The following is a 455,967-nucleotide window of genomic DNA, read 5'->3' on the forward strand; positions in this document are numbered from 1 at the left end:
GCGGGCACCGTGCAACGCCAGGGCCGCGGCGAGGTTCACCGTGCTCGTCGTCTTGCCGACGCCGCCCTTCTGGTTGGCGACCGTGATCACGCGCCGGCGACTCGGCCGCGGCATGCGGTGGTCCTCGGGGTGCAGGACCCGCGCGGCCCGGGCGGCCTCCTCGGCGATCGGGGTCATGCCCCCGCCGTCGCCGTAGATGACCTCGCCGGCCCCGAGCACGCCGGCCCCCACCGTGGAGACCGCCTCGCTCACGGCCTCCCGGACCTTCTCGGCGCTGCCACGGTCGGGCCGGGAGCGCGTTTCACGTGGAACGCCCTGTCCTTCGGTCACGAGGATCGATCCTTCCTGCCCCGACCGCGGCGCCCGCCACCGGGACCCGAACCGGCCGCCGTACGCCGCTCCGTCCGATGTACCACCACGATGTGCGTCAGTGCGTCTCCCGCGCCGGTGGTGACGACCTCGACGTCACCACCACCCGCCGCGCGGAGCTCGACCGCGTCCCGGCGCACCTCGTCCGGGGCGCTGGCTCCCTTGAGCGCGGCCAGTGTCCCACCCGGCCGGACGAGGGGGAGCGACCACGCCGCCAGTCGACCGAGCGGCGCCACCGCGCGGGCCGTGGCCACGTCCGACTCCCCGACGGCCCGTCGGGTCTCCCGTTCCTCCGCGCGACCCCGGACGACCGTGACGTCGAGGCCGAGCGTCGCGACGACCTCCTCCAGCCACGCCACCCGGCGCGCCATCGGCTCGAGCAGCGTGATGCGGAGGTCCGGACGGGCGAGCGCCAACGGGATTCCTGGCAGGCCGGCACCGGAGCCCACGTCGACCACCGACGCGTCCTGAGGGATCACCGTGCCGACCCAGGCGGAGTTCACCAGGTGCCGGTTCCACAGGCGCGGGAGCTCCCGCGGCCCGATCACGCCCTGCTCGGTCCCCGGCCCCGCCAGCAGTTCGGCGAACCGTTGCGCGCGGGGGAGGGCGTCACCGAAGAGCTCGACCGCCTCCGGCGTCGGCGAGGACGGGCCCTCGAGCCGGTCCTGCTCGCCGACGGTCACGACCGCGTCCCCGTTCCACGTGAAACGGCACCGGGTCCGGGGATCACGACCGGCCGGGCAGGACGACCACGCGACGGCGCGGCTCCTCGCCCTCGCTCTCGCTGTGGACGCCCTCGACGCCCGCCACCGCGTCGTGGACGATCTTGCGCTCGAACGGCGTCATCGGCCGCATCTTCTGGCTCTCGCCCGAGTCGCGCACCTCCTCCGCCGCCCGACGTCCGAGGTCGGTGAGCTCGGAGCGCCGGTGCGACCGCCAGCCGGCGATGTCGAGCATCAGCCGGTTCCGCGTCCCGGTGGACTGCTGGACCGCCAGCCGGGTCAGCTCCTGCAACGCCTCGAGCACGTCGCCCCGCTGGCCGACGAGCTTCTCGAGGTCCTTGCCCCCGTCGATGCTCACGATCGCCCGCCCGGCCTCGACGTCGAGGTCGATGTCCCCGTCGAAGTCGAGGATGTCGAGCAGGCGCTCGAGGTAGTCGCCCGCGATGTCGCCCTCGCGCACCAGGACGTCCTGCGCGGACGCGCCGCCCTCCGCCGCGGCCGGCGCCTCGTTCTCGTCGGCCCGGCCGTCCGACTCCAGGGTCTCGGACACGATGTGTCTCCTCTCGCCGGGGCCGCGCGGTGCGGCCCCCTCCGGTCCCGGGGTGCCGATCCTCTTGGGGCGAGGGACGGCCGCCGGGTGGTGGTCGATGGACGCGTCGGGCGCGTCCGGCCTCAGCGGCGCTTCTTGGACTTCTTACCCGGCCGCGACGACGCGACCTGGGCGGACCCGCGGTTCTTGGGGGCCCCACCGTTCTTGCCGGCGGGGGAGTTCACCTTGCCCGGCGCGGCGCGGCCACTGCTCTTGCCGGTGACCGGCCGGGCACCGGGTCGCGGCTTCGCGGGCAGGCTCTCCTCGAGGGCCTCGGCCGGGGCGTCGGCCGGCTCCTCGTCCACCGGCGCGGTGTGGCCGTTGGCGGCCACGCGGGTCGGCTTCTGACCCGGCTTGGGCGCCAGGAGGTCGCGCTGGGCCGCGGCCTGCTCGCGCTGCTCCTGCTCCTCCTTGGCGATCCGGCTGTAAACGAAGTACTGCTGCGCCAGCGTCCACGAGTTGTTGGAGAGCCAGTACAGGAGGATCGCGATCGGGAAGAAGACACCGAACACGAGCACGCCGAGCGGGAACAGCCACATCGTCAGCTTCTGCATGATCGCGGCCTGCGGATTCGCGGCGGCGGCCGGCGACTGGTGGGCCGCGGAGACCCGCGCGGTGAAGTGGGTCGCGACGCTGGCGACGATCATCAGCGGCAGGGCGACCGGGATGACGTGCGGGTTGAAGTTCGAGAAGTTCAGCGAGAAGGAGCCGACGGCCTGCAGGTTGCCGCTGATCGCGTCGGACAGCTTCGCCCCGAAGATCGTCGCGTTGTCGAACGAGACGATGTCGGCGTAGCTGAAGACGTAGTTGTAGGCGTAGTCCAGCCGGAAGCCGCGCAGCACGTGGAAGAGACCGATGAAGACCGGCACCTGCACCAGGACCGGGAGACAGCCGCCCAGCGGGTTGACGCCGTGCTCCTTCTGGAGCTTCTGCATCTCCTCCGCGAGCTTCTGGCGGTCGTTCTTGTACTTCTCCTGCAGCTTCTTGATCTGCGGCTGGAACTCCTGCATCTTCCGCATCGAGCGGACCTGGCTGACGAACGGCTTGAACAGCAGCGCGCGCAGCGTGAAGACCAGGAAGATGACCGAGAGCGCCCAGGCGAACCCGTTGTCGGCGCCGAACAGGAAGCCGAACACCTTGTGCCAGAACCACAGGATGGCCGACACCGGGTAGTAGATGACATTCAGCACGACGCTTGCTCCTCGCTGAGGGGGGCTCCGGCTCCCCGGGGGGCGGTGCGTCCGGAGTCGGTGGACCCCGGACGACGACGGGGCGGGGGCACGGGGTCCAGGCCACCAGGGTGCCAGGGTGCGCACTTGAGCAGGCGCCAGACGGTGAGTCCGGTCCCGCGCACCACACCGTGCACGCGCAGGGCCTCGACGCCGTAGGCGCTGCAGGTCGGGTGGAAACGACAGTGCGGCAGGAACAGGGGGGAGATCCACCGCTGGTAGAAGCGGAGCACGGCGATGAGCACCCGCGCCGCCGGACCGGGGCGCGACGGTTCTGCGGCCTCCGGTCGGGTCCCGGGCTCGGTCACGTCGCGTTCTCCCCTCGGCCTCCACGGCGCGGTCGCGCTCCATGGTGCCCGCGGCGACGGCCGGGGGCGACCATCCGGGACGGATCGCCCCGCAGCACCACCCGTCGTCGGGACGCGGGAGGCCGGAGGGGCTAGGACGGGGCGACCACGACGAGGCGTGGTCGCAGGTCCAGGCGACGGAGCGCCGCGTCGAGGTCGTCGGCGAGCTCCGCCGACGACGAGCCCGCCGCCGGCGGGTGCGCCCGGACCACCAGGGCGGTCCCCGCAGGCAGGTCCCCGAGGCGGTCCGCCACGAGGTGGCGCAGACGCCGCGAGATGCGATGCCGCTCGACGGAGTTCCCCACGGCCCGACCCACGACGAAGCCTGCCCGCGAGGGGCCGGCCGGACCGTCGGGGGTCAGCGCATGGACCGAGAGCCGACGACGGCCCGCCTTGCGTCCGCGACGCAGGACGAGCCGGAAGTCGTCGGGCCGGCGGACGCGGTGAGCCGGGGGCAGCACGCACGGACCTCGACCGGCTCGGAGAGGATCAGGCGGAGAGCTCGGCGCGGCCCTTGCGGCGGCGGTTCGCCAGCACCGCACGGCCGGCGCGCGTCGACATGCGCAGCCGGAAGCCGTGGGTCTTCGACCGACGACGGTTGTTCGGCTGGAACGTGCGCTTGCCCTTGGCCACGACTGAGAACTCCTGCGTCGGCTCACCCCGGTCGTGGGGGAGCGCGGGTGCTCCGCGGCACGTCGAGCGGCCAGGGTTTCGTCCCTGGGCACGACGGACCCGGATCCGGTCCCGCACAGAGTAGCCCAGCACCCGGCCGCCCCTCGGACCCGCCCCGGCCGGAGGGCGCGTGGGCGGGATGGGCCACAGTGGTCCCGGAAGCGGGCCGCAGGTGTCCGCGGTCGACGTCGGTGCCACCCGGAGGTTGTGGCTCGGCACGGCCCCTTGTTAGCGTCCGGCACCCCGAGCGGCACCGGGCACCGCCGAGCGATCGGCCCTGGGGCCCGAGCCGGTGGGCGCAGCGGACGGGACCGGACGCAGGAACGGACCGCAGCGAGCGATGTGATTCGGTGCGGACCCCGACACTGGGGGTCCGCGCGGCCGACGGCGCCTCGTCGTGCACAGTTGTGGACAAGCCTGTGGACGCGCGCGCCCGGGACCGGATCAGGGGGAGGGCAGCGATGACGGACCAGCTCTCCGATCTGGACGAGACCTGGGCCCGCGTCGTCGCCGAGCTCACCGCGCCGACCGCCGACCCGGCCGACCGGCCGACGCTCTCCGCGCAGCAGCGGGCCTGGATCCGTGTGACGCGACCGCTCGGGCTGCTCGACGACACCGCGCTGCTCGCCGCGCCGAGCGAGTTCGCGAAGGAGGCGATCGAACGCGTCCTGCGCGACCCGATCGTCGACGCCCTGTCCCGGCGCATCGGCCGGCCGGTCCAGCTCGCCGTCCGGGTCGACCACAGCTCCCGCGGCGGCGACGACCACGGGTCCGGTCCGGAGACCTCGCCGCTGCCGCGCCTCTCCGCGTCGGCCGGGACCTACTCCGGCGACGGCTACTCCCGCCCCGCCTACGACGACGGCGGTCCCGACACCGGGTACCTCACCGGGGACCGCTCCCACCGCGCGGACGCGATCAGCGCCGCGGCCGGGGTCGGCCGCCTGACCAACAACCCCGACCGCTCCCACCCCGAGGAGGAGGTCGACGAGGTCCGCGACGGCCTCGCCGCCGTCCACGAGATCTGGAGCCCGCCCGGCCGCACCGACGCCCCGAGCCGGCCGGCCCCCGAGGTGCCCGCCGACGGAGCGCGGGGTGCCCCCCGGTCGCAGACCCGGCTGAACGAGAAGTACCTCTTCGACACCTTCGTCATCGGCGCCTCGAACCGCTTCGCGCACGCCGCGGCGGTCGCGGTCGCCGAGGCGCCCGCGCGGGCCTACAACCCGCTGTTCGTGTGGGGCGACTCCGGCCTCGGCAAGACCCACCTGCTGCACGCCGTCGGGCACTACGCCCAGCGCCTCTTCTCCGGCATGCGGGTGCGGTACGTGTCGACCGAGGAGTTCACGAACGACTTCATCAACTCGCTGCGCGACGACCGCAAGGTCGCCTTCCAGCGGCGCTACCGCGACGTCGACGTGCTGCTCGTGGACGACATCCAGTTCCTCGAGGGCAAGGAGGGGACGCAGGAGGAGTTCTTCCACACCTTCAACACCCTCCACAACGCCAACAAGCAGATCGTCGTCTCCTCCGACCGCCCGCCCAAGCGCCTGGAGACCCTCGAGGACCGGCTCCGCACGCGGTTCGAGTGGGGCCTGATCACCGACATCCAGCCGCCCGAGCTCGAGACCCGCATCGCGATCCTGCGCAAGAAGGCGGCCGGTGAGCGGATGGCCGCCCCGCCGGAGGTCCTCGAGTTCATCGCCGACCGCATCGAGCGCAACATCCGCGAGCTCGAGGGCGCGCTGATCCGCGTCACCGCGTTCGCCTCGCTCAACCGGCAGCCGATCGACCTGCAGCTCGCCGAGATCGTGCTGCGCGACCTCATCCCGGACTCCCGCCAGTCCGAGATCACGGCGCCCACGATCATGGCGGTGACGGCCGAGTTCTACGCCGTCTCCATCGACGACCTCACCGGCCCGGGCAAGACCAAGGCCCTCGCCCTGTCCCGCCAGATCGCGATGTACCTCTGCCGCGAGTTGACCGACCTCTCGCTGCCCCGGATCGGGCAGATGTTCGGCAACCGGGACCACACGACGGTCATGCACGCGGACAAGAAGATCCGCAAGGAGATGGCGGAGCGCCGCCGGACCTACGAGCAGGTCCAGGAGCTCACCGCGCGCATCAAGCAGCGCGCCCGCAGCTGAGCCTTCGCCCCTTCCCGACGGCGGGTCGCGCCGGTCCGGGCGCTCGCGCCCGGCGAGGTTCACATCAGGCATCCCGCCCGCCCCGCAGACCTGCCTCATGTGCACCTCGCGCCGGCGCTGCCCACCCGCGCCTCGGCGAGGTTCACGTCAGGCATCCCGTTGGCCCCGTGGACCTGCCCCCTGTGCACCTCGCGCCGGCAGCTGACCCTCCGCACCTTTCCGACGGCGGGTCGCGCCGGTCCGGGCGCGCGCGCCCACCCGCGCCTGGGCGAGGTTCACGCCAGGCATCCCGTCGGCGCCGTGAACCTGCCTTGTGTGCACCTCGCACCACGGCCCACGCCAGCCCGTCCCGTAGCCCGTTCCGGTGGTCCTCGACGGCCCGACGGCGTGTCCTCCCCGGTGCCGAGGACGGCCGCGACCACCGTCGACGCCTGCGGTCGCGCCACGTGGTCGTCCGGCACCGACGACCGGCCGCCACCACCGTCCCCGCCCGCGCGACCACGCTGCGCGCCCGACCAGGCCCCGGATCCGACGCTGCGTGAGCACGAATGGGACAGACGTGCGGTGCGCGGGCGACACGCGCACCCGATCGGGCCGACCGCTCGTCCGGCGCCCGCCGCGGGAGAGCCGCTCGGCGCGTCGCCGTGGCGGTGCGCGATCGTTCGACCCCCGATCGACCCACAGCTGGGGACAAGTCTGTGGACAGCCGCCCACGACGGGTGGATGGAGGGTGGTGCGGGCCGGGGTGCCCGACGTCCGTCCACCGGACACGCCGATCCGTCCCCGGATCCGGGGACGGGCGACCGCGTCCACCCACATCCGGTGGGGCCGCCCGACCTGCATCGACGGCGGTGCTCCACAGCGTGCACAGGACCTACTGTCATTCCTGTTCTCTCTCTTCTAGAGAACTCCTGAAGAACAGGGGTTGGGGAGCGATCGCCCCGCCGGTCCTGCACAGGGCCGGAGTGTCGGACCCCCCTGGCAAGCTCTACCGTGACGACCTGCCCGGATCCGGGGCCGACGAGTCCCGGGACCCGAGGCAGGCACGCCCGTCCGACACGTCAGGAGAGCCCGATGAAGTTCCGCGTGGAGCGCGACGCCTTCGCCGACGCGGTGGCCTTCGTCGCGCGCAGCCTGCCCAGCCGGGCGCCCGTGCCGGTCCTCGGCGGGGTCCTGCTCGACGCGTCCGACGAGGGCACGCTGACCGTGTCCGGCTTCGACTACGAGGTCTCGGCCCGGGTCGAGGTGCCGGCGATGATCGGCGACGGCGGCCGCGCGCTGGTGTCCGGGCGGCTGCTCGCCGACATCACGCGCTCGCTGCCGCCGCACCCGGTGGACCTCACGGTCGACGGCCCCCGGGCCTCGCTGACCTGTGGCAACGCGCGGTTCAGCCTGCCCACGATGTCGGCCGAGGACTACCCGCAGCTCCCCGAGATGCCCCCGGTGGTCGGCGAGCTCGCGCCCGACGTGTTCGCCCGCGCCGTGTCGCAGGTCGCCGTCGCCGCCGGCCGCGACGACACGCTGCCGATGCTGACCGGCATCCGGGTCGAGATCGACGGGTCCGCGCTCACCATGGCGGCGACGGACCGGTTCCGGCTGGCCGTCCGCGAGTTCACCTGGGAGCCCGGCGAGAACCCCGCCTCGCCCGACGGCGAGCCCACCGCGATCCTCGCCCCGGCCCGCACGCTCTCCGAGGCGGCCAAGACGCTGACGTCGGCCGGCGGCACCATCGAGCTCGCCCTCGGCCGCGGCGACGGTCTGCTCGGCCTCTCCGGCGGCGGGCGCCGGTCCACCACGCGGCTGCTCGACGCGGAGTTCCCCCGCTACCGCCAGCTGCTGCCCAAGGAGCACACCTCCGCGGCGGTCATCGAGATCGGCCCGCTGGTCGACGCGATCAAGCGCGTCTCGCTGGTGGCCGAGCGCGGCACGCAGGTGCGCCTGGAGTTCGACGAGGGCTCGCTGCGGCTCACCGCCGGCGGTGACGACGAGGGCAGCGCGGAGGAGCAGCTCCCCTGCTCGTTCGCGGGCGAGCCGCTGACGATCGCTTTCAACCCCGGCTACCTGCTCGACGGGCTCGGGGCGCTGGGCGCCGACCACGCCCACCTGTCCTTCACCACGCCGAGCCGCCCGGCGCTGCTGCGTCCGGCGTCGGCTCCCGGCGAGGGGTCGACCGACGACGAGGCCGCCGCCCAGGGCGCCACCGCCGTCGAGCCCGGGCCGGAGACGGACACCTCCCTGCCCGAGCCGCGGCCGGGATACCTGTACCTGCTCATGCCGGTGCGTCTGCCCGGCTGATCGCCCGATCGGCGGCCCACGATCCGCGGACGACGATCCGGGGTAGGTCAGCCGGGACGGTCGCCAGCGGGGTGGACGCAGCGGAGCTCGACCCCACGTCGGAAGAGGAGCGGATCGCGGTGCAGCTGGGAATGGTCGGGCTCGGTCGGATGGGCGGCAACATGGCCGAGCGGCTCCGCGCCGCCGGGCACGAGGTCGTCGGCTACGCGAACGACGGCACCGGGGACGTGCAGTCCCTCGAGGAGCTGGTGGGGGCCCTGGCGGCGCCGCGGACGGTGTGGCTGATGGTCCCCTCCGGCGACCCGACGCACTCGACGGTGGAGAGCCTCGCGGGCCTGCTGGAGTCGGGCGACCTCGTCGTCGACGGCGGGAACAGCCGGTTCACCGACGACACGGTGCACGCCGAGCGGCTGGGCGCCGGCGGGGTCCACTACGCCGACTGCGGCGTCTCCGGCGGCGTCTGGGGCCGCACCGAGGGCTACGGCCTGATGGCGGGCGGCTCCGACGAGGACATCGAGCGGCTCATGCCGGTCTTCGACGCGCTGCGGCCCGAGGGTCCGCGCGAGGAGGGCTTCGCCCACGCCGGACCGGTCGGTGCCGGCCACTACGCGAAGATGGTGCACAACGGCGTGGAGTACGGCCTCATGCAGGCCTACGCCGAGGGCTACGAGCTGCTGAGCGCGGGCGGCCCGGTCACCGACGTCGGTGCCGTGATGAAGGCCTGGAGCCGCGGCACCGTCGTGCGCAGCTGGCTGCTCGACCTCATGGTCCTCGCCCTCGAGGCCGACCCGCACCTCGACCAGATCACCGGCTACGCCGAGGACTCCGGCGAGGGCCGGTGGACCGTCGACGAGGCGATCGTGCACGCGGTGCCGCTGCCGGTGATCTCGGCGGCGCTGTTCGCCCGGTTCGCCTCCCGGCAGACCGACTCGCCCGCGATGAAGGCGGTCGCGGCGCTGCGGGCCCAGTTCGGCGGCCACGCCGTGCACAAGGCGGGCGAGGCCGCGAACGAGCCGCCGACGGGCGGCTAGTTCCCCCGGTCGAAGCGGCGCGACGGGAGGGCCGATGTACGTGCGGGAGCTGTCGGTCACCGACTTCCGGTCGTGGGCGCAGGCCGACCTGACCTTCGAGCCCGGGGTGTCCGTGCTGGTCGGGGCCAACGGTCAGGGCAAGACGAACCTGGTGGAGGCCGTCGGTTACCTGGCCACGCTGGGCTCGCACCGGGTGTCGTCCGACGCCCCGCTCGTCCGGCGGGGCGCGGCGGCCGCCCAGGTCCGGGCCACCGTGGTCAACGGCGGCCGGGAGCTGACCGTCCAGGTCGAGATCCAGCTCGGCAAGGCCAACCGGGCCCGCGTGAACCGGTCGCCGGTGCCCCGGGCGCGGGAAATCCTGGGGATCGTCCGCACCGTGGTCTTCGCGCCCGAGGACCTCGCGCTCGTCCGGGGCGACCCCGGCGAGCGCCGGGGGTTCCTCGACGAGCTCCTGGTCGCCCGGGCGCCGCGCTGGGCCGGCGTGCGGGCCGAGTACGACAAGGTCCTCCGCCAGCGCTCCGCGCTGCTCAAGTCCGCCCGGTCGGCCCGGGGGGCGCGGGAGGCGGGCACGTTGGAGGTCTGGGACGCCCACCTCGCCCGGGCGGGGGCGGCCCTCACCGCCGGCCGCATGCAGTTGACCGCGGCGCTGGCCCCGCACGTCACGGCCGCGTACGCGGGGGTCGCGCCCGAGTCGGTGCCGGTCGGCGCGCGCTACCGCTCGCGGGTGGCCGCGGTCGACGAGCTCGCCGCCGCGGTGGAGGGCCAGGACGACGTCACGGGCGGCGCCGCCCACGCGGAGCTGACCGCCGCGGTGGAGGGCGCGCTGCTCGAGGAGATCGGTCGGCGGCGGGACCAGGAGATCGAGCGCGGCGTCTGCCTGGTCGGGCCGCACCGCGACGAGCTCGACCTCACCCTCGGCGAGGGACCCGCCAAGGGCTACGCCAGCCACGGCGAGTCCTGGGCCCTCGCCCTGTCCCTGCGCCTGGGCGGCTTCGAGCTGCTGCGTGAGGAGGGCTCGGAGCCGATCCTGGTGCTCGACGACGTCTTCGCGGAGCTCGACGCCCGACGTCGGGACGCCCTCGCCCGGACGGCCGCGCGGGCCGAACAGGTCCTCGTGACGGCGGCCGTGGACGACGACGTCCCCACCGTTCTGAGTGGCACACGCTATGTGATCGAGGCAGGCACCGTGCGTGACGGGTTGGCGTCATGACGGTCGACGGGAGTGGTTCCTGGTGAGCCGAATCGGTGACGGCGACGGAAAACCTGTGGACAGACCTGTGGACGCTGTGGACAACTCGGGGTCGAAGCGTCGTCCGAGCCGTCGCCGGCGCCCGGATCCGGCGGATGACCTGCAGGGTCTGCTCGACGTGACCGGCCCGGCCGTCCACACCCCGACCACGGAGACGGACCCGGTCGTCCTGCCGCCCGCCCGTCTCGGCCCGCGGGGCGCCACGGTCGGCGCAACGGGCACCACGGAGCGTGCTCGCGGGACGGAGCCCATCGAGTCCGGTGAGACCGACCCACACGGGGGAGACCCGGACCGGCCCCGCGGCTCCGACATCGCGCGGGCCGCGCTGGAGGCCGCGCGGGCCCAGCAGGCCGAGCGCGGTCTCACGCCGGGCCGCGCGCGGCGCACCGTGCGGCGGGACGCGGGGGAGTCGACGCGGCGCCGCCGACGCCGGTGGTCCGGCCCGGGCTCGGACGACCGCGACCCGCAGACCCTCGGCCGCCTCGCGTCCCGGCTCTCCACCCAGCGCGGGTGGGCCCCACGGCTCGCGAACGGGTCCGTGTTCGGGCGCTGGGCGGAGCTGGTCGGCCAGGAGGTGGCCGAGCACGCCACCCCCACCGCGCTGCGCGACGGCGAGCTCACCGTGCAGGCCGACTCCACGGCCTGGGCGACCCAGCTCCGCCTGCTGCAGCGCCAGCTGCTCGGTCGGATCGCCGCCGGCCTCGGTCCCGACGTCGTGACGGGCATGCGCATCCACGGTCCCACCGCGCCGAGCTGGCGGCGCGGCCCGCGGCACGTGTCGGGTCGAGGGCCCCGCGACACGTACGGGTGAGTCCGGACCTCGCCGGACCCGTTGCGGGCGTCTCAGCGCCCGTTGACCGCGCCCAGACGCCCGGAGACCGCCGGACCCGCCGTCGGAACCCTCCCCGGAGACTCCGGGGCGCTCTGCGACGCGCTGAACATGCCATCCGGCCCCTTCCCGTCGGGGCGGGCCAGTAGACTGGAGGAGACGTCCGGGCGATCTCTCGCCCGCGCTCGACGTAGGGAGACACCGAGGCCCGTGGCTGCGGCGAAGAAGAACAACGAGTACAGCGCGTCCTCCATCACCGTCCTCGAGGGTCTCGAGGCGGTCCGCAAGCGCCCCGGGATGTACATCGGGTCCACGGGCGAGCGCGGTCTGCACCACCTGATCTGGGAGGTGGTGGACAACGCGGTCGACGAGGCGATGGCGGGCTACGCCTCGGCGGTGACGGTGTCGATGCTGGCCGACGGCGGGATCTCGGTGACCGACGACGGTCGCGGCATCCCGGTCGACGAGCACCCCGTGGAGAAGAAGCCGGCCGTCGAGGTCGTGCTCACCGTGCTGCACGCGGGCGGGAAGTTCGACGACAAGTCGTACGCGGTCTCGGGTGGTCTGCACGGCGTCGGCGTCTCCGTCGTGAACGCGCTGTCCACCGCGCTCGACGTCGAGATCCACCGCGACGGCCAGATCTGGACGCAGCACTACGACCACTCGATCCCCGGGAAGCTCACCGAGGCCGGGAAGACGAAGAAGACCGGCACCACGATCACGTTCTGGGCCGACCCGAACATCTTCGAGACCACGACGTACAACCTCGAGACGATCTCGCGGCGCCTGCAGGAGATGGCCTTCCTCAACAAGGGGCTGACCATCAACCTGCGCGACGAGCGCAAGCCCGAGACGGACGCCGACGGCGAGTCGATCGACGACGCCCCGGACGCCGAGGGCTACGTCGCGAAGGTCAAGGAGCGGACCTTCCACTACCCGGGCGGTCTCGAGGACTTCGTCGCCTTCATCAACAACTCGAAGGACCCGATCCACAAGAAGCCGGTCGGCTTCACCGCGGAGGGCACCGGCCACCAGGTCGAGGTCGCGATGCAGTGGAACTCCGGCTACTCGGAGTCGGTCTACACCTTCTGCAACACGATCAACACCACCGAGGGCGGCACCCACGAGGAGGGCTTCCGCTCCGCGCTCACCACGACGGTGAACCGCTACGCCCGCGACAAAAAGCTCATCAAGGAGAAGGACCCGGCGCTGACCGGGGACGACATCCGTGAGGGTCTCGCCGCGATCGTGTCCGTCAAGGTGGCCGAGCCGCAGTTCGAGGGTCAGACGAAGACGAAGCTCGGCAACACCGAGGTGAAATCCTTCGTCCAGCGGGTGTGCAACGAGCACCTCGCCGACTGGTTCGAGCGCAACCCGGCCGACGCCAAGACCATCATCAACAAGGCGGTGGGTTCGGCGCAGGCGCGCATGGCGGCCCGCAAGGCCCGGGAGCTCGTGCGGCGCAAGACCGCCGGCGACCTCGGCGGGCTGCCGGGCAAGCTCGCGGACTGCCGGTCGAACGACCCGTCGCGCAGCGAGGTCTACATCGTCGAGGGCGACTCGGCGGGCGGCTCCGCGAAGTCCGGCCGCGACTCGATGTTCCAGGCGATCCTGCCGATCCGCGGCAAGATCATCAACGTCGAGAAGGCCCGGATCGACCGCGTCCTCAAGAACAACGAGGTCCAGTCGATCATCACGGCGCTGGGCACGAACATCCACGACGAGTTCGACCTGGCGAAGCTGCGCTACCACAAGATCGTGCTGATGGCCGACGCCGACGTCGACGGCCAGCACATCCGGACGCTGCTGCTCACGCTGCTGTTCCGCTTCATGCGCCCGCTCATCGAGAACGGGCACGTGTTCCTCGCGATGCCGCCGCTGTACAAGATCAAGTGGGGCGGTCGGAACGCGGAGCCGGAGTTCGCGTACTCCGACCGCGAGCGGGACGCCCTGCTCGAGGCGGGCCGCGCGGCCGGCAAGAAGATCAACAAGGACGAGGGCATCCAGCGGTACAAGGGCCTCGGCGAGATGAACGCCAAGGAGCTCTGGGAGACCACGATGGACCCGGAGACCCGCCTGATGATGCAGGTGACACTGGACGACGCGGCCACCGCCGACGAGCTCTTCAGCGTGCTCATGGGCGAGGACGTCGAGTCCCGGCGGTCGTTCATCACCCGGAACGCCAAGGACGTCCGTTTCCTCGACGTCTGAGCGCGCGCTGATCGACCGGCGCGCGGTTCCACGGGAAACGTCGATCGCTACCCTCCCCCCGGTGCGTCCGTCCGGACGCGTCGGAGGGGAGGGCGCGGCGCAGTGGACACCACCGCTGGGTTGAGCCGGTTGCTGCGGACGGTCGCTCCGCACGCCTGGTTCCTGGAGGACGAGGTCGCGGGTCTCGCGGAGTTCGTCGGTCCCGGGGCCGTGTGCGTCGACGTCGGGGCGGAGTTCGGCCTCTACACCTGGACCCTCGCCGGCCTCGTCGGCCCGCGCGGCCACGTCCACGCCGTCGAACCGCAGCCCGGGCCGGCGACGTTCGTCGACACCACCCGCCGGCTCATCGCCGCCGGGCACGTGACCGTGCACCGCACCGCCCTGGGGGCCGCCGCCGGCTCCGGGGCACTGTCCCTCCCGCGACGCGGCCTCCTCCCGGTCCACGGCCGCGCCTTCCTGACGACGGGTGCGGACGGCCTCGGCTCGAACGCCGAGTTCGCCCACCACGACGAGGTGCCCGTCGCGGTCGCCACCCTCGACGAGCTGGTCGCCGACCTGGCCCTCGAACGCCTCGACCTGGTCAAGGTCGACATCGAGGGGGCCGAGGTGAGCCTGTTGGCCGGAGCGGCGAAGACCCTCGAGAGCTTCCGGCCGGTGCTGATGCTCGAGCTCGAGGACCGCCACCTGGCCCGCTTCGGCGCCCGGGTGGCCGACGTCGTCGACGACCTCGCCGGGCTCGACTACCTCCCGCGGACGTGGCACGGCCGGTGGCTGCCCCGCCGCGCGGACGACGGGCGCCGCAACGTGCTCTTCCTCCCGGCGGAACAGGTCTTGACCGTCCCTTGACCGACCCTTCACCGTGGGCCGACCCAGCAGCCACGGGGAGGCAGCCATGGTCGGTCCGACCCTCCGGGTCCCGCGCAGGGTGGCCGCGGCCAGCCTCGTCGGGACGACCATCGAGTGGTTCGACTTCTTCATCTACGGGACCGCGGCGGCCCTGGTCTTCAACAAGGTCTTCTTCCCGTCGATCGACCCGGCCCTCGGCACGATCGCGGCCCTGGGCACGTTCGCCTCCGGCTTCGTCGCCCGCCCCATCGGCGGCGCACTGTTCGCGCACTTCGGCGACCGGGTCGGGCGCAAGCCGATGCTCGTCTACTCGCTGCTGCTCATGGGCGCCGCGACCGTGTGCATCGGCCTGCTGCCCGGCTACGCGACGATCGGCGTCGCGGCGCCCGTGCTCCTGGTCCTGCTGCGGTTCTGCCAGGGCCTCGGGGTCGGCGGCGAGTGGGGCGGCGCCGCGCTCATGGCGGTGGAGAACGCCCCCGACCACCGGCGCGGCTTCTACGGCAGCTGGCCGCAGGTCGGCGTCCCGCTCGGCCTGGTCCTCGGGACCGGCTCGTTCCTGGTCCTCGACCTCACGGTCAGCGAGTCCGCGTTCCAGGCGTGGGGCTGGCGGATCCCGTTCCTCGCGAGCGCCCTGCTGATCCTGGTCGGGATGTGGATCCGCCTGACCGTCGCGGAGAGCCCCGTGTTCCGGGCCGACGCCGAACGCCGGGAGGCGAGCCGGCTGCCGGTGCTCGACGTGCTCCGGGAACACCCGAGGATCATCTTCCTGGCGGCCGGGTCGTTCCTGGCCACCAACGCGACGTTCTACGTGAGCTCGGTCTGGCTGGTCTCCTACGCGACCACCGAGCTCGGCTACGAACGGTCGACGATCCTCGGCGCGAACACGCTGCTCTCCGCCTCGGACATCCCGATGATCCTGCTGCTCGGGCTGCTCTCCGACCGGGTCGGGCGGCGGCCGCTCTTCCTCGTGGGGATGGGCGTCCTCGTCGTCGCCGCGGTGCCGTACTTCCTGCTCGTGGGCAGCGGGAACATCGTGCTGTTCGTCCTCGGCGGGCTGATCGTGCAGGCCTGCCGCAGCGCCGTGTACGGCCCGCAGTCGGCGTACTTCGCCGAGCAGTTCCCGACGCACCTGCGCTACAGCGGCGCGTCGCTCGCCTACCAGTTCGCCTCGATCCTGGGCGGGATCGCGCCCGCGGTCTGCGGGCTGCTGGTGCTCTGGACGGGCAGCCTGATGTCCGTGGCGGCCTACGTCGCCGCGATGGCGCTGGTGTCGCTCGCCTGTTCGTGGGCGATGTCGGAGACGCTGCGCCGCGACCTCGTCACCGTTCCGGACGACGGGGCGGGGGCTGCGGTCCGGTCCTGACGCCGGGTCGTCCCCGGACGGGTCCTGACCGGCCCGGACCTGCGCGGGGCGGCCACGGACGCCCCGGTGGACTCGGTAGAATCGCCGGTGTCGGGACCGGCGTGTCGCCAACCCGGCGGGACGGGCACGCCCCTGACGAGTTCGACGCGGTGACCAGCCGTGCTCCGGGGGCGCCCAGAGTGGAGTGGACACCGCGTGACCGAGACGACGCTGCCTCCGGGTTCCGGCGACCGGATCGAACCGGTCGACATCCAGCAGGAGATGCAGCGCTCCTACATCGACTACGCGATGAGCGTGATCGTGGGGCGCGCCCTGCCGCTGGTGGAGGACGGCCTCAAGCCGGTGCACCGCCGTGTCCTCTACTCGATGTACGACTCGGGCTTCCGGCCCGACCGCAGCTACGTCAAGTGCGCCCGCGTCGTCGGCGACGTCATGGGCAACTACCACCCGCACGGCGACTCGGCGATCTACGACGCCCTCGTGCGCCTGGCCCAGCCCTGGTCGATGCGTTACCCGCTGATCGACGGCCAGGGCAACTTCGGCTCGCCGGGCAACGACCCGGCGGCCGCCATGCGCTACACGGAGTGCCGGCTCACGCCGCTCGCCATGTCGATGCTGCAGGACATCGACGAGGAGACCGTCGACTTCGTCGACAACTACGACGGCCGCACCCAGGAGCCCTCGGTCCTGCCCGGCCGGGTGCCGAACCTGCTGATCAACGGCTCCGCCGGCATCGCGGTCGGCATGGCGACGAACATGCCGCCGCACAACCTGCGCGAGGTCGCCGACGGCGCCACGTGGGCGCTCGACCACCCGGAGGCCTCCGAGGAGGAGACCCTCGAGGCGCTCATGGAGCGCATCAAGGGCCCGGACTTCCCGACCCACGGCCTGGTCGTCGGCCGCGACGGGATCGAGTCCGCCTACCGCACCGGCCGCGGCTCGATCCGCATGCGGGCCGTGGTGGAGGTCGAGGAGGACACCAAGGGCCGCACGACGCTCGTCGTCACGGAGCTGCCCTACCAGGTCAACCCGGACAACCTCATCGAGTCGATCGCGACGATGGTCCGTGAGGGCCGGGTCAGCGGGATCGCCGAGATCAACGACGAGTCCTCGGACCGCGTGGGCCGGCGCATCGTCATCACCTTGCGCCGCGACGCCGTGGCCAAGGTCGTGCTGAACAACCTCTACAAGCACTCGCAGCTGCAGTTCAGCTTCGGCGTGAACATGCTGACGATCGTCGACGGCGTGCCCCGCACGCTGCGTCTCGACCAGCTGATCCGCCACTGGATCCGCCACCAGATCGAGGTCATCGTCCGGCGGACGCGCTACCGTCTGCGCAAGGCCGAGGAGCGGGCCCACATCCTGCGCGGCCTCGTGAAGGCCCTCGACGCGCTGGACGAGGTCATCGCCCTGATCCGCGCCTCGGAGACCGTCGACCTCGCGCGCACCGGCCTCATGGAGCTCCTCGAGGTCGACGAGATCCAGGCCCAGGCCATCCTGGACATGCAGCTGCGGCGCCTGGCGGCCCTCGAGCGCCAGAAGATCATCGACGAGCTGGCCGAGATCGAGGCCACGATCCGCGACCTGCAGGACATCCTCGACCGGCCCGAGCGGCAGCGGCAGATCGTCCGCGACGAGCTCGCCGAGATCGTGGAGAAGTACGGCGACGACCGCCGCACCCGGCTCCTGGGCTACGACGGCGAGGTCGCCGACGAGGACCTCATCGCCGTCGAGGACGTCGTCGTCACGATCACGCGGACCGGCTACGCGAAGCGCACCAAGACCGACCTCTACCGCGCCCAGAAGCGCGGCGGCCGGGGCGTGCAGGGCGCGACGCTCAAGCAGGACGACATCGTCGCCCACTTCTTCGTCTGCTCCACGCACGACTGGCTGCTGTTCTTCACCAACAAGGGCCGGGTGTACCGGGCCAAGGCCTACGAGCTCCCCGAGGCGACCCGCAACGCCCGCGGCCAGCACGTGGCGAACCTCCTCGCGTTCCAGCCCGAGGAGCAGATCGCCCAGGTCATGCAGATCACGGACTACGAGGCGGCGCCCTACCTCGTGCTCGCGACGAAGAGCGGCCTGGTGAAGAAGTCGAAGCTCACCGACTTCGACTCCAACCGCTCCGGCGGCCTCATCGGCATCAACCTGCGCGACGGCGACGAGCTCGTCGGTGCCGTGCTCTGCTCCGGCGACGACGACCTCCTGCTCGTCTCGGCCGAGGGGCAGTCGATCCGCTTCTCGGCCACCGACGAGGTGCTGCGCCCCATGGGCCGGGCCACCTCGGGGGTCATGGGGATGCGGTTCAACTCGGGCGACGAGCTGCTCTCGCTCGGCGTCGTGCGCGACGGGACGTTCCTGTTGGTCGCGACGGGCGGCGGGTACGCCAAGCGGACGCCGATCGAGGACTACCCGGTGCAGGGCCGCGGCGGGAAGGGCGTGCTGACGCTGCAGTACGACCGTCGGCGCGGCACCCTGGTCGGTGCCCTGATCGTGGAGCTGGAGGACGAGCTGTACGCCATCACCTCGAGCGGCGGCGTCATCCGCACCACGGCCAAGGAGGTCCGGAAGGCCGGACGCCAGACCAAGGGCGTGCGCCTGATGAACCTCGGCGAGACCGCGACGCTGCTGGCCGTGGCCCGCAACGCCGAGAACGCCACCGACCCGGACGCCGGCGGCCCGGACCAGGCGCCCGACACCCTGCTGTGACGCGCGGGGCCGGACCCGGACCCGACCCGATCTCCCTGACGACGGAACGAGCCACGTGAGCACACCGGACGAGAGCAAGGGCGGGGGCTCCGCCGAGGACACGGTCGTCACGAGCGCGGCCGGCGACGAGCCGGCCGCCAAGGGCGGCTCCGCGGCGGGCGACCGGCCCGCCGGCGGACCGCCCCCGCCCTGGCAGCGTGCCGGGGCCCGCGGCTCCGCCGACCCGGCGCCGTCGGGTCGCGACGGCGAGCCCCGGGGCGAGTCCCCGACGTCGGGTCCGTCGGGCACCTCCGCGGGTCCCACGTCACGGCCGCCCACGGGGCCGCTCCCCGCCGGGGGACCGGGCACGCCCGCCGCGGGGACCCCCCGCCCGGGCGGGACGGGCCAGGTCGCGCCGGGAGCGGGCGGCCAGGGACCAGCGGGCCAGGGTCAGCGGTCGACCACCGCGCTGATCGACGCGCCGACCAACCAGCTGTCCCCGGAGCAGCTCGGCATGCGGACCGGGGGGCGCGCGGAGCCGGAGCCGGACTTCGACGCCCTCGACGACGACGAGCCGCGCAGCGCGCGGCCGGCCCGGGGCAAGGTGCCGCGGCGGGCGAGCCTGCAGGTCAAGCGGTTCGACCCGTGGTCGGTGCTCAAGCTGGCCCTGGTGCTGGGCGTGGCGCTGTTCTTCGTGTGGATGTTCGCGGTGGGCGTGCTCTACGCGGTCCTCGACGGCATGGGCGTCTGGGCGCAGCTCAACGGCACCTACCAGGACCTCACCTCGGACGCCGGGGGCGGCGGTGGCCAGCTCATCACCGCGGGCGGGGTGTTCGGGGTGGCGGCCATCATCGGCGTTGTCAACACGATCCTGTTCACCGCGCTCGCGAGCGTCTCGGCGTTCATCTACAACATCTCGGCCGACGTCGCGGGCGGCATCGAGGTCACCCTCTCCGAGCGCGACTGAGCCACCCCGGTGGCGGGGGACCCGGACACCCTCCGGTAACCTCGTCACCGTTCGGGCCCATAGCTCAGTTGGTTAGAGCGCGTCGCTGATAACGACGAGGTCGATGGTTCAAATCCATCTGGGCCCACTCTCCCGGACACACACGAAGGGCCCCGAAGCTCGCGCTCCGGGGCCCTTCGTCGTCGGTGCGGTGTGACCGCGGTGCGTCAGCCGGAGAAGGCGGCCGCGGTGCTGCCGTTCTTGCCGCGGGACTCCCAGGCCTCCACGACGTTGTTCGGCACGCGCCCGCGATCGGACACCTCGAAGCCCTCGGCCCGGGCCCAGTCACGGATCTGCTTCGAGGTCTCGCGGTCGTACCCGCCGGGGGAGGTGGCGCGCGGCGTCCCCGTGCCGGCTCCTCCGGTGCGCTTCCGGGCGCCGGAGGCCGCGGCGCGGCGTCCCCCGGTGCGCCGGGCCGCCGCGACGTACTGCGCGAGGGTGTCCCGCAGTTCGGCACTGTTCTTGTCGTCGAGGTCGATCTCGTAGGTCACGCCGTCGAGTGCGAACTCGACGGTGGTGATGTCCTCGGACTCCTCGCCGGTCAGGTCGTCCACCAACGTGACGACGGTCTTCTGCGCCATCTGACGGTACTCCTTGAATCTCATGGTCGTGCTCGCGGGGGAATGCGGCCGAAATCAGTTCCGGCGCATTCACATTAGCAAGAATTCCGCGATGCGCGAGCGACCGGGGCCCTGTCACCCGACAGTGGTGCGAATTGCGTTCAGACCGCCCGGTACGGTCGGGCGAACAGACCCCGGTCGAACAACTCGTCGAGACGAGTCGGAGTAGGCGACGTCACAGGGAGAACGACCCAGGGCGCGATCGCCGTCTCCCGTCAGTTCCGTGTCAGTTCCCCGGGAGGCGTAGTGCGGTGAATTCGCGGGTACGGGCGGTCAGCGCTTCCTCGGTGGGCAGTCGCTCCATGCTGCTGGCCCCGTAGAAACCGTGACAGGTCCGCGCCCGCTCCAGCACGTAGGCGGCGTCCTCGGGCGCGGACACCGGACCGCCGTGGACGAGGACGAGCACGTCGTCGCGGACCTCCCGGGCGGCGGCCGCCCACTCGTCGGTCAGCGCCACGCAGTCGTCCAGCGACTTCGCCGTGTCGGCCCCGATCGCCCCGCCCGTCGTCAGGCCCATGTGGCACACCACGACGTCGGCGCCCGCCCGGGCCATCGCGCGGGCGTCCTCGGCGGAGAAGACGTACGGCGTGGTCAGCAGGTCGTGGCGGTGCGCCGCTGCGACGAGGTCCACCTCGTGGGCGAAGCCCATCCCGGTCTCCTCGAGATTCGCGCGGAAGGTGCCGTCGATGAGGCCGACGGTCGGGAAGTTCTGGATTCCGGCGAACCCGAGGTCGGCGAGTTCACGGAGGAATCGTTCGCGCAGCATGAAGGGATCGGTCCCGTTCACCCCCGCGAGCACCGGGGTGTGCCGGACGACCGGCAGCACCTCGGCCGCCATCTCGACGACGATCTCGTTGGCGTTGCCGTACGCGAGCAGACCCGCGAGCGATCCACGTCCGGCCATCCGATAGCGGCCCGAGTTGTAGATGACGATGAGGTCGATGCCGCCCTCCTCCTCACAGCGGGCCGACAATCCGGTGCCGGCGCCGCCGCCGACGATCGGTTCACCCCGACCGACCTTCTCGCGCAACCGCTCCACGATCTCCTGCCGACTCATGCGTCTCCTCGCATCACCTCGTGGAGGTTCGCGACCAGCATCGCCGCGAACTCCGGGTCGTTGACGTGCAGATCGGTCTCGACCAGCCGCCGGTCGTCGGTCTGCTGCAGTTCCGCGCGCAGGGTGTCCAGCAACGCCGCGGTCGCCTCCGGGTCGGCGAAGGGACCGCCGGCGACGTCGAGGGCCGAGACACCCGCCGTCGGGAAGACCAGGCGCACCGGGCCCTCGCAGGCGTTGAGACCCGCCGCGAGGAACCGCGCGGCGGCGCGGCACTCGTCGGGGGTGGTGCGCATGAGGGTCACCTGCGCGTTGTGCTCGTAGAGGGTCCGGCCCCGGTACCGCTCGGGCACGGTGTCGGGTGCCCCGAAGTTGACCATGTCGAGCGCGCCGACGCTGCCCACCCACGGGACCCGGCGTCGGGCGATCGCGCCGAGCCGGTCGTCGGTGGCGGCCATGATCCCGCCGGCCACGAGGTCGGCGATCTCGGTGGTGGAGACGTCGACGACCCCGGAGATCAGTCCGTCGTCGACGAGCTTCTCCATGGCGCGCCCACCCGTGCCGGTGGCGTGGAAGACCAGGCAGTCGTAGGCGTCGGCGAGCTGCTCGGTGACGGCTGTGACGCACGGCGTGGTCACCCCGAACATCGTGAGGCCCAGCGCCGGCTTGTCGACCGCCTCGACCGGCGGTGCGGACAGGGCCCCGGCGAGGGCGTGCGCCGCGTTGGAGAGCACCACGCGGCTGATGCGGTTGAGCCCGGCGACGTCGGTGACGGAGTACATCAGCGTGATGTCCGAGGACCCGACGTACGGCGCGGTGTTCCCCGACGCGACCGTCGAGACGACGATCTTCGGCACGCCCACCGGCAGCCGCTGCAGCGCCGGGGTGACCAGCGCGGTCCCGCCCGAGCCGCCGAGCCCGATCACCCCGTCCGGGTCCTGCTCCGGCAACCAGCGCTCCAGGGCGTCGGCCATCGCGGCCACCGAGGTGCCGCGGTCGCCGGTGAACGCGGCCCGGTCGGCGACGTCGGCCGGCGTGACGTCGGCCCGTCGTGCGTCGGGATCCGAGGTCCCGACGTCGACCGTCGTCACCTCGTGTCCCGCGCCCCGGATCGCGTCGGCGACGTAATGCAGCTCGTCGCCCTTCGTGTCGAACGTGCCCACCACGTAGGCGTGCGCCATGAGGCCTCCCGAGTCATCCGACGTCGTCGTCCCCCGAGTCCTATCGCAGAACCGTGGTCGGCGGGGGCTGCTAGCGTGGTGGCGTGAAGAAGCTGGTCGTGCTCGTTGCGGCGACGTTCGGGGTGGCCCACCTCGTGCGGCGCAAGCAGCAGGAGCGGCCGGCGGCGGAGGTCTGGCGCGAGGCGACCCGCGCCTCCTGATCTCTCCTCACGGGGACATAGCTCAATTGGCAGAGCACCGCCTTTGCAAGGCGGGGGTTAGGGGTTCGATTCCCCTTGTCTCCACCCCGCGGCGTCGCGCAGGACGCCGAGCACCGTCGCCTCGTCGAGCTCGGCGAGCGCGGCCTGCAGCCACAGGCCGTCGACGGCCGCCGCGAGGAGCGCGGGCCGCGGTGCCCCCAGTCGCGCGGCGAGCCCGGCGAGCGTGGTGCGCCAGCGATCGACCTCGCCCCGCAGGTCGGCGCGGCGGGCGGCGAGCAGGAACAGGTCGTACTCGGCGATGAGCGTCGACCGGTCCGACGCCGCGATCACGGCGGCGAGCCCCGTCAGCGTCGTGACGGCCTCGAGCTCGGCGACGTAGCGGTCGTTGACCTCGACCAGCGTGCTCACGAGCAGGTCGTCCACCGACGCGAAGTGGTAGAGCACCGCGCTCGGCGGCACGCCCGCCTCGTCGGCGACCCGGCGCTGGCTCACGCCCGCCGGTCCGTCCCGCGCGATCACCCGCAGGGTGGCGTCGAGGAGTTCCCGACGCCGGGTCGCGCCACGGCGCCGTCGCCCGTCGGCGATCGGCTCAGCCACCGTGCGGCCCGGGGTGCGCGCCGCCGAGCTCCAGCGCCAGCACGCCCGCGATCACGAGCCCGATCCCGCCGACCTGCACCCACGTCAGCGACTCCCGGAGGAACAGGGCCCCGATGATCGCGATCGCGGCGACGCCGGTGGCGGCCCAGATGCCGTAGGCGACCCCGACGGGCAGCCCGCCCGTCAGGGCCTGCGAGAGCGAGAAGAAGGCCACCAGGTACCCGACGACAGTCACGAGCGACGGCACGAGCCGGCTGAACCCCTCCGACAGCTTGAGGGAGATCGTCCCCGCCACCTCCGCGGCGATCGCGACGGCGAGCCAGAGCCAGAGCCACATGACGACCAGACTACTGGAGCGATCGCTCAGGAATCTCCTCCACGACGGTGTGGCGTTCCTGCCACTGGACGACAGCAACGACGCTTCGTTGCCACGAGGGGATGGTCAGCGCGGGTGGAGTCGCAACGGCAGGGAGGCCCACTCGCGCATCGTGTTGTTCGCCCGGCGCACCGGCTCGCCTGCGGGTTCGATCCGCTCCACCCGGTCGGCGAGGGCCGCGAGCAGGGCGTCGGCCTCGAGCCGGGCGACGTGCTGGCCCACGCACTGGTGCAGGCCGAACCCGAAGCCCACGTGGCCCGACGGGTCGCGGCGCAGGTCGAAGCGTTCGGGGGCGTCCCAGTGGCGCGGGTCGTGGTTCGCCGAGCCGAGGTACAGGAGGATCTTCGAGCCCTCCGGCACGACGGTGTCCCCGACCGGCACGTCGACCTCGGCGGTGCGGAAGAACGTCTGCACCGGGGAGCCCCAGCGGACCGCCTCGTCGAAGCAGACCCGTCGTCGGGAATCGTCGGAGCGGTAGAGCGCCCACTGGTCGGGGTGCGTGGCCATCCCGTGCAGCACCCAGCCGAGCCCGTGCACCGTGGTGTCGACCCCGGCCGAGAGCAGCGACCGCACCACCAGCGGGGCCTGCTCGGCCGTGAGGTCACCGCGGTCGGCGGCGGCCCAGATGTCGGCGCCGAAGCCCTCCGCGGCGAGCGTCGCCCGGGTGCACTGGCCGTTCACCCACGCCGCGTGCTCCCCGGCCTCGACGGCACCGGCCGCGACCAGCTCGTTGTGCGGCCCGAAGGCGTTGAAGAGGTACTCGCCGTAGGGCAGCAGGTGCTCCCGGCCCTCGCGGGCGATGCCCACGGCGTCGGGGAACACCCGCAGCGGGAAGGCCTCGGCGAGCGCGGTCATCCCGTCCACCTCGACGGGCCCGCCCCCGGTCCCGAGCAGGGCGTCGACGTGCTCGACGGCCGCGGCGAACCACCGGTCCCGCCAGCGCCGCAACGCGCGCGGGCCGAGGATCGCGGAGAGCACGCGACGGGGGGCGTCGTGGTGCGGCGGATCGGCCTCGAGCAGCAACGACGGCGGGCGCCACGGCTCCTCGCGGCGGAAGTTCGACAGGCCCACCCCGGCCGACGAGCAGAACCGCTGCCAGTCGGTCAGCGCGGCCCGGACCTCGGCGTAGCGGCCCATCGCGTAGAGGTCGTGGGCCGCCAGGTACTGCACCGGGCCGGCGTCCCGCAGGGCGGCCTGGAACGGCAGCGGATCGGTGAGGACGTCGACGGAGAAGGGGTCGACGTGGGAGACGGGGACGTCGGGGGCGGGCGCAGCGACGGGAAGGGGCTCGGCAGCAGTCATCACAGGTCCAGGACGAGGTGGTCGGTGGCGGCGCGCGAGACGCACGGCAGCATGCAGTCGCCGGCGGCCCGTTCGTGGTCGGCGAGGACCTGGTCACGGTGGTCGGGGACCCCGGCCAGCACGGTCGTCTCGCACGTCCCGCAGGTGCCGCGCTCGCACGAGGACAGCGTCGTGGCCCCCTCGCGGCGCATCGCCTCCAGCACCGAGACCGACGCGTCCACCGTCACCGTGGTCCCGCTGCGCGCGAGCTCGACGGTGAAGGGCGTGTCGCGGACCGGCGCGGCGATCTCGGTGGTGGTGAACCGTTCGGTGCGCAGCCGGGCGGCGGGGACGAGGGCCTCGACGGCGGCCAGTAGTGGTGCAGGGCCGCAGGCGTAGACGACGGTGTCGTCGTCCACGGTCCCGAGCCACGACGCGAGGGGCAGCAGGCCCGCCTCGTCCTGCGGCACGACCGTGGCGTGCCCGGCCGGGAGCTCGTCGAGGAACGCCATGGACGCCCGCCGTCGTCCGCCGTAGAGCAGGGACCAGTCCGCGCCGAGCACCTCGGCCGCGGCGATCATCGGGAGCAGCGGCGTGACGCCGATGCCGCCGGCCACGAAGCGGTACCTCGGCGCGGGGACCAGCGGGAAGTGGTTGCGGGGGCCGCCGAGCTCGACCGGGTCGCCGACCGCGAGCACATCGTGCACGTAGCGGGAGCCGCCCCGCCCGTCCGGCTCGCGCAGCACTGCCACCCGGTACGACGACGGGTCCCACCGGTCGCCGCACAACGAGTACTGCCGGGTCTCCCCGGAGCCGAGCGTCAGGTCGACGTGCGCGCCGGGGGTCCAGTCCGGCAGCCGCCCACCGTCGGGCCGTGCCAGGGTCAGGGCGACGACGCCGTCGGCGACGACGTCCTTGGCGGTCACCACCAACGAGGTCATGGCGGCAGCGTGCGTGGCGACCCGGCGGTGCCGGTAGCCCCCGACCGTTGAATGGGCGGACCCGGCGTCAGGAAGTCCCCAGCCGGGCGCGGATGCGCCGGGCCGCCTCGGTCAGCGCGGGCACGGTGCGCGCGGCCTCGCCGTCGTTCGGCACCACGACCGACACCGCGGCGACCACGTGCCCCCCGGGGTCGCGGACGGGCACGGCGACGCCGGTGGCGTCGAGGTGGATGTAGCCGGGGCAGAGGGCCACGCCGCGATCGCGGACCTCGGCGAGCCGGGCCCGCAGCACGCCGGCGTCGGTGATCGTGTTCCGCGTGAAACCGGCCAACGGGCGCGCGAGGACGCGCTCCTGCAGCGTGGTCGAGGCGAAGGCGAGCAGCACCAGTCCCGACGACGAGGCGTGCAGCGGGAGCCGGGCGGCGATCCGGGTCAGGTTGATCACCGCGTGGTCGGCGGAGAGCCGTTCGACGAAGAGCACCTCGTCGCCGTCGAGCACCCCGAGCTGGGCGTGCTGGGCGATCGTGCGGTGCAGGTCCTCCAGCACCGGCATCGCGGTCTCGCGCAGCGAGAGAAAGGACGACGCCCGGGCCGCGAGCTCCCACAGGCGGGTGCCCACCCGCAGCCGCCGGTCGTCCCGCACGAGCAGCCCGTGCCCGACCAGCTCCGCGACCAGCCGGGACGCCGTCGCGGGCGGGAGGTCGGCCCGCCGGGCGATCTCGGTGACGGCGAGCGCCGGCGCCTCGGGCGTGAAGCACTCCAGGATGCGGACGATCCGCTCGAGCACCGACTCGCCGGAGTCGGACCGCGCCATCAGACGGTGCGGCGGCGGACCCGGAGCCCGCCGAACGCGGTGAGCGCGACCAGCACCGCGATCCCGAGGAACCCGCCGCCCAGCCCGAACGCGGCGGCGAGCACGCCGGTGAGGAACGGCCCGCCCGCCTCGCCGATCTCGCGGCCGATCTCCGCCGATCCCATCGTCTGCCCGATGCGCTCGGGCGGGCTCCACGCGGCCAGCACGGCGAACGCGACCGGGGTGATCACGGCGGTCCCCAGCCCGATGACCGCCGCCGCGACGAGCAGACCGACGAGGTGTCCGACCACGGCGGGGACGGCCAGCCCGACGGCGGTGAGGAGGGTCCCGACGACGAGGGCGGTGCGGTCGGGCAGCCGGCCCGCGTCGCGAATCCGGCCGACGATCGGCTGGCTCACGGCGGCGACGACGGCGAGCACGGAGACCGCGGCGCCGGTCGCGACCGGGGAGAGTCCGTCGGAGGCCCCGACCAGCGGCAGGAAGCCCACCCCGCAGGAGAGCGCGGCGGCGCTGGAGGCCAACGCGAGGGTGGGCGGGAGGAAGCCGGGGTCGGCGAGTCCCCGCAGGGCCTGCCCGAGACCCTGACGGCGACGGGGGAGCGGCGGCGGGTCGGGCACCAGGATCACGGCCCAGACGAACACCGCGATCGCGAGAACGGTCAGCACCGTGAACAGCAGCGGGTAGCCGCCGGCGGCGACGAGGACGCCCCCGAGCAGCGGACCCGCCGTGTACCCGAGGCCCTTCCAGGCGCCGTACCCGCCGAAGGCGCGGCCCTGCCCCGTCGACGGGGCGATCCGGCCGATGAGCGCCCCGGCGGACGGGGAGAACGCGGCGGCGGCCGCACCCTGCGCGAAGCGGGCCAGTCCGAGCAGCGCGGGGTTGCCCACGAGCACGAACGCCGCGGAGGCGAGGGCGAAGCCGAACAGCCCGCCGAGCAGCACCGGCCGCAGGCCCACGCGGTCGGCGAGGGCGCCGAAGACCGGCTTGAGCACGATCTCGGCGCCGTCGTAGAGCGCGAGCAGGATGCCGAGGGTGACGAGCTGTTCGCCGAGGTCGCCGGTGAACCCGAGATTGGCCGCGATGCCGTGCGACCCGAAGGCGGTGACGAACCCGGCCGCGTAGAGGGGCAGGATCGCCCCGCGCGACGCGGTGCCGGCTGCTTCGCTCACACCCCCATCACACCAGGAACCCGGACCGTCAGTCCCGCGGCTGCGCGATGTTGACCAGCCAGGTCACCCCGAACCGGTCGGTGCACTGCCCGAACTCGTCGCCCCACATCTGCTTCTCCAGCGGTACCGACACGGTGCCGCCGTCGGACAGTCGGGCGAACCAGTCGCGCAGTCGGTCGCCGTCGTCGCCGGAGAGGCTCACCGAGACCGAGGAGCCGGAGGGCCGGTCCATGCCGGGCGGGGTGTCGGAGGCCATCAGCACGAGGCCCTGCTCGGTCTCCAGTTGCGCGTGCATGACGCCGGTGGCCTCGGGTCCCTCGGCGCCCATGTCACCGAAGGTCATCACGTTCAGCGTGCCGCCGAGGACGTCCCGGTAGTGCTCCATGGCGTCGCGGGCGGAGTCGGCGAAGTGCAGGTAGGGGTTGAGGTGGATGCCCATGGAGGGATGTTAGCCAGATCACAGCGGGTGGTGGACGCCCGACGCGGCGTGGTCGCCCGGTCCGCCTCCACCGGCACGACGAGCGTCGCCGAGGCGGGGGCGGGGCCGGACGAGGCCTGGCGCAGCAGGGCGAACTCCACCGCGGCGGCCGCCAGGACGAGGACGACCGCCATCGCCACCAGGACGGGCGTGCTCCGGCGCCTCACATGGTCAGTATGCCCGGTTCGTCCCATCGGAGACCCGGCGCGGTCGGGCGATACGTACCGAACGACCAGCGGTTCCCCTCGGCGTCCCGCACGGCGAACTCCCGCGAGCCGTAGTCCTGGTCGGTGAGCTCCTGCACGACGTCGCCACCGGCCGCCACGACGCGGGCGTGGTGGGAATCCGGGTCGTCGAGCACGAGGTAGGTGACGGCGCGCCCGGTGTCCCAGGGGTCGTCGGCCGTGCGGGGGCCGAGCAGCACGGCGCCGTCGCCCCAGAACAGCTCGGCGTGTCCGGGGGAGACGTGGCCGGCGGTCAGACCCAGGACCTCGGTGAGCCACCGGGCCAGGGCGAGGACGTCGTCGGAGCGGAGCGTCACGCAGATCATGCGCACGATGGTCGGGCGCACGACCCGACGGTGTCTTGGACGTCGGGGACCTCGATCGTCCTGGGCTCAGCCGTGCTCGACCTCGGCGGGGTCCACCGCGACCGTGCTCCACCCGAGCCGGTACGCCGTCGGGGAGCAGCCGGCGAGAGCCGCGAACTCCCGGTCGAGGTGCGCGTGGTCGGCGAACCCGCAGGCGGCCGCGACGTCCGCGACGGAGGACGGGACCGCGGGCGTCCCCGGCGGGGGGACGAGCAGGTCCGCGGCCCGACGGAACCGCAGCACGCGGCCCGCCGTCGTGGGGGACAGCCCGACCTGCGCGGAGAACCGGCGGGACAGGTGGCGTCGGCTCCACCCGACCTCGTCGGCCAGCGCCGCGACCGGGGTGCGGCCCGACGACCGCTCCAGGCGCCACCACGCCCGGGCGACCTCGGCGTCGGCGCCGCGGCCCGACGTCGCGAGCCGACCCTCGAGGACGGCGACCACCGCGGCCAGCCGGGCCGACCACGACGGCAGGTCGGCCAGCCGCCCGGGCAGTCGGGCGAGCTCCGGGTCGAGTTCGTCGAGGGCGACGAGGCCCGGGAGGGCGACCCCGAACAGCCGGAACGCGCCCAGCGGCGTCAGGTCGGCCTGCACGCCGGCCTGGTGTCCGGCGAACTCGGTGAGCGCGGCGGCGTCGGTGAGGCCGCCGACGAACGCCGCGCGTCCGGTGCCGTCCACGCGCAGCGGATCGGCGAGCCCGACGACCAGCGTGCAGGTCGACGTCGGGGCCTGCCGCCGCCGGACCACCGTCGCCGAGACCTCGTCGTAGGCCACCAACCGCCGCACCACCCCGCGCAACGACGGCGGGACGACGGCGAGGCGGAACATCCGGTGATGATGCCGCTAGCGTGCCGCCCGTGTCCGCCCCCGATGAGGTTCGCACCGCCGTCCGCAGCGCGATCCGTCGTGCGCACGAGACGCAACCGACGCTCAACGCCTTCGTCTCGATCGTCGAGGACCCGCCCTCGCCCGGGCCGGGAGCGTCGCCGCTGCAGGGGCTGCCGATCGCGATCAAGGACGACGTCGGCGTGGCCGGGGAGGTGACCGGCCGGGGCAGCCGGGCCTTCACGACGCCGGAGGCGGCCGACGACTCCTTCCTGGCCGCGATCCGCCGGGCCGGGATGGTGCCGATCGGACGCACCACGCTCCCCGAACTGGCGGCCTTCGGCGTCACCGACTCCGCCGCGCGGGGCGTCACCCGCAACCCGCTCGCCCTCGGGCACACCCCGGGCGGGTCATCGGGCGGGTCGGCGGCGGCCGTCGCGGCCGGGGTCGTGGACCTCGCGACGGCGAGCGACGGGGCCGGGTCGATCCGCATCCCGGCGGCCTGCTGCGGGCTGCCGGGCTTCAAGCCGACGACGGGGACGATGCCGGGGCCCGGGGGCTGGCGCGGCCTCGCGACGGTCGGGTGCCTCACCCGGGAGCTGGCGCTCGCGGCGTCGTTCTACGACGCCGTCGGGTCCTTCGGCACCTCGCTGCGGGACGCGCTCGACGTCGAGCCGGGCCGGCTGCGCGTCGGCGTGGCCGTCGACCCGCTCCCCGTGGCGCCGCCGCTGCCGCTCGACCCGTACGTCGGTGGCGCGGTCCGGCTCGTCGCCGACCGGCTCGCCGCGGCCGGACACCGCGTCGTCCCCGTGCGGATGCGGCCCGACCGCGCCCGGGCGGCCGCGCTCGCCGTCGTGACGCGGATGCTGCGGGGGCTCGCGGACGCGGCGGCCGGGGCCGACCACCCGGAGCGCCTCGAGCCGCGGATCGCCGACCTCGTCCGGGCCGGTTCGCTGATCCCCGAGTCGGTGGCGGCGGCCGCGCAGGCCCACGGGCAGCGGCTCGGCGACCGGCTGCTCGACCAGCTCGGGGACGTCGACGTGCTGCTCACCCCGACGATGCGGGGGACCGCGCCGCTGGTCGACCGGTGGGGCGGCCCGGACCGCAACGGCCTGCTGACCCTCACCGCGATGGGCCGCTTCTACGGGCACACCCCCCTCTACAACCACACCGGGCAGCCCGCGGTCACCCTCCCCGTGGACACCGGAGCGCCCCTTCCCGCCGCGGTGCAGCTGGCGGCGGCCCCGAGGCGCGACGCCCTGCTGATGGCCGTGGCGGGGCAGGTGCAGCGGGCCCTGCGCTGACCTCGGTGCCTACCGGCCGGCGCACTCCGTCGGGTGGGACTCGCAGTAGGGCGTCATCCCCGGGAAGCGGCCGCGGTGGTCGGCGACCCACTGGTAGACGCGCTCCTGGAGCCCCGCCGTCGCGCGGTAGACCGTCGACGGCAGCCGCGTCCCGGTCACGGTGTCGAGCACCGCGTTGACCGCCGCGGCGCCCTCGAGGCGCACGCCGTCGGGCCCCCGCCACTGCACGGCCTCCGCGCAGGTCGCGGCGTCGGTGCCGATCGACTCGGGCACGCCCGGCTCCTGGTAGGGCCGCTGCTCGATGCGGCCACGGCGGTCCAGCGCGCGGACCCAGCCGACGCTGCGGGTGCAGAAGCCGCACCGGCCGTCGAAAACGAGCAAACCAGCGCGGCAGGGATCCGGCGGAGTCATGACTCCCAGGTTAGGTTCCCCGGCATGACCAGGCGCGTGGTGATCATCGGAGCGGGGTTCGGTGGGATCGGGGCAGCCATCGAGCTGCGGGCCCACGGCTACACGGACGTGACGATCCTCGACGCCGCGCCCGGCATCGGCGGAACGTGGCTCGCGAACACCTATCCCGGCGCGGCCTGCGACGTGCCGAGCCACCTGTACTCGTACTCGTTCGCGCAGAAGCGCTCCTGGTCGCGGCTCTGCTCCCCGCAGGAGGAGATCCTCGAGTACCTGCGCAACGTGGCCCGCGAGCACTCGGTGGACCAGCTCGTCCGGCCGAACACCAAGGTCACGGCCTGCCGCTGGGACGACGACGCCCGGCTGTGGCGCGTCGCGACCGAGCAGGGCGACGAGTACACCGCCGACGCCGTGGTGATCGCGACCGGCCAGCTCGCGCAGCCCTCGATCCCGAACATCCCGGGGCGCGAGGACTTCGCCGGGAAGGAGTTCCACTCGGCGGAGTGGGACCACGAGCACGACCTGACGGGCCGGAAGGTCGCCGTGATCGGCACGGGGGCGAGTGCCGTGCAGTTCGTGCCGGCGATCGCGCCCGTCGTCGGGAGGATGTCGGTGTTCCAGCGCACCGGGAACTGGTTCCTGCCGCGCAAGAACCTGCCCTACCCGCGGTCGGTCCAGCGGCTGATCAAGGCGCCCGGCGTGCAGAAGCTGCGGCGGTGGGGCCTCAAGCGGCTCTACCTCGAGTCGTTGACGCTCTCGATCCGCCACCCGCGGACCGTCGGGCCGGTGCTGAAGCTCAAGTCGCAGATCTTCATGCGGCACCAGCTGCGCGACCCCGAGGTGCGTCGCAAGGTCTGGCCCGACTACACCTTCGGGTGCAAGCGGGTGCTGTTCAGCTCCTACTGGCTGCCCGCGCTGCAGCGCGACAACGTCGAGGTCGTCACCGACTCGGTGGAGCGCATCGAGGCCGACGGCGTCCGGACGGCCGACGGCCGGCTGCACGAGGTCGACACCATCATCTGGGGCACGGGCTTCCGGACGACGAGCTTCATGTTCCCCATGGAGGTCGTCGGGCGGGAGGAGCGGTCGCTGCGCGAGGAGTGGGCGGACGGCCCGCACGCGCACCTGGGGATGACGGTGCCGGGCTTCCCGAACCTGTTCGTCATGTACGGCCCGAACACGAACACCTCGGGCGGGTCGATCATCGTCTACCTGGAGTCGCAGGCGCGGTACGTGCGCACGGCGTTGCAGGAGGCCGACCGTCGCGGGGCCGCGGCGGCGGATGTCCGCCCCGAGGTGGAGGCGGCGTCCGACGCCGAGGTCCAGGCACGGTTCGAGGGCACGGCCTGGCAGGCGTGCGACTCCTGGTACCGCGACGAGACCGGCCGGATCATCACCAACTGGCCCGGCTACATGCACGAGTACGAGAAGGCGACCGAGGCGATCGACCCGTCCGAGTACCTGTGGCTGGAGCCAGGTGAGCAGAAAGTGGGGTCATAGGCCCACTTTCTGCTCACGTGAGCTTCGCTCACATGCGTGGCTGGCCGTTCGAGGCGCCCAGCCCGCCGTCGACCGGGACGTGCGCCCCGGAGACGAAGCGGGCGTCGTCGCTGGCGAGGAAGGCGATGACATCGCCGACCTCGGCCGGCTCGGCGGGGCGCCCGAACGGGATCCGGTCGCGGAACTTGTCCATGACCTCGTCGTCGGACCGGATCCCCTCGCTCATGTCCGTCGCGGTGAGCGAGGGGTGGACGGCGTTGACCCGCACGCCGTCGGGGCCGTGGTCGAGGGCCATGGCGTTGGTCAGGTTGACCACCGCGCCCTTGGCCGCGTTGTAGGCGGCCATGCCCCAGTCGCCGCCGAGGCCCGACACGGACCCGACGTTGACGATGCTGCCGCGGGTCGCCCTGAGGTGGTCGATCGCGGCCTTCGACGCGTAGAACACGCCGTCGACGTCGGTGGCCATCACCTCGCGCCAGGTCGCGGCGTCCAGGTCGGCGACGGTGCCGGGCCGGGCGATCGCCGCGTTGTTCACGAGCGTGTCGAGCCGGCCGTGCTCGCGGGCGACCTCGTCGACCAGGCGCGTGACCGCCTCCTGGTCGGAGGTGTCGCACGCCTTCGCGACGACCGTCGACCCGGCGGGCGCGTCGGCGACCGTCTTGTCGAGCTTGTCCTGCGACCGACCCGCGATGACGACGGTGGCGCCGTCGGCGGCGAACCGGTGCGCAGCGGCGGCGCCGATGCCGGAGCCCCCTCCGGTGATGATGACGACCTTGCCGGTGAAGCGACCCATGCGGGCCGGGTCCCCGGGGGCGCGCGGTGTCGAACGCGGTCACCCGTCACACCGCGGTTGTCCCCAGGGGTTGTCCACAGTGGGGACGAAATGACATCGGTGTGATTCATCCACAGGGTCCGTCCACAGTGTGGATGAACGACAGCGGTGTGATTCGCGCCGGGTCCCGGGACGCGGGCTACTGTCGCGTCGGTGAGACGACGCGAGACGATCGGGCTGAAGTCGCCCGCCGAGATCGAGCTGATGCGCGAGGCCGGCCGGGTCGTCGCGCGCTGCCTGGACGCGGTGCGGACCGCCAGCGCCCCCGGGGTCACGCTCAAGGAGCTCGACACCGTCGCGCACGACGTGATGAACGACCACGGCGCGAAGCCCGCGTTCCTCGACTACCACCCGCGCTTCGCACCGTCGCCCTACCCGGGCGTGATCTGCGCGAGCGTGAACGACGCGGTCGTCCACGCCATCCCCGGCTCCTACCGTCTGGTCGACGGCGATCTGGTCAGCATCGACATCGGCGCCTTCGTCGAGGGCTGGTGCGGCGACGCCGCCGTCAGCTACGTCGTGGGGGACGCCGACCCGGGCGACCTCGCGCTCATCGACGCCACCGAGCGGGCGCTGTACGCCGGCATCGCGGCGGCGCGGAAGGGCAACACGCTCGGCGACGTCGGGGCCGCCATCGCCGGGGTCGCGCGGCCGGAGGGCTACGGGATGCTCGCCGACCACGGCGGCCACGGCATCGGGCGCGCCATGCACGAGCAGCCGCACGTCCCCAACGAGGGGAAGCGCGGCAAGGGCATGAAGCTCGTGCCCGGCCTCGTCATCGCCATCGAGCCGATGTTGCACCGCGGCGGCGAGGACGACTACCGCCACGACCCCGACGGCTGGACGCTGCGCACCGCCGACGGCAGCCGTGCCGCGCACGTCGAGCACACGGTGGCGATCACCCCGGACGGGCCGCGGATCCTCACCGAGCTGTGACCCCGCCCTGGTTCCACGTCCGCCCGGTCGCCCGGGACGTGTGGCTGGTGGCGGAGCCCTCGCACGTCAACTCGTGGCTGGTCGCGGGCCGCGACCGGGCCCTGCTCGTGGACACCGGGCTCGGGATCGTGCCGATCCGCCCGGTGATCGAGACGCTGTGCCCGCTTCCGGTCGACGTCGTGAACACGCATGCGCACGTCGATCACGTCGGCGGCAACGCCGAGTTCGACCGGGTCTCGGGTTCTCCCGTCCCGACGGCGGGGGTGGATCCGGCCGAGCGCGCGTCCTACCTCGGCTGGATGCGGGAGGTCCTCTCGGCGGCGCAGGCGTACCGGGAGCTCGACCACCGGTACTTCCACCTGCTCTCCGCCGACTCCGACCCGCGGCCGCTGCCCGAGGGCGTCGAGCGCTGGGTCGAACCCGGCCCGGCGTCGGGACCGGAGCCCGAGCCCCTGGCCGACGGCGACGCGATCGACCTCGGCGGCCGCACGCTGACCGTGCTCCACACCCCGGGCCACAGTCCCGACTCGCTCTGTCTGCTCGACGACCGCGACGGGGTGCTGTTCGCGGGCGACACCGTGAACACGGGACCGATCTACGCCCAGGCGCCGGAGTGCGACCTGTCGGCCTTCGCCCGCTCGACCGCACGACTGGCGGCGCTGGCGGACGACGTCTCGCTGGTCGCGATGTCGCACTTCGGCCGCGGGGTGGCGGAGCCGCGGTACCTGCACGAGGTCGCGGTGGCCTTCGAGCGGATCGTCGGGGACGACCCGGACGTGGTGTCCCGCCCGGCGCGGGACTGCACGGGTGACGTCGTGCGCGAGGCCGTCTTCGACGCGTGCTCGGTGTACCTGCCCGCCGGGTAGGGACGGGTCAGGACTGCGTCGCCCCCGCGCGCTCCCGGTGGGCGGTCTCCCAGTCGGAGTCGTCGCGTCCGGTGTCCTCGCCCGACCGGTGGTCGGGCCGGCGCCGCACGCCGCGGTTCTCCACCCGGTGCAGCTGCCCGTGGCCGTCGCGGCCCCAGTGCGTGCCGTGCGAGTCGGTGAACCGCATCTCGGGCACCGCCGGCGCCGAGTACAGCTCCTCGCGCGACACCTCGTCGGACCCGAAGGGCAGCGACCGCACCGCGTCGTGCGCCGGCGGCAGCAGGGCGAGCTCGACCGCGTGCTGGTCGTCGCTCGAGGGCAGCGAGAACAGGCACCGCACGTTGAAGACCGGCGAGTCCCCGCCGTTGTGCACGCAGAGGACGTAGTCCTCGTCGCGCTCGTGCCGCTCCCCGTCGTCGAGCCAGGCGGTGACGCCCTGCGCCTGCTGCTCCTGCCGGACCTCCACCGAGTCCTTCCGGTTCAGCAACATGATCCAGACGTAGGCGGCGAACCCGAGGAGGGAGCCGGCGCTGCCGATCGCGGACACCCACTGGGCCAGGGTCTGGGAGCTCATGGGCGCGCAGGTGCCCACTCGGGGGTCGGTCCATCCCTCACCGGTGGGCGGCCGTCGCGCGCCGCTCCGCGCAGGGTCCTAGGTTCCCTCCCATGTCGCCCAGCGCCGGTCCGCCCGCCCCCACCCCGCCCGGCCCCGACGCCACCCCCGGCGAGGTCGTGCGCTGGACCTTCGACGTGCTCAACACCCACACCGCGGCTCCCCTGCGGGCGGTGTGGACCAACGAGACGCGTGAGCGGATGCCGAGCGCCACCTACCGCGGTGCGGCCGAGATCGAGGGCTACTTCGAGGCCCTGTTCGCCGCCGTCCCCGACGTCACGCTCACGATGCAGGCCATGGCCGAGCAGGGTGAGGACGTGTTCGTGCGCTGGACGCTCACGGGGACGCACACCGGCGCCGCCCTCGAGGGTGTGGAGCCGACCGGCGCCCGCATCGACCTCGACGGCGTCGACCACTTCACGGTGCGCGCGGGGAAGGTCGTGTCGAACTTCGTCATCTTCGACCAGATGCAGTTCGCGCGTCAGCTCGGCCTGCTGCCCGCGGACGGCTCCCGGCTCGACGCGGGGCTCAAGTACGGCTTCAACCTGCTGACCCGGTTCCGCCGCTAGGACAGGTCACGCCGAGGCCCGTCTGGTCGTCCGGAGGGCGGGCCGGAGGGACGCGCGGCTACTCGGCCTTCTTGCGCGCGCGCCCGTGGGTCCCGCCGCGGCCGCGGAACTCGACGCCCGCATCCACCAGCAGTCGGCGGACCCGGCCGATGCTGTAGCCGGTGTCGGCGCAGATCTCGCGGATGCTGGCGCCCTTCTGGTAGCGCTTCAGCAGCTCGCCGGACAACTTCTCGCGCTCGGCGCCGGTCACCCGCTGGTTGCGCGCCAGGTCGGGGGTCTTCGTCATGCGCGCATTATCACCGTGAGTGGCCGCTGACCGCCAGAACTTGCTCGTACAGACCGGACAAGCGGTCGCTGCTGACGTCCGAACGACGGAACGTGCTCACCCTTGGTGCGTTGGAGTGACGCTTTGTGTCAAATCCGCGTCAGCTCGGCTCCGGCGGCGCCGAGCGGTAGGCCGGGTACTGCCGCCCGCGGGGCGTCACGTCCTCGGCCGCCTCCGCGCCCCAGACCGTCCAGCCCGGCCGCGGGTAGCGCGCGAACATCTCGAGGTACGGGCCCGGCGAGCACTCCTCGATGAGGTCGTAGGCCTCGTCGGGCTTGCGGGAGTGCTCGCGCTTCATCGTCTCGATCATGTTCACCTGCCGGCGCGCCGGCGGGAGCGTGCGCATCGACCCCCGCACACCGAACAGGATCAGCTCGGTGACGTTGCGGAAGTAGAAGCCGACCCCGCGCCCGTCGGGCCCGCCGTCCTTGCGGCGCTTGGCCCAGACGAGGTTCGAGACGTACCGGAAGCCCCACCCCTGCATCACCGCGAGGCCCTCGGGCAGCAGGGCGTTCGGCACCCACAGGTAGAGGTGCGCGTTGGCGGCGACCACGTCGGCCACCGGGAGGGCCGCGATCTCGGGCGCCGTCATCGTGTCGTACCGGTCGAGCCGGCGGTGCTCGGGCGCGACCTTCCCCGTGCGGTTGGTGAACCGCCACGGCGGGTCGGCGTACACGCACGGCCAGCCACCCTCGACCGTCGGCAGCGGCACGGCCTCGACCGGCGTGACGTCGGCCCGCAGCGGCTCGGCCCGGCGGGCGCGGCGCTCGACCGCGTCGGGCGAGGTCGCGGGCGGGGCGTCGAGGGTGTCGAGCGGTGGTGCGGTCACGGGCGGCACGGTAGCGAGGGGGTCCGACAGCCTCGGCCCGTCGTCGTGCGGGCTCACCCGGACCACCCCTCGAGCACCGGCTGATCCTCCCGGCGACCCGACCACCCGACCGGCACCGACCCGTCGTCGGGAACGAAGCACCGCGCACTGATCGCGACCGCCAGGAGCGGGCAGCCGCCCGCGTCCCCGCGCGTCATGCGCGACTCGAGCTTGCCGAGGTGCGTCGTCGTGGAGGTGGAGAACCGGCTGCGCACCTGCTCGTCGGACTGTCCCGCGGCGCGGGAGAGCCGCCGGGCGAGGTCGCGCAGGTCGTCGTGGGTGCGGGTGAGGAGCACCGCCCCGTCGATGAGGCCCGCGTCATAGAGGCTGCGGTAGGCGCCGATGTCGCGGTCGAGGTTGCCGTCCTTGGCGTTCCACTCGACGTCCAGCGCGACCCGCCCCTTGACGTTGTCGACCTTGTACCCCTCGTTGCGGACCTCGTCGGTCCGTTCGACGACCTCGTGCTCCCCGGCCGGGGCCCACGGCTGCACCTGCAGCACGGAGCGCACCACGGTGTCGACCCGGCCCTCGCGCCAGCCCCGGGAGCGGAAGTCGGTGTTGAGCCGCGCGGCCAGCTTCGACTCGTTCCCGCCGGCCTCGGTGAGGTCGACGGTGGTCAGGACGAAGGCGGCGAGCACGGCACAGAGCTCACCGAATTCCTCCGGTCCCGTGGCGGCCAGGATCGCCGCCGCGTTGCGGGTCTCGCGCAGCTCGTAGCGCTCCGCGAGGTCGGCCAGCACACCCAGTGAGCCACCCGGCACCGCCTGCGACCAGCTGTGCGTGAGCTCCACGGTCGGTCAGTCTCCCAGGTGGGCCACCCGCTACCGTCCCCGGACGGGGGCCGGACGGAGGGGTGGGCATGACGACGACACCCGCCCGCGGGACCGCGCTCCCGCCACTCACCGTCCGTCCTGCGGTGGCACCGTTCGCCCGACGTCCGGTGCTGCTGATCGCGGCGGCGGTCGCGCTCCTGCTCGGAGCCGTCTCGTCGCGCTACGGCTGGTTCGGCGACGAGTACTACTTCGTCTCGGCCGGCGCCCGCCCGAGCCTCGGGTACGCCGACCAGCCGCCGCTGCTCCCGCTGCTCGCGGCCCTCCTCGACCGCCTCGCGCCGGGGAACCTGGTCGTCCTGCGGCTCCCCGCGACCCTCCTGACCGCCGCCGGCACCGTCGTCGCGGCCCTCATCGCGCGGGAGTTCGGCGGTGGTCGTCGCGCCCAGGTGCTCGCGGCCGCCGTCACCGCGATCAGCCCGTACCTGCTCGCCACCGGCCACCTGCTCGCCACCTCGACCCTCGACCCGGTCTGCTGGGCCGTGGTGCTCTGGCTGCTCGCCCGGTGGATGCGTCAGCAGCGCGACGGTGCCGCGGACGACCGGCTGCTGGCCTGGCTCGGGCTGGCCGTCGCGGTGGCGCTGTTCGGCAAGGTGCTGATCGTCGTGCTGCTGGGCGCGGTACTGGTCGGGGTGGTCGTGTCCGGCCCGCGGCGGCTGCTCGGCCGACCGTGGTCGTGGGTCGGTCTCGGCCTCGCCGCCCTCACCACGATCCCGACCCTCGTCTGGCAGGCCACCCACGGCTGGCCCCAGCTGCGGATGGGCTCGGTCGTCGCGGGCGAGTCCGACCTCTTCGGCGACCGCTGGCAGTTCCTGCCGCGCGCGTTGTACTACGCCGGCGTGCTGCCGGGCGCGGTGCTCGTCGTGGTCGGGGTGTGGGCGCTGCTGCGGTACCCCCCGCTGCGGGCATGGCGCGCGCTCGGGTGGGCGTCGGTACTGGTCACCGCCGTCCTGCTCGCGGCGGGTGGGCGGCCCTACTACCTCTCCGGCCTCTACGCGCTGCTCATCGCGGCGGGGTCGGTGGCGGCCTGCTCGCTGCCTGCTTCCCGACGTCGGGCGTGGTGGCGGTGGGTGGTCCACCCGGCGGTGGTCGTCGTCGCGGCGGTGGTGACGGTGCTGTGGGTGCTGCCCTTCGGGCCGGCGTCGTGGCGGGCCACGTCCGAGTTCGAGACGATGGGCCAGGTCGGCTGGTCGGACTTCGCGGCCGGCGTCGCGCGGCAGTGGCGGGCGCTGCCGCCCGGGACGGTCGTCGTGGCCTACTCGTACTGGTACGCGAGCGCGCTGGAGCACGAGGGCCCGAGGTATGGGCTGCCGACGCCCGTGTACTCGACGCACCGCGGGTTCGGGTACTTCGACGTCCCGCCGGGCTCGGCCGACGCGCTGCTCGTGGGCGACGTGAAGTGGGCGCCGCGGTTCTGCTCCCGGTTGGTGCCGCTCCCCACCTACGTGGGGCCGCAGGTCACGCCGGTGAACGACCGGGTGCTGCTCGCCGTCTGCACGCCCTCGCGGCCCTGGTCGGAGGCGTGGCCATCGTTGCGGAACCTGGCCTGAGACGATCGTGACCCATTCGTGATGCTGTCGCCGGAGCCGGTCTGCGCTGCGCGAGTGGTACGTGAGACAGGTTCGCCGGGTTCGATGGCTGCCTGATGTCACCCTCGCGTCGCAGCCCTCTCGCGAGACCCCTTCTCGGGCCGGCCATGACTGTCGGGGGTTCGTACTAGTGTTCGAATCGTGGCGGTGGAAGCGGGATTCGCGGTCGGCGACGGGGTGTTCGACACCCCGTTGCCCGCCGTCCCGCTGAGCGACCCGCGCGAGTCGGTCGGGCAGGAGTGCGAGGCCGGGCTGGTGGCCTGGCAGGCGCGGTTGGTGCACGCGGAGTGGCGCAGGGCGTGCTGGATGCTCGAGACCGCCCGATCCCGGGCCGACACGCTGGAGCGCTGGCCGGAGCCGGATCCGCGGATCATCGCCGCGCGGTTGGGGTGGTCGGTGACGATGGCCGCCGCCCGGTTGGAGACCGCTCAGGGGGCTCTGGAACGCCTGCCCCGGCTCCGGGGTGGCGATGTGTGAGGGCTGGTTGGAGCACGCCAAGGCCGCGGTGTTCGTCTCCGGGCTGCGGGATGTCACCGACGAGCAGGCCGCGGTGGTGGTGGACCGGTTGATCGAGCAGGCCCCTCGTCTGGGGATGTTCGAGCTTCAGCAGCGGGTCGCCGCCGCGGTCAATGACGTCGACCCGCTCGGGGCGGAGAACCGACGCAATGCTGCGGTCGCCCGCAGCCGGGTCTCGACGCGGATCGCGCCGTCGGGCGCGGCGGAGATCCACGGCCTGGACTTGGACCCGTTGATGGCGGAGCCGGCGTTCGAGCGGATCGTCGCGGTCGCCGAGGAGGCGTTGGAGCGGTTGAAGGCCGCGGGTTCGTCGGTCGGGGCGGCGAAGGTGCAGGCCCAGGTGTACCTGCGGTTGCTGCACGGCTGCCCCGCCGGCTCCGACGACCTTGCGGTCGCCGCGCAGGTCGTTCTGGACCTCACTCCGACCCCGCCTGAGCAGGAGCCGATCGACCTCGACGACCTCCCCGACGACAGCCCTGACGACCCGGACGACGACGGCCCGGACGACGACGGCCCGGACGACGACGGCCCGGACGACGGCGGCCCGAACGACGGCCCGAACGACGGCGGCCCCGACGACAACTCGGCTGGCGCCAGCGAGGGCGGGTCGGACGACGGCCCGGACGACCGCGGACCTGGCGACGAGCCGGGTGGCCTGGACGACGCACCTCACGCCGGTCCTGTGGACGGCGGCCCGGGCGGCGCTGACGTTCGTGGCGGTGACGGCCCCGACGACGGTGCCTCCCGCCCTCACAGCTCCGGCCCTCACAGCTCCGGCCACGGCCGCTCGAGCAACGACGCCGGTGGGCCGGTTGTCGGCCCGAACGACAGCCGTCGCAAGGGCCCCACCGATCCTGGTCTTGGGCCGGAAGGTAACGCTGACGACCCTCGCGACTTCGGTGACGGGCATCCGGCGGACCGGGTGAACCCCCACGAAGCTGCGCCCGAGTGGTCCGGGCACCTGGGCACTCCCCCGGCGTCGGGTTCGGCTCGCGGGTGGCAACCCGGGGACCCCGAACCCGACCCACCGCCACCGGACACCCCCGATCCGCGGATCCCGACCACCGACCCGCCGCCGCCCCTGGCCGCGCGGCTGACCGAACGCGGCCTGGTGTTCTTCCCGGCGACGTTGCGCACCACGTGGGCGACCGTGCTCGGGCTCGAACGCGCCCACGGCCGCCTCCGCGCCGGCACGTTGACCGGGTGGGACGCCTACCGCGCCGCCTGGACCCGGACCTGTGCCCAGTGGCGGGTCCTGCTCTACAACGACATCGGTGCACTGCAATGGGTGCTGCTCGTGCGGCCGCCGCTTCAACCCGACGCCGACCCGCGATATCGCCGACAGGTCGTCGAACTCACCGCCCACACGCGCGAGGTCGACGCCCTCGACCTCGACGCTCCTGACGACGATGGATCACTGGTGGGGATCTGGGCCGAGCTGGCCCGCCGCACGAAGCGTGCCCTGGCCGCGGCCCGGGCCCGGCCACCCGAGGAACACCCGGCCGTCACCACCCGGGAAGCCGGGAACCGGTTCCCCGGAGCCGAGCTGACCCGCTGGATCCACGCCCGCGACCAGACCAGCCGCTTCCCCATGTCCACCGTGCCCGCCGTGGCCTGCCCCATCGACCACACCCACGACCACACCCTCGGCGGCCCCACCCAGGCCGACAACCTCGGCCCCCTCTCCGTCGGGGACCACCTCCGCAAACACGACCCGCTCTCCGGGTGGACCGTCCGCCAGACCCGCCCCGGCCGCTTCGTCTGGACCGCGCCGACCGGCACCCACCACGTCGTCGAACCCGACTCCTACCGGCCCCTCCGGCCCGTGGCCCGCGCCCTGTTCGACCACGGCATCACCGACATCCGCGCCGAACCCCGACCCCAGACACCGTGGCGGCCCCGCACCGACAAGCACGGCCACCTCACCGACGCCCAACAGGCCACCCTGCGCGACCTCGACCGCCGACAACGGCAGAAAGAACGACGACCCCCGAACCCCCTCGACGACGACCCACCCTTCTGACACGCCGATCCGTGCTAACACTCCCCCCGATGCGCAGCGCCCTCTGGTTCGTCCTCGTCCTCGTCCTGCTGGTCGCGGCGTGCTCCGGGCCGACGCCGGCACCGGCCCCGGCCGCGGAGGGGCCCGCTCTGGTGACAGGGGCGCTGGTCGGGACGGGCAGGGCCACCGTGCCGCGCCTCGACTGGCGGCCCTGCGGGACGTTCCAATGCGCCACGCTCACCGCGCCGATGGACTACCGGAACCCCACGGGCCCGACGATCGCGCTCGACGTCACCCGCCTGCCCGCGCTCGACCCGACGTCGCGGATCGGGACGGTCGCGGTCAACTACGGCGGGCCCGGGACGCCGGGCACGACCAGCCTGCGTCGACTCGCCGGGCGCTTCGACGGGGTCCGCGCCCGGCTCGACGTCCTCGCCCTCCAGCCACGCGGCGTCGACCAGGTGCGGTGCGGTCCGTACGACGGCGAGCCGGCGCAGCCGGTCGGGTCGCCCCTGTCGGACCCGGCGGGCTTCTGGACCTCCGCCCGGGCGATCGGGCAGGCGTGCCGAGCCGGCACCGGTGAGCTCCTCGGTCACCTCTCCACGGCGAACGCGGCCCGTGACCTCGACCTGCTCCGCCAGGCCCTCGGCGAGGCCACGATCAGCGTGTACGGCTACTCCTACGGGACCTACCTCGGCGCCACCTACGCCAACCTGTTCCCCGGTCAGCTGCGCGCGCTGGTCGTCGACGGTGCGCTCGACCTCGTCGCCAACGCCGGCACCGACGACCCGACGCGGCCGGTCGACGTCCGCGCCCACGTCGCCGCCGCGCGCGAGGAGGCCCTCGACGCCTTCGTCGCCGCGTGCGCCGCCGCCGGCCCCCGCTGCGCCGCCAACCCCGATCCCGGTGCTCGCGTCGCCGCCGCGGTCGGTGCAGCCACGCGGGCCGGGACGTCCGCGCAGCTCGCGGCGCGCGTCGGCACCGCGCTGGAGTCGGGCGGGCGCCTCACCGGGCTCGCCCGCGCCTTCCCGACGTCAGGTCCGGTCCCGCCGGTCCCCGACCTCGCGGCCGGGGCGCCACCGCACTCGACCGACTTCCTCGCCGTGCAGTGCACCGACGTCGTCACCCCGAGCGCCGAGCAGACGACCGCGCTCCTGCCGGCCGAGCAGGCCGCGCACCCGCTGTTCGGGGTGCCGGTCGCCCTCAACACCGCGGCGTGCGTCGACTGGCCCGCGATCGACCCCGACCGCTACCTCGGGCCCTGGAACGCTCCGCTCCCCGCGCCCGCGCTGGTCGTGAACTCCCGCTACGACCCGGAGACCCCGCTCGCGAACGCCCGCGCGACGGCGGCCCAGCTCTCCGCGGCCCGGCTCCTGGTCGTCGACGGCTTCGGCCACACCACGCTCGACCTGCCGAGCCGGTGCGCCACCGACGCGGCGGCCGCATACCTCCTCGACCCCACGCGTCTCCCCGCCGAGTGGACGGTGTGCCCGCCCGACCCCGGCGGCGTGCCGTTCGCGTGATGGGGTGAGCGGGTGCTCGTCACGACGACCTACCTGGAGCAGACCTCCCCCGACCAGCTCCGACCGGCCGCGACACCGGCCGAACCCCTCGAGATCGTGCGCGCCGAGGACCCGTCACCCGAGTTCAGCCGGTTCCTGTACACCGCGGTCGGCGGCCCCTGGACGTGGACCGACAAGCTCGGCTTCACGTGGAACGACTGGTACCTCCACATCACCCAGGAGGGCCGCGAGACCTGGGTCGCGCACCACCGGGGCACCCCGGCCGGCTTCGCCGAGCTGCAGGCCGTGCCGACGGACGGGGGGACGGAGGTCGAGATCGAGTCGTTCGGTCTCCTCCCGCACGCGATCGGCCGCGGGTTCGGCGGGCACCTGCTCACGCGGGCGCTGACCGAGGCGTGGCGGCTCGACGGCCGGTGGGACGACCTCGCGCCGGTCACCCGCGTCTGGCTGCACACCTGCACCCTCGACTCGCCGCACGCCCGCCGGAACTACGAACGCCGCGGGCTGGTGGCGTACGACGCGCGGACCGAGGAGCAGCCGGACCTCGACCCGCCCGGTCCGTGGCCGCACGCCTACGCCGACACGTCGGCCCCGATCCGCGACGTCCGCGACCACAGGTAGCCGTCGGGCCGGATGACGACGACCGTCCCGTCCGTCGCCCCGTAGGCCTCCCGCAGCGTCCCGGCGGCGGCGAGGGCGTCCGCGTCGAGCACCTGCACGGTGCCGCCGGGGAGGTCGCGCGGTGCATCGACCGCTCCTCCGAACGCGAGCACCGTCCAGTCCGTGGCCCGGCGACGGAGGAACAGCGTCGAGCCGTCCACGAGCGGCGCGTCCGGAGCACGGTCCCCGGCCTCCGGTCCCGGCCCGACGGCAGGGGTGGTCCGGTAGGTGATGCCGAACCCGCGGGTGTCGCGCAGCTGCTCGGCGGTCCGGGCGAACACCTGCCGTCCGGTCAGCTCGCCGGAGAGCCCGAGGACGTGGGCCGCGACGGGCAGCCGTTCCGCGGTGTAGGTGTCCAGCAGGGACCGGTCGGCCCCGTGCACCACGGCGGCCAGCTTCCAGCCGAGGTTCACGGCGTCCCCGATGCCGGTGTTCATCCCCATGCCGCCCGCGGGGGAGTGGACGTGGGCGGCGTCGCCGGCGAGGAACACCCGTCCGACCCGGTACTCGTCGACCATGCGCACGTTGAGCCGCCAGTCCGAGGCGGTCTCCACCCGCCGCACGCGGACCCGCGGACCGAGAGCCCCGACCAGCTCGGTGAGGAGCTCCGGAGTGGCGTGCCGCTCCGGGTCGGTGTGGGCGATCTGGATCTGCCAGGTCGGGGTCGCCGGGAGCGGGCAGAGCGCGAAGAAGACCGCGCCGGTGCCGACCAGCGGTCCCGCGGCGGACCACTGATGCCAGTGGTCGCGGTCGAGCCCGTCGATCTCGGCGTCCCCCAGGAGCAGTCGGACCTCCTCGTGGGTCTCGCCGAGGAAGCCGACGCCCAGCTCGCGGCGCACCGTGCTCGACCCGCCATCGGCTCCGACCACCCACGCGGACCGCAGGCGGGACCCGTCGTCGAGCACGAGCTCCACCCCGGCGTCGTCCTGGTGCAGCGAGGCGATCCGCGTGCCGTAGGAGACCTCGACGCCCTCCTCGGCCAGCCGCTCGCGCAGCACCTGCTCGGTGCGCCACTGCGGGATGATCATCGAGGTGCGCCACGGGGTCGTCGGGTCGGGCGCCGCGTCGAGGTCGGTGGCGCGCTCCTGGTCGCGGACCACGCCGCCGGCCTCGTGGTGCCGGAAGGGCAGGTCGAAGGAGCCGAGCGACACCAGGCGGTCGGTGACGCCGAGTGGGTCGAGCAGTTCCAGCGTGCGCGGCTGCATGCCCTTGCCCCGCGACCCGCGGTGCGGTCCGTCGAGGCCCTCCAGCACCCGGACCGGCACCCCCCGCCGCGCCAGCTCGATCGCCGCCGTCAGCCCGGTCGGCCCCGCTCCCACCACGATCACGTCGTCCACGGGTCGTGACCCTACGCTTCAAGTGAGACTGAGTGTCAAATAATCTGGCGTGTCAGAATCAGGACATGGGCCTGCGGGAACGGAAGAAGCAGCGCACGCGCGCGGAGCTGCAGCGCCACGCGCTGCGTCTGTTCCGCGACCACGGGTACGCCGCGACCACGGTCGACGACATCGCGGCGGCGGCGGAGGTCAGCCGCAGCACGTTCTTCCGCTACTTCCCGACGAAGGAGGACGTCGTCCTGTTCGACGACGTCGACCCCGCGATGGAGCGCGTCGCGGCGGGACTGGTGCCGGGGACGCCTCTGCTCGAGGCCGTCCGCACCATCGTGCGCGAGGGGTTCGGCTCGCTCGACGACGAGGCCCGCGCCCTCGAGGAGGTGCGGATGGAGCTCGCGCGCTCGGTGCCCGAGATCGCCGCGATCCTCCGCGAGCGCAACTCCTTCGGGGTCGAGCAGATCGCCGGCATGGTGTCGCGGGCCGTGGGGCGCCCGGCTGACGATCCCGACGTCGTGCTCTTCGCGGGCGTGATCTGCGGGACCCGCCTCGCCGCCGTCGCCCGGGTGCACGCCGACGGCACCCGGTCCTACGTCGACGAGCTCGACCGGATGCTGGCCCACCTCGCCGCCGGCATCCCGCTGGCGGACGCGCCGATCACTCGTCCCGGCGACCCAGCACGATCTCCGGCATGAAGCCGTGCTGGTAGAGCCGCTTCTCCCGGATCAGCGGCGAGAAGATCGCGGCCATGAACATCGCGGAGAACCACACGAAGCAGGGCAGGGCCACCCGTAGCCAGCCCGGTCCCGGCAGCAGGGCGAGCAGGGCCACGGGCAGGCACTGCACGGTGGTCCGCGCGAGCTGACGCAGGAACCAGGTGCGCACGGTGAGGTCGTGCAGCACCCAGCTCCCGTACGTCACCGGCAGCCGGGCCCCGAACGCATAGCCCAGCCACCGCAGGACCCCGGGTCTACGCACGCAGCCCCAGTGCCTGCGCCGTGAGCCGCGCGAGGTGGGTCGGCTCGTGCCCGGCGCTGTCCAGCTGGCGGATCTGGGTCCGGCAGGAGTAGCCGTCGGCGAGCACGGTGGTGTCCGCCGCCGCCTCCCGGACCTTCGGCATCAGGCCGCGCTCCGCGCACGCCGTCGAGACCTCGTAGTGCCCGTCCTCGAACCCGAAGTTCCCGGCCAGGCCGCAGCAGCCCTCGTCGAGCACGTCGGCCTGCACCCCGAGCGCCGCCATCACCGCGCGGTCGGCGTCGGTGCCCAGCTCGGCGTACTGGTGGCAGTGGATCTGGACGAGGGCCTTCCGCTCGGCCCCGTCGGTCAGCTCCGCGAGCTGGTCGGTGTGGTCCGCGAGCACCTCGGCGAACGTCCGGATGGACTTCGACGCCACCTGCGCGAGGTCGTGGTCGCGCCCCAGCACCTTGAGCGAGTCACCGCGTAGCGCGGCGGTGCACGAGGGCTCCAGGCCCACGATCGGCACCCCGTCCTCCAGCCACGGCCGGATGCGCTCCAGCGACCGCTCGATCACCTTCCGCGCGACCGACACCTGTCCCGTGGTCACCCACGTCAGTCCGCAGCACACCGTCTTCTGCGGCAGCTCCACGCGGTACCCGAGCGCCTCGAGCACCGCGATCGCGTCGAGCGCGAGCTCCGGGTCGAAGGCCGGGGTGAAGGAGTCGGTCCACAGCAGGATGCGCTTCCCGACGTCGGGTCGCGCCTGGTGCTTCTTCACGTCCATCAGCCGCCGCAGCGGCTTGGGCGCGAACGGCGGGATCGAGCGCTGCGGGGCGATGCCGCCGGCCTTCTTCGCGATCGACGCCAGGGCGGGGCGCTTCGCCAGCGCGTTGGCCATCCGCGGGGCGCCCGGGATCTTCGAGGTGATCGCGAGCCACGCCGGCAGCCAGCCCATCGACCAGTGCGAGCGCGGCCGGTCCTTCGCGCGCCCGGCGTAGTGCTGGGCGAGGAACTCGGTCTTGTAGGTCGCCATGTCGACGCCGACCGGGCAGTCCCGCGAGCAGCCCTTGCAGCTCAGGCACAGGTCGAGGGCGTCCTCGACCTCCTGGGACTGCCACCCGTCGGGCACGGTCTGCCCGGACGCCATCTCGAACAGCAGGCGGGCGCGACCCCGGGTGGAGTGCTTCTCCTCGCCGGTGACGCGGTAGCTCGGGCACATCACGCCGCCGCTCGCGGTGATGCACTTCGCGACGCCGATGCAGCGCCGGGTCGCCGACGCGAAACCGGTCTCCGGGTCGCCGTCGTGGATGAAGTCGAGCTGCGTGCGGGTCGGGATCGTCGGCTGCCCGATGAAGACCCGGATGTCGGAGTCGATCTTCGGCGGGTCGACCACGCGGTGCGGGTTCATCCGCCCGTCCGGGTCCCACGCCGCCTTGAAGTCGGAGAACGCCTCCATCATCTTCGGCGAGTACATCCGCGAGAGGAGCTCGGCGCGGGCCTGCCCGTCGCCGTGCTCGCCGGAGAGCGACCCGCCGTGCGCGACGGCGAGGTCGGCGGCGTCCTCGAGGAACGCCCGGAAGTTCTTCAGACCCGCCGTCGTGAGCAGCTGGAAGTCGATCCGGACGTGCACGCAGCCGTCGCCGAAGTGCCCGTAGTAGGCGCCGGTCCGGCCGTGCTTGCTCAGCAGGTCGTCGAACTCGCGCAGGTAGGAGCCGAACTTCGCGGGCTGGACGGCGGCGTCCTCCCAGCCCGGCCAGGCCTCGACGCCGCCGGGACCGCGCGTGACGATGCCCGACCCGTCCTCGCGGATCTTCCACAGCGCCCGCATGGCCTTCGGCTCGCTGACGACCTTGGAGTCGACCGTCGCCCAGGCCATCTCCTTCGCGATGGCCTCGGCCTTCTCGTGCGCCTCGCCGCGGGTCTCGCCGCCGGTCTCGACGTAGAGCCAGCCCTTGCCCCGGGGGAGCGCCTCGTGGGTGCGGTCGTCGGGCCGGGCGGAGCGCAGGGCGCCGATCACGCCGACGTCCATGCCCTCGATCGTCAGCGGCGCGTGGTCGCGGATCGGGACGACGTGGTCGGCGGCGGCGTAGGCGTCGGAGAACCCGAGGACGGCGAGCGCGCGGACCGGCGGGCTCGCGACCATGTCGACGGTGGCCTCGAGGATCGTCACGCAGGTGCCCTCGGTCCCGACCAGCGCCTTCGCGAGGTCGAAGCCGTGCTCGGGCAGCAGCTGGTCGACGTTGTAGCCGCTCACGCGACGGGTCAGGTCGGGGGTGTCGGTGCGCACGAGGTCGGCCGTCCGGTCCCGGAGCGCCTTGAGGTCGCGGTAGACCCGGCCCTCGCTGCCGGCCCGGCGGGCGGCGGCGTCGATCGCGGCGTCGTCCATCGGGCCGCCGACGTGCATCCGCGTGCCGTCGGCGAGCAGGACGTCCAGCTCGCGGACGTTGTCGACGGTCTTGCCCCACGCCACCGAGTGCGACCCGCAGGCGTTGTTGCCGATCATCCCGCCGAGCGTGCAGCGGTTGTGGGTCGACGGGTCCGGGCCGAAGGTCAGCCCGTGCGGCTTCCCGGCGTCGCGCAGGTCGTCCAGCACGGTGCCGGGCTGCACCCGTGCCGTTCCCGACGACGGGTCGATCTCCAGCACCCGGCGCATGTGCCGGGAGAAGTCCACGACGACGGCCTCGTTCACCGACTGGCCGCAGATGCTCGTCCGGGCCCCGAGGGGGAGCAGCGGCACCCCGTGGCGCCGGGTGACCTCGACGGCCCGCTCGACGTCGTCGCCGTCGACGGGCTGGACGACTCCGAGCGGCACGTGCCGGTAGTTCGACGAGTCCGCGGACCACATCGCCCGCGTCGCGGTGTCGAAGCGGACCGATCCGCGGACGGCTCCGGCGAGCTCCTGGGCGAGCAGGGAGTGCTCCGCGTCTGCGCCGGGGCGGATCGGTGCGGTGGTCATACCCCCATCATCGCGGGCGCTCAGGGCGCCTGCAGGGTCGCCGTCGTCACGGTCTCCGCCACGAGGCGTCCGCCGCTGACCACGAGGCGTCGCGACACGCGGTCGAGCAGGGCGGTGTGGTGGTCCGCGCCCGGGGCGTCGAGGACGACGAGGTCGGCGCGGGAGCCGGGCGCGAGGTCGTGGCCCCCGGTCCCGAGCATGGCCGCCGCCCCGGCGGTGACGCGGTCGAGCAGGCGGTCGAGGCCCGCGGTGGTGCCGAACGGCTGGGTGTGGGCGGCCAGCAGGGTCACGTCGAGCATGTCGACGGTGCCGAACGGGGTGAAGGCGTTGCGGACGTTGTTGCTGGAGAGCGCCGTGGCCACCCCGGCGTCGAGCAGCTCGGCCACCGGTGCGGCCCGTCCCTGCAGGTAGAGGTCGGTCGGCGGGAGCACCACCACACCGACCCCGGCCCCCGCCAGCCGCTCCGTGATCCCCCGCCGGGTGTCGGTGGTGAGACCGGCCATCGTCGTGACGTGCCCGAGCGTCGTCCGGCCGCCCCAGCCGCGCTCCGCGGTGACGTCGGCGACGAAGGTCGCGAGGGTGTGCCGCGGGTCGTCCGGTCCGGCCGCGAAGTCGGCGTGGATGTCGACGTCGACGTCGAAGCGCGCCGCGAGATCGAACACCCGCCGCACGTGCTCGCGGCAGCCCTCGACGTCGTCCTCGGCGTAGCTGCACCCGCCGATCACGTCGGCGCCGCGCCGCAGGGCCTCGACGAGCAGGTCGTCGGTGCCGGGGCGGGCGGCGATCCCCTCCTGCGGGAAGGCGACGACCTGCAGCTCGACGACCCCGGCCCACCGCTCCTTCAGCTCGAGCAGGGCGTCGAGGCTCGTGAGGCCGACGGTGGGGTCGACGTCGACGGGCGTGCGGACGAGCGTCGTGCCGTGGCGCAGCGCCCGCCGCAGGACGTCCTCGGCGCGGGCGAGCACGTCGTCGTGGGTGAAGTGCTCCTTGGCCTCCGCCGTCGCGCTCACCGCGCCCTGCAGCGTGCCGTCCCCGCCGCCGAGCAGTGCCTTGTCGAGGTGCAGGTGCGGTTCGACCAACCCGGGCAGGACGGGGCGGCCGCCGCCGTCGAGGGTCTCGACGGCGGGTGCGGTCAGGTCCGGCCCGACCTCCGCGATCTTCCCGTCCTCGACGCGGACGTCGACGGGGGTGTCGTGTCCGCGCGGGAGGACGTTCGTCAGGAGGAGGTCGTGGGGGCCAGGAGCCATGAGACGTCGGTACCCGGTGCGAGCTCGATCGGCTCCTCGTCGCGACGGAAGAGACGAGCGGTGTTCCCGCCGAGGGTCACCGTGTCGCCGGTGCGGTGCAGCCAGGCACCTTCGCGCAGCCCGACGACGGGGACGGTGTTCAGCTCGTGGAACTCCCGGATCCGTTCCTCGCGGGTCTCGCCCTGGTGGGTGCTCGTGGGGTCGAGGTCGAGGTAGTGCGGGTTCACCTGGAACGGCACGCGGTGCAGGGCGTCGAGGCCACCGGGGTCGACGATCGGCATGTCGTTCGTCGTCCTGATCGTCGGCTGGGCGAGGTTGGTGCCGGCCGAGCTGCCGGTGTAGCGGCAGGCGTCGTTCCCGCGCAGGGCGTCGAGGACGCCGAGCCGGCGCACGTCGTGGAGCAGGCGGAACGTGTTGCCGCCCCCGACGAACACGGCGTCCGCGGTCGCGGCCGTGGCGGCCGGGTCGGGCTCGCGGTGCAGGGGGCGGACGTCCAGCGGCGCGAGGGCCCGGGCCACCCAGGCGTGGTAGGCGTCGTGGTCGGCCTGCGCGTAGGGCAGGAACCAGACCGTCCGCCCGCCGAGGTGCTCGTCCAGCACCTCGCGGGCGTGCGTGAACGGCTCCGCACCGCCCGGCGGGCGGGAGTTGGACAGCAGCAGGACGTCGCCGGACACGCCGGTCAGTCTCCCGAGGGTCACGTGGGGCAGGTCCCGGGGCCCCGGAACCTGCGTGGTGTGACCCTCGTCGGGCCGGGAGCTGAGCGACCCGTCGTCAGGAACCCGCGACCGGGACGCGCGGCGGCACAGTCGGGACGGGCAGCGTGACGGTGCGCAGGGCACCCGGGGCGTCGGCCGGCACGACCGGGTGCACCGGGGCGACCGGCTCCAGCCGCTCGTACCCCGCACCGAGCGGCGGGCGCGGGTCGGTCTCGCCCTTGTTCGGCCAGAACGACATGGCGCGCTCGGCCTGCGCGGTGATCGTGAGCGACGGGTTGACGCCGAGGTTGGCCGAGAGCGCCGAGCCGTCCACGACGTGCAGGCCCTCGTACCCGTACAGCCGCTGGTAGGCGTCGATGACGCCGTCCGCGGGCGAGCTGCCGATCGCGCAGCCGCCGATGAAGTGGGCGGTCATCGGCATGTTCACGGCCTCGCCCCAGGTGCCGCCCGGGTCGCCGTCGATGATCTCGGCCATCCGCCGGGTGGTGGCGTTCGCCGCGGGGATCCACGTCGGGTTCGGGGTGCCGTGGCCCTGACGGGAGACCAGGCGGCCGAAGCGGCGGCGGACGGTGATCGAGTTGTCGAGCGACTGCATCACGAGCGCGATGACGGTGCGCTCCGACCAGCGGCGCTTGTCGAAGGACCGCGCGAACCGTCCGGGGTGGCGCACGGCCTGACCGAGGATCTTCAGCCCGCGCGGGACGCGGCCGCCGCCGTCGGTCATGAGCGTGGTGAGCAGGCCCATCGCGTTCGAGCCGTAGCCGTAGCGGCAGGGCTCGATGTGGGTGTCGGGGTCCGGGTGCCACGACGAGGTGATCGCGACGCCCTGGGTGAAGTCGCGGGGGCCGCCCCGCTCGGAGGCGCGGCGGGACATCGCGCCGACGAGGGCCTCGGAGTTCGTGCGGGTCAGGTGTCCGAGCCGCGCGGAGATGCTCGGCAGCACGCCCGTGTCGCGCAGGCGGTGCAGCAGCGACTGCGTGCCCCAGGTCCCGGCCGAGAAGATCACCTGGTCGGCCGTGTAGACCGTCCGGCGCCGCCGGCCCTTCCGCGTCGGCCGCGTGACCACCTCCCACCCCCCGTCAGGACGCGGACGCACCGAGAGCACCGTCGTCTCCGGGTACACGAGCGCCCCGGCCCGCTCGGCGAGACCGAGGTAGTTCCGGTCGAGGGTGTTCTTCGCGCCGTGGCGGCAGCCGGTCATGCACTCGCCGCACTCGATGCAGCCGGTGCGGTCGGGTCCCGCGCCGCCGAAGAACGGGTCGGGCACCGTGACGCCCGGGCCCTCGCCGAAGTACACGCCCACCTGCGTCGGGGTGACGGTGTCCTCGCGGCCCCACTCGCGTGCGACCTGGCGCATGACCTCGTCCGACGGGGTCACGGTCGGCTGCGTGACGACGCCGAGCATGCGCTGGGCCTGCTCGTAGAACGGGTCGAGCTCGGCGCGCCAGTCGGTGATCGAGGCCCACTGCGGGTCGCGGTAGAACGCCTCGGACGACGGCTGGTAGAGCGTGTTCGCGTAGTTCAGCGAGCCGCCGCCGACACCGGCCCCCGCGAGCACGACGACGTCGCGCAGCACGTGGATCCGCTGGATGCCGTAGCAGCCGAGCGCCGGGGCCCAGAGGAAGTTGCGGACGTCCCAGGACGTGGAGGGCAGCGTCTCCGGGCTGAACCGCCGCCCCGCCTCGAGCACCCCGACCCGGTACCCCTTCTCGGTCAGACGCAGCGCGGAGACGCTGCCGCCGAAGCCGGAGCCGATGACCAGGACGTCGTGGTGGTGGTCGCGCACCGACGCACGTTAACCCGCCGGTAGATGTGACGGAAGGTCACAGGTACGGACTGTCCGGTCTAGTGCGCCATGCTCCGGTCGAGCCCGAGCCACCGCGCGGTCTCGTCGTCGACGAGCCGGCGCAGGATCACGGCGTTGGCCGGGACGACGGGCGCGCCGTCCTTGAACTGCCGGCCCTTGGCGCCCATGTACGGGGCGCTGGGCTTCCAGTCGGGGTGCGCCATGATCGTCTCGGCCGTCACCCGGTCCTCCTCGGGGATGACCCCGAGGATGCCGTCGGCGTACCACTCGGCCTCGTTGTCGGCGCCGGTGCGCGAGTACGGGTTCGAGTCGAAGACGACCACGGCGGCGATGCGGCCGCGGCCGTTCCACTCGTGCACCCACCCGACGGTGCCCGGCCCGACGCGCTTCTCGCGCGAGTGCGAGACGGCGAGCTTCCAGGAGGTGCGGGTCCCCGTGCGGTCCCCGTCGGAGTCGAAACGGGCGGCGGGCGAACGCATCCACGCGGCCTCGTCCTCGGCGTTCTCCGCCGGATTCCACGCGAGCATCACGTCTCCGATCACCTCGAAACGTGCGGAACGGCTGACCACGGACGGCCTCCCCGGGGGTCGATTCCCGGGAGGCGTCCGCCTCCCGGCTCAGGGGACAAGCATGACCTTCCCGACCGCGCCGTTCTCCACCGCCTCCTGAGCTGCGACGACGTCGTCGAGCGGAAAGGTCGTCACCTCGAGCGGAATGAGGGCCCCGGAGGCCACCGCACCCCGTACCCAGGCGACGTCGGCGGCCAGATCCGCGGCGGTGATGTTGTAGAGCAGCACGAAGTGGATCGCGGTGTTGGTGACCATCAGCCGGCGCACCGGGACGGTCGGGTCGTTCGGCTCGTTGGCGTAGACCGCGATCGTCGTGTTGTCGCTGACGGCGAGGTCCAGGTCGAGGTTCGCGCCCAGGGCGACCTCGACGATGCGGTCGACGCGCTCGGCGAAGGCGCGGATCTTCTCGGCCGCCCCGTCCTCCCGGTAGTTCACGACGAGGTCCGCCCCGGCCGCGCGGGCCCGCTCGCCCTTGGCCTCGGAACTGACGGTGGAGACCACCCGCGCGCCGGCGTACTTGGCCAGCCCGATCGCGAAGTGCCCGACGGCACCGGCACCGCCCGCGACCAGGACCGTCTTCCCCGCCAGCGCCGACGGGTCGCCGCCGAGGCAGTGCGCCGCGGTGACCGCTGGGACCCCGAGACAGGCCCCGAGCTCGTCCGAGGCGTCGTCGGGCAGCGGCACCGCGCGCTCGGCCGGGAGCAGGCTGAACTCCGCGGCGGTCCCGTAGCGGTTGCCGAACGCCCCGAGGTGGATCCACACCCGCTGGCCGACCTCGCGGCCCTCCACACCCTCGCCGACGGCGTCGATCACGCCGGCCCCGTCCTGGTGCGGGATCTGGAAGTCCTGCGGCTCGCCGCCGGTCAGTCCCGCACGGGTCTTCCAGTCGGTGGGGTTGATCGCGGAGCGGGTGATCCGGACGCGGACCTGGCCGGCCCCCGGGTCGGGGACGTCGACGTCCTCGACGTGCAGGACGTCCGCGGCGGACCCGGTCTTGCGGTACACGGCTGCCTTCATGACGGCGGGGTTTCCCCGTGCGGGGGTGCGTCAGACGCCGTGCGCCGGTGCAGGAGGGCCTGGTCGAGCACCACCGTGGCGCGGAAACCGCACAGCACGAGGATGTGCAGCAGGAACAGCCACAGCGCCAGCGCGGACACCGCACCCACGATCGGCAGGCCGCCGAAGGGCGCCGACCACTCGATCGGGATCGCCAGGAAGACCACGAAACCCTGCAGGAACCCGGCGAGTACCGAGCCGGTGGCGAACGCCCCGATCAGGAGCGCCTTCCAGCCGAGCCGGCCCGGCGCGACGAACCGGAACAGCGCGACGAGGGCGAGCGAGACGGTCAGGAACACCACGTGGAAGGCGATGACCACGCCGAGGACGAGCGACCAGCCGCCCTCGGCGTAGAGCGGCCCGACGACGGGTGCCGCGGCCAGCACCACGACGACGAGGAACGGGGCGACCGCCGCGACGCCCAGCAGTCCGGCGCGGCCCCGCCAGCCGGTGAGCCGGTCGGGGACGTCGGAGAACTGCCGGAAGGCCCGCCGCAGGCCCTCGCCGTAGAGGCTGGCCGGGAACAGCACGACGAGCGTCTTCCACCACGGCATCCCGAGCGCGACGGCGGTGAGCGTGCGCAGGGCGTCCGGCGTCCCGTGGCCCTGCGGCAGGCCGCCGATCGCGGCCTCCATCGCCTCCGTCAGCACGTCGCCGCCGACCAGGCGGCCGACCGCCCAGAGCGAGGCCAGCGCGAGCGGCACCAGCCCGATCACGCCGAAGTAGGTGGCGCCCGCCGCCCACAGGGCGACGTCGCTGACCGGGAAGGTCCGCCCGACCTCCCGCGCGAGTCCCGTCGCCCGCTCCCGTCGGGTGGTCATCGCGGCCTCCGGTGGCACCCTGGCGGGATGGCAACGGACCCGGACGCCGGCTGGTCGGCGCGCCACGGCGGTCTGGAGCCGTCCGTGGTGGTGCGCGGCTGGCTGCGGCTGGTCCGGGCGTGCGTCCGCCCCGTCCGGCGGGTCCCGCCGGACGTGCTCTCGGTCGCGGGGGTGCTGGTCCTCGCGGCCGCGGTCCCGGTCGCGACGACGGGTGCGCCGTGGGTCGCGCTCGCCGGGGTGCTGGTGGTGCTCGGCGGGGTGCTCGACGGGCTCGACGGCGCGGTCGCGCTGGCCACCGAACGGGCCCGCCCGCTCGGGGCCGTCGTCGACGCGGTGTGCGACCGGCTGGGCGACCTGGCGCTGCTCGCGGTGCTCGTCGTGCTCGGCGCCCCGGTCGCCGGGGCCGTCGCGGTGGCGGCGGTGACCCTGCTGCACGAGTACGCCCGGGCGCGGGCCCAGTCGGTGGGCATGCCCGGCGCCGGTGCGGTGACGGTGGCCGAGCGGCCGACGCGGATCATCGTCGTCGCCCTCCCGGCGCTGGGGGCCGCGGTCCTGCCGGCGGTGCCGGGACCGGGGTGGAGCTGGGGGACGACGTTCCTGACGACGTGGGCGGTGCTGGCGCTGGTGGGGCTGGTGCAGCTCGGCGTGGGGATCCGTCGGACGATCCCTGCGGCGTTCCCACCGGAGCCGCCGTTGCCGCCGGACCTGCCGGACCTGCCGTCGCCGGGCCGATGAGCCCCGCGACGATCTCGGCCGACATCAGCACGAGCGGGATGCCGCCACCGGGATGGGCCGACCCACCGACGAGGTGGAGACCCGGTAGCGGCCCGGCGTTCGACGGGCGCTTCAGCGCGGCGCGCGGGCCGTGCGAGGCGGTGCCGTAGATGGCCCCGCCGGGCGAGCCGGTCCGGCGTTCGAGGTCCGCGGGCGTGAGCACCTCCACGAACCGCAGGCGCGGCCGGACGTCGACGCCGCGGGCGGCGAGCACGTCGAGGATCCGGTCCGCGTACGCCTCGCGCAGCCCCGGGGCGTCCCAGTCGACCCCGCGGGCCGGGTCGTGCACCGGGGCGTTGACCAGCACGAACCAGCCCTCGGAGTCGTCGTCGGGGCGCAGTGCCGGGTCGTCGGGGGCGTGCACGTAGACGGTCGGGTCCTCGACCGGACGGGGTCGCCGACCGAACACGGCGTCGAACTCGGCGGCGTAGTCGGCGGGGAAGAACACCCGGTGCGCGGCGGGCGCCTCCCGGCCCGACAGCCCGAGGAGCAGCACGAACCCGGCGCTGGACGGCGGGATGCGGCGCAGCCGGCGGCGGGCCCGGGAGGCCGTCCCGCGGGCCAGCAGCTGCTCGTGGAGCACCGCGGCGTCCGCGTTGCAGACCACCGCGTCCGCCCGCCGCTCCTGTCCGGCCACCCGCACCCCGACGACGCGGCCGGACTCGACGAGCACCTCCTGCACCGGCGACGACAGGTGCACCGCCACACCGAGGGTGCGGCAACGCTCCGCCAGCGTGTCGACGATCCGCCGCAGGCCGCCCGGCACGTACCAGGCCCCGAACTCCTGCTCGACGAACGACGTCACCGACAGGACGGCCGGGGTGCGGCGCGGGTCGGAGCCGGAGTAGGTGGCGTACCGCTCCAGCCACGTGCGCATCCGCGGGTCGGCGAACGCCCGGCGGGCGAGCCCGCGGATCGTGCGCCACGGCGCGACGGCCCGCAGGCCGCTCGGGCTGGCGCTCATCCGCAGCAGCGCGGGCAGCGTGAGCGGGCGGCGCAGGACCTGCTCGCCGACGAGCTCCCACAGGTGCCGCGAGCGCGCGTGCAGCCGTGACCACGCCGCACCCGCACCCGCGCCGAACGCGGCGTCGAACGCGGCCGGGACCGCCGCCGGGTCGTGCGGCAGGGTCAGGCGGGTGCCGTCGGCGAAGGTGTAGTCGCAGGCCGGGTCGACCGGCTCGACCGCGAGACCGGCAGGACCGGCGGGGCCGCCCGTCGTCGTGAACAGGTCCTCGAGCAGCCCCGGCAGGGTCAGCAGGGACGGCCCGGTGTCGAAGGTGAAGCCGTCCCGCTCGACGAGCCCGAGCTTGCCGCCGACGACGTCGGCCCGCTCGTACACCTCGACGTCGTGCCCGGCGGCGGCGAGCCGGGCCGCCGTCGCGAGCCCGCCCAGTCCGGCCCCGACGACCACCACGGAACTCACAGCGAGCGTCCCTTCCACGTCAACGTGCCGCGCACCCGACCGATCCAGGACGACACCAGCAGCCCCAGTGTGGTCACCACCGAGGCCGGGTGTCCGACCGCGTCCCACGGCGGCGTGGCGGTGAACCGGGCGGCGAGCACCCGCCCCGCGACGCCCGCGACGTACCCGAGGGCCCCGACCCGGGAACCGGCGAGTGCGGCCACCGGCGGGACCACGTAGACGACGAGCAGCGCGGCGCCGACCGCCACCGCCCCGACCGGGGAGCCGAAGGCCGCCCACAGCGACTTGCGGTAGCCGGCGTGCAGGTCGCGGCCGGTGTCGTACATCCGGCAGGTCGCGAGCGTCGACCCGTCCCCGACGCCCGTCCGTCCGCCGCTGCGGCGGACCGCGCGGGCGAGCGCGATGTCGTCGAGCACCTCGCCGTCCACGGCCCGCCACCCGCCGGCGCGGGCCAGCGCGTCCGCCTCGACGACGAGGAACTGCCCGTTGGCCACCGCCATCGACGGCCGGTGGCTGCGTTCGGCGGCGCGCAGCGGGAGCGTCGTCAGCCACGACCAGGCGAGCAGCGGCTGCACCAGGCGCGCGAGCGGGCCGGACACCGCCTGCCGCGGCCAGGGCGAGAGCAGGGCGAGCGGTTCGGGGGCGCGCAGCATCGCGATCGCGGCGGCGACCGCGTGCGGTGCCAGCACGACGTCGGCGTCGACGAACACGAGGACCTCGCCCCGCGCCGCCGCCGCGAGCTGCGCGCAGGCGTGCGGTTTGCCGAGCGTGCCCGCGGGTGGCGGCATGCCGGGCAGGACGCGCAGGCGGGGGTCACCGCCCGCCGTCGTGCGCACGACGTCCGCGGTGCCGTCGGTGGACCCGTCGTCGAGGACGAGGACCTCGAGGTCCCCGACGCCGCGCTGGGCGAGCAGCGACGTGATCGTCGGGGCGATCCGCGGTGCCTCGTCGCGGGCGGGCACGAGCACCGAGACCGGACCCCCGACGGCGGGTGGCGTCGTTGGCGGGCGGCGGAGCCGACGCCGGTTGACCAGCTGGTGGAGGGTGCCGGCGACGGCGAGGACGGACCCGGAGGTCACGAGCAGGTGGAGGGGTGAGAACGGACCTGCGGCGGGCACCCCGGCACCGTAGGCACGCCCGATCGACACCGCTGAGCGGTCCACGGTCCGACGTGGATCGCGATCGGGGAGGTTCGGGAACGTGGTGACGAGGGCATGGTGACGACCGTCCGCCCGGCGGTGGCGACGACCTCCCTGCCGGCCTGGGTGCTCGTCGGGGCGGCGGTGCTGGTCCAGATCGTCTACCCGCTGGTGCCCGCCTCGTGGCTCACGGGCGTGACGGTCACGAGCGTCGTGGTGTTCTTCCTGGCGTCGCTGGCGGACGTGGTGCGGGTGCACGGGGCGCGCGGGGGTCTGCTCCTCGTCGGGATCGCCGGCGGCGGCGGGCTGGTGGCCGAGGCCGTCGGGCTCGCCACCGGCTTCCCGTTCGGGTCCTACGCCTACACCGGCACGCTCGGCCCGGAGCTGCTCGGCGTCCCGGTCGTCGTCCCGCTGGCCTGGGCGATGATGGCCTGGCCCGCGCTCGTCGTCGGGCGGACGCTGGCCGGGCGCGGTCCCGGCGTCGTCGTGCTCGGCGGGCTGGCGCTGGCCGCCTGGGACCTGTTCCTCGACCCGCAGATGGTGGGGGCCGGGCACTGGACGTGGTTCGCGCCCGACCCCGCGCTGCCGTTCGTGCCCGGCATCCCGCTGACCAACTACGCGGGCTGGGTGCTCGTCTCGCTGCTGGTGGTCGGGGCGCTGCACCGGACGCTGGGTCCGCGCTCGGCCCGGGTGTCCGGGCCGGCGACCGCGCTCTACCTCTGGGTGTACGCGTCCTCGGTGCTCGCCCACCTGGCGTTCTTCGGGCTGCCGGGGTCCGCCCTGGTCGGGGGCATCGGGATGGGCGCGATCGCGGTGCCGTTCGCGGTCACCACCTGGCGCCGCGAACGGGCCGCGTGGCGCGGCCGGGCGGGTTAGCCGGCCTGCAGCTTCTCGTCGTCGTCGGGGAACGCCCCGGCGTCACGGAGCTCCCGCGACCAGCGGGTGCAGCGCTCCACGACGCGCTCGAGCCCGTGCTCCATGCCCTCGACGACGGGGTCGAGCGCGGCCTCGGTGGCCTCCTCGACGTCGTCGCGCAGGGCCGCCCCGCGCTCGGTGAGCCGGATGCGGTCGCCGTCGCGGGTGATCAGCATGCGGTCGAGCAGGTCGGCGGTCGCCGCCTCGATGGCCTCCTCGGACCACGAGCGCGTCCGCGTGTAGTCCCGCCCCGCCATCCCGATGCGCGCCTCGGTGAGCAGGTTCGACTCGAGCATCCCGACGCCGTGCGACACGAGCGCCGCGATGTGGGCGTCGCCGCGGAACTCGCGCAGCAGGTTCGTGGCGTGCCAGAGCCGGGCCCAGGCGTCGCCGGGCCACTCCAGCGCCGCGTGGCCCGCGAACAGCGGCTTCCCCAGCACGGGCGCCCGGTCGAGGCCGCCCCGGAGCACGGTGACGACCTCCTCGACGTCGCGCGCGGGCTCGCCGAACACCCGGTGCAGGCACCGGGTGGCGCCGGCCAGCTTCGCGGCGAGGACGTCGGGCACGCTCGCGGTCGCGAGCGCCGCCTCGTAGGTGCCGGTGAGCATGTCCGGCTCGAACGCCCCGAAGCTCGCGACGACGAGGCTCGCCGGCGGCAGACCGAGCGCACCGGCCCGGCCCAGGACGTAGCCCTCGAACCGGCGCAGGCCCAACGCCTCGTACTGCTCGCGGGCCTCCTGGCTGTGGACGTACACCATGGCGATCGGCTCGATCGCGTCCCGGAGGCGGCGGGCGGGGGAGGTCGCAGGAGGCACGCGCTCCACCTACCCGGACCGCCCCGGTCTCATCCCGCCGTGCGCTTGAGGGGGTCGGGCGGGAACCAGCCGGCCGCGACGACCCGGTCGGCCCAGGAGCCGAGGGTGGCCACCAGCTCGTCGAACCCGTCCGATCCCCCGTCGCTCCGCTCGCGCGAGCCCGTCAGGGCTTCCACCACCCGGTGCTGCCCCAGGTCGGTGGCGGCCTCGATCGCCTGGCGGGCGTCGCGGCCCGCCGCGGTGAGCCCGCCGTCCGCGACGAGGCCGCGCGCCTCCAGACGCGCGGACGCCGCGCTCATCGACTCCGGCGACCAGCCCCGCGTGCCGGTGTACTCGTAGAGGTCGAACCCGGCCCGCAGCTCGGTGAGGATGTTCGCCTCCAGGCCGTCGACCCCGGCCGCCACGCAGGCGGCGAGGTGGGTGTCGCCGCGGTGCTCGCGGTAGAGCGAGGCGACGTGCCACAGGCCGGTGTGCGCGTCGGTCGGCCAGGGCCGGTCGCGCAGGCTCGCGTAGAGCGGACGGCCGGCGAGCTCGCCGGGGCCGCCCGCGTCGAGCGCCTCGCGCAGCCGACGGGTGACCCGCCCGATCTCGGCCTCGTCGACGCCCTCGAGCGCGGCCCGCATCCCCTCGCCACCGCTCGCGGCGCGCACCGCCAGCAGCTCCTCGATCGAGCAGGTGGCCCGCGCCTGGCGCCACAGGTCGGCCGCGAGCCCCGGCTCGAACACCGCGAAGGTGGAGGCCACCACGCCGGGCGTGACGTCGCCCAGCGTGCAGCCCCGGCCCCCGACGTAGCCGGTGAGGAAGTTCAGCCCCGCCGTACGCAGCTGCTCGTGGGCGGGCGCGCTCCAGAGGTGGACCATCGCGAGCGGCTCGAGCACGTGCCGCAGCGCCAGGGCGGGGGTGTCGGGGGTGGGGGCGGTCGCACCCTCCCGCGGCTGGAGGAAGACCTCGCGGGCCTCGTCGAAATCCACGTGGGCGAGTGTGGCCCACGCCACGACGCCCCCGCGAGAGCGACCTATCCGGACGGCGGGGTCGGCGCGGGCTTCGGGGGCGTGGGCTTCGGGGGCGTGGCCGGGGTGGGGGCGTGCGAGTGCCCGTGTCCGTGGCCATGGCCGTGTCCGTGGCCGCTCGAGGAGGAGTCGCCCGCCGGTCGCAGGATCGGCTCGCCGGCCCGCAGCGGGACCTGCTCGTACCGGCCCTCGTGGGCGATGACCGGACGGGTGTCCCCGGCGAGCTCCGGGTGCTTCTCCTCGAGGCGCTGACGCTGTTCCCACTGCTTGCGCATCGAGGCGATGTACTCGCGGTTGCCGTTGTAGACCCCGCGCCAGGTCTGGGGCATCTGCTCGCGGGACAGCCCGGGGTCGGCGCGGCCGTGCAGCGCCGGCCGCGACGGCACCTTGCGGGACTCGCCCCCGCACTCCGGGCACGCCGGGGCCGCCGCGTCGCGGCCCATCAGCCGCTCGAAGCGCAGCCCGCAGTCACAGCGGTAGTCGTAGATCGGCACTCCGGTGCCCCTCCTTCGTCGGGGCCTGTGAGCACTGATCCGTGTCCAGACACGGATGAGTGCTCACAGGCGCGCAGCGCACCTCTACCAGTTCGAGATGGACTTCGCGAAGATGTCCGCGATGTCGTCCTCGGTCGGCGTCCGGGGGCACGTGGCGAGCAGCCGCTGCTGCTTCATCGTGCCCTCGACCAGGTCCGGGATGTCCGACTCGGAGAACCCGACCTCGCCGATGCCGTTCGGGATCCCGATGTCGCGCATCAGCTCGGTGACCACGTGCGGCAGCTGCTCCGACGCCTTGTTCTGCGTCTCGGCGTTCGGTCCGAGCATCCGCGCGGCCGCCATGTGCCGGTCGGGGGCGGAGTCGAACGAGAACCGGAACGCCTCGGGCGCCGTGAGCGACACCGACATGCCGTGCGGCACCATCGCCTCGTCCGACGGGTAGCCGGCCGGGTGGAAGTCCCGGACCTGCCCGGCGATCGGGTAGGCGTTCGCGTGCGGGATGTGCACCCCGGAGTTGCCGAAGCCCATCCCCGCGAACGTCGCGGCCATCATCATGTCCATGCGGGCGTCGACGTCGTCGGCCCCGCGGTGCACCGCAGTGCGGAACGACTTCGCCAGCAGCGACATCGACTTCTCGCACCACAGGTCCGAGACCGGGTTCGACCCGCAGTAGGTGACCCGCTGCTCGGGCTGCTTGCGGTCGAACGTCGTGTACCAGCGCGCGGTGTAGCTCTCCAGCGCGTGGCAGACGATGTCCATGCCCGACGCGGCGGTGACCTCCGGCGGGAGGGTCATCGTCAGCAGCGGGTCGACGACGGCGAGGGTCGGGCGCAGCCGCCAGTGGCTGATCCCGGTCTTCACCCGCAGCGACAGGACGTCGAGGACGCACATGGCGGTCGACTCGGAGCCGGTGCCCGCCGTCGTCGGGACGGCGATGAGGGGCTTGAGGGCCCCCGGCGGCACCTGGGCGTTGCCGACCGGCTTGTTGATGTAGTCCATCAGCTCACCGGGGAAGGTGGTGAGCAGGTTGACCGCCTTCGCGGTGTCGATCGCCGACCCGCCGCCGACCGCGACGAACCCGTCCCACGGGCCCTGCGTGGTGGCGTAGCCGATCGCCTTGTTCATCGAGTCGTCGGTCGGCTCGACGTGCACGCCGTCGAAGATCTCGACGGTCATGTCGTAGCGGCGGATCTGGTCGGCGATCCGGTCGGGCAGCCCGGTCTGCTGCATGCCCGGGTCGGTGATCAGGAGGATCCGCTTCGCGCCGTACTGCGAGAGGTCGAACCCGATCTCGTCGCAGGCGCCGGCGCCGAACTTCAGCGGCGGTGCACCCCACGTGAAGATCGACTCCTCGGTGGGGACGGGAGGGACGGTCACGTGTAGTGGCCTCCGTTCGAGACGGTCTTGAGCTCGTGGATCTGGTCGGCGTCGTGGCCGAAGACGACGGTGGCGTTCGTCTTCTCGGCGACGTCGCGGATCTTCTCGACCGACGAGAACCAGGACTCGAGGTTGTTCACGATCGCGGCGGGGACCGGCGGCGGCCCGTAGCTCGCACCCATGTACACCGCGTCCGAGGTGAAGATCATCGTCCCGGTGTCGGGGAGGTCGACCTGCATCGACATGGTGCCCGGCGTGTGGCCCGGGGTCTGGAGGAGCGTCACGCCGGGGAGGAACTCGGTGTCGCCCGAGACCGTCTCCCAGTTCAGGTTCTCGTAGTCGCTCTTGAGGTGCGCGCCCGTGAACGGCCCGTCGAAGCCGAACGCGAACTCCTTCTCCTTGTCCGAGCACACGAGCTTCGCAGGCGAGTCCTTGAACAGGTTCGCGTTGCCGCAGTGGTCGAAGTGCAGGTGCGAGAGCACCACGTAGTCGATCTGGTCGGTGCCGATGCCGAGCTGCTCGAGCCGCTTGTCGAGGTACTCGTCGTCGGAGACCTTGTCGTAGGGGAAGAAGTCGTTGAGGCCGGTGGGACCCCAGCGCTCCTCCCAGTCCGCGGGGCAGCTGGTGTCCCACAGCAGGGTCCCGTCGGGGGTCTCGACGAGGACGCAGTGCGTCGGCACGTCGACCCACTCGGCGGGGGACTCCTTCTGCTGGCGGGGCTTGATCGACCGCCCCGGCTGCAGGAGCAGCCACGTCAGATCGGCGGTCATCGCGCCGCAATCGAGAACGCTGACCTTGATGTCACCACTGGCCACTGCAGACCTCCGCGTCTACGCACTACGGGACCGACCCCCCGTGGGTGATCACACTGCCTGTGACCGGTGCCACCGTCAATCGCAGGGATGGCCCGATGCGCATGCGTGCAGCGCGGCGAATTCGGCGGCCAGGGAGACCGGCGTGTAGTGGGCGTTCAGGCCACTCGGGTTGGGCAGCACCCACAGCCGCGTGGGGCCGAGCGTCCGGTCCTGCTTCCCGACGACGGCCTTCGGCTCCCCGAAGGCGGTGCGGTACGCGACCACCCCCACGACGGCGAGCCACGCCGGCGCGAGGTCGGTGGTCAGCGCCCGCAACCGCTCCCCGCCGGCCCGCAGCTCGTCGTCGGTGAGCTCGTCGGCGCGGGCGGTGGCCCGGGGCGCCACGTTGGTGATCCCGAGCCCCAGCGCGGGCAGCAGACCCTGCTCGGCCGGGGCGAGGAGCCGGGGCGTGAAGCCCGAGGCGTGCAGGGCCGGCCAGAACCGGTTCCCGGGACGCGCGAAGTGGTGCCCGGTGTACGCCGAGACCAGGCCGGGGTTGATCCCGGAGAACAGCACGCGCAGCGGCGGGTCGTCCGGACCGGGCAGCACGTCGGGGAGCAGCCGGTCCCGCGCCGCCTCCAGGTCGGCCCGGGTCGGTCCCCGGCGTCGCGCGGTCGCCACGTGCGGCCACCCCTCCTCCGATGAACGAACGGCACTCTCGCGCACATAGAAGCTGCGAACGTGCCGCTCGTGCACGGCGGGGTGCGGCCGGACGGCCCAGCCGGTCGTCCCCAGCGGCATCCGGACCCCCGGTCGTCCCCAGCCTCGCGCGTGGCCGGGAGCGGACCCGACGTCGGGAGCGTCTGCAGGGATATGAGCGATGGATACACCGTGTCCCCGGACGCCCTGCGCCGCACCGTCGAGGACATCGAGTACGCCGTGGACGACGCGGCGAGGGCGGCCGCGTCGATGAGTGCTGCGGTCCGAGACCTGGCCCGGCTCGTCCCGGGGACCCGGACGGCGGAGCAGGCGCTGGTCCTGGCCCGGGAGTGGGAGGCCGACGCCGCGACCTGGCGGGCCGCGGCCGAGGCGTTGGAGGACCTGCTGGAGGACACCGCGACGGACGTCGGACTGGCCGACGGCGAGCTCGCGCGCCTGTTCGACGGCACGCGGTGACCGCGCTCGCCCCGGTGGCCGTCGCCCTCGCCGCGGCCGTGGACGGGTGGGAGCACGCCGTGTTCGCCCCGCAACTGCCGGACGCGTGGCGGGGCGCGGCGGCCGACGCGGCGCGGGGCGAGCTCGTCCGGCTGCTCGACCGCGGGGGCGGGCTGCTCGACCGGGCCCGGCGGCTGTCCGCCGTGCTCGCCGACGTGGCCGCCCGGGAGCCGTTCGACGACGCCCGGCTGGCCGACGCCCTCGCCCGGGCGGCCCGGAGCGGGCCGACGGCCGTCGGGCCGTCCGCCGACGGCCCGGCAGCGGCTGCCGTCGCGCACTGGTGGGCGGGCCTGTCGCCGGCGGAGCAGGAACAGCTGGTCGTCGGGCGCCCGGAGCTGGTCGGGGCCCTCGACGGCGTGCCGGCCGCCGTGCGCGACCGGGCGAACCGCGCCCGTCTCGCCGTGGCGCGGGCGGCCACCGAGGCGGAACTGGCGGGCCTGGCGCACGCCCGGGACGAGGCGACCGGGCTGGGGGAGCTGCAGGACGTCGAGGCGCGGCTGGCCGAGGTGCGCGGCCGCCTGGGACGGATCCTCGCGGTGGACGTGGCCGCCACCGACCACGCACTGCTGGCGCTCGACCCGGCGTCGGGACGGGCGGCCATCGGGATCGGGGACGTCGACGCCGCGCGGCACGTGGGCGTGTTCGTGCCCGGGTTCACGGCGCGGGCGGAGGACCTGCCCGCGCGCACGGCCGAGCTGGCGGCGATGACGCGGCCCGGCGTCGCCACCGTGGCCTGGTACGACTACGCGGCGCCCCAGTGGCCGGAGGTGCTCGACCCGGCCCGGTCCGTGCTGGGCACCCGGGCGGCGACCGCGGCGTCCGGTCGGCTGGCGTCGTTCCTCGACGGGGTGGGCGTCGGGGGCGCGCACGTCACGGCGGTCGGCCACTCGTACGGGTCGCTCGTCGTGGCGCAGGCCGCGGCGACCTCACGGGCGGTCGACGACGTGGTGCTGCTCGGCTCGCCCGGGGTGACACCCGTGCCCCGGCAGCCGACGTGGGTGGCGGAGGCCCGGTTCGACCCGGTGGCCGACGCGGGCTGGTTCGGCGCCGACCCCACCGTGCTGCCGGGCATCCACCCGCTCGCGACGACGGGCGCCGTGGGACACGGGGAGTACCTACGGCCCGGCGGGACGAGCGCCCGGAACGTCGCGGCCGTCATCGGCGGCCGCGTCGACGACGTCTCGGCCGATCGCACGATCGGCGTGGGCGACCGTCTGCGGGACCTGCTGCCCCGGTGAGCACGGCCGGCGGACCGGCCGTGCCCACCCGGGGTGCGGGACTAGCTGCCGGCCGGCTTGGTGCTGCCGGCCGAACCGTTCGAGCTCGGCGAGATGGCGTCCGTCGGGCCCTTCGGGGGGACGATGCCACCCGGCTGGTCGGGGTCGGGCACGGCACCGGCGGCCGCGGCCGGGGTGTTCGTGGACCCTGCGGCCGGGCTCGGGGCCGGCTTCGGGCGCGGGGCGGGCGGCGGCGGGGGCGGGAGCTCCGGCGCACGGCGGGTGGCGACGATCGCGATGCCGGCACCGAGCACGCCGAGGACGATCCAGAGGCCCCAGCGGCGACGCTTCTTGTCCTGCTCCGGCTCGATCCGCTGCGACACCTCGCGGCGGGCCGTCGTCAGCCCGTCCTCGAGCTGGCCGCGGACCGTGTCGCCGAGGTCGCGCAGCTCGCCGACCGAGGTCGGCACCGGGGACGACTCGAGCGCCTTGCGGGCCTCCTTGAGCGAGGTGGGCACCGGCGAGGCGTCGAGGGCCTTCTTCGCGTCGTTCGCGTAGGACTTCGCCTGCTTGCGGGCGTCCTTGGCGTAGGAGCGGGCCTGCTTGCGGGCGTCCTTCGCGGCCTTGTTGGCGCGCTTGCGCGTCTCCGCCCTGGCCTCCTGCGCGCGCTTGCGGGCCTCGGCCTGCGCGTCCTCGGCGCGGGAACGGGCCTCGGCGCGGGCGTCGAGCACCCGCTGACGGGCCTGGTCGGCGGCGGCGCGGACGTCCCGACGGACCTCGGCGCGCTTCTTCGCCCCCTGCTTGCGGGCCTTCTCGCGCTCCTTACGAGCCTGCGCGGCGGCCTTCTCGGCGTGCTTGGCCGCCTTCTTGCGGGCGCGGCGTCCTTCCTTGCGCAGATCGTCCAGGTCCTCCCTGGCACCGATCACGGTCTTGCTGCTCAACGGCGACACCTCACTCCTCGGTGGCGGCCGATTCTGCCGCCATTCCCCTGACTGCAAGTGCCCGACCCGCCGGTGCGTCACACCCGCTACGCCGTCGGTGGCACCATGACGTCCGTGACGAATGCCGAGAACGGCCCGACCGCGACGCTGCACACCTCGAACGGCGACATCACCGTCAACCTCTTCCCCGATCAGGCACCCAAGACGGTGTCCAACTTCGTGGGTCTCGCGACCGGAGAGGGCCAGTACAGCGAGCCGAACGCGAAGGGCTCGTCCAGCGGGCCGTTCTACGACGGAACGATCTTCCACCGGGTCATCGCCGGATTCATGCTGCAGACCGGGGATCCCACCGGAACGGGTCGCGGTGGGCCCGGCTACAAGTTCGGTGACGAGTTCCACCCCGACCTCCGCTTCGACCGCCCCTACCTGCTCGCGATGGCCAACGCCGGGCCCGGCACCAACGGCTCGCAGTTCTTCATCACCGTGGCGCCCACCACCTGGCTGAACCGCAAGCACACCATCTTCGGCGAGGTGGCCGACCAGGCGAGCCGCGACGTCGTCGACTCGATCGCCGCCACGCCCACCGGCCCCGGCGACCGCCCGACCTCCGACATCGTGATCGAGAGCGTCGAGATCTCGAAGTAACCGGACACCCACGGGCGGACGGGGACACTGGGGACATGAGTAGTAGTCCGCCGGGCGCGGACACCCAGGTCTGCGTCCGCCACCCCGACCGTCCGACCGGACTGCGGTGCACGCGCTGCGACCGGCCGGCGTGCCCGCAGTGCCTGCGAGACGCCTCGGTCGGGATGCAGTGCGTGGACTGCGTGACCGAGGGCGCCCGCACGCAGCGACGGGGCCGGGACCTGCGGCAGCCGACCGCCGTCGTCGTCCCGACCCTCATCGCGCTCAACGTCACCGTCTTCGCCTGGACCGTCGCCGACGCCGGCAGCGTGCAGGGCAACACCGGCGGCGCCGTCTTCGCGGGCGGCGCCCTCGTCCCGCTGCAGGTGGCGGGCGGCGACTGGTGGCGGCTGCTGACGTCGGGCTTCCTGCACATCGGCCCGATCCACCTGCTGTTCAACATGGTCGCGCTGTGGTTCATCGGGCGGGACATCGAGCTGGCGCTCGGGCGGGTGCGCTTCTCCGTGCTCTACGGGGCGTCGCTGCTCGGTGGCTCGGCGGCCGTGATGCTGTTCGGGTCGCCGGTCGGGGCGACGGCCGGCGCGTCCGGGGCCATCTTCGGCCTGATGGGTGCCCTCGTGGTGCTGCTGCGCCGGATGCGGCTGCCGGCGACGTCGGCGATGGTGATCATCGGGTTGAACGTCGTGTTCTCGCTGACGTTCCCCGGCATCTCGCTGCTCGGTCACCTGGGCGGACTGCTGGTCGGGACCGGGGTGGCCGTGGGCATGGCCTACGGGCCGGCGCGCTCACGCCCGGTCGTCGGCCTGTGGATCGCCGCGGCGGTCGTCGTCGCCCTCGTCGCCGCGATCGCGCTGCGCGACCTCTCCTTCGGCAGCGTCGTCTGCGGCGCCACCACCTGCCGCGTCGGCGGCTGAGGGGGCCCCGCCGCGCCCCGCCCGGGCGCGGTGGGCCTGGAGGGCGTCCGCGACGTCCACCGGGTCCGTCCCGAGTTCGAGTCGGCCGAGCACGAGCAGCCGCTCGGTCCCGTCGTCGTCGCGGGCGTCGATCTCCAGGTAGGCGGCCGGGAGCCCGAGCCGCCGCATGCGCACCACCCGGACGGCGTCCACGCGTGTCCAGGGCCAGACCCGGGCGCCGAGCAGGCCCCGCAGGGTGAGGCTGTCGTCGGTGGCCGCGAGCCGGGGGCGGGCGCGGAGCCCGAACACCGCGGCGGCGCCGACCGCGACCCCCGCGACGCCGAGCAGGAGACGTCCCGGCCCGTCGAGGCCGGAGAGGAACACCGCGGCCAGGAGACCGACGGCGCCGATCAGCCCGAGGACCACCGCGCCCCGGGGCGCCGACCACGCGATCTCAGGGTTGTCCACAGGCTCCGTCCACACTGGGGACGAATGACATCGGTGTGATTCAGCGCCACTTCATCGTCATGAGCAGGGAGATCACGACGAGCCCGAAGCCGATGAGGAAGTTGTAACCGCCGAGCTCGGCCATGAAGCGGATGTCCTCGCCGGCGAGGTAGTTGACCACCAGCCAGGCCAGCCCGACGATGCCGATCGCGAGCATGATCACGACGTACGCGGGGTGCGACGGCCCGGCGGTCTTCGCGGCGGCGGCCTGCGGGGGCGGGGTGTAGGTCGGCTTCTTGCGGACCTTCGACTTGGGCACGGGGATGCTCCTGGGGACGAGTGTGGAGTCCACGGTAGCGGAGCACGGACGGCCTCCGGCCGGATCCGTAGGGTGAGAGGCGTGCGGATCCTCGTCGTCGACAACTACGACAGCTTCGTCTACAACCTGGTGCAGTACCTCGCCCAGCTCGGCGCGGAGCCGGTGGTGCGCCGCAACGACGAGCCGGACGTCCTCGACCTCGCGGCCGACGTCGACGGTGTGCTGGTGAGCCCCGGTCCGGGCACGCCCGACGACGCCGGGCAGAGCCTCGAGGTGATCGGTCGCTGCGCGGCCGACCGCACGCCGCTGCTCGGCGTCTGTCTCGGGCACCAGGCCCTCGGGCAGGCCTTCGGCGGCGTCGTCGAGCGCGCCCCGGAACTGCGCCACGGGAAGACCTCGGCGGTCCACCACGCCGGCGCCGGGGTCCTGGCGGGCCTGCCCGACCCCTTCACCGCCACGCGCTACCACTCGCTCACGGTGCGGCCCGACTCGCTGCCCGACGAGCTCGAGGCCACCGGCTGGACCGCCGACGGCGTGCTGATGGCGATGCGCCACCGCGAGCTCCCGCTGCAGGGCGTGCAGTTCCACCCGGAGTCGGTGCTCACCGAGGACGGGCACCGGATGCTCGCGACGTGGATGGGCCAGTGCGGCCACCCGGTGGCCGAGGGCCTGGTCGACGAGCTCGTGCGTGACGTCCGCGCGCTCGCCCTCGCGGCCGCACCCCCCGTGCGGGGCTGACGCCGCGCGCCGGGCCTACGCTCCGGCGAGCCGACGCCCTCGGCGCCGGCCCGCCCGGCTCAGTTCCCGCTGGGGAAGAGCCCGTTGCCGCCGAAGACGCCGCCCCCGCCGCCGCCCCCGCCGCCCCCGGAGTAGCGGCCGACGGTGACCTGGATGGTGTCGGCCTTGCCGGCCTGGCTGCCCGAGGACGGGGTCTGGCTGAGCACCTTGCCGTCCTCGCCCGGGTCGTCGACGTTCTGCGAGGTGATCTGCAGGTTGCCGGTGAACCCCGCGTTGGCGAGGGTCTGCTTGGCCTCGTCCACGGACTTCCCGGTGACGTCGGGGACGGAGACCCGGTCGCCGCCGGTGACGGTCAGCGTCACCGTCGAGCCGACGGCCACCGTGCTGCCCGCCGCGGGGCTGGTCGAGGCGACCGTCGCGGCGCCCGAGGCGTCGCCGGAGACGGTGACCTCGAGGCCGACGCCCTCGAGCGTGGAGCGGGCGGTGGAGACGGGCTGGCCCGTGACGTCCGGGACCTTGATCGTCTGCCGCTGCTGGCCCACGGTCAGCTGGATGGCGGTGCCGGGGGAGAGCAGGGTGCCCGCGGTCGGGGTCTGCGAGAGCACCTTGCCGACCTGCGAGGAGTCGTCCACCGGCTGCTGCTGCGGCACCGGCGTCAGGGTGAGGCCGGCGGCCTGCACGATCTGCTGCGCCTGGTCGGCGGTCTTGCCGGTCAGATCCGGCGCCTGCACCCGGTCCGGGCCGCGACCGACCCGCATGGCGATGACGGTCTGCGGCTCGACCTCCGTGCCCGCCGCGGGGTCGGTGCCGAGCACCTTGCCCACCTGCGACGGGTCGGAGGCCACCGGGACGAGGTTGGGCTTGAGCCCGGCGCCGGTCAGGGTGCGGAGGGCGACGTCCTGCGGCTGGTTGCTGACGTCGGGGACGGCCAGCTGGTTGTTGCCCGGGGAGAACAGGAAGAACAGGCCGGCGAGCACCGCGGCGACCGCCACGATCCCGCCGATGATCCCCAGCCGCCGCCGGCCGCGGCGTCGCCGTTCCTCCTCCTGCTCGGCCTGCCAGGCGGCGAAGTCGCCGGCCTCGGTGGCCGGACCCGTCGCGTAGGCCGCGGGGCCGACGGCGCGGGTGGGGCCGGTCATCAGCGTGTTGCGCTCGTCCGCGGTCATCACCAGCGGGGCCTCGACCTGCTCGCCCTGGAGCACCCGCACCAGGTCGTCGCGCATCTCGCCCGCGGTCTGGTACCGGTTGAACGGGTTCTTGGCCAGGGCCTTGAGCGTGATCGCGTCGAGCGCGGCCGGGACCGCCGGGTTGAGCTCGGACGGGGCCTTCGGGTCCTCCCGCACGTGCTGGTAGGCCACCGCGACGGGGGAGTCGCCGGTGAACGGCGGCTGTCCCGTGAGGAGTTCGAAGAGCACGCAGCCGGTGGAGTAGACGTCCGAGCGGGCGTCGACCGCCTCGCCGCGGGCCTGCTCGGGGGAGAGGTACTGCGCGGTCCCGATGACCGCCGCGGTCTGCGTCAGCCCCTGCTGGGCGTCCGACAGCGCCCGCGCGATGCCGAAGTCCATCACCTTGACCGCCCCGGACGGGGTGATCATGACGTTGGCCGGCTTCACGTCGCGGTGGATGATGCCGTGCCGGTGGGAGAAGTCGAGGGCGGAGCAGACGTCGGCGGTGACCTCGCAGACCCGGAAGGGGTCCATCGGTCCGCCGGACTTGACGATGTCGCGCAGCGTCCGCCCCGGCACGTACTCCATGACGATGTAGGGCAGCGGGATGTCGTCCGCCCACGTCTCGCCGGTGTCGTAGACCGCGACGATCGCCGGGTGGTTCAGCGAGGCGGCGTTCTGGCCCTCGCGCTGGAAGCGGATCAGGAACTGCGGGTCGCGGGCGAGGTCCGCGCGCAGCACCTTGATGGCGACGTCCCGGCCGAGGCGGACGTCCCGGCCGCCGTGGACCTCGGACATGCCGCCGTAGCCGAGGGCGGGCCCCAGCTCGTAGCGGTCGGACAGGAGGCGGGGAGTGGTCATCCGAACTCCTGACAGGTCACGGTGACGGTGTCACCGCGCTGGACCTCACCGGTGGGGGAGACGTAGAGCACCCGGCAGGCCGACGGGTCGGTCGGTTGCCCGCCGAGGACCGTGCGGACCGTCGGGGAGAGGCCGTCCTCGCGCAGCGCGGCGGTGGCCACGGAGGCGGAGCGGCCGACGTAGTCGATGTTGCTCACGGACACCGTGTTGCCCGACGCGGACGTGGTCGTCGTGGCCCGGCTGCGCGTGGTCGTGGTGGTCGTCGGCGGGGCCGTCGTCGTGGTCGTCGTGGTGGGAGCGGCCACCGGGGGCGGGGCGCTCGTCTCGGTGTTCGACACGAGCACGTAGGCGAGGATGCCGAGGACGACGAGCACCCCGACGACGGCGGCGATCGTGCCCCACGGCCCGCGGCGGGCGGGCTCGGGGCGGTGCCCGTCGTCCCAGCGGTCGCGGCGCGGCGGGGGCGGGGCGGAGGGACCGTCGTAGGTCGAGGCGGGCGCGACCCGGGTGGCGGGGTTGACCGCCTCGGTGGCGGCGGTGGCCGCACCGGGGCGGGGCACCGGCTCGCCCCGGCGGACCGCGGCGACGGCGCGGGCGAACTCCCCGCCGTTGGCGTAGCGCCCGCGCGGATCCTTCGTGAGCGTGAGCTCGATGAGCTGGCGCACCACCGGCGGGACGTCCGGCGGCAGCGGCGGCAGCGGGTCGCGGATGTGCATCATCGCGACCGTCACGGCGTTCTCGGAGAGGTACGGCCGGCGCCCCGCGAGGCACTCGTAGCCCACGACGCCGAGCGAGTAGACGTCCGACGCGGGACCGGCGTCGCCGCCGCCCGCCTGCTCCGGCGCGATGTAGTGCGCGGTGCCCATGACCATGCCCGACCGGGTGACCGGCGCCGCGTCGATCGCCTTCGCGATGCCGAAGTCGGTGATCTTCACCTGGTTCGACGGCGTCACCAGGATGTTGCCGGGCTTGACGTCCCGGTGGACGAGGCCGCGCTCGTGCGCGGCGTCGAGCGCGTAGCCGGACTGCTCGAGGATGTCGAGCGTGTAGTCCACGCCGAGTCGGCCGTGCACCGAGAGGATCTGGGCGAGCGGCTCGCCGCGGACCAGCTCCATGACGAGGTAGGCCACCGGCACCTGGATGGTGCCGTTCGCCGTCGTCCAGTCCGTGGTCGTCTCGCCGTAGTCGTGGACCGCGGTGACACCCGGGTTGTTCAGCGAGGCGGCGGTGCGGGCCTCGGTGCGGAACCGGTGCAGGAACTCGGGGTCCCCGGAGAGCTCGGCCTTGAGGATCTTGACGGCGACGGTGCGGTCGAGGCGGGTGTCCTGGGCCTCCCAGACCTCGCCCATCCCGCCGATCGCGATGCGTCGGCCGATCCGGTAGCGGTCGGCGAGCAGGGTTCCCGTGGTCGGAGCCATGGTGCTACCTCCCTCCCTGCAGGGCCGCGGCGACGACCGCGCGGCCGACCGGTCCGGCCACCGAGGAGCCGGTGGCGTCGTCCCCCCGGTTGCCGCCCTTCTCCACGATCACCGAGACGGCGACCTGCGGGTCGGGCACCGGTCCGAACACGTCGTACCAGGTGTGCGGCGGGTTGGTCTTCGGGGACGCGCCCCACTCCGCCGTCCCGGTCTTGGAGGCCAGCTGGATGCCGGGGATCTTGCCGCCGGACGTCCCGCCGTTCTCCGAACCGATCATCAACTGGGTGAGCGTGGAGGCGGTGCTGCCGGAGATCGCGCGGGAGAGGCGGTCCGGCTCGGTGGTGTCCACCACGGAGAGGTCCTGCCCCTGGATCTGGCTCACCACGTGCGGCTGCATCGGGATGCCGCCGTTGGCGATGGTCGCGGTGATCATGGCGTTCTGCAGCGGGGTGAGCCGCACGTCGCGCTGGCCGATCCCGGACTGGGCCAGCGAGGCGCCGTCGGCGAGGTCGCCCACGTCGGACTCGGCGACCGGCATCGGGATCGTGAGGTTCGGGTTCTCCATGCCGTACGCGGTGGCCTGGGCCCGCAGCCGGTCGGCGCCCACCTGGTCGGCGAGCTGGGCGAACGGGCCGTTGCAGGACTTCGCGAAGGCGACGGAGAAGGGCACCGTCGGCCCGGGCCCGCACCGCTCGCCGTCGTAGTTCTCCAGCGTGGTGGTGCTGTCGGGGAGCGTGATCCGCGGCTCGGCCGTCACCGGCGACTGCGGAGTGATCATGTTCGCCTCGAGCGCGGTCGACGTGGTGACCAGCTTGAACGTCGACCCGGGCGGATAGGTCTCCGAGATCGCCCGGTTGACCAGCGGCGAGTCGTTGCTGCTCGGGTTCAGCGACTGCCAGGCGTCGCGCTGGGTCTGGCCGTCGTGGCTGGCCAGCGGGTTCGGGTCGTAGGAGGGCGTGGAGACCAGGGCGAGGATCTCGCCGGTCTGCGGGCGGATCGCCACCACCGAGCCCTGGTAGCCGCGCGACGCCATCGCCTGGTACGCGGCCTGCTGGACCTTCGGGTCGATCGTGAGCGCCACGTTGCCGCCGGCCGGCGAGCGGCCCGTGATGACGTCGGAGATGCGGCGCACGAACAGCCGGTCGTCGGAGCCGTTGAGCACCGAGTCCATCGACCGCTCGATGCCCGAGGTGCCGTAGATCTGCGAGTAGTAGCCGGTGACGGGCGAGTACATCGGCCCGTTCGAGTACTGCCGCAGGTACTTGAAGCGGTCGTCGGTGGGGACGCTCGAGGCGAGCACCTCACCGCCGGCCGAGATCTGCCCGCGCTGCCGGTTGTACTCGTCGAGCAGCACGCGCTGGTTGTACGGGTTGGCCTTGTACTCGTCGGCCTTGACCACCTGCACCCACGTGGCCTGGCCCAGGAGCAGCACGATCAGGCCCATGACCACGAGGGAGACCCGACGCAGCGGGGTGTTCACTCGCGGGCCCTCCCTCGGGGTGGCGTCGCCGGGGCGACGGGGTTGCCGTGCGGCGGGGTCGCCGCCTCGCTGCGGGACACCATCTCGGTGTGGGCCTCCGCGAGCGGGGTGCGGGGCGGAGTCGCGACCGCACCCGGCTCCGCGCGACCCTTCTCGGCCGCGGGCCGGCGGGCGGCGTCGGAGACGCGCAGCACGAGGGCGACGAGCACGTAGTTCGCCACCAGCGAGGACCCGCCGTAGGACATGAACGGGGCGGCCTGACCGGTGTTGGGGATCAGCCCGATCACCCCGCCGGCGACGACGAACACCTGGATCGCCACGGTGAAGCCGAGGCCGGCCGCGAGCAGCTTGCCGAAGGTGTCCCGGACGGCGAGCGCGGTGCGCAGGGCGCGCGTGGCGATGAGGCAGTACAGCATCAGCAGCCCCATCAGCCCGATGAGGCCGAGCTCCTCGCCCATCGAGGTGAAGATGAAGTCGGTGCTCGAGAGCGGCACCAGTTCCGGGCGACCCGCGCCGAGCCCCGTCCCGAGCATGCCGCCGGTCGCCATGCCGAACAGGCCCTGGCTGACCTGGTAGGTGGCGCCCGTGGGGTCGGAGAGCGGGTCGAGCCAGGCCGCGACGCGGGTCTGCACGCGGTCGACGAACGTCCACGCCGCGAACGCGCCGGCCCCGAAGATGACCAGGCCGATCACGACCCACGACGACCGCTCGGTGGCCACGTAGATCATCGCGAGGACGATCCCGAAGAACATCAGCGACGTGCCGAGGTCGGACTCGAAGACCAGCACGCCCATGGCGACGACCCAGGCGATGAGCAGCGGGGCGAGGTCCCGCGGTCGCGGGAACGTCATGCCCAGGACGTGCTTGCCCGCCGTCGTGAAGAGGTCGCGCTTGGAGACGAGGAAGGACGCGAAGAAGACCGTGAGCAGGATCTTCGCGAACTCACCGGGCTGGATGCCCACGCCGCCGATGCGGATCCAGATCTTCGCGCCGTTGACCTCGGAGAGCGCGGACGGCAGCACCGCGGGCAGGGCGAGGAGCACCAGGCCGATGAAGCCCGCCGTGTAGCCGTAGCGGGCGAGGGTGCGGTGGTCGCGGACCCGCCAGAGCACGATCACGAACAGCGTCAGGCCGAGCGCCACCCAGGCGATCTGCCGGAGGGCGTTCGCGTCCGGGGCCGGGTTGCCCTGCAGCGACGCCCGGAGCGCCAGCGCCAGGTCGATCCGGTGGATCATCACCAGGCCGAGCCCGTTGAGCAGGGCCGCGCACGGCAGGATCACCGGGTCCGCGTACGGCGCGAAGCGGCGCACGGCCACGTGGGCGGCCGAGAACAGCGCCAGGTAGGCGAGCCCGAGGTAGAGCAGCTGCAGCGTGAGCTGCTGGTTCTGGTTGGCCTCGACGAGCACGAGCGCGCCGGTGGTGATGACGGCGGCGAACGCGAGCAGCAGCAGCTCGATGCCACGGCGGGTGGAGACGGCGGCGGCGACGGCCGGACGCAGCGCGGTCCGGTCGGCGGGCATCTCGGCGGGTGCGACGCCGGGCCCCCCGGTCCGACCGGCGCGGGACGCGGCCTGGGCGGGGCGCGCCATTACTGGACCGCGCGGCAGTCGCGTCCCGGGACCTGCGGGGACTGGGACGGGGCGGCCGCGGTGACCGGCGCCCCGGGGGCCGCGGTCTGACCGGGCTGGTTCGGGGCGGCCGTCTGGCCGGGCTGCGCCGGCTGGTTCGGCACGATCGGGGTCGGCGGCTGGCACTCCGGCAGCAGCTCGTCGGTGCGCAGCCGGTCGACCGTGCGGTGTGCAGCGTCGAGGTCCGAGGTGGGCAGGGAGTCACTCTGCACGGAGGTGCGGCCCACCTGGGTGAGGTCGGAGACCTTGAGCCCGGTCTGTTCCGCGACGTCCTGCAGCCGCACGCCGAGCACATCGCCCCGGACGCCCTGGTAGATCACGACCTGGTCGCCGGACACGCCGACGTAGTACTGCTGGGCGATCCACAGCCGGGTCACGAGCAGGCCGAGGCCGGCCAGCACGAGCACGCCGACCACGGCGAGCACGACCGCGAGGCGGCCGCGGCGCGGCTTGGCGTGGGCCCGCGCGGCCTCGTTCCGGGACGCGAGCGGGTCGGGGCGCGAGGAGGGCTCGGCCCGGGTGAGCGTGGCGGCCGAGGCGCGCGCGGCGGCCGAGTCGGCCGGCGGCGGGTCGGCGCGACCGTCGCCCGCGGCGCCGCCGTAGATCGGCTCGTGCTCGCCGTAGTCCACGTCGACGACGTCCGCGACGATGCACGTGACGTTGTCCGGGCCGCCGCCCTTGAGCGCGAGCTCGATCAGGCGGTCGGCGCAGCTCTGCGGGTCGGAGATGGTGAGGGCCTCGGCGATGGTCTCGGCGCTGACCACGCCGGACAGGCCGTCGGAGCAGAGCAGGTACCGGTCGCCCGAGCGCGCCTCGCGCACCGTCAGCGAGGGCTCGACGTCGTGCCCGGTGAGCGCGCGGAGCAGCAGCGAGCGCTGGGGGTGGCTCGCGGCCTCGTCCTCGGTGATCCGGCCCTCGTCGATGAGGGACTGCACGAAGGTGTCGTCCCGCGTGATCTGCGTGAGGACGCCCTCGCGGAAGAGGTAGGCCCGGGAGTCGCCGACGTGGACCATCCCGAGACGGCTGCCGGCGAACAGGACGGCGGTGAGGGTGGTCCCCATGCCGTCGAGGTCGGGCTCCTCGCTGACGAGCTCGGTGATGGCGTCGTTGCCCTGGGCGGTCGCCTCGGCGAGCTCCCCGAGCAGGTCGTCGCCCGGCTCGTCGTCGTCGAGGGGGACCAGCGCGGCGATGACCAGCTTCGAGGCCACCTCGCCCGCGGCGTGGCCGCCCATGCCGTCCGCGAGGGCCAGCAGGCGTGGGCCCGCGTAGACCGAGTCCTGGTTGTTCTGACGGACCAGGCCCCGGTCGCTGCGGGCGGAGTAGCGCAGCACCAGGGTCACGGGACGATCCTGCACTCAGGGGCACGGAGCGCCCGCACCCGGGTGGGCGGCGGCGGGGTGACCAGCGGTGTGGTCAGCGGTGTGGTCACGGAGGCGTCGCTGGTCATGTGCGGAGCTCGATCACGGTCTTGCCGATGCGGATCGGCGTGCCCGGGGGCACCTTGGTCGGTCCGGCGACCTTGTTCCGGTCGAGGTAGGTCCCGTTGGTGGAACCGAGGTCCTCGACGTACCAGTCGTCGCCGGACTGGGAGATGCGGGCGTGTCGTGTCGACGCGTAGTCGTCGTCGAGCACCAGCGTCGAGTCGTCGGCGCGACCGAGCATGATCGGACGCCCGTCGAGGGCGATCCGGGTGCCGGCGAGCGCGCCCGCCGTCACGATGAGGGCCTTCGGACCCGACGAGCGGCCTCCACCACGGCCCGGTTTCGCCGCCCCTCCCTTGGAGGGGCGCCGACCTGGCACCGCGGCCCGTAGTCCCGACGCGGCGTACAGGTCGGAACGGACGACCCGGAGCGCGGCGAAGACGAACAGCCAGAGCAGCGCGAGGAACGCCGCCCGGGTGAGCTGGAGGACGAGTTCGGGCACGAGGCGCGCGTCAGCCCTGGGCGCGGAACAGCAGCGCCGAGTGTCCGACCCGGATGGTGTCGCCGTCGGCGAGCTGCCAGGTCTGCACCGGGGTGCCGTTGACCGTGGTCCCGTTGGTGGACCCGAGGTCGGACAGGGTGGCCTGCTGGCCGTCCCAGCTGATCTCGAGGTGCCGGCGGGAGACGCCGGTGTCGGCGAGCCGGAACTGCGCGTCCTGGCCGCGGCCGATCACGTTCGCACCCTGCACGAGCTGGTAGCTGCGGTTCGAGCCGTCGTCCAGCGTCAGCGTCGCGGTCATCTGGCGGGTCTGGACGCCGCCGTAGCCCTGCTGGCCGTACTGGTCGTACCCGCCCTGCTGCTGGCCGTAGGGGTCGTACCCCTGCTGGCCGTAGCCCTGCTGCTGGCCGTACGGGTCCTGGGCGTAGCCCTGGGGCTGGCCGTAGCCCTGCTGCTGGCCGTAGGGGTCGTAGCCCTGGGGCTGGCCGTAGCCCTGCTGCTGGCCGTAGGGGTCGTAGCCCTGGGGCTGGCCGTAGCCCTGCTGCTGGCCGTAGGGGTCGTACCCCTGCTGCTGCCCGTACTGGTCGTAGCCCGGCTGCTGGCCGTAGCCCTGCTGCTGGCCGTAGGGGTCGTGGCCCTGCTGGGGGTAGCCCTGCTGCTGGCCGTACGGGTCCTGCCCGTAGCCCTGCTGGGGGTAGCCCTGCTGGGGGTAGCCCTGCTGCTGCTGGCCGTACGGGTCCTGCCCGTAGCCCTGCTGCTGCTGCTGCGGGTGACCCTGCTGGCCGTAGCCGCGCTGGTCCTGCTCCTCCGGGTACCGACCGGGTGCCTGGCTCATGGGGTGCTCTCCTGCGGATCGGGGGCTCGCGGTCCGCTGCCGCGACGCGTCGGGGTCAACGGACGACTTGGTGCGGAACTGTCCCGTGTGCAGCGCGTCGGAACGCTCCAGAGAGACTACGACCTCACCGTATGTCTCCCACCCGCCCTCTGTGAGGTGCTCCTCGACGCAGTCGATCAGCGAGTGGGTGATGGTCTCTTCGTCCCCGGCCAACCGATCGTGATCGGCAGGGCTGAGCGCCACCGTGTAGTGATTGGGCGCCAGTTGACGCCCACCGGCCAAGACTCGCACGTTGTCCTCCGCCTCCCGGCGGAGGGCCTGTGCGATCTCCTGGGGAACGACCTTGCCGCCGAAGACCCGCGCGAAGGTGTCACCCACCAGACCCTCGAGCTTGCGCTCGAAGCGCTGTGCGCGACCCACCCGCGATCCCTCCTCCGGCTCGCTCGTCCGACCTTCCGTCCCGGCCGGAGTGTCGCCACACCGCACGGGACACCTCGATGGTATCGGTCGGGCAACGGCCGGCGTTGACCTCCTTCGGGGTGGGGTTCGGCGGGGGTGCTACGGTTCTCCCGTCGATCACCGGTCGGCACCACTCCGGGCGAGTGGCGGAATGGCAGACGCGCACGGTTCAGGTCCGTGTATCCGAAAGGATGTGGGGGTTCAACTCCCCCCTCGCCCACACTGAGTCTTTCCTCTTGACCGCACCGCGGTCGCGATGCGCGTGCCGCCTGACCCTGACCGTCCTCCGGGAGCTCTTCCCGACGTCAGGTGCTTCCCGGACCGCTGGCAGGCTGCGGTCATGCCGCTCGCGCACAAGATCTGCGATCTGACCGGTCCCGGCATCACCGACCGCTTCGGCGTCGGCGGGACCGACCTCGGCGCCACCGTCCGCGCGCCGGACGGTCGCCTGGTCTCGGTGTTCGGTGACACGTTCGAGATCGCAGGGGTCGGCGGGCCCGGCTGGCGCTCCCCGGTGGTGCTCTTCGCCGACCCCTCCTCGGTGGCGACCGGCCTGCGCTGGACCGGGTGCGCCGGCGAGGACGGCTACGCCCAGCAGGTCGTCGGCTACCGCCACAAGGGCCTGCGGCGGATGGGCACCTCGATGCTGTCGCTGCGCCGGATCTCGACGGTCCTGCCGACGGACATGATCACGCTCGGGGACGACGTGTGGCTGCACGTCATGGCCTGCCGCGAACTCGGGCACCCGCGCGCGACCGAGCTGCACCGCTCCCGCGACTCCGGGGCGACCTGGGAGCCCGCCGACGTCCGCTGGCCGGGGGACCACCACGGCGGGCTGTTCCAGATGCTCACCTGGGAGACCGACGGCACCTGGGTCTACGTCCTGACGACGAGCTTCCAGCGCGCCCACGGCCTGCTGCTGCACCGCGTCCCCGTCGACCGGCTCGACGACGCGAGCGCCTGGGAGGGCTGGGGCTTCGACGGCGCGACGTGGGACTGGGGGCGCTCGCCGACCGAGGTGCTCCCCGGGGCCTTCGGGGAGATGTCGCTGCGGCGGGTGCCGGACGCGAGCGGCCGCGAGTGGTGGCTGCTCGTCGTCTTCGACGCCGGGAACTACCGGATCGACGCGCTGCTGCTCGACCACCCGACCGCGAACCTGCACACCGCCCCGCGCACGACCGTGGTCGCCGGTGCCGGGTGGGGCGACGAGGACCACGCCGGTGGTCGGGTCGCCCAGCTCTACGGCGGCTACACGGTGCCGGGCTCGACGGTGGAGGACCTGCACCTGGTGGTCAGCCAGTGGAAGACCGACACCAACTGGCCGTACAAGGCCATGCAGTTCCGGGTCGACCTGTCGGAGCTGCTCCCCACCCGGTGAGCGAACGGCACTCTCGCGCACAGAGATGCTGCGGAGGTGCCGCTCGTTCGGGCCGGGGGTGCGGCCGACCGGTCTAGACCCATTAGCGGCCGGTGCCGCTCCAGTCGGCGCCGGCTCCTTCGATGACGGGGGAGCGGCCGAGCAGGGGGCGCCACCAGGCCTCGTTGGCGCGGTACCAGGCGACGGTGTCGGCGATCCCGTCGGTCCACTCCACGGCGGGGGCCCAGCCGAGCTCGGTGCGCAGCTTGGTGGAGTCGAGCAGGTAGCGCCGGTCGTGCGAGGGCCGGTCGGGGACGATCGTCTTGAGCTCCGGGCCCAGTCCGAGTGCGCCGAGGACGGTGTCGGCGATGCCCTCGATGTCGACCTCGGTGCCCGACCCGACGTTGTAGGTCTCCCCGACCCGGCCGTGGTGGATGACCCGGTCGATCGCGGAGGCGTGGTCGGAGACGTGCAGCCACTCGCGGCGGTTCTTGGTCGAGGCGTAGAGCGGCAGCGCCTCCCCGGCCAGGGCCCTCGTCGTGAACAGCGGGATGACCTTCTCGGGGAACTGGAAGGGCCCGTAGTTGTTCGAGCAGTTGGTGATGGTGACCGGGACGTCGTAGGTGAACCCGTAGGAGCGCACGACGTGGTCGCCGCCGGCCTTGGCGGCGTTGTAGGGGGTCCGCGGGAGGTAGGGGGAGTCCTCGGTGAACGCCTCGTCGGCGTCCAGCGAGAGGTCGCCGTAGACCTCGCAGGTGGAGATGTGGTGGAACCGCGAGACCCCGACGCGGCGGACGGCCTCGAGCAGGCCCTGGGTGCCGGTGACGTTGGTGGCGAAGAAGTCGCCGGGGCGCAGGATCGCCAGCGAGTTGTGCGACTCGGCGGCGAAGTTGACCACCACGTCCACCGAATGGGCGCGCAGCAGGTGCGCGACGAGGTCGGTGTTGCCGATCGAGCCGTGGACGAACTCGACACCGTCGAGGAGCTCGCCGTCGGGACCGTTGAGCGACTCCCGCACGCCGGCGTAGGTCAGCGCGTCCAGGGCGACGATCCGGTCACCGGGGTGCACGGCGCGCCAGTAGCGGACGAAGTTGGACCCGATGAAACCGGCTGCACCGGTGACGAGGACGGTGGACACTCGGATTCTCCTGGTGCATTCGGGGCCTTGACGAGCGCTCCCGAACCTAACGGACCGCGCCCGACGGCCGGTCGAGCCGGTGCGGCACCCTGGACACCGGCTTCCCCGACGACCCCGACGACCTCCCGAGGACGGCATGCACGACGCACGGACGTTGATCGAGCTCGGTGACGAGGCGGTCCGCCGCCTCGCGCGACGCGGGTACACGCTGGACCTCGCGGGCCTCGAGGCGATGTCCGCGCGGCGCAACTCCTCGATCGCCCGCGCCGACGACCTGCGCGCCGAGTCGAAGCGCGTCGCCGCCGAGGTCGGCCGGGTCGCGCGGGAGAACCAGGGGCAGGGCGAGGAGGTCGAGAAGCTCAAGACCCGCGCCCGGGAGATCAAGGACGAGATCCGGACCGCGGAGGCCGAGACCGAGGCGGCCGAGGAGGCGCTGCGCGAGGTCCTGCTCGCGATCCCCAACCTCCCCGACGACGAGACCCCCGACGGCGACTCCGACGCGGACGCCGTCGAGGTCCGCCGCTGGGGCACGCCGCCCGAGTTCGGGTTCGGGGCCAAGGACCACGTCGACCTCGGCGAGGCGATGGGCATCCTCGACTTCGGGCGGGCCGCGAAGCTCTCCGGCGCGCGGTTCAGCGTCGCGAAGGGGCCCGGCGCCGTCCTCGAGCGCGCCCTCGCCACCTTCTTCCTGACGATGCACACCGCGCGCCACGGCTACACCGAGTTCTCGGTGCCCTACCTCGTCACCCGCGAGACGATGACCGGGACGGGACAGCTGCCCAAGTTCGAGGAGGACCTGTTCCGGACGGGCACCACCGACCGGAGCCTCTACCTCATCCCGACGGCGGAGGTGTCCCTCACCAACCTGCACGCCGACGAGATGCTCGACGCCGACGCCCTGCCGCTGGCCTACACCGCGTACACGCCGTGCTTCCGGTCCGAGGCCGGCAGCTACGGGCGGGACACCCGGGGGCTGCTGCGGCTGCACCAGTTCTCGAAGGTCGAGATGGTGCGGTTCTGCCGCGCGGAGGAGTCGGGCACCGAGCTCGAGCTCATGGTGTCGCACGCGGAGAACTGCCTGCAGGCGCTCGGGCTCGCCTACCGGGTGGTGCGCCTCGCCGCGGGCGACATGGGCTTCGCGGCCCGCACGACCTACGACCTCGAGGTGTGGCTGCCCAGCCAGGGCACGTTCCGCGAGATCTCGTCCTGCTCGGACTGCGGCACGTTCCAGTCGCGGCGCGCCGCGATCCGGGCGAAGGACGCCCAGGGCGGGCGGGCGCAGGTCGCGACGCTGAACGGCTCGGGGCTGCCCATCGGCCGGGCGATGGCGGCGCTGCTCGAGCAGTACCAGGCCGAGGACGGGTCGGTGAGCATCCCGGAGGTCCTCCACCCCTTCACGGGGTTCCGCCGGATCCTCGCCGACGGAACCACCGAGTAGGGCGTCAGCGGCGGACCGCGGCGAGCTGGGACGCCTGGCCGACCAGGCGGCCGGTGGTGTCCCAGACCTCGCAGCGCTCGTGCATGCGGTCGCCGACCAGGTGGTCGAGCCACTGGGTGACGCGCAGCGGGCCGGGCGCCGGCACGGCGTGCACGTGCGCGGTCAGCGACATCGTCGGCGACCAGCCGAAGAGGCCGAGGTCGAAACAGGCCGGCGGCAGGATGTCGAGGGCGACCAGCAGGCCGACCGGGGTCCACGGCTCGCGGGTGTCGAGCTCGGCCCAGCCGGTGAGGCGGCCCTCGCCGGTCGGGCGGCCGACCAGGAACCCGGTGCACGCCGGGTCCAGGCGGGTGTCGACCACCCGCATGATCGGGAGCCCGCCGCGGCCGTCCTCGGTGGTCTCGGGGCGTCGCTCGCAGGCCTCGAACGGCGTCACCGGGATCGGCCCGGGCGACACGTCGCCCTCGTGCGGGGCCGGGTCCGGGGCGTCGCCGAGCACCATGGCCGCCTCGACGCAGGGCCGGCCGTCCTGGCTCAGCAGGACCCGGACCTGGCTCGCGCCGCGGCCCCGACGCAGGACGGTGACCTCCACGTCGGCCGGACCGGGGTCGGGGGCGCGCAGGAAGGTCCCGGTGACCGCCTGCGGGAACGCGTGTCCGGCGTCCCCGGCCTCGGGGGACAGCTCGTCGACGGCGGCCTGCGCGAGCACCGCGAGCAGGTAGCCGCCGTGGAGCTTGGGGCCGATGCCCCACTGCTCGTCGAGGACGAGCGCGCGGCGGCCCTCCCCGGTGGACGAGGAGGCGACCGCCTTGGCGAGGTCCAGCATCAGACCTGCGGGGGACGCGGCGCGTCCGGGTCCGGGGCCGTGAAGTCCGGCCGGGGCATGCTCGGCCGGGTCGGCGCGTCCGACGGCGGCGGCGAGGCGGGCCGGGTCGTCGGCGCCGGGTCACCGGCGGAGGCGCCGGGGCCGGCGGGGGCCGTGAAGCCGTCCGGGCCCGCGGGCGGTGCGGTCGCCGGGGGCGGCGGGGTGGCCGCCCCGCCGGGTGCGGGGTCGCCGGCGGTGGCGCCCGGCGCGTGCGGCTCCCCGGAGGTGGCCGCGCCCTGGCTCGCGACCCAGCCCACGCCCTCGTCGACCTTGGCCTGCGCCCGGCCGATCTGGTCGGAGTACTTGCCGCCGGTCTTCTCGTCGACCCAGCGGGCGGCCTTGCCGAGCACCGCGCTGATGGTGTCCTGGTTCTCGGACACCTTCTGACCGACCGTGTCACGCAGGTCGGACGCCATCTGCTTGCCCTGACGGGCGAGCTCGTCGCGGTCCATGGTCTTCCCCATCCGTCGAACGGCCGCCGTCCCTGCCGACCTCCCGGCGACCCGGGCGTGGAGTCTAGCGAGGTCGACCGTTCGGAACGGGGTGTCACGAGACGGTCACGCGGAGGTCATCACCGGGTCGCGAGGGGCCCGAGTGACGGGGTGCCGACACCGCGCGGGAAGCGACACGGCACGATGGGGCCCGGGGCGTCCGGCACAGCCACGCGCCCGGACGCAATGCGGCCCGGTGCTCCCGGGGCCGGTGAGCGGTGACGACGAGGAGGCACGCGGGCGGTGAGTTCGACGGAGGCGGGACCCCCGTCCACCGTGGGTGCGGGCCGGTACACCCTCGGCGACCTCATCGGTCGCGGCGGCGCGGCGGAGGTCTACCGCGCGCGTGACGAGCTGCTCGGCCGCGACGTCGCGGTGAAGCTGTTCCCGGCCGGCGTCGGGGAGGCCGACGAGTCCCGGCGTCAGCGCGAGGTCCAGACGCTCGCGGGCATGAACCACCCCGGTCTCGTGACGATCTACGACGTCGGCGCCGAGGGCAGCCGCGCGTACTTCGTCATGCAGCTCATCGAGGGCGAGTCGCTCGCCGACCGGATTCGCTCCGGCCCGCTGCGGCCCGGCGACGTCGTCGCCCTGGGCGCGGCGCTGGGCGACGCGCTGACCTACGTGCACCGCCACGGCGTCGTGCACCGCGACATCAAGCCCGGCAACGTCCTGCTCGACACCGAGGGCCGGCCCCACCTGTCGGACTTCGGGATCGCGGTCCTCGCCGACGCCACGAACATCACCGCCACCGGCATGGTGATCGGCACCGCGTCGTACCTCTCCCCGGAGCAGGTCCGCGGCCAGCCGGTCGGCCCCGCCTCGGACGTCTACGCGCTGGGTCTGGTACTCCTCGAGTGCATCACGGCCCGCCGCGAGTACCCCGGGAACGCCCTCGAGGCGGCGGTGGCGCGCCTGCACCGCCCGCCGGACGTGCCGACCGACCTCCCGCCGGCCCTCTACGGCCTGCTGGTCGCGATGACCCGGGACGAGCCCGCGGAGCGGCCGACGACCGAGCAGGTCGTGGGCGAACTGCGGACCATCTCCCGCGAGGCCGGGATGGACGCCGAGACCGTGCTCGCACCCGCCCCGACGACGGGTACGGGCGCCACCTACGCGATGGGCCCGCCGATGGCGCCGCCCGGGACCGGCGCCACGTACGCCATGAACCAGGGCGCCCCGCCCGGGTACGACCCCTACGGCGCCACGCAGCGCGTCGGCACCCCGCCCGGCGGCTACCCGCCGTACGGCTACCCGGCGGACGGACGCACCGCGGTCGTCGGCCCGGGGACCATGACGGGCGGGCCGTACGCGCCGCCGGAGCAGCGGCGCTCGAGCCGGGGCCCGATCATCGCGGCGATCGTCGCCGTCCTGCTGGTCGCGGGCGGTGTCGGCGCCTACGCGCTGTTCGGCAACAGCTCGACCGAGACGCCGGCCCCGGCGCCCACGTCGATCCCCGCTCCGGTCGAGACGACCACGACGACGACCCAGCAGGAGGAGACGACCACCCGTCGCCGCACCACCACGACGGTGCCGCCGACGACGGTCGCTCCCCCGCCGGTCACGACGACGGTCGCCCCGCCGCCCCCGGTGACCACCACCGACGCGCCGACCACGACGACGACCACACCGGCGAACGGTGGCGGCGGTGGCGGGCTCTTCCCGGGTGGCGGCAACGGCGGCTTCACCCGCGGCGGCGGTCAGGGCGAGGGCACCGGGAACTGACCGACCCGCTCACCCGCGAGGGTGACGTGGGGCAGGTTCCGGGCGCGGCCGAGCTGCCTGACGTGCACCTCGCGGTGCGCTTCCCGACGACGGGTCCGGCGCCCGCACCCGTCGTCGGGAAGAGAGCTACTGGTGCAGCCGCCGGAAGAGCGGCGCGCGGCCGGCCGGCTGCTCGACGACGCCCGTCTGCGGGGCGGCCGGGATGTCGAGGGTGACCGGCTCGTCGACGGTGAGGGTGAGGTCCTCGTCGTGGTGGCGCAGGTCGAGGGGCTCCGAGGAGGTGGCCGACATACCGCTCGGGCCGCCCTGGCCCGTCGTCGGCTCCTCGAGGGTGTAGGTCGCCTGCCCGTGGCCGATCTCGACGTGCACCGACCGGCCGCGCCAGAGCACCCGGAAGCGCAGCCCGGACACCGCCGAGGGCAGGCGCGGGGCGAAGCTCAGCGTCCCGTCGTGCGGACGCATGCCGCCGAGGCCCTGGATGATCGCGGTCCAGCTGCTGGCCGTCGCGGCGAGGTGGATGCCGTCGCGGACGTTGTTCTCGAGGTCGGCGAGGTCCATCTGGACGGATTCGCAGAGGTAGTCGTAGGCCAGGTCGAGGTGTCCGGTCTCGGCCGCCATGACGGCGAGGGTGCCGGGGGAGAGCGACGAGTCGCGCACGGTGATGCGCTCGTAGTAGGCGAAGTTCGCGGCCTTCTGCTCCGGGGTGAACGCGTCCGGGCACTGGACCATCGCGAGGACGAGGTCGGGCTGCTTGACGACCTGCTTGCGGTACAGGTCGAAGTACGGGTAGTTCAGCAGGAGCGGGTAGGCGTCCTCGGGGGTGTTGTCGAAGTCCCAGAACGCGTGCGAGGTGAAGCCCTCGGCCTGCTGGTGCACCCCGAGCTTCTCGTCGAACGGGATCACCATCGCGGACGCGGCGGCCCGCCAGCTCGCGATCTCCTCGCTGTGCACGCCGAGCCGCTCGGCCTCGCGGGGGTGCCGGACGCACGCGTCGGCCGCGCCGCGCAGGTTCCGCTGCGCCATGAGGTTCGTGTACACGTTGTTGTCCGCGATCGCGGAGTACTCGTCGGGGCCGGTGACGCCGTCGATGCGGAAGTTCGACGCGGAGTCGTGGTGGCCGAGCGAGCGCCACAGGCGGGCGGTGGCCACGAGCAGGTCGACGCCGACCTCGCGCTCGAACTCGTCGTCCGCGGTCGCCGAGACGTAGCGCAGCACGGCGTCGGCGATGTCCGCGTTGACGTGGAAGGCCGCGGTCCCGGCGGGCCAGTAGCCGGAGCACTCCTCGCCCCGGATCGTCCGCCAGGCGAACGCGGCCCCCTTCAGACCGAGGGTGGCGGCGTGCGCGGTCGCGATGTCGAGGGTCGAGTGGCGCCAGCGCAGCGCGTCCGCCGCGACCCGCGGGTTGGTGTGCATGAAGACCGGGAGCACGAACGTCTCGCAGTCCCAGAAGCTGTGGCCGTCGTAGCCCTGGCCGGTCAGGCCCTTGGCGCCGATCGCCCGCTTCTCCGCCCGTGAGCCGGCCTGCAGGACGTGGAACAGCGAGAAGCGGATGGCCTGCTGCAGGCGCGGGTCGCCGTCGATCTCGATGTCGGCGCGCGCCCAGAACGCGTCGAGGTACTCGCGCTGGGCGGTCACGAGGCCGTCCCAGCCGGTGTAGAGCGAGGCGTCCAGCGCCGCCTCGACCTGGTCGACGATCGCGGGCTGGGAGCGGGTGCTCGACCAGCCGTAGGCGAGGTACTTGACGATCCGGAGCGTCTGGCCGGGCTTGAGCCGGCAGATCACCGTGGTCCGACCGACGTTCTTCGAGCAGGAGCTCTCGACCTTCGCGTCGTCCGGACCGAAGACCTGGTGCTCCATCGCCGCCCCGACCCGCAGCTCGGAGCGCTTGGTCTGGTGGGTCATCCGCGCGCCGTAGGTGGAGTGCGAGTTGTGCTCCGGCGCGAGCGGCTTGGTCAGCGCGGCGGCGACGCGGGGGTCGCCGGTGATCTCGGGCATCTGCTCGTTGGCGAACAGCTCGGACTGGATGACCAGCAGCGCGTCGCTCTCGGAGTCCTCGGGGATCGTCACCGCGTAGGAGATGGCCGCGACCGCCCGCTGGGAGAAGCTGACCAGGCGCTGCGAGGTGACGTCGACGCGCTGCCCGTTCGGCGAGGTCCACTCGACGTGGCGGGTGAGGATCCCGCTGCGCATGTCGAGGGTGCGCTGGTGGTCGTGCACCTGGCCGTACCGGACGTCGAGCGGCTCGTCGTCGACCAGCAGCCGGATCAGCTTGCCGTTCGGCACGTTGACCAGCGTCTGGTTCTCCTCCGGGAACCCGAAGCCGCCCTCGGCGTGCGGCATCGGCCGGGACTCGAAGAACGAGTTGAGGTAGGTCCCCGGCATCCGGTGCGGTTCGCCCTCGTCGAGGTTGCCGCGCATCCCGACGTGACCGTTGGCCAGCGCGAAGAGCGACTCCGTCTGGCCGAGGAGGTCGACGTCGAGCTCGGGCTCGTGCACGCACCAGGGGTCGACCGTGAACACGTTCGAGATCACCCGGGGACTGTAACCATTCCGAAGAGGTCACGGAGCACGGCCTTTCCGAGAGGATGAGGCCCATGGCGACGCTCAACTCGGTGCACCGCGCCCTGCGCGTGCTCGAGGTCGTCGCCGAGGCGGGTGACGGGATCACCGCGAAGGCCGTCGCCCGGCGGCTCGAGTACAACCTCTCGACCACCTACCACCTGCTGACGAGCCTGGTGGAGGACGGCTACCTGGTGCGCCTGGAGCCCGCCCGCGGGTTCGGGCTGGGTCCCAAGCTGCCCGCCCTGCACGACCGGCTCCGCTCCCAGCTGCCCATCCCGCCCGGTCTCGGCGCGACGTTGCGCGAGGCCCACGCGGCGGCCGGGGCCGCGGTGCTCTACGTCGCCTTCCGGGACGCGGACGTCGTCGTCGTCGACGTCGACGAGTGCCCGGCGCACCCGGTCCCCACGATCTCGACGTGGCGGGGGGCGCTGCACGCGACGGCGGTCGGGAAGCTCCTGCTCGCGGACCTGTCGCCCGCCCGCCTCATCGAGGTCCTCGCCCGCGACGGGCAGCGCCGGCTCGCCCACCGCACGATCCTCGACCCGGACGAGCTGGACTACGAGCTCGACCAGGTCCGTCGTCGGGACCTCGCACTGGACCGCAGCGAGTTCCACGAGCGGCTGGCCTGCATGGCGGCGCCGGTCCGTCGACCCCTTCCCGACGGTGGGCGGGGCGAGTTGGTCGGGGCGGTGTCGGTCGCGGTGCCGGTCGTGCCCGCCGGCGGCCCGGGCAGCCTCTTCGACCGCCGCGTGCGGATGGAGCGGGCGGTGCGGGGCGCGGCCGCCCGAGCGGCGTCGGCGTTCGAGGACGAGGTTTCCGTCAGGTGGGACCGGGGCTGATCACACCCGCCGGCATGCGGTGAGGTGTGCGCATGCCCGCACGTGAGACCGCTCCGTTCCGCGCCGACCACGTCGGCAGCCTCCTGCGACCGCCCGCACTGCTCGAGGCCCGGGGCGCCCACGCCGAGGGCCGCCTCGACGACGCCGGGCTGCGCGCCGCCGAGGACGAGGCGATCCGCGACGTCGTCGCGATGCAGGAGTCGGTCGGCCTCCAGGCGGCGACCGACGGCGAGTTCCGGCGCACCTCCTGGCACATGGACTTCCTCTACCAGCTCGACGGCGTGTCCTCCTCGAAGGACTCGTCGGTCGAGGTGGCCTTCCGCAACGCCTCCGGCGACCTGACCTTCGCGGCGATGTCGCTCGTGATCGACCAGCGGATCGGGCTCTCGACGACGATCTTCGGCGACGCGTTCTCGATGCTGGCCTCCACGGTGACCAGCGCGGTGCCGAAGCTGACCATCCCCTCGCCGTCGATGCTGCACTACCGCCTCGGCGGTGCACCGGTGCACGAGGGCTCGCCCTACTCCGACCCGGACGAGTTCTGGGCCGACCTCGCGTCGGCCTACGCGTCCGAGGTCTCGCGGCTCTACGAGGCGGGCGTCCGGTACCTGCAGCTCGACGACACCTCGCTGGCCTACCTGAACGACCCGGCGCAGCGCGAGTCGATGGCCGCCCGCGGCGAGGACGCCGACCACATGCACGAGCGGTACGTCGACACCATCAACCTGGCGCTGCGCGACCGGCCGTCGGACCTCCGGGTCACCACGCACATGTGCCGCGGCAACTACCGCTCGTCCTGGGCCGCCGAGGGCGGTTACGACCACGTCGCCGAGAAGGTGTTCGGCGGCCTCGAGATCGACGGGTTCTTCTGCGAGTACGACGACGCCCGCTCCGGTGACTTCTCCCCGCTGCGCTACCTCCCGCAGGGTGACCAGCAGATCGTGCTGGGCCTCGTGACCACGAAGTCGGGCGAGCTGGAGTCGGCCGACACCCTCAAGCGCCGTATCGAGGAGGCCACGAAGTACGTGCCGCTCGAGCAGCTCTGCCTGTCCCCGCAGTGCGGCTTCTCCTCGACCGTGGAGGGCAACGCGCTGTCCTACGACCAGGAGGTGGCCAAGCTCGAGCTGGTCGTCTCGGTGGCGCAGGACGTCTGGGGCTGATCCCCGCCCTCCCTGAGGGAGCGGCACTTTCGCAGCTTCTATGTGCGCGAGGGTGCCGCTCGTTCATGACGACGGGTGCGCACCCGGCCGAGCGGGCTGCCCCCCGTCGGTCCACAGCCGGCCGTCCGTCCCCAGAGCACCGTTCGCGGTTACCGCTGTGAGCGGGTCCGGCCGGACCGTGACCCCATGCCACGCCGCAGCCGGGTCGACCCGTCCGACCTCTCCGCCCTCGCCCCGCTCGCCGTCGCCCGCGTCGCCGACCTGGTGGCCCTCGGCCTGCCGTCCGCCACGATCTCCCAACGGGTCCGGTCGGGGCGTTGGCGGCGTCTGTTCCCCGGGGTCGTCCTGATGCAGAGCGGTGCGCCGACCCGGGAACAGCTGGTCGTGGCGGCGATGCTCTACGCCGGGACGGACAGCATCCTGTCCGGCGTCGAGGCCGCCCGCCGGCACGATCTCAACCGTCTTCCCGACGACCGGTCGATCCACCTGCTGATCGCCGAGGACCGCCGACGTCGCTCGGTCACGGACCTCATCGTGGAGCGCACCCACCGTCTCCCGCCGCCCGTCGTGCGTGGCGGTGTCCGGATCGCGCCGGTGGAGCGGGCCGTGCTGGACGCCGCACGCCACTGCTCGGATCGCGACCGGGTGCGCGCGATGCTCGCCGAGGCCGTCCAACGTGGCCGGACCACGGTCGAGCGGCTGCAGGCGGAGCTGCGGGTGGGCAATCAGCGGGGGTCGGGGCTCGTGCGCGAGGTGCTCGAGGAGATCGCCGACGGCATCCGGTCGGCCGCCGAGGGCTGGGGACGGGATCTCCACGCGCGGAGCGGGCTGCCGCCGATGCTGTGGAACCCGACACTGCGATGGCCGGACGGGCGGTTCCTCGCGCGGCCCGACGGCTACCTCGCCGAGGTCGGGATGGCGTGGGAGCAGGACTCCCTGGAGTTCCACCCCGTCGAGGAGGACGACACCGCACGGCGGCGGGCGCGGATGGTCAGCGCCGGCGTGGTGGTGGTGCACCATCGTCCGCGCCGACTCCGGATCGAGCCGGCCCTCGTGATCGACGAGCTGTGGGCCCACTTCCGGCTCGCGGCCTCCCGTCCCGCGCCGGACCTGATCGTGATCCCTTCGGACCAGCGCAATCGGCCAGTCGCCACCCCCCTGTGACGCACGAACGGCACCTTCGCAGCATCTATGTGCGCGAAAGTGCCGCTCGTTCGGAGAGGGTCGGTTCAGACCCCGTAGCGCGCCGCGAGCTGGCCGCGGCAGATGCTGGTGTTCGCGTCGACGCCGACCTGGTAGCTGCGGGCCTTGCGCAGGTGCAGCGGCAGGGCGTCCACCCCGACGGTGCGCCCGGTCGGGTCCACCACCAGCGGGTCGGAGTCCTCGGAGGGGATCCCCAGTTCCCGACGACGGGCGCGGAGACGACGCAGGTCGTCCGAGGCCCCGCTCGACTCCACGGCCTCGCCCAGCGTCATCGTGGCGACCTGCTCCGGGGTCGCGCCGGCCCGCATCAGCGGGCGGACGACGAGGTCGGTGCCGGCCATCAGCGCCCGCTCGGTGAACGTGCGCCGCAGCTCGTCGAGCTCGGCGACGGCCTCGCCGACCTCGGTGCCGGCCATGGAGGTCACGAACCCGGCCCGGGCGGCCACCCCCGCGTTGATGGCGTCGGAGGCGAAGTGGTCGATGAGGACCACGTCGGCCCGCACGACCCCTGCGGCGGCCGAGACCACGTCGTGGGCGTCCGCCACCATGAGGAACGCGAAGTTCGGGGCACAGAAGTAGGTGGGCAGGCGCAGTTCCACGTGCGCGACGCGAGAGTCCGAGACGTCGACGGCGGCGACGAAGTCCAGCGAGACCACGTCGGTGTCGAGCTCGGGGTCGCGCACGGAGCGCAGCGCCTCCCACACCCGGGCCGTCGTCCCCGTGGCGGCCGCCGCGGCGTCCGCGTTGGAGCCGAGGGCCCGGGTGTCGGAGAGGACCGTCATGCCTGGGCCACCTCCCGGTTGACCAGCTCCGCGTCGTCCTGCGCGGCCGGCGAGTCAGCCTTCAGCTGCAGCTCCTCGGGGACCGGGATGTCGTAGAGCTTGGCGGCGTTGAGGCCGAGGATCTTCTTCTTGCCGTCGACGCCCAGGCGCGGGTAGTCGTCGTAGTCGTGGCCCTCGGGGTAGTCCCAGTCCACGAGGCCCTCGACCTGCCACTTGGGCTCCCAGATGGCGTAGTCGGAGCCGAAGGTCATCTTGTCCTCGCCGACCCAGAACAGCAGCTCGCCCATGACCTTGGCGAAGAAGCGCGGGCGGGCGTGCATGAGGCCGCCGAGCACGACCGAGAGGCCGGCGTAGACGTTGGGCTCCTGCGTCGCCATGAAGCAGAAGTCCTCGATCCGCGGCAGGCCCACGTGCTCGACGATGAAGTTCAGGCCCTGGAAGTCGGTCGCGGCCTTGTCGACGTCGGAGACGTCGAAGCCGTCCTTGTCCAGCGGCCAGATCGTCGGGCCCTTGTGGATGTGGATGTTCCGGATGCCGAGCTCCTGCGCACGCTCCAGGAACTTGTAGCACTCGGGGTCGGACAGCTTGAAGCCGCGGGAGTCGCCGTTCCACTCCGCGGTGTAGAGCTTCGCGCCGAGGGGCTTCCACTCCTCGACGTTCGCCTCGAACTCGCGCATCCCGGCGTCGCCGTCACGCGGGTCGAAGCGGGTGTTCAGGCGGAACCTGTCCGGGTGGTTGCGCAGCAGCTGCCCGTTGCGCTCGGTGGTGTTGAAGCCCTCCGAGTACCACTCCTTGAGGTACGTCGGCTGCGCGATGGCGATGTCGACGTGGCCGTCCTCGAAGAGGTCCTTCATGAGGTCGGCCTCGGAGTACTTCTGGAAGTGCTCGATCGACCAGTGGGTCTCGGCCGGGCCGAGCGACTGGTAGGCGTGGAAGCACTCGATCCAGCCCTTGGCGTACTGCTCGGCGCCCTGCACCCAGTTCTCGGGCGACGCGTCCCAGTAGTGCATGTGGGAGTCGACGACGAAGTACTTCTCGCCATTCTTCTCGTACACGGACTTCCTCCTTCGGGCATGGCGGTGCCACGCCCTGTGTGGTGGTGGTGAGCCGAAGAACTAGGGGACGAGGATCGCCCGGCCGCGGACCTTGCCCGCGTCGAGGTCGTGCAGGGCGTCCAGCGCCTGGTCGAGGCGGTACTGGACGGTGTGGAGGGTGACCTTCCCGGCCTGCGCGAGGACCATCAGTTCCGCGAGGTCGTTGTAGGTCCCGACGATGTTGCCGATGACGTTCTTCTCGCCGGCGACGAAATCGAGGGTCGGGGCGGAGAACTGTCCGCCGTAGCCGAGCACGAAGCAGTAACCGGCCGGCCCGGTCATCGCCCAGGCGTCCATCTCCGCGCCCTGCTCGGCGACGAAGTCGAAGACGACCGTGGCGCCGCCACCGGTCAGGTCCTGGACGGCCTGCACGTGGTCGCCGTCCGCCCGGACCGTCTCGTCCGCGCCGATGGACTTCGCGAGCTCGAGGGCGGCCGGGTTCTTGTCGACGACGATGATCTTCGTGGCGGTGAGGGCGGCGAGGGACTGGATCCCGATGTGGCCGAGCCCGCCCGCGCCCTGCACGACGGCGGTGGTGCCCGGGTAGAGGTACGGGACGGCCTTGCGCACGGCGTGGTAGGCGGTGATGCCGGCGTCGGCGAGCGCGGCGACGTCCGCGGGGTTCGTCGACGGGTCGAGCTTCACGCAGGCCCGCGCGGTGGTGCGCAGGTACTCGGCCATCCCGCCGTCGTTGTTCGACAACCCCGGGAAGAAGGCGTCGCCGGTGCACTGCATGTCGCGGCCCGCGCGGCAGGCCAGACACAGTCCGCAGGAGGGCTGCGGGTGCAGGATCACCGTGTCGCCCACGGCCACGTTGGTGACGGCGTCGCCCACCTCGGCGACCCACCCCGCGTTCTCGTGGCCGATGACGTAGGGCAGCGTCGGGTCCTGGATCTGCTCCCAGTCGCCGTTGATGATGTGGAGGTCGGTGCGGCAGACGCCGGCCCCGCCGATCTTGACGATGACGTCGAGCGGGCCCTGGAGCTTGGGCTCGGCGATGTCGTCGAGGGACGGGTCCTGCTGGTACTGGTGCACCCGCACGGCCTTCACGGAAACGGTCCTCCAAGCAACGGTGGTGGGGACGGACGCCGGCGAAACCCGGACGTGGTGTGGGCCTCGTCGCTCCGCTCGCAGCGGTGTCCATCACACGACGGGCTTCGGTTGTGTGCAAGACCCGGGATTCCACCCTGCGCCGAAACGGACAAAACCGGCGCAGTGCGTGCGTCGGTCGTGTCCCGGGTAGGCCGACGCCATGCGCGTCGTGATCGCCGGAGGCCACGGGAAGATCGCCCTGCTGCTCGCGGAGCAGCTCACCGAGCGGGGTGACACGCCGGTCGCCCTCATCCGCAACCCGGACCACGCCGACGACGTCCGGGCCGTTGGCGCCGAGCCGGTGCAGGTCGACCTCGAGGCCACCACGCCGGACGACCTCGCGACGCACCTCGCCGGAGCCGACGCGGTCGTCTTCGCGGCGGGCGCGGGGCCGAACAGCGGGGCCGAGCGCAAACGCTCCGTCGACCGGGACGCCGCCCTCCTGCTCGCGGACGCGGCCGCCGTCGCGGGGGTCCGGCGCTACCTGCTCGTGTCCTCGATGGGCGCGGAGAACCCGCCGTCGGAGGCCGACGACGACTCGGTCTGGGGCTCCTACCTCCGGGCGAAGGCCGAGGCCGAGCAGGGCGTGCGCGGGCGGGACCTCGACGCGACCATCCTGCGCCCCGGCGTCCTCACCGACGAGCCCGCCACCGGGCGGGTGCGCCTCGCCGAGCAGCCGGTGGGCCACGAGGAGGTCACCCGCGCCGACGTCGCCACGACGCTGATCGCGCTGCTCGACGCCCCGGCGACGATCGGGCGGACGCTCGAGCTCATCAACGGCACCGAACCGCTCGGGACCGCGATCGACGACCTGGGCGGACGCACCGGCCCCTCGGTCCACGGCGGCTGATCAGCCCGTCGCGATCAGCCCCTGCGCCACCAGCCAGCGGCGCGCGACGTCGCGGGGGTCGCGTCCGTCCACCTCGACCTCCCGGACCATCCCGCGGACGGCGGGCCCGTCCAGCCGGGTCGTGACGTCGGAGAGGGCGGCGGCCACGGCGGGACGACCGTCGAGGACGCCGGTCCGCAGCATCGGCGCGTATCCCCGCGACCCGGGGGGACCGTCGTCGAGCACCCGCCGGTCGTCGTCGCGTACGGCCAGCCCGAGCGCCGGGACCCGACCGGACGAGCCCGGCACGAGGCCGGCGGTGCACCGGCCGGTGGCCACCCCGGCGAGCACGGCGTTCACGTCCGGCACGACGACGGGTGCGGGGAGTCCGTACGCGGCGGCGAGTGCCGCCGTGCCGGGTGCGACGGCGGAGCCGGGGACCGAGCCGGGGGCCGCGCAGAACACGGTGCCGGGGACGGCGAGCGCGCCCACCGGGCCGGGGGCGCGGGCGACGACCACGTCCGTGTCGGGGAACGGCGTCGGCGGCAGCCAGGTGACGCCGCGGGCGGCGTCGGCGGCCCGCAACGCCGGGAGGTCGGGGGCGGGGTCGGCCGGCGCGCCGGTCGGATCCGGGACGCCGTCGGGGCCGAGGGTGCGCAACGACGCCCACCCGGTGTCGACGTCGGTGAGGTCGGGCGCGGTGTGCACGTCGACCCCGCCGTCCTTGCCGCACTCGTCGGTGGCCTCCCCGGACGCGGCCTGCACGGCGGCGATCGTGAGCTGGCACAGCAGCCGGAGCTCGGTGGTGGGCCCGCCGCCGACGACGTAACCGGTCCCCCGCAGGTCGTGGCGCGCGAGCAGTCCGCCGTCCGCCTCGGCCGACCGCGGCGCGGCGTTGCCGCAGCCCGCCGTCAGGATCGCGGCGAGGAGGACGACGAGCGCGGCGACCGTGCGCCTCCCGCCGCTCCGTTCACCCAGGACCCGCACCCGGGCATCATCGCAACCGTGATCGGCTCAGCCGATCAGGCCCTGCTCGCGCAGGAAGGTCCGCGCCACGTCGTCGGGGGAGCGGCGTCCGACGGAGACGCGGGCGTTGAGCTCGCGCATCACCTGGTCGGTGAGCATCGGCGAGAGCCGCTCGCCGAGCAGGGCGAGGCGTGGGGCGCGGGTGAGGACGTCGGTGCGCACCGTCAGGGCGGCCTGGTAGGGCAGGAAGTAGTCGCGGTCGTCGGCCAGCGTGTTGATGCGCAGCGCGTTGAGCCGACCGTCGGTGGCGAACACCTCGCCGAACACGCACGGGCGGCCCGCGGCGACGGCGGCGTAGATGCCGTTGATCTCGAGGGTGTCGAGCGCGCCGTCGGGGAACTGGAAGTCGTAGGTGCGCAGCAGCCCGACCAGCCCGTCCTCGCGGCCGGTGAACTCCTGGTCGATGCACAGCGTCGCGTCCGGCGAGCCGGAACGGGCGAGGCGCGCCAGGTCGGAGATCGACCGCACCCCGAGGCGCTGGGCGGCCGCCGCGGACACGCCGACCGCGTAGGTGTTGTCGAACGGGGCCTGGCGCAACCAGCTGACACCGTTGGCGGCGTCGGCGACCTGCACGGCCTCGAAGAGGTCCCGCGGGTCGGTGAGCTGGGCCTCCTGGCGCAGGTAGGTCCGCCAGGCGGTCCCGGTGTACTCCCAGTACATGTCGATCGCGCCGGTGGTCAGCGCGGAGCGGACGTTCTCGGAGCCCTTGGTGTCGCACCGCTCGACGACCGTCGCGCCCGCCGACTGCAGCAGGGCGATCGTCATGCGGCAGAGCAGGAGCTGCTCGTCGAACTCCTTGGAGCCGACGGTGAACGTCTGGCCGGTGAGGTCGACGTCGCGGGCGAAGCTGCCGGGCGGGGTGGCCCGCGGCGCGTCGCCGCCGCAACCCGCGAGGAGGGTCGCGGTGAGCAGGGCGACCGCGGCGGTCAGCAGGCGTCGACGCATCGGCTCGCTCCCCCAGGTCACGACGGCAGGCTCACGACGGCAGGTTCCCGACGACGGGTCCGGACGGTGGTCCGGCCGAGGCGGGTCCTGTGACGGCGGGTGGGACACGACGGCGGGGAGGCCCGGCGAACCGGACCTCCCCGCCGTCGTGGCGTACAGCGGCCGGGATCAGCCCTGGCCGATCAGGCCCTGCTGCTGGAGCCACTGGCGGGCCACCTGCGCGGGGTCCTGACCCTGCGAGGAGATCTGGCCGTTCAGGGCGAGCATCGTGTTGTAGTCGAGGCGCTTGGCGATCTCGTTGGAGACCGTCACCACCTGCGGCGCCCGGGCCACCACGTCACCGCGGATGGTGTTGGACGCGTTGTAGATCGGGAAGAAGTTCTTGTCGTCGGGCAGCGCGACCAGGTTCAGACCCGGGATGCGGCCGTCGGTGGTGAACACCTCGCCGAACTTGCAGGGGTTGCCGTTGGCGGTCGCCTGGTAGACGACGCCGGTGTCGAGCGTGGTGACGGCCGGCGGCGAGTTGTACGGCTTGGTGACGCCGTAGGTACGCAGCAGGTTCGGAAGGCCGTCGTCACGACCGGCGAACTCGGGCTCCACGCAGAGCGTGGCGTTCGGGTTGCCGGAGTTGATGAAGTTGGCCCAGTCCGTCGTCGTGCGGATGTTGTTCTGGTCCGCGAACGCCTTCGTCGTGGCGATGGCGTAGGTGTTGTTGAACGGCGTCGGCTCCGTCCAGATGATGTTGTTCTGCTGCTTGTCGAGGTTGGCCGTCGCCTCGTACTGCTGCCGCGAGTCCTTGATGACCTGCGACTGCTTGAGGTCGGTGATCCAGCCGGTACCGGTGTAGGACCAGTACATGTCGACCTGGCCGCTCGTCAGGGCGGCGCGGGCGGCCGCGGAGCCCTGGATGCCGCAGCGGTCGTTGACCGTCGCGCCGACCGACTGCAGCGCCTGGACCTGCGCCTTGCACAGGAAGAGCTGCTCGTCGAAGTCCTTGCCGCCGACCGTGAAGGTCTGGCCCTGCAGGTTGATGCCGCTGGCGGCGAGGCTGCCGCCCGAGGCCGCCGGCTGTCCGCTGCCGGACAGGCCGCCGCAACCCGCGGCGAGGAGGGCGGTGGCGGCGAGCGTCACCGCGCCGGCCCTCCACCCGCGGAGGCGGCCCGTGCCGCCCGTGAGCTTCCACTGCACTGGACGTGTCTCCTTCACTCGATGATCGATTTCCTGAGGTGGTGCCCCGGGCGGCTCCCACGATGTCGCCCGGGACGGCAGACCGGCCGTTATCCGGACCGGGCGACGATGGCTCGCTCGGCGACCCCGGCCAGCCAGTCGATGAGGAGGGCGACGGCGGCGATGATCGCGCCGCTGACGAACAGCAGGTTGATGCGGTTGAGCCGCAGGGCCTGCTGCACGAGCTCGCCCAGACCGCCGGCCCCGATGTAGGTGGCCAGGGTGGCCGTACCGACGTTGAGGACCAGCGCCACGCGCAGACCGGCCACGATGACCGGCACGGCGAGGGGGATCTCGACGCTGAAGAGGGTCTGGCGCGCGGACATGCCCATGCCGCGGGCCGCCTCGATCAGCGACTGGTCGACCTGCTGGAGCCCGACCACGGTGTTGCGCAGCACCGGCAGGAGCGCCGCGAGCGTGAGGCCGATGACCGCACTGCGGACGCCGAACTCCCAGAAGCCGAGCAGGAGCAGCACGCCGAAGGGCGGGAGGGCCTGGGCGAAGCCGCCCAGGGCGAGCACCGCCCCCTGGATGCGACGCGCGCCCGGGCGGCTCAGCACGATGCCGAGCGGCACCGCGATGATCAGCACGAGCACCGTCGAGTAGAGCGTCAGCAGCAGGTGCTGGCCGAGCTGACCGAAGACGTTCGCCGGCTCCAGGGCCCGCTCCTCGATCGTGTCGAGGGTCTGGTTGCCGACGTAGAGCAGCATGACGACGAGGCCGACGACCACGATGATCGGCGCGACCAGCAGGTCGTAGTTCGCCTTGATCATGCCGAGGAAGCCGCGCGAGCCGCTGCCCTCGGTGCGCTGCTGGGCCGGGGTGGGGACGCCCGGCTGCAGGTCGACGGCCGTCACGCGCCACGCTCCCGCGTCTTGAGGCCCGCCACCAGGTCGTTCCAGTGCAGGACGCCCTGGGGCAGGCCCTCCTCGTCGACGACCGCGACCAACGAGGCCGAGCCGTCGAGCATGACGTCGACCGCGTCGTAGACCGTGCCCGAGAGCGGGACCGTCACGAGCGTCGTGCCCGCGGCGTCCCGGTCGGGCAGGTGGCGCCAGGCCACCGGCCGGCCGGAGCCGTCGACCTCGGCGACCGGGGTGCCGTTGCGGTTGCCGACGGCCTTCTCCTCGGTCTCGATCGGGTGCAGCTCGAGGCGCGAGAGCTCGAGCAGCGAGAGGCGCCGGACGGCCGCGCCCCCACCGACGAAGTCGGACACGAAGTCGTCCGCGGGCGCGGTCAGCACGGTGTCGGGAGCGTCGTACTGCGCGAGCCGGCCGCCGGTGCCGAACACGGCGATGCGGTCGCCGAGCTTGACCGCCTCCTGCAGGTCGTGGGTGACGAAGCAGATCGTCTTGCCGACCGTCCGCTGGATCTCGAGGAACTCGTCCTGGAGGCGGTCACGGGTGATCGGGTCGATGGCGCCGAAGGGCTCGTCCATGAGCATGACGGGCGGGTCGGCGGCGAGGGCGCGGGCGACGCCGACACGCTGCTGCTGACCACCGGAGAGCTGGCGCGGGTAGCGGTCGCGGTAGGTCGACGGCTCGAGGCCCACCAGGTGGAGGAGCTCGTCGGCCCGCTCCTTGATGCGGTTCTTGTCCCAGCCGAGCATCTTCGGGACGACGCCGATGTTGTCGGCGATCGAGTAGTGCGGGAAGAGCCCGCCCTGCTGGATGACGTAGCCGATCTTGCGGCGCAGCTGGTCGCCGTTGACGTCGGTGACGTCGTCGCCGTCGAGGATGATGCGCCCGCCGGTCGGCTCGATCAGCCGGTTCATCATCTTCAAGGTGGTCGTCTTCCCACAGCCCGAGGGGCCGATGAGCATGACGATCTCACCCCGCGGGATGGACATGTCGAGCCGTTCGACGGCCGGGGACGTCGACCCCGGATAGACCTTCTCGACGGCTTCCAGGACGATCATGTTCTCGGTCTCAGACACGGATCCCCCTCGGGATGGTCAGGCGCTGCACGATGGCGAAGACGATTTCGAAGACGGCGGCCACCACGAGGCACATGAACGTGCCGATGAGGACCTGGGGGAAGGCGTTGGCCGCGCCGATGCGGGTGATGCCGGTGAGCAGGAGCTTGCCGAGGCCCGGCCCCTGCACGATCGAGGCGACGACCGCGATCGAGATCGAGATCAGCGTGGTGACCCGGATGCCGTTGAGGATGACCGGCCAGGCCAGCGGCAGCTGCACCGTCAGGAGGCGGCGGATGCGGCCGTACCCGAGGCCGCGGGCCGACTCGAGGATCGACCGGTCGACGGCGGTGAGGCCGGCGACGGTGTTCCGGAGCACCGTGTAGAGCGTGTACACCGTGAGCACGATGATCGCGGTCGTCACGCCGAGCCCGGTGATGGGCAGGAAGAGCACGAACAGGGCGAGCGACGGGATCGTGAGGACGGCCGCGGTGATGAGCAGCGACCCCTCCCGGATGCCGGTGGCCCACCAGTCGAAGCTGAACCGGTTCGGGTTCGGCTCGCCGGTGGACACGATCAGCCCGATCGCGACGCTGATGATCGAGCCGATGGCGACGCAGTAGAAGACGAACTGGGCGTGTTGGATCGTGAGGTTCAGGATCTGGGCACTGTTCTCGCCGAAGTACTGGAAGACGTTCACGACACTCCTTCCTTTCTGGTCGGAGGAACGGGACTGGGGGTCGGGGGGCGGCGTTGCCGTGGTGGTCGGGGCGGTCCGGTGGACGGGGGCGGCAGGGTGGCGCCGAGGGCCCGGGAGAGGTCGGCGGCCGCGCGGAGTACACCCGCGCTGACCTCCGGGAGCACCGGGTCGATCCGGGAGTCGGGGCCGGCGACGCCGACGGCGGCGACCACCCCGCCCGTGGCGTCGCGCACCGGGGCGCCGACGGCGAGCAGTCCGCGGTCCATCTCGTGCCGCGCGAGCGAGAGGCCCCGCCCGCGGTCCTCGCCGATGCGGGCGACGAGCTCGTCGAGCGAGCGCGGCGCGCCCGGGCCGGCCTGCGCGAGGCCCTCCGGGACGATCAGCCGGGCGACGGCGGGGGTGTCGAGGTCGATCAGCAGGGCGCGGCCGGTGGCGGTGCAGGACAGCGGCACGATGCGGCCGACCCAGCCGATGGCGCGCAGCTCGCTGTCCGGGGCGGCGGTGGCCACCGTCATGGCGGAGCCGCCGCTGCGCACACAGACCTCGACCCGCTCGCCGAGGAGCGCGGCCTCGCGCTCGACGAGGGCGTCGGCCTCGTCGCGCAGCCGCCGGCTCACGGCCCGGACGCCGAGCGAGAACAGCCGGGTGCCGATGCGGTAGCGCAGCGTGCCCGCCTCGCGCTCGACGAACCCGGCGTCGGCGAGCAGGCGCAGGAGGCGCGAGATCTGCGACTTGTCCCGGCCCAGGGTGCGGGCGATCTCCACGACGCCGAACGACGTCGGGACGTCCGCGCTGCCGACCGGACCGCCGAGCCCGCGGGACTCCGGGTCGCCGAGCAGTTCGAGGATCGCGAGGGCGCGGTGGACCTGGCCGCCCTCCAGCGAGCCCCGCGCGCGGCGCTCGTCGTCGCCGGGGTCGACGCCGTCGCCGGTGTCCGGCTCGTGGTCCGAGGAGGAGACCGAGGCGGTCGGGGCGGCGGAGGCGGACGGTCGACGCGGCGCTCGCGGACTCACCTGGCCCCCCTCTCGGCTCCCCTGACGCGGGGAGCGTGAGGGACAACGGTCGTTGTTTCTGTGGCAACGGCCGCGCAGAGATTAAGGGGATGGCCACCAGGTTGTCACCCGTAAGTTGGGTCTTTCTGGTGGACACGTCACGGCAACGACGGAGCAACCTCGTGACGCACGGTGGGAATCGTGGGCAGCCGAGGGTGAACGCCGCTGGTCAGGGCGACGTGGTCTCGGGCGGGTGAAGCCGTCGAGGCCGAATCGTGACCCGGCGTGATCCGTCGAGATCCACCCGGCCGGGCGGTCCCGGGGATCGGCGTGTTGCAGATTCCGCCGACCGGTCGGGGTGGAATCAGCTCCCGCCGGCGGGCAGGCCGGGGGTCCCGTCGAGGCCCCACAGCTCGAGGAGACGGGCCTCCAGGCGGTCGAGCTCCTCGGCGACGGCGACGTGGGCGCGGCGCCGCCGGGCGGTCGGCATCTGCTCCGCGGACCGGACGGCGGCCTCGAGGTCGGAGAGCCGGTCCCGGGCGTCGCGCGCGAAGGCGCGGACGTCGGCGTCGCCCTCACGGCGGCGCTCGATCTCGCGGATCGAGGTGGCGATGCTGTGGGCCCGCGCGTACAGCCCGGTGCCGCGCCCGGAGAAGGAGGAGAGCTCGTCGGGCGCGACACCGAAGCGTCGGGCGCGCTGCTCGTCGAGGGCGGAGCGGGCGGCGCCCACGGCCTGGTAGATCAACGGCGCGGCGATCGGCACGACGATGCGCGCGATCCCGATCCACCGCTTCACGGTGGCGCCGGTGAGGTGGGTGTCCTCCGCGGCCCGGGCCTTCTCGGCCTCGGCCGCCTCCGCCCGCCGCTCGGCGGCCAGGCGGTCGGCCTTCGCGGCGCGGCCGGCGTGCTTCTCGGCCTTCGCCGCGTGCTTGGCCGCCTTGCGGGACCAGATGACGACGCCGTCGCCGCCCTCGAGCTCGACCGTGTGACTGGTGCGCCGTGCCATTGGGGTCCTCCCCGCTCGTCCCCGGGAGGACCCGGGATGATCGCCTCGCGGGGATGTTCCCCACCCGGGGCCGGACCCTAACGGTGGTGCCCCCTCCGTGGGCGGTGACACGGAGACCGTCGGGGGTCCGTGGCACCCTGACGACCATGAGCAGCTCTCCCGACGACCGGAGACGCAGCGGAGCGGAGCTCGACCTCGAGCACCGGTCGGTGCCGGCTCCGGGCGCGGTGCTGCTCGACGCCGCCGTCACGACGCGGTGCCGCCGCCGGGTCCACCTGGAACACGACCCGGCCGCCGGTCGGGCGGACGGCGCCACGGGGGTCGAGGGGGCCGGTCAGATCGTGCTCCCGGAACCCGATCCCGGCGTGGAGATGCGGGTGGCCGACGCCGCGGAACACCGCGCTCAGCTCGCCGCGCGGTTCGCGGCGGAGCTCGGCGCGGCGTTCCGTCGGGTGCCCGACGGGCGGCGGGCCGAGCGGGTGGAGGCGACGCTCGCGCTGGCGGCCGATCCGACGGTGCGCGCCATCGGGGCCGCGGAGCTGCCGCCGGGCGCCGGCCGGCGGGGGCACGCCGAGCTGCTCGTGCGGGCGGACGGCGACGACGGCGGCTGGTACCCGGTCATCGTGGTGCGGCACCGGGTCAGCGACCCGGGCGCCGGAGCGCTGACCTCCCCGCTGGACCGTCCGCACCCGTCGTCGGCGACCGTCGACCCGCACCGGCGGGTCCGGGCCGTCTCCCGGGACGTCCTGCGCCTGGCCCACCTGCACCGGATGCTCGCGGCCGCCGGCCTGGGTGCCCTGCGTGCCTGGGGCGGCGTGGTGGGGCTCGACGCCGACTGCGTGGTGTGGACCGACCTCGCCGCCGGGCCGGGGCAGGAGGCGGGTCGCAGCCCGCTCGACACGTACGACCGGCGGTTCACCGACCGGCTGGCCGTCGCCACGGCCGCCCGCACCAGCGGGCCGGCGCTGGCGGAGCCGTCCCGCATCACCGAGTGCCGCCGCTGCCCCTGGTGGCCGGTGTGCGAGGCCGAGCTGCGCCGGGCCGACGACGTGAGCCTCGTGGTGCGCGGGGAGGACGCGCTGCGGCTGCGGGGCCGCGGCATCACCACGGTGCGCATGCTCGCCGCCCTCGATCCCCGGCAGGGCCTGCCCGAGCCCGGGGACGCGACCGACGAGCACGCGGGGGGCGAGCTCTCCACTGACCTGCGCGAGGCCGTGGCGCTGGCGCGTGCCTGGCGGGCGGACGTGCCGCTGGTACGGCGGGTGGCCCGGCCGGACGTGCCGCGGGGCGCGGTCGAGGTCGACGTGGACATGGAGAGCCTGGGGGAGGACGGCGCCTACCTGTGGGGCGTGCTGCTCTCCGGGGCCGACATCGGCCTCGAGCACGGCTACCGCGGCTTCGCGACGTGGGACCCGGTGCCGACGCGCGACGAGGCGCGGTCGTTCGCGGCGTTCTGGTCCTGGCTCTCCGACGTGCGTCGACGCGCCGCGGAGCGGGGTCTGACGTTCCGTTCCTACTGCTACAACGAGCAGGCCGAGAACCGGTGGCTGCGGGGCTCGGTGGAACGCTTCGCCGGGGAGCCGGGCATCCCGCCCGCGGCGGAGGTGGAGGCGTTCATCGCCTCCGACGAGTGGATCGACCTGTTCCCGGCCGTCAGTACGTCGTTCCTGTGTCCGCACGGCAAGGGGCTGAAGCGGGTCGCACCCTCGGCCGGGTTCGCGTGGCGCGACCCGGAGGCCGGCGGGGAGAACTCGATGCGCTGGTACCGGCGCGCGGTCGCCCTGGACGGCGGGGAGCCCGAGCCCGCGATGCGCGACCGGCTGCTGGTCTACAACGAGGACGACGTCCGGGCCACCCACGCCCTGCGGACGTGGATGACCTCGGACGCGGTGCTGGCCGTACCGCACCTCGACGACCTCCGGTCCGGGGAGCCCGGACCGGAGCCGGACCGGCCGGAGCCGGTCGAGCGGGTCAGCGAGGCGACATGCGCAGGGCCCCGTCCATCCGGATGACCTCGCCGTTGAGGTAGTCGTGGTCGACGATCATCGCGACGAGCTTGGCGTACTCGGTGGGGTCGCCGAGGCGCTGCGGGAACGGCACGCCCTTCGCGAGGTCGGCCCGGAAGGACTCCTCGACGCCCGCGAGCATCGGGGTGTCGATGACCCCGGGGGCGATCGTCAGCACGCGGACGCCGTACTGCGCGAGGTCGCGGGCCGCCGGCACGGTCATGCCGACCACGCCGCCCTTCGACGCGGCGTAGGCGATCTGACCGATCTGGCCCTCGAACGCGGCGATCGACGCCGTGTTGACGATGACGCCGCGCGCGTTGTGGTCGAGCGGCTCGGTCTGCGCGATCGCCGCGGCGGCCAGCCGCATGACGTTGAAGGACCCGATCAGGTTCACCCCGACGACCTGCGAGAACACCCCGAGGTCGTGCGGGCCCTTCTTCGACAGCACGCGGCCCGCCGTGCCGACGCCGGCGCAGTTCACCACCACGCGCAGGGGCAGGCCGGTGCCGACGGCGGCGTCGACCGCCGCCTGCACCTGGTCGCCGTCGGTGACGTCGGCCGGGACGTAGTCGACGCGCTCGAGCTTCTCGGCGTGGTCGATCGCCTTCGGCAGGTCGATGGCGATGACGTGGGCGCCGTCGGCGGCGAGCCGCCGGACGGTCGCCCCGCCCAGCCCGGACGCCCCTCCGGTGACGATGGCGGCGACGTCGGTTGCGTCCATGACTGGTGCACTCCTCGGGAGGCTCGGGTCGGGTGGTCCCGCTTCGCGCGGAGGCTATCCCCTCGACGGTCAGGCCTGACCGTTACGGGTGGGGGTTCACACCGACCGAGCCCACGCCGGTCGTCAGGACCGCGCGATCCCGAACTGCCAGTCGTCGAGGTAGCGGGAGGCGAACCCGGCCTCGCAGTAGGCGAGGTAGAAGTCCCACATCCGGACGAAGGTCTCGTCGAACCCGAGGTCCCGGACCTGCGCCTCGCGGGCGAGGAAGGTGTCCCGCCAGCGGTGGAGGGTCTCGGCGTAGTCGAGGCCGATCGTGCGTCGGCCGTCGATGCGCAGCGAGGTGTGGCGCGCGAGCGTCTGCTCGATCGCCTCGACGCTCGGGACGATGCCGCCGGGGAAGATGTACTTGTGGATCCAGGTGTACGACGACTTCGTCGCCTGGAGCCGGTGGTGGGGCATCGTGATCGCCTGCAGCCCGAAGCGGCCGCCGGGGGCGAGGAGTCGGTCGACGGTGCGGAAGTACTCCGGCCAGTAGCGCTCGCCGACCGCCTCGATCATCTCGATGGAGATCGCGGCGTCGTACTCGCCCTGCGCGTCCCGGTAGTCGCGGATGTCGATCGTGATGCGGTCGGACACCCCGGCCTTCTCGGCCCGCGTGCGCGCCAGCTCCGCCTGCTCGACCGACAGGGTGAGGGTGGTGACGTGGGCGCCGCGCTGCGCGGCCCGGATGGCGGCCTCGCCCCACCCGGTCCCGATCTCGATGACGCGTGAACCGTCGCGGACCCCGGCGAGGTCGAGGATGCCGTCGACCTTGCGGTGCTGGGCGGCGGTGAGCGACTCCAGCGGGCGGCCGTCGGGGCCGACCGGGCCGTCGAACCAGGCCGCGGAGTACATCATCGACTCGTCGAGGAAGAGCTCGAAGAGGTCGTTCGACAGGTCGTAGTGCCGGTGCACGTTCTCCTGCGAGACGGCGGCGTCGGCGGCGCGCTCCTCCCGCGGCTGACCCCGGTCGTAGAGCCGGCGCAGGTTCCGCACCGGGCGCGGCACGAGCGACTCGATGTGCTCGACGAAGCAGCACATGACGCCTACCAGGTCGTCGGAATCCCAGTCCCCGACCATCCAGCCCTCGCCGAGGCCGATCAGGCCCTCGGTGCCGAGCCGCGTGAAGAACGCCTCCGGGCGGATGATCCGCATGGCCGGGCTGGTCGCGTCGCCCGCGCCCTCGCTCGAGCCGTCCGGCCACACCAGACGCATCGGCATCCGCCGCACGGCCGCGCGCAGCAGCGACCGGGCGATCACCATCCGCACCCGGTTCTCGCCGGGATCCTGCAGACCCGGCCACACCCCCTCCGCGGGACGCGGGACGATGCGCTCGCCGCGCACCGGGGTGGGATCGGGGACGGGCATGGTCGACGACACGGCGGGGGTCCCTCTCGACGCTGGGGTGTCAACGGGCGACGGAGTTCCGTCGGCATCGTCTTCGTCGCCGACGGCTCGATCGTTCGGGCGGGTGGTGGCGATCTCGCGCGGTTCGGTCGGGGGCTGCAGGATCGTGCCCGCCTCGTCCGGCGACCCTCCCGTCGGGGTTTTCGTCGGTTACCGTGCTGCCGTCGGCGGATCGTGGAGAGGGTGGCCGGGCAGTGGACGCCAGCGAGGAGCTGCAGCGGCTCGACGGCGATCTCGCCGCCGGACGCATCGACGCGACCTCCTACCGCCGCCGTCGCGACGCCCTCGTCGCGCGCCGTCGCGAGGAGGAGGCGCCCGCCTGGGCCGCGGCAAGTGCGACGAAGACCACACCCGATCGGACGGTTGAGGCGCCGCCACCGGCCGCCGGCGAGCCCGCCGTCGCCCGACCCGCTGCCGCCGAGGCCGCCGTCGCCGAGTCCGCTGCCGAACCTGCCGCGGCAACGCCGGCTCCCGTCGAGACCGCTCCCGTCGAGACCGCTCCCGCCGTGGCCGCTCCCGCTGTGGCCGCTCCCGCCGAGTCGGCTCGCACCGAGACCGCTCCCCCCGAGCCGGTTGCCGCGTCGGACCCGCTCCCGGTCGCCCCGCCCGCGGCGGACCCGCTCCCACCCGTCGTCGGTCCGACCCCCGTCGGGCCCACGGCTCCCGTGCCAACCGCGGCGGACCCCCTGCCGACGGCACCGGGCGGAACACGCTCCCGGCCCGCCCGTCCGAGCGACGTGGTGGCCGCACCGGGCACCGACGCGTTCCCCGTGCAGCATCCGGTCCCGCCCCCGCGACCGGTCGCTCCCCCGGACCCCTTCCCGCCGCCGTTCCGGTGGAGCCCGACCCCCGCCGTCCCCGACGCCGACGTCACGCAGGTGGTGCCGGACGCCGCCGACGCCACGCAGGTCGTGCCGCCGTCGGCGTTCCGGCCGCCGTCGTTCGGGCCGCCGACCTCCTGGCCGGCGACGTCCGACGTCCCGGAACGGACCCAGGTGGTCCCCGGGATCGAGGCGGGTCGGCGGCCGTCGGCGCCGGTCCCGGCGTCGCGGACCACCCCGCCGTGGGCGGACCGCGCGCCGGAGCGGCGCGACCCGTCGTCGGGCATGGCGGGGTCGCACGTGTTCTACGGCGGGCGGCGCGACCTGGCGTCGACGCTCGGCACGGCGGCCGTGGTCGTCGTCGTGATCCTGATCCTCGTGCTGTCCTTCACGCTGGGCTGACCTACGCTGCGCGGTCGTGGCGACGCTGGTGACCTTCCACGCCCATCCCGACGACGAGTGCATCACCTGCGGCGGGGTGATGCGGGCGGCGGCGGACGCCGGCCACCGGGTGGTGCTCGTCATCGCCACCGGCGGTGAGCACGGCGAGATCGTCCCGAACGTGCTCGACGAGGGGGAGACCCTCGCCCACCGCCGGCACGCCGAGACCCTGGAGTCGGCGCGCATCCTCGGGGCCGCCCGCACCGAGTTCCTCGGCTACGTCGACTCCGGGATGGTCGGCACCGCGACCAACACCGCCGAGGGGGCCTTCGCCGCGGCGGACGTCGAGGAGGCGGCCGAGCGGCTGGCGACGATCCTGCGCGAGGAGGACGCGGACGTCCTCACCCACTACGACGACCACGGCGGCTACGGCCACCCCGACCACGTGCAGGTCCACCACGTCGGGCAGCGCGCCGCCGAGCTCGCCGGCACGCCGCGGGTCTACCAGGCCACCACCAACCGCGACGAGATGCGCCGCCTGATGGCGATGGCGCGGGAGATGGGCCTCGGGCTCGGCGACGGCGAGGGGCCCGACGAGCGCGAGCTGGCGGCGATGGGCACGCCCGAGGCGGAGCTCACCACCCGCGTCGACGTCACCCCGTGGCTCGGGGCCAAGCGCGACGCCATGCGCGCCCACGCCAGCCAGATCGCGCCCGACTCGTTCTTCCTCGCCCTGCCCGACGAGGCCTTCGCGGCCGCCTTCGGCACGGAGTGGTTCCTGCGGGTCGGGGAGCCGACGGGCGGACCGTTCGAGACGGACCTGTTCGGCCCCGGCGCGGCGTAGCGTCGCCCGCATGAGCTGGTTCGGTCGCGACAAGCGGCAGATGGTCGACCCCGCGGACGCGCTGCCCGGACGTCGGTCGCCGCTGCCCACCCTCGAGCGCAGCCTGGTCTCCGGGCGCCCGCTGAAGCCGCCCTTCCCCGAGGGTCTGCAGACCGCGGTGTTCGGCATGGGCTGCTTCTGGGGCGCCGAGCGGCTGTTCTGGAACACGCCCGGGGTCTGGGTGACCGCCGTGGGCTACTCCGGCGGCTACACGCCGAACCCGACCTACGAGGAGACCTGCACCAACCTCACCGGCCACGCCGAGGTGGTGCTCGTCGTCTTCGATCCGGCGGTGGTCACCTACGAGCAGCTGGTGCGGCTGTTCTGGGAGTCCCACGACCCGACGCAGCGCATGCGCCAGGGCAACGACGTCGGCACGACCTACCGGTCGGCGATCTACTACGCCGACGAGGCGCAGCGGGCGGTCGCCGAGTCCACCCGCGACGCGTTCCAGCAGGCGCTGACCTCCGCCCGGAAGGGCGAGATCACCACGGAGATCGCCCCGCTCGGCGCGTTCTACTACGCCGAGGACTACCACCAGCAGTACCTGCACCGGATCCCGAACGGCTACTGCTCGATGGCCGGCACCGGGGTCTCGTGCCCGACCGGGTTGGGCGTCACGGCCGAGCAGCCCTAGTCTCCCCGGCCGTGGAGACTGAGATCACGGTCGAGTCCGACGGAGCCCGCCTGGGGACGACGTACCTGCGGGCCGCCGACGAGTCGCTGGCCGGTCCGGGCGGCCGCCCCTGCGTGGTGATGGCCCACGGCTTCGGTGCCACGCGCGACTCCGGGCTGCGCCCGTTCGCCGAGGCCTTCACGACGGCGGGTGCGGACGTCCTGCTCGTCGACTACCGCGGCTTCGCCGACTCCGAGGGCGCCCCCCGGCAGCACGTCGACCACCGGGCACACCGCCGCGACTACCACGCGGCGGTCGCCCGGGCCCGGCTGATCGACGGGGTGGACCCGGAGCGGATCGTGCTGTGGGGCTCGTCGTACTCGGGCGGGCACGTGGTCGCGGTGGCCGCGGCGGACCCCCGGATCGCCGGGGTCATCTCGCAGGGCGCCGCGATGGACGGGCTCGGTGCGCTGGTGGAGATCCTGCGCTACGGCGGGCCGTGGCAGCTGCTCAAGGTCTCGGCGCACGCGATCGCCGACGCGGTCGGTCACGCCCTCGGCCGGCCGGACCACCGGGTGGCGGTCTTCGGTCCGCCCGGGGCGGTCGCGGCGATCACCTCGCCCGACGCCCAGAGCGGGTACGGCGCCATCATCGGCCCGTCGTTCGTCAACGACATGCCCGCGCGGGACATCCTGACGATCCCGTTCAACCGGCCGGTCACGGCGGCACCGCGCGTCCGGTGCCCGATGCTGCTCGTGGTCGCGGCGTCGGACTCGATCGCCCCGCCGGCCGCGGTGCGCAAGGTCGCGGCGACGGCGGGCGGGCCGGTCGAGACCGTGGAGATCGACTGCGGGCACTTCGACATCTACCTCGGAGAACCGTTCGCGACCTCGGTCGAGCGGCAGATCGCGTTCGTCCGGTCGATGTAGCGACACCCGTCCGGGTGGTGGTGTGTCGGCGGTGAAACAGTTCCGTGGCCGCAGCGATATCCCCGGTGTCAGCGGGCTGAGGGGCCCGCACTTCTCGGGGGAGAACACCATGGGCCGTCACCACACCGCCACCGCGCTCGTCGAGCTCGCCGTCCCCGCCCCGCGGGTGTCGCCGGAGTCGTCCGCGGCCCTGCGGTCGGCGCCGTTCCCGGTGATCCCCGCCCCGCGGCAGGCCCCCGAGGCCGCTCCGGCCCCCGTCGTCGTGCCGGAGCCGCGCGGCTGGCGCGCCCGTCGCGCCGCGAAGGCCGACGCCGCAGCCCGGCGCGCCCAGGCCGTCGCCGTCGCGCACGCCCAGCGCCGCGCTCGCCAGGTCGCCCTCGCGTCGCTCACCGACTGACTCGGCCGGCCGCACCGGGTGGCCCGTCCGCGAACGACCCTCCACGAACGAACGGCACTCTCGCGCACATCGATGCTGCGAGGGTGCCGTTCGTGCGTTCCGGGGGCGGTCAGCCCTCGAGGACGTACCCGCGACCGCGGATGGTGCGGATGCGCTCCGCGCCGAGCTTGCGGCGCAGGTAGCCGATGTAGACCTCGACGATGTTGGAGGTCGGGGGGCCGCCCCACACGCGGGTGACAAGCTCGTCCTGCGACATCGCCTGCCCGCGCGGGTGGCGGATGAGCGCGTCGACCACCGCGTACTCGGTGCGCGAGAGGCTCACCGGCTTGTTCTCGACGAACACCTGCTCGAGAGCGGTGTCGACCATGACCTCGCCGCGCCGCAGGTAGAGCTGCGCCGTCGGGCGGTCGTCGCCGAGGCGCAGCCGCAGCCGGGCCAGGAGCTCCTCCATGGGGAAGGGCGTGACCAGGTAGTCGTCGTGGCTCGCGCGGAGCGTGGACACCGTGCGGTCGCGCGCCTCGGGCGAGGTCAGCGCGATCACCGGCGTCCGGGGGCTCTCGCGGTGCAGGTCGGCGAGGACCTCCACCGGCCGGAGCCCGCTCATCTCGACGTCCAGGACGACCGCGCGGGCGCCGCCGGCCCGGGCCGCGGCCCCGACGCTCCAGCTCTCCCGGAGGAGTTGAGGTTCGAAGCCGTTGGACCGCAACGCACCGACGAGCACGCTCGTTGTGCGGTGCGGAGGAGCCACACACAGCACGCGGCCCCGCTCCGCGTCCGCATAACGATTGGGTTGCATCGCCGACCAGGCTGCCGTGTGCGCGGCGCAGGGGCAACGAGTGCGCGCCGAACGGCGGTGTGTCGTGTGCGACGGGCGGTTCCCTGAGAGCGAGAACCGGCGTCAGGAGCAGCGGCTCCGCCGAGCGGAGTAGTGGATCTGCCCGTCGTCGCGCCCCGGCGTGCGGTCAACGGCATTGCCGGGCCTTCACTCTCAGATCACGGTCCGGTGACGGCCGGCGCTCCTAGCGTTCGTCCCGCTCCCCCCGCCAGCGGCGACGTCCGGGCTCCCCCGGTCGACACCCGAGCTCCGATCGACCGGACGCCGCCGCTCGCGACCCGGACCGCTCTCCCCGGCGGACCGGGACCGAAGAACGTCTGGAGGTCGTTCGCCCATGCCCCGACGTGGACGACATCGCACCCGGCTCCCGCTCCGGCTCCTCGCCGCCATCGCCGCTCTCCTCGTGGGCGGCACCGCCGTCGTCCTCGGCGGCAACGCGCTCGCGAAGGACAACGGCGGGGACTCCGGGGGCGGCAGCAGCATCCTCTCCGCCCTGACCGGCGGGAAGTCCGAGAAGTCGGACTCCGACTCCGGCGACTCGTCCGACGACTCCTCCGGTGACGGCAAGGACGGCGACGGCGGGTCCGACGACAAGGACGGCTCCGACTCGAAGGACGACTCGAAGGACGGGTCGGAGGACGGGTCGAAGAAGGTCAAGGCCGGCGGCACCGGCCACGACGGCAGTGGCAAGGACGACGGCGGGAAGGACCAGTCCCCCGACGAGGCCAAGAAGTCCGACGACCAGAAGAAGGACGACCAGGACAAGCAGGCCAAGGGCGAGAAGAAGGTCGAGTTCCCCGGTCGCGAGAAGGCCCGCCCCGCCGGCGCCGACGACTACGTCGACATCGACGACGTGGAGGTCAACCAGAACATCGGTGAGGGTGGCGTCTTCTCCAAGGGCAGCTACGAGGTCGAGTGCGGCGCGAGCGACCACAACAACTCCGACAACTACATGGCGGCGCCGGGCAAGCGGAACGGCGCCCAGCACACGCACGACTACGTCGGCAACACCTCGACCAACGGCAACTCGACCGACGAGTCGCTCGAGGCCGCCGGCACGACGTGCGCGAACGGCGACAAGAGCACCTTCTTCTGGCCGGTCCTGCGTGACCTGAACGGCGTGGGTGACGACGTCGGGAAGGACGGCGGCAGCCTCGACGGCAACGTCGGCCGGATCCTGACGCCGACGTCGGCGCGCCTGGTCTTCCGCGGCCACGGCGACTCCGACGTCCAGCCGCTGCCGCAGCACCTCATGAACATCATGGGCAACGCGAAGGCCAAGGTGCAGGACGGCAAGAACGCCAACGCCAAGTACACCTGCAGCGGGCACACGGACCGGATCACCGCGAAGTACCCGATCTGCGGGAGCGGGGAGAAGCTCATGCGCATCCTCGACTACCCGAGCTGCTGGGACGGCCAGAACCTCGAGTCGAAGGACCTGCGCTCGCACATGGCGTTCCCGGACTCGAACGGCAACTGCGGCGACGGCTTCACGCCGGTGCCCGCCCTGCGGATCGTGCTGACCTACGACCAGCCGGCGGGTCGGGCGTTCTCCATCGACTCGTTCCCGGACAACCAGCACGACCCGGCCACCGACCACTCCGACTTCGAGAACCTCGCCTCGAAGGCGCAGAACGAGGCCGGTGCGGAGTGCATCAACTCCGGGCGGAACTGCAGCAACGTGTAGCTGCGTCCGCGCACCCCTCGCGCCCCGTCGCCCGACGATCTACCGTCGGCGGCGGGGCGCGCGTGCGTCCTACGGGAGTCCGGGCGACGGGCTGAGAGGGGACCTGGCGGTCCCGACCGTTCGAACCTGATCCGGATCATGCCGGCGCAGGGAACCGCGGAGGACGCGTATGGCTTCATCGTCCCTGTCCACGTCCGCTCCCGACGAGGTCGCCCCGACCCTGGACGGCCCGGTGCCGCGGTCGCTGGGGTTCCTCGACCAGGGCGCCTTCTGGGCCAACCTCGGGGTGAGCCTGCTCGGCTTCGCCGGGGTCCTCGCGGTGCTCCAGCCCGCCGGGGCACCGCCGCTGACCGTCGCGGCCGCGGTCGTCGCGACGGTGGTGGGCACCGTGATCGGCAGCGCCATGGTCGGGCTCTCGGCGATCCCGGGCGCGCGGACCGGTGCGCCGGCGATGGTGGTCCTGCGGGGCCTGTTCGGCGGGGTCCTCTCGTGGATCCCGTCGGTGCTCAACGTCGTCCAGCTCATCGGGTGGGGCACCTTCGAGCTCGTCGTCATCGCCCAGGCGGGCACGCTCGCGATCGGCGGCCCCACGTGGGCGTGGATCGTCGGGGCCGGGGTGGTGACGACGCTGCTGACGCTCCGCCCGCTGGGCATGCTGCGGCTGCTGCGCCGGGTGGTGACGATCCTGGTCGCGATCTCGGTGGCCTACCTGGCCTGGTGGCTCTTCACGCGGCCGGCCGCCGCCGATCTCGGTGGGGCGGGCTCGTGGTCGGGGTTCTGGGCGGGCACGGACGCGGCCATCGCGGTCGCCGTCTCCTGGATCCCGGTCGCCTCCGACTACTCCCGCCACTCGAAGCGGGTCTCGACGGCGTTCACCGCGGCCACCGTCGGCTACGGCATCACCCAGATCCTCTGCTTCGTCGTCGGGCTCGCCGCCCTGTCCCTCGTCGCCGGGGACGGGGACGCGGTCTTCGCGCCGATGCTCGTCGCACCGCTCGGCGTCGTCGCCCTGCTGATCCTCACCCTGCGCGAGACCGACCAGTCCTTCGCCAACGTCTACTCGACCGCGGTGTCGGCGCAGAACCTCGTGCCGCGTGCCGACCGGCGGCTGCTCTGCCTGGCCATCGGCGTGATCATCACCGTGCTCGGGCTCGTCGTCACGATCGACGACTACGCGGTGTTCCTCGCGGTCATCGGGTCGATCTTCGTCCCGCTGCTCGGGGTCGGCGTGGGCGAGGCCCTGGTGAACAAGGGGCGCCTGGACCTGTCGCGGTGGGCGCCGTCGCGGCCCCTCATGGTCGTCGCCTGGGTGATCGGACTCGCCGTCTACCAGCTGATCAACCCCGGTGGGGCGCCCGTCTGGTCGGACGCCTGGACCGCCGCCCGCGAGGCGCTCGGGTTCACGCCGCCGTCCTGGCTCTCCGCCTCGCTGACCTCCTTCCTGACGGCGGGTCTCGTCGCCGCCGCGTTCGCCGGCCTGGCCGAGCGCACCCGGCGTCGGGAAAAGATCGCCACGGTGGGTTGAGAGCGCCGCGCTCCGGGGGAGCCCCGCGGGGCCGGGGAGATGCGCATCCGTGCATCCCGGCCCTGCGGGAGGAGCGCCATGCGAGCCGTGGTCTACAAGGGGACGAACGAGGTGGCCGTCGAGCAGGTCGACGACCCCCGTCTGGAGGCCCCCACCGACGTCCTGGTCCGGATCACGACCACCGCGATCTGCGGGTCCGACCTGCACATGTACGAGGGTCGGACGGTCGCCGAGACGGGCATCGTGTTCGGGCACGAGAACATGGGGATCGTCGAGGAGGTCGGATCCGGGGTCACCCGCATCCGGAAGGGCGACCGGATCTCGCTGCCGTTCAACGTCGCGTGCGGGTTCTGCAAGAACTGCCTGGCCGGCAAGTCGGCGTTCTGCCTGACGGTCAACCCGCCCTACGCGGGCGGGGCCTACGGCTACGTGGGCATGGGCCCCTACACCGGCGGCCAGGCCGAGTACCTGCGCGTGCCGTTCGCCGACTACAACGCGCTCGTGCTCCCGCCCGGCGACGAGCACGAGAACGACTACGCGATGCTCGCGGACATCTTCCCCACCGGCTACCACGCCACCGTGCTCGCCGACCTGAACCCGGGCGAGTCGATCGTCGTGTTCGGTGCCGGGCCGGTCGGCCTGATGGCGGCGTACTCGGCGGTGCTCAAGGGCGCCTCGAAGGTGTTCGTCGTGGACAAGGTGGCGTCGCGCCTGAAGCTCGCGGAGGACATCGGGGCGATCCCGATCGACTTCTCCGCGGGTGACCCGGTCGAGCAGGTCGTCGATCAGACCGACGGGCTCGGGGCCGACAAGGGCGTCGACGCGGTCGGCTACCAGGCCACCGCGGACAGCGGGGAGGAGCAGCCCGCCGTCGTGCTGAACCAGCTGGTCGACGCGGTGCGGCACACCGGGCGGCTCGGCATCGTCGGGCTCTACCTGCCGCAGGACCCGGGCGCGCCGGACGAGAACGCCGCCAACGGGCGCCTGCTGTTCAACGTCGGCCGCTTCTTCGAGAAGGGCCAGAAGATGGGCACCGGCCAGGCCGACGCCAAGGCCTACAACGCCCAGCTGCGCGACCTCATCGTGGCCGGCCGCGCCACCCCGTCCTTCGTGGTGTCCAAGGAGGTCCCGCTCGACGAGGCGCCGGACGCCTACGCCCGCTTCGACGCCCGTGAGGACGGTTACTCGAAGGTCGTCCTCAAGCCCTAGGAGTGATCATGGAGTACCGCACGCTGGGCCGGACCGGCATCAAGGTCAGCCCCTACTGCCTCGGCGCGATGATGTTCGGCGCCATGGGCAACCCCGACCACGACGACTCGATCCGGATCATCCACCGCGCGCTGGACGCGGGGGTGAACTTCGTCGACACCGCCGACGTCTACTCGCAGGGCGAGTCGGAGGAGATCGTCGGGAAGGCCCTGAAGGGCCGCCGCGACGACGTCGTGCTCGCGACCAAGGTCCACGGCGGGATGGGCGAGGACCCGAACCGCGCCGGGAACTCGCGGCGCTGGATCGTCGCGGAGGTCGAGAACTCGCTGCGCCGGTTGCAGACCGACCACATCGACCTCTACCAGGTCCACCGGCCGTCGCCGGACACCGACGTCGAGGAGACGCTCTCCGCGCTCACCGACCTCGTGCGCAGCGGCAAGGTCCGGGCCGTCGGGAGCTCCACCTTCCCGGCCTCGGAGATCGTCGAGGCGCAATGGATCGCGGAACGCCGCGGGTACGAGCGGTTCCGCACCGAGCAGCCGCCGTACTCGATCGTCAACCGCGGCATCGAGCGCGAGGTGCTCCCGGCCTGCGAGCGCTACGGGATGGGCACGCTCGTGTGGAGCCCGCTCGCGATGGGGCTGCTGACCGGCCGCTACCGCAAGGGGCAGGAGACCGACTCGCCGCGCATGTCCTTCGCGCCGGGCCGCCTGACCCACGAGCGCAAGCTCGACGTCGTGGAGCAGCTGATCCCGCTCGCGGAGAAGGCCGGCCTGTCGATGGTCCACCTGGCGATGGCCTTCGCGGTCGCGCACCCGGGCGTGACCAGCGCGATCATCGGTCCGCGGACCATGGAGCACCTCGACGACCTGCTCGCGGGCGCCGAGGTCACCCTCGACGACGAGGTGCTCGACCGGATCGACGAGATCGTGCCGCCGGGTACCGACGTCGACCCGGGCGACGTGTCCTACGCGCCGCCGGCGATCGAGCACGCCCGGTTGCGGCGGCGGCCTGCGGAGGAGCGCGCCGCGGCGTAGGAAGAAGTCAGCCGTCCTCCGATCGTGAACCACCGGCGGTGCGGTACAACCATCTCGGTATCCGCCAGGGGAGGATCGGCCCGTGAGCTACCCGCAGCGTTCCTGGAACGACGGCGACGTCGAGGTCGTGCCCGGACGCCTCTGGGCGGGCGGGGTGGCCACGGCGCTCGTCGCCGCCGGCATCGCCTTCGTCGGCGTGCTGATCATCAACAGCATCTTCGAGGTCGGGATCCAGACGGCGGGGCGGTCGGGGGCGTTGGTCGACAACGCCTCCACCGTCATCCCCGTCGCGGCCGCCATCGCCGCGCTCGCGGGGACGGCGCTGCTGCACCTGCTGCTCATGACGACGCCCCGCCCGGCGTCGTTCTTCTCGGCGATCGCGGTGCTCGTGATCGTCGTGCTGATCCTGCAGGTCTTCCTCGCCGAGGGGTCGATCTCGGCCCACATCGCCACCGGCGTCCTCTACGCGGCGATCGGCATCGGGATCGTGTCGATGCTGTCGGGCGTGTCGGCGACGTCGGTGCGCCCGGCCCAGCGGGGCGGGTGGGGTGGCCGCGCCCCCGAGCCGCCCGCCTACGACGGCCGGTACGACGCCAACTACGGCACCTACGACCCCCAGCCGCCGTACCCGCCGCAGGGCGGGTACGGCCACCCGAACGACCGCACCCAGCGTTACGACCCGCGCGATCAGCGCGGCCAGTGGCGGTGACCGCGATCCTGTCGTGATCACCAGCAGTGATCGCGTCCGGACCGAGCGGCGCCGTTTCAAGCGATCGTGAGGCTCATCGCCTTCACACGGGATCGGCTTGACCGGTCCGGACGGGCCTGACGACGATCGACCGTCCTGATCCTGCGGACGGGCGTTCCCGCTCGTCCGCGTGCTGGTCACGCCCACGGGCGGGGCCGAAGGGGTGGTCGCATGACGTCGACGGTCAACGGGCTCGGAGCCGCAGCCGCCGCAGCAGGACACGCGGGTCACCTCGGCACGGAGTCGGCCCGCCGGGAGCACGGACGGCTCGGCGAGGGCGCCTACCGCGGGCCCGAGACGCTCGCGGCGGCCCGGAAGGGCCTCCGCGTCGCCCTGCCGGAGCCGAGCAGTCGCTACGACCAGAACGACGAGTGGTGCGTGGTCCAGCAACCCGACGGGTCCTGGTCGGAGTTCCGCTTCCACGACTACCACCGGATCTTCGACGTCCCGGGGCTCTACGAGAAGATCTTCTACGACGTCCTCGGCTGCGACACGCCGCGCTTCATGGCCGACCTGTTCGCCGACGCCCTCGCCGGCAGCCGCGAGGCGGCCGACGACGTCCGGGTCCTCGACCTCGGCGCGGGCAACGGGATCATGGCCGAGGAGCTCGCCACCATCGGTGTCCGGCACGCGGTCGGGGTCGACATCCTGACCGAGGCCCGCGACGCGGCCGAGCGGGACCGTCCCGGCCTCTACGCCGACTACCTCGTCGCCGACCTGACGGCCCTCGGGTCCGACGCGGCCCGGACGCTCGCCGACCACCGGCTCACCGCGCTCACCGTCGTCGCCGCGCTCGGGTTCGGGGACATCCCGCCCGCCGCGTTCCGCACCGCCTACGACCAGATCGCCGACGGCGGGTGGGTCGTGCTCACGCTGAAGGACGCGTTCCTGGCCGAGGACGACACCTCGGGCTTCGCCCGCATGATCGCCGACGGCCTCGCCTCGGGGGCGCTGGAGGTGGTGCGCCGCGAGCGCTTCCGCCACCGGCTCGCCACCGACGCCAGCCCGCTCGTCTACGAGGGGATCGTGGCGCGCAAGCGCGGTCCGCTGGGCTGAGCCCCTCCCCGCCGGACGCCCGGTGGGACGTGCATCTCTTACCGACCGGTCGGGCCTGGAGGCCCGGCCGGTCGTCCTGTTTTCCTGGCACTGTGAAGGGGCACACATTCATGCGGACGGTGGTCCCGAGAGGCACGCCCGGCGCGAGGGGGTGCGGGACCGCCCGGCAAGGAGAGAAGGCATGGCCGCCACCAGCGACCCCGGACGCAGCGGGCCCCCCGCACTGCGAGCACCCGACATCGCGACCGCGATGGAACGGGTGGTCCCCGACGCAGTCCTCGCCCGGACCGACCCGGCCCTCTTCGGCCGCACGGTCCTCCAACTCGCCCAGGGGTGGGTGAGCCATCCCGGTGAGGTCGGCCGCGCGGCGTCGTCGTTCGCCGCGCTCTCGGCCCGGATCGGCGCCGCGGCGACCGGCCGCGCGCTGCGTGGGCTGGCCGGCGGGACCGTCGAGAACGACCCGTCGACCGAGCCGGTGCCGACCAGCAAGGACGGCCGGTTCAAGGACACGACCTGGGTCGAGAACCCCGGGTACTGGGCGCTGCGGCAGGAGTACCTGGCCCTCCTCGCGCTCCTCGAGGACCTGGTCGGCGCGGCCGCGCTGAACGAGGACTCGGACGACCGGGCGCGGATGCTCATGGGCCTCATCGGGAGCGTCGTCTCCCCGACGAACGTGCTGCCGGGCAACCCCGCCGCGCTCAAGCGGGCCTTCGAGACCGGGGGGTCGAGCGTCGTCGCCGGCCTGCGCAACCTGCTCGACGACCTCGCGACGAACGGCGGCAAGCCGCGTCAGGTCGACAAGAGCGGGCTGCGCGTCGGCAAGGAGCTCGCGGCGACCCCCGGCAAGGTGGTCTACCGCAACCGGCTCATGGAGCTGGTGCAGTTCGAGGCGCAGACCGACGAGGTCCACGCGGTCCCGCTGCTGTGCAGCCCGCCGTGGATCAACAAGTACTACGTCATGGACCTCGCGCCGGAGCGCAGCCTCGTCGAGTGGGCCGTGCAGCACGGCCACACCGTGTTCATGATCAGCTACCGCGACCCGGACAGCTCGATGGCGTCCACGACGTTCGCCGACTACCTCGAGCTCGGCCCGGCCACGGCGCTCGACGTCGTGCAGGAGATCACCGGGGCCGACAAGGTCAACGTGATGGGCCTCTGCCTCGGCGGGCTGATGGCCGCCCTGCTGACCGCGCGGTGCGCGGAGCGCGGGGACGACCGCATCAACTCCCTGACGATGCTCAACACGATGCTCGACTACTCGAGTGTCGGTCCGATCTCCTCGTTCGTCAGCCCGGAGATCACCGAACGGCTCGAGAAGTCGATGGAGCAGCAGGGCTACCTGCCGGCCGAGTCGATGGCCACGACCTTCGACCTGCTGCGCGCGAACGACCTGATCTTCAACTACATCGGGCCGAACTGGCTCGAGGGCAAGGCGCCGCCCGCCTTCGACATCCTGGCGTGGAACACCGACTCCACCCGCATGCCGGCCGCGATGCACTCCTTCTACCTGCGGCACTTCTACCTCGACAACGAGCTGTCGAAGGGCGAGCTCGAGATCGACGGGGAGCCGCTCTCGCTGAAGGCGGTGCAGGCGGACACGTTCATCGTGGCCGCGGAGAACGACCACATCGCGCCGTGGAAGACGTCGTTCACGTCCACCGAGCTCCTCGGCGGCGACGTGACCTTCGTGCTCTCGACGGCGGGTCACATCGCCGGCGTGGTGAACCCGCCCAGCCCGAAGGCCAAGCACTGGGTCGGCACCGTGGGGGCCACGGGCTCCGACGCGCCCGGCCCCGACGCCTGGCGGCAGCGCTCCACCGAGATCCAGGGCTCCTGGTGGGAGACCTGGAGCGAGTGGATCGGCGAGCACGGCGGGCCGAAGCAGGAGCCGCCGACGGTCGGCAGCGAGGCGCACCCGGTGCTGGGTGACGCGCCCGGGCAGTACGTGCTCGGTACGAACTGATCGTCGATCCGGGCGGGCGCCATGTCGGCGCCCGCCCGGGTCCGTCGGGTCCGCCCGGCCGCGAGGGTGACGTGGGGCAGGTTCCGGCGGCCCCGGGCATGCCTGGTGTGCGTCTCGGGGTGGAGCCGTATCGAGACCACCCCGTGGGCGCGCCGTGACCCGCCTTGACGCCGACCGATGTCGCGGGCACGGTGTTGCGTAGAGCGCGACAGCGACGCGGGGAACGCAACGCGCTCCCGCCACGATCGCCTGCGAACGGTTGCCTCCATGGACCACCCCACCGGCCCCCTCGTCCGCTCGGCCTCGGTCGAGCTCCGGCGGACCGTCGACGCGGCCGTCGGCCCGCGGTACGACACCGCGTTCCTGCGGCTGGACCTCCTGCTGACCACGCCCGAGGCCCGCTGCGACTGCCCGGACTGCCTGATCGAGACCGACCGGCGTCGGATCGCGATCCTCGCCTCACTGCCGCGGCCCTGACATCGGGCGCCGTGCTCGGTATCCTGAGCGGTTGATCGGCCGGTCGAGCACGTCCGGTCGCCGTCGCAGGAGAGGAGCCGAGGATGTCGACCTCGAACGGCAGCGCACCCACGGGGAACGTCACCGACCAGGTGGCGGACGCCGTCGCCCGCGGCCAGCAGCTCATGACCGAGCTGGCCGGTGGCGTCACCGAGCTGTTCAGCGCGGCGCTCTCCGGCGCCGACGACGCCACGCGCCGCGCGGGCACCGGGACGCTCCCGGTCGGTCTGTCGTCGGCCGGCGAGTTCGTCGACCGTGCCTACGACACGGGGATCGCCGTGCTCGAGATGCAGCGCTCGATGGCCCACCAGATGCTCGGCGCCGTGTCGTCGATGCGGCTGCGCTGACCGACCGCGATGACCTCGCCGAACGGCGCGTCGGATCGGGCGCGTCCCGCCGCTGCGGGCTCGATGTGGGACGCCCAGCGCCAGGCGCTGGGCGCCTTCATCCGTGACCAGCGGCGTCTCGCCCGGCTCTCGCTGCGCCAGCTCTCGGCGCTCTCGCACATCTCGAACCCGTACCTGAGCCAGGTCGAGCGGGGACTGCACGTGCCGTCCGTGCGCGTGCTGCAGGCGATCGCCGACGCCCTCGACCTGTCCGCGGAGACCCTGCTCGAACACGCGGGTCTCGTCCGGGAGCAGGCCGGCCCCACCTCGGGAGCCGGCCCGGCCGCCGATCCCGCCGTCGAGCGGGCGGTGCGCGCCGACGCCCGGCTCAGCCAGGCGCAGAAGGAGGCGCTGATCGCGGTGTACCGCAGCTACACCGACGGCGTCGCCGCCGACGGCCCCGATGCGCACGACACCGCCGACGGGGTTCCGCCCCGGACGCCGGAGGGAGTCCACCGATGACCGCCATGAGAACGCGCCCCACGCCCGACCCCGCCCCGCCCGACCCCTTCGAGCGGACGCTGTCCGTGGCCGGACGTCGGCTCCGCGTCGCGGTCCGACCGGCGGCCCCCGGTCCGTCCGGAACCCCCGCGCCCCGTCCGCTCGTGCTGGTCAACGGGATCGGCGCCAGCCTCGAACTGCTGGCACCCCTCGTCGACGCCCTCGACCCGCGCCGCGAGGTCATCCGGTTCGACGTGCCCGGCATCGGGGGCTCCCAGCTCTCGACCGTGCCGATGCCGATGGCGGCGCTGACCACGCTGCTGGCCGACGTCCTCGACCAGCTCGACGGGCTGACCGGCACCTCGCACCGCGTGGTCGACCTGCTGGGCCTGTCCTGGGGCGGCGGCATCGTGCAGCAGTTCGCGCTGCAGTACCCGCGGCGCACCGGCAGCCTCGCGCTCGTCTCGACCGGCACCGGCGTGATGATGGTGCCCGCGCGCATCAGCGTGCTGGCCCGGATGCTGACCCCCCGCCGCTACAACGATCCCTCGTACCGCCGGGACGCAGGCCGCGAGATCTACGTGGGCGAGGACCCGGACGCGGTCGACGCCCTCTTCGCGCGGGTCAAGCCGGTCCGGGCCCGGGCCTACCTGCACCAGCTGTTCGCCCTGACGACGTGGACGAGCCTGCCGGTGCTGCCCTTCATCACGGCGCCGACGCTCGTCCTGGCCGGGCGCAAGGATCCGGTCATCCCGATCGTGAACGCGCACATCATGGGTTCGCTGCTGCCCCGCTCCGAGGTGCACCTGCACCGCGGCGGTCACCTCGGGCTGCTCACGCGTCCCGGGGAACTCGGACCCGTCGTGGAGTCGTTCCTCGACCGGCACTGATCGGTACCGGCCGACACCGACCACGGGGCACCGCGCGGCCGTAAGCTGGCCGCGTGAGTGCGAGACCGGTCACCGGCGTCGACGGACGTGAGTGGCTCGTGAGCATGAAGATCATGTGGAGCGACCGCTCGGAGCACTTCGAGCACGAGAAGGAGGGCGGCCGGCGGGCCGTCATCGGCATCATCGTCGTGCTCGGACTGCTCTGGTTCGCGCTCATCGCGTGGAAGTTCCAGGTCGACGCCGTCAGCGTGCCGTGGTGGATCGTGGTGATCCTGCTGGGCGTCGCGGGCTTCTTCCCGGCGCGGTGGGCGCTGCGCCGGCCGCGGCGGCTCATGGTCGAGGGCGGACGCTGGCCGGAGGACGACTCCGCCGTCGGCGAGGCCTGGAGCGGGTACGTGCGCGGGCGGACCGAGGCGCGCGCCGAGTACAAGCAGGCCATCCGGACGCTGCAGAAGCGCGGTACCCCGGCCCGGGCCAACAGCCCGCTGCAACCCCAGTAGAGAAGAGGGGGCCGTCGTGCCCGAGCTCCCCGAGGTGGAGGCGCTCGCCGAGCACCTGCGCACGCACGCGATCGCCCGGCCCGTGGCGCGGGTCGACCTCGCGAGCATGACGGCGCTGAAGACGTTCGACCCGCCGCTGTCCGCGCTCACCGGGCGCCTGGTCACCGGGGCGGGCCGGATCGGCAAGTTCCTCGACGTGCAGCTCGACGGGCTCCACCTCGTCGTGCACCTCTCCCGCGCCGGATGGATGCGCTGGCACGAGCAGGCCTCGGTCACGCCGCCGAAGCCGGGCAAGGGCCCGCTGGAGCTGCGGGTGCACCTCGAGACGGTGGGCGGTCCCGGCTTCGACCTCACCGAGGCGGGTACGCAGAAGCGGCTCGCGGCCTACGTCGTCACCGACCCCGCCACGATCCCGCAGATCGCGACGCTGGGGCCCGACGCTCTCACGCTCTCCCGCGCGCAGTTCGGCGAGATCCTCGCCGCGACCTCGACGCGGCTCAAGACGCTGCTCGCCGACCAGCGGACGATCGCCGGCATCGGCAACGCCTACTCCGACGAGATCCTGCACGTCGCGAAGCTGTCGCCGTTCGCCATCGCGGCCCGGCTCGACGAGGAGGCGGCCGACCGCCTGCACGCCGCGATGATCGCGGTGCTCACCGAGGCGGTGGACCGGGCCGTCGGCCAGGACGCGGCGCTGCTCAAGGGCGAGAAGCGCTCGGGGATGCGGGTGCACGCCCGGACCGGGCTCCCGTGCCCGGTGTGCGGCGACACGGTCCGCGAGGTGTCCTACGCCGAACGCTCCTTCCAGTACTGCGCCACCTGCCAGACCGGCGGCAAGCCGTTGGCGGACCGCCGTCTCTCCCGCCTGGTCAAGTGAGGGACGGAGGAGACGCGGCGGCGCGGAGCTCGACCATTGATACCGCCGAACGGATGATCACCCGTCGTCGGGAACGTGTGGCTCGTTGCTCTGACGGGGTGGCTGGCGGACGATGAGCCCGTGCCCGGCTGGTTGACCTCCCCGACCGTCCTCGTCGTCCTCGGCGTGGTCGTGGTCCTGGTGATCGTCGGGGTCGTGGTCTACCAGCGCTTCCGTCGCCGCCACGCGTTCGCGTCGCCGCTCGAGCGGGCGACGTTCTCCACCCTGCACACGGTGTCGCTGGCCGCCCCGGCGCTGCGCGAGGGACTGTCCGAGTCCTCCGCCCAGTTCGCCGTGCCGTACCTGCGGACCCTGCTCGACACCGAGGCGCTGTCGATGACGGCGGCGGACTGCGTCCCGCTCGCGTGGGACGGCGAGGCCGAGCACCACAACCTCGACGTGCGGTTCTACGCCGAGAAGGTGATGAAGACCGGTCGGCAGCAGATGGCGAGCCGGCGCGACATCGAGTGCGGCGACGACCGGTGCCCGGTCCGGGGCATCGTCGTCGTCCCGCTCGAGGTGGACGGCAACGTCGTCGGGACCCTCGCCGCGGTGAGCGGGGAGACGCCCGGCCCGGTGCTGCTGCGGGCCACCGCCGAGGTCGCCCGGTACGTGTCGAGCCAGCTCGAGCTCGCCGACCTCGACGACTCCCGCGACCGGCTCAACCGGGCCGAGGTCCGCGCGCTGCGGGCCCAGATCTCGCCGCACTTCATCTACAACGCGCTGAACACGGTCGCCTCGTTCATCCGCACCGACCCGGAGCGGGCCCGCGAGCTGCTCATGGAGTTCGCCGACTTCACCCGGTACTCGTTCCGGCAGGCCGGCGAGTACACGACGCTCGCCGAGGAGCTCAAGAACATCGACCGCTACCTCATGCTCGAGCGGGCGCGCTTCGGCAACCGGCTCGCGGTGAAGGTGCAGGTCGCCCCCGAGGTGCTCTCGGTGGTGCTGCCGTTCCTCGCCCTGCAGCCGCTGGTGGAGAACGCCGTGCGGCACGGGCTGGCGGGCAAGGTCGAGGGCGGGACCGTCACGTTGACCGCCGAGGACTCGGCGAGCGAATGCCTCATCACGGTCGAGGACAACGGCGTGGGCATGGACCCGCAGGCGCTGCGGGAGGACAACCGGGACGCGCACCTCTCGGGGGCGCACGTGGGCCTCGGCAACGTCGACGACCGCATGCGCTCGGCCTTCGGACCGGACTACGGCCTGGTGGTGGAGACCGAGCGCGGCGCGGGGACCAAGATCAGCCTGCGGGTGCCGAAGTTCCGGGCGGGCGTCCGGGTCTGACGGGGACCCCGCACGGAGCCGATAACCTGGGCGTATGGACCTCCGCCTGACCCAGGCCCTGCGACTCGGGGCCCTCAAGCTCCCGCCTGCGGTGTCGTCGGTCCTGCCCGGCGCCCTCGCCTCCCGTGTCTCCGGCGGCACCGTCTCGGTGGTGCGGCTGAACGGCGTCATCGCCTCGGCCTCCGGCCCGGTGCCCCGCTCGGTGATCAACCTGCAGGCCGTCGAGTCCGCCCTCACCCGCGCGTTCGAGGCCGAGAACGCGGTGGCGGTGGCGCTCGTCGTCAACTCGCCCGGCGGGTCCCCCACCCAGTCCCAGCTCGTCGCCGACCGCATCCGCGGGCTGGCCGCCGAGCACGAGCTGCCCGTGCTCGCCTTCTGCGAGGACGTCGCGGCCTCCGGCGGCTACTGGCTCGCGTGCGCGGCCGACGAGATCTTCGCCTGCCCGACGTCGCTGGTCGGCTCGATCGGCGTGGTCAGCGGTGGCTTCGGCCTGACGGGGCTGATCGAGCGCTTCGGCATCGAGCGCCGGCTGCACACCTCCGGTGAGAACAAGGCCCGGCTCGACCCGTTCCAGCCGGAGAAGCCCGAGGACGTCGAGTGGCTGCTCGGCATGCAGGCCGAGCTGCACGAGCTGTTCATCGAGTGGGTGCGCAGTCGGCGCGGCGACACGCTCGACGCGGGTGCCGACCTGTTCACCGGCGAGGTGTGGACCGGTCGGAAGGCCCTCGAGCTCGGCCTGATCGACGGCCTCGGCACGGTACGGGAGGTGCTCGAGGAGCGTTATCCCGACGCCGAGGCGGTGACGGTCGAGCCGCGCAGGCCCCTGCTCGCGCGGCTGGGCGTCGGCGTCCTCTCCGGCGTCCCCGGCTTCGGCGCGATCGACCCGACGGCCGCCGTCGCCGGCGCGCTCGAGTACCTGGAGCACCGCGCCGCGTGGAGCCGGTTCGGGTTGTAGGTGGCTTCGCCTTGTGAGTACTAATCCGTGCTGGAGGACGGATTACTACTCACAGGACGGAGTCACATGCCGTCGGTCGGCTGGGACGGACGCGACGTGTCCGGGCTCAGCCATGAGCAGATCCACCGGTGGACCCGCGACGGCGCCAGCCCTGAGGCGCTCGCCGCCGCCCGCGACCGGCACCTCGCCCGGGCGGACGAGCTGCGCGGGGCGGCCGACCGGCTGCAGGCCGCGCAGCGCGGGGTCGGGGAGACCTGGGCGGGCCGTGACGCCGACGCCGCGGGGAACCGCACGCGGATCCTCGCCCAGCGGATGGAGCAGCTCGCGGAGACGGTCGGCGGGCAGGCCCGCGGCCTCGACGGGATGCGGACCGCGCTCGTCCGGGTGCAGGCCGCGGTCGGACCGCCCCGGCCGTCCGCCCTGCCCGCGCTGGGCGTGACTCCCGTGCTCGACGAGCTCCGCGCGCTCGTGACCGGTCGGCCCGCCGACAGCTACGGCGCGTTCCGGACGGCCGCCGCCGACCAGGCCGCGGCCCGCGAGGCCTACCGCGCCTACCTCGGCGAGACCGCCTCGGCCGCCCGCGCGGTCGGTCCCGCCGGAGCGGGCCCGACGCCCGCCGCGGGGGACGCGTCGGTCGCGCCCGGCCGGGCTCCCCTCCCCGTCGGTGCCCGCGGGGCCGCGAGCGGGGTGCTGCAACGCGCCGCCGGCCCCGTCCCGACGGCGGGTGCGGGCGCTCCTGCGCCGCCGGCCGCCGGCCTGCGCCCGCCGGTCCCGGCCACCGGGGCGCCGGTCCCCGTACGCGCGTCAGGTCCGGTGTCGGCCACTACGCCGGTCGGCGGTCCGGGGACCGGCGGTGCCCGGGCGATCGGGGGCGGCCCGGGAGCCGGTGGTGGCCCGGGGGTCGGGAGTGTCGGCGGTGCCCCTGGCTCGGGTGCTCCTGGCTCCGGTGGCGGCGAGGCCGGCGGGACCGGTGCGCGCCCGGCGGGGGCAGGCCCCGGAGGCGCCGTCGCGGGGAGCCCGACCGCCCCGGGCGGCGGAGCCGGCGGCCCGGTCGGGGCCGGGAACGGTGCGGGCACCGCGATCGTCGGTCCCTCCCGGGGCGTCGTGGGACCTCGTGGAGCCGCCGCGGGTCTTCCCCCGGGCCGGACGGGCGCGGCGCCGCCCCGCGGGCCGGACGGGCGCGAGCGAGCACCCTCGGCGGTCGGTGGGCCCTCCGGACCACCGGGGATGCTCGACGATCAGCGGCCGGGCGACTTCGGGCCGGACGCGACGTCCCCGGGGGCCGACGAGCCCGCAGCGGCCGACCCCGAGCAGCCCGTGGTCCCGGTCCGGCACGTGACGTGGCTGGTGGACCCGGATCCGGCCGGATGGGGTGCGCCGGGCCGTCGGGTGGCGCCGCCGGTGCTGGGGGAGGGGCCGTGATCGTGCTGCGGCGCCACGAGCTGCTCTGGGTGCTCGAGCAGTGCGGGGCCGGCGACTGGCCCTACCCGCTCACCCCGGTGGCGTGGCCCGCCGACACCGAGGACGAGACCGTCCTGGCCCGCGCGCGTACCGAGGACGCGCTGGCCGGGCGGGGCCTGCTCCGGTCGGACCCGGCGGCGGCCCTGCTCGCGGTCGGGACGGCGGTGCGCGACGCGCGGTGGCAGGTCGACCTGGTGCGTCGGGGGAGCGGGTCGGCCGCGGCCGTCGGGCTCGCCGGACCCGGCGGGGGCGCGCTGCTCTCCTCGACCGACCACGCGGGTGCCGACGTGGTCGTCCGCCCGGTCGCCCCCGCAGGGATCGCGGCCGCGGTGCTGGCCCTGGTGCCCCGCCTGCCACCGGCTCCCGGACCGCCGCTGGAGGTGCCGCCGGCCGCGGCAGCCGTGGAGACCCGTCGTCGGGAACGGCAGCGGACGGACGTCGACGCGGTCCTCGAGCACGCGGTGGCGTGGACACAGCTCGGAGTAGCGGTTACTCCGAACGGGGTCAATTGGGCGGACGACCGTGCAGATGCACGGATCAAATGGCTCGACTCGCCCCGCGGTCGCTACCGGCTGCGGCACGATCGGGGTCGCAGCGGGCCGCCGGGGTCCCGGCTGGTCCCGGACGACGCCGCGTCCCCGGGAACCCTGGCCGAGGTCGAGGCGCTGCTGGTGGAGCCGGGGAGGAGCACGACATGAGCGGACCGGGCCCGGCGTCCGAGCGCGGGTTCGCGGCGCTCGACCCGGCCGACGCCGAACGGTTCGCCGGCCGGGTGGACGACCTGGAGCGCACGGTCGCGGAGGCCCGCGAGGCCCTGCGGCGGCTGGCGGAGGACCCGCTGGCCACCGGCACCGGCCAGGAGAACACCGAGATGGCCGCCTGGTACCGCGAGCTGCTCGTCACCGACACCGTGCCCGCCGCCGACGACCTGGCCCGCCAGCTCGACGCCGTGCGCCGCGCGGTGGTGGAGGGCACGGCGGCCTGGCGGGAGTCGGAGCGCTCGATCCGCGACTCCCTCGATCCCGGCCCCGGTCCCGACGACGGGTGATCCGATCGGGTGACGCGATACGTCAGTCCCGGTAGCGCCGCGCGTCGGAGCGCCGACCCGGGCACGGTGACACCGGCAGGGTCCCTATCGTGGACGTGGGACCGACCCTTGGGCAGGATGGCGCGACAGTGACTACCAACGACAACGACGGCCTCGTCGTCCTCGCGGTCGACGACGAGGAACCGGCTCTCATGGAGCTCGCCTACCTGCTCGAGCAGGATCAACGCGTCACGACGGTGTTGAAGGCGAACGACTCCATCTCGGCGCTGCGCATCCTCACCGGGGGCGACCAGGTCAACCTCGGTGGCTTCGGCACCCCGCCGTCGGGCATGGCCGCGCCCGCGAAGCAGTCCGACGTCGACGTCCTCTTCCTCGACATCCGGATGCCGGGCCTCGACGGCCTGGAGCTGGCCCAGGTCCTCTCGCGCTACGTCATCCCGCCGTCGGTGGTGTTCGTGACCGCGCACGACGACCGGGCCGTCGAGGCCTTCGACGTGGGCGCCGTGGACTACCTGCTCAAGCCGCTGCGCCCGGAGCGGCTCTACGCCTCGCTCACCCGCATCCTCGCCTCGCGCGGCACGACGGTCCCCGTCGAGCCCGCCGTCGAGGAGGAGGGTGACGACGAGGTGATCCCGGTCGAGCTCGCCGGCACCACGAAGCTGGTGCAGCGCTCCACCGTGCGCTGGGTGGAGGCCCAGGGCGACTACGCCCGCCTGCACACCACCGAGGGCAGCCACCTCGTCCGGATCCCGCTCTCGGTGCTCGAGGAGCGCTGGTCCGACGCCGGGTTCGTGCGCATCCACCGCTCGTACCTGGTCGCGCTGCCGCTGATCACCGAACTGCGCCTCGCCGGCTCCGGCTACGTGGTGCGGCTGGGCAACGGCAACCAGCCCGGCGAGGTGGCGGAGCTGCCGGTGAGCCGCCGCCACACCCGTGAGCTCAAGGACCGTCTCGTCCGCTCGACGAAACAGGCCTGGGGCCGGCGGTGACCGCGACCGACGGGCGGACCCGGACCGGGGGCGACGACCCCGGCCCGGCCGACCCGCCGGACCCGGATCGGCACCCCGATCCCGCGGCCGCCGGTCCCGCCTCCGCCGACGCCGGGGGTCCTGCGCACGCGTCCGACGGGGCCGCCGACGGCGGGCCGGCGATCGCCCGGGTCCGCTCCCGCGCGGCCGGGGCACCGCCGCGTCCCTCGCCCGGCCCGGTGCCGCCCGGCGTCGCGCGCCGGGTCGGCCGTCACGCGCGCCCGGACGGCGCGGCGACGGGCCACACCCCGCCGCCGGACTACCGGCCCCGGCACGCCGCCCCCGGCGAGGAGGGACCCCTCCCGGCGCCCGTCCCGCTGCGGCCGCCGGCCGGCCCGCCGACCCCGGCCGCGCCCCCGCACACCGAGATCGACCCGACCCCGGTGCGCGGTCTCCCGCTGGCCTCGACCTTCCCCGCCTCCGGGGTCACCGCCTCCGAGTCGGTGCGCTTCGACGACAAGAAATCGCTCTACGGCTCGACGCCGGGAGCGGACGTGGCGCACGACGCGCCGGTGCCCGCGCGGCAGCGCATCGTCCTCGCGGAGCGACGCTCGCCCACGCGCGCCGTCGGCACGGTCGCGGAGATCGAGCAGCAGACCGCGACCGGTGAACTGCTCCTGTCCAACCTCATGCGTTCGCAGCTCATGCTCGCGGTGCGGCTGGCGGTCGTCGCGGTGATCGTGCTCGGCGTCCTGCCCCTCGTCTTCGTGACGATGCCGCGGGTCGGCGCGACGGTGGTCTTCGGCGTCTCGCTGCCCTGGGTGCTGCTGGGCGTGCTCGCCTTCCCCTTCCTCCTGCTGCTCGGATGGCTCTACACCCGCACCGCCGAGCGCAACGAGCTCGACTTCGCCGACGACGTCGAGGACTGAGCGGCCGTGACCGGGTCGGACTCGATCGTCGCCCTCGTGCTGTTCGGGCTCGCCGCCGTCGCCGTCATCGCGATCGGCTCGCTCGGGGTCCGGGTCACCCGCTCCACCGACGACTTCCTCGCGGCCTCCCGCACGGTGCGCAGCCGCTCGAACGCGGCCGCGATCTCGGGTCAGTCGCTGTCGGTGGCGTCCTACCTCGGCATCGCGGGGATCGTGCTCTCCCACGGCGTCGACGGCCTCTGGTACCCGGTGGGCTTCGTCGCGGGCTTCGGGGTGCTGCTGCTGTTCGTCGCCGCCCCGCTGCGCCGGTCCGGCGCGTACACGGTGCCCGACTTCGCCGAGACCCGGCTCGACTCGACCGCCCTGCGCACCCTGACCACCGTCGTCGTCGTGGTGATCGGGTGGCTCTACCTCATCCCGCAGCTGCAGGCCTCCGGGCTGGTGCTCATGGTCGTCACGGGCGCGCCCGGCTGGGTCGGCGTGCTCGTCGTCGGCCTGGCGGTGACCGCCGCGGTCACCTTCGGCGGCATGCGGTCGATGACGCTCGTGCAGGCGTTCGGGTTCTGGCTCAAGGGCGTGGCCCTGGTGGTGCCCGCCGCCGTGCTGGTGGCCTGGTTCCTCGGGGCCGGGCTCACCGCGGCCCCCGACCGGGGCGGTGACCTGGTGTTCGACCGGCCGACCACCGTCGCGATCCACGACCCCGTCGAGCTCACCGTCGTCGCCCCCGTCACCGTCGAGATCCGCGCGGCCGACGGGCAGCGGAGCACGGCCTCGTGGGGCCCGGGGCAGCAGGAGATCCCCCGCGACACCACGCTGGTGTTCCCGCCCGGGTCGCGGATGCCGGTGGTCGGGGAGGCGGTGGCCGGCAACCGGGCCTGGGACACCCCCTTCGGCGACGGGCAGCGGGGCCCGCTCTGGGTGTACTCGCTGCTGCTCGCGGCCTGCCTGGGTACGGCGGGGCTGCCGCACGTGCTGGTGCGCTACTACACCAACCCGGACGGCCGGGCCGCGCGCCGCACGACGGTGCTGGTCATCGGCCTGCTCGGGTTCTTCAGCATCGTGCCGATCGTGCTCGGCGCGCTCTCCCGCTCGGTCGCGCCCCAACTGCTCACCGCCGGCGAGGGCGACGCCGTCGTGCTCCTGCTGCCCTCGTTGACGATCGGCGGCCCGGTGGGGGCGGCGCTCGGCGGACTCGTCGCCGCGGGCATCGCCGCGACCCTCCTCTCGGTCTCCGCCGGGTTGCTCCTCTCCGTGGCCGGGGTGCTCTCCAGCGACGTGCTGCCCGGGCGGCTCGGCGACTTCCGGATCGCCGCGCACGTGGCCGGGGTGGTGCCGATCGTCGGCGCTCTGGTGTTCGCCCGGCTCGAGTTCGCCCACGCGGTGTCGCTCGCGCTCGCGGTGGCGGCCTCGACGTTCGCCCCGCTGCTGCTGCTCGGCATCTGGTGGCGGGGCCTGACCGACCGCGGTGCCATCGCCGGCATCGCCGTGGGTGGCGTGCTGTCGCTCTCGGCGTCGATCACCACCCTGGCCGGGGTCCGCCTCGAGGGCGTGGTGGGCACGCTGCTCGCCCAACCGGCAGCCGTGTCCGTGCCCGCCGCGGTGATCACGATGGTGGCGGTCAGCCGGGCGACGGCCTCGCGCATCCCCGCGCAGGTGGGGCGCACGCTGTTGCGGTTGCACGCTCCCGAGCGCCTCGGGCTCGGCGAGATGCGTGTGGGTCGCTGAAGTCACCCTTTCGCCTCACACGGCACATACGGCACGTGAGGTCGTTCGCCACTCGAAAGGACCATCTCCGACGGAGTGACGCCCACTAGGGTTCGGCCGTTGGAGTTCCGGCACAGCGCGGACCGACTCCCCGGAGGGTGAGAACGCATGAGTGCGACCGAGGAGAGCTCGAGAGGATCCGACCCGCTCGGAGCTCCGACCCCCTACGAAGAGATGCAGCGCAGCCCGGAGTTCAAGGCGCTCCGTGACCGGTGGCGGCGCTACATCTTCCTGATGAGCGGCCTGTTCCTGGCCTGGTTCCTGGTCTACGTGCTGCTGGCCGACTTCGCGCCCGGCCTCGTGAACACCCGCCTCGGCGGGACCAACTTCACCGTCGGCCTGCTGCTCGGGCTCCTGCAGTTCGTGTCCACCTTCGTGATCGCCGTGGCGTACGCGAAGTTCGCCGAGAAGAACATCGACCCGCAGGCCGAGGCGCTGCGGGAGACGGTGGAGGGGAAGCTGTGACGACCGGAGTGCTCGCCCAGGGCGGGGCCGCCCGGCTCGGCAACCCCTACCTCAACATCGGCATCTTCCTGGCGTTCGTGGTCATCACGCTGTTCATCGTCTACCGGGTGAGCCGGTCGGCGACGACGGCGTCGGACTACTACGCCGCCGGCAGCTCGTTCACCGGCCCGCAGAACGGCGTCGCGATCTCCGGCGACTACCTCTCCGCCGCGTCCTTCCTCGGGATCGCGGGCGCGATCGCGGTGAACGGCTACGACGGCTTCCTCTACTCGATCGGCTTCCTCGTCGCCTGGCTGACGGCGCTGCTGCTGGTGGCCGAGCTGCTGCGCAACGTCGGCCGGTTCACCCTCGGCGACGTCCTCGCGTTCCGGATGAAGCAGCGTCCGGTGCGGGCGGCCGCCGCGGTCTCCACGCTCGTGGTGTCGTTCTTCTACCTGCTCGCGCAGATGGCGGGCGCGGGCGGCCTGATCTCGCTGCTGCTCGGCATCCCCAACACGCCGGGCACGATCTTCGACGGCCAGTCGATCGTCATCGCGCTCGTCGGCCTCGTGATGATCGTCTACGTGCTGTACGGCGGCATGCGCGGCACGACGTGGGTGCAGATCATCAAGGCGACCCTGCTGGTCATCGGCGCCGCCGTGATGACGGTGTGGGTGCTGGGCCTCTACGGCTTCAACCTCTCCGCGCTGCTCGGGGCCGCGAACGACGGGTCCGCGACCAACCTGCTCAACGCCGGCAACCAGTACGGCAAGACGATCACCAGCCGGATCGACTTCCTGTCGCTGGCCGTCGCGCTCGTGCTCGGCACCGCGGGTCTGCCGCACGTGCTGATGCGCTTCTACACGGTGCCCACGGCGAAGGAGGCCCGCCGGTCGGTGAACTGGGCCATCTGGATCATCGGCATCTTCTACCTGTTCACCCTGGTGATCGGGTACGGCGCGGCGGCGATCGTCCCGGCGAACCTGCTGTCGTCGAAGAACGTCAACGACGCCGCCCCGCTGCTCGCCTTCGAGCTCGGTGGCACGGTCCTGCTCGGGGTGGTCTCGGCGATCGCCTTCGCGACGATCCTCGCCGTGGTCGCCGGCCTGACGATCACCTCGGCGGCCTCGTTCGCGCACGACGTCTACGCGTCGGTGCTCAAGGAGGGCAAGCCGGAGCCGGGATCGGAGGTCCGGGTGGCCCGGCGGACCGCCCTCGTCGTCGGCTTCGTCGCGGTGATCGGCGGCATCCTCGCCAACGGCCAGAACGTCGCGTTCCTCGTCGCCCTGGCGTTCGCGGTGGCGGCCTCGGCCAACCTCCCGACGCTGCTCTACTCGCTGTTCTGGAAGAAGTTCAACACCACCGGCGCGCTGTTCTCGATCTACGGCGGCCTGGCGATCTGCATCGTGCTCATCGTCTTCAGCCCGGTGGTCTCCGGGTCGGCGACGGCGATCTTCGGGGAGGGCGTGAACTTCAAGCTGTTCCCGCTCTCGAACCCGGGCATCGTCTCGATCCCGCTGTCCTTCCTGCTCGGTGTCATCGGCACCTACGTCGGGGCGAACAAGGGCACCGCGGCCGACCAGGAGGAGCACGAGCGCAAGGCCGCCGAGATGGAGGTCCGCTCCATGACGGGGGCGGGGTCGTCGAACACGGCCGTGTCGCACTAGGTGCTTCGCAGGTGAGCACTAAGTGGGGCTATGACCCCACTTAGTGCTCACATGCGCGGAGCGCACAATGAGGACCATGAACGTCCCGGCCGTGACGGTGTCCGAGGTGCCCGCCGGCGCCACGCTGCTCGACGTCCGGGAGGACGACGAGTGGGTCGCCGGCCACGCCCCGGAGGCGGTGCACGTCCCGATGTCGGCCTTCCTCGAACGGATCGACCAGGTGCCCGACGGCCCGCTCGCAGTGGTGTGCCGGGTCGGCGGGCGCTCCGCCCAGGTGACCGCCTACCTGCGCAACCAGGGGCGGGACGCCGTGAACGTGACCGGCGGGATGCTCGCGTGGGAGGCCGCCGGGCGTCCGGTGGTCTCCGACGGGCCCGGTCCCGCGCAGGTGGTCTGAGCCCGTGACCTGCCCGCGGTGCGGCCGGGAGCAGCCGCCCGGTGGGTCCGGCCGGTTCTGCGTACACTGCGGCCGGGTCCTGGGCGGCGTGCGCTGGGTGGCCACCACCCCCGACGCGGCCCGGCCGAGCACGCCCGCACCGCGCCGTGCGCCCTACGCCGGTCCGCCCCGCTACCGGTCGATCCCGCGCTGGAGTCTCTGGCCGTGGGCCGCCCGGCCCGAGCCCGGTGCGCCCGACGGCCCGCTCGCGGCGCGGACCCCGGCGGAACCGGCCGAGACGCTCCGGGCCACGGCGGGACTGCTGCGTCGGCTCGCCGTCACCACCGCCCTGCTGTGCGGCGTCGCGGCGGCCGGCGAGGCCCTCCGCTACGTCCTGCTGCTCCTCAGCCGCGACCGTGCCCTCTCCGGGACGCTGCTCGGCTGGTCCGACGCGATCGTCGCCCTCTTCGGCCTGCTCGCCCCGATGGCGGCGCTGGCGACAGGCGTGGTGTTCCTGCGCTGGCTGCTGGTGGCCCGGGGGATCGCGGCGGACGCCTCGGACACCCGGCCCTGGCGGTCCACCCGGATGCTGCTCCTCGGCTGCGTGCTGCCGCCGCTGACGCTGACCGTGCCCGGCGCGACGCTCGCCGAGATCGAGCACGCCGGGTCCGGCGCCGACCCGACCGTGCGTCCGCGACCCTCCCGGCCGGTGCTCGCGTGGTGGGCGGCGTGGGTGGTGGGGGTCGTCCTCGGCGTCGTCACCCTGCTGCAGGGACTCGCCGACAGCACGCAGGCGCTCGCCGACGGGGTGGTCCTGCACTTCTGGTCCGACGTCGTCGCGGTGGTGGTCGCCCTGCTGACCGTCCGCGTCACGGCGCACCTCACCGAGCTCCTCGCCCCGGTGCTGCGGGAGCGGGGGCGGAGCTACGTGGTGGTCGGGGGAGACGCGGCGACGCGGAGCTCGACCGTGGTGGGGACCGCCTAGGCTCCGCCGCCGAGGCTGGCGACGCCCCCGGCGGACGGCGGGGCGGTGGGGTCGTTCCCCGCGTCCGCCGGCATCTCGCGGGCGACGAAGTCCTCGACGTGGAAGAGGTTGTCGCCCGCGCGGCGCACGATGCGCAGCAGCGTCGTCATGGAGGCGACCTCCTCGACCTGCTCCTTGAGGTACCACTGCATGAACTGCTCGCCGAGGTAGTCGCCCTGGTCGCGCGCGGTGCGGGCGAGCAGCGTGATCTGGTCGGTGACCCGGCGTTCCTGGTCGAGTACCAGCTCGACGACGTCCTCGACCGACTTGAAGTCGTTGCGGACCTCGTCGATGCCGGGGATGCGGACGACCACGTCGTTGTCGAGGAGGTACTGCACCATGCCCATGGCGTGGTTGCGCTCCTCGAGCGCCTGCGCGTAGAAGTGCGCCGCCAGCTGCGGGAGGTCCTCGTCGTCGCAGTAGACCGCGACCGCGGTGTACTGCTGCGACGCGGTGAACTCGTGGCGGATCTGGTCGCGCAGGAGATCGTGGAACCTCGACGCGGACGGCTCTTCCATCCGGTGAGTGTAGGGCGCCCTTACCTCGCGGGGGTATGGCGTCCGCCTCGTGACACCCCCGCGACCCGGATCAGCCGATGGTCGCGGCCACGGCCTTGTCACCGTCCTGCTGCACCGTCACCGGGGGCTTCCCGACGCCGAGGTCGCCGCACTTCAGGTTCTGGAACGAGGTCTGCAGCCGCTGCGCGAGGAAGGTGAACAGCGAGTTCGCCGCCGCCGGGTCGGGCGACGGTGCCGCCGCGAACCGGGCCTTGTCCGCCTGCAGCCGGGCGGGCGCGACGGCGACCAGCGAGCGGCAGTAGGCCGCACCGTCGGACGACGCGGCGGGCGACTGGTCGACCCCGAGCCGGTAGAGCGTCAACTTCGCGCGGGACGGGGCGTCGCCGGCGAGCACCATCGGGTCGTTCGCCGGGACGAGTGCGACGGGGTCACCCTGGTGGGCCGCCGCCTGCAGCTCGTTCAGCGCCAGGGAGGGCACCGCGCGCCCGCCGTCCCCGAGGTCCGGCGCGGTCATCGGGTGACAGCCCAGGGCCGGGTCGACGAAGGCGTCGAGCAACCCGTTGTCGCTGGCGTTGGTCAGCACGGTGCCGCCGAGACCGCGGTTCGCGACCGCGTCCTGGGCGACCCGGCCGTCGTCGAGCACGCGGTAGGAGGTGGCGAGGTTGTCGCTCTGGTCCTGGTCGACCACGGCGAAGTCACGGGTGGTCGGGCACGGCTTCCCGTCGGCGGCGGTGCCGAGGGCGGGCACGGCCGTGCGGCCGGCGGCGACCGAGGCGTTCGCGGCGGCGAAGAACGGTGCCGCGCCACAGTCGGCGAACTGTCCGAACGGCGAGCCGGGGGTGCCGTTGACACAGCCGGCCCGGTCGCCGTCGAGGGTCAGGGTGGTGCCGTTGAAGCCGAACCAGACGCCGACGACCGCGCCCGCGGGCAGTTGCGGCGTGACCGGCGCGGCGGCGGGCCGGGACCCGTCGTCGACCACCAGCGGGTGGTAGACCGACAGCGCGCCCGTCGCGGGGTCGAGCACCGTCGCCTCGACGAACGCGGCCTGCGCCGTGTCCGCCTCGTGGCACGCGCCCTGCCCGCCGGAGCCCTTCAGTCGGTAGGGGGTGGCGAGCCCGGCGGCCGTCAGCGGTGCGGGCGGCACGACGAGCGTGCAGTTCGGGTTCGGCTGCGCCTGCTGCGCCTGCTGCGCCTGCTGCTGCTGGTGCTGCTGCTGCCGGTGCTGCTGCGCGTCAGACCGATGCGTGCCGGCCGCCGCGGCGGCGTCGTGGGCGCCCGTCGTCGCGGACGTGCCGGTCGTGCTGTCCGACCCGCCGTCGCCGGTCGTCCCGTCCTCCCGACGCGACCGGCCGGTGATCGCCGAGGTCAGGCGCGAGAGCAGGGAGGGGGCCCGTCCGTGCTGCGAGCTCGTCGATCCCGACGTCGGGCCGTCGCTCGTCCGCGAGGACGCCCACGCCTGTGCCGCCCCGAGGACGAGCAGGATCGAGAGCGGGACGGCGACCGCCCACCGCGGGATGCGCGGCCGGGCCGTGTGACGTGACATGAGGATCCTTCGGGGGAGCGGGATCGACCGGGACGGACGTCCCGGGGGTCGTGGTGGTGGGCAGCGGCCCGGACCAGCCGAACTGCTCGCAGTGCACCCGGGCGGGCGGTACGTCGAGCTGCTCGAGCGCGGCGAGCGTGCCGGTGGCGAGCGAGGCGGGGCCGCAGACGAAGTAGTCGAGGTGCTCCCGCTCCGGGGACGGGGGCAGGACCTCGGCGAGCAGCGCGACGTCGATCCGGCGCCCGGCCAGCCGGGTCACCTCGAGGTCGAGGCGGCGCCGCAGCACCTCCAGCTCGGGGGCGAACAGCGGCTCGGAACCGCGCTCGGCGAGCACGAGGCGGTGCCGCCGCACGTCCCCGCGCTCGGCCAGGGTCCGCAGCATGCTCATCATTGGGGTGATCCCGACCCCGCCGGCCACGAGCACGAGCCCGGCCCGCCCGCCGTGGTCCTCCGCGGTGAACGAGCCGTGCGGGCCGTCCAGCCACACCTGCTGCCCCTGCGTCAGCGCGGCGACGCGGTGCGAGAAGTCCCCCTGGTCGCGCACCGTGAGCTCGAGCCGCCCGGTGACGTTGGCGCTCGACGCGATCGTGAACGGGTGCTCCTCGGTGCCCACCACGGCGCGGCGCAGGCGCAGCCACACGAACTGCCCGGGCTCGAAGTGCAGCCCGCCGCGGCGCAGGTGCACGGGGGCGAGCACGAGGGTGACCACGCTCGGGCCCTCCCGCCGTACGCCGTAGACCACGTAGGCGCCCTGGCGGGAGAACAGCGGACGCCAGACCCAGCGGTGGGAGAGCACCAGCAGCAGCGCCGCGGCCAGCACCACGAGGCAGACGCGCATCACGGGGTCGGCGACGAGGTGGTTCAGCCAGAGGACGTGCAGCCCGGCGAGCACGAGGCCGGCGGCCGCCAGCGCCACGTGCAGGCGGGCCCACACCTCGTACCGCGCCCCCGGACGCCGGCCGCCGGCGGCGACCCCGCCGACTGCGAGCAGCGCCACGAGCGAGCCCCAGCCGACCTTCGCCGTGGCCCGCGCCGTGACCGGGTTGATCAGCGCCGGGTGGTTCCACAGCGCGACGGCGGCGTGCGCGACCACCGCGGCGAGGGCCAGCATCCCGAGCCAGCGGTGCAGCCCCATGATCCGGTCGACCCCGAAGGCCCGGGTCAGCGTGCGGATGCGGCTGGGCACGAGGACGACCACCACGAGGGCGCCGAGCCCGAGCACCCCGAGCCCGACCGAGAGCATCGTCGCGGGCTCCGTCGAGTGCCCACGCCAGGCCGAGAGCACGAACGGCACCACGGTCATCGTCGCGAGCGCCCCGGTCCAGGCGATCGTCGTCATCCGTCTGCGCACGGCCGCAGAAGCTAGGTCCGTGACCTGAGCGTGACCCGCGATTCTGAGAGCGGAGGGCCTCCGGTCGCGCTGATCGACCGGGATCCGGCGACGACGGGCGGGATCGCTGCGCCGTTCGTCGGTACCCCTCTCAGCTTCGCCGGCGAGGGGCTCCGGGGCACTTCGTCACCGGTGCCGGAAGTGCCCCGACGCCGACGGCACGGCAGGATGGCCGCTCGTGACCTTCGACCGTGCCCGCGAGGCCGCCGTGGTGCCGGCGGCGTTCGACCAGGACGCCACCTCCTACGACCGTCTGGTCGGCGCCAACCCCGGCTACCTCGACCACCTGCGGCTCTCCGCGCGGCGGCTGGCCCTTCCCGACGACGGGCGCGGGCTGCGGCTCCTCGACGTCGGGTGCGGCACCGGGCTGTCCACGCAGGCGCTGGTGGAGACCTACCCGGCCGCCGAGATCGTGGCGGCCGACGCGTCGGCGGAGATGCTCGCGCAGGCGCAGGCCAAGACGTGGCCCGACACGGTGCGGTTCGTGCACTCCCGCGCCGAGGAGTTGGCCGCGCACGGCGTCGAGGGCCCCTTCGACGGCATCCTCGCGGCGTACCTGCTGCGCAACCTCCCCGACGTGACGGCCGGGGTGAAGGACCTGCACGGCCTGCTCGCGCCGGGCGCCCCGCTGGCGGTGCACGAGTACTCGGTGGCCGACTCGGCGCGCGCCCGCGCGACGTGGACCGCCGTGTGCTGGGCGATCATCATCCCGCTGGGGTGGCGGGTGACCGGCGACGCGTCGCTGTACCGCTACCTGTGGAGGTCGGTCCTGCACTTCGACGGGATCTCGCGGCTGACGGGCCGACTGCGCGACGCCGGGCTCGACGACGTCCGGGTCGAGCCGGTGGACGGCTGGCAGAAGGGGATCGTCCACACGATCCTCGGCCGCCGCCCTGCCTGAGCGTGGCGCCCGGCTGACGTCCGACGTCAGTCGTGGGCCACGGCTGACGTCCCGGTGACCCCGGATCCGGCCCCGGCCCGACGACGCCGGCGCACCTCGTAGGTGCGCTCGGCGTACTCGATGTCGTCGACCCAGAGCCGCTTCGCCGCGAACTCCATGAGCGGGCGGACGAGCCGCTGCGCCTTCGTGGCGTGCACGAACCCCGCACGCGTGGAGTGGGCCAGCACGGCCTCGGTGACGAGCGTGCGGGCCCGGCCGTCGGGGTGCGGGGCCAGCGGCGTCGCGTGGGTCTCGACGACGCTGCCCGCCCCCTCGCCGCGGGTGATGTGCATGACGATCGTCCGCGGGTCGGGGCAGGTGAACCGCGCCTCGACCGGGATGCCCCACTGCCGGGTGAGCCGGAAGGCCACGTGCAGGTCGAAGTGGTCCTCGGCGTCGCTCGCGGTGCGGCCGGGCGCCGAGTCGACGCGCAGGTCGGCGAACGAGTGCGGGTGGAACCAGGCGCCGTGCCACGGGTCGAGGCGGTTGGCGATCACGTCCTCGGGCTCGCAGGTGCCCTCCATCGAGGCCACCGCGACGAGGCTCTCGGTGTGCGGCGGGCGCACCGGGAGGACCGGCGCGTCGGTGGGCTCCTCGCCGCCGACCGCGTCGAGCCGGACCCAGACGAGCACCCCGTCGTCGTGCGCGGGCAGCGTGCGCCAGCCGGCGCGGCCGGACGGGCCGAGCGCGAGGCCGTGCCAGCGGCAGATCAGCTCGCAGCCCGACTGCTGCGCGGTCGACATGTCCGCCCCGAGGTGCGGGCAGGCACCGGGGCCGGCGTGCAACCCGCCGTCGGGGGCCCGCCAGACGACCAGCTCGACGCCCGCCACCGTGGTGCCGGTCGGGGACCCGACCCGGATGTCGTCGGAGGCGCCGACGACGTACCAGTTGCCCGACGGCCGGGCCTGGGCCCGTTCGAGCGCGGCGTGGATGATGCCCGGCTTCGCGTCCCGCCAGGTCGGCGCCATGGCCTCCCAGCGTTCGCCGGACAGTCGTCGCAGAGGGTTCGCCGAGGTTCGGCCGACCGGGCGCTTCTTCAGCACGCAACGGACGCTAGGGGCGCGTCCCTACCGGTGCAGTGGGGCGTGGTCGTCTGTGGCCGGACGCACGCCTGGCTGCGCCGAACGAGGACGGCGCCACCCGATCAGGGGGTGTCGCGCGCCCAGGGGCACGACAGGCACCGCGGACCGCCTCGGCCGGACCCGAGCTCGAAGCCCTCGATGGTGACGACCTCGATGCCGGCGTCGCGCAGCCGACCGTTCGTCGTGGTGTTCCGCTCGTAGGCGACGACGAGGCCGGGGGCCAGGGCGAGGGTGTTGTTGCCGTCGTCCCACTGCTCGCGCTCGGCGGCGACCCCGGCCGGTCCGGTGTCCACCGCCCGGAGCTCCTCGATGCCCATGGCCCGGGCGGCGGCCGGCCGGAACGGCTCGGGGCCGGTGATCTGCAGACCCGGGGTGATCGTCCACGCCTCGAGCGCGTCCAGGACCTCGGGGAACACCACCATGGCGTCGACGTCGACCATCGTCGCCACCGTGTCGAGGTGCATCGTCGCCCGGCGCTGGGTGATGGGGACGGCGAGCACGGTGTGGGCGAGACCGTCGGCGAACATGGCGCGGGCGAAGGACTCGGCGCCGGCCGGGCTCGTCCGCTCCCCGACGCCGATCGCGAGCACCCCCGGCGCGAGCAGCAGCACGTCGCCGCCCTCGACGGCGGAGGTGTCACGGGCCTCGGTGTGCGTCACCCCGCCCAGCGCCGCTCGCCCGCCGTGCGCCAGCGCGACCAGCGAGGCCTCCCGACGTCGGGCCGGCATCCCCATCGCCGCGGCGACCACGCGGTCGCCGACCCGCATCGAGGAGTCGCGGGTGAACATGAGGTTGGGCAGGGGGTCGACGGCGAACTCGTCCGGGCCGTGCATCCGGCGGACCAGCGAGTTCTCGCCGTCACCGAGCTCGCGGAAGGTGAGCCCGCCGATGAGCGCGGTCGCCAGGTCGGGCGCGGACATCGTCGTCATCTGCTCCCGCACGGCCGCCCCGAGCTCCCGGCCGAGGACCCGCTCGTCGACCGCCGCCGCGATGCCGGAGTCGCGCGACCCGGCGTCGTGGAGGGCCTCGGTGAGCAGGTCCGCGAGCAGCAGCACCTCGACGCCGTGGGCGCGCAGCGTGTCGGCGAAGCGGTCGTGCTCGAGCTGGGCGCGCTCGACCCAGGGGATGCCGTCGAAGAGCAGCCGGTCGGCGTTGCGCGGGGTGAGCCGCTGGAGCTCCGGGCCCGGTCGGTGCAGCACGACCGTCCGGAGCGGTCCGACCTCGGTGTCCACGCGCGGGGTCATCGCGCGACCCTAGTTCCCGGGCAGGAAGGACACCTTCCCGGCGAGCAGCGCCGAGCCCACGAACGCCACGACGTCGATGAGCGTGTGCGCCACGACCAGCGGCCAGAGCCGGCCCGTGCGCTGCCAGTACCGCCCGAACACCAGGCCCATGACGAGGTTGCCGATGCCGCCGCCGAAGCCCTGGTAGAGGTGGTAGGAGCCACGGAGCACGGCTGCGACCAGCAATGACCGGTTCTCGGTGAGCCCGAGCCGGCGCAGCGCCGAGAGCAGCCAGCCGACGACGAGCACCTCCTCGGCCCACGAGTTGGCGAACGCCGAGACGAGCAGGACCGGCACCCGCCACCAGTGGTCGTCGAGCACCGACGGGACCACGGTGAGGTTGATCCCGATCGCGCGGGTCAGCAGGTAGAACCCCAGCCCGGGGATGCCGATGAGCGCGGCGAGCCCGCAGGCGGCGCGCAGGTCGCGCCACGGGCGGCGCCCGTCGAGCCCCACGCCGCGCGGGCCGGACCCGGCGCGCACCAGGAGGTAGAGCCCGAGCCCGCCCCAGGCCACGAGCTGCAACGAGGAGGCGAGCTGGGCGGCGAGGTCCACCCAGGCGTCGGTCGCGAGGGGCTGGTCGATCGTCACCTTCCGCTGCGCGAGCGGGGCCGGCGCGGCGAGCGAGTCGAGCAAAGAGATCAGCGACCGGAGGCCGGAGAGCCCGAGGGTCACCGTGGCCACCACGAGGATCTCGGTGACGACGAGCCGGCGCTCGCGGCCGGTCACGACCTCGACCTCGGGCCGCGCCGGGGACAACCAGCTGTTCATCGGTGATCAGCCTAGGACGCACGCCACGGGGGTCACACCGCGTGCGTCGGTAACCTCGGAGGGGTGCAGGTCCTGCGTGTGCTCGCGACCCCCCGGTGGGTGGGGTGGACCGTGCTCGCGCTCTGCGCCGTCGTGGTGTGCATGGGCATGGCCTACTGGCAGCTGATCCGGGCGGAATCGGCCACGGGATCGCTGCTGAACGCCGGGTACGCGCTGCAGTGGCCGTTGTTCGGCGTCTTCTTCGCACTGCTCTGGTGGCGCATGCTGCGCTCCGAGGCGCGGATCCTCGCCGAGATCCAGGAAGGTCCTCCCGACGCCGGGTCGTCCCCGGCGGCGGCGCCCGGGTCGATCCCCGAGGCGGACAGCCCGTTCACCCCGCGACCGACCGGCGTCGAGCCGGGCGCGGGAGCGGGTCGGCCCACGCAGGTCCGGGCCACCGACGAGTACAACGCGATGCTGGCCGAGCTGGGACGCCGCGACACCGACACCATCAGGAACGAGGAGTCGACCCCGTGACCGCTCCGACCGACGCCCTCACCGACAAGGTCGTCGCCGCCATGCGCCGCTACCGGGTGGGGGCCTACGTCGTCGGCGTCGGCCTCCTGGTCCTGGTGCTCGTGGCGATGCCGCTGAAGTACTTCGCCGACCAGCCGCTGCTCGTCGCGATCGTCGGCCCGATCCACGGCTTCCTCTACATGGGCTACCTGGCCCTGACCGCCGACCTCGGCGTGAAGGCGCGTTGGCCGGTGGGGAAGCTCCTGCTGGTGGCGCTGGCCGGGACGATCCCGTTCGTGTCGTTCGTGGCCGAGCGGAAGGTCACCGCTCCGCTGCGCGCCGCGGGCTGATCTCCGGGTCGGTCAGGCCCGCGAGCCGGCGCACCTCCGCGCCCAGCATCCGCGGGCAGGCGACCGGGCCGGAGAAGCCGAGCCGGACGTCGTGGTCGCCGTGGGCCGTCTCCACCCGCAGGCGCAGCCCGAGGCGGTCGACGGCGAGCGGGACGAGGGTGTGCCCGGGGCGGCGCAGCGCGACCGGCAGGTGCCGGGCCAGGCCCGCCACCAGCGAGGAGTGCGCGCCCGCGAGGTGGGCGAGCCAGGCGTCGCCGCACTCGGTGAAGGGGTCGGTCGGGGCGGCCGCCACCTCGGCGGGGGTGAACGTCCCGGTGCCCTCGGCGTCGCTCAGCACCACGGAAGCAGGGTCGAGCCGGAGCAGGACGTCGGCGTGCCCGACGTCGAGCAGGCGCTCGTCGGGCCGGTCGGCCGCGATCCGCAGTGCGGCGCGGCGGGCGACGCGGGCGGGGAGCACGCGGACCCGGCCGCATACCCAGACCAGGCCGCGGACGGGCTGGCGCACCGCGACCGGGGCGGTGTCGGAGAGCTCCATCATCACCGGCAGGTGCTCCGCTGCGCGGGTGGCGGCGACCAACGGGTGGTCGGCCGGGACCTGGAGGGTCGCCGCACCGGACGCGGGCACGTGGTGCAGCGTCGGCACGATCCGCTCGACGTCCTCGCCCGTCGGCGACCCGGTGATCAGGGCCGCGGACGACGCCCGGGTGGCCGTGGCCCGGGCGCGCTCCGCCGGACTCGGGACGGCGGGCTGAGGCGGGCAGCTCCTGGCCACGGCGGGCTCCTCACGGTCGGCGAACTTAGGTGAGCCTAACCGAACCGAGCGGGAAAAAGGCAAGGGTCGCCCGGTGGACGGCCCCGCGGACGTCGCCCGCTACCGTGCCCTCGTGTCCACCGTCCCCCAGGCCGGTGGGGCACCGGTCGACGGTGTGCCCACGCTCCTCGCCGGCATCCTCGACGACGCGGCACTGGTCTCGCCGGGCCCGCGCCGGGAGATGGCCGACGTCGTCGCCGCCCACCTCGACGCCCGCGTCGGCGAGCACGGCGACCTGCTCGGGGCGCTCGTGGTCCCGGTCTCACGGCTGCAGGAGTTCGTCGCCGAGCTCGTCAAGCGGCGTCCGTCCGCCCCGCTCCCGGTGGCGCTGTCGGTCGACACCGGCCTCGGCGGTGTGCCGAAGGCGCTGTCGCTGACGTCCTCGCGCGCCGCGCTGCTGACCACCGGCACCGTCGAGATGCCCGCCCCGCACGACGTCGACTCGGTCTGGCTCGAGCGGGTCACCGAGTTCGTGCCCGACGAGGTCGTCGCCGTCGTCGAGCCCCGCCGTCCGGACGTCGACGGCTCGCAGGACTGGATCGACGGCGTGCAGCGCGTGGTCGGGCACGGGTGCCGGCCGAAGCTGCGCTGCGGCGGCGACCGGGCGGGGGCGTTCCCGGGGGTCACCGACGTGTCGCGCTTCCTCGCCGTCGTCGCGGCCTCCGGACGCTCGTTCACCGCGAGCATCGGGCTGCAGTCCGCGGCCCGGCACGTCGACCCGGAGACCGGCTTCGACCACCACGGCTGGCTGAACCTGATGGTCGCGGTGACCCGGGCGCTGCGGGCCGCGCCGTCCGACGGCGACGTCTCCGACGAGCTCGTCGAGGAGGTCCGGCACGCCCTCGAGGCCACCGACGCGGACGCCCTCGCCCGCGAGATGGGCGCCGTCGACGAGGCGACCGCGACCCGGGTCCGCGCGCACCTGTCGTCGTTCGGGTCGACCGCCCCGGCCGACCAGGGCGCCGAGATGGCGCGCCTGGGGCTGGTCTGATGCGCATCGCGTTCCTCGGCCCGCACGGCACGTTCTGCGAGCAGGCGCTCGGGTCGGTGCTCGACGACTTCCCGGGCGCGCGGACCGAGCCCGCCGCGAGCACCACCGCCGCCCTGGACGCCCTGCGCGCCGGCGACGCGGAGCTCGCGTGCGTGCCGATCGAGAGCTCGGTGGAGGGAGCGGTCCCCGCGACCATGGACGGCCTGGTGGAGACCCCGCCCGTCGTCGTGATCCGGGAGATCCTGCTGCCGGTGCGCTTCGGGGTGCTGGTGCGCCCCGGGACGACCGCCGCCGACGTCGCCACCGTGGCCTCCCACCCGCACGGGGAGGCACAGACCCGTCGCTGGCTCGCCGCCCACCTCCCGCACGCCGAGGTGCGGATGACGCCGTCGACGGCGGCGGCCGCCGCGGCCGTGGCCGACGGACAGGTCGACGCCGCGGTGTGCGCGCCGGTCGCGGCCCGCCACTACGGGCTCGAGATGCTCGCCGACGGGGTGCACGACACCGGCGACGCGGTGACCCGCTTCGTCGTCGTGGCCCGCGCGGACTCCACGCTGCCCGCCCCGACCGGCACGGACCGCACCTCCATCGCCGCGACGACGGTCAACGAGCCGGGCGCCCTGCTCGCGATCCTCACCGAGTTCGCGATCCGCGGCGTCGACCTCACCCGCATCGAGTCGCGCCCCTCGAAGGCGCGTCTCGGCACCTACTGGTTCTTCCTCGACGGCGCGGGCCACGTCGCCGAGGCCGCGATGGGCGAGGCGCTGGCGGCGCTCCACCGGCGGTGCACCGACCTGCGGTTCCTCGGCTCCTACCCGCGGGCGACGGTCCCGCCCGGCTCCACCGCACCGTCCCCGCCGGTCGCACCGCCGGTGCCGGGGCAGACCCCGGCCGACCACGCGGCCGCCGCGGAGTGGCTGCACGCACTGCGATCCCTGCCATCCCGTGCGGCCGCGGGGCCCGTCGTCGGGTAGAGGTGGAGACCGTGACCACCCTGGTGCTCTGCCGGCACGGCCAGACGCCGGCGAACGTCGCGAAGATCCTCGACACCCTGCTGCCCGGGCCCGGGCTCACCGACCTCGGCCGGCTCCAGGCCGAGGCGCTCGGCAAGGAGCTGTCCGCGCTCGCCGTCACGGCGCTGTACGGCTCGCGGGCGCGCCGGGCTCAGGAGACGGCCGGGGTCGTCGGAACGGTGCTCGGGATGACGCCGGGCGTGGTCGACGGCGTGCACGAGGTGCAGGTGGGCGACCTGGAGGGCCGCTCCGACGACGCGTCGGTCGACGTGTTCCGCGGGGTCTACGACGCCTGGCGCGACGGCGACCTCTCCGCGCGCATGCCCGGCGGCGAGTCGGGACAGGACGTCCTCGACCGCTACCTGCCCGCCGTCGAGGACCTGCGCCGCCGCCACCCGGATGGCACGACGGTGCTGGTCAGCCACGGTGCGGTGCTGCGCCTGGTCGGGCACGCCCTCGCCGGCGCGAGCGACCTGCGCCCGGACGGGGACGACCACCTCGACAACTGCGGCCGCCTGGAGTTCGAGGCCCTTCCCGACGGCGGGTGGCGCCTGGTGGCGTGGCGCCGCGAGGCTCCCGGGGGCCTCGCCTCGACCCGCGACGCGACGGGCGGCTGAGCGGCCGCTCCGCGAGCTGCTCCTATGTCAAGCGGCGGCGGGGGTTGGGGTGGGTTCGGTCTGTCGGAGCAGGTTGAACACGACGCGGGCGAGGCGTCGTTTGAGGGCGCGGAGGGCGTCGTTGTGTCGGTCGCCGCGGGCTCGACGCTTGTCGTAGTAGGCCCGTCCGAGGCTCTCGGGTAGCCGGGTCTGGGTCAGCGCGATGCGGTGCAGGGCGGCGTTGAGTTGCCGGTTGCCGCCGCGGGCCAGCCGGTGGCGGTCGGTGCGCCCCGAGGAGGCCGGGATCGGTGCGACCCCGGCGTGCATCGCGAAGCAGGCCTCGGAGCGGAACCGGCCCGGGCGGGCGGTCTCGGCGAGCAGCTTCGCCGCCGAGAGCGGCCCGCAGCCGGGCAACTCGAGCAGCTGCGGGGCCAACACGGCGACCCGCCGGGCGATCTCGCGCTCGAGGGCGCGGATGCGGGTGGTGCGTGCGGCGATGTCGCCGACCAGCTCGGCGGCCAGTTCGCCGACCAGCCCGGGGTGCGCGGCGGGCAGGTGCTCAGCGAGCCAGGCCAGCCGGGTGGGCTTGTCCAGCCCGCGGGCCGGGATGCTGCGCTCGAGTTCGGGATCGAGCTCGTGCAGGTGCCAACGCAGCCGGCAGATCATCGCGGTCCGCTCCGCCACCAGGTGCTCACGGTGATCGACCAGCAGCTTCAGCTCCCGGCTGGCCGGGGTGTGCTCGGCCAGGGGCAGGTCCGGCTCCCGCAACGCGGCCCGGGCGATCGCGGTCGCATCGATCGGGTCGGACTTCCCGAACTCCCGCGCCGAGCTCCGGGCACCGGCCATCAGCTTCGGCGGCACCCGCCGCACTCGCTGCCCCGCGGCGAGCAACGCCCGCTCCAGGCGCAGCGACACATGCCGGCAGTCCTCCACCGCCCACTCGATCTCGGGCCCAGCCGCGACCGCGAACTCCTCACCCACACCCTGGACCCACGCCAACAACTCCAGGTGTCCGGCGTCGGTGGCCTGCACCCGACGCTGCGCGCGGCGCACCCCGAGTTGATCGACCACCACCGCGGTGTGGGTGTCTTTGTGGACATCGACTCCGACCATCAGGACCATCGAAGGGTCTCCTGCTCCTAGCCTGCGGGGGACAACAGGCCGGGCCGGTCGGCGGACACACCTCAGTGGGGGCGCTGCCACGCTCCTATCAAGTCACGCCGGCCGGCCTGGCCGCCGGTGCCCGGCACAGCTCGCGCTGGCCCATCAGGGGCAGTCACATGGAGAGCCAGAGCACCGACGACCAGGATCCCGACCACCGCAACAGCGGCACCACCGACCCTGACACTGAGGTTCACGTGGGGCAGGTCCCGGTGGCCGTGGACCTGCCTGGTGTGCACCTCGACGTCCCTACGCCCCCTGGTCGGCGACGTACCTGCGCCCGGCGTCGGTGACCGCGACGTGGACGAAGCGGCGCCCGACGTCGGCCGGGCTCACGTCCGCGATGAGACCGGCCGCCTCGAGCTGGGCCAGGAACGCGTCGAACTGGGCCTGCTGGTCCTCGGCGACACCGCCCGCCAGCGCCGACTCCGGGATCACCCGCTCACCGGCGCCGTCCACGGCCTGCAGGAACTCCGCGATCAGGTCGGCCATGGGCGGCCACGGTGCCCGCTCGACGGCGACCCGTCCACCCCGCGCGCCGCGAGGTGCACGTGAGGCAGCCCGTGGGGCCGCGGCGCCTGCCTGACGTGACCCTCGCCGGTCAGCCCCAGCCGTACCGGTGCAGGGTCTCCTCGTCGATCCCGAAGTGGTGCGCGATCTCGTGCACGACCGTGATCGCCACCTCGTCGCGCAGCTCGTCCTCGTCGGCGCACATGTCCACCAGGGCGTCCCGGTAGAGGGTGATCCGGTCGGGGAGGACGCCGCCGTAGTCGGACGTCCGCTCGGTCAGTGCGACGCCCTCGTAGAGCCCGAGCAGCTCCGGGTCCTCGACGTTCCGCGCCTCGACGAGCACGACCACGTTGTCCATGGCGCGGAGCAGCTCGGGCGGGAGCTCGTCGAGCGCCTCGCCGACCAGCTCCTCGAACCGCTCGGGTCCGACCCCGTCCACCGGAGGGATCAGTTGGCCGGAGCGGGGGCCGACGTCTGCGCCGGCTGCCCCAGCCCGGGCAGCGGGACCGGCAGTTGCAGGCCGGGCTGCGGGGCGACGGGCTGTGCGGGGACGTCCGGATCGGCGCTCGGGGCGGTCGACGCGGAGGTGGTGGGCGCCTCGGCCGGGGCACCGGCGGGCGGCAGCGGGTCGGCCGACGCCGGGGCCGCGCCGCCGATGGTGACGCCGTCCTTCACCGCTCCGGTCAGCGGGGCGAAGCCGGAGTTGTCGGCCAGCAGCGAACCCATGTTGCAGCTCACCCGCCGCGTGCCCGCGTCCCACGAGGCCTGGTTGACGTTCGTCCAGTACACGGTGAGCTTCGAGTCGGTCAGCTTCTGCGCGCCGACGGCATCCTGGGCGACGCGGGTGCACTCCGGCTGGAGGAAGTTGTCCTGGTCGTCGACCGAGGGCAGGCCGTTCGGGAACTTGCTGCCGAGGTCCACGGTGCCGGCGACCTCGGCGGCGTGCGTCTTCGTGCACGACGACACCGGGTCCGACACCTCCTTGCCCGCGAGGCCGAGGCAGGTCCCGGGCGCGAAGACGACGGCCTGGTCGGTGTCGGCGACCTTCCCGGTGGAGGAGAACAGCGCGCCGGAGCGGCCGGGGGCCTGCAGGCCGCAGCGGACCGTGCGGTCGCCGTCCTCCCACGCCGACTGCGTGGGCTTGAGCGCGCCGACCTTGTAGCGGCCGGTGGGGTCGAGCGGCTTCGCCAGGTAGCCCTGCACCACGGGCCCGCACTGCGAGGCGACCAGCTGCTGCCACGCGGCGTCGGCCGGGAACGGCGCGCCGTCGGGCAGCGGGGCCTGGACCGCACCCGCCGTCTCGAACAGGTGGGACTGCGCGCACGGCACCTGGGAGACGTCCGACCCGTCCGCGGTGGTCCAGGTCAGGCACGTCCCGGGCGTCGAGGGGAGCTCCGTGCGGTCGGTCGAGGGACCGGTGCTGGAACCGCCGAGGATGCCGGGGGACCCGCCCTCGTTCGAGGCCAGCCCCAGGAATCCGAGGCTGGATCCGGTGGCCGCGAGGGCGGAGGCGGCGAGGAGCATGACGAGGGCGCCGACCAGGATCCCCACGACGCCGCGGCGCGCGATGAGTCGCCGCCCGGCGTGGTCGTCCCGGTCGGTGTCTGGTTCGTCCCCTCCGCCGGAGGACGGGCGTTCCCGTACGAGCATGGTCCTGCCATCATGCCGCGTGCCCGGTTCGTCGCCTTGACGGGGGGACGACGGGCCCGGTGATGTGATGGAGTGGAGCGATGAACGGGGGCGACGGGCGATGACGGACCAGCCGGGCGGCACTCATCGGGCGGACGACGCCCCGACGCCGCCGCAGGGCACCCCCGCTGCGCCCGACACCGAGCAGCGCACCGCCGAGGAGTGGCAGGCCGTGCAGCGCGGCGAGGCGGCCGAACCGGACGCCGGCACGAGCACGAGCACCGGCCCGGACGGCACCCTCGTGGCGCCGACGCCGGAGCCGGAGAAGCGCAAGGGCGGGATCCGCTACCAGGACCCGGAGACGACCACGCCGCGCGAGCCCACGGTCGCCGAGCAGCGCGCCCGGCGGGAGGCCGAGCGCCGTCGTCGCGCCCAGGAGGAGGCGGCGGCCGCCGCGGAGCAGCGGAAGTCGAAGACGCGCAAGCGCATCCTCATCGGCGGTGGGGTCGCGGTGGGCATCGTCGCGATCGTCGCGATCGCCTACGCCGCCTCGGGCAGCGACGACGAGACCACCGCGCAGTGCGTCGACCAGAACGGCGTGGTCGTCGACGACAACCAGTGCGCCACCGGCGCCCAGCAGGGCGGCTACTACAACTCCAGTGGCGCCTTCGTGCCGATCTTCCTCGGCGGGTTCGGCAACCAGTACCACTACAACTACGGGTCGAACGCGCCCGTCGGCACGGTCGCGCGCGGCGGCAGCACCAATCCGCCGGCCAGCGGCACCTCGCTGCGCGGCACGTCCGGCTCGAGCGTCGGCACCTCGAACGGCAGCAGCGGCACGGTGAGCCGTGGCGGCCTCGGCGTCGGCAGCTCGTCGTCGGGAACCGGCGGCTCGGGCAGCCGCGGGTCCTCGGGCTCGTCCGGCGGCGGCTCCAGCTCCGGCAGCTGACAGGCTCACCGGCGTGCGACGCGAACGATCGACCCCCCGCCCCGACTGGCGTCAGAAGATCGAGGAGCAGGGGCTGGTCTTCGGCACGCCCGCCACGAGCGCCGGCAACGGCACGCGCCCGTACTGGGACGAGTCGGTGCACTACGTGTTCGACATGGCCGAGATCCTCTCGCTCGAGGCGGACGTCGAGCTGCTGCACTCGATGTGCCTCGAGGCGGTCGACCACGTCGTGACCACGGAGCGGTTCCGCGACTTCGCGCTGCCCGAGTGGTGCTGGGAGCAGGTGGCCGCGTCGTGGAAGCGGCACGACCCGCACCTCTACGGCCGCTTCGACCTGCGCTACGACGGGTCGGGGCCCGCGAAGCTGCTCGAGTACAACGCCGACACCCCGACGTCGCTGCTCGAGGCCTCGATCTGCCAGTGGTACTGGCTCAAGGACGTCTTCGGCGACCAGGACCAGTGGAACTCGCTGCACGAGAAGCTGGTGGCGCAGTGGGGGACGATCGCGGCGAACCTGCCGCGCGGCGACGTGCACTTCTGCTGGTCGCAGGCCGACGCGACCGGTGAGGACCACGTCACCACGGCCTACCTGCAGGAGACCGCCGCCGAGGCCGGGCTGGACACCGTGGGACTCGCGATCGAGCAGATCGGCTGGGACTCCGCGCTCGACCGGTTCGTCGACCTCGAGGAGGCCCCGATGAGCTGTGTCTGCAAGCTCTACCCCTGGGAGTGGATCCTCGGCGACGACTTCGGCAAGCACGTCACGCGGAGCCTGCCGGAGACGCAGTGGGTCGAGCCGCTGTGGAAGACGCTGCTGTCGAACAAGGCGCTGCTCGCCGTGCTGTGGGAGATGTACCCCGGGCACCCGAACCTGCTGCCCGCGAGCCTGAACGACCCCGGGTTCCTCACCGAGTACGTCCGCAAGCCGCTGCTGGGCCGCGAGGGCGCGAACGTGCAGATCGTCGCCGGGGCCGGGGAGCCCGTCGTCGAGACCGGCGGGGTCTACGGCGAGGAGGGCTACGTCTACCAGCTCTTCGACCCGCTGCCCGAGTTCGACGGCTACCGCCCGGTGCTCGGCGCCTGGATCGTCGGCGACGAGGCGGCCGGCATGGGGATCCGCGAGTCCGCGGGGCTGGTCACCGACAACGGCGCGGCGTTCGTGCCGCACCGGATCCCGGACTAGATGCACGTCGCCCGGCGGATGTGGCGGCTCGTCGAGCCGGTCCACGCGCTGATCTACTTCGCGCCCGCGTCGCTGCGGGCCACCGAGGACCTCGGGCCGTCGTTCTGGTCGCGCTACGTCGCGCAGCGCGCGGCGCCGCTCGGCGCGGTGCCGTCGGCGGTGATCACGGCGGCCTTCGGCGGCTTCGCGCCCGACCGGATCGCCGACGCGCTCGAGGGCGTCACCGTCACCCCCGGCGTCGCGCTCGAACGGCGGCTGCGCGGCATCGACGCCGCCGTCCGCGAGCTCGAGGGCCTTCCCGACGCCGGGTGGGCGCAGGAGGCCGCCGACCTCGCCTGGGAGGCGTCGCGGGCCTGCGAGGACGCAGGCCGCGTCCTCGGCGCCGCGAACCGTGCCCTGCCACGTCCCGCCGACCCGCACCTCGCCCTGTGGCAGGCGACGACGACGTTGCGCGAGCACCGCGGCGACGGGCACCTCGCCGCGCTGACCGTGCACGGCGTGTCGGCCGTGGAGTCGCACGTGCTCAAGGTGCTCGCGGGGGAGTCCCCGGAACGCGACCTGCGGCTCGGCCGGCGCCTTCCCGACGACGGGTGGGAGGCGGCGGTCGCGCGGTGGACCCCGGCGGAGGCGGCGGACCTGCACGCTGCGGTGGAGGACGCGACCGACCGGGCGGCCGCCACGCCGTGGGCGGCTCTGGGGCCGGAGCGGACGGACCGGCTCGCCGAGCTGCTCGCGCCGATCGCCGACGCGTGCTGGAACGTCGTGCCGTCGCCCAACCCCGTCGGGTTGACCCGCTAGTCTGGCGCCCCTTTCGTCCGGTTGGACCACCCGCCTTGGGGGCCGCGTGCTCACGCCCGACTTCTTCCCGACCCTGTTCTCCGGCATCGGCCTGATCGCGGTCTACGCGGTCATCGGCGCGGTGCTGATGTACGTCGGCTACTTCGCCATCGACCTGACCACGCCCGGTGACCTGCGCGGGCTGGTCCGCGAGGGGCGTCCAAACGCCGTGGTGGTGGCCGCGTCCGGCCTGGTGTCCATGGCGCTGATCGTCGTCACCGCCATCTACGTCTCCGGCGGCGGCTTCCTCACCGGCATCGTCAACACGCTGGTGTTCGGCCTCGTCGGCATCATCGCCCAGGTGATCGCCGTGCGCGGGCTCGAGGCGGTCTCCCGGCTCGACGTCGGGGCCTGCCTGCACGACGAGGGCTACACCCCGGTCTCCGCGATGATCGCCGGGATGCACGTCGCGTTGGGGCTCGTCGTGGCCGTCGCCATCATCTGACCCGGACGGCCGCACGGCGCGTCGGAGGACCCGTCGCGCTCCGCAGCACCCCTACTCTGCTCGGGACACCGTGTCGGGGAGAGGCACCGGAGTGGGCGGATGACGGCAGTGCTGAGGTCGGCGGATCCGGTGGAGGAGCCGGTACCGCCCCGGTCCCGGCCGAGCGGCGTCCTCGTCTGGGCCCTGGTCGCGGTGCTGCTCGGGCTGGCGGTGCCGCTCGCCCCCGTCACCAGCGACGTGACCACCGTGTCGTGGCCCGCGGGGACCGGGCCGGTGCGTTCGACGGTCCTCTCGCTCAGCCCGCCGCGCCCGGCCTCGTTCGACGCCACGGTCCCGTGCGCCGCGCTCCGGGCCGGCGGCGACGTCCTGCGCACCATGCCCGCGGGCGCCGTGCCGAAGGCGCTGACCGAGGACGTCGCGCCGGAGGACCGCCGGCCCACCGCCCACCCCGACCGCGTCGCCGCGGGCGGGCTCGTCGTCTCCTCCGTCGCGGGCCGGGTCGACGTGGTCGTCTCCGGCGAGCGGATGCTCTCCACCGCCCTGCCGCCGGGCAACTGCGCCCTCGCCCTCCACCTCGGGGCGGACGGCCTGCGGGCCACCCTCGACGGTGCCGCGGTCCCGCTGGCCTGCGGGTCCTGCGCCGACATCGCGCCCCCGCAGGTCTCCGAGCTCAGCACGAGCGCGGAGGGGCCGGGGGCGGTCGCCCCGCAGGTCACGCTGCAGACCGACGACCGGTACGCCTCGACGCCCGGCCCGCTGAAGACCGTGCTGCTCGGCGCCCACCTGCTCGCGCTCGTGGTGCTGTTCGTCCTGCTCGCGCGCGATCACGGCCCGGCGGTCCGCCGCTGGTGGCAGGGCCGGCGGCACGCGTGGCGGGTGCTGCGCCGCCACCTGTCGTGGGCCGACGCCGTCGTCCTCGTGGTCTCCGGGGCGTGGGTGGTCCTCGCGCCGATGAACTTCGACGACAGCTGGTACCCGCTGATGGCCCGCGACGCCGGGGCGTCGGGCTACCTCGGCAACGCCGTCTACATGTTCAACGTGACGGAGAACCCCTTCGTCGCCTCGCAGTACCTGATGCAGGTGTGGGGTGCCCTCGGCGGCTGGTCGCTCGTGTGGCTGCGCCTGCTCCCACTCGCGTTCGGGCTCCTGGCGTACGCCCTGCTGCGGGTGTACCTGGCCATCGCGCTGCGGCGGGCCGAGGTCCGCCGCAGCTACGTGCCGTGGGCGCTGCTCGTCGGCCACCTGGTGTGGTGGCTGCCCTTCGGACTGACCCTCCGGCCCGAGCCGCTGATCGTGCTGCTGTCGGTGGTGGTGCTCCTGCTGGTGGAGCTCGCCCGGCTGCGTACCGCCCCCGTGCTCTACGCGGTGGCCGTCGCGGCCGCGGCGCTGGCCCTGACCTGCTCACCGACCGGGCTGGTCGCCTGGGCGCCGCTGCTCGTCGAGCTGCCGCGCTGGTGGCCGCGCATCCGGGCCTCCACCACGGCGGAGCGGCTCGTGGCGCTCGCGGTCCTCGCCGCGGCGGCGTCCGTGGCGGTCCCCGTCGCCTTCGCGGACACGTCGCTGGGCGACTTCCTCGAGGCCTCGGCCGTCCACTCGTACTACTACAACACCGTCCCCTGGTACGACGAGCTCACGCACTACCAGACGCTCCTGTCCCCGGGCCGGACCTCGTGGGGCGGGCGCGGCCCGATCCTGCTGACGCTCGGCGTGACGGTGCTGGTCGCGGCGGGCAGCGCGCGGCGGGGTCCCGACGACGACGACCTGCGGCGGCTCCTGCTGCACTCCGCCGCGACGAGCGCGGTGGCGTTCGCCCTGGTGGCGGCCAGCCCGACGAAGTGGGTGCTGCACTTCCCCGCGGTCGGTGCGGCCGGCACGGTCCTCCTCGCGGTCGCCCTGTTGCGGGCGCCGCTGCCCGGGACGGAGCGGGCGCTCGCGACCGCGGTCGGGCTCGCGGTCCTGGTCGTCGTGACCTCGGTGACCTTCGCGGGCTGGAACGTGTGGACGCCCTACTCGGACCGGGGCCAGCCGTTCGGCGCGCACGCCGACCCCGCGCCCACCCCGCTCAGCCAGAACCTGCTCGCCCCGCACCTCGGCCCCGTGTTCCTGCGCAACCCGCTGGTGTGGGTCGCGGTCGCGGTCCTCGCCGCCGCCTGGGTCGCCTGGTCCGTCCGGCACTGGCCCGACCGACGCCTGCCCCGCCCCGGGCCGGACCGCGCGGTGCTCGCCGTGGCGTGCGGGACGCTCGTCGTCGGGATGCTCGGGGTGTTCGTGCTGGCCCCCGCCACCCAGTACCCGGGCTGGACCGTCGCGCTGGGGAACACCAAGGACGTGCTGCGCGGGAACCTGTGCGGCCTGCAGGACGAGGTGACCGCGCTCGGTCCGGCGTCGGTCCCGCTCGGGCGCCCCACCGGCCCCGCCGTCCTCGACGGCGACATGGTCGACTCGACGCGGTTCCCGTCCCCGCACCCGGTGCCGGACCTGGGGCCGGTGTGGCACGACGCGACCCCGACCTCGAACGGCCGGGCCGGTCTGACCACCGGCTGGTACCCGGTGCCGGCCGGCGGCGACGCGACCGACGTCGTGGTGCCGGTGCTGCTCGCCGACTCGCCCGACGAGCGCGTGGTCGTCGAGTTCGGGCGCGGACCCGCCGGTGCCGTCGCGGTGACGGGCGGCCGGGAGATCGTGCCGCTCCCCAACGCCGACGGCCGCACCTGGCAGGAGCGCCCGGTGTCGCTGGTCGACCAGCCGGTCCGCCCCGAGTTCGTCCGCGTGCGCGTGGTCCCCGGACCGGCGGTCGGCGAGGACCGCATCGCGGTCGCGGCACCCCGGCTGGCCGTCCCGCGCCCGATCACCGAGGTGCTGGCGGGCCGGTCGGTGCTCGTCGACCAGATGTCGACCGTGCTCTGGCCGTGCGTGGACCAGGCCGCCGTCGCCCACGGGATCGCACCGCCGCCCGACGTCCGCATCCACGCCGACGAGGACCTGGGGCAGAGCTACTGGGGGTTGCAGGACAAGCTCGAGCGCGGCGGGGCGTGGCGCTTCGACGACGCGAACTCCACGTACGTGCGCCTGGCGACCGCGGTGCAGCCCGGCGGTCCGCGCACGAAGCCCTGGGGACGGGTCGACCTCGTCGTCCGGGACCGCCCGGTCGGGCTCGTGGACGTCGCCACCACCACGCGGTCGACACCCGGCTGGGAACGCGGCCCGACGATCGCGACCGAGGACTACGCCGACGTCGACTACCAGGGGGCGGTGGGCTGAGGTCCCTGCCCTACGGGCCGAGGACCAGGCGCCCGGGGCCGCGGCCGGGTACGTCGGTGGGCCAGCCCGGCCCGGTCCCGGCCTCCCAGCGCAGGACCTGATCGGTCGGCCGGGGCGCGTCGGTGTCCGAGAACAGGTAGTTGACCCCCAGGAACGCACGGGTCAGCGGGCCGCCCGCCCGCTCGCGCTCCTCCGCCAGGGCCCGGACGCGGTCGTGGTCGGAGAAGACGTCGACGATGTCGCACCGGCAGCCGTACGCGAGGGCTCCGATCTCCCCGGGCGCCGCGACGCTGCGCCCCGGCGGGAGCGCCGCCCCCAGCGCGCGCCCGGCGTCGATGTACTGGGCGGAGGTGGCCCAGTTGCCGAAGATCACCGGCTGCGTCCACGGCAGCGGGCCCACCACCTGGATGCCGACCGCCATCCCCGCCACCACGGCGAGCGCGGTCGCGACCCCGGCGCCCGCCCGGCGTCCCGCGAGGTCGGCGGCGAGGAGCGCCGCGCACACCGTGAGCAGGAACGACGACGGGCAGTAGTACCAGATGTACGACGAGACCCCCATCGCCGCGTACACGCCGTAGTGCAGCAACCCGGCGGCGCCGCACGCGACGACCACCCGGTCGACCGGGGTGTGGCGGCCCCGGAGCACGGCGACCAGCGACCGTGCGGTCGCGGCCAGGCCGGTGAGGGCCACCGCGCCGATCAGGACCATCGGCACCGGCCACCGCTCGGCCCAGAACAGCGGCCCGTTGCCGAAGACCTCGCCGTTCGGGAACGCCCCGCCCGTCTTGATCACCAGGGTGTCCGGCACGAAGCCGCCGAGCGCGAACCAGGAGAAGAGGTGCCAGGGGAGCGCCACCACGACCGTCGCCGCGAGCGCCGGCAGCAGGGGGCGGACGGCCGACGGCGTCCGGCCGGCGAGCAGGGCGCCGAGGAGGACCAGGCCGGGGACCGCGAGGTCCGGGCGGCACAGCACGGCGAACCCGAGCACCACGCCGGCCGCCACGGGGCGGCGGTCCGCCGCGTACCGGGCGACGCCGAGCAGCAGTGCGGCGCCGAGGAAGGACTCCATCCCGACGACGCTCGCGAAGACCGGCGAGGACACGGTGAGGCCGACGACGAGGGCGGCGAGCACCGGGCGGCGGAGCCCGAGGCGGCCGGCGAGGCCGGCGGCCCAGAGCCCGAGGAGCGTGGTCGCCAGGACGAGCACGAGCCCGACGGCGACCGCCGGGCGCCCGGTCACGAGGATGCCCGCCGCGAGCAGCCAGACGTTCAGCGGCGAGGTCGCCGAGTTGGAGTCGCGGAACGGGGTGAGACCCCAGTGCGCGTGCTCGGCGAGGTTCCGGGCGTAGTCGAGCGTGATGTAGGTGTCGTCCGGCATCCCGCGGTGTGCGAGGAGGAAGAGCACGACCCCGGCCAGGGCGCCGCCCAGCGCGGCGGGCAGGTCCGGCGACACGCGCCACGCCCGTGCCGCCGCGGACGGTGCGGCCCCGTCGTCGGCCCGCGTCGGCGACTCGTCGGGCAGGGTCTCGGTCGACATGGGCTCCCCCACAGGTGCGGTGCGCTCGCACCGTAGCCGGTGGTCCCACTGGGCCGTCCGCGCACTCGCGGTCGGGTCCGGAGCGAGTTGATCACCGAAGGTGATCACGGCCGTCACTCGTCCGTGCCCACCCGGTTCGTGCCCGATCCGTCCCCGATGTCCCGTAGTCCCAGGTCAGAGCACTGGCACTGCCGACCCGCCGTCGGGACCGACCACCCCGTCTGGTCAGATGCCCCTCACGCGCTGTCACGGCGCGGGAACGAAAAGGGGGACCATGGCCGACACCACGGAGGTCGCAGTCGTCGGTGCGGGGCCGTACGGGCTCGCCGCCACCGCCTTCCTGCGGCATCAGGGCACCGAGACGCACACCTTCGGCGAGGTGATGGGCTCCTGGCGCCACCAGATGCCGCGCGGGATGATCCTGCGCTCGAAGGAGCGGGCCTCGTCGATCGGACACCCGGTCCCGGGGCACACCATCACCGCCTGGGCGCGGGCCACGGGCGTCACGCTGGACAACCCGGCGTCGCTGGAGCACTTCCTGGCCTACGGCGACTGGTTCGCCGCGCGCGTGGTCCCGGACCTGGACACCCGGCGCGTGACCCGGGTCGCCCGCGAGGGGTCGGGCTTCACCGTCGCCCTGGCCGACGGCGACCGGGTGCACGCCGAGCGCGTCGTGCTGGCCGTCGGGCTGCACAACATGGAGCGCGGCGTGCCCGAGCTCGCCGACCTGCCCAAGGGCACCGTCTCGCACGTCGCCGAGCACGAGGACCTGTCGGTGTTCGCGGGCCGGCGGGTGCTCGTCGTCGGGCTCGGGCAGAGCGCCCTGGAGAACGCGGCGATCCTCGCGGACCTCGGCGTCGACGTGACGGTCACGGCCCGCGCCACGGCCGTCCACTGGCTGGGCCCGCACCGGCCCGCGGACGCCCCGCCGCCCACCTTCCGCCAGCGCTGGCGGGTCCCGCCGACCGACGTCGGCGGCCGCGCCACCGGCTGGCTCGCCGCCGCGCCCGAGACCTACCGGCGCCTCCCCGAGCGGCTGCAGGCCGAGGTCCGCCGCCGCTGCCTGTTCCCGGCGGGGTCGCACAACCTGCGGGCCCGCCTCGAGCACGTGCCCTTCGAGCTCGGCCGCCGGATCACGTCGGCCACCGCCGGCGACACGGGCGTCACCGTGACGCTCGCCGACGGCACGGTCCTCACCGCCGACCACGTGATGATCGGCAGCGGCTACGACATCGACGTCGCCCGCTACGGCCTGCTCGACGACGGCCTGCTCGACGGGCTCGCGCTCGCCGACGGGTCCCCGGTGCTCGGCCCGGGCTTCGAGACCTCGGTCCGGGGCCTGCACGTCCTGGGCGCCCCGGCCGTCCGCTCCTTCGGTCCGGTCAACCGCTTCGTCACCGGCACCTGGTACGCCGGGCCGGAGCTCGCCCGCCGGGTGGCGGGCCGACGGGGCCCGACGCTGCGGGTCGCCTACCCCGTGGGTGCCTTCGGCAGGTGAGCAGAAAGTGGGCCTATAGCCCCACTTTCTGCTCACCTGCGGCGCAGCCGCACCTTCCGGCGCGCCCGGGACAGCACCGGGCGGGCGCGTCCGAGCACCATCGGCAGCACCGGCAGCGGGTCGTCGAGGGCGAACCAGGCCCGCTCGGTGGACGGCGCCCGGCCGACGGGGGCGGGCGCGTCGGTCGGCTCGCCCCGGTAGGCCAGGCGCGCCACGTAGTCGAAGTCCTCCGCCACGAACGCCCGGCCCTCGGGGAACGCCGCGTGCGGCACGGCCCGCCCGGTCAGCGCCAGGTGCTGGGCGCGGACCACGTCCAGCCCGCCGGCGTCCTCGAAGAGCCGGAACTGGGCGCCGACCCGCGGGTTGAAGTCGACCAGCTTGTACCGGTCGTCGCGCCGGTCGCGGCGGAAGTCCAGGTCGGCGATCCCGGAGAACCCGGTGGCGGTGAACAGCCGGGTGGCGAGCTCGGCGAGCTCGGGGTTCCAGCAGGCCCGACCCGCCGTCGTGACCCCCGCGCGCGGCGGCCAGGAACGGAGCTTGACGCCGGTGAACACGCTCGTCGCCCCCGCGCCGGTCCAGGCGTGCACCACCCAGTCCTCGGAGTCCTCGCGCGGCAGGTACTCCTGCAGGATCACCCCGGGGTCGTCGCGCCAGTCCAGGGCGAGCGCCCGGAGCTCGTCGGGGGTCGTCACCACGGTCGAGGAGCGCACCGTCGGGTTCGAGTGCCGCTCGAACGGCGCCCGGCTCTTCACGACGACGGGGAAGGAGCCGTGGGCCGCGTACTCCTCGACGTCGTCGAGGGCGGCGGGCACGACGGTGTGCGGGGTGGGGATGCCGTGCCGGGCGCAGAGCGCTGCCAGTCCCTCCTTGCTCGCCAGCCGCCGGGGCAGGCCGGGATCGACGCAGCGGGGGAAGAGGAAGTCGTCGGCGAGGTCGTCGCCGAGCTCGCTGATCGCGATCGCGCTCTCGTCGTCGGTCGGCACCAGCACCGCGCGGCGACCCAGGCTCCGGGCGATGCCGTGCAGCCCCTCGGCGAGCTCGGCGGGGTCCTCCCCGCCGCTGGTGGGCCAGGAGAGGCGCCCGCGCAGGTGGCGCGAGACCGCGGCCGGGGTGAACCGCCCCTCGGTCACCGCGTAGACGTCCACCCCGCAGCGGCCGAGGCTGCGGACCACGCCGAGTCCGCCGTGGTGCAGGGGGTAGGACCCGAGCTTCAGCAGCAGCGCCGGGACCGACCGGTCGAGCTCCACGCGCCCGCCCGCGGACGGTGGATCGGGGAGCGCGGCATCCTCGAGGAGCACCGGGGGTCCCCCTCGGGTCGACGGCTCGTCCGGTCGGGTGACGGCGAGTCCGGCGGCAGACTAGACCGTCGTCAACCCCCGACCCGGCCCGCCACGTCGTCGTCCAGACCGGCCCGGACCAGCGCCGCGGCGAATCGTGCCAGCTCGTCCCCGGTGACCAGATCGGCCAGTGCGGCCGGGTCCTGCGGCAGCCCCAGCGCCTGCGCTCCCGCGGTCGCCTTGCCGTCGAGGTGCGGACGGAACTCCGGCCACACCGCCTGGACCTCGCGGGTGAAGATGTCGGCGCCGACCGGGCCGAGCCGCGGGACCTCCGTGAGCAGTTCGGCGAGCCGGGCCGCGTCCCCGTCGGCCTCGGTGCGCATGCCGCGCAGGTCCCCGGACCAGCGGTCGGCGACGAGCTGCGCCCCCTCGATCAGGGCGTCGGCGGTCTGGTCCTTGCTGAGGAACTTCGCGCGGTCGAGCGCGTCGTGTACCTGCTCGTGGGTCGCGGCACCCATCTTCGCGGGCGTGCCCAGGTCGGAGTCGACGAGTTCCCGGCACGCACGGGTACCGAGCTTCGCCTGCACGCGGCTGGAGAGCAGCACGGCGAGCACGAGCAACCGGTAGAGCGGGGCGGGCTTGTCGTCGAGGGAGATGCCGGCCTCGGCGGCGAACGTCTCGCCCGCGTCGTCCAGCAGCCGGGCGGCCGTCTGCTTCTGGCTCATACGGTCCGCATACCCGGGCTCCGGCGCGCGATGCGCGGGCGGGGTGACAATCGATCCCATGAGAGCTCCCCGCCTGGTCGCCAGCGACGTCGACGGCACGCTGCTCGGCGCCGACGACCGGCCGGGCCCGCGGCTGGTGCGGGTGCTCGAGCGGATGACGGAGGCGGGCGTCCCGCTGGTCATCGCGACCGGCCGGCCGCCGCGGTGGATCGACCCGGTCTGTGACGCCATCGGCCTGCGGGGGCTGTGCGTGGCCGCCAACGGCGCGGTCCTCTGGGACGCCGGGAGCCGCCGCGTCGTCGAGGCCGCGGAGCTCGACACCGACGCGCTCGCCGAGGTGATCGACCGGCTCCGCGTCGCCCTGCCCGGCGCCGGACTCGCCGTCGAACGCGTGGACGCCCCGGAGTTCTGCTGCGAGCCCGCCTACGAGCCCGCGTGGCCGGGGTCGGACCACGTCGAGATCGCGACCGGCGACCTCGCCGCCCGCCCCGCGGTCAAGGTGCTCGCGCGGCACCGGGGGCTCGCCAGCGACGCGATGGCGGCCGCGGTGCGCGCCGGGCTCGGGGACCTGGTCGACGTCACCTTCTCGACCGGCCAGGGTCTCGTCGAGTGCTCGGTGCCGGGCGTGACGAAGGCGCACGGCCTCGCCCTGGCGGCCGCGCACCACGGCGTGCCCGCCGAGGAGGTGGTGGCCTTCGGCGACATGCCGAACGACCTCGAGATGCTGCGCTGGGCCGGCCACGGGGTGGCGATGGGCAACGCGCACCCCGAGCTCGCGGAGCTCGCGGACGAGGTCACCGGCCACCACGACGACGACGGAGTCGCCATGGTCCTCGAGCGCTGGTTCTGACGCTGCTCGCGGGCGCGGCGGCCCGACACGCGCACCGGCTCCCCTGCCTCGGTGGGGGGCCGGTGTCAACCCCCGCGTAGCATCGGATCGCCAGTGACCTGCCGCCGCGCGAGGAGGACGTGTGCTCGACCGGGCACCCGGAGGAGTCGACGAGGCCTCCCTGCTGGTCGCCGTCCAGCGCCGCATCGACCACCCCACCGTGGTCCGGGCCGCGCGGGCGATGTCCCTGTTCGGTGAGCACGCCGCGGGCTGGCTCGCCCTCGGTGCCGCGGGCGCGGCGCTCGACCCGACCCGTCGTCGGGAATGGACCACCGCCGCCGTGGGCGTGGCCGGGGCGCACGGCGCCTCGATCGCCCTGAAGCAGGTGGTGCGTCGCCGCCGCCCGCACGACCCGCGGATCGCGGTCCACGTCGGCACCCCGAGCCGACTGTCGTTCCCCTCCTCGCACGCCACGTCCACCACCGCGGCGGTCGTGCTCTACGCGGGCCTGCTGCGCCGGTCCGAGGCCACCGTCCCCCTCACCTCCCTGATCCCGGCGATGGCGCTCTCCCGCCTCGTGCTGGGTGTCCACTACCCGACCGACGTCCTGGCCGGAACCGCCCTCGGAGCCGCGTGCGCCCTCGTCACGCGCCGTGTGACCGAGCGGGGCCGACTGGGCCGCTGGAGGACCCGATGACCACGTCGCAGGAGAAGGCCGCCGCTCTTCCCGAGGAGCCCGCCGACGAGGCCGCCCTCGAGGAGAACCGCGAGCCCGAGGACGCCCCGGAGGACGACGTCGTCCCGGTGCGCCGCACCGGGCCGCTCGCGGTCCCGCTGGGGCTGCTCAAAACCATGCGGCCCAAGCAGTGGGTCAAGAACGTCCTGGTGTTCGCGGCGCCCTTCGCGGCGGGCCGGCTCGGCGAGGCGTCGGTCTGGATCCAGGTGCTCGTGGCCTTCGCGGCGTTCTCGCTGGCGGCGTCCGGGGTGTACCTGGTCAACGACGCTCGCGACGTCGAGGCCGACCGCGCCCACCCGAAGAAGCGCTTCCGCCCGATCGCGGCCGGCATCGTGCCGCCCGGGGTCGCCTACGGGACCGCGGTGGTGCTCTTCGCCGGCGCGATCGCATTGGGCTTCGTGGCCACGCTGAACCTCGCGATCGTCGTGATCGTCTACGTGGTGGTCCAGCTCGCGTACTGCCTCTGGCTCAAGCACGAGCCGGTCATCGACGTGTGCATCGTCAGCTCCGGCTTCCTCATGCGCGCGATCGCCGGCGGCGCCGCGGCCTCGCTGTACCTCTCGCCGTGGTTCCTGCTCACGATGGCCTTCGGCTCGCTGTTCATGGCCTCGGGCAAGCGCTACGCCGAGATGCGGCTCGCCGAACAGACCGGGGCGAAAATCCGCAAGTCGCTGGAGCGCTACTCCGCGTCCTACCTGCGGTTCGTGTGGTCGCTGTCGGCGACGATCGTGATCCTGGCCTACTCGCTGTGGGCCTTCCAGATCGGCGTCCAGCCGGTCCGCAACGCCCTGCCGACGCCGCCGAGCATGTGGGCGATCATCTCGGTGGTGCCGTTCGTGGTGGCCATCCTGCGCTACGCCGTCGACGTCGACGGCGGCAACGGCGGGGAGCCCGAGGAGATCGTCATCAACGACCGGGTGCTGCAGGTGCTCGGCCTGGCGTGGGCGGTGCTGCTGTTCCTCGCGGTGTCCACCTCGGCCGTGCACTGAACCGTGGGCGCCGCGGGGACGGACACGGGGTCATGACCTCGACGATCGCCGCCCTGGTGCGCTACGCGCTCGTCGGCGTGGTCAACGCCGCGACCTACTACGCCGTCTACCTGCTCGTGCTCGCCGAGGTCGGCTACCTGACGGCGCACGTGATCGGCCTGGGCGTCGCGATGGTCGCCTCGTTCTTCCTCAACTGCCGCTTCACCTTCCGGCTCCGCCCCACCTGGCGGCGCTTCGTGCTCTACCCGGCGTCCCAGGCGGTCAACATCGCCGCCACCACGATCGGCGTGGTCGCCCTGGTGGGCCTCGGGGTGGACGAGCGGATCGCGCCGCTCGCCGCGGCGGTGCTCGCCGTCCCGGCGAGCTTCCTCGCGGCCCGGTTCGTGCTCGCCCGGGGCCGGCGACCCCAGGTGGCGGAGGTGGCCGTCGATCTCGACCCGGCCACCCTGCGCCTCACCGTGCCGCGTCGTCCCGTCGCCGGATCGTGATCGTGGTCCACGCCCCGACGTGGATCGTGTCCCCCGGGCTCAGCGGCACCGGGGTGTCCGGCGCGAGCGGCTCGGCGCCGTAGTTCACCGTGGTCCCGTTGGTGGACCCGGTGTCGAGCACCACCCAGCGGTCGTCGCCCACGGCCAGCAGCACCGCGTGCCGGTGGGACACGCCGGGATCGCGCGGCGGGCCCGTCAGGTCGATCCCGGGCGCGCCCGACGCCGGGTCGGTGCCGGTCCGTGCGGGCGCGGTCGCCTCGTCGGCGACCGGCCGCCGCCCGATCGCGACCTGCTCGCCGGTGAGCTCGACGGTGAACTCGCGGGGGTCGCGCGGGAAGTCGGGCACCGGCGCCGACCCGTCGTCCCGCGCGCACACCAGCTCGTAGTGGTCCCGGTCCGCCCGGACGTGCGCGGTCCAGCCCGTCACGCGGACCCGTCGTCGGGCGGGTCCACCGTGGACTCCGCCGAGGTGTCGCGCCGCGGGGTGTCCTCGACGTCGAGCGGGATGAGGATCGGGCCGGTGTCCTCGCTGCCGTCGGCCCGCGGGTCCCACTCGCCGCCCGCGCCGTCGGCCGGGTCGAGCGGCACCAGCGCCACGGTCGCGTTGTCGTACCCGCCGTCGGCGAGCGCGGCGTCGACGAGGGCCCGGGCGTCGCCGAGCACGTCGGCCTCGCCCCGCCCGGACGCGAGGACGGCGGCGAGCCGGTCGGCGTCGGGGACGTGGTTCCAGATCCCGTCGCTGCAGAGCATCAGGAAGCCCGGACCGGCCGGCCGGAAGCGGCGGGCGCGCGCGGGACCGTCGGGCGAGTCGTATCCGAGCCAGCGGGTCAGCACGTGCGCGCGGCGGTCGGCGTGGGCCTGCTCGCGGCTCATCACGCCCGCGGCCGCGATCTCCTCGGCCCACGAGTCGTCGGTGGAGAGCAGCTGCGAGGTGCCGTCCCCGGCGAGCCAGTAGATCCGGCTGTCGCCCACCCAGGACACGACCGCCGACCCGCCGCGAGTGACCGCCCCGGTGTAGGTCGTCGCCGGCGGGTCGGCCGGGTCGCCGTGCCGGACGAGGTCGGCCGCCGCCTCCGCGGCCGCCCCCGCCCCGGTCGCGGCGAGGTCGTCGAGACCGAGCGGACCCCGCCCGTCGGGTCGAGCTCCGCTGCGCTGCATCTCCCACGTGGTGATCCGGGTCAGCACCGCCGCCACGCACGCCTCCGCGGCCGCCAGCGAGGCCTCGTCCCCGCGCCGCGCCGAGGCGACGCCGTCGCACACCGACGCGACCAGCACCTCGCCCTCGGCGGTCGCGATGCGGCCCAGCGCGCACGCGTCCTCGTTGCGTCGGCGGCGCAGCCCCCGGTCGGTGACCGCCGCGGCCGGGCCGAGGCGGAACTCCACGTGGTCGCGCACGGCGGGTCGGCGCGTCCCGCAGCGCCCGCACACCACGTCCTGCGCCTCGTCGACGCTCGCGCCGCACTCCGGGCAGTCGGCCGTCTCGATCTGGGTGCGCGTCGCCTCCAGCACCGCCCGCAGATCGGTGTGCTCGCCGGCGCTGCCCGCTGGCCCCACGGACTGCACCGGGACGCCGCCGGTGGGGTCGGGGTCGTCGACGGCCGGGTCCTGCGTGACGGCGGCCGGGTCCTGGTCCGGGCCGTCCGGATCCGGGTCGCCGGGGCCGTTCGTCGGGGACGGCGGCGCGGTGGACTCGGTCACGGCGGGCGGACTCCTGTCTCGAACTGGGACGAGCGTGCGGGGGACGGCAGGGAGTCATCTTGGTGTACGCGGCCCCCGAGGTCCGGCAGACCCACGCCGTGATCGCCGGGTTGCCCCGGGAGGGTGGTCCACGGCCCCGTCCGGCGCAGCGCGAGGGCCAGGTCGTCGGCGAGGGCCGCGACGTCGGGGTGGCGCGCCGCCGGGTCGGGGGACGTCGCCCGCCGGATCACGTCGTCGAGGGCCGACGGCGCCCGCGGCGGCCCGAGGTGGGGCAGCTCCGGGGCGCCGAGCAGCACGTCCAGGGACCGCCCGAGGGCGAACACCTCCGACGCCACGGACGGCCCGGCGCCCCCCGGCACGATCTCGGGGGCGAGGAAGCCGTCGGTGCCCCACACGGGGCTCGTGCGGTCGTCCGCCCGTCGCAGCGACCCGAGGTCGACGAGCACCGGGCCGCCCGGGGTGCGGAGCACGTTGGACGGCTTGAGGTCGGCGTGCAGCAGCCCGAGGGCGTGCAGGTGCCCGACGGCGGGGGCGATCGCGACCACGACCCGCGCCGCCTCCCCGGCGGTCAGCGGGCCGCGGACGGGGGTGCCGTCCAGCCGGTCGAGGACGAGCCGGGGACCGGCGTGCTCGACCACGTCGCGCAGCGGCACGAGGGCGGGGTGGGGCCGGCCGAGCAGGCGGGTCGCGGCGGTCGCGTCGCCGCGCCCCCGCGCCACGACCACCTCGTCGCCGGTCCACGGGTCGTGGGCGAGGTAGAGCCAGTCACCGCCGCGGGCGAGGACGTCGACGACCCGGTACCGGTCCGCCAGGACCGTGCCCGGCACGAGGTCGGGGCGCAGGTCCACCGACCGGCGGCACGCCGGGCACGTCCCGGTCAGCCGACCCGGCCGGCCGTCGCGCCCGCGCCCGACCGGGGCGTCGCAGTGCGGGCAGGTGCGCCGCGCCTCGGGCAGGAGGCCGGCCGGATCGGTGGGGAACGACCCGGCGTCGGGAAGGGGCGTCCGCAGACGGGTCGACCGCACTCGTCCGTCCACCACGTACCTCGCTCACCCGACGCCACCCGGAAGTGGTCCCGGAGACGATACCCCGTGGGGGAGGGGGGTCAGTCGAGGCAGAACTCGTTGCCCTCCGGGTCGGCCATGACGATGTTGCCGCCGATCAGCGGGGGCTCCGGGTCGACGCGCAGCAGCCGGGTCGCGCCGTGCCCGACGAGGCGGGCCGCCTCGGTCTCCAGCGCCGCCATCCGCTCCTCGCCGGTCAGTCCGGGCGCGGCGCGGAGGTCGAGGTGCACGCGGTTCTTCGCGGTCTTGCCCTCCGGCACGCGCTGGAAGAACAGGCGCGGCCCGCGGTCGTCCGGGTCGACGGCGGCGGACGCGTCGTTGCGGCGCCCGGCCGGGACGCCCCAGGCCTCGAGGGCCTCGTCCCAACTCGAGAACGGCGGCGGGGGAGCCTGCACCACGTAGCCGAGCGCCGTCGCCCAGAACGCCGCCAGCGCGCCGGGGTCCTCCGCGTCCACCGTGACCTGTACCTCGAGGCTCATGGCGGCCATCGTGGCGCCACCGGGGGACGGCAGGAAAGCGTCGTCGCCGTCATCCGGCGACAGCAACGACGCGTTCCTGCCACTCAGGGGCACGGCGGACACGGCCCACCTGGCGGACCGGTGCCGGGGACCGTGTGGCATCTTCGTCCGGCACCGCCCGATCGGGGGAACGGCGGTTCCACCGCCGGCCGTCGCCCCGAGGAGCCCATGAGACCGCGGAGCCCCTGGGTGCTCGGACTGCTGCTCGTCGCGGCGCTGCTCGGGACGGCGCCACCGGCGCTCGCGCAGACCGCCCCGGCCGCGCCGGCCGCTCCTCCGGCCGCCGGTGCCGGCGCGTTCGTCCCGCTGCAGGCCGCGCGGCTCTTCGACTCCCGCGTGCCCACGAAGGTCGTCGACCAGGGCTTCACGACGGCCGGTCCCCTCGGCCCGGGTCAGACGGTCTCGATCCCGGTCGCCGGTCGCGGCGGGGTGCCGGACACCGGCGCGGGCACGGTGGTCCTCAACGTCACCGGCACCACGTTGTTCGGCTCGACCTACATGACGCTGTGGCCGCAGGACGCGCCCCGTCCGCCCACCTCGTCGCTCTCCCTCACCCCCGGGGTCCCGGTCACGAAGACGATCGTCACCAAGCTCGGCGGCGGTGGCGCGGTCAGCCTGTTCAACGTCACGGGGCTCACCGACGCGACCGTCGACGTCGTCGGCTGGTTCCCGGAGAACTCCCCGCTCGCCTCCGGGGTGCCGCAGCGGGTGCTCGACACGCGGGCCGAGGGCGCCCTCCGGCCGGGCGAGCAGCGTCGCGTGCAGGTCGACGGCCGCGGGTTCGCCCCCGCGCCGCCCGGCTCGTCGGTGCTGCTCTCGCTCACCGGGACGGACGCCTCGCAGCCCACCACCGTCACTGCCTGGGGCACCGGCGGGGTGAAGCCGTTCGCCCCGCAGCTCACGCTCGTGCCGGGCGACACGCTGCCGAACATGACGATCGTGCCGGTCGGCGACGACGGGTCCATCACGGTCGCGAACCAGGCCGGCACCGTCGACGTGCTGGCGGACCTGGTGGCCGTGGTGCCCGTCGCGGTGGGCCGGGCGGTCACGCCCGCGCGCCTCTACGACAGCCGGACGCCCGATCCGGCCACCGCCGCCGTCGGGACCGGGCCGCTGACACCGGGCCAGATCCGCACGGTCCCCGTCCTCGGCCGCGCGGGGCTCCCGACGACGGGGGTCTCGTCGGTCCTGCTGAACGTCACCGGCCTCTCGCCGGCCGCGAACGGCGCGATCGGCGTCTGGGGTGCCGGACCGCCGCCGACGACGTCGGCCGTGGTCGTCCCCGCGGGCGCCGTGCGGCCGGGCTTCGCCGTGGTGCCGGTCAGCCCGCAGGGCACGGTCCAGGTCGCCGACGCCGGGTCGGCCATGCACGTCGTGCTCGATGTCGTCGGCTTCCTCGCCGGCACCCCCGGAGCGGCGCCGACCGGCCCCGCCGCGGTGCCCGGTGGTCCCGCGCCCGACGGCGGGAAGCTGCTGTGGCAGGCGGACTACGCCGACGGGCTCGCCAACTACCGCTCGACGCCGTGGAACCTGGTGGGCGCGGCGATGCCCGCCGTCGTGGGCTCGCCCGCCGGCCCCGCCCTGCAGGTGACGATGCCCGGCGGCGGGCAACGTGCCGAGCTCGAGCCGAACTTCCGGTCGCTGCGCGAGGGCGACGACCTGTTCTTCGGGTTCTCGGTGACCCTCGCGCCGGGCTTCCCGGCGGGCACCGACGACTGGCAGGTGATCACCCAGTGGAAGAACGACGGCACCGGGTCGCCGCCGATCTCGGTCAAGGTCGGGGGCGGTCAGTTCCAGCTCGACGGCGGGTTCGACCGCGGCGCCCCGTTCGAGATCCCCATGGGGGCCGCCACGCCGGGCCGGGCGCAGACGGTCGTGGTGCACGTGCGCTTCGCCGAGGGCGGCGGGTCGGTGGACACCTGGGTCGACGGGAAGCAGACGATTCGTGGCTTCCGTCCCCCGGCGGGCACGCTCTACCCGGGGACGACGAGCTACCTGAAGACCGGCATCTACCGGAGCACGGCGATCGGCCAGCCGGGCACGCTGTTCTTCGACGACTGGCGGATCGGCACCAGCTACGCGGCGGCGTACCCCCGATGAGCGGGGGGTGGCTGCCCTCCGGCACGACCCGGGTGCGATGCTGGCCGGACGCAGGCCCGGGCCGGTCACACGCCACGTAATCGGTTGCGTGTCGTCCTCCCGGGTGGCCCGATCAGTCGGCAGCACGGAGACGCAGTGACTTCATCGACCCCAGCGCCGGGGAGCCCGTCGGCCGACGGCGCCCACGAGGAGCCCACGCACGGCCGCCACGGCGCGGACCGGTCCCGCCACGGCTCGGCCGTCCCGACCCCCGCGCCGGCCTCCGACGCGGCGTCGGGCGGGGCGAGCTCGGATTTGGCGGCCGCGGCCGACGAGGCCGACCGCGCCCTCGCGGAGATGGCGAAGGCGGCCCAGCGGGCGGTCGCCGAGGCGCACGACGACGGGCACTCGGCCGTCGCCCAGGGCTACGAGGAGGCCCGGCGGGCCGCCGAGCAGGCCTACGAGCAGTCGTCGGTCCGGGCGGGCCGTCCGTAGAACGACACGCGCGGGAGGGGGCCGCGGGGTGGGCGTCCACACCAGGGTGACCGAGCAGGGGGTCCTGCTCCGCTTCAGCGGGCGGGACCGCGTCTACGCGTTCCGGGCCGGGCTCTTCCTGCCGATCGACCGGGTCCTCGGCGCCCGCACGCTCGGCCGCCGGGACGCGGTGGTGGCCAGCCCGCGCGTCCACCTGCCCGGCATCAGCGTGCCCGGGCTGCTGCGCGCCGGCACCTACGGCGTCGGCGAGCGCCGGCAGCTCTGGATGGTGCACGCCGCGACCACGCTGCTGGCGATCTACCTGCGCGGGGAGCCCTACCACCGGGTGGTGGTGGAGGTGGACGACCCCGAGACGCTGTCGCGCGTCATCAACGACGCGATCCCGCCCCGCGGCCTGCCCGCCGGGCGGCGCCCGACCGCCTGACCGGCACCGACCCGGGGTCGGGACTGGTCAGCTCTTGGGCCCGACCAGCGCCGACGCGGACTCGTAGCTGCGGGCCACGCGGGCGTCGACGAGGAACAGGTTCGCGGTCTGGGAGATCGCGGAGTCCCGGTAGATGCCGGTCTTGAGGTACGAGTCGTCGCCCTGGTAGCGCGTCCCGCCCGGCGGCTTGTAGCCGGTGATCCGCTGCTGGCCGTTCTGCCACACGTCGACCGACGCCTTCGAGGGGTCGGTGGAGAAGACGATGTGCACCACGATGTCGGTCTGCCGTCCGGTGAGGGCCGGGCCGATCGGCACCGAGAAGTAGTTGCCGCCCGGGTCGTCCCCGCCGGCACCGCCGTCGAGCTTGAACTGGCCGCCCTCGACCTTGACCTCGATCGGCGGGCTGCCGTCGCCGGAGTTCTTCCACTGCGCGAGGACCTGCCAGCCCTCGGCGTTCACGGGGAAGTCGTCGGGGAGGTTCCACGCGAAACCGAACCAGGCCTCGTCGCCCTCCCGGTAGAACTGGATGTTGGGCTCGAGCTCGCTGCGCCGCCCGCCCCCGGGGACGGTGAACTCCAGCGCCTTGGCCCCGGAGACGCCGGGGGCGTCGACGAGCTCGGGCGCCGGGGCCCCGTCGTTGTTGTAGGGCGTGTCGCGGAAGTTGCGCAGCGGGTCGGGGCCGGAGAGCGAGGCCTGCCAGATCGGCGGCGGCACGGTCGCCGGGTCGGGCGCTCCGGTCAGCGGGGGCGGGGTGTCGGTGGCGGTCACGCCGGAGCCGCCGCCGCTGCCGGTCGACCGGCTCGGCTCGTCGGTCGAGCAGCCGACCACCACGCCTGCGACGAGCAGCAGCGCGACCGCCGCCCCGAGTACGCCGTGCGTCCTCACTGGCCCGTCCCCTCGGCGATCAGCGGCTCGAGCGTGAGCGACGGCTGGTTCTGCATGACCGCCTGGAGCCGCCACTTGTGCGGGAACAGGGCCAGCAGCTCGCCGTCCGAGCGGCGGGTCAGCACCTCGATGCCGACCGCCCCCTTCAGCGCCTCGACGCCGGCCGCGTCCGTGCGGCGGGCGATCGTGTAGTCGAGCCGTTCGAGCTTGATCGGCGCCGAGAACTCGTCGCCCAGCCGGGCGGAGACCACCTCGAACTGCAGCGGGCCGACGGCGGCCAGCACGGGGGCCTGGTCACCGCGCAGGTCCGAGGAGAGCACCTGGATGACGCCCTCGGAGTCGAGCTGCTCGATGCCCTTCCGGAACTGCTTGGTCTTCGACGCGTCCGCCACTCTCGCCACGGAGAAGTGTTCGGGGGCGAAGCTCGGGATGGTCGGGAACGTGACCGGCTTCTCCGCCCAGAGCGTGTCGCCCGGACGCAGCGCGTTCGCGTTGACCAGCCCGACGATGTCGCCGGGGAAGGCCTCGTCGATCGTCGAGCGGTCGCGGCCGAACATCGCCTGCGCGTACTTCGTGGCGAAGGGGCGCCCGGTGGCGTCGTGGGTGAGCACCATGCCGCGCTCGAAGCGCCCCGAGCAGACCCGCACGAAGGCGACCCGGTCGCGGTGCGACTTGTCCATCGAGGCCTGCACCTTGAACACCAGGCCCGAGAACGGCGACTCGATCGGGCGCTCCGGCCCGCTCGCCGAGGGCCGGGGCGCGGGCGGCGGGGCGAGCTCGACCAGCGCGTCGAGCAGGCGCGCGACGCCGATGTTCGACAGCGCGGCCCCGAACATGACGGGGGTGGCGGTGCCCGCGTGGAAGTCGACGGGGTCGAAGTCGGCGCCGATCTCGCCGAGCAGCTCGAGCTCCTCGGTGGCCCGCTCCCAGTCGACGCCCTCCTCGGCGGCGGCCCGCTCGGCGTCGAGGATCTCCTCGGCGGCCTTCGAGGCGCCGTGGGCGGCGCGGGTGAAGCGGCGCATCGTCCCGTCGGCGCGCTCGACGAGCCCGTGGAAGTCGCCCGCGATCCCCACCGGCCAGGTGATCGGCATGGGCCGCAGCCCGATCCGCTGCTCGACCTCGTCGACCAGCTCCAGGGGCTCGCGCCCGGGGCGGTCCCACTTGTTGACGAAGGTCAGCACCGGCACGCCGCGGGCGCGGCAGACGTCGAAGAGCTTGAGGGTCTGCGGCTCGAGACCGCGGGCGGCGTCGAGGAGCATCACGGCGGCGTCGACGGCGGCGAGGACCCGGTAGGTGTCCTCGGAGAAGTCGCCGTGCCCCGGGGTGTCGAGCAGGTTGATCACGTGGTCGCGGTAGGCGAACTGGAGGACGGCGCTGGTCACGGAGATCCCGCGCTCGCGCTCCATGTCCATCCAGTCGGACGTCACGCCCTTGCGCCCGCCCTTGCCGTGCACGGCGCCCGCGGCCGAGATGACCTCGGCGTGCAGCGCCAGCGCCTCGGTGAGCGTGGACTTGCCCGCGTCGGGGTGGGAGATCACGGCGAACGTCCGCCGTCGACGTGCCTCGGCCGTCGGCGTGCCGCCCGGCCCCGCGTGCGGGGACGTCACGGTCATCGCCCGTCCCCTGGTCCTCGTCCCCCGACGCCAGTACCCATCGTCGATCAGGTTACGGGGAGCAGCCGTGTGGCCGACGTTCGGGGGACGGCGGACCCCCGGGGGTCGCTCGGCGCCTCCGGGGAACCGTCGACCGGATCACACGCGCGCCCGCTGGGACCGGGCGCGATCCCTTGGCACACTGCTCACGGACGGACCGCCCGGTTTGGTGTGGCCGTCTAGGCGGCGGCCGGCCCTCCCGGGGGGAGAGGGCCGGTCGTCGTCGTCATCACGAGCCGCCCAGGCCCCGCACCTGCTCGATCAGCCCGTTCGCGGCGTGCTCGAAGAAGCCGTCGACGTCGGGCCCCGCGTTGATCAGCGCGAGGTGGTCGTAGCCCGCGTCGACGAACGGCTTCGTCACCGCGAGGTGGCGTTCGAGGTCGGGCCCGCAGCCGAAGTTCTCCGCCATGACGTCCGCGGTGACGAGGGCGGTGGCCGCGTCGAAGTTCACCGGGTTCGGCAGTTCGGCCTGCACCTTCCAGCCCGGAATCCCGAACCGGAAGAGCGCGCGGGCCGACTCGGCGGCCTCCTCGACGGTGCTCGCGTAGGCCAGCGGCACCTCCGCGTAGGTCGGGCCGGCGCCGCCCGCCGCCCGGTAGCTCTCGACGAGGTCGCCCCGCGGCTCGGTGACGAACAGGCCGTCGCCCAGTTCCCCGGCGAGCGCCGCCGCGCGCCGGCCCCCGGCCGCCACCACGATCTTCGGCAGCTCCTCGGGCAGGTCGAACACCCGGGCGTCCTCGAGCGTGAGGTGCTGTCCTTCGTAGCTCTGGTAACCGCCCTGCCAGAGCAGTTTGATGATCTCCAGCGACTCGCGGAACATCCGGTGCCGCACGTGGACCGGCGGCCAGCCCTGCCCGACGACGTGCTCGTTCAGCCGCTCCCCGCTGCCGACCCCGAGGGTGAAGCGTCCCTCGGCGAGGATCTGCGTGGTCGCGGCGGCCTGCGCGATGACCGCGGGGTGGTAGCGGATCATCGGGCACGTCACCCCGGTCGCGAGCTCGATGCGCTCCGTCTTCGCCGCCATCGCCGCGAGCATCGACCACGCGAACCCCGAGTGCTGCTGCTCGGACACCCAGGGGTGGAAGTGGTCGGAGATCTCGACGAAGTCGAATCCCGCCTGTTCGGCCAGCACGCACTGGCGCACCATCTCGACGGGCCCGTAGGCCTCGGCGATGAGCTTGTATCCGATCTTCACGCCACGGGGGTGCCCGATCCTCAGGCGTTCGCCCCGGCTCCGTCGAGCGGCTTGTCGGGCTCGATCCGCGGCATGTTCCCGCCCCCGCCGTCGTCGTCTGGCTCGACCCAGATCGTCACCGGCGCACCCGCCGGCACCTGGAAGCCCGCCTTCGGCTCCTGGTCGGTGACCGTGCCGCTCACCGTGGGCGGCGTGTCGGGGTCGGGGTCGACCGCGACCACCCGCGAGGAGATCGCGAGCTCGTGCGCGTCGGCGGCGGGCAGCCCGACCAGCGCCGGCACCAGCACGAGATCGGGTTCGACCATGCGGTGACCGTAGCGCTGCGCGCAAGCAATGCGTCACTGCTCGCACCTGACGCCAGGAAATCCACACGGTCCCGACGACGGGGCGCGCGGCCCGGGATCCGCCGGTGCGGTTGGATGCCCTCCAGCGCCGACCCTGGCGGGGGTCGGCTGGTCGGGGGACGAGGAGCGACGCGATGAGCCCACGAGGGACGTCCGCACGGGTGAAGATAGCCGGTGCTCTGCTCGCCGCGGGCCTCGCCGTCGCCGGCTGCACGGGCGGGAGTCAGAGCGCGCCGCCGCTCGCGTCGTCCACGCCGTCCGGTGCCGCGCCGACCTCCTCGAGCGCCCCGGCGGCGCCGGCGACCCCGCTCGGCGCGCCCGCGCAGTTCGTCCCGTGCGACGGCAGCTTCGAGTGCGCCCAGATCACCGTGCCGGTCGACTACTCCGTGCCCACCGGCCCCACCATCACGATCGGCATCGTCCGGCAGCCCGCGAGCGACCAGGCGAACAAGCTGGGCGTGCTGCTGGTCAACCCCGGTGGCCCCGGCGGCTCGGGGATCGAGACGGTGGAGAGCGGGCAGGTCCCGGCCGCGGTCGCCGCCCGCTTCGACGTCATCGGCTTCGACCCGCGCGGCGTCGGCCGCAGCGCGAACCTGGCCTGCCCGATCGGTCCGGACACCCCGTACTACGGCGACCCCGACCCGGGCGACCCGGCGGGCGAGGCGTCCACGGCGCAGGCCGTCGACCGCTACGACCAGGCGTGCGGTGACGCCAACCGGCAGCTGCTGCCCCACCTCGGGACGCGGGACGTCGCGCGGGACATGGACGCGATCCGCGCGTCGCTCGGCCAGCAGCAGATCTCCTACCTGGGCTACTCCTACGGCACGTCGATCGGGCAGGTCTACGGCGAGCAGTTCCCGCAGCGCGTCCGTGCGATGGTGCTCGACGGCGTCGTCGACGTGACGCTGCCGGGCCTCGACCCCAGCCAGGCCGAGAGCTTCGAGAACTCGCTGCGCCAGTTCGCCGCCGACTGCGCCACGCGCCCGGACTGCGAGGCGGGCCCGGACGCGATCGCGATGCTCGACCGGGTGCGCGCCCGCGTGGAGGCCGCCCCGCTCCCGGTGCCGGGGATGTCGCCCCTGTCGCCGGGGCTGCTCGAGCTCGGCGTCGTGCTGCCGCTGTACTCCAAGGGCAACTGGCCGACCCTGGCCAAGGCGCTCAAGGCCGCCGACGGCGGCGACGGCGGGCCCTTCCGGCGGCTGGCCGCCACGTACTTCGAAGGCTCGAACTCCGACACCTACAACGCGGTGACCTGCCTGGACAACTCCTGGCCCCGCAACCCCGACGACGTGTTCGCGCAGGCGCGCGCGGCCGAGCTCCGGGCGCCGCACTTCAGCGGCAACGTGCTCGTGTCCGGGCTGACGTGCGCGAAGTGGCCGGTCCCGCAGGACCCGCTGACCCCGCCGACCGGGGCCGGCCTGCCGCCGACGCTGATCATCGGCACCACGAACGACCCGGCCACGCCGTACGCCAACAGCCAGAACCTGGCCCGCCGGCTCCCCGGCTCGGCGCTGCTCACCTACCGCGGGGACGGGCACACGATCTACGGGCAGGGCCAGACCTGCGTCGACGACCAGGTCAACCGCTACCTCATCTCGCTCACGCTGCCGTCGGCGATCGCGGTCTGCTGAGCTCCCGGGGAGGCGAAGCCGACGTCCCCGGCGCATCCGGGTCACGGTGACTCGGATGGTCGGGGGCACTCGCGAGCGCAGGCGTCCGGCTAGCGCGAGGGTCACGTGAGGCACGCCGACGCGGGGCAGACGCTGCGTGGCGTGTGCCTCGCCGGCGGGAACGGCGCCCTGATCGCCGGTAGGGTCGGACACGGTGTGCCGGGAAGTCTGGTCGGCGGTCGTGCCCGCCTGCCCGGAGGTAATCCCGTGACCGAGCCCGCCACCGGCACTCCCCGCCGTGACCGCCTGCGCCGCAGCCGTGCCGGGCGGCTGTTCGTCCCGCCGTCGCCCGGGGAGTCCACCCGGATCGGCGAGATCCTCCGCAAGGAGACCGTCGGGGGCGCGCTGCTGATCGGTGCCGCGGCGCTGGCGCTGATCTGGGCGAACACGCCGTGGCGGGACGCCTACACCGGTCTCGCGAACCTGACGGTGGGGCCGGCCGCGCTGCACCTCGACCTCAGCCTCTCGACCTGGGCGGCCGACGGTCTGCTCGCGATCTTCTTCTTCGTCGCCGGCCTGGAACTCAAGCGCGAGTTCGTCGCGGGCGACCTCCGGGAGCCGGCCCGCGCGGTGCTGCCCGTGGCGGCGGCGGTCGGGGGCATGGCGGTACCGGCCGTCATCTACACGGTGATCAACCTGAGCAACCCGGACGGTCTCGTCGGGTGGGCCGTCCCCACCGCCACCGACATCGCCTTCGCGCTCGCGATCCTCGCCGTCATCGGCCGCGGCCTCCCCACGGCGTTGCGCACGTTCCTGCTGACGCTGGCGGTCGTCGACGACCTGCTGGCGATCACGATCATCGCGATCTTCTACACCGCCGACCTCGCGGTCGGCCCCCTGCTGCTTGCCCTGATCCCGCTCGTGCTGTTCACGGTCCTGGTGCAACGGCGGGTGCGCTCCTGGTGGCTGCTGCTGCCGCTCGCGGCGATCACGTGGGTCCTCGTCCACGAGTCGGGCGTGCACGCCACCGTGGCCGGTGTGCTGCTCGGGTTCGCCGTCCCGGTGGTGCGGCGGAGCCCGGGTGACGGGCCGGGCCTGTCCGAGTGGTTCGAGCACCGCTGGCGCCCCATCTCCTCCGGCGTCGCCGTGCCGGTCTTCGCCTTCTTCGCCGCCGGGGTCACCGTGGTCGGGCAGTCGGACCTGGCGGCGACGTTCGTCAACCCGATCACGATCGGGGTGGTCGCGGGGCTCGTCGCCGGGAAGGCGATCGGAGTAACCGGGGCGACGTGGCTCGTCCAGCGGTTCACCCGCGCGCAGCTCGACGAGTCCCTGCGCTGGGTCGACGTGTTCGGCCTGGCGCTGCTCGCCGGCATCGGGTTCACGGTGTCGCTGCTCATCGGCGAGCTCGCGTTCGGGGGCGGAACCGAGGCCGACGACCACGTCAAGGTCGGCATCGTGGTCGCCTCGCTGCTCGCGGCACTGCTGGCCGCGGCGGTGCTGCGACTCAGTGCCCGCTCCCGCGCCGTCGCGTCGGACTGAGACCGCAGCGTCCACATCAGGCCCGGAGGCGTCAAGGAGCCGTCAAGGTCGTCGCCGGACGGCGACCGCGCGCGGCACCGTCGAGGACGTGACCGACCTCCCGGGACTCCTGCTCGTGCTGTCCTACGTCCTCCTCGCCGTGCTCGCGGCGCGGGCCGTGCTGCGCCGCCGATCCTGACGGCCGCACCAGCAATCCCCGGGCAGCAGCCCGGCCACGATCGTGCTGCGTGGCTCCGCACGAGGGCGGGCACGAGCGGGTACACCGGGGGCATGACCGCACCGACGCCGCCCCTGCCCCCCACCGACCCCATCGCCGTCACCGGCACCACCGAGGTCCTCCCCGCCGTCGTGCAGAAGGTCGTCGCCTTCGCCACCCGCGAGATCCCCGGGATCGCGGGCCTGGGCGGCAGCGCCGCGCGTGCGGTCGGCGCCGTGCGGCAGAGCCTGACCGGCTCGACGGAGAACGTCGCCGGCGTGCGCGTGACGATGGAGGGCGACACCGCCACGGTCGGGCTCGACGTCGCGATCGAGTACGGCGCCGGGGCGCGGGAGCTGACCCGCGCGCTGCGCCGGCACGTGCCCGAGGCGGTCGACCAGATCGCGGGCGTGCGCGTGACCGAGCTGAACATCGTCGTCACCGACGTCGTCCTGCCCGGGGCGGAGCCGGAGGACCCCGCCGCCCCGCCGGTCGCCGCGGTCTGAGGCGCTAGCCCGGCGCGATACCGCGGAGGAACGTGATCAGCGACGAGCCGGCGGAGGCCAGGCTGTCGAGAATCCCGTTCACCGTCCCCGCGGCCGTGCCGGGGGAGCTGATGATCCAGAAGACGACGAGGATCGCGACGAGCACGCCGACGGCCTTCTGCACGTTCACAGCGTCACCGTACCCATACACACGGTGGACCACACAGGGGTCCGACCCCACCATCACGCGGATGGTCGAGAACGCGCGGAAGGTCGGGCGAGGGGCGGGGGGCACGTGGAGCACCGCTATCGTCCTCCCATCAGCACCACGACCGATCCGCCCCGCTCGCAGTCCCGCGAGGGGCCCGGCGCGCGGCGGCTCGTGGGCTCGGCGGGGCTCGGCGTGGTCATCTCCGGCCTCCTCGTCAACGTCTACCTCGCGGTCGTCGCCCGCGGGCTGACCCCCTCGGAGTACGCGACGTTCGGCGCCTTCTGGGCGCTGGCGCTCGTGCTCGGGTTCGGCCCGTTCCTCCCGCTGGAGCAGGAGCTCGCGCGCCGGCTCGCCATGCGGGAGTCCCGACGCCGGGTCCTGGTCGCGGGGGCGGGCACGGCCGCCATCCTCGGCGGGCTCGCGCTCGCGGTACTCGGCGCGGCGTCGCCGCTCGTGTGGAGTTCGCTCGACGCCCACGCGAACGCCTTCGCGGCGCTCGTCGCGCTCTGCGTCGTCTCGGCCGGCCAGTTCCTGCTGCGCGGCATCCTCATCGGCACCGACCGCCTGGTGCGCCACGGCGCGGTGATGGTCCTCGACGCGCTGCTGCGTCTGACCTTCGCCGTGGTGCTGGTGGTCCTCGGGACCGACCGGGCCGCGCTCTACTGCTGGGCCCTCGTGGCCGCGATCGCCCTGGCGCACCTGCCGCTGATCCCGGCGGTCTGGCGACGGGCCGAGCGGGAGTACCCCGAGCACGGTGCCACCGACCACCGCACCCGGGCGCTGACCACCTCGGCCCTGCCCCTGCTGGTGGGGTCGGTCTGCGCGCAGCTGCTGCTCAACGGTCTCCCGGTCGTCGTCGTCGCGCTCGCCCAGGGGCCGGCGCAGGCGGCGGCAGGGGTCTTCGTCGCCGCATTCACCATCGCGAAGGCGCCCCTGTCGATGGTGGTGCCGCTGCAGTCCGCGGTGGTGCCGACGCTGACCCGGCTGCTCGCCGCGGGCCGCCGTCGGGAGGTGGTCCGGCTCCTCAGTCGGGGGGCCGCCGGGCTGCTCGCGCTCGTCGTCGTGGGCGTCCCGCTGGCCTGGTGGATCGGGCCGCTCCTGGTGCGCCTGATCTTCGGGTCCGCCTACCGCATCGACGGCGTGGAGCTCGCGATCATCGTGGCGGGCGTCCTCGCGCACGTGGGCCTGGTGGTGGTCACCCAGGTGCACGTCGCCCGGGACCGCCACACCGACGTCGCCCTGAGCTGGCTCGCCGGGCTCGCCGTGGCGGGGCTGACGTTCTGGTTGGCCCCGGGGGTCGTGGTCGCGGGCGAGGTGGCGTTCGGGGTGGGGTCCCTGGTGGGAGCGGTGGTGAGCACGCTGTTGTTGGCACGTGGAACCGGGAGACGTTGATGACGTTCGAGCCCCACCAGGGCGAGGCCGAGCACTACGACGCGGCCTACTACGACGCCAACGGACAGGCCGGCGACCGGCCCGCGCTCGGGTACTACACCCGCCTCGTCGGTCGCTACTGCGACGGCGGGCCGTACCTCGACTTCGGCTGCGGCACCGGGCACCTGGTGCGCCGCCTCTCCGCGCTCGGCCCGGCCGCGGGCTTCGAGCTCTCGGAGTGGTCGGCCGCCGCGGCCCGGCGCAACGCGCCCGGCGCCACGATCTCCACGGCGGTCGAGGACCTTCCCGACGACGGGTTCGGCGCGCTGACCGCGATCCACGTCCTCGAGCACCTGGCCGACGACGTCGTCGAGGAGGTGCTCGGCACCTGGCGGCGCATCCTGCGCCCCGGTGGGTACGCGTTCGTCGTCATGCCGGACCCCTCCGGCCGGGGCCGCGCCCTGGCCGGCGCGGACTGGATGGGCTTCGCGGACCCCACGCACATCAACCTGAAGACGCACGCCGAGTGGCGCGGGGTCCTCGTCGACCACGGCTTCACCGTCGAGCGCGAGGGCACCGACGGCCTGTGGAACGTGCCCTACTCGCGGCTGCCGAAGCTCCTCGACGCCGCGCGCTACGCGGTGCCGGCCTTCGCGCAGTTCCTCTCGGGCCGCATGATGCTGCGCCCGGGCGCGGGCGAGTCGTCGATGTTCGTGCTCCACGCCACCTGACGGACTACTGCGACAGGCCGGACACCACCCGGGAGCCCGGCTCCAGGGTGTAGCGCCCGGTCGGGTACGGCTGCTCGAAGAGCATGAGCAGCACGTCGTCGTCGACGTCCGGGAAGTCGCGGAACCGGGTGCGCAGCTCGGTGACGTCGGCCTCGCGGTAGGCGTTGCCGACGATGCCGCCGCTGTCGGTCTTCGCGACGAAGTCGGCGAGGGCGGATCCCCGCGTCTCGCCGTAGCCCAGGAAGCCGTCCATCGGCTGGGTGACGCCGTCCTGCTGGATCGGCTGGGTGATGCACGGGAAGAGGAACGCGTTCTCCCACGCGACGGTGTACACCCCGGCGCGCGGTAGCGCGCTGGTCATCGGGGCCCAGCGCTGGAACAGGGGCGCCGAGAAGGCCAGCCATCCGCCCACGTCGGTGGCCCCGTCGGTGGCGGCGAGGCGGACGAGCGTGGCGTCGGCGGGTGCGCTCTGCGACTTCGTGATGTCGACGGGACGCCACGCCGTGTCGTCACTGGTCTCCTGGACGGTCCGCACCCCGAGGGACGCCACCCCGCCCGGACCGGGTCGACCGAACTCGACCGCGAGCGTGTTGCCCTCGCCGATGCGGCCGGAGACCTCGGAGGTGATCGCCACGGCGTTGGGGGGCCCGGGCGGGAGCCGGTACCAGCCGGTGGTGAACGACCCGGTCCGCGCGTCGGGCGACCGGCCCGGGGACGGGGCCTCGAAGCTGCCCCACACCGGCAGGTCCCGGCCGAGGTCGGCGGGCGGCGGGCTGGTGGGCAGGTAGGCGTCGCGCGGGAAGGCCTGCCCCCCGAGCTCCCCGTCGGACCCGCCGTCGGGACCCACACCGAACGCCCCGGGCGGGGGGACCGGCACGAGCGGTGCGAGCGGGTAGCGCTGCGGGGTGAGCACGTCGATCGCCTGCTCCGCGCCGCACCGGGTGGCCGACGGGTCCCGCCACGCGTCACCGGCCGGGGAGTAGGTCGTGGCGGTCCGGTCGGCGGCGAGCGCGAAGTCGGCGATCGTGCGGGTCGTGCTGGCGGCCATGGCCAGGACGCAGAGCATCGGGATGGCGACGAGCACGGACCACGGCCGCCAGCCCTTTCCCCGGAACGACGTCACGAGGGCGACGAGCAGGGTCAGGACGACGAGCAGCACCGCCCAGTACTGCGGCTGGTCGAAGTAGAAGCCCTTGACCGAGGGGTAGTCGAGCCAGGACGGCTGGCCGAGCCCCCACATGAAGCCCCACCGGTTGCGACCGTGCCCGGACAGCGCGATCACCGCGATCGCCGCGGCGGCGGCGGACAGGATCGCGGCGACGGGCACCCGCCCCTTCCCGGCGCGCACGGAGTCGCGCACCAGCCCGGGTGCGGCGACCAGCAGCAGGGCGAGGAAGGGGGCGCCGACCCCGACGATCGCGCCGAAGTGGTGCGAGGGCTTCGACGGGGTGGGCAGCAGGAGGACGAACGCGAGGATCGTCGACCAGCCCGCGAGCATGAGCCGGCCGGGGACCGGGAGCTCCCGCACCCGCGCCACGACCGCCGTCATGAGGAACCAGACCAGGGCGAGCAGGCACAGCAGCACCGTGATGCGCTTGGTGTAGGTGCCGAAGCGGGACGTCTCGTCCAGCAGCGAGGCGTAACGCTGGAACTCGAGGTACCAGGTCTGGGCGCGCTGGATCGGCGCGAAGATCGCCTGGGAGCGCGCGAAGTCGCCGAAGGTGCCGTCGGCGAAGCCGAACACGGCCCCGAGCGCCCCGGGCGCGATGACGACCAGGAACCGCGGCGGGATCTCCCACCAGTGCGCCGAACGCTCCCGGATCAGCCGCCAGACCGTCGGGGTCGCCGCGAGCAGCGGGGCGAGGCAGATGAAGCCGGTCGGCGCGGTCATCAGGCCGATCGAGCCCACTCCCACCGCGATCCCGAGCAGGTCGAGCCGCCGTCGCTCGACGCCCTCGGCGACGAGCGCGAGCGCACCGGCCGCGAACACGGCGGTGTAGGGCTCCGGCCGGGTGCCGACGTCATAGGCGAGCCACCAGGTCAGGAAGGCGACGCAGAGCGTCACGCGGGAGGCGGTGGCGAGCCACCGGTGCTCCTTCCAGGGGTGGGTGAGCCCGGGGCAGCGGGCGACGAACACCCGGATCGCGATCCAGGTGAGCAGGCCCAGGACCACCGACGGCACCCGGAGCGCCACCGGCGAGAAGCCGGCCTGCTGCTGCCACCACGAGAGCAGGTAGTACGGCCAGGAGAACGGCGTGAAGCCCTGGTTGTAGAGCTGGTAGTAGTTCGCGACGTAGCCGTTGTGCGGCACGTTGGCCGCCATCGCCGAGTAGTACCCGTCGTCGTCGGTCAGCGGCGCGAGGTAGAGCCACGACCAGAGCGCGACCACGACGACGGCGTCCACCAGCCGCGGCCGCCAGGTGGACAGGCGGGCGAGCAGGATCCGGTCGACCCGGGCCCACCACGGCGTCGGTCGCAGCGCCTCGGGGCCGCTCCTGCGCCGCTTACGGCGGGCCAGCAGGATCGACGCCGTGGAGGCGAGCCCGCCGAGCACGACGGCCACGATCGCGGCCGTGATGAGGCCGTGCTTGAACGGCGTCGGGGTGCTCGCGTAGCGGTCGTCGGCGGTGATGCTGACCGACAGGTCCTGCGGACCGGCGCCCGGCAGCGTGGTGAGCGAGGTCGACAGCACGTCGACGTCGGGCAGCGCGCTGATCGGCTTCGGATCGGGCAGGGAGTTCGGCGGGGTGTTCTTGACCTCGTCCGGGTCGGCCTCCCCGAAGCGCGGCACGAGCCGGCCGAGGTCGCGGCCGTCGCGGTCGACCTGCACGGCCGCCGCGTCGCCCCGCACCTGGTAGGAGCAGTCGCCCGGGGGCAACGGCTCCGCCACGATGTCCTGCCCGCCGCTGCGCACCGTGAGCGTGTCCGACCGCACCCGGACGGCGAGGGCCTTGTCGTCGAACCCGCCGGCGCGGGGGTCCATCGTCGTGAGGACGTAGCCGTCGGCCGTGGCACCCGCCTCGCGTGCCGTCCGGCAGCTGAAGCGCACCGAGAACGACTCGGGCTGGTAGGCCGTGAGCATCAGCATCGTCGACTCGGGCCGGTTCACGTCCAGCGGCCACCGGATCTCCGGCGAGTTCTGGACGACGGGCGCGAACGGCAACAGCAGCCCGCACACCACGGCCACGACGGCCGACGCGACCGCGATCACCCGGGCGACGAGCAGCCCGTCGAGTCCCCAGTCCTCGGGCCCCCAGCGGTCGGGGCGCTCGTCGTCGGGGGTGAAGGCGTCCCGCGCGTCGACGTCCGGCGCGTCGGACTCCGGGGGCAGGCGCTCGGTCCCCGCGTCGAGCGCACCGCGGTCGGCGCGGGGGACGAGCCGCACCGTCGAGAGCTTGCGGCGCAGCAGGCGCAGCGGGGTGGTCGTCGTGCTCCCCGACCCCGACGGCTGCGGCGAGTCCTCGACACCCCGATCGGTGTCCTCTGCCACTGCACGTGCTCCGTCCGCCGCCGCCCGGTCGCGGAAACGCTAACAACCGGTGCTGCGGGCCCGTCGTGAAGCCACGCCCGCGCCGGGTCCGACTACGCTCGGGATCACCCGTGTCACCCAGGAGGAGGGTCGCTGACCACCACCAGGACCCCCTCCGCGCCCCCCGTCGTCACCGGCCCGCCGTCGGGGAGGCGCCCCTCCTGGCAGCCGCTCGTGGCGGAGGCCGGGATCCTCCTGACCTATCTCGCGGCCTCGGTCTGGCTGTTCCACCGCGCCCTGGGGGCGCTCGGGGGTCGCGCCACCGGGGTGGTCGCCTCCGACTCCTCGCTGTTCACCTGGTGGCTGGGCTGGACCTGGTACGCGATCTCGCACGGCCTCGACCCGTTCGTCTCCACCTGGCAGAACGCGCCCGCGGGCGTCAACGGCATGTGGAACACGGGCGTGCCGGTGCTCGGCGTGCTCCTGGCGCCGGTGACGGCGACGGTCGGGCCGGTCGTGGCGGACAACGTCGCGATGATCCTCGGGCCGGTGGCGTCCGCGTACCTCGCGCACCGCTGCCTCGCGGTGCTCGTGCGGCCGCGGTGGATCCGGGCGCTGGCCGGGCTGGTCTACGGGTTCTCGCCGTTCCTCATCGCCCACGCCTGGGTCGGGCACGTGAACCTGGTGTGGTCGGTCTTCCCGCCGATCGTGCTCTGGGCGTCCGTGCGCGTCCTGGCCGCGCCGCGCCGGCCCTGGCTCGCCGGTGCCCTGCTCGGTGTCGCGTTCTCCCTGCAGATGGGGCTCTACACGCAGACCGTCGCGCTGGGTGCCCTCGCGCTCGTGGTGGTCGCGCTCGTCCTCGCCCTGTCCGCCCCGCGCGCCGCGCTGCGCCGGGTGCCCGCGCTGCTGCGGTCGCTCACGGCGACGGCCGGGGTGATCGCCGTGCTGTGCGCCTATCCGGTGTGGGTGCTCCTCGCGGGGCCGTCCCGTCCCCGGACGTCGATCCGGGAGGCGACCGAAACCGGTGCGGACGCCGCCAACCTGCTGATCCCCTCGCCGCTGACCGCGATCCGCCCGGGCACCGACGCCCTCGCCGCCCAGCTCCGCGTCTACCCCGGGGAGCAGGGCTCGTACCTCGGCGTGGCGATGCTGCTGGTCGTCCTCGCGGCCGTCGTCGTGGTGGCGTCCCGCACCGTCCTGGTGACGTTCGTGGTGACGATCGTGCTCGGCGTGCTCTCCCTGGGCACCTCGCTCGCGGTGCTCGACCGCGACACCGGGGTGTGGCTGCCGTGGCGGCTGCTGGTGGATCTGCCGCTCCTCGGGCAGGCGGAGCCAGGCCGGCTCGCGCCGTTCGTGGCCCTCGGCGTCGTCACGATCTGGGCCCTGGCCCTGGCGCACCTCACTCGGCCCCGTCCCGACGGCCGGTGGGTGCGGGCCGGGCGGTTCGTCGCAGCAGGGCTGGTGCTCGCCGCCGCCGTCACCTGGGTCCCCGGCGGTGACCACCAGGGGACGACCGACGCCTCGGCGCCGGCCTTCTTCCGCGCGGGCACTCCGGGGATCCCGCCCGGCGCGATCGTCGAACTGGTCCCGCGACCATCCCAGGACTGGGTGCGCGACGGCGGCGTGCCGGTGCGCTGGCAGGCCGTCGCCGGCTTCTCCTACCGCCAGACCGGCGGCTACTTCATCGGGGGGAGCGACCGGTTCCCCGTGCTGCACGACGGCGAGATCGGGGCCTTCCAGCAGGGCGTCCTCGACGGCGGGCGAGGGGATGTCGCGGCGGCCCGCGCCGACCTGGCGGCGAAGCAGGTCGACGTCATCGTGATCGTCCCCGACCAGGTGCCCGACCCCGACGGCGCACTGGCCTGGTCCCGCGCGGTCGCCGGCAGTCCCGGGCGGCTGGTGGAGGGCAGCTGGGTGATCCCGCTGCGCTGACCGCACGTCCGCCCGGTGGCGACACGCCGCCCACGGTCACCCTGGGCGTGGAGGCCGACCGGCTTCCGGCAGGCTGTCGCGCATGACGATGACCGGGGGGACGGTCCTCGTGGGCGGAGTCCTGCGACGGTCCGTGGACGCGGGGACGTCGGGACGTCGAGCCCACCTGGTCGGCGCTGCCCTCGGGGGTGCCCTCGGCGCCGTCGTCTGGTGGATCATGCACGACGCGCTGGGAGACGACGCGTTGATCTCGGTCGCGTACGCCCGGACGCTGGCCGAGTCCGGGACCTGGGGCGTGTTCCCGGGGATCACCGCCAACACCCAGACCAGCCCGCTGAACGTGTGGTTGCTCGCCGGAGGCATGTGGCTCCTGCCCCGCCCGATCGTGGTCGTCGGCCTCCTGCTCGTGGTCTGCCTCGCGGTCCTGGGATGGCTCCTGGTCGACCTCGTCCGCCGGGCGGGAGCCCGGGACGGTGCGGGATGGCTCGCGGTCGCCGTCGTCGGTACGTCGCCCGTCCTGGCCTCGACCGTCGGACTCGAGGCGTATCTGGGAGCGACCGTCCTCGTCGCGGTCTGCCTTGCAGCTTCGGGCGGGAGGGTCGTGCTCACCGGACTCGGCGTCGGCCTCGCCGTCCTCACCCGCCCCGACCTCGCGGTGCCGGCCGGGGTCCTGGCCCTCGCCCTGGTCCTGGTCGCCCGTCGTCGAGTCGTCACGCTGGCCGCCGCGGCCCTGGTGGCGGCCGCCGTGGCGCTCCCGTGGCACGTCTGGTCCTGGTTCGCGCTCGGCGACGCGGTCCCGGACACGACGTGGGTGCGCACCGGGGACAGGTCGGGCTCGACCATCCTCGGCTCGGTCCCGGGATGGATCGAGGCGTTCCCGGCAGCCGGGATCGGGAGCGTCCTCCCGGTCGCGGTGGCGCTGGGCGCGGCCGTCCTCGCCGTCATCCACCGTGCGCGGGCCTGGGCGCGCACGGCGCTCCTGCTGGTCGCGGCCGGCTGGGCGCACCTCGGAGCCATGGAGACGATCCACGCCCAGGGCGCGGGGTGGTACTACGCGCCGGTCGTCGCGTGTTCCGCGGCCGCGGCCGCTCTGGCGATCGGTGCGCTGGCGCCACGACGGACCCCGGAACTGCTGACGGGCGCGGTCGTCGTGGCCGCCCTCGGCGCGACGCTCGTCGCCGGTCCGGTGCCGTGGCGATCGGCACCCCTCGTCGCGAACATGGCGCTCACCTCGGAGTACGCGCAGATCGGGCAGGAGTTGTCGGGCCTGACCGGGGGCCGCCCCGTGCAGGGTCCCGGCGAGCTGGGTGCCCTCGCGTTCCACTCGACGGTGCCGGTCCTCGACTTCCTGTCCGAGCCGGCGCGCACCGACGCCGTCATGGCCCGTCGGGCGGCCGAGGGCGGCCTCCGGACCACCCTCATGCGGTGGAGCACCGAGCACCGCCGGCCGTCGACGCCGATCGAGACGCGCTGGCGGTTGCGCTTCATCGACCCGCGCACATCGTCCGACCGCGTGGTGAAGGTGTGGCCGGTCGTGAGCCCCCGGGGGCACACCGGGCAGGTCGTCCTCGTCGAATCCGGTCCCTGAGCCGCCTCGGCGAGTTCTCACGGCCCGTGACGGGAACCGCAACCCGCGACCGCTACCGTGGGTGGTGCATCGAGAAATCGACCGAAACCGGACGGGTCGTCGCCGACGCCGTCCGGAGGGTCGATCGTCGCCGAGCAGGGAGGGCACGGCCATCGCTCGCACCGAGGAGCCTGCCGAGAACGACCTGGTCATCGTCCTGACCTACTACTCCCCGTACGTGTCGGGCCTGACCAACGTGGCCCGGGACGTGGCCGAGGGGTTGGCGGCACGCGGGTGGCGGGTGTGCGTCATGGCGAGCAAGCACGACCCGTCGCTGCCCAACACCGAGATCCTCAACGGGGTCCGGGTGGTGCGTGCCCCGGTGCTCGCCAAGGTCGGCAAGGGCACCCTCGGCATCAATCTCACCCGCCTCGCGCTGCGGGAGATGCGGCGCTCGCGCGTGGCGAACCTGCACCTGCCCCTCATCGAGGCCGGGCTGCTCACCCGCTTCGCGCCGATCCCGGTCGTCTCCACCTACCACTGCGACGTCAGCCTGCCGCCCGGCATGGTCAACGTCGCCCAGCGCGAGGCGGTCGACCGCTCGAACCGCTCCGGGCTCCGACGATCGGTCGCCACCGTCGTGACGAGCGAGGACTACGCGCGCCAGAGTCGGCTGTGGCCGGAGATCGCGCCGCACATGGTCGCGATCCCGCCGCCCTGCCTGCCCGTGGCCGAGGCCGAACCGACCTATCGCCGTGGCGACGGCTTCCACGTCGGCTTCCTGGGCCGGATCGTCGAGGAGAAGGGCGTCGAGCACCTCGTCGACGCGTTCCTGGCCCTCGACGACCCCGACGCCCGCCTTCTGATCGGCGGCGACCACAGTCGGATCGCGGGCGGTAGCGTCGTCGACCGCGTCCGCGCCCACATCGGTGACGACCCCCGGGTCGAGCTCCTCGGCTTCGTGCCCGACGAGCGGCTCGGCGAGTTCTACGCGTCGATCGACGTCTTCGCGCTGCCCTCGGTCAACGCCTTCGAGGCGTTCGGGATCGTCCAGGTCGTCGGCATGCTCGCCGGCGTCCCCGCGCTGGTGAGCGACCTCCCCGGGGTGCGGCTGCCCGTCGAGCGGACCGGGTTCGGCCGGATCGCGGCGCCCGCGGACGTCCCCGCCCTCCGCGACGGGCTCGAGGCCCTGCGCGACACCCCGCCGGACCCCGCGGCCGGTCGAGCCGCCGCGGCCACGAACTTCAGCGTCGACGCCGTGCTCGACGCCTACGAGGCGGTCTTCACCAAGGCCGCCGGCTGACCATCCCCGACCCTCTGGAGCCACCCCCCGTGACCACCGACCGCGACATCGACGACGTCTCCCGTACCTGGACGAAGCTGGGCGACGAGGACCCGATGTGGGCGGTGCTCACGGACAAGGGCAAGGACAAGAACCGCTGGGAGCCGGCGGACTTCCTGGCCACCGGTGTCGAGGAGATCGCCGCCCTGGTCGAGCGTCTCGACGCGCTGGGGCTCCGGCCGGGACGGGGGCGCGCCGTCGACTTCGGCTGCGGCGCCGGGCGGCTCAGCCACGGCCTCGCGCAGGCCGGCTTCGAGGAGGTCCTCGGCTGCGACATCTCGCCGACGATGCTTGCCAAGGCCCGCGAACTCGTGACCGATGACGCCTGTCGGTTCGTGCAGGTGATGGGCACCGACCTCGCCGCGGTCGAGACCGACTCGGTCGACCTCGTCTACTCCTGCCGCGTCCTGCAGCACATGCCGCCGGCGCTGGCGCACGGCTACATCCGCGAGTTCTGGCGGGTGGCCAGGCCGGGCGCCGTGGTGGTCTTCCAGATGCCCACCCAGCCGTCGTCGTCCCTCGCCGGCCGCGTTCTCTCGGCCCTCCCGGTGTCGGTGGCCCGTCTGCTGCGCCGGGGGATGGAGATGCACGGGACCCCGGAGCCCCAGGTGCACCGCCTGGTCGAGTCGCTGGGCGCGCGCGTCGTCGCGGCCGACCCCGACACGAGCGCGGGCCCGCGCTGGGACAGCCGGCTCTACATCACGACGACGGCCTGACCCACCTGGCGTCGTCCGGCCCGACGGGGGACTCCGACACGCCGCTGAGGAAGTAGCCTTCGCGCCCCCGTCCGGATGCGTGGGCACCCTCCTGGTCCATGACGCTGCTCGGGGGGGCTGCGCCACCGATCACGGTGCGCAGTGGACGAACGTTGGTCATCGAACGACCTCGATCGGGCACAGGTCGGTCCTCGACGTCGAGCTCCTGGTGGTGCGCCGCAGGCGGGGCCGCCGCGGGGCTCGTGTTGTTCGCGGCGGCGCACCAGGCGATGCCGGACGACGCGCTCATCCACGCGAGCTACGCGCGCAACCTGATCGAACGCGGCGAGTGGGGGCTCGTCCCGGGCATCCCGGCCAACACCGCGACCTCTCCGTTGTGGGTCTGGCTGCTCGCCGGCGGGGCGCTGGTGACGGGATCGGTCATCACAGCCGTCGCGCTCCTCCTCGCCGGCTGCCTGGCCGCGCTGGCGGTGTGCCTCTGTCGACTCGGCGGGCCGGTGGCCGCCGTACTCGGGACGCTGCTGGTGGCGTCGGCGCCGGTCATGTCCTCGGCGGTGGGCATGGAGAGCTTCCTCGCCGTGTCGCTGCTCGCCTGGCTGGTGGAACGGACGCTCGTCGTGCACGTCGTCGACACGGCGGTCCCGGCCCTGCTCATCGGCGGGATGGTCCTCACCCGCCCGGACCTGGCGGCCGCAGCGCTCGTCGTCGTGGGGACAGCTGCGGCGACCGCCAGGTCGACGGCCGACCGTCGCCGGCTGCTGGTGGTCCCGGTCCTCGGTGGTGCGGCGACCGTGCCGTGGTTCGCGTACTCATGGTTGCGGCTCGGGTCGGCCTGGCCTGACACCGTGCCCCTGAAGGGCACCATGCCCGGATGGGGGGACGGCACGGTCCACCTGCTCGGGTCGGTCCCGCTCTACGCAGCGTCGTGGCCGGCTGCCACCTGGCTCTCGGTCGGCCTCCTGATCCTCGGTGCGCTCGCCCTCCCGGTGGCCGTCGAGCGCAAGGCCTGGCCCGCGGTTGCCCTGGCGGCGGGGGGTATCGCCGATCTCGCCTTCGTCGCAGCTGCCGCCGGGCCCCCGGCGTCCTACTACGCAGCGCCCGCCGTGGCGGCGCTCGGACTCGCCGCGGTCCTCGTCGGGGTGCAGGGCCGCTGCGGTTGGGTGCCCGTGTCGGGCGTGGTTCTCGTGGCCGTCCTGTTCTCGGGTCAGTTCGGCGGATGGTCGGCGGGCTTCGCACCGCTGCGGACGAACTGGGCGTCGAACGCGCAGTACGCGGCGATCGCCGACGCGCTGCCCGACGACGGGCTCGTGCTGAATCGGGGCGAGATCGGTGCCCTGGCCTTCTTCTGCCTGGACCGCGGCTGCCGGGTGGTCGACGACCTCCTCGCCGATCCGCACGCCACCGATCGGTTCGTGACGACCTGGCGGACCGAGCACCCCTGGACCGCCACCAACTACCGGTTCCGCGAGCCACATCCCGCTCTGCCGTACCGCTACGTCATCACCTACGGGGACAGGCCGCGTCCTGGAACGAGCCCCCTCGGGACCTGGCCGGTCACCGGGGCCGACGGTCGGACCCGTCTGGCGGTGCTCACCCGGGCGCCGGAGGGCCTGCCGAGCGCCGGGTGAGGCGCGCCTCGTCCGGCCCTCAGGGCCGGACGACGGCGTCCGGGCCGACGGGCACGGAGAACGACGTGTTCGGCGGCGCCTGCCAGCCCGGCACCACCTCGGAGCGTCGGTCGAGGTCGTAGCGGCCGGACGGCAGCGGGTTCCGCAGGGTGTAGACCTCGATACCGACGGTGGCGGGCGCGTCGCGGAACCGGGCCGAGAGCTGGGTGACCGCGGAGTTGCGGTAGCTCGGCACGAACAGTCCGCCCCGCTGGGGGAGGAACGCGCTGTCGGCGACCCCGGACAGCGGGTCCCCGCCCCAGGTGACCACCGTGGACACCGGCTCGTTGACACCGTCCGCCTGGACCGGGGCGCGGAGACACGGGAACAGGAATGCGGTCGGCCAGCCGACCGCCGTCGCCGACCCGGGTGGGATCAGGTCGAGCAGTGGGATCCAGCGCTGGACGACCGGGGCGGTGGCCGCGATCCACCCGCCCACGTCGTCCGACTCGTCGGCGACGACCAGCCGGACCGCCGTCGCACCGGCCGGGGGCGCGAGCGTCACCGACCGCCACTCGCGGGCGTCGACGGCGTCGCCATCGCGCTTCTGACCCAGGTCGTCGACCCGGTCGACGGCGCCGCCGACCTGGTACTCGGCCGTCAACTCGTTGCCGTTCCCGGTGCGGCCGGCGACGTAGACGGACGTCGCGTCGGCCGGGGTGGACGGCGGCAACGCGAACCACGGGGTCGTGACGCTTCCGGAACCCGCACCGTCGGGCGGGGTCGCCCCGTCCGGCCCGGGGCGGTGGCTCCCCCAGACCGGGACGCCGGCCACCGGCGGTGGGCTGGACGGCGACCAGTTGCCGCCGGTGAACGCGTCGCCGGTCGTCACCACGGCCCCCGAGAGCGCGGGCAGGGCGCGCGCGGTCCGCGGATCGAGGGCCTCGACGGCCTGCGCCGCGCCGCAGTTGCTCGCGAGGGGATCGCGGAGAGCATCGGCGCCGGGCGAGTACGTGCCGGCCGTCCGCACGGCCGCCAACCCGAAGCTGCCGAGCAGGTAGGTCAGCGAGACCAGCAGCGCGACCGTCGCGACCACGGGCACGGCGACGAGGGCCGAGCTGCTCCCCAGTCCCGTCCCGCGCCGCCGGGAGACGACGGCGAGGCCCGTCGTCACGATCGCCGCACCGAGCAGCCACCACACCGGCGACCCGAACCGGACGACGGACACCTGGGGCGGCTCGGTGGGGTGGGGCATCCCGAGCATCCACGAGTAGGCCCAGGAGTTGGCCCCGTTCATCGCGAGGGCGACGACGAACGCCAGCCCGACCAGCGCCCCGACCCCGACCGGCCACCGGACGGGTCGGTCGGCGAGGCCCCGGGCCAACCCGGGCCCGAGGACGAGGACGCCCGCCAGGACCACGGTGCCGATCCCGGCCAGCGAGCCGAAGTGGTGGGTCCACTTGCTCGGGGTCATCCACAGCAGCAGGAACCCCAGCAGGGTGTTGAGCCCGGCGAACCGCAGCCGGGCCGGCCAGCCGCGCCGCCCCGCCGTCAGGAAGAGCAGGAACCCGACGAGCGCGAGGAGCGTGAGCAGGACCGGGAGCCGCTTGGCGTAGTTGCCCATCGGGGCGGTGTCGCTGAAGAGGTAGTTCCAGCGGACGATCTCGGTGGACCAGCTCTCCGGGTACTGCAGGCCACGGAAGATCTGCTGGGCGCGGACGAAGTCGCGCAGCGAGCCGTCCGCGAAGGCCAGGACGGCCACCACGCCACCGGCCGCCAGCAGCCCGAGCGCGGCGGGCAGGGCGACCCGCCACCCGCGCGAGCGCAGCACCCGCCAGCAGCCCGGGGCAGCCGCGAGGAGCGGCGCGAGCGCGACGAAGCCGGTGGTCCCGGCGGTGAACCCGATGCCGGCCGCGACGACGGCGAGACCCATGGGGAGGAGCCGCTCGCGTTCCACCGCGATCATCAGCGCGACCGCGCTCGCCATGACACTCGCGGCGACGACGGCCTCGGGTCGCACCCCCATGTCGTAGGGGAGCCACCAGCCCAGGAAGGCGACGCCGAGGACGACGGGGAGGACGCGCGACACGACCGGTCCGTCGAGGAGCGGTCGGGTGAAGGCGCGGACGAGGAACCAGGTCAGCAGGCCGAACGCCAGCGCGGGCAGGCGGAGGACGACGGGGCTCGTGCCGGCGAGGTCCTGCCACCAGGAGAGCGCGTAGTAGATCCACGTGTACGGCGTGAACGCCTGGTCGTAGAGCTGGTAGAAGTTCCCGACGAAGCCCGAGAACGGCACGTTGGCCGCCATGGCGGAGTAGTAGCCGTCGTCGTCGGTGGTCGGCGCGATGAACGTCCACACCACCATGACGACGGGGACGGCGAGGTCCACCACCGCGGGCCGGCGCAGCCGTGGTCCCCGGCGCCGTCCGTCGGTGCCGCTCGACGCGCCCTCGCGGTCGAGCAGCGCCAGTCCGGCGAGCGCCGCGAGGACGGCGAGGCCCAGCACCACGGTGACGACGAGCTTGAGGACGGTCGGCGAGGTCGCGAACTCGTCGTCCGGGGACAGGCGCACCTGGAGTCCCGGGGCCGTGGTCGCCGAGCTGACCAGGGCGTCGACGTCGGGCTGCGAGGTGCCGGGCAGCCGGCTGACGACCGCTCCGTCCACCCGGGCCTCGACCCCGCCGAGGTCGCCGTGGATCGCGACGTCGCACGCCGCCGCCGGCCCGTCGACGAGCGTCTCCCCGCGCGTCGTCACCAGGAGCCGGTCGCCCCGGACCGAGGCGATCAGGCCGGCGCTCTCGGCGGCGGGGAAGCCGGGCCGGAAGGTCGCGACGACCACGCCGTCGGGTGTGGCGGCCGCGGCCGCGACGTCCGCGCACCCGAAGCGGACGTCGAGCTCGAGCGGACGCTGAGCGGTGAGCCCGAGGTTCGTCGACTGGGGCACGCCGGGCTGCTGCGGCCAGGAGATCACGGGTCGCTCGACCGAGACCGGGAGCAGCGGCATCAGGACCGCACAGACGACCGCGACCACCCCGCCGATCGCGGCGAGCAGGGCGCCCGCCGACCGGGCCGCAGGTCCACCGGGACGGGCCGGCGGGTCGTCGACGACGGACGAACCGGCGGCCGGGGTGTCCTGCGAGGTGGAGGTCAAGCGACGTGCTCCAGGTCACCGTGACGATCGTGGGTCGATCGAACGTAGCAATGTGCCGCGGGACCACCGGGGGCAGGTCGGCGCTGCAGCCCACGGCCCCGGTCGTGCGGGTTCCGACGGTCGACCGGCCCCGCCCCGGGCGCCCGACACCACCTTCGTAGGGTCACCGTGACCGGCAGGAGGGGTGATCCCGATCGACGTCGCAGAGCCCGCTCCGCGGACCGCGGTACGCAGCGTGATCCTGCACGCGGGTGGCCTGGTCGCCGCGGGCGCGACGTGCGTCGTCCTCCTCGCTCTGCTCGGCCGGCTGCGGCTGCCCTTCCCCACCTACGCCGGGGTCGCCGTCGCCGCGACGGCGAGCGCGGTGCTCGTGGCCGTGCTCGTGTGGCTCGGATCCGCCGAGCGGCGGGCGCGCTCCGCCGTCGCGACCGTCGGGGTCCCGGCCCTGCTCGCCGCCCTGGTGACCCTCTGGCTCGGGCTGCTGCTGCAGGGGACCCGCTGGTACCTCGGCGGGATCTCGATCGACCAGAGCTTCCGGACGCAGATCCTCACGCGCTTCGCCTCGACGCCCGCCCTGGTCGACATGAACTACGTCGACCTCCCGTCGTACTACCCGGCGGCCTGGTTCTGGCTGGGCGGACGTCTCGCGGACCTCGGCGGCATCCCGGGCTGGGCCTTCTACAAGCCCTGGTCGATCCTCACGCTCTGCGTGGCCGCGTGGGCCGCGTCCGTGGCGTGGCGGCTCGTGGTGTCGCCGGCCCGCGCGGTGCTCGTCGCCCTGGCCACGGCCGTCGTCGGGCTCGGGGTGTCCGCTGCCGAGCCCTACGCGTGGCTGCTCGTCGCCCCGATGCCCGCCGTCGCGATCCTCGTGTGGCGGGCGGTCCGCGCCGACGACGCCGGTCACCGGCCCGCGGCGCTCGCGGGCGGTGGCGTGTTCCTCGGGGTCGCCGCGATGACGTACTCGCTGCACGCGGGCTTCTTCGGGGTCTTCGTGGTGCTCGCGGCCGTCGTCCCGACCCGCGGTCGACGGATCGCCACGATGGTGCCGCGGCTCGCGCGGGCCGGGCTCGTCGTCCTGATCGGACTGGCGCTCGCCCTGGTCGTCTGGGCGCCCTACGTCCTGGCGGTCCTGTCCGGCGACCCGACCCGCAGCTACGCCCAGCGCTACCTGCCCTCGGACGGGGCCTTCTGGTCCCTGCCGATGCTGCAGCCGACCCCGCTCGGGGCGCTCTGCCTCGTCGGGCTGATCGGGATCGTGCTCGGGTGGACGACCCGGGCACGGCTCGCGCGCCCGCTCGGCGTGCTGGCGCTGCTCGTCCTCGCCTGGTTCGCCCTCACGGTCCCGCTCCTGCTGGTGGGACAGACGAGTCTCGCCTTCCGGCTCGCCCCGGTCATCGAGCTCGTCCTGGTCTGCGCCGGGGTGCTGACGGCGATCGACCTCGCCCTGCGTGTGCGGGACCACCGACCCGAGGTGCGGGCCGCCGGAGGGGTCCTCGCCGCCCTGGTGCTGTTCGCCGCGGCCCAGGGGGCGATCTCGCCGGACAGCGGCCCGGTCGCCGAGGCCTACGTCGACCCCTACCCGACCGGGGCGACCCCGACCGGCGGCGTCGACCGCTCGCGCATCGACGCCTGGACCCCGGAGCTCCTGGCCGCGGTGCACGCGGCGACCGCCACTCCGGCGACGGACCTGGTGACGCTCGGCGGACCGACCCAGTTCTACGTCGCGGAGCCCTTCCACGGCTTCCAGCAGTCCACCCCGCACTACGCGAACCCGCTCGCGCAGTACGAGGACCGCAACGAGGAGATCCGCTCCTGGGCGGGCGCCGCCGACGCGGCGGAGCTCGTGCGTCGGCTCGACGCGTCGCCCTGGCCCGCGCCGCGCGTGTTCGTGCTGCTCCGTCAACCCGACGGGTCGGGGACCACCCGGCTGGTCGAGGACGTGTTCCCCGCGACGCCCAATGTCGCGTTCACGACGGCGAGCTTCCCGGCGCGGCTCTTCGCGTCCCCGGCGTTCACGGTCCGCGACGTCGGGCCCTACCTCGTGGCCGTCCGCCGCTGACCGCGTCCGCCCTCGGTCAGCCGATGCCGAACAGCCGGCGCCAGTTGCCGGCACCGGTCAGCTCCGGCGTCGCGGCCCGCCAGCGGGCGGCGACCCCGTCGCCCTCGCGCACGAGGCGCCACAGCACCTTCGCGCCGTCGCGGCCGAGCCGCTTCAGACGCTCGGGGTCGCGTTGCCGCACGCGGACGCCTGCCTGCCCGGCGTCGGTGACCGCGACCCGGTCGAAGAGGGCCACGTGCCACCAGTGCGCCTCGCCGGAGCCGACGAGTCCCTCGTGGAACGGCACCCGACCGGTCACCTGCTGGACGATGCGCTTGGCCCACACGGCCTTCATCCGGGTCGGCTTGCCGCCGGCGCGGACGACGGGCATCTGGGCGGTCCCGAGCGCCGGCGCCTCGGAGATCGGGTGCATGACCGTCTCCCCGTACGCCGACCGCTCCGCCCGGATCCGCGCGGTCGCGTCGACCCCGCCGTCGTGCAGCACCTCCGGGCCGGCGAGGAAGTCCTCGACCGCGCGGATCAGGGTCGCGGCGAGCCCGTAGTTCATCGAGAGCAGGTAGCGCCCCAGCAGTTCACCGAGGGTCGCCGCGACGTGCCGCACCGGGAACCCGCTGTGCAGCGCCGAGGTGATCATGGCGTTACGCAGGTTGAAGTAGCGGTGCCAGTCGTCCCAGTCCTTCCACGGGAAGTCGGCGTGCCACAGGCCGGCGCCGGGCAGCGTCACCGTCGGGAAGCCGTAGGCGCGGCCGCGGTAGCTGTACTCGACGTCGTCCCACTGGAAGAACAGCGGCAGCGGATAGCCCATGGTCCGCGTGACCTCGACCGGGATGAGGCACGACCACCAGCCGGTGTAGCCCGCGTCGACCCGGCGGTCCTGGACGTTCTTCGTGCCGTCCGGCAGGTACGCGGTCACGTCGGACTCCCCGACCGCGCCCGGGGACACGTGGCCGTTGGTCAGGTCCTCGAGCACGGCGTACTCGGCGCCGGCCAGCACCTGGGTGGGATGCAGCAGGTTGAGCATCTGCGCGCCGACGATCGTCGGGTGCGCCGTGTACTGCGCGAAGGTCGAGAGGCGGACGACGACCTCGGGCTCGCACCGCACGTCGTCGTCCATGAAGAGGGCGTCGGTCGGGAGGTTCCCGGCCCGGGTCACGACCTCGTGCAGGCCGCGCGTGAAGCCGCCGGAGCCACCGAGGTTGGGCTGCCGGATGTACCGGAGCTGGGCCCCCAGGGTCTCGCTCACCGCAGCGAAGGCGGGACGGCTCTCCACGGGATCGGTGCCCTGGTCGACGACGATGATCTCGTCGACCAGCGCGGTGGCCGCGGGGTCCCCGGCGAGCGCGGTGAGGGTCGCGGCGCAGTCGTCCGCACGGTTGTGGGTGCAGATGACGATGCTGGTGTGCCGCCGGGTCGGCGGGGCGTCGACGGTCCAGCGGGCGTCGCGCAGCAGGAGCTCGGTGTCGTCGGTGACGACCTCGACCCAGAGGCCGCCGCCGTCGAGGAAGCGGTCGAGCCGGGCCTCGAGGCGGATCTCCTCGGCCTCGGCGTCGTGCACCGCGATCGTGCGCGGGACGCCGTTGGTGTCCGAGGCCCGCAGCAGCACTCGCCCGGCGCCGCTGACCCGGCCCTCGAAGCGCACGGTGCGCGCGGTGGTCCACCGCTGCCAGTAGGCGGCGGGGAAGCGGCCGAAGTAGGTGTTGGTGGAGACGCGGGCGAAGGCCCCCACCCGGACGTGCCCGCGGCGGCGCTCGGCGTGGCCGGCGGCGACCTCGACGTACATCTCGTCGGGGATGTCGGCGGTCGGCCCGCTGAACAGACCCCGTTGCACGACGAGCCGCCCGGCCGGAGCGGACGCATGCCCGGGCGTCCTCGTTGCGGTCTGCAGGTCCGTCACAAGCCCAACCCTCTCGCCGACAGTGCTCCTCGCAGGGTAGGAGACGTGACGGTCAGGCCTGGCCGCCGGTGCCGGAGGTCCGTCGCGCGGTCGGCGCCTCGACCTGCCGGATCCCGGTGATCACCACGACGACCTGCTCGCTGTCGTGGGTGAACGCCTCGTAGACGAACTCCACGTCGTGCGCGGCGACGAACTCGCGCCAGGCCCGGTGCTCGCCGTCCTGCCAGCCCGGGTGGTTGAGGTACTCGTCGAAGACGACGACCGAGCCCGGCCGCAGACGCGGCCCGACCAGCTCGAGCGCGGTCGTCGTGGAGGAGTAGAGATCGGCGTCGAGGTGGAGCAGGTCCACCGGGCCCGGGTGGGTGGCGAGGAAGTCGGGGAGGGTCTCGGAGAACCACCCGACGACGAGTTCGGCGCCCTCGACCTCCGGCAGCGCGTCGACGGCGAAGGTCCCCGCGCGGAAGCCGGCCCGCCAGTCCTCCGGCAGGCCCTCGAAGGAGTCGAACCCGTAGACCTCGGTCCCCGGGCGGGCCGCGGCGATCTGGCTCAGGGTCCGCCCGCTGTAGACGCCGAACTCCAGGGCCATCCCGCCGCTCGGCGCGAGCGACAGCGCGTGCGCGAGCGTCTGACGGGGCTCCGGGAACGTCCGCGCGCCCGTCATGGCCTCCCGGACGAACGCGGCGCTCGACTCCACCGCCTCCCGCTCGCCCGCCGCGAGCATGTCGCGCCGGTCCCGGACCTCCCTGTCGTGCAGCGCGTCGCGGAGGTCCTGCACCTGCGCGGAGAGCTCCTCGAAGCGCCGGTTCTGGTCGCGCCGCAGGTCCGCGACCAGGGGGGTCACGGCGTCCTGGATCGCCTCGATCAGGCGGACGCGGAGGGCGTGCCGGGCGCGTCGGTGCAGGGGCTCCACGCGGTCATGGAAGCGCGTGCCGGCAGGTGCGTCGAGGTTCGGGGCGACCTCCGGCGCGCGAGAGGCGGCGGAGCGTCGCTCAGCGGTCGACGAGCGCTGCCAGTCGGGGACCGACGACGGGGGCGAGCGAGGCGGTGAAGGTCGCCGTCAGGTGGTTGTCGTCGAGGTACACCGTCACGTTGCCGACCTCCGGGTCGCAGGTGCGCGGCCCGCAGATCCAGTCCGCGAGGTCCAGGTAGGAGACCGTCGGCGGCAGTTCCATCGAGCGGATCGGCGGCGTCGCGGGGTAGAGGTCGGTGCGGGGGACGTTGCACTCCGGGGCGCCGCGCCGGTAGTTGTCCACGCAGCTCGACGGCGGGTAGCCGTAGCGCGGGTTGTCCCGCACGGCCAGGACCGGGATGTCGGCGCCGGCCAGGATCCGCCAGGCGTCGAGCATGCCCGGCCCGGTCGTCTCGGTATCGCCGGTCCGCACGTCGTGGCTGGCCGCCGCGACCACGGCGTCCGGGCGCGTCCGCAGGATGTCGTCGATCGCCGCGCGGTTGTGGTCGATGCACGCCACCTCGCCGACGTTCGACTCCGAGGTCGTCGAGAAGGGGCACCCCGGCCGGATCAGGGTGTCGATCCGCCACCCCCGTTCCCGCGCGACCGGGGCGAGGGCGGGCAGGAACTGCTGCATGTGGGAGTCGCCGACCACGACGACCGTCGGTGCGTCCGGGCGCGGCGCGGCGACGTAGGTGCAGCGCTCGAGACCCGGCTCGGCGGCGGCGGAGGTGCAGTCGCCCTGGTACTGCACCCAGTCCTCGTAGGCCGACACGGCCGGGGGGATCGGCTTCGGGTCCGGCTCGCCGCGGTAGACGAAACCCGGTGCGAGCGCGGCCGCGCCCGGGTGGTTCGCGTCGCCGGGGACGCCCGAGGGCGTCGCGCGGGCGAGGGCGACCGCGTGCCAGCCCGCCGTCAGGAGCAGGACGGCGCAGATCGCGATCGCGCCCGAGCGGTAGCCGGCCCCGCGCCAGCGGCGTGCGCGGGCCATCGGCTGGTCGACGAACCGGTCGGTGAGGGCGGCCAGGGCGAGCGACACGGCGACCACCAGCACGCCGCCGACGAGGCCGGCCTGCTCGCGGTGCGTCGCCAGCAGCGCCAGCAGGAGCACCGGCCAGTGCCACAGGTAGAGCGGGAAGCTGATGCGTCCGAGGTACTGCATCGGCGCCGAGGACAACCAGCGGTCGGCGCCGATCGCCGAGCCGGTCCGCTCCGCCGCCAGCACCAGGCAGGCCGCGAGCACCGGCCAGAGCGCCAGGTAGCCGGGGAACCCGCCCTCCACGTCGAGCACGAGACCGCAGACGGACAGGGCCACGACGCCGATCCAGCCGGCGGCGACCCGGACGCCCGCCGGGAGCGCGACCCCGGCGATCAGCAGGCCGAGCAGCCCCCCGAGCGTGAACTCCCAGAGCCGGGTCAGGGAGTGGAAGTAGGCGAGCTTCTGGTCGGTGCCGGTCAGGTACACCGAGTACGCGAGCGAGACGACGGTGAGCCCGGCGAGCGCGCCGACGACGACATGGCGCACCGGCGTCCGCGACGACCGGGCGAGCAGGGCCAGCAGGCCGACGACCAGGGGGAACAGCAGGTAGAACTGTCCCTGGATCGACAGCGACCAGAGGTGCTGGACGATGCTCGCGGTGTTGTGCGCCGCGTAGTAGTCGACGGAGTCCGCCGCCAGCCGCCAGTTCTCCAGGAACAGCGCCGACGCACCGACCTCGCGGATCGTCTGCGGCCAGCGGCTCTCGGGGACGACGAACCAGCCCGCGACGACGCAGCCCGCCAGCACCACGGCCGTCGTCGGGACGAGGCGCCGCAGCATGCGGCCCCAGGTGGTGACGAGGTCGAGCGTGCCGCGTTCGGCGGCCCGGACCAGCTGCCCGGCGAAGAGGAACCCGGTGATGACGAAGAAGACGTCCACGCCGCCGGACACCCGGTCCGACCAGACGTGGTAGATCACGACGAGGGCGCAGGCCAGGGCCCGCAGGCCCTGCAGCTCGGGCCGCCAGCGGGACGGATCCTCGCGGGTGGTGGCACCCGGCGTCGGGACGACCCGGGCGATGCGGGCGGTCCGTGCCTCCGGAGCGAGCACACCCACCGCCTCTCGGGAGTCCGACGCGCCGTCCGCGACGACCCCTGTCCAGGTGAACGAGCGAACGGCCCTCCGGTCGCTCCCTTCCCGTCGAGCATGACCTCCACGCCTCGCCGACCCGACGGCCACCCCGACGGAGGAGGGGACGAGTCGGGCGTCCGGCTTGAAGCGGACCTGTCCGACTGATCTCATTCCTCCGTGCTGGAGGCCCACCGGGTGTCGTCGCTGCGTTCTCGCTGGGAGGTCCGCGAGGACGACGAGCCCCTGCTCGTCCTCGAGGCGAAGGGCTGGCGCTCGGCGGTCCGCTACACGCTCGACGGCCTGGACTACGAGGTGCAGTCGACCTGGACCGGCACCCAGTACACGCTCACCCGCGCGGGCAGCGAGCTCGCCCGGGCCGAACGGGTCGGGCGCAAGCGCTGGTCGATCGTGACGCCGGAGGGCACGTTCCACTTCCGGCGTCGGTCCATCTGGAAGGCCGACCAGGAGTGGGTGGCCGACCTGGAGACCGAGGAGCCGGTGGGCGCCATCCGCCGCACCGGCACGTGGCGGGGCGACGCCGAGGCGGAGCTCCCCGGCATGCCGACCCCGCTCGCCGTCTTCACCCTCGCCGTCGTGCTGCTCATGTGGGAACAGGCTGCCGCCGCCGCGGCGACGACCTGACCGGCGAGGGCACCACGACCGCCAGGGCGGTCCAGCCCACCGCGAGCACCACCATCGTCAGGACCCCCACGGGGTAGTAGATGTGGCTGGTCAGGAACGAGTAGGCCCCGCCGACGACGAGGACGGTCCCGACGACGGCCACGGCTCGCCCGGCGCCGGGCGCCACGAGGATCGCGGTGACGCCGCCGATGACCGCGGTCGCCAGGTAGGCGTAGACCCCCGGGACGACGAGCTGGTCGGCGATCGAGAAGAGCGTCGAGACCCACGGTCCCGGGCCGAGCGTCATCGTCTCGTGGCCGCCGCCGATCCCGGCCAGCACGTCGAGCGCGGTGTAGAAGCAGGCGTAGACCAGGCCGAGCACGATCACGACCCCCTCGAGCACCCGGCCGCGGCCCCGCACCACCACCCAGGGCCCGAGCGCCAGCAGCGGGAACGCCACCAGCCCGATCACGTGCAGGTCACGCCACCAGGGCGCGGTCTCCGGCGTGAGCACCGTCGGATGGGTCAGTCCGACCCCCGCGAGCAGCAGCGGAGGCAGTGCGGCGGCGGCGAGAGCGGCCGGGCGAGGCATCGTCAGGGACCTTCCCCTGCCGTGATCATCCCGTGATCACCTGATCGTGTACGGCCATTCGGGCTAATGCCGGGGCGGTGCGGAGCGAACCCCGGAGCGAACGGTCACGCAACGGAGGTACGGGATGACGGACAGTGAGAGCGAGCGGGCGCGGGCGCCACACCGTCGCACATGGGCCCTCGTGTCCGTGTTGGGTGCTCTGGCACTCCTCGCGGGCGTGCTCGCCTCGGGCCTGACGGCGGGTCGGGCCGAGGCCGCCGTCGTCACCGGCCGGGTCGCGAACACCGCGGGCGGCTGCCTCGAGAACGCGAACAACGTCGCGGCGGTGAACAACCCGCTGTGGCTCAACAACTGCGGCACGAACGCCGGGCAGCAGTGGTCGCGCTGGGCGGACGGCACGCTGCGCGTGCAGAACCTCTGTGCCGACACCGCCGGCGGCGCGACCGCGTCCGGCACCCGCGTCGTGCTCGCCGCGTGCTCCACCGCGACCTCGCAGCGCTGGAACTTCTACGTCGCGGGCTACGTGCAGAACCAGAAGTCGGGTCTCTGCCTGGCGCCGCTGGCCAACCGCATCGCCGCCAAGGTCGTCATGACGATCGTGGCCTGCGCGAACGTCGCGGCCCACAAGTGGACGGTGCCGGGGCTCTCGTCCACGCCGACCACCACCACTCCGCCCCCGACGACCACGACGCCGCCGCGCACCACCACGACGGCCCCGCCCCCGACGACCACGACGCCGCCGCGCACCACCACGACGGTGCCGCCGCCCACGACCACCACCACGACCACGTCGCTGCCGGGTCAGACTCGCCAGGTGTGGGACGCGAACTTCACCGGCGCGGGCTTCGGCAACTTCGACGACACCCCGTGGAACAACGTCGGGGCGAGCGCGCCGGTGATCGTGTCCTCGCCGGTCACCTCCGGCGCGAAGGCCGCGCGCTTCACGATGCCCGGGGGCGGCACGCGCACCGAGATCGTCCCGACGACGGCGTCGTTCACCGAGGGGCAGGACCGCTACTTCCGGTTCTCCTTCTACCTGCCGGCGGGCTTCCCGACCCAGGTCACCTCGTGGCAGCTGCTCACGCAGTGGAAGAACGACGGGACGGGCTCGCCGCCGCTGGAGTTGACGGTCGGCAACGGCAACCTGAACCTCTCCGGGGGCTACGGCCACCCGGCCGGCCCGCGGACCTTCTCGAAGGTCCTCGCGCCGGCGACGACGGGGCAGCGGATCGACCTGGTCGTCCACGTGTTCTTCTCGCGGGACGCGAGCAAGGGCGTCGTCGACGTCTGGCGCAACGGCACCCAGGTGCTCGCCGGCTTCAAGCCCCCGGGCGGGACGCTCTACCCGACGAACACCGCATCCACGGCGAGCCTCAGCTCCTACTGGAAGATGGGGCTCTACCGGGACTCGGCGATCACGCAGACCGCCCAGTACACGATCGAGAGCGCGAAGATCGGCAACACCTACGCGCAGGTCGCGAGCTAGGGCTCGGGAGTCAGGACCGACGCGGGTCCCGGCCGATGAACGCCATCAGCCGGGACACCGCGTCGGCGTCCGGGTCGATCTCGACCTTGGGGCCGAACTGACCCGACGCCCGCAGCATCTCGTCCATCGGGGTCATGCCCTCGAGGATCGCGGCGCAGCGGTCGGGATCGAGCCCGGCGTCCTGACCCGTCGCCCGCGCGAGGTCCCACGAGTGCATGAAGACGTCGGTGGTGAAGAAGCGCGACACCGCCTCGGGTAGCGGGACCGTGCCGATGTAGGGGTTGACGAGCTCCTTGTCCGCCGACGCCGGATCGTCGAGGAGGGCCTGGACGCCGTCGCTCATCGCCCGCCACGCCCCCTCGGGGTCCTCGTCCACGGGAGGTCCCGACGGCAGGTCGATGCCGGTCCCGCCCGCGAGGAACGGGGGGAACCACTCCACGAGGTGGCGGACGACGTCCCGGGCGGTCCACTCCGGCACGGGTGACCGCCGTTCCCAGGTGGCAGCGTCGGGCACGCCGGCCACGAGTTCCCCGAACCGGCCCGCGGTCTCCCGGTACTGCTGTGCTGCGTCGCTCATGTCGTCGCTCCTCTGCAGTGGTCGTCGTCGGTCGTCGATCCTGGACGCGGATTTTCGACACCCCGTCACGAAGTAGGGCCGTCCGGGTGAGTGTCGGCCGTAATGTTCCGCGAGACCCAGGCGACATGACCACCGGACGTGAGATTCCGGGGGGCGATGTGGTGCGGTCAGGACGACGGGTGTTCGCAGGGATCGGGGCGGTGGCGCTCCTGGTCGGCCTGCTGGTGGGGCTCGGTGGCCAGGCGTCGGCCGCCACCGTGACGGGGCAGATCGGCAACGTCGGCGGCGGGTGTCTGGAGAACTCCAACAACTCGACCGCGACGAACAACGCCCAGTGGCTGAACACGTGCGGCACCAACCTCGGGCAGCAGTGGTCCCGGTGGTCCGACGGCACGATCCGCGTGCAGGGCCGGTGCATCGACACGCTGAACGGCGGGACCGCCAACGGCACCCGCGTCGTGCTCGTCGTCTGCTCGACCACGTCGACCTCGCAGAAGTGGACGCCGTACGCGGCGGGCTACGTGCAGAACCAGAAGTCGAAGCTGTGCCTGGCGCCGCAGAACAACAAGATCGCCGCCAAGGTCGTCATCACCATCGCCACGTGCGCGAACGTCAACCCGCAGAAATGGACGCTGCCCGCGCTCTCGACGCCGGACACCACGACGACCCCGCCGCCGACCACGACCACCGCGCCGCCGGTCACCACCACGACGAGCGCCCCGCCGGTGACCACCACGACCGCCCCGCCGGTCACGACGACCACCGCGCCGCCCGTGACCACGACGACCACCGCGCCGCCGGTCACCACCACGACCACGGCCCCACCGACGACGACCACCACGACGTCGACCAGCCTGCCGACGCAGACCACCCAGTCCTGGGACGCGAGCTTCACCTCGTCGGGCTTCGGCACGTTCGACGACACCCCGTGGAACAACGTGGGCGCGAGCGCGCCGGTCATCGTCGACTCGCCGGTGACCTCCGGTGCGAAGGCCGCGCAGTTCACGATGCCGGGCGGCGGCACGCGCTCGGAGATCGTCCCGACGACGGCGGAGTTCACCGAGGGCCAGGACCGCTGGTTCCGGTTCTCCTTCTACCTGCCCGCGGGCTTCCCGACGCAGGTGACCACCTGGCAGGTGATCACCCAGTGGAAGAACGACGGGACGGGGTCGCCGCCCCTGGAGATCACCGTCGGCGGGGGCAACCTCAACCTCGAGGGCGGCTACGGCTACCCGGCCGGGCCCCGGACCTTCGCCCAGCCCCTGGCCCCGGCGGTGACCGGGCAGCGGACCGACCTCGTACTGCACGTGTTCTTCTCCCGCGACCCGAGCAAGGGCACGGTCGACGTCTGGAACAACGGGACCCAGGTGCTCGCGGGCTACAAGCCGGCCGGCGGGACGCTGTACCCCACCGACAAGAAGAACACCGCCACGAGCAGCTCGTACTGGAAGATGGGCATCTACCGCGACTCGGCGATCACCCAGCAGGCCCAGTACACGATCGAGGGCGCGAAGGTCGGGAACACCCGGGACCAGGTCAACTGAGCCCGGGGACGACCAGGCGTCAGGAAGTGGGCAGCTTCTGCAGCGCGTCGCCCAGCGACCGCTCGGCGTCGTCGGCGAGGCCCTTCAGCGCCGGCACCATGAACGGCGTCGCCGCCTTGGCGAGGCCGTGGAAGGTGAACGTCGCGGTGTAGCTCACCGTGGTGCCGCCGCCGTCGGCGCCGGTGAACGTCATCTCGTCCTCGCTGGTCACGGTCTTGTTCCGCCCGACGATGCGGAGGCGGGTGGGCTCGTCGGCCTCGAGCGTGTAGGTCAGCGTCGTCCGCTTCCCGCGGAACTCCGAGACGTTGGTCCACTGCTTGCCGACGGCGACCGGCGTCGTCGGGTCGACGGGCTCGCAGGTCACGGTGCCGGCGTCCCACTCCGGGGCGTTGCCGAAGTCGCGCAGGTAGGACCGTACGACGTCGAGCGGGGCGGGGGTGGAGACGGTCCGGGTCACGGTCGGCATGCCGGACGGTTACCCGCAGGCCCGCCCGGCTACCGTGGGTGGCATGGCCCAGCCTGATCTCGTCGTGGTGGGTTCCGGCTTCTTCGGCCTCACCGTCGCCGAGCGTGCCGCCACCGAACTCGACAAGCGGGTGCTCGTCGTCGAGCGCCGCTCGCACCTCGGCGGGAACGCGTACTCCGAACCCGACCCGGAGACCGGGATCGAGGTGCACCGCTACGGCGCGCACCTCTTCCACACCTCCAACGAGCGGGTCTGGGAGTACGTCAACCGCTTCACCGACTTCACCGGCTACCAGCACCGCGTGTTCACGATCTTCCGCGACCGGGTCTACCCGATGCCGGTCAACCTCGCGACGATCTGCGAGTTCGCGGGCAAGGCGATGACGCCCGACGAGGCGCGCGCCTGGGTCGCCGAGCACGCCGCGGAGATCGACGTGGACGACGCGCAGAACTTCGAGGAGAAGGGCGTCGCCCTCGTCGGCCGCCCCCTCTACGAGGCGTTCTTCGAGGGCTACACGGCCAAGCAGTGGCAGACCGATCCGAAGAACCTGCCCGCCTCGATCGTCAGCCGCCTGCCGGTGCGCTACACGTTCGACAACCGCTACTTCAACGACACCCACGAGGGTCTGCCGGTCGACGGCTACACCGCGTGGCTCGAGCGGATGGCCGACCACCCGAACATCGAGGTCCGCCTCGACACCGACTGGTTCGACCTGCGCGACGCGCTGCCCGAGGACGTGCCCACCGTCTACACCGGCCCGCTCGACCGCTACTTCGACTTCAGCGAGGGCGAGCTCGGCTGGCGCACGCTGGACTTCACCTCCGAGGTCGTCACGACGACGGGCGACTTCCAGGGCACGCCGGTGATGAACTACGCCGACCGCGACGTCCCGTTCACGCGCATCCACGAGTTCCGGCACTTCCACCCGGAGCGGAAGAACTACCCCACCGACAAGACCGTGATCGTGCGGGAGTACTCGCGCTTCGCCGAGTCCGGCGACGAGCCGTACTACCCGATCAACACGCCCGAGGACCGCGCCAAGCTCGAGCGCTACCGCGAGCTCGCCCGCAAGGAGGCGACCAACCGCAAGGTCCTCTTCGGCGGTCGGCTCGGCACCTACAAGTACCTCGACATGCACATGGCCATCGGGTCGGCGCTGACGATGTTCGACAACAGGATCGCCCCGTGGTTCACCGAGGGGACCGACTTCGACGGCGCGGACCCGCTCGAGGGCTGACTCATGACCGGTCTCGCGGTCGCCCTCGCCCTGGTCGCGGCGTTGCTGCTGGCGGTCGGCTCGGTGGCCCAACGCCGCGCGGCGGGGCAGGTTCCCGACGACGAGGCGGGTGGGCTCGGGCTGCTGCGTCGCCTCGTCCGGTCGCCGGTGTGGTGGGCGGGCTCCGTCGGCGACGCCGGCGGGTTCGTGGTGCAGGCGGCCGCGCTCGGGGTCGGCTCGCTGCTGCTGGTGCAGCCGCTGCTCGTCACCACGCTGCTGTTCGCCCTACCGCTCGAGGCGTGGACGGGCGGCCGCCGGATCGCCGTCCGCGACGGGGTGTGGGCGCTCGTCCTCGCCGCCGCCCTGGCCCTCTTCCTCGTGATCGGCGAGCCGACCCAGGGGCTGGACCGCGCGCCCGTCGCCACGTGGGTGCCCACCGGGTCGGTGCTGGTCGTCGTCCTGCTCGGCTGCCTGCTCCTCGCCGCGCGCCGGCACGGCCGGGTCCGGGCGGCCGCGCTCGCCGTCGCGACCGGCATCGCCTACGGGGTGCTCGCCGCCCTGACGAAGTCGGTCGTCGACCTGCTCACCGACGGCATCGTGCCGCTGCTGCTCGGCTGGGAGACCTGGGTGCTCGTGGTGGCCGCCGTCGGTGGGACCTACCTGCAGCAGGCCGCGTTCCAGGCCGGCGACCTCGCGACCACGCTCCCCGCCATCACCGTGGCCGAGCCCCTCGTCGCGGCGCTGCTGGGCCTCACGGTGCTCGGGGAGCAGGTCCGCGCCGACGGTGCCGAGTGGGTGCTGATCGGGCTGCTGGTGGTGGTGACCGTCGTGGCGACCACGGTGCTCGCGCGGTCGAGCGCGGCGGGCGCACCCGCGCCGGCCGCGGCGTGACCGACCGGACCACTCCTGCCGTCGGGACGCTGCGGCGGGTGCTCGCGGTGCTCGTCGGCGCGGTCGTGGTGCTGGTGGCGGTGCTGCTCGTGGCCGCGGGCGGGGACCCCCGCGACGTCCCGGTGACCGCGTGGCCGTTCCACGCGCTGCTGGCCGCGCTGCTGGTCCTCGCCGTGGTCGCGGCGGCCGCCGCCCGTCGTCGCAGCATCCGGGTACCGGCCGTGCTGGCCGCGGTGGTCGTTCTCCTGCTCAACCTCGCCGCGGCGGTCAACACCTACGTCGACTACGACCGCACCCTCGGCGCCGTCCTCGGCGTCGAGCCGGCCGACGAGGAGCCGCTGGCCCGGCTCCTGCGCCAGACCACCGTGCCCGCGAACGGCGAGATCGCCGCCGTCACGATCCCGACGCGGCGGTCCGGCTTCACGGCCCGGCAGGCGCTCGTCTACGTCCCGCCCGCCTGGTTCCACCGGCCCCGCCCGAAGCTGCCGGTGATCGTCCTGCTGCACGGCACGCCCGGGACCCCGTCGGACTGGTTCGGCCCGGGCCTCGCGGCCGCCACGGCCGACGCCTTCGCGGCGGCCCACGGCGGGACGGCTCCGATCCTCGTGGCGCCCGACATCAACGGCACCGAGGACGCCGACACCGAGTGCGTGGACTCCCCGCTCGGCCGGGTGGAGACCGCGCTGACCGAGGACCTGCCCGCGTTCGTCACGTCCACCTTCCGCACGCAGCCCACCGGGCGGGCGTGGGCCGTGGCCGGCCTGTCGGAGGGCGGCGCGTGCGCGACGATGCTGGCCCTGCGCCACCCGACGACGTTCGAGACCTTCGGCGACTACGCGGGCCTCGCCGGCCCCCGCGTCGGCGACACCAACGCGGACACCGCGTCGACCGTGAGCGGGTTGTTCGGCGGATCGGAGCAGGCCTTCCGCGCGCACGAACCGTCGTCCCTGCTGCAGTCCCGCCGCTTCCCGCGGCTCGGCGGCTGGTTCGAGGTGGGCGACGCGGACGCCGAGCCCCTCGCGGCGCAGCAGGCGCTGGTGCCGCTCGCGCGCCGGTCGGGGGTCGCCGTGTGCGCGGTGATCGTCCCCGGCGGCGGCCACACCTTCGACGTCTTCTCGGCGGGGTTCGCCGACTCGCTGCCCTGGATGGCGGCCCGGCTCGGACTCCCCTCGCGCGCGGTCGGCTGTTCCTCGACGTGATCGGGTACCAGCCCGCGTGATCACCATGACCGTCTCCGGGGACCGCCCCGGCTACCTCGCCGAGACCCTCGACTCCTGGTCCGCGGTGCGCGGCCTGTCGAGCCGGCCGTTCCACTTCGTCGTCGAGCCGGGCGACGGGCTCGCGCGGTGCCGGGCGGTCATCGAGGATTTCTCCCGACGGCAGGTCGCCCGGGCCGTCGAGGTCGAGGTCAACGCCGAGCGCCGCGGCGTGCGGGCCAACCCGCACCACGCCCTCGCGACGGCGTTCGCCACCGGTGCGGCGTCGGTGGTGCTGTGCGAGGAGGACATCGTGGTGGGCGACGACGTCCTGGAGTGCCTCGAGGCCGTCCCCGACGACCCGGACGTGCTCGCCGCCTGCGCCTTCTCGACGCGGCCGGACCCGCAGCCCGAGGACGTCCTCGACGACACCGGGTTCTCCGCCTGGGTGTGGAGCACCTGGGCGGACCGGTGGTCCCGGTTCCTGTGCGACGACTGGTTCGAGGCCGCCCGGGCGCCGTGGGACGGGGCGGGCGCCGGGTGGGACTTCGGGGTCGAGCGGATCGCGGCACGGGCCGGGTTGCGATTCGTCGGGCCTCTCGCGAGCCGTAGCGACAACATCGGGCGCGACGGCGGTGTGCACGCGCTGCCGGAGGAGTTCGAGGCCAGCCGGGCGCCCACCTTCCGGTCCCACCGCGACCCGGTGGCCTGGCGGACCCCCCTCCCCGCGCGAGGGGAACCCTCAGCCCACTAGAGCGGCCGAATTCTCCCCTCACCGACGGACCGGCGGCCCGCCCACGTGTTCACCCCGAGGGCCGCCAGCGCCGCGAGCGTCACCGGGGCGTTGGTCCGCCCGGTGAGGCCCACGAGCGAGGACGTGACGGCGATCGGCGCACCGATCGCCGAGCCGGTCAGGGCGAGGACCGCCGCCCGCCAGGAGGCGGCCCGCGCCCCGGCGACGGCGAGCAGCACCGCCCGCGCCTGGTCGGCGTCGGCGCACCGCAGGTCCGCACTCCAGGGGAGCTCCGCGCCGAGCCCGATCCCGACGTCGGCGACCGCGAGGCCCTCGTCGTCGTCGGCGGAGACCAGCGCGACCCCGTGCCCGGCGGCCTGCAGCCGGACCACCGCGGCGGCCGTCGCGTCGTCGTCGACCACCACCACGCGCCCGACGGTCGCGGCCGCGTCCGCCAGCCGGTCGGCGAGCCCCTCGCCGAGGACGACCATGTCGACGCGGTCGGCCGTCCGCAGCGCCGCCGGGTCCATGCTGACCACCCCGAGGTCCGCGACGGCCCGGTGGGCGGCCGCGGCGTAGGCCTCGCGGCCCCAGCGGGCGGCCTTCGGCACGCCGGCCAGCAGCACGGCCGCGGCGCGCTCCGGCACCAGCGCCGCGACCGTGCCGAACGCGGCGAGGGCGGTGGCGCCGGAGGCGTCGCCGACGACGTCGACCGGGCCGCGGGGCAGCGACCCGGGCCGCTGCGTCGGGCCGAGGGGTTCCGCGGCGTGCGTGGCCAGCGGGGCGCGCGCGTCCCAGGCCGTCCACGCCGCGGTGCGCGCGGCGGCCTCGTCGGCGCGGACCACCCGGTAGCAGGCGTCCACGACGAGCCCGACCGGTCCGCGCCCGAGGGCCTGCAGGGTGGCGCTGCCGAGGGAGAACCAGGACTCGGTGGTCGCCCCGCCCGCGGTCCGCTCCGCCGCGGAGCGCGAGGAGGGTACGGCGTCGAGCAGGGAGAGCGTGCCGGTGAGCAGCGGCGGGATCGAGCGGGTCAGCGGCACCAGGCCGAGCCACCGTTCCACCCCGACGAGCCCGAGTCCCGCGAGGTCGACCCCGAGCGCGAGGACCTGCCGCGACCACGGCGTGACGTCGGCGGGGTGCTTGCCCGAGGTGTCGGCGGGGGCGCGGTCGAGCCCGTGGCGGCGTTCGACGTCCTCGACGACCCCGACGAGCCGCGCGAGCTCGACGTCGGGGGAGTGGTCGACGACCACCCGGCCGACCACAGCGTTCACCACCGCGCCCTGCACGCCCGGCACGGCGAGCAGCTCCTCGACGAGGTCCTCGCGGGTCGACCGCTCGCCCGGGGTGGCGACCCCGCGGACCTCGATGTGGGTGCGTCCCGGCCGGCCGCTGTGCCGCCGGGCGGGGGCGAGGCCCAGGGCCCGGACGACGGGCCCGACCAGATCGCCGAGCACCCCCGTCGTCGGGCCGGGGGGACGGGACGACGTGGTGGCCACGGAGGCGGTCGAGGGCATGGCGCGTACTTCCCGTCGTCCGGACGGGAGGAAACGGACATTTGCCAGCAGAACGACAGGTTGGGCCGACCGGCCGTGCCGTGTGGGGGCGGACGGGTGCTGTCGGGGGTGGGCGCTACCGTCGGGTGCATGACGAGCACGCAGGAGGCTCCCGTGGAGCTCAGCGCCCGCGAGCTGGAGTCCGCCCTGCTCCAGCGGATCATCCTGCCGCGCCCGGCCGACCCCACCACCGTGCGGTCGCTCTACCTCGACGAGGGCACGGCGACGTCGCTGCGCTCGGCGGCGCCCACCGCGGAGCGTCCCGGCACGGTGAACGAGGAGCAGGACGAGTTCGTCCTGCACCTCACCACCGCCGGCGGGCGCCGGGCCGAGGTGCTCTCGCGGACGTCGGTCCGGGTGCCCGAGCACACCGAGACCTCGTTCGCGGCGTACTTCAACGCCTTCCCGGCGTCGTACTGGCGGCGCTGGTCGGTGCTCGACGCCGTGCACCTGCGGCTGCGGCTGCGGGGCGCCGGGCGGGTCGACGTCTACCGGTCCACCGCCCGCGGCGTGCCGGTCCACGTGCACGGCGAGGCCGTCACCGGTGAGGGTGCGATCGACGTGCCGGTCGCGCTGCGCCCGTTCGAGGACGGCGGGTGGATCTGGTTCGACCTGTCGAGCGGGGCGGAGCCGCTCGAGCTGCTCGACGGCGGGTGGTACGCCGACCGGCCCGCGCCGGGGCGGGCGGCGGTGACGGTCGGGATGCCGACGTTCAACCGGCCGTCGGACTGCGTGAACACGCTGCGCGCGCTCGGCGAGGACCCGCTGGTGCGCGACGTGCTCACCGCCGTCGTGATCCCCGACCAGGGCACCTCGAAGGTCCGCGAGCAGGACGGCTTCTCCGACGCGGCGGCGCTGCTCGGCGACCGGCTGCGGATCATCGACCAGCCGAACCTCGGCGGGTCGGGCGGCTACAGCCGGATCATGTACGAGGCCCTCGAGCACACCGATGCCGAGTACATCCTCTTCATGGACGACGACGTCGTCCTCGAGCCCGACTCGGTGCTGCGCGCCCTCGCCTTCGCCCGGTTCGCCCGCGCGCCGATGCTCGTGGGCGGGCAGATGCTCTCCCTGCAGGCGCGCTCGCACCTGCACGCCATGGGCGAGGTGGTCGACCGGCACACCTTCTTCTGGCAGCTCGCGCCGAACACCGAGGACGACCACGACTTCGCGGTCGACTCGCTGCGCGAGACGCTGTGGATGCACCGGCGCACCGACGTCGACTACAACGCCTGGTGGATGTGCCTGATCCCCCGGGTCGTGGCCGAGCGGATCGGCCAGCCGCTACCGCTGTTCATCAAGTGGGACGACTGCGAGTACGGCCTGCGTGCGGGCTCGCACGGCTTCCCGACGGCGACCGTGCCCGGCGTCGCGATCTGGCACATGAGCTTCGTCGAGAAGGACGACAGCTCCGACTGGCAGGCGTACTTCCACGCCCGCAACCGGCTGGTCGTCGCCGCGCTGCACGGGCCGGACGACCCGAAGGCGATGCTGGTCGACTCGCTCAAGCGCACCCTGCGCCACCTGTTCCTGCTCGAGTACTCGGCGATCGCGCTGCACCAGATGGCGATGCGCGACTTCCTGTCCGGGCCGAAGGCGCTGTTCGGCTCGCTGCCCACCGCGCTCGGTGAGGTCCGGGCGCTGCGGGCGCGCTACCCCGACGGGAAGGTCGTCGCGAGCGCCCGCGACCTGCCCGAGCCCGCGATCGGGGCGCTGGCGGCGCAGCTGTGGCCGGAGCCGCCGCAGGGCAGGGTCGCCCAGGTGAAGGCGCTCGCCGGCGCCCTGCGCCACCAGCTGCGGCCCACCGACCCGGGCGCCGCCGAGCGCCCGCAGCGCAACGTCCCCGCCGAGCACGGCACGTGGTTCCTGCTGTCCCGGCTCGACGGGGTCACCGTCTCCACCTCCGACGGCACCGGCGTCACCTTCCGGCACCGTGACCGCGCGGAGTTCTGGCGGCTGCTGCGGACCTCGCTCGCGATGCACCGCGAGGTCCAGCGGTCGTGGCCGTCGCTGCGCCGGCGCTACCGGGAGAACATGGGCGAGCTCGTCAGCCGGGAGGCGTGGGAGGCCCAGGTCTTCTCGCGGTTCCGCTAACCCGCCGCGAGCTCGTCGAGGACGAGGTCGCGCAGGACCACGTCCGCGACGTCGAACCCGGACGCCCGCACCCGCGCGACGTCGAGCCCCAGCGACGGGCCGACCAGCCGGGCGCCGGCCTCCCGGAGGGCGTCGCGGGCGTCCTCCAGCGCGTACCGCGCGCGGGTCCGCCCGCCGTAGCCGACCAGGCCGACCGTGCGGCCCGACCACCGGGCGGTCGCGAGGTCGGCCAGGAGTGTCCGCGGCGCGCCGTGCAGGTACTCCGGGACGATCACGACGGCGGGTCGGATGTGCTCGTCGCGAGCGTCCGCGTGGTGGGTCGCGATGCCCTCCCCGAGCCAGAGGGCGAGCTCCGCGGCGAACGGGGCGTCGCGCAGGGCGGGGCGGATGACGCTCACGGGCGGGGTCGTCGCGGTGCCGGTCACGGTGCGGCCCTCCTGCGCCTCGGTGCGGTTCACGGTCGTCACACCGTCGCCGAGGACACCGGCCCGTCTCAACCGATTTCGCTCGGAGCGTCGTCCCCCCGGTCGTGGGGATTCGGATGGCAGGCGGTGCCAGAATCGGCGGATGGCGCAGCAGGGGACCGACGAGCAGACGTCCGACCAACAGTCCTCTGACGAGGCGGCCGGGAAACACCGGGCGAGCGACGAGGGGGCCGACCAGACGTCGGGGTCGTCGGAGTCCGACGGTTCGTCGAAGGAGGCGGAGTCGTCGGGGGAGCAGTCCACCGAGTCGTCGGAGCAGCAGTCAGCCTCGTCGGAGCAGCAGTCAGCCCCGTCGGAGGCGAAGACGGAGAAGCAGGCGGCCTCGTCGGAGTCGAAGACGGAGAAGCAGGCGGCTCCGTCGGAGTCGAAGACGGAGAAGCAGTCGTCCCCGTCGGAGGCGAAGACGGAGAAGCAGTCGGCCCCGGACGACGCGCCGACCGAGCAGCACCGGCGCGGCTCCGCCGACACCTCGTGGGCCGAGCCCGAGACCCAGCGTCGCCACGTGGACGTCGGGGAGATCGTCTGGCGCGCCGGCAACGTCATCGCGACCGTCGTGCGCACACTCGCGTTCCTGTTCGCCCTGGTGCTGATCGTCAACGTGGTGCTCGTGCTCGTCGGGGTGAACCCGGCGAACGGGGTGGCCCAGTTCATCGGCGGCGTCGCGGACACCGTGATCCTGGGCTTCCGGGACCTCTTCGTACCGAGCGACCCGAAGATCGCGCTGATCGTGAACTCCCTGGTCGCCGCCGTGTTCTGGGTGTTCGTCGGCGAACTGTTCTCCCGTCTGATCCGCTTCATCGCCGCCCGCGTCAAGTAGGCCGACCACCCTGCCCCACGAGATGTACGTGGGGCAGGTTCTTGGCCCGCCCGGGATGCCTGGTGTGCACCTCGCCCAGGAGGGTCCGCGCAGGGCGGTCCGGACCCGCCGTCAAGAAGGGACAGCCGAGTCCCGCCGCCGCGAGACTCACGTGGGGCAGGTTCCGGGCGCGCCAGCCCTGCCTGGTGTGCACCTCGAGTGGGCCGGGCCGCGGCGCGGCTCCGAGAGTGACGTGGGGCAGGTTCTTGGCCCGCCCGGGATGCCTGGTGTGCACCTCGGCGGTGGGCCGGGCTGCGGCGCGGCCGCGAGATGTACGTGGGACAGGTTCTTGGCCCGCCCGGGATGCCTGGTGTGCACCTCGCCCAGGAGGGTCCGCGCAGGGCGGTCCCGATCCGCCGTCAAGAAGGGACAGCCGAGTCCCGCCGCCGCGAGACTCACGTGGGGCAGGTTCCGGGCGTGCCAGCCCTGCCTGGTGTGCACCTCGGCGGTGGGCCGGGCTGCGGCGCGGCTCCGAGAGTGACGTGGGGCAGGTTCTTGGTCCGCCCGGGATGCCTGGTGTGCACCTCGTCCGGAAGGGTCCGCACGTGGCCGACCCCGACCCGTCGTCGGGAAGGGGTAGCCGAGTCCCGCCGCCGCGAGACTCACGTGGGGCAGGTTCCGCGCCCGCGAGCCATGCCTGGTGTGCACCTCGCCGGGCGGGCCGGGCCGCAGCGCGGCTCCGAGAGTGACGTGGAGCAGGTTCCGGGCGCGGCGATCAGCTCTCCGCGGCGGCGCTCCCGGCGCCGGCCGCCCCCGGCACCCCGCGCACGGGGATGAGGGCGAGCAGGCCGACGAGCAGCACGATCCCGATGCCGAGGATGCCCCACCGCTGCTCGCCGAACAGGGTGATGAAGAGCCCGAAGAGGGCGGGGGCGAGGAAGCTGACGGCGCGGCCGGTCGTGGCGTACAGGCCGAAGATCTCGCCCTCGCGTCCGGGCGGGACGAGGCGGGCGAGGTAGCTGCGCGAGCACGCCTGGGCGGGTCCGACGAACAGGCAGAGGACGAGCCCACCGATCCAGAACGCGGTCTTCCCCGACGCCGGCAGCAGCGCCGCGGCGACCACGACGAGCGCCGCGAGGGACACGAGGATCACCGGCTTGGGGCCGATCCGGTCGTCCAGGCGGCCGCCGACGACCGCGCCGATCGCGGAAACGACGTTGGCGACGATCGCGAAGATGATGACCTCGGACGCGTCGAGCCCGAACGTGCCGGCCGCAAGGACGCCGCCGAACGTGAAGACGGCGGTCAGGCCGTCGCGGTAGACGGCGCTCGCGACGAGGAACCCGAGCAGGTGCGGGTCGGAGTGGTAGAGCCGGATCAGGCGCCGGACCAGCAGCTTGTACGAGCCGACCCAGCTCACCGACGCGGCCTCGGCGTCCCCGGGCGGGGCGGGGAAGGGGAAGCGCATGAAGAGCACGGGGATCGCGAAGAGCCCGAACCACACCGCGGCCAGCAGGGCGACGACCCGCGGCGCGAGGTCCTCCGACCCGAACGTGATCACCCCGATCGGCGGGATGAACAGGAAGAGGCAGGCGGCGAGCAGCACGATGCCGCCGAGGTAGCCCGCCGACCAGCCGACCCCCGAGACCCAGCCGGTCCGCCCGGGCGGGGCGAGCCGGTAGATCATCGCGTTGTACTCGACCTGCGCGAGCTCGTAGGCGAAGGTCCCGACGCCGAGCAGGATCAGTCCGAGCAGCAGATAGTCCGGTGCGCCCTGCACCAGGAACATCAGGGCGCTCGCCACGACGATGACCGCGGTCAGCACCCCGAGCCGACGCTGCCGCCCCTGCTCCGCCCCGGTCGCGTCGCTGCGCTGGCCGTAGACGGGCGCCGTCAGGGCGACGAGCACCCCGGCGATCGCGATCGTGGTGGCGAGCGCGGCGGACCCGCTGGCCTCGTCGGCCGCCACCCCGTTGGTGAGGTAGACGGTGAAGACGAACGTCGTGATGACGGCGTTGAACGCGGCCGATCCCCAGTCCCACGCCGCCCAGCGGACGAGTGCCCCGGTGGTGCGCGGCGTGGGAGCGGGAGTGAGCGGCACGGCCGACCCGGTGGACACGCCCCGGACGCTAGCCCACCCGGGCCTCGAACCGCCCTTTCCCGACGACGGGCGACACGCACTGCCCCGCCCGGCGCGCGTCTTCCTCCGTTCGGCGCAGTCGTCATGCTGCGGCGAAGCGGTGGTGGGTGCGGGCCGTGACGAGGATGCGTCGCACGGGCGTGGTGGGCGTCGAGAAGGGTGTCGCGGTTCTTCACGGTGCGGCGCCGACGTCACGGGGACGGGGCACGGAGGGCGTGCGCGGACGGGTGACCGCTCCGCCTCACCTGCTTCCGACACGTTTCGCGCACGCCTGATTACGTTCCGGTCACGCGATCGATCCCGATCGCGGACTCGATCGGAAGGACATGATGGTGGGAGTCATCCGCAAGGCCCTGCTGGCGACGTCGCTCATCGGCGCGGGCCTCGCGAGCACGACGGGCGCCGCGTTCGCACACGAGGGTGGGGACGACGTGACGGTGCAGAAGGGGCTGATCAACTCCAGCGACTTCGCGCCCAACACCCCGATCAACGTCTGCAACAACGACGTGCCGGTCAACGTCCTGGGCGTCCAGGTCCCGGTGCAGGACAACGCCGGGTCGATCCCGCTGCTGTCGAAGGCCGGCAAGGGCAACTCGGCGGGCATCGCGAAGTCCTGCGCGAACCCGATCCACGCCGACAACTGAGCTCGGCCGCGCCGCTGACGGCGCCCTGAACCACCACGACGCGCCCGTCCCGCCGGCCCCACCGGCGTGGCGGGCGCGTCCGTGCGTGGAAATTCGGTTACGCTCGGTGTGCGTTTGTGGCATTCCAGCGAGACGGAGGACCCGGTGCTGAAGGGGTTCAAGGACTTCCTGCTCCGCGGCAACGTGGTCGACCTCGCGGTGGCGGTGGTGATCGGAGCCGCGTTCACCGCGGTCGTCACCGCGTTCACCAGCGCGTTCCTCAAGCCGCTCATCCAGCTCGCCACGGGCGGCGGCGGGCAGCTCGCGGGGACGTTCACGGTCAACGGCGTCGTGTTCGACTACGCGTCGTTCATCAACGCCCTCATCACGTTCGTCATCACCGCGGCCGTCATCTACTTCCTCGTGGTCCTGCCGCTCAAGATCGTCGCGGAGCGCCGCAAGCGGGGCGAGGAGGCCGGGCCGGCCGAGCCCACCGACGTGGAGCTGCTCACCGAGATCCGCGACCTGCTCCGCGAGCAGTCCCGGGGCCCCCGGCGCGACGACGGCGGCACCGCCGGGCGGATCCCGCACCAGGACAGGTAGGTGCTCCGCGTGTGAGCACTAACGGTCGTGATAGCGACCTTTTCTGCTCACGTGCGCGCAGCGCACCTACTGCGCCACCCAGTACGAGAAGGACCGGTAGTCGGGGTACGGCGCGAGGAACGGCTGGCGCGGCCCCAACGACACGGTGATCTCCGGCGCGGTCACCGCCGACGCCGGGATCGTGAACGACGACTGCGCCCAGGAGTGTTCGGCCCCCGCCGGGAGCCCCGGCACCTCGGTGGCGAACGCCCAGTCGCCCACGCCACGCCCGTCGACCCCCACCGCCACGACGCCCGCCCCGGTGTTCCGGTCCTCGACCGGCTCCCGGGCGTCGACCCGCGCGGTCAGCGTCACGGGGCGCCCCGGCGTGAGGCCGCGCAGCGTGAAGTGCTCGCCGCCCACCACGTGGCGTCCGCTGTCGACGACCACGCGGCCGGCCACGTCCTGGTTGCGGATCTCGCTCTTCGGGACGATCCCGACGAGGGCCCGGTCCACGCCGTAGCCGTGTGCGGCCTCGTCGGACGGGTCGCCGACGTTGACCCGGTCCACGATCCGCCCGGGCACCGGGTCATCGGGCAGGTCGCCGCTGCCGACGTGTGACCAGTCGGCGCGCCACACGCTGATCAGGGGGCACCCGCCGGCGGTCTGGCAGATGCCGCCGAACGGCGCGTCGTCCCGGACGGGGCTCTTGAGCTGGAACGAGGTCAGCGGCTCGTCGCCGAGGATGCGGGCCTTCGGGAGTTCACCGACCGACACCAGCCCGTTGTCCTCGAAGATCGAGAAGTAGGTGGGGCGCTGCGCCGGGGGCAGGTGGGCCAGCTGCTCGTACATCGCGCCCGGGCCGTCGAGCGCGGCGCGCGCGAAGCCGGGCGTGACCAGGCCGACGAGGTCGACGATCCGTCGGTCGGAGAAGTAGGCGGTGGCTCCCACGTCGTTCACCGCGACGATGGCGTCCGGCGGCGTGTTGCCCTTGAGCCACTGCGCCACCGACACCGCCGACTCACGGATGCCCGCGGCCTGCTCGCCCTGGCGCAGCGCCCACGTCGGTGTCGAGACCACGGCGAACGCGGCGAGCACCGCGACCAGACCCGTCGTCAGGACCCGGCCGGTGCGGCGGTCGGCGGCCGCACGGCCGATCGCCCGGACGCCGAGCACGGAGAGCAGGACGACGACGGGCAGGAACGGCTGGAGGTAGCGGCCGTCGTGCCAGAGGGCGGTCTGCAACGTCGACACGGCGAACAGCACCCCGGCGAGCCCGAGCACCAGGACGCCGGCGACGGCCGGTCGTCGGGACGCGACCGCCGCGAGCCCGATCGCGGCCAGGACGACGACGCCGGGCCCGACCACCAGGGTCGTCGTGACCCCACCGACGAGCTCGAGCGCCGTCCGCGCGGTGGTCGTCACGCGGTCGACGACCTCCAGCGGCGACCCCAGCGGCAGGCTCAGGATCGACTTGGCCTCGACGCCGGTGTTCTCCGCCGAACCGGTCAGCAGCCGGTACAGCCCGAACTGCGCGAGCGCGACCAGCAGGGGCAGCACCAGCAGGAGGGCGTTCTTCCCGACAGAGCAGTTGAGCACGCCGATAGGAGGTCGGCGCCGGCGGCGCACGAGCGTCACCACGGCGCCGGCGAGCACGGCGACGACGAGGACGAGGCCCTCGGGCCGGGTGATCACGAGCGGGACCGCGACCACCGGGGTGACGACGAAGTGCCCGACCGGCTGCTCCCGCACGAACGCGAGCAGCAGCGCGGCGACGAGCAGCGCGACGAGCGCGACCTCCATCCCGCTCGTGGCGCCCCACAGCAGGGGGCCGCACAGGGCGGTGAGCACCCCCGCGACGGTGCCCACGTTCCTCGAGCCGAGCTCCCGGCCGAGCAGGGCGACGAGGACGACGGTCACGACGAAGCAGACGACGCCGAACGCGACCGCCGCGTAGAGCAGCAGCCCCGCCGGCAGCACCACCGAGGCCGCGCCCAGGAGCAGGACGTAGAGCAGGCTGCTCGCGCCCGTCGTCCGCGGGGCGCCCGCCTGGTAGCGCAGGAACTCGCCGAGGCCGATCTGGCGGGCGTACTGCAGGTGGATGTAGACGTCGTCGAGCGGGGGCACGAAGCGGCCCTGGTTGTGCGCCGCGTCCACCGCGAGGAACGCGAGCGCCGCCAGCAGGGCGAGCGCGCCGACCCCCACGAGCGCGCGGTCACCGACCAGGCGCCTCCAGTGGGGCTGCACCCGTTCCCCGTGTGGGTGATCCGCACGGGCGGCCGGGCGCGTCGGGTCCGGCTCGAGGTCGGGATCGGAGATCGTCGGGCCCCTGGTCACGACAGCTGTTCCTCCTCGTCACACGCCTCCTGCGCGGCGACCCCGCCACGGTAGGCGGCCCGCCGACACCGCCGGCGGTCGGGGGCGGGGGACACACGGTGCGTGACCAGGAGCGATGGCTCACGACGCCGGGCTCGACCCCTCCACCGGGGAGGGGCCGTCCACCGCTCGGTCGGGTCGGTTCCCGGGGTTCCGGGCGCCGTTCCCGTCACCGTGCGTGCCGACGTCACCCGGGTCGCTGACCGCGACCGGACGGCCGTCGCTCGATCCACTGAATGGCCTATCAGGATTCGGACGAGCCGTGCCGTTCCTCAGGTCGAGCACCGCGGTCGACCTGATCGGGGAGCTCGTCGGGGAAGTACGGGGTCGGGGAGGCAGCACGATGGGAACGCTGACGTCGCTCACGTCGCGGACGCGTGCGGACGGGTCGGTGGCGGAGCCGGCCCGGGTCTCCACGTTGCGCACGACGCCGCTCGTCGCCGTGCCCCTCTCGTCCGCGGAGGCCCTCGCGCCCTCCCCAGTCGGCTTCCGGACGCCGGGTGCGGGGAGCGGGACCGTCCTCCCGCTCCCCCGGACCCGGGGGACCTCGCCGACCCCCGCCGTCGTCCCGCCGGCGGCCGGGCGCCCGACCGGCACCGACCCGGCGTCGGGAACCAAGCCGCAGGACATCGCCCAGTTGACCGGGCTGCGCTTCGTCGCCGCGGTGTGGGTGCTGCTGCTGCACGCTTCCTACATCCCGGGTGACGTGTTCAGCCGGTGGACCGCCCCGATCGCGCCGCTGGTGGCGGCGGGACCGCTCGGGGTGGACCTGTTCTTCGTGCTCTCCGGGCTGGTGCTGACCCGCTCGTACCTCGCGCGGATGGGGACCCGGCCGTCGGTCGGTGGGACGGCCCGGTTCCTGCGCGCACGGATCGCCCGGGTGTGGCCGCTGTACGCGGCGGTGACGGTCGCGTTCGGCTGCTGGTGCGCGGCGCGGCTGGTGTTCGGGCGCGACGGGATCGTCGCGTGGCAGACCCCGCAGCCCTCGCTCGGCCCGCTCGGCTGGATCCGGCAGCTGACGATGACCCAGATGTGGACCTCGTCCGGCATCGAGGGCGTCTCGTTCGTGCTGCCGGCCTGGTCGGTGAGCGCGGAGTGGCTCGCCTACCTGTGCTTCCCGCTGCTGGTGCTGGGCGCGTGGCGCATCCGGTCGTGGCCCCTGCCGGTGCTGTCGGTCCTCGCGGTGCTGGCCGCGTCCCCGGTCGCGGTGGTCCCGTTCCTGACGGCGGGCTCCGGCGAGTCGGGCGCGTGGGTGTGGCTGCTGCGCATCGCCGGCGGGTTCACCGCCGGGATGCTCACGTGGCTGGTGGTCGACCGGCTGCCGCGCACGCCCGTCGTCGAGCTGTGGGCGGGCCGGCTGGTGCTCGCCGTCCTCGCCGAGACCGTGCTCGTGGCCTACTGGGCGGCGTCCGCCCCGGCGACGGCGTCGGTGCCCGCCGCCGACCGGCTCTGGCTCGCCGTCCCGATGTTCCCGGTGCTGCTCGGCGCCCTGTGCGTGGCCCGGGGTCGGCTCGTGGACTGGCTGTCCTCGCCGCGCCTGCAGCACGGTGGCCGCATCTCCTACGCGATCTACCTGGTGCACTTCCCGCTGATCGAGATCACGGTCGTGGCCATGACCCGGTTCCCGGCGCTGGCCCCGAACTCCTCGCTCGCGGCTCTCGCGATCCCGCACGTGCTCGTCGCGTCGGTGCTCCTGGCCCACCTGGCGTACCGGTGGATCGAGGAGCCGGCCCGGGGTGCGCTGACGCGCAGGTGAGCACTAACGGCCGCTATAGCGACCGTTAGTGCTCACATGAGCGGAGCTCACACGGGCAGGCGCCGGAAGATCGGCCGCGGGATGTGGCGGAGCACGCTCATCACGTAGCGGAACTGCGCGGGGGCCCAGACCAGCTCGCGGCGCTTCGTCACCGCGTCGACCGTGATCCGGGCGACCTCCTCCGGCGTTGTCGCGAGGGGCGCGGAGTCCATGCCGGCGGTCATCTTCGTCTTCACGAAGCCGGGGCGGACGATCGTCACGCCGATCCCCTCGCCGCGCAGCGCCTCGGTGAGCCCGGTGTAGAAGGCGTCCATCCCGGCCTTGGTGGAGCCGTAGACGAAGTTCGAGCGGCGGGCGCGCTCCCCGGCGACGGAGGACAACGCGACGACGTGACCGTGGCCCTGGCGGCGGAACTCGGCGGCGAGCGCCACCCCGACCGACACCGTCGCGACGTAGTTGACCTCGGCCAGCTCGACGGCGACGTCGATGTCCTGCCAGGCCTTCTCCTGGTCGCCCAGCAGCCCGAACGCGACCACTGCGACGTCGATGTCCCCGCCTGCGAACGCCTTGCGGACGGCCTCGGTGTGGACGGCGGCGTCCTTGGCGTCGAACTCGACGGTCTCGACGTGCCCGCCGGCGCGCTGGAGGCGGGCGGCGGCGTCGGCGAGGCGCGGCGACTGGCGCCCGGCCAGCACGACCCGCACCGGCCCGTCGGCGAGGTAGCGCTCGGCGATCGCCAGCCCGATCTCGGAGGTGCCCCCGAGCAGGAGGAGGGAGGACGGGTGCCCGACGGCGTCGATCATGGGTCTCCAGTCGAGAGGATCAGCTGGTCAGCGCGAGCCGACGCGACATGTCCGAGGCGAACACGCCGTCCGGGTCGGCCGCGTCGCGCACCTTGCGCCACTCGTCGAGCCGCGGGTACATCGCGGCGAACGTCGCGGCGTCGGTGCGGGAGTCCTTGGCGGTGTAGAGGCGGCCACCCATCGCGAGCACCCGGCGGTCGAGGTCGCGGCAGAAACGGCCGAGCCCGTCGACGATCGGGAAGTCCACGCAGATGTTCCAGCCCGGCATGGGGAACGAGAGCGGCGCCCGGTTCCCCTCCCCGAACTTCTTGAACACGTTGAGGAAGGAGACGTGCCCGGACGCCGCGATGTCGGCGATGATCGAGCGGAACTCCGCCTCGGCGGCCAGCGGAACGATGAACTGGTACTGCAGGAAGCCCTTCGAGCCGTAGGCCCGGTTCCAGTCCCCGAACAGGTCCAGCGGGTGGTAGAAGGCCGTGAGGTTCTGGATCTGGCCGCGCTTGTTCTTCGTCTTCCGGTAGTACAGCTCGCCGATCGCGGAGAACGAGAGCTTGTTCGCGAGGCCGTTCGGGAAGACGTCCGGCAGGTCGAGCAGCGTGGGCGCGTCGAACTTCAGCGGGTCCCGGCGCAGCTTCTCCGGCAGCTCGTCGAGCCGCGCCAGCGAGCCGCGGCCCAGGGCGGCGCGACCCAGCTTCGGCCCGGTGGAGATGGAGTCGAACCAGGCCGAGGAGTAGTCGTAGGCCTCGTCGGAGCCGTCGGAGAACCGCTCGATCGTCTCGTCGAGGTTCGCGGTGCGCTCGGTGTCGGCGACGAAGTAGGCGGTCTCGGTCTTCGTCATCCGGACCGTCGCGCGCAGGATGATCCCGGTCAGCCCGATCCCACCGACGGTCGCCCAGAACAGCTCCGACTCGGGGCCGTCGGGCTCGAGATGGCGGACGTCACCGGTGCCGGTCAGCAGGTCCATCGACACGACGTGGTTGCCGAAGCTGCCGTTCGTGTGGTGGTTCTTGCCGTGGATGTCGCTCGCGATCGCGCCGCCGATCGTCACCTGGCGGGTGCCGGGCAGCACCGGGACCCACAGGCCGAAGGGCAGCGCGACCTTCATCAGCGTGTCCAGCGAGACGCCGGCGTCGACGTCGACGAGCCCGCTCTCCGCGTCGATCGCGTGCACGCGGTGGCGGGAGGTCATGTCGACCACGAGCCCGCCCGCGTTGACCGCCGGGTCGCCGTAGGAGCGGCCGAGGCCGCGCGCGATGACGCCGCGCGGACCCGCCGTCGTGACGGCCTCGGCGAGCTGGGTGTCGGAGGCGACCTCGTCGCCGGAGAGCACGGTTGCCCGGCTCGGGGCGGTGCGGGCCCATCCGACCAGGGTCTTCACGGTGCGAGCCATCGGTATCGAGGCTAGCGCGCGACTGTCCGGGCCGGCTGCCAGGGCTAGCTCTCCCCGATCGAGAGCGGACCCGGGGTCGAGAACCCGCTGAGGGAGACCTCGCGGGAGGTGACCGCGGGCGGGACCAGCGGCGTCGTCGGGACCCAGCGCTCGAGGCTCGCGATGTCGGTCAGGGGCAGTCCCGGCAGGTAGACCGCGTAGCGCACCTGCCGGACCAGTGCCCGGGCGGTAAGCCACGGCCCGCCCTGCGAGGCGGTGTAGCTGATGTAGCCGGACTGCGCCTCGCTGCGGGCGTCGGTGGACACCCGCCAGCCGGGGAGCTCGGCGACACCGTCGCGCAGGGTCGGGAACGGGGTGCACGGGAAGAGGAACGCGCCCGGCCAGTCGACGGCGGCGGGGGTGCCGGGGGTGAGGACGTCGTTCCACGGCACGAGGCGGGCGATCCGTGGGACGGAGAAGCCCTGCGACTCCGGGGTGTCGCGGCTGCTGACCAGGCGGACCGCGACCTGGTCGACGGAGAGCGCGGGGTCGAGGCGCAGGTCGCGCGAGCGCGGGGCGTCGACGCTCGCCGACTCCGCGTACTGGGTCGCGCCCTCGTCGAGCGGCACGCGCGTGACCTGCCCGTCCGCGGCGCGGAACTCGGCCACGACGTCGCCCGTCAGGACGGGACCGGTCAGGGTCACGACGACGGGTCCGGGCGCCGCGGGCTCCTCACCCGGCGGGTAGGTCGCGGAGTCCCGGCCGGGGAGGCGGTACCAGCCGGTCGTGACGGCGGGTCCGCGCCAGGCGGGGAGGTCGGCGCCGGCCATGCTCGGGCCGTCGGGTCCGGTCGTCGGGAGGGCGCCCGGTTGCTCGGCGGGCAGCAGGCCCGCGAGCGGGTCGCGCTCGACGCGCAGCCGGTCGGCGATGCCGCACGAGTGGCCCGTCAACGACGCGACCGAGTCCGACGCCAACGTGTACGAGTCCCGCCGCTGGTAGGCGGTGCGGGCGAACGAGAGCACCTCGATGGCGACGACCAGCACGACGACGCCGATCGCGAGGGCGGGCCCCCACTCGGTGGCAGCTCCTCCTCTCATGACAGGAAAGCGTCGTTGCTGCCGTCCAGTGGCAGGTTCGCCGCTTCGTCGCAGCGCCAGGACCGCCAGGACGACCGCCACGACCGCGCCGAGCACCAGCACGGCATCGGCGAACCGGACCCCACCGAGCTGCGGCGACAGCGTCGACCACGTGATCGCGTAGCTCGAGATCCAGTGCCACTGGTTGTAGCCCGCGAGCGTCAGCCCCGACACGCCCGCGGCCACCGCGACCCCGACCGACGCGCGGCGCAGCCGCCGCGACCCGTCGTCGGGAACAGAGCGCCGCCAGGCCTCGAGGGCGAGCAGCGTGGTGGCCGTGCCGAGGACGGCGAAGGCGCCGAAGTGGTGCGTCCACTTCGTCGGGGTGAAGGCGAGCGAGACGAGGGAGAGCAGGGTGACCACGACGACGCGGCGGCTCGTCCCGGTCAGCCGGTCGCGGGCGCCGAAGGCGAGGGCGGCGAACGCGAGGACGAGCAGGAGCACGGGCGCGCGGCGGCCGAGGTTGCCCTCCGCGTCGCCGACGGTGAGCAGCGAGGCGTAGCGGACGTACTCGTCGGTCCAGGGCCGGTCGCCGCCGATGAGGGTGCGGATGCCGACGGAGTCGAGCACGGAGGCCCATGTCTGCCCCGCGTAGACCAGCACGAGGGTGAGGCCGAGGGCCGCGATCCCGACGACGAGCGTGGTCGGCTTCAGCAGCCGCAGGAGCGCGGCCGCGCCGACGAGGAGGGGGACGAAGGCCATCAGTCCGGTCGGGGTGACGGCGAGCGTGAACCCGGCGATCGCGAGCGCCCCGACGAGGGCGACCGGGCTCGACCGCTCGATCGCCCGCTCCACCAGCACGAACACCAGCGCCGACCCGACGAGCACCCACGGTTCGGGGCGGACGCCGAGGTCGTACGGCAGCCACCAGGCCAGGTAGACGACGCCGGCGAGCAGGGGCATCGACGGGGCGGTCAGGCGGGGCAGCACGCAACGGGAGAGCAGGAACCAGCCGACGATGCCCAACGCCGTGGCGGGCAGGCGCAGCCAGAACGGGGCCGGGTCGACGCCGGCGATCAGCGCCAGCACCTCGTAGAACCAGCCGAACGGCGTCTCCGGGGAGTTCAGCCAGCGGAAGACCGTGCCGACCTGCCCGTTCTGGCCGAGCGACCGGACGATCCCGGCGATGTACCCGTCGTCGACCGTCAGCGGCCCGATCACCTGCCACAGCAGCAGGCCGCCGACAACGCCGAGGTCGGCCAGGCGGGCGCGCGGACCCCTCGACGATGTGGCGTTCCTGCCACTGGACGACAGCAACGACGCTTTCCTGCCACGGAGCAGGAGCAGCGCCCCGAGGGCCACGAGGAACGCCAGGACCGCGACGACCCCGAGCGCGACCTTCCACCCGCCCGCCGTCGTCTGGAACCGGGTGTCGCCGACCGCCGAGAAGCTCAGGCCGGCCGAGGTCGCCGCGCCGGTGAACGCCCCCGCCACGGCCGGGCGGACGTCCCCGTCGGCCCGGGCGACCTCGCGACCGTCCACGGACAGGGTGGTCGCGGCGATCGTGGACTCCACGCGCAGGGAGCCGGGCGGCACCGGGTCGAACGTCCGCCCGCCGGAGGTGACGTCGAGCGTCCGGTCCGCGTCCACCCGCACCGTGAGGCCCTGGAGCGGCTCGGCGAGCGGGTCGGCCACGAGCGGCGCGGTGGAGAACAGGACGGTGCCGGGACCCGTCGCCCGCGCCGCGTCGGCGGACACCGTCACGGTCAGCGACTGCGGCTGGTAGGGCAGCATCGGGATCGCCGCGCCGGTCGGCGCCGCGGAGGTCGGCCACGCGTACGTGACGACCGGCTGGCTCACCGGCGCGAACGGGAACGCCAGGGCTGCGAGCACCGACACCAGACCGGCGACGAGGGCGACGAGCCCGAGCCGCCCCGACCTGTCGTCGGGAACAGGATCAGCCGAGGTACTCACGGCCCGAGTAGGCCTCCGTCGCGAGGGTGGGGAACCGGGTCAGGCCGCTGCGGATGACCGAGCCGACGGTGAGGTCGTAGTTGTCGGTCGGGTGGTCGTAGACGATCCGGTCGACGTTGCCCCACTGCAGCGTGGGCGGGCCGCCCGCGGTCACGGTCGAGTAGATGCGCACCGTCGCCCAGGTCCGCTCGGACTGCACCATCGTCCCGCCCCACGACTCGTAGGTCGGGTTGGTGAGGATGAATTCGGGCGTGTTCTCGGCGGCCTGCAGCCGGACGACGGGGGTCGGGGCGATCCCGTGGGCCACGGCCACCTGGTTCACGCACGGCCAGAGGACGGCGGAGAGCTGGTCGGCGAAGACCGGCGGGCCGGTCTCCGGGTCGTGGCCGTAGGAGTCGGGCCCGACCAGCGACTGCACCGGCTGCATCGCCGCGAGGTGCGGCGGGGCGACGGCGAGGGCGGTGTCCGGGCCGGCGACGCGGTCCTCGGCGACCAGACGCACCGCGGTGGGCCGCTCGCCGGGCAGCAGGACCGGGACCTCCTGCCACTGGCGGGCGGTCAGCCCGGGCGCGGGGTTGACGGTGACGGCTGTGGTGCGTGTGGGCGCCGCGGCGGGCCCGTAGCCGAACTCGAGGACGATGCGCTGGGAGTTCGGGTCGTTGCCCGCGACCGGCACCACCACGTGCGTCGCGGTCGACTGCGCGGGCACCGGGTACCAGCCCGTCGTCAGGGTCCCGAGGCCCGTGCCCTGCTGCGGGAGGTTCGGGTCGCTGGTCACGGCGTCGTGCCACAGCTCCGGGCCGCTGCCGCCGGGCGCGGGCCCGGGCGGGGGCACCGGGGCCTCGTCGGGGCCGCCGTTGCCCGGCTGCGTCAGCGCGAAGTCCCCGGTCGCGACGGCGGGGGTGACCGGCCCGCCGAGGTCGGCGGGGGTCCGCTCCATCACCTCGACGGAGTTCGACAGCTGGCACGGACGCCCGACGAGTGCCTGCAGCTGCGCGCCCGCGACCGACCAGCCCGGCGCCTGGATCACCGGCGCGTAGACCATCACGGCCACCATGAGCAGGGCGGTCATGACGACGGAGGGGACCAGCACGGCCCGGTCGGGGGTGATGCCGAAGGTCGGCCTCCGGTTCCGGCGCCGCCACGCCACGAACAGCGCGGCCAGGAGCGCGAGGCCGATCCACCAGAAGAACTGCCGCAGGAAGAACGGGCCGATGTGCGGGGCGAGGCCCTCCATGTCGAGCATCGACATGTCGGGGTCGAGGTGCTTGCCGAACGGCTGGCCGCGGTCGGAGTAGGGCTTCCAGACGTTCGGGCCCGCGAACCCGAGCACGGTCGCCCCGGTGAGCAGGGCGACGCCCGCGCCGGTCACGAGCGCGCCCGGTCGGCGCGGCAGCGGGGTCTGCAGCATCGCCAGCGTCAGCAGCAGCGTGCCCGGCGCGGCGATCGCGCCGAAGTGGTTCACCCACTTCGTCGGGCCGAGGGCCAGCAGGAACAGCGCCACCGCCGTCGTCACCGCGGTGGAGAGCGTGTAGGCGTGGATCGGGCCGTCGCTGCGGCCCCGTCGTCCGGAGCCGATGGAGACGATCACGAGCAGGACCAGGGTGAGCAGCACCGGCAGCCGGCGTCCCCACGTCCCGGTCTCGATCAGCGTCCGGTAGTGCGCCCACTCCTCGTACCAGGGGAAGGTCACGTAGTACCAGGAGTGCACGCCGGTGGCCTCGACGACGTCGCCGAAGGTCGCGTCCCCGAACCCGACCGGGATCGCGATCGTCCCTGCCGCGATCACCGCGCCGACGACCCCGAGCCGCGTCCGCCAGCTCGTCGTCTTCAGCCACCGGAAGAGCCAGGGCAGGGTCACGACGACGGGTGCGGCCGAGACCAGGCCCGACGGCGAGATCGTCACCGACAGCGCCGCGAGGGCGGTGGCCAGGATCAGCGGGCCGACGGCCTCCCGGCGCCGCGCGATCTCCGCGAGCAGGAGCACCGCGGCGAACACGGGGACGATGAACACCTCGGGCCGCAGCGCCATGCCGTAGGGCAGGAACCAGGCCAGGTGCGCGCCGAGCAGGGTCCACGGCACCCAACGGCGGCGTTCGATACGCCCCAGCGCCGTCGAGAGCACCCCGCGCAGCAGGAACCACGTGAGCAGGCCCAGGAGCAGCGGCAGGCACCGCATCCAGAGCAGGCCCCAGCCGGGCATGCCGAGCCAGTTCCCGACCGACCCCCACATCGACATCAGGTACTGGCTGCCGACGAACGGGTTCTCCGTCGTGTCGAACATGTAGATCTGGTTGCCGACGTATCCCGTGGCCCCGGCGTTGCGGGCCATGAGCAGGTACCAGGAGTCGTCGTTCTGCAGCGGGCTGAGGATCACCCACGCCGCGCTGACGACCCCGACCGCCACGTCCGCGCCGTGGAACCGCGGCCGGACGAAGCCGTGCCCGCCCCGGCCCCACCAGCGGCGTCCGGCGAGCACGAGGGTCGCGGCGAGCGCGAGGACGTGCAGGATCAGCAGCGTCAGCTTCAGGCCCGACGGGACGCTCGAGTACCGGTCGTCGGGATGGATCGTGGCAGCGAGGCCGGGCGTCCCGGGGGCGTCGGTGGCGAGTTCGGCGACCTGCGGGGCCTGGCCCGGCGCGGCGTAGAGCTGCTGTCCGTCGCGGCTCAGCGTGGTGGTGGTGCCGTCGTTGGCGAAGCGGTACACGCAGGGCGTGAGGGGGAGGACCTCGTCGACGAGGGTGGCGCCGTCGCTGGTGACCGTGACGCGGCCGCCCGAGTTCGACACGGTGAGCCCGCGCCCCGGGGTGCCGGCGCTCGTCGGCTGGGTGCGCAGGGCGTCCCCGCCGCCGCGGAGGGCCTGGCACGGCACCTCGGCGGTCATCGCCAGCGGGCGGTACGGCACGAGCGGGACGCTCGTCGAGGCCGCGGGCTGCCCCGCCTTCGGCCACGTGACGACCGGGTCGTCCGCCGTGACCGGCGCGAACGGGATCGCCACGCCCAGCAGCACGGTCACCGCCGCGAGCGCCGCGAGGAACCACCCGGACCGCACCGTCGTGCCGGGGGTGGATCGCGGCGGACCCTCCGTGGCGCGCACAGGGGTGTCCTCGACGACGGCCATGGGTGGCAACGGTATCGACGGTGCGGTGACGCACCGGTGGGGGGCGGCTCCTACCATCGGCAGGCGTGAGTGTCGAGGAGAACGCCGTGGGCCCCGCGGAAGCGGCGGTCGCCCCGGTCGCGCTGGGCCTGAGGGCGCAGCTGGTGCGCTTCGTGCTGATCGGCGGCGTCGCGGCCTGCGTCGACCTGGGCATCTACCAGCTGCTCCTGGCCCTCGGGGTGTGGGCGCCCCTGGCCAAGGGGGTGTCGTTCATCCTCGGAACGACCACGGCCTACCTGCTCAACCGGCGCTTCACGTTCGCCTCGTCCTCCGGCGGCGGCGCGAAGTTCCTGGGCTTCGTGGTGCTCTACGGCTCGACCTTCGCCGTGAACGTCGGCGTCGCGTCGCTGGTGCTGCACCTCATGGACGCCCCGTCGGTGAACCCGCCCCTCATCGCGTCCCTGCTGTCCTGGTTCGTCGCCCAGGCGTGCGCGACCACGATCAACTTCGTGGTGATGAAGTGGGTCCTCTTCAGGAGCTAGGTGCGCTTCGCGCCTGTGAGTAGTAATCCGTGCTGGGGCACGGATTACTACTCACAGGCAGCGCACCTCGTGAGCTCTCCCTCCCAGCCCAGCTGCACCATGCGGCGAGCGAGGAGCGCCGCGGTACGACAGGCGTCGCCGACCTCCTCGGTGCCGAACGTGAGCCGGGCCCGGCCCTCCAGCTCGGCAGCGTTGTCCCGCTGGCGGTCGGCGTGGGCGGTCCGCCGGTTGGCGTGGAACCGCCACCCGTCGAGGCGCGCGGTCAGCGTGCCCCGCGGCAGCTCCCACTCGTGGTCCTCGATGCGACGCCGGCCCTCGACGATCCGCGGGACCTGGCGGACTCCGGTCGGGAGCCCGTGGGCGGCGAGGACGTCGGTCGAGAAGTCCGCCTCGAGCGTGGACTCGACCCCGTCCACCAGGAGGTTCGCCGCTGCCAGCAGGACCTTCCCGTAGCGCCGTGGTGGCCGGTCCGTGAGCTCCCGGAGGAGCTCCGCCGCGTCCACCCGACGCGCGGCGGCACCTGCCGTCAGGATGCGCATCGCCTCGCGCGGGCTGCAGGCCTCGGCGGCGAGGTCGACGAGGGTCCGGACCTTCGTCGTCACCGGTGGATCGGCGTCCGCGACGATGTACCGGTAGGCACGGCTGCGGTGGACGACGACGCCCTCGCAGCCGCGCGCCGAGGACGTGTAGGGGACGGTCACGTGTACGGGCCCCTCGTCGGTGCAGCCGGGGAAGTTCCAGAGGGCGCCGGCCGAGGAGTGGCTCAACGTCGCCGCCCCGCGCACGAAGAGCAGCGCGGCCCGGCGACGCGCGTGCGGGGTCAGCTCTCCGGTGGTCAGGGCGTACACCCCGTGGAACACCGGCACCCAGCGGCGGGCGGCGACGTTCGCCTCGATCATCTCGTCGGTCATGCCGTGGCGGAGCATCTGCTCACGCGTCAGCAGCTGGTCCTGCTCGGCGGCCAGTTCCAGGAGTTCAACCCTCACAGGGGCTTGGAGTGCCGGACCGGCGATTCGGTTCCAGGTGCCTGCGGCCTGTGAGTACTAATCCGTGTTCTGACACGGATTAGTACTCACAGGACGAAGTCACCTCTCCGGCGACGGAATCCCGGGCGGCGGGTCGCCGATCTCGCCCTCGCTGTGGTTGCCCCACACGGTCTTCTCGCCGCGCACGACGTCCGGGGCCACCGTCCCGGGCGCGTAGGGCTCGAGCCGCTCGATGCGGCCCCAGTCGAGCGAGGCCTCGCCCTCCAGGTAGGACGGCACGTCCTGCTGGCGCTCGAGGACCTCGATCCACCCCATCGGCCCGCCGGCCGAGGGCTGGGACCAGGTCTCGCCACCGATCCGGAACTGCGAGGCGTCGGCGATGAGTCGGTAGGTCGGCACCTCGGCGATGCCGTCGGAGACGTCGAACGGCCGCAGGCACGGCGAGGCGAACTGCACCGGCCACTCCAGGTAGCCCGGTTGGGTGCCGACCGCCTGCGTGAACGGCACCAGCTTCGGCCCGCGCATCGGGGCCACCGCGATCCACCCGTCCGGGCCCAGCGAGCGGTCCTGGGCGACGAGGCGGACCTCGTCGGCCGTGGCGCCCTTGGTGGTGTTCAGGTTGACCTTGATCTCGCGCCACGGCGGCTCGTTGCCGCCCCCGCCGCCGAGCTGGTCGGAGCCGAGGATCTGGATCCGGCCGTCGGGGAAGCGCTTGGCGTACTGCAGGAACAGGCTGTTCCCGCCGTCGAGCCGGCCCGCCACCGAGATCACCAGCGGCGTGTTCCCGGAGCGCAGCGAGTCGTCCACCGACTGCCACGGCGTCCGCAGCACGCCGGTGGCCCGCCCGGTGGGGTCGTACGTGCCGAGGATCTGCGACGACAGGTCGTTGCGCAGCGTGTACTCGTAGCCCGACACCCCCGTGCCGCCACCGGTCGGCGGCACGGCGTCCTCGGCGTGGAAGCCGTCGTTCACCGGCGTCGGGTCGACGAGCTGCGCGAGCGGGCTGGACGCGGGGACGGTGTCCGGCGGCAGCGGCGCGGGCTGCTGCCCGGGGGCGAGCGGCACCTGCGGCGCCACGATCGGCAGCACGCCGCGGGCCGAGGGCACGAGGCCGGTGGGCGCCGGCGCGTCCGGCAGGATCCCGGCGGCCGGGCTGCCCTCCACCTTGACGTCGTCGGCGAGCCCGCACGACGTGGAGAACCCGGTGCGCAGCACGTCGCCGCCCAGGGAGAAGCTGTCCCACTGCTTGTCGATCGCCTTGCCCATCGACGCCATCTGGAACAGCACGAGCGCCCCGCAGATCACCGCGATCGGCGCCGACCCGATCCGCAGCGCCCGCGCCCGTCGCTCCACGGCGCTCCCGGAGCGGGAGCCGCGGAGCTTCTTCAACGGTCCGCCGGCCGACGCGAGGAGCTTCGTCCACCGTCCCGACGACGGGTCGCGCGGCTCCTGCGGCACACCCCGCAGGTGCTCGATGGCGGCCACGACGAGGAAGACGAACGCGACCCCGAGGAGCAGCGTGGAGGCCTGGTAGCCGTGGTAGGAGGGCGGCTTGTCGTTCCAGGGCACGCCCCAGTTGTTCGTGTACCACCAGGTGTTCGGGCCGGTGAACGCGAGCGCGAGGGTCGCGAACACGGCGGCGAGGAACAGCGAGCGGTTGCGCCGCGAGCGCAGCACGTCCGACGACGTGGCGAGTGCGGTCAGTGCCGCCATGCCGGAGCCGAGCGCGGCGAACGCCCCGAAGTGGTGGGTCCACTTCGTCGGGGTCAGCGCGAGCACGAGGAAGCCCAGCAGCGTCGTGCCGATGAGCCGCTGCGACGGGCCGAGGGCGGCGCCCTTGATGCGGTTGCGGCGCAGCAGCACCACCAGGCACACCACGAGCCCGAGGATCAGCAGCAGGACCGGCGCCCGGCGCTCCAGCGAGCCGTCCGCGGAGACCGAGAAGAGCGACTCGTAGCGGACCACCTCCTGGTACCAGGTGTAGTTCGGGCCCAGGAGGAAGCGGACCCGGTTCGCCTCCATCACCGCCGCGTAGGTCTGGTCGGCGAACACGGCGACGAGCACGATCAGGCCCGCCGAGAGGATCGGCAGCAGCACCGGCAGCCAGCCCAGGCGGCGGACCCGCTCCTGGACGAGGCGGAACAGGGGGCGGGCCGCGGCGAGGAACGGGGCGACCGCCATGAGGCCGGTCGGCGTGGCGGCGAGGGCGAACGCGGCGGCGACCAGGCCGAGCGCCACCGGCGCGAGCCGGCGGGTGGCCACGGCCCGCTCCACCGAGCAGAACGCGAGCAGCGCGGAGATGACGGCCACCGGCTCGGGGCGCAGCCCGTTGTTGAACGGCAGCCAGAACATCAGGAAGACCATCGCGGCGGCCCAGCCCGCGGCCTTGGAGCGCCGGACCTGCTGGCCGAGCCGGGGGAGCATCTCCCGGCTGATCAGCATCCAGGACACGATGCCCATGAACACCGACGGCAGGCGCATCCAGAGGACGTTGTCGCTGACCTGCACCCACACCGCGTACAGCTCGTAGAACCAGCCGAACGGCGCCTCGGGGACGTTGAACCAGCGGTAGTAGTTGCCGATGTAGCCGGCGCTCTCCCGGGCGCGGGCGATGCCGAGGATGTAGCCGTCGTCGGAGGTCTGGGACCCGATCACCGCCCAGACGGCGAGCCCGGCGACGACCACGCCGTCCCGCCAGGTCGGGAGCCACCAGCGGCGCGGTGCGAGCCGCGGGGCCCGGCGGCCGGCGCGGGTGTCGAGCACGTGCAGCGCCCACACCGCGCCGAGGAAGCACAGGATCGCGAGGATGCCGGCCAGGGTCTTGAACTCGGTCGCCGTCGTCTGGAAGCGCGTGTCCGGCGTGATCGAGACGCTGGTGCCGGAGACCGGGTCGCGGTTCTGGTCGAGGTCGGAGTAGATCCCGACGACCTGCGGGCGGAAGTCCCCGCCCAGCACCGTGTCGGCGCCGGCGCCGAGGTTGATGACGGTCTCGGAGAAGTCCGAGGTGATCGTGACGTTGCAGGGACCGGTCGGGATCGGCTCCTGGGCGGCCTGCTGCCCGCGGTCCGCGACCGTGAGCTGACCGTCGTCGACGAAGAGCTGCATGCCGACCTGGGCGCCCTGCGGCGAGAGCGGCGGGGTCGTGGAGAGCACGGTCGCGCGCTGGGTGGCGCGGGCGTCGAGGCTGCGGATGGCCGCGCAGGGGATCGTCGCCGTCATCGACTCCGGCCGGAACGCGACCAGGGGCGCGTCGACCGAGCGGGTCCCGTTCGCGGCGCTGGGCCACTGGATCGTCGCGGTGTCCTGCACGACCGGCAGGAACGGGTAGAGCACCGCGAGCACCGAGCCGAGCCCGCCGAGCACGATCGCGATCCAGCGCCAGCGGCGCAGCACGCGCTCGTCCCCGCCCGACGCCGGGGCGGGGCGGGTGCCGTTGCTCGTGGAGTGCGTGGTCGGCGGGACGGAGTCCGAGGTCAGCACGTGGTGCGTCCTGACATGGGGCGAACCTCCGGGGGGAGACGGCGCGGCGCGGTGCGCGACCGTGTGGCGGGGAGGGGAGCGGGGCTCATGCCCGGCGGAACCTCTCGCGGCGACCGAGCCGGACGAGGCGCAGCCAGTCGCGCAGTGCCCGCGGGTCGCGTCGTTCCACGAGGAAGTACCAGCCGAAGCGCAGGTGCTCGATGGCGCCCAGCTTGCGCAGACCCGGCTGCGCGAGCAGGTAGCCGCGGTTGCGGTAGGTGTAGTAGCGCTTGGTCGCGTCGCCCGGATCCTGGGCGTGCAGCCGACCGCCGAGCATCGGTTTGAACTCGTCGGACCCGTCGGGGTGGACGTAGGCCGTCGTCAGGCACGTCCCGTAGGGAAGACCCGAGCGCATGAGGCGGCGGTGCAGTTCGACCTCGTCACCGCGCACGAACAGGCGGAGATCGGGGACGCCCACCACATCGAGTGTCCCGGCGCGGAAGAGCGCGCCGTTGAACAGGTGCGCGATGCCGGGCATCAGCTCGCCGTCGCCGAACCCGTCGAGGTCGCTGCGGCGCCGCACCCAGGTCAGGCCGCGGCGCAGCGGGAACGCGAGCCGCTCCGGGTCGGCGGCGTCCGCGATCACCGGCGAGACCTCCGCGAGGCCCCGGCGCTCGGCGACCTCGAGCAGCGTCGCGAGCACGTGCTCGTCGGCGGGGCGCCCGTCGTCGTCGGCCATCCAGAGCCAGTCCGCGCCCGCGGCGAGCGCGGTGAGCAGGCCGAGGGCGTAGCCGCCGGCGCCGCCGAGGTTGTGCTGCGAGGGCAGGTAGGTGACCGGCAGCCCGCAGGACTCGACCACCTCGCGGGTCTTCTCGTCCGGCCCGTTGTCCACCACCACGAGATGGTCCGGACGGCGGGTCTGGCCCGCGATGACCGCGAGGCCGTCGGCCAGCAGCTCGGGGCGGTGCCGGGTGACGACGACCGCGTGGACGGTGCCGCCCGTCACGGGTGCACCCGTCCGCCGTCCGGGGCCCGTCCCGCTCCGATCCGCTCGAGCGTCTCGGGGCTCAGGGTCTCGAAGAGATCCCGGCCCTTGTAGTGGCTGACCACCTCGCGCAGGGTGCCCTGCTCCTTGATCTCGCCCGTGTCCATCCAGATCGCGGTGTCGCACAGCTCGACGAGGAACTCGTCGGAGTGCGAGGCGAACACGAGCATGCCGGAGCGGGCGACGAGGTCGCGGAGCCGGTCGCGCGCCTTCTCGAGGAAGGCCGCGTCGACCGCGCCGATGCCCTCGTCGAGGATGAGGATCTCGGGGTCGATCGAGGTGACGACGCCGAGCGCGAGCCGCACCCGCATGCCCGTCGAGTAGGTGCGCAGCGGCATCCGCAGGTAGTCGCCGAGCTCGGTGAACTCCGCGATCTCGTCGACCCGGCGTTCCATCTCGCGGCGGGTCATGCCGAGGAAGAGCCCGCGGATGAGGATGTTCTCCAACCCGGAGATCTCGGGATCCATCCCGACGGCGAGGTCGAAGACCGGGGCGACACGCCCCCGGATACGTGCGCGGCCGCGCGTCGGTTCGTAGATGCCGGCGAGCAGACGCAGCAGCGTGGACTTGCCCGCGCCGTTGTGCCCCACGAGCCCGACGCGGTCGCCGGCCTGCAGCGACAGGTCGATGTCGCGCAGGGCCTCCACCACCGGGACCTTCGCATCGGTGATGCGCCCGCCCGCCCGGCCGAGCACCGACTTCTTGAGGCTGCGGTTCTTCGCGTCGAAGATCGGGAAGTCGACGCTCGCGCCCTGGACCTCGATCGAGACCATGTCAGCTCACACCCAGTACGCGACGCGCGAGCGGTAGTTGCGCAGCGCGATCAGGGCCAGCGTCCAGCCGACCACGGTGATCACGCCGACGACCGCCCAGTGCGTCCAGCTCTGCACCTGCCCCACGAGCGGGGCCCGGAAGATCTCGATGAAGTGGTAGAAGGGGTTCAGCTTCGCGAGCTGCTCGACGATCGCCCGCGCGCTGCCGGGTTCGCCGCCGCGCAGCAGATCGGGGGTCCAGATGATCGGCGTCATCGTGAAGAACAGCTGCATGAAGCTGGAGACCACCGGCGGGATGTCCCGGAACCGGGTGGCGATGATGCCGAACAGCAGCGTCACCCAGAGGCCGTTCGCCACGATGAGGACGAAGGCGGGGATCGCGAGCAGCGCCGCCCAGGAGAGCCCGGGGTGCAGGGTGCCCGGCAGGTCCAGCGTCCCGGGCACCTTCGCGATCATCCGGTAGGGCTCGTCGAGCTGGTTGAAGAAGATCACCAGCACGATGACGTAGACGACCACGTTGTGGGCGAAGAAGAGGACCTGGCGCCACACCGTGCGGAACACGTAGATCATCAGCGGGGCCGGCAGGAAGCGGATGAGGCCCTCGTTGGCGATGAAGGTCTCGGTCCCCTCCAGCACGCAGGCGCTGATGAAGTACCAGATCATGAAGCCGACGGTCACGTACGGCATGAAGGTGCCGATCGGCTGGCCGAACAGCTGGGAGTAGAGCCCGCCGAGCGCCGCCGCCGTCACGGCCATGCTGATCGTGATCCACAGCGGGCCGATCGTGGAGCGGCGGTAGCGCTGCTTGATGTCCTGCCACCCGAGGTGACCCCACAGCTCGCGCTGGGCGACCGCCTGGCGGATGTCGGCGAAGGCGCGCGACCAGGAGCGCGGGGACGCCCCGTGCAGACGCGACTCCGCGGCGTCGTCACCCGACGGATCGTCGGCGCCGGGACGCGCGAGTGCAGGGACGGCCACGGTCAGTGAGCGTACCCAGCGGGGTGTGTGGTCCCCGGGGGCAGGGCGGTCGGAGCCTCAGAGGTACTGGCCGGTCGCCCCCTGCGACCCGGTGCTGCCGCCCGACCCCGCGGGGAGGCCGCGACGCATCTGCTCGAGCTGCATGCGGGCGGCCATCTGCTGGGCGACGAGCGCCGTCTGGATGCCGTGGAAGAGGCCCTCGAGCCACCCGACGAGCTGGGCCTGGGCGATCCGGAGCTCGCCGTCGGAGGGGGCGTCGTCGCCCTCGAACGGGGCGATGATGCGGGCCAGCTCCTCGCGGAGCTCGGGGGACAGCGCCGACTCGAGCTCGGCGAGGCTCGACGCGTGGATCTCCTTGAGCCGACGACGGCTGGCGTCGTCCAGCTCGGTGGCCCGCACCTCCTCGAGGAGCTGCTTGATCATCGTGCCGATCCGCATGACCTTCGCCGGCTCCTCGACGGCGGACGAGAGGTCCTCGCGCCCGCCCTCGGGCTCCTCTCCCGCCTCGCCGTTCTCGCCGGACGGCATCCGCACGGTCCCCACGGGCCGGCCGTCGGCGCCGACGATCATCACCTGGTCGCCCGCGGAGACCCCGGGACCGTCGCCTGACTGCTCGCTCATGTCCGTCATCCTGACGGATACCCGGTGCGACCCGTGCGCGGAAGGTGTGTCGGGTGGCGTGACGCCGCACCGTCAGCCGGCCCACCGTTGACTGCGCCGGTCGAGCCCTCTGCCGACCGGTACCCTCCGCCGGTCGAGCGGTCGACCGACCGGGCTCGGTCACGGCGGGCAGCCGACGTAGCGTTCCCGAGCATGACGGTGGACGTCGCTCGGGTCCGGGGGCAGGTCCCCGCGCTCGGTGACGGCTGGGTCCACCTCGACGCGCCGGCTGGGATGCAGGTGCCCGAGCAGGTCGCCACGGCGGTGTCCGCCGCCCTGCGCGCGCCGGTGTCGCCGCCGGGCTCGGTGTTCCCCGCCTCGCAGCGCGGGGGCGCGATCATCGACGCCGCCCGTCGAGCGGTGGCCGACCTCGTCGGCGCGGATCCCAAGGGCGTGGTCCTCGGGGCGTCGGTGGGCTCGCTGCTGGAACGGCTGGCCGACGCGCTGTCCGCGACGTGGTCCCTGGGCGACGAGGTCGTCGTCTCCCGGCTGGACGACCGGGCGAACGTACTGCCCTGGACCCGCGCCTGCTCGCGGACGGGCGCGGCCGTGCGGTGGGCCGAGGTCGACATCGAGTCGTGCGAGCTGCCCAGCTGGCAGTACGACGACCTGCTCGGGCCGCGCACCCGTGTCGTCACCGTCACCGCGGCGTGCAGTCACCTCGGTACCCGCACGGAGATCGCGGCCATCGCCCGCAAGGTGCACGCCCTGCCGACGCCGTCCTCCGGGGTGGAGCCGCTGATGGTCGTGGACGCCTCGGCGGCCGCGCCCTACCTCCCGCTGGACCTCGACACCATGGGCGCCGACGTCATGGTGCTCTCCGCCGCGGCCTGGGGCGGCCCGTCGGTGGGCGCGCTGGTCTTCCGCCAGCCCGAGATTCTCGACCGGTTGCCCGCCGTGTCCTACGACGCCGCCGCCCGCGGGCCGGAGCGGCTCGAGCTCGGCGACGCCCCCGTGGCGCTGCTCGCGGGCCTGGCCGCCTCGGTCGACCACCTCGCCGAGCTGGACGACCGCGCCCGGGGTTCGCGCCGCGACCGCGTGCTGACCTCGATGTCCTCGCTGCGGGCCCACCACGACGAGCTGACCGCCCACCTCGTCCAGGAACTCCGCTACCTGCCCGGCGTCACCGTCATCGGCGACCCGGCCCGCCGGATCCCGACGGTCGCGTTCGTGGTCGCGGGCCGCACCGCCCAGGAGGTCGCCGAACGCGTGGCCGACCGGGGGGTCTGCGTGCTGATCGACCCCGGGGACCAGGGGGCCCTCGAGGTGATCGGCGGGGCCGAGATCGGCGGCGTCGTCAAGGTCGGCCTCGCGCACTACACCTCGCGCGCCGACGTGGACGCGCTGCTGGGGGCCCTGTCGCGCATGTGAGCTGCGCTCACGTGAGCATTAACGGTCGCGATAGAGCCTGTCGAACTTTGTAGTTCGATGACTGCCCCGCGGTAGGTGATTCCTGACGGCGGGTTGCTGATGGCGGGGTGGCGGCGCCCGGAGGGCGCCGCCACCCAGCGGTTCAGGGGCTGGCGACGTGGAGTTTGAGCAGGTTGTGGGTCATCGCGATCAGCTTGAACTCGGCGTTGACCGCGGCCAGTCCGCGGAGCCGGAACCGGTCGCCGGTGCGTTGCTTGATCTGCCCGAAGACGGGTTCGATGATCCCGGAGCGGCGCTGGTAGTGGGCGCGTCGGTCGGGTTCGCGGAGCCGTTCACGCATGCGCCGGGCGCGGGTGGACTGGCGTTGCGGGTCGTGCCCGCCGGGCTCGGGTCGCAGCGCCGCCCGGTCGGGCGGCACCACCGGCTCCGGGCCGAGACCTCGGTCGTGGGCGGTGTCCATCTCGGTGATGGCGGTGGTGTTCCAGTAGCCGGCGTCGGCGAGCACGGTGTGCGGGACCTCGAGCCCGAGCAGCCGCAGCATGATCAGCGCGGCGCGGGTCATCGGCGCGAGCTGCTGGGTGTCGTTGGTGTCGGTGACGACCTCGGCGTCCAGGATGACCTGGTCCTCGCTGGCCACGACCTGGGTGTTGTAGCCCTGCACGAAGCCCTGGCGGGTCGCCATCACCACCGAGTCCGGGTCGGTGGTGTTCGCCCGGCCCGGCTTGCGGTCGGGATCGGGAGCGGCCGGTGGCTTCGGGGGCCGCCCGCGCGGGTTGCGGCCGTGTTCGGCCCGGTAGGCCTCCCGCGCCGCGACCTTCTGCTCGTAGCGGGCCTGCGCCCCCTGCTGCTGGGCGGCTTCGGCCGCCTCGCGGGCCGCGATCCGCGCCGCGGCCGCCGCGAACCGGGACCGCTGCCCCGACCGGTCCCGCATCCCCGGCGGCGGTTCGTCGCCGCGATCGGAGCCGAACTCGGCATCCTCGGCCGCGTCGGTCGCCTCCGCGCGCCGCAGCTGCTCGGCGACCACCGCCGCGTCACCCCCAGCCCCAGGGGCGGTCTCGGCGTCAGGGGCGGTCTCGGCGTCGAGCGCGGCCTTGATGCCGGCGGCGGTGCGGTTGGCCCCGGAGGAGGCGTTGGCGCGCATCTTGGTGCCGTCGAGGGCGATGGTGCCGACCTTGACCAGCCCCGCTTCCCGACACAGCCGCAGGACCTGGACGAACAGGTCCGCGAAGGTGTCCCGGTGCCGGACCCGGAACCCGGCGATGCTGCTGTGATCCGGTGCGTCCCCGGCGGCGATCACCCGGAACGCCACGTCGTGCTCGCAGCGGGCCTCGATGCGGCGCGACGAGGACTCCCCGACCGCATAGGCGTAGATCAACAGCGCCAGCATCATCGCCGGGTCGTAGGCCCGCCGGCCCCGCCCACCGAGCCGGTAGGACCCGGTCAACGCGCTGAGGTCCAGCGCGTCGACCGCGTCGAGCACCGTCCATGCCAGATGGCCTTCCGGAAGCCAGTCCCGCATGTCCGGGGGCAGCAAGAACCCGGTGTCACGATCGACCGGACGGAACCCACGAGCCACCACAAGATCCAATCAGGACCGGTGGCAGCCGTCTACAAAATCCGACAGCCTCTATAGCCCCACTTAGTGCTCACCTGCCTCCGGCACCTCGAGGATGATCTTCCCGACGACCCCGCCGTCGTCCATCAGCTGATGGGCCCGCGCGGCCTCGGGCATCGGGATGCGCTCGTGGACGACCGGCTTGACCCGGCCCGACTCCACCAGCGGCCACAGGTCGCTGCGCACGGCGGCGACGATGGTGCCCTTGCCGTCGGGCCCGTCGGTCGGGCGTCCGCGCAGGGACGTGGCGGCCACGGAGAGTCGGCGGGTGAGCATCTTCGCCAGGTTGATCTCGCCCTTGGCGCCGCCCATCAGCCCGATGATCACCATCCGGCCGCCGTTGGCCATCGAGTCGAGGTTGGCGTCGAGGTTGCGGGCGCCGATGTGGTCGAGGACGACGTCGGCGCCCCGACCGTCGGTGGCCTCCTTGACCAGCTCGACGAGGTCGCCGTGGTAGTCCAGCGCGGCGTCCGCCCCGAGGTCGCGGCAGAGCTGGAGCCGGTCGTCGTGGCCCGCCGTCGCGAGCACCGACACGCCGAGGGCCTTCCCGACCTGGATGGCGTGCGTCCCGATCCCACCGCTCCCGCCGTGGACGAGCAGCGTCTGGCCGGAGCGCAGACCCGCCGTCAGGACGAGGTTCGACCAGACCGTGCAGGCCACCTCGGGCAGGCCGCCCGCGTCGACCAGCGAGACGCCCGCCGGGACCGGGAGCAGCTGCGCCGTGGGGACCACGACCTTCTCCGCGTAGCCGCCGCCGGCGAGCAGCGCGCAGGCCTCGTCACCGACGTTCCAGCCGCTCACACCGGAGCCCACGGCGCTGACGCGGCCCGAGCACTCGAGGCCGGGCAGCTCCGAGGCGCCGGGCGGCGGCGGGTAGTTGCCCTGCCGCTGCATGACGTCGGCGCGGTTCACCCCCGCCGCGACGACGTCGAGGACCACCTCGCCGGTCCCCGGCTCGGGGTCGGGCTGTTCGGTCCACTCGAGGACCTCGGGTCCGCCGGGCTCACGGATGGCGATGCCGTACACGACGGCGGACGCTAGTGGGCCGGACGCGGCGTCGCAGAAGCGCGACCCGGAAGCGGTTGCCTACGGCTAGGATGCGAGACATGTCCACCTCGGAGGAGCCGCGCTGGCTCGACGCCGAGGAGTGGCGTGCCTGGCGGAACTTCATCGCCGGGCAGGCGCTCCTGCTCGGCCGCCTGGGTCGGGAGCTGTCCGACACCCACGATCTCGCGTTCGCCGACTACGAGATCCTGGTCCGGCTCTCCGAGAAGCCCGACCACCGCCAGCGGATGACGTCGCTGGCCGAGGAGGTCGTGGCCTCGAAGTCCCGCCTCTCGCACCAGGTCGCCCGCCTCGAGGGGCAGGGCCTGGTCCGCCGCGAGGTGTGCGACTCCGACGGGCGCGGCGTCTTCGCCGTCCTCACCCCCGAGGGCTTCTCCCGCCTCGAGAAGGCGGCGCCGGACCACCTCCGCGGCGTCCGGGAGCACTTCGTCGACCTCCTCGACGAGGACGAGCGCCGGGTGATGGGCGACGTCATGGAGCGCATCGTCGCCAAGCTCCGTCCCTAGGAGCCCCTACGACGGGTCGGGTCGCCCTGCGGTCGAGACGTCGCTCATGAGTCCCGCGGGTGGTCCGGCGGACCGATGGGCGCCATCTCGTCGTGCGCCCTGCCGCGACGATCGGCCCCCGATTGCTTACCCTGGCCCGCGGAAGCGTGGCAGAGCGGCCGATTGCACCCGCCTTGAAAGCGGACGTCCAGAAATGGACCGGGGGTTCGAATCCCCCCGCTTCCGCCAGGCGCGGCCCCTCCTGGATCCAGGTCAAAGAGCGTCCTACGCTGCGGTGCCGTGACGATCGAGAACACCGGCGTCGCCCTGGCCCGGCAGGCCGCGCAGGCGCTCGCAGCGCTCGAGGCGCACGGCCCGGACCTGCGTCCGCCGGGCAGTGACCGCTTCGCGTGGACCGTGGACGTGCTCGACGAACTGGCCCGCGTGGCCGAGCTGCTCGGCCGGGCGGTGGACCACACCTCGGGCGACGAGAGCCCGACCGTGCGCCGCGAGGCCCAGAAGCTGGTCGACGCGATCGTGGCGCACCGGAACACGATGCTGCAGCCCGCCGCGGCCGGGTCCGCCTACGTCCGGGCTGCGCAGGAGGACCGCCTCCGACACCACCGCCCGCCTGGCAGTCAGTGACTCACGACGCCGGGTAGAGCGCCGCGATCCCGGCCACGGCGATGTCGATTCCGGCGACGAACTGGTCCCGGTCGTCGTGGTGGCGCATCTGGTCGCCGACGGTGCGGGTGAACGACCACTCCTGCGGGTCGAGCGCCTCCCACCGCGTCGCCATCGCGTCGAGCATCTCCTCGCGGCTCGTGTCCGGCCCGGCCGACCGCGCGTTCGCGGCGTTCTGGGCCGCCGCGCCGAGGATGTACTGGACCAGCACCGTCGCGGTGACGAACCAGTCCCGCGGCGGCACCCCGAGCGCCCGGACCTGACGGCCGACCGCCTCCACGATGCGCGGTCCGCCCGCCTGCCACGCGCCGGCCGAGAGCTGGGCCGCCATCCACGGGTGCTCGTCCACCGCGTCGAACAGGCCGAGGGCGACCGCCCGCAGCCGGTCCTGCGGCGACCCGGACGCGGGCTCCTCCGTCAGGGCCGCGACCACGACGGCGTCGGTCGCGGCCGCGAGCAGCTCGCCCTTGTTCGCCACGTGCCAGTAGATCGCACCGGGCCCCGTCGCGAGGCGTTCGGAGAGCACCCGGAAGGTCAGCCCGCTCTCGCCGGCGGCGTCGAGCACCTCGATCGCCGCCGCCACGATGCGGTCCCGGGAGAGCGAGTCGGAGCGTCGGGCCACGGCACCATCTTGACACGTCTGGAACGTCGTTCCAAGCTGTGCTGGAACAACGTTCCAGAGGAGCTCACATGGTCACGATCATCGGCGCCGGCCTCGGTGGCCTGGTGCTCGCCCGCGTCCTGCACGTGCACGGCATCCCGGCCGTCGTGTTCGAGGGGGAGGCCTCGGCGGAGGCCCGCGCCCAGGGCGGGATGCTCGACATCCACGCCGAGGACGGGCAGCCCGCGCTCGAGGCGGCCGGTCTCACGGAGGGGTTCCGGGCCCTCGTCCTGGAGGGTCGCGAGGCGATGCGGATCGTCGACGCCCACGGCACCGTGCTCCTCGAGCACTCCGACGACGGGACCGGCGGCCGTCCGGAGGTCCAGCGCGCCGAGCTCCGCCGCCTGCTGCTCGACTCGCTGCCCGAGGGCACGGTGCGGTGGGGGCACAAGGTCACCGCGGTGCGGCCGCTCGGCGACGGCCGCCACGAGGTGTCCTTCGCCGACGGCACGACCGTCACCACCGACGTCCTCGTCGGCGCGGACGGCGCCTGGTCGAAGGTCCGGCCGCTGGTCTCGGACGCCAGCCCGACCTACAGCGGGCGCTGCTACGTCGAGACCTGGCTGTACGACGGCGACGTCCGCCACCCTGAGGCCGCCGCGGCGGTGGGCGACGGGGCGCTCATGGCGCTGGCCCCCGGACAGGGCATCTCCGCCCACCGCGAGAGCGGCGGCACGCTGCACGGCTACGTCGCGCTGACCCGTCCGCTCGCGTGGTTCGACGCCCTGGAGCCCGCCACCGTCACCGAGCGGGTCGCCGCGCACTTCGCGGGCTGGGCCCCCGAGCTCACGGCCCTGCTCATCGAGAGCGACACCGAGCCCGTGATCCGGCGCCTCCACACCCTGCCCGCCGGCCACCGCTGGGACCGGGTCCCCGGCGTGACCCTCGTCGGCGACGCCGCGCACCTCGCCCCGCCCAACGGCGACGGCGCCAACCTCGCGATGCGGGACGGCGCCGAGCTCGCCCTGGCCCTCGCCGCCCACCCCGACGACGTCGAGGCCGCCCTGGCCGCGTTCGAGGCGGGCATGTTCGCGCGCGGCGAGGCGGCCGCCGCGGAGGGCGACCTCGCCGAGATCCTGTACGGCCCGGACTCTCCGCACTCGCTGGTGCGGATGTTCGAGGAGATGGCTTCCTGACGACAGGTCCGGGCCGGGTGCGGGTCGGGCGCGGCCGCATCCTGCCCGCCGTCGTGGCGACCTGCTGACGTCGGACGTCAGCCGTGTGCCACCGCTGACGTTCCGGAGCTCCCCGCCCGCCGCCGCGCCGTGAGCAGGAACGCCACGAGCACGGCCAGCAGCACGAGGCCCATGAGCAGGATCGACACCCCGTCGCCGACCAGTCCCGCGAGACCCGCGCACACCAGGACCCCGACCGCCCCGCCGACGGCGAGCCCCGGCACCAACGAGCCGGACGCCCACGTGAGGCGCCGCAGCAGGGTGAGGGTCACCAGCACCACGGCGATCGGTACCGCCACCGCGAACGCGGCCGTCACCGGCGACACGTGCGCGATGTGCTCCTCGACGTCGACCGCCGCCTCGATCCCGCCGCCGACCGCCGCCACGGCGCCGAACACCAGGTAGTGCCCGTAGCCCCACGTCAGGGCGACCCGGAGCGAGGTGAGCCCCTCGTCGTCCCCGGCCAGGAAGTAGATCCACCAGAGCCCGACCACCACGAACAGCCCGCCCAGCCCGAGCACCAGCAGGCCGATCGAGAAGCCCGCCTCGTTCAGCGCGCCCGCGAAGGCGTTCGTGATCCCGAGGATCACCTCGCCCAGCACGATCAGCGTCAGCAGGCCGTAGCGCTCGGCGATGTGCTCCGGGTGCCACGGGGTCGCGGGCCCGCGGGACTCGGCGAGCGGGGGCAGCGACACCTCCGCGACGATCAGCACGACCGCGCCGACGTAGATCCACGGCGACGGGACCAGCACCAGGAGCACCCAGAGCACCTGCAGGACGACGAGCCCGGCGGCGTAGGTGCGGCAGACCCGTCGTCGGGAAGGATCGCCGGCGGCGGCCCGCAGCCAGAGCGCGACCATCGCGACGCGCATGATCGTGTAGCCGAGGATCACGGTGCCGAGCTCGCCGCGGAACACGTCGGGGACGCCCACCGCCAGCACCAGGACGCCCGCCATCTTGAGCAGGGCGAGGGCGCGGTAGGGCGCGTCGTCGCAGTCGTAGGCCGAGGCGAACCAGGTGAAGTTGATCCACGACCACCAGATCGCGAAGAACACGAGCAGGTAGCTCGCGAGGCCGGCGCCGACGTGGTCCTCGGCGATCGCGTGGTGCAGCTCGGCGGCCGCCCGGGCGATCGCGACCACGAACGCCAGGTCGAACAGCAGCTCCAGCGGCGACGCCGCGCGGTGCGACTCCTGCGGATCCCGGGCGACCATCGGCCGCCGCCACTCGGTGCGTGGGCTCGTCACGCCCGGCAGCTTGTCAGATCCGTGTCAGGCGGAGGGGGCCCGCACGATGTCGCCCGGCCCGACGTGCGCCGGGGTGGGCCGAGGCTGCCCGGCCAGGACGTCCCGGACCCGCTCCTCCAGCTTCGCCGCGACCGCCCGGTAGAAGCGCCGCTGGGTGTACCGGCCGAAGACGAGGAAGCCGAGCGCGATCACCGGGTTCGGGATCGACGCGCGGGACGAGACGCCGGTGATGACGAACTCGACCCGCCCCGTCGTCGTGTTCTTGACGACCTCGTAGACCAGGCGACCGCGCTCCAGGTGCCGGCCGAGGGTCTGGTAGCTCCAGCCCCACACCCGTTCCTCGGTGCCGTCGGCGCGGGCCCGGGTCTCGTCGACCACGGTGTCCACCCGCACGCCCATGGGGAAGCGCAGCACCACGAAGCGCCCCTCGAGCAGCATGTCGCGGCCCTTCAGCGGCGCGTCGCCGTGGAACAGCGCAGACATGATCCAGCGGTCGGCGAACTCGTAGTCGTGCACCAGCGCGCACGCGATCTCCCACGCCCCGCCGGGCGTGGGCGGGCCGGGTGCCTCCGTCGCGAGCGTGTGCCGGAGCCGGTCGTGGTGCCACCCCGTGCCGCTCGTCGTCGACGGGTCGTAGTTCAGCTCGAGGCGCGCGATCTCGGCGAGGTCGGTCGCCGGATCGGACACCGGGCTCAGCCGCATGGTCCGCATCGCGCTCCTCATACCCGTTTTCCTCTGCGACCGGTCGGTCCGACCCGGTTGCCGAGCGTCACAGCCCGCTCGGCGGCCCGACGGCGGGCACACACGCGCCTCTCAGCGACCACTCAGGAGCCGTCCGTAATTTCCGGCCCCGATGACGCTCCTCGACGAACGCCCCACCACGGTCCGCAGCGCCGAGCCCACGGGTCGGCTGCTGCGTCCCGCCGCGTCGGGTGAGCGGCGACTGTCGTGGGACGTGATCCGGGTCCTCGCGGTGCTCTCGGTCGTGGTGCAGCACGCCACCTACACCGCCCAGGGCGTGATGCCGTGGCTCGCGGCCCCGCCGTTCATCTGGAGCGTCGAGGCCGGCGCGAACACCCTCATGGTGGTCTCGGCCTTCTTCATCTGCGTCACCGTCGCGAAGCGCCGGCCCGGCCGCTGGTGGTACCAGCGCATCGCCCGCCTGCTGCCCGCCTACCTCGTCGCCGTGCTCGTCACCTACGGCGCGACCCTGGTCGCCGCCGACTACGGCTACTGGCGGCCCGGGGTGCGGGACCTGGTCGGCAACCTCCTGCTCGTGCAGGGATTCGACCCGGCCGTGACGTACATGGACCACTCCTACTGGACGCTGCCGCTGCAGCTCGGGGTGTTCAGCCTGGTGGCGCTCACGGTCGGCCTGCTCGGCCGCGACCTCTGGCGCCGCCCGGGCGTGCTGCCCGCGCTCGCGTGGTTCGGCGTCATCACGCCCGTCCTGCTCGCCACCTACGCGACCGGCTGGCTGAAGTTCCTCTCCGACGGCTTCGTCATGTGGCGCTGGCAGCTCTTCGCCATCGGGCTCGCGATGTGGCTGGCGAGCACGCGGCGCATCTCGCTGACCCACCTGGCCGCGCTCACCGCCGCCGGGGTCCTCGCCGAGGCCGTCATCACCCCGGACACCGACTCCACGATCGTGCTCGCGGCGGCCTGCCTGCTGGTCGCCGCCGCGACGCTGGGCCCGGACTGGGACTTCCTGCGCATCGGCCCGCTCCCGCGGATCATCGGCTGGGCCGCGGGCGTCTCCTACGGCGTCTACCTGATGAACCAGCAGATCGGCTACTTCTTCGCCTGGCTCGCGCAGGACTACGCGGGCGTCACGGGGTGGGGCCGGCTGCTCGGGGTGCTCGTGCTGGCCTTCGTGCTCGGGTGGCTCCTCACCCGGTGCGTCGAGCGACCCGCGTTCCGGGCCCTGACCCGTCGTCGGGAAGGGGCTCAGGCGCGCGGGAAGGACCGCGCGGCCTCGAGCAGCATCTCGTTCTCGTCAGGCGCGCCCGCGGACACGCGCACCCCCGTGGGGTGAAAGGCCCGGACGACCACCTTGTGGTCGAGCGCGTGCTCGGCGAAGGCCTGCGTGCGCTCCCCCAGCGGCAGCCAGCAGAAGTTCGCCTGCGTCTCCGGGACCTCGAAGCCCGCCGCGCGCAGCTCCGCGGCCATCCGCCGGGCCTCCGCAGCCGCGGCCCGGGCGTCGGCGAGCAGGTCGTCGAGGACGTCGAGCGCCGCGAGCGCGGCCGCCTGCGCCGGGGCCGAGACGGAGAAGGGCACCGACACGCTGCGCAGCGCGGAGGCGAGGTCGGGCGCCGTGACCGCGTAGCCGACCCGCAGGCCCGCGAGCCGGTGCGCCTTGGAGAACGTGCGGAGCACCGCGACGTGGGGGTGCGCGTCGAGCAGCGTGAGGCCGTCCGGAATCTCCTCGTCGGACACGAACTCGGCGTAGGCCTCGTCGAGCACGACGAGCACGTGCTCCGGCACCCGCGCCATGAAGTCGACCAGTTCCCGACGACGGATCGCGGTGCCCGTCGGGTTGTTCGGGTTGCAGACGAAGACGATCCGCGTGCGGTCGGTGATCGCCGCGAGCATGGCCTCGAGGTCGTGCTCGTGCCCCGCGGTGTTCGGCACCGGCACGGGCGTCGCGTGCCCGATCACGGAGACGATCGGGTAGGCCTCGAACGAGCGCCAGGCGAACACCACCTCGTCGCCCGGCGAGCAGACGGCCGCGACCAGTTGCCCGCACAGCGCCACCGAGCCGCACCCGGTCGCGATCCGTTCCGGGGCGACCCCGAGGTGGTCGGCGAGGCGCTGCGTCAGCGTGGTGACCGTGATGTCCGGGTACCGGTTCGCCACGGCGACGGCCTCGGCCACCGCCTGCTGCACGTGGGGGTGCGGCGGCAGCGCGACCTCGTTGCTCGCCAGCTTGACCGCACCCGGGACGGTGCGACCGGCGACGTAGGCGGGCAGCGACGAGAGGTCCGGACGCAGCGGTGTCACCCCGCCACCGTAGTGCGGCGTCGACGCGGGGGAACCGGTTGCGCCCATCGGGTCAGGTCCGGGGGCACCCGGGCGCCGGGACATGGAAGGCTGCTCCCATGACGACCCGCACGGAGACGATCCCGCTCGTCGACGGCTCCGAACTCACGATGACGGTCGGGGAGTCGGACGGCACCCCGGTCCGCGGCGGGATCGTGGTCCTGCACTCCTCGCAGGGCGTCACCGAACGCACCGAGGCCATCGTGGACGGCCTCGCCGACGAGGGCTGGCTCGCGGTGGCCCCGCACCTGTTCCACGGCTCCGGCTCGGCCGGGGAGGTCTCCGGGGTGTCGGTCCTGGCGGATTCCGACGCCTCGTTCGGGTGGTTGGCCGACCGCGGCGTCGCGGCCGACCTGATGGGCGTCCTCGGCTTCGACCTCGGCGCCACCGCGGCCCTCGTCGTGGCCTCCAAGCGCTCGCTCGGCGCCGTCGTCACGGTCGCCGCCGCCGGCGTGGCCCAGCCCCTGGCCGACGGGCTGCCGCCGCTGCTCGACGTGGTCGGGGAGCTGACCTGCCCCTGGCTGGGGCTCTACGGCGAGTCCGGGGACCCGGTCGACCCCGAGGACGTGGACCGGCTGCGCGAGGCGGCGCACGCCTCGGGGGCCGTCGTCGACGTGATCGTCTACCCGGCCGCCGAGCACCGGTTCGACGACCCGTCCGACGCCTCCACCGTCGTCCCCGACGACGACGAGGCCGAGGGCGGGGAGGGGACCAGGAGCGAGGCCCGGCACCGCGTGCTGAACTGGTTCGACGCGCACCTGAGGTAGGCATGTGCGCTGCGCGCAGGTGAGCAGTAAAGGTCGCTATGACGACCCTTGGTGCTCACGAGACCGGAGGTCACAAGTGACGAGCACTCGGGTCGTGGACCCCGAGGAGGGGGCCGACGACGAGCTCCGCCGCGAACGGCGGCGTCGGGCCCGGATCGCCCGGATCGTGGTGTGGTCCGCCCGGATCGTCGGCCTGCTGTCCATCGTCTCGATCTTCGCCCCGGCCGCCCGGCGCCGCCTGGAGCCCGCCGCGTGGTTCGGGCTCCCGGTCGAGGCGTCGCTGGTGGGCACCGTCGTCCTCGCGACGGCGGGGGTGGGCCTCATGCTGCTGGCCACGGGGCTGCGGCGGCGGAAACGGCGGGCCTGGCAGCTCGCCGTCGTGCTGTGCGTGGTGATCGTCGCGTCGCACGCGCTCGGACGGCACCCGATCCCGCCGCTGGTCGTCGCCGTGATCCTGCTGCTCGGGCTGCTGTGGGCCCGCCGCGAGTTCGACGCGGCGCCCGACCCGGTGGGCCGGCTGGTCGCCCTGCGCGTCGTCCTGCAGCTGGTGCTCGCCGGGTTCGTGATCGTCAGCGCGATGCTGCTGTTCGTCCGTTCCAGCTTCCTCGTGGGCCGACCGTCGGTGGGGGAGAAGCTGCTGCACGCGCTGCTCTCGCTGATCGGGGTCGAGGGTCCGGTCGAGTTCCGGTTCGAGTGGTACGACGACCTGACCTCCGCCGTCGGCCTGACCTTCGGCATCGGCGCGCTGGTCCTCGGCGGCTACTTCCTGCTGCGCTCGTCCGAGCCGCGCCCCGAACTCACCCCCGACGAGGTCGACGGCATCCGCGGGCTGCTCGAGAAGCACGGCAAGGCCGACTCGCTGGGCTACTTCGCGCTGCGGCGGGACAAGTCGGTGGTGTTCTCCGAGTCCGGGAAGGCCGCCGTGGCCTACCGCGTGGTCGCCGGGGTGGCGCTCGCCTCGGGGGACCCCTTGGGCGACGTCGAGGCGTGGCCGGGCGCCATCGAGGCGTTCGTCGCGGTGTGCCGGGGGCACGGCTGGGTCCCCGCCGTGCTCGGGTGCTCGGAGACCGGCGCGCGGGTCTGGTCGCGCGAGGCCGGACTGGACGCGCTGGAACTCGGGGACGAGGCCGTCGTCGACGTCGCGACCTTCTCGCTGCAGGGCCGCTCGATGCGGACCGTGCGGCAGGCCGTCTCGCGGATCAAGCGGGCCGGCTACGAGACGACGGTGCGGCGGCTGCGGGACGTGCCGCCCGAGGAGCTCGGTCAGCTCGCGGCCTGTGTGGAGCGGTGGCGTGGCGGCCCCGACGAGCGCGGCTTCTCCATGGCGCTCTCCCGCGTGGCCGACGCCGCTGCCGACCCGGAGGCCGTCGTCGTCGTGGCGGTGCACGAGGGTGCGCCACGCGGGCTGCTGCAGTTCGTCCCGTGGGGCACGGAGGGGCTGTCGCTGGACCTGATGATCCGCGACCCCGCCGTCACCGAGAACGGCCTCAACGAGCTGCTCATCACCGACCTGCTGGCCGCCTGCCGGGGGCTCGGGGTCGACCGGGTGTCGCTGAACTTCGCGGTCTTCCGCTCGGCCCTGGAGCGGGGGGAGCGGATCGGCGCCGGCCCCGTCGCACGGCTCTGGGCCCGGCTCCTGCGGATCGCCTCGCGGTGGTGGCAGATCGAGACGCTCTACCGCTTCAACGCCCGCTTCGGCCCGACCTGGGTGCCGCGGTTCCTGGTATTCGACGCGGTGCGCGACCTGCCGCGGATCGCCGTGGCCGCCTTCGAGGCGGAGGGCTACGGCGGCAGGCCGCCCGCGATGTTGCGCATTCTGCGCAGGTGAGCAGAAAGTGGGCTACAGGCCCACCTTCTGCTCACAGGCGTCAGGGACGCACCAACACCTTGAGCGCCTCGCGGTCGTTCATCGCCTGGTAGCCCTCGGGGGTCTCGTCGAGCCCGATGGTCCGGTCGAAGACCCTGCCCGGCTCGATCTTCCCGTCCATGACGTCGGGCAGGAGCTCGTGCATGTTCGCCTGGGTCGGCGCGATGCCGCCGGCGATCGTGATGTTCGCGCCGAACTTCCGCCCGGCGTTCGGGATGGTGCCGCTCTGCGGCACGCCGACGATCCCGACGAACCCGCCCGGCTTCGTCACGTTCAACGCCGTCGAGAGCGACTGGTCGTAGCCCACGGCCTCGATCGTCGAGTGCGCGCCGTCGGTGCCGAGGACGTCACGGACCTTCTGCTCGCCCTCCTCGCCGCGCTCCTCGACGACGTCGGTGGCGCCGAACTCGCGCCCGAGGTCGGTACGGGCCTTGTGGTGGCCCATGAGGACGATCCGCTCGGCGCCGAGGCGCTTCGCCGCGAGGACGGCGAGCAGGCCGACCGCCCCGTCACCCACGACGACGACGTCCTTGCCCGGCTCCACCCGCGCCGACACCGCGGCGTGGTGGCCGGTGCCGAAGACGTCGGAGAGCGTCAGCAGGCTCGGCATGAGCTCCGACTCGACCGGCACGTCGAGCTTCATCAGAGAGTGGTCGGCGAACGGCACCCGGGCCGCCTCGCCCTGGCCGCCGTCGGTCTCCGCGCCCCACGCGCTGCCGTTCGGGCACGCCGTGGTCAGACCGGCCTGGCAGTACTCACAGGTGCCGTCGGCGTAGAAGAACGGCGCCACGACGACGTCGCCCTGCTTCACCCGGCTGATGTCCGACCCGGTCTCCTCGACGACCCCGATGAACTCGTGGCCGATGCGGCCACCCTGCTCGGTCGCCTCGCGGTTCTTGTACGGCCACAGGTCGGAGCCGCAGATGCAGGAGTGCGTGATCCGGACGATGGCGTCGGTCGGGTTCTCCAGCTTCGGGTCGGGGACCTCCTCGACCCGGATGTCGCCTGCTCCGTAGATCAGTGTCGCCTTCATGCCCGAGGGCTACCCGTGGGCCCTGCATGCATGCGGAGATGCTGATGGCTCACACCGCCCACCAGCGAAGTTCATCTTCCCGACGGCGGGTGTGGCTCCGCTCGGGTGCCGACGGCGGCCGCCGCACGACGGGTGGGCCGCCGAAGGACCTCGGTCGCCCTGCCGGGGGTCGGCCGGTGGGGGTGGGGTGTCAAGGGCCGGGCGGGCGGCGTGTAATGTCTTCTCCCGGTGGGCCCCAGGGCTCCGGGAGGCTTCGCCTAGTCTGGTCTATGGCGCCGCACTGCTAATGCGGTTTGGGGTAACCCCCCATCCCGGGTTCAAATCCCGGAGCCTCCGCAGCGGCAGGGCACCAGTCTGTCGTGGAACAACTCAAGATCATGCGCCCGTAGCTCAACGGATAGAGCATCTGACTACGGATCAGAAGGTTAGGGGTTCGAATCCCTTCGGGCGCGCACACGAAGATGCAGGTCAAGGGCTCGTCACCACGGTGGCGGGCCCTTCTTGCGTCTCGGTGACCGCGACGGCTGACCGCAACGCGGGTCATCAGGCCTCCATCTCGTCGTCGAGGGCGTCCAGGGCAGCGCGCTGGGTGTCGAGGTTGACGTGGCCGTAGACGTTCATGGTCATCTCGATCGCGGAGTGGCCGACGATCTCCATGACGACCCGCGGGTGGATGCCGAGCGCGAGCAGCAGGCTCACGCAGGTGTGTCGGAGGTCGTGCAGCCGCACCCGGCGGAGGCCGTGCTCGGCACAGAGGTCGCCGAACATGTGCGTGATGTTGGCCGGGTCGAACGGAGTGCCGTTGCGGGTGACGAACACATAGCCCTTCGGCCGGGTCGGGCGTCCGGGCTCGGCGCCCACCAGCTGGGCAGTCACGTGGTGGGCGGCCAGGGCGTAGAGGACCCGACCTGGCAGGGGCACGGTCCGCGTCGAGCGTCGGGTCTTGGTGGGTAGCTCCTGGAGCCGGCCACCGGTCCGGTGGAGGCTCTTCGCGATCCGGAGCGACCGGGCGCCGAAGTCGACGTCCTCCCACTCCAGCGCGCAGACCTCGGAGCGGCGCAGGCCGAGCATGACGAGCACGGTCCACATCGCCGCGAGCCGGTCCGGTGCGACCGCGCGGAGGAAGGCCTTGGCCTCGTCGACCGTCATCGGTTCCGTGGTCGACTGCTTGGCCGGGCGAGCGACGCGCACCATCTTCGCAACGTTCCTGGGCACCAGCTCCTCCCGAAAGGCGTGCTCCAGGGCAGCCCGCACCGTGGCGTGGGCGTACTGGATCACCCGAGCGCCGTGCCCGTCGGAGCGCATCCCGTCGACGAGCACTTCCCGGACGTCCCGCACCGACAGCGCCGTGAGCTTCTTCTTCCCGATCCTCGGCACGACGTGGAGCCGGACGTTGGTCTCGTACCCCACCCAGGTCGACGGCCGCACGTGCGGCTTGAGGTAGATCAGCCACTCGTCGAGGAAGGTGGCGACGGTCAGGCTCGCCGGAGCTACGGGGACGTTCTTCTCGGCCTTGTCGAGCAGCTCGCGGAGCTTGCGGCGCGCCTCCTGACGGGTCTTCCCGTAGCCGTACACGCGACGACGACCGCCGCCGACGACCGGGACGTAGGCCGCCGCGCACCATCGACCGTCGGTCCGCAGCCACACGCTGCCCTCGCCGTTGGCGTTCTGGCCGCTCACGCGCTCTGCTCCTGCGCCATCCGCTCGGTGAACGCGGCGAGTGCTTCCGGGCGGACCCGGCGGAGTCGGCCGATCTTGATCGACTCCAGTTGGCCGCTGCGGAGGAGGTCGTACACCGTGCAGCGGCCAACCTGGAGCGCCTCGGCGACCTCCTCGACCGTCAGCAGTACTCGTTGCATAGGTCAGTCCTCCGCGGTTACGAGGCCGATGTGGCCCAGGTGGACCTGGGTCGTGGCGAGCTGGACGGCGACGAGGTCGACGTAGCCGGTGGCCCCGGCGAGGGCGTGGGCGGCGGCCTGGAGGGTCGTCGCGGGGTGGTGGCCGCGGTCGTCGAAGTGGCGGCCGGGCGCGCGCTCGACGGAGCGGCCGAGGAACCCGAACAGCTGCGGGAGGCGGCGGACGAGGTCGTCGAGGTCGCCGACGATGTCGTAGACGTCGGGGACGGTGACGGTCTCGCGGAAGGTGGCGTGGTTGGCGGCCCGGAGTGCGGCGGAGGCTTCCTCGGCGCGCAGGCGCAGGAGCCGTGCGTTGTCGGTCATCGTCGGACCTCCTGCGGGACGGTGGCGGCGCGCTCGGAGGCGTCGCCGAGTTGGCGGGCGAACTCGGCGGTGCTGTTGGCGACGGCGGGGCCGAGGGCGGGGATGGCGGCGAAGAGCAGGCAGACGGTGACGACGCCGGCGAGGACGGCGGGGCCGGCCTTGTGGCTCTTGGCCAGTAGGGCGGTGACGAGGGCGGCGATGAGGACCAGGGCGAGTGGGCTCATGCCGCTCTCCGGCCGTCGCGGGCGATGCGGTCGCAGTAGGCGCCGTAGCCGCCGAGGTAGGGCGCGCGGAGCCGGACGCAGTCCTGGCCCGGGGCCGACAGGTACGCGATCCCGGGCTCGGTGTTGGCGTGCTCAGCTCCGAGGCGGCGGGCGTCGTCGCCGTGAAGCATCGCCAGCGACTCGGCGGGGACGCGGAAGGAGAGGCGGACGGCGAACTGGTCGCGGGCGTACCCGCCGCCGACGGCGTTGGCCTCGAACCGCTGGGCGAGCATCAGCATCCGGAACGCTGCCTTGCGGCCCTCGGACAGCAGGCGGAGGACGGCGGAGGTGATGCGCTCGGCGAGCTTGCGGTCCTTGGCCTGCGCGGCGCGGAGCAGGCCGGGGAACTCCTCCAGGACCACGAGCACCAGCGGCGTCTGCGCGGTTGGGGCGATGTTGTCGGCTCGGGGCGGCATGGTGTCGAGGCGGTCGTCCATCCAGGCCACGAGTCGGTCGAGGTGCGCGGCGTGCGCGGTTAGGTCCTTCGAGCCGGTTACCTGGTGGGCTCGGTGGACGGTGCCGTCCCAGGCTCGGCCGAGCAGCAGGCCGGTGATGTCCGAGCCCGCGATGACGACGTCACCGGCGGCCGCGAGCTGGGCGAGGAGGCCGTAGGAGAGCTGGGACTTGCCGGACCCGTTCTGGCCCTGGACGGCGATGTGCCCGGGCAGCGCGAGGGCGTGGTCGACGAGGGTGCCGTCTTCGCGGCGGCCGAGCAGGATCGGGTCGTCGGCCCGACCGGTGACGGCGTGGGGGAGGGCGAAGGTCGACGCGAGGGGGTCGACGTCGAAGAGGACGACGCGGACCCAGCGGCCGGCCATCGGTTGGACGCGGAGCCCGGCGAAGCCGAGGGAGTGCGCCAGGCGCAGCGCGTGGGTCTCGATTTCGGTGGGTTCGCCGCCGGGCAGCAGCTCGACGGTGAACGAGGTCCCGGTCGGTGCGAGCCGCAGGCCGCCGAAGCGGGGGGTGCGGACGGTGAGCCCGGCGGCCGCCGAGATGTACTGGCAGAGCCCGACCCCGGTGCAGGCTTCGCGCCACAGGCCGCGCATGTCGGCCTCGAGGAGGCGGTGGGCCTCGAGGCGCTGCTGCTCGACCACGCGGGCCCGGAGGCGGTTGATGAGGCGGCGGGCGCCGCCGGGGCCGCCGGTGTGCCAGCGGACCGGCTGGCGGGCCACGAGGGGCCGGGTGCGGTCGGTGGTCATGCCGCGTTCCTCTCGGTGCAGCGCGAGCACAGGTCGCCGTCGACCGCGGGCATCGGGAAGAGCAGCGCGCAGGCCGGGCACATCGGATCGGTGTCGGCGACCGGGTCGGGGGTGCCAGCGAGGCGGGCGCGGCGGATCGCGCGCCGGTCAGTGGGGGTGGTGGCGGCCCACAGGCCGTGGTCCTGGCCGGTGTCGAGCGCCCAGCGCAGGCAGCCGGTCGCCACGGGGCAGGCCGAGCAGATCGGGGCCACGGCGATGCGGTGGCGGGCCACGAGCACGCTCGTGTCGTCGTCGGAGGCGGGGAAGAACAGCTCCGGGTCGGTGTCGCGGCACGCCGCGTTCTTCTGCCAGCCCATGACTCACGCCGCCTCGGTCTGCTCGGCGGAGCGGCGGCCGGTGCGCTGTGGCCCGGCCGGGCGTACGGCGTTGGCGGTGAAGGAGACGTCGACGCCCTTGCCGGTGCGCGAGGCCCGGACCTTGACCCGCAGCCCGACCAGCTCGACCGGCGCGTACGGGGCGAACTCCGGCTCGTCGGCGGCGGCGAAGCGGACCCCGAACAGCTCCGGGCGCCCGTCGCGACCTAGCGGGAGCATCACGTCGGCGACGTAGACCCGGGCGCCGGTGACCTCGTCGACCTCCGGCGTCGAGCCCGGGCGGCGGCCGTTGGCGGTGTCCTCCCACTGCATCACCGCCGCGACGTGGCCGGTGGCGACCGGCGTGTAGTCGGACCCGTCGAGGGTCCCGGTGAACTCGAAGAGCGCCATCTCGTCTGTCTCCTTCTGCTCCAGTCTGGTGTAGCTCTCTGGCTCAGACGCTAACAAACAGGAGCAGGCTGAAGCAACTGTTACACATGGTGCCGCCCATCTCTGCTGGTGGTGGCCGTCAGGACTGACGCGATACGGTTCAGCTGTTACTAACTGCGTCGAGCAGTACGGATCAGAGGAGATGCGGCAGTGATGTCCCAGGCCCCGGAGCGGTTGACCCGCGGCACGAGCGCGGAGTCCATCGCGCGGCATCTGCGGACCGAGATCGAGTCCGGCACCTACCGCCACGAGCAGCAGCTCCCCAGCACCCGCGCTCTCGCCGCGGAGTGGGAGACCAGCGTGGCCACGGTGACCCGGGCGATGCAGATGCTTACCGCCGAGGGTCTGGTCATCTCCCGCGACCGCTCCAGCCGGGTGGTGAACTACCCGGGGGAGGAGCGCCGAGCTCGCCAGGAGACCGAGGCCCCGACGATCCTCGTGATCGGCGGCTACGCCGGATCCGGCAAGAGCGAACTCGGGCGGATCATCGCTCGCCTCACCGGCTGGCCCCTGTTCGACAAGGACAGCGCCACCCGACCGGTCGTCGAGATGGCGCTGGTGGAACTCGGCAGCGCCCCCAGTGACCGCGAGTCCGACCTCTATCTGTCCAAGGTCCGCCCCGCCGAGTACGAGGCCCTACGGACCCTGACCGCCGAGAACGTCGCCTGCGGCAACTCCGCGATCATGACCGCGCCGTTCATCCGCGAGCTGCGCGACGAAGCCTGGACTCGGCACATGGCTGCCGACGCCGAAGCTCTCGGCGCGACCCTGCGCGTCATCTGGATCAGAGCCGACGCCGACACCATGCAGACCTACATCCGCCGCCGGGGCGCTGCGCGGGACACCCACAAGCTCGCGCACTGGGACGACTACCTCCAGGGCGTCGACCAGGACTTCACGCCGACCCTGCCCTACGCGGTCATCGACAATTCGCTGTCGTCCCCGCCGCTGCAGGAGCAGGCACGAGAGTTGCTGACGGCGTGGGGAGTCCTGTGACCGACGAGGGAACGGCAGCCGACGAGGAGGCGGCGGCGATGGTCGACCAGATCAGGCGTCGCTACGAGCAGGACGGCCTCATGCTCGCGGGCACCGTCCGCAAGCGCCGGCCCGAGGTGCTACATCGTGCGGCGACCCTCGCCCTGGAGGAGATGCAGGCGGGCCCGACGCCGGCCACGTGGGAGACCGCTCGCACCCGACCGTACGCCTCTGAGGAGCTGGACGACCCCCGCGACGTCCTCATCGGCAGACTCGCCGCCATCCTCGGCGTCGTCGACGGCGGATACCACCCTGCCTCCTACCCCGCCATGCTCGCGGCAGCCCGCGAGCTGCAATCGAAGTTGTCATCCTTCGAAACGTCTGACCGAAGGCGGAGGCAGCCTGATCGACGCTGCTAGAAGCCTTGACCCCATCTGCCTTGTGAGTTTGGGTCGAGCAAGCGGACGGTTCGCCGAGCTTCCTCGCTGCCGTCAAGCTCGGCGATGACCTGGTAACTGCCGGGATGTGGAAGTGGAAGACCCAAGAGTGGGATTGCAACGGGCAGGACGGATTCCTCGCCGGGAACCATGATTGGCGAGCGACCCATGTTGAACTCTGCCAGGAACTTCCCACGATCTTCCGCGGCAGCTCCTGGAGGCAGTTCGTCCCCCATAGGCACGAGCTCTCCGTCGGTGTCGGAGATCGACACTGCGAGACGGTGCATCTGGTTTGTGGCCTGCCACGGAATCGTGATCGACAGTGCGACGGCGAAGTTCACCGCGAAGGGTGCCTCGGGGCGGAGCGGCGCAAGGAGGTTGATCGCTCCGCCGGAGACGAACAGCTTCCCTCCGTGCACCTGAGCGAAGTCGGCGATCATCATGTCAACGTGCAACGCGGGCCTCCTTGGGGGTGTCGTATGACAACGGTAGGGTAACGTGTCATACACAAGACCGTACCAGGATGGTCGTGTCATACACGAGCGGAGCATGATGGAGCCTCACCCGAGCACGGCCGAGGGGATCAAGTTCCTGCCTCCGGACGAGGCGGCCGGGTTCGAGGGCACCATCGAGCACCTGGCGCGCAAGAACATCCAGCCGAGCGAGGTCGACGAGGTGTTCTGGGAGCCGCCGGTGTGGTTGCGTAACAAGAAGAACCGTCGAGCGAGCTGGAGGATGTTGGGGCGGACTGTGGCTGGACGTGCGCTCGACATCAAGATCATGTGGGATCCCGAAGGAGAGCCGCTCCTGGTCCCGGTGACGGGGTGGAGAGCGGCAGATGCCGACGTCAACAAGTACCTCTAGGGAGGAGTCGAACGTGTCTGATGAGTCGATCTATCGCGCCGTTGAAGCTGAGGCCAAGCACTACGACGACAACCCAGATGGCGACGAGTGGGAGCCGGTGCCCGCTCCCGTGCCTGCCTCAGCTGCCTCCCGGCGCCAGCTTCGGTCGGTCCTGTCCGTGCGCTTTGCGCCGGAGGAACTCGATCGCATCAAGGCGGAGGCAGATCGAGAGGGCGTCACCGTCTCTTCTTATGTTCGCGCGGTCACTCTAGGTTCCGTGTCTGGAGTATCGAAGCAGCAGGGTGATTGGATGTCCACGAGTAATGGTTCGCACCAGGTGATCTTCCGCGCTAACCACCATGTCGGGGAGACGTTCTCCGAAGTTTTCCTCCGGCACGGGAATGACGGTGTAATTCCGACTTCTTCATTGTCGACCACGACCTAGCTCGACGCATCGTTCCTATTCTTCCCGATGCTTGTTGAGTGGGCCGCGACCCGCGGTACGTTCGAGTATCCAATTTCGGATGCTATGGAAAGGCGCATTCTCCGCCTTGCTAAGCAGCTCCGCTTCCCAGCGACCTGCCACGATTGACCGCCAATTATCAGCCGGCAGTGCCAAGTGCTCATCCGCTGGCAGGTCCTCACTGGCGATCTCCTCGTCGGTCATGTCCTTGACGAGCCCGGCGAGCTTGCGCAGGTCGCGGGCGCCGGTGGACCACGTCAGCTGACGCCGGTTCTCCGACGCGGTCTCCCACTCCCACCAACGCGCCAGCGTCGACTCCTCGTAGGTCTCGATTGCGTCGACAAGGAGCTGCATCGGGGTCCGGCCGCCCTTGCGTCGGCCCTCCTTTCGGTGCGAGCCGGTGACCTCGTGGGCGATCTTGGTGAAATAGTCGGCCAGGTCCCCGTCGCCGAGCTGGACCTTGCGCAGGTCCCACCCATGCTCCTCGGACGCGTCGAACCCGGCGCGGGCGAGGGCATTGCTCCAGCGGGCGAACACCCGGGCGCCGACGGAGGCGGAGACGACGTCGGCGGAGACGTTGTCGGAGAAGCACAGCAGGGCGTGGATGTGAACGTGCCAGCCGTTGCCTCCGTCGGTGACCTCGACGACGCGCGCCCACCCGAGGAGCCCTCCGAACAGCTCCTGGTCGGCCTTCCAGGCTGCCCCCGAGGTGACTCGTGCCCAGGCGTCGGAGAGCACGTCCCAACACCCACGTCGCTCCCGCAGCGTCTGCTCCTCGATGGCGTCGGCCTCGGCCTGGCGCTCGTCGAAGTCCCAGCCCAACTCGTTCGCCGTCGCGTACTCGGCTGCCTTCTCGCGGAGCCGGGACAGGCGGCGGCGCTCGTCGCCGGTCAGCCCGAGCCGATCGCCGCGGGCGTGGCGCATCGTCAAGGTCAGCAGGAACGCCGACCCGCCCCGTTCCTCGACCGCACGCATGACCCGGGCCAGCTCATCGGCTCGGCGGGTGGCGATCTTCGCGGCGCACTGCGGGCAGCACCACACCGACCCACACGTCGCCAGCCCGGAGAACCCCGCCGTCCGGGTTCCGTCCGCGTTGTTGGTGACCGCGAGCGTGACCCCGGCGTCCTGATCGAGCACCGTCCCGCAGTTCCGGACCCGGCGGAGTCCGGTGATCTTTTGGAGCTGGCGACGGCGAGCCCACCGACCAGCCCGCCGCGCCTGCGCCTTCGCCTGCCGCTCACCAGGCGTCAGACGCTCGTTCGCTCCCCGGCGGGTCCGGGCCGGGTGAAGAGTTGTTCGCCCATTACCGAGAGACCCCGCCATCACCGACCACCCCCGCAGGTCAGCGCCAGCGCCGGAGCACTGGCGCGGCCCGGCCCCTTCGGGCCGGGCACGCCACCCCTCCTGTCTTCGACCCGGGGCGCGCGCCCACCCCGGGGGCCGGGCCCACCCAGCAGCACGACACCGACAACCGACCCGAGGCAAGCGGCGGTGACGACGTAAGGCCTCCGGCGGCCAGGGCGCTCCGCCCCTGAACCCAGGACACCGGCCTCAGGAGAGACGGGGACGAGCTCGAGCACGGCCAGGAGGCGGAGGTGGTGGTCGGGACGGGGCCTCACCCACGACGGCGCGTCCGAGGACTGCCAGACCGCCCGCACGGCCGCAAGCGCCCACCACCCAGCGAGCAGCCGGCCACGAGGAGAAGGGGCGCTTGCACCCGCACGACCGGCCCCGCAGGGCAGAGCCCGCGCCGCCGAGGGAGAGACCCCGAAGACGAACCCTGCGGCAGAAAGCCGCGAACACGACGACGCCGAGCGTCCCGGTTCAGCAGCGCAGCCGGGTCGCTCGGCGAGATCGATGGGGGCGGTCAGGTCGGTCCGCTTGACCGCGGATTCTGACCGCAACGACAGCAGACGTCGGCAGCGCGGGGTAGCGGCGGGCAGTGGCTGGACCACGGGCCCGGACCGGCGCGGACTTTCCCGGACGGGGTCTCGGCGCCTACGGATCAGAAGGTTAGGGGTTCGAATCCCTTCGGGCGCGCATCACGAGGGCCCGTCACCACCGGTGGCGGGCCCTTCGTCGTGTCAAGCGGCCAGGGTTGCCTCGATCTCCTCGCGGTGGAAGTCGGCCGGCTGGACGAGGCTGCCCGTGTAGTCGTCCCGGTGCGCGATCCGGGAGCCGCACCAGCCGCAGCCGCCGGCCGCGTCGACGACCGCGCGGCCCTCGACCTCGGCGCGCCGGTCGACGACCTTCCGCTGCTGGACCTGGTCGTAGACCCACCAGATCCCGAACGGCACGGCGAGGATCGCTGCGGTGATCAGGGCCCACTTGATGATGAGGATCGCCAGGCCGATCAGGAGGACGATCCCGATCACGGCGCCGAGGCCGGACGGGTTCGAGCGTCGCGAGGCCATCGTCAGCACCACCACTTCTTCGCGCAGTACCCGCCGGTGAGGGCGCCGTCGGGAAGGCCGTTGTCGCCCCGGCGGGGCAGGGGGACGTAGACGTGGTCGTCGTCATCGGACGAGGACGACGGGCTCGACGTCTCCGGTGCGGAGCAGGTCCGGCCGTTCGGGTCGGCGGAGCGCAGTTCGTCCAGGTAGGTCGGGTCGGCCTTGCTGGCGCCGTCGGCCTGCGTGTGGTCGTAGGTGACGGCGAGGGTGCCGTAGTCGCCGGCGCTCGTGTCGACGTAGCGCAGCAGCCGGCCGTTGCGGTCCTTCTCGACGCCGGGCTCGGTGCGGAGGGTGACCTGCTGCCCCTCGAGGTAGGTCTCGGCGGTGGACGTGGCCTGCCGGCCGCCGTAGGTGGAGGCGTCGCAGGCGTCGATGCCGAGGATCCGGATGCGCTGCCCGCCCGCGACGAAGGTCTCGCCGTCGACGACGTCGGTGACCGTCACGGTGTCCCCGGTCGGCTCGGGCGCCGCAACCGGTGCCGCCGCGGCGGGGGCCACGTACCTGGGAGCCGCGGGGGCGCTGACCGCGGCCGGGGCCGCCGTCGTGCTCGTCCCGCCGTCCGACAGGTCACTGATCGCGACGAGGCAGAACACCCCTGCCGCGATCCCGGACCAGACCTTGTATGCCGTGCGCACCCTCGTCGTCCCCCCGACCGTCCTCGTGTGTCGTGGCTGTTGTCGGACGAGCTGACCAGCGTGTTACCCGCCCATGACCTCCGCGTCGAACTCCGCGCGCGCCCGCTCGATCGCGGGGGGCCGACGCGCTCAGAGCAGCGCCTTCGAGCTGCGTCGGAAGGCCCACACGACGACGAGGGCGGCGAGCACCGTCAGCGGGGTCCCCATGGCGACGCGGGCGATGCCGAGACCGCCGGTCGCGTCGGCGAGGTAGAGCCACTGCTGGACGACGAAGCGGGCGCCGAAGACGACGGCGGCGGCGAGGGTGGCCAGGTCGTGGGCGCGCAGCACCCGGCGGTGGGCCCGCCACGGGTGCTTCCCGCCGTGGACCAGGTTCCACACGATGCCGGTGATCGGCCGGCGCGCCAGCAGGGACGCCGCGGTGACCACGAACCCGGCGAGGGCGGCCCAGATGCCGATGACGAAGAAGTCCTTGGCCGACCCGGTGAACGCCACGAGGGCGGCGGCGACCCCGACGCCGAGCAGGCTCCCGACCGCCGACGCGACCTTCTCGCCGCGCACGAGCCGGAAGATCGTCAGACCCAGGCCGGCGGCGAGGGAGACGGCCAGTGTGATCGGCAGGGAGAGGAAGGCGTTGGCCGTCACGAACACGACCACCGGGATCGTGGAGTAGACGAACCCCAGGGGGCCGCCCATCTGGTCGAGGACGGTCGGGGTCGCGGTGGGCGTGGGCCGCGTCGGGGCGTCGGTGTGCTGTTCGTTCATGCCCTCGAGGGAAGTCCGTGCCGCTGCGGCACACTCAAGGCCCGCGTGACCCGGCCCACAGCCCCAAGCGGATCGGACTACCTCGACCGGCTGGCGGTGCACGGCGTCGAGGAGGCGGCCGCCGTCCCGATCACGGCGTGAGCGACCGGCCTCCCAGGTGCTCGGCGAGGAACCGCTCGGTCGCCCGGAACATGTCGATCAGGTTCTCGGTCTGCGCGAACATGTGGCCCTCGTCGGCGTAGACGCGGTAGTCGACCTCCACCCCGCGTGAGCGCAACGAGGCGACGATCGTGTCCGACTCCGCCTGCGGCACCCGCACGTCGTTGGCGCCCTGGAAGACCATCAGCGGCGTGACGATGCGGTCCGCGTGCGTGATGGGCGAGCGCTCGATCATGTCCGCGTACGCCACCGGGTCCTCCGGGTCGCCGACGTAGGCGTACCAGTTGTTCACCAGACCCGGCCGGATCGCCGCCGGGAGCGCCAGCATGAACGTGGCGAGGTTCGAGATGCCGACGTAGTCGACGGCCGCCGCGAACACCGACGGGTCCCGCGTCACCGCCGTCAGCGTCGCGTAGCCCCCGTAGGACCCGCCGAAGATCCCCACCCGCTCCGGGTCCGCGTGCCCCTGCGCGACCGCCCACTCCACGGCGTCGAGCAGGTCGTCCTGCATCGCCCCCGCGAACTCCCCGATCCCGGCCTGCATGTGGTCACGGCCGAAGCCGGTCGAGCCGCGGAAGTTCACCTGCAGCACGGCGTAGCCGCGGTTGGCGAACAGCTGGGCGACCGGGTCGTTCCCCCACGCGTCGCGGGTCCACGGGCCGCCGTGCGGCACGAGCACCAGCGGTCCGGGACCGTCGGCACCCGGCGGACGGGTCAGGTACGACGGCAGGTCGCGTCCGTCGCGGGCGCGGACGGTCACCGGCACGGTCGGGGCCAAGGTCGTCGGGTCCAGGTGCGGGTGGCTGCCGAAGAGCCTGCGCGCCTCGCCCGTGGCGTGGTCGTAGAGCCACGTCGCGCCCCAGTCCCGGTCGTGCCCGAACGTCACCAGCCAGCGCCGTCCCGCCGCGTCCGTCGACACCGCGCCCAGGTCACCGTCCGACAACGCCTCGAGCCGCTCGAGGACGGGTGCGAACCACGCCGCGACCGGGACCACGACCTGCCGTGCGTGGGAGTACCGCACCGCCACGAGCTCGCCGTGCCGGTCGAGGACCAGCGGCGAGGGGATCGTCGGGAAGACCTGGCCTCGGCTGTCGAGGTCGAACTCCGGGTGGCCCGCGACCTCCGTCTCCACCCCCGTGGTCAGGTCGAGGTGCACCAGGCGCAGCCGGTCGGTGTGGCCGTGCCGGCCGATCCACAGCCCCGTGCCGTCCGGGGTGAGCTGCGTCGGGAAGGGGCCGGTGGGGTGGTCGGCGCCATCGAATGCGGCCACGACGCGGACGGTCCCGTCGGGCCGGCGGTGGTTGACCGTCCAGTGCCCCTCGTCGTCCTGCCCGATCCCGTAGAGGTCGCCGCCGGGCGCGACCATCGTGCCCCCGACCTCGCCGTCGCCCGTGGCGATCACCGTCAGCGCGCCGGTCGCGACGTCGATCTCGCTGGTGTCGACGCGCTCCGGGCGCTCGTGGTTCATCGCGACCACGAGCCGGCCGGGTCGACCGACGGGCACGGCGTGGCCGAAGACGCGGGCGCCGGGGAACGGGGTGAGGTCGACGGCGGGCGCGGCGGTGTCGGAGAGGTCGTCGAGGTCGACGCGGTACACGTGGAAGTGCTCGTCGCCGCCGGAGTCCTGCGCGTAGACCAGCCACCGGTCGTCGACCCAGGTGTACTGGTGGATGCTCCGCGTCTCGTCCGCGGTGACGCACCGGGCCGCGTCGAGGTCGTCGACCGGGGCGACCCAGACGTTCAGGCGGTCCTTCCACGGCGCGAGGAAGGCGATCCGCCCGCCGTCGGGTGAGAGCGTGGCGCCGGCCCGCTCGGGTGGGGAGACGAGGTCCTCGACGGGGATCAGCGGTGTCATGGACCCAGCGGACACCGTGCCGTCGCGGCACGGTCAAGGGCAGACTCCCCGGCGTGGGGTGGAGCACGCGGGAACTCGCCGAACTCGCCGGGACCAGCCTGCGCTCGGTCCGGCACTACCACGACGTCGGGCTGCTGCCCGAGCCCGAGCGGCGCAGCAACGGCTACAAGCAGTACGGCGTCGCCCACCTCGTGCGGCTCCTGCGCATCAAGCGGCTGGCCGACCTCGGCTTCTCCCTGCCGCAGATCGCCGAGCTCGGCGCGGGCGACGAGCACCCGGCGGAGGCCCTGCGCGCGCTCGACGAGGACCTCGCCGCGCAGGTCGACCGGCTCCAGCACCTCCGGGCGGAGCTAGCAGAGATCCTCGAGCACGAGGTGCCGACCGACCTGCCGAACGACCTCGCCGCCGTGTCCACCGCGACGCTGTCGGACACCGACCGGAACCTCGTGACCGTCATGGGCCGGACCCTCGGCGCGGAGGGCCGCCAGGTCTACGCCGACCTGGTGCGGGCCGAGGACACCGACCCGCAGCTGACCGAGGAGTTCGAGGCGCTCGACACGGACGCCGACGAGGCGACCCGGGACCGGCTCGCGGAGCGCTTCGCCGACGAGGTCCTGGCCCGCGCCGCCGCCGAGCCCCGGATCACGACGTTCGGTCTCGACGCCCCCGGCGGGATCCCGCAGTACCTGCGCACGGTCCGGCGGGCGATGGAGGACCTCTACAACCCGGCCCAGCTCGACGTCTTGAACCGGATGGTGCACCGGTTCCGGGCGCGCTGGGACCCCGAGGCCCTGGCCGAGCGACCCGACGTCGGGAAGCATCCGGAGACGTGAGCGACGAGAAGCACCTCATCCGCTACTCGGGTCGCGGGGCGTTCGCTCGCGACCTCATCGCCCGGGCGGCGGGCAGCTCGGTGTTCACCGAGGACGGCCGGGAACTGCTCGACTTCACCTCCGGGCAGATGAGCGCGATCCTCGGCCACTCGCACCCGGAGATCGTCGCGACGGTGCAGGAGCAGGTCGCGAGCCTCGACCACCTGCACTCGGGCATGCTCAGCCGCCCGGTCCTCGACCTCGCCGAGCGGCTCGTCGCCACCCTGCCCGCCCCGCTCGAGAAGGCCGTCTTCCTGACGACGGGTGCGGAGGCCAACGAGGCCGCGCTGCGGATGGCGAAGCTGGTCACCGGGGGCCACGAGGTCGTGTCCTTCGCCCGGTCGTGGCACGGGATGACGCAGGGCGCCGCGAACGCGACCTACAGCGCGGGCCGGGTGGGCTACGGGCCGGCGGCGCCGGGCAACTTCGCGCTGCCGGTGCCCGACCGCTTCCGACCCTCGATCGTCGGTCCCGACGGCGAGCTGGACTGGCGCCGGCAGCTCGACCTCGGCTTCGACCTGGTGGACGCCCAGTCGGTCGGCGCGCTCGCCGCGTGCCTGGTGGAGCCGGTCCTGAGCTCCGGCGGGGTCGTCGACCTCCCGCCGGGCTACCTCGCCGCGCTGGCGGAGAAATGCCGCGAGCGGGGGATGCTGCTGATCGTCGACGAGGCGCAGACCGGGCTCTGCCGCACCGGCGACTGGTACGCGTTCGAGCGCGACGGCGTGGTGCCGGACATCCTCACGCTCTCCAAGACCCTCGGTGCCGGGCTACCGCTCGCGGCCGTCGTCACGAGCGCGGAGATCGAGGAGCGGGCGCACGAGCGCGGGTTCCTGTTCTTCACCACCCATGTGAACGACCCGTTGCCCGCGGCCGTGGGCCTGACCGTGCTCGACGTCCTGCAGCGCGACGGTCTCGACCGGCGCGCGGCCGAGCTCGGGGAGCGGTTGCAGGCCGGCCTGCGGTCGTTGCCGCACGACGTGGTCGCCGACGTGCGGGGCCGCGGCCTGCTGGTGGGACTGGAACTCGGCGGCGCGGACGCCGATCAGCGGGGCGCGCGGGTGACCGCGCGATGCGCCGAACTCGGGCTGCACGTGAACATCGTCCAGCTCCCCGGCATGGGAGGGACGTTCCGCATCGCGCCGCCGCTGACGGCGTCCGGGGAGGAGATCGACCGGGGCGTGACGATCATCGGCGAGGCGCTCAGCTCGGTGCGCTGACCTTCTCGACGGCGGGGCCGCCCGGCGGGGCGAACACGTGCGCGAGCCGCGCACGCCACGTCGTCGCCGCCCGCACGTCGCGCCAGATCGCGGCGAACTCGTGGTACTGCAGGCCGGCCACGTTCTGGGTGGGCGGCGGCGTGGTCAGGCCGTAGCGGGGACGGTGGGTCTCCTCGGCGTATGTGCCGAACAGGCGGTCCCAGACGATGAGGACCCCGCCGTAGTTGCGGTCGAGGTACTCCGGGTCGCTCGCGTGGTGGACGCGGTGGTGCGACGGCGTGTTGAACACGAACTCGATCGGTGCCGGGAGCCGCCCGATCCGCTCGGTGTGCACGAAGAACTGGAAGACGAGGTTGAACGAGAACGCCGTGAAGATCATCCACGGCGGGACGCCGAGCAGGGGCAGCGGCACCCAGAACAGCATCTCGAACCACGGGTTCCACTTCTGGCGGGCCGCGGTGGACAAGTTGAAGTACTCGCTGTTGTGGTGGGCCTGGTGGGCGGCCCACACGAGGCGCACCCGGTGCGCCGTGCGGTGGTAGCCGTACCAGAGCAGGTCGACCGCGAGCAGCACGCCGACCCACGTCCACGGGCTCGAGGGGTCCAGGCGCAGCGGTGTGAGCTCGTAGAGCACGGCGTAGCCGAGCAGCGCCACGAACCGGGCGACCGTGTTGAACAGCAGCGCCACCATCCCGCTGATCACGCTCGTGACGGTGTCGCGACCGTCGTACCCGCGCAGGTCGTCGTCGGCGAACACGGCGAACGAGACCGCCTCGAGCACGACGAATCCGATGAAGAACGGCACCGCGAGGGTGAGGGGATCCCGGAGGACCGACATGCGCCCATTCTGCCGAACCGGGTAGTTCCCCCCACCCGCACCCGGATCGGGTGCCGACAGGATGCCGCGTATGGCTCTCGTCCCGGTCGACCTGCCCACCCCGACGACGATGCGCGGCCGCTGGGCCGCGTTCGCCGCGATCCTCGGCGCCCGCGGCTGGGGGAGCGGCGCCTTCGCCGAACCCGCCCGCTGGCACTACGACGACGGCGGGGGCAACTGGGCCGACCTGCACCTCGTCGGCGACGGCCGCGCCGTGCTCGTCGGGAACGACCACGAGTACTCCGACACCTACTTCCGCGAGGCCGCGACGTACTTCCAGGAGGAGGAGACCGACCTCCTCGCGGGCGCGCCGGACTGGTGGGAGGCGCCGGCGATCGACGGGATGGCGCGCCAGATGTGGGTCGGCTTCGTCTACGGCTGGGACGGCGAGGGCTGGTGGCGGGCGCCCTACGACCTGTCCGACGGGTTCGCCTCGCTGCACCCGGTCTTCGTCGACGACGAGCGGTGCCGGGACCTGATCGTCGAGTTCGTCGAGAACGAGGCCCCGCACCCGGTCCGTCCCGAGGCGGTCGACGCGCTGATCGCGGCCGGCGCCGACCTGGACCGCGAGACGCTGCGTGCCGTCGCCGACGTGCCGGAGTGGGACCTCGACGCCGGGGTCGCGGCGGCACGGGCCTTCCGTGGCTGACGGGCCGGCCGTCCGGCGGGCCTCGGGCGGGTCGGCCCGGGTCGGATCAGTCCGGGCCCGATGAGCTCGGGACGGTCAGCCCGTCCAGGACGAAGCCGGCGAGGCGGTCGGCCCGCTCGGACCAGGTGTCGTCGTCCGGGAGCGTCCACAGGCCGGCGAGCAGGGCGAGGACGTCCGCGGAGTCCCGGTCCTCGCGCAGCGTCCCGTCGGCGACGCCCCGCGCGAGGATGCGGTCGAGGGCGTCGAGGATGACGCCCCGCGCCGGCGGATGGTCGGCGCCCGGGGCGTGCAGCAGGTCGCCGAGCGCGCGCTTCGTGCGGGCGAACTCGACGAAGCGCAGGAGCCAGCGCGCCAGCGCGACCGACCCCGACCTGTCGTCGGGAACGGAGCCGAGCGCCTCGATCTCCTGCGCGTAGGCCGCGGCGACCAGGGCCTCGCGGTGCGGGAAGTGCCGGTAGAGCGTCGCGATGCTGACCCCGGCGTCGCGGGCGACCACGTCGAGGGCGACGTCGGGGCCGTCGGAGGCGAACCGGCGGGCCGCGCTCTCGAGGAGGGCGGCGCGGTTCGCGCGGGCGTCGGCACGGGGGGACACACGACAAGCGTAGGCGGCCTACGTTTCGGTGGTACGGTTGAGTCGCAACCGTAGGAACCCTACGTTTCTGAGGAGCACGACCATGACCATCCAGACCCCCTTCGGCGAGTTCTCGACTGCGGACGAGGTCGCCGAGGGGATCGACCTCACCGGTCGGCGAGCCGTCGTCACCGGGGCGTCCTCCGGCATCGGCGTGGAGACGGCGCGGACCCTCGCGACCCACGGGGCCGAGGTGACGCTCGCCGTCCGGAACCTCGAGGCGGGCGAACGGGTGGCGACGGAGATCCGCGGCCAGGGCGGGAAGGTCGACGTCCGACCGCTGGAGCTCGGTGACCGCGCCTCGATCGCCGCGTTCGTCGACGCGTGGGAGGGCCCGCTGCACCTGCTGGTGAACAACGCCGGCGTGATGGCGCTGCCGGAGCGCACGCTGATCGACGGACAGGAGGCCCAGTTCGCGACGAACCACCTCGGGCACTTCGCCCTGGCCACGGGCCTGCACCGGGCGCTCGCGGCGGCCGACGGGGCGCGCGTCGTCTCGGTGTCGTCCTCGGCGCACCTGCGGCTTCCGGTGCTGTTCGACGACCTCAACTTCTCGTTCGTCGCCTACGACCCCTGGATCGGCTACGCCCAGTCCAAGACCGCGAACGTGCTCTTCGCCGTCGAGGCGACGCGGCGCTGGGCGGACGACGGGATCACGGTCAACGCCCTCATGCCGGGTGGGATCGCGACGGGGCTGCAGCGCCATGTGGACATGGAGGCGCTGATGGCCGTCCGTCGCGCGGCGGGGGCGTCGCCCGAGATGAAGACCGTCGAGCAGGGCGCGTCGACCTCGGTGCTGTGCGCGGTGTCCCCGCTGCTCGACGGCGTGGGCGGTCGGTACTTCGAGGACTGCCACGAGGCGACCGTGCTGACCGACCGCACGCAGGCCGACGGCCGGCACGGGGTCGCGCCCTTCGCGCTGGACCCGGCGAACGCGGAGCGGCTGTGGGAGGTCTCGGAGCGCCTCGTCGCCTAGCGCCAGGCCTGCTTCTCGGTGACCACGGCCGTGATCAGGTCGAACGGGGTGACGTCGAAGGCGGGGTTGTAGACGGGGGTGTCCGCGAGGGTCGTGGTCCCGCGGACCTCGTCGGCACCGCGCTCCTCGACGACGATGTCCGCGCCCGTCGGCGTGTGCGGGTCGATCGTCTCCTCGGGGGCCACCACGAGGAACGGCACGCCGGACCGGGCGGCGGCGCACGCGAGCGAGTAGGTGCCGATCTTGTTCGCGGTGTCGCCGTTCGCGGCGATCCGGTCGGCGCCGACCAGTACCGCGTCGACCAGACCGGACGCGATCGCCGCGGGCCCGGCCGAGTCCACGCAGAGCCGGTGCGGGGCGCCGGCCCGGGCGAGCTCCCAGACGGTGAGTCGGGCGCCCTGGAGCAGGGGTCGGGTCTCGCACGCGAGCACCTCGGTGAGCGCCCCGCGGTCGTGCAGCCGCAGGATCGCGCCGAGGGCGGAGCCGCCCGGTCCGCACGCGAGATCGCCCGTGTTGCACACCGTCAGGGTCCGCACGGGTCCGGGGCGCAGCTCCTGCACGAGGTCGGCGGCGCGTTCGGTGGACCGGGCGTTGACCACGGCCGCCTCTGCCGCGACGAACCGGGCCTCGGTCAGGGCCGCGGCGGGCCCGTCGTCGGCGCGGGCGAGCACCCGGCGCACGCCGAGGCTCAGCGGGACCGCCGTCGGGCGGGCGGTCGCGACCCGCTCCGCGGCCTCCGGGGTCCCGAGCGCACAGGCGAGGGCGGCGCCGTACGCGCCGGCGATCCCGAGGCTCGGTGCGCCGCGGACCGCGAGGCTCCGGATCGCGTCGACCACCTCGTCGACGGTGCGCAGGGTCAGCCACGAGGTCGTGTGCGGGAGGGCGCGCTGGTCCAGCAGCACCACGGCAGGGCCCTCGTCCGACCAGTCCACGAACTCCACACCACCGATGGTGACACCCGCGGTCCGTCCGGTGGATCTGCGCGGCACGATCAGGAGAAATCGGGCAGGGGCGAGCCGTTAGCCCGTGTGGGTGTCTAGAGTCCGCCGGAGTCGTGGGATCCACGTGAGGAGAATCCGCTGCGCACTCGGGTCGTCAGTCTCGCCGCCGTCCTGCTCCTCGCCGTGCTGGGAGCGCTCACCGCCGTTCCCGCCCAGGCGGCCCCGGCCGCCTACCAGCCGCCGCCCGTGACGTTCGGCCCGTGCACCAGCGCGTCGCTGGTCCAGGCGGGGGCGCAGTGCGGGTTCGTCACCGTGCCGCTGGACTACGCGAACCCGGCCGGGCAGAAGATCCGGATCGCGATCTCCCGGGTCGCGCACAAGACCCCGGACGCGCAGTACCAGGGGATCATGCTGACCAACCCGGGCGGCCCCGGCGGGAGCGGGCTCGGGCTGTCCCGGCTGCAGTCCCGGGTGCCGAACGGCGCGGGGAACGCCTACGACTGGATCGGGTTCGACCCGCGCGGCGTGGGCGCGAGCACGCCGTCGCTGTCGTGCGACAAGACCTACGCCGGGTACAACCGCCCGTACTACGTGGCGACGCAGGACCCGCGGGCCGAGAGCGCGTGGCTGACCAAGTCCGCGCGGTACGCCGCGGCCTGCGCGGTGGCGAACCGGCCACTCCTGGCGCACCTGCGGACGACCGACACGATCGCGGACATGGAGTCGATCCGCCTCGCGCTGGGCGCGCAGCAGATCAACTTCTACGGCTTCTCGTACGGCACCTACCTCGGCACCGTGTACGCCACCCTCCACCCGCAGCAGACCCGGCGGATGGTGCTCGATGGTGTCGTCGACCCGTCGAAGGTGTGGGAGCAGGCGAACGACGACCAGGACGTCGCGTTCGAGAAGAGCATCGGCGTCTTCTTCGCCTGGGTGGCGAAGTACGACTCCGTCTACCACCTCGGGACCACCGAGCAGGCCGTCCGCGCGACCTACGACGGGCAGTACCAGAAGCTGCGCACCCAGCCCGCCGGCGGCCTGATCGGCTCCTCGGAGTGGAACGACATCTTCCTGCAGGCCGGCTACTACGTGTACGGCTGGGAGGACATCGCCTCGGCGTTCTCTGCCTGGGTGAACCAGAACGACCCGGCCGGTCTGCTGGCGCTGTACCCGCCGCCGACCGACGACAACGGCTACGCGGTCTACCTCGGCGTGCAGTGCACCGACGCCCCCTGGTCGCGCTACCCGCAGTTCCGGGCGAAGAACACGGCCCTCTTCCCGCAGGCACCGTTCGAGACCTGGGCCAACGCGTGGTTCAACGCGCCCTGCACCTTCTGGCCGGCCCCGGCGGGTCGGCCGACGGCCGTCAACGGGGCCGCCGCGCCGCCGATCCTGCTGGTCTCCGAGACCCTCGACGCGGCGACGCCCTTCACCGGTGCGCTGGCCGTGCGGCAGTCGTTCCCGAGGTCCGCGCTCGTCGAGGGCACGGGCGGCACGACCCACGCGGGGACGTTGCAGGGGCAGGCGCCGTGCGAGGACCGGATCGTGGCGCGCTACCTGAGCGACGGGACCCTGCCGGCCCGCTCGGGCGGTGGGGGTGCCGACGCGCAGTGCGCCCCGACCCCGCAGCCCACGCCGACGGCGGTGAACGTGCCCGCGCCCACGGCGGCGACGGCCAAGGCCGCCGCCAGCGCGGTCACCGCGGTGGCGCCGCAGCGCTGGTTGGGGAACTGACGCGGGCCCGGGAGGCGAGGTTCACGCTGGGCGGGTTCCGGAGGTCCCGGGGCTGCCTGGTGTGGCCCTCGCGCCGGGGTGCTCAGTGGAAGCGCACGGCGAAGCCGACCGGGTGCAGGTCGGCCGAGAAGAACACGTCGAACCGGGTGTACGCCTCGGCCTCCGGTTCCTCGGCGGACGACCAGGAGAAGCTGAGCTCGGCCTCGCCGGCGGTGGGCACGGTGATGGTGTCGAGCCAGAACCCGCGTCGGTCGTGGTGCAGGTAGAGCGACAGCAGGTGCAGGGCCTTCCCGACGAGGGCCTCGCGCTCGGCCACCACGCGCGCGGCGAACTCCTCGCAGCCGGGATGGACCTCGACCTCGAGCCCGTCGTCGTGACGCTGGATGCGGCTCACCCGGCGAGGATGCCAGCCGTTCCCCCGAGGTGGAGGAAGGAGCGGTAGGAAGGCGGTAGTATCGAGGTGTGAAGCTCAGTGTGAGTCTCCCGGACGAGGACGTGGCGATCCTCGACGAGTTCGCGCGCACGCGAGGGCTGCCGTCCCGGTCGGCGGCGGTCCACCACGCCGTCGGCATGCTCCGGCTGCCGCACCTCGAGCAGGACTACGAGGCGGCGTGGGACGAGTGGGCCGGCTCGGGTGATCCCGAGGCGTGGGAGGCCGCGGCCGGCGACGGCGTCGCCGATGCTGCGCGGTGAGATCCGGGTCGCCGACCTGAACCCCGTGCGCGGCGCCGAGGCCGACAAGCGTCGACCGGTGGTGGTCGTCAGCAACGACCGGGCCAACTCCGCGGCGGTTCGGCTGGGTCGCGGGGTCGTCACGGTCGTGCCCGTGACCGGCAACGTCGACCGGGTCTACCCGTTCCAGACGCTCCTCCCCGCCGCGGCGACCGGCCTCCGACGTGACTCGAAGGCGCAGGCCGAGCAGGTGCGCTCCGTCGCCGTGGAGCGCCTGGGCGGGGTGATCGGTCGGCTCCCTCCCGAGACGCTGGCCGAGCTCGACGACGCCCTCCGGCTCCACCTCCAGCTCTGAGCGGGTCAGCTGTCCGGCCCGGACGCATCGATGGCGCCGCTCGCGCGTCCGGTGCGAGCGATGGGCCATTCCTGTCACGGGGCACGGGCGGCTGCATCACGATCGGGTGATACCGGCTCACACGCGGCGTACCGGCGGCGATGAGGGGGCACACACCCCGCCCGGTTGGAGGAGAACGTCATGGCCGTGCCCACCCCGAGGACGCCGACCGGCATCCCCGCGCTCGCCCTGCTGCTCGTGCTCCTCGTGATCGTGCTCGCGATGTGGGTCGCCTGGACGGCCTGACCGACCGCTAGAACACGACCGTGGTCGTCCCGTCGCGCATCACGCGGTCCTCGCAGTGCCAGCGCACCGCGCGGGAGAGCACCGAGCGCTCGACGTCCGCGCCGAGACGGGTGAGGTCGGCCGCGGTGTGGCGGTGGTTCACCCGCACCACGTCCTGCTCGATGATCGGGCCCTGGTCGAGCTCCTCGGTGACGTAGTGCGCCGTCGCGCCGACGAGCTTGACCCCGCGCTCCTTGGCCTGCCGGTAGGGCACGGCGCCCACGAAGGCGGGTAGGAACGAGTGGTGGATGTTGATCATCGGTGCGCCGACGGCCTCCAGCAGCGAGCCCGACACGATCTGCATGTAGCGGGCCAGCACCACGAGGTCGAGGCCGGCGAGCAGCTCGGCCTGGCGGGCCTCCGCCTCCGGCTTGCTCTCGGGCGTGACGGGCACGTGCACGAACGGGACGCCGAACGACTCGACGGCGGCGGCCAGGTCGGGGTGGTTCGAGACGACCACCTCGACGGTCGCGTCGAGGTCGCCGCGCTGCGTCCGCCAGAGCAGGTCGAGCAGGCAGTGGTCGATCCGCGAGACGAGGATGCCGACGCGCTTGGGCACCGCGGTGTCGGTGACCGAGAACTCCATCGCGAAGTGCCGGGCCACGTCGGAGTCGAAGGCGGCGCGGAGCCGGTCGAGGTCCCGCGAGGGCAGGGCGAACTCGGTGCGCTGGAAGTACGTGCCGTCGTAGGTCGCGGTGGTGTGCTGGTCCAGCGACAGGATGTTCGCGCCCGAGGCGGACAGGAACGACGAGACGGCGGCGACGATCCCGAACCGGTCGGGGCAGCGCACGAGGAGGCGGCCGACGGTGTCGGCGGGGCGTGACACGCGGACAGGCTAGTCAGGCGTACCGCGACACCGCGCGGGCGTCGAGCTGGGTGGGCACCGTCGCGCGGGGCATGCGGCGACGGGGGGAGCGCAGCGGCGTGAGGGCGTCGTTGCGCCGGCGGACGATGGTGGTGGCGAGGTCGCGGGAGCGGGCCTCGAGCTCGTCGTCCTCGCCGCCGGTGAGCGCGGCGGCGGCGTCGCCGACCTGCAGCGCGATCCGGGCCAGGTCGTCGAGGAGGTCCGCGGACCAGTCGAAGCGGTCCACCCCGTCGGGGCAGCGTGCCTGCATCTCGGTGACCTCGCCCAGCGTCTCGTGCGCCCGCCGCACCGCCTCGGTCAACCGGCGGCGTCCCTCGTCGTCCACGAGACCTGCCTCCTCCGCCGCGCCGTGACCCGTCCCGGCCCACGCAGAGTGCCCGACCCCACGCGATTCACACGTGCGTCGGTGGCCCGGAGGTCACGGATCGGTGAACGCGGGACGACGGAGGCCGCGATGGGCCGATCGGGACGGGGCTGACGCGATCGGGTGACCGGCGCCGACACGTCCTGTCCCGGACATGGGGAAGCCCGGTCGGCGGGGGGACACCGACCGGGCTCGTGTCGATCACGGGGGGCATGATCGACCCTCTTAACGTTCCTCTCCGTGGTCGGCGGCGTCAAGGAACAGTCGGACGTCCGAGCTGTGCCGTGTCACTCAATCCGTCCGGGTCCGTGCGACCATGTGCGCCGGCGGAGGGGAGAGCGTGATGCGCATCCGACTGCAGGACGGTCCCTGCGCGGGCGAGCACGACGTGCGGGTCATCGATTCCGCACCGCCGCCCGAGGAGTACCTGGTGCTGGTGGAGAAGGGCCCGCGCACGCCGACCGACGGCGTGAACGGCGGGACGATCCCGGGCGTCAACGTCTTCGCGGTGCACCGCCTCGCCCGACGCGACCCGGACGGCACCCCCGTCTACGGCTTCGCGGGGCAGCGCCACACCCGCGGCTACTGAGCCCTCGTCGGAGACGACGGGTCCGCGCGGCGGACCCGTCGTCGGGACGCGGATCAGGACTTGAAGGCGTCCTTGATCTTCTCGCCGGCCTGCTTGATGCTGCCCTTGGTCTGGTCGGTCTTGCCCTCGGCCTGCAGCTCCTTGTCGTCCTGCACCTTGCCGACGGTCTCCTTCGCCTTGCCCTTGAGCTCGTCAGCCTTGTTGTCGATCTTGTCACCGGTAGCCATGAGCAGGGGATACCCGAACTCAGGCCGCCACCAACAGCACCCAGACCGGTCCGGGCGCGAACGTCAGCGGGGTGCCGTCCGCGGCGGTGAACGCCGTCGGGTCGGCGGGCGCGGCCCGGGACCAGGTGCCGGTGGAGCGGCGGCCGTCGCGGAGCACGTCGACCGGCCCGGAGCCCACCGTCACGGCCGTGGGGGAGGGCGCGCCGGCGACGTCGCGGATCGCCGAGGTCCGCACCGGCACGCGCTGCACCACGATCGTCGCGGGGCGGACGTCGGTGGGCGCGCCCCCGACGGTGAGGTCCCACCGGTCGCCGTCGGCGCGGGCGAGCACCTCGGTCCGTCCGACCCGCTCCACGACCTCCGCGGCCGGGGTCGCGCCGGCGTCCACGGGACCGAAGCGGAAGCCGACGTCGCGCGGTGCGGCGGCGTCGGGGGCCGCGGCGAGCAGCGCGGCCGGGTCCGCCACCAGGTCGTGGGGCGCCGGCCGGTCCGGCGCCCGGCGGTAGGCCGCCGGCACCCGCTCCGCCGACACGCCGTCGATCGCCGCGGCCGCGACGTCCCGGTCGAGCTCCGGGGCGTTGCCGGAGTAGGCCAGCGCCGGGCGCCCGTAGGCAGCGAGCACGTCGAGGTCGGACTCCCGCAGGCTGCGGACCGCGCCGACGGTGGGCGGCAGCCGCGAGGCGAAGACCGCGAGCAGCCGGGTCAGCCCGGCCTCGACCGGCTCGACGTAGACGACGTCCGCGTCGCCGACCCCGATCCACGGCCGTGCTTCCGGGGCGTTGTCGACCTTCACCGCGAGCACGGCCCGGCCGGGGTCGCCCGGCTCTCCGGTCAGCGGGGACATCCCGGCGGTCGCGGTGCGCGTGGCCGCGGCGGGACCGGTGGGCGCGTCGCGCCCGCCCAGCACCACGAACCCCAGGACCGCGGCCAGCGCCAGCGCCAGGAGCACCCCCAGCGCCTGCGTGCGCCCGTCGCCCCGCCCGTCCGCCACGGTGAGCATCATCGTCCGGGCCCGCCGCGACCTATGATCAGGGCATGGCGCGCCGCGCAGCGCAGGATCCCGAACCGGTCGACCCGCCGCGGGAGCGTGCCTCCGACGCCGAGCGCGAGGACGTCGCCGCGATGCTCGCGCGGGCGATGGTGGCGGGCCGGCTGACGCCGGTCGAGTACTCGGACCGGGCGGCGATCGCCCAGGCCGCGCGGTACCGCGATCAGCTCGACGGGCTGCTCTCCGACCTGCCCGGGTTCGTGCTGCACTCCTCGCACGGCAGCGACGTGCTCGACCTCGAGGCCGGGCTGGGCGGCTCGATCACCCGCCGCGGGTACTGGAAGGTCCCGCCGACGGTGCGGGTGCGCAGCTGGGTGGGGCGGGTGCTGCTCGACTTCTCGGAGGCCGAGGCCACCACCGCGGTCACGGCCGTGGAGCTCGTCACCGGGATGTGCACCCCGACGATCGTCCTGCCGGAGGGCGCGACCGCCGACGTGGACGACCTGCGCATCTCCGCGGGCGCCGTGCGGGACGAGACGGTGCACCGCCGCGAGCGCGGGGATCTGCACGTCAGCGTGCGTGGACGGCACTCCTTCGGCGACGTCGTCCTGCGCCACCCGGTCCGCGGACGCTGGGAGCGGCTGCGGGCCCTGCCGGCCGAGGCGCCCCGCTCGGTCGCCCGGAGGGTGACCCGGGTCCACCGACCCGCCCGGCCCGACGCACGCCGATCCGACGGCCCGGGGCGGTAACGTCGAGCACCCGCGACGCCAGCCCGTGAGACACCGAGGAGGGACCCCGTGACGCTCGACCCCGGCGCCGGGCTCCGGCTCCTCGCCCCCCTGGCGGTCGGCGTCCTCGTCGCCCTGCTCGCCTCCCCGCTGTACCGGGCCCTCGTCGCGCGCCGCCGCCAGGCGCTCCTGGTCGACCGGGTGGTCACCGGCCGGGTGGCCCGGCTGACCGGTCCGGAACGCCGTCGCGCCGTCCGCCACCTGCACCGTCAGGCGGGCGACCCGGTGCCGATGGTGCTCGGTCTCGCCGCCCTGGCCGGCACGATCTCCGTGGTCGGCGCCCTGTTCACCGCCCGCGCCACGACCGGCGGCAACGCCGACCGCCGGGCGGTCATCGACGGTCTGCTCGGGGCCCTCGACGACGCCGGGCTCCCGACGCCGGGTGCGGGCTCGGCCGTGCTCGTGGTCGCGTCGGTGGTCTCGGTGCTGCTCGCGCTCGCCGTCGCCACCCTCCACGTGGCCGCCCTCGACGTCGAGCGCCGCCGGGCGATGCCCGTGACGCGACCGTGGCCGCTGTCCCGGCGCCGCACGACCTGGCTGCTCGCCGTCCTGGTGTTCGCCCTGCTGCTCCTGATCGGGCTGGAGAACGGCGCACTCGCCGCCGGCCTGTACCTCCTCGGCCACCAGATGACGCTGCGCGCGCTGCGACCGAAGCTCTGCACGATGGCGCCCGCCCTGCCGGAGGCCCTGCGCGCCGCCCGGCTGCCCGACCCGAAGGAGCGCCGCCTCATCCGGTCGCGGCGCGGCCCGGCGCCGGCCGTCGGTGCCGCCGGCGCCACCGGGGCGCGGCCGCCCACGGCGGCCCGCCCGATCCCCCCGGCCGGACCCCGCTCGGGCCCGGGCCGCACACCGCCCCCGGTCGCGCCGCCGCGCTCCACCGCCGCTCCCCGCCCGCCGACGACGGCGACGCGCCTGATCGACATGGCGCCGCCGGAGCAGCCGCTGAACCCGCACGACCCGCGGACGGTCGGCGAGTACCAGCTCACCGGGCGGCTCGGCTCCGGCGGCATGGGCACCGTCTACCTCGGCCACCGGGCGGGCACCGCGGGTCAGGTGGCGATCAAGGTGCTCGCCCCGCACCTGCTCGACGACGTCGATGCCCGCACCCGGTTCCTGCGCGAGGGCCAGACCCTGCAGAAGGTCACCGGCGACTACACCGCGCGCGTCCTCGGGGTCGGGTTCGACGGCTCGATGCCCTACATCGTCATGGAGCGGCTCGACGGCCCGTCGCTGCACGCCTACGTGTGCGAGAGCGGCGCGGTGCGCGACGCCGAGACCCTGACGCGGATGGCCATCGCGCTCGCCCGCGCCCTCGCCGCCCTGCACAACGACGGGATCACCCACCGCGACCTCAAGCCCGGCAACATCCTGCTGACCTCCGCCGGCCCCAAGGTCGTCGACTTCGGGATCGCCCGGGTCGTCGGGCAGACCCACCACACCCCGGCGGGCAACATGGTCGGCACGCCCGGGTACATGGCGCCCGAGCAGGTCACCGGCAACGGCGCGGGCCCGGCGACCGACGTGTGGGCGTGGGCGTGCTGCGTGGTCTTCGCCGCCCGTGGCGACCACCTCTTCGACGGCGAGAACATCGTCGACATCGCGCGGCGCATCCTCGACGGGCCGCCCGCCGACGCCTTCACCGGCGTCGGGCGACTCTCCCCGCGCCTGGTCCCGGTCCTGCGGCGCGCCACCGCGCAGGACGCCGCCGACCGACCCCGCGACGGTGCGGCGCTGCTGCGGCTGCTGGACCGTTCGGGCGCCACCGCGACCGTCGGCAGCTTCGCCTGGGACAAGCTCGTCGGCGCCCGCTGAGGCACCCCCGTCGTCGGGACGTCCGCTGCTACGGTTCGGCTCGCATCGACCGAACCGAGGAGGGGCGGGCACGTGGCCAGCTGGGACGACCTGGTGCTGTGGGTGCGGGTCCGCTACGAGGTGATGGCGCAGAGCGCGGACAGCCTCACCTTCCGCCTCCCGACGGGCGAGGACCGTGACCAGCTCGTCTACGTCCGGCACCGCGGCGCGGTCGACGGGCACGACTGGATGCAGATCGAGTCGCCGATCGCGAAGCTCGACCAGATCGACGCCCGGCGCCTGCTCGAGCTCGCCGAGGACGCCGTGGTCGGGGGCGCAGCCGCCGTCGACGGGGTCGCCGTGTTCCGGCACGCCGCGCCGCTGGAGGACATGAGCTTCGCCGAGTTCGAGGGGCCGTTCCGCCTGGTCACCGAGACCGCGGACCGCCTCGAGCAGCAGCTGACGGGCGCCGACCACTTCTGACTGGACCTCGGCGCGCGGACCCAGCAGGATCACCGCGTGGCCGAGCTCGAGTTCACCCCGACGCCCGAGCAGTACGCCTGGACCTTCGGCGGGGTCGCCCCGGTCCGCGAGGTCGAGCCGGGCACCGTCATGCGCCTGTGGTGCGACGACGCCTTCGGCGGGCGCATCCGCGCGGTCACCGACCTGCCGAGCGCGGTGCTCGACGCGCGCTTCCTCAACCCGCAGACCGGGCCGTTCGCGGTCCGCGGCGCGGAGCCCGGCGACACCCTGGTGCTGCACCTGGTCGACCTCACCCCGGCCCGCGAGTGGGGCGCCTCCACGCTCGTGCCGTTCTTCGGCGGCCTGACCGGTACCGATCGCACGGCCCTGCTCGACGACCCGCTGCCCGAGCTCACCTGGATCTACGAGCTGGACCGGGCGCGGAACACCGTCACGTTCGTGGCGCGGCGCAGCGACTTCAGCGTCGACCTGCCCGTGGCGCCGATGCTCGGGACCGTCGGGGTGGCGCCCGCGGCCCGCGAGGTCCGCTCCTCGCTCACCCCGGACGCCTTCGGGGGGAACATGGACACGCCCGAGATGCGGGCCGGCGTCACCTGCTACCTGCCGGTCAACGAGCCCGGCGCGCTGTTCTCGGTGGGTGACGGGCACTACCGGCAGGGCGAGGGCGAGTCCTGCGGCACCGCCGTCGAGGGTGCGATGGACGTGACCCTGATCGTGGAGCTGGTGAAGGCCGACGTCGCGCCCGCGCCCCTGTGGCCGCGCATCGAGAGCGACGAGGAGCTCATCACCGTCGGGTCCTCCCGCCCGCTCGAGGACGCGTGGCGCATCGGGCAGAAGGAGATGATCTCCTGGCTCGGCACGCTGCACGGGCTGGACCGCCTCGACGCGTACGAACTGCTCACCCAGATCTCGCTGGCCCCGCTGGCCAACGTGGTCGACACCAACTACAGCGCCGTGACGAAGGTGTCCAAGGCGTTCCTGCCCCGCGTGGACCCGTACGGCGGCCTGCACGCCGACCTGCGGGCCCGCGCCGCGTCGCTCTAGGAGACCCCGTGGATCTGCAGCTCGCCGGACGCAAGGCCCTGGTCACCGGGGGCAGCAAGGGCATCGGCCGGGCGGTCGTGGAGAGCCTGGCCGGGGAGGGCGCGACGGTCGCCTTCTGCGCGCGGGGTGCCGAGGGCGTCGAGGCCTGCGTCGCCGACCTCACCGCGGCGGGGCACGACGTGCGCGGGGCCGCGGTCGACGTCGCCGACGGGGACGCGCTGCGGGCCTGGGTGACCGGGTGCGCCGAGGACCTCGGCGGCATCGACGTCGTCGTGGCCAACGTGTCGGCGCTCGCCATCCCGCCGACCGAGGAGAACTGGGAGGCGTCCTTCCGCACCGACATGCTCGGTACCGTGCGCCTCGTGGAGGCGGCGCTGCCGGCCCTGGAGGCCTCCGGCGCCGGGTCGATCGTCACGATCTCGAGCGTCTCCGGCCGCGAGATCGACTTCGCGGCGGGTCCGTACGGCACCTTCAAGGGCGCGATCGTGCACTACACGCAGGGGCTGGCCCATCAGCTCGCCGGCCGCGTCCGCGCGAACTCGGTGTCGCCCGGCAACACCTACTTCGAGGGTGGGGTCTGGGAGTCGATCGAGTCCGGCGACCGCGAGCTCTACGACCGCGCGCTCGCGCTCAACCCGACCGGCCGCATGGCGCGCCCGGAGGAGATCGCCGTGGCGGTCACGTTCCTCGCGAGCCCCGTCGCGTCGTTCGTGACCGGCACCAACCTCGTGGTCGACGGCGCGCTGACCCGCGGCGTGCAGCTCTAGCGCTGCCGGCCCTCGGGCAGAGCGGGGCGCTCCGGGCCGAAGATCAGCGAGACCAGGGCCTGCGCCGCCGCCCCGACCGCTCCCACCGCGGCCACGACGGTGCGGGCGGTCCAGTCGACGGCCACCTCCACCCCGTACCGGGTGGCGGCACCGGCGCGCCGCCACCGGCTCGCGAGGTCCTCGGTCGGCCGCGCGGGCAGGTGCCGCGGTGCGAGCACGAGCTCCGTTCCCGACGACGGGTCGGGGCGCTCGGCCGGCCCGGAGGGCGCCCGGACGGCGCCGGGCCGGGCGGTGCGCCGGTGCGGAAGCAGCGGTCCGACGTGGGGGTGCCGGGGTGCGGGGACGTCGGCCGAGAACAGGGCCGGACCGTCACCGAACCGGGCGATGGCGGCCGCCTCGCCCGCGACCAGCCCCGGGCGGTCGCCGCCCGCGGCGTCCGACCCGTCCGGAGCCTCCCCGCGGGGATCGGCCGGGTCGTCGGTCATGGTCACCTCTCGGTGTCGCTGGGTCGTGCGGACCTGATGGGACGGGCGGGTCCGATCGGTGACCGGTGGCCCGTCGTCGAGCGAAGGACAGTGTCACCCATGTGCGGGGACACCGAACACCGCTCGCCGCATGTTTCCATCCGGTCACGGAGCGCGCCAGATTCCCCCTGTATCCGGGCCTCGCCGCAGCCGTTGACCTCGACGGGATCGCCTACGCGGCGGACTCTCCGATCGGCGGTTCCACGCGGGGGACGGTCGCCGGACGGAGACCGGGCCGTGATCCCATCGAGACCGGTGGGGCCGGCCCACCGCACGGACGCGGGAGGTGGAGCGGTGGCGGGAGCGCATTCCCGGTCCTCTCGACACGAGCGTCCGGACCCCCTCGAGGTGCCTCCGCCCCCGGGCCCCGACCTCGACGCCGAGGACCGTGACCGGGACTACGGCGAGATCTTCCGCCCCCGCCCGGCCGACGACCCGGCCCCGCCCTCCCCGCCGATCGGGTTCCCGAACGCGCTCTCCTCGTCGTCCTTCCGGACGCCCGGCGGGAGCGCCCCCGCGGGCCGGCCCATGGCCGAGCGTCGCTCCGGCGCGGCGCTGCTGACGGGATCGCGTCCCGCCGGTGGCGGTGCCCCCGCCACGACCTCCCGCACCGCCCTGCAGCAGCCGCTGTCGGTGCCGCCCCCGCCGGCTGCGCCACCGCCTCCGGCGAACCCGCCCGCGCAGGGCCCGACCGGTCGCGGTCCGGGCGCCCCGACCCGCCGTCCGGTGGGGCACCCGTCGTTCCCCGGCTCCGAGCCCGCCCCCTCGCTGACCGGGACGCGCGCCGTGCCCGGCGCGCGCACCGACTCCGGCCCCCAGCCCCGGCCCGGCACGCCGCCCCCCGCGCGGCCCGGTGGTCCGGCCCGCCCGTCGGCGGCCCCCGGTCGTCCCGGTGCGCCGGTCGCGCCCGCGACCGGATCGGCACCCGTCCGACCCGGGCCCTCCGCCCCGGGCGCGGCGCCTGCGCCCGGGCGGCCGTCCGGGCCGGCCCGTCCTGCCGGCCCGCAGCCGAACGCCGGTCCCGGTGCGTCCCGGACCGTCGCCGGCCCGCCCCAGGCTCTCGCCGGTGCCGTCGCCCCGGTCCGCCCCGGGTCGCCCGCCGCCCCGCAGAACCCGGTCACCCCGCAGCGGCCCGCCGGCCCGCAGGGCCCAGCCGCTCCGCAGGGCCCGGCCGCTCCGCAGGGCCCGGCCGCTCCGCAGGGTCCGGCCGCTCCGCAGGGCCCGGCCGCCGGGTCGCGGCCGGTCGCACCCGCCCGCCCTGCACCGTCCGGCGAGCGGGCACCCTCGGCGGCGCCCGCACCGACGGTGCTCGATGGACACGACGCTGCCCCGCGCCGCACCCCCGACGGCACCGCCATCGCACCCGCCGTCGGGAAGGACGGGCGCGAGAAGGGCCCCGAGGTCGACGGGGAGGACTCCGGCGCCTCCGCCGCACCGACCCGGGCCTCGTCGCCGACGACCACGGCCGGCTCGACGGGCACCGCCGCCACCACGACGACGCGGCGCGGCGCCTCGACCCCCCAGTCGATGCAGACCCGCGCCGAGCGTCGCGCGGCCGGCAAGGACGGGCTCGCACGCGCAGCCGGACGCCGGGCGACCGGGACGCGGACCACCACGACGGCGACCACCGGGCGCTCCCGCACCGCGCGGTCGGCGGCGCCGCTCCGGGACGACCGTTCCGCCCCGCCCCGCGGGCGGATCGCCGCGGCGGTGGCCGCGCTCGTCGCGGCCGTGGCGGCCAAGGTCGTGCACTGGCCGGGCGGCGAGCGCCTGGTCCGGGTGGGCCACCTGGTCGACGACCGCGTCCAGCGCTACCTCGACGGCAAGGACGGCGAGTCGCTGCCGGTCGCGGCCCGGCTGTGGCGCCGTCGCCGCCGGATGGGCTACGCGACGCTGGCGACCGCGGTCGGGGTCCCGGTCCTGGCGCTGACGCTGGGGTGGCTGCTCGTCCCGGTGCCGAACGCGGATTCGGCGGTCGAGAGCCAGCTCAACACGGTGTCCTTCTCCGACGGCACGGTGCTCGCCCGCGTGGCGCCTGGCGAGCAGGGCAACCGGCAGAAGGTGTCGATCGCCCAGGTGCCGCTGCCGGTGCAGCACGCCGTGCTCTCGGCCGAGGACCGGACGTTCTACACGAACTCCGGCTTCGACGTCTCCGGGATCGCGAAGGCGGCCTGGAAGCAGGTCACCGGCGGGCAGGGCGGCGGGTCGACGATCACCCAGCAGTACGTCAAGAACGCGATGGTCGGCTCCGAGCACTCGTACTTCCGCAAGTTCAAGGAACTGATCATCTCGGCCAAGATCACGCAGGAGTACTCGAAGGACCAGGTGCTCGAGGACTACCTCAACAGCATCTACTTCGGGCGCGGCGCGTACGGCATCCAGGCCGCCTCGCAGGCGTACTTCGCGAAGTCGGTCGACCAGCTGACCCCGGCCGAGGGCGCGATGATCGCGGGCCTCATCCAGGCGCCGTCGCAGTGGGACCCGGCGGTCAACCTGCAGGGCTCCCAGCGCCGCTGGACCTACGTGCTCGACGGCATGGTCTCGCAGGGCTGGCTCTCCGCCGGCGACCGCGCGAACGCGACGTTCCCGATGACGATCCCGCCCCGCAAGGTCGGCAACGGCGTGCCGGACGACGACCGCGGCCACATCTACAACGCGGTCAAGGACGAGCTGAAGAGCCTCGGGATCGACGAGGACGCGCTGGTCACCGAAGGCCTGCAGATCCAGACGACGATCGACCCGGAGAAGCAGGCCGAGGCGGCCGAGTCGGTCCGCGACGAGATGCAGGGCAAGCCCGCGAACCTGCGCAGCGCCGCCGTCTCGATCGACCCGCGGACCGGCGCGATCCTCTCGTACTACGGCGGCGACAACGGATCGGGCCTCGACTACGCGCAGGTGGAGAAGCAGGCGGGCTCGACGTTCAAGCCGTTCGTGCTGCTGGCCGCGCTGCAGCAGCACCCGCCGATCGGCATCAGCACCCAGTTCGACGGGCAGTCGGTCCCCGGGAAGACGGTCCGCAACGTCGAGGGCGCGGACTGCGCCAACTGCTCCCTGAAGAAGGCCATGACGTTGTCGAACAACGTCGTGTTCACCGCGCTCGGCAACGAGGTCGGCCCGCAGGCGGTGGCGGACGCCGCCCACCAGGCCGGGATCACCGCCAAGCTGGAGAACCCGAACTCGGGCCTCGCCCTGGGCAACGCCGAGGTCACCCCGGTCGAGATGGCCGCCGCCTACGCCACGTTCGCGAACGACGGCGTCTACCACAAGCCGCACCTGGTGCAGAAGGTCACGACGGCCAGCGGCGAGGTGCTCTACGACGGCGCGGCCGACCAGGGCGAGCAGCGCATCGACCCGAAGGTGGCGCGCAACGTCACCGAGGCCATGCGCGACGTCCCGACCTACGACGGCGCGCAGCTCGCCGGCGGGCGCATCGCCGCGGGCAAGACCGGGACCGTCCAGTCGCACCTGGACAACCAGAACAACGACGCGTGGATGGTCGGGTACACCCCGTCGGTCGTGGCGTCGGTGTGGGTCGGCACCGACGACAACACGCCGATCCAGTACCCCGACGGCCGCCCGATCTACGGCCACGGCATCCCGAGCGACATCTGGCAGAAGTTCATGAACGGCGCCGTGCAGGGCACGCCGAAGCAGACCTTCGGGGAGTTCGTGCCGGTCGCCGGCGACGACCCGGGGACGACGGCCACCGGCGAGGGCCAGCAGGCCAGCAGCACCACGGCGGCCGCGCCCACCACCGAGAGCAAGGCGCCCGGCACGACCACGACCGCGCCGCCGACGCCGAGCGCGGGCCCGGCCCCGGCACCGGAGCCCGCCCCGGTGGAGCCCGGCGCCCCGGCCGAGGGGGCCGCCCCGGAGGCCCCCGCCGCTCAGCAGCCCGAGGAGCCTGCGCAGCAGCCCGCCGCGGACGGCTGATCACTCCGGCGTGAGCTCCCAGTCGGCGTAGTCGAAGCCGGGGGACACCACGCACGTGACGAGCACCTCGGCGTCCGCCGGTTCGGCCCGTTGCCACGTCCCGCCCGGCACGAGGACGGAGAGCCCGTCGTCGGGACCGAGCCGGTGCTCCACCCCGCCGTCGGGACCCTCGGACACCCACACCGAGACCGGCCCGCCGCGCTGCCACAGCCACAGCTCGTCCGAGCGCACCCGGTGCCACCCCGAGCGCTCGCCGGGCGCGAGGGCGTAGTGGATCGCCGTCGCGGTGGGGCGCGGGCCGGCGTAGCCGGCGGGGGTCACGACGACGGGGGCGGCCCAGAGCCGGCGGAACCAGCCGCCCTCGGGGTGGGGTTCGAGGTCGAACTCCTCCGCGAGGGCCGGCCGGGTGCTCACGCCGTCATGTCCAGCGAGGCGAGGACCTTCGTCGGGGTGATCCGGACGACGAGCTCCCCGGGCACCGCGTTCCGCTTCCCGAACTCCTCGGCGCGGTCGGCCCCCATGTAGCGCCCGCCGAGCGCGGTGGCGGTGCGCAGCAGCTCGTCGGGGTCCTCGGAGAGCGTGACCGTGCCCTGGACCTGCACGAACGCGAACGGCGGCTCCTCGAGGTCGACGCACAGCACCACGCGCGGGTCGCGGGTGAGCGCCTTGCCCTTCGCGGTGTCGCGCCCGGTGTTGAACACCAGCGTGTCGTCCTCGAGCAGGTACCAGATCGGGGCGACGAGGGGGCGGCCGTCGCTCGCGGTCCAGCCGAGCTTGCCGGTGCGGGTGCCGTGGGAGAGGAAGTCCCGGACGGCGGGATCGGTCAGGCTGCTCATGGGGCCGACCCTAGGGCCCGGGAGAGGGCGTCCACGGCCGTGCGGGCGGTGACGAGGCCGCCGACGCACGCGCCCACGTCCACCGTGCCGCCCGGGGCGGTGGCCGGGCAGCCGCGCGCGACGTAGGAGTCCCGGGCCGCCCCGACCTGGGCGGCCGCGGCGGTGACCGCCGGGTCGTCGGGCAGCGCGTTCGCCGCGGTGCGCGCCGTGGAGGCGGTCTCCTCCACCCAGCGCCCGCAGCGCGGCCACACCGCGCGGGGGTCGGAGCTCGTGTAGCAGGGGTCGGCCAGGGCGAGGCGCAGCTTGTTGCGGGCAGCGTCGGGCGACCGGTTCTCCACGCCCGGGGCCGCCGCCTCCGAGGACTGCCCGGACGGGATGCTCGCGGGGTTGTCCGTGCCGCCGCACCCGGCCAGCACGCCGAGCAGCACCGCGGCGAGGACGACGAGGCGCCTCATCGTGCGTCGTCCCGGTCCAGCGAGGCGGCGAGGGCGTCGAGGGCGTCGGCCGGACCGGTGAGGAGCACCCGCGCATCGTCCGCTCCGCCGTCCAGCCGCGCGAACGCTGGGGGCGGGCTCCACCGGTCGTCCGGAACGGGGAGGCGGACGAGGCAGCGCCCCTCGGGCAGCTCGAGCACCTCGCCGGGGCCGAACGGGCGCCACTCGCGGGCGCCCGGCGGGATGAGCCGGATCCCGCGCCGCGAGAGCTTCATCGTGTAGATCGTCTCGCGGGAGACGAGCCGGGAGAGCGCGGTCGCGAGGGCCACGGCGATCATCAGCGGGACGATGAGCGACCACTCGCCGGTGATCTCGGCGACGATGACGACGGCGGTGATCGGCGCCCGGGTCGCGCCGGCGAGCACGGCCGCCATCCCGACGAGGCCGTAGGCGCCCGCGGGCCCGGCGACCCCCGGGGCGACCGCGGCGAACCCGAGGCCGAGCGCGGTGCCGGTCATGGCGCCGAGGAACAGCGACGGCGCGAAGATGCCGCCCGAGCCGCCGATCGCGAGGGTCAGGCTGGTGGCGATCAGCTTGCCGACGAGCAGGAGCAGCAGGAAGCCCAGCGCGTACTGCCCGGCCACCCCGGCCTGCAGCACGGGGTAGCCGACGCCGTACATCTCGGGCAGCGCGACCAGCACGAGTCCGACGAGCACGCCGCCGACCGCCGGTCGCAGCCACTCCGGTCCCTTCCACACCGCGTCGGCGAGGTCCTCCAGGCCGTAGAGGGTGCGGGTGAACAGGACCCCGACCAGCGCGCCGACGAGACCCACGAGCGCGAACAGGCCGAACTGCGCGAAGGAGTCGACCGAGAACGGCGGCAGCTTCAGGAAGGTCGACGAGCCCTCGAACCCCCGGGCGACGAGGTTCGCCACCGCGGAGGCGGTCACCACCACGACGAACGAGAGCATCGTGAAGTCGAGCAGGATGATCTCGAGGGCGAAGAACACCCCGGAGATCGGGGCGTTGAAGGTCGCCGAGATGCCGCCACCCGCGCCGCAGGCGACGAGCAGCCGCAGCCGGGAGGTCGGCATCCGCATCCACTGCCCGAGGCTGGACCCGATCGCCGAGCCGATCTGCACGATCGGTCCCTCGCGGCCCACGGACCCGCCGGTGCCGATCGTCAACGCGGAGGCGAGGGACTTCACGACGGCGACACGGGGCCGGATGCGTCCGTCGTTCTCGGCCACCGCGAGCATCACCTCGGGCACGCCGTGCCCGCGCGCCTCGCGGGCGTAGCGGTAGACGAGCGGGCCGTAGATCAGGCCGCCGACCACCGGCGCGGCCACGAGGAACCAGCGACCGATCTCCGGCCACCAGGGCAGCGGCGCGCCCGGGGTCGCGGCGTAGTCCGTCGTGCCCGTGACGAGCCGGGTCACCAGGAAGATCAGCTCCCGGAACACCACGGCGCCCAGGCCGGCACCCAGCCCCACCACGACGGCGGCCACGGCCATCCCGGCGACCGACGTGCCCAGGAACCGCTGCCACCGGGGGGACGTCATGACGATCAACCTCTCACGTCCGCGGTCCCGACGGCGGGTCGTCGTCCGGTTCGTCCGGTGGCGTCACCGCTGCTCACGGGCTCGGGCGGCGGCGTACTCGTCCGGGGTGTCCACGTCCGCCACCGCCTCGAGCCCGGGGTCGACGGCGGCGAGCGCGGGGTCGGCGAGCAGGTCGGCGGCGGTGAGCTCGCGCACCGCGCTCGCCGCGAACAGCTCCGCCGGGCGGCGGGCGCCCGCGTCGAGCAGGCGCGTCGCGCGCGGACCGAGCGCGGTCCGGTAGGCGGCGGCCAGCGGCTGGCGGTGCCCGTGCAGCACCGGGAGGGCGACCTCCACGTCCCCGGCGTCCCCGAGCGCGGCGAGCACGGCGGTGACGTAGGCCGGGTGCAGGCGCGGCAGGTCGACCGAGCAGAGGAAGGCGCGGTCCCGCCCCGCGGCACCCGCCGTCGTGAGCCCGGTGGCGATGCCCTGCAGCGGGCCGCGGTCGGGGGCGTCGTCGGTGACCGAGAGGACGTCCGCGGCGTCCACCGGACGGGGGAACCCGGCGGCGCCGACCACGACGACCGGGCCGCTCACCGCCAGTCGCAGCACGCCGATCACGTGGTCGAGCAACGTGCCGTCGCCCCAGCTCAGCCCGGCCTTGTCCCGGCCCATGCGGCGGGAGCGGCCGCCGGCGAGGACCACGGCGGCGGCAGTCGTCTGGGACACAGCGTCGATTGTTGCGCGCACATTGCGTCTACCCCGGACGAGGCGGGGCTTGAGCAGCAGGCCCACCGTGCAACGAAGGAGTGACCAGTCATGGCCGGCAGGTATGCAGGCGAGCCCGAGGACGCCCGACGGGGACAGGTCGTGGCGCTGCCCACCGACGTCGACGAGGCGAAGGCCGACCGCGAGATGGCCGACGCGGAGCGCGCGGTCGCCCTCGGCACCGCGAGCGAGGAGCAGCGCGCGGCCGTCGACCGCATCGCCCACGCCCGCACCCACGAGGAGCGCCGCAGCCTCTGGATGTCGAACTAGAGCGCGAGCGTCAGCACCAGCGGCAGGGTCACGACCGACCCCACCGTGGTGAGGACGACGGCGGCGGTGCTCTCGCGGTACCAGGTGCGGTACTGGGCCATGAGGACGAACACCGTCGCCGCGTCCGGGAGAGCGCACATCAGCACCAGCACCGCCGCCCACGGGGCGGGGACGGCGAACAGGTGCACCGCCGCCACCGCGAGGGCGGGCAGGACCACGAGCTTGACCACGACGGCGACGGCGATCCCGCCGACCCGCCCGCCGCGCAGGGCGGGCACCGCCCCGCGCAGCAGGATGCCGAGCGCGAACAGCCCGCCCGGGGCGGCCATGTCGCCGATCAGCTCGACGGTCGTCGCGGCCGGACGCGGCAGCTGCCACCCGCTCGCGGCCACCAGCAGCCCGAGCACGATCGCGATGACGATCGGGTTGCCGAGCACGCGGCGCGCGACGGTGCGGACCAGCAGGCCGCGGGAGGACCGGTCGCGGTCGATCAACGTGGCCGCGACGACGAACAGCGAGATCGCCACCGCGGTGTGGATGGTGGACACCAGCGACGCGGCGAGGCCGGCCCCCGGCCCGAGCACCGCGACCGACAGCGGGATGCCGAGGTACCCGACGTTCCCCCAGGAACCGACCGTGCCGACCGCGTTGGCCTCGCGCAGCGGCATCCGGATCAGCCGGGCCGCGAGGAGCGCGAGCCCGTAACCCGCCAGCAGCAGGCCGAACGTCACCGCGACGCCGACCCCCGATACCCCGGTGGCGAGGTCGGCCTCCGCGACGCTGTCGAAGATCAGAGCGGGCAGCGCGAGGTAGTAGACGAGGTCGTTGAGGGTCGCGGCGGCGGACTCGGAGAACCGCTCCCACCGGGCGGCGACCGCGCCGACGGCGATCACGGCGAAGATCGGCGCGATCTGGGTCAGGAGGGTCGCAGGGTCCACGGGACACCACTCTCTCCGACGATTCAGTGCGCATGCGCGCAGTAGGCGCGAGGTCACTTCACGTCGACGGCCGGGACGGTCTCTGCTTGTGTGATCCGTCATGAGCATCCCGTCGGACCTCGAGATCGCCCAGAAGGCGACGCTGAAGCCGCTGGACGACGTCGCCGCGGCCATGGACCTGCCCTCCCACCTGCTGGAGATGCACGGCCGCGACGTCGCGAAGATCGAGCTCGACGCGATCGACGTGATGAGCGACCGGCCGACGGCCAAGTACGTCGTGGTGACGGCGATCACGCCGACGCCGCTCGGCGAGGGCAAGACGACGACCACGGTCGGTCTCGGGCAGGCGTTCTCGCACATCGGGAAGCGCGGGGTCATCGCGATCCGCCAGCCCTCGATGGGGCCGACGTTCGGCATCAAGGGCGGCGCCGCGGGCGGCGGCTACTCGCAGGTCGTGCCGATGGAGAAGTTCAACCTCCACCTCACCGGCGACTTCCACGCCGTGACCAGCGCCCACAACATGCTCTCCGCGGTGCTGGACAACCACCTCTTCCAGGGCAACGCGGCCGGGCTGGACCCCTACCGCGTGACCTGGCGCCGCGTGCTCGACGTGAACGACCGCGCGCTGCGCAACGTCGTCACCGGGCTCGGCGGGCGCCTTGACGGCGTCCCGCGCGAGTCGGGCTTCGACATCACGTCGGCCTCCGAGGTGATGGCGATCCTCGCGCTGTCGAACTCCCTCGAGGAGATGCGCGACCGCCTCGGCCGGATCGTCGTGGGCTACACCCCCGACGGCGACGCCGTGACCGCCGAGGACATCCACGGCGCCGGGGCCATGGCGGCGCTGATGCGGGACGCGCTCAAGCCGAACCTGATGCAGACCCTGGAGAACACGCCGGTCCTGGTGCACGCCGGGCCGTTCGGCAACATCGCGCACGGCAACTCCTCGATCGTCGCCGACCGCATCGGCATCCACGCCGGGGACTTCCTCGTCACCGAGGCCGGGTTCGGCGCCGACATGGGCGCCGAGCGCTTCTTCAACATCAAGTGTCGCGCGTCGGGGATGACCCCGGACGCGGCCGTCGTCGTCGCCACCGTGCGGGCGCTCAAGGCGCACAGCGGCAACCACCGGATCGTCGCGGGCAAGGAGCTGCCGGAGGCGCTGCTCGCGGAGAACCCCGACGAGGTGCACGCCGGCGGGGCGAACCTGCGCAAGCAGATCGAGAACATGCGCCTGCACGGCGTCTCCCCGGTGGTCTGCATCAACGCCTTCCCCACCGACCATCCGAGCGAGCACGCCGCGATCCGTGAGATCGCCGAGTCGCTCGGGGCCCGGGTCGCGGTGTCGACGCACTTCGCGGACGGTGGCCGGGGCGCGGCCGAGCTCGCCGAGGCGGTCGCGGAGGCGGCGGACGAGCCGTCGGACTTCCAGCTGCTCTATCCCGACGACGCGTCGCTGCGCGAGAAGATCGAGACGGTGGCGACGAAGGTCTACGGCGCCGACGGCGTCGACTACGCCCCGGCCGCGAACACCTCGATCGACCTCTACGAGCGCAACGGGTTCGGCGGCCTGCCGGTCTGCATCGCGAAGACGCACCTGTCGATCTCGTCGGACCCGAAGCTGCTCGGCGCCCCGACCGGTTGGCGGATGCCGGTGCGCGAGGTCCGCGCGTCGGTCGGGGCCGGGTTCGTCTATCCGATCTGCGGGGACATGCGGACGATGCCGGGCCTGGGCAAGGCGCCCGCGGCCCACTCGATCGACGTCAAGCCCGACGGGACGATCGTGGGGCTGTTCTAGGTGACCGGCGGGAGTCCCCGCCCGCTCGGCGAGGTCCCGGTCGCGAAGCTCGGCGAGGCGCTCGCGGCGAAGGGACCCGGCCCCGCGGCCGGGTCGACCGCCGCGATCACCGCGGCGCTGGCGGCCGGGCTGGCGGGGAAGGTGGCGAAGGCCGCGGCGCGCACCGACCCGTCGGCCGTGGACCTGTCCCACGAGCTCGACGGCCTGCGCGCCCGCGCGCTCGGGCTGGCCGACGACGACGTGGCCGCGTTCGCAGGCTTCCTCGCCGCCCGGAAGGCCCCCGGCGGTGACGCGGGCGCCACCGAGGCGATCGTCCAGGTGCCCCTCGACGTGCTGGGGCTCGCGGTGCGGGTCACCGAGATCGCGGCGGCCCTGGCCGAGCACGGCCCCGACGCGCTCTCCGGGGACGCCGTCACGGCCGCGCTGCTCGCGGCGGGCGCCGCCGAGGCGGCGTCGGCGCTGGTCGGGATCAACATCGCCGACGGTCCCGAGGCGTGGGCCGACCCGCGTGTCGAGGACGCGGAGGAGCGCGCGGGCGAGGCCCGGCGGCTGGCGGAGCGGGCGGCGTTCTAGGTGCGCTGCGCGCAAGTGAGCACTTCGAGGGCCTATGACACCCCTTAGTGCTCACCTGCGCGTAGCGCACACGCGTGGCGAGGTCGTCGAGTCGGTCCACGCGGTCTCGGTCGTCGTCCTCCGCCCGGACGGCACGGTCCTCCGGACGGCGGGTGACCCGGCCGCCCCGGTCTACGGCCGGTCCGCGCTCAAGCCGGCCCAGGCGGTCGCGGTGCTCCGCGCCGGCGCCGACCTCACCGACGACGAGGTCGCGCTGGCGGCCGCCTCGCACAGCGGGGAGCCGGTCCACCTGGCCGCAGTGACGGCGCTGCTCGGACGCCACGGCCTGACCCCGGACGACCTGCGCTGCGTCGAGGACCTGCCGCTGGGCGCCGCGGCGATGCGGGCGTACCTGACGGCCGGTCACGGCCCGACCCGGCTCGCGATGAACTGCTCGGGCAAGCACGCCGCGATGCTCGTGGCGGCCGGCGGCGACCCGGACTACCTCGAGCCGACCCACCCGCTGCAGCAGGCGTGCCGGGCGGCGGTCGACGAGCTGGCCGGGCCCGTGCTCGGCGCGAGCGTCGACGGGTGCGGCGCCCCGGCCTTCGTCACCCCGCTCGAGGGCCTCGCCCGACTCGCGCACGCCCTGGCGCGCCCCGCCGACCCGGCCGTCGCGCGGGTCGCCGCGGCGATGCGGGGCCGCCCCGACCTCGTGGCCGGCACCGACCGGCTCGACACCGTGCTCATGACCGAGCTCCCCGGCTGCGTCGCCAAGTCCGGCGCCGAGGGGGTGCTCGTGGCGGCGCTGCCGGACGGCACCGCGGTCGCGGCCAAGGTCGCCGACGGCGCCGGCCGCGCGCTCGGACCGACCCTGCTCGCGGTCCTCGACACGGTGGGGGTCGCCGTGCCCGCCGCGCTGCGGGCGGTGGCCGCGCCACCGGTCGTCGGGAAGGGGCGTCCGGTGGGGGAGATGCAGGTGAGGTGGCCCGACGACCCGGACGGGTGATGTCCTCAAACGTGTCGGGAGGCCGAGGGTCTGGATGTCGGTTCCGTGTGGGAGTCTGACGCCACTCACCCCAACCGAGGAGCCGCCGTGCCCGTCTGCCTGATCGTGGCGCCGGACGCCGCCGCCCGGGAGCGGGTCGCCCGCGGGGTGGACGCCGGGTTCGACACGGTGCACGGGGTCGGGCCGGGAGCCGAGCTGGCGGCCGCGATCGAGCGGGAGCGCCCGGACCTGGTGCTGGTCGCCGCGGACGCGCACGGCACGGTTCCCGGCGGGGCGTACTGGATCGCGGTGCTCGACACCGTCCGCACCGCGGCGCCCGACGTCGCCGTCCTCGTCGTCGGGGGCCCCGCCGACGAGCACCAGATGGCGGGTCTGGCCCTCGAGCGCGGGGCGAAGGGGTTCCTGCGCGGCGGGGAGGAGACCGGGCCGCGCCCGTTCGGCGCCCCCGGCCGCCGTCCCGCGACCACCGAGCTCTCCCGGCGCGAGCTGGACGTGCTGCTGGGGATGTGCGAGGGGCTGTCGAACTCCGAGATCGCGGCCTCGCTGACGTTGGCCGAGGACACGGTGAAGACCCACGCGCGGCGGCTCTTCCGCAAGCTGGGCGCCGGCGACCGCGCCGACGCGGTCGCGCGCGGCTTCCGCCAGGGCATCCTGCACTGAGGTCCGCGGGGCGCACGTGACGCCCACGTCGTTGACCCCCGGCCCGTGGTGTGGTCGGCTCATCGCTCGACGGACGCGGAGGAAGCCGGTGTGAATCCGGCGCGGTCCCGCCACTGTCACCGGGGAGCGGACCCCATGCATGGCCACGGCCGGGAGACCGGCGGGAAGGCCGGGGCGAGTGTCGATCCGGGAGCCAGGAGACTCCGGCCGTCGTGAGGTGCCACCAGCACGCCGACGGCTCCACCCACGGGTCGCCGGCCGATCGGGCGAGGAACCCGAGGAAGGCCTGCCTGCGATGACGCACGCCCCCCAGACCGGACGACCCTTCGGACCCCGACGCTTCCTGCGCCGCCACACCGCCTGCCCCCGCCCGACCACCTGGCGGACCCGTGCCGCCGACGACGTCCGGGCCGCCCTCGCGCTCGCCTGTCTCGGCGACGACGCGACCGTGCCGTTCGACCTCCTGGGCGCGGGACCGGTGCGCTCCCGCGCCGACCTCGCGGCCCGCATCGACACGCTGACCGGAGCCCTGCTGGAGCGGATGGACGCCGAGGACTGGGACCCGGGTGCGGCACCGCGCGCGGTCACCTCCGTGCTCGCCGCGTCGGTGCCCGCGGCGGAGGCGGCGCTGCTGCGGGCCGCCGCCGGCGCGCGCCAGGGCGAGATGCGGTGACGGCGCTCCTCCCCAGCGAGCCACCCGTTCCCGCCACCGACGACCCGCACGACCTCGCCCACCACGGCGACGCCGAGGTCGGTCCCGGTCTGGTGGACCTCGCGGTCAACGTCCGGGCCGACACCCCGCCGGCCTGGCTGACCGAGCGGCTCGCCGCCTCCCTCGCCGATCTCGCCGCCTATCCCGACGCCGGGTCGGCGCGGAGGGCGGTGGCGGCCGCGCACGGCCGCGACGCGGCGCAGGTGTGGCCGGTGGCGGGGGTCGCGGAGGCGTTCGTGCTGCTCGCCCGGGCCCTGCGGCCCGCGCGGCCCGTCGTCGTGCACCCGCAGTTCACCGAGCCGGAGGCCGCGCTGCGGGCGGCCGGGCACGCGGTGGAGCGGGTGGTGCTCGGTGGCGACCTGACGCTGCACCCGGGCGACGTGCCCGAGGAGGCCGATCTCGTCGTCGTCGGGAACCCGACCAACCCCACCTCCGTGCTGCACCCCGCCGCCACCATCGCCGCGCTGGCCCGGCCGGGGCGGGTGCTCGTCGTCGACGAGGCCTTCGCCGACACGGTGCCGGGCGAGCCGGAGTCGCTGGCCGGGCGCACGGACCTGCCCGGGCTCGTCGTCCTGCGGAGCCTCACGAAGACCTGGGGGCTCGCGGGGCTGCGCGTGGGGTACGTGCTGGCTCCTGCGGACCTGGTCGCGCAGCTGGCCGCGGCCGCGCCGCCGTGGTCGGTCTCGACACCCGCGTTGGTCGCGATGCAGGCCTGCACGACGACGGGGGCACGGGCGGAGGCCGACCGCGCGGCGGTCGCGCTGGCGGCCGACCGGGAGCACCTGTTGGCGGCGCTCCGCGACCTCGACGGCGTGGAGGTGCGGGGCTCCGATCCCGCGTCGAGCTTCCTGCTGCTGCGCTTCCCCGGGCGGACCGACGTGCGGGCCCGGCTGCGCGACCGTGGCTGGGCCGTGCGCCGGGGGGACACGTTCCCGGGGCTCGACGCGGAGCACGTGCGCGTGGCCGTCCGGGACCGGACGACGATGGACGCCTTCGTCGACGTGCTGCGGGAGGTGCTGTGAGCGCTCTGGGACCGGACGACCGGGAGGCGTTGTACCGGGTGCTGGCGGCCCGGCGGGACGTGCGCACCGGCTTCACCGACGAGCCCGTGGACGACGCGGCGCTGCGCCGGGTCCTCGCCGCCGCGCACACCGCGCCGAGCGTCGGGTTCTCCCAGCCCTGGGACTTCCTCGTGCTCCGCGACGCGGGCCTGCGCGCCGAGCTGGCGGACCTCGCCGCGGCGCAGCGGACGGCCTTCGCGGCGTCCCTGCCGGCCGCCAGGGCCCGGGCGTTCGCGGGGCTGAAGGTGGAGGCGATCCGGGAGGCGCCGCTCGGCGTCGTCGTGACCTGCGACCCCACCCGGGGCGGTCGGCACGTCCTGGGGCGCGCGACCCAGCCGCGGATGGCCGCGCACTCGGTGGCCGGCGCGGTGCAGAACCTGTGGCTCGCGGCGCGGGCCGAGGGGCTCGGCGTGGGGTGGGTGTCGTTCTTCCGCGAGCGGGAGATGGCCGCGCTGCTCGGCGAGCGGGTGGGGCTGCCGCAGCACCTCGAGATCGTGGCCTACCTGTGCGTGGGGCACGTGACCGCGTTCGCAGACGCGCCGGAGCTGGAGAGCGCCGGCTGGGCCCGGCGCCGACCCTTGGAGTGGGCCGTGCACGAGGGCACCTGGGGCACGCACGTCGGCGGGGACGCGCTGGACGACGCGCTGGCGGCGTGCGCCTCCCTCGACGTGGCCGCGGGGGAGGCCGCCGCCCGTGAGCGGCTGACCCGCATGACGGTGCCGCCGGGCGCGCTCGGGCAGGTCGCCGAGGTCGGGGTGCAGCTGTCCGGGCTGGCGGGCGACTGTCCGCCGCCGGTGCCCGAGCCCGCCGTCGTCGCGGTGTTCGCCGGCGACCACGGGGTGCACGCGCAGGGCGTGACGCCGTGGCCCCAGGAGGTGACCCACCAGATGGTGGCGAACTTCCTCGCGGGCGGTGCGGCGGTGAACGCGTTCGCGACGCAGGTGGGCGCGGAGGTGGTGGTCGTCGACGTCGGGGTGGCGGCGTCGCTCGACCCGGCGCCCGGGCTGTTGCCCCGCAAGATCCGCCCCGGGACCGCGGACATGACCATGGGGCCCGCCATGACCCTCGCCGAGGCCCGCGCCGCCGTGGTCGCCGGCGTCGAGGTGGCGCGTGACCTCGTGGCCGCGGGGAACCGGCTGCTCGTCACCGGCGACATGGGGATCGCGAACACGACCGCGTCGGCCGCGCTCGTGTCGGCGTTCACCGGCACCTCGCCGGAGGTGGTCACCGGGCGTGGCACCGGGATCGACGACGCGACGCTGGCCCGCAAGGCGGCCGTGATCCGGACGGCGTTGTCCCGGCACGGCCTGCTCCCCTCCCCTCCGCGTGAGGGGAATCCTGATGCCACAAGAGCGCTCGAATCCTCCCCTCACGCGGCGGCGGACGACCCGCTCGGCGCGCTCGCGGCCGTCGGCGGGCTGGAGATCGCCGGGATCGCCGGGCTGCTGCTGGGCGGGGCGGCCCTGCGCACCCCCGTCGTCGTGGACGGTGTCGTGGCGGGGGCGGCGGCCCTGGTCGCGGCCGCCCTGGCCCCGAATGCGTCACAGGCGTGGATCGCGGGGCACCGCTCCGTGGAGCCTGCCCATACCCTGGCGCTGGCCCACCTGGGACTCGAGCCGCTGCTCGACCTCGGGATGCGGGTCGGCGAAGGGACCGGAGCCCTCCTGGCGGCTCCGTTGGTCGCCGCCGCGGCGCGGGCGCTGGCCGAGGTCGCCACCTTCGACAGCGCGGGGGTCGCGGACAAGAACACCACCCCGGAGGCAGGATCGTGAGCGCCGTTCTCTACCCGGTCGGTCTCGACCTCACCGGCCGCCGCGTCGTCGTCGTCGGCGGCGGGTCGGTCGCCCAGCGCCGCGTCGCGGGCCTGCTCGAGGTGGGGGCCGAGGTGCACGTCGTGAGCCCCGCCATCACCACGGCGCTAGAGGCCCTCGCGGCGTCCTCCGAGGTCGTCTGGGAGCAGCGCGGGTACGCCGCGGGCGACCTCGACGCCGCCTGGTACTGCGTCGCCGCCACCGATTCCGCCGAGGTCAACGCGGCCGTGGCCGCCGAGGCGGAGGCCTCGCGGGTGTTCTGCGTGCGCGCCGACAGCGCGGAGGACGGGACGGCCGTGACCCCGGCCGTCGGGCGCTACGACGACGTCACCGTCGGCGTGATCGGCGGCGGCGACCCCCGTCGGGCGGCCGGCGTGCGCGACGGCGTCGTCGAGGCCCTGCGCAGCGGCACGCTGGCCGACCGGCGCCACCGCGGCGACCGGAACCCGGGTGTCACCCTCGTCGGGGGCGGACCGGGCGACCCCGGCCTGATCACGGTGCGGGGCCGCCAGGCGCTCGCCCAGGCCGACGTGGTCGTCACCGACCGGCTCGCCCCGCAGGCGCTGCTCGACGAGCTCCCGCCCGACGTCACCGTCATCGACGCGTCCAAGCTCCCGCGCGGGCGGTACATGAGCCAGGACACGATCAACGCGGTGCTGGTGGACGAGGCGCTCGCCGGGAACCGGGTGGTCCGGCTCAAGGGCGGCGACCCGTTCGTGTTCGGCCGCGGCTACGAGGAGATCCAGGCCTGCGCGGCGGCGGGCGTCACCGTCGACGTGGTCCCGGGCGTGACCAGCGCGATCTCCGTGCCCGCCTTCGCCGGCATCCCGGTGACGCACCGCGGGATCACCCACGAGTTCGTCGTCGTCTCCGGGCACCTGCCGCCCGGCCACGCGCAGTCCCTCGTCGACTGGGCCGCGCTCGGGCGCCTCACCGGCACCGTCGTGCTGCTCATGGCGGTGGAGAACCTGCCGCACATCGCGGAGGCGCTCGTCGACGGCGGGCGCGACCCGGAGACCCCGGCGATCGCGATCCAGGAGGGCGGGCTGCCCGGCGAGGCCACGGTGCGCGCCCCGCTGGCGAAGCTGCCGTCGGCCATCGTCGACGCCGGGCTGCGGCCACCCGCCGTCGTGGTGATCGGGCCCGTCGCCGACCCCTCGGCGTTCCCGGCGCCCTAGTCGTCGCGGTTCTTGCGGTCCTGGTCCTGCGCGTACTCGGTGGCCGTGAGGACCTGGACGCTGCCGAACGCCCCGCGCCCGCTGACCTGCACCTGCGGGGCACCGGGCGGTTCGGGGGCGCAGGCGGTCTCGCAGTTCGTGGACCCGAAGATCGTGGTGCCCGAGGTGGTGGCCTGCGTCCCGTCGGGCACCACGACCTTGGTCGAGCCGAACAGCACCCCGACCTTCACGTCGTTCTGCCCGGGCACCACCTGGACCACCTTGCTGCCGAACACCGCCGCGCCCTGGTTCGCCGACAGCACGCCCGGCGCGACGATCGCCGCGACGCCGATGACCGCCGCGATGACGAGCCCGCGGAACCCGTGGCGGGGCCCGGAGCGCGCCGGGGTGCGGGTGTCGTCCTGCCAGGCCGGTTCGGCGACGACGGTCGCCGGCTCGGGCGCGGCCCAGGTCGGGGTCGAGGCCGGGGACGCCCCGTCGTCGGGAAGATCCGCGGTGAGGGGCGCGAGCTCGCTGCGGTAGCGGGCGGCGTAGCAGGCCTGGGCGCGCTCGTCGTACTCGGCGAGCGTGATCATGCCGTCGTCCTGGGCCCGTCGGAGCCGTTCGTCGACCTCGCGACGTTCACGGTCCCCGATCCGCGGTTCCGGCGCGTTCTCCACGACGCACATCCTGGACCGGTTGGCACGACGGGCACCACCACACCTCACGCGCGTAGGGCGCGCCGGTGGCCGGGCGGAACCGGACGAGGGTGCCGCAGCGGTAGCAGGGACGGTTTGACCGCCCGGTGACCCAGTGGTTCTGCCCCTTGCGCTTCACGCCGGTGGTCGTCATGCCCGTGTTGTGCTCGAGGGAGTGCCGGATCATCTTCCGGCCGAGCGCGAGGAGCGGTTCGAGCTCGACGTCGCCGACGGGCCGCCAGGGGTGCAGGCCGCGCAGGAAGCAGAGTTCGACGGCCCAGAGGTTGCCGAAGCCCGCAACGGTGCGCTGGTCGAGGAGGGTCTCGACGACGGGTCGGTCCGGGACCTTCCCGAGCCGCGCGAGGGCCTCGTCGAGGTCGAAGTGGTCCTGGGTGGCGGTCGGCTGCCCGGCGAGGACGTCGGGGCCGAGGTGGCCGACGACGCGGTGCTCGTCGCGGGTGGCGAGCAGATCGGTGATCGGGACGCCGAGCCCGACGAGACTGCGGCCGTCGTCGAGGGTGATCGTCACCCGGAGGTTCGGCAGGAGGTGGCGGGGCAGGGCGGGGCGGCCGTCGGGGCGGTGCTTGCGGACGATCGTCCACGAGCCGTCCATGCGCAGGTGCGAGTGCAGCGTCCGCCCGTCGGCGAAGCGGGTGAGCAGGTGCTTGCCGTGGGCCCTCGTGGCGTCGAGGGTCGCGCCGCGGAGGTCGGCGCCCGCGAGATGGTTGCGGAACTCGGCGCGGGTCACCGTGGCGCCGGCGAGCGTGCTCAGCCGTGCGGCCGCCCGGTGCACGGCGTCGCCCTCCATGGGCTCCGGTGTACCCGCACCGGAGGTGCGTCAGCGGCCCAGCGAGGCCCGGTCGGCCGCCCAGGCGGCCGCCCCGCACACGAGGCCGGTCGACGACCCGGCGCCCGGGTCCTCCACGCCCGCGAGCCCGCACCCGGTGCGGGCGGCGAGCCAGTCCCGGACGCCGGGCAGCGCCGCGATCCCGCCGCGCACGAGCAGCGGCGGGCGCTCGCCGCCGGAGGCGTCGAGCAGGTCCACGGTCGCCGCGCCGACCTGCTCGAGGGCGGGCGCGAACAGCGGGCCGAGGTCGGCGTGGGTGATCCGGACGGTGCCGGGACCCGGGTTCTCCGGCGGCAGCACGGGCACGGCGATGTCGACGAAGCCGTCGGTCCCCAGGCGCGCCTTCGCGTCGTGCACGCCGCGACGGAGCCAGAACCAGGCGCGGTGGGCCTCGGGGTCGGCCGAGAACCGGATGCGGTCGGCGAGGGCGGGGCGGGCCCGGTCGAGCACCATCTGGGTCAGGGCGTCGTCGAGCGACTCCGCGCCGACCTCGACGGTGCGGGTGCCCGGCCGCAGGCGGGCCGCGGTGGTGCCGTGCGCGCCCTCGCTGCGGTCGACCACCGCGATCTCGGTGCCGCCCCCGCCCAGGTCCACCACGACGACGGGTCCGCTCCCGCCGAGCCGGACGGCGGCGGCGACCGGCGCGGGGACGAGTGCGACCTCGGTGTCGCCCGCGCCCTCGACCGCCCGCAGCGCGGAGCGCCCGGCCGCGGTCAGCGCGGCCCGGCCGGTCGTCGGGTCGGTCCACGACGGCGGGTGGACGAGCGCGAGCACCGTCGGCGCGCTGCCGCGGCGGCCGGCCTCGGCCTGCAGCACGCGGGCGACGAGGGCGGTCGCCACGTTCACCGCGGTGGTCGGGCGTGGCCACGTGGCGAGCAGGGCGTCGTCGCGGCCGCCGGTCGCCGCGCCGAGGTAGTCCCGGGCGCGGAGCACGGCGGCCTGCGGCTCGGCGTGCGCGGCCTCCAGGGCCGGGCGACCGGCGAGGACGGCGCCGTCGGTGCGGGAGAGGACCACCGAGGGGAGCTCCGTCGCGCCGTCCACGGAGACGGTCGAGACCCGCGTCCACCCGTCGTCGGGATCGACGTCGGCGACCGCCCCCGTCGTCGTGGAGGTGCCGTGGTCCACCGCCAGCACCCAGCGCACGTCGCCCATGGGCGCAGTGTGTCAGGACCTAGGGCGACAGCCGCACCGGCAGCGCGGCCAGGGCGTGGATCAGCATGCTGTGCCGGTAGACGATCTCGTCGAGCGGCACGGCGGGCGCGAGGTGCGGGAACCGCCCGAACAGCGCGGTCAGCGCGACCTCGCCCTCGAGGCGCGCGAGCGAGGCGCCCAGGCAGAAGTGGATGCCGTGGCCGAAGGCGACGTGGCCGGTGAGGTCCCGGTCGGCGTCGTGCAGCTCGGGGGCGTCGAAGCGCTCGGGGTCCCGGTTGGCGGCGGCCACCGACAGCGTGACGACGGCGCCGCGCGGGATGGTGACGCCGTCCATGTCGATGTCCTCGGTGGCGAACCGCAGCGGCGCGTTCGCCACCGGCGAGGTCCAGCGCAGGAACTCCTCGACGACCGGCGTCAGCGACTCCGCACCGACCACCCGCGCGCGCAGGGCGTCGTCGCGCAGGATCGCGTGGACGCTGTTGGTGACGAGGTTCGACGTCGTCTCGTGGCCGGCGATCAGCAGGATCATGCCCATGGCGACGATCTCGTCGTGGGACAGCGCGTCGCCGTCCTCGGAGGCCCGGATCAGCGCCGAGATCAGCGCCTCGTCGGGGGCGTCCCGCTTCGCCGCGACCAGTTCGGAGAGGTAGCCGGTGAGGCTCGCCTGCGCCTGGTGCTTCTCCTCCTGCGACGAGGTGTCGTCGATCATCGTGCGCGACCACAGCGCGAACGCGTCGCGGTCGTCGAGCGGCACCCCGAGGAGCTCGCAGATCACCTGCATGGGCAGCGGCACGGCGTAGTCGTTCACCAGGTCGATCTCGCCGGCCTGCTCCGCGCGGTCGAGCAGCGTGGTGGCGATCTGCTCGATGGCGGGCCGCAGCGCGGCGATCCGGCGCACGGTGAAGGTCGAGACGACGAGCTTGCGCAGCCGGGTGTGCACCGGCGGGTCGTTCAGCAGCAGCATGTGCCCCGCCGGGCCCGGGATCAGCGGCTCCGCCGGCCGCTGCTCGGGCGGCATCGTGGAGCGGAAGTCCTTGGCCAGGCGGGGGTCGACGAACGCCGCCCGGACGTCGGCGTAGCGCGTCACGAGCCACGTGGACCCGCCGTCGGGAAGGTCGACCTCCCGCACCGGCGCGATCTCGCGCAGGCGCGAGAGCGTGCCGTACGGGTCGGCCCAGTAGTCGTCGGTGAACACGGGGCCGGTCGCGAGGTCGGTCACGGCCCCATCAGACCATTCCCGACGTCGGGTCGAGGTGATTTCGCTGAGGGTTCCCTCAACGAACGCAGGGTCTTCAGCCCTTCGGCTCACCCATCCCGACCGACGTACGCCCGAACGCGCGCCCGGTCTTCCGGAACTGCGCCTCGAGCTGCGGCACCATCTTCTTCGCCTGCGCCATGATCGGCAGGTCGCCCAGCCAGGAGAAGGTGATCGGGCGCAGGCCGGCGAGCAGGCCGACCGACTTCGGGACGAACACCCGCCGCTTGCGCTTCGCGATGCCCTCGAGGAAGCCCGCGACGCACTCGTCGACCGAGGCGATGCTGCCCAGGGGCGGCGGCAGCTTGCGCAGCGTGTCCTCGAAGGTCGAGGAGTCGGCCTTCACGTCGCGCACCAGGTCGGTGTCGATCCACCCCATGTGGGCGGTGCCCACGCCGATGCCGCGGTGGGCGAGCTCGAAGCGCAGCGCGTTGCCGTAGTTCTCCACGCCGGCCTTCGACCCGCAGTACGCGGCCATGCCGGGCAGGGCGGTGAAGGCGGCCAGCGAGGACACGAGCAGGTAGTAGCCGCGACGCTTCTCCACCTCGGCGATCGTCGCGGACACGGTCCGCGACACGCCGATGAGGTTGACCTCCATGACGCGGGCGACCACGTCGGCGGGCGACTCCGCGACGGTGCCGTGGTTGGCGATGCCCGCGTTGGCGATGACGACGTCGATCCCGCCGAGCTCGGCGACGGTGTGCTTCACCGCGGCGTCGAGCGAGGCCTGGTCGGTGACGTCGCAGGGCGCCCAGGTGTGCTGCGGGCCGAGCTCGCCGGCGATGCGCTCGAGGCGGTCGGACTCCAGCCCGACGAGGGCCACGCGGGCCCCCTGCGCGGCGGCGGCCCGGGCCACGGCCTCGCCGATGCCGCGCGCGGCACCGGTGATGAAGAGGACTCGGCCGGTGATGTCGTAGGTCACGAACGCTCCAGGATCCGTCGGGGGTGCAGGACGTACTCGTCGGTCTTCATGTGCTTCAGACGCCGGTGGAAGGGCATCGTGAACGTCGGCCACAGGGCCGAGTTGTTGCCGTGTCCGTCCAGGTACCACGACCGGCAGCCGCCGTCGGTCCACACCGTGCCCGCGGTGAGCCGCTGCATCTCGGCGACGAAGCGGTCCTGGACGTCCTGCCGCGGCTCGACGGCCCCGACCGACCGGGTCCGCAGACGCCGCAGCACGTCCATGACGAGGTTGATCTGCGACTCGATCATGAACACGACCGAGTTGTGGCCCAGGCCCGTGTTGGGTCCGAGCAGCGTGAACAGGTTCGGGAACCCGTTGATCATGGTGCCGTTGTGGGCGAACATCGTGTCGCCCCAGTGCTCGGAGAGGCTGCGCCCGTCGCGGCCGAACACCCGGTGGCTGATCGGCAGGTCGCTGATCGCGAAGCCGGTGCCGGCGATGATCGTGTCGACCTCGTGCTCGACGCCGTCCGCCGTGACGACGGCGTTCTCCGTGACGCGGGTGATCTTCTCGGTGACCACCTCGACGTTCGGGCGGTCCAGCGCCGGCAGGTAGGTGTTCGACAGCAGGATGCGCTTGCAGCCCATCGAGTAGCTCGGCGTGATCTTCTCGCGGAGCGCGGGGTCGGTCACCTGGGTCCGCATGTGCCGCTCGGCGAGTTTCGCGGCCTTCGCCATCCGCTGCGGGTCCTTGAACCCGAGCACGAACGTCTCGCGCGCCCAGTAGATGGCCTCGCGGTTGAGCTTCTGCAGCGCGGGGAAGCGGCGGAACGCCCACTTCTCGAGCCGCGTGATCCGGCGGTCGCGCCGCGGCATGATCCACGGGGGCGTGCGCTGGAAGACGGTCATCTTCCCGACGACGGGCGCGATCTCCGGCACGAACTGGATGGCCGACGCGCCGGTGCCGATCACCGCGACGCGGCGGCCGCGCAGGTCGAGGTCGTGGCGCCAGGTGGCCGAGTGGAAGACCTCGCCCGCGAAGTCGTCCAGCCCGGGCACGTCGGGGAACGACGGGTCGGACAGCGCCCCGCTGCCCAGGACGAGCGCGTCGGCGGTCCAGGTGCCACCGGTCGTCGTGACGGTCCAGCGCTGCGTCCCGTCGTCCCAGCGCGCCTCGGTCACCTCGTGGTGGTTCCGGGTGAACCGGTCGATCCCGTACTCGCGGTGGATCGTCTGGAGGTAGCGGTGGATCTCCGGCTGCGGGGAGAACGCGTGGCTCCATTCCGGGTTCGGCGCGAACGAGAACGAGTACAGGTGGCTCGGCACGTCGCACGCGCAGCCCGGGTAGGAGTTGTCCCGCCAGGTCCCGCCGACGTCGCCGTGGCGCTCGAAGACGAGGAAGTCCTCGACGCCGGCCTGGCGCAGTCGGATCGCGGTGCCCAGCCCGGAGAAGCCGTTGCCGACGATCGCCACGGACAGGTGTGGGACGTCGGTCTTCCCGACGACGGGTGCTGCGGCTTCGGTGGTCACGATCCCCTCCCGGCGGTACATCTGCGTACCGTTCCTCCGGGAAGGATGGTACGAGCTGGTACCATAGGCCAGTGACTGTGAGCGCGCACACGACGGAGTCCGGCGAACACCCGGTCGTGGTCGCGATCCGCACCGGCACCGCCCCGGGCTCGGACCACCGCGACCGGTTGATCGCCGCGATGGGGGAGCTCCTCGCCGAGCAGGGCTACGCGAGCGTGACGGTCACCGACGTCGTCGCCCGGGCCCGCGTGTCGAAGCGGACCTTCTACCAGCACTTCGCCGATCGCGAGGAGTGCCTGCTCGCCACGTACCGGGTGGTCGCCGAGGCCCCGTTGCACCGGATCGCCGAGGCGGCGGCGTCCACGGTCGGCACCGGGCGGCCGGTGCGCGAGGAGATCGCCGGCGTCACCGGTGCCTACCTCGCCGCGATGGCCGAGCACCCGCTGCTCACCCGCGCGATGCTCACCGAGGTCGGCTCGGCCGGCCCCGCAGGGCTCGCCGTGCGCCGCGAGGTGATGCGCCGCTTCGCCGACGGTCTCGTGGCGTTGGCTTCGGCGGGCGGGCGGGAGCTCTCCGGCGGGGTGGCGCAGGCCCTGGTCGGCGGGATCAACGAGCTCGTCCTGGAGGCCGTGGAGTCGGCCGACGTCGCGGCGCCGCAGATGGCCGAGGCGATCCTGGCGCTCGGGGACACCGTGACCGAGCTGGGCGTGGCGGTCCTCGACCGGTAGTCCCCGCCGCGAGGGTCACGTGGGGCATGTCCCGCGGCCCGTGCGGATGCCTGGTGTGCATCTCGCGCCGTAGTTGGGGCGGGCCTCGGCGGCGAGGGTCACGTGGCGCAGGTCCCGGGGCCCACAGCCATGCCTGGTGTGCGTCTCGCCGCGGGCTCAGGAGGCGTCGAGGACGCAGAACTCGTTGCCCGACGGGTCGGCCCACACCGTCCAGGGCAGCGCCGGGTCCTCGAGGAGCCGGGCGCCGAGGGCGCGCACCGTCGGCACGGGGTCGCCGTCGGAGCGCTCAGCTCGGACGTCGAGGTGCAGCCGGTTCTTCCCCTGCTTCGCCGCCGGTTCCGGGCAGAGCTCGAGCAGCGGTCCGACACCGGAGGGGTGTCGCAGGCTCACGATGCCGGGCGTGCCGGTGGTCGGTACCCAGCCCGTGAGGGCCGACCAGAACGCGGCGTCCCGCTCGGGGGCGGCACTGTCGAGCGGCAGGGCCGCGATCGGACCGGTGTCCCGGTAGGCCTCGCGGGTCTCCATCACGCAGAACGGCTCGCCCGCCGGGTCGGCGAGCACCGTCCACGGCACCTCGCCCTGCCCGATGTCGACGTGCCGCGCGCCCAGGCCGAGCAGACGATCGGTGATCTCCTGGCGGCGGTCGCCACCGAGCAGGTCCAGGTGCAGCCGCGCGGGCGACCCCGAGGGCTCGGCGACCCGCGGGAAGCACAGGTCGAGGTAGCCGGCCGGCCCGAGCTCCAGGCGCGCCTCGACGGCGTCCGGCTCGTCGGTGAGCACCCTCGCCCCGAGCGCGGCGGCCCAGAAGTGGCCGACCGTGTGCGGGTCCCGGGCGTCCTGGACGACGTTCTCGAGGTACACGCTCGGCATCATCGACGAGAGGACCCGATCCGTCGTCGGGGATTCGCCCGCGAGGCGAGGGCTACATCAGGCATGTCCTGCGTCCCGTGAGCGTGCCTGGCGTGAGGCTCGCGGCGAGCCGGGGAGCGGGCGGGTCGGGCTGCGGCGAGGTACACGTGGGGCAGGTCCGAGGGCCTGTGGGGATGCCTGATGCAGACCTCGGCGCTGTCCCAGCCGGGCGACCCGGGGCAACCTCACGGCGGCCCGGACGTCCCGGGCGCGCCGATCACCCTGATGGTCGTTATCGTCGCCGGAACCAACGCGGCGTCCGGTCTCGTCCCCGGCGTCCCTCCCGCGCCGGGGTCCGGAGGTGGGGGAGCCGAGCAGCGAGGGAGACGGCCGATGGCTCCAGCCCCGGGTCCGCCCGGCCCCCGACCCCCACGGCCCGGCGGGTTCGCCCTGCCGCCGCAGGGCCCGCCGCCGGGACCCCCGCTGCGCGGTCCCCAGGGCCCGCCGCCGGGAGCCCGCCCGCCCCAGGGCCCGCCGCCGCGCCGGCTGCCGCCGCAGCCGATGCCGCAGCCGATGCCGCCGCAGGGCCGGCCCCAGCCGCAGCCGACCCGCGTCGGGCCCCCACCTGCCGTCGGGACGGCGCAGCGACCGCCGCGGCCCCCGCGACACCGGGCGCACTGGGGACGCCGGATCGGGGCGTTGCTCGGGGTGCTCCTGCTGCTCGTCGTCGGGTTCGGGGTCTACCTCGACACGCAGATGACGCGGACGGAGGCGCTGTCGTCGTATGCGGGTCGGCCGTCGTCGGGGTCGGGGACCAACTGGCTGCTCGTCGGCTCCGACAGTCGCGCCGGGCTCTCGTCCGCGCAGGAGCGGCAGCTCTCGACCGGCGAGGCGGACGGCAACCGGACCGACACGATGATGATCGTGCACGTCGGCTCGTTCGGCGGCCAGACCTCGATCGTCAGCCTGCCGCGTGACTCGCTGGTGGACGTCGACGGGACCACGGCACGGCTCAACTCGGCGTACTCCTCCGGCGGCCCGCAGCTGCTGGCGCGGACCGTCGAGCAGTCGACGGGCCTGCGCATCGACCACTACGCGGAGATCGGGTTCGAGGGGTTCGCGTCGATGGTGGACGCGGTCGGGGGCGTCGAGATGTGCCTCGACGAGGCGATCGACGACCCGAAGGCCGGCATCGACCTGCCGTCGGGATGCCAGGAGCTGAACGGCCCGAACGCGCTCGGCTTCGTGCGGACGCGCGCTTTCCCGAACGCCGACCTCCAGCGCGTGCAGAACCAGCGGAAGTTCCTGTCCGCCCTGATGGCGAAGGCCGCGAGCCCGCTGACGCTCGTCAACCCGTTCGCCACGGTCCCGTTCGCGACGTCGGCGGTGCGCACCCTCACCGTCGACGAGTCCACCCACGTCTGGCACCTCGCGAGCCTCGGCTGGGGGATGCACTCCGTCGGCTCGGGCGGGGTCACGACGACGGTGCCGGTGCGGCCCTCGAGGTCGGTCTCGGGGGCCGTGGAGTGGCGCGACGACGACGCGGAGCGGTTGTGGACCGCCCTGCGCACCGGCGACGACATCCCGGCGGATCTGGTCACCCCGGGGCCCTGACGACGGGGAGATCCTGCCACTGGATCTGACAGCAGTCCCATGCAGCACGCCGATAGGGCTTTCCTGCCACGGGGAAGGGTGCTCAGCGGTCCCGCGCGAAGAGGACCGCGAGGACCGTGCAGCCCAGCACGATGAGGGCGATCGGCAGGACGGCGTTGATCGTGTCCCAGGACATGTCAGCCCCAGGCCGGTGCGCGGTCGCCGGAGGCCGAGCCGCTGCCGGCGCGGGCGGTGTCGAGCAGGGCCGCGCTCTGCCGGGTGATCGCCACGGTGCCCGCGACCACCACCGCCGCGGCCACCACCTGGCCGACGAGGGCGAGCGGGCTCGTCCGCACCCACTCCCCGAGGACCAGGACGCCGAGGGTGACCGCCACGGCGGGGTCGGTGGTGCCGATGACGGCGTTGACCGGCGCGTTCAGTCGGCCGAGGTGCAGGGCGCGCTGCGAGAAGACCCAGCCGCACAGCGAGGTGACCAGCGCGGCGGCGAAGGGCCAGGAGATCACCGCGGCGACGAGGTTCGAGGCGGCCAGTGCCGTGGCGAACAGCGTGGCGGTCAACCCGTAGAACCCGCCCGTGGCGAGGGCCAGCAACGCCGCCCGCAGCGGCTCCGACCAGCCGTCACCGCGCAGCCCGAGCAGGCCGACGCCGCCGGCCAGCAGCCCCACCACCACGAGCGGCGTGACGGCGGGGATCGGCATGACGGCGGGCGCCTGGGGGTGGGCGATCGCGAGGAACGCCGCGAGCCCGACGACGCAGACGACCGAGGTGCCGAGCAGCCGCCGGTCGAGGCGCCGGCCGGCGAGGGCGGCGGAGGCGATCGTGCCGAACACGAGGCCGGTCACGAGGACGGGCTGCACCAGGGCGATCGGACCGATGTGCAGGGCGTACGCGTAGGAGCCGAATCCGGTCGCGATGACCGCCTGCCCGAGCCACCACCGGCGCCGGCGCAGCACGCGGGCGAGCAGCTCCCGGGTCGAGCCGGGTTCGTCGATCTCCTGCCCGGCGCGCTGCTGCAGCACCGTCCCGGTGGAGATGCCCGCGGCCCCGACCAGCGCGGCGAGCAGGGCGATCGCGGGGCTCACGTCATCTTCTCCGTGGTCGGCAGCTTGAGCACGGCCGCGAGGTCGACCCCGGCCTGGCGTCGGGACCACGCCGCGGCGCGGGCGTGCGCGGCGCGCAGGGCGGCAGGGTCGTCGAGCCAGCCGCGCAGCAGCCGGGTCAGCTCCCGCGGACGACGGCAGGTGCGGGCCAGCCCGGCGCGCACGAGCAGCCGGGCCGAGTCGCGGCCGTGGCCGGGCAGCGGCCGGTAGAGCACGAGGGTGCGGCCGCAGGCGAGCGCCTCCTGGGCGGTCGCGCCCCCGGAGTTGTTGACGACGACGTCGGCGGCGGCGAGCAGGGTCGGCACGTCGTCCACCCAGCCGGGTACCCGCAGGCGCTCGGAACCCACGCGGTCCGCGAGCGCGCGGAGCCGGTGCCGGGCCCGCTCGTCCCGCCCGCACAGCGCCACGACGTGGCAGCGCGGGTCGGCCGCGAGGGCCGCCCGCACCGCGGCGGCGATCCCGCCGAGCCCGAGGGACCCCGCCGTCACCACGACGACGAGGGCATCGGCCGGGAGCCCGAGGCGGTCGCGGGCCGCGGCGGCCTCGTCGTCGGGAACGGGGGTGAAGGGCGCCCCCACGAGGGCGGAGCGGACGGTGACCCCGGCTCCGGGGTCCATGACACGCGTCGGTGCCGCCGCGAGGTCGTCGAGCACGAGGTACTCGTCGACGCCGGGATAGGTCCAGTAGGCGTGCGGCGCGAAGTCGCAGATCGCGGCGACGACGCGGGCGTCGAGCCGGCCGCGCCGGCGCAGCCAGGCCAGACCCGCCGTCGCGAGCTGGTGGGTGGAGACGACGACGTCGGGTGCCCCGCCGGCGGCGAGGCGGGCGTGCGGGCCCTCGAGGTCGGCGGCGAGCGCGCGGGCGACCCAGGCGCCCATCACCTCGCGGTAGAACCACCGCACGAGCCGGGAGTGCGTGACGGCGGAGTACCAGGCCTCCTGCAGGACCGGGGTCCACTGCACCGCGAACTCGAACAGCCAGCGGAACACCGGCCCGGAGCCGTGGCCCATGCGGGCGAAGGCCTCCGCGAGCCGGATGTCGCAGTCCGGCCGGTCGCGCGCGACGATCGAGGCCACCGCACGGGCCACCGCCGCGTGCCCCTCGCCGATCTCGCCGGAGACGATCAGCAGCCGCGTCGCGCGGTCGGTCGGCGGACTCGTCACGGCGTCCAGTCTCCCGATCGCCCGGGTGGCGCACCCGTCCGGGTGTGCCGTTCACACGGGAGGCGGTTCCCGTTCACCCCGGACCGCGACCTTCCGCGACGCTTCACCGGCCCCTCATCGGCCGTCCTCCGGACGCGCCGATCATGAGTCCCGCGTCGAGGTCCACCGTGGGTCACAGTAGGTTCACGGCAGGGTCACGGCACCCGGACGATCGTCGGCGGGCTGGAACGACCCGACCCTTCGGCCGTCGTCACGCCCGAGAGGAGCCCTCCGACCGATGACCGCACTCGGTGTCCCGAGGTCGACGCGTACCCGGCGTCGTCCTCCGCGTGCCCGGCACCTGCGGGTCCTCCGACGCGGCCCCCGCCCGCCCGAGGACTTCCGCCGGGACCGGCCCGACCGGTCTCCCCGCGTCGTCGTCCTCACGGCCCGCGTGGGCGCGGGCCACGACCGGGCGGCCTACGAGCTGGCCGCGCGGCTCCGGGCGCGGGGCGCCGTGGTGGACGTGCACGACTACCTCGACGCCCTGCCGCGCTACGGCCAGGTGATCATCGGCGACGGGTACGGCTTCACCGTCAACCGGATGCCGCGGTTCTTCGACTGGCTCTTCTACGCCCTCGAGCACCGGTGGGACGTCCGCGGCATCATCCTGACGTTCCTCACCTTCTCCGAGCGCACCGTGCGCCGGTGGACCCGGGACGCGGACGTCGTGGTCTCCACGTTCCCGCTGTCCTGCCAGACGCTCGGTCGCATGCGCGCCGCCGGCCGCATCACCGTCCCGGTGATCAGCTATCTCACCGACCCCGCGCCGCACCGCATGTGGCTGCACCCCGGCGTCGACACGCACCTGTCGGTCACCAGTGCGTGCGCGGCCGCCGCCGACGCGATGTACGGGGTGGTCGTCCGGCCCGCCGGCCCCCTGGTCGGCCCGGCGTTCTCCCGCGCCCACACCGACGCCGACCGCACCGAGACCCGGCACGCGCTCGGCCTCGGGGACGACGAGACCGCCGTGCTGATCAGCGCCGGCTCGCTGGGCCTCGGCGACGTGCCGTCGCTGGTGTCGGCGGCGCTGACCAACCCGGCCGCGCACGTCGTCGTGCTGTGCGGGCGGAACACGACGTTGCGCACCGAGCTCGACGCGATGGCCCGCGTCACCGCACTCGGCTGGCGTGACGACGTCCCCGCGCTCATGGGCGCCTGCGACGTGCTGCTGCACAACGCGGGCGGGCTCTCGGTGACCGAGGCGCTCGTCGCGAACCTGCCCGCCGTGACCTACTGCCCGATCCCGGGCCACGGCCGGGCCAACGCGACGGTCCTGGCCGACGCCGGTCTCGCCCCGTGGCCCACCACGCCCGAGGCCCTCGCCGAGGTGCTCGACGGCGTGTCCCGCACCTCCCCGCTCTCCCCGTGGCCGACCGACCCCGACGGCGACGTCGCGGAGATCGTCCTCGAGGCGGCGGGGGAGCGGTCGGCGGTGGCTGCGGCCTCCTGACGACGGGACCCAGGTCCCGTCCCGTCCGGGGACCCAGCTCCATTCCCCCTCGTCCGTCCGGTTCGTACGTTCCATCGTGTGAGAGCACAGGGTGTGACGAGGCTTGCGGTCCTGGCCGTCGCGGTGGGGGTCGTCGTGGCCGGGTGCTCGTCGCCCTCGGCGCCGGCACCAGCTCCGGCGGCATCGGGGTCGGCATCGGGGTCGATCACCCCTGAGGCGGTGGACGCGGCGGTCGGCGCCCTGGACGGCATCGTCACGACCGACCTGCAGGCGACCGGGATCCCCGGCGCAGCGGTCGCGGTGGTGTACCGCGGCCGGGTCGTCTACGCCAAGGGCTTCGGGGTGCGCCAGGTCGGGCGGCCGGAGGCGGTGGACGCGGACACCGTGTTCCAGGTCGCCTCCGTGTCGAAGGCGATCGCCGGCACGGTGATCGGGTCGGCCGTGACGCAGAAGCGGGCGGCGTGGACCGACACGATCGCGTCGCGCCTGCCCGGCTGGACGCTCTCCGACCCGTCGGTCGGGGCGACCGCCACCGTCGCCGACATGCTCGCCCACCGCAGCGGGCTGCCCGAGAGCCAGTACTCGACCGACATCCTCGAGGACCTCGGGTACTCCCAGCAGGACATCCTCGCCCGGCAGCGGCTGCTGCCGCTCGACCCGTTCCGCGTCTCCTACGGCTACACCAACTACGGCCTGACGTCGGGCGCGGAGGCCGCCGCCGCGGCCGCCGGGGTCGGGTGGGCCGACCTCGCGCAGCAGCAGATCTTCGGCCCGCTCGGGATGACCTCGTCGAGCTACCGGTACGCCGACCTCGCCACCCGGCCCGACCGCGCGGCGCTGCACAAGCGCGAGGCCAACGGGTCCTGGACCCCGTCGCTCACCTTCGACGTCGACTCCCAGGCGCCGGCGGGCGGAGCGAGCACCAGCGTCAACGACCTGGCCAAGTGGATGACGATGCTGCTGGCCGACGGGAAGAACGGAGCGGCCATCGTCATCGACGACGCGAATCTCAACCAGATCTGGGGCCCGCAGGTGGTGCGGGAGCCCAACGAGAAGGTCGGCGGGTCGTTCGCCTTCTACGGCGAGGGCTGGAACGTCGACCGCGACTCCTCCGACCGGCTGGTCGTCAACCACTCCGGCGCCTTCCAGACCGGCTCGGGCACGAACGTCCAGCTCATCCCGTCCGAGCAGCTCGGCATCGTCACGCTGACCAACGGCACCCCGGTCGGTCTGCCCGAGGCGATCAACAAGCGATTCGTCGACCAGGTGGAGAACGGCCGGCAGAGCCTCGATTGGCTCGCCGAGTACCGGAAGGCCTTCGCCACGCTCTCCGCGCCGGTCGACCCGACCGACTACACGGTGCCCGCCCCGCAGGTGACGCCGCCGCAGGCCCCGACGGCCTACGTCGGGACCTGGCGCAGCGACTTCTGGGGCGACCTCGTGGTGACGGCCGCGCCCGACGGCACGCTCTCCTTCGTGGTCGGCCCGGAACGCCAGCAGTACGCGCTCGCGCACTACACCGGCGACACCTTCTGGTTCACCCCGCGCGGGGAGAGCGCGTTCGGCAACTCCGGGGTGGTCTTCGCCGGCCCGCAGCTGACGGTGAACGCCTGGAACGAGATCCCGGGGCTCGGGGTGTTCCGGAAGGTCGGCTGACCTACGGCGCGTCGACGATCTGGATGACGCCCGTGTTCACGCCGGCGATGTAGAGCCGCCCCGAGGTGGGGTCGACGCCGAGCGTGTACGGGCCCTGCACGGTCGCGATGCGGCCGACCTCACGGGGCTGCGGGTCGGTCATGTCGTAGGCGATCACCTCGTTGGTGCCCGAGGAGGCCACGTAGACCCGGTCGCGCACCGGGTCGTAGGTGATCCCGTAGGGACCGCCCGGCTGCGGCACCGCGCCGACCTGCGTGGGCGGGCCGGAAGGGTTCGGCTGGAACACGATGACCTGGTTGCCGCGGGTGTCCGTGGCGATCATCCGGCCGTGCCGGTCGGCGACGAGGTGCGTCGGCCCCTGGCCGGACGGGGCGCTGCCGACGATGCTCAGCGTGTTCACGTTGTAGATCGTCAGGTCGTCCTTGCGGACGTCGATCAGCCCGACGAGGTCGCCGACCGGCGCGAGCCCGGCCGGCTGCACGGCGTCGGTGAACATCTTCACGACGCGGTCACCGCGGACGGCGGACACGGTCCCGCCGAGCTCGTCCGCGGTCAGCACCGTGCCGTTGGGGGCCTCGGTGGCGTCGTGGGGCACCGTGCCGACGAACAGCGGAGCGGCGGCCTGCCCGCCGGGCAGGCTCACCCGGACCAGCGCGTTGGCGCTCTCCACGGGCACCAGCACCGGTCCGCCGGGCGCGGCGAGCTGCAGGTGTCGCACGAAGCCGGGCAGGGGCGTCCGTGCACGGATCGCGCCGGTGTCGGCGTCGAGGAGCACCAGGGTGTTCGGATTCCGGACGGCGACGGCGACCGTGCGGGTCACCGGGTCGACGACCACGCCCTCGGCGGCGTCCCCGACCCGCACCTGCCGACCGGGCGGCGTCTGCGTGGGGACCGGGGCGGACTGCGGCTCGGCGGCCAGCGAGAGGTTCGTCGTGTCGGGGCGGGTGCCCTCGGTGGGAACACCCGGCACGAGGAGCCCGGTCGTCGGGGCGACGCTCGGGGAGGAGGTGGGCGCGGGGGCCGGTGGGGCCTGCCCGCCGCAGGCGGTGAGCGTGAGGCTCACGGCGAGGGCGGAGAGGATCAGGACGCGTGCTCGGCGTCGAGGCATGGGTGGAGTATCCCGTTCGTCACGTGTGGTCGGGGCGATGGCGGGCCCAGGGTCGGCCCCGGAGACCTCCGTCGCCCCGACCGACGTGGTTCAGCGAACCTCGGCGGCGTGGATCTCGGCCTGCTTCTCGGCCTTGGCGAACTCCTCGACCAGGGTGGAGCAGAAGGCGGGGAGGTCGTCGGGGTTGCGGCTGGTGATGAGCCCGTTGTCGACCACGACCTCCTCGTCGACCCACTCCGCGCCGGCGTTGCGCAGGTCGGTGGCGAGGCTGGGGAACGAGGTCATGCGGCGGCCGCGCACGACGTCGGCCTCGATGAGCAGCCAGGGCGCGTGGCAGATCGCGGCGACCGGGAGACCGACGGCGAACGCCTCGCCGACGAGCCGGACGAAGTTCGGGATCGTGCGCAGCAGGTCGGGGTTCGCGACCCCGCCGGGCAGCACGAACCCGTCGTAGTTGTCGGTCTTGACCTGGCTGACCACGGCGTCGACGTCGAAGCGGTCGCCCTTGTCGAGGTGGTTGAACGCCTGGATGGACCCGGGCGTCTCGGAGATCAGCATCGGCGTGCCGCCGGCCTCCTGCACGGCCTTCCAGGGCTCGGTGAGCTCGACCTGCTCCGTGCCCTCCTTGGCGGCGAGGAACCCGATGGTGCGGCCTTCGAGCGGGCGGTCCGATGTGGCCATGGGGATACGACACTCCTTGGAAACAGCAGGTGGGGATACCCTCGGGGGTAACGTCGGCGCGACGGCCGACGGACAGGCCGGGGATCCCCGACGGACGCCCGGCGAAACGCCCACGGGGTGGGCGCCACGCCGCAGTGGCGGGCGTGGCACCGTCGCGGGCGAGAACACCAGCTTTCGGAAGGACTCCCCATGGCCACGACGACGCTCTCGGTCCCCGAGATCCACTGCGACCACTGCCGCGCCGCGATCGAGGGTGCGCTCTCGCCGATCGACGGGGTGGAGGGCATCGACGTCGACCTCGAGAACCGCGTGGTCCACGTCGAGCACGACGACGAGCTGCAGCTGGGCTCCGTCGTCGAGGCGATCGAGGACCAGGGCTACGACGTCCCGAACCGGGACGCCTACGTGCGGGCCTCCTGAGCCCGGCGGGGTGCAAGCAAAGCGTCGCTGCGTGCACCCAGTGCCAGGAACGCCACTCCGTCGGGTCGGACCGGGCGTCACCGGACCCCGCGCCGCGAGGGTGACGTGGGGCAGGTCCCGGCGCTTGGATTCCTCCAAGGTGTGACTCTCGCGGTCGGCCGCACGGCGAACCGGCCCGCGAGAGTCACGGGGGGCAGGGTCCGGGGCCCGGATCCCTGCGTGGTGTGACCCTCGGCGACTAGCTCGCCTTCTCCTCCGCGTCGTCGGCCTTCTTGCGCCGCGTGCGGGTGGTCGTGGCCTTCTTCGTGCCCGTCGCCGGTTCGTCCTCGGCCTTGTCGCCGGCCTCGTCGGCGCTCTTCGCGGACGACCGCTTCCGGGTCGACTTCTTCGGGGCCGGCTCCTCGTCCTTCTCCTCGGCGGCCTTCTCCGACTTCTCCGGCTTCTCCGGCTTCGCCTCCGCCTTTCCGCCCGCGGCCTCCACGGAGCGGCGCAGGGCGGTGAGCAGGTCGGTCATGTCGTCGGTGTCCTCGGCCGGGGCCTCCTGCGGGGCCGGGCGCCCACCGCCGTGCTCGCGCTTGTACTCGATGAGCTCGCCGACGGCCTTGCGGTACTCGTCCTCGAACTGGTCCACCTCGAACTCGCCGGACAACGAGTCGATCAGCGACGACGCCATCGCCATCTCCTGCGGGCGGACCTCGACGTCGTTGTCGAGCACCGGGAACTCGGCCTCGCGCACCTCGTCGGGCCAGAGCATCGTCTGGAGCACGATCGCGTTCTCGCGCACGCGGAGCAGGGCGAGCGTCTCCCGCTGGCGCAGCGCGACCTTGACCACCGCCATCCGGTCGGTCTCGCGCAGGGCCTCGCGCAGCAACGAGTACGGCTTGAGCGCCTTGTTCTCGGGCTCGAGGTAGTAGCTCTTGTCGAGCAGGAGCGGGTCGACCTGGTCGGCCGGGACGAACTGCACGACGTCGATCTCGTGGCCGGTCGCGGTGGGCAGGGTGGCGAGGTCGTCGTCGTCGAGCATGATCAGCTGGCCGTCGTCGGTCTCGTAACCCTTCGCGATCTCCGAGTAGGCCACCTCCTCCCCGCAGACCGAGCAGGTGCGCTTCTGCCGGATGCGCCCGCCGTCGACCTCGTGCACCTGGTGGAACCGGATGTCGTGGTTCGAGGTCGCGGCGTAGAGCCGGACCGGGACGTTGACCAGCCCGAACGACACCGCGCCGCTCCAGATCGCGCGCATCGCGCGGCTCCCCTCCTCGGTCACCGGGCGTCACCGGTGCTCGTCACCAGGATGCCCCACAGGCGTCCCGCCTCACAGGATTTCCGCGGGCGGGTACCGCGCGGCGTACGCGGTCGGGGTCTCCCCGAGCAGCGCGGTGACGTCGCGGATCAGGTGCGCCTGGTCGGCGTACCCGAGGTCGTGGGCGAGCGGGGCCCACGCGATGCGACGGCCGGCCGCCATGCGGTCGGTCACCTCGCGCAGGCGGTACCACCGGATGACCCACTTCGGTCCGGCGCCGACGTGCTCGGCGAAGAGCCGCTGTAGTCGGCGCGGATGGCTCCCGCAGCGGCGCGCGAGGTCCTCGACGCGGAGCAGCGCGGGGTCGTCCCGCACGAGGTCGACGGCGGCGGCCGCCTCGAGCGCCGCCGCGTCGGGCGCGTCGGGGAGCCGGGCGGCGAGCCAGTCGCCCAGCGCCGCCACCCCGACGAGACCGGGCGGACCCCCGGCCGCCCGGCCGGTGTCGGTCAGCTCGCTCACGGCGCCGGCCACGAGGTCGCGGGCCAGGCCGGGGCGCACCGCGATCCCGACGACCCGGCCCCGCCCCCGCAGCTCCCGCACGACGTGCCGGGTCGTGACGCCGTGCCAGTGCGGCGGGGCACCGTCCCGGGCGGTGAGGTGCACCGAGGCCGACGGGGGCACCTTCTGGGCGTACGGCTCGGGGTAGTCCCAGTCGACGGCCCAGAGATGGTCGACCCAGGGGGCGAGGGCGGGACCGGGTGCGAGGTGCTCGTGGCGCTGGTGGTGGCGCCACCTCCCGCCGGTCTCCCGTTCGTCCCGCACGGGCGCAGTCTCGTCGCGCACGGGCGCAGTCTCGTCGCCACGGGGTGTCGGCGGCGAGGCTGTCGGACCCTCGGGGCACGATGTGGGGCATGCAGGACGTCGGCGTGCTCGGTGCCGGGATCCGGCCCATGCAGCCGGTGCCGGGTCGCTTGCCCGTGGGCGCCGAGTGGTCCTACGAGGTGGACTGGAGCGGCATCCGGCTGCTGGCCGACGTCGAGGACGGCACGCTGTGCCTGCGCACCCTCGAGGGCGACGACGTCACGGCGCGCTTCCCCGAGTTCGCCCCCCTGGCCGACGTGGTGCCCGACGGGCTGTTCGACGGCGAGGCGGTGCTGCTCGACGCGGGCCAGCCGTCGTCGCTCGCCCTGTTCGACCGGCTGCGCCGCGCCGACCCGCGCAAGGCCCGGACGCTCGCGCGCGCCCGGCCCGCGATCCTCATGGTGTACGACGTGCTGCGCCTCTACGGCGTCCCGCTCACCGCGCGCCCGCTCGACGAGCGCCGTGCCACGTTGGGGCGGCTGAACCTCGACGAGGTCGGTCGCATCCAGGTCTCCCCGGTCTACGACGACGGGCCCGCGCTGCTCGCGGGGGTCCGGGAGCAGGGGCTCCCGGGGGTCATGGCGCGCCGCCGCGACACGCCGCACGATCCCGACGCCGAGGGCGACTGGCTGCGGGTCGTCGCGCCGGCCGAGGCCCCGACGGCCCCCACCGCGGCCACCGCCGTCGACCTGCCCACCGCCGAGCAGCCCCCGGCCGGCCCGGCGCTCTCGGCGCTGCCGCCGAAGCCGCCGCACCCCCTATCGGCGTCCTCGGTTGCTCCGTCGGGAAAGGTCCCGCGGGGCCGGCACAGCCGTGGTGGGGAGGAGCCCCCCGGCCTCTGGTGAGCCTCAGGCGCGGGCGACGAGCCCGCTGGCGAACACGGCGACCAGGTGGCGCGACGTGTCCGGCAGCTGCACGCGCATCGCGGCCGACGACGGGTCGAGGTCGTAGGCGGCGGCCATCGCCGGGGTCGGGCGGCAGGCGGTGAACACCGTGCCGGCGCAGAGCAGGGTGCCGGCGCAGAGCAGGGTGCCGGCGCCGAGCTGGAACGCGTCGGAGTCGTCGAGCTCGGCGAGGAACGCCCGGACGACCGCCGCGAGCCGGAGGCCGTGCTCACGCAGCCCCTGCTCGTAGCGCAGCGCGACGTCGGTCGAGATGTTCCGCTCCAGCACGGCGGACTGGGCGGCGAGCAGGTCGCAGAGCACGGGGCGGTCGGTCAGGGTGGTCGCGAGCAGGTCGGCCAGCGCGTCCACGCGCTCCCGGGGCGTCCCGACGGCGGGTGGGGCGGCCTCGCGCCCGCGCTCGGGACGTGCGCAGCGCTGCTGCAGATGCGCGGCCGGACCGCGGAGGTCCGGGCGCCGCGCGCGGCGGCCGACGCCGACCTCGCCGCCCGCTACTGGTCGGCGGTCGAGGAGCTGACCGGGCTCTCCCTGGAGGAGACCGTCCGCGCCTGACCGAGCCCCGCCCGGCGTCGGGACGGAGCTTCAGTCCTCCTCGGGGGCCGCCGCCTCGAGCGCCTCGGCGGTCCAGCCGATGATCCGGCCGCCGGTGCGGCCGAGCTCCCGCATGGCCTCGAGGTGCTCGACCGGGGAGTCGACGAGGTCGATGCGGACCTCCCGGCGGTCGAGGCGGGCGTCGTCGAGGGCGCGGCGGCCGTCGTGACCCGCGGTGAGGGTCGCGAGCAGGCCGCCGGTCGAGGCGAGGGAGCCGCGGGTCGCGCCGAGCCGGCCGAGGGCGTCGTCCAGCGCGGCGAGCAGCGCGGCGCGGTTGCCCTCGCACATCGCGGCGGTCAGCTCGGGGCGCGTCGCGGCGACCCGGGTGCCGTCGGCGAACGACCCGGCGGCGAGCGCCAGCGCGAGCTCGCCCCCGTCGGCGCCGACGGCGGCGAGGACCGCGGCCAGCAGGTGCGGCAGGTGGGAGATGCGGGCCACCGCGACGTCGTGCTCGTCGGAGGCGGCGGGGACGACGGTCGCGCCGCAGGCGAGGGCCAGGGCGACGACGTCGGTCCAGACGGCGAGGTCGGTGTCGTCGTCGGTGGCGACGACCCACACCTTGTCGTGGAACAGCTGCAGGGAGCCCGCGTCCCAGCCGGAGAACTCGGTGCCGGTCATCGGGTGGCCCCCGACGAACCGGGTCGCCGGCGCCCAGCGCTCGACGGCGTCGCGCACCGGCTCCTTGACGCTCGTGACGTCGGTGAGGCGGCAGTCCGGCGCCTCCTTGCCGACGAGCGCCAGCACGTCGTCCATCGACGTGAGCGGCACGGCGACGACCACGAGGGCGTCGGCGTCGCGGGCCCGGCGCAGCGCGTCCGCGACGGTGTCGCTGACGTCGTAGCCGTCCGCGCGGGCCTTCCCGATCGTCGTCTCCGAGGCCGACGCCCCCCAGGCCTCGCGGCCCGCGTCGGTGGCGGCGCGCAGCAGCGACCCGCCGATGAGCCCGAGCCCGAGCACGCACACGGGACGGGTCAGCGCGGCGGCGAGCACGGCTGACGTGTCCGGTTCCACTGTCCCCACGCCCCGGAGCGTAGGACGGACCGTGGCGGTGACCGCCGTTCACCCACGTGAGCGACGGGTCAGGGGCGCAGGACCTCGAGGGCGTACCCCGCGTAGAGGGCCACGCCCGCGATCATCGCCTCCTCGTCGAACACGACGCGGTTCGAGTGGTTGGGGGGCGCCTCCGCCGGATCGACCCCGGGCGGGCAGGCGCCGAGGAAGGCGAGCGCCCCGGGCACGCGGCCGAGCACGTAGGAGAAGTCCTCCGAACCCATGATCGGGTCGGGCATCGGCTCGACGAAGCGCGACCCCAGGACCGAGCGCCCGACGTCCGCGACGCGTTCCGCCACCTCGCCGTCGTTCACGGTCACCGGGTAGCCCCGGTCGATCTCGACCTCGACGGTGCAGCCGTAGGCCTCGGCGGTCCCCGTGACCACCCGGCGCAGCTCGGTCAGCAACTGCTCGCGGGTGTCCTCGGACAGCGTGCGCACGGTGCCCTCGAGCGTCGCCGTCTCCGGGATGACGTTGGTGGTGGTGCCCGCGGTGAGGTGGGCGACGGTGAGGACGGCCGGGTCGAAGGCGCTGACCCGGCGTCCCACCATGGTGTGCAGCGCGCCGACCATCGCCGCGGCGGCGGGGACCGGGTCGAGTGCGTCGTGCGGCGCGGACGCGTGGCCGCCCGCGCCGTGCACGGTGACCGTGAAGTCGTCCGACGACGCCATGATCGAATCGGCGCGCGTCTGCAGGCTCCCGGAGCTCAGCCGTGAGGTCACGTGCAGGGCCATCGCCGACGACGGGGTCGCGCCGCCGGCATCGAGCACGCCCTCGGCGAGCATGGCGAGCGCGCCGTGCCGGGCCTCCTCGCCCGGCTGGAACATGAACACGACCGTCCCGGCCAGCCGGTCCCGTCGTCCGGAGAGCAGGCGGGCCGCGGAGGCGAGCATCGCGGTGTGCAGATCGTGCCCGCAGGCGTGCATCGCGCCCTCGACCTGCGAGGCGTGGGCGAGCCCGGTGTCCTCGTCCAGGGGCAGCGCGTCCATGTCGGCCCGCAGCAGGACGACGGGCCCGGGTCGGCTGCCGGTGAGCGTGGCGACCACCGAGGTCGACGACCGGCCGCAGGTGATGGTCACCGGGAGGTCGCGCAGGACGGCGAGCACCGCGGCCTGGGTCTGCGGCAGGTCGAGGCCGAGCTCGGGCCGGCGGTGCAGGGTGCGGCGCAGGGCGACCGTGTCCGGCTGCAGGGAGCGGGCCTCGGCGAGCAGCGCCCGTTCCGGTGCGCGGTGGGCGGCGCGCCGCCGGACCTCCTGCCGGGCCTCGCGAGACGTCGCCACACCCTTGATCCTGCACCCCCGGCCTCCGGCGGGCGACCGTCCGGCGCGCGGAAGGTGTCGATTCGGTGCGCTCGGCGTCCACGCCCTTCACGGTGCGGACCCGCGGTCCTACCGTGGTGACCATGGCAGGACAGGGCGCACAGACCGCCCCCCGAGGCGGTGGACAGGGCACCGTCGTGCCCCTGGACGGCTGGGCCGTCGCGGTCACCCGGGAGGAGGGTCGGTGGCGTGCGGTCTCGATGGACCGTACCGCGCTGGCCGACCTCAGTTCCGCCATCACCGCACTCCGGGCGTTGCGTTCGACCGGAGCGGTCATCGGACTGCTCGACGTGGACGACGAGTTCTTCGTCCTCGTGCGCCCGGTGCCCGGCGGTGTCTCGCTCCTGCTCTCCGACGCGGTCGCGGCGCTGGACTACGACGTCGCCGCCGACGTGCTCGACCTGCTGCGCCTCGACGTGCCCGAGGAGGACGAGGTCGACGACGACCCGTGGCCCGAGGGCGACCTCGGGATGCTGGCCGACCTCGGGGTCCCCGCCGACGAGCTCGCCGTCCTCGTCGACGAGATCGACCTGTACCCGGACGAGCAGCTGACCGCGATCGCGCGCCGCTGCGGGTTCGCCGAGGAGCTGGCCCGGATCGTGGAGACCGCGCCTGCGTCCTGAGCCGCTGATCGACCGCGCCCTCGAGGTCGCGCGGACGGCGCACCCCGCCGACGTGCCGGTGGGGGCCGTCGTCGTCGACGCCTCGGGGCGCGAACTCGCGTGCGCCACGAACGCGCGCGAGGCGCTCGGCGACCCCACGGCGCACGCGGAGGTCCTCGCGCTACGCGCCGCGGCCATCGTTCACGACGACGGGTGGCGGCTGTCGGGCTGCACCCTCGCGGTCACCCTCGAGCCCTGCACGATGTGCGCCGGTGCCGCCGTGCTGGCCCGGGTGGACCGCGTGGTGTTCGGGGCCTGGGAGCCGAAGACCGGGGCGGCGGGCTCGTTGTGGGACGTCCTGCGCGACCGACGCCTCACGCACCGCCCCGAGGTGGTCGGCGGTGTCCGCGAGCAGGCCTGCTCCGACCTGCTGCGGGAGTGGTTCCGGGGTGCTGCCGGACCGGGCGGGCCGGACCGGTAGAGTTCTCGCCGGTAGCGTGTCCGAGCGGCCAAAGGAGCACGCCTCGAAAGCGTGTGTGGGTTCTGCCCACCGTGGGTTCGAATCCCACCGCTACCGCCAGCAGCGCCGGGTCTCCCGTCAGGGAGAGCCCGGCGTTCGTGTGTCCGGGCCCGGAACGTACGAACGGCACTCCCGCAGCATCGAGGTGCGCGAGAGTGCCGTTCATTCACTCCAGGGGGGCTACGCGACCCCGGCCTGCCGGGTGAAGTTCGCCGGGATGATCAGGTCCTCGGGCGCCAGCTCCTGCACCGAGGACTTGCCCAGACCCATGAGGCCGGACCCGATGCCCTGCTGCAGGATGTCGAGGACGTTGCCGACACCGGTCTCCCCGGCGGCGGCGAGGCCCCAGAGGTAGGCGCGGCCGATCGCGACGGCCTTCGCGCCGAGGCAGAGGGCCTTGACCACGTCGGAGCCGCGGCGCACGCCGCCGTCCATGATCACCTCGACGTCGCGGCCGACCGCCTCGACGATCCCGGGCAGCACCCGGATCGGCGCCGGGGTGGAGTCGAGGTTGTTCCCGCCGTGGTTGGACACCTGGATGGCCGTGGCGCCGGCGTCGACCGCGCGCTTGGCGTCGTCGACGCGGGTGATGCCCTTGACGCAGAACGGCAGGTCGGTGCCCCACTGCTCCCGCAGCCAGGCGACGTCGGCCCAGGTGGGCGGCGGGGTGAACATCCACTGCCCGTACGCGCCGAAGAACGTGGGCGGCTCGGAGCCGTCGACCGGGATGTTCGGCACGGTGAGGTCGGGGATGAACCGGGCCTTGAGGAAGTCCAGCCCCCAGCGCGGGCGGGTGATGCCCTCGGGGATGTACTTGATCATCGTCTTGAGGTCCATCTTCTCCGGGATGGACGGGCTGCCCCAGTCGCGGCCGTGGGAGAACGACCAGTCCAGGGTGACGATGAGGCCCTTGGCCCCGGCGCGCTTGGCGCGCTCGGCGCGGGCGGCGAGGGTGTCGCGGTCGCCGACCCAGTACATCTGGAAGAACGTCTTGTCGTTCACGGCCATAACGTCCTCGATGGACCGGCTCGCGAACGACGAGAGCCCCATCGCGGTGCCGCGCGATGCCGCGGCCCGCGCCACGGCGACCTCGCCCTCGGGGTTCACCGCCTGGACGCCGGTCGGCGAGATCATGACGGGCATGGAGATCTCCTGCCCCATGATCGTCGTCGCGAGCGACTTCTCGTAGGGCAGGTCCGCCACGTGCGGGGCGAACTGCAGCTCCCGGAAGGCGCCCGTGTTGTCGTCGAGCGTGTAGCCCGCCTCGCTGCCCGCCACGAGCGCGCCGTACACCGACTTCGGCAGCCGCTTCTTCGCGCGCCGCTGGGCCTCCGCCACCGACTCGAACCACTGACCAGCCATGAGCACCTTCCGCAGTCGCTTGTCCCCCGAGGGTAAGTGGGACGGCTCACCCTCGCGCCGCTCGCGAGGACGGCATCGATCCCGTCCGTCAGGGCAGGGTCCGTCACCGGCCTTCATGACGACGGGTCGCGCGGCCGCGAACTCGCGGCCGTCCGGGCGAACCGACCCCCGCCGTCGGGACGAAAGCTCGGACGTTCCCGCTCCACGAGCGGGAACGTGGTCCCCACCGAAGGAGCCCCACCCGCCATGACACCGTCCCGCGCGGCCGGTCCCGGCGTGACTGCACCCCCGCGGTCCCGCCCGGACGCCGACGCCCCCGGTCCCGCGCGGGTCGACGCGGACGTCACCGACGCCGACCTGGTCGCCCGCCTCGCGGCCCGCGACACCGGCGCCCTCGACCTCCTCTACGCCCGCCACGGGCGCGCGGCCTTCTCCCTGGCCCGCCGGATCTGCGTGGACGAGGGGCTCGCCGAGGACGTCGTGCAGGAGGTGTTCCTCGTGCTGTGGCGCGACCCGGAGCGCTTCGACCGCACGCGCGGTTCGGTGATCAGCTGGTTGCTGACGCTGGTGCACCACAAGGCGGTCGACGCGGTGCGCCGGGAGGCGACCCGTCGTCGGCACCACGTGCCCACCGACGAGCCCGAGGCCGACCTCGGCTCCTCCGCCGTCCCGTCGGCCGACCGCGCCGCCCTCGGTTCGGTGATCGCGGAGCACGTCCGGGCCGCCCTGCGCCACCTGCCGTCCGAGCAGCGGCAGGCGCTCGGCCTCGCCTACTACGGCGGCTACACCCAGCGGGAGGTCGCCTCGATCACCGGGGTCCCGATCGGCACCGTCAAGTCCCGCATGTTCACCGGCGTGGCCAAGCTGCGTGTGCTGCTCGCCCCGGTCCTCGGCACGTCGGGGCTCGAGCTGCTCGGGGACACCTGGTGAGCGCCCCCGGGATGCCGCACGACGGCGAGCTCGCGGGCGCCGTGGTCGGGCGCGCGCTGCACGCCCTCGAGCCCGAGGAGGAGGACCGCGTCACCGAGCACCTCCGCACCTGCGGGCCGTGCCGGTCGCTGCTCGCCGAGACCCACGCCACCATGGCGGCCCTGGCCCACGCGGTCGCCGACGCCGAGCCGCCCGCCGGTCTGCGCTCGCGCATCCTCGCGGCGGCGGCCGCCGAGCCCCTGCCGCCGGTCCCGCCGGCCGCACCGGCCACGTCGACCCGGACCCCGGTCGCGTCGGTCCCGGCGCCGCCGGCGACCCCCGCACCGCGGGCCGCGGCCGGACCGGCGCCCCGTCGTCGGGGGGCCGCCGTGCTCGCCCTGGTCGCGGTGGTGGCCGCCGTGGTGGTGTTCTCGGTCCGTGGCATCGCCACCGGTCCGGACACCGACGCGCGCGCCGCCTCGGCCGCCCGGGCCGACCAGGTGATCACGTCGGCGGAGGCCCGGGACCCGGACGTGCGCCACGCGGCGCTGGTTCAGCCGGGCGGGTCCGTCCTCGCCGTGGTGCTCGACGACCGGAACGGACCCCGCGTGGTGCCCGTCGACGCGCCCGCGATCGGGTCGGACCACACCTTCGTGCTCTGGCGCGTCGCGGGCGGGACCGCCACCGCGGTCGGGTCCTTCGACGCCTCGGGCACGTTCACCTCGACCGGGGTGCGCCCGAGCGCCGGGCTCGCGCAGGGCGCCTACGCCGTGTCGACCGAGCTCGCGGGCCCGGTGCCGGCCCGCCCGTCGTCGGTGGTGGCGAGCGGCCCGCTGATCTGAGCCGCCCACGCGGGTGGCGCTCCGGCCGGGGCGCCGCCCGCGCGTACCGGGCCGACCGGACGAGCCCCGTCGTCCGGCGGCCGGACTCCGCCGTGCACCACCCGCCGGCGCGGGCGATGATGACCGGTCCGCCGTTCGTCGCGTCGTGCCGCTGTCCGGCCGCAGCACGCCGTGGCGCGCCGCGTCGTCCGGCGTCACTGTCGGGGGGTCTGGCTACCGTGGTGGGCGTCGGGAACACGCGACGTCAGCGTGTCCCGACGGGCTGCACCGGAGCGGGCCGGCGCGGCACGAGGACGGGGAGGCGTGCGCATGGCGTCTGGTGCGGCTGCCCCGGCCGACGTGTTGCCCCGGGTGCCCGGTCCCCGCGGCGCGGCCCGTCCGATGCTGGCCTCGGCGGGCGAGCTGCCCAGGGGCGCGGGCTGGGCGTTCGAGTTCGTGTGGTCGGGCCTGCGCTGCTTCGCGTGTGCCCGGGACGGCCGGCTGCGGCTCGTCGACGCCGACGGGCACGACGTCACGGCCGGGTTCCCGGAGCTCGCCCTCCCGGCCGCGCACGGGCTGGTGCTCGACGGGGTCGTCGTGGCCGAGGATCCGGTGGGACGCCCGAGCATGGCGCGGCTGCGCCGTCGGCGGCGGGTCGCCCGGCCCTCGCAGGCGCTGGTGAGCGGCACGCCCGTCTCCTACTACGTGTTCGACGTGCTCGAGGTCGACGGCCGCTCCACCGCCCGGATGCCGTACCGGCAGCGGCGCGAGCTGCTCACCGAGGTCGACCTGGCGGGCGGGAACCTCGTCGTGCCGCCCTCGTTCACCGGCGTCGCGGCCGAGGAGATCGTGTCGGCGGCCCGGCAGTACGGGCTCGAGGGCGTCGTCGCCAAGCGGCTCGAGTCGACCTACCAGAGCGGCCGACGGTCCCGGAGCTGGATCACCGCGGAGATCACGCAGTCGCAGGACGTCGTGGTCGGGGGCTGGCTGCCGCCGCGCGGACGGACCGACGGGGTGGGGTCGCTCCTGCTGGGCGTGCCGAGCGACGGGGTGCTGCGCTACGTCGGCCGGGTGTCCACGGGCGTCACCGCGGCGGCCCGCCGCGAGATCCTCGACGCGTCGGTCGGCCTGGACCGCCTGGTCAGCCCCTTCGACGGCGAGCTGCCGGACGACGTGGAGAGCGCCGCCCGGTGGGTGGCGCCCCGCCTGGTCGGCCGGGTGGAGCACCGCCGCTGGACCGCGACCGGTCTGCTCGGTCGACCGGTGTGGCAGGGGCTGCGGGCGGGCACCCACCCTGCGACGGTGCACGCCCCGGTGCTGGCGGCGCCGGTCGTCGCGACGGATCTCGCGCTCGACGATCTCGAGACGGTGGAACGCCCGGCCGCCTTCGCCACGGGGCACTCCCCCGGCGTGGACGCCGTCGTGTCGCGGGAGAGCGCCGGACCGGCCGTGCTCGTGCCCGCCGGCGCCGACGTGCTGCTGCCCGACGCCGAGATCGAGGCGGCCCTGCGCTCCCGGTTCTCCGCCCACTTCGTGCACAACGCGCTCACCGCGATCGCGAGCTACGTGCGGGTCGACCCGTCGCGGGCCCGCGACCTGCTCAACGAGTTCGCCGACTTCACCCGCTACTCGTTCCGCTCGTCCGACACCTCCACGACCGTGGACGAGGAGCTGCGCAACGCCCGGCGCTACCTGACCCTCGAGCAGGCCCGGTTCGGGGAGCGGCTCGGCGTCGAGATCACCATGGCGCCCGAGGTCCGCGGCGTGGTGCTCCCGCCGTTCGTGGTGGCGCCGTTGGTGGAGAACGCCGTGCGGCACGGGGTCGAACCGGTGCTGGGCGGCGGCACCGTGCGGATCACGGCCGCCGGCGCGGGCGCGGACTGCGTGCTGACGATCAGCGACGACGGCGCGGGAATGGGGCCGGAGGCCTCCCGCGCCGCCTCGCTCGTCGACGCCCGGCACGGCGGGATCGCGGAGGTCACCCGCCGGCTGCGCGCGGCCTACGGCGGGCGGTGCGACCTGCACGTCGACAGCCGCGCCGGACGTGGGACGACGGTCCGGGTCCGGGTCCCCGCGGAGCACGTCGAGGAGCCGCCGGCCGGCCGGCTCCTCGTGGGCTGAGAGCGTCCCCCGACCCCCGACCACATTCCGGGGGACGTCTCGCCGTCGGTCGTGCTCGTCGATCGACCCGGTCGATCGGACCCGGTCGGTCAGTCGTCGGTCTGCGAGCAGCTCCCCGAGGGGCCGGACAGGATGCTGCCGAGGATCGGCAGCTGGAGGCCGCAGGCGTTGACGGGGAGCAGCGAGAGGTCGTTGAGCACCCCGACGTTGCCGTCGCCCGAGGGGCCGTCCCGCCCGTCACGGGGGGCGGCCGACGCCATGGGGGCGACGGCCGTGAGGGCCGCCGCGGAGAGGGCGAGGGCGGCGATGGGGGTAGCGGCACGCCGGGTGGCGGTACGCGGGGCGCGGTGCTTGGCCACGGGGTCCTCCTCGAATCTGTGGAGTAGTGCGGTCGACCGTTCGGCGCAGCTGCCCCGCGACGAGCGGTCGACGCGGACTCTCCGCCCTTGGGGCGGGTGGGGCCATTGGTGCGAGGAGTTCCGCCCGGATGGTGTGGCCGGCCGTGCGCGAGGACGAGCGGTCCGGTAGAAGGGTCCAGTGGCCGTTCTGCTGCGACGAACGGGTGATCGACCCGTCCGGCTCGGAACCGGCCGATCTCGCTCCGGCGCGGGAGGATGCCGCCCGTGCGCATCCTCGCCGTCGACTGGTCCGGGGACCTGCGAGCGGCGGCGAGGCGCATCCGGGTCGCGGAGGCGGTGCCCGGCCGGCTGCTCGGGGTGCGGGGCGGGCTCGACCGTGAGGCGGTCGGCGACCTGCTCCTGGACCTCCGCGACGCGGGCGAGCCCGCCGTCGTCGGGATGGACTTCTCGTTCGGCCTGCCCGCCTGGTTCCCCGCGCGGTCCGGGGCGACGACGCTCCCGCAGGTGTGGGACCTCGCCCGCGACGAGGGGGAGGCCTGGCTACGGGCGTGCGACCCGCCGTTCTGGGGTCGGGCGGGGACGCGGAAGCCGGTCGACGTCGAGCTCTACCGCGACACCGAGCAGGAGGCGCGGGAGCGGGGACTGAACCCGCTCTCGACCTTCCAGGTCGGCGGCGCCGGGGCGGTCGGTACCGGGTCGGTGCGTGGCATGGCGCTGCTGGGCCGGTGGCGACGGGCGGGGATCGGGGTGTGGCCGCTGGACCCGGCCCCCGGGCCGCGGGGCGTGCTCGTCGTCGAGGTCTACCCGCGGGCGATGACCGGCCCGGTGGTGAAGTCCTCGGCGGTGGCACGCCGGGCGCTCGTCGACGGGGACGACCGGATCCCCGCGGACCTGCGGGCCGCCGCAGCCGACACGGAGGACGCGATGGACGCCGCCCTCGCGGCCCTCGGCATGGCCGAGCACGCCGACGAGCTCGCGGCCCTGCCCGCCCGCACCGACCCGGCGTCGGGAAGCGAGGGACGGCTGTGGTTGCCGCCTACAGCGCCAGGGCCGCCTCGCTGAACGACAGGCCCAGCTGGTCCGCCGCCTCGGCGAGCACGCCCTGCACGGCGAGGGTGTCGTCGAGCGGCATCACGGTCGACTCGGTGCGCCCGGCGCGCAGGCAGGAGTTCACCTCGACGATCTCGTGCGAGTACCCCGCGCCCGTGGCGGGCAGCTCGAGGCGCTCGCCGGGGTCGTCGGGGGAGCGGTGCACCACGATCGCGGCCGGGTGGTGGAAGCGGGGGAGCACGTCGATCCAGCCGGTGGAGCCGAAGATGCGGGCCTGACCGGGGGAGGGGCTGTGGAAGGACGTCTGCGCGGTGGCGAACCGGCCGTCCTCCCAGGCGAGCAGCAGGGCGTTCTCGGCGTCCACGCCCGTCATCTCCATCCGCCCGACCGCGTGAACCCGCGTGGGGCTCCCGCCGAGCACCATCTGGGCGAACGAGACGGGGTAGACGGCGAGGTCGAGCAGCGCGCCGCCGCCGAGCTCGGCGTCGAACAGCCGGTCGGAGGGGTCGACGTCCCGGACGGTGCCGAGGTCGGCCTGCACCGAGCGGACCTCCCCGATCTCACCGGCCTCGTAGATCTCGCGGGCCCGGACGACGGCGGGCTGGAAGCGCGTCCACATCGCCTCCATCGCGAACACCCCGTGCCGACGCGCGGTGTCGACCACGCGCCAGGCCCCCGCGAGGGTCGCGGTGAAGGTCTTCTCCACCAGTACGGCCTTGCCCGCCTCGAGCGCGGCGACCGCGAGGTCCGCGTGCTGCGGGTGCGGCGTGGCGATGTAGATGGCGTCGACCTCGGGATCGTCGACGAGCGCGCGGTACGAGCCGTGCGCCCGCGACGCGCCGTGCTCCGCGGCGAACGCCTCGGCCCGCTCGGCCGACCGGGACCCGACTGCGGCCAGCTCGGTGCCCTCCACCGCCACGAGGTCCCGGGCGACTCCTGCCGCGATCCGACCCGGTCCGGCGATGCCCCAGCGGATGGTCTGCACGGCGCCAGCCTGTCACGCGGGTCGCTACAGCGAGCTACAGGGAGCCGCCGAGGAGGTCGACGTCCTCGGCGGTGCCGGAGACGACGAGCTTGCCGTTCTCCGCGCGCAGGTCGGTCGCCGTGATCGAGAACGGCAGCTGGCCGGGGTCGAGGCGGGCCGAGTAGTTCCCGAGCCGGGAGCGCAGGGCGCTCGTCACCGGGCCGGAGACCGACGACGGGGCGTCACCGGCGTCCACCGCGATGTCCCGCGCGGAGAGCACGATCTGGCCGCCGGAGAGTCGGAAGGTGGCGATGACGGAGGCCCGCACCTGCTGCCCGAGCACCGTCGTCGTCGACGTGAGCTCCACCGCCTGGGACGGGTCGATCCCCGAGACCTTCGAGCCGCGGGCCGCCAGGGTCTGCTCGGTGACCGGCTCGACGGTGACGTCGGAGACCTTGAGGATGCGGGCGAGGTCCGCCGGGTCCACCTCGGCCCGCGCGGTCACCGTCCGCGCCGGGATGGAGCGGACGGTGCCGTCGATCAGCGACTGCGGCGGCAGCGTCACGTCGCCGAGGTCGGCCACGAGCGTGATGTCGCGCAGCTGCCGGTACGGGATGTGCTCCGCGGTGAGGGTGACCGACGGGTACTCGCCGGCCGCGGCCTGCGTCAGGAACGGGAAGCCGTGGATGTCGACGCTCGGCTCGCTGTCGAGCTTCAACTGCGTCTGCAGCTGGGAGGCCACCCGGTCCTGGGCCACGAAGCGGGCGCCGAGGTCGACGCCGACGAGGAGGGCGACGAGCACCGCCAGGAAGATGAGGAATCCACGCATCACCCGTCAGTGTCCGCCACGGCCGGATCAGCGGGCGAAGTGCCTCGAGATCACCAGGCGCTGGATCTGGTTGGTGCCCTCGAAGATCTGCATGATCTTGGCCTCGCGCATGTACCGCTCGACCGGGAAGTCGCGGGTGTAGCCGGCCCCGCCGAACACCTGCACGGCGTCGGTGGTCACCTTCATCGCCGCGTCGGTGGCGACGAGCTTCGCGACGGAGGCCTGGCGCGAGTACGGCACGCCGGCGTCCTTGCGGCGGGCGGCGTCGAGGTAGGTGGCGCGGGCCGAGTCGACGGCGGCGGCCATGTCGGCCAGCACGAAGCCGAGCCCCTGGTGGTCGACGATCCGCTTGCCGAACGTCTGCCGCTCGTTCGCGTACTCGACGGCCGCGTCGAGGGCGGCCTGGGCGAGCCCGACGGCGCAGGCGGCGATGCCCAGCCGTCCGGAGTCCAGCGCGGCGAACGCGATCTGCAGGCCCTGGCCCTCGTCGCCGATCCGGCGGTCGGCCTCGACGACCCCGCCGTCCCAGGTGGCGCTCGTCGTCGGTACGGCGTGCAGGCCCATCTTCTCCTCGGGTCGCCCGAAGGTGAGGCCCTCGGTCTGCCCGGGCGCGAGGAAGCAGGTGACGCCACGGCTGCCCTCGCCGGTCCGGGCGAACAGCGCGTAGAAGTCGGCCCTGCCGCCGTGCGTGATCCAGGCCTTCTCCCCGGTGATCCGGTAGTCGCCGTCCTCGCCCTGCTCCGCGCGGCAACGCAGGGCGGCCGCGTCGGAGCCCGCCTGGGGCTCGGAGAGGCTGTAGCCGCCGACCAGCTCGCCGGCGAGCATCCTCGGGAGCCACTCCTGCTTCTGGGTCTCGGTGCCGAAGGTGGCGACCGGGAAGCACGCCAGGCCGTGCACGCTCGTCGTCACCGCGACCGTCGCCCAGCGTGCCGCGAGCTCCTCGAGGACCTGGAGGTAGACCTCGTAGGGCTGGGCGCCGCCGCCGTACTCCTCGGGGTAGGGCAGGCCGAGCAGGCCGGTCTCGCCGAGGGTGCGGAACAGACCCTCGGGATACATCCCGTCGCCCCGCTCGTGGTCGTCGACGCGGGTCGCCAGCTCCTTGTCGGCGACCTCGCGCGTGAGCTCGATCAGCGCGCGGGCCTCATCGGTGGGCAGGAGACGGTCGACGGCCATGTCACGTCCTAACGGTACTGAGATCGGAACGCCAGTACCGTTGACAGTAGCGGTGAGCGGCTAGGATTTCCAGATGGCCTCCCCGGTGCGTCGTGGCGCGGCCCGACGCGACGAGCTCGCCGACGCCCTGATCGAGCTGTTCCTCGCGGAGGGGTTCGCCCGCTTCACCCTCGACGACGTGGCCGCCCGGCTGCATTGCTCGAAGCGCACGCTCTACGGGCTCGCCGGGTCGAAGGAGCAGCTGGTGACGGCGGCCGTGGTCCGGTTCTTCCGGGCGGCGACGGTGCACGTGGAGGCGGCGGTCGCGACGCGGTCCGAGCCCGCCGACCGGCTCGCGGCCTACCTGCGCGCGGTGTCCGCCGAGCTGGCCCCGGCGTCGGCGACGTTCTTCGAGGACGTCGCCTCGTTCGCGCCGGCCGCCGCGATCTACCAGCGGAACACCCGGGCCGCGGCGCGCCGGGTCCGCGAGATCATCACCGAGGGCGTCGAGTCCGGGGCCTTCCGGGACGTGCACGTGGCGTTCGCGGCCGAGGTCGTCGCCTCGACGATGGAGGCGATCCAGGGGCGGCGGGTCGCCGCGACCACGGGGCTGGACGACGCCGAGGCCTACGAGCAGCTCGCCGGTCTGCTCGTGCAGGGGCTGCGTTCCTGACGGCGGGTCCTCCGGTCGCCCGCGTCAGCGGTGGCACACGGCGCGCACCCGGCGGCAGGATCGGGACACGGTCGTTCCGGGGGGCCGTGGCCCGGGACGACGAACGCCGGGCCCTTGTGCAGGTGCCCGGCGTCCGGTGGAGCTGGCGGAGGATACGGGATTCGAACCCGTGAGGGGGTTAGCCCAACACGATTTCCAATCGTGCGCCTTAGGCCACTCGGCCAATCCTCCGTCGACGAGGGTACAGGGGCTCCTCGCGACGTCGGCCGCCCGACCCCCACCCCGTCGGCAGCCCGTCCGCGGACCGGTACAGTCGTCCCCGGACCCCGCGCGGCGTCCATCCTGTGAACTCCCCCAGGGCCGGAAGGCAGCAAGGGTAAGCGGGCTCTGGCGGGTGCGCGGGGTCCCCTTCTTCCCCGGGCCGGGACTGTCGGACCCCCCGCGTAATCTCGCGATCGTGGCACTCGCGCTCTACCGCAGATACCGACCCGGCACCTTCGCCGAGGTCGTCGGGCAGGAGCACGTCACCGATCCGCTGCGCACGGCGCTGACCGCCGGACGGATCAACCACGCCTACCTGTTCTCCGGTCCGCGCGGCTGCGGGAAGACCTCGTCGGCGCGGATCATGGCGCGCTCGCTCAACTGCGAGCGGGGGCCGACGCCCGATCCGTGCGGGGTGTGCGAGTCCTGCGTCGCCCTCGCGCCGAACGGACCCGGGTCGCTCGACGTCACGGAGATGGACGCGGCCAGCCACGGCACCGTCGACGAGGCGCGCGACCTGCGGGACAAGGCGGCCTACGCGCCGGTCAGCTCCCGCTACCGCGTCTTCATCATCGACGAGGCGCACATGGTCACCACGGCGGCGTTCAACGCGCTGCTCAAGGTGGTCGAGGAGCCGCCGGAGCACCTGATCTTCGTGTTCGCGACGACGGAGCCGGAGAAGGTCCTGCCGACCATCCGGTCGCGCACGCACCACTACCCGTTCCGCCTGCTGCCGCCGAGCACGCTGCGGGCGCTCCTCGAGCGCATCTGCGACGAGGAGGGCGTGCGGGTCGAGCCGGCGGTCTACCCGCTGGTGATCCGGGCCGGCGGCGGGTCGGCCCGTGACTCGCTCTCGGTGCTCGACCAGCTGCTGGCGGGCGCGGACGACCAGGGCGTCACCTACGCCCGCGCGGTCGGCCTGCTCGGGGTCACCGACGTGGCGATCCTCGACGACGTCGTCGACGCCCTCGGTGCGCAGGACGGCGCGGCGGTCTTCGGCGCGGTCGACCGGCTGGTCGAGGCCGGGCACGATCCGCGGCGCTTCGCGGCCGACCTCCTGCAGCGCCTGCGGGACCTCATCCTCGTGCACGCGGTGCCGGACGCCGCCGAGAAGGGTCTGGTCGACGTCCCCGCCGACGAGATGGCGCGCATGGTCGACCAGGCGCAACGGCTCGGCCCGGCGGCGCTCGCCCGGCACGCCGAACTCGTGCACACCGCGCTCACCGAGATGCGCGGGGCCACGGCGCCCCGGCTGCTCCTCGAGCTGGTCTGCGCGCGGATGCTGCTGCCCGCGGCCTCGGCGTCCGACGGTGCACTCGTGCAGCGGCTCGAGGGTGTCGAGCGTCGGCTGCAGGCGGGGGCGACGGCGAGCGCCGGCGGTCCGCTGGTCGTTCCCGACGCCGGGCCGGAGCCGGCGGGCGAGCCCCGGTTCCAGCGGGCGTCGCAGCGGCCGTCGGAGCCCGAGCCGCGTGAGCCCCGGCCGGCGGCCACGCCGCCGCGCGCCGACGAGCGGGACGCCACGGTCGCGCCCGCCACCGGCCGGCCCACGGCCACGGTCGAGGCCCCGCGCCAGGACGCCGACGTGGCGCGCCCGCAGGAGTCGGCCGCCCGGCAGCAGCCGCCTGCTGGTCGGCCCCAGGAGCCCGCCGCCCGGCAGCAGTCGGACCGTGCGCCGGCCGAGCGTCCGCAGCCCGAGCGCTCGCAGCCCGAGCGTCCGCAGCCGGAGCGTCCGCAGCCTGATCGCCAGGAGGCGCCGCGCCGGGAGGCGCCGGCGCCGGCGGAGGCCCCGGCCGCCGGGACCGCGCCCGGAGCGATGGACGCGTCCGACCTGCGTCGGGTGTGGCCGGAGGTCATGGCGGCGGTGCGCGAGGGCAACAAGCCGACCCACGCGCTGCTGCAGAACGCCACGGTGGCGGCGGTCGAGGGCACCACGGTCGTGCTCGCCATGCCCACGGCGCCCCTGGCCCGCCAGCTCTCCCAGCCCAACCGCGCCGGGCACGTCACGGCCGCCCTCTCCCGGGTGCTCTCCGGCGAGTGGTCGCTGCGCGCGACCGACGCGGCGGGCCAGCAGGCGGCGCCGCCCGCGTCGGACGGCGGTCGCGGTGGCCAGGCCCCTGCGGCTCGGGGAGCGGCACCGGCCCCGCAGCGCCCGCAGCGGCCCGAGCCCGCACCCGAGCAGAGCCGTCCTGAACCGCAGCGCCAGGGGAACGGTGCCGGTGCCGGCGCGGCCGGTGGTCGCCCGCAGTTCCAGCGGCCGAGTGCCGCCCGCGCTGCTGCGGCCGCCCAGGACGGAGGGGGCGCCCAGGCACCCGAGCGTCCCCGCCCGACGAGCGCCCCGGCTGACATCCCGCCGCCGCCCGAGCCCCCGGAGGACGACGACGTCACCGAGGAGGACATGTACGCCGAGGCGCACGCGGACCCCGGCGGTGGCGAGCGGGTCGCGGCCCGCAATCCCGACGACGCCGCCATGGAGCTGCTCACCCAGCACCTCGGTGCCCGCCGGGTCGACGGCCGTTGAGGGCCGGACCCGTCGCGAGGTTCACGTGGAGCAGGTTCCAGGGCCCGGATCCCTGCCTGATGTGAAACTCGGCGACGCCGAGTCGACGCGCCGCGGCGCGAGATTCACGTGGGGCAGGTTCCGAGGCTCCGGCTCCTGCCTGATGTGAACCTCGGCGGGCCGGGGGCGCCGAGCCCCGGGCCGAGGTGCACACAGGGCAGGTTGCGGGGGCAATTTTCCTGCGTGGTGTGACCCTCGGCGGGCGCGGATCAGCCCAGGACGCGGCCGAGGAAGTCGATCGCCCGCGGGTAGGCGTCCAACCGGTTGGCACGCTTCGCCAGCCCGTGGCCCTCGTCGTCGTAGACCACGAGCTCGACCTCGACGCCGTTCCCCCGCACGGCCGCCGCGACCTGCTCGGCCTCGGACAGCGGCACCCGCGGGTCGTTGGCGCCGTGGATGACGAACAGCGGGGCGCGGACATCGGTGATCCGGTTGAGCGGGGAGGCCGACTCCAGGAACTCGCGGTCGCGCTCGAGCGAGCCGTACTCCCGCTCCCGGTGGGCGCGACGGTAGGGCGAGGTGTTCTCCAGGAACGTCACCAGTGACGAGATGCCGACGATGTCGACGCCCGCCGCCCAGCGCTCCGGCTGGAACGCGACGCCCGCGAGCACCATGTAGCCGCCGTACGAGCCGCCCCACAGCGCGGAGCGCGCGGGGTCGAGGGCGAGGTTCGGCAGGAAGTCGTGGATCGCGGCGAGGTCGGCGACCGAGTCGAGGCGCTTCTCGACGTCGTCGAGGGAGTACCAGCGCTTGCCGTAGCCCACCGAACCGCGGACGTTCGGCACCAGCACCGTGTGCCCCTGTGCGACGAGGGCCTGCGTGATCGGCGAGAACGAGCGCACCGACTGGCCCTCCGGGCCGCCGTGCACGATCAGCACGCTCGACCCGGTGGGCGCCGCGGGCGAGTAGACGAAGCAGGGGACGGTCTCGCCGTCGGGGGTCGGGATGCCGACGCTGGTCGGGGCCACCAGGTCGAGCCCGTCGAGGTCCTCGGCCCACGACGCGACCGTGCCGGTCCGTCCGGTCGCGGCGTCCACCAGCACCACGTCGGCCGCGACCGTCGGCGAGGTCCAGGTCAGCGCGAGACCCTGCGAGTCGGCCGACCAGCGCGGCAGGGTCAGGAAGTCGCCCACCCCGACGCCGGGGGTGACCACGTCACGCAGGTGGGCCCCGCTCTCGGCGTCGTGGATCGCGAACCGTGAGGACCCGTCGTCGTCGGTGACCACGAGCAGCAGGCGGCCGTCGGGGGAGAGGCGCCCGGAGACGTCGTGGGCGTCGTCGGTGACGAGGTAGGAGACGTTGTCCGGGAACGACGCCGACGGGTCCAGGCGGGCGATGCCGGTCCGGTCGCGGCCGGTGTTCGTGGTGACCAGTGCGGCCGAGGAGTCGGGCAGCCACTGCAGTCCGCCGAAGATCGCGGGTTCGTCCGCGGGCGTGATCTCGGAGGTGCCGCTGCCGGAGAGCCGCAGGACCTGGGAGCTCAGGGCGGGGGTGCCGGGGCGCGTCATGAGGGCGGCCGACCCGTCGGGGGCGACGGCCGCGCCACCGACCATGCCCCCGCCGTCGTAGAGCACCGTCTCCTCGCCGGAGGCGACCTGGCGCAGCACGAGGTCGAAGTCGACGCCGTTGCGACGGTTCGTCGCGTAGACGACCCGACCGTCGTCGAGGACCTCGGCGAGGGAGTGGATGAACTGCGGGTCGCGGACCAGCGGCTCGAGGTCGGCCGTCCCCAGCGGGGCGTCGACCTCCTCGGGGCGCAGCAGGGAGAGCTGGGCGCGCTCGTCGCCGTCGGTGTCGTGCGAGACGACGATCGTCCGCGGCTCGATCCCCTTGAGGTAGCGCCCGGAGCACGCCCCGGGCAGCGCGGTCAGGGGACGGCGGGTGCCGTCGGGGGCGAGCTCGACGAGCTGCACCGTCCCCGAGGTGTCGTCCCCGGCGAGGACCCGGCCGTCGGCCGCCACGTCGAAGGCCCGCCACGTGCGGGCGGAGAGCAGGCGGGTCACGAGTTCGGCGGTGTCGCTCACGGCCCCACCCTGCCAGCAGGCCGCGACACCCGTCGTCGGGAAGACCCCTACCCTGGGGAACGTGCAGCCAGGACAGCCGGACATGCCCGACATGGGTGCCCTCCTCCAGCAGGCCCAGGCCATGCAGGAGCAGCTCATGAACGCCCAGGCCGAACTGGCGGAGACCGAGGTGACCGGCCAGGCCGGCAACGGTCTCGTCACGGTCACCCAGACCGCCGCGGGTGAGATCCGCGGGATCACGATCGATCCGAAGGTCGTCGACCCGACCGACGTCGACACGTTGCAGGACCTCGTGCTCGGGGCGCTCGCCGACGCCGCCGACGCCGCGCAGCAGCTCCAGGCCGAGAAGATGGGTCCGCTCGCGGGCGGGCTCGACATGGGCGGCGGCCCGCAGTTGGGGATGTAGCGGAGTGTTCGAAGGCCCGGTCCAGGACCTGATCGACGAGCTCGGCCGGCTCCCCGGGATCGGGCCGAAGAGCGCCCAGCGCCTGGCGTTCCACCTCCTCGGGACCGAGGAGGCCGACATCACGCGCCTGCAGGACGCGCTCGGCCGCGTCAAGGCGGGCGTCGTGTTCTGCGAGGTCTGCGGCAACGTCAGCGAGAAGCAGCGCTGCCGCATCTGTGCCGACGCCCGGCGTGACGCGACGCTCGTGTGCGTCGTCGAGGAGCCGAAGGACGTCATGGCCGTGGAACGCACCCGCGAGTTCCGCGGGCGCTACCACGTGCTGGGTGGCGCGCTCGACCCGATGGGCGGCATCGGACCGGACCAGCTCCGCGTCCGTGAGCTGCTGCGTCGCATCGGCGGTCAGCCGACCGAGGGCGGGGAGCAGGAGCCGGAGATCGCCGAGGTCATCCTCGCGATGGACCCCAACACCGAGGGCGAGGCCACCGCGACCTACCTCGTCCGGCTCCTGCGCGACTTCCCGGGCCTCACCGTGACGAAGCTGGCCAGCGGCCTGCCCATGGGCGGGGATCTCGAGTTCGCCGACGAGCTGACGCTCGGCCGGGCGCTGGCCGGGAGGCGGCCTACGGCCCTGTGAGCACTAAGTGGGGCGATAGCCCCCCTTAGTGCTCACGGGCGCGAAGCGCACCTACCGCAGTGCCCGGTTCACCGCCGACACCACGGCCTTGAGCGATGCGGTGAGGATCGAGCCGTCGATGCCGATGCCCCACACCTCGACGTCGGCGCCCGCCCCGTCGCCGACCGCGGCCTCGACGTAGGCCGCGGCCCGCGCGTCGTCACCGGCCGCCATGGCGTGCTCGGCGTAGTCGAGGACCCGCACGTCGTAGCCGACGGAGGCGAGCGCGTCGACGAAGGCCGCGATCGGCCCGTTGCCGACGCCGGTCACCTCGTGGACCTCGCCCTCGACCTTGAGCGTCGCGGTCAGCTCGGCCTTGCCGTCGTCGTGCGTCGCGACCCGGGAGCTGACGAGCTCCAGCGGGCTGCGGCGCATCAGGTACTCCTCGGCGAAGATGTCGTACATCTCCTTGGCCGAGACCTCGCCGCCCTCGGTGTCGGTGACCTCCTGGACGCGGCGCGAGAACTCGATCTGCAGCCGCCGCGGCAGCTCCATCTGGTGCTCGGTCTTCATCAGGTAGGCGACGCCGCCCTTGCCCGACTGCGAGTTGACCCGGATGACGGCCTCGTAGGTGCGGCCGACGTCCTTCGGGTCGATGGGCAGGTACGGGACCTCCCACGGGTGCTCGTCGATCGAGTGCCCGGCCGCGTCGGCCTGGACCTTCATCGCCTCGAGGCCCTTGTTGATCGCGTCCTGGTGGGAGCCGGAGAACGCGGTGAACACGAGGTCGCCGCCCCAGGGGTGGCGCTCCCCGACGGGCAGCTGGTTGCAGAACTCGACGGTGCGGCGGACCTCGTCGATGTCGGAGAAGTCGATCTGCGGGTCGACGCCCTGGCTGAACAGGTTCATGCCCAGGGTGACCAGGCAGACGTTGCCGGTGCGCTCGCCGTTGCCGAACAGGCAGCCCTCGACGCGGTCGGCCCCGGCCTGCACGCCCAGCTCCGCGGCGGCCACGCCGGTGCCGCGGTCGTTGTGCGGGTGCAGCGACAGGATGATCGAGTCGCGGCGCGCCAGGTTGCGGTGCATCCACTCGATCGAGTCGGCGTAGACGTTCGGCGTCGCCATCTCCACCGTCGCCGGCAGGTTGACGATCATCGGCCGCTCGGGCGTGGGCTCCCAGACGTCGCCGACGGCGTCGACGATCTCCTTGGCGTAGGAGAGCTCGGTGCCGGTGTAGGACTCCGGCGAGTACTGGAAGCGCCAGTCGGTGTCCGGACGCTTCTCGGCCTCGGCGCGGACGAGCTTCGCCCCGTCGGTGGCGATCTTCGTGATGCCGTCCCGGTCGGAGCGGAACACCACGCGGCGCTGCAGGATCGACGTCGAGTTGTAGAGGTGCACGACGGCGGAGTGGGCGCCCTCGAGGGACTCGAAGGTCCGCGAGATCAGCTCGGGCCGCGCCTGGGTCAGCACCTGGATCCGGACGTCGGTCGGGACCGCGTCCTGGGTGATGATCTCGCGGACGAAGTCGAAGTCGGTCTGCGACGCGGCCGGGAAGCCGACCTCGATCTCCTTGTAGCCCATGCGGACGAGCAGGTCGAACATGCGGCGCTTGCGCGCGGGCGACATCGGGTCGATCAGGGCCTGGTTGCCGTCGCGCAGGTCCACCGCGCCCCAGAGCGGGGCCTTCGTGATCACACGGTCGGGCCACGTGCGGTCCGGCAGCGAGACGCGTTCGACCACCTCGGCGAACGGCTGGTACCGGTGTACCGGCATGTGACTCGGCCGCTGGGTGTTCCAGAACGGCTGGTCGGCCGGGATCTCGCCGTCGGGGTGGACGACGGTCTCGCGGATGCCGGCGGCCGGCATGTCAGGGGTGATGCTCATCAGGGTCTCCGTGCGGCGGTGCAGGAATCCCGGAGGTGTGGGTCCGGGCCGACCGGCGAGCGCGCATCACCCGCGGCAGGGGGCCGGTCTCGGTCAGACCCCGCCGCGGCTGGGAAGGAGCAGCACGCTGAACATCGCCCGTCACGGTAGACCCAACCACCCCGGGGCGGGCAAGCGGGCGCGTGTCGTGACGGGGGCCACCGCTCGGCGAACACCCGGATGCGCCATACCGGTTCGGCTTACCAGTCGGTAGTGATGCGTGCCATCATCTCCGCCATGACCCAGGACGCCGACACCGGCTCTCAGCGCAAGGCGAACACGTCGGCCGATCTGCGTGCGCTCGCGAGCAAGTCCATGTCGCTCGCCGCCTCGGTCATCAAGATCCTGTGCACGATCTTCGCCGCCATCCTCGTCATCCACATCGTGCTGACCGTGGCCTCGGCGAACCCGCAGAACGGGATCACCACGTTCTTCGCGGACGCCGCGAACAGCCTCACCCTCGGCATCGGGGACCTGTTCCTGCCGGCCAGCGAGTCGCTCAAGGTGATCCTCAACTACGGCCTCGCCGCCGTCGTCTGGCTGGTCATCGGCGCGGTCGTGGCGCGCATCCTCAACGCCCTGGCGCCCTGATCACAGGCCCGGTCCGGGCGATCTGACCTCGGCTAGGGTGGTCGGGCAAACGTCCACCCGAGGAGCCGGAGGTCGGTCGCCGTGGCGCTCGTCGTCCAGAAGTACGGCGGGTCGTCCGTCCAGTCCGCGGAGCGCATCAAGCGCGTCGCGGAACGGATCATGCGGACCCGCAAGGACGGCAACGACGTCGTGGTGGTGGCGTCCGCGATGGGCGACACCACCGACGAGCTGACCGACCTCGCGCTGGCCGTGCACCCGAGCCCGCCGCCGCGCGAGCTGGACATGCTCCTGACGTCGGGTGAGCGCATCTCCAACGCGCTGCTCGCCATGGCGATCACCGCGCTGGGCGGGCGCGCGCGGAGCTTCACCGGCTCGCAGGCCGGCATGATCACCACGGGCAAGCACGGTGACGCCCGCATCATCGAGGTGACGCCGGGCCGCATCTTCTCCGCGCTCGCGGAGGACGGCGTCGCGCTGGTGGCGGGCTTCCAGGGCGTGAGCGCGGACTCCAAGGAGATCACCACGCTCGGCCGGGGCGGCTCGGACACCACCGCCGTCGCGATGGCGGCGGCGATGAAGGCCGACGTCTGCGAGATCTACACCGACGTGGACGGCGTCTACTCCGCCGACCCGCGCATCGTCCCGAACGCGAAGCTGCTCGAGACCATCACCTACGAGGAGATGCTCGAGATGGCCGCGTGCGGGGCGAAGGTGCTGCACCTGCGCGCGGTGGAGTACGCGCGCCGCGAGGGCGTGCCGCTGCGGGTGCGGTCCTCGTACACCGACCAGCCCGGCACGACGATCGTCGGGTCCATCGAGGAGCTCAGCGTGGAACAGGCCGTCCTCACCGGGGTCGCGCACGACCGGTCCGAGGCCAAGGTGACCGTCGTCGGCGTGCCCGACCAGCCCGGCTTCGCCGCCCGCATCTTCCGGGCCGTCGCCGACGTCGACATCAACATCGACATGGTGCTGCAGAACATCTCGCACCTGAAGACGGGCAAGACCGACGTGACGTTCACGCTGCCGGTCAAGGACGGTCCCCGCGCGGTCGAGGCCCTCTCCGCGGTGCAGCCCGAGGTCGGCCACGAGGAGGTCATCTACGACGAGCACGTCGGCAAGGTGACCCTCGTCGGTGCGGGCATGCGCAGCCACCCCGGCGTCACCGCGACGTTCTGCGAGTCGCTCGCCGAGGCCGGCGTGAACATCGAGATGATGAACACCTCGGAGATCCGCATCTCCGCCCTGATCCGCGACACCCAGCTCGACGACGCCGTCCGTGCCCTGCACGAGGCCTTCGACCTCGGTGGCGAGACCGAGGCCGTCGTCCACGCCGGCACCGGGCGCTAAGGAGTACCTGCAGTGACCACCCTCGCCATCGTCGGCGCCACCGGCGCGGTCGGCAGCGTCATGATCGACATCATCGACGCGCGGGAGACCGTGCCGTGGTCGGAGATCCGGCTCATCGCCTCGCCGCGCTCCGCGGGCAAGCGGCTCACCGTCCGTGGGCAGGAGATCGAGGTGATCGCGCTGTCGGAGGAGGCCTTCGACGGCGTCGACATCGCGATGTTCGACGTGCCCGACGAGGTCAGCGCCACGTGGGCGCCCGTCGCCGCCGCCCGCGGCGCCATCGCGGTCGACAACTCCGGCGCGTTCCGGATGGACCCGGACGTCCCGCTCGTGGTGCCCGAGGTCAACGCGCAGGCCGCGCACACCCGGCCCAAGGGCATCGTCTCGAACCCGAACTGCACGACGCTGTCGATGATGGCGGCGATCGGGGCCCTGCACCGCGCCTTCGGTCTCACCGAGCTCGTCGTCGCGAGCTACCAGGCGGCCTCCGGCGCGGGCCAGGAGGGCATCGACCGGCTGCAGGCCGAGGTGTCCGCCGTGGCCGGCAAGGACGTCGGCCACCGCGCCGGCGACGTGCGCGAGGCGCTCTCGGCCGCCGGGCTACCGGCGGAGTCGCCGTTCCCGGCGCCGCTCGCGCTCAACGTCGTCCCGTGGGCGGGGTCCTGGCGCGACGGCGGGTGGAGCTCCGAGGAGCTCAAGGTCCGCAACGAGTCGCGCAAGATCCTCGGGATCGACGACCTCAAGGTGTCGGCGACCTGCGTGCGCGTCCCCGTCGTCACCACCCACGCGCTGGCCGTGCACGCGACCTTCGCCTCGCCGGTCGAGGTCGAGACCGCCCGCCAGGTGTTCGCGTCGCAGCCGTCGATCGTCGTGCTCGACGAGCCGCGCGAGGGGCGCTTCCCGACGCCGGCCGACGTCGTCGGGGAGGACCCCACCTACGTGGGCCGCATCCGTCAGGCGCTGGACTTCCCCAACACGCTGGACTTCTTCGTGTGCGGTGACAACCTGCGCAAGGGTGCGGCGCTCAACACCTACGAGATCGCCGAGGAGCTCGTGCGTCCCTGACGACGGGGGTGTCGCCCGACGGGGGCAGTGGGTAGCCGAGGAGCTTGCCACCACTGCCAACGACACGAGGTGACCGTGACACGTCCCGGTAACAGCAACGACCTGACGACCGGCGTCGCCACCGACGACGCCGGGATCCCGGTGCAGAGCCAGGAGTTCTCGATGACGGTCGGGCCCGGTGGCCCGATCCTGCTCCAGGACCACTACCTGATCGAGCAGATGGCGAACTTCAACCGGGAGCGCATCCCGGAGCGCCAGCCGCACGCCAAGGGCTCCGGCGCGTTCGGCACGTTCGAGGTGACGCAGGACGTCTCCGCCTTCACGAAGGCGGTGGTGTTCCAGCCCGGTGAGGTGACCGAGGGCGTCATCCGCTTCTCCACCGTCGCCGGTGAGCGCGGCAGCCCCGACACCTGGCGCGACCCGCGCGGCTGGTCCCTGAAGCTGTACACCCGCGAGGGCAACTGGGACATGGTCGGCAACAACACGCCGGTCTTCTTCATCCGCGACCCCATGAAGTTCCAGAACTTCATCCGGTCGCAGAAGCGCCGTGCGGACAACGGGCTGCGCGACCACGACATGCAGTGGGACTTCTGGACGCTCTCGCCGGAGTCGAAGCACCAGGTCACCTGGCTCATGGGCGACCGGGGCGTCCCGGAGACCTGGCGCCACATGAACGGCTACTCCAGCCACACCTACATGTGGATCAACGCCGCCGGCGAGGAGTTCTGGGTCAAGTACCACTTCATCTCGGACCAGGGCGTCCAGACGATGACGCAGGACCGCGCCGACGAGATGTGCGGGATCGACAACGACTACCACCGCCGCGACCTGTTCGACTCGATCGCGGGCGGGGACTTCCCGTCCTGGACGCTGAAGGTGCAGATCATGCCCTTCGAGGACGCGAAGACCTACCGGTTCAACCCCTTCGACCTCACCAAGGTGTGGCCGCACTCGGACTACCCGCTGCAGGAGGTCGGGCGGCTCACGCTGAACCGCAACCCGGTCGACTTCCACACCGAGATCGAGCAGGTGGCGTTCGAGCCGAACAACCAGCCGCCCGGGCTCGGCCTCTCGCCCGACCGGATGCTGCTGGCCCGCGGGTTCTCCTACGCCGACGCGCACCGCGCCCGGCTCGGGGTCAACTACAAGCAGATCCCGGTCAATGCGCCGAAGAACCCGGTCAACAGCCAGACCCACGCCGGGGCGATGCGCGTCGTCAACGCGGTCGACCCGGTCTACGTGCCGAACTCGAAGGGCGGCGCGCAGGTCCCGCAGGGGCACGTGAACCAGCCGCCCACCTGGTACGCCGACGGTGACATCCAGCGGGCCGCGTACGTGCAGCACCCGGAGGACTCCGACGAGGGTCAGGCCCGGACGCTGATGATGGAGGTCTGGGACGACGACGCCCGGGACCGGTTCGTCACCAACGTCTCCGGTCACCTCGCCGGCGGCGTGGGCGAGGACGTCCTCGTGCGGGCGTTCGACTACTGGCGCTCGATCGACCAGGGCATGGGCGACCGCGTGGAGCAGGCCACGCGGGAGCTGCTCGGGCAGGAGACACGGCAGCTCGCGCAGAGCTGACGGTCGTTCGCTGATCAGCCTCCGCTGAGGCCCGCCTCACCTATCGTGGGGCGGGTCTCGGCATATCCGGGCACGAACCGGGTGAACCCGGTGTTGAACCCACCGTGTGCGGCCGGGACGACCGGCCGCGGGAGGAGAGACACCATGACCACCGCGCCCATCACGAGCCCGCTGCCCGCCGAGGCGCAGGACGTCGTCGGCCGGGTGCTGCAGCAGGCCGTCGCCGACCTCACCGACCTGTCGCTGATCGGCAAGCAGGCGCACTGGAACGTCCTCGGCCGCACCTTCCGGGACGCGCACCTGCACCTCGACGAGTTGGTCGACCTCGCCCGCACGCAGACCGACGAGGTCGCGGAGCGCGCCGCGGCGCTGGGAGTCTCGCCCGACGGGCGCGCCGAGACCGTGGGCAAGGAGAGCGGCCTGCCGACCTTCGACGAGGGCTGGCACTCCGTCGAGGACGTGACCGCGAAGATCGTCGAGATCCTCGCCGTCGTCATCGAGCGCCACCGCGCCCGCATCGCCGAGACCTCGGAGCCCGACCCGGTGACCGAGGACCTGCTCATCGGGCAGACGGCGAAGCTCGAGGAGGCCCACTGGATGTGGCAGGCCAAGCAGGCCGCCTGATCTCGGTGCACGACCTGGAGTGACCGAAGGGCCCCTTCCGTCGGGTGGACCGACCGGAGGGGCCCTTCGCTCGTTCCGGATCAGTACTTCGAGCCCTTCGAGGGGTCGAAGTAGTGCCCCTTCTCCAGGTCCTCGAGCAGACCCGGGCCGGTCGGCACCCAGCCGGTCACCGCACGGGTGATCGCGTTCGTGGCCGGGCTGTCGAGGCCGAGGAAGCCGCCGAGGAACCCGAAGTGCTCGTCGACCCGCTCGGCGGGGACCGACTCGACCGGCACGTCCAGGTGCCGGCCGATGACCTCGGCGATCTCGCGGAGCGGGATCCCCTCGTCGGCGACCCCGTGCAGAACCGAGCCCGCCGGAGCGACCTCGATCGCGAGGCGGAACAGACGCGCCGCGTCCTCCCGGGCGACCGCCGTCCACCGGGCCGACCCGTCGCCCGGATAGCCGGAGACCTCCCGACGGCGGGCGATGTCGATCAGGGTCGGGACGAAGCCGGCGTCCCCGTCGCCGTGGACGGTCGGGGAGAGCCGCACGACCGACGTGCGCAGGCGCGGGGCGAGCCCGAGGACGGCGGTCGCGGAGGCCTGCCGGCCCGCGGCCATCGAGGTCGCGGCCGGCACGTCGCGTTCGGTCGCGGGCTCGCCCGAGGCCAGGCCGAGAATGCCGCCCGCGATGGTCAGCGCCCTGCCGTCGGGAAGACCGTCACCCAGGGCGGTGATCGCGGCGAGGTCCGACCCGACGGCGTCGGCGAAGCCGCCCGAGAAGGCGATGTCGTGGCGGAAGGCGAGGTGGACGACGGCGTCGGACGCGGCCGCGGCCGAGCGCAGGACGTCGAGGTCGGTGACGTCGCCGCGCACGGCGGTGGCGCCGGCGGCCTCGACGGCGGCCGCGGAGCCGTCGGAGCGGGCGAGCCCGGAGACGGTGTGACCGGCCGCGAGCAGCTCCGGGACGACGGCCCGGCCGACCCAGCCGGACGCTCCGGTGACGAACACGTGCATGACGAGGACCTCCGAGAGGAACGATGCCGCTGATGTCAGCGACTGACATGCACGCTACACCTCGATGTCAGAGTCTGACATCCCTAGGATGGTCCGCATGGGTCGATGGCAGCCGGGCGCGCAGGGACGCCTGCAGCAGGCGGCGATGGCGCTCATCGTCGAGCGCGGCTACGACCGGGTGACCGTCGCGGAGATCGCCGAGCGCGCGGGGCTCACCGAGCGCACGTTCTTCCGGTACTTCGCCGACAAGCGCGAAATCCTCTTCGCCGGGCAGGAGCAGTTCAACGACGTCGTCGTCGGGGCGCTCGCCGGCGCGCCGGCGGAGCTCGGTCCGCTGGAGGCCGTCCTCCGGGGCCTCGCGGCCTCGGGCAGCTGGCTCGACGACGAGCGCCGTCCCGGCTCCCGCGCGCGGCAGGAGATCATCGACGCCCATCCCGAGCTGCAGGAACGGGAGCTGATCAAACTCGCCCGGGCGAGCGCCGCGATGGCCACGACGCTGCAGGAGCGCGGTGTGGCCCGCGACGAGGCCGTCCTCGCCGCCGAGGCCGGGATGGCGGCCTTCCGGCTCGCGTTCACGGCCTGGGTCGCCGACCCCGGCGAGCACGACCTGGCGTGGCACCTCGACGCCGCCGTCGAGGCCCTCCGCGCCGTCGTGGCCTGACTACCCCCGCGCGTCGCCCAGGTGGCTGCGCGCCGCCTCCTCCAGGTGCGTCAGGTCGCTCGCGACGCTGCACCAGGTGAAGCCCTCGGCGAAGCGTCGGGAGGCGACGGCGCCGCTGGGGGTGTGGATGCCGGCGATGATGCCCGCGGACGCGCACGCCGCCCGGACCCGCTCGAGGGCCCGGTCGAAGACGTCGTCGTAGGCCGGGTCGTCCGGTGCGGCCCCGCCGAGGCCGAGGCGCAGGTCGGAGGGACCGATGTAGAGCCCGTCGACGCCCGGCACCGCGGCGATCTCCTCGACCGCCTCGAGGCCCTCCGCCGTCTCGATCATCGGCAGGCACAGGACGGCGGCGTCGGCCTCCGCGGGCCGGGCCGGGAAGCGCAGCTCGGCCCGCACCGGCCCCATGGACCGGCGGCCCGTCGGGGGGGTAGCGGCACGCGGCGACCGCGGCGCGGGCGTCGTCGGCCGAGTTCACCATCGGGATGATCACGCCCGCCGCACCCGCGTCGAGCGCCTGCCCGATCCAGAACTGCTGGTTGTCCTGCACCCGCACGAGCCCGGCGGTCCCGCGGGCGTCGAGCGCGGTCAGGCCGTTCAGCAGGGCGCGGTAGTCGAGCAGCCCGTGCTGGGCGTCGAAGCAGACGTAGTCGTACCCGACGCCCGCGACCCGTTCCACCGCCTGCGGGTTGTCCGACAGCACCCAGTAGCCGATCGTCCGCGCGCCGCTGCGCAGCTGGTCCGCAAGCACGGAGGTCCTCCTACCCCGCGACCGGGACCGACATGCCGAGCGCCCGGCGGACGAACGCGATCTCGGCCGCCGTGTGGTTCAGCGTCTCGGACACCACGAGCGACCCGTGCCCGGCGTCGTAGCGGACCATCGCGTACGGCGTGCCGCGCGCCGCGAGCGCGTCCAGGTAGTTGTCGATCTGGCGGATCGGGCAGCGCGGGTCGTTCTCGCCGGCCAGCACCAGCACCGGCGCGGTGACCGCGTCCACGTAGGTGAGCGGCGAGGCGGTGCGGTAGCGCTCCGGGACCTCGGTCGGCGAGCCTCCGAACAGGGACCGGTCGAACGCCCGCAGCGGCTCCATCTCGTCCTCGTAGGCAGCGACGTAGTCCGCCACCGGCACACCGGCTGCGCCCACGGCCCACCGCTCGGGCTGGACGCCGAGTCCGAGCAGCGTCAGGTAGCCGCCCCAGGACCAGCCCTCGAGCACGCACGCGGCGGGGTCGGCGAGCCCGGACTCCACGGCCCACGACTGCACGGCCGCGACGTCCTCGAGCTCGGTCGTCCCCGGGTGGCCCTCGATCGCGTCGCGCCACGAGGAGCCGTAGCCGGAGGAGCCGCGGTAGTTGACGTGCACGACGGCGAAGCCCGCGTCGAGCCACACCGCGCGCACCGCGGAGTAGCGGTCCTCGTCGGCCGCCTGCGGCCCGCCGTGGATCATGAACAGCGTCGGCACGGGGCCGGTGCTGCCGGCCGGGCGCGAGTACAGCGCGTGCACGTCGCCGCCCGGTCCCGGCACCCAGGCGTCCTCCAGCACCACCGACGGGGCGGGCCGGTCCCCGGGCGGGGTCAGCAGCACCTCGTCCGTGCCGTCCGGGCGCAGCACCCGCACGCTCGACGGCTGCTCGGCCGAGGACCAGCCGTACTCCACCGACCCGTCCGGGCGCACGTCCGCGCCCCCGACCGACCCGCGGGCGGTGGGGAGGTCGGTGAGCTCCCCGCTCTCCAGGTCGTAGCGGTGCAGCGTGGTCCGTCCGGCCCGGGTGTGGGCGACGATCAGCGCCGAGGCGTCGGGGTAGAAGCCGGCCGAGAGGTCCCCGGGCAGGTCGATGTCGAGCTCGGTCTCGGTCCCGGTCAGCGGGTTCCAGACGAGCAGCTCGTCCCGGCCGCGCCGTTCGTGCTGGACGAGCAGCCGCGGGTCCCCGGCGACGGGGGCGAACTCGACCGGCTCGAGGCCCTTCCCCTCGCCGTCGTACAGGTCGGCCACCGCCTCGGCGCCGGGCAGGCGGAGCACCCGGATCGCCGGGTGGCGGGAGTCGCCGTGCTCGGAGTGCGAGATCGCGAGCAGGGTCTCGTCCCGCGACAGCGCGCCGATCCCGGCGTCCTCGGTGTGGGTGTAGACGGTGCGCAGGTCGGCGTCGCCGACCTGCACCGCCAGCGTCGAGCCGTCGTCGGTCGACCAGCCGATCGCCGTCGTCGTGGTCCCGAGGTCGAGGCCCGCGGGGTAGCCGCGCTGCGCGCCCTCCACGGCGGGGACGGCCTTCGCGACGTCGGGGGCGAACGGCTCCCGCACCCAGGTGCCGAACTCGTCGCCGTCGGTGTCGTCGAACCACCAGATCCAGGCGCCGTCGGTGGACACGGTGGCGCCGCGGGTGCCGTTCGGACGGTCGGTGACCCGCCGGTGGGTGTCGGAGGCCCGGTCCCAGGCGTAGACCTCCCAGGTGCCGCTGGCGTTCGAGGAGTAGACGCTGCGCTCCGGGGCGTCGCGGGCCCAGTCCGGCACCGAGATGCGGGCGGCGGTGAACCGCCCGCGCCAGCGCGCCTCGGCCTCCGGGTCGGCGAACAGGGCCTCGGGGACGTCCACGGCGGGATCGCGTCGGGTCTCCACACCGGAGATCATGCCCCTCCGGCCCGACCGCGAGGGCGGGACGGACCCGGGGTAGCGCGTACCCGGGGGTCCGTGTGCGCAGTGCCGCAGCACACGGACTGGCGAGTACGCGCCGGAAACGGCAAGTTTCACGCCATGGCGTCCGACGAAGGCACCACGCTCCGAGCCGTGCGACGGATCGCGATCGTCAACCGGGGTGAGGCGGCGGTCCGGCTCATCCACGCGGTCCGCGACATCAACGCCGAGCGCCGCGGCACGGACGCCGAGCCGATCCGCACGATCGCCCTCGCGACCGACGCGGAGCCGGCCGCGATGTTCGTCCGGGAGGCCGACGAGGTGTACGCGCTCGGCGCGGCCGCCGACCGCCCGTACCTGGACCACGACCGGCTCGTCGACGCGCTGCGCGCCACCGACGCCGATGCGGTGTGGGTGGGCTGGGGCTTCGTCGCGGAGGACTCGGGCTTCGCCCAGCGGTGCGCCGATCTCGGCATCACCTTCATCGGTCCGAGCGCCGAGGCGATGCGCCGGCTCGGCGACAAGATCGGCGCGAAGCTGCTGGCCGAGGAGTCCGGGGTCCCGGTCGCCCCGTGGAGCGGCGGCGCGGTGGAGTCGCTGGACGCGGCGCTCGAGGCGGCGGACGCCATCGGCTACCCGCTCATGCTCAAGGCGGCGGCGGGCGGCGGCGGTCGTGGCATCCGGACGATCCGGGGCGCGGACGAGCTGCGGTCGGCGTTCCAGAACACCCGCGACGAGGCCCGCCGGGCCTTCGGCAGCGACGTGGTGTTCCTCGAGCGGCTGGTCACCGGGGCGCGGCACGTCGAGGTGCAGGTCATCGCCGACCCGCACGGCACGGCGTGGGCGCTCGGGGTCCGCGACTGCTCGATCCAGCGCCGCAACCAGAAGATCATCGAGGAGTCGGCCTCCCCGCTGCTCACCGTCGAGCAGACCGACGAGCTCAAGGCGTCCGCGGAGCGGCTCGCGCTGCGGGTCGGCTACTGCGGCGCCGGGACCGTCGAGTTCCTCTACCACCCCGGGGACAAGGCGTTCTCGTTCCTCGAGGTCAACACCCGCCTCCAGGTCGAGCACCCGATCACCGAGGTCACCACCGGCACCGACCTGGTGCGCCTGCAGATCCACGTGGCGAGCGGCGGCCGGCTCACCGGCACGCGGCCCCCGGAGGTCGGGCACGCGGTCGAGGCCCGCCTGAACGCCGAGGACCCGGACCGGGACTTCACCCCCTCCCCGGGGCGCATCGAGCTGCTGGAGCTGCCGAGCGGGCCGGGCATCCGGGTCGACACCGGCGTCAGTCGCGGCGACGTCATCCCGCCGGACTTCGACTCGATGATCGCGAAGATCATCGCCTCCGGGCGGACCCGCAACGAGGCGCTCGCGCGGCTGCGGCGGGCGGTGTCGGAGACCGCGGTGGTGGTCGAGGGCGGCGTCACCAACAAGAGCTTCGTGCTCGACCTGCTCGACCGCCCCGAGGTGATCGACGGGTCGGCCGACACCGGCTGGATCGACCGGGTCCGCGCGGAGGGCGGTCTCCTCGAGGAGCGGCACTCCGGGATCGCCCTGGTCAGTGCCGCCATCGAGGCGTACGAGAGCGAGGAGCTGGTCGACGTCGCCCGGCTGCTCGAGACCGCGCGCGGCGGGCGACCGCAGGTGGGGCACCGCTCCGCGCGGCCGTTCGACCTGAGCCTGCGCGGCCGCAGCCACCGCCTCGAGGTCTCCCGCATCGGCGCGCAGCGCTTCCGCGTCACGGTGGTCGGCGGGGACGGGGCGGACGACCGCGTCGTGCACGTGACCGTCCACCTGCTCGACGACCACCACCGCCGCGTGGTGGTCGGCGGGCAGGGCCACCGGGTGCTCTCGGCGACCCACGGCCCGGTGCACTTCGTCGAGGTCGACGGGATCGCCCACCGGGTCAGCCGGGACGAGGGCGGCGTGGTGCGGGCCCCCGCCCCGGCGCTCGTGGTGGCGGTCCCGGTGGCCGTCGGCGACGAGGTCGCGGCCGGGGCGCCGGTCCTCGTGCTCGAGTCGATGAAGATGGAGACCCAGCTCCACGCGCCGTTCGCGGGCGTCCTGCGCGAGCTGCACGTGTCGACCGGCAGCCAGGTGGAGACCGGGACGCCGCTGGCCCGGCTCGAACCGCTCGAGGACCCGGACGCGGTCGTCGAGGAGGCCGACCCGGCCGCGGCCGAGCTGGACCTGCCCGCCGCGGACGCCGATGCGGGCAGCGCCCTCGACGACCTGGTCGCGGTGCTCCTCGGCTACGACGTCGGGCCGGGCGAGGAGGGCGGCTGGGGCACCGAGGCGGCGCTCGCCCGCTACCTGGCCGACCGCGACGCCCGCGCGGCGGCGGGGGAGGACGTCCACGACGCCGAGATCGGCCTGCTCGCGGTGTTCGCCGACTTCGCCGAGCTCTCGCGCAACCGGCCGGCCGACGAGGAGGCGCGGGCCGAGCTGCGGGTGCACAGCCCCCGCGAGTACTTCCACACCTACCTGCAGAGCCTCGACGCCGAGCGCGGGGCGCTGCCGGAGATGTTCACGGCGAAGCTGCGCAGCGTGCTCGCGCACTACGGCGTCGACGACCTCACCCGCACGCCGCAGCTCGAGCGCGTCGTGTTCCGGGTCTTCCTCGCCCAGGGCCGCTCCGCCCCCGACCTCGTGATCGTCACCGCGATCCTGCAGCGCTGGCTGGTGGAGCCCGCGATCGACGACGACCGGGCCGTCGGGGTGCGCGAGCTGCTCGACCGGCTGGTCCGCGCCATGCAGCGTCGCTTCCCCGCGGTCGGTGACCTGGCCCGCAGCGTCCGCTACCGCTGGTTCGACGAGCCCGTGGTCGCCCGGGAGCGGGCCGCGGCGCTCGAGGGGGTCGCCGCCGAGCTGGCCTCCCTCGACGAGCACCCCGAGGCCCCGGACCGCGAGGAGCGCATCGAGGCGCTCGCCGCGACCCCGGAGCGGGTCGTCGGGCTGCTCGCCGACCGGCTGCTCGCGGGCGTCCCGGTGCGTGAGCCGCTGCTCGACGTGCTCACGCGACGGCACTACCGCGGCTACGACCTGGACGACCTGCGCACGCCCACGGTCGCCGACCGCCCGTCGGTCGAGGCGGACTACGTCCTCGACGGCCGGCCGACGCGGCTCGTGTCGACGGTCGGCACCGTGGCCGAGCTGACGCCCGACGGGCCCCTGGCGACCGGGCTCGCCGAGCGCGTGGCGGCCCACGCCCCGGGCCAGGCGACGGTGGTCGACCTCTACCTCGCCTGGCCGGACGCGCCGGAGGACGCCGAGGCCTGCTGCGCCGCCCTGCGGGAGCGGCTCGGGGCGACCGCGTTCGCCCACGACGTGCGGCGGGTGGCCGTCGCCGTCTGCGCCCCCGGACGCCCGGTCGGCTACTTCACGATGCGGCCCACCGACGACGGCGGGCTCGTCGAGGACGACCTCGTGCGCGGGGTGCACCCCATGGTCGGGCGCCGGCTCGACCTGTGGCGGCTGCGCGACTTCGACATCGTCCGCGTCGACGCGCCGGACGACGTGCTGCTCTACCACGCGACGGCCAAGGACAACCCGTCCGACCAGCGGCTCGTGGCGCTCGCCCAGGTCCGGGAGCTCGCCGTCGTGCGGGACGCCGACGGCCGGGTGTCGTCGCTGCCCCAGGTCGAGCGGGCCATCGCGGACTGCGTCGAGGGCATCCGGCGGGTCCGCGCGGTCCGGTCCTCGCGGGCCGTCCCGCTGGACATGAACCACGTGTGGCTGCACATCTGGCCGGCGATCGAGGCCGAGCTGGAGCAGGTCACGGCGGTCCGGGCGAGCATCGCCCCGATCACCTCGGGCGCCGGGATCGACGAGGTCCTGGTGTCCGGGCGGATCACGACGCCCGAGGGCACCTATCCGATCGCCGGGCGCTTCTACTCCCAGCCGGGTGCGGGCGTGCAGTACTCGGTGGGCCCGCCGCCCACCGAGCGGCTCGCCCCGATGGACGACTACGGCCAGAAGGTGATGCGCGCCCGCCGTCGGAACACGGTGCACCCCTACGAGGTGCTGAACGTGGTCGCCGGCGACACCGGGACCATCGTCGAGCACGACCTCGACGACGGCCGCCTCGTCCCCGTGTACCGGGCGCCCGGCGGGAACGTCGCGGGCATCGTCGTCGCCGTCGTCACCACCCCCACCGACGGCTACCCCGAGGGCGTCACCCGCGTGGTCCTCGCGGGCGACCCGACGAAGGCGCTCGGTGCGGTCTCGGAGCCGGAGTGCTCGCGGATCATCGCGGCGCTCGATCTCGCGGAGACCATGCGCGTGCCGGTGGAGTGGTACGCGCTCTCGGCCGGCGCGCGGATCGCGATGCAGTCCGGCACCGAGAACATGGACTGGGTGGCGCGCGGCCTCAAGCGCATCATCGAGTTCACCCAGGCCGGCGGCGAGATCGACATCGTGGTCGCGGGCATCAACGTCGGCGCCCAGCCGTACTGGAACGCCGAGGCCACGATGCTCATGCACACCAAGGGCATCCTCGTGATGACGCCGGAGTCGGCGATGGTGCTGACCGGCAAGCAGTCCCTGGACTTCTCCGGCGGGGTCTCGGCCGAGGACAACTTCGGCATCGGCGGCTACGACCGCGTCATGGGGCCGAACGGCCAGGCGCAGTACTGGGCGCCGGACCTCGGCAGCGCCCGCGACATCGTGCTCGCCCACCACGAGCACACCTACGTCGTCCCCGGCGAGCCCGGACCGCGGCGCCTGCCGACCACCGACCCGGTCGACCGGGACATCACCACGGCCCCGCACGACTCGCCGGACTCGACGTTCACCACCATCGGCGAGATCTTCTCGCCCGCCACGAACCCGGACCGCAAGAAGGCCTTCGATATCCGCACCGTGATGCGGGCCCTCGCGGACGCCGACCACCCGACGCTCGAGCGGTGGGCGGGCATGGCCGACGCGGACACGGCGGTGGTGTTCGACGCCCACCTCGGCGGCCACCCGGTCTGCCTGCTCGGCATCGAGTCGCGGTCGGTGCCGCGGCGCGGCTTCCCGCCGACCGACGGCCCGGACACCTACACGGCGGGGACGCTGTTCCCGAAGTCGTCGAAGAAGGCCGCGCGGGCCATCAACGCGGCCAGCGGGAACCGGCCCGTCGTCGTGCTGGCGAACCTCTCGGGCTTCGACGGCTCCCCGGACTCGATGCGCAACATCCAGCTCGAGTACGGCGCCGAGATCGGCCGGGCGGTGGTCAACTTCGACGGCCCGATCGTGTTCTGCGTGATCTCGCGGTACCACGGCGGGGCGTTCGTGGTGTTCTCGAAGGCGCTGAACCCGCGGATGACGGTGCTGGCCGTGGAGGGCTCGTTCGCCTCGGTGATCGGCGGGGCGCCGGCCGCGGCCGTCGTGTTCGCCGCCGAGGTCGACAAGCGCACCGAGGCCGACCCGCGGGTCACCGAGCTGACCGAGGCGGTCCGGGCGGCCGACGAGGTCGACCGGGCGCCGATCGCGGCCCGGCTGCGCGAGGTCCGCACGGCGGTCCGGGCCGAGCAGCTGGGCGCGGTCGCCGCGGAGTTCGACCGGGTGCACAGCATCCACCGGGCGGTGGAGGTCGGATCGGTGGACGCCGTCATCTCGGCGAGCGAGATGCGTCCGCGCATCATCGCCTCGCTCGGCTGAGGACCTTCCCGACGACGGGCTCCCACTCCCGCTCCGGCGGGAGCTGGTGGCCCATGCCCTCGACGACGACGAGCTCCGCACCGGGGACCGCGTCGGCGAGGGCCCGCCCGTGCGCGAGGGGGAAGACCGGGTCGGCGCTGCCGTGCACGACGGTGACCGGGAGGCCGCCGAGCGCCGACAGGTCGTCGGGCCCGCCCGTCGCGTCCCCGATCACCAGGAAGTGGTTGGCCGCGGACGCCAGGTCGCGGGTCCGGGCGACGACCCGACGGGCGATGGCCCGGACGCGGGCCTCCTCGAACATCCCGGGGCCGGCGCACGGCCGTTCGCCCTCGACGATCGCCTCCACCGGGTCGTCGAGCTCCGGCCCGGGGGCGAGCGACGGGTCGGGGCCCGGGAGCCCGGTGACGCGCGGGTCCACGGGGGTCGTGGCGATCAGGGTGAGCCCGGTGACGCGGTCGGGGTGCGCCAGGGCCAGTTCCTGCGCGATCCCGCCACCCATCGACAGCCCGACCAGGTGCGCGGACGCGATGCCGAGGTCGTCGAGCACGCCGAGCGCGTCGGCCGTCAGGTCCGCCCCGGTGTAGCCCGGCGCGCCGGGCGGCCAGTGCTCCGCCTCGCCGGTGTCGCGGTGGTCGTAGCGCACCACACGGGCGCGGGCGCGGACGAGCGGTGCCGTGGCGATCTCGTCCCACCAGTCCCGTGACCAGGTCGCGCCCCCGATGAGCAGCACGGGCCACCCGTCGTCGGGACCGAGGGACTCAACCGCTGGCAACATGCAACCAGTTGTAGCGGCAAGTAGTGGTAAAGTGCAAGCACCATGGAGACGCGGTCCGGCTGTCCGATCAACCAGGCGGTGGAGGCGTTCGGCGACCGCTGGAGCCTGCTCGTGCTCCGCGACATCACCTTCGGCGGCCGCCGGCACTTCCGGGAGCTGCTCGCCGGGTCGCAGGAGGGGATCGCCTCGAACATCCTCGCGGACCGCCTGAAGCGGCTGGTCGAGAGCGGGCTGCTCACCCGGGACGACGCCGGGCGGGGTCGCCGCGCCACCTACAGCCTGACCGAGGCGGCGATCCAGCTCGTACCGGTCTACGCGGTTCTCGGCTCGTGGGGGCTGCGGCACCGCGAGACGTCGACGCCGCTGCGGGTGCGCGCCGAGCTGCTCGAGGCGGGTGGCCCCGAGCTGTGGGCGGAGTTCATGGCGGAGCTGCGCGCGGTCCACCTGGGCGCGCCGGCGCCCGAGGGCCCGTCCGCGACGGAGAAGCTGGCGGCCGCCTACGCCGCCGCGACGGATTCCGGACGACGGGTGTCAGCCCCCGGGGTGGCAGGAAAGCGTCGTTGCTGTCATCAGGTGACAGCATCGACGCTTTCCTCCCACGGATCAGGAGCTGACACGATGACCCCGTGATCGAGACGCAGGCCCACGACGCGGTGACCGAGCTGCGGATCGCCCGCCCGGAGCGGCGCAACGCCCTGGACACCGCCCACTGCCGGGACCTGCACGCGGCGCTGGACGAGGCCGTGGCGGGCGGGACCCGGGCGGTGGTGCTGACCGGGGAGGGCACGGCGTTCTGCGCGGGCGCCGACCTGCACACCGTCGGCGACGCCGGGTTCCTCGACGCGCTCTACGCGATGCTGCAGCGGATCGTCGCGGTCGAGGTGCCGGTGATCGCCGCCGTGCAGGGGCCGGCGATCGGGGCGGGCACGCAGCTCGCCGTCGCCGCCGACCTGCGGGTCTGCTCGCCGCAGGCCGTCTTCGGGCTCCCGACCGCCGCGCTCGGGCTCGCCGTCGACCCGTGGACCGTCCGGCGGCTGGCCCTGCTCGCCGGAGGTGGCCCGGCCCGACGGATGCTGCTGACCTGCGAGCGGCTCGACGTCGCCGCGGCCGCGGGGCTCGTGGACCGCACCGCCGACGACCCCCGGGCGGCCGCCCTCGCGTGGGCGGCCGAGGTGGCGGCGCTCGCCCCGCTCACGCTCGCCTACAACAAGCTCGCGGTGAACCGGCTGCTCGAGGACCCGACCGACGCGGAGACCCTCGACGCCGTCGCCGCCGGGTTCAGCGCCTGCTGGGCCAGCGAGGACCTCGCCGAGGGACGCCGGGCCCGCGAGGAGAAGCGGGCCCCGCGGTTCGTCGGCCGGTGAGCGTGGCGACCTGCTGCCACCGGACGTCAGCCGTGTGCCACCGCTGACACCCGCGGGCCGCTCAGTCCTCGCCCGGCCAGTTCGCGAGCGTGTCGAGGTACTGCTGACGCACGCCCTCGACGTGCTCGTCGAGGTCCGCCGGGTCCCACGACGACACGTCGATGGGCGGCAGCACGGCCACCTGCACGGTCCCGGGGTGGATCACCATCGCGTTGCGGCTCATGAGCTCGCCGGTGTTGCGGAACACCAGCGGGATCACGGGCACGCCCGCCTGCATCGCGAGGTGGAAGGCGCCCTTCTTGAACCGGCCCGGGCTCGGCGTCGCCGACCGCGTGCCCTCGGGCGCGATGACCACCGACACCCCGGAGCGCAGGCGCTCGACGGCGGGCTCGAGGGCCTTGCGGGCCTGCGTGGAGTCGGCGCGGTCGATGAAGGCCGTCTCCAGCAGCCGCATGAGCGGGCCGAACAGCGGGTTGTTGGCCAGCTCCACCTTCGCCACCGGTGCGAAGTTGCCGCGCAGCAGACCGCCGAGCACGAGCACGTCGAGCTGGCTCTGGTGGTTGAACAGGAAGACCGCGGGCTGGTTCTCCCAGATGTGGTGCCCGCCGACGACGTCGAGGGTGACCCCGGAGGCGAGCAGCGACAGGTCGCCGCCGAGCCCGATCCCCAGGTTGAGTCCCGCCCGACGCGACCCGCCGAGCAGGCCCAGCCCGAGCCCCGTCACGAAGCCGCCCATCATTCCGGCGTAGGTGCCGACGGTGCGGGCGACCTCCAGCGGGCCGGTCCAGGGGCGCCCGGGGAAGTCGATCGTCGGCCAGCCGCGCTCGGCGGCGGCCCGGCGCAGCCCGGACGACGGGTTCACCGCGGTCGGGCGGCCCACGGTCGCGAGGAAGGGCACGTCCTCGTTGCCGTTGGAGTAGGCGAAGCTCGCCTCGAGGTCGATCTGGTGGGCGGCCGCGAAGTCCTTCACCGCCGCGGCCTTGCCCTCGCCGTAGGGGCTGCGGCCGTCGGGCCGACCGGTGAGGCGGCCGTCCTCGCCGACCTCGAGCGACGTGTAGATGGTGTGGTCGACGCCGAGGGCGTCCGCGGCGGGGCCGACCTGGAAGCGGGTGGCCGACGACGCCAGCACCACGGTGTGCCCCGCCTCGAGGTGGGCGCGCACCAGGCGCCAGGCCTCCGGGTACACCGACGGGCCGATCTCGTCGCGGAACAGCTGCCGCCCGAGCTTCTCGAGCTCCTCCGGCGTCCGGCCGGCCCAGCTGCGCAGCGTGATCCCGAGGAACTTGGTGAAGTCCTCCTCGGTCTCCAGCGACTGGCTCCCGGCGGCCGCGAGGGTGCGCACCGTCGTCGGGACGTCGATGTCGAGGTGGGTGATGTGGTGGCGCATGAACGACACGACGGAGTAGCCCGCGATGACGGTCCCGTCGAAGTCGAAGAACGCACCGACGGACGGGCCCTCGGGCGCGTTCCGGACGTCGTCGAGCAGTGACTCGGGGCTGGGTCTCGACACGCTAGGGCCTGACACCGGTGCTCTCCTGTCGGTTGCGGGCATCGGTCTCGTCGATGCGGACGACCCGGCCGACCACGGCGCGGATCTCGTCGGCGAACTCCTGACGACGGGTCGCGAGGCCGGTGAGGACCTCGGGCGTCGGGTCGTCGGGAAGGGTCACCAGTCCCCTGTTGCCCGCCAGGCGCAGCGCTGATGCGAACAGCTCCCGGGACAACGCCTCCGGACCGTGCAGCCGGCCCTGCAGGAGCAGCTGGCGGCCGACCGCGAGGCAGTCGTCGAAGAGCTCGTCGTCGACGACGGCGGTGCCCACGTCCCACGCCGCGAGGCGCTGGGCGAGGAGCCACTGGGCGTCGACGAAGGACCGCAGCACCCGGTGCGCGCAGAGGAACTTGCTCGCGAGCAGGACCTCCTTCGTCCGGGCGACGGGGCGCCCGACCTCGGTCCAGTCCGGGTCGATCAGCGTCAGCTCGTCGGCCAGCTCGGCGCGGAAGGTCTCCTTGTCGGGGAAGAAGAACTCGTACTTCAGCAGGTCGCGCAGGGCGAGCGCGTGCGTGAACCCCGCGGCGAGCGCCTCGCGGCCGTCGTCCGCGTCGTCGACCTCGAGCACGGAGAGCTCGACGATCGCGCGGTTGACGAAGTGGTGGATCGCGGAGTTGCGGTAGAACGCGGCCACGATGTGGTGGCCGGGCTCGATCGAGAACACCGGCTCGGTGCCCTCGGTGTAGGCCGTGACCACCTTCTCCTGGCGCAGCGCGAGCAGGGCCTCGGCGACGCCGCCGTTGGTGCGCAGCGACCCGATCCCGGTGTGCGGCAGCTTGCGGGCCTCGACGTAGTCGAGCACCGGCTCCACCACGCGGCGGACCTGGGACAGGGTCAGGGCCCGGTCGCGGACACCGAGCAGCGCCAGGGCGGCCATCGCGATCGGGGTCACCGGCGTGACCCGGTTGATCCGCACGAAGACCTCGAACGCGGTCTTCTGCAGGGCCAGGCGCCGCGCCGGGGAGTCCCCGATCTCGGGGTCGAGCTCGTCGGGGTGCCGCTCGAGCGCGGGGTCGCCCGCGGCGGAGAGGGCCTGGCGCAGCGAGAGCGGCTCGCCGAACGCCACGTGCAGCGAGCCGACCCGGCGGCGCTGGGCGCGGGCGTAGCCGGCCAGCCAGCGCACCCCCTCCGGCGTCTTCGCCCCGCCCATCTGCTCGGCGGCCATCTGGTGCACTTCCTGGAGCTGGTCGTGCGTGATGGAGACCGGGACGAGGAACACGTCGGAGGTCCGGCGGGTCTCGACGGCGTGCGCCACGTCGGAGAGCAGGCCGTACTTCGGCGGGCGCAGCTTGCCCGTGCGGGTCCGGCCGCCCTCCATGTACCACTCGAGGTTGAACCGCTTCGCCGCGAGCCACGAGAAGTACTCGCGGACCATCGCCTTGTAGACCGAGTCCTTGCCGAAGCTGCGGCGGATGAAGATGATGCCGCTGCGCCGGGCCAGCGACTCCAGGCCCCAGATCCGCAGGTTGTTGCCACCGAGCACGTGGTTGCGCGGGAAGTCGTTCGCGCGGAGCACCTCGGCCAGGACGAACGGGTCGGTGTAGGAGCGGTGCGAGGGCAGGAAGACCAGCGCGTGCTCGGCGTTCAGCGCGCGCAGCGGCTCGAGGCCGCTCGTGTCGGCGTGGACCTCCCAGGCCCGCTCGTGCATCGGGCGCAGCACGCCGGAGAACATGTCGACCGCGGTGGGGTCCATCGCGGCGACGAGGCCCTGGAGCGCCTTCTCCGCCTCCGCGGCGACCTGCTCCTCGGGCTCGCCGGTCTCCTGGGCCAGCCGGCGGACCTCGCGGGCGAAGGCGGCGCCACCGACGATCTGGTCGGCGACCTCGCGGGGCACCTTCGAGCGGTTGCCGAGCACGCTGCGCTCGGCGCGGTCGAGCGCGAGGTTGGCCTGCTGGGTGACGAAGCGGACGAAGTCGGCGGTCTCGGTGGACATCCGCTCGCGACGGTGCCGCACCAGCAGCTCCCGCACGGTCGCGGGACGCCCGACCACCACCCGGTGGCGCTGCCGGTCGGTGCGCTCCTGCTGGGCGCGGGCGGCCCGGGCGCGGTCGCGCAGCCAGGAGCGGCGCGTGACGGCGTCGAGGACGCGCAGCAGCGGCTTCGTCGGTTCGGTCTCGCTGCTCGGCTCCCACACGAGGCGGACCGGCACGAGCAGCGGGTTGTCCCCCCGCGTCAGGCGGGCCGCGAGCTCTCCGCCCTCGGCCGGCACGGTCTCCACCGTGCGGCCGTTGAGGGGACGGTTCGCCGTCAGCCACCGGTCGATCAGCCGACGCTCGAGCACGCTCGGCGCGTCGACGAGGACGACGAGGTGACGGTCACCGGAGTCGGGCAGGCCGCCCGGCCCGGGCCGGGACACGACGCTCCCCGGCGGACCCGACCTGTCGTCGGGAAGGGGAAACGCGGCGGAGACCGGCTCAGCTCCCACGGTGTGCACCTCCCGCGCCGAAGCCCGCGCCCGCCGGGACGGGGCCGGCGCAGGTGGAACCACCCTACCCGGCCGACCGGCACCGGTGATCGTCACGCGTCGCGGTTCCGATGCAGGGGTACGCATGTCACGACCGAGGTTCCATCGCGAGGAGACGTGACGTGCGCGCAGTACAGGTGCCCCAGGCCGGCGGCGAGTTCGAGCTGGTGGAGCGCGACCTGCCCCAGCCCGGGGAGGGCGAGGTCCGGGTGACGGTGCAGGCCTGCGGGGTCTGCCACTCGGACATGTTCGCCAAGGAGGGCGTGATGGGGGACGCGACGCCGTTCCCGATCGTCCCCGGGCACGAGATCGTCGGCCTCGTCGACGCCCTCGGCGAGAACGTGCGCGGCGACTGGAAGCCGGGCGACCGCGTGGGCGTCGGCTGGTTCGGCGGCGCCTGCTACCACTGCGAGTCCTGCCGTCGCGGGGACTTCATCACCTGCGCGAACGGCCGCATCCCCGGCGTGACCTTCGACGGCGGGTACGCCGACGCCGTCGTCGTGCCGGCCGACGCGCTCGCACGCGTGCCCGAGGAGCTCTCGGCGGAGGAGGCCGCGCCGCTGCTCTGCGCGGGCGTGACGACCTACCACGCGCTGCGCTCCAGCGTCGTCCGTCCCGGCGACCGCGTCGCCGTGCTGGGCATCGGCGGCCTCGGGCACCTCGCGATCCAGTTCGCCGCCCGCATGGGCTGCGAGGTCGTGGCGATCTCGCGGGGGACCGCCAAGGCCGACCTCGCGAAGCAGCTCGGGGCGCACGAGCACATCGACTCCGAGGCGGGGGACCCGGGCGAGGCCCTCGCCGCGATGGGCGGCGCGACCGTCATCGTCGCGACCGCCACCGACGGCGGCGCCGTCTCCCGCCTCGTGCCCGGCCTCGCGCCCCGCGGCCAGCTGATCGTCGTCGGCGCCGCCGAGACCCCGCTGACCATCGAGGCCATGTCGCTGATCGGACCCGCGACCCAGGTCGCCGGCCACCCGTCGGGCACCTCGAAGGACTCCGAGGACACCCTGAACTTCTCCCGCATCACCGGCGTCCGCCCGATGATCGAGACGATGCCGTTGGAGCAGGCCGCCGAGGCCTACGAGAAGATGATGGCGAACGACGCACGCTTCCGGATGGTCCTGACGACGGGCAACTAGCCGAAGCCCCGCAGGGTGCGGGTGAACGCCCAGGGCTCCTGGGCGATCCCGCTGCAGTCGTCGGCCTCGGTCGCCGTGCCGGGACAACCCCCGTTGTCCCGCAGCAGTGACCAGGCGCCGACGTAGCCGTACCCGCGGGCGCGGGCGCCGTCGACCACGGCGCCCGCGTCCGCGAGCGAGGTCGTCGCGTCGGTGTCGTTGCGCCCGATCATGAGCGTCACGCCGATCCGGCGGGCCACGTCGGCCGGGTCGCTGCCCGGCCACAGCCGTTGCAGCGCGGCGAGCGACAGGTCGGCGGCGTCGAGCATCGACTCCGACCACGTCCCCCGCTGCTCGAAGTTCATGACCATGAGGTTGACCCGGGCGGCGACGCCGCGCCCCGAGACGGTCTCGACGAGTTCCCGGGCGTCGTCGGTCATGCCGGCGTCGGCACTCTCGACCTGGACCGTCAGCGTGATCCGGGCCCCCCGCTCGTCCTGCAGGAGCTTCAGCGCGTCCGCCACGCGCGTCATCGACACCGCGCGGCCCTTGTCGGTCTCGATGTCGACGTCGAGGTGGTCGGTCCCGACGACGTCGAGCGCCTGCCCGTAGGCCCGCGCGAGCGACGCCGCGTCCGGGCACCGGGTCTCGAGGTAGTCCCCGATCGCGCCGCCCGACGACACCGTCACCGTCCCGCCGCGGCTCTTCAGCCCGGCGATCGAGCCCTGGACCGCGGGATCGGTCAGCGGGGTCGTGCCGCCCCAGGTCGGGTCGCAGCCCGACCCGGCGAGCACGAAGCCGAGCACGACGTCGCGCTGCCCGGAGACCGCCGCCACCGCGCCGAGGTCGGGCAGGGGCGGCGTGGTCAGGTCCACGTACGGCGCGACCCGCACCGTCGGCAACGGTCCGTCGGGGGCCCGCGGTCCGGGGCGCGTCGAAGCCGTGGTGGTCGGTCCCGCGGCGGCGGGCGCGCTCTGCGCGGTGCGGACCGGGGAGGGCAGCACCGCGAGGACGACGAGCAGCACCGTCAGCAACGCGCCCGCGAGGGCCGCGCGCAGGGCGACGATCACGCGTCGCGCAGCGTCGTGGGGTTCTCGACGGCGGGCTTCTCGTCGGCCTTCGGCTGCTCGGGCGCCGCCGGGGTCTGCACCTGCGGCTCCGGGGCGACCGGTGCGGGGGCCACGGGCGCGGGGACGACCGGGGCCGGCACGACCTTCCGCGGCGTGGTGGTGCGCGGTGCGACCTTCTTCGCGGTGCTCCGCTTCGTCGCCGGGGCCTTCTTCGTGGTGGTGGTGACGTCGTCGGCCGGGGTCGCCACGATCGGGCTCGGGACGACGGGCGCGGGGACGGCCGGAGCCGGCGCGAGGGAGGCGCCGCTCGCCACGGGGGCGGGGCCGACCCCGACCGGGCCGGTGGCGCCGGCGAGCGCCCCGGTCACGACGACGCCGACGTACCCCGCGGCGAGCGTGGCGGCGGCGGCCGCGAGGCCCTTGAAGCGCCGGGCACGGCGTCCGCTGCCGTCCACGAAGATCGGCCCGGACTTCGCCCGGTCGCCGGGCGAGTTCGGGATCAGCGTGGTGGTGGCCCGGGCGGCGATGTCGTCCGCGGAGCTGCGCCGGGCGGACGCGGCCCGGAGCTCCTCGGGGCTGCTGCGCCGGGCGGGAGCGACCTGCAGGGGCGTCACGACCGTGCGGGGAGCGGGCACGGCGACCGTCCGTGCGGTGATCGCCCGCTGTGACGGGAGGGGGCCGACCGGCCTCCGATCGGAGGAGTCGAGCACCGTATAGCGGCGTGCGGTGTCGTCCGTCGCGCGGTGATTCGCCATGGTTCGTTCCCTGCCGTCCCCGATCGGTGTCGGACACCCTTCCGGGTATCACCCGTCCGAGGTATCGGGACGGAGCATGGCACCGTTACCTGCCGGTGACCAATTGATGGTCGCGACCTTGTGACCGAGGCGATAGGGCCCGGGAACGAGAACGGCCCCGGCTCTCCTGGGAGAACCGGGGCCGAACCGTGTGTGTCGGGGTGGCGGGATTCGAACCCACGACCTCCTCGTCCCGAACGAGGCGCGCTACCAAGCTGCGCCACACCCCGAGCTTGTCGCTCTGTGGACGAGCCTACCTGGTGGGTCCGGCGGTGTCGGACAGGGGCCGGGTGTCCGCTCCGACGGGCACGAGGTCGAGGAGGGTGGCCTCCGGTCGGCACCAGAACCGGGCGGGGGCCCACGGGGAGGTGCCGAGACCCGCGGAGACGTGCAGCCGCGTGTGGGACCCCCAGCGCGACGGTCCCGTGACCCGGCTCCGGTCGATCCCGCAGTTGGTGACCAGGGCGCCGTAGCCCGGCAGGCAGAGCTGGCCGCCGTGGGTGTGGCCGGCCAGCACGAGGTCGTAGCCGTCGGCGGCGAACCCGTCGAGCACCCGCGGCTCGGGCGCGTGGGTCAGCCCGAGGCGCAGCACCGGCGGGTCGGCGGTGCCGTCGGCGTCGTCGGCGCCGGGGTCGGCGGGTCCCGCGATCCGGTCGTAGTCGTCGCGCCCCACGTGCGGGTCGTCCACCCCGGCCACGGCGATCCGCTGTCCGCCCACCGTCACCTCGAACCGGGCGTGGGTGGCGTCCTGCCAGCCCCGCTCGACGAACGCGGCCCGCAGGTCGCGCCAGGGGAGCTCGGGGCCCAGGACGCGGTGCTCCGGGCGGAACAGGTAGTCCAGGGGATTCTTGGGTCGCGGCCCGTGGTGGTCGTTGCTGCCGAACACGAAGACGCCCGGGACGTCGAGCAGGCCCCCGAGCGCCCGGAGCACGACCGGCACGCCCCGCGGGTGGGACAGGTTGTCCCCGGTGTTCACGACGAGGTCGGGCGCCAGGTCGGCGAGCCCCGCCACGAAGCGCTCCTCGCGGTCCTGGCCGGGCCGCAGGTGCAGGTCGGACACGTGCAGCACCCGGATCGGCCGGGCCCCGCGCGCGAGCACCGGCAGGGTGACCCGGCGCAGGGCGAACCACTGCCGTTCGACGACCGTGGCCCAGCCCAACCCGAGCGCCCCGGTGGCCACGGCCCCCAGGGCGACCCGACCCGCCGTCCGGAAGCCGTGCTGCGCCACCCGATCCTCCGTGTCAGCCGCCCGGTGCCGGGCCGATCGCCGGGGCCGCCACGGCACCGGGTGGCGGGGGCGGCGCGGACACGGTGCCGCTGGCGACCTGCAGCGTGATGGCCTGGTCGGGCAGCGCGGACCCGCGCGGGGACTGCCCGACCACGGTACCGGCGGGCGCCCGGTTCCCGACCGTGCTGCGCACGACGGTGAACCCGGCCTCGCGCAGCGTCTGCTCGGCCGCGTCCACCTGCTGGCCCGTGACCTCGGGGATCTGCTCGTTGGTGCCGCCCTGCACGTACCGCGGGTCGGTGGCGGGCAGCGGCTGCACCGGGGTGGCCGCGACGACGGGGTTCATCGCCTTGTACCAGGTCCGGGCCGGCGTCTTGCCGCCGAAGATGTTGCCGTCGGAGCAGGCGTAGGGCGGGGAGTCGCCGCCGCCGTCGCACAGCGGGCGCGGGGACGACGAGTCGTCGAACGTGATCACCGCGCCGGCGATGCCGGGGGTGAACCCGAGGAACGCGGCCGACTTGTTCTGCTGGGTGGTGCCGGTCTTGCCGGACATGGGCCGGGTCCAGCCGTTCTCCCCCGCGGCCGCGGCCGAGGTGCCGCCGGGCTGGTCGTCCTTGCTCATCCCGGTCATCAGGGTGTCGGCCAGCGTCGGCGGCACGACCTGCTCGCAGGGCTGCTCGGAGACCGGCACGGGCGCACCGGCGGGGTCGGTGATGCCGACGATCGGGGTCGGCGGGCACCACTTCCCGCGCGAGGCGAGGGTGGCGCCGACGTTGGAGAGCTCCAGCACGCTGGTCGGCGTGACGCCGAGGGTGAAGGACCCCTGGTTCTGCTCCTTGGCGATCTCGGCGATCGACTTGCCGCCGTTGCCCTGGGGCTCCGCGAGCGAGCGCATGCCGAGCTTGACCGCCATGTCCACCACCGGGGCCACCCCGGTGTACTCCATGAGCTTGACGAAGCCGGTGTTCGGCGACTGCGCGAGCGCGTCGGTCATCGACAGCACGGGGGCGTAGTTGCCCGCGTTCCGCACCGGGAACGGGTTGCCCTGGCCGTCGCGGTAGATCGGCGACGCGTACCCGTCCGGCGGGATCTGCATCTGGTAGTCGATGCCCAGACCCTTGTCGAGGGCGGTGGCGGCGGTGAAGACCTTGTACACCGACCCGGCGCCGAGGTTCACCGGTTCCCAGGGGAGCCCGTAGCTCGTCTCGAGCGCGGCGCCGTCGACGCCGAACACGCGGTTCGAGCCCATCGCGACGACCTCGTGGCGGTCCTGCCCCGGGGCGACGGACGCCATGACGTCGGCGACGTTGCGCTGCTGCGCCGGCACCTCGTTGCGCAGCGCCGCGGTCATGGCGGTGAGCGCGGGCCGGTCGAGGGTGGTGCGGATGGTGTAGCCGCCGCGGTTGAGCTGCTCGGCGGACAGGCCGGCCTGGTCGAGGTAGTCCACGACGTACTTGCAGAAGAACGCGGCGTCGCCGGCGCCGATGCAGCCGTTGGCGGGCGGGGCGGCGCTGCTGACGCCGAGCGGGCTCGCCGTGGCCTCCTGGGCCTGCTGCGGGGTGATCATCCCCTGCAGCCGCATCTGGTTGATGACCTCGTTGCGGCGGCCGGTGGCGGCCTGCGGGTGCGCGACCGGGTCGAACTGTGCGGTCGACTGCACCATGCCGGCGAGCATCGCGGCCTGGGCGATCGTCAGCCGGTCCGGCGTGGTGTTGAAGTAGGTGCGCGCCGCGGCGCCCACGCCGTAGGAGTTGTTCCCGAGGAACACGATGTTGAGGTAGCGCTGGAGGATCTCGTCCTTGGCCTGGCGCTTCGAGGTGCCCTCGGCGAGCTGGCGCTCGAGCTGCAGGGCGACCCGGACCTCGCGCAGCTTGCGGGCGTAGGTGGCCTCGGTGGCCTTCAGCCGCTCCGAGGCGCTCCGCGCGGTGACGTAGAGCTGGTAGTTCTTGATGTACTGCTGGGTCAGCGTCGAGGCGCCCTGCTGGGTGGAGCCGGCGGACTGGTTGGTCACCAGGGCCCGCAGCGTGCCGGTCCAGTCCACGCCGTCGTGCTCGTAGAACCGGCGGTCCTCGATCGCGACGATCGCGGCCCGCATCGTCGGGGAGATCTGCTCCAGCGGCGTGTTCTGCCGGTTCTGGTCGTACAGGTAGGCGATCGGGGCGCCCTGCCGGTCGGTGACCGTGGTGACGAGCGGGAGCTGACCCGCCGCGAGGTCCGACGAGGTGGCGCTGACGGTGTCGCTCGCGTCGTTCGAGATCAGCCCCAGGCCGCCCACCAGCGGGAACGTGACCCCGGCCAGGATCAGCCCCGCGACGAGACACAGTCCGAGCAGCCGTGCGACCGGGCGCGCCGCGAGCCCGCGACGACCGCCGCCCCGCTCGCCGTCACCCGTGTCGGTTTCCGTTCCCCCAGTCATCGTCGTCCAGGTTACTGGCCGACCGGTGTGGTTCGCGCTCGCCGCGTGCGATGGGCGCGGGGACGGTGTTCACACCGGAGATCCGGATTCGGCCTTTCTCGGGGGAACCGATCGCTCCTAGAGTGCGTCGGAGCCCATGAAGGGGCGGGCGCACGGCCGGCGGGGCCGCGCGCACCGGCGGTCGGGGGCCGCCGGGAGCCGTGGGCCGTACGAGGGCGGGATGACGTGGACGACGAGGCGGGCACGAGGAACTGGCGGCGCGACGCACGCTGCCGCCACGAGGACCCGGACACCCTGTTCGTGCAGGGCGCCCAGCAGCGCGACGTGCGGGAGGTGTGCCGGGCCTGCCCGGTCCGCACCGAGTGCCTCGCGCACGCCCTGGACAACCGGATCAAGTTCGGGGTCTGGGGCGGGATGACCGAGCGGGAGCGCCGCGCGCTGCTCAAGCGCCGCCCCGACGTCGTCTCCTGGTCGGCGCTGCTCGAGGCCGCCCGCCGGGCGGCCCTGCGGCCGGCGGAGCCGGAGCCCCGTCCGGCCGAGGGGCCCACGCGCCGGGTGGGCTGACGCGGGACCCGACGTCAGGAGCCGAGCAGCTCCCCGATGGCGCGCAGCCCGTCGAGGTCGTGGACGTCGGTCGCCATGGCGGGCACGTCCACGATCGGCACCGTCGGGTGCGCGCGGGTGAAGCGGGCGAGCACGCGGCGCTCGCGCTCCGCGGTCTCCACCCGGTCGGCGTGCAGGCGCAGCACCGCGGCGGTCGTCGCGTCGCCGCGGGCGGCCTCGAGGGCCTCGGCGCCCTCCCGGGCGAGCGCGCCGGACAGCGTGGCGCGCACCGGGTGGGTCCGGTTCAGCACCATCCCGGCCAGCGGCATGCGCTCGGTGCCGAGCCGCTCGACGAAGTACGAGGCCTCGCGCAGCGCGTCCGGCTCGGGTGCCGCGACCACGACGAACGCGGTCCCCGGGGCGCGCAGCAGCTGGTAGGTGGCGTTGGCCCGCTCCTGGAACCCGCCGAAGAGCGTGTCGAAGGCCTGCACGAAGGCGGAGGCGTCGGCGAGCATCTGCCCGCCGAGGATCGTCGAGACGGCCTTGGCGAACAGGTTGAAGGTGGAGCCCACGATCTTGCGCAGCGCGCTGCCGCCGGCCCGGGCGGGCGCCGAGAGCAGGCGGATCATCCGGCCGTCGAGGAACGACGACAGGCGCTGCGGAGCGTCGAGGAAGTCCAGCGCGGACCGCGACGGCGGGGTGTCGACGATGATGAGATCCCAGCGTCCGGTCGCCGCGAGCTGCCCCAGCTTCTCCATCGCCATGTACTCCTGCGTCCCGGAGAACGACGAGGAGATGGTCTGGTAGAAGGGGTTGTCGAAGATCGCCTGCGCGCGGTCCGGCGTGGTGTGCCCGGAGACCATCTCGTCGAAGGTCCGGCGCATGTCGAGCATCATCGCCTGCAGCTCGCCGCCCCCGGCGGGGTCGGCACCGGGCACCACGCGGGGCTCGTTGTCGAGCTCCTCGAGGCCCATCGACTGGGCCAGCCGCTTCGCGGGGTCGATGGTGAGCACCACGACGCGCCGGCCCCGTCCGGCCGCGCGCAGGGCGAGGGCGGCGGCCGTCGTCGTCTTGCCCACGCCGCCCGAGCCGCAGCAGACGAGCACGCGGGTCGCGCGGTCGTCGACGAGCGCGTCGAGGTCGAGGTGCTGCGGTCGGCGACCACGGCCGGCGTCCGGGACGGTCTCAGCGGTCATGGCGCACCCCCTGCTCACGCAGCAGTTCCGCGAGCTCGTAGAGCCCGCCCAGGTCGACGCCGTCGGCGAGCTCGGGGAGCTCGATCTGCGGCATGCCCGCGGCGTCGAGCCGCGACCGGACCCCGGCCTCGACGGCGAGCCGCTCGGTGTGCTCGTCGACCTCGGTGAGCAGCCCGCCCACCTCGTCGTCCTTGAGGAACAGGCCCGCGGCCTCGAGGCCGGCCCGCAGCCCGCCCTCGTCGACCCGGCCGGACACCGGCAGCCGCGCCGGGCGCACCCGGTTCACCATGATCGCGCCCGGGGGGAGAGTGGCCTCGGCGAGCTCGTCGACGGTGTCCAGCGTCTCCTGGACCGGCAGGTCCTCGAGCTGGGAGACCACGTGCACGACGGTCTGCGGGGAGTGCAGGAGCTCGACCACGCCCTCGCTCTGGGTGCGGATCGGCCCGGTGCGGGCGAGCGTCCCCATCGCCTTCGTGACGTCGAGGAACTTCACCACCCGGCCGGTGGGCGGCGCGTCGAGGATGACGGCGTCGTAGAGCGGGCGGCGCGGCCCGCGGGAGCGCCGGTCGTCGCCGACCGTGCGCCCGACGCACTCCTTGACCTTCCCGGTGAGCAGTACGTCGCGCAGACCGGGCGCGAGCGTCGTCGCGAACTCGACCGCGCCCATGCGGCGCAGGGTCCGGCCGGCGAGCCCGAGGTTGTAGAACATCTCGAGGTACTCGAGCAGGGCCTCCTCGGCGTCGACCGCGAGCCCGCGGACCTCGCCGCCGTCCGGGGCCACCGCGATCCGCTGCTCGGCGTAGGGCAGGGGCGGGGTGTCGAAGAGCTGGGCGATCCCCTGCCGGCCCTCGACCTCCACGAGCAACGTCCGGCCACCGCCGGCGGCGAGGGCGAGGGCGAGGGCGGCCGCGAGGGTCGACTTGCCCGTGCCGCCCTTCCCGGTCACCACGTGCAGGCGCGCCCCGGCGAGGGCGTCCGGCCATCGCTCGACGCCGGCCTCGTCGAAGAGGCCGACCCCTCCGGACTGCCGCTGGTTGCTCACGGCGACCAGCGTAGGACCGTGCCCCACGGGACGCGGGCCCCGGCCGGAGGGGCTCGGTCACACCGCCTGCGACCGATGATCACGGTGCGTGCCCGTGTCGTCCCCGCCGGTGTGACGACACGTGGGCCGATTCGGGGCGCGGCCGGGAGTGTCGGGGTGGACATCTACCCTCGGCGTCCATGAGTGCCCAGACGTGGGAGTACGCCACCGTCCCCCTGCTGACCCACGCGACGAAGCAGATCCTCGACCAGTGGGGGTCCGACGGCTGGGAGCTCGTCACCGTGCTCCCGGGCCCGACGGGCGAGCAGCACGTCGCCTACCTCAAGCGTCCGCTGTCGTGACGAGCCCGACGGCGCGGCTCGCCCAGCTCGGCGTGGAGCTGCCGCCGGTCGCTCCGCCGAAGGGCGTCTACGTGCCCGCGAAGCGCGTCGGGGCCCAGGTGTGGACCTCCGGCCAGCTGCCGCTGGTCGGCGGCGAGCTCCCGGCGACCGGCCTCGTCGGCGCGGACGTGTCCGTGGACGACGCGGCGGCCTACGCGCGGATCGCCGCCCTCAACGCGCTGGCGGCGATCGACGCGCTCGTCGGCCTCGACGCGGTCGCCTCGGTGGCCAAGATCGTGGGCTTCGTGGCGTCCGCGCCCGGGTTCGGCGGCCAGCCCCAGGTGGTGAACGGCGCGTCGGAACTGATGGGCCAGGTGTTCGGCCCGGCGGGCGAGCACGCCCGCTCGGCGATCGGGGTGGCGGCGCTGCCGCTGAACGCCCCCGTCGAGGTTGAGGTCGTCGTCGACCTCGCGTGAGCTGCGTAGGACGAGTGCCGCGGACCCACCGTGGCGGACAGGGGTGACGGACGTGGCGAGCACGGGCCCGGACACGGCGGACGCGACGGGCACGGCCGTGGCCGGCGGTGGCCCGGCCGGGGCCCGCGCGTGCCACGACCTGCTGGTCGCCCTCGCCGGGCGCGTGCCCGACCGCGCGCTGTGGCGCCTGCGGGACTGGCTCGCCGCCGGGGCCGACGCCGCCCTGCGCACCGCCGTCCCGCGCACGCTCCTGCGCCACCGCATCGGCGTCACCGACACCGAGCGCGAGTTGCTCCGGGAGGCCGTGACGGCCTGGCGCGGATCGGCCCGCCTGGTCGACGCCGTGCTGCACGCCGACACCGCGCCGGAGGCCGGCACGGCCTTCGCCGAGCCCGGCGCCGCGCCGTGGGACACCGCCGATCTCGTGCTGCGCGCGGTGGTCCCGGCCGCGGGCGACGTCGGAGAGGTCCGCCGGGCGTGGCGCGCGGGCGGCTCCCGCGTGGTGCTCGTCAGCGCCGCCGGGGACCTCGCCGCCCTGACCGGCATCGTCCAGCGGGCCCTGCGCGCGCAGGGCGACGCCGCCCCCCGCGTCGAGGTCATCGGCGCGGGCACGCTCACCACCGGCTACCACCGTGCGGCGCTCGCCGCGTCGGACGTCCTCTGGCGGGCCGGTGCCCCCGCGACGGCCGGCGCCCCCGACCACGCACGACTGCCGGACCCGCGTCGCGGCGTCCCGTCGTCACCCCCGGAGCTGGTGCGCCATGGCTGAGGCCGGAGTCCCGCATCCCGACGGGCCGCGGCCGGAGCCGCGGACGCCCGACGGGTCCGACCGGGCCGCCCGGGCCCGCAGCGGCCGTGACCCGGTGGCGCTCGCGGCGTGGCGCCGGGTCGCCGAGCAGCGGCGCCGGTCGGCGGGGACGGACGACGTCGAGCCCGAGCCCGTCGAGCCCGTCGTCGGGACCGGGCCGGTGGTCGAGGCCGCGGTGCCGGCCCGGCTCGACGTCCCGGAGCCCGCCCTGCCGTCCCGGACGGGTCCGCCCGACGGCGTCCCCGTCGTCCGGGACCCGGCGGGCGACGCCCCCCGCGAGCCCCTCGCGGGCCGCCCCGTCGACGTGGCCGCGTCGCCCGGGGTCCGTCCCGACGACGGTCCGCCCGCGCCGGGCCGCCTCCACGAGGTCCTCCTCGGGCTCGCCGGTCGGATCGACGACGACGCCCTGACCGCCGTGCGCGAGATGGTCGCGGCCGAGGACGACGCGGAGGCCGCGGAGCTCCTCGGTGGCTGCCTGCTCGCCGACGAGGTGGGGCTGAGCGCCGACGAGCGCGGCGTCCTCGCCCCCTGGTTCGCCACCGCGCGCGTCGACCCCGACCTGCTGAGCGGCCTCCCCGTCGACCCCGACGCCCTCCGGCGCTCGGGGCACCGCTTCGTCCCGACGACGACCGGGGCGACGCCCGCCGCCACGCTCGCCCGGGCGGCCCGGCGGCTGTCCGGGGTGCTCTCGGTGCGCGAGAGCTGGCGCGTCACCCCGGCCGGCGCCGCACCCGGCCCGGTCCCGCACCGGGTGGTCCTCGTGGAGACCGCCGACCCCGACGACTGCGACCACGTCGTGCACCACCTCGCGCACGCCGCCCGCGGGCTGGGCGGGACCTCGGTCGAGGTGTTCGCCGCAGGGGTCGCGCTGCCCGCCTACCACCGGGACGCCCTGGCCGCGGCCCGCCCGTTGAGCGCCGACCCGCTGCCGACGCGCGGCCAGGAGGTCGCGCGGGAGGACGTCCTGCGCCAGGAGGTCGCGCGGGAGGACGTCGCGCGGGAGGACGTCGCGCGGGAGGAGGTCGTCCGGGAGGACGGTGAGACCTGGCGGACGGTCGCCGACGCCGGCGCCGCCCGGATGGCGCCGCCGCAGGCTCCCGACCGGCGTGCTCCCGTCGAGAGCCCGGCCCCCGAGCCCGTCGCTGCGGTGGAGCCGGACGTGGAGCCGGACGTGGAGCCGGAGGTCGAGCCGGTGGCGGACACCGACCGCGAGGTCGTCGAGCCGACCGGGCCCGAGGCCACCGCGGCGCCCACCTCCATCGACGACGACCTGTCCCTCACCGCGCGGCGGATCGCGGCCCTGTGGGCCCGTCCGGTCCCCGAGGACTTCTCCGCGCCCCTGCCGCCGGAGTCGCTCGAGCGGACGCGGCTCGAGCCGCCGGGCGATCCCGACGTCGGGTCGGTGCCGGACGGCCCCCCGGCGGCGCTCGACCGCGTCGACGAGGACGAGCTGGGGGATCTCGAGGACGTCGACGAGCCCGAGGACCTCCCCGAGGAGACCGGCACGATCGTCGACGGTCCGATCGGCCGGCACGGCCGAGGGCCGGCGGTCGACCCGGGCACGGACGCCTTCCCCGCCCGTCCGCCGCGTCCCACCCCGTACGTCAACGGTCACCACCTGGGCGAGCAGCCGAGCGGCGGGGCCGACACGCCGCACGACGTCGACGAGGTCGACCCCGGCGAGCCGACGCCGCCCGAGGGCACGGCCGTCGATCCCGCGGACGCCACGGCCCAGGTGCAGCGCGCCCGGCACAGCCGGGGCCGGGGCGAGGAGCCCGAGACGCCCGCGCGCTCCGGGCACGACGCCCGCTTCGGGGCCGGCCCGGGCCCGGCCTGGCCGGGGGCGCCCGTCACGGGCGACCGGCCGGGTCCCGACACGCTGTTCACCTCCCCGGTCGAGATCGGCGAGGAGCCGGTGACGCTGGGGACGAACGGCCACCGTCACGACGCGGCGCCCGCGGTCCCGGCCGAGCCCGTGGACCCGCCGACCGGCCCCGTGTCCTGGTCCTCGGCGCCCCGGCCCGGGCCGGGCGCCCCGGTCGACGACGCGTCCGGTCCGCGCCCGGTCGGCGACGTCGCCCCGCCGTGGGCGGCAGCCGACGGGTCCGCGTGGCCGCAGGAGCAGCCCGGCTGGCCGCCCGCCCCCGCGCCGGTGCCGCCCGCCTACCGGCCGCCGCAGGAGCAGCCGGTCGCGCCGCCGGAGACCACCGGTGGCTGGTCGCCCGACACGGACGACTCCGTCGCGCAGCTGTCCGACCGGGAGCGCGAGCTCCTGGCGCGGCTGCACGAGGAGCTCGCGCAGCGGGAGCGGGCCGAGGGGGCGGACCCGTTCGCGGGCCCGTCCGGCCGCCCGCAGCCGCCCCGCCCGACCGGACCGCCGCCGGAGCGGCGCAACGGCCAGGGCCCGCCCCCCGGCCGCACGAACGGTCACGGACTGCCCGGGGGACCCGACCCGGCGTCCTGAGCCCCGCCGCGCCGCGGCCTCTAGGGTCGCGACGTGTCCGACACGCATCCGGCGTACGAGGTCCTGCGTCCCGTCACCACGGCGGCGGGGGTGGTCCTCGCCGACAACCCGTCCGGCATGACGTTGGACGGCACGAACAGCTGGGTGCTCCGCGCCCCCGGGAACCGGGGCTGCGTGGTGGTCGACCCCGGGCCGGACGAGCCGCGCCACCTCGAGCGGCTCCGCGAGCACGGGCCGGTCGAACTGGTGCTGCTCACCCACCACCACCTCGACCACTCCGAGGCGGCCCGGACGTTCGCCGACCTCACGGGCGCGCCGGTCCGCGCGCTCGACCCGACGTTGTGCCTCGGGGCCGAGGGGCTGGGCGCCGGGGAGGCCGTCGGGGCGGCGGGCCTGGACATCCGGGTGCTGGCGACGCCGGGACACACCACCGACTCGCTGTGCTTCGTCGTCGACGGCGACGGGTCCGTGCTGACCGGCGACACGGTGCTCGGCCGCGGGACGACGGTGCTGGGCGACCACCACGGGGCGCTCGGCGACTACCTGCGCTCCCTGGACCGGCTCGCCGCGCTGCCCCCGGGCACCAGGCTGCTGCCCGGCCACGGGCCCGACCTGCCGGACGCCCCGCAGACCGCCCGCGACTACCTCGCCCACCGCGAGCAGCGCCTGAACCAGGTCCGGGCGGCCCTGGAGCAGCTGCCGGGCGACCCGGAGCCGCGGCAGGTCGTCGAGATCGTCTACGCGGACGTCGACGAGTCGCTGTGGCCGGCGGCCGACATGTCAGTCGCCGCGCAGCTCGAGTACCTGCGGTCGGAGTAGCCCCGGAACGCACGAACGGCACCCCCGCCATCGCGGGGGTGCCGTCCGGGTCGGGACGTCCTAGCGGGCGCGCCGGGCCAGGCGGTCGGGCTCGAGGATGAGGACGCTCTTGCCCTCCAGACGCAGCCACCCGCGGGCGGCGAAGTCGGCGAGGGCCTTGTTGACCGTCTCGCGCGAGGCACCGACGAGCTGGGCGATCTCCTCCTGCGTGAGGTCGTGCGTCACGCGGAGCAGGCCGGCCTCCTGGGACCCGAAGCGCTGCGCGAGCTGCAGCAGCGCCTTCGCGACCCGGCCGGGGACGTCGGTGAAGATGAGGTCCGCGAGGAGGTTGTTCGTGCGACGCAGCCGACGGGCGACGACCCGCAGCAGCTGCTCGGCGATCTCGGGCCGCTGCCCGATCCACTCCTTCAGCGCGGTGCGGTCCATCGAGTAGGCCCGGACGTCGGTGACGCACGTGGCGGTCGACGTGCGCGGACCCGGGTCGAAGATGGACAGCTCGCCGAACATGTCGGACGGGCCGAAGATCGACAGCAGGTTCTCCCGGCCGTCCGGCGAGCGGCGGCCGATCTTGACCTTGCCGCTCTGCACGATGAACAGCCGGTCCCCGGGCTCGCCCTCGTTGAAGATGACGGTGCCCCGCGGGAACTCGACGCGATCGAGCGACTCCGTCAACACCTCGATGGCGGCCGGATCCACTCCCTGGAAGATCCCTGCCCGCGCCAGTACCTCGTCCACCGTCGTCCGCTCCTCGCCGACTCTTGAGACCCCCACGGGCCCGGGCATCCTGCACCTCGGGACTCCGCTGTGTCACCAGTCACGTCTGCCGCAAGTCTAATCGCGTGCACCGTCATGATCACGCCGCACACGGCCGACGATCCCCGGATCTAGCCTTGTTCCGTCGTCGTGCGCGAGCGATGCCCCCCGAATGGACGACCCTACTCGCCGATCATGACGCCGCTGGGTGAGCGTCAGACGCCGCTGGTGCTCCGGCCGGACGTGCCGGACGTCCGCCCGCCGCGGCGGGAGGGTCCACCGCGCTTCCCGAGGTTGCGCAGGCGGAACAGCGTGAGCGCGCCGCCGATGCCCTGCCGGAAGAGGGCCTTCACCTCGTCCGGCCGGGCGCGCTCGAGGAAGTCCTCGACCTCGTCCTCACGGACGGTGCCCGAGCGCAGTCTCGTCTCCAGGCGCTCCATGCCCAGGGCGAAGACCATGATGAGCAGGGGGATGAGGATCGCGATCCAGGCGGTCATGGTGAGAGGCATCGTCCCGCACCGGCGCCCGGGAGCGGGCACCGGGGGTGCCCGGCGTGTCGCGGGGTGCTCCCGGGACGCCACGGTGTCGGGGGACTTCTCTACCCTGGTCGAATGACCTCGGGTGCCACCCCTGCTGCGACGAAGCCGGGCGAGACGCACCTCGGGCTGGTGCGCCGCGCGCGCCGCATGCACCGCGCGCTCGCGTCCGCCCACGTCGACGCGCACTGCGAGCTCGACTTCACCTCCCCGCTCGAGCTCCTGGTCGCCACCGTCCTCTCGGCGCAGACCACCGACGTCACGGTCAACCGGGTCACGCCCGCGCTCTTCGCCCGGTACCCCGACGCGCCGGCCTACGCGGGCGCCGACCGCACGGAGATGGAGGAGATCCTCCGTCCCACCGGCTTCTACCGGGCCAAGACGAACTCCGTCATCACGCTGGGCCAGGCGCTGGTCGAGAAGTACGGGGGCGAGGTCCCGGGCCGCCTGGCCGACCTGGTGACGCTGCCCGGCGTCGGGCGCAAGACGGCCAACGTCGTGCTCGGCAACGCCTTCGGCGTCCCGGGGATCACCGTGGACACGCACTTCGGCCGGCTCACCCGTCGGTGGGCCTGGACCGCCTCGGAGGATCCGGTGCAGGTGGAGAAGGAGGTGGGCGAGCTCATCGAGCGCAAGGACTGGACGATGCTGTCCCACCGCGTGATCTTCCACGGCCGCCGCGTCTGCCACGCCAAGAAGCCCGCCTGCGGGGCGTGCTCGATCGCGAAGGACTGCCCGTCGGCCGGGATCGGCGAGAACGACCCGGTCAAGGCGGCCAAGCTCGTCAAGGGGCCGGAGGCCGACCACCTCCTGGCCCTCGTCGGTCTCGAGCGGTGACGCGCACCGAGGTCGGCTCGACCCTGCTCGTCCTCATCCTCGTCGTCGTGGGCGTCATCGCCCTCTGGCCGCGTGACTCCGCCTCCGGTCCCGACGCCGGGTCGGTGCCGACGAGCAGCGCGGTCGCTGCCGACCCGCAGGCGCTGGCCGACGCGCGGACCCGCGCCGGGCTCGCGGAGTGCCCCGCTCCCGCCGGTCGGCCGTCGGCCGGGCCGCCGCTGGCCGGGCTGACCCTGGAGTGCCTCGGGGCGCCCGGGGCGGTCGACCTGGCCGCAGCGCTGCCGGGCCGGGTGACGCTGGTGAACCTCTGGGCGTCCTGGTGCGGGCCGTGCCGCCAGGAGATCCCGGCGATCGCCGCCTACGCCGCACAGCCCGGTGCGGCCGCGGTGCTCGGCGTGGACGTGGCCGACGACGCCACCGACGCGCTGGCGCTGATGTCGGCCCTCGGTGCGCGCTACCCCTCGGTGTCCGACCCCGACCAGGTCGTCGCGCGGCGCCTCGGGGCGGCCCCGGTGCTCCCCGCCAGCCTCGTCGTCCGGGCCGACGGCACCGTCGTGCCGCTGCCCCCGGAGGTCTTCAGCACGCCCGAGCAGGTCCGGGCCGCGGTGGCGGGGGCCGCCGCGTGAGCGGGCTGCTGCGGCCCGCGGAGGCCCCCGACTGGCTGGCCGGCCTCGTCGCGGCCTGCGCCCGGGTGTCGCCGGACGACGTGCCCTTCCGCCGCCGACCGGGCGGGAACGGGCGCGAGGCGGCCGTCGTGCTGCTCTTCGGCGACGACGACGCCGCGGGCCCGGACATCGTGCTCACCGAGCGTGCGGCCGACATGCGCTCGCACGCCGGGCAGGCGGCCTTCCCCGGCGGCGGCCTCGAGCCGGCCGACGGCACCGGCCTCGACGGGCTCGTGACGGCGGGCCTGCGTGAGACCGAGGAGGAGATCGGCGCCGACCCCGCCGGGATCGTCCCGCTGACCACGCTGCCGCCCCTGACGATCCCGGTGTCGGGGTTCGCGGTGACCCCGGTGCTCGCGCACTGGGCGGCGCCCGTGCCGATCGGCGTCGTCGACCCGGCCGAGACCGCCGCCGTCGTCCGGGTCCCGCTCGCGGAGCTGACCGACCCGGCCCGGCGCTTCACCGTGACCTCGCCGGGCGGCTACCAGGGTCCTGCTTTCACGGTGCGGGGACTGCTCGTGTGGGGGTTCACCGCCGGCGTGCTCTCCTGGGTGCTCGACCTCGCGGGGTGGACCGTCCCGTGGGAGCACGGCGACGTACGGGATCTCGGCGAGGCGTGGGCCCGTCGGCACGAGGGAGAAGCGATCCGATGAGCTGGGTCGACATCGTCGTCGTGCTGCTCGCCGTCGCCGCGGCCATCTCCGGCTGGCGGCACGGTCTCGCGGTGGCCGCCCTGTCCTTCCTGGGGGTCATCGGCGGCGCGCTGCTCGGCCTCAAGCTGGCACCCCTGATCGTCGGGCTGTTCGAGAGCGACACCAGCCGGGTCGTGGTCAGCGTGCTCATCGTGATCGCGCTGGTCGCCCTCGGCGAGACGCTCGGGGTCTACCTCGGACGCGCGGTGCGGGACCGGATGCGGCTGGGCGCCGTGCGCACCGTGGACTCGGGCTTCGGGGCCGTGCTCCAGGCCCTCACGGCGCTCGTCGTCGCCTGGCTCATCGCGCTGCCGCTGGCGTCCTCGTCGAACGTCGCACTGTCGTCGGCCCTGAAGAACTCCGCCGTGCTCTCGACGGTCGACTCGGTGATGCCCGATCCGCTGCGCGCCCTGCCGAACGAGCTGCGGGCGATGTTCGACGCGTCCGGGTTCCCCGACGTGCTCTCGCCGTTCTCCCCGACGCCGGGCACCGCCGAGGTGGCGCCCCCCGACCAGGGCCTCGTGCGCGACCCGGTGGTCCAGCGCGCCCGGGCCAGCGTGCTGAAGATCCGCGGTCGGGCGCCGTCGTGCTCGCGGGCCCTGGAGGGCACCGGCTTCGTCATCGGCAACGAGCGCGTGATGACGAACGCACACGTCGTCGCCGGCACCAACGAGGTCTCGGTCGAGGTGCCGCGGTCGGGCGGCGGGGCGGACACCGAGACCGCGCGGGTCGTCTACTACGACCCGGAGGTCGACGTCGCCGTCCTCGCCGTGCCGGGGCTCGAGGCGCGGTCGCTGCCGATCCAGTACGCGGGCGCCGACACGGGCGACAACGCGGTGGCGCTGGGCTACCCGCTCGACGGGCCGTTCTCGTCGAGCCCCGCGAAGATCCGCCAGCGCATCCAGCTCCGCGGCCCGGACATCTACGACTCCCAGACCGTCACCCGCGACGTCTACACGATCCGCGGCACCGTGAAGTCCGGGAACTCGGGCGGGCCGCTGATCAACCCGCAGGGCCAGGTGATCGGCGTGGTGTTCGGTGCGGCGGTGGACCAGGGCGACACGGGCTTCGTGCTCACGTCCGACCAGGTGCGGGCCGCGCTCGACGCCGCGCAGGGCTCGACGGCGCGGGTGTCGACGGGCTCATGTGCTAGCTAGCCTGTGAGCACCCTTCCGTGTCAGAGCACGGAGAAGTACTCACAGGCGCCGGAGGAGCACCTCGCCGACGTGGCGCGGGGCCTCCTGGTGCGGGAAGTGCCCGGCACCGGGGACGGTGACGAGCTCGTGCTCCGGCGCCCAGCCCGCCGAGGCCCGCACCACGTCCTCGGGCACCCACGGGTCCAGCGCGCCGCGCAGGTGCAGCACCGGCACCTCGACGGGCCGGTCCAGCGCCGCCGCGAACCGGGACCCGTCCGGCCGGCCCTGGGACCGCACGGCCCAGCGGAAGTACTCCAGCGAGCAGTGCGAGGTGCGGGGCGTCAGCAGGGCCTCGGCGTGGCGGGCGACGACCCCGGCGAACTCGGGGCTCGCGGACCAGCCCGCAGCCGCACCCGCCGTCAGGAAGGCTCCGGCGGCCGCGCCGTGGTCGCGGCGCAGGGACCGCTCGGGGAGGCGCGGGAGCTGGAAGAAGGCGACGTCGCGCAGGGCCCGGGTCCAGCGCCAGGGCCGGCGGCGCACGGCGCGGCGCAGCGCCAGCGGGTGCGGGGTCGCGACGACGGCGAGGCGTGCGACGACGCGTGGGTGGAGCGTGGCGAGGGTCCAGGCGACCGCGCCGCCCCAGCCCGCGCCGACGACGGTCGCGCGGCGGGCGCCGAGGGCCGGGACGAGCCCGGCGACGTCACCGGCGAGGGTCCACAGGTCGTAGCCGCGCGGTGGCCGGTCCGACCCGCAGTAGCCCCGCAGGTCGACGGCCACCGCACGGTGCCCGGCCGCGCCGAGCGCGGTCAGCTGGTGGCGCCAGGACCACCAGAACTCCGGGAACCCGTGCAGCAGCAGGACCGGCTCGCCGGAGGCGGGCCCGCACTCGGCGACGTGCAGCCGGATCCCGTTGGCGGACACCTCGCGGTGCCGCCACGGCCCGGCGAGCGCCGCCGGGTCCTCGGGTCGGTGCGGCCGGCTCAGCGTCGCTCGGCGACGGCCGACGTCGAGGGGGACGCGTCGGAGCGGCCGCGGCGCAGCGCCTCGACGGACTCCTTGGCCGTCTCGATCGTGCGCTCCGGCGCCTTGATCTTGCGGACCTTGAGGTAGCCGAGGAACCCGGCGATCCCGGCGATGACCAGCATCAGCACGAAGGTGACCGCGAAGCCAGCCCAGCGCTGGGACGGCCAGATGAGGTTGAAGGCCTCGGCGACGGCGAAGAAGAAGAACCAGAAGCTGAACAGGGCGACGACCGCGGCGACGACGAAGAAGACGCTGCCCAGCACACCCTTCTTCACCTCACCGGTGATCTCCTGCTTGGCGAGTTCGACCTCCGCACGCACCAGCGTGGAGACGTGCGTGGTCACCTCCTTCACCAGCGCGCCGACGGAGGCGTCGCCGTTCTGGCGCGCCGGTTCGGCGTGGAGCGGGATGGAGGGCACCACGGGCGGGCCTCCGGGGGACGACGGCGAGGTCACAGGCCCTCCTGGCGGGTCGGGTCGAGCGGGGGCACATCGTGCCACGACCGCGACGGACGCGACCGGTGACACGACAGCACGGCCCGTGTCTTCCCGATCATCACGGCGTCCAGTCCTGCAGTTGACGTCGGTTACTCGGACGGGGCGCGCCGCGACGCCTTGCGGTCGCTGCGCCGGCGCTTGTCCTCCAGACGACGGAGCTTCGCGCCCCGACTGGGACGACGGGCCTTGCGCGACGGCGGGTCGGGCTGCCGGGCGCGCTCGATCCGCTCCACGGCCCGCGCCAGGGCGGCCTCGCGGTTGCGCAGCTGCGACCGGTGCTCCGACGCCGTCACGTGCAGCACGGGCCCCAGGCGCTCGACGAGCCGCTCGGGGTCCGGGAGCGCCGTGAGGTCGACGACGAGCTCCACGCGCGAGTCGGTGGTGTTCACGCCCTGCCCGCCGGGCCCCGAGGACCGGGAGAACCGCCAGGTCAGGGCACGCTCGGGCAGCAGCTCGGTGCTGTCCATGCCTCCAGTGTGCTCGCTGTGTCGAGGCGTTAACCCCCTCACGTGGCGGCGGAGCGTCGTTGCTGTCATCCAGTGGCAGGAACGCCACATCGTCGATCCGCTCCTGCCTGGGACGATGGAGCCCATGACCGCCCCGACCACCGACCCGCTCGCGCCGCTGCTCGACCTGCCCGGTGTCGCCGAGGGCGCCGAGTCGATCCGCCGGCACGTCGAGGCCGTCCACGCCCACCGCACCAACCGCCGCGGCTGGCCGACGACCGCCGCCGAGGCGAGCACCCGCGCCGCCCGGGCGTCCGCGGCCCTGGACGGCGGGTCGGCCGACCTGCCCACCGACGGCCCGGTGACCGACCCGGTCCTCGCCGGAGCGCTCCGCGTCGCCGAGGCGCTCGGCGGGCTGCTACCCACGTGGCGCCGGGCGCCGCTGCAGGCCCTCGCGAGGCTGCACGTCCTCGCCGCGACGGATCGCGTCTCGGAGTCCGACCTCGGGCGGCCCCGCCCCGGCGCCTGGGTCTCGGCGCGGCTCGACGCGCTCGCCGGTCTCGTCGTCGGCGGCACCTCCGTGCCGGGCCCGGTGCTCGTCGGCGTCGTGCACGGCGAGCTGTTGGCGCTGGCACCGTTCCTCGTCGCGAACGGCGTCGTGGCGCGAGCCGCCGCGCGGCTCACCGCCATCTCGACGGGGCTCGACCCCAAGGGGCTCGTCATCCCGGAGGTCGGCCACCTGCGGGCGTCGGGCGAGTACTCGGCGGCGGCGCAGGACTTCGCGAGCGGCACCCACGAGGGTCTCGCCCGCTGGTTCGCCCACGAGGTGACCGCCTGGCGCACCGGGGCCAAGGAGGCCACCGGCATCGCGGACGCCGCGGGTTAGACCGTCCGGCCCCGCTGCCGGTCCCCACCGGCAGCACGGGGTGCGGTTGTCCCCAGCCCGGGCCGCGCCCGTACCCGTCGTCGGGATGGTCGCCGCACGCTGCGGGACGTGGACGGACGACGAGTGATCCTGCTGTGCGACGACGAGGACCTGGCCGACGAGGCGGTGCGGGTCGCCGCGGCCGCGGGGGCCGAACTGGAACGGGTGCCGGACGCGGTGGCGCTGCGCCGCCGCTGGACGGGCGCGGCGATGGTGCTGCTGGACGAGGGCGGGGCGGACGCGGTCGGGGCCTCCTCGGCGCGGCCGGGACGTCGCGACGGGGTGATCGTGCTCTGCCGGGGAGAACCGCCGGGCACGGTGTGGGAGCGGGCGGTGGCCGTCGGGGCCGAGCACGTGGTCTCGCTCCCCGAGGGGGAGGACTGGCTGGTCACGTCGCTCTCCGACGCCGCGGGAGGGCTTCCCGACGGCGGGCCCGGGCGGGTCGTGTGCGTCATCGGCGGCCGGGGCGGGGCGGGCGCGTCGGTCCTCGCGGCGGCCGTCGCGGTGCGGGCGCGGGAGGACGGCGCGCGGGTCCTCCTGGTCGACTGCGACCCGCTGGGCGGCGGACTGGACCTCGTGGTCGGGGCGGAGCAGGTCGACGGGCTGCGCTGGCCGGGGCTGGCCCTCGGCGGCGGGCGGGTGGCGGCCTCGTCGTTGCACGAGGCGCTGCCGCGCGCCGGTGGGCCGCTGACGGTGCTCTCCTGCGACCGGCACGGACCGGGGCCGGCGCCCGACGCCGCCGTCGCGGTGGTCGAGGCGGGGCGGCGGGCCGGCGACACCGTGGTGTGCGACCTCCCGCGGCACCTCACCGACGCGGCCGCGGCAGTCCTCGCGGTGGCCGACCTGACGGTGCTGGTGGTGCCCGCCGAGGTCCGGGCCACGGCCGCTGCCGCCCGGGTCGCGCGCACGGTCGCCGAGCACGGAGCGGCGGTCGGCGTCGTCGTGCGGGGCCCGTCGCCGGGCGGGCTCGCCGGGGAGGACGTGGCGGCCGCGCTCGGCCTGGAGGTCCTGGCGTCGGTGGAGGCCGAGCCCGGGCTGGCGGCCGCGATGGACCACGGCACCGTGCCCGGGGTACGCCGCGGCCCGTTGGCCGAGGCGGCGGCCGCGGTGCTCGACGCGCTGGACGCGACGGGTGCGTCGCTGGCGGCCTGATCGACGGTGTCCGACGACCCGGCTCCTCCTGGGGGAGCCGGGTCGTCGTCGTGCGCGCCCGTCGTGGCGTCCGGAGCAGCGGGTTGTCCCCACCGGCAGCCGTGGTGCGGGTTGTCCACAGGGCGCGGGCCGGGATTCGCCGCGAGTGACCGTGCTCGGGCAGCGTCGTCGGTGTCGATCACCAAGCGGGGTGGGGGAGGTGCGGGGATGTCGGACGGTGCGGTGCCGGACCTGGTGGAACGGGTGCGGACGCGGCTCGCGACGGCGGGTGGCGAGGCGGGGGTGGCGGAGCTCGCCGCGGCGGTGCGGGCCGAGGCGCGCGGGGTGGTGGGGGACGCCGACGTCCTCGCGGCGGTGCGGACCCTCCAGCGGGAGTTCGTCGGCGCGGGTCCGCTGGAGCCGTTCCTGCGCGACCCGGCGGTGTCCGACGTGCTGGTCACCGCGCCGGACACGGTGTGGGTCGACCGCGGCGCCGGATTGGAGCGGGCGCGGGTCACGTTCGCCGACGAGGACGCGGTGCGGCGCCTGGCGCAGCGGCTCGCGGCCGCGGCCGGGCGGCGGCTGGACGACGCGAGTCCCTACGTCGACGCGCGGCTGCCCGGCAGCGGGGTGCGGCTGCACGCGGTCCTGCCGCCGGTGGCCGCCGACGGGACGTGCGTGTCGCTGCGGGTGCTCCGGCCGGCCCGGCACGACCTCGACGCCCTGCAGGCGGGCGGCACGGTCGACGCGACGGGGCGGGCGCTGCTGGAGGCGGTGGTCGCCGCGCGGCTGGCGTTCCTCGTCGTCGGCGGCACCGGGTCGGGCAAGACGACGGTGCTCTCGGCGCTGCTCGCCCGGGTGCCCGCCGCCGAGCGGATCGTGATCGTCGAGGACGCCGAGGAGCTGCGGCCGGCGCACCCCCACGTGGTGCGGCTCGTCTCCCGGCCCGCCAACGTCGAGGGCGCGGGGACGGTGCTGCTGCGCGACCTCGTCCGGCAGGCGCTGCGGATGCGCCCCGACCGGCTCGTCGTCGGCGAGGTCCGCGGCGCCGAGGTCTGCGAGCTGCTCGCCGCGCTCAACACCGGGCACGACGGCGGGGCGGGCACCGTCCACGCCAACTCCCCGCGCGAGGTCCCGGCCCGGCTCGAGGCCCTCGCCGCGCTGGGCGGCATGACGCCCTCGGCCCTGCGCAGCCAGATGGCGGCCGCGGTGCAGGCCGTGCTGCACGTCCGGCGCGTCGCCGACGGGCGGCGGGTCCTCGAGGCGGTCGGGGTGCTGCGCCGGACCGACGGCGACACGGTGACCGTCGTCCCCGCCTGGGGTCGCGAGGACGGATGGGCGGTCGGGCGGGCCGACCTGGGGTCGATGTTGGCCGACCGCGGCGTCGCAGCCCCGTGGTCGGGCACCTTGTCGCGAGCCGTCGGTGCCGAAACGGTCCCCGCACCCGCCGTCGGTCCGACTCTCGGCGCGGGCCCCGACCGGGCGGTCGTCGCACCGTCGCCGCGCCTGCACCACGGGGTCGCGAGCCTGCGCCCGGTGTCGGCATGAGCGCGACCGTGGCCCTCCTGCTCGGCGGCGCCGCGCTGCTCGTCTGGCCTGCGTCCCCCGCGGCGACCCGGGTCCGGGCCCTGCGCACGGACGTGGCGTCGAGCGGGGGCCTCCGTCGGCCGCCGCCCGTCGTGCTCGCCGTGGCCGTACTCGGCCTCGTGGTCCTCGTGGCGGGCCCCGGAGGCGGTGTCGCGGCCCTCGTGGTCGGCGGGGTGCTGTGGCGGGCCCGCAGCGCCCGTCGTCGGGACCGGTCGCGGCGCGATGCGGTCGACGGGCTCGCCGAGGGCCTCGCCGGGTTCGCCGCCGAGCTGCGCGCCGGTCACCCCCCGGCCGCCGCGGCCGGCGCCGCCGCGCGGGACGCCCACGAGGTGTGCGCGCGCTCGCTGGCGCTCGTCGAGGCGACCGCACGGCTCGGGGGCGACGTCCCGACGGCCCTGCGCGAGTTCGCGGTCGGGGAGGCCCTGGTCGGGGTCCACGTGCGGCGCCTCGCGGACGCGTGGTCCCTCGCGGACCGGCACGGCATCGGGCTGGCCGGGCTGGCGGAGGCGGTCGCGGAGGACCTCCGCGCCCGGGTCCGCTTCGAGGGGCGACTCGGAGCCCAGCTCGCCGGTCCGCGGACGACCGCGGCCGTCCTCGCGGGACTGCCCGTCGTCGGGTTGCTGCTCGGACAGCTGCTCGGCGCCCGGCCCTGGGCGGTGCTGACCGGCTCGGCGCTCGGGCAGGGGCTGCTCGTCGTCGGCGCGGTCCTCGTGGCCGTGGGACTGGAGTGGAGCGCCCACCTCACCGCGCGGGTCGTCCGGTGACCGCCCTCGTGCTCGCGGTACTGCTCCTCGCCGCCGCCCTGCTGGTCACGCCCGGGCCGGTCGACGCGGCGCTCCGGCTCGCGGCCCTCGACCGCGTGGCCCCGCCCCGTCGGGAGCGGCGGCGAGCGGAGCCCCGGGATCCGTGGCGGGAGGCGGGCGGCTGGGACGAGCTCGCCGCCTGCCTGCGCGCTGGACTGTCCCTCGACCTGGCGGTGCGCGCGGTCGCCGAGTCCGCCCCGTCGGCGACGGCGCGGGCCCTCACCCGCGTCGCCGACCTCGTCGCCCTCGGCGCCGACCCGGGCGCGGCCTGGGCGCCCGCCCTGGAGGAGCCGTCGACCGCGCGCCTCGCCCGGGCCGCCCGCCGGTCGGCCCGCAGCGGCGCGGCGGTGGCCGACGTGGCGGCGGCGGTCGCGGTCGACGTGCGCGCCGAGGCCGCCGAGGCGGTCGCCGCACGCGCCGAGCGGGCGGGCGTCCTCGTGGCCGGACCGCTCGGGCTGTGCTTCCTGCCGGCCTTCCTGGCACTGGGGATCGCCCCGGTCGTCATCGGGCTGGCGAGCCCGCTCCTGGAGCGGACGTGACGACCGGTGCCCACCCGGGGCCCGGGACGGAAGGAGAACACGATGGAACCCACGACGACGGTCGCGCTGCTGACGGCGCGGTGCACGGCGGTGATGCGGTCGGACGACGGGATGTCGACGGTCGAGTACGCCGTCGGTCTCGTGGCCGCGGCGGCGTTCGCCGGGCTGTTGATCGTCATCATCAACGGCGCGGGCGTCCTCGACGCCCTGACCGGACTCATCGAACGGGCCCTCGCCCCCGCAGGGTGATCGACGACGACCGGGGCATGGCGACCGTCGAGGCGGCGATCGCGCTGGGGGCGCTGGTCCTGGTGTTCGTGGTGGTGCTCGCGGGGCTCGGTGCGGTGGTCGCGCGCATCCGATGCGTGGACGCGGCCGGGGAGGCCGCCCGACGGGCCGCGCGGGACGACGGCGTCGGTGCCGGGGAGCTCGCGGCCGGGCTCCCGCCGGGTGCCGAGGTCACGGTGGCGGTCGAGGGCGACACGGTGCGGGTGCGGGTGGCCCTGCCACCGCTCGGCGGGGCGCTGCGCGGCCTGCACGTCACGGCCGAGGCGGTGGCGGCCCGGGAGCCCTCGGCGGCCGGTCCGACGGGCGTCCCCGACGGTTCGCCGTCCGACGGGGCGAGCCCCGGTTCGCCCGGCTCGGAGCGGTCCGACCCGGAGCCGTCCGACCCGGAGCCGCGCAGCCCGGAGCCGCCCGCCCCGCCCACCCCCGGCCCGGCGGGCGAGCCCGAGCCGGCCCGGCTCCCGCCGGCCGCGGTCCCCGAGGAGCTGCCGCCGTGAGGGGCGCCGTCCGGGTGGCGATGGCCGACGACCGGGGCGCGGCGACGGTCGTGGCCGCCGCGATGATCGGTGTGCTCGTCCTGCTGCTCGCCACCGTGCTCGTCCTCGGGTCGGTGGTCGCCACCCGGCACCGCGCGGCGGTCGCGGCCGACCTCGCCGCCCTCGGCGGGGCGGCGGAGGGCGTGCGGGGACGACAGGCGGGGTGCGATCGCGCGGAGGACCTCGCGCGGCGCAACGGCGGCGAACTGCGGGCGTGCGCGTGGCAGGGCTGGGATCTGGAGGTCGTCGTGGCCTCGACCTGCGGATGTCTCCCCATCGGTGACACGGCCACCGTCCGCGCCCGGGCGGGCCCTGTGGTGAACATCATGCGGTGAATCGCCGGAGCCCCGGTGACGGATCGTCATCGAACCGTGTCCTACGGGGACGAGCGGGCCGGTGCCCCCGTCGAGCGGCGACACGGATGGTGCAGCCGGGACGAGTGGTACGCCGAGCGCCCACCGAATGCGCGTTCGCCCGCTCGACGGTGCCAGGACGGGCACTCGGCGTTCCGGCGGGTCCGATGGGCGACGACGGGTGGAAATCAGGCCGGAACCTGCCGTTACTGGAGCAGGAACACCGCACGGGGTGGACCAGTACCGGGAGGACCCGCATGCAGTGGTGGGACAGCTACCGCGCCGTCTACGGCACCGAGCTCCGCGCCGAGGCCATGGTGCTCGCCGACCACGGCTGGGCGGTGGTTCCCGGGACCTTCCCGCAGGGTGAGGTCTGGACCGGTCGGGCGGAGGCCCCCCAGGCCGGCCCCGTCCCGGTGCTGGACGACTGGGCGGCGAAGGCGACGACCGACACGACGCAGATCGCCGACTGGTGGTCGGGCCTGCCCTACTCGATCCTGCTGCCCACCGGGCTCACGTTCGACGTCATCGAGGTGCCGGCGAGCATCGGCCGGCGGGCGGCCGCGGCGCTGCGCGCCGTCGGTGTCCCGGTGCCGATCGCAGCCACGCCGACCGGCGAATGGCTCTTCCCGGTGCTGCCGGGCGAGCCGCTGCGGCCCGACCTCGCGGGTCGTCCCGGCATGACGCTCCACGGTCGCGGCAGCTACCTCACCGCGCCCCCGTCGACCTTCCCGCAGGGCTCGATCCACTGGCGGGTCCGCCCGGCGGTGTCCGGCTGGCGGCTCCCGGACCCCTACAGCGTCCAGGACGCGATGGCCGAGGCCGTCCGCGAGCGCCCGCACCGCGGGCTCGGCGGCAGCTCGACCTACCGCCTGGCGACGGTCGCCACGGGCATCCGCTCGTAACGACCGGCACCACGCACCACCACAACCGAAGACACAACTGAAGACTCGGGTCGGCCTGGACCGCCGACGACGTCCCGCGGAGCGCGCCTGCCCCGCTGCTGCCCGCAGCAGGGACGTCCGGGTCCGGCAGACCCGCGGCGGTGGGCACCGGTCACGACGCGGAGCCCGCGCCGGCGGCCACGGGAGACGCGCCGCCGATCGCGTGGAGCGCGCACCGTGTGCCCACCGCCGCCCGTACAGCGCCGCAGGGCGGGTCGAGCCGATCCCCGCCCTGCGGCGTGGCAGACCTCCCCGCGGGTCGGGAGCCACGAGCTCCCGGCCCGCGGCGGAACCCACGTCCCGCCCCCGGATGTACGCGAGAGTGCCGTTCGCAGCCTCTAGGTGAGCGAAAGTGCCGTTCGCTCGCCGGGGGCCGGCGTTCAGCCCATCCCCGGATGTGCGCGAGAGTGCCGTTCGCAGCGTCTATGTGAGCGAGAGTGCCGTTCGCTCGCCGGGGGCCGGCGTTCAGCCCAGACGGGCGAGCACCGCCGTCAGCACCGCGATCGCCCCGGCCTTGTCGAGCGGGTCGTTCCCGTTGCCGCACTTCGGTGACTGCACGCAGGACGGGCAGCCCGACCGGCACTCGCAGTCGGCGATCGCGTCGCGGGTGGCCGACAGCCACACCTGCAGCGCCTCGTGCCCGCGGTCGGCGAACCCCGCCCCGCCCGGGTGCCCGTCGTGCACGAACACGGTGGGCCGGCCGGTGTCGGGGTGCAGCGCCGTGGAGACGCCGCCGATGTCCCACCGGTCGCAGGTGGCGACCAGCGGCATCAGCCCGATCGCCGCGTGCTCGGCGGCGTGCAGCGACCCCGGCACCCGGGCCGGGTCGATGCCGATCCCGGCGAGCAGCGACTCGGCGAGCGTGTACCAGACCGCCCGGGTCGCGAGGGTCCGCTCCGGGAGGTCCAGCGGCACCTGCTCGACGACCTGTCCCGAGGGCATCCGTCGCAGGTAGCCGACCACCTGGTTCGTCACCTCGACCGTGCCGAGACAGACCTGCAGCTCCGGTCCGTCGTCGGCCATCGCGCCGAACGACGAGCAGTGTTCGGTCTCGACCACCGCGATGTCGGTGACCGACCGGGACTGGGTGGTCCACTCCGGTTCCTCGGCGTGGACGTGGGCGATGTTCTCCTCGAGGTCGAGCGAGTCGACCACATAGCTCGTGCCCTGGTGCAGGTGCACCGCGCCCTCGTGCACCGTCGAGTGCGCCGCCCCCGGGTCGACCGTGCCGAGCATGCGGCCGGTCTCGGTCTCGACGATCACCACCTGCTCGCCGCCGGAGCCGCGGATGTCGACGCCGTGGTGCGGGGTCTCGGTCGGCAGCGCCCAGAACCAGCCCCCGCGCCGGTGGCGCAGCAGGCCCTCGGCCACGAGGTCGGCCAGCACCTCCCCGCTGCCCGGGAACACCTCGGAGACGTCCGCCGCGGTCAACGGCATCTCCGAGGCCGCGCAGGCCAGGTGCGGCGCCAGCACGTAGGGGTTCGTGGGGTCGAGCACGCACCGCTCGAGCGGGGCGCCCAGCAGCGCCGCCGGGTGGTGGACGAGGAAGGTGTCCAGCGGATCGTCCCGGGCCACGAGCAGCACCAGCGCGTCGTCGCCCGACCGGCCCGCCCGCCCCGCCTGCTGCCAGAACGACGCCCGCGTGCCCGGGAACCCGGCGACCACGACGGCGTCGAGCCCGGCGATGTCGATGCCGAGCTCGAGGGCGTTGGTGGTGGCCACGCCGCGGAGCTCGCCGGAGAGCAGGGACTCCTCGAGCGCCCGCCGCTCCTCGGGCAGGAAGCCCGCCCGGTACGCGGCGACCCGGCCCGCGAGGTCGGGGTCGACCTCCGCGAGCACCCGCCGGGCCCCGAGCGCCGTCAGTTCCGCGCCACGACGGGAGCGCACGAACGCCAGCGACCGGGCGCCCTCCACCACGAGGTCGGCGAGGATCCGGGAGGTCTCCGCGCCCGCGGACCGGCGCACGGGCGCCCCGTTCTCGCCGGTGATCTCCGGGAGCAGCGGCGGCTCCCACAGGCCGACCGCCCGGGCGCCGCGCGGCGACGCGTCGTCGGTGACCCCCACGACGTCGAGCCCGGTCAGCGCCGACGCCGACGTCGCCGGGTCCGACATGGTGGCGGACGCGAGCACGAAGACCGGCTTCGCGCCGTAGCGGGCGCAGACCCGGCGCAGCCGCCGCAGCAGCAGCGCGACGTGGGAGCCGAACACGCCGCGGTAGGCGTGCGCCTCGTCGATCACCACGTACCGCAGACGGCGCAGGAACGTGGTCCAGCGCCCGTGCCGGGGCAGGACCCCGCGGTGCAGCATGTCGGGGTTCGTGAAGATCCACCGTGCGGTGCGGCGGATCGCGTCCCGCTCGGCGTACGGGGTGTCGCCGTCGTAGGACGAGGCCCGCAGGCCGTCGGGGCCACCCGGGTCGAGCGCCCGCGCCGCGCGCAGCTGGTCGGCGCCCAGCGCCTTGGTGGGGGACAGGTACAGCGCGGTCGCGCGGGGGTCCGCCGTGAGCCCCGCGACCACCGGCAGCTGGTAGGCCAGCGACTTGCCGGACGCCGTGCCGGTGGAGACCACCACGTGCCGGCCCGCCCACGCGTGCTCCGCGGCCTCGGCCTGGTGCCCCCACGGGCCCAGGATGCCGCGCGCGACGAGCCGGGCACGGACGTCGTCGGGAACCCACCCCGGCCACGGCGCGCGCCGCCCCTCCCGCGCCGGGACCACCTCGGCGTGGGTCAGCGGAGCCTCGCCCTGCGGCGTGCCGGCCAGGACCCGACGGAGCAGGGCCGTGCCCCGCCCGTCGTCGTCGGGAACGCCCTCCGCTCGCTCCAGGGCCCCCACACCACTCACGCTCCCGAGACAATCACAGGTCCCCGACAGTCACCGGCTCCCGGGAAAGAAGCGCACGTCACAGCTTGATCGGGAACCGCGCCGCCGCGGGTGTCGGAGCACACCCATACACTTCGCCCCCTGTTCGTCCCGTGCGTCTCCACGCGTGGTGGCGGTCACTGTGCGCCGAGGACGCCGCCAGGCCTCCCGTCGTCGATCCGTTCCGTTCCAACCGGGAGGCTGGATGCAAGCGTCCGTCCTCGCTCAGGGAGTCGAGTTCTCCTCGAGCGAATACACGGTGGTCATCGGGGTGGCGGTCATCGCCGTCATCGCGCTGGTCGTCGGCTTCGTTCTCCGTAGTCAGGTGCTCGCCGCCGACGAGGGCACGCAGAACATGCGTGACATCGGTCGTGCGGTGCAGGAGGGCGCCCAGGCGTTCCTCAACCGCCAGTTCAAGACGCTGGCGCCCTTCATCGTCGTGGTCTTCCTCGTCCTGTTCGCCCTCCCGGCGACCAGCCTGGGCGAGCGCATCGGCCGCTCCATCGCCTTCGTCTTCGGCGCCCTGTTCTCCATGGCCATCGGCTACCTGGGGATGAACCTGGCGACCAAGGCCAACATCCGCGTCGCCGCCGCCTCGACCACCCAGGGCGGCCGCGACAAGGGCGCGCGGATCGCGTTCCGCACCGGCGGCTTCGTCGGCATGTTCACCGTCGGCCTCGGCCTGCTGGGCGCGTCGGTCGTCGTCCTGATCTTCGTGGCCGAGGCGCCGCGCGTGCTCGAGGGCTTCGGCCTCGGCGCCGCCCTGCTCGCCATGTTCATGCGCGTCGGCGGCGGCATCTTCACCAAGGCCGCCGACGTCGGCGCCGACCTCGTCGGCAAGGTCGAGCAGAACATCCCCGAGGACGACCCCCGCAACGCGGCGACCATCGCCGACAACGTGGGCGACAACGTCGGTGACTGCGCCGGCATGGCGGCGGACCTCTTCGAGTCCTATGCCGTCACCCTGGTCGCGGCCCTGATCCTCGGCTCGGTGGCCTTCGGCTCGCTGGGCCTGACCTACCCGCTGATCGTCCCGGCGATCGGTGTCCTCACCGCGATCATCGGCGTGTTCATCACGCGGACCCGCGACGGGGAGAACGCCCTCAAGGCGATCAACCGCAGCTTCTACATCTCGGCGGCCATCTCCATCGTGCTGTGCACGGTGGCGGCGTTCGTCTACCTGCCGTCGAGCTTCGCCGACCTGCCCGGGGTCAACGTCGAGCGCATCGGCGACCTGGCCGCGGCCGGCAACCCGGCGGTCATCGCGGCCGCGGCCGTGATCATCGGCATCGTGCTGGCGATCATCATCCTGGCGCTGACCGGCTACTACACCGGCACCGAGACCCAGCCGGTCAAGGACGTCGGGACGAGCTCGCTCACCGGTGCGGCGACGGTCATCCTCGCCGGCATCTCGGTCGGCTTCGAGTCGGCCGTCTACACCGCGATCGTCATCGGCGCCGCGGTCTACGGCGCGTTCCTGCTGTCCGGCTCGGTCTTCGTCGCGCTGTTCGCGGTGGCGCTGGCCGGTACCGGCCTGCTCACCACGGTCGGCGTCATCGTCGCCATGGACACCTTCGGTCCGGTCTCCGACAACGCCCAGGGCATCGCCGAGATGTCCGGGGACGTCGAGGGTGCCGGCGCCGACATCCTCACCGAGCTCGACGCGGTGGGGAACACGACCAAGGCCATCACCAAGGGCATCGCGATCGCGACCGCCGTCCTCGCCGCCACGGCGCTGTTCGGCTCGTACAACGACGCGATCCAGTCGGCCCTGACCGAGGTCAACGTCCGGGCGGAGGACGCCGGCACGGCGTTCACCAACGCGGTCACGGCGCCGAACCTGCTGGTCGGCGTCATCCTCGGTGCGGCCGTGGTGTTCATGTTCTCGGGTCTCGCGGTCAACGCGGTGTCCCGCGCCGCGGGCGCCGTGGTCTACGAGGTCCGTCGCCAGTTCTCCACCCGTCCCGGCATCATGGACGGCTCGGAGCGCCCGGAGTACGGCCGCGTGGTCGACATCTGCACCCGTGACTCGCTGCGCGAGCTGGCCACTCCCGGCCTGCTCGCGATCCTCGCCCCGATCGCCGTCGGCTTCGGCCTCGGCGTCGGTCCGCTCGCGGGTTACCTCGGCGGCGCGATCGCCGCGGGCACGCTCATGGCGGTCTTCCTCGCGAACTCGGGCGGCGCCTGGGACAACGCGAAGAAGCTGGTCGAGGACGGCAACCACGGTGGCAAGGGATCGGACGCCCACGAGGCCACGATCATCGGTGACACCGTCGGCGACCCGTTCAAGGACACCGCCGGCCCGTCGATCAACCCGCTGCTCAAGGTCATGAACCTGGTCGCGGTGCTGATCGCGCCCGCCGTCGTCACGCTCTCGATCGGTCCCGACGCCAACCCGGCGGTCCGGATCCTGATCGCCGTCGTGGCGCTCGTCGGCATCGCGGTGGCGATCTTCATCTCGAAGCGCCGCTCGACGTCGATCGCGGACACCAACACCGACGCCCCGGCGTCCGTGTCGGCCTAGCCCCACCCCACGAAGGGCGTCGTCCGCACCGGACGGCGCCCTTCGTGCTGTCCGGGCCCGTGGCGGCCGCGAGGGTGACGTGAGGCAGCACCGAGGGCCCGGGAACGTGCCTGATGTGCATCTCGCGGGCCGGACGGCTGCCGCCGGTCCGCGAGGGTGACGTGAGGCAGCCCCGAGGACCCGGGAACCTGCGTGGCGTGAACCCCGCGGCGCCGGCACGAAGCACGCGACACGGCGCGTGATCGACCACGGTTCGAACGCATGTTCTAGAGTGCGCGCGCGTGGGGCAGATGTCGTTCTACTCGGCGGACGCCCTGCCGCGCGCGATCACCGACCTCGAGGGGGTGCTCTGCGCCGGCGGGGGCATGTCCCTGTTCGGCCGCGGGACGGCCGCGCGCCTCACGATCGTCCTCGGTGCTCCTCCGGTCCCCGAGGAGCCGCCCGAGGACGACGAGGGCCTTCCCGACGACGGGTCGGTGCCGGTCGAGGAGACGGCCCCGACCCCACCGCCGGAGCCGCCCGCCCCACCCCGTCCTGCGCCGCCGCAACGGGTCTGGGACGAGGGCGTCGACGACATCCCCGACGACGACCTCCCGGTGCGCCACGACGGGCCCCCGCCCGGCGCCACGGAGGAGCCGCCGCCGGCGCCCGAGCCGGACCCGCCCGTCGTCGGGATCGCGGACCCGATGACGGAGTGGCGCGCGCACGCCCTGTGCTGTGCCTTCCGGGGGCGCGGGGTGCCCGCCGAGGTGGAGCGCCTGGCGGACGGACGTCCGGTGGTGCGCAGCGCGTTCCGGGCCGATCTGCTGCCGCTCGCCCAGCACTGGCACACCGACCCGAAGCACGTGCCGGATCCCCTCCAGCTGGACGGGCCGCGGCTGCGGCTCTGGGTCCTGGCCGCCGGACGCTGGACGGGCCGTGCCTACACTCTCGGTCTCGACCCGCTCGCACCGACGACCCACGAGCCCCTGCTCACGGCCTGTCAACGGGCGGGCCTCGGCGCCACCCTCGCCGGGGACCCCGACGGACCCGTCGTCAAGATCGTCGGGCGGGCACGGCAGCGCAGGCTCGCCGAGCTGGTCGGGGACCGGCCACGGCACCTCCACGACGGGGTGTGGCCGGACTGACGGTCCCGATTCAGGCCCGTGACCAGCAGTGATCGATGGGTGAGGCGGGAACGACCGCGCCGCGGACGACGTTCTCGATGGCACGGGGGTCGCCGTGAGGCACACTGGCGACCAGTGGGGGACCCGACAGTGGTCCACCGCGAGGCGACGAGACGGGGCATGACTGGATGGCAGCGCGAGAGGCAGCGGCTGGGAAGTCGGCATCGGGATCGGCACGGAGCGCGACCGCGACGGCGGACCCCGCGACGGCCGAGGAGTCGACCGCCCCGGCCCCGCGCGCCCGCGCGTCGAGCCCGCGCAAGAGCGCGGCCAAGGGCGGCGGACGCAAGAACGGCGGCGGGACGGCGACCCCGGCCGGTGACGGCAACCGCCGGCTGGTGATCGTCGAGTCGCCCGCCAAGGCCCGCAAGATCGCGGACTACCTCGGCTCGAGCTACATCGTCGAGTCCAGCCGCGGCCACATCCGCGACCTGCCGCGCGGTGCCGCCGACGTCCCCGCCAAGTACAAGGGCGAGAGCTGGGCGCGCCTCGGGGTCGACGTCGACAACTCCTTCGAGCCGCTCTACGTCGTGACGCCGGACAAGAAGTCCACGGTCTCCGAGCTCAAGGACGCCCTCAAGGAGGTCGACGAGCTCTACCTCGCGACGGACGGTGACCGCGAGGGCGAGGCCATCGCGTGGCACCTGCTCGAGACGCTCAAGCCGAAGGTCCCGGTGCGCCGGATGGTCTTCCACGAGATCACCGAGTCGGCCATCCGCGCCGCCGCCGCGAACCCGCGCGAGCTCGACCACGACCTGGTCGACGCGCAGGAGACCCGCCGCATCCTCGACCGCCTCTACGGCTACGAGGTCAGCCCCGTGCTGTGGAAGAAGGTCATGCCGAAGCTCTCGGCGGGCCGCGTCCAGTCGGTGGCGACCCGCGTGATCGTCGAGCGCGAGCGCGAGCGGATGGCGTTCGTGTCCGCCGGCTACTGGGGCATCGACGCGGTGCTCAACACGAACAAGGCCGAGGGCACCGGCAACACCTCGACGTTCAAGGCCTCGCTGAGCAAGGTCGACGACCGCCGTGTGGCCACCGGACGCGACTTCGACGCCCGCGGACAGCTGCGCTCCGACGAGGTGTACCGGCTCGACGAGGCCACCGCGCGGCGCCTGACGGAGGCCTTGGGCTCGAGCACCTACACGGTCGCCTCGGTCGAGGACAAGCCGTACACCCGCAAGCCCTACCCGCCGTTCATGACCTCCACGCTCCAGCAGGAGGGCGGCCGCAAGCTGCGGTTCTCGTCCGAGCGGACGATGCGCACCGCGCAGCGGCTGTACGAGAACGGCTACATCACCTACATGCGTACGGACTCCACGACGCTCTCGGAGACCGCCATCAACGCCGCGCGCAGCCAGGCGCGCGACCTCTACGGCGCCGAGAACGTCGCGGAGCAGCCGCGGCAGTACACGCGCAAGGTGAAGAACGCCCAGGAGGCCCACGAGGCCATCCGGCCCGCCGGGGACTCCTTCCGGACGCCGGGTCAGGTCGCGAACGAGCTCGGCGGCGACGAGTTCCGGCTCTACGAGCTGATCTGGCAGCGGACCATCGCGAGCCAGATGCGCGACGCGCGCGGCACGACGATGACGGTGCGGATCGAGGCGACCGCCGCGACCGGCGAGGCGTGCACGTTCTCCGCGTCCGGCCGCACGATCACCTTCCCCGGCTTCCTGCGGGCCTACGTCGAGACGGTCGACGACCTCGAGGGCGGCCAGGCCGACGACGCCGAGTCCCGCCTCCCGCGCCTGGCCGAGCAGCAGGCCCTGACGGCCGACCAGCTCGACCCGTCCGGGCACGCGACCAGCCCGCCCGCCCGCTACACCGAGGCGAGCCTGGTCAAGACCCTGGAGGAGCGCGGCATCGGCCGCCCGTCGACGTACGCGTCGATCATCAACACCATCCAGGAGCGCGGGTACGTCTGGAAGAAGGGCAGCGCGCTCGTCCCCAGCTGGATCGCGTTCGCCGTCATCGGGCTGATGGAGAAGCACTTCGGGCGGCTCGTCGACTACGACTTCACCGCCACCCTCGAGGACGAGCTCGACGCGATCGCCTCGGGCAACGCGCAGCGCCAGACCTGGCTGTCGCACTTCTACTTCGGCGGCGACGCGGACTCCCCGAACGGCTCCGGCGGGGACGGCGTCGAGGCGTCCATGACCCAGCTGGGCGGCCTGAAGAAGCTCGTCGGGGACAACCTCGAGGGCATCGACGCGCGCGAGGTCAACTCGCTGCGGATGTTCGCCGACTCCGAGGGCCGCGACGTCGTCGTCCGGGTGGGGCGCTACGGCCCCTACCTGGAGCGGATGGTCACCGGCGACGACGGCGAGGAGAAGAGCCAGCGCGCCAACCTCCCCGACGACCTCCCGCCCGACGAGCTCGACCTCGACCTGGCCGAGCAGCTCTTCGCGACGCCGCAGGAGGGTCGCTCGCTCGGCACCGACCCGGAGTCGGGCCACGAGATCCTCGCGAAGGAGGGTCGCTTCGGGCCGTACGTCACCGAGCAGCTTCCCGAGGGCGCGAAGGAGAAGCCCCGCACCGGCTCGCTGTTCAAGTCGATGACGCTCTCCGAGATCACCCTCGAGGACGCCCTGAAGCTCCTGAGTCTCCCCCGCGTCGTCGGGAAGGACCCGGAGACCGGCGAGGAGATCACCGCGCAGAACGGGCGGTACGGGCCCTACATCAAGAAGGACAAGGACTCGCGGTCGCTCGACAGCGAGGACAAGCTCTTCACGGTGACGCTGGAGGAGGCGCAGAAGATCTTCGCGCAGCCCAAGCAGCGGGGTCGTGCCGCGGCGAAGCCGCCGCTCAAGGAGCTGGGCAAGGACCCGGTCTCGGGCGAGCCGATGGTGGTCAAGGACGGTCGCTTCGGGCCGTACGTCACCGACGGCACCGGCTACAACGCCTCGCTGCGCAAGGGCGACAGCGTCGAGACGCTGACCGACGAGCGGGCCTCCGAGCTCCTCGCCGAGAAGCGCGCCAAGGGCCCGGCTCCGAAGAAGGCCCCGGCCGCGAAGTCGACCGCCGCGAAGAAGCCCGCCGCGAAGTCGACCGCCGCGAAGTCGACCACTGCCAAGTCGACCACGACGAAGACGGCGGCCGCGAAGAAGGCGCCCGCCAAGCGGACGACCACGCGGAAGTCGCCGACGACCTGATCTACCCGGCGGGCGTCAGCAAGGGCGTCCGCCGGTACAGGTCGAGGCAGGTGACGGCGAGCCACGCCCAGGCCAGGACCACCGCGACCCAGAAGCCGATCACGACGACGGGTGCGGCGGAGCCGCTCGCGACGCCTGCGAACGCGACGAGGAAGACGACGCCGACGACCCGGCCGAACCACGGCCGGGCGGCCGGGACCGCGAAGCACGCGACGATCAGGCACAGGAAGCCGAGTCCGGCGGACACCAGGTGCCCGAGCCCGCCGACGGTGATGGCCGTGGCGGTCCCGGTGGGTGCTCCCGGCGGGAACCCGTTCATCGGGTCGGCGACGAACACCCCGGCGCCCACCAGTCCCACGCCGTAGCCCACGACGAGCCACCCGCTCCACGGACGTCGCGTCCGCAGCGTCCGCAGGGACCGGACCACGCCCACGCCGGCCGCGACCGTCATGAGCCCGCAGACGACGAAGGTCGTGATCTGCACCCACCCGCCCGGCCCGTTCGCGAGCAACGAGACGTCGTGGCGGGCGAGGTCGAACCCGTCGCGCACGAGGCCCTGCACGAGTGCGGAGACCACGTAGAGCGGGCCGGCGATGAGGCCGTACCCGAGCAGCGAGCGCGTCACGGCGGCGTACCGGTCGGCGTCGCCCCGGCCCACGAGCGGGCTGCCGGAGGGGCCGGTCGGGCGGGACGTGGTCATGGCGGGGGCCTCTCTGGACTGATCAGTACCCGAGCTGGACCGGACGGTACCGAGAGCAGTACCGTCCGGTCCAGTGGACGAGCTGATCGTGCGGATCGACGGCACCGGACCCTCCGGGCGGCGCCGTGACGAGCCCGCGCGTGCCGCGATCGTCCGGGCGGCCACCGAGCAGTTCCTCGCCGAGGGATTCCAGGCGACCGGGACCGACCGCATCGCGGCGGCCGCCGCCGTCTCCAAGCAGACGGTCTACAACCAGTTCGGCGACAAGCGCAGCCTGTTCGCCGCGGTCGTCCTCGGGGTGACCGCGATGGCCGAGGCCTTCGGCGCCGACCTGACCACCGCGCTCCGCGCCGTCGAGCGCCAGGACGAGGTCGAGCCGGCACTGCGCGGCCTGCTGCGCCGGTGGGCGGCGACCGTGCTGAGCCCCCGGGTGCTCGCCGTCCGCCGCCTCGTGATCGCCGAGGCGGGCCGCTTCCCCGAGCTCGCCGCCGAGTACCACCGCCGGGCTCCGGCAGCGTCGGTACAAGCCGTCGGCGCCGGGCTCGAGGACCTGGCCCGGCGCGGGCTGGTGCGCCTCGACGACCCGCACCGCGTCGCCGCCGACCTCGCGTTCGTCCTCGTCGGGCCCGAGCTCGACCACGCGCTCTTCCACCCGGACGCCGCCGCCCCCGACGAGCAGCGGCTCGACGCCCTCGTCGACCACGCCCTGGCCGTCGTCCGCCCCCTCGGGTAACGCGGAGGTCAAGGCCTTCGATAGCCCGGTCGTCGCAGGCGCAGGGTGCGCTCGGCCGATCGGGAATCCGGGGGGATCCGTGCGCATCGTCGCGCTCGTCGTGGGGGCCGTCGTGGCCGTGCTGCTGCTCGCCGGCTGTGTGCCGGAGACGTCGTCCCGCTCCTTCCCGACGTCGGGTGGCGGGGCTGCCGGCGTCGCCTCGCCGGTGGCCGACACCGCCGCCGGCGCCGGGGGAGGCGACACGACCGGCGCGATGGTCACCCGCGTGATCGACGGCGACACGTTCGTCGTCGACGGCGGCACCGAGGTGCGGGTGCTCGGCATCGACTCCTGCGAGGCCCCGACGGTCGGCGGACGGAAGGCCACGCGGGCCGCCGAGGACGCGATCCTCGGCCAATCCGTGCGGCTCACCACCGAGCCCGGCGTCGACCTCGACCGCTACGGCCGCCAGCTGCGCTACGTCTCCTACTCCGGCGGCGACTTCGCCGAGATGATGGTCCGCGCCGACCACACGGCCATCTACTCGAAGGGGCGCAACGACGCGTCGCCCGCGGTGCAGGCCCGCCTGCGTGGCCTGGACGGCAACGGCCGCACCTGCGGGGGCGCGACCACCAGCACCACCCGGACCGCCGCGCCCGTCGTCGGGAATCCGTCGCCGAAGCCGCAGCCCAAGCCGAAGCCGCAGTCCCAGGCGCCGAAGCCGGCCCCGCGGCCCGTGGCCGCGGCGCCGAAGCCCGCCGGCTCGTACAAGAACTGCAGCGAGGCCCGCGCCGCCGGCGTCACCCCGCTGCACCGCGGCCAGGCGGGCTACGCGCCCAAGCTGGACCGCGACGGCGACGGCGTCGCCTGCGAGTGACTCAGTCCGACGTGTACGAGTAGCCGCCCGGGAGGTCGACGGTGCTCTTCTTCGTGCGGCTGTTCCACGTCCACGGGCCGAGCTTGACCGAGTACGACACGGTCTTGCCGGACTCGGAGCGCGACACGTTGCGCCAGATCGGGAGCGGGCCCAGCCGACGCTTCTTGCGGTAGTTCAGTCCCATGCCGGTCTCCTGCCCGCTGCCCGACATCGCCACGCGCGGCGGGCTCCGTGGAGTACTGGCCGATGCCACCCGAAAGTGTGATGGTCGAGAGATGGACGAGCGCAGGACCGAGGGGTTCCAGGACCCCCTCGCCGGGCCGGACGGGACCGGGACCCGACGGGAGGACGACCCGACGGTCGCCGCGTCGGCCCCGTACGACCTGCGGCTCCCGGGCCCGACCGAGCCCGACGCGGTGGCACGGTGGATGGACGCCGACCGCGAGCGGGCGCTGCGCCCGATCGCGCGCGACGTGCCGCCACCGCGCCCGATCCCGCGTCCCCGGACCGAGCGGGTGCTGCCGCCCGAGTACGTCGCGCCGTCGACGGCCGGGCCGGCCGACGTCGAGGAGTCGGCCTGGCAGCGGGAGCGACGCGAGGAGGCGGAGTTCCGGGCGCAGTTCGGGGAGTGGCGCGCCGGGGCGCGGCGCCCCGCAGGTCCGTCCGGGGCCGGGGCCCGTCACCCCCTGGGCGGGGTGCGGCTGGGTGCGCCGTTGATCGTGCTGACCGCGGTCCTCATCGCGGTGTTCGCGCTGGCCCTGCACCTGTAGGCGGAGGCTGTCGGGGGGCTGGGGCATCATCGGACCCGTGAGCGTGTGGTCGCAGGTCGTGGGGCAGCCGGAGGCGGTGGCGGAGCTCCGCGCGGCCGCCGAGCACGCGGCGCACGTGCGGTTCAGTTTCGACGACCCGGAGGACGGGCCGCGGCAGTCCGGCGGGATGACACACGCGTGGCTGTTCACCGGGCCGCCCGGGTCGGGTCGGTCGGTGGCGGCGCGCGCGTTCGCGGCGGCCCTGCAGTGCCCGCGCGGTGGGTGCGACGCGTGCCAGGTCTGCCACACGGTGCTGGCGGGCACGCACGCGGACGTCCACGAGGTGGCCACCGAGGGGCTGTCGCTGAGCGTCAAGGAGATGCGCGCGGTCATCGAGCGGGCCGCGCGGATGCCCACTACCGCCCGCTGGCAGGTCGTCCTCATAGAGGACGCCGACCGGATGACCGAGCAGGCGTCCAACGCGGTGCTCAAGGCGGTCGAGGAACCGAACGAGCGCACGGTGTTCCTGCTCTGTGCCCCGAGCGAGCACCCCGATGACGTCAGCGTCACCATCCGGTCCCGCTGTCGCCCGCTGCGGCTGCGCACCCCGCAGGCGGCGGCGATCGCCGAGGTGCTGCGCGAGCGCGACGGGATCGACGCGCAGACCGCCTCGTGGGCGGCGAGCGTGAGCGGCGGGCACATCGGGCGGGCCCGGCGCCTCGCGCGCGACGAGGACGCACGCGAACGCCGCGAGAAGGTGCTGGCCGTGCCGCGGGCGCTGCGCAGTGCGGCCGAGGTGTTCGAGGCGGCCGACGGGATGCTGGCCGCCGCGGAGGCCGAGGTCGCCGCCGTCACCGGCGCGCGCGACGAGGCCGAGCGCGAGGAGCTCGCCGTCTCGATGGGCGCGGGCGGCACCGGCAAGGGGGTCGCGTCGGCGCAGCGTGCGGCGAAGGCGGCGGAGAAGGAGCTCGAGAAGGCGCAGAAGGCGCGGCAGACCCGCACGAAGCGCGACTCGATCGACCGGGCGCTCATCGACCTCGCGGGCTACTACCGCGACGTGCTCGTCCGCGGGTTCGGCGCCGAGGTCGCCGCCACGCACCCCGACCGCGCGATCGAGGTGGAGAACGCCGCGCGCGACGGGTCGCGCGAGTCCGCGCTCCGGCGCCTCGAGGCCGTGCTGGCCTGCCGTGAGGCGCTGGAGACGAACGTGAAGCCGCAGATCGCGGTCGAGGCGATGGTGACGGCCCTGCGGGCGGGGTAGTCGCGCTCAGTCCTCGACGAAGACCAGGTCGGTGATCGGCACCGTGAGCGAGACCCGGTCGCCGTCCTGCGTGATCAGCGCGGACAGGGTCGTGCGCCGGCCCGCGGCCTCGACCGGGTCGTCGTCGGCGCCCTGGTCGCGGAGCCATTCGAGGAAGGTCCCGGACGTGTCCGCGCGCAGGTAGTCGGTCGCGCGGCGGAAGAGCTTGGGCAGGATCAACTGCCCGTCCGGTCCGACGTCGGCCTGCTTCGTCAGCGTGAACCCGCCCGACCGGTCGGCCGCCCACACGCTGCCCGGCCCCGTCGCCGAGGCGGCGAGTTCGAGGAAGCGGCGCCGTACCGGCTCCGGGGTCGAGGTGTACAGCGTGAGGTAGGCGCGGCCGCCCGTCGTCTGCGCCGCGTTGACCGAGGCGTCGACGACGGTGGCCGGGTCGATTTCGTCGCCGTCCGCGTGGGCCTGGGCCGCGTCCCCGGTCACGAGCAGGGTCACCGGACGGCCGTTGACCTCGACGAGCGCGGCGCAGATCGCGGCGGGCACCGAGTCGGGGGTCGCCGCGGTGACCGTGCCGTTGTCGTCGAACCGGACCTCGCGGAACCCCACCGCGTCGAGCAGCGTCGCGCGGGCCTCGTCGGCGAGGGGCTGCGCCTGGTCCTGGTAGTGGGTCTCCGGGGCGTCGATCGCGTCGAGGCGCAGCTGGATGCTCCCGTCGCGCTCGCTCGGACGGACTCGACGGCCGTTCTCCAGCCCCCGCACGGTCGCGATCTCGTCGGGCACGAACCGCACCGAGTCGCCGTCGGGGGAGTAGCCGACCACCACGAGCCGGCCGCGGATCCACGTGAACGCCATGCCGGTGTCCTGCCCCACGACGCTCACGGCCACGCCGTCGGGGAGGCGAACATCGCGCGACGCCTGCTAGCTTGTCGGCATGTCGAGATTCCGGATTCTCGTAATCACGGTGGTCGCGGGTGTGGTGCTGGTGGGCTGCGCCGGAGGAACGGCCGCCGTCCCGCCGTCGACCCCGCTGCGACCGGCCGGCTGCACGGCCCCGACGTCGACCGACCTCACCACCCCCGACGGGTGGCTCGGGCGCATCGCGATCCGACCCGACACTGTCGGGCTCGTGGTCGACGACGGGCGCGGACACGTCGTCTCGCACGCTCCCGACACGCCCCTCCCGCTCGCCTCGGCCGTCAAGGTCGTGCACCTGACGGCGTACGCCGCCGCGGTGGCCGACGGACGGGTGCGCGCCGACGGGCGGGTCACCCGCGCCGACTGGGAGCGCTGGTACGTGCCGGGCACGGACGGGAACGCGCACCCGAGCGCCCTCCAGCGGCTCGGTCCCGGCCCGGACTACACCGTCGGCCAGCTGGTCACCGCGATGATCCGGGAGAGCGACAACGCCGCGGCCGACTGGGTGCGGGCGCGGCTCGGCGACGACGCCCTCCGGGCGGCCGCCGCCTCGACCGGCTGGACGGACGTCGAGCTGCCCGGGTTCGCCGGTGCGGCGGCCCGCCTCGCCATGCCGGACCTCGTGCCGGCGGGGGCGAGTCACGCTCAGGTCGTGGACCTCGACGGTCCCCTCGGCCGTCGGGTCGCCGACGACCCGGCCTTCCGCGACGAGGTCGCCCGCCGGATCGCCGCCGCGGCGCAGCAGGACCCGGCCCGCTTCGTCGCCGACGCGCGCGCCTGGTCGGCGACCACCGCGCTGGGCACGCCCGCCCAGCTGCTCGGCGTCCACCGGGCGATCGCGACCGGGGCCGTCCCCGGCGCCGACCTCGCCGCGCGGGAGCTGACCTGGCAGGGGCCGACACCCGGCGTCGGGACCGTGGGGTTCAAGAGCGGCAGCTTCGTCGACGTCCTCACCTTCGGGGGCTTCCTGCGTCGGAACGACGGCTCCCTCGGCTACGCCGTCGTGCTCGGCCGCGACCTCCCCGCGACCCCGCCGGTCGGCGAGCAGGTCGCGGGCCAGCAGGGCCTCGCGCTGAACGCCCTCGTGTCGTCGCGGTGGCTCGACCGCCTGCTCTGCGTCGCGTGAGTGGGACGATCACGGCGTGACCGACGACGAGCGCCTCGCCGCCCTCGAGGCCCGCGTCACGGCGTTGGAGGCCGCCGCTCCGTCGTCGTCCGCGGAGGTCGTCGACGACTCCGGGGTCGTGTCCTACGAGGGCGCGGTCCGGCTCCACGGCGAGGTGTCGTGGCGCATCGACTACTCGCCGTCGGCCGCCCTCGGGCTACCGGCCGCCCCCACGGCCGAGGTCCTCGCCGCGCTCGGCCACCCGGTGCGGCTCGCGCTGGTCCGCCGCCTGCTCACCGGCCCCGCCTCGGCGGCCGAGCTCCAGGACGCCGCCGAGCTCTCCTCGACGGGGCAGGTCTACCACCACCTGCGCGCCCTGACCGCAGCCCGCGTCGTCGAGCAGGACGGCCGCTCCTTCCGCGTCCCCGCCACGGGCGTCGTCCCGGTCCTGACGATGCTCCTCGCCGCCGGCGACGTCGCCGGACTGCTCCGCTGAGTTCGTCCATTCCGTTCCCGACGACGGGTCCGGCTGATTAGCGTGGGTCGGGTGAGCGTCCCGGTGCCGCCCGGCCTGTACACGGAGCCGTCCCGTGGCGCCCCGCCCTTCCCCGCTCCGCCGCCCCAGGCCTCCGACCCGACCGTCCTGTCCACCGGCCAGGTCATGCCGCGCCAGGCGATGCCGGTCGCCGACGTCGGGAACGCGTTCTCCGTCGACCTCGCCGCGGCGCCCCAGGTGCTGCGGGACCTACAGCAGGCCGTCGAGGAACTCACCGCGATGAGGCGGGACGCGGTCCAGCTGGGCAAGATCGACCCGGGCACCGGCGACCAGGTGAGTCGTGATGCCGCAACGGTCTTCGAGGCCATCGCCGTCGGTGGACCCGGGAGTCTCCTGAACGCGATCGACGGCGGAATCAGCCGAATCGAGGGGCTGATGACCGCGATCGAGACGGAACTCCGTGACTACCAGACCGCAGAAGATGCGAGTCGACGCGGGTTCGATGCGCGGCCGTGAGGCGGTCTGGTTCGTCGCACTCATGGCTCTCCTGGCGAGTTGTTCCACACCGGCTCCGGACCTGCCGTCTCCGTCGACCTCACCGACGTCCGCTCGGTACGGCGCGCCGGTCGTCGACGCACCCCGCGACGTCACTGCGTATGCCGGACAACCCTGCACGCTGCTGTCCGGGTCCGAACTGCAGGCGCTCGGTCTGCGTGGCCCGGGCGTCCAACGAACGTCGGTCGATGTTCAGGAATGCTCGTGGCCGACCGCGGAACGTGGGCGGCTCGCCATGGCCGTCAACGCCGACCGCGACCTGCTCGTCGACACCTACCGATCGCGTGTGCTCCCGATCTTCGTACCGACGACGGTCGAGGGGATGCCCGCTGTCCGGCAGCGCTCCAGGCCGGACGACAACACGTGCACCGTGACCACCGGACTCGGTCCGCGCCAGGCACTCGAGACCGAGTGGTCGGGGTTGACGAGCCGCCAGACCACTGATCCGTGCGCGAGGGCCGAGGAGGCGATCGCGCTCGTCGTCAGGAAGCTCCCGCCACAGCGGTGACGACTTCAGTGGCATCAGGTGCACTCCGCTGCGCTCCCTGCCACTGAAGTCGCGGCGCGCCGACCGAGTCACCGCCCGGACCTGCCCCATGTGCACCTCACGACGGCCGGTGGGGCGAGGTGGGGTGGGCCGCCCGCGTCTGTGGCCCATTCATGTCGTCAGATGCGTCAACGGGGCCACTCGCGCCGCCGCCCGCCCAGCCCTTCTGCCGCGAGGTTCACGTCAGGCAGGCCGAACCGCGCCCGGACCTGCCCCCTGTGAACCTCGGCGTCGCCTCCGAACGCCCGAAACGGCCCGGGAGAGCTACTCCGCGACGTCCACCACCGTGCCGCCGGTGGCCTCCACCAGCTCGGCCGGCGTCGCGTCGAAGACGGTCCGGGGTGAGCCGGCCGCGGCCCAGACCCGGTCCCAGGCCAGGACGCCACGGTCGATCAGGGTCCGCACCGGGGCCACCAGGCCGACGGGCGCGACGCCGCCGATCGCGAACCCCGTCCGCTCCCGCACGAACGTGCCGGACGCCTGCTCGACCGGCTCGCCGAGGACCGCGGACAGCTTCCCGACGTCCACCCGCGTCGACCCCGACGCGAGCACCAGCACGGCCGCGTCCGTCGAGGGCAGCCGGAAGACCAGCGACTTCACGATCTGCCCGACCTCGCAACCGAGCGCGGCACCCGCCTCGGCCGCCGTCCGCGTCGAGTCGGGCAGTTCACGGGAGCGCCCTCCCAGGCCCAGTTCCTCCAGCGCGGCGGCCACCCGCTTGACGCTGCCTCCCTTCGCCACCGCTACATCCGCCGGTTCGCGAGCACCGGCAGCACCTCGCGGACCTTCGCCACCGACGCGGTGTCCACGTCCACGACGAGCAGGCCCGGGTCGTCCGCCAGCGACTCGACGATCGTCCCCGTCGGGCCGGCGACGAGCGAGTGGCCCACTCCGCGCGGCGCCTTCCCCGGGTCCAGACCCCGTGCCAGCGGGTCGGCCTGGTCGCAGGCCACCACGAACGTCGTGGAGTCGACCGCCCGGGCGCGCACGAGCAGCTCCCACTGCTCGATCTTGCCCTCGCCCGCACCCCACGAGGCCGGGAGCAGCACGGTCGAGGCGCCCCGGTCGGCGAGGGCGCGGAACAGCTCGGGGAAGCGCACGTCGTAGCAGACCGCGAGGCCGAGGGTCTCGCCGTCGACCTCGACGACGACCGGCGAGGAGCCGGGCGCGACGGTCTTCGACTCGGCGAACCCGAACGCGTCGTAGAGGTGGATCTTGTCGTAGGAGGTGTCGACGCCACGTCCGACCGCGAGCAGCGTGTTGGTCACCCGCCCGTCGTCGGTCGGGGTGAACATGCCGGCCACCACCAGCACCCCGTGCTGCTCGGCGATCGCGCGCACCTCGGTGGCCCAGGGCCCGTCGAGGGGCTCGGCGACCGGCTTGAGCGACACCCCGAAGCGGCACATCGTCGCCTCCGGGAACACCACGACCGTCGCGCCCTGCTGCGCGGCCAGCGCCGTGTGGTCGCGGATGAGCTCCAGATTCGCCTTCGGATCGTCGGTGGCCAGGATCTGAGCGAGGGCGACGCGCATGGGGCCGTGTATACCGGGCGCGTGGATGTGAGGGCATACCTCGGGCGCATCGGCGCGCGCGAGGACGACGACGTCGCGGTGCTCGCCGACCGGCACTACCGGTCGGTGCCGTTCGAGAACCTGTCGATCCACCTCGGCGAGCCGATCGACCTCACGCCGGAGGGCCTCTTCGAGAAGATCGTGCGCCGTCGGCGGGGCGGGTTCTGCTACGAGCTCAACGGGTCGTTCGGCCGGCTGCTCACCGAGCTGGGGCACGACGTGCGGTTCCTCGGCGGCGTCGTCCACACCCCCCGGGGCGACACGGCTCCGCTCGCCCACCTGGCCCTGCAGGTCGACGGACTCCTCGTCGACGTCGGCTTCGGCGGGTTCCTCGTGCTGCCGGCCTCCCTCGACGAACCGTCGACGCAGATCGACCCGCAGCCCGACGGCGACGTCGAGGTCGTCGGTCCCGACGGCAGGCCCGGCTACCGGCTCGAGCGCCGGGCACGGTCGTGGGAGGACTTCGGCCCGACCTGCTGGTGGACCGCCACCCACCCGGACTCCGGGTTCACCCACGGCCCCACCTGCTCGCTCCCCACCGCGGACGGCGGCCGGGTCACGATGGCGGGCGCGCACCGGATCGTCACCGCGCCCGACCGGAAACGGACCGAGGACGACCTTCCCGACGACGAGGCCCTGGTCGCCTATCGCGAGCTGTTCGGCATCGACCTCGACCGCCTCCCCGTCGCGCTGCACCCGCCGTCGTGATCGCACCGCGTCTCGTCCTCGCCGTCGTCGGCGCCCTGCTCTGCGGGGCGTGCGCGGCCACGCCGGTCGCTCCGCCGGCCCCGCCCACGGCGACCCTGCAGGCGCGGGAGGCCCCCGCGCCGACGACCACCACCTCCGCCCCGCCCGCGAAGCTCCGCGTCCTCCTCACCGACGACGACGGGTGGGACGCGGGCGGGATCACGGCCATGCGCGCCGCGCTGTCCGGCGCCGGGTACGACGTCACGCTGGTCGCCCCGTCGGGCAATCGCAGCGGAGCGGGCGCCTCGTCCGACGGGCGCACCGAGCTCGACGAGAAGGACCGCGGCGTCTACGCCGTCGACGGCTATCCGGTCGACGCCGTGCGCGCCGGGCTGGACCTCATGCGCGACGACCCGCCCGACCTCGTCGTCTCCGGGACCAACCTCGGGCACAACTCCGGGACCGGCATCGTCGAGTCGGGCACCGTCGGAGCCGCCGTGACCGCGGCGCGGGCGGGTATCCCGGCCATCGCCTCGTCGACGCACCGCGGCCGGTCGGAGGACGACTGCGCCGCGACCGCCGCCTACGTCGCGAAGCTCGTGCGGACGCTCGGCCCGGACCTGTTCGCGCCCGGCGTCGTCGTCAACGTCAACTACCCGGCGGGCGGCCCGGCGGAGGAGGTCCGGGTCCGCGACCCGCTCGTCGTGGAGCTCGACGGCGAGGAGATGCGGGTCCCGACCGACGGGCCCGACGACGACGTCGACCTGCTCGACGACGGCGTCGCGACCCTCACCCAGCTCGACGTCGGGGGAGCGGGCGCCTCGAGCGACGTCGTGGACCGGCTCCGGGAGGTGCGCTGACGCGCAGGTGAGCACTAAGTGGGCCTATAGCCCCCCTTACTGCTCACCTGGGCGAAGCCCACCTCCACGGACTCCGCGTACGACGCCGGGTCGATCCCCTGCGCCGCCAGCCAGGCGTCGTCGCCGAAGGTGGCGCGGTACCGGTCGGCCCGGTCGCACAGCAGCGTGACGATGCTGCCCTGCTCGCCCCGCTCCACCATCTCGCCGGCGAGGTGCAGGGCGCCGAACACGTTGGTCCCGGTGGACGGCCCGGCGTCGATGCCGAAGCGATCGGCGAGGAACCGCATCGCCGCGACCGACCCGCCGTCGGGAACGCCGAGCATCCGGTCGACGACCCGCGGCACGAACGACGGCTCGACCCGCGGCCGCCCGATGCCCTCGATCCGCGAGCCGGGCCCGGTCGGCTCCTCGCCGGCGTAGTGGCGCAGGAAGGCCGAGCCCTCCGGGTCGACGACGGCGAGCCGCGTGGCGTGGCCGCGGTAGCGCAGGTAGCGGCCGATCGTCGCGCTCGTGCCGCCGGTGCCGGCGCCGACGACGACCCAGGTCGGGACCGGGTGCGGCTCCTCGGCGAGCTGGTCGAAGATCGACTCGGCGATGTTGTTGTTGCCGCGCCAGTCGGTCGCGCGCTCGGCGTGGGTGAACTGGTCGAGGTAGTGGCCGCCGCACGCGTCGGCGATCCGGCGGGCCTCCGCGTAGACCTCGCCGGCGGCGTCGACGAACGCGCAGGTGCCGCCCTCGCGCTCGATCAGCCGGACCTTGCGGGCGCTGGTGGAGCGGGCCATCACCGCCACGAACGGCAGCCCGACGAGCCGCGCGAAGTACGCCTCGCTGACGGCGGTCGAGCCGGAGGAGGCCTCGACGACGGTGGTGTCGAGGCCGATGTCGCCGTTGCAGAGCGCGTAGAGGAACAGGCTGCGGGCGAGCCGGTGCTTGAGGCTGCCGGTCGGGTGCGTCGACTCGTCCTTGAGGTACAGCTGGACGTCGCCCCCGCCCGGCAGCCGCAGCAGGTGGGTGTCCGCGGACCGGCGGGTGTCCGCGGTGATCTGCCCGACCGCCCAGGTCACCCATGCCCGGTCGGTGGTCGTCGCCGGGCGGACGTCGCGGAGCTCCACGCCCCGCATGCTGTCAGGCGGTGCGCGCGCCCCGGGCCCGGGCGAGCAGCCCGTACATCTCGCAGCCGAGGCAGAACCCGAACGCGGCGTTGAGGAACGCGGCAGCCAGGGCGAACGCGGTCGCGACGACGCCGAGCGCGGTCAGCCCGCTCAGGTACCCGGCGGCCGCGACGACGGTGAACACCAGGCCGACGGTCTGCGAGAACCGGACCGGCGCGGCGTCCTCGGTCTCGGTGGGCGGCCCCAGCCGCGGGCGCACCGCGACCCGGAACAGGGCGCCGTAGGGCGAGAACCGCATCCCGAACAGCGCCGGCAGGGCGAACACGACGGCCTGGGCGAGGGCGAGCCGGCCGCTGCCGGTGATCAGGACGACGGCCAGGACGACGGTGGTGACGGTCGCGGCGAAGCGGACGCCGCGGGGGTCGAGCTGCATGGGTGCTTCCTCGGTCGGGGGGGGGGTGGGCGCGGGGTCAGCGGCCCGGACAGAGGTCCGAGGCGAGGCGGCCGTGGTCCACGGCGCGGCGTCGGGTCAGCACGTCGACGATCATCGGGCGGAGGTCAGCTCGCTGTCCAGCGCCTCGAGCAGTTCCTGACGACGGGGCACGCCGGACACCCGCAGCAGCTCGCGTCCGTCGCGGGCGAAGGCGACCGTGGTGGGGGTGCGCATGACGTCGAGCGTGCGCGCGATCTCGGGCCGCTCGGCGATGTCGACCTCGACGTGGCGCAGGCCGTCGCGCGTCCCGCTCAGCTCGGTGAGCTGGACCGCGGTCTGTCGGCAGGGCGTGCAGATCGGGGACGACAGCTGGAGCAGGAGCACCCGGTCGTCGGCCGCCGGCTCGACCCCGACGAGGTTCCAGCCCGGGGCGACCCGACCCGTCGTCGGGACGACGCGGCCGCTCCGCGCGCGCAGGACGAGGCCGACGACGGTGGCGACGGCGAGCACCGCGAGGACGACGACCAGGCCGGTGACGGACATGCCACGACCAACCCGCACGCGCCGCGACCTGTTCCCGGCCGTCAGCGGTGGCACACGGCTGACGTCCGACGGCAGCAGCTCGCCACGCCGACCCCGCCCGTCCGGGGCGCCGGGCAGGTCCCCTACACTCGGTCCCGCTGCCGCCTTAGCTCAGTCGGCCAGAGCAACGCACTCGTAATGCGTAGGTCTCGGGTTCGAATCCCGAAGGCGGCTCCGCAGGTCGAGGCCGGTCCGGAGTGCTTCCGGGCCGGCCTTTCTGACGTCGGAGGGGAGGCGGTTCCGGTGGTGCGGAGGCGCCCGACCCTCCTCGTGGCCGCGTGCGCGGCGGTACTGCTCCTCGCCACGGCGTGCGGCGGCTCCGCGACGCCCACGGTCGCGCCGATCGTCGTCGAGCCCGTCTCCCCGGCGGCCGGCCCGGCCGTCCCGCCGCCCGCGCCCCGGGCGGCGACCAGCACCGCCGCCCCGGCCCCGGCCGACCTGCACGACCCGGCGCTGAAGGACATCGCGATGCAGCTGGTGTCGAGCGCCGAGAACTCGACGCTGGACTGGAAGGGGCAGTACGGCTACCTCGAGGACATCGGCGACGGCCGCGGCTACACCGGCGGGCTGATCGGCTTCACGTCCGGCACCGGCGACATGCTGACGCTGGTCCGGAACTACACCGCGACCGTGCCCGGGAACCCGCTCGCCGACTTCCTCCCGGCGCTGGAGGCCGTGAACGGGAGCGCCTCCCACGAGGGGCTGGGCGAGGCCTTCGAGGGCGCGTGGCGGGAGGCGGCGACCGACCGACGGTTCCTCGCCGCCCAGGACCGCCTGCGGGACTCCGCCTACTTCGACCCGGCCGTCGCGGCGGCGAAGGCCGACGGGTTGCCGCCGCTCGGCCAGTTCGTCTACTACGACGCGATGGTCGTGCACGGCCCGGGCTCCGACCGCCAGAGCTTCGGCGGCATCCGCGCGGCGGCGAAGAAGCAGGCGAGGACCCCCGCGCAGGGCGGCGGCCTCGACGAGTACCTGCAGGCGTTCTGGACGGTGCGGATCGTCGTGATGCGCTCCGAGCCCGCGCACACCGACGTCACCCGGATCACCGACCTGCAGCAGAAGCTCGCGCGCGACGGGAACTACGCGCTGCGGACGCCGCTGTCGTTCTCGGTCTACGGAGAGCCCTTCACGATCGCCTGAGCAGCGGAAATGCGTCGCGGGTCGCAGCCGGAGTGCCCACCATGAGCGCATGGCAGCAGACCTCGAACGGGACCTCGCGCGCCGCGACGTGCTCCGTGTCGCGACGGACCTCGTCGGCGCCGCGAACGGGGTCGCGGTCGGTGCGGGCCTCCTGTCGGCGTGGCTCCGCGACGAGGGGGTGCGGGCCGCACTCCGGCCGGTCTTCGAGGCCGCACTCCCGGACCAACGGGCCCTGATCGCGCTCGGCGACGTCGACGTCTGGCTGGTTGACGGGCGGATCGCCCGAGGATGGTGGGAGCAGGCGGCAGCCGGTCCGGATCGCGAGCTCGCCGCCCTCGGGGCGTGGCGGGTGGCCCAGGCGCACCTGCGCGGCGGGCGGGAGCTGCAGGCCGTTCCGTTCCTGCACCAGGCCGACGAGGGTGGGGTGGGAGGCGCGTCCCTCGTGCTCGCCCGCTCCGCCATCCGCCGCGGGCAGGACGTCCTGGCTGCCGGTCTCCTCCGACGGTCGGGCCTCCAGGAGGCGAAGCTCCACCTGGCCGAGATCCGGCTCCGCGCCGACCAGGTGGACCAGGCCGATCGGGAGCTCGACTGGTTCGAGCCGCCGCCCTGGACACCCGGAGATCCGGACCTGAGCGCCTGGAAGCGCGGCATCCGAGGCGAGATCCTCTTCCGGCGAGGTGCCTTCGAGGCAGCCGAGGTCCACTTCGACGGCGCCCTGAACGCCCCGGGCGACGACCGCACCGACCGGTACCGGCTCCGCCTGGCCCAGATCGCGATCGAGGTCGGAGACGCCGTCTCGGCGCACCACTGGCTCCCACCGTTGGCGCGTGCCCGAGGGGCCGTCGGGCGGGAGGCACGGCTCCTCCTCGATCAGCACGAGGACTTCGTGGCCGGTGGGGCGCCGATGCCCGACGCGTACCGGCCACGGATCGGCGACGAGGATTGATGAGAACATCGCATTGCGCCCGTCGTCGTACTCCGAAGTAGTGCCGTAGGGTGCGCCGCTGCCGATTCCCCGAGCGGCGGCCACCGTTCGGACCACGAATGCGGTCGAATCTTCCTGTTACCGCGCGTTGCTTATGATCCACGGTAACGGGAACGGGCGGTAAGGGGAACGAACTGTCCCGAACACCTCTCATGGCGCCTCCACGACGAATCCCGCACCCTCGGATTCATGAGAGCGGCACAGCGCTACGACGACGTGGTGATCACGGGGCTGGCGCACGTCGATGCGCCGCACGTGGTCACCTCCACCGACCTCGAGGACCGGCTCGCCGGCACCCTCGCGAAGCTCCGCATCACGCCCGGCCTGCTCGAGAAGCTGTCCGGCATCGCCGAGCGCCGGGTGTGGGACGACGGGACGATGCCCAGCGAGGTGGCCGCCCGTGCCGGGGAGAAGGCCCTCGCCGACAGCGGCGTGCGCCGTGACGACATCGGCGTCCTCATCAACACCTCGGTCTCGCGCGACCACCTCGAGCCGAGCACCGCGAGCATCGTGCACGGCCGGATGGAATTGTCGCCGGAGGCGGGCAACTTCGATCTCGGGAACGCGTGCCTGGGATTCCTCAACGGCATGAACGTGGTCTCGACGATGATCGAGGCGGGCGAGATCGACCACGGACTCGTCGTGGCGGGCGAGACCAGTCGATTCGCGATGGAATCGACGATCGCGCGGCTCGCGGGCGACGACGCCACGCGGAAGATGTTCCACCAGCAGTTCGCCACGCTGACCGTCGGTTCCGGCGCGGTCGCGATGGTGCTCTCCCGCGGCACGCAGGGGCACCGCTACCTCGGCGGCCTCGGCCGGGCCAGCACGATGGGCAACTCCGAGCTCTGCGTCGGGCAGGCCGACGAGATGCGCACCGACTCCTCCGGGCTGCTCAGCGCCGGCATGGAGCTCGCCGGGCGGGCCTGGAAGGACGCGGTCTCGGCCTTCGACTGGGACACCGACTCTTACGACGTCTACTGCCTGCACCAGGTCTCGAAGGTGCACACCCGCGCGGTCGCCGACCAGCTCGGCCTCGACATCGCCCGCTTCCCCTCGCAGTTCCCCCGCTTCGGCAACATCGGGCCGGCCGGGGTGCCGACGGTGCTGTCGAAGGCGGTCGAGGACGGCACGGTCACCGACGGCTCGCGCGTGATGCTCATGGGCGTCGGCAGCGGGATCAACGCCGCGGCGGCCGAGGTGGTCTGGTGACGGCCATCGACTTCGCCCTCGCGTCGAGGACGGTCGACATCGGCGGCCACACGATGGCCTACGTCGACGAGGGCGCCGGCACCCCGGTGCTGCACGTCCACGGCAACCCGACCTGGTCGTTCTACTTCCGCTCGCTGCTCTCCACCCTTCCCGACGACGGGTTCCGCGCGATCGCGCCCGACCACATCGGCATGGGCCGCTCCGCCAAGCCCGGCCGCGACGCGTACCCGCACACCCTCGCCCGCCGGGTCGCCGACCTCACCGCGTTCGTCGAGCACCTCGACCTCGACGAGCCGTTGCACCTCGTCGTCCACGACTGGGGCGGCCCGATCGGCCTGTCGTGGGCCGCCGAGCACCTCGACCGGGTCGACCGGATCGTCATCCTCAACAGCGCCGCGTTCCCGCTGCCCGCGGACAAGCGCATCCCGTGGACGCTGCAGGCCGCGCGCCTGCCCCTCGTCGGGGACGTGCTCGTCCGGCGCTTCAACGCGTTCTCCCTCGGGGCGCTCGCCCTCGGCAGCGGCCGCCCCTGGCTCGGCGCGGAGGCCCGTCGCGGGCTGCTCGCGCCGTACGACTCGCCGGAGCACCGCGTCGCCGTCCACGCCTTCGTCCAGGACATCCCGACCGGCCCCGACGACCCGGCCCACCCCGTCCTGGTCCGCCTCGCGGAGAAGCTGCCCGAGCTCGACACGCACCCGGTCCAGGTGCACTGGGGCATGAAGGACCCGGTCTTCGACGACACGATCCTGCGCCACCTCGTGGCGCACCTGCCGCACGCCGCGGTGCACCGCTACCCGGCCGCCGGGCACTACGTCCTCGAGGACGCCGCCGACCGGATCGTGCCCCGCGTCCGCACCTTCCTGACGGCGGGCCGGTGACCCCCACGCTCGACGGCATGCTCGCCGAGCACGCCGTCGCCCGGTCCGACGCGCCCGCCCTGGTCCTGCCGGCGCCCCTCGGTCGCACGCGGACCATCACGTTCGGGGCCCTGCAGCGCCGCGTCGCGGACGCCGCGGCGGGCCTGCTCGCCGCCGGGATCGGGCCGGGCACGCGCACGGCGCTGCTCGTGCCCCCGACCGCCGACTTCTTCGTCGTCGCCTACGCGCTCCTGCGCGTCCGGGCCGTCCCCGTCGTCGTGGACCCGGGCATCGGACTGGACCGCGTCCGCTCCTGCCTCGGCGAGGCCGCGCCCGAGGCCTTCGTCGGGATCGCGAAGGCGCACCTCGCGCGGCGCGCGCTGCGGTGGTGCCCGTCCGCGCGGATCGCGGTGACGGCCGGCCCGGTGCCCGTGCCCGGCACGCACTCGCTGCGCCGCCTCGAACGCGCGGGGTCCCGACGCCGGGCCCTCCCGCCGCTCCCGCGGCCGGACGGCGTGCCCGCGGCGATCCTGTTCACCAGCGGCAGCACCGGCCCGCCCAAGGGCGTCGAGCACCACGAGGACGGGCTGCTCGCGCAGGCGCGTCTCGTGCGCGACCTCTACGGGCTCGGCCCCGGCGACGTCAGCCTCGCCACCTTCCCGCCGTTCGCGCTCTTCGGACCGGCCCTCGGCATGACGACGGTGGTGCCGCGGATGGACCCGACGAAGCCGGGGAAGGTCGTCCCGTCGCGGCTCGTGAGCGCGGCCCGGACGACGGGTGCCACCGTCATGTTCGGCTCACCCGCCGTCCTCGACCGGCTCGGCCGTGGTGTCCCCGCCGACACCCACCTGCCGACGCTGCGCCAGGTGATCTCGGCGGGCGCGCCGGTGCCGCGGGACGTCCAGCGCCGTGTGCTCGCGCTGCTGCCGGACGGCGCGCAGGTGCACACCCCCTACGGCGCCACCGAGGCGCTGCCGGTGGCGACGATCGGCAGCCACGAACTGCTCGAACTGCCCGACGACGGGATCTGCGTCGGCCGCGCCGTGCCCGGCGTCGACGTCGCGCTGATGCACCCGACCGACGGGCCGGTCACGCGGCTCGAGCCGTCGATGCTGGTCGGACACGGTGAGGTCGGGGAGGTCGTGGTCCGGGGACCCGTGGTCAGCCCGGCCTACGCCGAGCGCCCGGAGGCCACGGCGGCTGCCAAGGTCTCGTGGGACGGCCGTCTCGCGCACCGCACCGGCGACCTCGCCTCCCTCGACGACGCGGGCCGGCTGTGGTTCGCGGGCCGGGTCGCGCACGTGGTGCACACCGTCGACGGCCCGCTCTACAGCGTGCCGTGCGAGGAGGTGTTGAACCGCCATCCGGCGGTGCGGCGCACCGCCCTCGTCGGGACCGGACCTGCGCGCGACCGCACCCCGGTCGCGGTCGTCGAGCTGTTCGCCGGCTCACGGTGGACCGACGAGCTCGTCGACGAGCTCCGGGCCCTCGCGGCGAGCGACCCGCGGACCAAGCCGATCGAGGTCTTCCTGTCGCACCGCGCACTGCCGGTCGACCCGCGCCACAACTCCAAGATCGACCGCGAGGCCCTGGGGCGCTGGGCCGACGGGGAGCTCCGGTGAGGGCCCTCGTCACCGGCGGCGGAGGATTCCTCGGCGGCGCCGTGGTCGACGCGCTGCTCGCCCGCGGCGACGAGGTCACGAGCGTCGCCCGGGGGGACTACCCGTCGTTGCGGGCCCGCGGGGTGGCGACGATCCGCGGCGACCTGGCCGACCCCGCCGTCGCCCGCGCCGCCGTCGAGGACGTCGACGTGGTCTTCCACGTCGCCGCACGGGCCGGCATCTCCGGCTCGACGGCACTCTTCCGGCGCAGCAACGTCGAAGCGACCCGGACCCTGCTCGACGAGTGCCGGGCGGCCGGCATCGACCGGTTCGTCTTCACCAGCACCCCGAGCGTGGTGCACGGCGGCGACGACATCCGCGGCGGCGACGAGTCGCTGCCGTACGCCACGCACTTCGACTCGCCGTACCCGGAGACGAAGGCCGAGGCGGAACGGCTGGTGCTGGCGGCGGACTCCCCGTCGTTGGCGACCGTCGCGCTCCGCCCGCACCTCGTGTGGGGTCCGGGCGACACGCAGCTCGTGCCGCGGATCCTGGAGCGCGCCCGCTCGCGGCGGTTGCGGCTGGTCGGGGACGGTTCCGCGGTCATCGACACGACCTACGTCGACGACGCCGCGCAGGCCCACCTCGACGCCGCCGACCGGCTGGCCCCCGGCGCGCCGTGCGCCGGGCGGCCGTACTTCATCACGTCCGGCGACCCGCGACCGGTGCGGGAGCTGGTGAACGGGATCGTGACCGCGGGCGGGCTGGAGCCGATCTCGGCGACCGTCCCGCTGCCGGTCGCCGTCGCGGCGGGCGCCGTGGTGGAGACGGTGTGGCGGGGCCTGGAGCGGGTCGTGTCGGTCGGCGACCCGCCGATGACCCGCTTCCTCGCCCGCCAGCTCGCCACCGATCACTGGTTCGACATCTCCGCGGCCAAGCGGGACCTGGGCTATGCGCCGCAGGTCCCGCTGGACGAGGGTTTCGTGCGCCTGGCAGGTGCGCTCCGCGCAGGTGAGCACTGAGTGGGGCTATAGGCCCACTTAGTGCTCACCTGCGAAGAATTCGCACATGGCCGCGCTCGCGTCCGGACCCGCCGGGTCGGTGTAGGACCCACCGGCCCGGCCGCCCGACCAGGCGTGCCCGCTGCCGTGCACCGTCCAGTGCTCGGCGCGCACGACGCCGTCACGGTCGGTCCAGCGCTCGCGGGTCCAGCTGCGGCGGTCGCCCCCGCCGCCGCGCTCCTCGGTCCGGGCGCACCCGGGGTGGTCGGCCAGCGCGGCCTCGACCGCGCGGGTGCCGTTGACGGCGGCGACGGTCGGGTCGTCCGTGCCGTGCACCACGATGGTCGGCACGCTGGTCGCGCCGACCCGGTAGGGCGCGCCGCGCATGGCGCCGAAGGCCGACCCCACGTCGTGCGCGGCCCCGGCGGGCAGGCCGGAGTGGATGCCGACCCCCGCGACGAGGTCGGGGTACGCCGCGCCCATCACCGCCGCCATCGCCGCGCCCGCGGAGAAGCCGGCGACGAACACCCGCTCGCGGTCCACACCGTGCGCCGCGGACACCTCGGTGACGATCGCGGCGATCAGCGCCGCCTCCCCGCCCCGGCCCTGGGAGCCGGGCTCGAACCAGTTCCAGTAGCCCATCGCGTTCGCCGACCGGGACTGTTCCGGGTAGACGACCAGGAAACCCTCCCGCTCGGCCAGGTCGTCCATGCCCGTCGCGGCCGCGAAGGTGTCGGCGTCCTGCGTGCCGCCGTGCAGCATCACGAGCAGCGGCGGCCGGTCCTGCACCCGCTCGGGCACGACGAGCCGGTAGGAGCGCGACCCGCCGGGTCCGTCGACGGAGCCCCGGGAGACCCGTCCCGACGTCGGGGTCGGTGCGGCCGCGCGGGTCGCGGTGAAGGACCCGGGCATCGTCGGGACGGGGGCGGACCCCGTGCCCTGCAGGACGGACATCGCCTCGGTGAGCCGTCCGGCCCGGGTCAGCCGGGTCGCCTCCGCCATGCGGGCGGACTGCCCGCCGCCGCCCTGGGTCGCGGCGGTGCGGACGGCGTGGGCCATCGGACCGGAGAGACCGCGGGTCACGCGGGCCGCCATCGTCTCGGCGAGGCGCTTGGCGGCGCCCCCGGGTGTGCGTGGTGTGGTCATGTGTCGTCCCCTCGGACGCGGTGGGTGGCGAGGGGAGGGCCCCGACGCCGCCGACGGCTCAGACGATCCGCGGACCCAGGGCCGCCTTCACGGCCCGGCTCGCGCGGAACGCGCCGAGGACCTCGACCGAGGCGATGGTGGCCACCGCCAGATCGGGTGGGACGTCCTCGGCGAGGCTCGCCAGTCCCAGCACGCGGATGTGGATCTGCTCGCCCCGGTCGTGCAGGGCCTGCAGGTCGGCACGCGAGAAGTGCTGGGTGCCGAGCACCAACGTGCGGCGGGCCACCGTGCGGTCGAGGGCCGGGCCGTTGGCGCTGAGCTGGTTGCGGATGGCGGTGCGGATGAAGTCGGTCCGGGTCGTGTAGAAGCCCTCCTGCACGAGGAGGTCGATGTGCCCGAGATCCACCAACCCGAGGTTGACGGTGATCTTCTCGGTCTTGTCCTCCCCCACGACCCGCACCCCCCGTCATCCGTGCACCATCCCCATGGATGGTGCACGGCTGGCCGCACGGTCGCAAGCCTGGGCGACGATGTGGCTTTCCTGCCACTGGATGACAGCAACGACGCTTCGCTGCCACCGGGGGAGGGGCGCGGCTCAGCTCCCGCCGAGGACCTTCCCGCCGAAGCGGACGAGGGCGGCCGGGTAGAACCGCGGCACGAGGCGCACGAAGAGGTCGACGAACTTCGCGTCGTTGCCGACGAGCACACGCGGCTTCCCGCTCTCGACCCCCTCGACGATGATCTTCGCCGCCTGGTCGGCGGGCATCTTCAGCAGCTTCTCGTTGTAGGTGCGCGTCCGCGCCTCGTCGGCGGCCGTGGTCCGGCCGGCGGCGGAGCCGCGCTCGAAGGCGGCGGTGGCGATGTTGGTCTTCACGCCGCCCGGGTGCACCACGGTCACGCCCACCGGCTGACGGCTCGCGAGCATCTCGGCGCGCAGCGTCTCGGTGAACCCACGGACGCCGAACTTCGCCGTGCAGTAGGCGGACATCCCCGGCTGGGCCATGATCCCGTTCAGCGAGGACACGTTGACCACGTGCCCGTCGCCCGAGCGCACGAGCGCCGGCAGGAACGCCTTCGTGCCGTTGATGACGCCGAAGAGGTTGATGCCCAGCACGTGGTCGTACTCCGACCACTCGCCGTCGAGCACCGTGCCGGAGGAGGCGATGCCGGCGTTGTTGTAGATCTGGTGCACCACGCCGTAGTGCTCCTCGACGGCGTCGGCGTACGCGAGGACGGCCTCCCGGTCGGCCACGTCGAGCCGGGCGGTGTGCACCTCGGCGCCCAGGGCCTTCGCGAGGTCGGCGGTCTCGTTCAGGCCGGTCTCGTTGACGTCGGAGATCGCGAGGCGCGCACCCCGGCGGGCGAGCTCGAGGGCGAGCCGGCGCCCGATCCCGGATCCGGCCCCGGTCACGACCGTGACCTTGTCCCGCACGCTGCTCATGGGTGTGTGCCTCCTCGATCTTCGGTACGTGCTCGTACCGGAATCTGACGGTACGTCAGCGTACCGGAGGCGCGCAAGGCCCTGCGATCGGAACGAACGGGTCGTTCGTGGCTTCTAGCTGCACGAACGGGTCGTTCGTTCCGGACGGGCGCTCACGACGACGTGGCTTTCCTGCCACGGGACGACAGCAACGACGCTTTCCTGCCAGGGGGGCGGCGCGTTCACGACGGCGGGTCGGGGCGCTCCTGCCCCCGCGGCGGGGTGGCGGTCGGGTCGAACTCGACGTCGATGGTCTGGAACGACTTGAGCCGCTCGGCGGCGGCGTACGCGGCGTAGGCCCGCTCGTCCGCGGGCGTCGTGTCGGTGTCGTCCGGGAACGCGGAGAGCAGGCTCCGGGGGTACAGGTGCAGCACGCGCACCGTGTTGAGCTCGGCGCAGAACATCGCGACGACGGCGCTCAGGTAGATCCAGGCGAGCAGCCCCAGCACGATCCCGAAGATCCCGTAGCTCGCGCTCATCCCGCGCAGCTGGTACTGCACGAGGTAGGCGCCCAGCGTCTGCAGCACGTACCAGGCGACGGCGGCGAGCACCGCCCCCGGCAGCACCTGACGCATCGTCAGCGCCCGCGGGGTGAGCAGCCGGAACGCGAGCACCACGAGTGCGGCGTTGACCCCGATCCCGGCGATCGTCACCAGGATCCGCCCGCCCGCGTAGAGCGGGGTCGGGAGACCCGCGAGCGCGGCGCCCAGCGCGGTCAGCCCCGCCGCGACCGCGATCGCCGCGGCGAGGACGACGACGGCGAGCGCCCCGCGGCCGTAGGCGGTGGGCAGCGCCGGCCGTTCGGCCTTCGGCACCACCCACATCCGGGCGAACGCGTTCTGCACGGCCACGGTCACGCCGAGACCGCCGTAGAGACTGACCACGATCCCGACGACGAGCGCGCCCACGCTGCCCTGCAGCGAGCGCACGTTCTCACCGATCTGGTCGCCGACGATCGGGAAGTTGCGCAGCGCGGAGTTGACCAGGGCGGCCTGGAGGGCCGGGTCGTCCTGCAGGACGAACCCGAGCACGGTGAGCGCGAGCAGCAGCAGCGGGAACAGCGAGAGGAAGCCGTAGTAGGTGATCAGCGCGGCGAGGTAGGTGGCCTCGTCGTCGATGAACTTCCAGAGCACCGCGAGCGGGAGCCCGGCCCAGCGGTGCCGTCGCTGGAACCCGTCGAGCGCCCCGACCACTCCCACGCCGCCTCCCCGTCAGACCGAGCGAGCTCAGCCGAGCAGCTCGTCGCGCCGGGCGCGGAAGCGCTCGACGTTCCGGAGCTTGATCTCCTCGTACCCGCGGACGTCGTCGGACAGGCCCGCGATCTCGAGGGCGGTCGCCACCGGCATCGCGGGGAGGCGTTCCACCGCCGTCCGGACCGCCCGCTGGTACTCGCCGACCAGCGCCCGCTCCTCCGCCCGGACGTGCGCCAGACCGAAGACGTCGAGCGGGGTGTGGCGCAGCCGTCGGGCGGCCCGCAGACCGCGGAACGCGAGGTCGGCGGTCCGGCCGCGCAGCCGGATCTTGCGCTGCATCCCGAGGGCCCGGAGCAGCGGCGGGTGCAGCATCACCGAGACGTCCGCGTCCGCGCCGTACTCGGCCTCCCGGCGGGCGACCTCGACCGGGTCGAGGTGCAGCCGCGCGACCTCGTACTCGTCCTTGTAGGCCATGAGCCGGTGCAGGCCGCGCGCGTAGGCGGCGCCGAGGCGCGACCCGTCGTCGGGACCCACCGCCTCCGACGCGAGCGCGGTCACCCGCCGGACCTCCTCGGCGTAGCGCGCGGCGTAGGCCGCGTCCTGGTAGCCGGTGAGGTCGGCGATGCGGGTCGCGAGCACGTACTCCAGGCCCTCGACCTCGGCGGCCAGGGCGGCGGACCGGGCGTCCACCGCGACGACGGCGGGCGTGGCCGGGATCGCGGCGGCAAGCACCGCGTCGTGGTCGATCGCCGCGGCCCGGCCCCAGCGGAAGGCGGCGAGCGAGGTCTCGACGGCGGCCCCGTTCAGCCGGACCGCCGCCTCGATCGCCTCGGCGGACACCGGCACGAGGCCGTGCTGCCAGGCCGCCCCGAGGAGCAGCACGTTGGTCGGCAGGTGGTCGCCGAACAGGGCCTCGGACAGGCGCTGCGCGTCGACGTGGTGCACCTCGGCGGTCACCGCGCGCAGCCGGTCGAGGGCGTCGTCGGGGGACCCGGGCAGGACGACCCGACCGGTGACCATGGCGGCGGTCGGCGTGAGCGAGGTGTTCACGACGGCGACCGTGTGCCCGGACCGTCCCGTCCCGAGGGTGCCGGGGTCGGCCGCTCCGAGCAGGTCGAACCCGACGATCACGTCGGCGCTGCCGCGGGAGGCGCGCAGCGCGCCGGCCACCGGGTGCTTGGCGATGCGGACGTCGGAGACGACCGGCCCGCCCTTCTGGGCGAGCCCGACCTGCTCGAGCCCGGCGGCGAACGAGCCGTCGAGGTGGGCGGCCATCTGCAGGATCTGCGAGATCGTGACGACGCCGGTGCCGCCGATGCCCGGCATGCGGAGCAGGACCTCGTCGCCCTGCCTCCGCGCGGTCGGCTCGACCAACCGCACCGGGAGCTCGGGGATCCCGCGGCGCGCCACGGTGCCGGGCTCGACCAGCAGGAACGACGGGCAGTCGCCCTTGAGGCACGAGTAGTCGGAGTTGCACGACGCCTGGTGGATTCGGGTCTTGCGCCCGAACTCGGTCTCGACGGGGAGCACCGACAGGCAGGTCGAGACGTCCCCGCAGTCGCCGCAGCCCTCGCACACGCGCTCGTTGATCACGACCCGCTCGGTGGCCGCCGGGAGCTCGCCGCGCTTGCGCAGGCGGCGCTCCTCGGTGGCGCACCGGTCGTCGTGGATCAGCACCGTGACGCCCTCGACGGCCGCGAGCTCGCGCTCGGCGTCGGCGAACGCGTCGCGGTGGCGGACGGTCGCGATCGGGTCGAGGTCGCCGCGGCCGTACTTCCCCGGCTCGTCGGTGGTCACGATGATCCGGCGGACACCCTCGATCGCCAGCTCGCGCGTGATGGCCGCGACGTCGAGGCGGCCCTCGGCGCGCTGCCCGCCGGTCATGGCGACGGCGTCGTTGTAGAGCAGCTTGTAGGTCATCGACACCCCGGCGGCGATCGCGGCGCGGATCGCGAGCGAGCCGGAGTGGTGGAACGTGCCGTCGCCGAGGTTCTGCACGAGGTGGGGGTCGTCGGTGAACGGGGCGAGCCCGATCCACTGCGCGCCCTCCCCACCCATCTGCGTCATCCCCACCTGGTGGCCGCGGTGCCCGCCGTCGAGCGCGACCATCGCGTGGCAGCCGATCCCGACGCCCACGAGCGTGTCGTCGTCGGTCCGCGTCGAGGTGTTGTGCGGGCAGCCGGAGCAGAAGTAGGGGGTGCGCGACGGCAGGTCGGCCGTGCTCAGCGCGATCCGGGACGGCCGGGGCGGCGTGAGGGCGTCGAGGTGGGCGACCGCGGAGGCGGGGAGCTCGTGACCGAGCGCGCGGAGCCGGCCGGCGATCGCGGTGGCGACGTCCTCGGCGGAGAGCTGCGCCCGCGCGGAGAGCAGCGGGCGGTTCCGGTCGTCGCGGCGGCCGACGACCCGCGGCGGCGGCACCGTCCCGTAGAGCGCCTGCCGGACGTGGCCCTCGAGGAACGGCACCTTGTCCTCGACGACGAGGACCTCCTCGAGGTCCGCCGTCATCGCGGCGAGGGCCTCGTGGTCGACCGGGAACGGCATGGCGAGCCGGACCAGGCGGACGCCGAGCGCGTCCAGGTCGGACTCGGAGAGCCCGAGGTCGTCGAGGGCGCGCAGCACCGTCGCGTAGCTCGTCCCGGAGGCCACGATCCCGAGGCGGGCCTCGCGGGCGGTGAAGGCGACCCGGTTGAGCCCGGCCGCGCGGGCGTAGGCCTTCGCGAGGTCCAGCCGACGGGTGAGCACGTCGTGCTCGGCGTCGAGGGCCGGGGGCCCGACCAGCGGCGGCGAGACCGGGCGGGTTCCCGACGGCGGGTGCGGCACGCCGAGCACGTCGGGCGCGAGGGCGCCCAGGTCCACGGTGGCGGAGGCGTCGGCCACGTCGGCGATGATCTTCAGGCCGGTCCAGAGGCCGGTCTCGCGCGAGAGCGCGACCGCGTGCAGGCCGAGCTCCACGATCTCGGCGACCGACCCCGGGGCGAGCAGCGGCATCGAGAGGCTGGCCGCCATCGGCTCGCAGCTGCTGGGCACCGTGGAGGACTTGCACGCCGGATCGTCGCCGATGAGCGCGACCGCCCCGCCGAGCCGGGCGGTGCCCGAGAGCATGCCGTGGCGGATGGCGTCGGCCGCGCGGTCGAGCCCCGGGTTCTTGCCGTACCAGAACCCGACCACCCCGTCGTGGCGTCGACCGGGCACCGCGTCGAGCAGCTGCGTGCCCGCGACGGCGGTGGCGGCCAGCTCCTCGTTGACCCCGGGCGTGAACACCACGCCGAGCGGGTCGAGGTGGCGCCGGGCCCGCCCGATCTCCGAGTCGAGACCGCCCAGCGGCGAGCCCTGGTAGCCGGACACGAACACGCGGGTGTCGAGCCCGCGCGCCTCGTCGAGCCGTCGCTGGTCGAGCAGCAGCCGCACGAGCGCCTGGATGCCGGTCATCAGCGCGCGTCCGCCCGTGGCGGTGTAGCGGTCGTCGAGGGAGACGGTCGTGTCCGGGCTGCCCATGGCCACTCCTGGCGCGCGTCGACGTGGTGGTGGAGCCCACATGCCATCCGACGGGACCCGACGACGCAACCTTCGCCGACCTGTCGTCGGGAAGGACGCAAAGAACCGCCGCGAGACGCGCCCCGGAGATCAGGACGTTGCGCCGCTCACGGCGTCAGCGCGTCGTCCGCCTTCACCGCTCCGCGGCGGCCCATCGGCTGCGCCGGGCCCTTCGTGGTGTCGGCGGCCGTCTGGTACTCCGACTCGGAGTTGACCTCGGCGCCGAGCAGCACGATGTAGCTGGTCAGGTACAGCCAGAGCATGAGCACGATGACGCCGGCGAGCGCCCCGTAGGTCTTGTTGTAGCTGCCGAAGTTGTCGACGTAGACGCTGAACAGCACGCTCGCGACGACCCAGACGACGGTCGCGAAGATCGACCCGGGAGTGACCCACTCGAAGCGCGGGGAATCGCGGTCGGGCGCGACGCGGAAGAGGACGGCCAGGGCGACGAGCATGAACAGCACGAGCAGCACCCAGCGCACGACCTGCCCGACGAGTTGTCCCACCGGCCCGAGCGAGTCGAGCACGATCGGCGCGACGGCGACGAGCACGATCGCGACGATGACGAACACGACGGCGCCGAGCGTCAGCAGGAGGGCGAGCGCCCGCAGCTTCACGGCGCCGCGCGTCTCGGTCTCGTCGTAGGCGATGTTGATGGCCGCCATGAGGTTCTGGGTGCCGCTCGACGCGCTGAACAGCGCCGCGAGCGCCGCGATCACGAGGCCCGTCGTCAGGCCGCCGGTCGAGGAGGTGACCACCGACTGCAGCTGGTCGGCCACCAGCGGCCGGGCGCTCTCGGGCAGCGCCGAGGTCACGCTCTCCAGGGTCTGCGCCGCCTGCGCGGGGTCGGCGACCAGCCCGTAGAGCGACACCAGGGCGATCAGCGCCGGGAAGATCGCGAGGAAACCGAAGAACGCGACGCCGCCCGCCAGCATGCTGACGTTGTCCTTGCCGCTCTCGGCGAACGCACGCTTCAAGATCTGCCACCATCCGGTCGGCGGGATCTCGGTGGGCTTCTCGGCGTTGCCGCCGGGCGGGTCGTCCGTCCCGCGGACCGGCGCCGGGGGATGGTCGGTCGGCGGGTGCGGGTGACGCACCCCTCGGGCGACGCTGCGGGCGACCAACCCTGCGGCGAGCATCCTGGCTGGGTTCATCGCCGCTGGTACCCAGCCGCCTCCGCGGTTCAACGGCGGCCGCGGGCCCCCCGGGCGGCGTCGTCGAGGGTGACACCGACGTGGGCGTGCATCCAGTCCGCGAGCGGGCTCATGCGCCGCCACGCCGCGGCGACCCGGTCCGCGAGGGCCGGCGTGTGCAGCTCGTCGGACGGCTCCCACGAGGTGTGGGCGAACAGCGACCGGTGGCGCAGCAGATCGAGTCGCGGGTGGTCGGGGTCGGTGCCCCGGGGCCGCGTCTTGAGCCGGTCCCCGCCGAGGGCGTACCCGTCGTCGTGCAGACCGGCGACGATCTGCTCGAGCTCCGGCCCGTGGCGTTCGTCGTCGACGGCCGCGCGGTACCGCGCGATCTGGTCCGGGACCATCGCGTAGTACCCCGCGGCGACCATGATCCCGTCCGCCGAGACCTGCACGTAGTGCCCGCCGGCGGTGGCCCCGCACTGCGTCTTGTACGGCACCTTGTCCTTCGAGAACCGCACGTCCCGGTACGGCCGGAAGATGCGGCCCTCGCCGAACTCGGGCTCGAGGGTCAGCAGCAGGGCCTGCATCGGCGCCCGCACGTGGTCGTCGTACAGGTGCTTGTTGTCCTGCCAGTAGGCCTTCGAGTTGTCGGCCTCGAGGCCCTCGTAGAAGTCGACCGCGGCGTCGCCGAACCCCGTGAACACGGTCGACGACGCTAGCGCGGTCGGCGACTCAGCGGCTGCGGCGCCCGCGCGGGGCACCGGACCCGCCGCCCGTTCCCGACGACGAGGCGGCCGGGGCCTGCCCGCCACCGCGGCCACCGCGACGACGGCCGCCCCCGGGGTTGCCCTGCCCGCTGCCGCCCTGGCCGCCGGCCTGCGGTGCGCCACCCCGGCCGCCGCGGCGACGCGGCCGCCCGGAGCGGGTGGGCGCTCCCGACGACGAGCGCTCCTGCTGCGGCGGCGCCTCGATCTCCGGCATCGTCGCCGGCGGGGCCGGCTCGCCGACCAGGTCGCGGATCTCGCGCGCCCCCGGCGAGACCTGCGCGGTGCGGGGCTTGATCCCGGCCTGACGGGTCAGCTTCGCGACGTCGGAGCGCTGGTCGGGCGCGGCGAGGGTGACCACGTCGCCGGCCGAACCCGCGCGGGCGGTGCGCCCGGAGCGGTGCAGGTAGGCCTTGTGCTCGGCGGGCGGGTCGACGTGCACCACGAGGGCGACGTCGTCCACGTGGATGCCGCGGGCCGCGATGTCGGTGGCGACGAGGACGCGGACGTCGCCGTCACGGAACCAGCCGAGGTTCCGGTCGCGGGCGTTCTGCGCCAGGTTGCCGTGCAGCTCGGCGGCCGGGATGCCGGACGCGGCGAGCTTGCGGGAGAGCTTGCGCGCGGCGTGCTTGGTGCGGGTGAACAACATCGTGCGGCCGAGGCCGCCGGCGAGCTCCTGCACGATCTGCGCGCGGTCCGCCGCCTGCACGGTGAACACGTGGTGGGTCATGTCCGGCACGGGCTCCGCGGCGCGGTCGACGCTGTGCGTGACCGGGGACCGGAGGAACTCCTTGACGACCTTGTCGACCTCGCCGTCGAGCGTGGCCGAGAACAGCAGTCGCTGGGAGTTCGTCGGGGTGCGGCGCAGCAGGCGGCGCACGGCGGGGAGGAACCCGAGGTCGGACATGTGGTCGGCCTCGTCGAGCACCGTGACCTCGACGCGGTCGAGGTCGAGGATGCCCTGCCCGATGAGGTCCTCGAGGCGGCCGGGGCACGCGATGAGCAGGTCGACGCCGCGGCGCAGCGCGTTCTCCTGCGGCCGCTGCCCGACCCCGCCGTAGACGACGGTCTGCTCGAGACCGAGGGCCTCGGACAGCGGGGCGAGCGCGTCGCGGACCTGGCTGGCGAGCTCGCGGGTCGGCAGCAGGATCAGCGCGCGCGGCCGGTTCGGCCGCGTCGGCGCGTCGCAGCGCGCGAGCTTCGCGAGGACGGGGAGCCCGAAGGCGAGGGTCTTGCCCGACCCGGTGCGCCCGCGGCCGAGGACGTCCCGCCCGGCCAGGGCGTCGGGGATCGCGGCGGCCTGGATCGGCGTGGGCTCGGTGATGCCCCGCGGGGCGAGGAGCTCGGCGATCGAGGGCGAGATGCCCAGGCCGGTGAACGTGGTGATGTCAGAGATGAGGAGCACCTAGCGTCGAGGTCGAGGGTCCGCCCAGGCGGTGGTCGCGACTCGCGAGGGCCAGGCGGCGTGCGCGTCCCGGCATCCGTGCCGACGCGCTCGATCCCAGTGTCTCACGGAGATCGTCCGGAGTGCCCCCGGACGTGACGCTCGTCGTCAGCGGCGCACGCTCACGTGGACGTGGTCGAAGTGCCCGCCGGTCGCGTCGGTCGGGTCGTAGACGCCGCCGCCGGTGTACGGCCGCCCCCATCCGTCCTGGTCGGCGGACCCGCGGTACCAGATGCGGCCCTGCCAGATGACGTAGCGCACGCCGAGGTCCGCGGCGTTCTCCCGCAGCCAGGTCGCCATCGCCCACCCGGCGTCGAGCTCGTCGCCGACCGGGAACCGCCCCGCGCGGGTGGGGAACAGGTCACACGCCCGGCCCGCGGGATGGTCGCTCGACGGGTTCCACGCGTGCTCGGACCAGCAGCTGATGCCGCGCAGGTCGTCCGCGTGGCGCGCGACCGCCGCGTCGTGCAGCCGCAGCGCGGTGGGGGTGAGACACCCGTCGCTCGTCGGGTCGGGCTCGCTGCACGGCTCCGGCGGCGGGGGCTGGACGACCTCCCAGACGTCGGCCGCCGTGAACCCCCGGCTCTCGACGAACCACAGCGCGCCGGCGCCGAGCAGCAGGAGCACCAGGACGGCGACGAGGGCGCGGGCGGCGCGGGTGGTGGTGATGTGTCCAGATTAGGAACTCTGCCCGTGTTCCTGCCGTGAGTCGTCGGTCTTCCGGACGGCGGGTGGCGCGGCCTACCCTCCCGACATGGCCCTGTACGAGTTCCGTTGCCGGGAGTGCGGGTCGACCTTCGAGGTCAACCGGCCCATGCAGCAGGCGGGCGATCCGGTCGACTGCCCCGGCGGGCACTCGGACACCGTCAAGCTGCTCTCCACCGTCGCGCTCGGTGGGAAGGCCCGCACCGCGCAGCGGCCCGCGATGGCGCCCGCCCCCGCCGGTGGCGGCGGTGGGTGCTGCGGCGGCGGCTGCTGCGGCTGACGGCTGCTCGCGGTCCCGATCGACGTCGGTGGCCGATCCGTGTCACCGGACGCGTCGGTGGGGCCACCCACTCGTCGGGTGCGGCCCCGTCCGGCGGCGGCTGCTGCGGTCGACCGAGCGGCGTGGCACCCGTATCGCTGGTCGGGCCCGCCACCGACGGACCGCGTCCATCGGGCACGGTCCGCCGGAGGTGGTCAGACCCCGGGAACGGCGGGAGCGGCCGGCGCGCCGGGAACGCCCGGCGCCGCAGGCGCCCCCGGGACGGCCGGTGCGCCGGGCACGGCCGGAGCGCCCGGTACGGCAGGAACGCTCGGCACCGCCGGAGCACCGGGCACGGCCGGGACGCTCGGAACGGCAGGAGCGCCGGGCACGGCCGGGACGCTCGGGACCACGGGCGGGACGGTCGGCGGCGTCACCTGACCGGCGACGGTGGACGTGGTCGGTACGGACGCGCTGGCCACGGGCGCGACCACCACGGCCGCGCTGATCGCCAGCATGGCTGCTGCGGCCGCCATCTTGACTCGCATGCTCTCTCTCCCCGATCGACTGCCGCGGGCGGCCGTCGGCCCCCGTCTCGGCGATCAGGACCCAACGCCGTGTGGGGGACGGCGACAAGTGACGCCGACACGCCGTACTCGATCGTGCGGTTCGAGCTCGCGGGCCCTTGATCGGCGCTACCCCGTGTGCCTGCCCGGGGTCCCGGCGCGGGCGCGGAATGCAACGGCGGGGTCGGAGGGTCGTCGCGGCGATATCGTGGCGGGCATGGACGGCGGGCACTCGGCGGCGGTCGACGATTACGTCAAGGCCGTCTACAAGCTCGTCGAGTCCGAGGGGACGGCGACGACCTCGCGGATCGCGCTGCGTCTCGGGCTGTCGGCCTCGTCGGTCTCGGGCATGGCCCGCAAGCTCGCCGACCTGGGGCTCGTGGAGCACCGTCCCTACGCCGGCCTGACCCTCACCGAGGCGGGCCGTCGGCACGCGCTGTCGATGCTGCGCCGGCACCGGCTCATCGAGACCTTCCTGGTCCAGGAGCTCGGCTACGGCTGGGACGAGGTGCAGGACGAGGCGGAGGTCCTCGAGCACTACGTGTCGGACACGTTCCTCGCCCGGATCGACGCGAAGCTCGGGCACCCGCGGGTGGACCCGCACGGCGACCCGATCCCGGACGTCGAGGGGCGGACCGTCGAGCAGGAGGCCTGCGTCCTGTCGTTGCTCGAGCCCGGGACCACCGGTCTCCTCGTCCGCGTCGACGAGGAGGACCCCGCCGTCCTGCGCCACCTCAAGGAGCGGGGCTTCGGGCTCGGCACCGAGGTGCGGATGAGGGGAAGGCACCCCTTCGGGGGCTCCTTCATCGTCTCGCTCGGCGGGGACACCGACGAACACCTCCTCGGCCCGGAACTCGCGGCCGCCATGTGGGTCGCGGGCGGGGATCAGGTGCGCTGACGGCTCATCCGGGGAAGAGAAGCCTCGGAACCGTCCACGACCGACCGAGGAGGACCCCGTGGCGCCCCAGCCGCCGGACCCGTACAGCTTCCTGCCCGAGGTGGCCACCTTCCAGGTGACCTCCACCGACGTCACCGACGGTCAGCCGGTACCGAACTCGCTGGTCAGCGGCATCATGGGAGCCGGCGGGGAGGACGTCTCGCCGCAGCTCGAGTGGTCGGGCTTCCCCGAGGGCACGAAGAGCTTCGCGGTCACCTGCTACGACCCGGACGCCCCGACGGCCAGCGGGTTCTGGCACTGGGCGGTCACCGGCATCCCGGTGTCGACCACCTCGCTGCCCACCGACGCGGGCAACCCGGACAAGGGCCTGCTCCCCGAGGGTGCGATCACGCTGGCGAACGACGCCGGCGCGCACCGGTTCATCGGCGCCGCCCCGCCCGCCGGGCACGGGCCGCACCGGTACTTCTTCGTGGTCCACGCCGTCGACGTGGAGGACCTCGGCGTGGGGGAGGACGGGAGCCCGGCGTTCCTGGGCTTCAACCTGTTCTTCCACTCCATCGGCCGCGCCACGATCACGCCGACCTACGAGGTGTCCTAGCGGACCTGTGAGTACTAATCCGTGCCTGGACACGGATTAGTACTCACGGGACGGAGTCACCTCTCGAGCAGTTCCTCCAGGAACGTCTCGAGGTCCAGCGGACGGCCGGCGACGTCGTCGAGCCGCGGCGCCGGGCGGAGCTCCGCGGTCGCCTCCTCGACGGCCTGGCAGACCAGCGCGAGCTCCTCGGCGCCGAGGACCCGGAAGCCGCGGGTCACGCCGTTGTAGGGGCGTCGCCACTCGAGCGCGGTCAGCTCGGTGTCCTCGATGTCCCACATCACGACGCGGTTGCCCATCCAGGGCACGGAAGTCGTCGGCATCGCCATCACCACCATCTCCAGCGCGGGTCTCGTCATCGGCCGCAGCGCTGGGGCGACCACCGGAGGATGCCTGTCGGCCCCCGGCGCCACACCGCGAAGTGGTCCGCGTGACACGGCGACCCGGGTCACCCGCGTCCGTGGAGACGGCGGTGCAGCTCGCGGACCTCCTCGTCGAGACCCGGTGCCGGCCCCTCCACCACGACGCCGGGCGCGACGTCCTGCACCCGCAGCGGCGCCACCGGGCCGGGTCCCGCCCCGAACTCGGCGAGCCACCCGGTGAGCTGCGCCGACGAGCTCGCGTACACGATCCGGCCGAGCCCGACCCAGGCGTGCGCGGCCGAGCACATCGCGCAGTGCTCCCCGGAGGTGTACACGGTCGCGCCCGGCCGGTCCGCCGCCGGCAGCGTCTCCGCCGCCCACCGCGCGAGGGCGAACTCCGGGTGCAGCGTCGCGTCGGACCCGGTGTTCACCCGGTTCCGGTCCTCCGCGAGCGCCGTCCCGTCCGCGCCGGCCAGCACCGACCCGAACGGCTCGTCACCGGCCTCCAGGGCCTCGCGGGCCAGGTCGACACAGCGGCGGAGGTGGACGAGATCGGCGTCGCGCACGTCCGGGGAAGTTACAGCCGCTCGAGGCGCAGCGGCAGGTGGTCGGCCGGCGTCGGACCCGTCGTCAGGCCGATCGGCATCACGTAGTCGTCCGGCACCGACCAGCGGAAGCGGCGCAGCATCGCGTGCATGATCGCCTTGACCTCCATGCCGCCGAAGTGCAGGCCGATGCACTTGTGGACCCCGCCGCCGAACGGGATCCAGGCGAACCGGTGGGACTTGTCCTCGGCGCGCTCCGGGGCGAAGCGGTCGGGGTCGAACTCGTCCGGCCGGTTCCACCACGGCTCCATGCGCTGCGAGGCGTGGATGCCGAGGGACATCAGCGTGCCGGCAGGGATGTGGAAGCCCTGCAGCTCGGCGTCGCGAACGGTGACGCGGGCGAGCTGCCCGACCGGCGCGTACATCCGCAGCGTCTCGCGCATGGCGAGGTCCAGCGAGACCAGGGAGTCCAGCTCGGCGCCGGTCAGGTCGTCGGAGTCCAGCGCGAACGACTCCTCGCGCAGCTTCTCCTGCCACTGGGGGTTCTTCGCGAGCAGGTAGCTCATCATCGACAGCGTGATCGTCGACGTGTCGTGCGCGGCCATCAGCAGGAAGATCATGTGGTTGACGACGTCGTCGTCGGAGAACGTCTCGCCCTCGTCGCTGCGGGCGCGGCAGAGCACGCTGAACATGTCCCGACCGTCGCCGGCCCGCTTGGCCGGGATCTGCGCGGTGAAGTAGTCCTCGAGCACCTTCCGCCCGTCGAGCCCCCGCTTCCAGGAGCCGCCCGGCACCGGCGCCCGGACGACCGCGACCCCCGCGTGGACGGTGTCGACGAAGGCCCGGTTGACCCGGTCGGCCCGCGGGCCGAGCTCGTCGCCGACGAACACCTCGGTCCCGATGTCGAGGGTCATCTGCTTGATGCGGTCGTAGATACGGATGCCGTCGCCGGTGGTCCAGTCGTCGAGGCTGCGCCGGATGCGCGGGTTCATCACCTCGAGGTACTCGCCGAGCCGGTCGCGGGTGAACGCCTCCTGCAGGATGCGCCGGTGGGTGCGGTGCTCCTCGAAGTCGAGAAGCATCACACCCCGGCGGAAGAAGGGGCCGATGAAGAAGCCCCAGCCGTCGGCGTTGCCGAAGTACTTGTCCTTGTTGACGAGCACCTGGCCGAGCGCGTCCGGCCCGAGCACCGACACCATCCGGCGTCCGAAGGCCCCGGTCCAGGACACGGGCCCGAACTGCTCGTACCGCTGCCGCCCGAAGCCCAGCATGTCCGCGGCGAACTCCAGGGACCTCCCGACGACGGGCGTGCCGAAGTCACCGGGGACCGCCTCCAGGCCGCTCCCCGGTGGGGGCGGTGCGAGCGGTGCCGTCGCGGACGGCACCCGGCTCGTGGCTGCGGCCAGGCCGCTCTGGATCCGGTGGGCCAGCGGTGCCGTCATCGTTCCTCCGGGAAGTCGGCGGCGGCCACCACGAGGTGGGCGCAGCGCGTGACGAGGTGCTCGGCGTCGACGGCGAGGCGGCCGTCCAGCCAGAAACCGACGGCGTCGACGATGCCGGCGGTGAGCAGCACCGTCGTGACGTCGAGGTCGTCGGGCGACAGGTGTGGTCGCGCCTCGACGATCAGGCGGGCGAGGAACGCCGCGAAGGCGGCCACGGTGTCCTGACGACGGGCGGCGAGGACCGGGTGCCCGACCGCCTCGCGGTAGAGCCGGGCCGACCGGGCGTCGCGGGCCAACAGCGTCACCGTCGCGCGGACCGCGGCCCGTGCGCGATTTTCGAGATCGGGCACCGGGACCGCCGCGGCCGCCTGCTCGGCCAGCCGGAGCGCGGTGTCCGAGGTGGCCTCGAACAGGGCGGCGAGCAGGTCCTCCCGCCGGGCGAACGACTCGTAGAAGTAGCGCTCGGTCAGCCCGGCCGCGCGGCACACCGCCGTCATCGTGAAGTCGGCGACCCCGCGCTCGCCCACCACGTCCAGGGCGGCGTCGAGCAGGCGCCCGCGGCGCTCGGCCGCACGCTCCTCGGCGCTCGCGCCCTGGAAGGTGCGGGTGGCCATGCCGCCATCCTGACAGGACGCCCTGTCAGAAAGGAAGACTCAGCCCTCGTCCTGACCGACCACGTGCATCGCGGCCTCCTCGGCACTGGCGCCCGCGCCGTCGACGCCCACGTCGTCGGCGTAGCCCTCGTCGCCCTCGTCGCGCAGCACCAGCCGTCCGGACCGGGCGTTCCCGACCTCGTCGTCGTAGAGCTCGCCGTCGGTGTCGCTCGCGTCGCCCAGCCCGTCGGACCCGAGGTCGTCGGGGTCCTCGGGGATCTCGCGCCGGAGGCGGCCGTCGAGCGGCTCCCCGTCCTCCTCCTCGCGCTGCGTGACGCCCCAGGCGTCGACGCCGCGCGTGCGCTCGTTCGGGATCCACCCGGCGTCGAGCGGGTCCTCGGGATCGCGCTCCGGGGCGTCCCCGTCGAGCAGGTCCGCCTCCTGGAGCTGCTCGTGGGAGGTGTCGTCCACGGAGTCCCGGTCGTCGGCGGGCAGGTCGTCGGGGCTGTCGGGTAGCTCGATCCCGGTCATGGTGGTCCTCTCGGCGCTCGCAGGTGAACGCCGTCGATCCTGCTCCTCGGCGCTCCGGCGCAGCGGAGCGGTCCCTCGGCGGACCCTGGGTGTTTTCCCTAGGTCTTCCCGACGGCGGGTGTGGCTTGCTGTGGCCGTTGGCCCGTTCGGAGTTCTGGGAGTGGTCGTGGGTCGTAGGTCGTTGCTGTCCGTGGCTCTGGCGGCGTCGTTGACGGTGGCCGGTGCGGGAATGGCACTCGCCGCACCGACGGTCCTGCCGGACGGGTGCACGCAGGCCGGGCAGACGGTGACGTGCTCGTACGCCTCCACCGGGGGCGAGCAGACGTTCACGGTCCCGACGGGTGTGACCTCGGTCCGGGTCACGGCCGTCGGAGGCGCGGGCGGCGACGGCTTCCAGGGCCTGGAGAGCAATGCCGGAGGCATGGGCGGTCGGGGTGCCTCGGCAGCGGGGGTGATCTCCGGTCTGACACCGGGCTCGACGCTCTACGTCCAGGTCGGCGGGCCGGGTCAGAGCCCGTCGGGGACAGCCAGGGACGCGACGGCCGGGGGCTTCAACGGCGGGGGTTCCGGCGCAAACATCTACGGCGGGGGCGGTGGCGGGGCGTCCGACGTGCGGTCGGTGTCGCGCTCGGCCGCGGACAGCCTGAGCTCCCGTCTCCTCGTCGCCGCCGGGGGCGGAGGAGGGGGTTCGGACAACCCCGATCCCGGTACGGGTGACGGCGGGGACGCGGGTGCAGCAGGAAGAATGTCGTACCGGGGGCAGCTGCCGAACGGAGGTGGCGCAGCCACGTCGTCGGCGGGCGGCGCCGGCGGCGTCGACTACTCCAGCGGCGGAGAGCCCGGTACGGCCGGTGCGGGCGGTGACGGCCACAGGACCATCAACGGCGGTGGCGGTGGCGGCGGCGCAGGCCTCTTCGGCGGTGGCGGTGGCGGTGGCGAGTACGCGTTCCGCTCGGGGTCCGGGGGCGGTGGCGGTGGCGGGTCCTCCCTCGTGCCGACCGGCGGCACGGTCGGTCTGAGCACGGCTCCGCCCTCGGTGACGATCTCCTACACCGTCCCGGCCGCCGTCGCGGTCGCCGTGCGCGGGGCGGGCACGCTGACCGCGACCGACGGGAAGCGGTACTCGCTCTCGGTGGACGCGCGGGCGACCGCGGCCGGGCAGGCGTCCGGGCGGTTCGCGCTCTCTGGGAACGGCGCCGAGACGACGGCGAGCTCGCGGACGATCACGGCGGTGCAGAGGACGGCGAACGGCGGCACCGTCACCGGCACCGCCGTCAACGCCGCGGGCTAGCAGGTGCCGTTCACGCTGACCGTCACGGACCGCGCCGGCGGCCGGGACCAGGTCACCGTGCAGATCGGCGGTCGCACGGTGAGCGGCACCGTGACCACCGGCGACATCGTCACGAGCTGACGCACCTCACGCCGGCGGCGCCTGCCACGGGGCCGGGCGCCGCACGGCGACCTGGAGCACGGCCACCACGACGACGAGCAGGACCGGAGCCGGTACGAGCGCCCACGCGAGGGTGGTCCGCCCGACCAGCAGGGCCCCGACCAGGGCGCCGAGGAACATCGTCAGGACGGCGAGCACGCGGCGGGTGACGACGGGGCGCCCCGCCGCGCGCACGTCGGCCGCGATCCCGGTGAGGGTCATCGTCAGGACGGTGGTGGTCAGGTCGGGCACCGCGAGCCGCCGCACCACGGCGTTCTGCAGGCCGAGGGCGACCGCGAGGAGCGCGGCGACGGCCGAGGCGAGCGCACTGCCCGGCGTGCCCGTGACCCCGACCAGCAGTCCGACCGCGAGCACCATCAGGACGCCCTCGACGAGCGCGGTGTCGCGCAGGAGGTGCCCACGGCGATGCCCCCGTCGGCCGACCAGCACCCCGCCGGCGAGCGCCCCGACCAGGAAGCCCGCGAGAGCCGCGAGCGAGGCGGCCAGCGCGAACCCGGGGGCGCCGGCGACCGCGAAGCCGAGGAACACGACGTTCCCGGTCATGTTCGCGACGAACACCCGGCCCAGCCCCAGGACGCTGACCGCGTCGACGAGCCCCGTGGCCGCGGTCATCACGAGCAGCAGGACCGGCAGGGGACCGTGGACCGGCCCGCGGAGCAGGGCGCCGTCCCAGCGGGGAACCGTCACGGCCGGCGATGCTGCCCCGGACCCGGCCGCCCGGGTATCGGTCGGATGACCGATGCCGCCGCGCGGCCACCCGGTGGAGCCTGACCCCATGATCCCGCTGCTCGACCCCGTCGCCCGGACCGTCGTCGCGGGCGCCGGGCAGGCACGGGAGGCCGGTCGCGCCCTGGGTCGCCGGGTCGGCGCCGTGGCGGAGCGGGAGGACGTCGCGCGGTACCCGGTGCTCGTCCGGGCGCTGCGCAACCTGGCCGGACTGCCCGAGCGGCCGCCCCACGAGCTCGCCCTCGGCGCGGTCGCCCTCGGCATCATGCTGGCGACCGACAGCATCGTCGTCGACCTCGCGGCCAACGTCGTGGCGGTGCTCTTCGTGAACCACCCGCACGCCGACCCGCAGCGGGCCGACGGATCCGCCGAGGAGGCCGTCGCCGCGCGCTGACCGCACTACCCTGACCGACGGGCCGGGGAGGGGTGGGGCGGCGGTGGCACCGACGGGCGAGCTGCTCGGGCGCGCGGACGTGCTCGGTCGCCTGGACGCCCTGGTCGGGGGCGGTGGATCCGCGGTGGTCCTCGTGGGCGAGCCCGGGATCGGCAAGACGGCCGTCCTCGAGCGCGTGGCCCGGCGGGCGGGCGACCGCGGCCGGCCGGTCCTGCGGGTCACCGGCTCGGAGTCCGAGACCGCGCTGCCGTACGCGGCGCTGCACCACCTGCTCGCCGGCGTCCTCGACGGGGTCGACGCGCTGCCCGGACCGCAGCGCACCGCGGTGCTCGCGGCCTTCGGGATGGGGCCCGAAGCCGGGCTCGACGCCTCCCGCACCGCCTTCCTCGTCTCGTTGGCCGCCTTCGCCCTGCTCGACGCGCCGGCCGCGGGCGGCCCGGTGGTCGTCGTCGACGACGCCCAGTGGCTCGATCCCGACTCGCTCGCCGCGGTGCACTTCCTCGCCCGCCGGACCCCGACGGCGGGCTTCGACCTCGCGCTCGCGGTGCGGGCCGGGACGGGCGCGACGTTCGAGGACGTCGACGAGCTCGTGCTCGACGCCCTGTCGGTCCCGACCGCGGAGGCCCTGCTCGACCGGGTCCACCCCGGACTCGGCCCGGGTGTCCGGGCCCGCGCCCTGGAGCTCGCGGAGGGCAACCCGCTGGCGCTCGTGGAGCTCCCCGCCGCGATCGAGCAGGGTCCGCCGGACCCGGCCGTGGCACCGGGCCGCCCGTCGGCCCCGCTGACCCGCCGTCTGGAGCGGGCCTTCGCCCGCCAGGTGGCGGTGCTGCCGCCGATCCCGGCGTCGCTGGTGCTGCTGATCGCCGCGAACACCGGCGGGTCGGTGACCGAGGCGCTGCGGGCCGGGGCGGAGGTGCTCGGAGCCGCACCCGGGCTCGACGACCTGCACCCCGCGGTCGCGCTCGGCATCCTCGACGTCGAGGGCGACGTGGTCCGCTTCCGGCACCCGCTCATCCGCTCGGCCGTGCTGGCGCAGGCCGGGGCCCCCGCGCTGCGGGCCGCGCACACGGCGCTCGCCCACGTCCTCGCGCACGACCCGGAGCGTCGGGCGTGGCACCGCTCCGAGGTGGTGGCCGCGGACGAGCAGGTGGCGGATGAACTCGAGACCGTCGCCGGGGCGGCCGTCGCCCGGGGTGCGCCGCAGGTCGCGCTGGTCCTGCTGGAGCGGGCCGTCGACCGCGCCGAGGACCCGGCCGCGGCCTCCCGGCGGGCGATCCGTGCGGCCGAGCTCGCCGTCGAGGTGGGCGACCGGGACGCCGGGGACCGGCTGCTGGCGAAGGTCTCCGTCGACGACGACGGGTGGACCGAGGTCCTGCACCTGCTGCTGCACCAGGACGACTGGGCGCCGGAGGGCTGGTCGGACGAGCGCCTGACCGACTTCGTCGCGAACGTGCGGCGCGCTGCGGAGCACGGTCGTGCGGCCCCGGTCCTGCGGGTGCTGCACCGGTTGTCCTACTCCTCGTCACCGACCGTCCGCGCCACGGTCCTCGCGGCCGCCCGGACGATCTTCGCTGAGCACCCCGACGAGCCGATGGGGCTGCAGACGTTCTCGCAGGAGCCCCGCAACGCCGGCGTCGTCGTCGCGGCCGCCGTCCGGGCCCTCGCCCGGGACGACCTCGAGCCGGAGACCCGTCGGGTCCTCGTCACCGCCGCGACCCGCGCCTTCGACCACGAACTCGGGGCCGCCGAGCTGCCCGCCGTCGCGGAGGCGCTGCTCGCCCAGGGCCGTCGTGGTGCGGCGGCCCAGGCACTCGTCTCGCTGGCCTGGTGCCACCTGCTCCTCGGACGTCTCGCCGAGGCGGAGACCACGGCGCTGCGGGCGGAGGCGCTCGCCCGCGAGACCCACCAGTACTTCTGGGCGCTCGGCCCGGTGATCGTCCTTGCGTGGCTCGACGGCGTCCGGCCGGAGCCCGGGGACCCGCACCCGCGGCTCCACCGCGTCCTCGCCGAGCTGCCGGCAGGGAGCCTGACCCCCTTCCACCGCGCCATGTTCGCGGTGGCCCGGGCCGCCTCCGACCTCCCAAGGGGCCGGGCCGGCGAGGCCGCCGACGCGCTGGGGGAGCTGTTCGACGTCGGGAGCCACGTCGCCTGGTGGAGCTTCGCCGACCGGGCGGAGGCGTGTCTGCGCAGCGACCGGCTCGACGAGCTCGCGCCCGGGCTCACGGCCCTCGAGGACCTCGTCGCGACGACGGGATCGCCCTACCTGGCCGACCAGCTCGCCTACGCCCACGCCCTGCTCGCGGACGACGCCGGGGCCGACGCGGCCGTGGAGCGGGCCCTGCACACCGCGCCGCTCGCCAGTCCGTTCCTGCGGGCCCGGCTCGCCCTCACGCACGGCATCCGGCTGCGCCGCGCCCGCCGGGTCCGGGACGCGCGGCGCCTGCTCGCCCACGCGCGGGAGCTGTTCGACGCCCTCGGCCCGACCCGGTGGGACGCCGTGGTCGACCGCGAGTTGGACGCCGCCGGGCGTCCCCGCCGGCCGGGGGCGGCCGGCGCCCTGACCGCCCAGGAGCGCCAGGTGGTGGTCCTCGCCGGTCGCGGCCTGTCGAACCGCGGGATCGCCGACCACCTGCTCATCTCCCCGCGCACCGTCAGCACCCACCTGCACCGGGCGTTCCGCAAGCTCGGCGTGACCCACCGCCGCGAGCTGCTCGCCGACGCCGGGGAGGCCCGATAACGGTCGCCCGACCGATACCGGCCGGGCGCGGTGGCTCGCAGGGTGGTCGGACCCCACCCGAGGAGCACGCCATGTCGAACCCGCCCACCGTCGTCCTCGTCCACGGCGCCTTCGCCGACGCCTCGAGCTTCCGCGCGCTGATCCCGGAGCTGCTCGACTCCGGCCTCCCCGTCGTCGCGCCGGCGGTACCCAACCGCTCGCTCAACGGCGACGCGGCCTACATCGCCTCCGTCGTGCGGCAGATCCCGGGCGACGTGGTGCTCGTCGGCCACTCCTACGGCGGCGCCGTCATCACCGTCGCCGGGGCCGAGGACAACGTCCGCGCCCTCGTCTACCTCGCCGGCTACGCCCTCGAGGAGGGCGAGAGCCTCGGTGAGCTGCAGGGCCGCTTCCCCGACTCGGACCTCGCGACCGCGCTGGTGCAGACCGAGTACCCCCTGCCCGACGGCGGGACCGGGGTCGACGTGTCCGTCGACCCCGCGAAGGTCCACGACGTCTTCGCCGCCGACGTCGACCCGGAGACCACCCGGGTGCTCGCCGTCGCCCAGCGTCCCCTGGCCGCCGCCGCGTTCGGCGAGCCGGCCTCGGCCGCGGCCTGGAAGGCGAAGCCGTCCTGGGGCATCGTCTCGACCTCCGACCGGACGATCAATCCCGACGTCGAGCGGTTCGGCTACGAGCGCGCCGGCGCGACCGTCACCGAGCTCGACTCCTCGCACCTGGTGATGCTCTCCCACCCCAAGGAGGCCGCCGACGTCGTGCGCGAGGCGGTCCGGGCCACCGAGCGCTGACGGGCCGTCGACGTGAGCCACACCGCGGCCGACGACCTCGTCGAGGCCCTGATCGACGCCGGGGTGCACCGCATCTACGGCCTCGTGGGCGACAGCCTGAACGCGTTGACCGAGTCGATCCGGCGCCGCGGCGGCGCCGACCGCGGGGGGATCGACTGGGTGCACGTCCGGCACGAGGAGGCGGCCGCGTTCGCCGCCTCCGCCGAGGCCCAGCTGACCGGCCGGCTCGCGGTGTGCGCGGGGAGCTGCGGGCCGGGCAACACCCACCTGCTCCAGGGGGTGATGGACGCCCACCGCTCGGGGGCACCGGTCCTCGCGCTCGCCTCCCACATCACGTCCCGCGCACCCCGCTCGTCCAGGGGATCGTCGACGAGGTCGCGGCCGACGACGCGGTCTTCACCGTCGACACCGGGATGTGCTGCACCTGGGCGGCCCGCTACATCACCCCGAACGGGCGCCGCCGGATCCTCGGGTCGTTCGTGCACGGGTCGATGGCCGACGCCCTGCCGCTCGCGGTCGGGGCGCAGGTCTCGCATCCCGGACGGCAGGTGGTGTCGTTCTCGGGCGACGGCGGGCTCGCGATGCTGCTCGGGGAGCTGCTGACCGTGCGGACCCACGCGCTGCCGATCAAGGTCGTCGTGTTCGACAACTCGAGCCTGGGCATGGTCCGCCTGGAGATGCTCGTCGCGGGCGACCCGCCGTTCGGGACCGACCACGACCACGTCGACTTCGCCGCGATCGCCGCGGCGATGGGCGTCCACGCCCGCCGGGTCACCGAGCCCGGTGACCTGCGCGAGGCCGCCCGGGACGTGTTCGCCCACGACGGGCCGGCGCTGCTGCACGTCGTGACCACGGCGGACGCCCTCGAGGTGCCCACGCACGTGACGCCGGCCGAGGCCCGCGGCTTCGCCCTGGCCGTCGGGAGGACGGTGCTCTCCGGCGGGGTCGGCGGCCTCGTCGAGATGGCCCGGCAGAACCTGCGCAACATCCCGCACTGGACATACGTCGGCGCCCGTGGGGGAGTCCCCACGGGCGCCGGTGTGTCTACTGCTTGATGAAGTCCAGGATGTCCTGGTCGAGCGCGGCCCGGTACTCGCCGTAGATGCCGTGCGGCGCCCCCGGGTAGACCTTGAGCGTCCCGTCCGCCACGAGCTCGATCGTCCTCCGCGCGGCGTCGTCGATCGGCACGATCTGGTCGTCGTCGCCGTGGGCGATCATCATCGGCACCCGCAGCGCCTTCAGGTCCTCGGTGAAGTCGGTCTCCGAGAAGGCCTTGATGCAGTCGTACGCGGCGGCGAGGTTGACGTTCATCCCCTGCCGCCAGAAGTCACGCTTGGCGCCCTCGGAGACGGCGCTGCCCTCCCGGTTGGCACCGAAGAAGGACTCGGCGAGGTCGATCCAGAACTGCGACGCGTCGGCCAGGACGCCCGCCCGGATGCCGTCGAAGACCTCGATTGGCAGGCCCTCGGGGTTGGAGTCCTTCTTGACCATCACCGGCGGGACGGCCCCGGCCGTGATGACCTTCGAGACGCGGTCGCCGCCGTGCTGTGCGGCGTAGCGCACCATCTCGCCGCCCCCGGTGGAGTGGCCGATGAGGACGAGGTCGCGCAGGTCGAGCGCCTCGACGAGCTCGGCGACGTCGCGGGCGTAGGTGTCCATGTCGTTGCCGGTGTACGTCTTCGACGAGCGCCCGTGGCCGCGACGGTCGTGCGCGATCGTGCGGTAGCCGTGGTCGGCGAGCAGCTTCACCTCGACCGACCAGGCGTCCGACGACAGGGGCCAGCCGTGGCTCAGCAGGACGGGCCGGCCCGAGCCCTGGTCGGTGTAGTAGATCTCGGTGCCGTCGGACGTCGTCAGGTAGGGCATGTCGGCTTCCTTCTCCCGGGGGTGGACCCCGACCCTCCCGTCGGGCGGGCGCCCGCCGCATCGGTCGCTCGACGCAAGTGCAGGGGTCAGGCGGCGAGGGCGTCCGCGAGGAAGGCGGCGCCCTCGCGGCGGGCGGCCCGGGCGGCGGGGACGTCCCGGAGCGGGCGCAGCGTCACGAAGTCGTGGATCACCCCGAGGTAGCGGACGGCGAGCACGTCCACGCCGGCCTCGCGCAGGGCCCGCCCGTAGGCCTCGGCCTCGTCGCGGACCACGTCCACCTCGGCGGTCACCAGCAGCGTCGGCGGGAGCCCCACGAGGTCCTCGCGGCGCGCGCGGGCCGGGGCGAACCCGGCGTCGCCCAGGTCCCGCGGCGAGCCCGGGTACTGCGCCCAGTACCAGCGGGCGGCGGTCCGGGAGAGGACGGGCACGTCGGCGAACTCGTGGTGGGACGCCGAGTCGCAGTCGGGGTCCGCCCACGGGTAGTAGAGCAGCTGGGCGGCCAGGCGGGGTCCGCCGCGGCGCTGGACGAGCATCGCGAGCACGGTGGCGGTCGTGGCCCCGGTGCAGTCCCCGGACACCGCCACCCGGGCCGGGTCGAGCCCGAGGTCGGCCGCGTGCTCGACCACCCACAGCAGCGTCGCGTACGCCTCCTCGACCGCCACCGGGTAGCGCGCCTCGGGGACCAGCGTGAACTCGGGGACCACGATGGTCGCCCGGGCGCCCACCGCGAGCGCGCGAATGAGGTGGCCGTGGGTGTCGGCGTCACCGGTCACCCAGCGCCCGCCGTGCAGGTGGAGCACCGTCGGCAGCGGCCCCGGCAGCCCGGCGGGGCGGACGACCCGGAACGCGACGAGCCCGTCGGGGCCCACCGGCGCGGTGTGCAGCTCGACCTCGACCCCGGGTCCCTCGAGCCGGTCGTCCTGCAGCTCGCGCAGCGCCTGCCGGCCGTCCTGGGTCCCGAGCGAGTGCAGCGGTGGCGGGCCGGCGAGGCCGCGCAGCAGCCGCGCGCACGCCGGGTCGAGCACCACACCCCGGTCGTCCCCTGCCGTCACGCCGCCTCCGGTCCCGTTCCCGC

The 455,967-nt window shown here is 74.0% G+C and carries 430 protein-coding genes, 10 tRNA genes, 1 other RNA gene, 5 pseudogenes and 2 riboswitches (1 of these 448 running past the window's edge); of the genes and pseudogenes, 226 read left to right on the top strand and 220 right to left on the bottom strand.

The genetic code is table 11. The features are described from left to right. The 7 genes from BJ983_RS22045 to rpmH form a co-directional block, all read right to left on the bottom strand. Positions 1-177, bottom strand: partial view of a ParA family protein gene (locus BJ983_RS22045; protein ID WP_179798108.1) — the beginning only. Its footprint begins 720 nt before the window's first position; only the first 177 of its 897 coding nucleotides appear in the window; it begins with the start codon at positions 175-177; its stop codon lies beyond the left edge, outside the window. A 149-nt stretch (positions 178-326) separates the two neighbouring features. Beyond that, positions 327-1,052, bottom strand: coding sequence for a 16S rRNA (guanine(527)-N(7))-methyltransferase RsmG (gene rsmG / locus BJ983_RS22050; RefSeq protein ID WP_179795777.1), 726 nt, complete (start codon positions 1,050-1,052; stop codon positions 327-329). Between the two features lie 43 nt (positions 1,053-1,095). Continuing rightward, positions 1,096-1,641, bottom strand: coding sequence for a R3H domain-containing nucleic acid-binding protein (locus tag BJ983_RS22055; protein ID WP_179795778.1), 546 nt, complete (start codon positions 1,639-1,641; stop codon positions 1,096-1,098). Positions 1,642-1,763: 122 nt separating this feature from the next. Next, positions 1,764-2,870 (bottom strand): membrane protein insertase YidC, encoded by a 1,107-nt coding sequence (gene yidC / locus BJ983_RS22060; protein WP_179795779.1) that lies wholly within the window; start codon positions 2,868-2,870, stop codon positions 1,764-1,766. Continuing rightward, on the bottom strand, positions 2,864-3,217 hold the full coding sequence (yidD, locus tag BJ983_RS22065) for a membrane protein insertion efficiency factor YidD (RefSeq protein ID WP_179795780.1): 354 nt from the start codon (positions 3,215-3,217) through the stop codon (positions 2,864-2,866). The genes yidC and yidD overlap by 7 nt, the downstream gene beginning before the upstream one ends. A 131-nt stretch (positions 3,218-3,348) precedes the next feature. Beyond that, positions 3,349-3,717, bottom strand: coding sequence for a ribonuclease P protein component (gene rnpA, locus BJ983_RS22070; protein ID WP_179795781.1), 369 nt, complete (start codon positions 3,715-3,717; stop codon positions 3,349-3,351). Positions 3,718-3,745: 28 nt separating this feature from the next. Beyond that, positions 3,746-3,889: a 50S ribosomal protein L34 gene (gene rpmH, locus BJ983_RS22075; protein WP_018330358.1), complete on the bottom strand. Its 144-nt coding sequence runs from the start codon at positions 3,887-3,889 to the stop codon at positions 3,746-3,748. 500 nt (positions 3,890-4,389) lie between these two features. Between rpmH and dnaA the strand changes: the two genes are divergently transcribed. The 11 genes from dnaA to BJ983_RS22130 all read left to right on the top strand — a co-directional run bounded on the left by dnaA (position 4,390) and on the right by BJ983_RS22130 (position 19,675). After that, positions 4,390-6,069, top strand: a complete 1,680-nt coding sequence (gene dnaA, locus BJ983_RS22080) for a chromosomal replication initiator protein DnaA (RefSeq protein WP_179795782.1) — start codon at positions 4,390-4,392, stop codon at positions 6,067-6,069. A 1,074-nt stretch (positions 6,070-7,143) separates the two neighbouring features. Further along, the gene (gene dnaN, locus BJ983_RS22085; RefSeq protein WP_179795783.1) at positions 7,144-8,364 is read left to right on the top strand and encodes a DNA polymerase III subunit beta; all 1,221 of its coding nucleotides are present in this window, start codon (positions 7,144-7,146) and stop codon (positions 8,362-8,364) included. A gap of 119 nt (positions 8,365-8,483) precedes the next feature. Continuing rightward, entirely contained in the window at positions 8,484-9,395 is a 912-nt protein-coding gene (gene gnd, locus BJ983_RS22090) for a phosphogluconate dehydrogenase (NAD(+)-dependent, decarboxylating) (RefSeq protein ID WP_179795784.1), read from the top strand. Between the two features lie 34 nt (positions 9,396-9,429). Then, the gene (gene recF, locus BJ983_RS22095; protein ID WP_179795785.1) at positions 9,430-10,605 is read left to right on the top strand and encodes a DNA replication/repair protein RecF; all 1,176 of its coding nucleotides are present in this window, start codon (positions 9,430-9,432) and stop codon (positions 10,603-10,605) included. Positions 10,606-10,894: 289 nt separating this feature from the next. Beyond that, positions 10,895-11,455, top strand: coding sequence for a DciA family protein (locus BJ983_RS22100; RefSeq protein ID WP_179798109.1), 561 nt, complete (start codon positions 10,895-10,897; stop codon positions 11,453-11,455). 228 nt (positions 11,456-11,683) lie between these two features. Further along, positions 11,684-13,684 (top strand): DNA topoisomerase (ATP-hydrolyzing) subunit B, encoded by a 2,001-nt coding sequence (gyrB, locus tag BJ983_RS22105; RefSeq protein WP_179795786.1) that lies wholly within the window; start codon positions 11,684-11,686, stop codon positions 13,682-13,684. A gap of 102 nt (positions 13,685-13,786) precedes the next feature. Next, the gene (locus BJ983_RS22110; RefSeq protein WP_343054298.1) at positions 13,787-14,530 is read left to right on the top strand and encodes an FkbM family methyltransferase; all 744 of its coding nucleotides are present in this window, start codon (positions 13,787-13,789) and stop codon (positions 14,528-14,530) included. 46 nt (positions 14,531-14,576) lie between these two features. Beyond that, positions 14,577-15,893: an MFS transporter gene (locus BJ983_RS22115; protein ID WP_179795787.1), complete on the top strand. Its 1,317-nt coding sequence runs from the start codon at positions 14,577-14,579 to the stop codon at positions 15,891-15,893. A 195-nt stretch (positions 15,894-16,088) separates the two neighbouring features. Continuing rightward, a complete protein-coding gene (gene gyrA, locus BJ983_RS22120) occupies positions 16,089-18,602 on the top strand; it encodes a DNA gyrase subunit A (protein ID WP_179795788.1) in 2,514 nt (837 codons plus the stop codon). 55 nt (positions 18,603-18,657) lie between these two features. Next, a complete protein-coding gene (locus tag BJ983_RS32485; protein ID WP_343054299.1) occupies positions 18,658-19,548 on the top strand; it encodes a DUF3566 domain-containing protein in 891 nt (296 codons plus the stop codon). A 53-nt stretch (positions 19,549-19,601) separates the two neighbouring features. Continuing rightward, positions 19,602-19,675 (top strand) — tRNA-Ile (locus BJ983_RS22130). A 79-nt stretch (positions 19,676-19,754) separates the two neighbouring features. On the opposite strand, the gene BJ983_RS22135 is transcribed toward BJ983_RS22130, so the two are convergent. From BJ983_RS22135 to BJ983_RS22145, 3 genes are all read right to left on the bottom strand, one after another. Beyond that, entirely contained in the window at positions 19,755-20,168 is a 414-nt protein-coding gene (locus tag BJ983_RS22135) for a histone-like nucleoid-structuring protein Lsr2 (protein WP_179795789.1), read from the bottom strand. Positions 20,169-20,433: 265 nt separating this feature from the next. Beyond that, on the bottom strand, positions 20,434-21,264 hold the full coding sequence (locus BJ983_RS22140; protein WP_179795790.1) for a phosphoenolpyruvate hydrolase family protein: 831 nt from the start codon (positions 21,262-21,264) through the stop codon (positions 20,434-20,436). After that, a complete protein-coding gene (locus BJ983_RS22145) occupies positions 21,261-22,442 on the bottom strand; it encodes a Tm-1-like ATP-binding domain-containing protein (RefSeq protein ID WP_179795791.1) in 1,182 nt (393 codons plus the stop codon). Before BJ983_RS22145 ends, BJ983_RS22140 begins: the two co-directional genes overlap by 4 nt. Before the next feature lie 83 nt (positions 22,443-22,525). Here BJ983_RS22145 and BJ983_RS30255 point away from each other — a divergent pair, with 83 nt between their 5' ends. Both BJ983_RS30255 and BJ983_RS22150 read left to right on the top strand, forming a co-directional pair. Continuing rightward, the gene (locus BJ983_RS30255; RefSeq protein ID WP_218890404.1) at positions 22,526-22,642 is read left to right on the top strand and encodes a DLW-39 family protein; all 117 of its coding nucleotides are present in this window, start codon (positions 22,526-22,528) and stop codon (positions 22,640-22,642) included. Positions 22,643-22,653: 11 nt separating this feature from the next. After that, positions 22,654-22,726: transfer RNA gene (locus BJ983_RS22150), tRNA-Ala, on the top strand. On the opposite strand, the gene BJ983_RS22155 is transcribed toward BJ983_RS22150, so the two are convergent. The 9 genes from BJ983_RS22155 to BJ983_RS22195 form a co-directional block, all read right to left on the bottom strand. Then, positions 22,700-23,239 (bottom strand): TetR family transcriptional regulator, encoded by a 540-nt coding sequence (locus tag BJ983_RS22155; protein ID WP_179795792.1) that lies wholly within the window; start codon positions 23,237-23,239, stop codon positions 22,700-22,702. The genes BJ983_RS22150 and BJ983_RS22155 overlap by 27 nt on opposite strands. Next, a complete protein-coding gene (locus BJ983_RS22160) occupies positions 23,232-23,576 on the bottom strand; it encodes a DMT family transporter (RefSeq protein WP_179795793.1) in 345 nt (114 codons plus the stop codon). Before BJ983_RS22160 ends, BJ983_RS22155 begins: the two co-directional genes overlap by 8 nt. Before the next feature lie 105 nt (positions 23,577-23,681). Beyond that, positions 23,682-24,917, bottom strand: a complete 1,236-nt coding sequence (locus BJ983_RS22165; RefSeq protein ID WP_179795794.1) for a cytochrome P450 — start codon at positions 24,915-24,917, stop codon at positions 23,682-23,684. Further along, the gene (locus BJ983_RS22170) at positions 24,917-25,837 is read right to left on the bottom strand and encodes a PDR/VanB family oxidoreductase (protein ID WP_179795795.1); all 921 of its coding nucleotides are present in this window, start codon (positions 25,835-25,837) and stop codon (positions 24,917-24,919) included. Before BJ983_RS22170 ends, BJ983_RS22165 begins: the two co-directional genes overlap by 1 nt. Before the next feature lie 67 nt (positions 25,838-25,904). Further along, positions 25,905-26,651: an IclR family transcriptional regulator gene (locus BJ983_RS22175; RefSeq protein WP_179795796.1), complete on the bottom strand. Its 747-nt coding sequence runs from the start codon at positions 26,649-26,651 to the stop codon at positions 25,905-25,907. Next, positions 26,651-27,820: an MFS transporter gene (locus BJ983_RS22180; RefSeq protein WP_179795797.1), complete on the bottom strand. Its 1,170-nt coding sequence runs from the start codon at positions 27,818-27,820 to the stop codon at positions 26,651-26,653. Before BJ983_RS22180 ends, BJ983_RS22175 begins: the two co-directional genes overlap by 1 nt. Before the next feature lie 28 nt (positions 27,821-27,848). After that, positions 27,849-28,259 carry a VOC family protein gene (locus BJ983_RS22185; protein WP_179795798.1) on the bottom strand — a complete coding sequence of 137 codons (411 nt, stop codon included), beginning with the start codon at positions 28,257-28,259 and terminating at the stop codon, positions 27,849-27,851. 202 nt (positions 28,260-28,461) lie between these two features. Then, on the bottom strand, positions 28,462-28,869 hold the full coding sequence (locus BJ983_RS22190) for a VOC family protein (RefSeq protein WP_179795799.1): 408 nt from the start codon (positions 28,867-28,869) through the stop codon (positions 28,462-28,464). 45 nt (positions 28,870-28,914) lie between these two features. Beyond that, a complete protein-coding gene (locus BJ983_RS22195) occupies positions 28,915-29,715 on the bottom strand; it encodes a helix-turn-helix domain-containing protein (protein ID WP_179795800.1) in 801 nt (266 codons plus the stop codon). 29 nt (positions 29,716-29,744) lie between these two features. Between BJ983_RS22195 and BJ983_RS22200 the strand changes: the two genes are divergently transcribed. Beyond that, the gene (locus BJ983_RS22200) at positions 29,745-31,016 is read left to right on the top strand and encodes an amidase family protein (protein WP_179795801.1); all 1,272 of its coding nucleotides are present in this window, start codon (positions 29,745-29,747) and stop codon (positions 31,014-31,016) included. A 9-nt stretch (positions 31,017-31,025) separates the two neighbouring features. On the opposite strand, the gene BJ983_RS22205 is transcribed toward BJ983_RS22200, so the two are convergent. Further along, positions 31,026-31,397, bottom strand: a complete 372-nt coding sequence (locus BJ983_RS22205; protein ID WP_246325634.1) for a thiol-disulfide oxidoreductase DCC family protein — start codon at positions 31,395-31,397, stop codon at positions 31,026-31,028. A 54-nt stretch (positions 31,398-31,451) separates the two neighbouring features. Here BJ983_RS22205 and BJ983_RS22210 point away from each other — a divergent pair, with 54 nt between their 5' ends. Beyond that, a complete protein-coding gene (locus tag BJ983_RS22210; protein WP_179795803.1) occupies positions 31,452-32,924 on the top strand; it encodes a flavin-containing monooxygenase in 1,473 nt (490 codons plus the stop codon). Positions 32,925-32,952: 28 nt separating this feature from the next. On the opposite strand, the gene budC is transcribed toward BJ983_RS22210, so the two are convergent. Further along, positions 32,953-33,717, bottom strand: coding sequence for a meso-2,3-butanediol dehydrogenase (budC, locus tag BJ983_RS22215; protein WP_179795804.1), 765 nt, complete (start codon positions 33,715-33,717; stop codon positions 32,953-32,955). A 192-nt stretch (positions 33,718-33,909) separates the two neighbouring features. On the opposite strand from budC, the gene map reads away from it, so the two are divergent. Then, the gene (gene map, locus BJ983_RS22220; protein WP_343054300.1) at positions 33,910-34,692 is read left to right on the top strand and encodes a type I methionyl aminopeptidase; all 783 of its coding nucleotides are present in this window, start codon (positions 33,910-33,912) and stop codon (positions 34,690-34,692) included. Next, entirely contained in the window at positions 34,689-35,558 is an 870-nt protein-coding gene (locus BJ983_RS22225; RefSeq protein ID WP_179795805.1) for an MBL fold metallo-hydrolase, read from the top strand. The genes map and BJ983_RS22225 overlap by 4 nt, the downstream gene beginning before the upstream one ends. 7 nt (positions 35,559-35,565) lie before the next feature. Here BJ983_RS22225 and BJ983_RS22230 read toward each other — a convergent pair whose 3' ends face one another. Further along, positions 35,566-36,132 carry a hypothetical protein gene (locus BJ983_RS22230; RefSeq protein WP_179795806.1) on the bottom strand — a complete coding sequence of 189 codons (567 nt, stop codon included), beginning with the start codon at positions 36,130-36,132 and terminating at the stop codon, positions 35,566-35,568. A 92-nt stretch (positions 36,133-36,224) separates the two neighbouring features. Here BJ983_RS22230 and BJ983_RS22235 point away from each other — a divergent pair, with 92 nt between their 5' ends. Next, complete coding sequence (locus BJ983_RS22235) at positions 36,225-36,740, top strand: ester cyclase (protein ID WP_179795807.1); 516 nt, start codon at positions 36,225-36,227, stop codon at positions 36,738-36,740. A 58-nt stretch (positions 36,741-36,798) separates the two neighbouring features. Here BJ983_RS22235 and BJ983_RS22240 read toward each other — a convergent pair whose 3' ends face one another. The 3 genes from BJ983_RS22240 to BJ983_RS22250 all read right to left on the bottom strand — a co-directional run bounded on the left by BJ983_RS22240 (position 36,799) and on the right by BJ983_RS22250 (position 38,724). Further along, positions 36,799-37,026, bottom strand: a complete 228-nt coding sequence (locus tag BJ983_RS22240; RefSeq protein WP_179795808.1) for a helix-turn-helix domain-containing protein — start codon at positions 37,024-37,026, stop codon at positions 36,799-36,801. 139 nt (positions 37,027-37,165) lie between these two features. After that, the gene (locus tag BJ983_RS22245) at positions 37,166-37,894 is read right to left on the bottom strand and encodes an MT-A70 family methyltransferase (protein WP_343054301.1); all 729 of its coding nucleotides are present in this window, start codon (positions 37,892-37,894) and stop codon (positions 37,166-37,168) included. A gap of 53 nt (positions 37,895-37,947) precedes the next feature. Then, positions 37,948-38,724, bottom strand: coding sequence for a BglII/BstYI family type II restriction endonuclease (locus BJ983_RS22250; protein WP_179795809.1), 777 nt, complete (start codon positions 38,722-38,724; stop codon positions 37,948-37,950). A 68-nt stretch (positions 38,725-38,792) separates the two neighbouring features. Here BJ983_RS22250 and BJ983_RS22255 point away from each other — a divergent pair, with 68 nt between their 5' ends. From BJ983_RS22255 to BJ983_RS22275, 5 genes are all read left to right on the top strand, one after another. Next, on the top strand, positions 38,793-40,313 hold the full coding sequence (locus BJ983_RS22255) for an ArnT family glycosyltransferase (protein WP_218890405.1): 1,521 nt from the start codon (positions 38,793-38,795) through the stop codon (positions 40,311-40,313). A gap of 180 nt (positions 40,314-40,493) precedes the next feature. Next, on the top strand, positions 40,494-40,829 hold the full coding sequence (locus BJ983_RS22260) for a hypothetical protein (RefSeq protein ID WP_179795810.1): 336 nt from the start codon (positions 40,494-40,496) through the stop codon (positions 40,827-40,829). Continuing rightward, entirely contained in the window at positions 40,822-42,891 is a 2,070-nt protein-coding gene (locus BJ983_RS22265; protein ID WP_179795811.1) for a hypothetical protein, read from the top strand. The genes BJ983_RS22260 and BJ983_RS22265 overlap by 8 nt, the downstream gene beginning before the upstream one ends. A gap of 29 nt (positions 42,892-42,920) precedes the next feature. Then, positions 42,921-44,393, top strand: a complete 1,473-nt coding sequence (locus tag BJ983_RS22270) for an alpha/beta hydrolase (protein ID WP_179795812.1) — start codon at positions 42,921-42,923, stop codon at positions 44,391-44,393. 12 nt (positions 44,394-44,405) lie between these two features. Beyond that, positions 44,406-45,014, top strand: a complete 609-nt coding sequence (locus tag BJ983_RS22275; RefSeq protein WP_179795813.1) for a GNAT family N-acetyltransferase — start codon at positions 44,406-44,408, stop codon at positions 45,012-45,014. On the opposite strand, the gene BJ983_RS22280 is transcribed toward BJ983_RS22275, so the two are convergent. Next, positions 44,966-46,390 (bottom strand): FAD-dependent monooxygenase, encoded by a 1,425-nt coding sequence (locus BJ983_RS22280; protein WP_179795814.1) that lies wholly within the window; start codon positions 46,388-46,390, stop codon positions 44,966-44,968. The two genes, BJ983_RS22275 and BJ983_RS22280, sit on opposite strands and share 49 nt — an antisense overlap. Before the next feature lie 65 nt (positions 46,391-46,455). Between BJ983_RS22280 and BJ983_RS22285 the strand changes: the two genes are divergently transcribed. After that, the gene (locus BJ983_RS22285) at positions 46,456-47,079 is read left to right on the top strand and encodes a TetR family transcriptional regulator (RefSeq protein ID WP_179795815.1); all 624 of its coding nucleotides are present in this window, start codon (positions 46,456-46,458) and stop codon (positions 47,077-47,079) included. Here the strand turns inward: BJ983_RS22285 and BJ983_RS22290 are convergent. From BJ983_RS22290 to BJ983_RS22325, 8 genes are all read right to left on the bottom strand, one after another. Next, complete coding sequence (locus BJ983_RS22290) at positions 47,042-47,362, bottom strand: DUF5313 family protein (protein ID WP_179795816.1); 321 nt, start codon at positions 47,360-47,362, stop codon at positions 47,042-47,044. The two genes, BJ983_RS22285 and BJ983_RS22290, sit on opposite strands and share 38 nt — an antisense overlap. Then, on the bottom strand, positions 47,355-50,297 hold the full coding sequence (locus BJ983_RS22295) for an FAD-binding and (Fe-S)-binding domain-containing protein (RefSeq protein ID WP_179795817.1): 2,943 nt from the start codon (positions 50,295-50,297) through the stop codon (positions 47,355-47,357). The genes BJ983_RS22290 and BJ983_RS22295 overlap by 8 nt, the downstream gene beginning before the upstream one ends. Before the next feature lie 20 nt (positions 50,298-50,317). Next, entirely contained in the window at positions 50,318-51,544 is a 1,227-nt protein-coding gene (locus tag BJ983_RS22300; protein ID WP_179795818.1) for an amidohydrolase family protein, read from the bottom strand. After that, a complete protein-coding gene (gene pepE, locus BJ983_RS22305) occupies positions 51,514-52,218 on the bottom strand; it encodes a dipeptidase PepE (protein WP_179795819.1) in 705 nt (234 codons plus the stop codon). Before pepE ends, BJ983_RS22300 begins: the two co-directional genes overlap by 31 nt. 97 nt (positions 52,219-52,315) lie before the next feature. Continuing rightward, positions 52,316-54,046 (bottom strand): GMC oxidoreductase, encoded by a 1,731-nt coding sequence (locus tag BJ983_RS22310; RefSeq protein ID WP_179795820.1) that lies wholly within the window; start codon positions 54,044-54,046, stop codon positions 52,316-52,318. A gap of 59 nt (positions 54,047-54,105) precedes the next feature. Continuing rightward, positions 54,106-54,597: a hypothetical protein gene (locus BJ983_RS22315; protein ID WP_179795821.1), complete on the bottom strand. Its 492-nt coding sequence runs from the start codon at positions 54,595-54,597 to the stop codon at positions 54,106-54,108. 87 nt (positions 54,598-54,684) lie between these two features. After that, positions 54,685-55,653 carry an NADPH:quinone reductase gene (locus BJ983_RS22320; RefSeq protein ID WP_179795822.1) on the bottom strand — a complete coding sequence of 323 codons (969 nt, stop codon included), beginning with the start codon at positions 55,651-55,653 and terminating at the stop codon, positions 54,685-54,687. Then, positions 55,650-56,513 (bottom strand): YihY/virulence factor BrkB family protein, encoded by an 864-nt coding sequence (locus tag BJ983_RS22325; RefSeq protein WP_179795823.1) that lies wholly within the window; start codon positions 56,511-56,513, stop codon positions 55,650-55,652. Before BJ983_RS22325 ends, BJ983_RS22320 begins: the two co-directional genes overlap by 4 nt. A 27-nt stretch (positions 56,514-56,540) precedes the next feature. Here BJ983_RS22325 and BJ983_RS31815 point away from each other — a divergent pair. Beyond that, a pseudogene (locus tag BJ983_RS31815) lies at positions 56,541-57,035 on the top strand (CDP-alcohol phosphatidyltransferase family protein); the annotation flags it as partial. On the opposite strand, the gene BJ983_RS22330 reads toward BJ983_RS31815, so the two are convergent. Together BJ983_RS22330 and BJ983_RS22335 are read right to left on the bottom strand one after the other, a co-directional pair. Then, a complete protein-coding gene (locus tag BJ983_RS22330; protein ID WP_179795824.1) occupies positions 57,028-58,710 on the bottom strand; it encodes a phytoene desaturase family protein in 1,683 nt (560 codons plus the stop codon). The pseudogene BJ983_RS31815 and the gene BJ983_RS22330 sit on opposite strands and share 8 nt — an antisense overlap. Continuing rightward, on the bottom strand, positions 58,707-59,828 hold the full coding sequence (locus BJ983_RS22335; RefSeq protein WP_179795825.1) for a glycosyltransferase: 1,122 nt from the start codon (positions 59,826-59,828) through the stop codon (positions 58,707-58,709). Before BJ983_RS22335 ends, BJ983_RS22330 begins: the two co-directional genes overlap by 4 nt. A gap of 96 nt (positions 59,829-59,924) precedes the next feature. Between BJ983_RS22335 and BJ983_RS22340 the strand changes: the two genes are divergently transcribed. Beyond that, complete coding sequence (locus BJ983_RS22340; protein ID WP_179795826.1) at positions 59,925-60,725, top strand: carotenoid biosynthesis protein; 801 nt, start codon at positions 59,925-59,927, stop codon at positions 60,723-60,725. Here BJ983_RS22340 and BJ983_RS22345 read toward each other — a convergent pair. The 6 genes from BJ983_RS22345 to mug all read right to left on the bottom strand — a co-directional run bounded on the left by BJ983_RS22345 (position 60,722) and on the right by mug (position 65,935). Then, positions 60,722-61,579, bottom strand: coding sequence for an SCO6745 family protein (locus tag BJ983_RS22345; protein ID WP_179795827.1), 858 nt, complete (start codon positions 61,577-61,579; stop codon positions 60,722-60,724). The genes BJ983_RS22340 and BJ983_RS22345 overlap by 4 nt on opposite strands. 29 nt (positions 61,580-61,608) lie before the next feature. Next, positions 61,609-62,550 carry an SCO6745 family protein gene (locus tag BJ983_RS22350; protein WP_179795828.1) on the bottom strand — a complete coding sequence of 314 codons (942 nt, stop codon included), beginning with the start codon at positions 62,548-62,550 and terminating at the stop codon, positions 61,609-61,611. Positions 62,551-62,594: 44 nt separating this feature from the next. After that, a complete protein-coding gene (locus tag BJ983_RS22355) occupies positions 62,595-63,083 on the bottom strand; it encodes an FmdB family zinc ribbon protein (RefSeq protein ID WP_179795829.1) in 489 nt (162 codons plus the stop codon). 84 nt (positions 63,084-63,167) lie between these two features. Continuing rightward, a complete protein-coding gene (locus BJ983_RS22360) occupies positions 63,168-64,460 on the bottom strand; it encodes an iron-containing alcohol dehydrogenase (RefSeq protein WP_179795830.1) in 1,293 nt (430 codons plus the stop codon). Next, the gene (locus BJ983_RS22365) at positions 64,457-65,230 is read right to left on the bottom strand and encodes an N-acyl homoserine lactonase family protein (RefSeq protein ID WP_179795831.1); all 774 of its coding nucleotides are present in this window, start codon (positions 65,228-65,230) and stop codon (positions 64,457-64,459) included. The genes BJ983_RS22360 and BJ983_RS22365 overlap by 4 nt, the downstream gene beginning before the upstream one ends. 120 nt (positions 65,231-65,350) lie before the next feature. Continuing rightward, positions 65,351-65,935, bottom strand: a complete 585-nt coding sequence (gene mug / locus BJ983_RS22370) for a G/U mismatch-specific DNA glycosylase (protein ID WP_179795832.1) — start codon at positions 65,933-65,935, stop codon at positions 65,351-65,353. A 192-nt stretch (positions 65,936-66,127) separates the two neighbouring features. On the opposite strand from mug, the gene BJ983_RS22375 reads away from it, so the two are divergent. Beyond that, positions 66,128-66,430: a hypothetical protein gene (locus tag BJ983_RS22375; protein ID WP_179795833.1), complete on the top strand. Its 303-nt coding sequence runs from the start codon at positions 66,128-66,130 to the stop codon at positions 66,428-66,430. Then, positions 66,427-67,707, top strand: coding sequence for an alpha/beta hydrolase (locus BJ983_RS32490; protein ID WP_179795834.1), 1,281 nt, complete (start codon positions 66,427-66,429; stop codon positions 67,705-67,707). Before BJ983_RS22375 ends, BJ983_RS32490 begins: the two co-directional genes overlap by 4 nt. A 41-nt stretch (positions 67,708-67,748) precedes the next feature. Here the strand turns inward: BJ983_RS32490 and BJ983_RS22385 are convergent, their stop codons facing one another. Then, positions 67,749-68,627, bottom strand: coding sequence for a hypothetical protein (locus BJ983_RS22385; RefSeq protein ID WP_179795835.1), 879 nt, complete (start codon positions 68,625-68,627; stop codon positions 67,749-67,751). 114 nt (positions 68,628-68,741) lie between these two features. Here BJ983_RS22385 and BJ983_RS22390 point away from each other — a divergent pair, with 114 nt between their 5' ends. Continuing rightward, on the top strand, positions 68,742-69,272 hold the full coding sequence (locus BJ983_RS22390; protein ID WP_343054302.1) for a peptidylprolyl isomerase: 531 nt from the start codon (positions 68,742-68,744) through the stop codon (positions 69,270-69,272). Between the two features lie 35 nt (positions 69,273-69,307). After that, positions 69,308-70,186, top strand: a complete 879-nt coding sequence (locus BJ983_RS22395; RefSeq protein ID WP_179795837.1) for a rhomboid family intramembrane serine protease — start codon at positions 69,308-69,310, stop codon at positions 70,184-70,186. 36 nt (positions 70,187-70,222) lie between these two features. Here BJ983_RS22395 and BJ983_RS31820 read toward each other — a convergent pair. Both BJ983_RS31820 and crgA read right to left on the bottom strand, forming a co-directional pair. Continuing rightward, a pseudogene (locus tag BJ983_RS31820) lies at positions 70,223-70,648 on the bottom strand (PH domain-containing protein); the annotation flags it as partial. 25 nt (positions 70,649-70,673) lie between these two features. Then, a complete protein-coding gene (gene crgA / locus BJ983_RS22400) occupies positions 70,674-70,931 on the bottom strand; it encodes a cell division protein CrgA (protein ID WP_179795838.1) in 258 nt (85 codons plus the stop codon). A gap of 81 nt (positions 70,932-71,012) precedes the next feature. On the opposite strand from crgA, the gene BJ983_RS22405 reads away from it, so the two are divergent. After that, positions 71,013-71,669: an aminodeoxychorismate/anthranilate synthase component II gene (locus BJ983_RS22405; RefSeq protein WP_179795839.1), complete on the top strand. Its 657-nt coding sequence runs from the start codon at positions 71,013-71,015 to the stop codon at positions 71,667-71,669. A 59-nt stretch (positions 71,670-71,728) separates the two neighbouring features. Here the strand turns inward: BJ983_RS22405 and pknB are convergent, their stop codons facing one another. The 7 genes from pknB to BJ983_RS22440 form a co-directional block, all read right to left on the bottom strand. Continuing rightward, positions 71,729-73,696: a Stk1 family PASTA domain-containing Ser/Thr kinase gene (pknB, locus tag BJ983_RS22410; protein ID WP_179795840.1), complete on the bottom strand. Its 1,968-nt coding sequence runs from the start codon at positions 73,694-73,696 to the stop codon at positions 71,729-71,731. Beyond that, on the bottom strand, positions 73,693-75,114 hold the full coding sequence (locus BJ983_RS22415; RefSeq protein ID WP_179795841.1) for a protein kinase domain-containing protein: 1,422 nt from the start codon (positions 75,112-75,114) through the stop codon (positions 73,693-73,695). The genes pknB and BJ983_RS22415 overlap by 4 nt, the downstream gene beginning before the upstream one ends. Positions 75,115-75,118: 4 nt before the next feature. Beyond that, complete coding sequence (locus tag BJ983_RS22420) at positions 75,119-76,594, bottom strand: penicillin-binding transpeptidase domain-containing protein (protein ID WP_179795842.1); 1,476 nt, start codon at positions 76,592-76,594, stop codon at positions 75,119-75,121. After that, the gene (locus BJ983_RS22425) at positions 76,591-78,183 is read right to left on the bottom strand and encodes an FtsW/RodA/SpoVE family cell cycle protein (protein ID WP_425484785.1); all 1,593 of its coding nucleotides are present in this window, start codon (positions 78,181-78,183) and stop codon (positions 76,591-76,593) included. The genes BJ983_RS22420 and BJ983_RS22425 overlap by 4 nt, the downstream gene beginning before the upstream one ends. Then, positions 78,183-79,562, bottom strand: a complete 1,380-nt coding sequence (locus BJ983_RS22430; protein WP_179795843.1) for a protein phosphatase 2C domain-containing protein — start codon at positions 79,560-79,562, stop codon at positions 78,183-78,185. The genes BJ983_RS22425 and BJ983_RS22430 overlap by 1 nt, the downstream gene beginning before the upstream one ends. A gap of 103 nt (positions 79,563-79,665) precedes the next feature. Next, on the bottom strand, positions 79,666-80,145 hold the full coding sequence (locus tag BJ983_RS22435) for an FHA domain-containing protein FhaB/FipA (protein WP_179795844.1): 480 nt from the start codon (positions 80,143-80,145) through the stop codon (positions 79,666-79,668). Between the two features lie 10 nt (positions 80,146-80,155). After that, a complete protein-coding gene (locus tag BJ983_RS22440; RefSeq protein ID WP_179795845.1) occupies positions 80,156-81,397 on the bottom strand; it encodes an FhaA domain-containing protein in 1,242 nt (413 codons plus the stop codon). 176 nt (positions 81,398-81,573) lie between these two features. Between BJ983_RS22440 and BJ983_RS22445 the strand changes: the two genes are divergently transcribed. After that, a tRNA-Leu gene (locus BJ983_RS22445) sits at positions 81,574-81,656 on the top strand. Between the two features lie 120 nt (positions 81,657-81,776). After that, complete coding sequence (locus BJ983_RS22450) at positions 81,777-82,814, top strand: glycoside hydrolase family 183 protein (RefSeq protein WP_179795846.1); 1,038 nt, start codon at positions 81,777-81,779, stop codon at positions 82,812-82,814. A gap of 82 nt (positions 82,815-82,896) precedes the next feature. Here BJ983_RS22450 and rfbB read toward each other — a convergent pair whose 3' ends face one another. Then, positions 82,897-83,931 carry a dTDP-glucose 4,6-dehydratase gene (gene rfbB, locus BJ983_RS22455; RefSeq protein WP_179795847.1) on the bottom strand — a complete coding sequence of 345 codons (1,035 nt, stop codon included), beginning with the start codon at positions 83,929-83,931 and terminating at the stop codon, positions 82,897-82,899. A 136-nt stretch (positions 83,932-84,067) separates the two neighbouring features. On the opposite strand from rfbB, the gene serS reads away from it, so the two are divergent. Next, the gene (gene serS, locus BJ983_RS22460; RefSeq protein WP_179795848.1) at positions 84,068-85,369 is read left to right on the top strand and encodes a serine--tRNA ligase; all 1,302 of its coding nucleotides are present in this window, start codon (positions 84,068-84,070) and stop codon (positions 85,367-85,369) included. 4 nt (positions 85,370-85,373) lie between these two features. Here the strand turns inward: serS and BJ983_RS22465 are convergent, their stop codons facing one another. Together BJ983_RS22465 and BJ983_RS22470 are read right to left on the bottom strand one after the other, a co-directional pair. Then, positions 85,374-86,195: a thioesterase family protein gene (locus BJ983_RS22465; RefSeq protein ID WP_179795849.1), complete on the bottom strand. Its 822-nt coding sequence runs from the start codon at positions 86,193-86,195 to the stop codon at positions 85,374-85,376. After that, on the bottom strand, positions 86,195-86,686 hold the full coding sequence (locus BJ983_RS22470; RefSeq protein WP_179795850.1) for an antitoxin: 492 nt from the start codon (positions 86,684-86,686) through the stop codon (positions 86,195-86,197). The genes BJ983_RS22465 and BJ983_RS22470 overlap by 1 nt, the downstream gene beginning before the upstream one ends. A gap of 282 nt (positions 86,687-86,968) precedes the next feature. Here BJ983_RS22470 and BJ983_RS22475 point away from each other — a divergent pair, with 282 nt between their 5' ends. Further along, on the top strand, positions 86,969-88,450 hold the full coding sequence (locus BJ983_RS22475) for a protein kinase domain-containing protein (RefSeq protein ID WP_179795851.1): 1,482 nt from the start codon (positions 86,969-86,971) through the stop codon (positions 88,448-88,450). 126 nt (positions 88,451-88,576) lie between these two features. Here the strand turns inward: BJ983_RS22475 and BJ983_RS22480 are convergent, their stop codons facing one another. Beyond that, the gene (locus tag BJ983_RS22480; protein WP_179795852.1) at positions 88,577-90,982 is read right to left on the bottom strand and encodes a glycoside hydrolase family 65 protein; all 2,406 of its coding nucleotides are present in this window, start codon (positions 90,980-90,982) and stop codon (positions 88,577-88,579) included. 62 nt (positions 90,983-91,044) lie between these two features. Here BJ983_RS22480 and BJ983_RS22485 point away from each other — a divergent pair, with 62 nt between their 5' ends. The 3 genes from BJ983_RS22485 to BJ983_RS22495 all read left to right on the top strand — a co-directional run bounded on the left by BJ983_RS22485 (position 91,045) and on the right by BJ983_RS22495 (position 94,175). Next, positions 91,045-91,851, top strand: a complete 807-nt coding sequence (locus tag BJ983_RS22485; protein ID WP_246325635.1) for an IclR family transcriptional regulator — start codon at positions 91,045-91,047, stop codon at positions 91,849-91,851. Between the two features lie 32 nt (positions 91,852-91,883). Beyond that, entirely contained in the window at positions 91,884-93,011 is a 1,128-nt protein-coding gene (locus BJ983_RS22490) for a 5-methyltetrahydropteroyltriglutamate--homocysteine S-methyltransferase (protein ID WP_179795854.1), read from the top strand. Between the two features lie 186 nt (positions 93,012-93,197). Next, positions 93,198-94,175, top strand: coding sequence for a type IV toxin-antitoxin system AbiEi family antitoxin domain-containing protein (locus tag BJ983_RS22495; protein WP_179795855.1), 978 nt, complete (start codon positions 93,198-93,200; stop codon positions 94,173-94,175). Positions 94,176-94,240: 65 nt separating this feature from the next. Here the strand turns inward: BJ983_RS22495 and BJ983_RS22500 are convergent, their stop codons facing one another. From BJ983_RS22500 to BJ983_RS22510, 3 genes are read right to left on the bottom strand one after another with little or no spacing between them, the layout of a single operon-like run. Continuing rightward, entirely contained in the window at positions 94,241-94,996 is a 756-nt protein-coding gene (locus tag BJ983_RS22500; protein ID WP_179795856.1) for an iron-sulfur cluster assembly protein, read from the bottom strand. Further along, positions 94,993-96,051: an amidohydrolase family protein gene (locus BJ983_RS22505; protein ID WP_179795857.1), complete on the bottom strand. Its 1,059-nt coding sequence runs from the start codon at positions 96,049-96,051 to the stop codon at positions 94,993-94,995. Before BJ983_RS22505 ends, BJ983_RS22500 begins: the two co-directional genes overlap by 4 nt. 60 nt (positions 96,052-96,111) lie before the next feature. After that, positions 96,112-97,140 (bottom strand): alcohol dehydrogenase catalytic domain-containing protein, encoded by a 1,029-nt coding sequence (locus tag BJ983_RS22510; protein WP_179795858.1) that lies wholly within the window; start codon positions 97,138-97,140, stop codon positions 96,112-96,114. 202 nt (positions 97,141-97,342) lie between these two features. On the opposite strand from BJ983_RS22510, the gene BJ983_RS22515 reads away from it, so the two are divergent. After that, positions 97,343-98,032, top strand: a complete 690-nt coding sequence (locus BJ983_RS22515) for an SDR family oxidoreductase (RefSeq protein ID WP_179795859.1) — start codon at positions 97,343-97,345, stop codon at positions 98,030-98,032. On the opposite strand, the gene BJ983_RS22520 is transcribed toward BJ983_RS22515, so the two are convergent. The 8 genes from BJ983_RS22520 to BJ983_RS22555 form a co-directional block, all read right to left on the bottom strand. Then, complete coding sequence (locus tag BJ983_RS22520; RefSeq protein ID WP_179795860.1) at positions 98,033-98,998, bottom strand: glycine betaine ABC transporter substrate-binding protein; 966 nt, start codon at positions 98,996-98,998, stop codon at positions 98,033-98,035. A gap of 27 nt (positions 98,999-99,025) precedes the next feature. Then, complete coding sequence (locus BJ983_RS22525) at positions 99,026-100,003, bottom strand: glycine betaine ABC transporter substrate-binding protein (RefSeq protein WP_179795861.1); 978 nt, start codon at positions 100,001-100,003, stop codon at positions 99,026-99,028. Positions 100,004-100,150: 147 nt separating this feature from the next. Beyond that, positions 100,151-101,170 (bottom strand): glycine betaine ABC transporter substrate-binding protein, encoded by a 1,020-nt coding sequence (locus BJ983_RS22530; protein ID WP_179795862.1) that lies wholly within the window; start codon positions 101,168-101,170, stop codon positions 100,151-100,153. Positions 101,171-101,259: 89 nt separating this feature from the next. After that, positions 101,260-102,066: an ABC transporter permease subunit gene (locus BJ983_RS22535; protein ID WP_179795863.1), complete on the bottom strand. Its 807-nt coding sequence runs from the start codon at positions 102,064-102,066 to the stop codon at positions 101,260-101,262. Further along, complete coding sequence (locus BJ983_RS22540; RefSeq protein ID WP_179798118.1) at positions 102,063-103,127, bottom strand: ABC transporter ATP-binding protein; 1,065 nt, start codon at positions 103,125-103,127, stop codon at positions 102,063-102,065. The genes BJ983_RS22535 and BJ983_RS22540 overlap by 4 nt, the downstream gene beginning before the upstream one ends. Before the next feature lie 10 nt (positions 103,128-103,137). Continuing rightward, a complete protein-coding gene (locus BJ983_RS22545; RefSeq protein ID WP_179795864.1) occupies positions 103,138-103,824 on the bottom strand; it encodes an ABC transporter permease subunit in 687 nt (228 codons plus the stop codon). Continuing rightward, positions 103,821-104,837, bottom strand: coding sequence for an IclR family transcriptional regulator domain-containing protein (locus tag BJ983_RS22550; RefSeq protein ID WP_179795865.1), 1,017 nt, complete (start codon positions 104,835-104,837; stop codon positions 103,821-103,823). The genes BJ983_RS22545 and BJ983_RS22550 overlap by 4 nt, the downstream gene beginning before the upstream one ends. Positions 104,838-105,180: 343 nt before the next feature. Next, the gene (locus BJ983_RS22555; protein WP_179795866.1) at positions 105,181-105,822 is read right to left on the bottom strand and encodes a DUF6474 family protein; all 642 of its coding nucleotides are present in this window, start codon (positions 105,820-105,822) and stop codon (positions 105,181-105,183) included. A 146-nt stretch (positions 105,823-105,968) separates the two neighbouring features. On the opposite strand from BJ983_RS22555, the gene BJ983_RS22560 reads away from it, so the two are divergent. Beyond that, positions 105,969-107,834, top strand: a complete 1,866-nt coding sequence (locus BJ983_RS22560) for a TM0106 family RecB-like putative nuclease (RefSeq protein WP_179795867.1) — start codon at positions 105,969-105,971, stop codon at positions 107,832-107,834. Here BJ983_RS22560 and BJ983_RS22565 read toward each other — a convergent pair. Then, entirely contained in the window at positions 107,794-108,552 is a 759-nt protein-coding gene (locus tag BJ983_RS22565; protein WP_179795868.1) for an SDR family NAD(P)-dependent oxidoreductase, read from the bottom strand. The genes BJ983_RS22560 and BJ983_RS22565 overlap by 41 nt on opposite strands. Before the next feature lie 123 nt (positions 108,553-108,675). Further along, positions 108,676-109,971, bottom strand: a complete 1,296-nt coding sequence (locus tag BJ983_RS22570; protein WP_179795869.1) for a class I SAM-dependent methyltransferase — start codon at positions 109,969-109,971, stop codon at positions 108,676-108,678. Between the two features lie 221 nt (positions 109,972-110,192). Here BJ983_RS22570 and BJ983_RS22575 point away from each other — a divergent pair, with 221 nt between their 5' ends. The 5 genes from BJ983_RS22575 to BJ983_RS22595 all read left to right on the top strand — a co-directional run bounded on the left by BJ983_RS22575 (position 110,193) and on the right by BJ983_RS22595 (position 114,025). Beyond that, a complete protein-coding gene (locus BJ983_RS22575) occupies positions 110,193-111,221 on the top strand; it encodes a hypothetical protein (RefSeq protein WP_179795870.1) in 1,029 nt (342 codons plus the stop codon). Positions 111,222-111,237: 16 nt separating this feature from the next. Then, complete coding sequence (locus BJ983_RS22580) at positions 111,238-112,044, top strand: PIG-L family deacetylase (RefSeq protein WP_179795871.1); 807 nt, start codon at positions 111,238-111,240, stop codon at positions 112,042-112,044. Positions 112,045-112,054: 10 nt separating this feature from the next. After that, positions 112,055-112,720 carry a peptide-methionine (S)-S-oxide reductase MsrA gene (msrA, locus tag BJ983_RS22585; RefSeq protein ID WP_179795872.1) on the top strand — a complete coding sequence of 222 codons (666 nt, stop codon included), beginning with the start codon at positions 112,055-112,057 and terminating at the stop codon, positions 112,718-112,720. Positions 112,721-112,731: 11 nt separating this feature from the next. After that, positions 112,732-113,628 carry an alpha/beta fold hydrolase gene (locus BJ983_RS22590; RefSeq protein ID WP_179795873.1) on the top strand — a complete coding sequence of 299 codons (897 nt, stop codon included), beginning with the start codon at positions 112,732-112,734 and terminating at the stop codon, positions 113,626-113,628. A gap of 109 nt (positions 113,629-113,737) precedes the next feature. Continuing rightward, positions 113,738-114,025: a hypothetical protein gene (locus BJ983_RS22595; protein ID WP_179795874.1), complete on the top strand. Its 288-nt coding sequence runs from the start codon at positions 113,738-113,740 to the stop codon at positions 114,023-114,025. Between the two features lie 109 nt (positions 114,026-114,134). Here the strand turns inward: BJ983_RS22595 and BJ983_RS22600 are convergent, their stop codons facing one another. After that, complete coding sequence (locus BJ983_RS22600) at positions 114,135-114,821, bottom strand: response regulator transcription factor (RefSeq protein WP_084681620.1); 687 nt, start codon at positions 114,819-114,821, stop codon at positions 114,135-114,137. Between the two features lie 373 nt (positions 114,822-115,194). On the opposite strand from BJ983_RS22600, the gene BJ983_RS22605 reads away from it, so the two are divergent. The 25 genes from BJ983_RS22605 (at position 115,195) to BJ983_RS32495 (ending at position 139,618) form a co-directional block, all read left to right on the top strand. Then, complete coding sequence (locus BJ983_RS22605; RefSeq protein WP_179795875.1) at positions 115,195-116,547, top strand: DUF1996 domain-containing protein; 1,353 nt, start codon at positions 115,195-115,197, stop codon at positions 116,545-116,547. A 61-nt stretch (positions 116,548-116,608) separates the two neighbouring features. Continuing rightward, positions 116,609-116,717, top strand: a riboswitch (TPP riboswitch). Then, positions 116,717-118,072, top strand: a complete 1,356-nt coding sequence (locus tag BJ983_RS22610; protein WP_179795876.1) for a purine-cytosine permease family protein — start codon at positions 116,717-116,719, stop codon at positions 118,070-118,072. (Overlaps the previous riboswitch by 1 nt.) Positions 118,073-118,150: 78 nt before the next feature. Beyond that, positions 118,151-119,281: a glutathione-independent formaldehyde dehydrogenase gene (locus tag BJ983_RS22615; protein ID WP_179795877.1), complete on the top strand. Its 1,131-nt coding sequence runs from the start codon at positions 118,151-118,153 to the stop codon at positions 119,279-119,281. Between the two features lie 8 nt (positions 119,282-119,289). Next, the gene (locus tag BJ983_RS22620; RefSeq protein ID WP_179795878.1) at positions 119,290-120,318 is read left to right on the top strand and encodes an aldo/keto reductase; all 1,029 of its coding nucleotides are present in this window, start codon (positions 119,290-119,292) and stop codon (positions 120,316-120,318) included. Positions 120,319-120,400: 82 nt separating this feature from the next. Beyond that, positions 120,401-121,027, top strand: coding sequence for a hypothetical protein (locus BJ983_RS22625; RefSeq protein ID WP_179795879.1), 627 nt, complete (start codon positions 120,401-120,403; stop codon positions 121,025-121,027). 210 nt (positions 121,028-121,237) lie between these two features. Then, positions 121,238-122,122, top strand: coding sequence for a methyltransferase domain-containing protein (locus BJ983_RS22630; protein WP_179795880.1), 885 nt, complete (start codon positions 121,238-121,240; stop codon positions 122,120-122,122). Positions 122,123-122,303: 181 nt separating this feature from the next. Next, the gene (locus BJ983_RS22635; protein ID WP_179795881.1) at positions 122,304-124,085 is read left to right on the top strand and encodes a PHA/PHB synthase family protein; all 1,782 of its coding nucleotides are present in this window, start codon (positions 122,304-122,306) and stop codon (positions 124,083-124,085) included. Between the two features lie 267 nt (positions 124,086-124,352). Further along, on the top strand, positions 124,353-124,562 hold the full coding sequence (locus BJ983_RS22640; RefSeq protein ID WP_179795882.1) for a hypothetical protein: 210 nt from the start codon (positions 124,353-124,355) through the stop codon (positions 124,560-124,562). An 83-nt stretch (positions 124,563-124,645) separates the two neighbouring features. Beyond that, complete coding sequence (locus BJ983_RS22645) at positions 124,646-124,948, top strand: hypothetical protein (protein ID WP_179795883.1); 303 nt, start codon at positions 124,646-124,648, stop codon at positions 124,946-124,948. A 9-nt stretch (positions 124,949-124,957) separates the two neighbouring features. Beyond that, entirely contained in the window at positions 124,958-125,449 is a 492-nt protein-coding gene (locus BJ983_RS22650; RefSeq protein ID WP_246325636.1) for a helix-turn-helix domain-containing protein, read from the top strand. Then, positions 125,446-126,318 (top strand): alpha/beta fold hydrolase, encoded by an 873-nt coding sequence (locus BJ983_RS22655; RefSeq protein ID WP_246325637.1) that lies wholly within the window; start codon positions 125,446-125,448, stop codon positions 126,316-126,318. Before BJ983_RS22650 ends, BJ983_RS22655 begins: the two co-directional genes overlap by 4 nt. Positions 126,319-126,371: 53 nt before the next feature. Continuing rightward, the gene (locus BJ983_RS22660; protein ID WP_179795884.1) at positions 126,372-126,818 is read left to right on the top strand and encodes a hypothetical protein; all 447 of its coding nucleotides are present in this window, start codon (positions 126,372-126,374) and stop codon (positions 126,816-126,818) included. Positions 126,819-126,834: 16 nt separating this feature from the next. Further along, positions 126,835-127,695, top strand: a complete 861-nt coding sequence (locus BJ983_RS22665) for an Fpg/Nei family DNA glycosylase (RefSeq protein ID WP_179795885.1) — start codon at positions 126,835-126,837, stop codon at positions 127,693-127,695. Positions 127,696-127,815: 120 nt separating this feature from the next. Then, on the top strand, positions 127,816-129,021 hold the full coding sequence (locus BJ983_RS22670) for a histidine kinase (protein ID WP_179795886.1): 1,206 nt from the start codon (positions 127,816-127,818) through the stop codon (positions 129,019-129,021). Between the two features lie 34 nt (positions 129,022-129,055). Continuing rightward, positions 129,056-129,976 carry a S49 family peptidase gene (locus tag BJ983_RS22675; RefSeq protein ID WP_179795887.1) on the top strand — a complete coding sequence of 307 codons (921 nt, stop codon included), beginning with the start codon at positions 129,056-129,058 and terminating at the stop codon, positions 129,974-129,976. 66 nt (positions 129,977-130,042) lie between these two features. After that, positions 130,043-131,398, top strand: coding sequence for a WXG100 family type VII secretion target (locus BJ983_RS22680; protein ID WP_179791919.1), 1,356 nt, complete (start codon positions 130,043-130,045; stop codon positions 131,396-131,398). Then, the gene (locus BJ983_RS22685; protein ID WP_179795888.1) at positions 131,395-132,135 is read left to right on the top strand and encodes an ESX secretion-associated protein EspG; all 741 of its coding nucleotides are present in this window, start codon (positions 131,395-131,397) and stop codon (positions 132,133-132,135) included. The genes BJ983_RS22680 and BJ983_RS22685 overlap by 4 nt, the downstream gene beginning before the upstream one ends. Next, positions 132,132-132,485: a hypothetical protein gene (locus tag BJ983_RS22690; RefSeq protein ID WP_179795889.1), complete on the top strand. Its 354-nt coding sequence runs from the start codon at positions 132,132-132,134 to the stop codon at positions 132,483-132,485. Before BJ983_RS22685 ends, BJ983_RS22690 begins: the two co-directional genes overlap by 4 nt. Positions 132,486-132,613: 128 nt before the next feature. After that, positions 132,614-133,474: a response regulator gene (locus tag BJ983_RS22695; protein ID WP_179795890.1), complete on the top strand. Its 861-nt coding sequence runs from the start codon at positions 132,614-132,616 to the stop codon at positions 133,472-133,474. Next, entirely contained in the window at positions 133,471-134,382 is a 912-nt protein-coding gene (locus BJ983_RS30260) for a DUF485 domain-containing protein (protein ID WP_218890408.1), read from the top strand. The genes BJ983_RS22695 and BJ983_RS30260 overlap by 4 nt, the downstream gene beginning before the upstream one ends. Before the next feature lie 6 nt (positions 134,383-134,388). Next, positions 134,389-136,107 carry a sodium:solute symporter family transporter gene (locus BJ983_RS22705; RefSeq protein ID WP_179795891.1) on the top strand — a complete coding sequence of 573 codons (1,719 nt, stop codon included), beginning with the start codon at positions 134,389-134,391 and terminating at the stop codon, positions 136,105-136,107. 147 nt (positions 136,108-136,254) lie between these two features. Then, positions 136,255-136,611, top strand: coding sequence for a DUF485 domain-containing protein (locus tag BJ983_RS22710; protein WP_246325638.1), 357 nt, complete (start codon positions 136,255-136,257; stop codon positions 136,609-136,611). Next, complete coding sequence (locus BJ983_RS22715; protein ID WP_343054304.1) at positions 136,608-138,257, top strand: solute symporter family protein; 1,650 nt, start codon at positions 136,608-136,610, stop codon at positions 138,255-138,257. The genes BJ983_RS22710 and BJ983_RS22715 overlap by 4 nt, the downstream gene beginning before the upstream one ends. Positions 138,258-138,333: 76 nt before the next feature. Beyond that, entirely contained in the window at positions 138,334-138,654 is a 321-nt protein-coding gene (locus BJ983_RS22720) for a rhodanese-like domain-containing protein (protein ID WP_179795892.1), read from the top strand. Positions 138,655-138,658: 4 nt separating this feature from the next. Beyond that, complete coding sequence (locus BJ983_RS32495; protein WP_179795893.1) at positions 138,659-139,618, top strand: DUF4328 domain-containing protein; 960 nt, start codon at positions 138,659-138,661, stop codon at positions 139,616-139,618. Here BJ983_RS32495 and BJ983_RS22730 read toward each other — a convergent pair. The 3 genes from BJ983_RS22730 to BJ983_RS22740 all read right to left on the bottom strand — a co-directional run bounded on the left by BJ983_RS22730 (position 139,615) and on the right by BJ983_RS22740 (position 143,069). Next, on the bottom strand, positions 139,615-140,175 hold the full coding sequence (locus tag BJ983_RS22730; RefSeq protein ID WP_179795894.1) for a ferritin: 561 nt from the start codon (positions 140,173-140,175) through the stop codon (positions 139,615-139,617). The genes BJ983_RS32495 and BJ983_RS22730 overlap by 4 nt on opposite strands. Positions 140,176-140,245: 70 nt before the next feature. Beyond that, positions 140,246-141,319 (bottom strand): hypothetical protein, encoded by a 1,074-nt coding sequence (locus tag BJ983_RS22735; protein WP_179795895.1) that lies wholly within the window; start codon positions 141,317-141,319, stop codon positions 140,246-140,248. Positions 141,320-141,407: 88 nt separating this feature from the next. Then, entirely contained in the window at positions 141,408-143,069 is a 1,662-nt protein-coding gene (locus BJ983_RS22740; RefSeq protein WP_343054305.1) for a ferric reductase-like transmembrane domain-containing protein, read from the bottom strand. A gap of 217 nt (positions 143,070-143,286) precedes the next feature. On the opposite strand from BJ983_RS22740, the gene BJ983_RS22745 reads away from it, so the two are divergent. Further along, the gene (locus BJ983_RS22745; RefSeq protein WP_179795896.1) at positions 143,287-144,009 is read left to right on the top strand and encodes a class I SAM-dependent methyltransferase; all 723 of its coding nucleotides are present in this window, start codon (positions 143,287-143,289) and stop codon (positions 144,007-144,009) included. 26 nt (positions 144,010-144,035) lie between these two features. Here BJ983_RS22745 and BJ983_RS22750 read toward each other — a convergent pair whose 3' ends face one another. From BJ983_RS22750 to BJ983_RS22760, 3 genes are all read right to left on the bottom strand, one after another. After that, the gene (locus BJ983_RS22750) at positions 144,036-145,016 is read right to left on the bottom strand and encodes a Rieske (2Fe-2S) protein (protein WP_218890410.1); all 981 of its coding nucleotides are present in this window, start codon (positions 145,014-145,016) and stop codon (positions 144,036-144,038) included. Positions 145,017-145,192: 176 nt separating this feature from the next. Further along, positions 145,193-146,374: an arginine deiminase gene (locus tag BJ983_RS22755; protein ID WP_179795897.1), complete on the bottom strand. Its 1,182-nt coding sequence runs from the start codon at positions 146,372-146,374 to the stop codon at positions 145,193-145,195. Positions 146,375-146,383: 9 nt separating this feature from the next. Further along, a complete protein-coding gene (locus BJ983_RS22760) occupies positions 146,384-147,184 on the bottom strand; it encodes a CPBP family intramembrane glutamic endopeptidase (RefSeq protein ID WP_179795898.1) in 801 nt (266 codons plus the stop codon). 63 nt (positions 147,185-147,247) lie between these two features. Between BJ983_RS22760 and BJ983_RS22765 the strand changes: the two genes are divergently transcribed. Further along, complete coding sequence (locus tag BJ983_RS22765; protein WP_179795899.1) at positions 147,248-147,700, top strand: hypothetical protein; 453 nt, start codon at positions 147,248-147,250, stop codon at positions 147,698-147,700. Beyond that, entirely contained in the window at positions 147,697-148,029 is a 333-nt protein-coding gene (locus tag BJ983_RS22770) for a DUF3817 domain-containing protein (RefSeq protein WP_343054306.1), read from the top strand. The genes BJ983_RS22765 and BJ983_RS22770 overlap by 4 nt, the downstream gene beginning before the upstream one ends. Here the strand turns inward: BJ983_RS22770 and BJ983_RS22775 are convergent. Next, positions 148,001-148,801: a DUF2470 domain-containing protein gene (locus BJ983_RS22775; protein WP_179795900.1), complete on the bottom strand. Its 801-nt coding sequence runs from the start codon at positions 148,799-148,801 to the stop codon at positions 148,001-148,003. The genes BJ983_RS22770 and BJ983_RS22775 overlap by 29 nt on opposite strands. A gap of 73 nt (positions 148,802-148,874) precedes the next feature. On the opposite strand from BJ983_RS22775, the gene BJ983_RS22780 reads away from it, so the two are divergent. The 3 genes from BJ983_RS22780 to BJ983_RS22790 are packed head-to-tail and all read left to right on the top strand — an operon-like array spanning position 148,875 to position 151,461. Then, the gene (locus tag BJ983_RS22780; protein ID WP_343054307.1) at positions 148,875-149,831 is read left to right on the top strand and encodes a hypothetical protein; all 957 of its coding nucleotides are present in this window, start codon (positions 148,875-148,877) and stop codon (positions 149,829-149,831) included. After that, a complete protein-coding gene (gene pheA, locus BJ983_RS22785; protein ID WP_425484817.1) occupies positions 149,828-150,805 on the top strand; it encodes a prephenate dehydratase in 978 nt (325 codons plus the stop codon). The genes BJ983_RS22780 and pheA overlap by 4 nt, the downstream gene beginning before the upstream one ends. An 11-nt stretch (positions 150,806-150,816) precedes the next feature. Further along, entirely contained in the window at positions 150,817-151,461 is a 645-nt protein-coding gene (locus BJ983_RS22790) for a histidine phosphatase family protein (protein WP_179795902.1), read from the top strand. Positions 151,462-151,488: 27 nt separating this feature from the next. On the opposite strand, the gene BJ983_RS22795 is transcribed toward BJ983_RS22790, so the two are convergent. The 4 genes from BJ983_RS22795 to BJ983_RS22810 all read right to left on the bottom strand — a co-directional run bounded on the left by BJ983_RS22795 (position 151,489) and on the right by BJ983_RS22810 (position 154,761). Next, positions 151,489-152,562 carry an IS110 family RNA-guided transposase gene (locus tag BJ983_RS22795; protein ID WP_179795903.1) on the bottom strand — a complete coding sequence of 358 codons (1,074 nt, stop codon included), beginning with the start codon at positions 152,560-152,562 and terminating at the stop codon, positions 151,489-151,491. 288 nt (positions 152,563-152,850) lie between these two features. Further along, positions 152,851-153,093 (bottom strand): hypothetical protein, encoded by a 243-nt coding sequence (locus BJ983_RS22800; protein ID WP_179795904.1) that lies wholly within the window; start codon positions 153,091-153,093, stop codon positions 152,851-152,853. A 109-nt stretch (positions 153,094-153,202) separates the two neighbouring features. Then, positions 153,203-153,550, bottom strand: a complete 348-nt coding sequence (locus BJ983_RS22805; protein ID WP_179795905.1) for a metallopeptidase family protein — start codon at positions 153,548-153,550, stop codon at positions 153,203-153,205. An 8-nt stretch (positions 153,551-153,558) separates the two neighbouring features. Then, on the bottom strand, positions 153,559-154,761 hold the full coding sequence (locus BJ983_RS22810) for a septum formation family protein (RefSeq protein WP_179795906.1): 1,203 nt from the start codon (positions 154,759-154,761) through the stop codon (positions 153,559-153,561). 100 nt (positions 154,762-154,861) lie between these two features. Here BJ983_RS22810 and BJ983_RS22815 point away from each other — a divergent pair, with 100 nt between their 5' ends. The 5 genes from BJ983_RS22815 (at position 154,862) to BJ983_RS22835 (ending at position 161,415) form a co-directional block, all read left to right on the top strand. Continuing rightward, positions 154,862-155,689, top strand: a complete 828-nt coding sequence (locus BJ983_RS22815; RefSeq protein ID WP_218890412.1) for a hypothetical protein — start codon at positions 154,862-154,864, stop codon at positions 155,687-155,689. A gap of 13 nt (positions 155,690-155,702) precedes the next feature. Next, complete coding sequence (locus BJ983_RS22820; protein ID WP_179795907.1) at positions 155,703-156,872, top strand: glutathionylspermidine synthase family protein; 1,170 nt, start codon at positions 155,703-155,705, stop codon at positions 156,870-156,872. Further along, positions 156,873-157,670 (top strand): SCO6745 family protein, encoded by a 798-nt coding sequence (locus BJ983_RS22825; protein WP_179795908.1) that lies wholly within the window; start codon positions 156,873-156,875, stop codon positions 157,668-157,670. Between the two features lie 46 nt (positions 157,671-157,716). After that, positions 157,717-158,154 (top strand): DUF350 domain-containing protein, encoded by a 438-nt coding sequence (locus tag BJ983_RS22830; protein WP_179795909.1) that lies wholly within the window; start codon positions 157,717-157,719, stop codon positions 158,152-158,154. A 99-nt stretch (positions 158,155-158,253) separates the two neighbouring features. Further along, positions 158,254-161,415, top strand: coding sequence for an arabinosyltransferase domain-containing protein (locus tag BJ983_RS22835; RefSeq protein WP_179795910.1), 3,162 nt, complete (start codon positions 158,254-158,256; stop codon positions 161,413-161,415). A 10-nt stretch (positions 161,416-161,425) separates the two neighbouring features. Here the strand turns inward: BJ983_RS22835 and BJ983_RS22840 are convergent, their stop codons facing one another. Further along, positions 161,426-162,952 carry a hypothetical protein gene (locus BJ983_RS22840; protein ID WP_179795911.1) on the bottom strand — a complete coding sequence of 509 codons (1,527 nt, stop codon included), beginning with the start codon at positions 162,950-162,952 and terminating at the stop codon, positions 161,426-161,428. 274 nt (positions 162,953-163,226) lie between these two features. On the opposite strand from BJ983_RS22840, the gene BJ983_RS22845 reads away from it, so the two are divergent. Continuing rightward, on the top strand, positions 163,227-164,450 hold the full coding sequence (locus BJ983_RS22845; protein ID WP_179795912.1) for an FAD-dependent oxidoreductase: 1,224 nt from the start codon (positions 163,227-163,229) through the stop codon (positions 164,448-164,450). A gap of 32 nt (positions 164,451-164,482) precedes the next feature. On the opposite strand, the gene BJ983_RS22850 is transcribed toward BJ983_RS22845, so the two are convergent. Together BJ983_RS22850 and BJ983_RS22855 are read right to left on the bottom strand one after the other, a co-directional pair. Continuing rightward, positions 164,483-165,748 (bottom strand): carboxylate--amine ligase, encoded by a 1,266-nt coding sequence (locus BJ983_RS22850; RefSeq protein ID WP_343054308.1) that lies wholly within the window; start codon positions 165,746-165,748, stop codon positions 164,483-164,485. 71 nt (positions 165,749-165,819) lie between these two features. Continuing rightward, the gene (locus BJ983_RS22855; RefSeq protein WP_179795913.1) at positions 165,820-166,452 is read right to left on the bottom strand and encodes an endonuclease; all 633 of its coding nucleotides are present in this window, start codon (positions 166,450-166,452) and stop codon (positions 165,820-165,822) included. Positions 166,453-166,510: 58 nt separating this feature from the next. Between BJ983_RS22855 and BJ983_RS22860 the strand changes: the two genes are divergently transcribed. From BJ983_RS22860 to BJ983_RS22875, 4 genes are all read left to right on the top strand, one after another. Continuing rightward, positions 166,511-167,302 (top strand): HAD family hydrolase, encoded by a 792-nt coding sequence (locus tag BJ983_RS22860; protein ID WP_179795914.1) that lies wholly within the window; start codon positions 166,511-166,513, stop codon positions 167,300-167,302. A gap of 121 nt (positions 167,303-167,423) precedes the next feature. Beyond that, positions 167,424-167,978, top strand: coding sequence for a phosphatase PAP2 family protein (locus BJ983_RS22865; protein ID WP_179795915.1), 555 nt, complete (start codon positions 167,424-167,426; stop codon positions 167,976-167,978). After that, positions 167,975-169,006, top strand: coding sequence for a decaprenyl-phosphate phosphoribosyltransferase (locus BJ983_RS22870; protein ID WP_246325640.1), 1,032 nt, complete (start codon positions 167,975-167,977; stop codon positions 169,004-169,006). Before BJ983_RS22865 ends, BJ983_RS22870 begins: the two co-directional genes overlap by 4 nt. Positions 169,007-169,038: 32 nt before the next feature. Further along, positions 169,039-169,494 carry a GtrA family protein gene (locus tag BJ983_RS22875; protein WP_179795916.1) on the top strand — a complete coding sequence of 152 codons (456 nt, stop codon included), beginning with the start codon at positions 169,039-169,041 and terminating at the stop codon, positions 169,492-169,494. Here the strand turns inward: BJ983_RS22875 and BJ983_RS22880 are convergent. The 4 genes from BJ983_RS22880 to BJ983_RS22890 form a co-directional block, all read right to left on the bottom strand. Beyond that, positions 169,460-169,921, bottom strand: coding sequence for an FHA domain-containing protein (locus BJ983_RS22880; protein WP_218890414.1), 462 nt, complete (start codon positions 169,919-169,921; stop codon positions 169,460-169,462). The genes BJ983_RS22875 and BJ983_RS22880 overlap by 35 nt on opposite strands. After that, the gene (locus BJ983_RS30265) at positions 169,918-171,192 is read right to left on the bottom strand and encodes a protein phosphatase 2C domain-containing protein (protein WP_218890416.1); all 1,275 of its coding nucleotides are present in this window, start codon (positions 171,190-171,192) and stop codon (positions 169,918-169,920) included. The genes BJ983_RS22880 and BJ983_RS30265 overlap by 4 nt, the downstream gene beginning before the upstream one ends. Further along, complete coding sequence (locus tag BJ983_RS22885; RefSeq protein WP_179795918.1) at positions 171,189-172,217, bottom strand: protein kinase domain-containing protein; 1,029 nt, start codon at positions 172,215-172,217, stop codon at positions 171,189-171,191. Before BJ983_RS22885 ends, BJ983_RS30265 begins: the two co-directional genes overlap by 4 nt. Positions 172,218-172,297: 80 nt before the next feature. Then, the gene (locus BJ983_RS22890) at positions 172,298-172,735 is read right to left on the bottom strand and encodes a VOC family protein (protein WP_179795919.1); all 438 of its coding nucleotides are present in this window, start codon (positions 172,733-172,735) and stop codon (positions 172,298-172,300) included. A gap of 207 nt (positions 172,736-172,942) precedes the next feature. Between BJ983_RS22890 and BJ983_RS22895 the strand changes: the two genes are divergently transcribed. The 3 genes from BJ983_RS22895 (at position 172,943) to BJ983_RS22905 (ending at position 175,772) form a co-directional block, all read left to right on the top strand. Then, a complete protein-coding gene (locus BJ983_RS22895; RefSeq protein ID WP_179795920.1) occupies positions 172,943-174,874 on the top strand; it encodes a heparin lyase I family protein in 1,932 nt (643 codons plus the stop codon). 135 nt (positions 174,875-175,009) lie between these two features. Next, complete coding sequence (locus BJ983_RS22900; protein WP_179795921.1) at positions 175,010-175,348, top strand: hypothetical protein; 339 nt, start codon at positions 175,010-175,012, stop codon at positions 175,346-175,348. Positions 175,349-175,394: 46 nt separating this feature from the next. Beyond that, positions 175,395-175,772, top strand: coding sequence for a hypothetical protein (locus BJ983_RS22905; RefSeq protein WP_179795922.1), 378 nt, complete (start codon positions 175,395-175,397; stop codon positions 175,770-175,772). Positions 175,773-175,799: 27 nt separating this feature from the next. On the opposite strand, the gene BJ983_RS31115 is transcribed toward BJ983_RS22905, so the two are convergent. The 4 genes from BJ983_RS31115 to BJ983_RS22925 form a co-directional block, all read right to left on the bottom strand. Then, positions 175,800-176,657 carry a heparin lyase I family protein gene (locus BJ983_RS31115; RefSeq protein WP_179795923.1) on the bottom strand — a complete coding sequence of 286 codons (858 nt, stop codon included), beginning with the start codon at positions 176,655-176,657 and terminating at the stop codon, positions 175,800-175,802. Beyond that, the gene (locus BJ983_RS22915; RefSeq protein WP_179795924.1) at positions 176,654-178,270 is read right to left on the bottom strand and encodes a peptide chain release factor 3; all 1,617 of its coding nucleotides are present in this window, start codon (positions 178,268-178,270) and stop codon (positions 176,654-176,656) included. The genes BJ983_RS31115 and BJ983_RS22915 overlap by 4 nt, the downstream gene beginning before the upstream one ends. Before the next feature lie 268 nt (positions 178,271-178,538). Continuing rightward, entirely contained in the window at positions 178,539-179,504 is a 966-nt protein-coding gene (locus BJ983_RS22920; RefSeq protein ID WP_179795925.1) for a TIGR03557 family F420-dependent LLM class oxidoreductase, read from the bottom strand. Positions 179,505-179,524: 20 nt separating this feature from the next. Continuing rightward, positions 179,525-179,809 carry a PASTA domain-containing protein gene (locus tag BJ983_RS22925; protein ID WP_179795926.1) on the bottom strand — a complete coding sequence of 95 codons (285 nt, stop codon included), beginning with the start codon at positions 179,807-179,809 and terminating at the stop codon, positions 179,525-179,527. Positions 179,810-179,982: 173 nt separating this feature from the next. Here BJ983_RS22925 and BJ983_RS22930 point away from each other — a divergent pair, with 173 nt between their 5' ends. The 3 genes from BJ983_RS22930 to BJ983_RS22940 all read left to right on the top strand — a co-directional run bounded on the left by BJ983_RS22930 (position 179,983) and on the right by BJ983_RS22940 (position 183,699). Beyond that, positions 179,983-181,479, top strand: a complete 1,497-nt coding sequence (locus tag BJ983_RS22930; protein WP_179795927.1) for an alpha/beta hydrolase — start codon at positions 179,983-179,985, stop codon at positions 181,477-181,479. A 246-nt stretch (positions 181,480-181,725) separates the two neighbouring features. Continuing rightward, the gene (gene nhaA, locus BJ983_RS22935; RefSeq protein WP_425484787.1) at positions 181,726-182,997 is read left to right on the top strand and encodes a Na+/H+ antiporter NhaA; all 1,272 of its coding nucleotides are present in this window, start codon (positions 181,726-181,728) and stop codon (positions 182,995-182,997) included. 270 nt (positions 182,998-183,267) lie between these two features. Continuing rightward, positions 183,268-183,699: an Asp23/Gls24 family envelope stress response protein gene (locus BJ983_RS22940; RefSeq protein WP_179795928.1), complete on the top strand. Its 432-nt coding sequence runs from the start codon at positions 183,268-183,270 to the stop codon at positions 183,697-183,699. Between the two features lie 4 nt (positions 183,700-183,703). Here the strand turns inward: BJ983_RS22940 and BJ983_RS22945 are convergent, their stop codons facing one another. Next, complete coding sequence (locus BJ983_RS22945) at positions 183,704-183,868, bottom strand: hypothetical protein (RefSeq protein ID WP_179795929.1); 165 nt, start codon at positions 183,866-183,868, stop codon at positions 183,704-183,706. Positions 183,869-183,973: 105 nt separating this feature from the next. On the opposite strand from BJ983_RS22945, the gene BJ983_RS22950 reads away from it, so the two are divergent. Both BJ983_RS22950 and BJ983_RS22955 read left to right on the top strand, forming a co-directional pair. Beyond that, positions 183,974-185,281 carry a lipopolysaccharide biosynthesis protein gene (locus tag BJ983_RS22950; protein ID WP_179795930.1) on the top strand — a complete coding sequence of 436 codons (1,308 nt, stop codon included), beginning with the start codon at positions 183,974-183,976 and terminating at the stop codon, positions 185,279-185,281. Next, positions 185,281-185,991: a class I SAM-dependent methyltransferase gene (locus BJ983_RS22955; protein ID WP_179795931.1), complete on the top strand. Its 711-nt coding sequence runs from the start codon at positions 185,281-185,283 to the stop codon at positions 185,989-185,991. Before BJ983_RS22950 ends, BJ983_RS22955 begins: the two co-directional genes overlap by 1 nt. Positions 185,992-185,995: 4 nt before the next feature. Here the strand turns inward: BJ983_RS22955 and BJ983_RS22960 are convergent, their stop codons facing one another. Beyond that, entirely contained in the window at positions 185,996-189,481 is a 3,486-nt protein-coding gene (locus tag BJ983_RS22960; protein ID WP_179795932.1) for an arabinosyltransferase domain-containing protein, read from the bottom strand. Between the two features lie 213 nt (positions 189,482-189,694). Between BJ983_RS22960 and BJ983_RS22965 the strand changes: the two genes are divergently transcribed. The 5 genes from BJ983_RS22965 to BJ983_RS22985 all read left to right on the top strand — a co-directional run bounded on the left by BJ983_RS22965 (position 189,695) and on the right by BJ983_RS22985 (position 196,645). Continuing rightward, positions 189,695-191,392 carry a hypothetical protein gene (locus BJ983_RS22965; protein WP_179795933.1) on the top strand — a complete coding sequence of 566 codons (1,698 nt, stop codon included), beginning with the start codon at positions 189,695-189,697 and terminating at the stop codon, positions 191,390-191,392. An 82-nt stretch (positions 191,393-191,474) separates the two neighbouring features. After that, complete coding sequence (locus tag BJ983_RS22970) at positions 191,475-192,980, top strand: hypothetical protein (RefSeq protein WP_179795934.1); 1,506 nt, start codon at positions 191,475-191,477, stop codon at positions 192,978-192,980. A gap of 217 nt (positions 192,981-193,197) precedes the next feature. Further along, complete coding sequence (locus tag BJ983_RS22975) at positions 193,198-194,262, top strand: glycosyltransferase family 4 protein (RefSeq protein WP_343054309.1); 1,065 nt, start codon at positions 193,198-193,200, stop codon at positions 194,260-194,262. A gap of 29 nt (positions 194,263-194,291) precedes the next feature. Beyond that, positions 194,292-195,017, top strand: a complete 726-nt coding sequence (locus tag BJ983_RS22980) for a methyltransferase domain-containing protein (RefSeq protein WP_179795935.1) — start codon at positions 194,292-194,294, stop codon at positions 195,015-195,017. Between the two features lie 269 nt (positions 195,018-195,286). Beyond that, positions 195,287-196,645 carry a hypothetical protein gene (locus BJ983_RS22985; RefSeq protein ID WP_179795936.1) on the top strand — a complete coding sequence of 453 codons (1,359 nt, stop codon included), beginning with the start codon at positions 195,287-195,289 and terminating at the stop codon, positions 196,643-196,645. Between the two features lie 19 nt (positions 196,646-196,664). On the opposite strand, the gene BJ983_RS22990 is transcribed toward BJ983_RS22985, so the two are convergent. Next, on the bottom strand, positions 196,665-199,775 hold the full coding sequence (locus tag BJ983_RS22990) for an arabinosyltransferase domain-containing protein (RefSeq protein ID WP_179795937.1): 3,111 nt from the start codon (positions 199,773-199,775) through the stop codon (positions 196,665-196,667). A 184-nt stretch (positions 199,776-199,959) separates the two neighbouring features. Between BJ983_RS22990 and BJ983_RS22995 the strand changes: the two genes are divergently transcribed. Beyond that, positions 199,960-201,834 (top strand): arabinofuranosyltransferase, encoded by a 1,875-nt coding sequence (locus BJ983_RS22995; protein ID WP_179795938.1) that lies wholly within the window; start codon positions 199,960-199,962, stop codon positions 201,832-201,834. Positions 201,835-201,850: 16 nt separating this feature from the next. Here BJ983_RS22995 and BJ983_RS23000 read toward each other — a convergent pair whose 3' ends face one another. From BJ983_RS23000 to BJ983_RS23010, 3 genes are all read right to left on the bottom strand, one after another. Beyond that, complete coding sequence (locus BJ983_RS23000) at positions 201,851-203,728, bottom strand: glycosyltransferase (RefSeq protein WP_343054310.1); 1,878 nt, start codon at positions 203,726-203,728, stop codon at positions 201,851-201,853. A 52-nt stretch (positions 203,729-203,780) separates the two neighbouring features. After that, on the bottom strand, positions 203,781-204,638 hold the full coding sequence (locus BJ983_RS23005) for a class I SAM-dependent methyltransferase (protein ID WP_343054311.1): 858 nt from the start codon (positions 204,636-204,638) through the stop codon (positions 203,781-203,783). 79 nt (positions 204,639-204,717) lie between these two features. After that, positions 204,718-206,766 carry an acyltransferase family protein gene (locus tag BJ983_RS23010; RefSeq protein WP_343054312.1) on the bottom strand — a complete coding sequence of 683 codons (2,049 nt, stop codon included), beginning with the start codon at positions 206,764-206,766 and terminating at the stop codon, positions 204,718-204,720. 198 nt (positions 206,767-206,964) lie between these two features. On the opposite strand from BJ983_RS23010, the gene BJ983_RS23015 reads away from it, so the two are divergent. Beyond that, positions 206,965-207,429 carry a hypothetical protein gene (locus tag BJ983_RS23015; RefSeq protein WP_179795940.1) on the top strand — a complete coding sequence of 155 codons (465 nt, stop codon included), beginning with the start codon at positions 206,965-206,967 and terminating at the stop codon, positions 207,427-207,429. On the opposite strand, the gene BJ983_RS23020 is transcribed toward BJ983_RS23015, so the two are convergent. Continuing rightward, positions 207,389-208,000: a hypothetical protein gene (locus BJ983_RS23020; RefSeq protein WP_179795941.1), complete on the bottom strand. Its 612-nt coding sequence runs from the start codon at positions 207,998-208,000 to the stop codon at positions 207,389-207,391. The two genes, BJ983_RS23015 and BJ983_RS23020, sit on opposite strands and share 41 nt — an antisense overlap. A gap of 187 nt (positions 208,001-208,187) precedes the next feature. Between BJ983_RS23020 and BJ983_RS23025 the strand changes: the two genes are divergently transcribed. Then, positions 208,188-209,486, top strand: coding sequence for a heparin lyase I family protein (locus BJ983_RS23025; RefSeq protein ID WP_343054313.1), 1,299 nt, complete (start codon positions 208,188-208,190; stop codon positions 209,484-209,486). A gap of 10 nt (positions 209,487-209,496) precedes the next feature. On the opposite strand, the gene BJ983_RS23030 is transcribed toward BJ983_RS23025, so the two are convergent. Next, the gene (locus BJ983_RS23030) at positions 209,497-210,063 is read right to left on the bottom strand and encodes a TIGR03086 family metal-binding protein (protein WP_179795942.1); all 567 of its coding nucleotides are present in this window, start codon (positions 210,061-210,063) and stop codon (positions 209,497-209,499) included. Between the two features lie 179 nt (positions 210,064-210,242). Between BJ983_RS23030 and BJ983_RS23035 the strand changes: the two genes are divergently transcribed. Then, on the top strand, positions 210,243-211,607 hold the full coding sequence (locus tag BJ983_RS23035) for a heparin lyase I family protein (protein WP_343054314.1): 1,365 nt from the start codon (positions 210,243-210,245) through the stop codon (positions 211,605-211,607). A gap of 19 nt (positions 211,608-211,626) precedes the next feature. On the opposite strand, the gene BJ983_RS23040 is transcribed toward BJ983_RS23035, so the two are convergent. Beyond that, positions 211,627-212,073, bottom strand: a complete 447-nt coding sequence (locus BJ983_RS23040) for an SRPBCC family protein (RefSeq protein ID WP_179795943.1) — start codon at positions 212,071-212,073, stop codon at positions 211,627-211,629. Positions 212,074-212,116: 43 nt separating this feature from the next. Between BJ983_RS23040 and glf the strand changes: the two genes are divergently transcribed. From glf to BJ983_RS23060, 4 genes are read left to right on the top strand one after another with little or no spacing between them, the layout of a single operon-like run. Next, entirely contained in the window at positions 212,117-213,310 is a 1,194-nt protein-coding gene (gene glf / locus BJ983_RS23045; RefSeq protein ID WP_179795944.1) for a UDP-galactopyranose mutase, read from the top strand. 3 nt (positions 213,311-213,313) lie between these two features. Beyond that, positions 213,314-214,180 (top strand): DMT family transporter, encoded by an 867-nt coding sequence (locus BJ983_RS23050; RefSeq protein ID WP_179795945.1) that lies wholly within the window; start codon positions 213,314-213,316, stop codon positions 214,178-214,180. After that, positions 214,177-215,379, top strand: coding sequence for an alpha/beta hydrolase-fold protein (locus BJ983_RS23055; RefSeq protein WP_179795946.1), 1,203 nt, complete (start codon positions 214,177-214,179; stop codon positions 215,377-215,379). Before BJ983_RS23050 ends, BJ983_RS23055 begins: the two co-directional genes overlap by 4 nt. Before the next feature lie 25 nt (positions 215,380-215,404). Further along, the gene (locus BJ983_RS23060) at positions 215,405-216,130 is read left to right on the top strand and encodes a hypothetical protein (RefSeq protein WP_179795947.1); all 726 of its coding nucleotides are present in this window, start codon (positions 215,405-215,407) and stop codon (positions 216,128-216,130) included. On the opposite strand, the gene BJ983_RS23065 is transcribed toward BJ983_RS23060, so the two are convergent. Continuing rightward, positions 216,127-217,623: a hypothetical protein gene (locus BJ983_RS23065; protein WP_179795948.1), complete on the bottom strand. Its 1,497-nt coding sequence runs from the start codon at positions 217,621-217,623 to the stop codon at positions 216,127-216,129. The genes BJ983_RS23060 and BJ983_RS23065 overlap by 4 nt on opposite strands. 129 nt (positions 217,624-217,752) lie before the next feature. On the opposite strand from BJ983_RS23065, the gene BJ983_RS23070 reads away from it, so the two are divergent. Further along, on the top strand, positions 217,753-219,756 hold the full coding sequence (locus tag BJ983_RS23070) for a glycosyltransferase (protein WP_179795949.1): 2,004 nt from the start codon (positions 217,753-217,755) through the stop codon (positions 219,754-219,756). Here the strand turns inward: BJ983_RS23070 and BJ983_RS23075 are convergent. Further along, positions 219,753-220,214, bottom strand: a complete 462-nt coding sequence (locus tag BJ983_RS23075; protein ID WP_179795950.1) for a hypothetical protein — start codon at positions 220,212-220,214, stop codon at positions 219,753-219,755. The genes BJ983_RS23070 and BJ983_RS23075 overlap by 4 nt on opposite strands. A gap of 109 nt (positions 220,215-220,323) precedes the next feature. Between BJ983_RS23075 and BJ983_RS23080 the strand changes: the two genes are divergently transcribed. Then, positions 220,324-221,058: a hypothetical protein gene (locus BJ983_RS23080; RefSeq protein ID WP_179795951.1), complete on the top strand. Its 735-nt coding sequence runs from the start codon at positions 220,324-220,326 to the stop codon at positions 221,056-221,058. A gap of 754 nt (positions 221,059-221,812) precedes the next feature. Here the strand turns inward: BJ983_RS23080 and BJ983_RS23085 are convergent. Then, positions 221,813-223,156 (bottom strand): MFS transporter, encoded by a 1,344-nt coding sequence (locus tag BJ983_RS23085; protein WP_179795952.1) that lies wholly within the window; start codon positions 223,154-223,156, stop codon positions 221,813-221,815. Positions 223,157-223,509: 353 nt separating this feature from the next. On the opposite strand from BJ983_RS23085, the gene BJ983_RS23090 reads away from it, so the two are divergent. Together BJ983_RS23090 and mscL are read left to right on the top strand one after the other, a co-directional pair. Next, on the top strand, positions 223,510-223,821 hold the full coding sequence (locus tag BJ983_RS23090) for a hypothetical protein (RefSeq protein WP_218890420.1): 312 nt from the start codon (positions 223,510-223,512) through the stop codon (positions 223,819-223,821). A gap of 144 nt (positions 223,822-223,965) precedes the next feature. Further along, positions 223,966-224,403 (top strand): large conductance mechanosensitive channel protein MscL, encoded by a 438-nt coding sequence (mscL, locus tag BJ983_RS23095; RefSeq protein WP_179795954.1) that lies wholly within the window; start codon positions 223,966-223,968, stop codon positions 224,401-224,403. Positions 224,404-224,469: 66 nt separating this feature from the next. On the opposite strand, the gene BJ983_RS23100 is transcribed toward mscL, so the two are convergent. Continuing rightward, positions 224,470-226,719, bottom strand: coding sequence for a hypothetical protein (locus BJ983_RS23100; RefSeq protein ID WP_179795955.1), 2,250 nt, complete (start codon positions 226,717-226,719; stop codon positions 224,470-224,472). Positions 226,720-227,101: 382 nt separating this feature from the next. Here BJ983_RS23100 and BJ983_RS23105 point away from each other — a divergent pair, with 382 nt between their 5' ends. Then, positions 227,102-228,514 carry an acyltransferase family protein gene (locus BJ983_RS23105; protein ID WP_179795956.1) on the top strand — a complete coding sequence of 471 codons (1,413 nt, stop codon included), beginning with the start codon at positions 227,102-227,104 and terminating at the stop codon, positions 228,512-228,514. 47 nt (positions 228,515-228,561) lie between these two features. Here the strand turns inward: BJ983_RS23105 and dprE2 are convergent, their stop codons facing one another. Genes dprE2 through BJ983_RS23125 form a run of 4 tightly spaced genes read right to left on the bottom strand, consistent with a single transcriptional unit; the run spans position 228,562 to position 236,857 of the window. Further along, on the bottom strand, positions 228,562-229,317 hold the full coding sequence (gene dprE2, locus BJ983_RS23110) for a decaprenylphospho-beta-D-erythro-pentofuranosid-2-ulose 2-reductase (RefSeq protein ID WP_179795957.1): 756 nt from the start codon (positions 229,315-229,317) through the stop codon (positions 228,562-228,564). Between the two features lie 19 nt (positions 229,318-229,336). Further along, complete coding sequence (gene dprE1, locus BJ983_RS23115) at positions 229,337-230,707, bottom strand: decaprenylphosphoryl-beta-D-ribose oxidase (RefSeq protein WP_179795958.1); 1,371 nt, start codon at positions 230,705-230,707, stop codon at positions 229,337-229,339. 44 nt (positions 230,708-230,751) lie between these two features. Continuing rightward, the gene (locus BJ983_RS23120) at positions 230,752-233,736 is read right to left on the bottom strand and encodes an arabinosyltransferase domain-containing protein (protein WP_179795959.1); all 2,985 of its coding nucleotides are present in this window, start codon (positions 233,734-233,736) and stop codon (positions 230,752-230,754) included. Then, the gene (locus tag BJ983_RS23125) at positions 233,720-236,857 is read right to left on the bottom strand and encodes an arabinosyltransferase domain-containing protein (RefSeq protein ID WP_179795960.1); all 3,138 of its coding nucleotides are present in this window, start codon (positions 236,855-236,857) and stop codon (positions 233,720-233,722) included. The genes BJ983_RS23120 and BJ983_RS23125 overlap by 17 nt, the downstream gene beginning before the upstream one ends. Positions 236,858-236,922: 65 nt before the next feature. On the opposite strand from BJ983_RS23125, the gene BJ983_RS23130 reads away from it, so the two are divergent. Then, positions 236,923-237,378 carry a GtrA family protein gene (locus tag BJ983_RS23130; protein WP_343054316.1) on the top strand — a complete coding sequence of 152 codons (456 nt, stop codon included), beginning with the start codon at positions 236,923-236,925 and terminating at the stop codon, positions 237,376-237,378. A gap of 47 nt (positions 237,379-237,425) precedes the next feature. Here the strand turns inward: BJ983_RS23130 and BJ983_RS23135 are convergent, their stop codons facing one another. The 6 genes from BJ983_RS23135 to BJ983_RS23160 all read right to left on the bottom strand — a co-directional run bounded on the left by BJ983_RS23135 (position 237,426) and on the right by BJ983_RS23160 (position 245,249). Beyond that, positions 237,426-238,364, bottom strand: coding sequence for a type IV toxin-antitoxin system AbiEi family antitoxin domain-containing protein (locus BJ983_RS23135; protein ID WP_179795961.1), 939 nt, complete (start codon positions 238,362-238,364; stop codon positions 237,426-237,428). 99 nt (positions 238,365-238,463) lie between these two features. Continuing rightward, positions 238,464-241,844, bottom strand: coding sequence for an arabinosyltransferase domain-containing protein (locus tag BJ983_RS23140; protein WP_179795962.1), 3,381 nt, complete (start codon positions 241,842-241,844; stop codon positions 238,464-238,466). An 85-nt stretch (positions 241,845-241,929) separates the two neighbouring features. Beyond that, on the bottom strand, positions 241,930-242,829 hold the full coding sequence (gene glfT1, locus BJ983_RS23145; RefSeq protein WP_179795963.1) for a galactofuranosyltransferase GlfT1: 900 nt from the start codon (positions 242,827-242,829) through the stop codon (positions 241,930-241,932). Then, entirely contained in the window at positions 242,826-243,641 is an 816-nt protein-coding gene (gene wzt / locus BJ983_RS23150) for a galactan export ABC transporter ATP-binding subunit Wzt/RfbE (RefSeq protein ID WP_179795964.1), read from the bottom strand. Before wzt ends, glfT1 begins: the two co-directional genes overlap by 4 nt. A gap of 6 nt (positions 243,642-243,647) precedes the next feature. Next, positions 243,648-244,550: a galactan export ABC transporter permease subunit Wzm/RfbD gene (gene wzm / locus BJ983_RS23155; protein WP_179798171.1), complete on the bottom strand. Its 903-nt coding sequence runs from the start codon at positions 244,548-244,550 to the stop codon at positions 243,648-243,650. A gap of 126 nt (positions 244,551-244,676) precedes the next feature. Continuing rightward, complete coding sequence (locus BJ983_RS23160) at positions 244,677-245,249, bottom strand: bacterial proteasome activator family protein (protein WP_281376293.1); 573 nt, start codon at positions 245,247-245,249, stop codon at positions 244,677-244,679. Positions 245,250-245,432: 183 nt separating this feature from the next. Here BJ983_RS23160 and BJ983_RS23165 point away from each other — a divergent pair, with 183 nt between their 5' ends. Beyond that, on the top strand, positions 245,433-246,650 hold the full coding sequence (locus BJ983_RS23165; protein ID WP_179795966.1) for a cysteine desulfurase-like protein: 1,218 nt from the start codon (positions 245,433-245,435) through the stop codon (positions 246,648-246,650). Positions 246,651-246,792: 142 nt separating this feature from the next. Here the strand turns inward: BJ983_RS23165 and BJ983_RS23170 are convergent, their stop codons facing one another. Together BJ983_RS23170 and BJ983_RS23175 are read right to left on the bottom strand one after the other, a co-directional pair. Continuing rightward, a complete protein-coding gene (locus tag BJ983_RS23170; protein WP_281376260.1) occupies positions 246,793-248,169 on the bottom strand; it encodes a transposase in 1,377 nt (458 codons plus the stop codon). Positions 248,170-248,289: 120 nt separating this feature from the next. Then, positions 248,290-249,291 carry a zinc-binding dehydrogenase gene (locus BJ983_RS23175; protein ID WP_179795967.1) on the bottom strand — a complete coding sequence of 334 codons (1,002 nt, stop codon included), beginning with the start codon at positions 249,289-249,291 and terminating at the stop codon, positions 248,290-248,292. 80 nt (positions 249,292-249,371) lie between these two features. Here BJ983_RS23175 and BJ983_RS23180 point away from each other — a divergent pair, with 80 nt between their 5' ends. The 3 genes from BJ983_RS23180 (at position 249,372) to BJ983_RS23190 (ending at position 250,460) form a co-directional block, all read left to right on the top strand. Continuing rightward, positions 249,372-249,836, top strand: a complete 465-nt coding sequence (locus BJ983_RS23180; protein ID WP_179795968.1) for a MarR family winged helix-turn-helix transcriptional regulator — start codon at positions 249,372-249,374, stop codon at positions 249,834-249,836. Positions 249,837-249,976: 140 nt separating this feature from the next. Further along, positions 249,977-250,064 (top strand) — tRNA-Ser (locus tag BJ983_RS23185). A 51-nt stretch (positions 250,065-250,115) separates the two neighbouring features. After that, positions 250,116-250,460: a hypothetical protein gene (locus BJ983_RS23190; RefSeq protein ID WP_179795969.1), complete on the top strand. Its 345-nt coding sequence runs from the start codon at positions 250,116-250,118 to the stop codon at positions 250,458-250,460. 1 nt (position 250,461) lies between these two features. On the opposite strand, the gene BJ983_RS23195 is transcribed toward BJ983_RS23190, so the two are convergent. Beyond that, entirely contained in the window at positions 250,462-251,121 is a 660-nt protein-coding gene (locus BJ983_RS23195; RefSeq protein WP_179795970.1) for a TetR family transcriptional regulator, read from the bottom strand. 68 nt (positions 251,122-251,189) lie between these two features. Here BJ983_RS23195 and BJ983_RS23200 point away from each other — a divergent pair, with 68 nt between their 5' ends. Then, positions 251,190-252,296 carry an FAD-dependent oxidoreductase gene (locus BJ983_RS23200; protein WP_179795971.1) on the top strand — a complete coding sequence of 369 codons (1,107 nt, stop codon included), beginning with the start codon at positions 251,190-251,192 and terminating at the stop codon, positions 252,294-252,296. Positions 252,297-252,373: 77 nt separating this feature from the next. Here the strand turns inward: BJ983_RS23200 and BJ983_RS23205 are convergent, their stop codons facing one another. Both BJ983_RS23205 and BJ983_RS23210 read right to left on the bottom strand, forming a co-directional pair. Continuing rightward, positions 252,374-253,582: a low temperature requirement protein A gene (locus BJ983_RS23205; RefSeq protein ID WP_343054317.1), complete on the bottom strand. Its 1,209-nt coding sequence runs from the start codon at positions 253,580-253,582 to the stop codon at positions 252,374-252,376. 24 nt (positions 253,583-253,606) lie between these two features. Next, positions 253,607-254,293 carry a DUF1990 family protein gene (locus BJ983_RS23210; RefSeq protein WP_218890421.1) on the bottom strand — a complete coding sequence of 229 codons (687 nt, stop codon included), beginning with the start codon at positions 254,291-254,293 and terminating at the stop codon, positions 253,607-253,609. 142 nt (positions 254,294-254,435) lie between these two features. Between BJ983_RS23210 and BJ983_RS23215 the strand changes: the two genes are divergently transcribed. Continuing rightward, positions 254,436-255,617, top strand: coding sequence for an acyltransferase family protein (locus tag BJ983_RS23215; RefSeq protein WP_179795973.1), 1,182 nt, complete (start codon positions 254,436-254,438; stop codon positions 255,615-255,617). Here BJ983_RS23215 and hisC read toward each other — a convergent pair. Continuing rightward, positions 255,530-256,582 (bottom strand): histidinol-phosphate transaminase, encoded by a 1,053-nt coding sequence (hisC, locus tag BJ983_RS23220; protein ID WP_343054318.1) that lies wholly within the window; start codon positions 256,580-256,582, stop codon positions 255,530-255,532. The two genes, BJ983_RS23215 and hisC, sit on opposite strands and share 88 nt — an antisense overlap. A gap of 98 nt (positions 256,583-256,680) precedes the next feature. Here hisC and BJ983_RS23225 point away from each other — a divergent pair, with 98 nt between their 5' ends. Next, positions 256,681-257,388 (top strand): dienelactone hydrolase family protein, encoded by a 708-nt coding sequence (locus tag BJ983_RS23225; RefSeq protein ID WP_179795975.1) that lies wholly within the window; start codon positions 256,681-256,683, stop codon positions 257,386-257,388. Between the two features lie 76 nt (positions 257,389-257,464). Then, positions 257,465-259,216, top strand: a complete 1,752-nt coding sequence (locus tag BJ983_RS23230) for a phosphatidylglycerol lysyltransferase domain-containing protein (RefSeq protein WP_343054319.1) — start codon at positions 257,465-257,467, stop codon at positions 259,214-259,216. 40 nt (positions 259,217-259,256) lie between these two features. Here the strand turns inward: BJ983_RS23230 and BJ983_RS23235 are convergent, their stop codons facing one another. Next, complete coding sequence (locus BJ983_RS23235) at positions 259,257-260,288, bottom strand: zinc-binding dehydrogenase (protein WP_179795976.1); 1,032 nt, start codon at positions 260,286-260,288, stop codon at positions 259,257-259,259. Positions 260,289-260,534: 246 nt separating this feature from the next. Here BJ983_RS23235 and BJ983_RS23240 point away from each other — a divergent pair. Together BJ983_RS23240 and BJ983_RS23245 are read left to right on the top strand one after the other, a co-directional pair. Then, positions 260,535-260,624 (top strand) — tRNA-Ser (locus tag BJ983_RS23240). A 43-nt stretch (positions 260,625-260,667) separates the two neighbouring features. After that, a tRNA-Arg gene (locus BJ983_RS23245) sits at positions 260,668-260,740 on the top strand. A gap of 91 nt (positions 260,741-260,831) precedes the next feature. Here BJ983_RS23245 and BJ983_RS23250 read toward each other — a convergent pair. The 7 genes from BJ983_RS23250 to BJ983_RS23280 are packed head-to-tail and all read right to left on the bottom strand — an operon-like array spanning position 260,832 to position 264,733. Beyond that, entirely contained in the window at positions 260,832-261,968 is a 1,137-nt protein-coding gene (locus BJ983_RS23250) for a tyrosine-type recombinase/integrase (protein ID WP_179795977.1), read from the bottom strand. Then, complete coding sequence (locus tag BJ983_RS23255; RefSeq protein ID WP_179795978.1) at positions 261,965-262,147, bottom strand: helix-turn-helix domain-containing protein; 183 nt, start codon at positions 262,145-262,147, stop codon at positions 261,965-261,967. Before BJ983_RS23255 ends, BJ983_RS23250 begins: the two co-directional genes overlap by 4 nt. Positions 262,148-262,150: 3 nt before the next feature. After that, the gene (locus BJ983_RS23260; protein ID WP_179795979.1) at positions 262,151-262,507 is read right to left on the bottom strand and encodes a hypothetical protein; all 357 of its coding nucleotides are present in this window, start codon (positions 262,505-262,507) and stop codon (positions 262,151-262,153) included. Beyond that, the gene (locus BJ983_RS23265; protein WP_179795980.1) at positions 262,504-262,731 is read right to left on the bottom strand and encodes a hypothetical protein; all 228 of its coding nucleotides are present in this window, start codon (positions 262,729-262,731) and stop codon (positions 262,504-262,506) included. Before BJ983_RS23265 ends, BJ983_RS23260 begins: the two co-directional genes overlap by 4 nt. After that, the gene (locus BJ983_RS23270; protein ID WP_179795981.1) at positions 262,728-263,969 is read right to left on the bottom strand and encodes a hypothetical protein; all 1,242 of its coding nucleotides are present in this window, start codon (positions 263,967-263,969) and stop codon (positions 262,728-262,730) included. The genes BJ983_RS23265 and BJ983_RS23270 overlap by 4 nt, the downstream gene beginning before the upstream one ends. Further along, positions 263,966-264,325, bottom strand: a complete 360-nt coding sequence (locus tag BJ983_RS23275) for a WhiB family transcriptional regulator (RefSeq protein ID WP_179795982.1) — start codon at positions 264,323-264,325, stop codon at positions 263,966-263,968. Before BJ983_RS23275 ends, BJ983_RS23270 begins: the two co-directional genes overlap by 4 nt. Before the next feature lie 3 nt (positions 264,326-264,328). After that, entirely contained in the window at positions 264,329-264,733 is a 405-nt protein-coding gene (locus BJ983_RS23280) for an RNA-binding protein (RefSeq protein WP_179795983.1), read from the bottom strand. A gap of 192 nt (positions 264,734-264,925) precedes the next feature. Between BJ983_RS23280 and BJ983_RS23285 the strand changes: the two genes are divergently transcribed. Together BJ983_RS23285 and BJ983_RS23290 are read left to right on the top strand one after the other, a co-directional pair. Further along, positions 264,926-265,768 carry a P-loop nucleotide/nucleoside kinase family protein gene (locus BJ983_RS23285; protein ID WP_179795984.1) on the top strand — a complete coding sequence of 281 codons (843 nt, stop codon included), beginning with the start codon at positions 264,926-264,928 and terminating at the stop codon, positions 265,766-265,768. Beyond that, positions 265,765-266,166, top strand: a complete 402-nt coding sequence (locus BJ983_RS23290; RefSeq protein ID WP_179795985.1) for a hypothetical protein — start codon at positions 265,765-265,767, stop codon at positions 266,164-266,166. The genes BJ983_RS23285 and BJ983_RS23290 overlap by 4 nt, the downstream gene beginning before the upstream one ends. Here BJ983_RS23290 and BJ983_RS23295 read toward each other — a convergent pair. Beyond that, positions 266,163-266,624 carry a DUF6941 family protein gene (locus BJ983_RS23295; protein WP_179795986.1) on the bottom strand — a complete coding sequence of 154 codons (462 nt, stop codon included), beginning with the start codon at positions 266,622-266,624 and terminating at the stop codon, positions 266,163-266,165. The two genes, BJ983_RS23290 and BJ983_RS23295, sit on opposite strands and share 4 nt — an antisense overlap. A gap of 109 nt (positions 266,625-266,733) precedes the next feature. Here BJ983_RS23295 and BJ983_RS23300 point away from each other — a divergent pair, with 109 nt between their 5' ends. Continuing rightward, complete coding sequence (locus tag BJ983_RS23300; protein ID WP_179795987.1) at positions 266,734-267,048, top strand: hypothetical protein; 315 nt, start codon at positions 266,734-266,736, stop codon at positions 267,046-267,048. 13 nt (positions 267,049-267,061) lie between these two features. Continuing rightward, complete coding sequence (locus BJ983_RS23305) at positions 267,062-267,472, top strand: plasmid mobilization protein (protein WP_179795988.1); 411 nt, start codon at positions 267,062-267,064, stop codon at positions 267,470-267,472. Positions 267,473-267,487: 15 nt separating this feature from the next. Here the strand turns inward: BJ983_RS23305 and BJ983_RS23310 are convergent, their stop codons facing one another. From BJ983_RS23310 to BJ983_RS23330, 5 genes are all read right to left on the bottom strand, one after another. After that, entirely contained in the window at positions 267,488-268,627 is a 1,140-nt protein-coding gene (locus BJ983_RS23310; RefSeq protein WP_179795989.1) for a rep family protein, read from the bottom strand. 947 nt (positions 268,628-269,574) lie between these two features. After that, positions 269,575-269,904, bottom strand: coding sequence for a hypothetical protein (locus BJ983_RS23315; RefSeq protein ID WP_179795990.1), 330 nt, complete (start codon positions 269,902-269,904; stop codon positions 269,575-269,577). Positions 269,905-269,906: 2 nt separating this feature from the next. Next, a complete protein-coding gene (locus BJ983_RS23320; RefSeq protein WP_179795991.1) occupies positions 269,907-270,578 on the bottom strand; it encodes a thermonuclease family protein in 672 nt (223 codons plus the stop codon). A gap of 129 nt (positions 270,579-270,707) precedes the next feature. Beyond that, entirely contained in the window at positions 270,708-271,343 is a 636-nt protein-coding gene (locus BJ983_RS23325; protein ID WP_179795992.1) for a DUF3159 domain-containing protein, read from the bottom strand. A 130-nt stretch (positions 271,344-271,473) separates the two neighbouring features. Then, positions 271,474-273,357 (bottom strand): S9 family peptidase, encoded by a 1,884-nt coding sequence (locus BJ983_RS23330; RefSeq protein ID WP_179795993.1) that lies wholly within the window; start codon positions 273,355-273,357, stop codon positions 271,474-271,476. Positions 273,358-273,410: 53 nt separating this feature from the next. Between BJ983_RS23330 and BJ983_RS23335 the strand changes: the two genes are divergently transcribed. Further along, positions 273,411-274,190: a MerR family transcriptional regulator gene (locus BJ983_RS23335; protein ID WP_179795994.1), complete on the top strand. Its 780-nt coding sequence runs from the start codon at positions 273,411-273,413 to the stop codon at positions 274,188-274,190. After that, positions 274,187-275,446: an aminotransferase class III-fold pyridoxal phosphate-dependent enzyme gene (locus BJ983_RS23340; protein ID WP_179795995.1), complete on the top strand. Its 1,260-nt coding sequence runs from the start codon at positions 274,187-274,189 to the stop codon at positions 275,444-275,446. Before BJ983_RS23335 ends, BJ983_RS23340 begins: the two co-directional genes overlap by 4 nt. Here the strand turns inward: BJ983_RS23340 and BJ983_RS23345 are convergent. Next, positions 275,430-276,284 carry a sterol desaturase family protein gene (locus BJ983_RS23345; protein ID WP_179795996.1) on the bottom strand — a complete coding sequence of 285 codons (855 nt, stop codon included), beginning with the start codon at positions 276,282-276,284 and terminating at the stop codon, positions 275,430-275,432. The two genes, BJ983_RS23340 and BJ983_RS23345, sit on opposite strands and share 17 nt — an antisense overlap. A 70-nt stretch (positions 276,285-276,354) precedes the next feature. Between BJ983_RS23345 and BJ983_RS23350 the strand changes: the two genes are divergently transcribed. Then, a complete protein-coding gene (locus BJ983_RS23350; RefSeq protein ID WP_179795997.1) occupies positions 276,355-276,972 on the top strand; it encodes a proteophosphoglycan 5 in 618 nt (205 codons plus the stop codon). 46 nt (positions 276,973-277,018) lie between these two features. Here the strand turns inward: BJ983_RS23350 and BJ983_RS23355 are convergent, their stop codons facing one another. After that, the gene (locus BJ983_RS23355) at positions 277,019-277,564 is read right to left on the bottom strand and encodes an SbtR family transcriptional regulator (RefSeq protein WP_179795998.1); all 546 of its coding nucleotides are present in this window, start codon (positions 277,562-277,564) and stop codon (positions 277,019-277,021) included. A gap of 82 nt (positions 277,565-277,646) precedes the next feature. Between BJ983_RS23355 and BJ983_RS23360 the strand changes: the two genes are divergently transcribed. Next, positions 277,647-278,579, top strand: a complete 933-nt coding sequence (locus tag BJ983_RS23360) for an SDR family NAD(P)-dependent oxidoreductase (protein WP_179795999.1) — start codon at positions 277,647-277,649, stop codon at positions 278,577-278,579. On the opposite strand, the gene mtnA is transcribed toward BJ983_RS23360, so the two are convergent. Then, positions 278,576-279,520 carry an S-methyl-5-thioribose-1-phosphate isomerase gene (gene mtnA, locus BJ983_RS23365; RefSeq protein WP_179796000.1) on the bottom strand — a complete coding sequence of 315 codons (945 nt, stop codon included), beginning with the start codon at positions 279,518-279,520 and terminating at the stop codon, positions 278,576-278,578. The two genes, BJ983_RS23360 and mtnA, sit on opposite strands and share 4 nt — an antisense overlap. Before the next feature lie 183 nt (positions 279,521-279,703). On the opposite strand from mtnA, the gene BJ983_RS23370 reads away from it, so the two are divergent. Beyond that, positions 279,704-281,254, top strand: coding sequence for an alpha/beta fold hydrolase (locus BJ983_RS23370; protein ID WP_179796001.1), 1,551 nt, complete (start codon positions 279,704-279,706; stop codon positions 281,252-281,254). Positions 281,255-281,336: 82 nt separating this feature from the next. Here BJ983_RS23370 and BJ983_RS23375 read toward each other — a convergent pair whose 3' ends face one another. Then, positions 281,337-281,648, bottom strand: a complete 312-nt coding sequence (locus BJ983_RS23375; protein WP_179796002.1) for a hypothetical protein — start codon at positions 281,646-281,648, stop codon at positions 281,337-281,339. A gap of 68 nt (positions 281,649-281,716) precedes the next feature. Between BJ983_RS23375 and BJ983_RS23380 the strand changes: the two genes are divergently transcribed. Both BJ983_RS23380 and BJ983_RS23385 read left to right on the top strand, forming a co-directional pair. Beyond that, positions 281,717-281,947 carry a ribbon-helix-helix protein, CopG family gene (locus BJ983_RS23380; protein ID WP_179796003.1) on the top strand — a complete coding sequence of 77 codons (231 nt, stop codon included), beginning with the start codon at positions 281,717-281,719 and terminating at the stop codon, positions 281,945-281,947. Then, positions 281,934-282,281 carry a type II toxin-antitoxin system PemK/MazF family toxin gene (locus BJ983_RS23385; RefSeq protein WP_179796004.1) on the top strand — a complete coding sequence of 116 codons (348 nt, stop codon included), beginning with the start codon at positions 281,934-281,936 and terminating at the stop codon, positions 282,279-282,281. Before BJ983_RS23380 ends, BJ983_RS23385 begins: the two co-directional genes overlap by 14 nt. Positions 282,282-282,573: 292 nt before the next feature. Here BJ983_RS23385 and purU read toward each other — a convergent pair whose 3' ends face one another. Beyond that, on the bottom strand, positions 282,574-283,431 hold the full coding sequence (gene purU / locus BJ983_RS23390; RefSeq protein WP_179796005.1) for a formyltetrahydrofolate deformylase: 858 nt from the start codon (positions 283,429-283,431) through the stop codon (positions 282,574-282,576). 13 nt (positions 283,432-283,444) lie between these two features. Next, positions 283,445-283,795 (bottom strand): hypothetical protein, encoded by a 351-nt coding sequence (locus BJ983_RS23395; RefSeq protein WP_179796006.1) that lies wholly within the window; start codon positions 283,793-283,795, stop codon positions 283,445-283,447. 382 nt (positions 283,796-284,177) lie between these two features. On the opposite strand from BJ983_RS23395, the gene BJ983_RS23400 reads away from it, so the two are divergent. After that, positions 284,178-284,423, top strand: a complete 246-nt coding sequence (locus BJ983_RS23400; RefSeq protein ID WP_179796007.1) for a hypothetical protein — start codon at positions 284,178-284,180, stop codon at positions 284,421-284,423. A 53-nt stretch (positions 284,424-284,476) separates the two neighbouring features. Here BJ983_RS23400 and BJ983_RS23405 read toward each other — a convergent pair whose 3' ends face one another. Beyond that, positions 284,477-284,650 carry a CsbD family protein gene (locus tag BJ983_RS23405; protein ID WP_179796008.1) on the bottom strand — a complete coding sequence of 58 codons (174 nt, stop codon included), beginning with the start codon at positions 284,648-284,650 and terminating at the stop codon, positions 284,477-284,479. A gap of 19 nt (positions 284,651-284,669) precedes the next feature. Next, entirely contained in the window at positions 284,670-285,641 is a 972-nt protein-coding gene (locus tag BJ983_RS23410; protein WP_218890423.1) for a DUF3048 domain-containing protein, read from the bottom strand. 44 nt (positions 285,642-285,685) lie between these two features. Here BJ983_RS23410 and BJ983_RS23415 point away from each other — a divergent pair, with 44 nt between their 5' ends. From BJ983_RS23415 to BJ983_RS23435, 5 genes are all read left to right on the top strand, one after another. Then, positions 285,686-286,387, top strand: coding sequence for a DUF1707 SHOCT-like domain-containing protein (locus BJ983_RS23415; protein WP_179796009.1), 702 nt, complete (start codon positions 285,686-285,688; stop codon positions 286,385-286,387). 48 nt (positions 286,388-286,435) lie between these two features. Next, positions 286,436-288,238, top strand: a complete 1,803-nt coding sequence (locus BJ983_RS32500; RefSeq protein WP_179796010.1) for a protein kinase domain-containing protein — start codon at positions 286,436-286,438, stop codon at positions 288,236-288,238. Between the two features lie 72 nt (positions 288,239-288,310). After that, entirely contained in the window at positions 288,311-288,700 is a 390-nt protein-coding gene (locus BJ983_RS23425; protein WP_179796011.1) for a hypothetical protein, read from the top strand. 36 nt (positions 288,701-288,736) lie between these two features. Beyond that, positions 288,737-289,744: an acetamidase/formamidase family protein gene (locus BJ983_RS23430; protein WP_179796012.1), complete on the top strand. Its 1,008-nt coding sequence runs from the start codon at positions 288,737-288,739 to the stop codon at positions 289,742-289,744. An 8-nt stretch (positions 289,745-289,752) separates the two neighbouring features. After that, complete coding sequence (locus tag BJ983_RS23435) at positions 289,753-290,511, top strand: SDR family oxidoreductase (protein WP_179796013.1); 759 nt, start codon at positions 289,753-289,755, stop codon at positions 290,509-290,511. On the opposite strand, the gene BJ983_RS23440 is transcribed toward BJ983_RS23435, so the two are convergent. Next, positions 290,508-290,996, bottom strand: a complete 489-nt coding sequence (locus BJ983_RS23440; protein ID WP_179796014.1) for a hypothetical protein — start codon at positions 290,994-290,996, stop codon at positions 290,508-290,510. The two genes, BJ983_RS23435 and BJ983_RS23440, sit on opposite strands and share 4 nt — an antisense overlap. A 387-nt stretch (positions 290,997-291,383) precedes the next feature. Between BJ983_RS23440 and BJ983_RS32505 the strand changes: the two genes are divergently transcribed. Next, a complete protein-coding gene (locus tag BJ983_RS32505; protein ID WP_343054320.1) occupies positions 291,384-294,968 on the top strand; it encodes a transglycosylase domain-containing protein in 3,585 nt (1,194 codons plus the stop codon). Here the strand turns inward: BJ983_RS32505 and BJ983_RS23450 are convergent, their stop codons facing one another. The 5 genes from BJ983_RS23450 to mobA form a co-directional block, all read right to left on the bottom strand. Next, the gene (locus BJ983_RS23450; protein ID WP_179796015.1) at positions 294,969-295,382 is read right to left on the bottom strand and encodes a cupin domain-containing protein; all 414 of its coding nucleotides are present in this window, start codon (positions 295,380-295,382) and stop codon (positions 294,969-294,971) included. It lies immediately after the preceding gene. Next, entirely contained in the window at positions 295,379-295,804 is a 426-nt protein-coding gene (locus BJ983_RS23455) for a PPOX class F420-dependent oxidoreductase (protein ID WP_179796016.1), read from the bottom strand. Before BJ983_RS23455 ends, BJ983_RS23450 begins: the two co-directional genes overlap by 4 nt. After that, positions 295,801-296,259: a hypothetical protein gene (locus BJ983_RS23460; RefSeq protein ID WP_179796017.1), complete on the bottom strand. Its 459-nt coding sequence runs from the start codon at positions 296,257-296,259 to the stop codon at positions 295,801-295,803. The genes BJ983_RS23455 and BJ983_RS23460 overlap by 4 nt, the downstream gene beginning before the upstream one ends. Next, complete coding sequence (locus BJ983_RS23465) at positions 296,256-297,800, bottom strand: chloride channel protein (protein WP_246325641.1); 1,545 nt, start codon at positions 297,798-297,800, stop codon at positions 296,256-296,258. The genes BJ983_RS23460 and BJ983_RS23465 overlap by 4 nt, the downstream gene beginning before the upstream one ends. Before the next feature lie 63 nt (positions 297,801-297,863). Next, positions 297,864-298,505, bottom strand: a complete 642-nt coding sequence (gene mobA / locus BJ983_RS23470) for an NTP transferase domain-containing protein (RefSeq protein ID WP_179796019.1) — start codon at positions 298,503-298,505, stop codon at positions 297,864-297,866. 90 nt (positions 298,506-298,595) lie between these two features. Here mobA and BJ983_RS23475 point away from each other — a divergent pair, with 90 nt between their 5' ends. Continuing rightward, positions 298,596-298,814, top strand: a complete 219-nt coding sequence (locus tag BJ983_RS23475) for a hypothetical protein (protein WP_179796020.1) — start codon at positions 298,596-298,598, stop codon at positions 298,812-298,814. On the opposite strand, the gene BJ983_RS23480 is transcribed toward BJ983_RS23475, so the two are convergent. Continuing rightward, entirely contained in the window at positions 298,811-299,752 is a 942-nt protein-coding gene (locus BJ983_RS23480; protein WP_179796021.1) for an AEC family transporter, read from the bottom strand. The two genes, BJ983_RS23475 and BJ983_RS23480, sit on opposite strands and share 4 nt — an antisense overlap. 100 nt (positions 299,753-299,852) lie before the next feature. On the opposite strand from BJ983_RS23480, the gene BJ983_RS23485 reads away from it, so the two are divergent. From BJ983_RS23485 to cobA, 8 genes are all read left to right on the top strand, one after another. Further along, a complete protein-coding gene (locus BJ983_RS23485) occupies positions 299,853-301,550 on the top strand; it encodes a formate--tetrahydrofolate ligase (protein WP_179796022.1) in 1,698 nt (565 codons plus the stop codon). Beyond that, the gene (locus tag BJ983_RS23490; RefSeq protein ID WP_179796023.1) at positions 301,551-302,123 is read left to right on the top strand and encodes a cyclodeaminase/cyclohydrolase family protein; all 573 of its coding nucleotides are present in this window, start codon (positions 301,551-301,553) and stop codon (positions 302,121-302,123) included. A gap of 34 nt (positions 302,124-302,157) precedes the next feature. Further along, positions 302,158-303,111 (top strand): asparaginase, encoded by a 954-nt coding sequence (locus tag BJ983_RS23495; protein WP_179796024.1) that lies wholly within the window; start codon positions 302,158-302,160, stop codon positions 303,109-303,111. A gap of 87 nt (positions 303,112-303,198) precedes the next feature. Next, positions 303,199-303,771 carry a response regulator transcription factor gene (locus BJ983_RS32510; RefSeq protein ID WP_343054321.1) on the top strand — a complete coding sequence of 191 codons (573 nt, stop codon included), beginning with the start codon at positions 303,199-303,201 and terminating at the stop codon, positions 303,769-303,771. Between the two features lie 79 nt (positions 303,772-303,850). Beyond that, positions 303,851-303,974, top strand: a riboswitch (cobalamin riboswitch). A gap of 92 nt (positions 303,975-304,066) precedes the next feature. Further along, on the top strand, positions 304,067-304,444 hold the full coding sequence (locus tag BJ983_RS23505; RefSeq protein ID WP_179796025.1) for a hypothetical protein: 378 nt from the start codon (positions 304,067-304,069) through the stop codon (positions 304,442-304,444). Beyond that, positions 304,441-305,505 carry an Rv2231c family histidinol phosphate aminotransferase CobC gene (gene cobC, locus BJ983_RS23510; RefSeq protein ID WP_179796026.1) on the top strand — a complete coding sequence of 355 codons (1,065 nt, stop codon included), beginning with the start codon at positions 304,441-304,443 and terminating at the stop codon, positions 305,503-305,505. The genes BJ983_RS23505 and cobC overlap by 4 nt, the downstream gene beginning before the upstream one ends. Beyond that, positions 305,502-307,316 (top strand): 5,6-dimethylbenzimidazole synthase, encoded by a 1,815-nt coding sequence (gene bluB, locus BJ983_RS23515; protein ID WP_179796027.1) that lies wholly within the window; start codon positions 305,502-305,504, stop codon positions 307,314-307,316. The genes cobC and bluB overlap by 4 nt, the downstream gene beginning before the upstream one ends. Next, entirely contained in the window at positions 307,313-308,533 is a 1,221-nt protein-coding gene (gene cobA, locus BJ983_RS23520) for a uroporphyrinogen-III C-methyltransferase (protein ID WP_343054322.1), read from the top strand. The genes bluB and cobA overlap by 4 nt, the downstream gene beginning before the upstream one ends. Here cobA and BJ983_RS23525 read toward each other — a convergent pair. The 6 genes from BJ983_RS23525 to BJ983_RS23550 form a co-directional block, all read right to left on the bottom strand. Next, positions 308,530-309,192 carry a DUF1707 domain-containing protein gene (locus tag BJ983_RS23525; protein WP_179796028.1) on the bottom strand — a complete coding sequence of 221 codons (663 nt, stop codon included), beginning with the start codon at positions 309,190-309,192 and terminating at the stop codon, positions 308,530-308,532. The genes cobA and BJ983_RS23525 overlap by 4 nt on opposite strands. Continuing rightward, positions 309,155-310,018 carry a DNA-formamidopyrimidine glycosylase family protein gene (locus tag BJ983_RS23530; RefSeq protein ID WP_179796029.1) on the bottom strand — a complete coding sequence of 288 codons (864 nt, stop codon included), beginning with the start codon at positions 310,016-310,018 and terminating at the stop codon, positions 309,155-309,157. The genes BJ983_RS23525 and BJ983_RS23530 overlap by 38 nt, the downstream gene beginning before the upstream one ends. Before the next feature lie 30 nt (positions 310,019-310,048). Further along, positions 310,049-311,209, bottom strand: coding sequence for a hypothetical protein (locus BJ983_RS23535; protein WP_179796030.1), 1,161 nt, complete (start codon positions 311,207-311,209; stop codon positions 310,049-310,051). A 19-nt stretch (positions 311,210-311,228) separates the two neighbouring features. Further along, positions 311,229-312,428, bottom strand: coding sequence for a cytochrome P450 (locus BJ983_RS32515; RefSeq protein ID WP_179796031.1), 1,200 nt, complete (start codon positions 312,426-312,428; stop codon positions 311,229-311,231). A gap of 73 nt (positions 312,429-312,501) precedes the next feature. Continuing rightward, a complete protein-coding gene (locus BJ983_RS23545; protein ID WP_179796032.1) occupies positions 312,502-313,386 on the bottom strand; it encodes a short-chain dehydrogenase/reductase in 885 nt (294 codons plus the stop codon). Continuing rightward, positions 313,383-314,897, bottom strand: coding sequence for an NAD(P)-binding domain-containing protein (locus BJ983_RS23550; protein WP_179796033.1), 1,515 nt, complete (start codon positions 314,895-314,897; stop codon positions 313,383-313,385). Before BJ983_RS23550 ends, BJ983_RS23545 begins: the two co-directional genes overlap by 4 nt. 71 nt (positions 314,898-314,968) lie before the next feature. Here BJ983_RS23550 and BJ983_RS31130 point away from each other — a divergent pair, with 71 nt between their 5' ends. Beyond that, positions 314,969-315,625, top strand: coding sequence for a TetR family transcriptional regulator (locus BJ983_RS31130; protein WP_179796034.1), 657 nt, complete (start codon positions 314,969-314,971; stop codon positions 315,623-315,625). 156 nt (positions 315,626-315,781) lie between these two features. Here BJ983_RS31130 and BJ983_RS23560 read toward each other — a convergent pair whose 3' ends face one another. Next, positions 315,782-316,495, bottom strand: coding sequence for a VOC family protein (locus BJ983_RS23560; RefSeq protein WP_218891501.1), 714 nt, complete (start codon positions 316,493-316,495; stop codon positions 315,782-315,784). Between the two features lie 372 nt (positions 316,496-316,867). On the opposite strand from BJ983_RS23560, the gene BJ983_RS23565 reads away from it, so the two are divergent. After that, positions 316,868-318,088, top strand: coding sequence for an LCP family protein (locus BJ983_RS23565; RefSeq protein WP_179796036.1), 1,221 nt, complete (start codon positions 316,868-316,870; stop codon positions 318,086-318,088). A 176-nt stretch (positions 318,089-318,264) separates the two neighbouring features. Here the strand turns inward: BJ983_RS23565 and BJ983_RS23570 are convergent, their stop codons facing one another. Together BJ983_RS23570 and BJ983_RS23575 are read right to left on the bottom strand one after the other, a co-directional pair. Further along, positions 318,265-319,170 (bottom strand): DMT family transporter, encoded by a 906-nt coding sequence (locus BJ983_RS23570; protein WP_179796037.1) that lies wholly within the window; start codon positions 319,168-319,170, stop codon positions 318,265-318,267. Beyond that, positions 319,167-320,351 (bottom strand): MGDG synthase family glycosyltransferase, encoded by a 1,185-nt coding sequence (locus tag BJ983_RS23575; RefSeq protein ID WP_179796038.1) that lies wholly within the window; start codon positions 320,349-320,351, stop codon positions 319,167-319,169. The genes BJ983_RS23570 and BJ983_RS23575 overlap by 4 nt, the downstream gene beginning before the upstream one ends. 277 nt (positions 320,352-320,628) lie before the next feature. On the opposite strand from BJ983_RS23575, the gene BJ983_RS23580 reads away from it, so the two are divergent. Together BJ983_RS23580 and BJ983_RS23585 are read left to right on the top strand one after the other, a co-directional pair. Then, on the top strand, positions 320,629-321,843 hold the full coding sequence (locus tag BJ983_RS23580; RefSeq protein ID WP_179796039.1) for an MGDG synthase family glycosyltransferase: 1,215 nt from the start codon (positions 320,629-320,631) through the stop codon (positions 321,841-321,843). A 219-nt stretch (positions 321,844-322,062) separates the two neighbouring features. Next, the gene (locus BJ983_RS23585; protein WP_179796040.1) at positions 322,063-323,499 is read left to right on the top strand and encodes a serine hydrolase; all 1,437 of its coding nucleotides are present in this window, start codon (positions 322,063-322,065) and stop codon (positions 323,497-323,499) included. 1 nt (position 323,500) lies between these two features. Here BJ983_RS23585 and BJ983_RS23590 read toward each other — a convergent pair whose 3' ends face one another. Together BJ983_RS23590 and BJ983_RS23595 are read right to left on the bottom strand one after the other, a co-directional pair. Then, positions 323,501-324,607, bottom strand: coding sequence for a YncE family protein (locus BJ983_RS23590; RefSeq protein WP_179796041.1), 1,107 nt, complete (start codon positions 324,605-324,607; stop codon positions 323,501-323,503). 90 nt (positions 324,608-324,697) lie between these two features. Beyond that, positions 324,698-325,288: a type 1 glutamine amidotransferase domain-containing protein gene (locus BJ983_RS23595; RefSeq protein WP_179796042.1), complete on the bottom strand. Its 591-nt coding sequence runs from the start codon at positions 325,286-325,288 to the stop codon at positions 324,698-324,700. A 189-nt stretch (positions 325,289-325,477) separates the two neighbouring features. Between BJ983_RS23595 and BJ983_RS23600 the strand changes: the two genes are divergently transcribed. Continuing rightward, entirely contained in the window at positions 325,478-325,708 is a 231-nt protein-coding gene (locus BJ983_RS23600) for a heavy-metal-associated domain-containing protein (protein WP_179796043.1), read from the top strand. Between the two features lie 238 nt (positions 325,709-325,946). Here BJ983_RS23600 and ku read toward each other — a convergent pair whose 3' ends face one another. Together ku and BJ983_RS32520 are read right to left on the bottom strand one after the other, a co-directional pair. After that, positions 325,947-326,972, bottom strand: coding sequence for a non-homologous end joining protein Ku (ku, locus tag BJ983_RS23605; protein WP_343054323.1), 1,026 nt, complete (start codon positions 326,970-326,972; stop codon positions 325,947-325,949). A gap of 48 nt (positions 326,973-327,020) precedes the next feature. Next, positions 327,021-327,791, bottom strand: coding sequence for a DUF6597 domain-containing transcriptional factor (locus BJ983_RS32520; RefSeq protein WP_343054324.1), 771 nt, complete (start codon positions 327,789-327,791; stop codon positions 327,021-327,023). A 68-nt stretch (positions 327,792-327,859) separates the two neighbouring features. On the opposite strand from BJ983_RS32520, the gene BJ983_RS23615 reads away from it, so the two are divergent. Beyond that, entirely contained in the window at positions 327,860-328,654 is a 795-nt protein-coding gene (locus BJ983_RS23615; RefSeq protein ID WP_179796044.1) for an ATP-dependent DNA ligase, read from the top strand. Positions 328,655-328,657: 3 nt separating this feature from the next. On the opposite strand, the gene BJ983_RS23620 is transcribed toward BJ983_RS23615, so the two are convergent. Next, positions 328,658-329,062 (bottom strand): hypothetical protein, encoded by a 405-nt coding sequence (locus BJ983_RS23620; protein ID WP_179796045.1) that lies wholly within the window; start codon positions 329,060-329,062, stop codon positions 328,658-328,660. Positions 329,063-329,137: 75 nt separating this feature from the next. Between BJ983_RS23620 and BJ983_RS31825 the strand changes: the two genes are divergently transcribed. Next, positions 329,138-329,263: a hypothetical protein gene (locus BJ983_RS31825; protein WP_281376294.1), complete on the top strand. Its 126-nt coding sequence runs from the start codon at positions 329,138-329,140 to the stop codon at positions 329,261-329,263. A gap of 30 nt (positions 329,264-329,293) precedes the next feature. On the opposite strand, the gene BJ983_RS23625 is transcribed toward BJ983_RS31825, so the two are convergent. Both BJ983_RS23625 and BJ983_RS23630 read right to left on the bottom strand, forming a co-directional pair. After that, positions 329,294-330,313, bottom strand: a complete 1,020-nt coding sequence (locus tag BJ983_RS23625) for a prephenate dehydrogenase (protein ID WP_179798189.1) — start codon at positions 330,311-330,313, stop codon at positions 329,294-329,296. 68 nt (positions 330,314-330,381) lie between these two features. Continuing rightward, positions 330,382-331,632 carry a M20 metallopeptidase family protein gene (locus tag BJ983_RS23630; RefSeq protein WP_425484788.1) on the bottom strand — a complete coding sequence of 417 codons (1,251 nt, stop codon included), beginning with the start codon at positions 331,630-331,632 and terminating at the stop codon, positions 330,382-330,384. 122 nt (positions 331,633-331,754) lie between these two features. Here BJ983_RS23630 and BJ983_RS23635 point away from each other — a divergent pair, with 122 nt between their 5' ends. The 3 genes from BJ983_RS23635 (at position 331,755) to BJ983_RS23645 (ending at position 332,853) form a co-directional block, all read left to right on the top strand. Continuing rightward, a complete protein-coding gene (locus BJ983_RS23635) occupies positions 331,755-332,294 on the top strand; it encodes a tRNA adenosine deaminase-associated protein (RefSeq protein WP_179796046.1) in 540 nt (179 codons plus the stop codon). Beyond that, a complete protein-coding gene (locus tag BJ983_RS23640; protein ID WP_179798193.1) occupies positions 332,284-332,754 on the top strand; it encodes a nucleoside deaminase in 471 nt (156 codons plus the stop codon). Before BJ983_RS23635 ends, BJ983_RS23640 begins: the two co-directional genes overlap by 11 nt. Positions 332,755-332,764: 10 nt before the next feature. Then, positions 332,765-332,853 (top strand) — tRNA-Ser (locus tag BJ983_RS23645). 120 nt (positions 332,854-332,973) lie between these two features. Here the strand turns inward: BJ983_RS23645 and mftD are convergent. Then, complete coding sequence (gene mftD, locus BJ983_RS23650; RefSeq protein ID WP_179796047.1) at positions 332,974-334,155, bottom strand: pre-mycofactocin synthase MftD; 1,182 nt, start codon at positions 334,153-334,155, stop codon at positions 332,974-332,976. Positions 334,156-334,401: 246 nt separating this feature from the next. Between mftD and BJ983_RS23655 the strand changes: the two genes are divergently transcribed. The 3 genes from BJ983_RS23655 (at position 334,402) to BJ983_RS23665 (ending at position 338,006) form a co-directional block, all read left to right on the top strand. Next, complete coding sequence (locus tag BJ983_RS23655) at positions 334,402-335,085, top strand: RNA polymerase sigma factor (RefSeq protein WP_179796048.1); 684 nt, start codon at positions 334,402-334,404, stop codon at positions 335,083-335,085. Further along, positions 335,082-335,906 carry a zf-HC2 domain-containing protein gene (locus BJ983_RS23660; protein WP_179796049.1) on the top strand — a complete coding sequence of 275 codons (825 nt, stop codon included), beginning with the start codon at positions 335,082-335,084 and terminating at the stop codon, positions 335,904-335,906. Before BJ983_RS23655 ends, BJ983_RS23660 begins: the two co-directional genes overlap by 4 nt. A 309-nt stretch (positions 335,907-336,215) precedes the next feature. Beyond that, a complete protein-coding gene (locus tag BJ983_RS23665; RefSeq protein ID WP_179796050.1) occupies positions 336,216-338,006 on the top strand; it encodes an ATP-dependent DNA ligase in 1,791 nt (596 codons plus the stop codon). An 89-nt stretch (positions 338,007-338,095) separates the two neighbouring features. Here the strand turns inward: BJ983_RS23665 and BJ983_RS23670 are convergent, their stop codons facing one another. After that, on the bottom strand, positions 338,096-338,365 hold the full coding sequence (locus tag BJ983_RS23670; protein ID WP_179796051.1) for a hypothetical protein: 270 nt from the start codon (positions 338,363-338,365) through the stop codon (positions 338,096-338,098). Positions 338,366-338,629: 264 nt separating this feature from the next. On the opposite strand from BJ983_RS23670, the gene BJ983_RS31830 reads away from it, so the two are divergent. Then, positions 338,630-339,427 (top strand): hypothetical protein, encoded by a 798-nt coding sequence (locus tag BJ983_RS31830; protein ID WP_179796052.1) that lies wholly within the window; start codon positions 338,630-338,632, stop codon positions 339,425-339,427. Here BJ983_RS31830 and BJ983_RS32525 read toward each other — a convergent pair. Genes BJ983_RS32525 through BJ983_RS23690 form a run of 3 tightly spaced genes read right to left on the bottom strand, consistent with a single transcriptional unit; the run spans position 339,402 to position 342,381 of the window. Continuing rightward, positions 339,402-340,400, bottom strand: a complete 999-nt coding sequence (locus BJ983_RS32525) for a Gfo/Idh/MocA family protein (RefSeq protein WP_179796053.1) — start codon at positions 340,398-340,400, stop codon at positions 339,402-339,404. The two genes, BJ983_RS31830 and BJ983_RS32525, sit on opposite strands and share 26 nt — an antisense overlap. Before the next feature lie 34 nt (positions 340,401-340,434). Continuing rightward, positions 340,435-341,208: an LmeA family phospholipid-binding protein gene (locus BJ983_RS23685; protein ID WP_179796054.1), complete on the bottom strand. Its 774-nt coding sequence runs from the start codon at positions 341,206-341,208 to the stop codon at positions 340,435-340,437. Positions 341,209-341,235: 27 nt separating this feature from the next. Further along, the gene (locus BJ983_RS23690; protein ID WP_179796055.1) at positions 341,236-342,381 is read right to left on the bottom strand and encodes an acyl-CoA dehydrogenase family protein; all 1,146 of its coding nucleotides are present in this window, start codon (positions 342,379-342,381) and stop codon (positions 341,236-341,238) included. Positions 342,382-342,454: 73 nt separating this feature from the next. Here BJ983_RS23690 and BJ983_RS23695 point away from each other — a divergent pair, with 73 nt between their 5' ends. Next, positions 342,455-343,033 (top strand): TetR/AcrR family transcriptional regulator, encoded by a 579-nt coding sequence (locus BJ983_RS23695; protein ID WP_179796056.1) that lies wholly within the window; start codon positions 342,455-342,457, stop codon positions 343,031-343,033. A gap of 143 nt (positions 343,034-343,176) precedes the next feature. Here BJ983_RS23695 and BJ983_RS23700 read toward each other — a convergent pair. Then, positions 343,177-343,264 (bottom strand) — tRNA-Ser (locus BJ983_RS23700). A gap of 87 nt (positions 343,265-343,351) precedes the next feature. Here BJ983_RS23700 and ffs point away from each other — a divergent pair. Beyond that, an RNA gene (gene ffs / locus BJ983_RS23705) (signal recognition particle sRNA small type) lies at positions 343,352-343,446 on the top strand. 44 nt (positions 343,447-343,490) lie between these two features. Continuing rightward, positions 343,491-345,812, top strand: a complete 2,322-nt coding sequence (locus BJ983_RS23710) for a DNA polymerase III subunit gamma and tau (RefSeq protein ID WP_179796057.1) — start codon at positions 343,491-343,493, stop codon at positions 345,810-345,812. 248 nt (positions 345,813-346,060) lie between these two features. Here BJ983_RS23710 and BJ983_RS23715 read toward each other — a convergent pair whose 3' ends face one another. Continuing rightward, positions 346,061-347,875: an alpha/beta fold hydrolase gene (locus BJ983_RS23715; RefSeq protein ID WP_179796058.1), complete on the bottom strand. Its 1,815-nt coding sequence runs from the start codon at positions 347,873-347,875 to the stop codon at positions 346,061-346,063. Between the two features lie 82 nt (positions 347,876-347,957). Between BJ983_RS23715 and BJ983_RS23720 the strand changes: the two genes are divergently transcribed. Then, on the top strand, positions 347,958-348,281 hold the full coding sequence (locus BJ983_RS23720) for a YbaB/EbfC family nucleoid-associated protein (protein WP_218891505.1): 324 nt from the start codon (positions 347,958-347,960) through the stop codon (positions 348,279-348,281). Positions 348,282-348,285: 4 nt separating this feature from the next. Then, entirely contained in the window at positions 348,286-348,915 is a 630-nt protein-coding gene (recR, locus tag BJ983_RS23725) for a recombination mediator RecR (protein WP_179796060.1), read from the top strand. Between the two features lie 51 nt (positions 348,916-348,966). On the opposite strand, the gene leuA is transcribed toward recR, so the two are convergent. Continuing rightward, positions 348,967-350,760, bottom strand: coding sequence for a 2-isopropylmalate synthase (gene leuA, locus BJ983_RS23730; protein ID WP_218891507.1), 1,794 nt, complete (start codon positions 350,758-350,760; stop codon positions 348,967-348,969). Positions 350,761-351,054: 294 nt separating this feature from the next. On the opposite strand from leuA, the gene BJ983_RS23735 reads away from it, so the two are divergent. From BJ983_RS23735 to BJ983_RS23755, 5 genes are all read left to right on the top strand, one after another. Then, positions 351,055-351,408, top strand: coding sequence for a hypothetical protein (locus BJ983_RS23735; protein WP_179796061.1), 354 nt, complete (start codon positions 351,055-351,057; stop codon positions 351,406-351,408). Between the two features lie 81 nt (positions 351,409-351,489). Continuing rightward, positions 351,490-352,755 (top strand): aspartate kinase, encoded by a 1,266-nt coding sequence (locus tag BJ983_RS23740; protein WP_179796062.1) that lies wholly within the window; start codon positions 351,490-351,492, stop codon positions 352,753-352,755. A 12-nt stretch (positions 352,756-352,767) separates the two neighbouring features. Beyond that, positions 352,768-353,820 carry an aspartate-semialdehyde dehydrogenase gene (locus BJ983_RS23745; RefSeq protein WP_179796063.1) on the top strand — a complete coding sequence of 351 codons (1,053 nt, stop codon included), beginning with the start codon at positions 352,768-352,770 and terminating at the stop codon, positions 353,818-353,820. Between the two features lie 75 nt (positions 353,821-353,895). Further along, positions 353,896-355,401, top strand: a complete 1,506-nt coding sequence (locus tag BJ983_RS23750; protein WP_343054325.1) for a catalase — start codon at positions 353,896-353,898, stop codon at positions 355,399-355,401. A gap of 144 nt (positions 355,402-355,545) precedes the next feature. Continuing rightward, positions 355,546-356,025, top strand: coding sequence for a Dps family protein (locus BJ983_RS23755; RefSeq protein WP_179796064.1), 480 nt, complete (start codon positions 355,546-355,548; stop codon positions 356,023-356,025). A gap of 80 nt (positions 356,026-356,105) precedes the next feature. Here BJ983_RS23755 and BJ983_RS23760 read toward each other — a convergent pair whose 3' ends face one another. Then, a complete protein-coding gene (locus BJ983_RS23760; protein ID WP_179796065.1) occupies positions 356,106-357,023 on the bottom strand; it encodes an NAD-dependent epimerase/dehydratase family protein in 918 nt (305 codons plus the stop codon). A 97-nt stretch (positions 357,024-357,120) separates the two neighbouring features. Between BJ983_RS23760 and BJ983_RS23765 the strand changes: the two genes are divergently transcribed. Next, the gene (locus tag BJ983_RS23765) at positions 357,121-357,684 is read left to right on the top strand and encodes a TetR family transcriptional regulator (protein ID WP_179796066.1); all 564 of its coding nucleotides are present in this window, start codon (positions 357,121-357,123) and stop codon (positions 357,682-357,684) included. Here the strand turns inward: BJ983_RS23765 and BJ983_RS31835 are convergent, their stop codons facing one another. From BJ983_RS31835 to BJ983_RS23775, 3 genes and pseudogenes are all read right to left on the bottom strand, one after another. Further along, positions 357,685-358,080: an aldolase/citrate lyase family protein gene (locus BJ983_RS31835; RefSeq protein ID WP_343054326.1), complete on the bottom strand. Its 396-nt coding sequence runs from the start codon at positions 358,078-358,080 to the stop codon at positions 357,685-357,687. It abuts the gene before it with no gap. A gap of 79 nt (positions 358,081-358,159) precedes the next feature. Continuing rightward, a pseudogene (locus BJ983_RS31840) lies at positions 358,160-358,432 on the bottom strand (aldolase/citrate lyase family protein); the annotation flags it as partial. A 10-nt stretch (positions 358,433-358,442) separates the two neighbouring features. Next, entirely contained in the window at positions 358,443-360,308 is a 1,866-nt protein-coding gene (locus BJ983_RS23775) for a S9 family peptidase (protein ID WP_179796067.1), read from the bottom strand. Between the two features lie 123 nt (positions 360,309-360,431). On the opposite strand from BJ983_RS23775, the gene BJ983_RS23780 reads away from it, so the two are divergent. Continuing rightward, positions 360,432-365,957, top strand: coding sequence for an ATP-binding protein (locus BJ983_RS23780; protein WP_179796068.1), 5,526 nt, complete (start codon positions 360,432-360,434; stop codon positions 365,955-365,957). Here BJ983_RS23780 and BJ983_RS23785 read toward each other — a convergent pair. After that, positions 365,938-366,732, bottom strand: a complete 795-nt coding sequence (locus BJ983_RS23785; RefSeq protein ID WP_179796069.1) for an alpha/beta hydrolase — start codon at positions 366,730-366,732, stop codon at positions 365,938-365,940. The genes BJ983_RS23780 and BJ983_RS23785 overlap by 20 nt on opposite strands. A gap of 42 nt (positions 366,733-366,774) precedes the next feature. Between BJ983_RS23785 and BJ983_RS23790 the strand changes: the two are divergent. Both BJ983_RS23790 and BJ983_RS23795 read left to right on the top strand, forming a co-directional pair. Then, positions 366,775-367,242: pseudogene (locus BJ983_RS23790) on the top strand (winged helix-turn-helix transcriptional regulator); the annotation flags it as partial. Positions 367,243-367,358: 116 nt separating this feature from the next. Beyond that, entirely contained in the window at positions 367,359-368,096 is a 738-nt protein-coding gene (locus BJ983_RS23795) for an enoyl-CoA hydratase (RefSeq protein ID WP_179796070.1), read from the top strand. Between the two features lie 61 nt (positions 368,097-368,157). Here BJ983_RS23795 and BJ983_RS23800 read toward each other — a convergent pair whose 3' ends face one another. Together BJ983_RS23800 and BJ983_RS23805 are read right to left on the bottom strand one after the other, a co-directional pair. Beyond that, positions 368,158-369,606: an HAD-IB family hydrolase gene (locus tag BJ983_RS23800; protein WP_343054328.1), complete on the bottom strand. Its 1,449-nt coding sequence runs from the start codon at positions 369,604-369,606 to the stop codon at positions 368,158-368,160. 1 nt (position 369,607) lies between these two features. Further along, positions 369,608-372,070: a glycerol-3-phosphate 1-O-acyltransferase gene (locus BJ983_RS23805; protein ID WP_218890425.1), complete on the bottom strand. Its 2,463-nt coding sequence runs from the start codon at positions 372,068-372,070 to the stop codon at positions 369,608-369,610. A gap of 161 nt (positions 372,071-372,231) precedes the next feature. Here BJ983_RS23805 and BJ983_RS23810 point away from each other — a divergent pair, with 161 nt between their 5' ends. Continuing rightward, on the top strand, positions 372,232-373,248 hold the full coding sequence (locus BJ983_RS23810) for an alcohol dehydrogenase (RefSeq protein WP_343054329.1): 1,017 nt from the start codon (positions 372,232-372,234) through the stop codon (positions 373,246-373,248). Here the strand turns inward: BJ983_RS23810 and BJ983_RS23815 are convergent. The 5 genes from BJ983_RS23815 to BJ983_RS23835 all read right to left on the bottom strand — a co-directional run bounded on the left by BJ983_RS23815 (position 373,245) and on the right by BJ983_RS23835 (position 378,735). Then, positions 373,245-374,297, bottom strand: coding sequence for a glycoside hydrolase family 18 protein (locus BJ983_RS23815; RefSeq protein ID WP_179796073.1), 1,053 nt, complete (start codon positions 374,295-374,297; stop codon positions 373,245-373,247). The two genes, BJ983_RS23810 and BJ983_RS23815, sit on opposite strands and share 4 nt — an antisense overlap. Then, positions 374,294-374,932: a hypothetical protein gene (locus tag BJ983_RS23820; protein WP_179796074.1), complete on the bottom strand. Its 639-nt coding sequence runs from the start codon at positions 374,930-374,932 to the stop codon at positions 374,294-374,296. The genes BJ983_RS23815 and BJ983_RS23820 overlap by 4 nt, the downstream gene beginning before the upstream one ends. Before the next feature lie 315 nt (positions 374,933-375,247). Next, positions 375,248-375,321, bottom strand: a tRNA-Pro gene (locus tag BJ983_RS23825). A 23-nt stretch (positions 375,322-375,344) separates the two neighbouring features. After that, the gene (locus BJ983_RS23830; RefSeq protein WP_179796075.1) at positions 375,345-376,319 is read right to left on the bottom strand and encodes a metallophosphoesterase; all 975 of its coding nucleotides are present in this window, start codon (positions 376,317-376,319) and stop codon (positions 375,345-375,347) included. Between the two features lie 13 nt (positions 376,320-376,332). After that, the gene (locus BJ983_RS23835) at positions 376,333-378,735 is read right to left on the bottom strand and encodes a penicillin-binding protein (protein WP_179796076.1); all 2,403 of its coding nucleotides are present in this window, start codon (positions 378,733-378,735) and stop codon (positions 376,333-376,335) included. A 225-nt stretch (positions 378,736-378,960) separates the two neighbouring features. On the opposite strand from BJ983_RS23835, the gene BJ983_RS23840 reads away from it, so the two are divergent. Beyond that, positions 378,961-379,299 (top strand): WhiB family transcriptional regulator, encoded by a 339-nt coding sequence (locus tag BJ983_RS23840; RefSeq protein WP_179796077.1) that lies wholly within the window; start codon positions 378,961-378,963, stop codon positions 379,297-379,299. A gap of 14 nt (positions 379,300-379,313) precedes the next feature. On the opposite strand, the gene bagB is transcribed toward BJ983_RS23840, so the two are convergent. Together bagB and bagA are read right to left on the bottom strand one after the other, a co-directional pair. After that, entirely contained in the window at positions 379,314-380,474 is a 1,161-nt protein-coding gene (bagB, locus tag BJ983_RS23845) for an ATPase BagB (RefSeq protein WP_179796078.1), read from the bottom strand. Then, the gene (gene bagA, locus BJ983_RS23850; protein WP_179796079.1) at positions 380,464-381,516 is read right to left on the bottom strand and encodes an ATPase BagA; all 1,053 of its coding nucleotides are present in this window, start codon (positions 381,514-381,516) and stop codon (positions 380,464-380,466) included. The genes bagB and bagA overlap by 11 nt, the downstream gene beginning before the upstream one ends. Before the next feature lie 179 nt (positions 381,517-381,695). Between bagA and sp36 the strand changes: the two genes are divergently transcribed. From sp36 to BJ983_RS23875, 5 genes are read left to right on the top strand one after another with little or no spacing between them, the layout of a single operon-like run. Continuing rightward, a complete protein-coding gene (gene sp36, locus BJ983_RS23855) occupies positions 381,696-381,857 on the top strand; it encodes a Sp36 family protein (protein ID WP_179796080.1) in 162 nt (53 codons plus the stop codon). Then, complete coding sequence (locus BJ983_RS23860) at positions 381,854-382,312, top strand: Atu1372/SO_1960 family protein (RefSeq protein ID WP_179796081.1); 459 nt, start codon at positions 381,854-381,856, stop codon at positions 382,310-382,312. Before sp36 ends, BJ983_RS23860 begins: the two co-directional genes overlap by 4 nt. A gap of 52 nt (positions 382,313-382,364) precedes the next feature. Further along, positions 382,365-383,081, top strand: a complete 717-nt coding sequence (locus BJ983_RS23865; RefSeq protein ID WP_179796082.1) for a hypothetical protein — start codon at positions 382,365-382,367, stop codon at positions 383,079-383,081. Continuing rightward, positions 383,074-385,584 (top strand): hypothetical protein, encoded by a 2,511-nt coding sequence (locus tag BJ983_RS23870; RefSeq protein WP_179796083.1) that lies wholly within the window; start codon positions 383,074-383,076, stop codon positions 385,582-385,584. Before BJ983_RS23865 ends, BJ983_RS23870 begins: the two co-directional genes overlap by 8 nt. Positions 385,585-385,617: 33 nt before the next feature. Then, positions 385,618-386,403 (top strand): MBL fold metallo-hydrolase, encoded by a 786-nt coding sequence (locus tag BJ983_RS23875; RefSeq protein ID WP_179796084.1) that lies wholly within the window; start codon positions 385,618-385,620, stop codon positions 386,401-386,403. Between the two features lie 60 nt (positions 386,404-386,463). Here the strand turns inward: BJ983_RS23875 and BJ983_RS23880 are convergent, their stop codons facing one another. After that, complete coding sequence (locus BJ983_RS23880; protein ID WP_179796085.1) at positions 386,464-387,138, bottom strand: cyclic nucleotide-binding domain-containing protein; 675 nt, start codon at positions 387,136-387,138, stop codon at positions 386,464-386,466. A gap of 233 nt (positions 387,139-387,371) precedes the next feature. Continuing rightward, on the bottom strand, positions 387,372-387,653 hold the full coding sequence (locus BJ983_RS23885; protein WP_179796086.1) for a hypothetical protein: 282 nt from the start codon (positions 387,651-387,653) through the stop codon (positions 387,372-387,374). Positions 387,654-387,767: 114 nt separating this feature from the next. Here BJ983_RS23885 and nth point away from each other — a divergent pair, with 114 nt between their 5' ends. Genes nth through BJ983_RS23905 form a run of 4 tightly spaced genes read left to right on the top strand, consistent with a single transcriptional unit; the run spans position 387,768 to position 391,043 of the window. Next, the gene (gene nth, locus BJ983_RS23890; RefSeq protein WP_179796087.1) at positions 387,768-388,529 is read left to right on the top strand and encodes an endonuclease III; all 762 of its coding nucleotides are present in this window, start codon (positions 387,768-387,770) and stop codon (positions 388,527-388,529) included. After that, positions 388,526-389,155, top strand: a complete 630-nt coding sequence (locus tag BJ983_RS32530) for a redoxin family protein (protein WP_179796088.1) — start codon at positions 388,526-388,528, stop codon at positions 389,153-389,155. The genes nth and BJ983_RS32530 overlap by 4 nt, the downstream gene beginning before the upstream one ends. Then, positions 389,152-389,847, top strand: a complete 696-nt coding sequence (locus BJ983_RS23900; protein ID WP_179796089.1) for an NUDIX domain-containing protein — start codon at positions 389,152-389,154, stop codon at positions 389,845-389,847. Before BJ983_RS32530 ends, BJ983_RS23900 begins: the two co-directional genes overlap by 4 nt. Further along, positions 389,844-391,043: a MarP family serine protease gene (locus tag BJ983_RS23905; protein ID WP_179796090.1), complete on the top strand. Its 1,200-nt coding sequence runs from the start codon at positions 389,844-389,846 to the stop codon at positions 391,041-391,043. Before BJ983_RS23900 ends, BJ983_RS23905 begins: the two co-directional genes overlap by 4 nt. 39 nt (positions 391,044-391,082) lie before the next feature. Here the strand turns inward: BJ983_RS23905 and BJ983_RS23910 are convergent, their stop codons facing one another. From BJ983_RS23910 to BJ983_RS23920, 3 genes are all read right to left on the bottom strand, one after another. Further along, on the bottom strand, positions 391,083-391,943 hold the full coding sequence (locus BJ983_RS23910) for an alpha/beta fold hydrolase (RefSeq protein WP_179796091.1): 861 nt from the start codon (positions 391,941-391,943) through the stop codon (positions 391,083-391,085). Positions 391,944-392,002: 59 nt separating this feature from the next. Next, positions 392,003-392,467, bottom strand: coding sequence for a phage holin family protein (locus BJ983_RS23915; protein ID WP_179796092.1), 465 nt, complete (start codon positions 392,465-392,467; stop codon positions 392,003-392,005). A 164-nt stretch (positions 392,468-392,631) separates the two neighbouring features. Further along, a complete protein-coding gene (locus BJ983_RS23920) occupies positions 392,632-393,009 on the bottom strand; it encodes an aminoacyl-tRNA hydrolase (RefSeq protein WP_179796093.1) in 378 nt (125 codons plus the stop codon). A 124-nt stretch (positions 393,010-393,133) separates the two neighbouring features. Between BJ983_RS23920 and BJ983_RS23925 the strand changes: the two genes are divergently transcribed. The 9 genes from BJ983_RS23925 (at position 393,134) to BJ983_RS23965 (ending at position 400,052) form a co-directional block, all read left to right on the top strand. Next, a complete protein-coding gene (locus BJ983_RS23925; RefSeq protein WP_179796094.1) occupies positions 393,134-393,874 on the top strand; it encodes an oxidoreductase in 741 nt (246 codons plus the stop codon). 108 nt (positions 393,875-393,982) lie between these two features. Next, on the top strand, positions 393,983-395,065 hold the full coding sequence (ssd, locus tag BJ983_RS23930; protein ID WP_343054330.1) for a septum site-determining protein Ssd: 1,083 nt from the start codon (positions 393,983-393,985) through the stop codon (positions 395,063-395,065). A gap of 207 nt (positions 395,066-395,272) precedes the next feature. Further along, the gene (locus BJ983_RS23935) at positions 395,273-396,592 is read left to right on the top strand and encodes a TadA family conjugal transfer-associated ATPase (RefSeq protein WP_179796095.1); all 1,320 of its coding nucleotides are present in this window, start codon (positions 395,273-395,275) and stop codon (positions 396,590-396,592) included. Further along, positions 396,589-397,395 (top strand): type II secretion system F family protein, encoded by an 807-nt coding sequence (locus BJ983_RS23940; RefSeq protein ID WP_218890442.1) that lies wholly within the window; start codon positions 396,589-396,591, stop codon positions 397,393-397,395. Before BJ983_RS23935 ends, BJ983_RS23940 begins: the two co-directional genes overlap by 4 nt. Next, the gene (locus tag BJ983_RS23945; protein ID WP_179796096.1) at positions 397,392-397,973 is read left to right on the top strand and encodes a type II secretion system F family protein; all 582 of its coding nucleotides are present in this window, start codon (positions 397,392-397,394) and stop codon (positions 397,971-397,973) included. Before BJ983_RS23940 ends, BJ983_RS23945 begins: the two co-directional genes overlap by 4 nt. A gap of 42 nt (positions 397,974-398,015) precedes the next feature. Further along, complete coding sequence (locus BJ983_RS23950; RefSeq protein WP_179796097.1) at positions 398,016-398,222, top strand: DUF4244 domain-containing protein; 207 nt, start codon at positions 398,016-398,018, stop codon at positions 398,220-398,222. Between the two features lie 17 nt (positions 398,223-398,239). Beyond that, a complete protein-coding gene (locus BJ983_RS31160; protein WP_179796098.1) occupies positions 398,240-398,755 on the top strand; it encodes a TadE family type IV pilus minor pilin in 516 nt (171 codons plus the stop codon). Continuing rightward, positions 398,752-399,129 carry an Rv3654c family TadE-like protein gene (locus BJ983_RS23960; RefSeq protein ID WP_179796099.1) on the top strand — a complete coding sequence of 126 codons (378 nt, stop codon included), beginning with the start codon at positions 398,752-398,754 and terminating at the stop codon, positions 399,127-399,129. Before BJ983_RS31160 ends, BJ983_RS23960 begins: the two co-directional genes overlap by 4 nt. Before the next feature lie 275 nt (positions 399,130-399,404). Further along, positions 399,405-400,052 carry a bifunctional DNA primase/polymerase gene (locus tag BJ983_RS23965; protein WP_179796100.1) on the top strand — a complete coding sequence of 216 codons (648 nt, stop codon included), beginning with the start codon at positions 399,405-399,407 and terminating at the stop codon, positions 400,050-400,052. A 504-nt stretch (positions 400,053-400,556) separates the two neighbouring features. Here BJ983_RS23965 and BJ983_RS23970 read toward each other — a convergent pair. Further along, positions 400,557-402,932 (bottom strand): DEAD/DEAH box helicase, encoded by a 2,376-nt coding sequence (locus BJ983_RS23970; RefSeq protein ID WP_179796101.1) that lies wholly within the window; start codon positions 402,930-402,932, stop codon positions 400,557-400,559. Positions 402,933-403,155: 223 nt separating this feature from the next. On the opposite strand from BJ983_RS23970, the gene BJ983_RS23975 reads away from it, so the two are divergent. The 3 genes from BJ983_RS23975 (at position 403,156) to topA (ending at position 409,789) form a co-directional block, all read left to right on the top strand. Beyond that, positions 403,156-405,474 carry a sodium-translocating pyrophosphatase gene (locus tag BJ983_RS23975; RefSeq protein ID WP_179796102.1) on the top strand — a complete coding sequence of 773 codons (2,319 nt, stop codon included), beginning with the start codon at positions 403,156-403,158 and terminating at the stop codon, positions 405,472-405,474. Positions 405,475-405,755: 281 nt separating this feature from the next. Continuing rightward, positions 405,756-406,601, top strand: a complete 846-nt coding sequence (locus BJ983_RS23980) for a hypothetical protein (RefSeq protein ID WP_179796103.1) — start codon at positions 405,756-405,758, stop codon at positions 406,599-406,601. Between the two features lie 167 nt (positions 406,602-406,768). After that, positions 406,769-409,789 (top strand): type I DNA topoisomerase, encoded by a 3,021-nt coding sequence (topA, locus tag BJ983_RS23985; RefSeq protein ID WP_246325645.1) that lies wholly within the window; start codon positions 406,769-406,771, stop codon positions 409,787-409,789. A gap of 1 nt (position 409,790) precedes the next feature. Here the strand turns inward: topA and BJ983_RS23990 are convergent, their stop codons facing one another. After that, positions 409,791-410,489, bottom strand: a complete 699-nt coding sequence (locus tag BJ983_RS23990) for a DUF998 domain-containing protein (RefSeq protein ID WP_179796104.1) — start codon at positions 410,487-410,489, stop codon at positions 409,791-409,793. A gap of 73 nt (positions 410,490-410,562) precedes the next feature. Here BJ983_RS23990 and BJ983_RS23995 point away from each other — a divergent pair, with 73 nt between their 5' ends. Continuing rightward, entirely contained in the window at positions 410,563-411,222 is a 660-nt protein-coding gene (locus BJ983_RS23995) for a TetR/AcrR family transcriptional regulator C-terminal domain-containing protein (protein ID WP_179796105.1), read from the top strand. Positions 411,223-411,301: 79 nt separating this feature from the next. Beyond that, a complete protein-coding gene (locus BJ983_RS32535) occupies positions 411,302-412,078 on the top strand; it encodes an excalibur calcium-binding domain-containing protein (protein ID WP_218890444.1) in 777 nt (258 codons plus the stop codon). A gap of 1 nt (position 412,079) precedes the next feature. Here the strand turns inward: BJ983_RS32535 and BJ983_RS24005 are convergent, their stop codons facing one another. Next, positions 412,080-412,295 (bottom strand): DUF4236 domain-containing protein, encoded by a 216-nt coding sequence (locus BJ983_RS24005; RefSeq protein ID WP_218890446.1) that lies wholly within the window; start codon positions 412,293-412,295, stop codon positions 412,080-412,082. A gap of 58 nt (positions 412,296-412,353) precedes the next feature. Here BJ983_RS24005 and BJ983_RS24010 point away from each other — a divergent pair, with 58 nt between their 5' ends. Together BJ983_RS24010 and BJ983_RS24015 are read left to right on the top strand one after the other, a co-directional pair. Next, positions 412,354-412,848: a hypothetical protein gene (locus tag BJ983_RS24010; RefSeq protein WP_179796106.1), complete on the top strand. Its 495-nt coding sequence runs from the start codon at positions 412,354-412,356 to the stop codon at positions 412,846-412,848. A gap of 37 nt (positions 412,849-412,885) precedes the next feature. Then, entirely contained in the window at positions 412,886-414,088 is a 1,203-nt protein-coding gene (locus BJ983_RS24015; protein WP_343054331.1) for a DNA polymerase III subunit delta', read from the top strand. Positions 414,089-414,094: 6 nt separating this feature from the next. On the opposite strand, the gene BJ983_RS24020 is transcribed toward BJ983_RS24015, so the two are convergent. Further along, the gene (locus tag BJ983_RS24020; RefSeq protein ID WP_179796107.1) at positions 414,095-414,961 is read right to left on the bottom strand and encodes a nuclease; all 867 of its coding nucleotides are present in this window, start codon (positions 414,959-414,961) and stop codon (positions 414,095-414,097) included. A 52-nt stretch (positions 414,962-415,013) separates the two neighbouring features. Here BJ983_RS24020 and BJ983_RS24025 point away from each other — a divergent pair, with 52 nt between their 5' ends. The 4 genes from BJ983_RS24025 to BJ983_RS24040 are packed head-to-tail and all read left to right on the top strand — an operon-like array spanning position 415,014 to position 417,661. After that, positions 415,014-416,123 (top strand): serine hydrolase, encoded by a 1,110-nt coding sequence (locus BJ983_RS24025; protein WP_179796108.1) that lies wholly within the window; start codon positions 415,014-415,016, stop codon positions 416,121-416,123. Positions 416,124-416,139: 16 nt separating this feature from the next. After that, the gene (locus BJ983_RS24030; protein ID WP_179796109.1) at positions 416,140-416,598 is read left to right on the top strand and encodes a helix-turn-helix domain-containing protein; all 459 of its coding nucleotides are present in this window, start codon (positions 416,140-416,142) and stop codon (positions 416,596-416,598) included. Positions 416,599-416,649: 51 nt separating this feature from the next. Next, the gene (locus tag BJ983_RS24035; protein ID WP_179796110.1) at positions 416,650-417,114 is read left to right on the top strand and encodes a hypothetical protein; all 465 of its coding nucleotides are present in this window, start codon (positions 416,650-416,652) and stop codon (positions 417,112-417,114) included. A gap of 22 nt (positions 417,115-417,136) precedes the next feature. After that, entirely contained in the window at positions 417,137-417,661 is a 525-nt protein-coding gene (locus BJ983_RS24040) for a DUF3558 domain-containing protein (RefSeq protein ID WP_179796111.1), read from the top strand. A 303-nt stretch (positions 417,662-417,964) separates the two neighbouring features. On the opposite strand, the gene BJ983_RS24045 is transcribed toward BJ983_RS24040, so the two are convergent. Both BJ983_RS24045 and BJ983_RS24050 read right to left on the bottom strand, forming a co-directional pair. Beyond that, positions 417,965-418,441, bottom strand: coding sequence for a YbaK/EbsC family protein (locus BJ983_RS24045; RefSeq protein WP_343054332.1), 477 nt, complete (start codon positions 418,439-418,441; stop codon positions 417,965-417,967). 2 nt (positions 418,442-418,443) lie between these two features. After that, positions 418,444-419,232, bottom strand: a complete 789-nt coding sequence (locus BJ983_RS24050) for a carbon-nitrogen hydrolase family protein (RefSeq protein WP_179796112.1) — start codon at positions 419,230-419,232, stop codon at positions 418,444-418,446. A gap of 21 nt (positions 419,233-419,253) precedes the next feature. Here BJ983_RS24050 and BJ983_RS24055 point away from each other — a divergent pair, with 21 nt between their 5' ends. Together BJ983_RS24055 and surE are read left to right on the top strand one after the other, a co-directional pair. Beyond that, positions 419,254-419,979 (top strand): arylamine N-acetyltransferase, encoded by a 726-nt coding sequence (locus tag BJ983_RS24055; RefSeq protein WP_179796113.1) that lies wholly within the window; start codon positions 419,254-419,256, stop codon positions 419,977-419,979. Beyond that, entirely contained in the window at positions 419,976-420,818 is an 843-nt protein-coding gene (surE, locus tag BJ983_RS24060; RefSeq protein ID WP_179796114.1) for a 5'/3'-nucleotidase SurE, read from the top strand. Before BJ983_RS24055 ends, surE begins: the two co-directional genes overlap by 4 nt. Positions 420,819-420,832: 14 nt before the next feature. Here surE and BJ983_RS24065 read toward each other — a convergent pair whose 3' ends face one another. The 3 genes from BJ983_RS24065 to BJ983_RS24075 form a co-directional block, all read right to left on the bottom strand. After that, positions 420,833-421,939 (bottom strand): PLP-dependent cysteine synthase family protein, encoded by a 1,107-nt coding sequence (locus BJ983_RS24065; RefSeq protein ID WP_218890448.1) that lies wholly within the window; start codon positions 421,937-421,939, stop codon positions 420,833-420,835. 4 nt (positions 421,940-421,943) lie between these two features. After that, a complete protein-coding gene (locus tag BJ983_RS24070; protein WP_179796115.1) occupies positions 421,944-422,363 on the bottom strand; it encodes a DUF4395 domain-containing protein in 420 nt (139 codons plus the stop codon). 111 nt (positions 422,364-422,474) lie between these two features. Then, entirely contained in the window at positions 422,475-422,906 is a 432-nt protein-coding gene (locus tag BJ983_RS24075; protein ID WP_179796116.1) for a thioredoxin family protein, read from the bottom strand. A 139-nt stretch (positions 422,907-423,045) separates the two neighbouring features. Between BJ983_RS24075 and BJ983_RS24080 the strand changes: the two genes are divergently transcribed. The 7 genes from BJ983_RS24080 (at position 423,046) to BJ983_RS24110 (ending at position 429,762) form a co-directional block, all read left to right on the top strand. Continuing rightward, a tRNA-Thr gene (locus BJ983_RS24080) sits at positions 423,046-423,119 on the top strand. 69 nt (positions 423,120-423,188) lie between these two features. Then, on the top strand, positions 423,189-424,085 hold the full coding sequence (locus BJ983_RS24085; protein WP_343054333.1) for a chitosanase: 897 nt from the start codon (positions 423,189-423,191) through the stop codon (positions 424,083-424,085). Between the two features lie 49 nt (positions 424,086-424,134). Beyond that, positions 424,135-425,031 (top strand): hypothetical protein, encoded by an 897-nt coding sequence (locus BJ983_RS24090; RefSeq protein WP_179796118.1) that lies wholly within the window; start codon positions 424,135-424,137, stop codon positions 425,029-425,031. 228 nt (positions 425,032-425,259) lie between these two features. Further along, positions 425,260-426,282 carry a 3-oxoacyl-ACP synthase III gene (locus tag BJ983_RS24095; protein WP_179796119.1) on the top strand — a complete coding sequence of 341 codons (1,023 nt, stop codon included), beginning with the start codon at positions 425,260-425,262 and terminating at the stop codon, positions 426,280-426,282. Then, positions 426,279-427,160, top strand: a complete 882-nt coding sequence (locus tag BJ983_RS24100) for an alpha/beta fold hydrolase (protein WP_179796120.1) — start codon at positions 426,279-426,281, stop codon at positions 427,158-427,160. The genes BJ983_RS24095 and BJ983_RS24100 overlap by 4 nt, the downstream gene beginning before the upstream one ends. Continuing rightward, the gene (locus tag BJ983_RS24105; RefSeq protein WP_179796121.1) at positions 427,157-428,761 is read left to right on the top strand and encodes a fatty acid CoA ligase family protein; all 1,605 of its coding nucleotides are present in this window, start codon (positions 427,157-427,159) and stop codon (positions 428,759-428,761) included. Before BJ983_RS24100 ends, BJ983_RS24105 begins: the two co-directional genes overlap by 4 nt. Next, a complete protein-coding gene (locus tag BJ983_RS24110; protein ID WP_179796122.1) occupies positions 428,758-429,762 on the top strand; it encodes an NAD-dependent epimerase/dehydratase family protein in 1,005 nt (334 codons plus the stop codon). Before BJ983_RS24105 ends, BJ983_RS24110 begins: the two co-directional genes overlap by 4 nt. 18 nt (positions 429,763-429,780) lie before the next feature. Here the strand turns inward: BJ983_RS24110 and BJ983_RS24115 are convergent, their stop codons facing one another. The 9 genes from BJ983_RS24115 to BJ983_RS24155 all read right to left on the bottom strand — a co-directional run bounded on the left by BJ983_RS24115 (position 429,781) and on the right by BJ983_RS24155 (position 441,062). Beyond that, the gene (locus tag BJ983_RS24115; protein ID WP_218890450.1) at positions 429,781-430,887 is read right to left on the bottom strand and encodes an extracellular catalytic domain type 1 short-chain-length polyhydroxyalkanoate depolymerase; all 1,107 of its coding nucleotides are present in this window, start codon (positions 430,885-430,887) and stop codon (positions 429,781-429,783) included. 58 nt (positions 430,888-430,945) lie between these two features. Beyond that, positions 430,946-431,338 carry a CopG family transcriptional regulator gene (locus BJ983_RS24120; protein ID WP_179796123.1) on the bottom strand — a complete coding sequence of 131 codons (393 nt, stop codon included), beginning with the start codon at positions 431,336-431,338 and terminating at the stop codon, positions 430,946-430,948. A 144-nt stretch (positions 431,339-431,482) separates the two neighbouring features. Beyond that, positions 431,483-432,328, bottom strand: a complete 846-nt coding sequence (locus BJ983_RS24125; RefSeq protein ID WP_179796124.1) for an SDR family NAD(P)-dependent oxidoreductase — start codon at positions 432,326-432,328, stop codon at positions 431,483-431,485. A 221-nt stretch (positions 432,329-432,549) separates the two neighbouring features. Further along, complete coding sequence (locus tag BJ983_RS24130) at positions 432,550-433,566, bottom strand: YhjD/YihY/BrkB family envelope integrity protein (protein WP_179796125.1); 1,017 nt, start codon at positions 433,564-433,566, stop codon at positions 432,550-432,552. A 27-nt stretch (positions 433,567-433,593) separates the two neighbouring features. After that, positions 433,594-437,055 (bottom strand): indolepyruvate ferredoxin oxidoreductase family protein, encoded by a 3,462-nt coding sequence (locus tag BJ983_RS24135; protein WP_179796126.1) that lies wholly within the window; start codon positions 437,053-437,055, stop codon positions 433,594-433,596. A 146-nt stretch (positions 437,056-437,201) separates the two neighbouring features. Further along, positions 437,202-438,233, bottom strand: a complete 1,032-nt coding sequence (locus tag BJ983_RS24140; RefSeq protein WP_179796127.1) for a YihY/virulence factor BrkB family protein — start codon at positions 438,231-438,233, stop codon at positions 437,202-437,204. A 44-nt stretch (positions 438,234-438,277) separates the two neighbouring features. Beyond that, positions 438,278-438,931 carry a TIGR02453 family protein gene (locus BJ983_RS24145; RefSeq protein ID WP_179796128.1) on the bottom strand — a complete coding sequence of 218 codons (654 nt, stop codon included), beginning with the start codon at positions 438,929-438,931 and terminating at the stop codon, positions 438,278-438,280. Between the two features lie 28 nt (positions 438,932-438,959). Next, positions 438,960-440,396, bottom strand: coding sequence for a DEAD/DEAH box helicase (locus tag BJ983_RS24150; protein ID WP_179796129.1), 1,437 nt, complete (start codon positions 440,394-440,396; stop codon positions 438,960-438,962). Between the two features lie 147 nt (positions 440,397-440,543). After that, complete coding sequence (locus BJ983_RS24155; protein WP_179796130.1) at positions 440,544-441,062, bottom strand: VldE C-terminal domain-containing protein; 519 nt, start codon at positions 441,060-441,062, stop codon at positions 440,544-440,546. A 127-nt stretch (positions 441,063-441,189) separates the two neighbouring features. Between BJ983_RS24155 and BJ983_RS24160 the strand changes: the two genes are divergently transcribed. Further along, the gene (locus tag BJ983_RS24160) at positions 441,190-441,420 is read left to right on the top strand and encodes an FmdB family zinc ribbon protein (RefSeq protein ID WP_179796131.1); all 231 of its coding nucleotides are present in this window, start codon (positions 441,190-441,192) and stop codon (positions 441,418-441,420) included. Between the two features lie 194 nt (positions 441,421-441,614). On the opposite strand, the gene BJ983_RS30285 is transcribed toward BJ983_RS24160, so the two are convergent. After that, positions 441,615-441,947: a hypothetical protein gene (locus BJ983_RS30285; protein WP_218890452.1), complete on the bottom strand. Its 333-nt coding sequence runs from the start codon at positions 441,945-441,947 to the stop codon at positions 441,615-441,617. A 235-nt stretch (positions 441,948-442,182) separates the two neighbouring features. On the opposite strand from BJ983_RS30285, the gene BJ983_RS24170 reads away from it, so the two are divergent. Continuing rightward, positions 442,183-442,863 carry a metal-dependent transcriptional regulator gene (locus tag BJ983_RS24170; RefSeq protein ID WP_179796133.1) on the top strand — a complete coding sequence of 227 codons (681 nt, stop codon included), beginning with the start codon at positions 442,183-442,185 and terminating at the stop codon, positions 442,861-442,863. 58 nt (positions 442,864-442,921) lie between these two features. Then, positions 442,922-443,461 (top strand): YbhB/YbcL family Raf kinase inhibitor-like protein, encoded by a 540-nt coding sequence (locus tag BJ983_RS24175; protein ID WP_179796134.1) that lies wholly within the window; start codon positions 442,922-442,924, stop codon positions 443,459-443,461. Positions 443,462-443,517: 56 nt separating this feature from the next. Here the strand turns inward: BJ983_RS24175 and BJ983_RS24180 are convergent, their stop codons facing one another. The 5 genes from BJ983_RS24180 to BJ983_RS24200 all read right to left on the bottom strand — a co-directional run bounded on the left by BJ983_RS24180 (position 443,518) and on the right by BJ983_RS24200 (position 446,931). Next, on the bottom strand, positions 443,518-443,817 hold the full coding sequence (locus BJ983_RS24180) for a hypothetical protein (protein ID WP_179796135.1): 300 nt from the start codon (positions 443,815-443,817) through the stop codon (positions 443,518-443,520). Positions 443,818-443,906: 89 nt separating this feature from the next. After that, positions 443,907-444,386, bottom strand: coding sequence for a deaminase (locus BJ983_RS24185; protein WP_179796136.1), 480 nt, complete (start codon positions 444,384-444,386; stop codon positions 443,907-443,909). A gap of 11 nt (positions 444,387-444,397) precedes the next feature. Continuing rightward, positions 444,398-445,807 (bottom strand): cytochrome P450, encoded by a 1,410-nt coding sequence (locus BJ983_RS24190; protein WP_179796137.1) that lies wholly within the window; start codon positions 445,805-445,807, stop codon positions 444,398-444,400. Next, complete coding sequence (locus tag BJ983_RS24195) at positions 445,804-446,421, bottom strand: TetR/AcrR family transcriptional regulator (protein WP_179796138.1); 618 nt, start codon at positions 446,419-446,421, stop codon at positions 445,804-445,806. Before BJ983_RS24195 ends, BJ983_RS24190 begins: the two co-directional genes overlap by 4 nt. A 39-nt stretch (positions 446,422-446,460) precedes the next feature. Continuing rightward, positions 446,461-446,931 (bottom strand): DUF5709 domain-containing protein, encoded by a 471-nt coding sequence (locus tag BJ983_RS24200; protein WP_179796139.1) that lies wholly within the window; start codon positions 446,929-446,931, stop codon positions 446,461-446,463. 229 nt (positions 446,932-447,160) lie between these two features. On the opposite strand from BJ983_RS24200, the gene BJ983_RS24205 reads away from it, so the two are divergent. Next, the gene (locus tag BJ983_RS24205) at positions 447,161-448,222 is read left to right on the top strand and encodes a glycine-rich protein (protein WP_179796140.1); all 1,062 of its coding nucleotides are present in this window, start codon (positions 447,161-447,163) and stop codon (positions 448,220-448,222) included. Between the two features lie 126 nt (positions 448,223-448,348). On the opposite strand, the gene BJ983_RS24210 is transcribed toward BJ983_RS24205, so the two are convergent. Next, positions 448,349-449,068, bottom strand: a complete 720-nt coding sequence (locus tag BJ983_RS24210; RefSeq protein WP_343054335.1) for a YoaK family protein — start codon at positions 449,066-449,068, stop codon at positions 448,349-448,351. An 88-nt stretch (positions 449,069-449,156) separates the two neighbouring features. On the opposite strand from BJ983_RS24210, the gene BJ983_RS24215 reads away from it, so the two are divergent. The 4 genes and pseudogenes from BJ983_RS24215 to BJ983_RS24230 all read left to right on the top strand — a co-directional run bounded on the left by BJ983_RS24215 (position 449,157) and on the right by BJ983_RS24230 (position 454,081). Continuing rightward, a complete protein-coding gene (locus BJ983_RS24215) occupies positions 449,157-449,501 on the top strand; it encodes a hypothetical protein (protein WP_179796142.1) in 345 nt (114 codons plus the stop codon). 43 nt (positions 449,502-449,544) lie between these two features. Further along, positions 449,545-452,238, top strand: a complete 2,694-nt coding sequence (locus BJ983_RS24220) for an AAA family ATPase (protein ID WP_179796143.1) — start codon at positions 449,545-449,547, stop codon at positions 452,236-452,238. A 71-nt stretch (positions 452,239-452,309) separates the two neighbouring features. Next, positions 452,310-453,026 (top strand): alpha/beta fold hydrolase, encoded by a 717-nt coding sequence (locus tag BJ983_RS24225; protein ID WP_179796144.1) that lies wholly within the window; start codon positions 452,310-452,312, stop codon positions 453,024-453,026. A gap of 12 nt (positions 453,027-453,038) precedes the next feature. After that, positions 453,039-454,081 (top strand): annotated as a pseudogene (locus BJ983_RS24230) (thiamine pyrophosphate-dependent enzyme). Here BJ983_RS24230 and BJ983_RS24235 read toward each other — a convergent pair. After that, the gene (locus tag BJ983_RS24235; RefSeq protein ID WP_179796145.1) at positions 454,071-454,892 is read right to left on the bottom strand and encodes an alpha/beta fold hydrolase; all 822 of its coding nucleotides are present in this window, start codon (positions 454,890-454,892) and stop codon (positions 454,071-454,073) included. The pseudogene BJ983_RS24230 and the gene BJ983_RS24235 overlap by 11 nt on opposite strands. Positions 454,893-454,978: 86 nt before the next feature. Continuing rightward, entirely contained in the window at positions 454,979-455,944 is a 966-nt protein-coding gene (locus BJ983_RS24240; protein ID WP_343054336.1) for an alpha/beta hydrolase, read from the bottom strand. Positions 455,945-455,967: the final 23 nt, after the last annotated feature.

The sequence above is a fragment of the Actinomycetospora corticicola genome, assembly GCF_013409505.1.
GTDB classification, from domain to species: domain Bacteria; phylum Actinomycetota; class Actinomycetes; order Mycobacteriales; family Pseudonocardiaceae; genus Actinomycetospora; species Actinomycetospora corticicola.

What these genes read in the sequence shown, in the direction of transcription:
- dnaA (WP_179795782.1), top strand. Translation starts at nt 4,390, where the DNA reads ATGACGGACCAGCTCTCCGATCTGGACGAGACCTGGGCCCGCGTCGTC.
- dnaN (WP_179795783.1), top strand. Translation starts at nt 7,144, where the DNA reads ATGAAGTTCCGCGTGGAGCGCGACGCCTTCGCCGACGCGGTGGCCTTC.
- recF (WP_179795785.1), top strand. Translation starts at nt 9,430, where the DNA reads ATGTACGTGCGGGAGCTGTCGGTCACCGACTTCCGGTCGTGGGCGCAG.
- BJ983_RS22115 (WP_179795787.1), top strand. Translation starts at nt 14,577, where the DNA reads ATGGTCGGTCCGACCCTCCGGGTCCCGCGCAGGGTGGCCGCGGCCAGC.
- BJ983_RS22135 (WP_179795789.1), bottom strand. Translation starts at nt 20,168, where the DNA reads ATGGCGCAGAAGACCGTCGTCACGTTGGTGGACGACCTGACCGGCGAG.
- BJ983_RS22140 (WP_179795790.1), bottom strand. Translation starts at nt 21,264, where the DNA reads ATGAGTCGGCAGGAGATCGTGGAGCGGTTGCGCGAGAAGGTCGGTCGG.
- BJ983_RS22145 (WP_179795791.1), bottom strand. Translation starts at nt 22,442, where the DNA reads ATGGCGCACGCCTACGTGGTGGGCACGTTCGACACGAAGGGCGACGAG.
- BJ983_RS22160 (WP_179795793.1), bottom strand. Translation starts at nt 23,576, where the DNA reads ATGTGGCTCTGGCTCTGGCTCGCCGTCGCGATCGCCGCGGAGGTGGCG.
- BJ983_RS22165 (WP_179795794.1), bottom strand. Translation starts at nt 24,917, where the DNA reads ATGACTGCTGCCGAGCCCCTTCCCGTCGCTGCGCCCGCCCCCGACGTC.
- BJ983_RS22170 (WP_179795795.1), bottom strand. Translation starts at nt 25,837, where the DNA reads ATGACCTCGTTGGTGGTGACCGCCAAGGACGTCGTCGCCGACGGCGTC.
- BJ983_RS22175 (WP_179795796.1), bottom strand. Translation starts at nt 26,651, where the DNA reads ATGGCGCGGTCCGACTCCGGCGAGTCGGTGCTCGAGCGGATCGTCCGC.
- BJ983_RS22185 (WP_179795798.1), bottom strand. Translation starts at nt 28,259, where the DNA reads ATGGGCATCCACCTCAACCCCTACCTGCACTTCGCCGACTCCGCCCGC.
- BJ983_RS22195 (WP_179795800.1), bottom strand. Translation starts at nt 29,715, where the DNA reads ATGTTCCGCCTCGCCGTCGTCCCGCCGTCGTTGCGCGGGGTGGTGCGG.
- BJ983_RS22210 (WP_179795803.1), top strand. Translation starts at nt 31,452, where the DNA reads ATGACCAGGCGCGTGGTGATCATCGGAGCGGGGTTCGGTGGGATCGGG.
- budC (WP_179795804.1), bottom strand. Translation starts at nt 33,717, where the DNA reads ATGGGTCGCTTCACCGGCAAGGTCGTCATCATCACCGGAGGGGGCTCC.
- BJ983_RS22230 (WP_179795806.1), bottom strand. Translation starts at nt 36,132, where the DNA reads ATGAGCTCCCAGACCCTGGCCCAGTGGGTGTCCGCGATCGGCAGCGCC.
- BJ983_RS22235 (WP_179795807.1), top strand. Translation starts at nt 36,225, where the DNA reads ATGTCGCCCAGCGCCGGTCCGCCCGCCCCCACCCCGCCCGGCCCCGAC.
- BJ983_RS22240 (WP_179795808.1), bottom strand. Translation starts at nt 37,026, where the DNA reads ATGACGAAGACCCCCGACCTGGCGCGCAACCAGCGGGTGACCGGCGCC.
- BJ983_RS22255 (WP_218890405.1), top strand. Translation starts at nt 38,793, where the DNA reads ATGACGACGACACCCGCCCGCGGGACCGCGCTCCCGCCACTCACCGTC.
- BJ983_RS22265 (WP_179795811.1), top strand. Translation starts at nt 40,822, where the DNA reads ATGTGTGAGGGCTGGTTGGAGCACGCCAAGGCCGCGGTGTTCGTCTCC.
- BJ983_RS22270 (WP_179795812.1), top strand. Translation starts at nt 42,921, where the DNA reads ATGCGCAGCGCCCTCTGGTTCGTCCTCGTCCTCGTCCTGCTGGTCGCG.
- BJ983_RS22285 (WP_179795815.1), top strand. Translation starts at nt 46,456, where the DNA reads ATGGGCCTGCGGGAACGGAAGAAGCAGCGCACGCGCGCGGAGCTGCAG.
- BJ983_RS22295 (WP_179795817.1), bottom strand. Translation starts at nt 50,297, where the DNA reads ATGACCACCGCACCGATCCGCCCCGGCGCAGACGCGGAGCACTCCCTG.
- BJ983_RS22300 (WP_179795818.1), bottom strand. Translation starts at nt 51,544, where the DNA reads ATGGCTCCTGGCCCCCACGACCTCCTCCTGACGAACGTCCTCCCGCGC.
- BJ983_RS22320 (WP_179795822.1), bottom strand. Translation starts at nt 55,653, where the DNA reads ATGAAGGCAGCCGTGTACCGCAAGACCGGGTCCGCCGCGGACGTCCTG.
- BJ983_RS22325 (WP_179795823.1), bottom strand. Translation starts at nt 56,513, where the DNA reads ATGACCACCCGACGGGAGCGGGCGACGGGACTCGCGCGGGAGGTCGGG.
- BJ983_RS22340 (WP_179795826.1), top strand. Translation starts at nt 59,925, where the DNA reads ATGGTGACGACCGTCCGCCCGGCGGTGGCGACGACCTCCCTGCCGGCC.
- BJ983_RS22365 (WP_179795831.1), bottom strand. Translation starts at nt 65,230, where the DNA reads ATGACCGCCGATCTGACGTGGCTGCTCCTGCAGCCGGGGCGGTCGATC.
- BJ983_RS22375 (WP_179795833.1), top strand. Translation starts at nt 66,128, where the DNA reads ATGAGCGATGGATACACCGTGTCCCCGGACGCCCTGCGCCGCACCGTC.
- BJ983_RS22395 (WP_179795837.1), top strand. Translation starts at nt 69,308, where the DNA reads ATGAGTAGTAGTCCGCCGGGCGCGGACACCCAGGTCTGCGTCCGCCAC.
- pknB (WP_179795840.1), bottom strand. Translation starts at nt 73,696, where the DNA reads ATGACCACTCCCCGCCTCCTGTCCGACCGCTACGAGCTGGGGCCCGCC.
- BJ983_RS22415 (WP_179795841.1), bottom strand. Translation starts at nt 75,114, where the DNA reads ATGGCTCCGACCACGGGAACCCTGCTCGCCGACCGCTACCGGATCGGC.
- BJ983_RS22425 (WP_425484785.1), bottom strand. Translation starts at nt 78,183, where the DNA reads ATGGCGCGCCCCGCCCAGGCCGCGTCCCGCGCCGGTCGGACCGGGGGG.
- BJ983_RS22450 (WP_179795846.1), top strand. Translation starts at nt 81,777, where the DNA reads ATGCCGCTCGCGCACAAGATCTGCGATCTGACCGGTCCCGGCATCACC.
- serS (WP_179795848.1), top strand. Translation starts at nt 84,068, where the DNA reads ATGCACGACGCACGGACGTTGATCGAGCTCGGTGACGAGGCGGTCCGC.
- BJ983_RS22465 (WP_179795849.1), bottom strand. Translation starts at nt 86,195, where the DNA reads ATGCTGGACCTCGCCAAGGCGGTCGCCTCCTCGTCCACCGGGGAGGGC.
- BJ983_RS22470 (WP_179795850.1), bottom strand. Translation starts at nt 86,686, where the DNA reads ATGGACCGCGACGAGCTCGCCCGTCAGGGCAAGCAGATGGCGTCCGAC.
- BJ983_RS22485 (WP_246325635.1), top strand. Translation starts at nt 91,045, where the DNA reads ATGGCGACGCTCAACTCGGTGCACCGCGCCCTGCGCGTGCTCGAGGTC.
- BJ983_RS22490 (WP_179795854.1), top strand. Translation starts at nt 91,884, where the DNA reads ATGCCCGCACGTGAGACCGCTCCGTTCCGCGCCGACCACGTCGGCAGC.
- BJ983_RS22495 (WP_179795855.1), top strand. Translation starts at nt 93,198, where the DNA reads ATGCCACGCCGCAGCCGGGTCGACCCGTCCGACCTCTCCGCCCTCGCC.
- BJ983_RS22500 (WP_179795856.1), bottom strand. Translation starts at nt 94,996, where the DNA reads ATGACGGTCCTCTCCGACACCCGGGCCCTCGGCTCCAACGCGGACGCC.
- BJ983_RS22515 (WP_179795859.1), top strand. Translation starts at nt 97,343, where the DNA reads ATGCGCGTCGTGATCGCCGGAGGCCACGGGAAGATCGCCCTGCTGCTC.
- BJ983_RS22540 (WP_179798118.1), bottom strand. Translation starts at nt 103,127, where the DNA reads ATGATCGTCCTGGAAGCCGTCGAGAAGGTCTATCCGGGGTCGACGTCC.
- BJ983_RS22555 (WP_179795866.1), bottom strand. Translation starts at nt 105,822, where the DNA reads ATGGCACGGCGCACCAGTCACACGGTCGAGCTCGAGGGCGGCGACGGC.
- BJ983_RS22560 (WP_179795867.1), top strand. Translation starts at nt 105,969, where the DNA reads ATGAGCAGCTCTCCCGACGACCGGAGACGCAGCGGAGCGGAGCTCGAC.
- BJ983_RS22565 (WP_179795868.1), bottom strand. Translation starts at nt 108,552, where the DNA reads ATGGACGCAACCGACGTCGCCGCCATCGTCACCGGAGGGGCGTCCGGG.
- msrA (WP_179795872.1), top strand. Translation starts at nt 112,055, where the DNA reads ATGAGCTGGTTCGGTCGCGACAAGCGGCAGATGGTCGACCCCGCGGAC.
- BJ983_RS22595 (WP_179795874.1), top strand. Translation starts at nt 113,738, where the DNA reads ATGGGCCGTCACCACACCGCCACCGCGCTCGTCGAGCTCGCCGTCCCC.
- BJ983_RS22600 (WP_084681620.1), bottom strand. Translation starts at nt 114,821, where the DNA reads ATGCAACCCAATCGTTATGCGGACGCGGAGCGGGGCCGCGTGCTGTGT.
- BJ983_RS22605 (WP_179795875.1), top strand. Translation starts at nt 115,195, where the DNA reads ATGCCCCGACGTGGACGACATCGCACCCGGCTCCCGCTCCGGCTCCTC.
- BJ983_RS22610 (WP_179795876.1), top strand. Translation starts at nt 116,717, where the DNA reads ATGGCTTCATCGTCCCTGTCCACGTCCGCTCCCGACGAGGTCGCCCCG.
- BJ983_RS22615 (WP_179795877.1), top strand. Translation starts at nt 118,151, where the DNA reads ATGCGAGCCGTGGTCTACAAGGGGACGAACGAGGTGGCCGTCGAGCAG.
- BJ983_RS22620 (WP_179795878.1), top strand. Translation starts at nt 119,290, where the DNA reads ATGGAGTACCGCACGCTGGGCCGGACCGGCATCAAGGTCAGCCCCTAC.
- BJ983_RS22630 (WP_179795880.1), top strand. Translation starts at nt 121,238, where the DNA reads ATGACGTCGACGGTCAACGGGCTCGGAGCCGCAGCCGCCGCAGCAGGA.
- BJ983_RS22635 (WP_179795881.1), top strand. Translation starts at nt 122,304, where the DNA reads ATGGCCGCCACCAGCGACCCCGGACGCAGCGGGCCCCCCGCACTGCGA.
- BJ983_RS22640 (WP_179795882.1), top strand. Translation starts at nt 124,353, where the DNA reads ATGGACCACCCCACCGGCCCCCTCGTCCGCTCGGCCTCGGTCGAGCTC.
- BJ983_RS22645 (WP_179795883.1), top strand. Translation starts at nt 124,646, where the DNA reads ATGTCGACCTCGAACGGCAGCGCACCCACGGGGAACGTCACCGACCAG.
- BJ983_RS22650 (WP_246325636.1), top strand. Translation starts at nt 124,958, where the DNA reads ATGACCTCGCCGAACGGCGCGTCGGATCGGGCGCGTCCCGCCGCTGCG.
- BJ983_RS22655 (WP_246325637.1), top strand. Translation starts at nt 125,446, where the DNA reads ATGACCGCCATGAGAACGCGCCCCACGCCCGACCCCGCCCCGCCCGAC.
- BJ983_RS22675 (WP_179795887.1), top strand. Translation starts at nt 129,056, where the DNA reads ATGGACCTCCGCCTGACCCAGGCCCTGCGACTCGGGGCCCTCAAGCTC.
- BJ983_RS22680 (WP_179791919.1), top strand. Translation starts at nt 130,043, where the DNA reads ATGCCGTCGGTCGGCTGGGACGGACGCGACGTGTCCGGGCTCAGCCAT.
- BJ983_RS22690 (WP_179795889.1), top strand. Translation starts at nt 132,132, where the DNA reads ATGAGCGGACCGGGCCCGGCGTCCGAGCGCGGGTTCGCGGCGCTCGAC.
- BJ983_RS22710 (WP_246325638.1), top strand. Translation starts at nt 136,255, where the DNA reads ATGAGTGCGACCGAGGAGAGCTCGAGAGGATCCGACCCGCTCGGAGCT.
- BJ983_RS22720 (WP_179795892.1), top strand. Translation starts at nt 138,334, where the DNA reads ATGAACGTCCCGGCCGTGACGGTGTCCGAGGTGCCCGCCGGCGCCACG.
- BJ983_RS22730 (WP_179795894.1), bottom strand. Translation starts at nt 140,175, where the DNA reads ATGGAAGAGCCGTCCGCGTCGAGGTTCCACGATCTCCTGCGCGACCAG.
- BJ983_RS22750 (WP_218890410.1), bottom strand. Translation starts at nt 145,016, where the DNA reads ATGGCGCCGACCTGGCGGGACGCGAAGCCGGGCATCATCCACGCCGCG.
- BJ983_RS22755 (WP_179795897.1), bottom strand. Translation starts at nt 146,374, where the DNA reads ATGACCCCGCGCGTGGACACCGAGGTCGGACCGCTCCGGACGGTCGTG.
- BJ983_RS22760 (WP_179795898.1), bottom strand. Translation starts at nt 147,184, where the DNA reads ATGAACAGCTGGTTGTCCCCGGCGCGGCCCGAGGTCGAGGTCGTGACC.
- BJ983_RS22795 (WP_179795903.1), bottom strand. Translation starts at nt 152,562, where the DNA reads ATGGTCCTGATGGTCGGAGTCGATGTCCACAAAGACACCCACACCGCG.
- BJ983_RS22800 (WP_179795904.1), bottom strand. Translation starts at nt 153,093, where the DNA reads ATGGCCGACCTGATCGCGGAGTTCCTGCAGGCCGTGGACGGCGCCGGT.
- BJ983_RS22810 (WP_179795906.1), bottom strand. Translation starts at nt 154,761, where the DNA reads ATGCTCGTACGGGAACGCCCGTCCTCCGGCGGAGGGGACGAACCAGAC.
- BJ983_RS22815 (WP_218890412.1), top strand. Translation starts at nt 154,862, where the DNA reads ATGACGGACCAGCCGGGCGGCACTCATCGGGCGGACGACGCCCCGACG.
- BJ983_RS22825 (WP_179795908.1), top strand. Translation starts at nt 156,873, where the DNA reads ATGCACGTCGCCCGGCGGATGTGGCGGCTCGTCGAGCCGGTCCACGCG.
- BJ983_RS22835 (WP_179795910.1), top strand. Translation starts at nt 158,254, where the DNA reads ATGACGGCAGTGCTGAGGTCGGCGGATCCGGTGGAGGAGCCGGTACCG.
- BJ983_RS22840 (WP_179795911.1), bottom strand. Translation starts at nt 162,952, where the DNA reads ATGTCGACCGAGACCCTGCCCGACGAGTCGCCGACGCGGGCCGACGAC.
- BJ983_RS22845 (WP_179795912.1), top strand. Translation starts at nt 163,227, where the DNA reads ATGGCCGACACCACGGAGGTCGCAGTCGTCGGTGCGGGGCCGTACGGG.
- BJ983_RS22855 (WP_179795913.1), bottom strand. Translation starts at nt 166,452, where the DNA reads ATGAGCCAGAAGCAGACGGCCGCCCGGCTGCTGGACGACGCGGGCGAG.
- BJ983_RS22860 (WP_179795914.1), top strand. Translation starts at nt 166,511, where the DNA reads ATGAGAGCTCCCCGCCTGGTCGCCAGCGACGTCGACGGCACGCTGCTC.
- BJ983_RS22870 (WP_246325640.1), top strand. Translation starts at nt 167,975, where the DNA reads ATGACCACGTCGCAGGAGAAGGCCGCCGCTCTTCCCGAGGAGCCCGCC.
- BJ983_RS22875 (WP_179795916.1), top strand. Translation starts at nt 169,039, where the DNA reads ATGACCTCGACGATCGCCGCCCTGGTGCGCTACGCGCTCGTCGGCGTG.
- BJ983_RS22890 (WP_179795919.1), bottom strand. Translation starts at nt 172,735, where the DNA reads ATGAGCCTCGAGGTACAGGTCACGGTGGACGCGGAGGACCCCGGCGCG.
- BJ983_RS22895 (WP_179795920.1), top strand. Translation starts at nt 172,943, where the DNA reads ATGAGACCGCGGAGCCCCTGGGTGCTCGGACTGCTGCTCGTCGCGGCG.
- BJ983_RS22915 (WP_179795924.1), bottom strand. Translation starts at nt 178,270, where the DNA reads ATGACCGTGACGTCCCCGCACGCGGGGCCGGGCGGCACGCCGACGGCC.
- BJ983_RS22925 (WP_179795926.1), bottom strand. Translation starts at nt 179,809, where the DNA reads ATGGTCGAACCCGATCTCGTGCTGGTGCCGGCGCTGGTCGGGCTGCCC.
- BJ983_RS22930 (WP_179795927.1), top strand. Translation starts at nt 179,983, where the DNA reads ATGAGCCCACGAGGGACGTCCGCACGGGTGAAGATAGCCGGTGCTCTG.
- BJ983_RS22940 (WP_179795928.1), top strand. Translation starts at nt 183,268, where the DNA reads ATGACCGCACCGACGCCGCCCCTGCCCCCCACCGACCCCATCGCCGTC.
- BJ983_RS22955 (WP_179795931.1), top strand. Translation starts at nt 185,281, where the DNA reads ATGACGTTCGAGCCCCACCAGGGCGAGGCCGAGCACTACGACGCGGCC.
- BJ983_RS22970 (WP_179795934.1), top strand. Translation starts at nt 191,475, where the DNA reads ATGACGATGACCGGGGGGACGGTCCTCGTGGGCGGAGTCCTGCGACGG.
- BJ983_RS22985 (WP_179795936.1), top strand. Translation starts at nt 195,287, where the DNA reads ATGCCGGACGACGCGCTCATCCACGCGAGCTACGCGCGCAACCTGATC.
- BJ983_RS23020 (WP_179795941.1), bottom strand. Translation starts at nt 208,000, where the DNA reads ATGCCTCGCCCGGCCGCTCTCGCCGCCGCCGCACTGCCTCCGCTGCTG.
- BJ983_RS23030 (WP_179795942.1), bottom strand. Translation starts at nt 210,063, where the DNA reads ATGAGCGACGCAGCACAGCAGTACCGGGAGACCGCGGGCCGGTTCGGG.
- BJ983_RS23040 (WP_179795943.1), bottom strand. Translation starts at nt 212,073, where the DNA reads ATGCCGACCGTGACCCGGACCGTCTCCACCCCCGCCCCGCTCGACGTC.
- glf (WP_179795944.1), top strand. Translation starts at nt 212,117, where the DNA reads ATGGCCCAGCCTGATCTCGTCGTGGTGGGTTCCGGCTTCTTCGGCCTC.
- BJ983_RS23050 (WP_179795945.1), top strand. Translation starts at nt 213,314, where the DNA reads ATGACCGGTCTCGCGGTCGCCCTCGCCCTGGTCGCGGCGTTGCTGCTG.
- BJ983_RS23060 (WP_179795947.1), top strand. Translation starts at nt 215,405, where the DNA reads ATGACCGTCTCCGGGGACCGCCCCGGCTACCTCGCCGAGACCCTCGAC.
- BJ983_RS23065 (WP_179795948.1), bottom strand. Translation starts at nt 217,623, where the DNA reads ATGCCCTCGACCGCCTCCGTGGCCACCACGTCGTCCCGTCCCCCCGGC.
- BJ983_RS23070 (WP_179795949.1), top strand. Translation starts at nt 217,753, where the DNA reads ATGACGAGCACGCAGGAGGCTCCCGTGGAGCTCAGCGCCCGCGAGCTG.
- BJ983_RS23080 (WP_179795951.1), top strand. Translation starts at nt 220,324, where the DNA reads ATGGCGCAGCAGGGGACCGACGAGCAGACGTCCGACCAACAGTCCTCT.
- BJ983_RS23105 (WP_179795956.1), top strand. Translation starts at nt 227,102, where the DNA reads ATGGGAACGCTGACGTCGCTCACGTCGCGGACGCGTGCGGACGGGTCG.
- dprE2 (WP_179795957.1), bottom strand. Translation starts at nt 229,317, where the DNA reads ATGATCGACGCCGTCGGGCACCCGTCCTCCCTCCTCCTGCTCGGGGGC.
- dprE1 (WP_179795958.1), bottom strand. Translation starts at nt 230,707, where the DNA reads ATGGCTCGCACCGTGAAGACCCTGGTCGGATGGGCCCGCACCGCCCCG.
- BJ983_RS23125 (WP_179795960.1), bottom strand. Translation starts at nt 236,857, where the DNA reads ATGGCCGTCGTCGAGGACACCCCTGTGCGCGCCACGGAGGGTCCGCCG.
- wzt (WP_179795964.1), bottom strand. Translation starts at nt 243,641, where the DNA reads ATGGTCTCGATCGAGGTCCAGGGCGCGAGCGTCGACTTCCCGATCTTC.
- BJ983_RS23160 (WP_281376293.1), bottom strand. Translation starts at nt 245,249, where the DNA reads ATGACGGACATGAGCGAGCAGTCAGGCGACGGTCCCGGGGTCTCCGCG.
- BJ983_RS23165 (WP_179795966.1), top strand. Translation starts at nt 245,433, where the DNA reads ATGACGGTGGACGTCGCTCGGGTCCGGGGGCAGGTCCCCGCGCTCGGT.
- BJ983_RS23170 (WP_281376260.1), bottom strand. Translation starts at nt 248,169, where the DNA reads ATGCGGGACTGGCTTCCGGAAGGCCATCTGGCATGGACGGTGCTCGAC.
- BJ983_RS23180 (WP_179795968.1), top strand. Translation starts at nt 249,372, where the DNA reads ATGTCCACCTCGGAGGAGCCGCGCTGGCTCGACGCCGAGGAGTGGCGT.
- BJ983_RS23200 (WP_179795971.1), top strand. Translation starts at nt 251,190, where the DNA reads ATGGTCACGATCATCGGCGCCGGCCTCGGTGGCCTGGTGCTCGCCCGC.
- BJ983_RS23210 (WP_218890421.1), bottom strand. Translation starts at nt 254,293, where the DNA reads ATGCGGACCATGCGGCTGAGCCCGGTGTCCGATCCGGCGACCGACCTC.
- BJ983_RS23215 (WP_179795973.1), top strand. Translation starts at nt 254,436, where the DNA reads ATGACGCTCCTCGACGAACGCCCCACCACGGTCCGCAGCGCCGAGCCC.
- BJ983_RS23225 (WP_179795975.1), top strand. Translation starts at nt 256,681, where the DNA reads ATGACGACCCGCACGGAGACGATCCCGCTCGTCGACGGCTCCGAACTC.
- BJ983_RS23235 (WP_179795976.1), bottom strand. Translation starts at nt 260,288, where the DNA reads ATGAAGGCGACACTGATCTACGGAGCAGGCGACATCCGGGTCGAGGAG.
- BJ983_RS23255 (WP_179795978.1), bottom strand. Translation starts at nt 262,147, where the DNA reads ATGCAACGAGTACTGCTGACGGTCGAGGAGGTCGCCGAGGCGCTCCAG.
- BJ983_RS23260 (WP_179795979.1), bottom strand. Translation starts at nt 262,507, where the DNA reads ATGACCGACAACGCACGGCTCCTGCGCCTGCGCGCCGAGGAAGCCTCC.
- BJ983_RS23265 (WP_179795980.1), bottom strand. Translation starts at nt 262,731, where the DNA reads ATGAGCCCACTCGCCCTGGTCCTCATCGCCGCCCTCGTCACCGCCCTA.
- BJ983_RS23270 (WP_179795981.1), bottom strand. Translation starts at nt 263,969, where the DNA reads ATGACCACCGACCGCACCCGGCCCCTCGTGGCCCGCCAGCCGGTCCGC.
- BJ983_RS23275 (WP_179795982.1), bottom strand. Translation starts at nt 264,325, where the DNA reads ATGGGCTGGCAGAAGAACGCGGCGTGCCGCGACACCGACCCGGAGCTG.
- BJ983_RS23280 (WP_179795983.1), bottom strand. Translation starts at nt 264,733, where the DNA reads ATGGCGCTCTTCGAGTTCACCGGGACCCTCGACGGGTCCGACTACACG.
- BJ983_RS23285 (WP_179795984.1), top strand. Translation starts at nt 264,926, where the DNA reads ATGTCCCAGGCCCCGGAGCGGTTGACCCGCGGCACGAGCGCGGAGTCC.
- BJ983_RS23295 (WP_179795986.1), bottom strand. Translation starts at nt 266,624, where the DNA reads ATGATCGCCGACTTCGCTCAGGTGCACGGAGGGAAGCTGTTCGTCTCC.
- BJ983_RS23300 (WP_179795987.1), top strand. Translation starts at nt 266,734, where the DNA reads ATGATGGAGCCTCACCCGAGCACGGCCGAGGGGATCAAGTTCCTGCCT.
- BJ983_RS23315 (WP_179795990.1), bottom strand. Translation starts at nt 269,904, where the DNA reads ATGGCCTCGCGACGCTCGAACCCGTCCGGCCTCGGCGCCGTGATCGGG.
- BJ983_RS23325 (WP_179795992.1), bottom strand. Translation starts at nt 271,343, where the DNA reads ATGAACGAACAGCACACCGACGCCCCGACGCGGCCCACGCCCACCGCG.
- BJ983_RS23330 (WP_179795993.1), bottom strand. Translation starts at nt 273,357, where the DNA reads ATGACACCGCTGATCCCCGTCGAGGACCTCGTCTCCCCACCCGAGCGG.
- BJ983_RS23345 (WP_179795996.1), bottom strand. Translation starts at nt 276,284, where the DNA reads ATGTCGGTCCTCCGGGATCCCCTCACCCTCGCGGTGCCGTTCTTCATC.
- BJ983_RS23350 (WP_179795997.1), top strand. Translation starts at nt 276,355, where the DNA reads ATGGCTCTCGTCCCGGTCGACCTGCCCACCCCGACGACGATGCGCGGC.
- BJ983_RS23360 (WP_179795999.1), top strand. Translation starts at nt 277,647, where the DNA reads ATGACCATCCAGACCCCCTTCGGCGAGTTCTCGACTGCGGACGAGGTC.
- BJ983_RS23385 (WP_179796004.1), top strand. Translation starts at nt 281,934, where the DNA reads ATGCTGCGCGGTGAGATCCGGGTCGCCGACCTGAACCCCGTGCGCGGC.
- BJ983_RS23400 (WP_179796007.1), top strand. Translation starts at nt 284,178, where the DNA reads ATGCGCATCCGACTGCAGGACGGTCCCTGCGCGGGCGAGCACGACGTG.
- BJ983_RS23405 (WP_179796008.1), bottom strand. Translation starts at nt 284,650, where the DNA reads ATGGCTACCGGTGACAAGATCGACAACAAGGCTGACGAGCTCAAGGGC.
- BJ983_RS23415 (WP_179796009.1), top strand. Translation starts at nt 285,686, where the DNA reads ATGGCGCGCCGCGCAGCGCAGGATCCCGAACCGGTCGACCCGCCGCGG.
- BJ983_RS23440 (WP_179796014.1), bottom strand. Translation starts at nt 290,996, where the DNA reads ATGACCGACGACCCGGCCGATCCCCGCGGGGAGGCTCCGGACGGGTCG.
- BJ983_RS23455 (WP_179796016.1), bottom strand. Translation starts at nt 295,804, where the DNA reads ATGAGCAGCCTGACCGATCCCGCCGTCCGGGACTTCCTCTCCCACGGC.
- BJ983_RS23460 (WP_179796017.1), bottom strand. Translation starts at nt 296,259, where the DNA reads ATGAGGCGCCTCGTCGTCCTCGCCGCGGTGCTGCTCGGCGTGCTGGCC.
- BJ983_RS23465 (WP_246325641.1), bottom strand. Translation starts at nt 297,800, where the DNA reads ATGACGTCCCCCCGGTGGCAGCGGTTCCTGGGCACGTCGGTCGCCGGG.
- BJ983_RS23475 (WP_179796020.1), top strand. Translation starts at nt 298,596, where the DNA reads ATGGCCGGCAGGTATGCAGGCGAGCCCGAGGACGCCCGACGGGGACAG.
- BJ983_RS23485 (WP_179796022.1), top strand. Translation starts at nt 299,853, where the DNA reads ATGAGCATCCCGTCGGACCTCGAGATCGCCCAGAAGGCGACGCTGAAG.
- BJ983_RS23495 (WP_179796024.1), top strand. Translation starts at nt 302,158, where the DNA reads ATGACACCCCTTAGTGCTCACCTGCGCGTAGCGCACACGCGTGGCGAG.
- BJ983_RS23505 (WP_179796025.1), top strand. Translation starts at nt 304,067, where the DNA reads ATGACGCACGCCCCCCAGACCGGACGACCCTTCGGACCCCGACGCTTC.
- BJ983_RS23530 (WP_179796029.1), bottom strand. Translation starts at nt 310,018, where the DNA reads ATGGAGGGCGACGCCGTGCACCGGGCGGCCGCACGGCTGAGCACGCTC.
- BJ983_RS23535 (WP_179796030.1), bottom strand. Translation starts at nt 311,209, where the DNA reads ATGGGCGACGTGCGCTGGGTGCTGGCGGTGGACCACGGCACCTCCACG.
- BJ983_RS23560 (WP_218891501.1), bottom strand. Translation starts at nt 316,495, where the DNA reads ATGCCGAGCGTGTACCTCGAGAACGTCGTCCAGGACGCCCGGGACCCG.
- BJ983_RS23565 (WP_179796036.1), top strand. Translation starts at nt 316,868, where the DNA reads ATGGCTCCAGCCCCGGGTCCGCCCGGCCCCCGACCCCCACGGCCCGGC.
- BJ983_RS23580 (WP_179796039.1), top strand. Translation starts at nt 320,629, where the DNA reads ATGACCGCACTCGGTGTCCCGAGGTCGACGCGTACCCGGCGTCGTCCT.
- BJ983_RS23590 (WP_179796041.1), bottom strand. Translation starts at nt 324,607, where the DNA reads ATGCCTCGACGCCGAGCACGCGTCCTGATCCTCTCCGCCCTCGCCGTG.
- BJ983_RS23595 (WP_179796042.1), bottom strand. Translation starts at nt 325,288, where the DNA reads ATGGCCACATCGGACCGCCCGCTCGAAGGCCGCACCATCGGGTTCCTC.
- BJ983_RS23600 (WP_179796043.1), top strand. Translation starts at nt 325,478, where the DNA reads ATGGCCACGACGACGCTCTCGGTCCCCGAGATCCACTGCGACCACTGC.
- BJ983_RS23615 (WP_179796044.1), top strand. Translation starts at nt 327,860, where the DNA reads ATGCAGGACGTCGGCGTGCTCGGTGCCGGGATCCGGCCCATGCAGCCG.
- BJ983_RS31825 (WP_281376294.1), top strand. Translation starts at nt 329,138, where the DNA reads ATGCGCGGCCGGACCGCGGAGGTCCGGGCGCCGCGCGCGGCGGCCGAC.
- BJ983_RS23635 (WP_179796046.1), top strand. Translation starts at nt 331,755, where the DNA reads ATGGCAGGACAGGGCGCACAGACCGCCCCCCGAGGCGGTGGACAGGGC.
- mftD (WP_179796047.1), bottom strand. Translation starts at nt 334,155, where the DNA reads ATGGCTGGTCAGTGGTTCGAGTCGGTGGCGGAGGCCCAGCGGCGCGCG.
- BJ983_RS23655 (WP_179796048.1), top strand. Translation starts at nt 334,402, where the DNA reads ATGACACCGTCCCGCGCGGCCGGTCCCGGCGTGACTGCACCCCCGCGG.
- BJ983_RS23665 (WP_179796050.1), top strand. Translation starts at nt 336,216, where the DNA reads ATGGCGTCTGGTGCGGCTGCCCCGGCCGACGTGTTGCCCCGGGTGCCC.
- BJ983_RS23685 (WP_179796054.1), bottom strand. Translation starts at nt 341,208, where the DNA reads ATGCGTGGATTCCTCATCTTCCTGGCGGTGCTCGTCGCCCTCCTCGTC.
- BJ983_RS23690 (WP_179796055.1), bottom strand. Translation starts at nt 342,381, where the DNA reads ATGGCCGTCGACCGTCTCCTGCCCACCGATGAGGCCCGCGCGCTGATC.
- BJ983_RS23695 (WP_179796056.1), top strand. Translation starts at nt 342,455, where the DNA reads ATGGCCTCCCCGGTGCGTCGTGGCGCGGCCCGACGCGACGAGCTCGCC.
- BJ983_RS23720 (WP_218891505.1), top strand. Translation starts at nt 347,958, where the DNA reads ATGCCCGACATGGGTGCCCTCCTCCAGCAGGCCCAGGCCATGCAGGAG.
- leuA (WP_218891507.1), bottom strand. Translation starts at nt 350,760, where the DNA reads ATGCCGGCCGCCGGCATCCGCGAGACCGTCGTCCACCCCGACGGCGAG.
- BJ983_RS23735 (WP_179796061.1), top strand. Translation starts at nt 351,055, where the DNA reads ATGACCCAGGACGCCGACACCGGCTCTCAGCGCAAGGCGAACACGTCG.
- BJ983_RS23755 (WP_179796064.1), top strand. Translation starts at nt 355,546, where the DNA reads ATGACCACCGCGCCCATCACGAGCCCGCTGCCCGCCGAGGCGCAGGAC.
- BJ983_RS23760 (WP_179796065.1), bottom strand. Translation starts at nt 357,023, where the DNA reads ATGCACGTGTTCGTCACCGGAGCGTCCGGCTGGGTCGGCCGGGCCGTC.
- BJ983_RS23765 (WP_179796066.1), top strand. Translation starts at nt 357,121, where the DNA reads ATGGGTCGATGGCAGCCGGGCGCGCAGGGACGCCTGCAGCAGGCGGCG.
- BJ983_RS23775 (WP_179796067.1), bottom strand. Translation starts at nt 360,308, where the DNA reads ATGATCTCCGGTGTGGAGACCCGACGCGATCCCGCCGTGGACGTCCCC.
- BJ983_RS23780 (WP_179796068.1), top strand. Translation starts at nt 360,432, where the DNA reads ATGGCGTCCGACGAAGGCACCACGCTCCGAGCCGTGCGACGGATCGCG.
- BJ983_RS23785 (WP_179796069.1), bottom strand. Translation starts at nt 366,732, where the DNA reads ATGTTGCCAGCGGTTGAGTCCCTCGGTCCCGACGACGGGTGGCCCGTG.
- BJ983_RS23835 (WP_179796076.1), bottom strand. Translation starts at nt 378,735, where the DNA reads ATGACTGGGGGAACGGAAACCGACACGGGTGACGGCGAGCGGGGCGGC.
- bagB (WP_179796078.1), bottom strand. Translation starts at nt 380,474, where the DNA reads ATGACCGCTGAGACCGTCCCGGACGCCGGCCGTGGTCGCCGACCGCAG.
- sp36 (WP_179796080.1), top strand. Translation starts at nt 381,696, where the DNA reads ATGAGTGCCCAGACGTGGGAGTACGCCACCGTCCCCCTGCTGACCCAC.
- BJ983_RS23870 (WP_179796083.1), top strand. Translation starts at nt 383,074, where the DNA reads ATGGCTGAGGCCGGAGTCCCGCATCCCGACGGGCCGCGGCCGGAGCCG.
- BJ983_RS23885 (WP_179796086.1), bottom strand. Translation starts at nt 387,653, where the DNA reads ATGACCGCCTGGATCGCGATCCTCATCCCCCTGCTCATCATGGTCTTC.
- nth (WP_179796087.1), top strand. Translation starts at nt 387,768, where the DNA reads ATGACCTCGGGTGCCACCCCTGCTGCGACGAAGCCGGGCGAGACGCAC.
- BJ983_RS23905 (WP_179796090.1), top strand. Translation starts at nt 389,844, where the DNA reads ATGAGCTGGGTCGACATCGTCGTCGTGCTGCTCGCCGTCGCCGCGGCC.
- BJ983_RS23920 (WP_179796093.1), bottom strand. Translation starts at nt 393,009, where the DNA reads ATGGACAGCACCGAGCTGCTGCCCGAGCGTGCCCTGACCTGGCGGTTC.
- BJ983_RS23925 (WP_179796094.1), top strand. Translation starts at nt 393,134, where the DNA reads ATGACCGCCCCGACCACCGACCCGCTCGCGCCGCTGCTCGACCTGCCC.
- BJ983_RS23935 (WP_179796095.1), top strand. Translation starts at nt 395,273, where the DNA reads ATGTCGGACGGTGCGGTGCCGGACCTGGTGGAACGGGTGCGGACGCGG.
- BJ983_RS23940 (WP_218890442.1), top strand. Translation starts at nt 396,589, where the DNA reads ATGAGCGCGACCGTGGCCCTCCTGCTCGGCGGCGCCGCGCTGCTCGTC.
- BJ983_RS23950 (WP_179796097.1), top strand. Translation starts at nt 398,016, where the DNA reads ATGGAACCCACGACGACGGTCGCGCTGCTGACGGCGCGGTGCACGGCG.
- BJ983_RS31160 (WP_179796098.1), top strand. Translation starts at nt 398,240, where the DNA reads ATGGCGACCGTCGAGGCGGCGATCGCGCTGGGGGCGCTGGTCCTGGTG.
- BJ983_RS23965 (WP_179796100.1), top strand. Translation starts at nt 399,405, where the DNA reads ATGCAGTGGTGGGACAGCTACCGCGCCGTCTACGGCACCGAGCTCCGC.
- BJ983_RS23975 (WP_179796102.1), top strand. Translation starts at nt 403,156, where the DNA reads ATGCAAGCGTCCGTCCTCGCTCAGGGAGTCGAGTTCTCCTCGAGCGAA.
- topA (WP_246325645.1), top strand. Translation starts at nt 406,769, where the DNA reads ATGGCAGCGCGAGAGGCAGCGGCTGGGAAGTCGGCATCGGGATCGGCA.
- BJ983_RS23990 (WP_179796104.1), bottom strand. Translation starts at nt 410,489, where the DNA reads ATGACCACGTCCCGCCCGACCGGCCCCTCCGGCAGCCCGCTCGTGGGC.
- BJ983_RS24010 (WP_179796106.1), top strand. Translation starts at nt 412,354, where the DNA reads ATGGACGAGCGCAGGACCGAGGGGTTCCAGGACCCCCTCGCCGGGCCG.
- BJ983_RS24025 (WP_179796108.1), top strand. Translation starts at nt 415,014, where the DNA reads ATGTCGAGATTCCGGATTCTCGTAATCACGGTGGTCGCGGGTGTGGTG.
- BJ983_RS24040 (WP_179796111.1), top strand. Translation starts at nt 417,137, where the DNA reads ATGGCTCTCCTGGCGAGTTGTTCCACACCGGCTCCGGACCTGCCGTCT.
- BJ983_RS24050 (WP_179796112.1), bottom strand. Translation starts at nt 419,232, where the DNA reads ATGCGCGTCGCCCTCGCTCAGATCCTGGCCACCGACGATCCGAAGGCG.
- BJ983_RS24065 (WP_218890448.1), bottom strand. Translation starts at nt 421,939, where the DNA reads ATGCGGGGCGTGGAGCTCCGCGACGTCCGCCCGGCGACGACCACCGAC.
- BJ983_RS24070 (WP_179796115.1), bottom strand. Translation starts at nt 422,363, where the DNA reads ATGCAGCTCGACCCCCGCGGCGTCCGCTTCGCCGCGACCGTCACCACC.
- BJ983_RS24075 (WP_179796116.1), bottom strand. Translation starts at nt 422,906, where the DNA reads ATGTCCGTCACCGGCCTGGTCGTCGTCCTCGCGGTGCTCGCCGTCGCC.
- BJ983_RS24090 (WP_179796118.1), top strand. Translation starts at nt 424,135, where the DNA reads ATGGCAGCAGACCTCGAACGGGACCTCGCGCGCCGCGACGTGCTCCGT.
- BJ983_RS24095 (WP_179796119.1), top strand. Translation starts at nt 425,260, where the DNA reads ATGAGAGCGGCACAGCGCTACGACGACGTGGTGATCACGGGGCTGGCG.
- BJ983_RS24115 (WP_218890450.1), bottom strand. Translation starts at nt 430,887, where the DNA reads ATGACCACACCACGCACACCCGGGGGCGCCGCCAAGCGCCTCGCCGAG.
- BJ983_RS24125 (WP_179796124.1), bottom strand. Translation starts at nt 432,328, where the DNA reads ATGAGCAGCGTGCGGGACAAGGTCACGGTCGTGACCGGGGCCGGATCC.
- BJ983_RS24135 (WP_179796126.1), bottom strand. Translation starts at nt 437,055, where the DNA reads ATGGGCAGCCCGGACACGACCGTCTCCCTCGACGACCGCTACACCGCC.
- BJ983_RS24140 (WP_179796127.1), bottom strand. Translation starts at nt 438,233, where the DNA reads ATGCTCGCCGCAGGGTTGGTCGCCCGCAGCGTCGCCCGAGGGGTGCGT.
- BJ983_RS24160 (WP_179796131.1), top strand. Translation starts at nt 441,190, where the DNA reads ATGGCCCTGTACGAGTTCCGTTGCCGGGAGTGCGGGTCGACCTTCGAG.
- BJ983_RS30285 (WP_218890452.1), bottom strand. Translation starts at nt 441,947, where the DNA reads ATGCGAGTCAAGATGGCGGCCGCAGCAGCCATGCTGGCGATCAGCGCG.
- BJ983_RS24170 (WP_179796133.1), top strand. Translation starts at nt 442,183, where the DNA reads ATGGACGGCGGGCACTCGGCGGCGGTCGACGATTACGTCAAGGCCGTC.
- BJ983_RS24180 (WP_179796135.1), bottom strand. Translation starts at nt 443,817, where the DNA reads ATGACGAGACCCGCGCTGGAGATGGTGGTGATGGCGATGCCGACGACT.
- BJ983_RS24190 (WP_179796137.1), bottom strand. Translation starts at nt 445,807, where the DNA reads ATGACGGCACCGCTGGCCCACCGGATCCAGAGCGGCCTGGCCGCAGCC.
- BJ983_RS24195 (WP_179796138.1), bottom strand. Translation starts at nt 446,421, where the DNA reads ATGGCCACCCGCACCTTCCAGGGCGCGAGCGCCGAGGAGCGTGCGGCC.
- BJ983_RS24200 (WP_179796139.1), bottom strand. Translation starts at nt 446,931, where the DNA reads ATGACCGGGATCGAGCTACCCGACAGCCCCGACGACCTGCCCGCCGAC.
- BJ983_RS24205 (WP_179796140.1), top strand. Translation starts at nt 447,161, where the DNA reads ATGGCACTCGCCGCACCGACGGTCCTGCCGGACGGGTGCACGCAGGCC.
- BJ983_RS24215 (WP_179796142.1), top strand. Translation starts at nt 449,157, where the DNA reads ATGATCCCGCTGCTCGACCCCGTCGCCCGGACCGTCGTCGCGGGCGCC.
- BJ983_RS24225 (WP_179796144.1), top strand. Translation starts at nt 452,310, where the DNA reads ATGTCGAACCCGCCCACCGTCGTCCTCGTCCACGGCGCCTTCGCCGAC.
- BJ983_RS24235 (WP_179796145.1), bottom strand. Translation starts at nt 454,892, where the DNA reads ATGCCCTACCTGACGACGTCCGACGGCACCGAGATCTACTACACCGAC.